This is a genomic window from Micromonospora cremea, from assembly GCF_900143515.1.
In the GTDB taxonomy this organism is placed as follows: domain Bacteria; phylum Actinomycetota; class Actinomycetes; order Mycobacteriales; family Micromonosporaceae; genus Micromonospora; species Micromonospora cremea.
In genome coordinates, this window is sequence record NZ_FSQT01000002.1 from 2,111,519 (window position 1) to 2,566,431 (window position 454,913).

General features: G+C 71.9%; 420 protein-coding genes, 9 tRNA genes, 4 pseudogenes and 2 riboswitches (2 of these 435 running past the window's edge). Of the genes and pseudogenes, 254 read left to right on the forward strand and 179 right to left on the reverse strand.

Annotated features, from left to right (window positions below):
* Window positions 1-845: the 3' portion of a D-alanine--D-alanine ligase family protein gene (locus BUS84_RS23235; protein WP_074319039.1), read on the forward strand. The gene continues 160 nt to the left of window position 1, outside the view; only the last 845 of its 1,005 coding nucleotides appear in the window; its start codon lies beyond the left edge, outside the window; it ends in the stop codon at window positions 843-845.
* A gap of 141 nt (window positions 846-986) precedes the next feature.
* Here BUS84_RS23235 and BUS84_RS23240 read toward each other — a convergent pair whose 3' ends face one another.
* The 9 genes from BUS84_RS23240 to rpmH form a co-directional block, all read right to left on the reverse strand.
* Window positions 987-1,967, reverse strand: coding sequence for a hypothetical protein (locus tag BUS84_RS23240; RefSeq protein ID WP_074315556.1), 981 nt, complete (start codon window positions 1,965-1,967; stop codon window positions 987-989).
* A 1,840-nt stretch (window positions 1,968-3,807) separates the two neighbouring features.
* Window positions 3,808-4,821: a ParB/RepB/Spo0J family partition protein gene (locus BUS84_RS23250; protein WP_074315559.1), complete on the reverse strand. Its 1,014-nt coding sequence runs from the start codon at window positions 4,819-4,821 to the stop codon at window positions 3,808-3,810.
* A gap of 27 nt (window positions 4,822-4,848) precedes the next feature.
* The gene (locus BUS84_RS38705; RefSeq protein ID WP_425293504.1) at window positions 4,849-5,820 is read right to left on the reverse strand and encodes a ParA family protein; all 972 of its coding nucleotides are present in this window, start codon (window positions 5,818-5,820) and stop codon (window positions 4,849-4,851) included.
* Between the two features lie 607 nt (window positions 5,821-6,427).
* Window positions 6,428-7,138, reverse strand: coding sequence for a 16S rRNA (guanine(527)-N(7))-methyltransferase RsmG (gene rsmG, locus BUS84_RS23260; protein WP_244298894.1), 711 nt, complete (start codon window positions 7,136-7,138; stop codon window positions 6,428-6,430).
* Between the two features lie 160 nt (window positions 7,139-7,298).
* Window positions 7,299-7,859 carry a Jag family protein gene (locus tag BUS84_RS23265; protein WP_425293505.1) on the reverse strand — a complete coding sequence of 187 codons (561 nt, stop codon included), beginning with the start codon at window positions 7,857-7,859 and terminating at the stop codon, window positions 7,299-7,301.
* A 275-nt stretch (window positions 7,860-8,134) separates the two neighbouring features.
* Complete coding sequence (gene yidC / locus BUS84_RS23270) at window positions 8,135-9,118, reverse strand: membrane protein insertase YidC (RefSeq protein WP_074315566.1); 984 nt, start codon at window positions 9,116-9,118, stop codon at window positions 8,135-8,137.
* Window positions 9,115-9,405, reverse strand: a complete 291-nt coding sequence (gene yidD / locus BUS84_RS23275; protein WP_074315568.1) for a membrane protein insertion efficiency factor YidD — start codon at window positions 9,403-9,405, stop codon at window positions 9,115-9,117. The genes yidC and yidD overlap by 4 nt, the downstream gene beginning before the upstream one ends.
* Window positions 9,402-9,818, reverse strand: coding sequence for a ribonuclease P protein component (rnpA, locus tag BUS84_RS23280; RefSeq protein ID WP_074315570.1), 417 nt, complete (start codon window positions 9,816-9,818; stop codon window positions 9,402-9,404). Before rnpA ends, yidD begins: the two co-directional genes overlap by 4 nt.
* A gap of 34 nt (window positions 9,819-9,852) precedes the next feature.
* Window positions 9,853-9,990, reverse strand: a complete 138-nt coding sequence (gene rpmH, locus BUS84_RS23285) for a 50S ribosomal protein L34 (protein ID WP_074315572.1) — start codon at window positions 9,988-9,990, stop codon at window positions 9,853-9,855.
* A 546-nt stretch (window positions 9,991-10,536) separates the two neighbouring features.
* On the opposite strand from rpmH, the gene dnaA reads away from it, so the two are divergent.
* The 5 genes from dnaA (at window position 10,537) to BUS84_RS23310 (ending at window position 17,051) form a co-directional block, all read left to right on the forward strand.
* Window positions 10,537-12,444, forward strand: coding sequence for a chromosomal replication initiator protein DnaA (dnaA, locus tag BUS84_RS23290; protein ID WP_244298895.1), 1,908 nt, complete (start codon window positions 10,537-10,539; stop codon window positions 12,442-12,444).
* Window positions 12,445-13,229: 785 nt separating this feature from the next.
* Entirely contained in the window at window positions 13,230-14,363 is a 1,134-nt protein-coding gene (dnaN, locus tag BUS84_RS23295) for a DNA polymerase III subunit beta (protein WP_074315573.1), read from the forward strand.
* Between the two features lie 40 nt (window positions 14,364-14,403).
* A complete protein-coding gene (gnd, locus tag BUS84_RS23300; RefSeq protein ID WP_074315575.1) occupies window positions 14,404-15,276 on the forward strand; it encodes a phosphogluconate dehydrogenase (NAD(+)-dependent, decarboxylating) in 873 nt (290 codons plus the stop codon).
* 16 nt (window positions 15,277-15,292) lie between these two features.
* A complete protein-coding gene (recF, locus tag BUS84_RS23305) occupies window positions 15,293-16,426 on the forward strand; it encodes a DNA replication/repair protein RecF (protein ID WP_074315576.1) in 1,134 nt (377 codons plus the stop codon).
* The gene (locus BUS84_RS23310) at window positions 16,416-17,051 is read left to right on the forward strand and encodes a DciA family protein (RefSeq protein WP_074315578.1); all 636 of its coding nucleotides are present in this window, start codon (window positions 16,416-16,418) and stop codon (window positions 17,049-17,051) included. The genes recF and BUS84_RS23310 overlap by 11 nt, the downstream gene beginning before the upstream one ends.
* A 9-nt stretch (window positions 17,052-17,060) precedes the next feature.
* Here BUS84_RS23310 and BUS84_RS23315 read toward each other — a convergent pair whose 3' ends face one another.
* The gene (locus BUS84_RS23315) at window positions 17,061-17,288 is read right to left on the reverse strand and encodes a hypothetical protein (protein WP_074319041.1); all 228 of its coding nucleotides are present in this window, start codon (window positions 17,286-17,288) and stop codon (window positions 17,061-17,063) included.
* Between the two features lie 119 nt (window positions 17,289-17,407).
* On the opposite strand from BUS84_RS23315, the gene BUS84_RS23320 reads away from it, so the two are divergent.
* The gene (locus BUS84_RS23320; protein ID WP_074315580.1) at window positions 17,408-17,911 is read left to right on the forward strand and encodes a MarR family winged helix-turn-helix transcriptional regulator; all 504 of its coding nucleotides are present in this window, start codon (window positions 17,408-17,410) and stop codon (window positions 17,909-17,911) included.
* Here the strand turns inward: BUS84_RS23320 and BUS84_RS23325 are convergent.
* The gene (locus BUS84_RS23325; protein WP_074315582.1) at window positions 17,896-18,450 is read right to left on the reverse strand and encodes a hypothetical protein; all 555 of its coding nucleotides are present in this window, start codon (window positions 18,448-18,450) and stop codon (window positions 17,896-17,898) included. The genes BUS84_RS23320 and BUS84_RS23325 overlap by 16 nt on opposite strands.
* 523 nt (window positions 18,451-18,973) lie before the next feature.
* Between BUS84_RS23325 and gyrB the strand changes: the two genes are divergently transcribed.
* The 6 genes from gyrB to BUS84_RS23355 all read left to right on the forward strand — a co-directional run bounded on the left by gyrB (window position 18,974) and on the right by BUS84_RS23355 (window position 24,991).
* Window positions 18,974-20,920 (forward strand): DNA topoisomerase (ATP-hydrolyzing) subunit B, encoded by a 1,947-nt coding sequence (gyrB, locus tag BUS84_RS23335; protein WP_074315585.1) that lies wholly within the window; start codon window positions 18,974-18,976, stop codon window positions 20,918-20,920.
* 130 nt (window positions 20,921-21,050) lie between these two features.
* Window positions 21,051-23,573 (forward strand): DNA gyrase subunit A, encoded by a 2,523-nt coding sequence (gyrA, locus tag BUS84_RS23340; RefSeq protein WP_074315587.1) that lies wholly within the window; start codon window positions 21,051-21,053, stop codon window positions 23,571-23,573.
* Window positions 23,574-23,577: 4 nt separating this feature from the next.
* Entirely contained in the window at window positions 23,578-24,480 is a 903-nt protein-coding gene (locus BUS84_RS23345) for a DUF3566 domain-containing protein (RefSeq protein ID WP_074315589.1), read from the forward strand.
* A 149-nt stretch (window positions 24,481-24,629) separates the two neighbouring features.
* A tRNA-Ile gene (locus BUS84_RS23350) sits at window positions 24,630-24,703 on the forward strand.
* A 42-nt stretch (window positions 24,704-24,745) separates the two neighbouring features.
* On the forward strand, window positions 24,746-24,874 hold the full coding sequence (locus BUS84_RS39075) for a DLW-39 family protein (protein ID WP_208869723.1): 129 nt from the start codon (window positions 24,746-24,748) through the stop codon (window positions 24,872-24,874).
* Window positions 24,875-24,915: 41 nt separating this feature from the next.
* Window positions 24,916-24,991: transfer RNA gene (locus BUS84_RS23355), tRNA-Ala, on the forward strand.
* Here BUS84_RS23355 and BUS84_RS23360 read toward each other — a convergent pair.
* Entirely contained in the window at window positions 24,962-25,207 is a 246-nt protein-coding gene (locus BUS84_RS23360) for a tyrosine-type recombinase/integrase (RefSeq protein WP_074315591.1), read from the reverse strand. The two genes, BUS84_RS23355 and BUS84_RS23360, sit on opposite strands and share 30 nt — an antisense overlap.
* Before the next feature lie 4 nt (window positions 25,208-25,211).
* Complete coding sequence (locus tag BUS84_RS23365; RefSeq protein WP_208869724.1) at window positions 25,212-26,045, reverse strand: alpha/beta fold hydrolase; 834 nt, start codon at window positions 26,043-26,045, stop codon at window positions 25,212-25,214.
* 195 nt (window positions 26,046-26,240) lie between these two features.
* On the opposite strand from BUS84_RS23365, the gene BUS84_RS23370 reads away from it, so the two are divergent.
* Window positions 26,241-26,786, forward strand: coding sequence for a GNAT family N-acetyltransferase (locus BUS84_RS23370; RefSeq protein WP_074315593.1), 546 nt, complete (start codon window positions 26,241-26,243; stop codon window positions 26,784-26,786).
* Window positions 26,787-26,851: 65 nt separating this feature from the next.
* Here the strand turns inward: BUS84_RS23370 and BUS84_RS23375 are convergent, their stop codons facing one another.
* Both BUS84_RS23375 and BUS84_RS23380 read right to left on the reverse strand, forming a co-directional pair.
* Window positions 26,852-27,496: a dihydrofolate reductase family protein gene (locus tag BUS84_RS23375; RefSeq protein WP_074315595.1), complete on the reverse strand. Its 645-nt coding sequence runs from the start codon at window positions 27,494-27,496 to the stop codon at window positions 26,852-26,854.
* 285 nt (window positions 27,497-27,781) lie between these two features.
* A complete protein-coding gene (locus BUS84_RS23380) occupies window positions 27,782-28,390 on the reverse strand; it encodes a class I SAM-dependent methyltransferase (RefSeq protein WP_143728491.1) in 609 nt (202 codons plus the stop codon).
* A 206-nt stretch (window positions 28,391-28,596) separates the two neighbouring features.
* On the opposite strand from BUS84_RS23380, the gene BUS84_RS23385 reads away from it, so the two are divergent.
* Window positions 28,597-29,205 (forward strand): hypothetical protein, encoded by a 609-nt coding sequence (locus tag BUS84_RS23385; RefSeq protein ID WP_074315597.1) that lies wholly within the window; start codon window positions 28,597-28,599, stop codon window positions 29,203-29,205.
* Between the two features lie 87 nt (window positions 29,206-29,292).
* Complete coding sequence (locus tag BUS84_RS23390; protein ID WP_074315599.1) at window positions 29,293-29,712, forward strand: CBS domain-containing protein; 420 nt, start codon at window positions 29,293-29,295, stop codon at window positions 29,710-29,712.
* 116 nt (window positions 29,713-29,828) lie between these two features.
* On the opposite strand, the gene BUS84_RS23395 is transcribed toward BUS84_RS23390, so the two are convergent.
* A complete protein-coding gene (locus BUS84_RS23395; RefSeq protein ID WP_074319044.1) occupies window positions 29,829-30,629 on the reverse strand; it encodes an MBL fold metallo-hydrolase in 801 nt (266 codons plus the stop codon).
* 62 nt (window positions 30,630-30,691) lie between these two features.
* Window positions 30,692-35,143: a cation-translocating P-type ATPase gene (locus BUS84_RS23400; protein WP_074315600.1), complete on the reverse strand. Its 4,452-nt coding sequence runs from the start codon at window positions 35,141-35,143 to the stop codon at window positions 30,692-30,694.
* 218 nt (window positions 35,144-35,361) lie between these two features.
* Here BUS84_RS23400 and BUS84_RS23405 point away from each other — a divergent pair, with 218 nt between their 5' ends.
* The 6 genes from BUS84_RS23405 (at window position 35,362) to BUS84_RS23430 (ending at window position 39,635) form a co-directional block, all read left to right on the forward strand.
* A complete protein-coding gene (locus BUS84_RS23405) occupies window positions 35,362-35,622 on the forward strand; it encodes a hypothetical protein (RefSeq protein WP_074315602.1) in 261 nt (86 codons plus the stop codon).
* Between the two features lie 114 nt (window positions 35,623-35,736).
* On the forward strand, window positions 35,737-37,116 hold the full coding sequence (locus tag BUS84_RS23410; protein WP_244298712.1) for an MFS transporter: 1,380 nt from the start codon (window positions 35,737-35,739) through the stop codon (window positions 37,114-37,116).
* Window positions 37,117-37,167: 51 nt separating this feature from the next.
* The gene (locus BUS84_RS23415; RefSeq protein WP_074315603.1) at window positions 37,168-37,821 is read left to right on the forward strand and encodes a GAP family protein; all 654 of its coding nucleotides are present in this window, start codon (window positions 37,168-37,170) and stop codon (window positions 37,819-37,821) included.
* Between the two features lie 134 nt (window positions 37,822-37,955).
* Window positions 37,956-38,738, forward strand: a complete 783-nt coding sequence (locus tag BUS84_RS23420; protein ID WP_074315605.1) for an SDR family oxidoreductase — start codon at window positions 37,956-37,958, stop codon at window positions 38,736-38,738.
* 37 nt (window positions 38,739-38,775) lie between these two features.
* Window positions 38,776-38,970 carry a hypothetical protein gene (locus BUS84_RS23425; RefSeq protein WP_074315607.1) on the forward strand — a complete coding sequence of 65 codons (195 nt, stop codon included), beginning with the start codon at window positions 38,776-38,778 and terminating at the stop codon, window positions 38,968-38,970.
* Window positions 38,971-39,086: 116 nt separating this feature from the next.
* Window positions 39,087-39,635, forward strand: coding sequence for a YbaK/EbsC family protein (locus tag BUS84_RS23430; protein WP_074315608.1), 549 nt, complete (start codon window positions 39,087-39,089; stop codon window positions 39,633-39,635).
* Between the two features lie 79 nt (window positions 39,636-39,714).
* Here the strand turns inward: BUS84_RS23430 and BUS84_RS23435 are convergent, their stop codons facing one another.
* The 4 genes from BUS84_RS23435 to BUS84_RS23450 form a co-directional block, all read right to left on the reverse strand.
* Window positions 39,715-40,356, reverse strand: a complete 642-nt coding sequence (locus BUS84_RS23435) for a DsbA family oxidoreductase (RefSeq protein WP_074315610.1) — start codon at window positions 40,354-40,356, stop codon at window positions 39,715-39,717.
* Window positions 40,357-40,376: 20 nt separating this feature from the next.
* Window positions 40,377-40,805 carry a SufE family protein gene (locus tag BUS84_RS23440; RefSeq protein ID WP_074315611.1) on the reverse strand — a complete coding sequence of 143 codons (429 nt, stop codon included), beginning with the start codon at window positions 40,803-40,805 and terminating at the stop codon, window positions 40,377-40,379.
* Between the two features lie 66 nt (window positions 40,806-40,871).
* Window positions 40,872-41,297 carry a CBS domain-containing protein gene (locus BUS84_RS23445; RefSeq protein ID WP_074315613.1) on the reverse strand — a complete coding sequence of 142 codons (426 nt, stop codon included), beginning with the start codon at window positions 41,295-41,297 and terminating at the stop codon, window positions 40,872-40,874.
* A gap of 57 nt (window positions 41,298-41,354) precedes the next feature.
* Entirely contained in the window at window positions 41,355-43,124 is a 1,770-nt protein-coding gene (locus tag BUS84_RS23450; protein ID WP_074315615.1) for a proline--tRNA ligase, read from the reverse strand.
* Between the two features lie 140 nt (window positions 43,125-43,264).
* Here BUS84_RS23450 and BUS84_RS23455 point away from each other — a divergent pair, with 140 nt between their 5' ends.
* The 6 genes from BUS84_RS23455 to BUS84_RS23480 all read left to right on the forward strand — a co-directional run bounded on the left by BUS84_RS23455 (window position 43,265) and on the right by BUS84_RS23480 (window position 47,313).
* Window positions 43,265-43,816, forward strand: coding sequence for a SigE family RNA polymerase sigma factor (locus BUS84_RS23455; protein ID WP_074315618.1), 552 nt, complete (start codon window positions 43,265-43,267; stop codon window positions 43,814-43,816).
* The gene (locus tag BUS84_RS39080) at window positions 43,813-44,229 is read left to right on the forward strand and encodes a hypothetical protein (protein WP_074315620.1); all 417 of its coding nucleotides are present in this window, start codon (window positions 43,813-43,815) and stop codon (window positions 44,227-44,229) included. Before BUS84_RS23455 ends, BUS84_RS39080 begins: the two co-directional genes overlap by 4 nt.
* A 40-nt stretch (window positions 44,230-44,269) precedes the next feature.
* On the forward strand, window positions 44,270-44,971 hold the full coding sequence (locus BUS84_RS23465) for a TolB family protein (RefSeq protein ID WP_074315622.1): 702 nt from the start codon (window positions 44,270-44,272) through the stop codon (window positions 44,969-44,971).
* Between the two features lie 150 nt (window positions 44,972-45,121).
* Window positions 45,122-45,889, forward strand: coding sequence for an SGNH/GDSL hydrolase family protein (locus BUS84_RS23470; protein ID WP_074315624.1), 768 nt, complete (start codon window positions 45,122-45,124; stop codon window positions 45,887-45,889).
* A gap of 2 nt (window positions 45,890-45,891) precedes the next feature.
* Window positions 45,892-46,338, forward strand: coding sequence for a hypothetical protein (locus BUS84_RS23475; RefSeq protein WP_074315626.1), 447 nt, complete (start codon window positions 45,892-45,894; stop codon window positions 46,336-46,338).
* A 72-nt stretch (window positions 46,339-46,410) separates the two neighbouring features.
* On the forward strand, window positions 46,411-47,313 hold the full coding sequence (locus BUS84_RS23480) for a sulfurtransferase (protein WP_074315628.1): 903 nt from the start codon (window positions 46,411-46,413) through the stop codon (window positions 47,311-47,313).
* Between the two features lie 49 nt (window positions 47,314-47,362).
* On the opposite strand, the gene BUS84_RS23485 is transcribed toward BUS84_RS23480, so the two are convergent.
* The 3 genes from BUS84_RS23485 to BUS84_RS23495 all read right to left on the reverse strand — a co-directional run bounded on the left by BUS84_RS23485 (window position 47,363) and on the right by BUS84_RS23495 (window position 49,766).
* On the reverse strand, window positions 47,363-48,562 hold the full coding sequence (locus BUS84_RS23485) for a hypothetical protein (RefSeq protein ID WP_074315629.1): 1,200 nt from the start codon (window positions 48,560-48,562) through the stop codon (window positions 47,363-47,365).
* Window positions 48,559-49,116: a SigE family RNA polymerase sigma factor gene (locus BUS84_RS23490; protein WP_074315631.1), complete on the reverse strand. Its 558-nt coding sequence runs from the start codon at window positions 49,114-49,116 to the stop codon at window positions 48,559-48,561. Before BUS84_RS23490 ends, BUS84_RS23485 begins: the two co-directional genes overlap by 4 nt.
* A 68-nt stretch (window positions 49,117-49,184) precedes the next feature.
* Window positions 49,185-49,766, reverse strand: a complete 582-nt coding sequence (locus BUS84_RS23495) for a TetR/AcrR family transcriptional regulator (protein ID WP_143728492.1) — start codon at window positions 49,764-49,766, stop codon at window positions 49,185-49,187.
* A gap of 107 nt (window positions 49,767-49,873) precedes the next feature.
* Here BUS84_RS23495 and BUS84_RS23500 point away from each other — a divergent pair, with 107 nt between their 5' ends.
* Window positions 49,874-51,031, forward strand: a complete 1,158-nt coding sequence (locus BUS84_RS23500) for an FAD-dependent oxidoreductase (protein WP_074319046.1) — start codon at window positions 49,874-49,876, stop codon at window positions 51,029-51,031.
* Here the strand turns inward: BUS84_RS23500 and BUS84_RS23505 are convergent.
* On the reverse strand, window positions 51,028-52,221 hold the full coding sequence (locus BUS84_RS23505) for an MFS transporter (protein ID WP_074315632.1): 1,194 nt from the start codon (window positions 52,219-52,221) through the stop codon (window positions 51,028-51,030). The genes BUS84_RS23500 and BUS84_RS23505 overlap by 4 nt on opposite strands.
* Before the next feature lie 119 nt (window positions 52,222-52,340).
* Here BUS84_RS23505 and BUS84_RS23510 point away from each other — a divergent pair, with 119 nt between their 5' ends.
* From BUS84_RS23510 to BUS84_RS23530, 5 genes are all read left to right on the forward strand, one after another.
* The gene (locus BUS84_RS23510) at window positions 52,341-54,128 is read left to right on the forward strand and encodes an HSP90 family protein (RefSeq protein WP_074315634.1); all 1,788 of its coding nucleotides are present in this window, start codon (window positions 52,341-52,343) and stop codon (window positions 54,126-54,128) included.
* A gap of 2 nt (window positions 54,129-54,130) precedes the next feature.
* On the forward strand, window positions 54,131-57,022 hold the full coding sequence (locus BUS84_RS23515) for a hypothetical protein (RefSeq protein ID WP_074315635.1): 2,892 nt from the start codon (window positions 54,131-54,133) through the stop codon (window positions 57,020-57,022).
* Window positions 57,023-57,095: 73 nt separating this feature from the next.
* Window positions 57,096-57,695, forward strand: coding sequence for a TetR/AcrR family transcriptional regulator (locus BUS84_RS23520; RefSeq protein ID WP_074315637.1), 600 nt, complete (start codon window positions 57,096-57,098; stop codon window positions 57,693-57,695).
* A gap of 73 nt (window positions 57,696-57,768) precedes the next feature.
* On the forward strand, window positions 57,769-59,106 hold the full coding sequence (locus tag BUS84_RS23525; protein ID WP_074315640.1) for an acetyl-CoA carboxylase biotin carboxylase subunit: 1,338 nt from the start codon (window positions 57,769-57,771) through the stop codon (window positions 59,104-59,106).
* Between the two features lie 192 nt (window positions 59,107-59,298).
* On the forward strand, window positions 59,299-60,210 hold the full coding sequence (locus tag BUS84_RS23530) for a hydroxymethylglutaryl-CoA lyase (RefSeq protein ID WP_208869913.1): 912 nt from the start codon (window positions 59,299-59,301) through the stop codon (window positions 60,208-60,210).
* Between the two features lie 65 nt (window positions 60,211-60,275).
* Here the strand turns inward: BUS84_RS23530 and BUS84_RS23535 are convergent, their stop codons facing one another.
* Window positions 60,276-60,851, reverse strand: a complete 576-nt coding sequence (locus BUS84_RS23535; RefSeq protein WP_074315644.1) for a snapalysin family zinc-dependent metalloprotease — start codon at window positions 60,849-60,851, stop codon at window positions 60,276-60,278.
* 200 nt (window positions 60,852-61,051) lie between these two features.
* On the opposite strand from BUS84_RS23535, the gene BUS84_RS23540 reads away from it, so the two are divergent.
* From BUS84_RS23540 to BUS84_RS23550, 3 genes are all read left to right on the forward strand, one after another.
* The gene (locus tag BUS84_RS23540) at window positions 61,052-62,584 is read left to right on the forward strand and encodes an acyl-CoA carboxylase subunit beta (RefSeq protein WP_074315646.1); all 1,533 of its coding nucleotides are present in this window, start codon (window positions 61,052-61,054) and stop codon (window positions 62,582-62,584) included.
* Window positions 62,585-62,661: 77 nt separating this feature from the next.
* Window positions 62,662-63,810, forward strand: a complete 1,149-nt coding sequence (locus BUS84_RS23545) for an acyl-CoA dehydrogenase family protein (RefSeq protein ID WP_074315648.1) — start codon at window positions 62,662-62,664, stop codon at window positions 63,808-63,810.
* Between the two features lie 138 nt (window positions 63,811-63,948).
* On the forward strand, window positions 63,949-66,642 hold the full coding sequence (locus BUS84_RS23550) for an ATP-binding protein (RefSeq protein WP_074315649.1): 2,694 nt from the start codon (window positions 63,949-63,951) through the stop codon (window positions 66,640-66,642).
* A 284-nt stretch (window positions 66,643-66,926) separates the two neighbouring features.
* On the opposite strand, the gene BUS84_RS23555 is transcribed toward BUS84_RS23550, so the two are convergent.
* On the reverse strand, window positions 66,927-67,436 hold the full coding sequence (locus BUS84_RS23555; protein WP_074315651.1) for a MarR family winged helix-turn-helix transcriptional regulator: 510 nt from the start codon (window positions 67,434-67,436) through the stop codon (window positions 66,927-66,929).
* Between the two features lie 98 nt (window positions 67,437-67,534).
* Here BUS84_RS23555 and BUS84_RS23560 point away from each other — a divergent pair, with 98 nt between their 5' ends.
* Together BUS84_RS23560 and BUS84_RS23565 are read left to right on the forward strand one after the other, a co-directional pair.
* A complete protein-coding gene (locus BUS84_RS23560) occupies window positions 67,535-68,116 on the forward strand; it encodes a YceI family protein (RefSeq protein WP_074315653.1) in 582 nt (193 codons plus the stop codon).
* Window positions 68,117-68,412: 296 nt separating this feature from the next.
* Window positions 68,413-69,891, forward strand: coding sequence for a glutamate-cysteine ligase family protein (locus tag BUS84_RS23565; RefSeq protein WP_074315655.1), 1,479 nt, complete (start codon window positions 68,413-68,415; stop codon window positions 69,889-69,891).
* Between the two features lie 59 nt (window positions 69,892-69,950).
* On the opposite strand, the gene BUS84_RS23570 is transcribed toward BUS84_RS23565, so the two are convergent.
* Window positions 69,951-71,348 carry a hypothetical protein gene (locus BUS84_RS23570; RefSeq protein WP_074315657.1) on the reverse strand — a complete coding sequence of 466 codons (1,398 nt, stop codon included), beginning with the start codon at window positions 71,346-71,348 and terminating at the stop codon, window positions 69,951-69,953.
* Between the two features lie 152 nt (window positions 71,349-71,500).
* Between BUS84_RS23570 and BUS84_RS23575 the strand changes: the two genes are divergently transcribed.
* Together BUS84_RS23575 and BUS84_RS23580 are read left to right on the forward strand one after the other, a co-directional pair.
* A complete protein-coding gene (locus tag BUS84_RS23575) occupies window positions 71,501-72,199 on the forward strand; it encodes a PASTA domain-containing protein (protein WP_074315659.1) in 699 nt (232 codons plus the stop codon).
* A gap of 213 nt (window positions 72,200-72,412) precedes the next feature.
* Window positions 72,413-73,273: a PASTA domain-containing protein gene (locus tag BUS84_RS23580; RefSeq protein WP_084757568.1), complete on the forward strand. Its 861-nt coding sequence runs from the start codon at window positions 72,413-72,415 to the stop codon at window positions 73,271-73,273.
* Between the two features lie 7 nt (window positions 73,274-73,280).
* On the opposite strand, the gene BUS84_RS23585 is transcribed toward BUS84_RS23580, so the two are convergent.
* Together BUS84_RS23585 and BUS84_RS23590 are read right to left on the reverse strand one after the other, a co-directional pair.
* On the reverse strand, window positions 73,281-73,730 hold the full coding sequence (locus BUS84_RS23585; protein WP_074315661.1) for a hypothetical protein: 450 nt from the start codon (window positions 73,728-73,730) through the stop codon (window positions 73,281-73,283).
* A 98-nt stretch (window positions 73,731-73,828) separates the two neighbouring features.
* Window positions 73,829-74,113, reverse strand: a complete 285-nt coding sequence (locus BUS84_RS23590) for a hypothetical protein (RefSeq protein ID WP_074315663.1) — start codon at window positions 74,111-74,113, stop codon at window positions 73,829-73,831.
* 624 nt (window positions 74,114-74,737) lie between these two features.
* On the opposite strand from BUS84_RS23590, the gene BUS84_RS23595 reads away from it, so the two are divergent.
* From BUS84_RS23595 to BUS84_RS23605, 3 genes are all read left to right on the forward strand, one after another.
* Window positions 74,738-75,619: a helix-turn-helix domain-containing protein gene (locus tag BUS84_RS23595; protein ID WP_030487606.1), complete on the forward strand. Its 882-nt coding sequence runs from the start codon at window positions 74,738-74,740 to the stop codon at window positions 75,617-75,619.
* Entirely contained in the window at window positions 75,589-75,810 is a 222-nt protein-coding gene (locus BUS84_RS23600; RefSeq protein ID WP_074315665.1) for a DUF397 domain-containing protein, read from the forward strand. The genes BUS84_RS23595 and BUS84_RS23600 overlap by 31 nt, the downstream gene beginning before the upstream one ends.
* 216 nt (window positions 75,811-76,026) lie before the next feature.
* Window positions 76,027-76,428 carry a hypothetical protein gene (locus BUS84_RS23605; protein WP_074315668.1) on the forward strand — a complete coding sequence of 134 codons (402 nt, stop codon included), beginning with the start codon at window positions 76,027-76,029 and terminating at the stop codon, window positions 76,426-76,428.
* On the opposite strand, the gene BUS84_RS23610 is transcribed toward BUS84_RS23605, so the two are convergent.
* Window positions 76,396-76,995, reverse strand: coding sequence for a hypothetical protein (locus tag BUS84_RS23610; RefSeq protein WP_074315669.1), 600 nt, complete (start codon window positions 76,993-76,995; stop codon window positions 76,396-76,398). The genes BUS84_RS23605 and BUS84_RS23610 overlap by 33 nt on opposite strands.
* A gap of 213 nt (window positions 76,996-77,208) precedes the next feature.
* Here BUS84_RS23610 and BUS84_RS23615 point away from each other — a divergent pair, with 213 nt between their 5' ends.
* Complete coding sequence (locus BUS84_RS23615) at window positions 77,209-79,080, forward strand: S8 family peptidase (protein WP_084757569.1); 1,872 nt, start codon at window positions 77,209-77,211, stop codon at window positions 79,078-79,080.
* A 66-nt stretch (window positions 79,081-79,146) separates the two neighbouring features.
* Here the strand turns inward: BUS84_RS23615 and BUS84_RS23620 are convergent, their stop codons facing one another.
* From BUS84_RS23620 to BUS84_RS23630, 3 genes are all read right to left on the reverse strand, one after another.
* Window positions 79,147-79,953, reverse strand: coding sequence for a WecB/TagA/CpsF family glycosyltransferase (locus tag BUS84_RS23620; protein ID WP_074319049.1), 807 nt, complete (start codon window positions 79,951-79,953; stop codon window positions 79,147-79,149).
* The gene (locus BUS84_RS23625; RefSeq protein WP_074315671.1) at window positions 79,950-81,065 is read right to left on the reverse strand and encodes an NAD-dependent epimerase/dehydratase family protein; all 1,116 of its coding nucleotides are present in this window, start codon (window positions 81,063-81,065) and stop codon (window positions 79,950-79,952) included. Before BUS84_RS23625 ends, BUS84_RS23620 begins: the two co-directional genes overlap by 4 nt.
* 64 nt (window positions 81,066-81,129) lie before the next feature.
* Window positions 81,130-81,215 (reverse strand) — tRNA-Leu (locus BUS84_RS23630).
* Window positions 81,216-81,422: 207 nt separating this feature from the next.
* Between BUS84_RS23630 and BUS84_RS23635 the strand changes: the two genes are divergently transcribed.
* From BUS84_RS23635 to BUS84_RS23670, 8 genes are read left to right on the forward strand one after another with little or no spacing between them, the layout of a single operon-like run.
* Window positions 81,423-82,211, forward strand: a complete 789-nt coding sequence (locus BUS84_RS23635; RefSeq protein ID WP_074315673.1) for an FHA domain-containing protein — start codon at window positions 81,423-81,425, stop codon at window positions 82,209-82,211.
* 6 nt (window positions 82,212-82,217) lie between these two features.
* Complete coding sequence (locus BUS84_RS23640; protein ID WP_074315675.1) at window positions 82,218-82,703, forward strand: FHA domain-containing protein FhaB/FipA; 486 nt, start codon at window positions 82,218-82,220, stop codon at window positions 82,701-82,703.
* On the forward strand, window positions 82,700-84,187 hold the full coding sequence (locus BUS84_RS23645; protein WP_074315677.1) for a PP2C family protein-serine/threonine phosphatase: 1,488 nt from the start codon (window positions 82,700-82,702) through the stop codon (window positions 84,185-84,187). The genes BUS84_RS23640 and BUS84_RS23645 overlap by 4 nt, the downstream gene beginning before the upstream one ends.
* 30 nt (window positions 84,188-84,217) lie before the next feature.
* A complete protein-coding gene (locus BUS84_RS23650; RefSeq protein WP_074315678.1) occupies window positions 84,218-85,708 on the forward strand; it encodes an FtsW/RodA/SpoVE family cell cycle protein in 1,491 nt (496 codons plus the stop codon).
* A complete protein-coding gene (locus BUS84_RS23655; protein ID WP_074315680.1) occupies window positions 85,705-87,210 on the forward strand; it encodes a peptidoglycan D,D-transpeptidase FtsI family protein in 1,506 nt (501 codons plus the stop codon). The genes BUS84_RS23650 and BUS84_RS23655 overlap by 4 nt, the downstream gene beginning before the upstream one ends.
* Window position 87,211: 1 nt before the next feature.
* Window positions 87,212-88,612 carry a serine/threonine-protein kinase gene (locus tag BUS84_RS23660; protein ID WP_074315683.1) on the forward strand — a complete coding sequence of 467 codons (1,401 nt, stop codon included), beginning with the start codon at window positions 87,212-87,214 and terminating at the stop codon, window positions 88,610-88,612.
* The gene (gene pknB / locus BUS84_RS23665) at window positions 88,609-90,435 is read left to right on the forward strand and encodes a Stk1 family PASTA domain-containing Ser/Thr kinase (protein WP_074315686.1); all 1,827 of its coding nucleotides are present in this window, start codon (window positions 88,609-88,611) and stop codon (window positions 90,433-90,435) included. The genes BUS84_RS23660 and pknB overlap by 4 nt, the downstream gene beginning before the upstream one ends.
* Before the next feature lie 31 nt (window positions 90,436-90,466).
* Window positions 90,467-91,171, forward strand: a complete 705-nt coding sequence (locus BUS84_RS23670; RefSeq protein WP_084757835.1) for a SanA/YdcF family protein — start codon at window positions 90,467-90,469, stop codon at window positions 91,169-91,171.
* 43 nt (window positions 91,172-91,214) lie between these two features.
* Here BUS84_RS23670 and BUS84_RS23675 read toward each other — a convergent pair whose 3' ends face one another.
* The 4 genes from BUS84_RS23675 to BUS84_RS23690 all read right to left on the reverse strand — a co-directional run bounded on the left by BUS84_RS23675 (window position 91,215) and on the right by BUS84_RS23690 (window position 94,630).
* Complete coding sequence (locus BUS84_RS23675; protein ID WP_074319051.1) at window positions 91,215-91,865, reverse strand: aminodeoxychorismate/anthranilate synthase component II; 651 nt, start codon at window positions 91,863-91,865, stop codon at window positions 91,215-91,217.
* A gap of 2 nt (window positions 91,866-91,867) precedes the next feature.
* A complete protein-coding gene (locus BUS84_RS23680) occupies window positions 91,868-92,152 on the reverse strand; it encodes a hypothetical protein (RefSeq protein ID WP_074315689.1) in 285 nt (94 codons plus the stop codon).
* Between the two features lie 4 nt (window positions 92,153-92,156).
* Window positions 92,157-93,605: a class E sortase gene (locus BUS84_RS23685; RefSeq protein ID WP_425293506.1), complete on the reverse strand. Its 1,449-nt coding sequence runs from the start codon at window positions 93,603-93,605 to the stop codon at window positions 92,157-92,159.
* Window positions 93,606-93,823: 218 nt separating this feature from the next.
* Window positions 93,824-94,630 carry a DUF881 domain-containing protein gene (locus BUS84_RS23690; RefSeq protein WP_074315694.1) on the reverse strand — a complete coding sequence of 269 codons (807 nt, stop codon included), beginning with the start codon at window positions 94,628-94,630 and terminating at the stop codon, window positions 93,824-93,826.
* Window positions 94,631-94,851: 221 nt separating this feature from the next.
* Between BUS84_RS23690 and BUS84_RS23695 the strand changes: the two genes are divergently transcribed.
* From BUS84_RS23695 to BUS84_RS23715, 5 genes are all read left to right on the forward strand, one after another.
* Entirely contained in the window at window positions 94,852-95,115 is a 264-nt protein-coding gene (locus BUS84_RS23695) for a cell division protein CrgA (RefSeq protein WP_074315696.1), read from the forward strand.
* A 291-nt stretch (window positions 95,116-95,406) separates the two neighbouring features.
* On the forward strand, window positions 95,407-97,605 hold the full coding sequence (locus BUS84_RS23700) for a (Fe-S)-binding protein (protein WP_074315698.1): 2,199 nt from the start codon (window positions 95,407-95,409) through the stop codon (window positions 97,603-97,605).
* Between the two features lie 211 nt (window positions 97,606-97,816).
* Window positions 97,817-99,130 carry a hemolysin family protein gene (locus BUS84_RS23705; RefSeq protein ID WP_074319052.1) on the forward strand — a complete coding sequence of 438 codons (1,314 nt, stop codon included), beginning with the start codon at window positions 97,817-97,819 and terminating at the stop codon, window positions 99,128-99,130.
* A complete protein-coding gene (locus tag BUS84_RS23710) occupies window positions 99,123-100,124 on the forward strand; it encodes a hemolysin family protein (protein WP_074315700.1) in 1,002 nt (333 codons plus the stop codon). Before BUS84_RS23705 ends, BUS84_RS23710 begins: the two co-directional genes overlap by 8 nt.
* A gap of 182 nt (window positions 100,125-100,306) precedes the next feature.
* Window positions 100,307-101,305 carry a C40 family peptidase gene (locus tag BUS84_RS23715; protein ID WP_084757570.1) on the forward strand — a complete coding sequence of 333 codons (999 nt, stop codon included), beginning with the start codon at window positions 100,307-100,309 and terminating at the stop codon, window positions 101,303-101,305.
* Between the two features lie 62 nt (window positions 101,306-101,367).
* On the opposite strand, the gene BUS84_RS23720 is transcribed toward BUS84_RS23715, so the two are convergent.
* Window positions 101,368-103,359: an N-acetylmuramoyl-L-alanine amidase gene (locus tag BUS84_RS23720; protein ID WP_074315701.1), complete on the reverse strand. Its 1,992-nt coding sequence runs from the start codon at window positions 103,357-103,359 to the stop codon at window positions 101,368-101,370.
* Between the two features lie 224 nt (window positions 103,360-103,583).
* Window positions 103,584-103,720, forward strand: a riboswitch (cyclic di-AMP (ydaO/yuaA leader).
* 12 nt (window positions 103,721-103,732) lie between these two features.
* Between BUS84_RS23720 and BUS84_RS23725 the strand changes: the two genes are divergently transcribed.
* Complete coding sequence (locus BUS84_RS23725; RefSeq protein WP_074315704.1) at window positions 103,733-104,773, forward strand: C40 family peptidase; 1,041 nt, start codon at window positions 103,733-103,735, stop codon at window positions 104,771-104,773.
* A gap of 78 nt (window positions 104,774-104,851) precedes the next feature.
* On the opposite strand, the gene dcd is transcribed toward BUS84_RS23725, so the two are convergent.
* Window positions 104,852-105,430 (reverse strand): dCTP deaminase, encoded by a 579-nt coding sequence (gene dcd / locus BUS84_RS23730; protein ID WP_074315707.1) that lies wholly within the window; start codon window positions 105,428-105,430, stop codon window positions 104,852-104,854.
* A gap of 99 nt (window positions 105,431-105,529) precedes the next feature.
* Here dcd and BUS84_RS23735 point away from each other — a divergent pair, with 99 nt between their 5' ends.
* Window positions 105,530-106,087: a pyridoxamine 5'-phosphate oxidase family protein gene (locus BUS84_RS23735; RefSeq protein WP_074315708.1), complete on the forward strand. Its 558-nt coding sequence runs from the start codon at window positions 105,530-105,532 to the stop codon at window positions 106,085-106,087.
* 234 nt (window positions 106,088-106,321) lie between these two features.
* A tRNA-Gly gene (locus BUS84_RS23740) sits at window positions 106,322-106,395 on the forward strand.
* Between the two features lie 54 nt (window positions 106,396-106,449).
* Here BUS84_RS23740 and BUS84_RS23745 read toward each other — a convergent pair.
* Window positions 106,450-107,202, reverse strand: coding sequence for a tyrosine-type recombinase/integrase (locus BUS84_RS23745; RefSeq protein WP_244298713.1), 753 nt, complete (start codon window positions 107,200-107,202; stop codon window positions 106,450-106,452).
* A 261-nt stretch (window positions 107,203-107,463) separates the two neighbouring features.
* On the opposite strand from BUS84_RS23745, the gene BUS84_RS23750 reads away from it, so the two are divergent.
* Window positions 107,464-108,426 carry an SdrD B-like domain-containing protein gene (locus BUS84_RS23750; protein ID WP_074315710.1) on the forward strand — a complete coding sequence of 321 codons (963 nt, stop codon included), beginning with the start codon at window positions 107,464-107,466 and terminating at the stop codon, window positions 108,424-108,426.
* Between the two features lie 1,194 nt (window positions 108,427-109,620).
* On the opposite strand, the gene BUS84_RS23755 is transcribed toward BUS84_RS23750, so the two are convergent.
* Window positions 109,621-110,001, reverse strand: a complete 381-nt coding sequence (locus tag BUS84_RS23755) for a VOC family protein (protein ID WP_074315712.1) — start codon at window positions 109,999-110,001, stop codon at window positions 109,621-109,623.
* Between the two features lie 297 nt (window positions 110,002-110,298).
* Window positions 110,299-110,763, reverse strand: coding sequence for a hypothetical protein (locus BUS84_RS23760; protein ID WP_074315713.1), 465 nt, complete (start codon window positions 110,761-110,763; stop codon window positions 110,299-110,301).
* Between the two features lie 627 nt (window positions 110,764-111,390).
* Here BUS84_RS23760 and BUS84_RS23765 point away from each other — a divergent pair.
* From BUS84_RS23765 to BUS84_RS23775, 3 genes are all read left to right on the forward strand, one after another.
* Window positions 111,391-111,861: a hypothetical protein gene (locus BUS84_RS23765; RefSeq protein WP_074315715.1), complete on the forward strand. Its 471-nt coding sequence runs from the start codon at window positions 111,391-111,393 to the stop codon at window positions 111,859-111,861.
* 191 nt (window positions 111,862-112,052) lie between these two features.
* The gene (locus tag BUS84_RS23770) at window positions 112,053-112,610 is read left to right on the forward strand and encodes a DUF3592 domain-containing protein (protein ID WP_244298714.1); all 558 of its coding nucleotides are present in this window, start codon (window positions 112,053-112,055) and stop codon (window positions 112,608-112,610) included.
* Between the two features lie 82 nt (window positions 112,611-112,692).
* Window positions 112,693-113,058, forward strand: coding sequence for a VOC family protein (locus BUS84_RS23775; RefSeq protein ID WP_084757571.1), 366 nt, complete (start codon window positions 112,693-112,695; stop codon window positions 113,056-113,058).
* A gap of 17 nt (window positions 113,059-113,075) precedes the next feature.
* On the opposite strand, the gene BUS84_RS23780 is transcribed toward BUS84_RS23775, so the two are convergent.
* The 3 genes from BUS84_RS23780 to BUS84_RS23790 form a co-directional block, all read right to left on the reverse strand.
* Window positions 113,076-113,777 carry a dihydrofolate reductase family protein gene (locus BUS84_RS23780; RefSeq protein ID WP_074315716.1) on the reverse strand — a complete coding sequence of 234 codons (702 nt, stop codon included), beginning with the start codon at window positions 113,775-113,777 and terminating at the stop codon, window positions 113,076-113,078.
* A 119-nt stretch (window positions 113,778-113,896) separates the two neighbouring features.
* Window positions 113,897-114,328: a hypothetical protein gene (locus BUS84_RS23785; protein WP_084757572.1), complete on the reverse strand. Its 432-nt coding sequence runs from the start codon at window positions 114,326-114,328 to the stop codon at window positions 113,897-113,899.
* A gap of 34 nt (window positions 114,329-114,362) precedes the next feature.
* Complete coding sequence (locus BUS84_RS23790; protein ID WP_074315717.1) at window positions 114,363-114,557, reverse strand: hypothetical protein; 195 nt, start codon at window positions 114,555-114,557, stop codon at window positions 114,363-114,365.
* Between the two features lie 87 nt (window positions 114,558-114,644).
* On the opposite strand from BUS84_RS23790, the gene BUS84_RS23795 reads away from it, so the two are divergent.
* The gene (locus BUS84_RS23795; RefSeq protein ID WP_074315719.1) at window positions 114,645-115,523 is read left to right on the forward strand and encodes an LLM class flavin-dependent oxidoreductase; all 879 of its coding nucleotides are present in this window, start codon (window positions 114,645-114,647) and stop codon (window positions 115,521-115,523) included.
* Between the two features lie 66 nt (window positions 115,524-115,589).
* Here the strand turns inward: BUS84_RS23795 and BUS84_RS23800 are convergent, their stop codons facing one another.
* Genes BUS84_RS23800 through BUS84_RS23810 form a run of 3 tightly spaced genes read right to left on the reverse strand, consistent with a single transcriptional unit; the run spans window position 115,590 to window position 117,748 of the window.
* Window positions 115,590-116,021, reverse strand: a complete 432-nt coding sequence (locus BUS84_RS23800) for an ASCH domain-containing protein (RefSeq protein ID WP_074315721.1) — start codon at window positions 116,019-116,021, stop codon at window positions 115,590-115,592.
* A gap of 56 nt (window positions 116,022-116,077) precedes the next feature.
* The gene (locus BUS84_RS23805; protein ID WP_074315723.1) at window positions 116,078-117,163 is read right to left on the reverse strand and encodes a questin oxidase family protein; all 1,086 of its coding nucleotides are present in this window, start codon (window positions 117,161-117,163) and stop codon (window positions 116,078-116,080) included.
* Between the two features lie 33 nt (window positions 117,164-117,196).
* Window positions 117,197-117,748, reverse strand: coding sequence for a phosphoribosyltransferase family protein (locus BUS84_RS23810; protein WP_084757836.1), 552 nt, complete (start codon window positions 117,746-117,748; stop codon window positions 117,197-117,199).
* A gap of 187 nt (window positions 117,749-117,935) precedes the next feature.
* On the opposite strand from BUS84_RS23810, the gene BUS84_RS23815 reads away from it, so the two are divergent.
* The 4 genes from BUS84_RS23815 to BUS84_RS23830 all read left to right on the forward strand — a co-directional run bounded on the left by BUS84_RS23815 (window position 117,936) and on the right by BUS84_RS23830 (window position 122,266).
* Window positions 117,936-118,568 (forward strand): septal ring lytic transglycosylase RlpA family protein, encoded by a 633-nt coding sequence (locus tag BUS84_RS23815; protein WP_208869725.1) that lies wholly within the window; start codon window positions 117,936-117,938, stop codon window positions 118,566-118,568.
* A gap of 101 nt (window positions 118,569-118,669) precedes the next feature.
* Window positions 118,670-119,797, forward strand: a complete 1,128-nt coding sequence (locus tag BUS84_RS23820) for a PP2C family protein-serine/threonine phosphatase (protein ID WP_074315729.1) — start codon at window positions 118,670-118,672, stop codon at window positions 119,795-119,797.
* A 139-nt stretch (window positions 119,798-119,936) separates the two neighbouring features.
* Complete coding sequence (locus BUS84_RS23825) at window positions 119,937-121,793, forward strand: acyl-CoA dehydrogenase (protein WP_074319058.1); 1,857 nt, start codon at window positions 119,937-119,939, stop codon at window positions 121,791-121,793.
* Window positions 121,794-121,996: 203 nt separating this feature from the next.
* Window positions 121,997-122,266: a DUF6458 family protein gene (locus BUS84_RS23830; RefSeq protein WP_074315731.1), complete on the forward strand. Its 270-nt coding sequence runs from the start codon at window positions 121,997-121,999 to the stop codon at window positions 122,264-122,266.
* A gap of 41 nt (window positions 122,267-122,307) precedes the next feature.
* On the opposite strand, the gene BUS84_RS23835 is transcribed toward BUS84_RS23830, so the two are convergent.
* A complete protein-coding gene (locus BUS84_RS23835) occupies window positions 122,308-122,847 on the reverse strand; it encodes a SixA phosphatase family protein (RefSeq protein ID WP_074315733.1) in 540 nt (179 codons plus the stop codon).
* Between the two features lie 112 nt (window positions 122,848-122,959).
* Here BUS84_RS23835 and BUS84_RS23840 point away from each other — a divergent pair, with 112 nt between their 5' ends.
* On the forward strand, window positions 122,960-123,247 hold the full coding sequence (locus tag BUS84_RS23840) for a DUF6458 family protein (RefSeq protein WP_074315735.1): 288 nt from the start codon (window positions 122,960-122,962) through the stop codon (window positions 123,245-123,247).
* 102 nt (window positions 123,248-123,349) lie between these two features.
* Here BUS84_RS23840 and trhA read toward each other — a convergent pair whose 3' ends face one another.
* A complete protein-coding gene (gene trhA, locus BUS84_RS23845) occupies window positions 123,350-124,027 on the reverse strand; it encodes a PAQR family membrane homeostasis protein TrhA (protein WP_074315737.1) in 678 nt (225 codons plus the stop codon).
* Window positions 124,028-124,134: 107 nt separating this feature from the next.
* On the opposite strand from trhA, the gene BUS84_RS23850 reads away from it, so the two are divergent.
* The 3 genes from BUS84_RS23850 to BUS84_RS23860 are packed head-to-tail and all read left to right on the forward strand — an operon-like array spanning window position 124,135 to window position 126,393.
* Window positions 124,135-124,800 carry a 5-oxoprolinase subunit B family protein gene (locus BUS84_RS23850; protein ID WP_074315739.1) on the forward strand — a complete coding sequence of 222 codons (666 nt, stop codon included), beginning with the start codon at window positions 124,135-124,137 and terminating at the stop codon, window positions 124,798-124,800.
* Window positions 124,797-125,660, forward strand: coding sequence for a 5-oxoprolinase subunit C family protein (locus BUS84_RS23855; protein WP_074315741.1), 864 nt, complete (start codon window positions 124,797-124,799; stop codon window positions 125,658-125,660). The genes BUS84_RS23850 and BUS84_RS23855 overlap by 4 nt, the downstream gene beginning before the upstream one ends.
* Window positions 125,644-126,393 (forward strand): LamB/YcsF family protein, encoded by a 750-nt coding sequence (locus tag BUS84_RS23860; RefSeq protein ID WP_074315743.1) that lies wholly within the window; start codon window positions 125,644-125,646, stop codon window positions 126,391-126,393. The genes BUS84_RS23855 and BUS84_RS23860 overlap by 17 nt, the downstream gene beginning before the upstream one ends.
* Window positions 126,394-126,447: 54 nt before the next feature.
* On the opposite strand, the gene BUS84_RS23865 is transcribed toward BUS84_RS23860, so the two are convergent.
* From BUS84_RS23865 to pdhA, 6 genes are all read right to left on the reverse strand, one after another.
* Window positions 126,448-128,280: an NHL domain-containing thioredoxin family protein gene (locus BUS84_RS23865; protein WP_074315745.1), complete on the reverse strand. Its 1,833-nt coding sequence runs from the start codon at window positions 128,278-128,280 to the stop codon at window positions 126,448-126,450.
* Between the two features lie 144 nt (window positions 128,281-128,424).
* A complete protein-coding gene (locus BUS84_RS40745; RefSeq protein WP_074315747.1) occupies window positions 128,425-131,211 on the reverse strand; it encodes an LppU/SCO3897 family protein in 2,787 nt (928 codons plus the stop codon).
* Window positions 131,212-131,553: 342 nt separating this feature from the next.
* Window positions 131,554-131,685 carry a hypothetical protein gene (locus tag BUS84_RS40750; RefSeq protein WP_280175172.1) on the reverse strand — a complete coding sequence of 44 codons (132 nt, stop codon included), beginning with the start codon at window positions 131,683-131,685 and terminating at the stop codon, window positions 131,554-131,556.
* 224 nt (window positions 131,686-131,909) lie between these two features.
* Window positions 131,910-133,382: a dihydrolipoamide acetyltransferase family protein gene (locus BUS84_RS23875; RefSeq protein WP_074315749.1), complete on the reverse strand. Its 1,473-nt coding sequence runs from the start codon at window positions 133,380-133,382 to the stop codon at window positions 131,910-131,912.
* Window positions 133,383-133,387: 5 nt separating this feature from the next.
* Window positions 133,388-134,377 carry an alpha-ketoacid dehydrogenase subunit beta gene (locus BUS84_RS23880; RefSeq protein ID WP_074315751.1) on the reverse strand — a complete coding sequence of 330 codons (990 nt, stop codon included), beginning with the start codon at window positions 134,375-134,377 and terminating at the stop codon, window positions 133,388-133,390.
* On the reverse strand, window positions 134,377-135,552 hold the full coding sequence (pdhA, locus tag BUS84_RS23885) for a pyruvate dehydrogenase (acetyl-transferring) E1 component subunit alpha (RefSeq protein ID WP_074315753.1): 1,176 nt from the start codon (window positions 135,550-135,552) through the stop codon (window positions 134,377-134,379). The genes BUS84_RS23880 and pdhA overlap by 1 nt, the downstream gene beginning before the upstream one ends.
* Window positions 135,553-136,076: 524 nt before the next feature.
* Here pdhA and BUS84_RS37675 point away from each other — a divergent pair.
* Window positions 136,077-136,910 carry a hypothetical protein gene (locus tag BUS84_RS37675; RefSeq protein ID WP_143728495.1) on the forward strand — a complete coding sequence of 278 codons (834 nt, stop codon included), beginning with the start codon at window positions 136,077-136,079 and terminating at the stop codon, window positions 136,908-136,910.
* A gap of 65 nt (window positions 136,911-136,975) precedes the next feature.
* A complete protein-coding gene (locus tag BUS84_RS23895; RefSeq protein ID WP_074315756.1) occupies window positions 136,976-137,599 on the forward strand; it encodes a phosphatase PAP2 family protein in 624 nt (207 codons plus the stop codon).
* 79 nt (window positions 137,600-137,678) lie between these two features.
* Here BUS84_RS23895 and BUS84_RS23900 read toward each other — a convergent pair whose 3' ends face one another.
* From BUS84_RS23900 to BUS84_RS23910, 3 genes are read right to left on the reverse strand one after another with little or no spacing between them, the layout of a single operon-like run.
* Window positions 137,679-138,902, reverse strand: a complete 1,224-nt coding sequence (locus tag BUS84_RS23900) for a hypothetical protein (RefSeq protein WP_074315758.1) — start codon at window positions 138,900-138,902, stop codon at window positions 137,679-137,681.
* Between the two features lie 57 nt (window positions 138,903-138,959).
* Window positions 138,960-140,645, reverse strand: coding sequence for a GTPase (locus tag BUS84_RS23905; protein WP_084757573.1), 1,686 nt, complete (start codon window positions 140,643-140,645; stop codon window positions 138,960-138,962).
* Entirely contained in the window at window positions 140,642-142,483 is a 1,842-nt protein-coding gene (locus tag BUS84_RS23910) for a GTPase domain-containing protein (protein ID WP_074315760.1), read from the reverse strand. The genes BUS84_RS23905 and BUS84_RS23910 overlap by 4 nt, the downstream gene beginning before the upstream one ends.
* Window positions 142,484-142,703: 220 nt before the next feature.
* On the opposite strand from BUS84_RS23910, the gene dnaK reads away from it, so the two are divergent.
* From dnaK to BUS84_RS23935, 5 genes are all read left to right on the forward strand, one after another.
* Window positions 142,704-144,572, forward strand: a complete 1,869-nt coding sequence (gene dnaK, locus BUS84_RS23915; RefSeq protein ID WP_074315762.1) for a molecular chaperone DnaK — start codon at window positions 142,704-142,706, stop codon at window positions 144,570-144,572.
* Between the two features lie 48 nt (window positions 144,573-144,620).
* Window positions 144,621-145,379 (forward strand): nucleotide exchange factor GrpE, encoded by a 759-nt coding sequence (grpE, locus tag BUS84_RS23920; RefSeq protein WP_074315764.1) that lies wholly within the window; start codon window positions 144,621-144,623, stop codon window positions 145,377-145,379.
* Window positions 145,380-145,463: 84 nt separating this feature from the next.
* Window positions 145,464-146,648 (forward strand): molecular chaperone DnaJ, encoded by a 1,185-nt coding sequence (dnaJ, locus tag BUS84_RS23925; RefSeq protein ID WP_074315765.1) that lies wholly within the window; start codon window positions 145,464-145,466, stop codon window positions 146,646-146,648.
* 30 nt (window positions 146,649-146,678) lie between these two features.
* Window positions 146,679-147,119 (forward strand): heat shock protein transcriptional repressor HspR, encoded by a 441-nt coding sequence (locus tag BUS84_RS23930; RefSeq protein WP_074319060.1) that lies wholly within the window; start codon window positions 146,679-146,681, stop codon window positions 147,117-147,119.
* A gap of 133 nt (window positions 147,120-147,252) precedes the next feature.
* Entirely contained in the window at window positions 147,253-147,447 is a 195-nt protein-coding gene (locus BUS84_RS23935) for a hypothetical protein (protein ID WP_074315767.1), read from the forward strand.
* Window positions 147,448-147,571: 124 nt separating this feature from the next.
* Here the strand turns inward: BUS84_RS23935 and BUS84_RS23940 are convergent, their stop codons facing one another.
* From BUS84_RS23940 to BUS84_RS23955, 4 genes are all read right to left on the reverse strand, one after another.
* Complete coding sequence (locus BUS84_RS23940; protein ID WP_074315768.1) at window positions 147,572-148,003, reverse strand: hypothetical protein; 432 nt, start codon at window positions 148,001-148,003, stop codon at window positions 147,572-147,574.
* Between the two features lie 214 nt (window positions 148,004-148,217).
* Window positions 148,218-149,423, reverse strand: a complete 1,206-nt coding sequence (locus BUS84_RS23945) for a cation:proton antiporter (protein WP_074315769.1) — start codon at window positions 149,421-149,423, stop codon at window positions 148,218-148,220.
* Window positions 149,424-149,428: 5 nt separating this feature from the next.
* Window positions 149,429-149,929: a cation:proton antiporter regulatory subunit gene (locus tag BUS84_RS23950; RefSeq protein ID WP_074315770.1), complete on the reverse strand. Its 501-nt coding sequence runs from the start codon at window positions 149,927-149,929 to the stop codon at window positions 149,429-149,431.
* Between the two features lie 208 nt (window positions 149,930-150,137).
* A complete protein-coding gene (locus BUS84_RS23955) occupies window positions 150,138-151,274 on the reverse strand; it encodes an epoxide hydrolase family protein (RefSeq protein ID WP_074315771.1) in 1,137 nt (378 codons plus the stop codon).
* Window positions 151,275-151,358: 84 nt separating this feature from the next.
* On the opposite strand from BUS84_RS23955, the gene BUS84_RS23960 reads away from it, so the two are divergent.
* The 9 genes from BUS84_RS23960 (at window position 151,359) to BUS84_RS24000 (ending at window position 159,641) form a co-directional block, all read left to right on the forward strand.
* A complete protein-coding gene (locus tag BUS84_RS23960; RefSeq protein ID WP_074315772.1) occupies window positions 151,359-152,012 on the forward strand; it encodes a TetR/AcrR family transcriptional regulator in 654 nt (217 codons plus the stop codon).
* An 86-nt stretch (window positions 152,013-152,098) separates the two neighbouring features.
* Window positions 152,099-154,690 (forward strand): ATP-dependent chaperone ClpB, encoded by a 2,592-nt coding sequence (gene clpB, locus BUS84_RS23965; RefSeq protein ID WP_074315773.1) that lies wholly within the window; start codon window positions 152,099-152,101, stop codon window positions 154,688-154,690.
* 115 nt (window positions 154,691-154,805) lie between these two features.
* Window positions 154,806-155,186 (forward strand): hypothetical protein, encoded by a 381-nt coding sequence (locus BUS84_RS23970; RefSeq protein WP_074315774.1) that lies wholly within the window; start codon window positions 154,806-154,808, stop codon window positions 155,184-155,186.
* Window positions 155,187-155,350: 164 nt separating this feature from the next.
* On the forward strand, window positions 155,351-155,971 hold the full coding sequence (locus BUS84_RS23975) for a DUF4178 domain-containing protein (protein ID WP_074315775.1): 621 nt from the start codon (window positions 155,351-155,353) through the stop codon (window positions 155,969-155,971).
* A 93-nt stretch (window positions 155,972-156,064) separates the two neighbouring features.
* Window positions 156,065-156,940 carry a hypothetical protein gene (locus BUS84_RS23980; RefSeq protein ID WP_074315776.1) on the forward strand — a complete coding sequence of 292 codons (876 nt, stop codon included), beginning with the start codon at window positions 156,065-156,067 and terminating at the stop codon, window positions 156,938-156,940.
* A gap of 72 nt (window positions 156,941-157,012) precedes the next feature.
* Entirely contained in the window at window positions 157,013-157,678 is a 666-nt protein-coding gene (locus tag BUS84_RS23985; RefSeq protein ID WP_074315777.1) for a hypothetical protein, read from the forward strand.
* 9 nt (window positions 157,679-157,687) lie between these two features.
* Window positions 157,688-158,497, forward strand: coding sequence for an SDR family NAD(P)-dependent oxidoreductase (locus BUS84_RS23990; protein ID WP_074315778.1), 810 nt, complete (start codon window positions 157,688-157,690; stop codon window positions 158,495-158,497).
* A 169-nt stretch (window positions 158,498-158,666) separates the two neighbouring features.
* Window positions 158,667-159,206 carry an orotate phosphoribosyltransferase gene (gene pyrE / locus BUS84_RS23995; RefSeq protein WP_074315779.1) on the forward strand — a complete coding sequence of 180 codons (540 nt, stop codon included), beginning with the start codon at window positions 158,667-158,669 and terminating at the stop codon, window positions 159,204-159,206.
* Window positions 159,207-159,263: 57 nt separating this feature from the next.
* Window positions 159,264-159,641 (forward strand): ArsR/SmtB family transcription factor, encoded by a 378-nt coding sequence (locus BUS84_RS24000; protein WP_007454255.1) that lies wholly within the window; start codon window positions 159,264-159,266, stop codon window positions 159,639-159,641.
* A 170-nt stretch (window positions 159,642-159,811) separates the two neighbouring features.
* Here BUS84_RS24000 and BUS84_RS24005 read toward each other — a convergent pair whose 3' ends face one another.
* Together BUS84_RS24005 and BUS84_RS24010 are read right to left on the reverse strand one after the other, a co-directional pair.
* Window positions 159,812-160,633 carry a DedA family protein gene (locus BUS84_RS24005; RefSeq protein ID WP_074315780.1) on the reverse strand — a complete coding sequence of 274 codons (822 nt, stop codon included), beginning with the start codon at window positions 160,631-160,633 and terminating at the stop codon, window positions 159,812-159,814.
* Between the two features lie 142 nt (window positions 160,634-160,775).
* Entirely contained in the window at window positions 160,776-162,365 is a 1,590-nt protein-coding gene (locus BUS84_RS24010) for an LPXTG cell wall anchor domain-containing protein (RefSeq protein ID WP_074315781.1), read from the reverse strand.
* 180 nt (window positions 162,366-162,545) lie between these two features.
* On the opposite strand from BUS84_RS24010, the gene BUS84_RS24015 reads away from it, so the two are divergent.
* Both BUS84_RS24015 and BUS84_RS24020 read left to right on the forward strand, forming a co-directional pair.
* Complete coding sequence (locus BUS84_RS24015; RefSeq protein WP_074315782.1) at window positions 162,546-163,031, forward strand: SigE family RNA polymerase sigma factor; 486 nt, start codon at window positions 162,546-162,548, stop codon at window positions 163,029-163,031.
* Complete coding sequence (locus BUS84_RS24020; RefSeq protein WP_074315783.1) at window positions 163,028-164,092, forward strand: LCP family protein; 1,065 nt, start codon at window positions 163,028-163,030, stop codon at window positions 164,090-164,092. The genes BUS84_RS24015 and BUS84_RS24020 overlap by 4 nt, the downstream gene beginning before the upstream one ends.
* An 18-nt stretch (window positions 164,093-164,110) precedes the next feature.
* Here the strand turns inward: BUS84_RS24020 and BUS84_RS24025 are convergent, their stop codons facing one another.
* Window positions 164,111-164,323 (reverse strand): hypothetical protein, encoded by a 213-nt coding sequence (locus BUS84_RS24025; RefSeq protein ID WP_074315785.1) that lies wholly within the window; start codon window positions 164,321-164,323, stop codon window positions 164,111-164,113.
* A 121-nt stretch (window positions 164,324-164,444) separates the two neighbouring features.
* On the opposite strand from BUS84_RS24025, the gene BUS84_RS24030 reads away from it, so the two are divergent.
* On the forward strand, window positions 164,445-164,828 hold the full coding sequence (locus BUS84_RS24030; protein ID WP_074315787.1) for a phage holin family protein: 384 nt from the start codon (window positions 164,445-164,447) through the stop codon (window positions 164,826-164,828).
* Window positions 164,829-164,989: 161 nt separating this feature from the next.
* Window positions 164,990-166,015, forward strand: coding sequence for a class II fructose-bisphosphate aldolase (gene fbaA / locus BUS84_RS24035; protein ID WP_074315789.1), 1,026 nt, complete (start codon window positions 164,990-164,992; stop codon window positions 166,013-166,015).
* A 90-nt stretch (window positions 166,016-166,105) separates the two neighbouring features.
* On the opposite strand, the gene BUS84_RS24040 is transcribed toward fbaA, so the two are convergent.
* Window positions 166,106-167,299, reverse strand: coding sequence for an LOG family protein (locus BUS84_RS24040; protein WP_208869726.1), 1,194 nt, complete (start codon window positions 167,297-167,299; stop codon window positions 166,106-166,108).
* A gap of 248 nt (window positions 167,300-167,547) precedes the next feature.
* On the opposite strand from BUS84_RS24040, the gene BUS84_RS24045 reads away from it, so the two are divergent.
* Window positions 167,548-167,976: a DUF3151 domain-containing protein gene (locus BUS84_RS24045; RefSeq protein ID WP_074315794.1), complete on the forward strand. Its 429-nt coding sequence runs from the start codon at window positions 167,548-167,550 to the stop codon at window positions 167,974-167,976.
* A 51-nt stretch (window positions 167,977-168,027) separates the two neighbouring features.
* Here BUS84_RS24045 and BUS84_RS41335 read toward each other — a convergent pair whose 3' ends face one another.
* Window positions 168,028-170,529 carry a chromosome partitioning protein gene (locus BUS84_RS41335; protein ID WP_074315796.1) on the reverse strand — a complete coding sequence of 834 codons (2,502 nt, stop codon included), beginning with the start codon at window positions 170,527-170,529 and terminating at the stop codon, window positions 168,028-168,030.
* A 71-nt stretch (window positions 170,530-170,600) separates the two neighbouring features.
* Window positions 170,601-171,680, reverse strand: a complete 1,080-nt coding sequence (locus BUS84_RS24055) for a diacylglycerol kinase family protein (protein ID WP_074315799.1) — start codon at window positions 171,678-171,680, stop codon at window positions 170,601-170,603.
* Window positions 171,681-171,804: 124 nt separating this feature from the next.
* Between BUS84_RS24055 and BUS84_RS24060 the strand changes: the two genes are divergently transcribed.
* The 5 genes from BUS84_RS24060 (at window position 171,805) to BUS84_RS24080 (ending at window position 176,961) form a co-directional block, all read left to right on the forward strand.
* Window positions 171,805-173,094: an adenylosuccinate synthase gene (locus BUS84_RS24060; RefSeq protein ID WP_074315801.1), complete on the forward strand. Its 1,290-nt coding sequence runs from the start codon at window positions 171,805-171,807 to the stop codon at window positions 173,092-173,094.
* Window positions 173,095-173,308: 214 nt separating this feature from the next.
* Window positions 173,309-174,223 (forward strand): type IV toxin-antitoxin system AbiEi family antitoxin domain-containing protein, encoded by a 915-nt coding sequence (locus BUS84_RS24065; RefSeq protein ID WP_342199569.1) that lies wholly within the window; start codon window positions 173,309-173,311, stop codon window positions 174,221-174,223.
* Between the two features lie 90 nt (window positions 174,224-174,313).
* Window positions 174,314-175,564, forward strand: a complete 1,251-nt coding sequence (gene purD, locus BUS84_RS24070; RefSeq protein ID WP_074315804.1) for a phosphoribosylamine--glycine ligase — start codon at window positions 174,314-174,316, stop codon at window positions 175,562-175,564.
* Between the two features lie 52 nt (window positions 175,565-175,616).
* Window positions 175,617-176,147, forward strand: coding sequence for a SigE family RNA polymerase sigma factor (locus tag BUS84_RS24075; protein ID WP_342198641.1), 531 nt, complete (start codon window positions 175,617-175,619; stop codon window positions 176,145-176,147).
* The gene (locus BUS84_RS24080) at window positions 176,140-176,961 is read left to right on the forward strand and encodes a hypothetical protein (RefSeq protein WP_074315805.1); all 822 of its coding nucleotides are present in this window, start codon (window positions 176,140-176,142) and stop codon (window positions 176,959-176,961) included. Before BUS84_RS24075 ends, BUS84_RS24080 begins: the two co-directional genes overlap by 8 nt.
* Window positions 176,962-176,969: 8 nt before the next feature.
* Here the strand turns inward: BUS84_RS24080 and BUS84_RS24085 are convergent, their stop codons facing one another.
* The 3 genes from BUS84_RS24085 to BUS84_RS24095 all read right to left on the reverse strand — a co-directional run bounded on the left by BUS84_RS24085 (window position 176,970) and on the right by BUS84_RS24095 (window position 180,308).
* Window positions 176,970-178,532 carry an AMP-binding protein gene (locus BUS84_RS24085; RefSeq protein ID WP_074315807.1) on the reverse strand — a complete coding sequence of 521 codons (1,563 nt, stop codon included), beginning with the start codon at window positions 178,530-178,532 and terminating at the stop codon, window positions 176,970-176,972.
* Between the two features lie 107 nt (window positions 178,533-178,639).
* Entirely contained in the window at window positions 178,640-179,854 is a 1,215-nt protein-coding gene (locus BUS84_RS24090) for an acyl-CoA dehydrogenase family protein (protein ID WP_074315808.1), read from the reverse strand.
* A gap of 1 nt (window position 179,855) precedes the next feature.
* On the reverse strand, window positions 179,856-180,308 hold the full coding sequence (locus BUS84_RS24095; protein ID WP_074315810.1) for an SCP2 sterol-binding domain-containing protein: 453 nt from the start codon (window positions 180,306-180,308) through the stop codon (window positions 179,856-179,858).
* A gap of 76 nt (window positions 180,309-180,384) precedes the next feature.
* On the opposite strand from BUS84_RS24095, the gene BUS84_RS24100 reads away from it, so the two are divergent.
* Complete coding sequence (locus BUS84_RS24100) at window positions 180,385-181,023, forward strand: TetR/AcrR family transcriptional regulator (protein ID WP_074315811.1); 639 nt, start codon at window positions 180,385-180,387, stop codon at window positions 181,021-181,023.
* Between the two features lie 20 nt (window positions 181,024-181,043).
* Here BUS84_RS24100 and BUS84_RS24105 read toward each other — a convergent pair whose 3' ends face one another.
* On the reverse strand, window positions 181,044-181,688 hold the full coding sequence (locus BUS84_RS24105; RefSeq protein ID WP_425293462.1) for a DedA family protein: 645 nt from the start codon (window positions 181,686-181,688) through the stop codon (window positions 181,044-181,046).
* Between the two features lie 170 nt (window positions 181,689-181,858).
* Here BUS84_RS24105 and BUS84_RS24110 point away from each other — a divergent pair, with 170 nt between their 5' ends.
* Window positions 181,859-183,010: a sensor histidine kinase gene (locus BUS84_RS24110; RefSeq protein WP_084757574.1), complete on the forward strand. Its 1,152-nt coding sequence runs from the start codon at window positions 181,859-181,861 to the stop codon at window positions 183,008-183,010.
* Window positions 183,007-183,654 (forward strand): response regulator, encoded by a 648-nt coding sequence (locus tag BUS84_RS24115; RefSeq protein WP_074315814.1) that lies wholly within the window; start codon window positions 183,007-183,009, stop codon window positions 183,652-183,654. Before BUS84_RS24110 ends, BUS84_RS24115 begins: the two co-directional genes overlap by 4 nt.
* A 31-nt stretch (window positions 183,655-183,685) precedes the next feature.
* Here the strand turns inward: BUS84_RS24115 and BUS84_RS24120 are convergent, their stop codons facing one another.
* The 3 genes from BUS84_RS24120 to BUS84_RS24130 form a co-directional block, all read right to left on the reverse strand.
* On the reverse strand, window positions 183,686-184,306 hold the full coding sequence (locus BUS84_RS24120) for a DedA family protein (RefSeq protein ID WP_074315817.1): 621 nt from the start codon (window positions 184,304-184,306) through the stop codon (window positions 183,686-183,688).
* 71 nt (window positions 184,307-184,377) lie between these two features.
* Complete coding sequence (locus BUS84_RS24125; protein ID WP_074315819.1) at window positions 184,378-185,256, reverse strand: MaoC/PaaZ C-terminal domain-containing protein; 879 nt, start codon at window positions 185,254-185,256, stop codon at window positions 184,378-184,380.
* Window positions 185,256-186,638, reverse strand: coding sequence for a 3-oxoacyl-ACP reductase (locus tag BUS84_RS24130; RefSeq protein WP_074315821.1), 1,383 nt, complete (start codon window positions 186,636-186,638; stop codon window positions 185,256-185,258). Before BUS84_RS24130 ends, BUS84_RS24125 begins: the two co-directional genes overlap by 1 nt.
* A gap of 55 nt (window positions 186,639-186,693) precedes the next feature.
* On the opposite strand from BUS84_RS24130, the gene BUS84_RS24135 reads away from it, so the two are divergent.
* The 3 genes from BUS84_RS24135 to purB all read left to right on the forward strand — a co-directional run bounded on the left by BUS84_RS24135 (window position 186,694) and on the right by purB (window position 190,483).
* Window positions 186,694-187,986 carry an acetyl-CoA C-acetyltransferase gene (locus tag BUS84_RS24135; RefSeq protein WP_074315823.1) on the forward strand — a complete coding sequence of 431 codons (1,293 nt, stop codon included), beginning with the start codon at window positions 186,694-186,696 and terminating at the stop codon, window positions 187,984-187,986.
* 127 nt (window positions 187,987-188,113) lie between these two features.
* Window positions 188,114-188,983 (forward strand): META domain-containing protein, encoded by an 870-nt coding sequence (locus tag BUS84_RS24140; RefSeq protein WP_074315824.1) that lies wholly within the window; start codon window positions 188,114-188,116, stop codon window positions 188,981-188,983.
* Window positions 188,984-189,058: 75 nt separating this feature from the next.
* Window positions 189,059-190,483, forward strand: a complete 1,425-nt coding sequence (gene purB, locus BUS84_RS24145) for an adenylosuccinate lyase (protein ID WP_074319064.1) — start codon at window positions 189,059-189,061, stop codon at window positions 190,481-190,483.
* 168 nt (window positions 190,484-190,651) lie between these two features.
* Here purB and BUS84_RS24150 read toward each other — a convergent pair whose 3' ends face one another.
* Complete coding sequence (locus tag BUS84_RS24150) at window positions 190,652-191,215, reverse strand: YbjQ family protein (RefSeq protein ID WP_074315825.1); 564 nt, start codon at window positions 191,213-191,215, stop codon at window positions 190,652-190,654.
* 24 nt (window positions 191,216-191,239) lie between these two features.
* Entirely contained in the window at window positions 191,240-191,923 is a 684-nt protein-coding gene (locus BUS84_RS24155; protein WP_074315827.1) for a S1 family peptidase, read from the reverse strand.
* Between the two features lie 355 nt (window positions 191,924-192,278).
* Between BUS84_RS24155 and purS the strand changes: the two genes are divergently transcribed.
* The 4 genes from purS to BUS84_RS24175 all read left to right on the forward strand — a co-directional run bounded on the left by purS (window position 192,279) and on the right by BUS84_RS24175 (window position 196,812).
* Window positions 192,279-192,542 (forward strand): phosphoribosylformylglycinamidine synthase subunit PurS, encoded by a 264-nt coding sequence (purS, locus tag BUS84_RS24160; RefSeq protein ID WP_053651986.1) that lies wholly within the window; start codon window positions 192,279-192,281, stop codon window positions 192,540-192,542.
* Window positions 192,539-193,222, forward strand: coding sequence for a phosphoribosylformylglycinamidine synthase subunit PurQ (gene purQ / locus BUS84_RS24165; RefSeq protein WP_074315830.1), 684 nt, complete (start codon window positions 192,539-192,541; stop codon window positions 193,220-193,222). The genes purS and purQ overlap by 4 nt, the downstream gene beginning before the upstream one ends.
* Before the next feature lie 127 nt (window positions 193,223-193,349).
* Window positions 193,350-196,052 (forward strand): phosphoribosylformylglycinamidine synthase subunit PurL, encoded by a 2,703-nt coding sequence (gene purL, locus BUS84_RS24170; protein ID WP_074315832.1) that lies wholly within the window; start codon window positions 193,350-193,352, stop codon window positions 196,050-196,052.
* 4 nt (window positions 196,053-196,056) lie between these two features.
* Window positions 196,057-196,812: a 2-phosphosulfolactate phosphatase gene (locus BUS84_RS24175; RefSeq protein WP_074315835.1), complete on the forward strand. Its 756-nt coding sequence runs from the start codon at window positions 196,057-196,059 to the stop codon at window positions 196,810-196,812.
* Window positions 196,813-196,947: 135 nt separating this feature from the next.
* On the opposite strand, the gene BUS84_RS24180 is transcribed toward BUS84_RS24175, so the two are convergent.
* A complete protein-coding gene (locus BUS84_RS24180; protein WP_483189036.1) occupies window positions 196,948-198,825 on the reverse strand; it encodes a carboxypeptidase-like regulatory domain-containing protein in 1,878 nt (625 codons plus the stop codon).
* A gap of 382 nt (window positions 198,826-199,207) precedes the next feature.
* Between BUS84_RS24180 and BUS84_RS24185 the strand changes: the two genes are divergently transcribed.
* The 5 genes from BUS84_RS24185 (at window position 199,208) to amcA (ending at window position 203,924) form a co-directional block, all read left to right on the forward strand.
* The gene (locus BUS84_RS24185; protein ID WP_074315836.1) at window positions 199,208-199,561 is read left to right on the forward strand and encodes a sterol carrier family protein; all 354 of its coding nucleotides are present in this window, start codon (window positions 199,208-199,210) and stop codon (window positions 199,559-199,561) included.
* A gap of 167 nt (window positions 199,562-199,728) precedes the next feature.
* Window positions 199,729-201,267, forward strand: a complete 1,539-nt coding sequence (gene purF / locus BUS84_RS24190) for an amidophosphoribosyltransferase (protein WP_074315837.1) — start codon at window positions 199,729-199,731, stop codon at window positions 201,265-201,267.
* Window positions 201,268-201,329: 62 nt separating this feature from the next.
* The gene (gene purM / locus BUS84_RS24195) at window positions 201,330-202,484 is read left to right on the forward strand and encodes a phosphoribosylformylglycinamidine cyclo-ligase (protein WP_074315839.1); all 1,155 of its coding nucleotides are present in this window, start codon (window positions 201,330-201,332) and stop codon (window positions 202,482-202,484) included.
* Between the two features lie 131 nt (window positions 202,485-202,615).
* The gene (amcB, locus tag BUS84_RS24200; protein ID WP_342199570.1) at window positions 202,616-203,719 is read left to right on the forward strand and encodes a cyclophane-forming radical SAM peptide maturase AmcB; all 1,104 of its coding nucleotides are present in this window, start codon (window positions 202,616-202,618) and stop codon (window positions 203,717-203,719) included.
* Complete coding sequence (amcA, locus tag BUS84_RS24205; RefSeq protein WP_074315842.1) at window positions 203,688-203,924, forward strand: multiple cyclophane-containing RiPP AmcA; 237 nt, start codon at window positions 203,688-203,690, stop codon at window positions 203,922-203,924. The genes amcB and amcA overlap by 32 nt, the downstream gene beginning before the upstream one ends.
* Window positions 203,925-204,067: 143 nt before the next feature.
* Here the strand turns inward: amcA and BUS84_RS24210 are convergent, their stop codons facing one another.
* Both BUS84_RS24210 and BUS84_RS24215 read right to left on the reverse strand, forming a co-directional pair.
* Window positions 204,068-204,283 (reverse strand): DUF3073 domain-containing protein, encoded by a 216-nt coding sequence (locus BUS84_RS24210; RefSeq protein ID WP_074315844.1) that lies wholly within the window; start codon window positions 204,281-204,283, stop codon window positions 204,068-204,070.
* A gap of 299 nt (window positions 204,284-204,582) precedes the next feature.
* Window positions 204,583-205,665 (reverse strand): Leu/Phe/Val dehydrogenase, encoded by a 1,083-nt coding sequence (locus BUS84_RS24215; protein ID WP_074315845.1) that lies wholly within the window; start codon window positions 205,663-205,665, stop codon window positions 204,583-204,585.
* 194 nt (window positions 205,666-205,859) lie between these two features.
* Between BUS84_RS24215 and BUS84_RS24220 the strand changes: the two genes are divergently transcribed.
* Both BUS84_RS24220 and BUS84_RS24225 read left to right on the forward strand, forming a co-directional pair.
* On the forward strand, window positions 205,860-206,699 hold the full coding sequence (locus BUS84_RS24220; RefSeq protein WP_074319066.1) for a DUF8083 family protein: 840 nt from the start codon (window positions 205,860-205,862) through the stop codon (window positions 206,697-206,699).
* 250 nt (window positions 206,700-206,949) lie between these two features.
* Window positions 206,950-207,159 (forward strand): BldC family transcriptional regulator, encoded by a 210-nt coding sequence (locus BUS84_RS24225; protein WP_007073996.1) that lies wholly within the window; start codon window positions 206,950-206,952, stop codon window positions 207,157-207,159.
* Window positions 207,160-207,260: 101 nt separating this feature from the next.
* On the opposite strand, the gene BUS84_RS24230 is transcribed toward BUS84_RS24225, so the two are convergent.
* Window positions 207,261-207,650 carry a PPOX class F420-dependent oxidoreductase gene (locus BUS84_RS24230; protein ID WP_074315847.1) on the reverse strand — a complete coding sequence of 130 codons (390 nt, stop codon included), beginning with the start codon at window positions 207,648-207,650 and terminating at the stop codon, window positions 207,261-207,263.
* A gap of 53 nt (window positions 207,651-207,703) precedes the next feature.
* Between BUS84_RS24230 and BUS84_RS24235 the strand changes: the two genes are divergently transcribed.
* Window positions 207,704-208,483: a class I SAM-dependent methyltransferase gene (locus BUS84_RS24235; RefSeq protein ID WP_074315849.1), complete on the forward strand. Its 780-nt coding sequence runs from the start codon at window positions 207,704-207,706 to the stop codon at window positions 208,481-208,483.
* A 70-nt stretch (window positions 208,484-208,553) separates the two neighbouring features.
* Here the strand turns inward: BUS84_RS24235 and BUS84_RS24240 are convergent, their stop codons facing one another.
* Window positions 208,554-208,856, reverse strand: coding sequence for a hypothetical protein (locus BUS84_RS24240; RefSeq protein WP_074315850.1), 303 nt, complete (start codon window positions 208,854-208,856; stop codon window positions 208,554-208,556).
* A 176-nt stretch (window positions 208,857-209,032) separates the two neighbouring features.
* Between BUS84_RS24240 and BUS84_RS24245 the strand changes: the two genes are divergently transcribed.
* Together BUS84_RS24245 and BUS84_RS24250 are read left to right on the forward strand one after the other, a co-directional pair.
* Window positions 209,033-209,890: a 3-hydroxyacyl-CoA dehydrogenase family protein gene (locus BUS84_RS24245; RefSeq protein WP_074315852.1), complete on the forward strand. Its 858-nt coding sequence runs from the start codon at window positions 209,033-209,035 to the stop codon at window positions 209,888-209,890.
* Window positions 209,887-210,633: an enoyl-CoA hydratase/isomerase family protein gene (locus BUS84_RS24250; RefSeq protein ID WP_425293463.1), complete on the forward strand. Its 747-nt coding sequence runs from the start codon at window positions 209,887-209,889 to the stop codon at window positions 210,631-210,633. Before BUS84_RS24245 ends, BUS84_RS24250 begins: the two co-directional genes overlap by 4 nt.
* 64 nt (window positions 210,634-210,697) lie before the next feature.
* Here BUS84_RS24250 and BUS84_RS24255 read toward each other — a convergent pair whose 3' ends face one another.
* Complete coding sequence (locus BUS84_RS24255) at window positions 210,698-212,041, reverse strand: ABC transporter substrate-binding protein (protein WP_074315856.1); 1,344 nt, start codon at window positions 212,039-212,041, stop codon at window positions 210,698-210,700.
* 155 nt (window positions 212,042-212,196) lie between these two features.
* On the opposite strand from BUS84_RS24255, the gene BUS84_RS24260 reads away from it, so the two are divergent.
* Together BUS84_RS24260 and BUS84_RS24265 are read left to right on the forward strand one after the other, a co-directional pair.
* Window positions 212,197-212,586, forward strand: coding sequence for a hypothetical protein (locus tag BUS84_RS24260; RefSeq protein ID WP_074319067.1), 390 nt, complete (start codon window positions 212,197-212,199; stop codon window positions 212,584-212,586).
* 190 nt (window positions 212,587-212,776) lie between these two features.
* Complete coding sequence (locus BUS84_RS24265) at window positions 212,777-213,484, forward strand: DUF2786 domain-containing protein (RefSeq protein ID WP_074315858.1); 708 nt, start codon at window positions 212,777-212,779, stop codon at window positions 213,482-213,484.
* Between the two features lie 24 nt (window positions 213,485-213,508).
* Here the strand turns inward: BUS84_RS24265 and BUS84_RS24270 are convergent, their stop codons facing one another.
* Complete coding sequence (locus BUS84_RS24270) at window positions 213,509-214,036, reverse strand: SRPBCC family protein (protein ID WP_074315860.1); 528 nt, start codon at window positions 214,034-214,036, stop codon at window positions 213,509-213,511.
* Between the two features lie 167 nt (window positions 214,037-214,203).
* Between BUS84_RS24270 and BUS84_RS38335 the strand changes: the two genes are divergently transcribed.
* Window positions 214,204-215,112, forward strand: coding sequence for a hypothetical protein (locus BUS84_RS38335; protein ID WP_074315862.1), 909 nt, complete (start codon window positions 214,204-214,206; stop codon window positions 215,110-215,112).
* Between the two features lie 68 nt (window positions 215,113-215,180).
* A complete protein-coding gene (locus BUS84_RS24280) occupies window positions 215,181-215,561 on the forward strand; it encodes a VOC family protein (protein WP_074319068.1) in 381 nt (126 codons plus the stop codon).
* Window positions 215,562-215,591: 30 nt separating this feature from the next.
* Here BUS84_RS24280 and BUS84_RS24285 read toward each other — a convergent pair whose 3' ends face one another.
* Together BUS84_RS24285 and BUS84_RS24290 are read right to left on the reverse strand one after the other, a co-directional pair.
* On the reverse strand, window positions 215,592-216,290 hold the full coding sequence (locus BUS84_RS24285) for a cation diffusion facilitator family transporter (protein ID WP_074315864.1): 699 nt from the start codon (window positions 216,288-216,290) through the stop codon (window positions 215,592-215,594).
* Window positions 216,287-216,646: an ArsR/SmtB family transcription factor gene (locus tag BUS84_RS24290; protein ID WP_074315865.1), complete on the reverse strand. Its 360-nt coding sequence runs from the start codon at window positions 216,644-216,646 to the stop codon at window positions 216,287-216,289. The genes BUS84_RS24285 and BUS84_RS24290 overlap by 4 nt, the downstream gene beginning before the upstream one ends.
* A gap of 159 nt (window positions 216,647-216,805) precedes the next feature.
* Here BUS84_RS24290 and BUS84_RS24295 point away from each other — a divergent pair, with 159 nt between their 5' ends.
* Window positions 216,806-217,366, forward strand: coding sequence for a histidine phosphatase family protein (locus BUS84_RS24295; protein WP_074315866.1), 561 nt, complete (start codon window positions 216,806-216,808; stop codon window positions 217,364-217,366).
* A gap of 118 nt (window positions 217,367-217,484) precedes the next feature.
* Here the strand turns inward: BUS84_RS24295 and BUS84_RS24300 are convergent.
* The 8 genes from BUS84_RS24300 to BUS84_RS24335 all read right to left on the reverse strand — a co-directional run bounded on the left by BUS84_RS24300 (window position 217,485) and on the right by BUS84_RS24335 (window position 223,064).
* A tRNA-Phe gene (locus BUS84_RS24300) sits at window positions 217,485-217,558 on the reverse strand.
* A gap of 99 nt (window positions 217,559-217,657) precedes the next feature.
* Window positions 217,658-217,731: transfer RNA gene (locus BUS84_RS24305), tRNA-Asp, on the reverse strand.
* 31 nt (window positions 217,732-217,762) lie between these two features.
* Window positions 217,763-217,835: transfer RNA gene (locus tag BUS84_RS24310), tRNA-Glu, on the reverse strand.
* Between the two features lie 154 nt (window positions 217,836-217,989).
* On the reverse strand, window positions 217,990-218,784 hold the full coding sequence (locus BUS84_RS24315; protein WP_074315868.1) for a polysaccharide deacetylase family protein: 795 nt from the start codon (window positions 218,782-218,784) through the stop codon (window positions 217,990-217,992).
* An 87-nt stretch (window positions 218,785-218,871) separates the two neighbouring features.
* Window positions 218,872-219,804 (reverse strand): MerR family transcriptional regulator, encoded by a 933-nt coding sequence (locus BUS84_RS24320; RefSeq protein WP_074319069.1) that lies wholly within the window; start codon window positions 219,802-219,804, stop codon window positions 218,872-218,874.
* Window positions 219,794-220,414: an isopentenyl-diphosphate Delta-isomerase gene (idi, locus tag BUS84_RS24325; RefSeq protein WP_074315869.1), complete on the reverse strand. Its 621-nt coding sequence runs from the start codon at window positions 220,412-220,414 to the stop codon at window positions 219,794-219,796. Before idi ends, BUS84_RS24320 begins: the two co-directional genes overlap by 11 nt.
* On the reverse strand, window positions 220,411-221,892 hold the full coding sequence (gene crtI, locus BUS84_RS24330; protein WP_074315871.1) for a phytoene desaturase family protein: 1,482 nt from the start codon (window positions 221,890-221,892) through the stop codon (window positions 220,411-220,413). Before crtI ends, idi begins: the two co-directional genes overlap by 4 nt.
* Before the next feature lie 29 nt (window positions 221,893-221,921).
* A complete protein-coding gene (locus tag BUS84_RS24335) occupies window positions 221,922-223,064 on the reverse strand; it encodes a polyprenyl synthetase family protein (RefSeq protein WP_074315873.1) in 1,143 nt (380 codons plus the stop codon).
* A 65-nt stretch (window positions 223,065-223,129) separates the two neighbouring features.
* On the opposite strand from BUS84_RS24335, the gene BUS84_RS24340 reads away from it, so the two are divergent.
* A complete protein-coding gene (locus BUS84_RS24340) occupies window positions 223,130-224,047 on the forward strand; it encodes a phytoene/squalene synthase family protein (protein WP_074315874.1) in 918 nt (305 codons plus the stop codon).
* 65 nt (window positions 224,048-224,112) lie between these two features.
* On the opposite strand, the gene BUS84_RS24345 is transcribed toward BUS84_RS24340, so the two are convergent.
* Window positions 224,113-225,210, reverse strand: a complete 1,098-nt coding sequence (locus BUS84_RS24345; protein WP_074319071.1) for a serine hydrolase domain-containing protein — start codon at window positions 225,208-225,210, stop codon at window positions 224,113-224,115.
* 92 nt (window positions 225,211-225,302) lie between these two features.
* On the opposite strand from BUS84_RS24345, the gene BUS84_RS24350 reads away from it, so the two are divergent.
* From BUS84_RS24350 to BUS84_RS24385, 8 genes are all read left to right on the forward strand, one after another.
* Complete coding sequence (locus BUS84_RS24350) at window positions 225,303-226,775, forward strand: dihydrolipoyl dehydrogenase family protein (RefSeq protein WP_074319070.1); 1,473 nt, start codon at window positions 225,303-225,305, stop codon at window positions 226,773-226,775.
* Between the two features lie 117 nt (window positions 226,776-226,892).
* Window positions 226,893-227,894, forward strand: coding sequence for a LacI family DNA-binding transcriptional regulator (locus BUS84_RS24355; RefSeq protein ID WP_074315876.1), 1,002 nt, complete (start codon window positions 226,893-226,895; stop codon window positions 227,892-227,894).
* A 417-nt stretch (window positions 227,895-228,311) separates the two neighbouring features.
* The gene (locus BUS84_RS24360; protein ID WP_074315878.1) at window positions 228,312-229,691 is read left to right on the forward strand and encodes an ABC transporter substrate-binding protein; all 1,380 of its coding nucleotides are present in this window, start codon (window positions 228,312-228,314) and stop codon (window positions 229,689-229,691) included.
* Window positions 229,692-229,779: 88 nt separating this feature from the next.
* Window positions 229,780-230,733, forward strand: coding sequence for a carbohydrate ABC transporter permease (locus tag BUS84_RS24365; protein ID WP_074315879.1), 954 nt, complete (start codon window positions 229,780-229,782; stop codon window positions 230,731-230,733).
* Window positions 230,734-230,746: 13 nt separating this feature from the next.
* Entirely contained in the window at window positions 230,747-231,634 is an 888-nt protein-coding gene (locus tag BUS84_RS24370; protein WP_074315881.1) for a carbohydrate ABC transporter permease, read from the forward strand.
* A 141-nt stretch (window positions 231,635-231,775) separates the two neighbouring features.
* Window positions 231,776-233,404 (forward strand): glycoside hydrolase family 13 protein, encoded by a 1,629-nt coding sequence (locus tag BUS84_RS24375; RefSeq protein ID WP_244298719.1) that lies wholly within the window; start codon window positions 231,776-231,778, stop codon window positions 233,402-233,404.
* A gap of 156 nt (window positions 233,405-233,560) precedes the next feature.
* The gene (locus tag BUS84_RS24380; protein ID WP_208869727.1) at window positions 233,561-233,977 is read left to right on the forward strand and encodes a carbohydrate-binding protein; all 417 of its coding nucleotides are present in this window, start codon (window positions 233,561-233,563) and stop codon (window positions 233,975-233,977) included.
* A gap of 256 nt (window positions 233,978-234,233) precedes the next feature.
* Window positions 234,234-237,929, forward strand: coding sequence for a discoidin domain-containing protein (locus BUS84_RS24385; RefSeq protein ID WP_143728497.1), 3,696 nt, complete (start codon window positions 234,234-234,236; stop codon window positions 237,927-237,929).
* A gap of 96 nt (window positions 237,930-238,025) precedes the next feature.
* Here the strand turns inward: BUS84_RS24385 and BUS84_RS24390 are convergent, their stop codons facing one another.
* Complete coding sequence (locus BUS84_RS24390; RefSeq protein ID WP_074315883.1) at window positions 238,026-238,790, reverse strand: crotonase/enoyl-CoA hydratase family protein; 765 nt, start codon at window positions 238,788-238,790, stop codon at window positions 238,026-238,028.
* 155 nt (window positions 238,791-238,945) lie between these two features.
* On the opposite strand from BUS84_RS24390, the gene BUS84_RS24395 reads away from it, so the two are divergent.
* Complete coding sequence (locus BUS84_RS24395; protein ID WP_074315885.1) at window positions 238,946-239,797, forward strand: Rieske (2Fe-2S) protein; 852 nt, start codon at window positions 238,946-238,948, stop codon at window positions 239,795-239,797.
* A 686-nt stretch (window positions 239,798-240,483) separates the two neighbouring features.
* On the opposite strand, the gene BUS84_RS24400 is transcribed toward BUS84_RS24395, so the two are convergent.
* Window positions 240,484-241,113 carry a phosphatase PAP2 family protein gene (locus BUS84_RS24400; RefSeq protein WP_074315886.1) on the reverse strand — a complete coding sequence of 210 codons (630 nt, stop codon included), beginning with the start codon at window positions 241,111-241,113 and terminating at the stop codon, window positions 240,484-240,486.
* A gap of 171 nt (window positions 241,114-241,284) precedes the next feature.
* Between BUS84_RS24400 and BUS84_RS24405 the strand changes: the two are divergent.
* Window positions 241,285-243,685 (forward strand): annotated as a pseudogene (locus BUS84_RS24405) (glycoside hydrolase family 65 protein).
* Window positions 243,686-243,718: 33 nt separating this feature from the next.
* On the opposite strand, the gene BUS84_RS24410 reads toward BUS84_RS24405, so the two are convergent.
* On the reverse strand, window positions 243,719-244,183 hold the full coding sequence (locus tag BUS84_RS24410; protein WP_074315887.1) for a hypothetical protein: 465 nt from the start codon (window positions 244,181-244,183) through the stop codon (window positions 243,719-243,721).
* A 206-nt stretch (window positions 244,184-244,389) separates the two neighbouring features.
* On the opposite strand from BUS84_RS24410, the gene BUS84_RS24415 reads away from it, so the two are divergent.
* Window positions 244,390-245,550, forward strand: coding sequence for a low temperature requirement protein A (locus BUS84_RS24415; protein WP_074315889.1), 1,161 nt, complete (start codon window positions 244,390-244,392; stop codon window positions 245,548-245,550).
* Between the two features lie 33 nt (window positions 245,551-245,583).
* Here BUS84_RS24415 and BUS84_RS24420 read toward each other — a convergent pair whose 3' ends face one another.
* The gene (locus BUS84_RS24420) at window positions 245,584-246,627 is read right to left on the reverse strand and encodes a P1 family peptidase (RefSeq protein ID WP_084757577.1); all 1,044 of its coding nucleotides are present in this window, start codon (window positions 246,625-246,627) and stop codon (window positions 245,584-245,586) included.
* 54 nt (window positions 246,628-246,681) lie between these two features.
* Between BUS84_RS24420 and BUS84_RS24425 the strand changes: the two genes are divergently transcribed.
* Window positions 246,682-246,900 (forward strand): hypothetical protein, encoded by a 219-nt coding sequence (locus BUS84_RS24425; RefSeq protein WP_074315890.1) that lies wholly within the window; start codon window positions 246,682-246,684, stop codon window positions 246,898-246,900.
* 31 nt (window positions 246,901-246,931) lie between these two features.
* Here the strand turns inward: BUS84_RS24425 and BUS84_RS24430 are convergent, their stop codons facing one another.
* Both BUS84_RS24430 and BUS84_RS24435 read right to left on the reverse strand, forming a co-directional pair.
* On the reverse strand, window positions 246,932-248,137 hold the full coding sequence (locus tag BUS84_RS24430) for a low temperature requirement protein A (protein ID WP_244298720.1): 1,206 nt from the start codon (window positions 248,135-248,137) through the stop codon (window positions 246,932-246,934).
* A 343-nt stretch (window positions 248,138-248,480) separates the two neighbouring features.
* Window positions 248,481-249,110, reverse strand: coding sequence for a TetR/AcrR family transcriptional regulator (locus BUS84_RS24435; protein ID WP_074319076.1), 630 nt, complete (start codon window positions 249,108-249,110; stop codon window positions 248,481-248,483).
* 62 nt (window positions 249,111-249,172) lie between these two features.
* Between BUS84_RS24435 and BUS84_RS24440 the strand changes: the two genes are divergently transcribed.
* Both BUS84_RS24440 and BUS84_RS24445 read left to right on the forward strand, forming a co-directional pair.
* Complete coding sequence (locus BUS84_RS24440; RefSeq protein ID WP_074315892.1) at window positions 249,173-249,580, forward strand: RidA family protein; 408 nt, start codon at window positions 249,173-249,175, stop codon at window positions 249,578-249,580.
* 130 nt (window positions 249,581-249,710) lie between these two features.
* Window positions 249,711-249,920: a hypothetical protein gene (locus tag BUS84_RS24445; RefSeq protein WP_143728498.1), complete on the forward strand. Its 210-nt coding sequence runs from the start codon at window positions 249,711-249,713 to the stop codon at window positions 249,918-249,920.
* Between the two features lie 5 nt (window positions 249,921-249,925).
* Here BUS84_RS24445 and BUS84_RS24450 read toward each other — a convergent pair whose 3' ends face one another.
* The gene (locus tag BUS84_RS24450) at window positions 249,926-252,565 is read right to left on the reverse strand and encodes a TIM-barrel domain-containing protein (RefSeq protein WP_244298721.1); all 2,640 of its coding nucleotides are present in this window, start codon (window positions 252,563-252,565) and stop codon (window positions 249,926-249,928) included.
* 391 nt (window positions 252,566-252,956) lie between these two features.
* On the opposite strand from BUS84_RS24450, the gene BUS84_RS36755 reads away from it, so the two are divergent.
* Window positions 252,957-253,130 carry a hypothetical protein gene (locus BUS84_RS36755; protein ID WP_244298722.1) on the forward strand — a complete coding sequence of 58 codons (174 nt, stop codon included), beginning with the start codon at window positions 252,957-252,959 and terminating at the stop codon, window positions 253,128-253,130.
* Window positions 253,131-253,177: 47 nt separating this feature from the next.
* Here BUS84_RS36755 and BUS84_RS24455 read toward each other — a convergent pair whose 3' ends face one another.
* Window positions 253,178-253,774, reverse strand: a complete 597-nt coding sequence (locus BUS84_RS24455; RefSeq protein WP_074315897.1) for a hypothetical protein — start codon at window positions 253,772-253,774, stop codon at window positions 253,178-253,180.
* Between the two features lie 570 nt (window positions 253,775-254,344).
* Here BUS84_RS24455 and BUS84_RS24460 point away from each other — a divergent pair.
* Together BUS84_RS24460 and BUS84_RS24465 are read left to right on the forward strand one after the other, a co-directional pair.
* Entirely contained in the window at window positions 254,345-254,683 is a 339-nt protein-coding gene (locus BUS84_RS24460) for a hypothetical protein (protein WP_143728499.1), read from the forward strand.
* The gene (locus tag BUS84_RS24465; protein WP_074315901.1) at window positions 254,684-254,938 is read left to right on the forward strand and encodes a hypothetical protein; all 255 of its coding nucleotides are present in this window, start codon (window positions 254,684-254,686) and stop codon (window positions 254,936-254,938) included.
* A 12-nt stretch (window positions 254,939-254,950) separates the two neighbouring features.
* Here BUS84_RS24465 and BUS84_RS24470 read toward each other — a convergent pair.
* Window positions 254,951-255,022, reverse strand: a tRNA-Lys gene (locus BUS84_RS24470).
* A gap of 226 nt (window positions 255,023-255,248) precedes the next feature.
* Between BUS84_RS24470 and BUS84_RS24475 the strand changes: the two genes are divergently transcribed.
* Entirely contained in the window at window positions 255,249-255,551 is a 303-nt protein-coding gene (locus tag BUS84_RS24475) for a hypothetical protein (protein WP_074315903.1), read from the forward strand.
* Between the two features lie 120 nt (window positions 255,552-255,671).
* Entirely contained in the window at window positions 255,672-256,754 is a 1,083-nt protein-coding gene (locus BUS84_RS24480) for an NAD-dependent epimerase/dehydratase family protein (RefSeq protein WP_074315905.1), read from the forward strand.
* Window positions 256,755-256,766: 12 nt separating this feature from the next.
* On the opposite strand, the gene BUS84_RS24485 is transcribed toward BUS84_RS24480, so the two are convergent.
* The 7 genes from BUS84_RS24485 to BUS84_RS24515 form a co-directional block, all read right to left on the reverse strand.
* On the reverse strand, window positions 256,767-257,969 hold the full coding sequence (locus BUS84_RS24485; RefSeq protein WP_074315907.1) for a hypothetical protein: 1,203 nt from the start codon (window positions 257,967-257,969) through the stop codon (window positions 256,767-256,769).
* 82 nt (window positions 257,970-258,051) lie between these two features.
* The gene (locus BUS84_RS24490) at window positions 258,052-259,242 is read right to left on the reverse strand and encodes a GNAT family N-acetyltransferase (protein ID WP_074315909.1); all 1,191 of its coding nucleotides are present in this window, start codon (window positions 259,240-259,242) and stop codon (window positions 258,052-258,054) included.
* Window positions 259,243-259,310: 68 nt separating this feature from the next.
* The gene (locus tag BUS84_RS24495; RefSeq protein WP_074315911.1) at window positions 259,311-260,003 is read right to left on the reverse strand and encodes a hypothetical protein; all 693 of its coding nucleotides are present in this window, start codon (window positions 260,001-260,003) and stop codon (window positions 259,311-259,313) included.
* Window positions 260,000-260,845: an ATP-binding cassette domain-containing protein gene (locus tag BUS84_RS24500; protein WP_074315913.1), complete on the reverse strand. Its 846-nt coding sequence runs from the start codon at window positions 260,843-260,845 to the stop codon at window positions 260,000-260,002. Before BUS84_RS24500 ends, BUS84_RS24495 begins: the two co-directional genes overlap by 4 nt.
* A complete protein-coding gene (locus tag BUS84_RS24505) occupies window positions 260,842-261,180 on the reverse strand; it encodes a PadR family transcriptional regulator (RefSeq protein WP_074315915.1) in 339 nt (112 codons plus the stop codon). Before BUS84_RS24505 ends, BUS84_RS24500 begins: the two co-directional genes overlap by 4 nt.
* Before the next feature lie 103 nt (window positions 261,181-261,283).
* Window positions 261,284-262,003 carry a PP2C family protein-serine/threonine phosphatase gene (locus BUS84_RS24510; RefSeq protein ID WP_074315917.1) on the reverse strand — a complete coding sequence of 240 codons (720 nt, stop codon included), beginning with the start codon at window positions 262,001-262,003 and terminating at the stop codon, window positions 261,284-261,286.
* A 103-nt stretch (window positions 262,004-262,106) separates the two neighbouring features.
* Window positions 262,107-262,667, reverse strand: a complete 561-nt coding sequence (locus BUS84_RS24515; protein ID WP_244298723.1) for a helix-turn-helix domain-containing protein — start codon at window positions 262,665-262,667, stop codon at window positions 262,107-262,109.
* Window positions 262,668-262,722: 55 nt separating this feature from the next.
* On the opposite strand from BUS84_RS24515, the gene BUS84_RS24520 reads away from it, so the two are divergent.
* The gene (locus tag BUS84_RS24520) at window positions 262,723-263,976 is read left to right on the forward strand and encodes a benzoate/H(+) symporter BenE family transporter (protein WP_084757578.1); all 1,254 of its coding nucleotides are present in this window, start codon (window positions 262,723-262,725) and stop codon (window positions 263,974-263,976) included.
* A 25-nt stretch (window positions 263,977-264,001) separates the two neighbouring features.
* Here the strand turns inward: BUS84_RS24520 and BUS84_RS24525 are convergent, their stop codons facing one another.
* The 4 genes from BUS84_RS24525 to BUS84_RS24540 form a co-directional block, all read right to left on the reverse strand.
* Complete coding sequence (locus BUS84_RS24525; protein WP_074315920.1) at window positions 264,002-264,373, reverse strand: hypothetical protein; 372 nt, start codon at window positions 264,371-264,373, stop codon at window positions 264,002-264,004.
* A 59-nt stretch (window positions 264,374-264,432) separates the two neighbouring features.
* Window positions 264,433-264,684: a hypothetical protein gene (locus BUS84_RS24530; RefSeq protein WP_074315922.1), complete on the reverse strand. Its 252-nt coding sequence runs from the start codon at window positions 264,682-264,684 to the stop codon at window positions 264,433-264,435.
* A gap of 79 nt (window positions 264,685-264,763) precedes the next feature.
* The gene (gene mscL / locus BUS84_RS24535; RefSeq protein ID WP_074315925.1) at window positions 264,764-265,225 is read right to left on the reverse strand and encodes a large conductance mechanosensitive channel protein MscL; all 462 of its coding nucleotides are present in this window, start codon (window positions 265,223-265,225) and stop codon (window positions 264,764-264,766) included.
* 39 nt (window positions 265,226-265,264) lie between these two features.
* On the reverse strand, window positions 265,265-265,957 hold the full coding sequence (locus BUS84_RS24540) for a FadR/GntR family transcriptional regulator (protein WP_074315927.1): 693 nt from the start codon (window positions 265,955-265,957) through the stop codon (window positions 265,265-265,267).
* A gap of 182 nt (window positions 265,958-266,139) precedes the next feature.
* Between BUS84_RS24540 and BUS84_RS24545 the strand changes: the two genes are divergently transcribed.
* On the forward strand, window positions 266,140-267,291 hold the full coding sequence (locus BUS84_RS24545) for an MFS transporter (protein WP_244298897.1): 1,152 nt from the start codon (window positions 266,140-266,142) through the stop codon (window positions 267,289-267,291).
* Window positions 267,292-267,304: 13 nt separating this feature from the next.
* Here the strand turns inward: BUS84_RS24545 and BUS84_RS24550 are convergent, their stop codons facing one another.
* Entirely contained in the window at window positions 267,305-267,661 is a 357-nt protein-coding gene (locus BUS84_RS24550; RefSeq protein ID WP_074315931.1) for an STAS domain-containing protein, read from the reverse strand.
* A gap of 165 nt (window positions 267,662-267,826) precedes the next feature.
* Between BUS84_RS24550 and BUS84_RS24555 the strand changes: the two genes are divergently transcribed.
* From BUS84_RS24555 to BUS84_RS24580, 6 genes are read left to right on the forward strand one after another with little or no spacing between them, the layout of a single operon-like run.
* Window positions 267,827-268,687 (forward strand): STAS domain-containing protein, encoded by an 861-nt coding sequence (locus BUS84_RS24555; RefSeq protein WP_074315934.1) that lies wholly within the window; start codon window positions 267,827-267,829, stop codon window positions 268,685-268,687.
* Complete coding sequence (locus BUS84_RS24560) at window positions 268,687-269,097, forward strand: STAS domain-containing protein (RefSeq protein WP_074315936.1); 411 nt, start codon at window positions 268,687-268,689, stop codon at window positions 269,095-269,097. The genes BUS84_RS24555 and BUS84_RS24560 overlap by 1 nt, the downstream gene beginning before the upstream one ends.
* Window positions 269,094-269,513 (forward strand): ATP-binding protein, encoded by a 420-nt coding sequence (locus BUS84_RS24565; protein WP_074315937.1) that lies wholly within the window; start codon window positions 269,094-269,096, stop codon window positions 269,511-269,513. The genes BUS84_RS24560 and BUS84_RS24565 overlap by 4 nt, the downstream gene beginning before the upstream one ends.
* Window positions 269,510-270,523: an ATP-binding SpoIIE family protein phosphatase gene (locus tag BUS84_RS24570; protein WP_084757838.1), complete on the forward strand. Its 1,014-nt coding sequence runs from the start codon at window positions 269,510-269,512 to the stop codon at window positions 270,521-270,523. Before BUS84_RS24565 ends, BUS84_RS24570 begins: the two co-directional genes overlap by 4 nt.
* Window positions 270,520-271,881: a sensor histidine kinase gene (locus BUS84_RS24575; protein WP_074315940.1), complete on the forward strand. Its 1,362-nt coding sequence runs from the start codon at window positions 270,520-270,522 to the stop codon at window positions 271,879-271,881. The genes BUS84_RS24570 and BUS84_RS24575 overlap by 4 nt, the downstream gene beginning before the upstream one ends.
* Window positions 271,882-271,883: 2 nt before the next feature.
* Window positions 271,884-273,422, forward strand: a complete 1,539-nt coding sequence (locus BUS84_RS24580; RefSeq protein ID WP_074319077.1) for a SpoIIE family protein phosphatase — start codon at window positions 271,884-271,886, stop codon at window positions 273,420-273,422.
* Window positions 273,423-273,451: 29 nt separating this feature from the next.
* On the opposite strand, the gene BUS84_RS24585 is transcribed toward BUS84_RS24580, so the two are convergent.
* A complete protein-coding gene (locus tag BUS84_RS24585; protein WP_074315942.1) occupies window positions 273,452-274,249 on the reverse strand; it encodes a helix-turn-helix domain-containing protein in 798 nt (265 codons plus the stop codon).
* 31 nt (window positions 274,250-274,280) lie between these two features.
* Here BUS84_RS24585 and BUS84_RS24590 point away from each other — a divergent pair, with 31 nt between their 5' ends.
* From BUS84_RS24590 to BUS84_RS24615, 6 genes are all read left to right on the forward strand, one after another.
* The gene (locus BUS84_RS24590) at window positions 274,281-274,862 is read left to right on the forward strand and encodes a TIGR03086 family metal-binding protein (protein WP_074315943.1); all 582 of its coding nucleotides are present in this window, start codon (window positions 274,281-274,283) and stop codon (window positions 274,860-274,862) included.
* A gap of 178 nt (window positions 274,863-275,040) precedes the next feature.
* Window positions 275,041-275,577, forward strand: a complete 537-nt coding sequence (locus BUS84_RS24595) for a PadR family transcriptional regulator (RefSeq protein ID WP_074315945.1) — start codon at window positions 275,041-275,043, stop codon at window positions 275,575-275,577.
* Complete coding sequence (locus tag BUS84_RS24600) at window positions 275,574-276,275, forward strand: ABC transporter ATP-binding protein (protein WP_074315947.1); 702 nt, start codon at window positions 275,574-275,576, stop codon at window positions 276,273-276,275. The genes BUS84_RS24595 and BUS84_RS24600 overlap by 4 nt, the downstream gene beginning before the upstream one ends.
* A complete protein-coding gene (locus tag BUS84_RS24605; RefSeq protein ID WP_074315949.1) occupies window positions 276,272-277,804 on the forward strand; it encodes an FtsX-like permease family protein in 1,533 nt (510 codons plus the stop codon). Before BUS84_RS24600 ends, BUS84_RS24605 begins: the two co-directional genes overlap by 4 nt.
* 114 nt (window positions 277,805-277,918) lie before the next feature.
* Entirely contained in the window at window positions 277,919-278,347 is a 429-nt protein-coding gene (locus BUS84_RS24610) for a superantigen-like protein SSL4 (RefSeq protein ID WP_074315950.1), read from the forward strand.
* Between the two features lie 2 nt (window positions 278,348-278,349).
* Window positions 278,350-280,473 carry a bifunctional polysaccharide deacetylase/glycosyltransferase family 2 protein gene (locus BUS84_RS24615; RefSeq protein WP_074315952.1) on the forward strand — a complete coding sequence of 708 codons (2,124 nt, stop codon included), beginning with the start codon at window positions 278,350-278,352 and terminating at the stop codon, window positions 280,471-280,473.
* 56 nt (window positions 280,474-280,529) lie between these two features.
* Here the strand turns inward: BUS84_RS24615 and BUS84_RS38340 are convergent, their stop codons facing one another.
* Complete coding sequence (locus BUS84_RS38340; RefSeq protein ID WP_159451063.1) at window positions 280,530-280,706, reverse strand: hypothetical protein; 177 nt, start codon at window positions 280,704-280,706, stop codon at window positions 280,530-280,532.
* Window positions 280,707-280,725: 19 nt separating this feature from the next.
* Window positions 280,726-282,822, reverse strand: a complete 2,097-nt coding sequence (locus tag BUS84_RS24620) for a S9 family peptidase (RefSeq protein WP_074319078.1) — start codon at window positions 282,820-282,822, stop codon at window positions 280,726-280,728.
* Between the two features lie 96 nt (window positions 282,823-282,918).
* On the opposite strand from BUS84_RS24620, the gene BUS84_RS24625 reads away from it, so the two are divergent.
* Complete coding sequence (locus BUS84_RS24625; RefSeq protein WP_074319079.1) at window positions 282,919-284,277, forward strand: FAD-binding oxidoreductase; 1,359 nt, start codon at window positions 282,919-282,921, stop codon at window positions 284,275-284,277.
* A gap of 25 nt (window positions 284,278-284,302) precedes the next feature.
* Here BUS84_RS24625 and BUS84_RS24630 read toward each other — a convergent pair whose 3' ends face one another.
* Both BUS84_RS24630 and BUS84_RS24635 read right to left on the reverse strand, forming a co-directional pair.
* Window positions 284,303-284,734 (reverse strand): hypothetical protein, encoded by a 432-nt coding sequence (locus BUS84_RS24630; protein WP_074315954.1) that lies wholly within the window; start codon window positions 284,732-284,734, stop codon window positions 284,303-284,305.
* A 51-nt stretch (window positions 284,735-284,785) separates the two neighbouring features.
* The gene (locus BUS84_RS24635; protein ID WP_074319080.1) at window positions 284,786-286,861 is read right to left on the reverse strand and encodes a SpoIIE family protein phosphatase; all 2,076 of its coding nucleotides are present in this window, start codon (window positions 286,859-286,861) and stop codon (window positions 284,786-284,788) included.
* Window positions 286,862-287,172: 311 nt separating this feature from the next.
* Between BUS84_RS24635 and BUS84_RS24640 the strand changes: the two genes are divergently transcribed.
* On the forward strand, window positions 287,173-291,540 hold the full coding sequence (locus tag BUS84_RS24640) for a HAMP domain-containing protein (RefSeq protein WP_074319081.1): 4,368 nt from the start codon (window positions 287,173-287,175) through the stop codon (window positions 291,538-291,540).
* Window positions 291,537-292,091: a response regulator gene (locus tag BUS84_RS24645; RefSeq protein WP_074315955.1), complete on the forward strand. Its 555-nt coding sequence runs from the start codon at window positions 291,537-291,539 to the stop codon at window positions 292,089-292,091. Before BUS84_RS24640 ends, BUS84_RS24645 begins: the two co-directional genes overlap by 4 nt.
* A gap of 8 nt (window positions 292,092-292,099) precedes the next feature.
* Here BUS84_RS24645 and BUS84_RS24650 read toward each other — a convergent pair whose 3' ends face one another.
* Entirely contained in the window at window positions 292,100-292,597 is a 498-nt protein-coding gene (locus BUS84_RS24650) for a GbsR/MarR family transcriptional regulator (RefSeq protein ID WP_074315957.1), read from the reverse strand.
* A 90-nt stretch (window positions 292,598-292,687) separates the two neighbouring features.
* On the opposite strand from BUS84_RS24650, the gene BUS84_RS24655 reads away from it, so the two are divergent.
* On the forward strand, window positions 292,688-293,587 hold the full coding sequence (locus BUS84_RS24655) for an ABC transporter ATP-binding protein (protein ID WP_074315959.1): 900 nt from the start codon (window positions 292,688-292,690) through the stop codon (window positions 293,585-293,587).
* Window positions 293,584-295,197 (forward strand): ABC transporter permease, encoded by a 1,614-nt coding sequence (locus tag BUS84_RS24660; RefSeq protein ID WP_074315960.1) that lies wholly within the window; start codon window positions 293,584-293,586, stop codon window positions 295,195-295,197. Before BUS84_RS24655 ends, BUS84_RS24660 begins: the two co-directional genes overlap by 4 nt.
* A 160-nt stretch (window positions 295,198-295,357) precedes the next feature.
* Here the strand turns inward: BUS84_RS24660 and BUS84_RS24665 are convergent, their stop codons facing one another.
* The gene (locus tag BUS84_RS24665; RefSeq protein WP_007454492.1) at window positions 295,358-295,693 is read right to left on the reverse strand and encodes an STAS domain-containing protein; all 336 of its coding nucleotides are present in this window, start codon (window positions 295,691-295,693) and stop codon (window positions 295,358-295,360) included.
* Window positions 295,694-295,857: 164 nt separating this feature from the next.
* Between BUS84_RS24665 and hemL the strand changes: the two genes are divergently transcribed.
* The 6 genes from hemL to ccsB are packed head-to-tail and all read left to right on the forward strand — an operon-like array spanning window position 295,858 to window position 301,913.
* On the forward strand, window positions 295,858-297,195 hold the full coding sequence (hemL, locus tag BUS84_RS24670) for a glutamate-1-semialdehyde 2,1-aminomutase (RefSeq protein ID WP_074315961.1): 1,338 nt from the start codon (window positions 295,858-295,860) through the stop codon (window positions 297,193-297,195).
* A gap of 6 nt (window positions 297,196-297,201) precedes the next feature.
* Window positions 297,202-297,849, forward strand: coding sequence for a histidine phosphatase family protein (locus BUS84_RS24675; RefSeq protein ID WP_074315963.1), 648 nt, complete (start codon window positions 297,202-297,204; stop codon window positions 297,847-297,849).
* Window positions 297,849-298,421, forward strand: a complete 573-nt coding sequence (locus BUS84_RS24680) for a TlpA family protein disulfide reductase (RefSeq protein WP_074315964.1) — start codon at window positions 297,849-297,851, stop codon at window positions 298,419-298,421. The genes BUS84_RS24675 and BUS84_RS24680 overlap by 1 nt, the downstream gene beginning before the upstream one ends.
* Window positions 298,421-299,278 carry a cytochrome c biogenesis CcdA family protein gene (locus BUS84_RS24685; protein ID WP_074315965.1) on the forward strand — a complete coding sequence of 286 codons (858 nt, stop codon included), beginning with the start codon at window positions 298,421-298,423 and terminating at the stop codon, window positions 299,276-299,278. Before BUS84_RS24680 ends, BUS84_RS24685 begins: the two co-directional genes overlap by 1 nt.
* Window positions 299,278-300,933: a cytochrome c biogenesis protein ResB gene (gene resB, locus BUS84_RS24690; RefSeq protein ID WP_074315966.1), complete on the forward strand. Its 1,656-nt coding sequence runs from the start codon at window positions 299,278-299,280 to the stop codon at window positions 300,931-300,933. Before BUS84_RS24685 ends, resB begins: the two co-directional genes overlap by 1 nt.
* Window positions 300,933-301,913 (forward strand): c-type cytochrome biogenesis protein CcsB, encoded by a 981-nt coding sequence (ccsB, locus tag BUS84_RS24695; protein ID WP_074315968.1) that lies wholly within the window; start codon window positions 300,933-300,935, stop codon window positions 301,911-301,913. Before resB ends, ccsB begins: the two co-directional genes overlap by 1 nt.
* Before the next feature lie 32 nt (window positions 301,914-301,945).
* On the opposite strand, the gene BUS84_RS24700 is transcribed toward ccsB, so the two are convergent.
* Together BUS84_RS24700 and BUS84_RS24705 are read right to left on the reverse strand one after the other, a co-directional pair.
* On the reverse strand, window positions 301,946-302,143 hold the full coding sequence (locus tag BUS84_RS24700) for a hypothetical protein (protein ID WP_074315969.1): 198 nt from the start codon (window positions 302,141-302,143) through the stop codon (window positions 301,946-301,948).
* Between the two features lie 75 nt (window positions 302,144-302,218).
* Entirely contained in the window at window positions 302,219-302,695 is a 477-nt protein-coding gene (locus BUS84_RS24705) for a MarR family winged helix-turn-helix transcriptional regulator (protein WP_074315971.1), read from the reverse strand.
* Between the two features lie 96 nt (window positions 302,696-302,791).
* Here BUS84_RS24705 and BUS84_RS24710 point away from each other — a divergent pair, with 96 nt between their 5' ends.
* Window positions 302,792-303,346 (forward strand): carboxymuconolactone decarboxylase family protein, encoded by a 555-nt coding sequence (locus BUS84_RS24710; RefSeq protein ID WP_074315973.1) that lies wholly within the window; start codon window positions 302,792-302,794, stop codon window positions 303,344-303,346.
* A gap of 33 nt (window positions 303,347-303,379) precedes the next feature.
* Here the strand turns inward: BUS84_RS24710 and BUS84_RS24715 are convergent, their stop codons facing one another.
* Window positions 303,380-304,255, reverse strand: a complete 876-nt coding sequence (locus BUS84_RS24715) for an alpha/beta fold hydrolase (protein ID WP_074315975.1) — start codon at window positions 304,253-304,255, stop codon at window positions 303,380-303,382.
* A 177-nt stretch (window positions 304,256-304,432) separates the two neighbouring features.
* On the opposite strand from BUS84_RS24715, the gene BUS84_RS24720 reads away from it, so the two are divergent.
* Window positions 304,433-305,893, forward strand: coding sequence for a menaquinone biosynthesis decarboxylase (locus tag BUS84_RS24720; protein WP_074315976.1), 1,461 nt, complete (start codon window positions 304,433-304,435; stop codon window positions 305,891-305,893).
* On the forward strand, window positions 305,893-306,804 hold the full coding sequence (gene mqnP / locus BUS84_RS24725) for a menaquinone biosynthesis prenyltransferase MqnP (RefSeq protein WP_074315977.1): 912 nt from the start codon (window positions 305,893-305,895) through the stop codon (window positions 306,802-306,804). The genes BUS84_RS24720 and mqnP overlap by 1 nt, the downstream gene beginning before the upstream one ends.
* Before the next feature lie 28 nt (window positions 306,805-306,832).
* Here the strand turns inward: mqnP and BUS84_RS24730 are convergent, their stop codons facing one another.
* A complete protein-coding gene (locus BUS84_RS24730; RefSeq protein ID WP_074315979.1) occupies window positions 306,833-307,840 on the reverse strand; it encodes a terpene synthase family protein in 1,008 nt (335 codons plus the stop codon).
* A 162-nt stretch (window positions 307,841-308,002) separates the two neighbouring features.
* On the opposite strand from BUS84_RS24730, the gene BUS84_RS24735 reads away from it, so the two are divergent.
* Window positions 308,003-308,632: a UbiX family flavin prenyltransferase gene (locus BUS84_RS24735; protein WP_074315981.1), complete on the forward strand. Its 630-nt coding sequence runs from the start codon at window positions 308,003-308,005 to the stop codon at window positions 308,630-308,632.
* 100 nt (window positions 308,633-308,732) lie between these two features.
* On the opposite strand, the gene BUS84_RS24740 is transcribed toward BUS84_RS24735, so the two are convergent.
* Window positions 308,733-308,999 carry a BldC family transcriptional regulator gene (locus BUS84_RS24740; RefSeq protein WP_007454516.1) on the reverse strand — a complete coding sequence of 89 codons (267 nt, stop codon included), beginning with the start codon at window positions 308,997-308,999 and terminating at the stop codon, window positions 308,733-308,735.
* A 269-nt stretch (window positions 309,000-309,268) separates the two neighbouring features.
* Between BUS84_RS24740 and BUS84_RS24745 the strand changes: the two genes are divergently transcribed.
* The 3 genes from BUS84_RS24745 to cds1 all read left to right on the forward strand — a co-directional run bounded on the left by BUS84_RS24745 (window position 309,269) and on the right by cds1 (window position 311,904).
* The gene (locus BUS84_RS24745; protein WP_074315983.1) at window positions 309,269-309,727 is read left to right on the forward strand and encodes an Lrp/AsnC family transcriptional regulator; all 459 of its coding nucleotides are present in this window, start codon (window positions 309,269-309,271) and stop codon (window positions 309,725-309,727) included.
* 223 nt (window positions 309,728-309,950) lie between these two features.
* Window positions 309,951-310,781 (forward strand): SDR family NAD(P)-dependent oxidoreductase, encoded by an 831-nt coding sequence (locus BUS84_RS24750; RefSeq protein WP_074315984.1) that lies wholly within the window; start codon window positions 309,951-309,953, stop codon window positions 310,779-310,781.
* A 31-nt stretch (window positions 310,782-310,812) separates the two neighbouring features.
* Window positions 310,813-311,904: an L-cysteine desulfhydrase Cds1 gene (cds1, locus tag BUS84_RS24755; protein WP_074315985.1), complete on the forward strand. Its 1,092-nt coding sequence runs from the start codon at window positions 310,813-310,815 to the stop codon at window positions 311,902-311,904.
* A gap of 25 nt (window positions 311,905-311,929) precedes the next feature.
* Here cds1 and BUS84_RS24760 read toward each other — a convergent pair whose 3' ends face one another.
* The 4 genes from BUS84_RS24760 to BUS84_RS24780 all read right to left on the reverse strand — a co-directional run bounded on the left by BUS84_RS24760 (window position 311,930) and on the right by BUS84_RS24780 (window position 318,287).
* Window positions 311,930-312,550, reverse strand: coding sequence for a putative glycolipid-binding domain-containing protein (locus BUS84_RS24760; RefSeq protein WP_074319082.1), 621 nt, complete (start codon window positions 312,548-312,550; stop codon window positions 311,930-311,932).
* A 106-nt stretch (window positions 312,551-312,656) separates the two neighbouring features.
* Window positions 312,657-314,648: a DEAD/DEAH box helicase gene (locus tag BUS84_RS24765; RefSeq protein WP_084757579.1), complete on the reverse strand. Its 1,992-nt coding sequence runs from the start codon at window positions 314,646-314,648 to the stop codon at window positions 312,657-312,659.
* Window positions 314,649-314,843: 195 nt separating this feature from the next.
* Complete coding sequence (locus tag BUS84_RS40165) at window positions 314,844-316,580, reverse strand: hypothetical protein (RefSeq protein ID WP_159451064.1); 1,737 nt, start codon at window positions 316,578-316,580, stop codon at window positions 314,844-314,846.
* Between the two features lie 114 nt (window positions 316,581-316,694).
* The gene (locus BUS84_RS24780) at window positions 316,695-318,287 is read right to left on the reverse strand and encodes a C40 family peptidase (RefSeq protein WP_074315987.1); all 1,593 of its coding nucleotides are present in this window, start codon (window positions 318,285-318,287) and stop codon (window positions 316,695-316,697) included.
* Between the two features lie 235 nt (window positions 318,288-318,522).
* Here BUS84_RS24780 and mqnE point away from each other — a divergent pair, with 235 nt between their 5' ends.
* From mqnE to BUS84_RS24795, 3 genes are all read left to right on the forward strand, one after another.
* Window positions 318,523-319,692: an aminofutalosine synthase MqnE gene (gene mqnE, locus BUS84_RS24785; protein WP_074315988.1), complete on the forward strand. Its 1,170-nt coding sequence runs from the start codon at window positions 318,523-318,525 to the stop codon at window positions 319,690-319,692.
* A 23-nt stretch (window positions 319,693-319,715) separates the two neighbouring features.
* Complete coding sequence (locus BUS84_RS24790; protein ID WP_074319085.1) at window positions 319,716-320,153, forward strand: hypothetical protein; 438 nt, start codon at window positions 319,716-319,718, stop codon at window positions 320,151-320,153.
* A gap of 71 nt (window positions 320,154-320,224) precedes the next feature.
* A complete protein-coding gene (locus BUS84_RS24795) occupies window positions 320,225-320,515 on the forward strand; it encodes a DUF4229 domain-containing protein (RefSeq protein ID WP_074319086.1) in 291 nt (96 codons plus the stop codon).
* A gap of 73 nt (window positions 320,516-320,588) precedes the next feature.
* Here BUS84_RS24795 and BUS84_RS24800 read toward each other — a convergent pair whose 3' ends face one another.
* A complete protein-coding gene (locus BUS84_RS24800) occupies window positions 320,589-321,944 on the reverse strand; it encodes a C39 family peptidase (RefSeq protein WP_074315990.1) in 1,356 nt (451 codons plus the stop codon).
* 211 nt (window positions 321,945-322,155) lie between these two features.
* Between BUS84_RS24800 and BUS84_RS24805 the strand changes: the two genes are divergently transcribed.
* The 4 genes from BUS84_RS24805 (at window position 322,156) to BUS84_RS24820 (ending at window position 327,328) form a co-directional block, all read left to right on the forward strand.
* The gene (locus BUS84_RS24805) at window positions 322,156-324,036 is read left to right on the forward strand and encodes a M14 family metallopeptidase (RefSeq protein ID WP_074315992.1); all 1,881 of its coding nucleotides are present in this window, start codon (window positions 322,156-322,158) and stop codon (window positions 324,034-324,036) included.
* A gap of 177 nt (window positions 324,037-324,213) precedes the next feature.
* Window positions 324,214-324,280: riboswitch (cobalamin riboswitch) on the forward strand.
* Between the two features lie 111 nt (window positions 324,281-324,391).
* Window positions 324,392-325,327 carry an ABC transporter substrate-binding protein gene (locus tag BUS84_RS24810; RefSeq protein WP_074315994.1) on the forward strand — a complete coding sequence of 312 codons (936 nt, stop codon included), beginning with the start codon at window positions 324,392-324,394 and terminating at the stop codon, window positions 325,325-325,327.
* Between the two features lie 88 nt (window positions 325,328-325,415).
* Entirely contained in the window at window positions 325,416-326,516 is a 1,101-nt protein-coding gene (locus BUS84_RS24815) for a FecCD family ABC transporter permease (RefSeq protein ID WP_074319087.1), read from the forward strand.
* Window positions 326,513-327,328: an ABC transporter ATP-binding protein gene (locus tag BUS84_RS24820; protein ID WP_074315996.1), complete on the forward strand. Its 816-nt coding sequence runs from the start codon at window positions 326,513-326,515 to the stop codon at window positions 327,326-327,328. Before BUS84_RS24815 ends, BUS84_RS24820 begins: the two co-directional genes overlap by 4 nt.
* A 9-nt stretch (window positions 327,329-327,337) precedes the next feature.
* Here the strand turns inward: BUS84_RS24820 and BUS84_RS24825 are convergent, their stop codons facing one another.
* From BUS84_RS24825 to BUS84_RS24845, 5 genes are all read right to left on the reverse strand, one after another.
* Window positions 327,338-328,111: a VOC family protein gene (locus BUS84_RS24825; protein WP_074315998.1), complete on the reverse strand. Its 774-nt coding sequence runs from the start codon at window positions 328,109-328,111 to the stop codon at window positions 327,338-327,340.
* Window positions 328,112-328,204: 93 nt separating this feature from the next.
* A complete protein-coding gene (locus BUS84_RS24830; RefSeq protein ID WP_074315999.1) occupies window positions 328,205-328,942 on the reverse strand; it encodes an ABC transporter permease in 738 nt (245 codons plus the stop codon).
* Between the two features lie 13 nt (window positions 328,943-328,955).
* A complete protein-coding gene (locus BUS84_RS24835) occupies window positions 328,956-329,885 on the reverse strand; it encodes an ABC transporter ATP-binding protein (RefSeq protein WP_244298724.1) in 930 nt (309 codons plus the stop codon).
* Window positions 329,882-330,193 carry a transcriptional regulator gene (locus BUS84_RS24840; RefSeq protein ID WP_074316001.1) on the reverse strand — a complete coding sequence of 104 codons (312 nt, stop codon included), beginning with the start codon at window positions 330,191-330,193 and terminating at the stop codon, window positions 329,882-329,884. Before BUS84_RS24840 ends, BUS84_RS24835 begins: the two co-directional genes overlap by 4 nt.
* Window positions 330,190-330,828: a transporter gene (locus BUS84_RS24845; RefSeq protein WP_074316002.1), complete on the reverse strand. Its 639-nt coding sequence runs from the start codon at window positions 330,826-330,828 to the stop codon at window positions 330,190-330,192. Before BUS84_RS24845 ends, BUS84_RS24840 begins: the two co-directional genes overlap by 4 nt.
* 237 nt (window positions 330,829-331,065) lie before the next feature.
* Here BUS84_RS24845 and BUS84_RS24855 point away from each other — a divergent pair, with 237 nt between their 5' ends.
* Window positions 331,066-331,671 (forward strand): hypothetical protein, encoded by a 606-nt coding sequence (locus BUS84_RS24855; RefSeq protein WP_074316007.1) that lies wholly within the window; start codon window positions 331,066-331,068, stop codon window positions 331,669-331,671.
* Here BUS84_RS24855 and BUS84_RS24860 read toward each other — a convergent pair.
* Together BUS84_RS24860 and BUS84_RS24865 are read right to left on the reverse strand one after the other, a co-directional pair.
* Window positions 331,651-333,825 (reverse strand): HelD family protein, encoded by a 2,175-nt coding sequence (locus tag BUS84_RS24860; protein ID WP_074316009.1) that lies wholly within the window; start codon window positions 333,823-333,825, stop codon window positions 331,651-331,653. The genes BUS84_RS24855 and BUS84_RS24860 overlap by 21 nt on opposite strands.
* Window positions 333,826-334,201: 376 nt before the next feature.
* Window positions 334,202-335,059 carry an HNH endonuclease signature motif containing protein gene (locus BUS84_RS24865; protein ID WP_342198761.1) on the reverse strand — a complete coding sequence of 286 codons (858 nt, stop codon included), beginning with the start codon at window positions 335,057-335,059 and terminating at the stop codon, window positions 334,202-334,204.
* Here BUS84_RS24865 and BUS84_RS40940 point away from each other — a divergent pair.
* Window positions 335,034-335,492: a hypothetical protein gene (locus BUS84_RS40940; protein ID WP_342198763.1), complete on the forward strand. Its 459-nt coding sequence runs from the start codon at window positions 335,034-335,036 to the stop codon at window positions 335,490-335,492. The two genes, BUS84_RS24865 and BUS84_RS40940, sit on opposite strands and share 26 nt — an antisense overlap.
* A gap of 242 nt (window positions 335,493-335,734) precedes the next feature.
* Window positions 335,735-336,586 carry a menaquinone biosynthetic enzyme MqnA/MqnD family protein gene (locus BUS84_RS24870; RefSeq protein ID WP_074316011.1) on the forward strand — a complete coding sequence of 284 codons (852 nt, stop codon included), beginning with the start codon at window positions 335,735-335,737 and terminating at the stop codon, window positions 336,584-336,586.
* Between the two features lie 63 nt (window positions 336,587-336,649).
* On the opposite strand, the gene BUS84_RS24875 is transcribed toward BUS84_RS24870, so the two are convergent.
* Both BUS84_RS24875 and BUS84_RS24880 read right to left on the reverse strand, forming a co-directional pair.
* The gene (locus tag BUS84_RS24875; RefSeq protein ID WP_074316013.1) at window positions 336,650-337,609 is read right to left on the reverse strand and encodes a serine hydrolase; all 960 of its coding nucleotides are present in this window, start codon (window positions 337,607-337,609) and stop codon (window positions 336,650-336,652) included.
* Window positions 337,609-338,598, reverse strand: coding sequence for a hypothetical protein (locus BUS84_RS24880; RefSeq protein ID WP_074316015.1), 990 nt, complete (start codon window positions 338,596-338,598; stop codon window positions 337,609-337,611). The genes BUS84_RS24875 and BUS84_RS24880 overlap by 1 nt, the downstream gene beginning before the upstream one ends.
* Before the next feature lie 371 nt (window positions 338,599-338,969).
* On the opposite strand from BUS84_RS24880, the gene paaA reads away from it, so the two are divergent.
* The 26 genes from paaA (at window position 338,970) to BUS84_RS25010 (ending at window position 366,262) form a co-directional block, all read left to right on the forward strand.
* Window positions 338,970-340,037, forward strand: coding sequence for a 1,2-phenylacetyl-CoA epoxidase subunit PaaA (gene paaA / locus BUS84_RS24885; protein WP_074316017.1), 1,068 nt, complete (start codon window positions 338,970-338,972; stop codon window positions 340,035-340,037).
* Window positions 340,034-340,321: a 1,2-phenylacetyl-CoA epoxidase subunit PaaB gene (gene paaB / locus BUS84_RS24890; RefSeq protein WP_074316020.1), complete on the forward strand. Its 288-nt coding sequence runs from the start codon at window positions 340,034-340,036 to the stop codon at window positions 340,319-340,321. The genes paaA and paaB overlap by 4 nt, the downstream gene beginning before the upstream one ends.
* On the forward strand, window positions 340,318-341,043 hold the full coding sequence (gene paaC / locus BUS84_RS24895) for a 1,2-phenylacetyl-CoA epoxidase subunit PaaC (protein ID WP_074316022.1): 726 nt from the start codon (window positions 340,318-340,320) through the stop codon (window positions 341,041-341,043). The genes paaB and paaC overlap by 4 nt, the downstream gene beginning before the upstream one ends.
* Before the next feature lie 53 nt (window positions 341,044-341,096).
* On the forward strand, window positions 341,097-341,573 hold the full coding sequence (gene paaD, locus BUS84_RS24900; RefSeq protein WP_074319088.1) for a 1,2-phenylacetyl-CoA epoxidase subunit PaaD: 477 nt from the start codon (window positions 341,097-341,099) through the stop codon (window positions 341,571-341,573).
* Window positions 341,570-342,679, forward strand: a complete 1,110-nt coding sequence (gene paaE, locus BUS84_RS24905) for a 1,2-phenylacetyl-CoA epoxidase subunit PaaE (RefSeq protein WP_074316024.1) — start codon at window positions 341,570-341,572, stop codon at window positions 342,677-342,679. The genes paaD and paaE overlap by 4 nt, the downstream gene beginning before the upstream one ends.
* Window positions 342,676-343,071, forward strand: a complete 396-nt coding sequence (locus BUS84_RS24910) for a hypothetical protein (protein ID WP_074316026.1) — start codon at window positions 342,676-342,678, stop codon at window positions 343,069-343,071. Before paaE ends, BUS84_RS24910 begins: the two co-directional genes overlap by 4 nt.
* Window positions 343,072-343,183: 112 nt before the next feature.
* The gene (gene mqnC / locus BUS84_RS24915; protein WP_074316028.1) at window positions 343,184-344,374 is read left to right on the forward strand and encodes a cyclic dehypoxanthinyl futalosine synthase; all 1,191 of its coding nucleotides are present in this window, start codon (window positions 343,184-343,186) and stop codon (window positions 344,372-344,374) included.
* A gap of 468 nt (window positions 344,375-344,842) precedes the next feature.
* Window positions 344,843-346,141, forward strand: a complete 1,299-nt coding sequence (locus BUS84_RS24920) for a cell wall anchor protein (protein ID WP_074316030.1) — start codon at window positions 344,843-344,845, stop codon at window positions 346,139-346,141.
* 113 nt (window positions 346,142-346,254) lie between these two features.
* Complete coding sequence (locus BUS84_RS24925; protein WP_074316033.1) at window positions 346,255-346,965, forward strand: demethylmenaquinone methyltransferase; 711 nt, start codon at window positions 346,255-346,257, stop codon at window positions 346,963-346,965.
* A gap of 85 nt (window positions 346,966-347,050) precedes the next feature.
* Window positions 347,051-347,275: a hypothetical protein gene (locus BUS84_RS24930; RefSeq protein WP_074319089.1), complete on the forward strand. Its 225-nt coding sequence runs from the start codon at window positions 347,051-347,053 to the stop codon at window positions 347,273-347,275.
* A gap of 139 nt (window positions 347,276-347,414) precedes the next feature.
* Window positions 347,415-348,692 (forward strand): geranylgeranyl reductase family protein, encoded by a 1,278-nt coding sequence (locus tag BUS84_RS24935; RefSeq protein ID WP_074319090.1) that lies wholly within the window; start codon window positions 347,415-347,417, stop codon window positions 348,690-348,692.
* A 134-nt stretch (window positions 348,693-348,826) separates the two neighbouring features.
* On the forward strand, window positions 348,827-349,192 hold the full coding sequence (locus BUS84_RS24940) for an NADH-quinone oxidoreductase subunit A (RefSeq protein ID WP_074316036.1): 366 nt from the start codon (window positions 348,827-348,829) through the stop codon (window positions 349,190-349,192).
* Window positions 349,193-349,206: 14 nt separating this feature from the next.
* Entirely contained in the window at window positions 349,207-349,884 is a 678-nt protein-coding gene (locus tag BUS84_RS24945; protein ID WP_074316038.1) for a NuoB/complex I 20 kDa subunit family protein, read from the forward strand.
* Window positions 349,881-350,618, forward strand: a complete 738-nt coding sequence (locus BUS84_RS24950) for an NADH-quinone oxidoreductase subunit C (protein ID WP_074316041.1) — start codon at window positions 349,881-349,883, stop codon at window positions 350,616-350,618. Before BUS84_RS24945 ends, BUS84_RS24950 begins: the two co-directional genes overlap by 4 nt.
* The gene (locus BUS84_RS24955) at window positions 350,615-351,940 is read left to right on the forward strand and encodes an NADH-quinone oxidoreductase subunit D (RefSeq protein ID WP_074316043.1); all 1,326 of its coding nucleotides are present in this window, start codon (window positions 350,615-350,617) and stop codon (window positions 351,938-351,940) included. The genes BUS84_RS24950 and BUS84_RS24955 overlap by 4 nt, the downstream gene beginning before the upstream one ends.
* On the forward strand, window positions 351,937-353,106 hold the full coding sequence (gene nuoE, locus BUS84_RS24960) for an NADH-quinone oxidoreductase subunit NuoE (RefSeq protein ID WP_074316045.1): 1,170 nt from the start codon (window positions 351,937-351,939) through the stop codon (window positions 353,104-353,106). The genes BUS84_RS24955 and nuoE overlap by 4 nt, the downstream gene beginning before the upstream one ends.
* Window positions 353,103-354,419 (forward strand): NADH-quinone oxidoreductase subunit NuoF, encoded by a 1,317-nt coding sequence (gene nuoF / locus BUS84_RS24965; protein WP_074316047.1) that lies wholly within the window; start codon window positions 353,103-353,105, stop codon window positions 354,417-354,419. The genes nuoE and nuoF overlap by 4 nt, the downstream gene beginning before the upstream one ends.
* A complete protein-coding gene (locus BUS84_RS24970) occupies window positions 354,419-356,926 on the forward strand; it encodes an NADH-quinone oxidoreductase subunit G (RefSeq protein WP_074316049.1) in 2,508 nt (835 codons plus the stop codon). Before nuoF ends, BUS84_RS24970 begins: the two co-directional genes overlap by 1 nt.
* Window positions 356,923-358,275 (forward strand): NADH-quinone oxidoreductase subunit NuoH, encoded by a 1,353-nt coding sequence (nuoH, locus tag BUS84_RS24975; protein ID WP_074316050.1) that lies wholly within the window; start codon window positions 356,923-356,925, stop codon window positions 358,273-358,275. Before BUS84_RS24970 ends, nuoH begins: the two co-directional genes overlap by 4 nt.
* 1 nt (window position 358,276) lies before the next feature.
* Window positions 358,277-358,918, forward strand: a complete 642-nt coding sequence (gene nuoI / locus BUS84_RS24980) for an NADH-quinone oxidoreductase subunit NuoI (protein ID WP_074316052.1) — start codon at window positions 358,277-358,279, stop codon at window positions 358,916-358,918.
* Window positions 358,915-359,685: an NADH-quinone oxidoreductase subunit J gene (locus BUS84_RS24985; RefSeq protein WP_074316054.1), complete on the forward strand. Its 771-nt coding sequence runs from the start codon at window positions 358,915-358,917 to the stop codon at window positions 359,683-359,685. Before nuoI ends, BUS84_RS24985 begins: the two co-directional genes overlap by 4 nt.
* A complete protein-coding gene (gene nuoK / locus BUS84_RS24990) occupies window positions 359,685-360,002 on the forward strand; it encodes an NADH-quinone oxidoreductase subunit NuoK (RefSeq protein ID WP_074316056.1) in 318 nt (105 codons plus the stop codon). Before BUS84_RS24985 ends, nuoK begins: the two co-directional genes overlap by 1 nt.
* 11 nt (window positions 360,003-360,013) lie before the next feature.
* Window positions 360,014-361,939, forward strand: coding sequence for an NADH-quinone oxidoreductase subunit L (nuoL, locus tag BUS84_RS24995; RefSeq protein ID WP_074316058.1), 1,926 nt, complete (start codon window positions 360,014-360,016; stop codon window positions 361,937-361,939).
* 64 nt (window positions 361,940-362,003) lie between these two features.
* Window positions 362,004-363,536 (forward strand): NADH-quinone oxidoreductase subunit M, encoded by a 1,533-nt coding sequence (locus BUS84_RS25000; protein WP_074316060.1) that lies wholly within the window; start codon window positions 362,004-362,006, stop codon window positions 363,534-363,536.
* Entirely contained in the window at window positions 363,533-365,086 is a 1,554-nt protein-coding gene (gene nuoN, locus BUS84_RS25005; protein WP_074316062.1) for an NADH-quinone oxidoreductase subunit NuoN, read from the forward strand. Before BUS84_RS25000 ends, nuoN begins: the two co-directional genes overlap by 4 nt.
* A 102-nt stretch (window positions 365,087-365,188) precedes the next feature.
* On the forward strand, window positions 365,189-366,262 hold the full coding sequence (locus BUS84_RS25010; protein ID WP_074316063.1) for a polyprenyl synthetase family protein: 1,074 nt from the start codon (window positions 365,189-365,191) through the stop codon (window positions 366,260-366,262).
* Here BUS84_RS25010 and BUS84_RS25015 read toward each other — a convergent pair.
* The gene (locus BUS84_RS25015) at window positions 366,238-367,467 is read right to left on the reverse strand and encodes an MFS transporter (RefSeq protein WP_074316064.1); all 1,230 of its coding nucleotides are present in this window, start codon (window positions 367,465-367,467) and stop codon (window positions 366,238-366,240) included. The two genes, BUS84_RS25010 and BUS84_RS25015, sit on opposite strands and share 25 nt — an antisense overlap.
* Window positions 367,468-367,621: 154 nt before the next feature.
* Between BUS84_RS25015 and BUS84_RS25020 the strand changes: the two genes are divergently transcribed.
* The gene (locus BUS84_RS25020; RefSeq protein WP_074316066.1) at window positions 367,622-368,404 is read left to right on the forward strand and encodes an IclR family transcriptional regulator; all 783 of its coding nucleotides are present in this window, start codon (window positions 367,622-367,624) and stop codon (window positions 368,402-368,404) included.
* A 78-nt stretch (window positions 368,405-368,482) separates the two neighbouring features.
* Here BUS84_RS25020 and BUS84_RS25025 read toward each other — a convergent pair whose 3' ends face one another.
* The gene (locus BUS84_RS25025) at window positions 368,483-370,609 is read right to left on the reverse strand and encodes a PhoX family protein (protein WP_074316067.1); all 2,127 of its coding nucleotides are present in this window, start codon (window positions 370,607-370,609) and stop codon (window positions 368,483-368,485) included.
* Window positions 370,610-370,870: 261 nt separating this feature from the next.
* Here BUS84_RS25025 and BUS84_RS25030 point away from each other — a divergent pair, with 261 nt between their 5' ends.
* On the forward strand, window positions 370,871-371,365 hold the full coding sequence (locus tag BUS84_RS25030) for a sigma-70 family RNA polymerase sigma factor (protein ID WP_244298900.1): 495 nt from the start codon (window positions 370,871-370,873) through the stop codon (window positions 371,363-371,365).
* Window positions 371,362-372,060, forward strand: a complete 699-nt coding sequence (locus BUS84_RS25035) for an anti-sigma factor family protein (protein WP_074316070.1) — start codon at window positions 371,362-371,364, stop codon at window positions 372,058-372,060. Before BUS84_RS25030 ends, BUS84_RS25035 begins: the two co-directional genes overlap by 4 nt.
* Window positions 372,061-372,244: 184 nt before the next feature.
* On the opposite strand, the gene BUS84_RS25040 is transcribed toward BUS84_RS25035, so the two are convergent.
* The 5 genes from BUS84_RS25040 to eccE form a co-directional block, all read right to left on the reverse strand.
* Window positions 372,245-373,471: an IS110 family RNA-guided transposase gene (locus BUS84_RS25040; RefSeq protein WP_074316072.1), complete on the reverse strand. Its 1,227-nt coding sequence runs from the start codon at window positions 373,469-373,471 to the stop codon at window positions 372,245-372,247.
* A 236-nt stretch (window positions 373,472-373,707) separates the two neighbouring features.
* On the reverse strand, window positions 373,708-374,628 hold the full coding sequence (rarD, locus tag BUS84_RS25045; RefSeq protein WP_074316074.1) for an EamA family transporter RarD: 921 nt from the start codon (window positions 374,626-374,628) through the stop codon (window positions 373,708-373,710).
* Entirely contained in the window at window positions 374,625-375,122 is a 498-nt protein-coding gene (locus BUS84_RS25050; protein ID WP_074316076.1) for a GNAT family N-acetyltransferase, read from the reverse strand. The genes rarD and BUS84_RS25050 overlap by 4 nt, the downstream gene beginning before the upstream one ends.
* A gap of 127 nt (window positions 375,123-375,249) precedes the next feature.
* Window positions 375,250-375,636, reverse strand: coding sequence for a phage holin family protein (locus BUS84_RS25055; protein WP_074316077.1), 387 nt, complete (start codon window positions 375,634-375,636; stop codon window positions 375,250-375,252).
* Between the two features lie 61 nt (window positions 375,637-375,697).
* Entirely contained in the window at window positions 375,698-377,422 is a 1,725-nt protein-coding gene (gene eccE / locus BUS84_RS25060; protein ID WP_143728501.1) for a type VII secretion protein EccE, read from the reverse strand.
* A 521-nt stretch (window positions 377,423-377,943) separates the two neighbouring features.
* On the opposite strand from eccE, the gene BUS84_RS25065 reads away from it, so the two are divergent.
* Both BUS84_RS25065 and BUS84_RS25070 read left to right on the forward strand, forming a co-directional pair.
* Window positions 377,944-378,264 carry a WXG100 family type VII secretion target gene (locus BUS84_RS25065; protein WP_074316080.1) on the forward strand — a complete coding sequence of 107 codons (321 nt, stop codon included), beginning with the start codon at window positions 377,944-377,946 and terminating at the stop codon, window positions 378,262-378,264.
* A gap of 23 nt (window positions 378,265-378,287) precedes the next feature.
* Window positions 378,288-378,581 (forward strand): WXG100 family type VII secretion target, encoded by a 294-nt coding sequence (locus tag BUS84_RS25070; protein ID WP_074316082.1) that lies wholly within the window; start codon window positions 378,288-378,290, stop codon window positions 378,579-378,581.
* Between the two features lie 112 nt (window positions 378,582-378,693).
* Here the strand turns inward: BUS84_RS25070 and BUS84_RS25075 are convergent.
* Window positions 378,694-379,685 (reverse strand): annotated as a pseudogene (locus BUS84_RS25075) (S8 family serine peptidase).
* A gap of 152 nt (window positions 379,686-379,837) precedes the next feature.
* On the opposite strand from BUS84_RS25075, the gene BUS84_RS25080 reads away from it, so the two are divergent.
* Window positions 379,838-382,765, forward strand: a complete 2,928-nt coding sequence (locus BUS84_RS25080; RefSeq protein ID WP_074319091.1) for an SseB family protein — start codon at window positions 379,838-379,840, stop codon at window positions 382,763-382,765.
* Window positions 382,762-383,127 (forward strand): hypothetical protein, encoded by a 366-nt coding sequence (locus BUS84_RS25085; protein ID WP_074316084.1) that lies wholly within the window; start codon window positions 382,762-382,764, stop codon window positions 383,125-383,127. Before BUS84_RS25080 ends, BUS84_RS25085 begins: the two co-directional genes overlap by 4 nt.
* 4 nt (window positions 383,128-383,131) lie before the next feature.
* Here BUS84_RS25085 and BUS84_RS25090 read toward each other — a convergent pair whose 3' ends face one another.
* The 6 genes from BUS84_RS25090 to acs all read right to left on the reverse strand — a co-directional run bounded on the left by BUS84_RS25090 (window position 383,132) and on the right by acs (window position 392,846).
* A complete protein-coding gene (locus tag BUS84_RS25090) occupies window positions 383,132-384,064 on the reverse strand; it encodes an alpha/beta fold hydrolase (RefSeq protein WP_074316088.1) in 933 nt (310 codons plus the stop codon).
* A 103-nt stretch (window positions 384,065-384,167) separates the two neighbouring features.
* Entirely contained in the window at window positions 384,168-384,662 is a 495-nt protein-coding gene (locus tag BUS84_RS25095) for a hypothetical protein (protein ID WP_208869728.1), read from the reverse strand.
* 107 nt (window positions 384,663-384,769) lie between these two features.
* Window positions 384,770-387,193 (reverse strand): immune inhibitor A domain-containing protein, encoded by a 2,424-nt coding sequence (locus BUS84_RS25100; RefSeq protein ID WP_074316090.1) that lies wholly within the window; start codon window positions 387,191-387,193, stop codon window positions 384,770-384,772.
* 324 nt (window positions 387,194-387,517) lie between these two features.
* Window positions 387,518-389,824 carry an immune inhibitor A domain-containing protein gene (locus BUS84_RS25105; protein WP_074316092.1) on the reverse strand — a complete coding sequence of 769 codons (2,307 nt, stop codon included), beginning with the start codon at window positions 389,822-389,824 and terminating at the stop codon, window positions 387,518-387,520.
* Window positions 389,825-390,195: 371 nt separating this feature from the next.
* Window positions 390,196-390,651 (reverse strand): hypothetical protein, encoded by a 456-nt coding sequence (locus BUS84_RS25110; RefSeq protein WP_244298725.1) that lies wholly within the window; start codon window positions 390,649-390,651, stop codon window positions 390,196-390,198.
* Between the two features lie 230 nt (window positions 390,652-390,881).
* Window positions 390,882-392,846 carry an acetate--CoA ligase gene (gene acs / locus BUS84_RS25115; protein WP_074316094.1) on the reverse strand — a complete coding sequence of 655 codons (1,965 nt, stop codon included), beginning with the start codon at window positions 392,844-392,846 and terminating at the stop codon, window positions 390,882-390,884.
* 386 nt (window positions 392,847-393,232) lie between these two features.
* Here acs and BUS84_RS25120 point away from each other — a divergent pair, with 386 nt between their 5' ends.
* Entirely contained in the window at window positions 393,233-393,979 is a 747-nt protein-coding gene (locus BUS84_RS25120; RefSeq protein WP_074316096.1) for a Fic family protein, read from the forward strand.
* 169 nt (window positions 393,980-394,148) lie between these two features.
* Here BUS84_RS25120 and BUS84_RS25125 read toward each other — a convergent pair whose 3' ends face one another.
* Window positions 394,149-394,952 carry an HAD family hydrolase gene (locus BUS84_RS25125; protein WP_074316098.1) on the reverse strand — a complete coding sequence of 268 codons (804 nt, stop codon included), beginning with the start codon at window positions 394,950-394,952 and terminating at the stop codon, window positions 394,149-394,151.
* A gap of 352 nt (window positions 394,953-395,304) precedes the next feature.
* On the reverse strand, window positions 395,305-396,006 hold the full coding sequence (locus BUS84_RS25130; RefSeq protein WP_244298726.1) for a site-specific integrase: 702 nt from the start codon (window positions 396,004-396,006) through the stop codon (window positions 395,305-395,307).
* A gap of 98 nt (window positions 396,007-396,104) precedes the next feature.
* Between BUS84_RS25130 and BUS84_RS25135 the strand changes: the two genes are divergently transcribed.
* From BUS84_RS25135 to BUS84_RS25145, 3 genes are all read left to right on the forward strand, one after another.
* On the forward strand, window positions 396,105-397,400 hold the full coding sequence (locus BUS84_RS25135) for an outer membrane protein assembly factor BamB family protein (RefSeq protein WP_074316100.1): 1,296 nt from the start codon (window positions 396,105-396,107) through the stop codon (window positions 397,398-397,400).
* A gap of 190 nt (window positions 397,401-397,590) precedes the next feature.
* A complete protein-coding gene (locus BUS84_RS25140) occupies window positions 397,591-398,535 on the forward strand; it encodes an acyltransferase domain-containing protein (RefSeq protein WP_074316102.1) in 945 nt (314 codons plus the stop codon).
* 150 nt (window positions 398,536-398,685) lie between these two features.
* Complete coding sequence (locus BUS84_RS25145) at window positions 398,686-399,333, forward strand: 2'-5' RNA ligase family protein (RefSeq protein ID WP_143728502.1); 648 nt, start codon at window positions 398,686-398,688, stop codon at window positions 399,331-399,333.
* A gap of 167 nt (window positions 399,334-399,500) precedes the next feature.
* On the opposite strand, the gene BUS84_RS25150 is transcribed toward BUS84_RS25145, so the two are convergent.
* Window positions 399,501-400,133: a TMEM175 family protein gene (locus tag BUS84_RS25150; protein WP_074316104.1), complete on the reverse strand. Its 633-nt coding sequence runs from the start codon at window positions 400,131-400,133 to the stop codon at window positions 399,501-399,503.
* A gap of 232 nt (window positions 400,134-400,365) precedes the next feature.
* Between BUS84_RS25150 and BUS84_RS25155 the strand changes: the two genes are divergently transcribed.
* From BUS84_RS25155 to BUS84_RS25175, 6 genes and pseudogenes are all read left to right on the forward strand, one after another.
* A complete protein-coding gene (locus BUS84_RS25155; RefSeq protein ID WP_074316107.1) occupies window positions 400,366-400,917 on the forward strand; it encodes an RNA polymerase sigma factor in 552 nt (183 codons plus the stop codon).
* Window positions 400,917-401,921 carry a CU044_5270 family protein gene (locus BUS84_RS25160; RefSeq protein WP_074316109.1) on the forward strand — a complete coding sequence of 335 codons (1,005 nt, stop codon included), beginning with the start codon at window positions 400,917-400,919 and terminating at the stop codon, window positions 401,919-401,921. Before BUS84_RS25155 ends, BUS84_RS25160 begins: the two co-directional genes overlap by 1 nt.
* A gap of 272 nt (window positions 401,922-402,193) precedes the next feature.
* Window positions 402,194-403,255: a septum site-determining protein Ssd gene (gene ssd, locus BUS84_RS25165; RefSeq protein WP_425293507.1), complete on the forward strand. Its 1,062-nt coding sequence runs from the start codon at window positions 402,194-402,196 to the stop codon at window positions 403,253-403,255.
* Window positions 403,252-403,866 (forward strand): annotated as a pseudogene (locus BUS84_RS25170) (ATPase, T2SS/T4P/T4SS family); the annotation flags it as partial. The gene ssd and the pseudogene BUS84_RS25170, both read left to right, overlap by 4 nt.
* Before the next feature lie 592 nt (window positions 403,867-404,458).
* Window positions 404,459-404,611 (forward strand): DUF3800 domain-containing protein, encoded by a 153-nt coding sequence (locus BUS84_RS41340; RefSeq protein WP_425293464.1) that lies wholly within the window; start codon window positions 404,459-404,461, stop codon window positions 404,609-404,611.
* A gap of 237 nt (window positions 404,612-404,848) precedes the next feature.
* A complete protein-coding gene (locus BUS84_RS25175) occupies window positions 404,849-405,484 on the forward strand; it encodes a hypothetical protein (RefSeq protein ID WP_074316111.1) in 636 nt (211 codons plus the stop codon).
* A gap of 155 nt (window positions 405,485-405,639) precedes the next feature.
* Here BUS84_RS25175 and BUS84_RS25180 read toward each other — a convergent pair whose 3' ends face one another.
* Together BUS84_RS25180 and BUS84_RS25185 are read right to left on the reverse strand one after the other, a co-directional pair.
* Window positions 405,640-406,632, reverse strand: coding sequence for a helix-turn-helix domain-containing protein (locus BUS84_RS25180; RefSeq protein WP_084757582.1), 993 nt, complete (start codon window positions 406,630-406,632; stop codon window positions 405,640-405,642).
* Window positions 406,633-406,634: 2 nt separating this feature from the next.
* Window positions 406,635-407,630, reverse strand: a complete 996-nt coding sequence (locus BUS84_RS25185) for a helix-turn-helix transcriptional regulator (protein WP_074319094.1) — start codon at window positions 407,628-407,630, stop codon at window positions 406,635-406,637.
* Between the two features lie 336 nt (window positions 407,631-407,966).
* On the opposite strand from BUS84_RS25185, the gene BUS84_RS25190 reads away from it, so the two are divergent.
* The 3 genes and pseudogenes from BUS84_RS25190 to BUS84_RS25200 all read left to right on the forward strand — a co-directional run bounded on the left by BUS84_RS25190 (window position 407,967) and on the right by BUS84_RS25200 (window position 413,637).
* Complete coding sequence (locus tag BUS84_RS25190; RefSeq protein WP_074316115.1) at window positions 407,967-412,391, forward strand: S8 family serine peptidase; 4,425 nt, start codon at window positions 407,967-407,969, stop codon at window positions 412,389-412,391.
* Between the two features lie 271 nt (window positions 412,392-412,662).
* Window positions 412,663-413,178: pseudogene (locus BUS84_RS25195) on the forward strand (adenylate/guanylate cyclase domain-containing protein); the annotation flags it as partial.
* Between the two features lie 63 nt (window positions 413,179-413,241).
* The gene (locus BUS84_RS25200) at window positions 413,242-413,637 is read left to right on the forward strand and encodes a hypothetical protein (RefSeq protein WP_074316118.1); all 396 of its coding nucleotides are present in this window, start codon (window positions 413,242-413,244) and stop codon (window positions 413,635-413,637) included.
* 112 nt (window positions 413,638-413,749) lie between these two features.
* Here BUS84_RS25200 and BUS84_RS25205 read toward each other — a convergent pair whose 3' ends face one another.
* Window positions 413,750-413,971, reverse strand: a complete 222-nt coding sequence (locus tag BUS84_RS25205) for a substrate-binding domain-containing protein (RefSeq protein WP_074316120.1) — start codon at window positions 413,969-413,971, stop codon at window positions 413,750-413,752.
* A 364-nt stretch (window positions 413,972-414,335) separates the two neighbouring features.
* Between BUS84_RS25205 and BUS84_RS25210 the strand changes: the two genes are divergently transcribed.
* Window positions 414,336-414,656: an Rv3654c family TadE-like protein gene (locus BUS84_RS25210; RefSeq protein WP_074316122.1), complete on the forward strand. Its 321-nt coding sequence runs from the start codon at window positions 414,336-414,338 to the stop codon at window positions 414,654-414,656.
* 339 nt (window positions 414,657-414,995) lie between these two features.
* Here BUS84_RS25210 and BUS84_RS25215 read toward each other — a convergent pair whose 3' ends face one another.
* Window positions 414,996-415,574: an LURP-one-related family protein gene (locus tag BUS84_RS25215; RefSeq protein ID WP_074316124.1), complete on the reverse strand. Its 579-nt coding sequence runs from the start codon at window positions 415,572-415,574 to the stop codon at window positions 414,996-414,998.
* Window positions 415,575-415,995: 421 nt separating this feature from the next.
* Complete coding sequence (locus tag BUS84_RS25225; RefSeq protein ID WP_084757842.1) at window positions 415,996-418,374, reverse strand: DEAD/DEAH box helicase; 2,379 nt, start codon at window positions 418,372-418,374, stop codon at window positions 415,996-415,998.
* A gap of 140 nt (window positions 418,375-418,514) precedes the next feature.
* Here BUS84_RS25225 and BUS84_RS25230 point away from each other — a divergent pair, with 140 nt between their 5' ends.
* From BUS84_RS25230 to BUS84_RS25270, 9 genes are all read left to right on the forward strand, one after another.
* Complete coding sequence (locus tag BUS84_RS25230; protein WP_074316127.1) at window positions 418,515-418,871, forward strand: STAS domain-containing protein; 357 nt, start codon at window positions 418,515-418,517, stop codon at window positions 418,869-418,871.
* Window positions 418,871-419,305: an ATP-binding protein gene (locus BUS84_RS25235; RefSeq protein WP_074316129.1), complete on the forward strand. Its 435-nt coding sequence runs from the start codon at window positions 418,871-418,873 to the stop codon at window positions 419,303-419,305. The genes BUS84_RS25230 and BUS84_RS25235 overlap by 1 nt, the downstream gene beginning before the upstream one ends.
* A gap of 320 nt (window positions 419,306-419,625) precedes the next feature.
* Window positions 419,626-421,974: a sodium-translocating pyrophosphatase gene (locus BUS84_RS25240; RefSeq protein ID WP_074316130.1), complete on the forward strand. Its 2,349-nt coding sequence runs from the start codon at window positions 419,626-419,628 to the stop codon at window positions 421,972-421,974.
* A gap of 114 nt (window positions 421,975-422,088) precedes the next feature.
* Window positions 422,089-422,631 carry a hypothetical protein gene (locus BUS84_RS25245; RefSeq protein WP_074316132.1) on the forward strand — a complete coding sequence of 181 codons (543 nt, stop codon included), beginning with the start codon at window positions 422,089-422,091 and terminating at the stop codon, window positions 422,629-422,631.
* A complete protein-coding gene (locus tag BUS84_RS25250; RefSeq protein WP_074316134.1) occupies window positions 422,622-423,371 on the forward strand; it encodes a hypothetical protein in 750 nt (249 codons plus the stop codon). The genes BUS84_RS25245 and BUS84_RS25250 overlap by 10 nt, the downstream gene beginning before the upstream one ends.
* 373 nt (window positions 423,372-423,744) lie before the next feature.
* The gene (gene topA, locus BUS84_RS25255; RefSeq protein WP_074316135.1) at window positions 423,745-426,579 is read left to right on the forward strand and encodes a type I DNA topoisomerase; all 2,835 of its coding nucleotides are present in this window, start codon (window positions 423,745-423,747) and stop codon (window positions 426,577-426,579) included.
* Window positions 426,580-426,884: 305 nt separating this feature from the next.
* Window positions 426,885-427,463: a TetR/AcrR family transcriptional regulator gene (locus tag BUS84_RS25260; RefSeq protein WP_159451065.1), complete on the forward strand. Its 579-nt coding sequence runs from the start codon at window positions 426,885-426,887 to the stop codon at window positions 427,461-427,463.
* On the forward strand, window positions 427,460-427,759 hold the full coding sequence (locus BUS84_RS25265) for a hypothetical protein (protein WP_074316138.1): 300 nt from the start codon (window positions 427,460-427,462) through the stop codon (window positions 427,757-427,759). The genes BUS84_RS25260 and BUS84_RS25265 overlap by 4 nt, the downstream gene beginning before the upstream one ends.
* Before the next feature lie 272 nt (window positions 427,760-428,031).
* On the forward strand, window positions 428,032-429,132 hold the full coding sequence (locus BUS84_RS25270) for a GDSL-type esterase/lipase family protein (protein ID WP_074316140.1): 1,101 nt from the start codon (window positions 428,032-428,034) through the stop codon (window positions 429,130-429,132).
* A 58-nt stretch (window positions 429,133-429,190) separates the two neighbouring features.
* On the opposite strand, the gene BUS84_RS25275 is transcribed toward BUS84_RS25270, so the two are convergent.
* Window positions 429,191-430,507 carry a D-arabinono-1,4-lactone oxidase gene (locus tag BUS84_RS25275; protein WP_074316142.1) on the reverse strand — a complete coding sequence of 439 codons (1,317 nt, stop codon included), beginning with the start codon at window positions 430,505-430,507 and terminating at the stop codon, window positions 429,191-429,193.
* A gap of 226 nt (window positions 430,508-430,733) precedes the next feature.
* Here BUS84_RS25275 and BUS84_RS25280 point away from each other — a divergent pair, with 226 nt between their 5' ends.
* Window positions 430,734-431,339 carry a TetR/AcrR family transcriptional regulator gene (locus tag BUS84_RS25280; protein WP_074316144.1) on the forward strand — a complete coding sequence of 202 codons (606 nt, stop codon included), beginning with the start codon at window positions 430,734-430,736 and terminating at the stop codon, window positions 431,337-431,339.
* A 39-nt stretch (window positions 431,340-431,378) separates the two neighbouring features.
* On the opposite strand, the gene BUS84_RS25285 is transcribed toward BUS84_RS25280, so the two are convergent.
* Window positions 431,379-432,587, reverse strand: a complete 1,209-nt coding sequence (locus tag BUS84_RS25285; protein WP_074316146.1) for an amino acid deaminase/aldolase — start codon at window positions 432,585-432,587, stop codon at window positions 431,379-431,381.
* A 309-nt stretch (window positions 432,588-432,896) separates the two neighbouring features.
* Here BUS84_RS25285 and tmk point away from each other — a divergent pair, with 309 nt between their 5' ends.
* The 6 genes from tmk (at window position 432,897) to BUS84_RS25315 (ending at window position 438,862) form a co-directional block, all read left to right on the forward strand.
* A complete protein-coding gene (gene tmk, locus BUS84_RS25290) occupies window positions 432,897-434,996 on the forward strand; it encodes a dTMP kinase (RefSeq protein ID WP_143728657.1) in 2,100 nt (699 codons plus the stop codon).
* Complete coding sequence (locus tag BUS84_RS25295) at window positions 434,996-436,261, forward strand: DNA polymerase III subunit delta' (RefSeq protein WP_074316148.1); 1,266 nt, start codon at window positions 434,996-434,998, stop codon at window positions 436,259-436,261. Before tmk ends, BUS84_RS25295 begins: the two co-directional genes overlap by 1 nt.
* A 145-nt stretch (window positions 436,262-436,406) precedes the next feature.
* Window positions 436,407-436,736 carry a YbaB/EbfC family nucleoid-associated protein gene (locus tag BUS84_RS25300; protein ID WP_053659404.1) on the forward strand — a complete coding sequence of 110 codons (330 nt, stop codon included), beginning with the start codon at window positions 436,407-436,409 and terminating at the stop codon, window positions 436,734-436,736.
* Window position 436,737: 1 nt separating this feature from the next.
* Window positions 436,738-437,043, forward strand: coding sequence for a hypothetical protein (locus tag BUS84_RS25305; RefSeq protein ID WP_074316150.1), 306 nt, complete (start codon window positions 436,738-436,740; stop codon window positions 437,041-437,043).
* Window positions 437,043-437,723, forward strand: a complete 681-nt coding sequence (locus BUS84_RS25310) for a hypothetical protein (protein WP_074316152.1) — start codon at window positions 437,043-437,045, stop codon at window positions 437,721-437,723. The genes BUS84_RS25305 and BUS84_RS25310 overlap by 1 nt, the downstream gene beginning before the upstream one ends.
* A 299-nt stretch (window positions 437,724-438,022) precedes the next feature.
* On the forward strand, window positions 438,023-438,862 hold the full coding sequence (locus tag BUS84_RS25315; protein ID WP_074316153.1) for a PSP1 domain-containing protein: 840 nt from the start codon (window positions 438,023-438,025) through the stop codon (window positions 438,860-438,862).
* A gap of 28 nt (window positions 438,863-438,890) precedes the next feature.
* Here the strand turns inward: BUS84_RS25315 and BUS84_RS25320 are convergent, their stop codons facing one another.
* Window positions 438,891-440,786 (reverse strand): metallophosphoesterase family protein, encoded by a 1,896-nt coding sequence (locus BUS84_RS25320; RefSeq protein WP_425293465.1) that lies wholly within the window; start codon window positions 440,784-440,786, stop codon window positions 438,891-438,893.
* 12 nt (window positions 440,787-440,798) lie between these two features.
* Between BUS84_RS25320 and BUS84_RS25325 the strand changes: the two genes are divergently transcribed.
* Window positions 440,799-440,872: transfer RNA gene (locus tag BUS84_RS25325), tRNA-Thr, on the forward strand.
* Between the two features lie 17 nt (window positions 440,873-440,889).
* Here the strand turns inward: BUS84_RS25325 and BUS84_RS25330 are convergent.
* Window positions 440,890-441,285 (reverse strand): tyrosine-type recombinase/integrase, encoded by a 396-nt coding sequence (locus BUS84_RS25330; RefSeq protein ID WP_074316156.1) that lies wholly within the window; start codon window positions 441,283-441,285, stop codon window positions 440,890-440,892.
* 86 nt (window positions 441,286-441,371) lie between these two features.
* Between BUS84_RS25330 and BUS84_RS25335 the strand changes: the two genes are divergently transcribed.
* A complete protein-coding gene (locus BUS84_RS25335; RefSeq protein WP_143728503.1) occupies window positions 441,372-441,773 on the forward strand; it encodes a hypothetical protein in 402 nt (133 codons plus the stop codon).
* Between the two features lie 547 nt (window positions 441,774-442,320).
* Here the strand turns inward: BUS84_RS25335 and BUS84_RS25340 are convergent.
* The 8 genes from BUS84_RS25340 to BUS84_RS25375 form a co-directional block, all read right to left on the reverse strand.
* Entirely contained in the window at window positions 442,321-443,184 is an 864-nt protein-coding gene (locus BUS84_RS25340; RefSeq protein WP_208869730.1) for an alpha/beta fold hydrolase, read from the reverse strand.
* 273 nt (window positions 443,185-443,457) lie between these two features.
* Window positions 443,458-444,630, reverse strand: a complete 1,173-nt coding sequence (locus BUS84_RS25345; RefSeq protein ID WP_280175136.1) for an ISAs1 family transposase — start codon at window positions 444,628-444,630, stop codon at window positions 443,458-443,460.
* A gap of 366 nt (window positions 444,631-444,996) precedes the next feature.
* A complete protein-coding gene (locus BUS84_RS25350) occupies window positions 444,997-446,217 on the reverse strand; it encodes a Clp protease N-terminal domain-containing protein (protein WP_074316159.1) in 1,221 nt (406 codons plus the stop codon).
* Between the two features lie 61 nt (window positions 446,218-446,278).
* The gene (locus BUS84_RS25355; protein WP_074316161.1) at window positions 446,279-447,091 is read right to left on the reverse strand and encodes a site-specific integrase; all 813 of its coding nucleotides are present in this window, start codon (window positions 447,089-447,091) and stop codon (window positions 446,279-446,281) included.
* A 351-nt stretch (window positions 447,092-447,442) separates the two neighbouring features.
* The gene (locus BUS84_RS37705) at window positions 447,443-448,051 is read right to left on the reverse strand and encodes a hypothetical protein (RefSeq protein ID WP_143728504.1); all 609 of its coding nucleotides are present in this window, start codon (window positions 448,049-448,051) and stop codon (window positions 447,443-447,445) included.
* 551 nt (window positions 448,052-448,602) lie between these two features.
* Window positions 448,603-449,436, reverse strand: a complete 834-nt coding sequence (locus BUS84_RS25365; RefSeq protein ID WP_074316166.1) for a hypothetical protein — start codon at window positions 449,434-449,436, stop codon at window positions 448,603-448,605.
* A gap of 582 nt (window positions 449,437-450,018) precedes the next feature.
* Entirely contained in the window at window positions 450,019-450,894 is an 876-nt protein-coding gene (locus BUS84_RS25370; protein ID WP_143728505.1) for a hypothetical protein, read from the reverse strand.
* Window positions 450,895-451,129: 235 nt separating this feature from the next.
* Entirely contained in the window at window positions 451,130-451,594 is a 465-nt protein-coding gene (locus tag BUS84_RS25375; RefSeq protein ID WP_084757587.1) for a protease complex subunit PrcB family protein, read from the reverse strand.
* A 368-nt stretch (window positions 451,595-451,962) separates the two neighbouring features.
* On the opposite strand from BUS84_RS25375, the gene BUS84_RS25380 reads away from it, so the two are divergent.
* Entirely contained in the window at window positions 451,963-453,465 is a 1,503-nt protein-coding gene (locus BUS84_RS25380) for a hypothetical protein (RefSeq protein WP_074316173.1), read from the forward strand.
* A gap of 478 nt (window positions 453,466-453,943) precedes the next feature.
* Here BUS84_RS25380 and BUS84_RS25385 read toward each other — a convergent pair whose 3' ends face one another.
* Complete coding sequence (locus BUS84_RS25385; RefSeq protein WP_074316175.1) at window positions 453,944-454,315, reverse strand: YciI family protein; 372 nt, start codon at window positions 454,313-454,315, stop codon at window positions 453,944-453,946.
* A 410-nt stretch (window positions 454,316-454,725) separates the two neighbouring features.
* Here BUS84_RS25385 and BUS84_RS25390 point away from each other — a divergent pair, with 410 nt between their 5' ends.
* On the forward strand, window positions 454,726-454,913 hold the beginning of the coding sequence (locus BUS84_RS25390) for a dihydrofolate reductase family protein (RefSeq protein ID WP_074319098.1). The gene runs 376 nt beyond the window's last position; 188 of the gene's 564 nt are visible here — the first part of the coding sequence; the start codon lies at window positions 454,726-454,728; the stop codon falls past the right edge of the window.

Below are 454,913 nucleotides of genomic sequence, written 5' to 3' on the forward strand. Positions count from 1 at the left end.
CCGAGCTGCGGGACGCCGACGTGGCCCTGCTGCCGTCGCTAGCCGTCGACCCGCCGGACGCCGTGGTGATCGCACTGCACGGCGCCACCGGCGAGGACGGCTCGCTGCGCGGAGTGCTGGACCTGTGCGGCATCCCGTACGTCGGCTGCGACGCCCGTGCCTCACGACTCGCCTGGGACAAGCCCTCGGCCAAAGCGGTGCTCCGCGAGGCCGGCATCCCGACCCCGGACTGGGTGGCTCTGCCCCACGACCGCTTCTCCGAGCTGGGTGCGGTGGCCGTGCTCGACCGGATCGTCGACCGGCTGGGCCTGCCCCTGATGGTCAAGCCGGCGCAGGGCGGGTCGGGGCTGGGTGCCGCCGTGGTCCGTGACGCCGCGTCGCTGCCGGCCGCGATGGTCGGTTGCTTCGCGTACGACTCCACGGCCCTCGTGGAGCGGTACGTGCCGGGCATGGACGTGGCGGTCTCCGTGGTCGACCTGGGCGACGGACCGCAGGCGCTGCCGCCGGTGGAGATCGTGCCGCGTAACGGCGTCTACGACTACGCCGCCCGTTACACCGCCGGGCGTACCACGTGGCACGCCCCGGCCCGGCTGGAGCCGGAGGTGGCCACCACGGTGGCCGACGTGGCCCTCGCCGCGCACACCGCGCTCGGCCTGCGAGACCTCTCCCGGGTCGACGTGATCGTCGACGCCGCCGGTCACGCGCATGTGCTGGAGGTCAACGTCTCGCCCGGCATGACGGAGACGTCGCTGCTCCCGCTCGCCGTGCAGGCGGCCGGCCTGGACTTCGGTCGCCTCCTCGGCTCCCTGGTCACCCGGGCCGCCGCCCGCCGCACCACCTCCTGAGTTCCCCGCCGCCACCGCGCCCAGCCACCGCGCGCCACCGCCGTGCCCGGCTCTCGCCTGGTGCCGCCAGCGGGTCGATCATGAGGTTGGCGGGTGCGCACGGCGCTGCGGCCGACGCCAACCTCATGATCCAGTCGGCAGTCAGCGTGGGGTGGGGGTGTCCTCGGATGTGCTGAGGTTGCCGGTGGGTGGGGTGCCGGTCGCAGCGGCCGTGGCGGTGCGGCCGTCGGTGCCGGCTGCGTCCGCCGGACCGGGTGCTGGTCCGCTGGTGGGTTCGGTTATCGGGTCGGTGGTGGCGGCGGTTCCGGTTGCCGGATCGGTGGCGGTGGGGCCGGTTCCCGTGTCGGTGCCGCGGTCCGTGTCCGTGTCGCGGTCCGTCTCGGTGTCGCCGTCCGTGGCGGTGTCGCGGTCCGTGTCGGTGTCGGAGCTGGCGTCGGAGGCTGGCTCCGGGATCTCCGCTGCCGCTTCGATGACCGAGACCGCCTCCGCCGCGGCCGCGGCGGCGTCCGCAGCGGCGGACTGTGCCAGCAGGCTGGACGGTGCCTGCCACTGGATGCGGGGCGGCTCGGCGAGCGGTCGGCCACCGAACTCGGCGAGCCAGGCGGCGACGAGCGCCAGGTTCTCCCGCCACTGCGCCTCGGAGATTGGCGGCAGGATCGAGTCCCACAGCGACAGGAAGGTGCCCCGCAGCTGAAGCCGCCCGTACGGCCGGGCGAGGAACCACATGTGCAGATGGGCGGAACCATCGCCCCACCTGTTGACGTGCACCCGGGCCACACCGTCCAGCGATCGGATGGCCCGCTCCAGACGGACGGTCATCACGCCCAACTCGGCGGCGAGCAGGTTCGGCAGGTCACCCAGGTCGAGGTGGGTCCGCGATTCCAGGATGAGCACCATGGGCAGGCCGGTGGGCCGGTCCATGGCGCGTACCCGCCACCGCTCTCCCACCCAGATGTAGGCGTCGTCAGGAGCGTTGCAGGCGGTGCATTCCCGGAGGCCCTCGCCCTTGCGTGGCGGTTCGACCGGGACCGGATCGTCGAGCTGCTTTACGCGGAGGTCGCCCTCGAAGGGAAACGAGGGCCACTGGGTGAAATCCGGGACTGAGGGAGGGGTGTCGTGCACGACGCTGACCCTAACCGAGTCTGGCACCGCTGTCCCTACCAGTTTGATCCCTCCCGGTCCACCCGATCAGCGCTCATCGTCGATCGATGTACGGATCACCAAACCGCGAATGGAGGGATATCCACAGGCCGCCGAGGTCCTGAACACGGGCCGTCATCCACAGGCTGGCACCCGCTTTCACGCGGTGTTTCACGTGAAACAGGGGGTGCCTGTGGACAACCGGTGTGGATAACTTTTTGGCCGGCCGTTCGTTGCCCGCGATCCGCCTGCGGGACACCGGCCGCGACTCCGCCGACGTCGAGTGTCGGGACGGTGCTGAGGCTCGACATCGCGGTGGAGCCACCCGCAGCTCGGTCGGCTTCGAGGCTGCTGCGGCGGGCCGGGCGGCGGGCCGGGCGAGCGCTCGGCGCGGGGCTCGGATGGGCCGAGTCGCACGGCCCGCGGAGGGCCTTCAGACGCTGAGCATGCGCTCGGCGGTCTGCGCGGGGCACCGGAGCAGGTCGTGCCGATGACTCCATGCTCTGCCCGCCGGCCCCTCGCCCACCGCCTCCGCTCTCCGCCCTCCGCCCTCCGCACCCATAGGCTCCGCCGTTGGCCGCGGCCTCGACCCTGCACATTCACAAGGCCGCAGTTTCAGGGATGTTGTCGTCTCGCGAGCGGTGGAGGCCACAACATCCCTGAAGTTGCTCGGATCTTCGCCGGACTCACAGGGCGTTTGGTGGAGCGGGTCTGGAGGACCGCGCGCGACAACCGCGCCAGCCTTCGGGCCAGGCCGGGATCCTGGGGCCGCGGGCGCAAGCCAAGGCGCGGGCGCAAGCCAAGGCGCGGGCGCAGGCCCGGATCGAGCGCGAGGCGCAAAGACGAGCGCGTGTGGGGCGGCTGAGCCGGCGCCCGTGGGAGGCGCAGAACCCGCATCGGCGAAGGACCCGACGCGCGCGGAGCCCTCGCGCATCACATGACCCGAGCGCGGCGCGGGCCGCGCGTGAGGCACGTCCGCCGTGAGGCGCGGCCTGGCGTGAGGCGCGGACGCAGGCGAGCCGGGCGGAGCGCGGGTTCAGGCCAGTCCGAGCGCGCGGCGCGGGCGCAGAGCGAGACGGGTGACGCGGAGCCGGCGTGGGCTGAGCAAGCACGGCGAGAGGCTCGCGGACCACAGGTCGACGAAGCGTGCGATGAGGCCCATAAGCGCGAGGCACGGGCCCGCCGCGAGCCGCGCAGACACAGGCGCGGTGGCGACCAGGGTACGCGGCATGGCGCACGGGTCCCCTGTCCAACCCTCCGGGTCAGCGCAGCCCGAAGCGATCAGCCGCACGCGGGCACGAGTCGTCCGGGTGAGCCATCCGGACGCGGCGCAGGGCTCGTGGTTCTGCCGCGGACCAAAGAGCGCCACATCCGCAGTCAAGCCGAGGAGGCACCGACGGTACGGATGACGAACGGCCGCAGGACACGCCACCCGTCCAAGACCACCACGCCGCACTCTCAAGGCCGCAGCGGGCTCCTGAGCGGGCGCAAGAGGCCTTCCCGTCCCAGCCGCCCAGGACCAATCCGACGATCACCACAGGCGCCTCCATGTTTCACGTGAAACGGCTCCGCGGCACGCCGACGGCGGCACGGCGAACAAGGCACGGCGAACAAGGCACAGCGAACAAGGCACAGCGAACAAGGGGCCACACCGAGGGCAGTACCCGCTCGCGGAACACGGCGACCCACAGCCAACGTCGCCCGCATGCATCCGAACGTCGACGGCCGAGCCAGCGCATCCGTTTCACGTGAAACCGACGCGGCCGGATGCAGAACGGCCGCGCACCCCGAGGGGAAGCGCGGCCGCAGGCGGGCGGGGCGATCAGTCCCCGGCCTCCTCCTGTTGCACTCCGATGATGCCGACGATCCGCTCCAGGTCGTCCACCGTCGCGAACTCGATGGTGATCTTGCCCTTGCTCCGGCCGATGTCCACCTTCACCCGGGTGTCGAACCGATCCGACAACCGGTCGGCGAGGTCGGTCAGGGCGGGCGCGTGCGGCTTCGGTCGCCGCTTCGCGGCCTGGCCCTTCGCCGGCCCGTCGTTCAGCGTCAGGGCCACGATCTCCTCGGTCGCCCGGACCGACAGTCCCTCGGCCACGATCCGCAGCGCCAACTGTTCCTGCGCCTCCGACTCGTCGAGGCTCAGCAGGGCACGGGCGTGGCCAGCGGACAGGATGCCCGCGGCCACTCGGCGCTGCACCTGGGCCGGCAGGTTCAGCAGCCGGATGGTGTTGGAGATCTGCGGCCGGCTCCGGCCGATCCGGCGAGCCAACTCCTCGTGGGTGGCACCGAACTCTTCGAGCAACTGCTGGTACGCGGCGGCCTCTTCCAGCGGGTTCAGGTTGGCCCGGTGGATGTTCTCCAGTAGCGCGTCCCGGAGCATGGCGTCGTCGCGGGTGTCCCGGACGATCGCCGGGATGCTCTCCCGCCCTACCGCCTGGGCGGCCCGCCACCGCCGCTCGCCCATCACCAGCTCGTACTTCTCGTCGTCGAGCTGCCGGACGACGATGGGCTGGAGGAAGCCGACCTCCTGGATGGAGGTCTTCAGCTCCTCGAGCGCCTCCTCGTCGAAGACCTGGCGGGGCTGCTTCGGGTTCGGCACGATCGCGTCGACCGGGATCTCGGCGAATCGGGCTCCCGGCACCGGGCTGAGCGTGGGCTCCGGCTCGCGGGCCGGCGGACCGGCGGGCGCCGTCGACACGGCTGCGACCGACTCATCCTCCACGTGCCCGTTCTCCGGCTCGGCCGTCAGGGTGCCGGCAGCACCCGGCACCGGCCCGGTCGGGATGAGCGCCCCCAGGCCCCGACCCAGACCGCCCCGAGGACGGTTCTTCATGCCACGCCTCCCAGCGAATCGTCCGCACTACGCATTCCGGCCCACCGGCTCCTTGACGCCCCGCTCGGCGATTTCCTGGGCGGCCTCGAAGTAACTCGTGGCGCCGCGCGAACCGGGATCGTAGGTCATCACCGACTGGCCGTAGCTGGGTGCCTCGGAGACCCGGACGTTGCGGGGGATGACCGCCTGGAGCACCTTGTCGCCGAAGTGGTTCCGGACGTCCTGCTCGACCGCGTCCGCCAGGCGGGTCCGGCGGTCGTACATCGTCAGCAGGATGGTCGAGACGTCGAGCTTGGGGTTGAGGTGTTGCCGCACCAGGTTGATGTTGTTGATCAGCTGGTTGAGCCCCTCCAGGGCGTAGTACTCGCACTGGATCGGGATCAGCACCTCCTGCGCGGCGACCAGGGCGTTGACCGTGAGCAGGCCGAGCGAGGGCGGGCAGTCGATGAAGACGTAGTCGAACTGCCCCGGGTAGGCGGCGATCGCCCGGTCGAGGCGCGACTCCCGCGCCACCACCGACACCAGCTCGATCTCCGCGCCGGCCAGGTCGATCGTCGCGGGTACGCACCACAGGTTGGGGATGCCCTCGACCGCCTGCGCCACCTCGGCCAGCGGCACGCTGTTGATCAGGCAGTCGTACACGTCGGGTATGCCGGTGTGGTGCGGGACGTTGAGGCCGGTCGAGGCGTTGCCCTGCGGGTCGAGGTCCACCACGAGCACCCGGTTGCCGTGCAGGGCGAGTGCCACCGCAAGGTTGACCGTGGTCGTGGTCTTACCCACGCCGCCCTTCTGGTTCGCGACGCACATGACCCGGGTCCGGTCCGGCCGAGGCATGGTCACCTCGCCACTGGGATTCAGGATCTGCACGGCGCGCATCGCCTCCATAGCCAACGGTGGGTCATCCTCTTCGCGCGTCGGGGTTTCACGTGAAACGTACGTGGGGTCGGCCGCCACGGCAGCCAGTGACTCGGCTGACGCGACCGGCACGTCGGCAACCACCGGCTCGGCGTCCCGTGCCACCGCCGCGGTGGGTTGATGCGGAACCGCCGGCTCGAAGCGAACCGCCGCGACCGTGTTCCGGCGACCCGAGGTCGGCCGTACGTCGGCGGCGTTGACCGGTCGGGTCACCGCGTCCGGTGCCCGACGGACAGCCGCCGATTCCGTGGTGTCGGGTCCGGCCGGCTTGCCCGCAGGCTCGTCGCGCGACACCAGCGGGTCGTCGCCCGCCGGTTGAGGCGAAGGCCCGGAAGCGCCGGGCGACCAGCTCGGGTAGTCGGTTTCACGTGAAACGGGGTCGCTGGTTGGCCCCGTCACGCGTGGATCGTCGTACCTGCCGTCGTCATGCACCTGTCATCCCTACCCGCTTCGGATGGTCGGTTCGCGCCCCGGTCAACTTGGCCGCACCCGCGCTCGCACCCCCGGAGCGTACGGCCCCTCGTGAGCGGTCGGAGGCCCGCGACGTCCGTCGCCCGCTCCACACTATCGACGCGCGATCAGCCTACGGCGGACGGGCGTGGCCGGTCCACGTCGGGTTCTCATCCCCTCGTGCCATCCGTACCGGTACAACGAGACAACCCAACGGCCGGACGCCCGATGGCGCGAAGCGTCAACGGCGGCGTGGCCGCCCGCTCCGGGAGCGCTTGCTGGCGGCCGGGCGAGGCGGACCGACCATCCGCTCACGGACGATCTCCACGACGGTGGCAGGTGGATCGATCACACCGACGCCGCAGAGCTGCACGCTCGGCTCTCCGCCGCCGAGCCGCTCCACCACCGCGGCGTGCTCGTTGATCTCCTCGGCGGCGGACGCGCCCTTGAGCGCCAGCAGCCGCCCGCCGCGCACCGCCAGCGGCAGGCTCCAGGCCGCCAGTCGGTCCAGTGGCGCGACGGCACGGGCGGTCACCACGTCCCCGCTGATGGGTTCCCGGCCACTCGATCCACTGGCCGCTTCATCGGCCCGCCCTCGGAACACCCGCACCGATCTGGTCAGGCCGAGACGCTCGACGACCTCGATCAGGAACGACGTCCGTCGGGCGAGCGGCTCGATCAGGGTCACCGTCAGGTCGGGGCGCGCGATGGCCAGGACCAGGCCGGGCAGACCGGCGCCGGAGCCGACGTCGAGCACGGTCGCGTCTGCGGGGATCCGCTCGGCGACCGCGGCGCAGTTCAGCAGGTGCCGGTCCCAGATCCGGGGGGCCTCCCGGGGGCCGATCAGACCGCGGACCACTCCGTCGGTGGCCAGCAGCTCGGCGTACGCGGCGGCCACGTCGAGCCGATCGCCGAAGAGGGTCAGGGCAGCCGGCGCCAGCTCGGGCGGCAGTTCCGCTTCGGACGGCGACGGCGCACCGCCACCCGCACCGTCTTCCCTTGCCGGATCAGTGTGGGCGCCGGGGGTTCCGGGCCGGACAGCGGACGGCCCGGGCGGCGCGCCGCCCGGGCCGGTCACGGTGTCAGCCGTGGTGTCGTCGTGGGTCACCCGGTCAGTCCGCTGGCCGTACGACGATGCGCCGGCTCGGCTCGACGCCCTCGGACTCGCTCACCACGCCGGACATGGCGTTGACCACGTCGTGGACGCACTTGCGCTCGAACGCGGACATCGGCTCCAGCTGGACCGGCTCGCCGTACTCCTTGACCTTCTCAACCGCGTTCTTGGCCACCGCGGCGAGCTCCTTGCGGCGGTTCGCCCGGTAGCCGCCGACGTCCAGCAGCAGGCGGCTCGGGGTACCGGTCTGCCGGAAGACGGCGAGCCGGGTCAGCTCCTGGAGCGCCTCCAGGGTGGCCCCGCGCTGACCGACCAGGTTCTGCAGCCGGGCACCGACCACCTCGACCATCGGCCGGCCGCCGGCGACCAGCTCGTCGATGTCGCCGTCGTAGTCGAGGATGTCGAGCAGGCCTTCGACGTAGTCCGCCGCGATCTCGCTCTGCCGGAACAGTTCGCCCTCGCCCGCGGTCTTCTTCTCCCGGCCGCCGGCGGTGGCCTCGGTGGCCTCGGTGTCGTCGTCGGCCTCCGTGTCGTCATCGGCCTCGATGTCGTCGTCCACCGCGAGCGGCGCGGTCTCCTCCTCGTCCAGGGACTGCTCGGCGCGGGGGATGCTGGTCTCGGTCACGGTCTCATCTCCGTACTAGCTCGGCCGGACCGTCGGGTCCGCTGGTTTCCCGGGGCCGGCGGGAGGTCGCCGGTGCCCACGGGCACGTCTGTACGGGCAGTGTCGCCCGTGGCCGCGTCACGCGCGGTCGGTTCCGTCCGGCGCCGGCCATACGGCGGCTGCGCGGTGCGGAACGGGCCGCCGCCGGTCGCCCGACGACGGCCCGGACGTCAGCCCTGCCGCTTGGCGGGGCGGCTCTTCTTGGGGTTCACCGGCTTGGCACCCGGCTTCGGCCCGGCCACCTTGGGCGCGGTCGCCTTGACCGGCGCCGGCGGGGCCGACTTGCCACGCCCGAACAGGCCACCCGACTTGGCGGGCTGCACCGGGTTGCGGGCGGCGGGGGTGGTGGCCTTGGTGGCGGTCACCGGCGGCGGGAACTTGCGCAGCACCCACTGCTGCTGGCCGAGGGTGAAGAGGTTGTTGGTGACCCAGTAGATGATCACGCCGATGGGGAAGATCGCGCCGGAGATCAACAGCGACGCGGGGATGCCGTAGAGCATCAGCCGCTGGATCATCCGCTGCTGCGGGTCCTCCGCCCAGCCGGTCTTGAGGATCATCTGACGGCTGGTCAGGTAGGTGGTGGCGATCATCACCAGGACCAGGATGCCGGCAATGATCTTGACCGTGGTGCCGTTGGCGCCGAGGCGGGCCAGCTCGTCGGCCGTGGAGCCGAACTTGCCGGCGATCGGAGCGGTGAAGAGCTTCGCCTGCGAGGCGCTCTCGAACTGGTCGGCCGTCCAGCCGTAGAGGGTCTTGCTCTGCTTGGCCGGGTCGAGCCGACGCAGCACGTGGAAGAGGCCGAGGAAGACGGGGATCTGGAGGAACATCGGAAGGCAGCCCATGAGCGGGTTGGCCTTTTCCTTCCGGTAGAGCTCCATCATCTCCTTCTGGAGCGTCTCCCGGTCACCCTTGTGCTTCTCCTGCAGCTCCTTGACCTTGGGCTGAAGCGCCTGCATCGCCCGCTGCGACTTGATCTGCTTGACGAAGACCGGGAACAGGATCACCCGGACCGTGACGACCAGGAAGACGATGGCCAGGATCCAGGCGAAGTTGGTGCCGATCACCGCGTTGACGGGCACCCCGATGGCGTCCCAGGCAGAGTGCCAGGTCAGCAGGATCCACGAAATCGCGTAGTAGATCCAGTCGAGACTCAATTCGGTGCTCCAGTCACATCGGCACGACGGCGACCGCCCGGCTCCGGCACCGGGTCATGTCCACCAGGGTGGAAGGGGTGGCAGCGCAGCAGTCGCCGGACCGCCAGCACAGCTCCCCGGAGCGCGCCGTGCCGGGCCACCGCCTCCTGGGCGTACGCACTGCACGACGGGTAGAACCGACAGCGGGCCGGCAGTGCCGGACTTATCCACCGACGGTACGCGATGATGGGCGCGATCAGCACCCTGGCACCGGTTGTGGGGCGGGGGGCGGTGGGCTCCGGGCTCATCGGGACCTCCGCTCCCTGGGTGACCGGGCGACGGCGATGGCGGCGTCCAGGTCGGCGGCGAGTCGGGGGTACGACGCCTCGGCCGCCGCCGGAAGCGCTCGGACGACCAGGGTGCTGCCGGCGGGAAGCACAGCCAGCCGCTCCCGGACCAGCGCCCGAAGCCGACGCCGGACCCGGTTCCGGACCACCGCGTTGCCGATGGCCTTGGACACGACGAAGCCGGCGCGGGTCGGCGTGGAGGGTTGCTCCGCACCGTTGTCCCGCGCCGGCTCCGGCGAGGTCGGTGTGCTGCGGTCGGCGGTCGTCGGCACGGTCAGGTGGACCACGACGGCGCCTCGTCCGGCGCGTCGGCCACCGCGGACCGCTGCGGCGAAGTCAGTGCTGCGCCGCAGTCGCTGTGCGGCGGCCAGCACGACTGCCCACGTCCCCCGGACCGGCCCGGTCGGCTCAGGCCGACAGGGTGGTGCGACCCTTGGCGCGGCGGCTCGAGAGGATGGCACGGCCGGCACGGGTGCGCATGCGCAGCCGGAAGCCGTGGGTCTTCGCGCGCCGGCGGTTGTTCGGCTGGTAGGTGCGCTTGGTCACGTCAGGCTCTCCGTTTTCGTACGCGCCCCGGGCGACGGGATCGCCGGGGTCGTGGGGTGGTCCAGGCCACCTCGACGGTGGCCACCGATCGGTTGCTGCCCGGCGGACCGGGACCTCGGCGATGCGGGGATGCGACCGCGGGCAGCAAGCACCCATCACCCTAGCAGAGGGCGAGAGAGCAGCCGCTCCAGCCTACGCAGGGGTGCAATGACCGTCAAACACCTCGCGGCGGCGGAGATCGGGACGCGCCCGGGGACCGAAGGGGCGGTTTTCGCTGATGCCGACAAGGACCCGGCCATGTCGCCGGTTGATGGCGCAGGGACAACGCTGTTACCGTGCCCGATTGCGGTGAGCGTCGGAAGCTCCGGTCGTCGCGCGCAGGCAAGACCGGACACGGTAGTGAATCGTTCGGCACGGTGAACCCGCTTCAGCGCCCGTTCAGGCAGGGGGCAGGTCCCACCCGCGTCCGGCGGGCGGCCACAATCGGTCGGTACACAGGCTGTGGATAACCTGTGGACGACCACTGGTCAACCGTCCGGGTGGGTGATGTTGCACCCGCGAACGCGGCGGGCCCGGGACGGCCGGCTGGCAGACAGCGGCGGCCGGGAGCAGAGGCGAGGGGGTGGCACGACGGTGGCCGGTACGACCGACCTTGCCGCGGTGTGGTTAGCGGCGACCGACGAGCTCGCCGACGAGATCATCTCCGCCCAGCAGCGCGCCTACCTCCGACTGACCCGGCTCCGGGCGATCGTCGAGGACACCGCGCTGCTCTCCGTCCCGGACGCGTTCACCCGCGACGTGATCGAGTCACGGCTGCGCCCGGCGATCACCGAGGCGCTCACCCGGCGGCTCGGCCGGCCGATCCAGGTCGCGGTCACCGTGCGGGTGGCCGAGGACACCGCCGGCCGCCCGGCTGGCACCGTCTACCGCAGCGCCCCCGAGCAGGGGTCGATCGACGCCGAGGGTTCGCCCGCCGGCCCGTCCGACGACGAGCATTCCGGCCGGTCGGCGACCGATGCGCTCATTCCTGAACAGCAGCACCCGGCGCGAGCGCACGAGCCTGCCGCGCCACCGGCTCCGTCCGGTCCGCCGCTCGCCGACGGGCACCGGTCCGGGCTGATTCCGGCCAGCCGCGACGGGCAGGAGGCGTTGTTCAGCGCCGCGTTCGTGGAGCCGCTGCGGACGCCCCGCCCGGCGCCGGACCGGCGCGGCTACGACGAGCAGACTGCCCGCCAGGACCCGCCGGGCCCGGACACCCGGCCCTACGAGCCCCGCTACCGCGAGGACGCGGCGTCACCGCGGGACCAGCACGTGATCCGTGCGCTGCCCCGGGACAGCGGGACCGACAGCGGTCCGGGTCGCAGTGCTGTGGATCATCGCACCGGGGGCCGTGACGACCGCCGGCTGCCCGGCGCCGACACCGGCGGCAACCGGCTCAACCCGAAGTACATGTTCGAGACGTTCGTCATCGGCTCGTCCAACCGGTTCGCCCATGCGGCGAGCGTGGCGGTGGCCGAGTCACCGGCGAAGGCGTACAACCCGCTGTTCATCTACGGCAGCTCCGGGCTGGGCAAGACGCACCTGCTGCACGCCATCGGGCACTACGCCACGACGCTCGGCAACGCGCGCTCGGTGCGGTACGTCTCGACCGAGGAGTTCACCAACGACTTCATCAACTCGCTCCGGGACGACAAGACCAGCGCGTTCCAGCGGCGCTACCGCGACGTCGACATCCTGCTGATCGACGACATCCAGTTCCTGGAGAACCGCGAGCGCACCCAGGAGGAGTTCTTCCACACCTTCAACACGCTGCACAACGCCAACAAGCAGATCGTGATCACGTCGGACCGGTCGCCCAAGCAGCTCGCCACGCTGGAGGACCGGCTGCGCACCCGGTTCGAGTGGGGTCTGCTCGCCGACATCCAGCCGCCGGACCTGGAGACCCGGATCGCGATCTTGCAGAAGAAGGCGGCGCAGGAGCGGCTCTACGCCCCGCCGGACGTGCTGGAGTTCATCGCCTCCCGGGTGTCGAACTCGATCCGCGAACTGGAGGGCGCGCTGATCCGGGTGACCGCGTTCGCCAGCCTGACCCGGTCGACCGTCGAGCTCTCGCTGGCCGAGGAGGTCCTGCGGGACTTCATCCCGGACGGCGCCGGTCCGGAGATCACCGCGGACCAGATCATGGTCTCCACGGCGGACTACTTCGGGGTGAGCCTGGAGGACCTGCGTGGTCAGTCCCGCTCCCGGGTGCTGGTCAACGCCCGCCAGGTGGCCATGTACCTGTGCCGGGAGTTGACCGAGTTGTCGCTTCCCCGGATCGGGCAGGCCTTCGGTGGCCGGGACCACACCACGGTCATGCACGCCGACCGCAAGATCCGCCAGCAGATGGCCGAACGGCGCTCGCTCTACAACCAGATCGCCGAGCTGACCAACCGGATCAAACAGAACACCTGAGGCGTACGCCCGCCGTCGCGACGGCACGCAGCCCGGGACACGCCCGGCCGGAGACCCGGCCGGGCGTTCTTTTTCGCCTCCGGCGGTCTCCGACTTGACCCTCGACATGGTGCAGACCACAGGATCGACGCCGTGACCGCTTCGATGCTCACTCGTTGTCCACAGCTCGCTGTCCACCGTCGGTGGATAACTACGGTCCGTTCTCCGCCAGTTACCCACAGGCTGTGGAGAAACCCTGTGTACGACGCTGTGGATGGCTGGGGACAACGGCGAGGTTGTCCACCGACGACCGTCGCCCTGTGTACGGCCTGTTGAAGGTTCTGGGGATGGACGCCAATGGTGATCTTCTTGGCGATCCACAGGCTTGGGGAGAAAGTCGGTGGATTACCGGTGGACAACCGGTGGACAACGGTGGACAACCGGCCGTCGCGGCCGGGCTGTGGACACGCAAGGCGGTTGTACCCCCGGTTCTCCACAGCCAAATCACCGGTGGATAACCTGTCTGAGCTGCGCGGACCCGGGTTCTCCACAGTTTGCACAGGTGCGATGAAGACGATGAGTTATCTCTTCTAAGAGAACAAAAACCAATCATCACCGTTGGACTTTCTGTGGATCGGGCCGAACGCTGCCGGATCAGCCGGTCAGCATCGACACGATCCATGGGGCCGGGCGCACAGCCGATGCCCCCGCGCCCTAAAGTGCGATGGGTACCCGCACGGTTGGGCGGGACGGTAGGCAGCGGTCGGCATGAGAGAGTTGTCGCTGACGTCGACGCGGAGGCATTGATGAAGTTCCGAGTGGAGCGCGACGCGCTCGCCGAGGCCGTGGCCTGGACCGCGAAGAGCCTGCCGAGCCGGCCGTCCGTACCGGTGCTGGCAGGGGTGATGCTGCGCGTCACCGACGGCAACCTGCGGGTCTCCGGGTTCGACTACGAGGTCTCCAGCCAGGTCACCGTCGAGGTGCAGGGCGACGCCGACGGCGCCGCGCTGGTCTCAGGTCGCCTGCTCGCCGAGATCACCAAGGCACTGCCAGCCAAGCCGGTAGACATCGCCGCCGTCGGCGCCCACCTCGAGCTGGTCTGCGGCAGCGCCCGGTTCACCCTGCCCACCATGCCGGTGGAGGACTATCCCGCGCTGCCCGAGATGCCGCAGAGCGCCGGCACGGTCGACGCCGCCGCGTTCGCCACCGCCGTTTCCCAGGTGGCCATCGCCGCCGGCCGCGACGAGACGCTGCCGATGATGACCGGCGTCCGCGTCGAGCTCTCCGGCAGCACCCTGTCGATGCTCGCCACCGACCGCTACCGGCTGGCGCTGCGCGAGATCCAGTGGCGGCCGGACGACCCCGAGGTGAGCATCAACGCCCTGGTGCCGGCTCGCACCCTGAACGACACCGCCAAGGCGCTCGGCCCGCTGGGTGGCGAGGTCACCCTCGCCCTCGCCCAGGGCGCGGCGGGTGAGGGCATGGTCGGCCTCGCCGGTGGCACCCGACGCACCACCAGCCGGCTGCTCGACGGAGCCAACTACCCGCCGGTGCGCTCGCTCTTCCCGGCCACCCACAACGCCGAGGCCCGGGTGCCGGTCAGCACCCTGATCGAGGTGGTCAAGCGGGTCGCGCTGGTCGCCGAGCGGACCACCCCGGTGCTGCTCAGTTTCAGCGCCGACGGTCTCGTGGTCGAGGCCGGCGGCTCGGAGGAGGCGCGGGCCAGCGAGGCGATGGAGGCCACCTTCACCGGCGACGCGCTGACCATCGGGTTCAACCCGCAGTACCTCATCGACGGCCTGGCCAACCTGGGCTCCCAGACCGCCATGCTCTCGTTCGTCGACGCCTTCAAGCCCGCGGTGATCTCACCCGCCGGCGAGGATGGCGAGGTCATTCCGGGGTACCGGTACCTCATCATGCCGATCCGCGTGTCCCGCTGATCGCGCGCACCGATACCCAGATCCACGGAGGTAGGAACACATGCAGCTCGGCCTGGTAGGACTCGGCCGTATGGGCGGCAACATGCGGGAGCGGTTGCGGGCCGCCGGCCACGAGGTGGTCGGCTTCGATCACAACGCGCAGATCAGTGACGTGACGACCCTCGCCGGGCTGGCTGAGAAGCTCGAGTCGCCGCGCGCGGTCTGGGTCATGGTGCCCGCCGCAGTCACGGACGCGACCATCGACGAGCTCGCCGCGGTGCTCGGCGAGGGTGACATCATCATCGACGGCGGCAACTCCCGGTTCAGCGACGACGCCCCGCGCGCCGAGCGGCTCAACGAGCGCGGCATCGGCTACCTGGACGTCGGCGTCTCCGGCGGCGTCTGGGGCCGGCAGAACGGCTACGCGCTGATGGTCGGCGGCGCCCAGGAGCACGTCGACCGGCTGATGCCGATCTTCGACGCGCTCAAGCCCGAGGGCGAGTTCGGCTTCGTGCACGCCGGGCCGGTCGGCGCCGGGCACTACTCCAAGATGGTGCACAACGGCATCGAGTACGGCCTGATGCACGCCTACGCCGAGGGCTACGAGCTGCTGGCCGCCTCCGAGCTGGTGACCAACGTGCCGGGGGTGTTCAAGTCCTGGCGGGAGGGGACCGTGGTCCGCTCCTGGCTGCTCGACCTGCTGGACCGCGCGCTCGACGAGGACCCGGAGCTGGCCGAGCTGAGCGGTTACACGGAGGACACCGGCGAGGGTCGGTGGACGGTCGACGAGGCGGTCCGGCTGGCCGTGCCGCTGAACGTCATCACCGCCTCGCTGTTCGCCCGGTTCGCCTCCCGGCAGGAAGACTCGCCCGCCATGAAGGCCGTCGCCGCGCTGCGTCAGCAGTTCGGCGGCCACGCCGTGCACAAGCGCTGAGCGGTATCCACACCCTGTGTATGTCCACCGGCTGGAACTGGTCGACTTCCGCTCGTACGAGCGGGTCGCCGTCGACCTCCAGCCGGGGGCGAACGTCCTGATCGGCGCCAACGGCGTCGGCAAGACCAACCTCGTCGAGGCGCTGGGCTACGTGGCGACCCTGGACTCGCACCGGGTCGCCACGGACGCGCCGCTGGTCCGGATGGGCGCCACCTCGGCGGTGATCCGCTGCGCGGTGGTGCACGACGGCCGTGAGCTCCTGGTCGAGCTGGAGATCGTGCCCGGCAAGGCCAACCGGGCCCGACTGGGCCGATCCCCGGCGCGGCGGGCCCGGGACGTGCTGGGCGCCCTGCGACTGGTGCTCTTCGCGCCCGAGGATCTGGAGCTGGTCCGGGGCGACCCGGCCGAGCGCCGTCGCTACCTGGACGACCTGCTGGTCAACCGGCAGCCCCGGTACGCCGGCGTGCGGGCCGACTACGAGCGGGTGGTCAAGCAGCGCAACGCCCTGCTGCGTACCGCGTACCTGGCCCGCAAGACCGGCGGCTCCCGGGGCGGCGACCTCGGCACCCTCGCCGTCTGGGACACCCACCTGGCCCAGCACGGCGCGGAGCTGTTGGCCGGCCGGCTGGAGCTGGTCGCCGCGCTCACCCCGCACGTGTCCAAGGCGTACGACGCGGTGGCCGCCGGGCGTGGAGCCGCGGGCATCGCCTACCGGCCCTCGATCGAGCTGGCCGAGCCGACCACCGACCGTGGCGAGTTGGCCGCCGCGCTGACCGCCGCGCTCGCCGCGTCCCGCTCCGCCGAGATCGAACGGGGCACCACCCTGGTCGGCCCGCACCGCGACGAGCTGGCGCTGACCCTCGGTCCGCTACCCGCCAAGGGGTACGCCAGCCACGGCGAGTCCTGGTCGTTCGCGCTCGCGCTGCGACTGGCCGGGTACGACCTGCTGCGCGCCGACGGCATCGAGCCGGTGCTGGTGCTCGACGACGTCTTCGCCGAGCTGGACACCGGCCGCCGGGAGCGGCTGGCGGAGCTGGTCGGCGGCGCGAGCCAACTGCTGGTCACCTGTGCGGTGGACGACGACGTGCCGGCCGCTCTGCGGGGCATCCGCTACCAGGTCGGCGAGGGGACGGTACGCCGTGTCGGATGAGTCACGCCCCGACCGTCCGGACGCTGGCCGGGATGACCGGCGGGCCAGCGATGCCGCGTCCGCGGGTACCCCGGGGTCGAAGGCGACCGGGGGCGACGGCGGCGGGCAGCCGGATGCCGCCACCGGGCCGGAGCTGGCCCGGGCGGTGCTCGACGCGGCGTTGTCGCGGCGGCAGACGGCGGCCCGCGCCCGGCGTACCCCCGGGGGCGGCGACGGCGGCGACGGCTCTGGGCGGCGGCTGCGCGGCTACTCCGGCCCGGGCCCGGACCCGCGCGACCCGCAGCCGCTCAGCGTGGTGCTGAACCGGTTGATGAAGGCGCGTGGCTGGCAGCAGCCGGCGGCCGAGGCCACGGTGTTCGGTGCCTGGGAGCGGGTGGTGGGCGCGGAGGTCGCCCAGCACAGCCGCCCGGTCAAGCTGGAGAACGGCGAGCTGACCGTGGAGGCCCGCTCGACCGCCTGGGCGACGCAGCTGCGGCTGCTCGCCGGTTCGCTGCTCAAGCAGATCGGCCGGGAGGTCGGCCACAACGTGGTGCGCAAGCTGCACATCCACGGCCCGGCCGCGCCGTCCTGGTCCAAGGGCCCGCGTCGGGTACGCGGCCGGGGGCCGCGGGACACCTACGGCTGAGCGGGCGCCTCAGCTCCGCCGGTCGGCCTCCTTGGCGGCCCGCTTCCGTTCGCGCTGTTCGCGGGTGTAGCGCTTGCGCTCGGCCAGGTCGCGCTTCCACGCCTCGCGGGCCTCGGCCGAGCCGCCCTGTACCGCGCCCTGCACGCCTTCGGCCGGGCCGGCGAGGTGCCGGAAGGCCCAGCGCAGGAGTCGGCCGCCCTCGCCCGGAGCCCTGGTGACCGCGCCGTCCTCGCTCATCTGCCGCACCTTCCCGCGTCGTGTAGGTCTCGCCCATCGAACGAGCAGCTAATTGGGACACCAATGGTTGGTGTACCAATGATTGGTACGATAGCCATCGTGCTTGGGGAGGGCAACCGATGAGCGAGAAACCGGAAGGCGTCGACCCGCTGGCGCTGGAGCAGCAGGTCTGTTTCGCCCTCTCGGTGGCCGCGCGCAGCGTGGTGGCGGTCTACCGGCCGCTCCTGGAACCGATGGGGCTGACCCATCCGCAGTACCTGGTCATGTTGGCCCTCTGGCAGCACGCACCGCTGTCCGGCCGTGACCTCAGCCGGCTGTTGCAGCTCGATCCGGGCACCCTGTCGCCCCTGCTTAAGCGGCTCGAAGCCGCCGGCTACCTGCGCCGCGAGCGCGACGCCGCCGACGAGCGCAGCCTCGCCGTCACCCTCACCGCCAGCGGTGTCGCACTACGGAGCCAGGCCGAGCTGATCCCGGCCGCGATCGTGCAGCGACTCGGCCTGCCGGTCGAGGACCTGCAACACCTGCACGCGGTGCTGACCCAGGTGATCGCCGCGGCCAACCGGCCCCGGGGCGACGACCAGAGCGCCGCCGACCCCGAGCCGGCCGGTCAGGCGTCGGCGTAGACGGCGAAGCCGCGCTCGGCGCAGCGCCGGTAGAACGCCGCCAGGACGCCCAACTCGGCGCAGGTGAAGTTCCACTGCGGCGGCTCGCCGCTCTCGTCGCGCAGCGCGTCCAGCCGGCTTTCCAGCCAGCGCAGCTGCTGCTCAGCCAGCCGTCCGTCGCCGAGCAGCGAACGCAGCACCGTGCTCACCGACTCGAACGTGACCGCCTCGCCGTGGGCGCGGTGGCCGGTGACGAACCGTTCGATCCCGCCGGCGATCCAGGCGCAGCCGTCCGGGTCGATCACCGGGTCCTCGTCCTCGGCCGCGGCGTCTGTGGCATACAACACACCTTCGAGGCCGAGCAGCAGATCCACCAGCTCGGTGTACGCGGTCGCCCGGACGGTGCCGGTCTTCGCGATCAGCTCAGCCAGCGCCGCCGTCGGAGCGGAGATTCGCGGCAGGTCGACGATCTCGCCGAAGTCGACGAACTCGGCCGGCGCGACCGGATCGTAGAAGCGGCCGGTCCGCGGCCAGTGCACCGCGACGTTGTCCAGCCCCATCTGTCACCTCTTAAAGAGCACGTGTCGGGTCGATCGGGTCGATCGTCCCGGTTCCAACCGGTAAAGATCAAGGCCGCTTCCGGGGCGCCGCAAACCTACGGCACCGGCGGTCCGGCCGCGACCCCCGACCCGCCCGGCCGCGGGTCAACCCGTTCCGGGGCGGCGCGTCCGATCGGAGCCTGGCGTGTGGGGGGAGTCGCGGGCGATGGGGTTCTGCCGGCTATGGACTTCTCAGCCGCCTCGCTGAGGGTGCCGAGTGGTGGTTCTGTCCTCCGCGCACAGTAGGATTGACAGTGAGACGAAGACCCGGTGCGGAGCGAGGGACGGGGCCGATGGCCCCGGAATCATTCTCCACGTCGGGTCGAGCCGATCGCGATCCGCGGGCAAACCGCGGCGACCGGCGCGTTCGACCCGCTGTCCGGAAATCTCCGGCACCGGTCCGCGCGTCGACGTCGCGTCCTGTCCGCCGAACCCGCGCCCGACGCGCCCTTCCGGCGCGGACGACGCGAGAAAGTGGCCGAGGGTGGCAGCGCAGGACAAGCAGGAGTACGGCGCAGAGTCGATCACCGTTCTCGAGGGGCTGGAGGCGGTTCGCAAGCGGCCCGGTATGTACATCGGGTCCACGGGCGAGCGCGGTCTGCACCACCTCGTCTGGGAGGTCGTCGACAACGCGGTCGACGAGGCGCTGGCCGGATACTGCGACACCATCGACGTCGTGCTGCGCGCCGACGGCGGGGTCCAGGTCACCGACAACGGCCGTGGCTTCCCGGTCGACCTGCACCCGAAGCTCAAGAAGCCGGGCGTCGAGGTCGCGCTGACCGTGCTGCACGCGGGCGGCAAGTTCGACGGCAAGGCGTACGCGGTCTCCGGTGGTCTGCACGGCGTCGGCGTGTCCGTCGTGAACGCGCTCTCCACCCGGATGGCCGTGGAGATCCACAAGTCCGGTTTCGTGTGGCGGCAGCAGTACAACAACTCCAAGCCCGGTCCGCTGGACAAGGGTGAGACCACCGACAGCACCGGCTCGGCGGTCTCCTTCTGGCCCGACCCCGACGTCTTCGAGACCGTCGACTTCGACTTCCAGACCATCTACCGGCGCCTCCAGGAGATGGCCTTCCTCAACCGTGCCCTCCGCATCCACCTGCTCGACGAGCGGGTGGCCGAGGAGGAGGACGGCCGGCAGCGCGAGGTGACCTTCTTCTACGAGGGCGGCATCGCCGACTTCGTCCGGCACCTCAACGCCTCGAAGAACCCGATCCACAAGACCGTGGTCGAGTTCGGCGCCGAGGAGGAGGGGATGTCGCTCGAGATCGCCATGCAGTGGAACGAGTCGTACGGCGAGTCGGTCTACACCTTCGCCAACACGATCAACACGCACGAGGGCGGCACCCACGAGGAGGGCTTCCGGTCCGCGCTGACCAGCGTGGTCAACCGGTACGGCACCGACAAGAAGCTGCTCAAGGGTGACGAGAAGCTCTCCGGCGAGGACATCCGGGAAGGCCTCGCCGCGATCATCTCGGTCAAGCTGGCCAACCCGCAGTTCGAGGGCCAGACCAAGACCAAGCTCGGCAACACCCCGGTGAAGAGCTTCGTGCAGCGGGTCTGCAACGACCGGCTGGTCGACTGGTTCGACCGCAACCCGGCCGAGGCCAAGATGATCATCCAGAAGGCCTCCCAGGCGGCTCGCGCCCGGATCGCCGCGCAGCAGGCGCGCAAGCTGGCCCGCCGCAAGTCGCTGCTGGAGTCCGGCTCGATGCCGGGCAAGCTGGCCGACTGCCAGTCCACCGACCCGCGCGAGTCCGAAGTCTTCATCGTCGAGGGCGACTCGGCGGGTGGCTCGGCCAAGCAGGGCCGGGACCCACGGACCCAGGCGATCCTGCCGATCCGCGGCAAGATCCTCAACGTGGAGAAGGCCCGGATCGACCGGGTGCTGAAGAACAACGAGGTCCAGGCGCTGATCACCGCGCTGGGCACCGGCATCCACGACGATTTCGACATGGAGAAGCTGCGCTACCACAAGGTGGTGCTGATGGCCGACGCGGACGTCGACGGCCAGCACATCCAGACGTTGCTGCTCACCCTGCTGTTCCGCTTCATGCGTCCACTCGTCGAGATGGGCCACGTCTACCTGGCCGCCCCGCCGCTCTACAAGATCAAGTGGAACAAGAAGGGCGACGACGCGCAGTACGCCTACTCCGACCGTGAGCGGGACGGGCTGATCGCGCTGCGCCAGCAGAAGAAGCCGAACGCCAAGCCGGACGACATTCAGCGGTTCAAGGGCCTCGGCGAGATGAACTATCCCGAGCTGTGGGAAACCACGATGAACCCGGCGACGCGTACTCTGCGTCAGGTCACGCTCGACGACGCGGCGACCGCCGACGAGTTGTTCAGCGTGCTGATGGGTGAGGACGTCGAGGCGCGCCGGTCGTTCATCCAGCGCAACGCCAAGGACGTGCGGTTCCTGGACATCTGATGGAGCTCGGCGGGTCGGCCGGGGCGAACCCGGCCGACCCGCCGATCCACAGAGTTATCCACAGCTTGGCCAGTATCCACAGCCGTTATCCACAGCACGAAAACGACTCTGAGTCTGATAAGGGTATACAGTGACCGATTCCCCCGAGTCCACACCGAACGAGCCAGAGGTCCCCGCCGAGGCCATCGCCGCCGTGGTCGCGCACGACCGGATCGAGCCGGTCGGGCTCGAGGTGGAGATGCAGCGCTCCTACCTCGACTACGCGATGAGCGTCATCGTCGGTCGTGCGCTCCCGGACGTCCGGGACGGGCTGAAGCCGGTCCACCGCAAGATCCTGTACGCCATGTTCGACTCGGGCTACCGGCCGGACCGCGGCTACGTGAAGTGTTCCCGGGTCGTCGGCGACGTGATGGGTCAGTTCCACCCGCACGGCGACTCGGCGATCTACGACGCGCTGGTCCGGATGGCGCAGCCCTGGTCGCTGCGGTATCCGCTGGTGGACGGCAACGGCAACTTCGGCTCTCCGGGCAACGACCCGGCCGCCGCCATGCGGTACACGGAGTGCAAGCTCGACCCGCTGGCCATGGAGATGCTGCGGGACATCGACGAGGACACCGTCGACCTGCAGGACAACTACGACGGCCGGGCCAAGGAGCCCACCATCCTGCCGTCGCGGATCCCCAACCTGTTGGTGAACGGCTCCGAGGGCATCGCGGTCGGCATGGCCACCAAGATCCCGCCGCACAACCTGCGGGAGATCGGCGCGGCGGTGCAGTGGTGCCTGGAGCACCCGGAGGAGGACGAGGAGACCACCCTCGAAGCCCTGCTCGGAATCGTCAAGGGTCCGGACTTCCCGACCCACGGCCTGATCGTCGGCACCACCGCGATCCAGGACGCGTACCGCACCGGTCGCGGCTCGATCCGGATGCGCGCCGTGGTGGAGGTCGAGGAAGACAAGCGGGGCCGGCCCTGCCTGGTCGTCAGCGAACTGCCCTACCAGGTCAACCCGGACAATCTCGCCGAGCGGATCGCCGAACTGATCAAGGAGGGCAAGCTCGCCGGGATCGCCGACATCCGCGACGAGTCCTCCGGTCGTACCGGCATGCGGATCGTGCTGGTTCTCAAGCGCGACGCGGTCGCCAAGGTCGTGCTGAACAACCTCTACAAGCACACCCAGCTCCAGGAGACCTTCGGCGCCAACATGCTGGCGCTGGTCGACGGGGTGCCGCGCACGCTCAACCTGGCGCAGTTCATCCGCTACTACGTCGAGCACCAGATCGACGTGATCCGCCGGCGGACCGCGTTCCGGCTGCGCAAGGCCGAGGAGCGGGCGCACATCCTGCGCGGTCTGTCCAAGGCGCTGGACGCGCTGGACGAGGTGATCGCCCTGATCCGGCGCTCGCCGACGGTGGACGACGCCCGGCAGGGCCTGATCCGGCTGCTGGAGATCGACGAGATCCAGGCGACCGCGATCCTGGACATGCAGCTGCGCCGCCTCGCCGCCCTAGAGCGGCAGCGGATCCTGGACGACCTGGCCAAGCTCGAGATCGAAATCGCCGACCTCAAGGACATCCTCGCCAAGCCGGAGCGGCAGCGGAGGATCGTCTCGGAGGAGCTCGGCGAGATCGTCGCCAAGTGGGGCGACGAGCGGCGGACGCAGATCATCCCGTTCGACGGCGAGGTCTCGATGGAGGACCTCATCGCCCGGGAGGACGTGGTCGTCACGATCACCCGGACGGGGTACGCCAAGCGGACCAAGGCCGATCTCTATCGCTCGCAGCGGCGGGGTGGCAAGGGCGTCAGCGGCGCCACGCTGCGGCAGGACGACATTGTCAGCCACTTCTTCGTATGCTCAACCCACGACTGGATCCTGTTCTTCACGAACAAGGGACGCGTCTACCGGGCCAAGGCGTACGAGTTGCCGGAGGCCAGTAGGGTAGCCAAGGGCCAGCACGTGGCCAACCTGCTCGCCTTCCTGCCCGACGAGCAGATCGCGCAGATCATCGAAATCCCGAACTACCAGGTAGCCCCCTATCTGGTACTGGCCACGAAGAACGGCCTGGTGAAGAAGACGCGGCTCGAGGAGTTCGACTCCAACCGTTCCGGCGGAATCATCGCGATCAACCTGCGCGATGAGGACGAGCTGGTCGGTGCTGCGCTGGTTGCGCCGGAGGACGACCTGCTGCTGGTCTCCAAGAAGGCTCAGGCGATCCGGTTCAACGCCTCCGACGAGGCGCTGCGGCCGATGGGCCGGGCCACCTCCGGCGTGATCGGCATGCGCTTCACGGACGACGACGTCCTGCTCGCCATGGAGGTCGTTCGGGAGGGTCTGGACGTTCTGGTGGCCACGAACGGGGGATACGCGAAACGGACCCCGATCGAGGAATACCCGGTGCAGGGCCGGGGAGGTAAGGGCGTGTTGACTGCGAAGATCACCGAGCGGCGCGGTGGTCTGGTCGGCGCGGTGGTGATCGACCCGGACGACGAGCTGTTCGCGATCACCAGCAACGGTGGTGTCATCCGGACTCCGGTGAAGCCTGTACGCCGTACGCGTGACCGGAACACAATGGGGGTCAAGCTGATGGACCTCCCGGACGGCGTGACTATCGTGGCCATTGCTCGCAATGCCGACGAACCCGACGAACAGGACTAGTTGAATGACGGAGACACAGGCGAAGTCGGGGAACACGGGGACCTCGGCCAACCCGGTCGACGAGGAGGCCGCCAAGGGCGGCACACCAGCGACCGGCCGCGCGGCCGTGGGCCGGGCAACGGTCCCCGCCGACGCGCCTGCCCCGAAATTCACCCGGGCTCCCGGCATGACACCCCCACCGGACCAGCCCGGCGAGGACGGTGGGTCGGGCGACAAGACCGAGCCGTCCGGTGTCGAGGCGCCGGCGTCTCCCGAGGCACCCCCGGTGGCGGCGGCCCCGACACGTCCCACGACCACCCAGCCGATCAATGTCCGGCCCGGCGAGGCGTCGTCCACCGGGGCCACCGGCACCCAGCCCCGGATCACCCCCGGTATGAGCAAGCCGCAGCCGGACGGGGGACGTACCACCGGTGCCGGCCGCCCGGCCAGCGGCGGCGGCCTACCGCCGGGGATCGGTAACGCGTCGGCGGTCGGGGCGGCCCGGGTCGGCGACGCGGTACGCGCAGCGCGTACCTCGGTCAGCTCGGCCGCGTCCCGCGGACCGCGCCGGGCCCGTCTGAACCTCAAGCGGATCGACCCCTGGTCCGTGATGAAGTTCGCGTTCGCCGTCTCGGTGGTGCTCTTCATCGTCGTGGTGGTCGCCACGTCGGTGCTCTACCTGGCGCTGGACGCGATGGGGGTGTTCCAGAGCGTCAACGACAGCCTGAGCGACCTGGTGAACGCCGGCGGCGGGCAGAGCACCAGCGGCTTCCAGATCACCGCCAAGGGCGTGATCCTCAGCTCGGCGCTGATCGGCCTGGTCAACGTGGTGCTGTTCACCGCGCTGGCCACGCTGGGAGCGTTCGTCTACAACGTCTGCGCCGACCTCGTCGGCGGGATCGAGTTGACTCTCGCCGAGCGGGACTGAGCGATCGGGACGCCGGGGCACCGTGGAATGCGGTCGCTCCGGCGTCTCGTACTCAGGTAGGTTTTGCAGGCGTCGACGGCCCGGCTCGCGGGCCCGGACCCCGATTTGGGGCCGGCTGAGCGGATGGGTTAACCTTGCTCGTCGCACGCGGGGCTATAGCTCAGTCGGTTAGAGCGCAGAGCTGATAACTCTGAGGTCGCTGGTTCGATTCCAGCTAGCCCCACCGCACGTCGTCCGACGGTAGTCGAGCGCGAGGGGTGTCCCCATGTTCAAGAAGCTGCTGATTCTGGCCGGCGTCGTCGGCGTGGCCGCCGTCGTGTTCAACAAGGTCAAGGCCTCCAACGACGAGCGCGCCCTGTGGCACGAGGCGACCACCGCGCCCGACCTGCGCTGAAGTCCGGCCGGCGGCGAGCGATCGGCGCAGCAGCCGCCCACGGGGCCCTAGCTCAACTGGCAGAGCACTGCCTTTGCAAGGCAGGGGTTAGGGGTTCGAGTCCCCTGGGCTCCACCAGCACTTTCCTCGGTTGATCTCGGTCCCGAGTACGTACCAGAGCAGCTCCAGCACCGTCCGCAGATCCTTCCCCTGGTCTAGCAGGATCGTCGCGAACGCGTGCCGCAGGTCGTGCAGATGTAGCCAGTCGAGCCCGGCCGCCGCACGGAGCTGATTGAAGCGCCGGACGAAAAGCGCCCTTCCCGGCAGGTCGACATCCGACCACCGCAGGCCCAACAGCTCAGTCGGGTTGGGACAGAAAGACACTGACAGCGGCGGCGAACTGCGCTTGAGCATCGTGATGCACAACATGACCGGCTGGCAGCTCGACAAGACGGGCCTGGCCGGCGCGACGAGCGATCATCTCGCGCGCGTGGCCGGCTGCCAGTTCACCGCTGCGCGTTCCACGGATCAGGAGGGTGGGGCAGCTGACCGAATCCCAGTCCTTCCAGTGGTCACCGTTGAGTGCTTTCTGGGACACCACCGTGTCATCGATGTCGAACGAGAAGCCCCAGCCGTTCTTCGACCGGCGGTAGGAACACTCCAGATAGGGAGCCGTGGCGCCCAGGGCCGAGGCCAGCGCATCACGGGATTGCGCTTGGCGAGGCAGGCTGGTGGTGAACGACCAGTCGCAGTCCACAACCGCGCCTGCGTCCTCGACGATCAGGGCGGTGACCCGGTCCGCGTGCCGGCCGGCGTACTGGTAGGCGTTCACGCCGCCGAGTGAGTGGCCCAGCACCGCCACAGGACCGACTTCCAGATGCCGGTGGAAGGCGGCAACGTCGGCAACATAATCGTCCCGCTCATAGCTTTCGGCACGGTCCGAGGCTCCATGCCCACGCTGATCGAGCGCGATCACCCGCCACCGCGGTGCCAACGCCTCAGCCAGCGGCGCGAATGCCGACGCTTCGTTGTAGTGCCCGTGAAGAGCCAGGAGCGGAGTGCCCGAACCACCAAAGTCAAGATACGAGAGCCTTCGAGCCCCAACGGTGAAGAACCCACGCATGGCCTGGAATTTTAGACCCCTGCAGTTGGCCATGAACAGCGCGGACAGGGAGGCTTGCACCTCGACCACGTGCTGAGTGTCCCCGGTTGGGCTGTACACCCACTTGTACAGCCGAACCGGCCGACGCGGAAGGGTGCCGACCGGCATCAACCGACGAAGCGAGCAGGTCAGCCGCGGTGACGACGCCGGCCGACCCGATCCTCTACGCGCGGCCGGCTCGCTAATGCTTTGCCGAGATCCGGCGGGGTTGCATAGGTTCGCCGGATGGTGAAGATCGAGACTGAGCGGCTTATCCTGCGGGATTGGCGCGCCTCCGACCTGTCGCCGTGGGCGGCCATGAACGCCGACCCCGAGGTCCGAGAGCATCTCGGGCCGCTACTCACTCCGGAGCAGGCCGCAGCCTCGATGCGCAGCTTCCAGGAAGATTTAGACCGGAATGGTTTCGGCTTCTGGGCTGTGGAGGTCCGCGACACAAGGCAATTTGTCGGGTTCGCTGGCTTGGACGTGGTGGACGAGGGCATGCCGTTCACCGGCGTGGAGGCTGGCTGGCGACTGTCCCGGTCGGCTTGGGGCCACGGGTACGCAACGGAGGCCGCGCTGGCGATGTTGCGATACGGCTTTGACAAGGTCGGGTTGACGGAAATCTTGGCCGTGACCACGAAGGCGAACCTGCGTTCGCAGGCGGTGATGCGCCGGATTGCAATGACCACGGACCCGGGTGAGGACTTTGACGACCCCGACGAAGACGAGAGTCCCTTGCGTCGTTGCGTGCTGTACCGCAAGCGTGCGGATGTGGTTTCGCAGACGTAGACGAGGCTCTCCTGACGCCAACCTGCGGATTCACCGCCGCCGACGCCACCTGGCGTGGCGTGGCTTCAGTGGTCGCGTCCGGCACCGCGATCGGGTGCGCTCATGTCTCCCGTTCCAGGCGTGCCATCGGCGAGCCCGTAGCGCAGGTAGACGGTGCCCCTGAGGTTGGCCACCGGCGGTTCGAGGAGCGTGACGTTCGTGGGCACCGCGCCACCGTCGAACACCTTCTTCCCGACGCCGAGCATGATCGGGTGCACCCAGAGGTCGAGACGGTCGAAGAGCTTCTCGCGTAGGAGGGTCTGCACCAGGTTCAGGCTGCCGACGACCTTCACGTGCTCGTGCCGGTCACGGATCTCGCGCACCTCGCCAGCCAGATCCGGGCCGAGTTGGGTGGACCCGGCCCACGAGAGGTCGGGCTTGCCGCGGGAGGCCACGTACTTCGGGACGCTGTTGAAGAGCGTGGCGATCTCGTTGTCCTCGCCGCCCTCCTGGTGCGGCCAGTAGGCGGCGAAGATGTCATACGTCCGCCGGCCGAGCAGGAGGGCGTCGGTGCCCTCGTACGCGGCAAACACCTGCGCCCCGGCGACCTCGTCCAGCAGGGGCGCCTGCCAGCCGCCGAACGGGAATCCCGCCGGGTCCTCGTCGGGGCCGCCGGGCGCCTGCCCGACGAGGTCGAGGGTTGCGAACAGCTCGATGTGGATGAGGCCCATGCCTTACTCCCGAAGAGTTGGTTGTCTCGGTCGCGAGGCAGACCTGTGGGCGCCGGCAGACTCATCGCTGCGACGGCACCCAGCTTCGTACGTGTCCACCGCCTCGCCCGGTGCGTCGGTCACCACCCCGCCCCGCGGTCAGCGTCCCTGCGACGCCGTCCGCAGGGCTCGGCAGGTACGCCGTTACGCCACCGTGCCGGGACGCCGCACCGGCGCTCCCGCTCACGATAGATCGAGGCGGCGTCCAAACTGGGTGCTTCCCTGCCGATGAGCGAGCACGGAAGCTCACCCTTCGGCCGCGATCGCCGCGATGGCGGCGTGCGGCCGATGAGTGCCGTCGCCGGGCCGCTGCAGGCGCTCAACTTCCGTGAAGCCGGCTCGCGCCAGTCGCTCGGAGAACTCGTCAACGGGCCAGCGATAGGCGGTCACGACCTTGTGGTCGAAGGCGGCGACCTCGTCACCTACGAAGAGAGCAAGCACCAACGTGCCGGCCGGGGCCATTACTCGCCGGAACTCAGCGAGCACGCCGTCGAGTTCTTGCGGCGGTAAATGGATCAACGAGCCCCAGGCCAGGATGCCGGCGATGGAGTGGTTGGCAACGGCGAGATCTTCCATCGACCCGAGTTGGTATTTGCCGCTCGGGTGGGCCGCCCGGGCATGGGCGATGAACTCGGGGACCAGGTCGATTCCCGTTGCGTCGGCGCCCAGCGAACGAAGGTAATCGGTGATATGGCCGGGCCCGCAGCCCAGATCGAGCACCGTGCCGGGTCGGCCCACCAGATGTCGCCCGATGAAGGCGAGATCGTCGGCGTGTACCTGCTGGCTCGTACCGAACAGCTCGATGTAGAGCTCTGCGACGGAGGCATACGCCTGCCGGACCTGTTCCATGTGCACGGCACGAATATATGAGCTCTCGGGCTCCACCAGCACCCATCGCCGCCTGCTCCAAGGGCCCGGACCGAAGCGGGATGTGACTCGCGATCGTTACCGGCCTAGAGGCCGGGGAACCAGCCGCCCGCTCGATCCTGGCGCTTCCTTGCCGCTGGCACCGGGAGACGTTGGACCGCCACGGCTGGGCGACGAGCACGATGGGCAGGGGCATGAGCGGGGAGCGTCCGGTCAAGCGAGCCGCCGAGAAGTCGCGAGAACTCGCCGAGGGCGACGACCTCCTACGGGGGACCGCGGAACAGAAGCTGGGTGGCTTCTACGCGATCGCGTCCGGTGCCTCTCTCTATGCCTGGGACGTCGCGTTCACCCTCGGCACCCACCGGACAATCTTCTACTACCGGCGGCAGGAACTGTTCGTGCTGTCCCTCGTGGTGCTGCTGAGCGCCGTCCTGTTACGCCGCCGGGTGCACACCCACCGTTGGATACTGCTCCTCTTCCTGCCCCCGATTGCGCTCCTGCTGCTGCGGCTCGCCGTGCCACACCCCCTCGGGGACGTGGGTCGGATCGCTGACCAGGTGCTGAACGTCGCTGCCCTCGCCGTGGTGCCGTTCGTGACGGCCATACTCCTCCGATTGCTCGCGCCCAGGTACTTCACTCTCCCGGGCCTTCGTCTCAAACTCACCGTGGCGGCGATCGTCGCCACCGTGGCGCTGGCCGGCTTTCTCGTCGGGAACTTCAATTACCGCTTCGTCACCTGTGCGGACTTCATCGTGGCCGGAGAAGAACCGCCCTCCAACTGCGCGCACGGCGCGGAGCAGTGAGCCGCGCCCCGCTGGTTCGCATGGTCGAGGACGGTCGGGGTAGGAGGAACGGCAACAACCCCCCCCCGGAAGTGAGGTGTCAGACCAATGCCGACCGCACGCGAGATCATGACGAACGACGTGAGCTGCGTCCGCGAGCAGGACGACCTGAAGTCGGCCGCGAAGCGGATGGCCGAGCTGGGAGTCGGCTCGCTGCCGATCTGCGGTGACGACAACCGGCTCAAGGGCATGCTGACCGACCGCGACATCGTGGTGAAGGTGCTGGCGGAGGGTCGCGACCCGGCCAACGTGACCGCCGGCGAGCTGGCCCAGGGTGAGGCGGTGACCATCGGCGCGGACGACGACGCTGCCGAGATCCTGCGGACCATGGGCCAGCACAAGGTACGCCGGCTGCCGGTGATCGACGGGCATCAGCTCGTCGGCATCGTGGCCGTGGCCGATGTGGCCCGGTCCCTGCCGGAGCGCCCCGTGGGTGACCTCATCGAGGCCATCTCCGAGCGCAGCTGACGTCGTCCATCCTCGATCGCCGTCGCCGGCCAACCGGTGGCGGCGATCGGTGTGCCGGTGAGTGCTTCGACCGGTGGGTCGGACCGAGCTCTGAGGTGTCGCGCAGCGGCCGGCGGTCAGACGGGCGGGGCGAGCGGGACGGTCTCGCCGCGGGCGATGGTGCGTACCTGTGCCACCCAGCCCCGGCGTCGGGCCTCGTCGACGAAGTGCGCCAGCGGTGAGCGGAAAAGCCCGTAGTCGTCGTAGTGGATCGGCACGGTCAGCTTCGGCCGAACCAGCTCCACCAGGTCGGCGCCCTGCTTGGCGTCCATCGTGAGCAGGACACCGGCAACCTTCGTGCCGCCGAGGTGGATGAGCATCGCGTCGATGTCCGGGTACCGCTCGGGGATGGCGGCGAGCAGCGGCCGGTTCAGCGTGTCGCCGGTGACGTACAACCGGAACTCGCGTCCTCCGGCGCGCTCCACGTCGATCATCGTGCCCATCACGTCGGGCAGCAGCCGGTCCAGAGCACCCGTGCCGTGCTTACCGGGCATCGAGGTCAGCCGCAGGGTCGTACCGTCGCGGTGCAGCTGCCGGGACGACCAGGTCGGCAGGCCCTCGGCGGCCCGGAATCCCCAGCGGCGCAGCTTGCGTTCCGCCGCCGGGGTGGTGACGATGGGCAGCTCGCGGGCCAGGTCGCGGCGGGCCACCCGATCGAAGTGGTCGCCGTGCAGGTGGGAGAGGACCACCGCGTCCAGCTCCGGGAGCTGGGCGATCCGCAGCGCCGGGTCCGTACGCCGGCGCGACCACATGCCCTTTCCCAGGTACGCCCGTTGGCCCCGGTGCAGGAAGTTCGGATCGGTCAGCAGGGTGAACCCGCCGATCCGCAGCACCGTCGTCGCGGTACCGACGAACGTCACCTGCGGCTGCTCCGTCACCGTGCCCACCTCCTCCCGTGCTGCGGTACCCCGGCGGGCGGCGGGCATGCGCGGGCGAGCTGTCAGCCCTCGGATCCGCTCGCTCCACCGTCGTGGGGTCGGGCCTGCGGCAGGTGCTCCACCAGCTTGGTGAGTGCACCATTGGCGAAGGTGGCCCCGAGCGCGGAACCGGCCCCGATGGTCCAGCCGACCGGTCCGAGCGGGGTGCAGCCGAAGAACTGGCTCACCCCCGGCGTCTGCACCACCACGACCAGCACCCCCAGCGACGCCGCCGTGGACGCCAGCACCGCCGGGCTGGTGCCGCCGGCCAGGATCGTCTGGCCGAGCTGGGTGCCGACCAGGGAGACCAGCGCGACCGTGCCGGCCCGCCGACGGCGGCCGGTGTACCGGGCCAACGTCCAGCCGGCGGTGGCGCCCAGCGTGGTGGCCGCCGCGCGCAACCCGATCTCCCTGGTCAGGGTTTCTCCGAGCGAGGCGTCCGGGCCCTCCCGGAGCAGGCCGTCGGTGCGGTCCGACGCGGGCGGGCGGATCGCGATGGCGAGCGCCGGCGCCAGGTCGGTGAGGAGGTTGACCAGCAGCAGTTGCCGTCCGGTGAGCGCGGAACGGCCGGTCGCCGCGGCGGTGAGCACGCTGAACGCGATCTCGCCGAGGTTGCCGCCGACCAGGATGCTGAGCGCGTGCCGCACCGACGACCACATCGCCCGACCCTCGACCAGGGTGGCGATGATGGTCTCCAGCCGGTCGTCGGTGACCACCAGGTCGGCGGCGGCCCGGGCCGCCGGGGTGCCCCGCTGGCCGAGAGCGATCCCGACGTCGGCCAGCCGGATCGCCGGGGCGTCGTTGGCGCCGTCGCCGGTCATCGCCACGGTCCGCCCGCACTTCTGCAACGCCTGGATGATCCGTACCTTGTGCGCCGGGGTGCAGCGGGCCACCACGTCGGTGTTGGCCAACCGCTCGGCGAGCGCCTCGTCGTCCAGTTGGTCGAGTTCGCCCGCGGTGACCACCCGCTGCTCGTCGTGCTCGCTGATGGTGGCGGCGATGGCCTCGGCGGTGGCCGGATGGTCCCCCGTGATCATGATGGTGTGTACGCCGGCCTGCCGGATCCGGCGTACCGCCGGGGCGGCGCTCTCCCGGACCCCGTCCGCGAGGGCGAGGAAACCCACGAAGGTCAGGTCCCGGACGTCCCCGTCGGCCACCTTCGGGTCGTCCGCCTCGCACTCGGCGACGGCCAGGATCCGGTGCCCCGCCCCGGCCCGGTCGGCCAGCATCCGGTGCAGCTCCTCCCGGCCGGCGTCGTCCAGCGGCTCATGGCCGCCGTCGGTGCGCCGGGCCGAGCAGCGCGGCAGCACCGTCTCCGGGGCGCCCTTGACGCTCAGCAGCAGGCGACCGTCGGTCTCGCCGATGCTCGCGTGGTAACCGCGCGACGGTTCGAACGGCAGCCCGCCGGCCGCCCGCCAGCCTGCGACGCCGGTCTGCTCCACCACCCCGGCCACCCTGGCGCCCCGCCGGACCGCACGGTCGGTCTGGAGCGCCAACTCCTCCGGGTCGTTCGCCGCGGGGGTGGCCCGCAGCGCCGTGGCCAGCGTCAACCGGAGGCGATCGTCCAGCCGGTCCACCGGCGCGTACCGGTCGCCGACGCCGTCGCCCACCCCGGCGAGCAGCAACTGACCCTCGGTGAGGGTGCCGGTCTTGTCGAAGCAGAGCACGTCCACCCGGCCCAACGCCTCGATCGTGCGCGGGTTGCGCACCAGCGCGCCGTGCTCGGCCAGCCGCCGGGCGGCGGCCAGCTGCGCCGCGCTGACCAGGAACGGCAGCCCCTCCGGCACCGACGCCACGGCGAGGTTCGCGGCGGTCGCCGCCGTCTCCGCCAGCGGTACGCCCCGGAGCAGGCCGGCGCCGGCCACCGCCACCGCCGAGCCGGCGGCCAACGGGATGGCGGCGCTGGTCAACGAACCCAGGCGGGCCTCCACCCCGCTGGTCGGTGGCGCCTGCCGGACCAGCGCCAGGCTGCGCCCGGCCTCGGTGTCGGCGCCGGTGGCGACCACCACGGCGGTGCCGTGGCCGGCGGCGACGGTCGTGCCCTCGTACAGCATCGAGTGCCGGTCGGCGACGGCGGCGGCGACCACCGGGCGGTTGCCCTTGGCGACCGGCAGCGATTCACCGGTCAGCGACGACTCGTCCGCCTCCAGGCCCACCGATTCGAGCACCCGGCAGTCGGCGGGCACCGAGTCACCCGGCTCGACGGCGATGACGTCCCCGAGGACCAGGTCCTCGGCGGCGACCACCCGCTCGGCACCGTCCCGCCGGACCCGGGCGGTCACCGCCGAACGGGACAGCAGCTCGGCCAGCGACCGTTCGGTGTTGCGCTCATGCACCGCCCCGATCAGGGCGGACCCGCCGACCACGCTGCCCACCAGCGCGGCATCGACCAGCGAGCCGAACGACGCGGACAGCACCGCGCCGGCGGCCAGCACCGGGGTGAGCGGGTTCGCGAGCTCGTCCACGAAGGCGCGCAGCAGACCACCGCTTCCGGGTGCGTCGCCGCCGCTCGGGCCCTGCCCGTCCTGTCGGCGCTGCGCCTCGGCGCTGTCCAGCCCGTCCGGTCCGGTGCCGAGCCGGTTGAACACGGTGCCGACCGGCATCAGGTGCCAGGCGGTCGCCACCGGCGCCGGAGTGTCCGACCGGTCCGGCAGCCGGCGGGCCCGCCAGACGCCGTGCGCGAAGGCCAACCCGGCCGCGCCGTTCACGGCGCCCAGTGCCCTGCCGGGCAACTGGGTCGGGGCGGCGGTGAACGCGCCCAGCGCCCCGAGACCGGTGCCGGCCATGGCCAGTCGGATGTTCTGCTGGGTCATTCGCCGGGCCACCCCGGTCGCCTCCACCAGCAGCGCCACCACCCGGAGGTCCGCCCCGACCAGCAGGTGCGCGCCCCACGGCGGCAGTTCCTCCGGCGCGGAGACCCCCAGGCCGCAGTCGGACGCGCCGAGCGCCGACCGGTCGGCGGAGACCAGCATCACCACCGCCCCGTCGCGCTGCAACGCCCGTACCGAGTCGATCAGCCGGTCCCCGCCGGGCAGCATCGCATCGGCGAAGCCGTACCGCTGCTCGTCATCGCCGGCCACGACCAGCCGTAGGCCGGCCTGCCGGGCCGCCGCCGGGAGGCCGTCGACACCCGGCGCGGGCTCCGGTTCGACCCGGAGCAGCGCGGCGAGCCGGTCGCCCTGGGCCAGGCCGAGCAGCTGACCTCCGGCCGTCCGCAGCCGGTCGCTGTCCGGAACGTCAGCAGCGTCGCCGGCGGGCAGTTGGTCCAGTGGTCCGAGCCGCCAGCCGTCCGCCGCCCGCGAGCCGGCGGGATCAGCCGGGTCGAACAACGCGAACGCCCGCTCCGCCACCTGCTCGACGTCCACTCCACGGCCCGGGGCCAGGTCGGCCAGCACGCCCCGGTCCGAGCCGAGCACCGCGGCGTCCAACACCAGCGTGTCGATCCGGTCCAGCTCGCGCAGCACGGCGCGGTCCATCGCGATCACGCCGCGCCGGGCCAGGATCCGGCCGAGCTGGGCGGCGTACCCCTCGCGTCCGCTGCCCGGGGCCTTGGGCAGCGCGGACAGGCCCAGCGCGGCGGCCCGCTTGGGGCCGGCGAAGGGCGCCGCGGCCCCGGCAGCCGCCACGCCCGCGGCCAGCATCCGGTTGACGTACCGCTCGACCGGGCCGTTCGGCTTGGGCCGGGGGCGTTCGGCCACCGGCCATCGGGCCGTGGCGCGCTCCGGGTCGCCGGTCAGCCGTGGCTCGGCCTTCTCCCACGCGGTGAGCTGCGCCCGCGCCTCGCCCCACTGGGCGATTCGTTGAGCGCCGTCCAGGACTATCCCGGTCCAGCCTCCGGCCAGGCCCTGGGCCACCGCTTCGGCGAGCGGAAAAAGGATGTCCGCGCGGGGATCGGCGCGCAGCCCACGGGCTGCGAGTGCATGCAGCTTGGGTTGCAGGTCCACCGCGGCGAGCAACCCGGCCACCTCGGCGGGCACCGGCGCGAACGGGAGGATCCGGGTGGCCGCCGAGATGGTCAGGCCCAACGCGTCCGAGGCGAGCGCACCGAGGGTGCGGGGAGTTCGGGGTCCCTCCTCCGGTGGGTGCGGCGGCGGGATCTCCGGATCCGGCTCGTGCTCACAGGTCTTCTCGACCTTGGCGATCGTGGCGATCAGGTCGCGCAGCTGGGGCTCGGGTGCCTGCATGGCCACCACGACCCGACCCGACGGCGCGTTCACCCGCGCCCAGGCCACCCCGGGCAGCCGCTCCAGCGCGCCCTCGACCTGCCGGGCCAGCCGGTCACCGCCTTGCTGGCAGACGCCGTGCACCTCGATGTGGTGCCGGCCGGGCCGGGACCAGACCCGACGCCGGGTCAGGCCGGCCGTCCGGGCCAGCCGGGTCGCGGCCGAGCCCACGGTCCGGGAGGCCTCGCCGACGAGGTTCGGCACGCCGATGGACGGCAGGAGGCGGCCGACGGCGCGGCCCGCTGCCCTCATCGAGGCGTACGGCTGGACGGACGCCGGTCCGACTCCCCGCAGATGTTGGTTCCGCCCACGCCCATCGTCGCCCTCCCGCCGCCTCGCGTCCGGCGGCCTGGCTTCCCGGCCTGCCATCCGTTATGCCCCGCGAGCAGCGGAACTTTCCGCAGTCGGCGGCGCATGGACGAGGTGGGCGGTGGAATCCGGCGAACGTCAACGGACACGGGGAGGCCGGTATGAGCACGCTGACGCGACACCTCAACGGTGCGCAGGAGACCGTCCGGACGTACAGCCGGCGGGTGGAGGTGCCGATGCTGGGTCAGGTGGCGGTGCCACCGCCGGACCGGATCGCGTACTACGCCGGGCTCGGGGTGCTCGCCGCGCTCCAGGTCATCGAATGGCCGCTGGCCCTGGTGATCACGGCCGGCCACCTCCTGTCGGACCAGCACTTCTCGGGACTCGTACGGGGCGTCGGGCAGGCGCTGGAGAACGCCTGACGAGAGCCGGGTCACCACCGGTTGACCTGAATTCGGGTTGAGGTCGCAGGCTGGGCGCATGCCGAGCACACCGCGGGGGACCCGCCCGCCCGACGACCGATCGGCGGGTGCACGGTGACCGCCACCGCGGTACCGGCCCCGCCCGGACTGTTCGCGCCCCGACTGCGGGCAATGACGGTGGGCAGCGTCGCGCTGATCTCGCTGCTCGCGTTCGAGGCGCTGGCGGTCGGTACGGCGATGCCGACCGTCGCTCGCAACCTGGACGGGCTGGCGCTGTACGGCATCGCCTTCGGCGGTCCGTTCGCCGCGGGCGTGCTGGCCATGGTGGTCTCCGGGATCTGGTGCGACGCTCGTGGGCCCCGGGGGCCGATGTGGAACGGCGTCGCCTGGTTCGTGGTCGGGCTGTTGATCGCCGGGACCGCCCCCGCGATGGGTGCGCTGGTCGTCGGCCGGGTGGTGCAGGGGTTCGGCTCCGGGCTGCTCTCGGTGGCGCTCTACGTGATCGTCGCGCACGCGTACCCGGAGGAGCTGCACCGGCGGATCTTCGCCGCGTTCGCGGCGGCGTGGGTCGTACCGTCGCTGGTCGGGCCGGCGCTGGCCGGTCTGATCGTGGAGTACCTGGGCTGGCGGTGGGTCTTCCTGGCGGTGCCGGCGGTGGCCGTGCCGGCCGTGCTGTTGATCCATCCCGGCCTGCGGTCGCTGGACCGGAGTGTGCCGACCCGGCCGCCGGCGGGCGCGGCGGCCCGGATCGGCTGGGCGTGCGGGGCGGGGGTGAGCGCCGCACTGCTGCACATCGGGGGACAGCAGCGCGGTGCCGTCGCCGTGGTCCTGATCGCGCTGGCGGTGGCTGGCCTGCTGGTCTGCGCCCCGCGCCTGCTGCCGCCCGGGTTCCTGCGGGCGGCCCGGGGCCTGCCCACCGTCGTCGGGCTGCGGGGTCTGGCCTCGGCGGCGTTCGTCGGCGCCGAGGTGGTCATCCCGTTGATGCTGTCCCGGGAGCGGGGTCTGTCGCCGACCGCCGCCGGGCTGGTTCTCACGGTCGGGGCGCTGGCCTGGTCGGTGGGCTCCTGGGTGCAGGGCCGGATCCCGCTGCCGGCCTCCCGCGCCAGCCTGCCGCGGGCCGGGTTGACCTGCATCACGGTCGGCACCGCCACGGTGGCGCTGGCCGTCCGGCCCGAGCTGCCGGTGGCCGTCGCCGTGCTGGGCTGGGCGGTGGCCGGCCTCGGCATGGGGTTGCTCTATCCGTCGTTGTCGGTGCTGACCCTGGAGCTGTCCGCCCCCGGGGAGCAGGGTCGCAACAGCTCCTCGCTGCAACTGGGCGACTCGCTGTTCGCGGCGACCATGCTGGCGCTCACCGGCGCGGTGCTGGCCGTCGGAAGCGCCCCGGGCCCGGCCAGCTACACGGCGACCCTGGTGGTGGCCGCCGGGTTGGCGCTGCTCGGCGCACTGCTGGCCGGCCGGGTGGTGGTTGGCGGGAGCGCGCGGCCGGGCGGGTGATCCGGGGATTCGGCGGCGTCCGACGCGGGTGGGCCGGGACGATGGCGGGCGATGAGCTTCCTGACCGTCCTGCCACTGGCCGTGGTGATGGTCGCCGGGACCCAGTTGGTCGTGGCGGTCTTCCTGGCCTCGTCGGATCGTCCCCGGGCCGCCTCGCTGGGCTTTCTCGCCGGCGCCGGGCTGGTGGTCACCGCCGGGGTGACAGTGGCGTGGCTGCTCGTCCGGCTGGTGGGCGGCCTGGCCGACGATGCCACCGCCGTTGCCGGCCGGATCGATCGTGGGCCCGCCATCGATCTGGTGGTGCTCGTCGTGCTGATCAGCCTGGCCGTGGTGGTCTGGCTGCGTCGGGACCGGGCCGGGCAGCCGAAGTGGCTGGGAAGCATCGGGCACGCCGACCCGGCCTGGGCGTTGCGACTGGGCGCGCTGCTCTTCGTGGTGACGCCCACCGATGACCTGACCATGGCCGCCGTCGGGGCGAGCGTGGCCCGGCACAACCTGCCGTGGTGGCACCTGCTGCCGTTCGTGCTGCTCACGGTGACGCTGCTCGCTCTGCCGCTGCTGGCGCTGCTCCTGCTCAGGCAGCGTGCGGCACGGGTGCTGGCCCGGATGCGGGAGTGGGCGCAGGGGCACGCCTGGGTGGTCAGTGAAGCGTTGATCGCATTCTTCGCGCTGTTGACCGTGCTGGACCTGATCCGCTCGGGGTGACCCGCCGCACACCCGGTCACGGGTCGTTCCGGAGTGCCGTCAACAGCAGGTGGCACACGGGCGGCGCGGGGCCGCGTCGGACGGATCGGTGGGCTGGCGGATGCCGTGGTTTCGCGGCGGGACGGGAGGACGGGATGAGGGTTCTGGTCACCGGGGCGAGCGGTCGCCTCGGCCACGAGGTGCTGGCCCGGCTGCGCGACGACGGGGTCAGCGTCCGGGCCACCAGCCGACGGCCGCGTACCGGCGGTGCGGTCGAGTGGGTGGTGATCGACCTGGCCACCGGGGAAGGGCTGACCGAGGCGGTGGCCGGGATGGACGCGGTGCTGCACCTGGCGTCCGCGCCCCAGGGACGGCGGGCCTACCAGGTGGACGTGCTGGGCACGCGCCGGCTGGTGGTCGCCGCTGGCGCCGCAGGTATCCAGCACCTGGTGTACGTCTCGATCGTCGGCGTGGACCGGGTGCCGATCCCGTACTACCGGCACAAGCTCGCCGCCGAGCAGGTGATCGCGGCTGGCCCGGTGCCGTGGTCGGTGCTGCGGGCGACCCAGTTTCCGCAGCTCCTGGACGACCTGCTGACCGCCAGCGCGCGGCTGGGGGCGGTGATCGGGGACCGGGCGGTGCTCGCCCAGCCGGTCGACCCGGGCGAGGTGGCCGCGCGGCTGGCGGCTCGCCTGGTCGCCGGCCCGCTGGGTGGCATCGAGGAGTACGGCGGGCCGCAGGTGCTCCGCTTCGACGAGGCGGTACGCGACTGGCGACAGGCCCGGGGATCGCGTCGACCCCTGCTGCCGGTGCGCATCCCCGGCCGGCTCGGTCGCGAACTGCGCGCCGGTGGCCTGGTCACCGAGGCGCTGCCCCGGGGCGTTCGCACCTGGGCCGACCACCTCGCTGACACGTACGGGGGAACCGGGCGGAGATGAGACGTACACCGGTTCACGTTCGCCTTACGGTGACGCCATGTTCGCTGTCGTCACCACCGTGATCCTCTACGTCTTCGGCTTCGTCTTCCTCTACGGCGTGATCCGGCTGGGTGTCCGGCACGCGTTGGAGGACGTGGAGCTGTACCGCGCCAAGGCCCAACGCGCCGAGGAGTTGGCCGCCTCCCGCGACCGCACCTTCCTGCGCGAGAACGCCTTCCTCGCCGGCAGCTGAGTCGCCGGTCGGCTCGGCCCGGGCGGGCGGTGCCCCGCGTGGCGACTCGGGAGTCGCGTGGCGGTTCGGGAGTCGCCGGGCGGTTCGGCGTGGCGGGTGCGAGGATCGCACCCGTGATGGGAACGCTGAAGACCGAACCGGTCCGTGCCCGCCTGGACCTGCTCGCCCCGCCGGTGGCGGAGGCGATCGCGCAGTGGCCCGCCGACGCGCCGGTGGACGTCGACGAGGTGCTGGTCGCGCCGATCGACGCCGACCTCGCCGACACGGCCACGTTCTGCGCGGCGTACGAGGTGGGGTTGGACGTGTCGGCCAACTGCGTGGTGGTGGCCGGCAAGCGCGAGGGTGTGGTCCGCTACGCGGCCTGCATCATCCTGGCCACCACTCGTGCCGACGTGAACGGCGTGGCCCGCCGGGCACTGGACGTGCGTAAGGCGAGCTTCGCTCCGATGGACGACGCGGTCGAGCTGACCGGCATGGAGTACGGCGGCATCACTCCGATCGGACTGCCGGCGCAGTGGCCGATCCTGGTGGACGCACGGGTGATCGCCACGCCGCACGTGATCATCGGATCGGGCGTACGGCACAGCAAGATCGCGCTGCCCGGGCCGGCGCTGGGCGCACTGCCCGGCGCGCAGGTGGTGGAGGGCCTGGCCCGACCGGCCTGACCAGGCACCGGCATCGATACCGTTGCACGTGAAACATCACGTCGGTCGATGCCGGGTGCCGCGGCGGGTTGCGCCCGACTCAGTGCGAGTGCGCTCCGGACTCGCGCTGCTCGACCTCGGCCAGCGCGGCGAGCAGCGTCTGGGCCTCCTGGGCACCGGTGACCGCGTACTTTCCGGCCAGCACGAAGGTCGGCACGCTGGTGACGCCCAACTCCCGGGCGGCGGCCAACTCGGCGGTGATGTCGGCGCTCCGCTCGTCGGAGTCGAGGAACCTGCGCACGTCGGCGGCGTCCAGGCCGATGCCGCCGGCCAGCGTGGCCAGGGCCTCTCGGGAGCCGACGTCGACGCCCTGGGTGAAGTGCGCCTGGTAGAGCGCCTCCACCATGTCGGCCGCCCGGCCGTGGTCGGTGGCGTACGAGACCAGCCGGTGCGCGTCGAAGGTGTTCGCGATCACCGCCCGGTCGAAGTCCAGCCGGAGCCCGTCACTCGCCGCCACCTCGGTCACGTGGGCGAACATCTGCCGGGCCCGCTCCGGGCCGCCGAACTTGGCGCCCATCGCCTCCACCAGTGGCCGGGGCTCGGCCACCGGCGACGGATCGAGCTGGAACGGCCGGTAGCGGACGGTCACCTCGCCGCCGTAGCTGGCGAGCGCCTCCTCCAGCCGGCGCTTGCCGATGTAACACCACGGGCACACGACGTCCGCGTAGATCTCGATCTCCATGATCGGTGCCAACTCGCCGGTCAGCCGATCTGTTCCCGGACCTGGCGCTTGAGCCGGCCCAGGATCGCGGTGCCGCCACGCACCCGTAGCGGGCTGATGGCCTGCGCCAGGCCCATCCGCTGGTAGAGGTCGTCCGGCACGGCCAGCACCTCCTCGGCGCTCGCGCCGGCCAGCCCTTCGGCGAGGATTCCGGCGAACGCCCGGGTGGTCGGCGCCTCCGGCGGGCAGTCGAAGAGCGTCTCGACGACCCCGTCCGGCGTCACCCGGGCGCGCAGGAAGAACGCCGTCTGGCACTCCGGCACCTGCTCCATGCCCTCGCGCTCGGCGGCCTCCAGCGGAAGCGGCGGGATGACGTCGGCGTACTCGAGCAGCATCTCCAGCACCAGGTCGCGCGGTGCGGAGGCGAACTCGTCGACGATCTCGGCCAGTCGGGCCGGCATATCAGCCATGCGTCGAGGCTACCGCTGTCAACAGGGGCCCCTTCCTCTACCTGAGGCGATAGGAAGGGCCCTTCCTTACACCGTGGGTGACTGCTCGCTGATCTCGCTGAGGGCGCTCGTCGGGTCGAGCTGCATGGCCAGGTCGCCGAGCGAGACGATGCCGACCAGCTTGCGGTCGGTGTCGCAGACCAGCACCCGCCGGATGCCCCGGTCCCGCATCAACGCAGCCGCCTCGCCCGCCGTGCAGTGCTGCTCGATCATGACCACCTCGCGGGTGATGATCGAGCCGATGGTCGTGGCGGCCGGCGAGCTGTTCTCGGCCACCGCCCGGACCACGATGTCCCGATCGGTGAGCATGCCGGCGAGGCTGGCGCCATCGGTGACCACCACGTCGCCGATGTCCGCCTCCTTCATCACCCTGGCCGCCTCGTCCAGGGTGGTCTCCGCCGGCAGGTACACCACCTGCTTGGTCATCACGTCGCTGACCCGGTAACCGGTCATGAGAGCCTCCGAAGACGTTTCCACCCGATCGAACTGCGGTACCCCGTGACGTGGTGGCTACACCACGTTCCCACGTTCCCGGCGCACCTCGTCGACCAACCGGTCCACCAGACCGTCCAGCGGCAGTTCGGTGCGCCCGTCGCCGGCCCGCTCGCGCAGCTCGACGTACCCGTCGGCCAGCCGGCGGCCGACCACGATGGCGCGCGGGATGCCGATCAGCTCGGCGTCGGTGAACTTGACCCCGGCCGAGACGTGCGTCCGGTCGTCGACCAGCACCCGCAGGCCGGCCGCCGCGAGCCGCCCGCCGAGCTCCAGCGCCGCGTCGAGCTGCGGCCCCTTGCCCGCCACGACCAGGTGTACGTCACACGGCGCGACCGCCGCCGGCCAGGCCAGCCCCCGGTCGTCGTGGTGCTGCTCGGCGATCGCCGCCACCGCGCGCGACACCCCGATGCCGTAGGAGCCCATGGTCGGCCGGACCGGCTTGCCCGCCGGGCCGAGCACGTCGACCGCGAACGCGTCGGTGAACCGGCGGCCGAGTTGGAAGATGTGCCCGATCTCGATGCCCCGCCGGATGGTCAGCTCGCCGCGGTCGCAGGAGGGGCAGGGGTCCCCGGCGCGCACCTCGGCCGCCTCGATCGTGCCGTCGGGAGTGAAGTCCCGCCCGCAGACCACGTCCGTCGCGTGCCGGCCCGGCTCGTTCGCCCCGGTCAGCCAGGCCGAGCCGGGCACCACCCGCGGGTCGACGAGGTAGCGGATGCCCAGCTTGTCGAGCAGTTGCGGCCCGATGTACCCGCGAACCAGCTCCGGGTGGTCGGCCCACTCCTCGAAGACGGCCACCTGGGCCGGGTGCAGCGCGGCGCCGACCCGCTTCAGGTCCACCTCCCGGTCACCGGGAACGCCGACCACCAGCGGCTCGGCCCGGTCCGCGCCGGGCTGACGCACGGCCAGCACGACGTTCTTCAGGGTGTCGGCGGCGGTCCAGCCGTCCCGACCACCCAAGCGGTGGGCGTTGGCCAGGGCCACCAGGCTGGCGATCGTCGGGGTGTCGGGAGTGTCGTGCACCTCGACGGCCGGCTGCGCGGTCGGGTCACCGGCGGCCGGCGCCCGGGTGGTGACCGCCTCGGTGTTCGCCGCGTAGTCGCAGGCGGTGCAGCCGACGAAGGTGTCCTCGCCGACCGGCGTCGCGGCCAGGAACTCCTCCGACGCCGAGCCGCCCATCGCCCCGGACATCGCGTGCACCACCGTGTAGTCCAGGCCCAGCCGGTCGAAGATCCGCCGGTACGCGGCCCGGTGCCGTGCGTACGCGTCCCGCAGTCCGGCCTCGTCCAGGTCGAAGGAGTACGCGTCCTTCATCAGGAACTCCCGGCCGCGCAGCAGACCCGCGCGGGGCCGCGCCTCGTCGCGGAACTTGGTCTGCACCTGGAACAGCGTCACCGGGAAGTCCCGGTACGAGGTGAACACGTCCTTGACCAGCAGCGCCGCCATCTCCTCGTGGGTGGGCGCCAACAGGTGCTCCGCGCCGCGCCGGTCGGCGAGGGTGAAGATGTCGTCGCCGTACTCCGTCCATCGGCCACTGGTCCGGTACGGCTCCGCCGGCAGCAGCGCCGGGAAGTGCACCTCCTGGTCGCCGATCGCGATCAGCTCGCCGCGTACCACCTCGGTGATCCGGTCCAGCACCAGCTTGCCCAGCGGCAGCCAGGTGTAGCCGCCCGGCGCGGCGCGGCGGATGTAGCCGGCGCGCAGCAGGAGCCGATGGCTCGGCACCTCCGCGTCCGCCGGGTCCTCGCGCAGGGTCCGCAGCAACAGGGTCGACATGCGTAGCAGCATCAGCGCAGCCTACGACCGGTACGGCGGGATGATGGATCCATTTGGTCCGGTAGCGACCGGCTGATGTTCCGCGAAGTCAGCGTGGTGGCAACCATCGCCGCCTCAGCTCGCGTCTGGGAAGGCATCAACCTCGCCGCACCATGACCCGAAGGATCGGCTCGTGTGGACCTCTGCTGACGGAGTTCGACTCGTTCGTCCGTGCCCGAACGCCGGCGCTGCTGCGCTCGGCCTACCTACTCACCGGCGACCAGCACCTGGCCGAGGACCTGGTCCAGTCGGCGCTGGCGCGAACCCACCGCTCGTGGAACCGGCTGCGCGACAGCGGCAACGCCGAGGCGTACACCCGGAGGATCATTTACCACCTCCAGGTGTCCTGGTGGCGCCGCCGACGGGTGTCCGAGTCGATGCCGGGCGAGCTGCCCGAGCCACGCGGAGGCGACTCGGCCCCCGACCACGCCCACCAGACGAGCCTGCGGGTCACCCTCCGGGCGGCGCTGCTGAAGCTCTCCGCGAAGCAGCGGGCCGTGTTGGTCCTGCGCTTCTTCGAGGACCGCACCGAGGCGGAGGCCGCCGACCTGCTCGGCGTGACCGTCGGCACTGTGAAGAGCCAGACGGCCAAAGCGCTGGCCAGGCTGCGTGCCGTCGCGCCCGAGCTCGCCGAACTGTACATCCTGGAAGGAAGCACCCGATGAACGACGAGCGCCTCCGGTCCGACCTGACCGATCTGGCCGAGGAGGTCACCGTGGTCGACCTCCGGGACCGAAGCCTGCGGACGTCTCGCCGCCTCGGCCTCCAGCGCGCTATCGCCACCTCGGCCGCCGCCGTGGTCCTGCTCGGGGCCGCCACCGGCACCGCCCTGGCGGTGCGGCCCGACGCCGGACCCGGTCCGGTGCCGGCCGACTCGCCCACGGCCACGGCCACGGCCACGGCCAGTCCCGTGCCTGTCCCGTCCACCCCGGCGCCGAGCGTGACGCCCTCCCGGCCGCCCGTGCCCCCGGCCACGTCGTCGCCGGCCACGCCCACCGCCCGGTTCGGAAAGGTCGTCTACGCCGACGCCGACCGCCGACCAGGGCACTGTCCGCCTGTGGTCGTGGGAACCAGGTGACTCGCCGACCCGACTGCTCGCCCTGCCCTGGGAGCCCGCGGTGCTGAGCGCGACGGTCTCCCCGGACGGGCGTCGGGTGGCGTGGGTGGAGCGCGACGGAACGCTCTGGGTCTCCGCGCTCGACGGCTCGGGGAAGCGGAAGGTCCGCGAACAGACCGATTCGATGTGCCAGACGGCCTGGTCACCGGACTCGCGGCAGCTGACGGCCAGCGTCGCCGGAGAAGGGGCCGGGCTGGTGGACGTCGTGTCCGGCGCCTACCGGAAGGTGGACGGCCTCCTCGGCTGCCACCCGGTCTGGGCCGCCAACGGCACCATCGCGCTGGCGGACGGCGGGGACGGCACGGTGTTCCTGACCGACCGGCGTGGTGCCGCGCGGCGCGTCATACCGGGCCTTGGCGGCAAGGGAAGCGCGTACGGCTGCTACGACCTGGCCAGCATCTCCCCCGATGGGCGGCGGATCGCCCTGTTCCGGATCGCCCGCGGGTCCGAGCCGGGCGACGCTGCTCGGTCCCTGCTGGCGAACGCCGTGCTGGACACCCGGACCGGCAAGTCGGTAGCGCTGCCGCTCAGCGGTCGCGAGCTGCGACAGGTCTTCTTCCAGGCCGACGGGTCCATGGTGGTGCGTGTTCGCAGCGGCGACCGGTACACCCTGCTCCTCGTCGACGAGGCCGGAAAGAAGGTTGCCGAGCAGCCGGAGCCGGCGAGCCTCCGGGACATGCAGATCATCAACGCCCTCGGCTGAGCGGGGCGAGGGGTGGCCCGGACACGACGTCGGGCCGCCCCGAGCGCGACTGATGACCTCCGCCACGTCGTCCCTCCGGGGGCACCGAAGGCCGCGTCTCCGGTGACAGACTGGTCGCCGCAGGCAACGGGTGGCGTGAGGGGAGCGCGGGTGCGCTGGCGCAGTTTTGTCGCGGTCGGGGACAGCTTCACCGAGGGTATGGACGACGCGTACCCGGACGGCACCTACCGCGGTTGGGCGGACCTGGTGGCGACCCGGCTGGCCGCCGACGTCGGTCCCGATTTCCGCTACGCCAACCTGGCCATTCGGGGCCGGCTCTTTCCCGGCGTGGTCGCGGAGCAGGTGCCCGCCGCGGTAGCCATGAAGCCCGACCTGATCAGTTTCGCGGCCGGTGGCAACGACGTGCTGCGCCGCACCTTCGATCCGGACACGTTGGTCGCCCGCTTCGACGACGTGGTGCGGCAGTTGCGCTCGGGCGGCGCGGACGTGCTGCTCTTCCGGTTCGCCGACGTGATGGCCCGGCTGCCCGGCCAGCGCCTCGTCGCCCCCCGGGTGGAGCTGCTCAACCAGGCGGTCGGCGAGACCGCTGAGCGGCACGGCGCCATCCTGGTCGACCTGTACGCCGACGACACCTTCCTCAACCCGATGCTCTGGAGCACCGACCGGCTGCACCTGAACCCGGCCGGGCACCGACGGGTGGCCGGGCAGGTACTCAACGCGCTCGGCGTCGGCTGCGACGAGGAGTGGCTGCTCGTTCCGGAGCGACCGCTGCCGAAGCCGTGGCTGGCCGCCCGGGGAGACGATCTGCGTTGGGCCGGCCGGCACCTCGCCCCATGGATCAAGCGCCGGCTCACCGGCCGCTCGTCCGGCGACACGGTCACCGCGAAGCGTCCCTCGCTGAGCCCGGTCACCGACTGACCATGCTGACCCTGCACACCGCGCCGCTGCTGCGGCTCACCCCGGGTGGCGAGCCGGTGCCGGATCACGCCGTGGTGGTGGGCGCCGACCGGATCGAGGCCGTCGGCCCGCTGGCCGAGCTGAACGGGGCGTACGCCGGGGTGCGGGTCCGCCGCTGGCCCGGCACGCTGGGGCCGGGGCTGCTGAGCGACGGGCCGCTGCCGGCCGCGCCGACCCCACGCGAGCGGGTGTACGCGCTGCTGCGGCGCGGGGTGACGGCGGTGCTGGCGGAGCATCTCGCCGACCCGGCGCTGCGGGCCGCCGTCGACAGGAGTGACCTGCTGGTGCTGCCGGCCGCCGTGCCGCCGACCCTGCTGCAGGGCGGGCGCGCCGATCTGGCGGTCCTCGACGCCGACGGCGCCTGCCTGGTGACCGTGGTCGCCGGTCGGATCGCCCACCGCCGCGCCTGACCACCCGCCCCGTGCGCGGCGTCGCACCCGATGGCCGGTCGCCGGGCAGGGTTGCGGCGTACCTTGGGGATCATGTCTGTGCCGAACGATCCTGATCCCCGCCTTCAGTCGTACGCGGACCCGCAGCGGCTGGTCACCACCGACTGGCTGGCCGAGCACCTGGGCGACGAGGGCCTCGTCGTGGTCGAGTCCGACGAGGACGTCCTGCTCTACGAGTCCGGCCACATCCCCGGCGCCATCAAGGTCGACTGGCACCTGGAGCTGAACGACCAGGTGACCCGGGACTATCTCGACGCGAAGAGCTTCGCCGAGATGTGCGCCGCCAAGGGCATCGGCCGAGGCGACACGGTGGTCTTCTACGGCGACAACTTCAACTGGTGGGCCGCGTACGCCCTCTGGGTCTTCTCGCTCTTCGGGCACGCCGACGTGCGGCTGCTGGACGGCGGGCGGCAGAAGTGGATCGCCGAGGGGCGCGAGGTGACCCGCGACAAACCGTCCCGCCCGCGCGCCGGCTACCCGGTGCCGCTGCGCGACGACACGCCGCTCCGGGCGTTCCGCGAGCAGGTGATGGCGCACATCGCCGCTGGTCGGCCGCTGGTTGACGTCCGGTCGCCCGGCGAGTACACCGGCGAGATGCTGCACATGCCGGACTACCCGCAGGAGGGTGCGCTGCGTGGCGGGCACATCCCGGGTGCGGTGAACAAGCCGTGGAAGTCCGCCGCCAACGAGGACGGCACGTTCAAGTCCTCGGACGAGCTGCGCGCGATCTACGCCGACCAGCTCGGGCTCAGCCCGGACGACGACGTGATCGCGTACTGCCGGATCGGTGAGCGGTCGAGCCACACCTGGTTCGTGCTGCGGCATCTGCTGGGCTATCCGCAGGTGCGTAACTACGACGGCTCCTGGACCGAGTGGGGCAACCTCGTCCGGGCTCCCGTCGTCAAGGGCGACCAGCCGGGTGGCCTCGCCGCCTGAGCGACCCAACCGTCCCCGCGCGGCCGTTGTCGTCTCGCGGGGACGGTGCTCAACCGGCCAGTGCCACCACGCCGGGCAGGTCGCGGACCACGCCGGTGATCTCGCCGGTCTCCGGGTGCCAACGCGCCACGCCGGCCGGTTGCAGGCGGAGCAGCACGGCGCCCTCGTTGTCCCAGCCGAGCACCTCGCAGCAGCCCTTCCACCGGTCCCGACCCAGGTCGAGCACGTGGGCCACCGCGCCGGTGCGGGCGTCCAGCACGGCCACTCCCTCGGCCCCGTCGATCTCGCCGCTGGTGATCCACGCCGCCCGGGCCAGCCGCTCGCCGTGCAACCAACCCCGGCCGTAGAACTCGTTGATTTGGTACGGCACCGGCAGCGCCGAGCCGGTGACCGGCTGTTCGGAGCGAACCGTGCCCTCGCGGGCGGTCCGGCTGCGCAGCATCAGCCCGCCCCGTTCGCCGCCCACCTCGACGAGCGCCGCCTCGCGGCCGGCCGCCGGATCGGGTGCGACCAGGTCCCAGGGCGACACGTCGACCTCGCTCGCCGCGCCGGTCACCCGGTCCACGGCGTACGTCCGGTCGTCGTCGCCGACGAGCACCCGGTCGCTCGCCCAGACCACCAGTTCCAGGTAGCCGTCGAGTGGGATCCGGCGCACGGTAGCCGCGGTGAGGTCGACCATGATCAGCTCGTTGGTCTGGGCGAACGCGGCCGACCGACCGTCGGGTGACAGCACTCCCGGCTTCACGGCGGACGCCTCGTTGCCGCTCTCGTCCCGGGTGGGAGCCAACGTCACCACGTCGAGACTGCGCACCACGCCGTCGTTGCCGAGCACCCGGACGGGGCCGTTCGCGTGATTCTCCTGATCCAACGGCTGGAACAGTGCCAACGCACGCTGGACCGGTCGCGTGGAGAGTGGCACGGTCGCCGGGTCACCGAGCCGGGCCAGTGGGTCGGGTGGGAAGGTCAGCTCGGCGGGGGCACGCACCACCGGCGGGGCATGGCTGGGCTCGGCGGTCGGTGCCACCGAACGGTTCGGTGCCACCGAGAGGTCCGGCGGTGACTGGGCGGGTGGTCGCAGGGCGGCCACCGTGCCGCCGCCGATCAGTGCCACGGCCAGGGCCACCGTGCCGACCGCCCGTCGGGTACGTCGGGTACGCCGTGCCCGCTCCCAACCGGCCACCGCCGGGTGGCTGGGCCGGATGTCCTCGACGCTGACGGTCAGCAGTCGGCGCAGTTCCTGCTCGTTCACGGGTTCACCTCCATGCCGGTGGCCAGGTCGCCGCGAGCCGTCGGGTCCTGGGCTGGCCGGGAGTCCCGGGCGAGGTCCGGGGCCACCTCGCGGAGCCGGCGCAGGGCGGCGTGGCACTGGCTCTTCACGGTGCCGACGGTCACTCCGAGCGCCTCGGCGGTGGCCACCTCGGTCAGGTCCTCGTAGTAGCGCAGCACCAGCACGGCCCGCTGCCGGGGCGGGAGCAGGCCGAGCGCGTCATGCAGCGTGAGCCGTAGCGTGCCGTCGCGGTCGGGGGCCACCTGCTCCGGCGGCTCGGCGCTGAGCCGTTCCCGCCGCCGGCGGCGCCACCACGACACTGTGTCCCGGTAGAGGATGGCCCGCACGTACGCGGCGGGATCACCGTCGCGGACCGTTGTCCAGCGCAGCGCCAGCTTGAGCAGCGCGTCCTGGAGCAGGTCCTCGGCCTGGTGCCGGTTGCCACAGATCAGGTAGGCCGCGCGCAGCAGGCGGTGCTGGTGGCTCTCCACGAAGGCGAGGTAGCCGTCGCGTCCGTCGCTTGCCGCCGGTCCCATCCGCCCACCTCCCGGCCGTCGCGTTCGGCCTCACCTGGCAGACGCACGGGGAGGGGGAAAAGGTTGGGTCAGCTGTCCGGCTGCCCGGTCAGGTAGCGCTGGAGGGTTGGTGCGACCCAGGAGACCACCTCCTCCGGATCGAGCTCCACCATGGGTGGCAGGCGGACGATGTAGCGGGTGAAGGCGAGGCCGAGGATCTGACTGGCCACGAGGCCGGCACGCCGAGCGGTGGTTGCCGGGTCGGTCCCGAACGCCGCCACGGCCGCGGTGAGCTGGTCGGCGAAGATGCCGCGCATTCGCTCCGCCGCGCCCGGATTGGTGCTGGCGGCGCGGAGCAGTGCCACGAGCGTCTCGTCGCCGTCCCACCGGGCGAGGAAGTGCCGTACCAGCACATCGCCGAACCGCCCGGGTGGCAGGTCGGTCAGGTCGGGCAGCCGCAGGTCGAACTCGGCTGCCGCCGCGAAGAGCCCCTCCTTGCTGCCGTAGTAGCGCATCACCATCGACGGGTCGATCCGGGCGTCGGCGGCGATGGCCCGGATCGTGGCGCGCTCGTACCCGTCCGCCGCGAACCGTTCGCGAGCGGCTCGCAGGATCGCGGCTCGGGTGGCGTCCGAGCGGCGGGGTTGGGTCGGGTGGGCGGGCGCTGTCATGTCAACGACCGTATGCCAACGCCTGTTGACACACAATGAGCGGCGACCTAGCGTTGCCAACAAGTGTTTGCCAACAACTGTTGGCAACGGTCGTCCGGGAGGTGGCCATGCTGCCCACGCATACCGACGTTCTGGTGGTTGGCGCCGGCCCCACCGGCCTCGCCACCGCGCTGACACTGGCCCGCCGCGGAGGGGAGGTGATCGTGGTGGACCAGCTCGGCAGCCCGCCGGTGACCTCCCGCGCGGCCGTCGTGCACGCGTACACCCTGGAGGTGCTGGACCGGATCGGCGCTGCGGCGCCGCTGATCGGCCAGGGGGTGCGGGCGCCGCGCTTCACGGTCCGTGACCGGGACCGGGTGCTGCTGTCGGTCCCGTTCCACCAGTTGCCGTCCCGCTTCCCCTACGCGCTAATGGTCTCCCAGTCGGTGACCGAGGCCGTGCTCACCGAACGCCTGGCCGACCTCGGCGTCCGGGTCCGGCGGCCGTGCCGGCTCTCCGATCTGAGTCGCACCGCGGACGGGGTGCTCGCGCAGGTCGACGGGGCCGGGGTGCGCGCCCGGTTCGTGGTCGGCGCGGACGGCCTGCACAGCACGGTCCGGCAGTTGGCCGGCATCGGCTTCACCGGCCCCAGCGACGAGGAGTCGTTCGTGCTGGCCGACGTCCGGGTGCGCAGCGCCCTGCCCCGCGACGAAGCGGCGCTCTTCCTCGCCCGGTCCGGGCCGCTGATCTGGGCGCCGCTCCCGGACGGGGTGGTGCGGCTGGTCGCCGCCGTGCCGGCGGCCCCGGCCGAGCCGGACCTGGCGTACCTCCAGGCGCTGCTCGACGAGCGCGGCCCGGCGCGGCGACCCGACCGGGTGACCGAGGTGCTCTGGGGATCCCGGTTCCGGGTGCACCACCGGATCGCCGACACCTTCCGGGCCGGACCGGTGCTGCTGGCCGGCGACGCCGGGCACGTGCACAGCCCCGCCGGCGGGCAGGGCATGAACCTCGGCATCTGCGACGCGGTGGCGCTCGGCACCGCTCTGGCCGACGTGCTCGGCGGCGGCCCGGAGACGCTGCTCGACGACTACACCGCCCGGCAGCGCCCGATGGCCGAGGACGTGCTGAGCTTCGCCGCCGGGCTGACCCGGCTGGCCACCCTCTCCCCGGCCCGCCGGCCGTTCCGGGACGTGCTGCTCCGGCTGCTCGGTGCCCTACCGCCGGCCCGGCGCCAGATCGCGCTGCGCCTGTCCGGGCTGTCCCACCGGGAACGAACACCGGGCTAGGCCCGCAGTGTCCGCCACGCTGCCAGGGTGACCAGTGCGAACGTCCCGGCCGCCGCATCCGCCACCGGCACGGTTCCGTACGCCGAGGCGACCAGACCGGCGAGCGCCGCTCCCACCGGTGCGGTGAGCAGCCCGACCATCCGCTGGGCGGCACCCACCCGACCGAGCAGGCCTCTCGGCACGTGCCGCTGTCCGTACGACGCCCACAGGCTGTTCCACACCACGGTGCCGGCGGCGAAGACGGCCAGCGCGATCCCGCCCGGCACCGGATGCCGGGCCAGCGCGAAGCCGGTCAGCGCGACGGCCTGCACGGCGAGCACCGCGCCCAGCGCGTGCACCGTGCCGAGCCGGGCGGCGAGCCGACCCGCGCCGAGCGCCCCGACCACGCCGCCGACGATCACACCCGCGGCGAACAGCCCGTACCCGGCCGGCGGCACCCGCAACACGTCCAGCGCGTAGAGCACCAGCACCGCCAACAGACCGCTGATCGCCAGGTTGCTCGCGGCGGCGAGCAGTGTGACCCGCCACAGTGTGCGGTGCCCACGTAGCCACCGCACCCCCTCGACGATCTCGCCCCACACCGACCCCCGACGACCTCCGGCTGCCGCGTGCGGCGCGGGTGTCGGAGTGAGGGCCAGGACGAGCAGGGCGGCCACGGCGAAGGTGACGGCGTCGAAGGTGAACGGGAGGGCGGGGGCGGCGGCGAAGAGAACGCCGGCGGCGGGCGCGCCGAGGAAGCCGCCGGCCACCGCCGTACCCGCCTGGAGCCGGCCGTTCGCCCGGGGCAGCGCGGCCGGCGGCACCAGCGCGGGCAGCAGCGCGAACGAGGCGGCGTCGAAGAGGGTGCCCAACGCGGAGAGGAGGAACGCGGCCACCAGCAGCGTCAGGATGCCGGCCCGGTCGAAGGTGACCGCCACGGCCAGCGCCGCCACCACGACGGCCCGTACCCCGTCCACCAGGGCCATCGTCCGCCGGCGGTCCCAGCGGTCCGCGTACACGCCGCCGAGCAGGCCGAAGAGCAGCGGCGGTAGCTGAGCGACCACGGTGACCGCCGCGATGACCCGGGGGTCGCGGGTCAGCGTCGCAGCCAGCAACGCCAGAGCCGGCGTACGCAGCGCGTCCCCCAACCGGGAGGAGACGGTGGCGGACCAGAGCAGCCGAAAGTCCCGGCCGAGAGCGGAGGTGGTCATGGCGGTGACCGTGCGGGTTCGACCGGGTCGAGGGTCAAGCCGCTGGGCGAAAGGGGGACGCACGTCTCGGTGATCATCGGTACGGTGGGCGCCGGCATCGGACCGGGGAGAACTCAGGCGTGGACCACACCTTCCAGGTCGACCTCCGTGGCGTGGTCGACCTGCTCAGTCATCACCTCTACGGCAGCCCGCGGGTCTACGTCCGCGAGCTGCTGCAGAACGCGGTGGACGCGATCACCGCGCGACGTGCGAACGAGCCGGACGCTCCCGCGCTGGTCCGCATCGAGCCGCCGGACATCACCGGCGACGGCACGCTGCGGGTGCACGACACCGGCATCGGCCTCACCGAGGCGCAGGTGCACGAGCTGCTGGCCACCATCGGCCGCAGTTCCAAGCGCGACGAGCTGGGCTTCTCCCGGCACGAATTCCTCGGCCAGTTCGGCATCGGCCTGCTCTCCTGCTTCCTGGTGGCCGACGAGATCCAGGTGCTCACCCGGCACGGGGACCACCCCACGGTCCGCTGGACCGGGTACGCCGACGGCCGCTACGCGGTGACGGTGGCGCCGCCGGAGGCCGCCCGCGCCGAGCCGGGCACGACGGTCACGCTGGTGCCCCGCCGGGACGCCGACCAGTGGTTCAGCACCCCGACCGTCACCGACCTGGCCCGGCTCTTCGGTGCCCTGCTGCCGGTCACCGTCCGGGTCGGCGACGTGGTCACCACCACCGGCGAGCCACCCTGGCCCACGACGGCGGGAGCGCCGGTCGACCGGGCCGCGCTGATCCGGTACGCCCGGGAGATGCTCGGCGTCGACCCGTTCGACGTGGTGCCACTGACCGTGCCGGAGGCCGGGCTGACCGGTGTCGCCTTCATCCTGCCCACCCCGGTGAACCCGGCGGCCCGGGCCGGGCATCGGGTCTACCTCAAGCGGATGCTGCTCACCGAGCACGCCGACGGGCTGCTGCCGGACTGGGCGTTCTTCGCGCACTGCGTGGTGGACGCGACCGAGCTGCGCCCGACCGCCAGCCGGGAGGCCCTCTACGAGGACACCCTGCTGACCTCCACCCGGGAGGCGCTCGGCGACCAGGTACGCGGCTGGCTGGTCCGGCTGGCGCGGCACGACCCGCACCGGCTGGCCGAGTTCCTCCAGGTGCACCACCTCGGTGTGAAGGCGTTGGCGCTGCACGACGACGAGATGCTGCGGCTGGTCGACCGGTGGTGGCCGATGGACACCAACGTCGGCACGCTCACCCTCGCCGAGTTCCGCGAGCGCTACGGGGTGCTCCGCTACGCGGCGAGCCTCGACGAGTTCCGCCAGCTCGCCGCGGTGGCCGCCGCGCAGGACCTGGCGGTGGTCAACGCCGGCTACACCTACGACACCGAGCTGATCGAGCGGCTGCCGGTGGTGGACCGCTCGGTGCTGATCGAGCGGCTGGAGCCGAGCGACCTCACCACCCGCTTCGACGGCCTCGACCCACAGGTGGAGCTGGCCCTGCGGCCGTTCCTCACCGCGGCGCAGCGGGCCGTCGAGCGCTCCGGCTGCGAGGTGGTCATCCGGGCGTACGACCCGGTCTCGCTGCCCGCGCTCTACCTGGTCAGCCGGTCGGCGGCGTTCAACGACCAGCTCGCGGCCAGCCGGGACCGGGCCGACGAGCTGTGGGGCGGCGTACTCGACGCGCTCGCCGCCACCGCTCCGCCGGACCGCCCGCAGTTGGTGCTCAACCACCGCAACCCGCTGGTCCGCCGGGTCACCATGCTGGCCGACCCGGAGCTGGTCGGGCTCGCCGTCGAGGCGCTGTACGGGCAGGCGCTGCTGCTCGGCCACCATCCGATTCGCGCGGCCGACGCCGCTCTTTTGAACGATTCCTTCCTCGGCCTGCTCGGCCGGGCCGTTCCGGGACGGGAGTGAGCATGGGCGACGAGGATCTGTGGCGGGTGCTGCGCGGCATCGCCGACATGCCGTACGGGGCGGGGCAGATCGCCGCGCTGGAGCAGTTGCTGCGCCGGGTGGACGCCGCGGACGACCGGCACCTCGCCTTCGTCACCCGGATGCAGGCCACCACCGGGTACGTCTACGGCGGTGAGCCGGCGAAGTCCTTCGTGACCTTCTCCTGGTGCCTGTCCGAGTTCGACCGCGATCCGCAGCCCTACCACCAGCGCCACCTGCACCAGCTACTGTGGCACTTCAAGTACATGGTGTCCGGCCTGCTGAAGTTCCCCGAGGTGCCACTGGACCGCACGTACGCGGTGCTGGACGACATGGAACGGCGCTACAAGGGGGGCGGGCACAGCCTGCAGACCGTCCACAAGCACCGGTTCCGGGTCGCCGACCACGTGGGCGACGCCGAGGCGGCCGCGCACTGGTACCGGCTCTGGCAGACCACCCCGCGCGACGAGCTCTCCGACTGCGCCGGCTGCGACCCGACGAGCCAGGTGGGCTACCTGGCCGACACCGGGCGGGACGCCGAGGCGGTGACGCTGGCCGAGCCGGTGCTCGCCGGTCGGCTCACCTGCACCGAGCAGCCGCAGGCGATCCTCACCGCGCTGCTCCTGCCGTACCTGCGCACCGGGCGGGGTGAGTCGGCGCGGGACGCGCACCGGGAGGCGTACCGCCGGCTGCGCGGCAACCTCGCCGACCTGTGGGACATCGGCGACCACATCGAGTTCTGCACGTTGACCGGCAACGAGGCGCGGGCGGTGGAGCTGGTCGAACGGCACCTGGACTGGTTGGACCGGCCGCCGTCGCCGGCCGCCGCGATGCACTTCGCGGCGACCGCCGCCGCCTCGCTGCGCCAGGCCGGCCTGATCGGCGCGCCGACCGTGTACCGCCGTGCCGCCGAGGGCCGGCTGGCCGGGGAGGTGCCGGCGCTGGTGCTCGCCGACGAGCTGGCGGAGACCGCGACCAAGCTGGCCGCGCGCTTCGACGCCCGCAACGGCACCGCGCACCAGTCGGAGTGGATCGCCCACCGGCTCGCCGTGCGGGCCAGCGGTGAGCACCTGCCGCTCTCCGCCAGCGTCCGCCGCCGCCCGGCCCGCCCGACCGGGGAGGAGCCGAGCATCCACCCGGACCGGGGTGCGCCACCGGCCGCCGCCGACCGGGCGCGGGCTGGCGACGGGACCACCGTGACCCTGCCCGCCGACGCCGGCCCGGACGAGCTGCTGGCCCTCGCCGAGGAGAGCTGGGGCCGGCACGACCGGGCCACCTTCCGGGCGGCGCTGGCCGCCTGCGACGAACGGTTCGGTACCGACGACCTGCCACCGCGCACGGTCGCGCACCGGCTGGCGCTGCGGGCGGCCGAGCGCGGCGACGAGGACGACATCCCGGGCGCGATCGAGATGAACCGGGCGGCGCTGAGCCGGTACCGGGAGGCGGCCGAGGAGTTGCCCGCCCAGGTGGTCGCCGGGCGGCTCGGCGTGCTGCTGACCCGCTCCGACGACGACGCCGAGGAGGGGCTGGCGCTGGTCCGAGCCGCTGCCGAGGCGTTGGAGCGGCTCGGCGACGCCCGACAGCGGGCCGCCGGGCATGACCGGGTGGCGCTGGCGCTGCTGCACCGGGAACGCTGGGCGGAGGCGCTCGACGCGCTCGACCGGGCGCCGGCCGACGCGGGCGGCGACCGGCACCTGGCGGCCCGGATCGCGCTGCATCGGGCACACCTGCTGGAGCAGTCCGACCGCGTCGAGGAGGCCCGCGCGGCCGCCGACGAGGCTCGCCGGATCGGTCGCGAGCTGGGCATCGGCGAGGTGATCACGGCGGCCTGCCTGACGTACGTCAGGACGGTGGACGATCCGGCCGACGCCGTGGCCGCCTGTGACGAGGCGTTGCGGGTGGCGCCGGCGGATGCGGAGCTGCCGGTCCGGGTCGCCAGGGCCCGGGCGCTGCTCTCCGCCGGGCGGGCCGCCGACGCGGTGGACGACTTCGTCGAGGCGGTGACGCTCTGCGTCGAGCGGGGCGCGCAGGGGGACGCCTTCCTGCGCTGGGAGCTGGCCAACGCGTACCGGATGGTGGGTCGGCTCGGTGAGGCGGCCGAGGTCGCCGAGGAGGCCGTTCTCGGTCTGGACCGGCTCGGCGCCCAGGCGGAGGCGGACCGCTGCCGGCACCTGCTGGCCGGCGTCTACGCCGGGCTCGGCGAGATCGACCCGGCGCTGGCACTGCTGGAGCGGCTGGCCGACAATCTGGACGGCCCGGACAACCTCCCGCACCGCGCGCAGGTGCTGGAGGAGGCCGGCGGCATCCTCTACGACGCCGACCGGGACGCGGTGGCCGCCGAGCGGTTCGCGGCTGCCGCCACCGCGTACCGGCTCGCCGACCTGCCCCTCGACGAGCTGCGGGCCCGCCGGCGGGAGGCGTACGCCTGGTTCTGGTCCGATGACCGGCCGGCGGCGGTACGCACCATCGAGTTGGTGGACGGGGTGGCGGCGACGCTGGCCGGGCAGCCGGAGCAGCCGCCGCCGGTGACGTACGAACTGGCGATGGCTGCCGAGGCCGGGGCGCGGGTGCTGACCGGCGAAGACCGGCCGGACGAGGCCCTGAGCCGGCTCGCCGGGGTGCCCGACCGGTTGCGATCGATCGAGGCGTTCGGCGAGGCAGCGCAGGTGGAGATCCTCGCGGGCGAACTGTTGCTGCGCCTGGACCGTCCGGCCGAGGCGGAGCCGCTGCTGCGCCGAGTGCTCGGTGGGCTCCCGGCCGACTCGCGGCCGGTACGCCAGACGGCCTGGCTGCTGGCCCGTGCGTTGGACCTGCTGGACCGGCCCACGGAGGCCGCGGCGCTGCGGGCGGAGCACGACCTCGACCCGGACGACTGACCGCGGTGCGGCCTGCGCAACCGACCGGTAACCACCGCTCCACCGCGCGCAGTTCGCGGTCTACGCTTGCCGCGTGACGGTGGAGCAGCAGGCACGGGGCGCGGCGGGTGCGGGCCGACGCCGGTCCCGCAAGGACGAGATCCTGGAGATCGCGGTCGGTCTGTTCGCCGCCCGGGGCTACCACGGGGTGTCGATGGACGACATCGGCGCGGCCGCCGGGGTGACCGGTCCGGCGCTCTATCACCACTTCGCCGGCAAGGAGGCGATGCTCGCCGCCGCGCTGATTCCGGTCAGTGAAGGGTTGTTGGCCGGCGGGCGGGAGCGCTCCGCCGGGCATCCGGACGACCCGCGCGGCGTACTGGAGTCGCTGATCGACTTCCACGTCGAGTTCGCGCTGGCCAACCCGGCGGTGATCGCGTTGCATCTGCACGAGCTGGACCGGTTGCCGGACGAGCCGCGGCGGCGGATCCGCCGCCTGCAGCGGCTCTACGTCGAGGAGTGGGTCACGGTGCTCACCGCGCTGCACCCCGGCATGCCCGACGGCGAGGCGCGGGTGCTGGCGCACGCCGCGTTCGGCCTGATGAACTCGACCCCGTTCCTCGGTGGCGAGGTGGACCGGCGGCGCCGTGCCGAGCTGCTGCGTGACGCCGCCCTGGCCGCGCTGCTCGCCTGAGCCCGACTCGTCAGAAGCGTGCCGGTCATGGTTCCCTGACAACCGTCCCAACATCCGGACGCCGGGAGGAAACATGATCGAGTCACTGCTGGTCGCCAATCGGGGCGAGATCGCCCGCCGGATCATCCGGACCGCCAGGCGGCTCGGCATCCGCGCGATCGCGGTGTACTCGGAGGCCGACGCCCACCTGCCGTTCGTCGCCGAGGCGGACGAGGCCGTTCTCATCGGCCCGCCGAACCCGGCGCAGAGCTACCGCAACGCCGAGGCGATCCTCGCCGCCGCGAAGTCGACCGGCGCGCAGGCCATCCACCCCGGGTACGGCTTCCTGTCGGAGAACGCCGAGTTCGCCCGTACCGTCGAGTCGAGCGGCCTGATCTGGGTCGGCCCCGGCGCGGACGCGATCACCGCGATGGGCGACAAGATCAACGCCCGGAACCTGATGGCGGCGGCCGGCGTTCCGGTCGCGCCCGGCACCACCGACCCGGCCGCCGACCTGGACACGGCGGTGTCGGCCGCCGCCGGGATCGGTTACCCGGTGATGGTCAAGGCCGCCGCCGGTGGCGGTGGCATGGGTATGGGCGTGGCCGTCGACGAGGCCGCGCTGCGCACCGAGTACGACAAGGTGCGCGCGTTCGCGGAGCGGATGTTCGGTGACGGCTCGGTGCTGATCGAGCGGTACTTTCCCCGGGTGCGCCACGTCGAGGTGCAGATCCTCGGCCTGGCCGATGGCCGGGTGGTGGCGCTGGGCGAGCGGGAGTGCTCGGTGCAGCGCCGCAACCAGAAGCTGGTCGAGGAGTCCCCGTCTCCGGCGGTGTCGCCGGAGCTGCGCGAGCGTTTCCTGGCGGCGGCGGTGCGGGCCGGTGAAGCGGTCGGCTACCGCAACGCGGGCACGGTGGAGTGCCTGCTCGATCCTGCCACCAACGAGTTCTTCTTCCTGGAGATGAACACGCGCCTCCAGGTGGAGCACCCGGTCACCGAGTACGTCTACGGCGTCGACCTGGTCGAGGAGCAGTTGCGGGTGGCGTCCGGGCTGGCGCCGACCTTCGATCCGGATGCGCTGGCGCCGGGTGGGCACGCCATCGAGATGCGGATCAACGCCGAGGACCCGAAGCGCTTCCTGCCCGGCCCGGGCGTGGTCAGGACCTGGGTGGAGCCGACCGGCGAAGGGGTCCGGGTGGATTCCGGCTACACCGAGGGCAACACCGTCACCCCGTTCTACGACAGCCTGATGGCCAAGCTGATCATCAGTGGCGCCACCCGCGACGAGGTGATCGAGCTGGCCCGGACGGCGGTCGCCGCCTTCCAGATCGAGGGCCCGAAGAACAACCTGCCCTTCTTCGCCGAGCTGCTGGAGAACGAGGAGTTCCTGTCCGGCGCCTACGACACCGGCATCGTCGGACGCATGCGCTGACCCGGCCGGGCCGCCGAGCCGGTGGCCCGGCGGCACTGGCAGCCGCGCCCTTTGCTCTGCTTACCTGGACGCAACAGCGGTCGTCCGGATAGCGGACAGTCGCCGTTGCGTCCGTTGAAGCAGTGCAAAGGGCGCGGTGGAGCCGACATCCCGCCCCGATCCGACGTCACAGCGAGGTGACCGATGAGCCAGTTGCCAGATTCCGTGTCGATCCGCGAGGTTGGGCCCCGCGACGGGCTGCAGAACGAGGACCCGATCCCGACCGACGCCAAGGTGCGGTTGCTCGACGCGCTCTCCGCGACCGGGGTACGCCGGATCGAGGCGGTGTCGTTCGTGCACCCGAAGGCGATCCCGCAGATGGCCGACGCCGATGAGGTGTGGCAGCGGGCGGCGCGGGCCGACGGGGTGCGCTACTCGGCCCTGGTGCCCAACACTCGCGGCGCCCAGCGGGCCCTGGCCGCCGGGTTCACCGAGATCGAGGTTGTGGTCTCGGCCAGCGACACGCACAACCGGCGCAACGTCAACCGCTCCACGGACGAGTCGCTGGACGACATCGCCGAGCTGATCGACCTGCTGCACGGTGCCTCCGCACGGGTCGAGGTGATCGTGGCGACCAGCTTCGGCTGCCCGTACGAGGGGGACGTCGACCCGGAGCGGGTGGCCGGCATCATGGATCGGGTGGTTCGCGACGGCGCGGACCGGGTCGCGTTCGGTGACACCACCGGCATGGGCACTCCGCGCCGGGTCCGCGAGCTGCTGACCGCGGTACGCGATCGCAACGCGCACGTGCCGGTGCTGCTGCACTTCCACAACACCCGGGGCACCGCGCTGGCCAACCTGCTGACCGCGCTGGAGCTGGGGGTGACCGAGTTCGACGCCAGCGTGGGTGGCCTCGGCGGCTGCCCGTACGCCCCGGGTGCCAGCGGCAACCTGGCCACCGAGGAGGCTGTGCACATGCTGCACGACATGGGCATCGACACCGGCATCGACCTGGCCGCGCTGATCGAGGCGGCCGAGCTGGCCGAGCACCTGCTCGGCAAGAAGCTCCCGTCCGGCGTCCTGCGTGCCGGCCCCCGTACCCGGCTGACGCCGATGCCGAGCTGACCCGCTCGGCAACGCGGGGAGGGGCCGGCAGCGTGCCGGCCCCTCCGACGTGTCTGCCGAGCGGGTCAGCCCACCGGGGTGAGCGCGGCCGGCCAGCTGTCGCGGAAGATGTCCGCTCCGGCGCGGTCCGTGCTGCGCTCGGTGGCGATACGGGTGCCGGCGAAGAGGTTGCTCACCCGATTCGCCTCGGTGGTGCTCGGGTACGGGTTGGTGCAGCTGGTGCCGGCGCTGCCGCCGGACATCAGGAGCGCGCAGTTCCCGTTGTAGTTGTCCGGCAGGCCGAGGATGTGGCCGATCTCGTGGGTCATGATCCGCAGCGGGCTGTACTGCGCCGCCTGCCGCGCGTCGATGTAGACCCGGCCGTTGCCGAGGCTGGTCCGCACGGCGTATGAGCCGCCGCCGGTGATCTGGTAGATCCGCAGGTTGGAGCCGCAGTTCGCGGAGAGCGTCAGGTTGACGGTGGCGTTGTTCCAGATCGAGGCGGCCTGGTTGGCGGTGCCGGCGAAGCTTCCCGCCTGGCTGGTGTTGTAGCAGATGGTCATGGCGGCGGACGCGGGCGAGGGGTTGGCGATCGTGACGCCGAGGGTGGCGAGCGCCGTCGCGACGAACGCGACCGCGAGCCGATTGAGTCGTGAGGTCATCGCTGACTCCAATCCGGGAGGAGGGGGTGTCAGGAGCCTAGGGACATAGATTCATGTATTTCAATACTTCTTTCGAAGGCGCGCCCGTGCTCACCTCCCCGCGCCACCCGACCGCCGCCCGGGCCGCCGGTGGGTCGCCGGGTGTCGCACGAATGCGATAGCCTAACGATCGTTCAGGTCAGTACGGCGAGGGAGTCAGCGTGACGCTCGACGGTGAGGCGCTGGAGCAGCTGCGCAAGCGGGCCCGGTCCGGCGGCGCGGACAAGTACCACGCGGCGAACGCGGCCAAGGGCAAACTCTTCGCCCGTGAGCGGGTCGCGCTCCTGGTCGACGAGGGTTCGTTCGTCGAGGACGGCCTCTACGCCAACGCGCTGGCCGAGGGGCTGCCCGCCGACGGCGTGGTCACCGGCACCGCCACCATCGACGGCCGACAGGTCTGCCTGATGGCCAACGACTCCACCGTCAAGGCCGGCAGCTGGGGCGCCCGCACCGTCGAAAAGATCATCCGGATCATCGAGCGGGCGTACGGCACCGGCGTGCCGATGGTCTACCTGGTCGACTCCGCCGGCGCCCGGATCACCGACCAGGTCGACCTCTTCCCCGGCCGGCGCGGCGCCGGCAAGATCTTCTGGAACCAGGTTCGCGCCTCGGGCTCCATCCCGCAGGTGTGCGCGCTGTTCGGCCCGAGCGCCGCCGGTGGGGCGTACATTCCGGCGTTCTGCGACGTGGTGGCCATGGTCGACGGCAACGCCAGCATGTACCTCGGCTCCGACCGGATGGTCGAGATGGTCACCGGCGAGAAGACCACCCTGGAGGCGATGGGCGGGGCCAAAGTGCACACCGCCGAATCCGGCGTCGGGCACTTCCTCTGCAAGACCGAGGCCGACGCCCTCGACGTGGTGCGCCGCTACCTGTCGTACCTGCCGGCGAACTGGACCCGGACGCCGCCGGCCGCCGAGGCCGTCGCCGCGCCGGAGAAGGCCGACCTGGCCGCGCTGGTGCCGGCCAGCGAGCGGCAGGCGTTCGACATGCGGCGGTACGTCAAGGGCCTGCTCGACGAGGGTTCCTTCTTCGAGATCCAGGCGCTCTGGGCCAAGGAGCTGACCATCGGCTTCGGTCGCCTCAACGGCGAGGTCGTCGGCGTGGTCGGCAATAACTCGATGTTCAAGGGCGGCGTGCTCTTCGTCGACTCGGCCGACAAGGCGACCCGGTTCGTGCAGCTCTGCGACGCGTTCAACGTGCCGCTGCTCTTCCTCAGCGACGTGCCCGGCTTCATGGTCGGCAGCGTGGTGGAGAAGCAGGGCATCATCCGGCACGGCGCAAAGATGGTCACCGCCATCTCCGAGGCGACGGTGCCGAAGATCTGCGTGGTGGTCCGCAAGGCGTACGGCGCCGGCCTCTATGCGATGGCCGGCCCCGGGTTCGAGCCGGACGCCACCATCGCGCTGCCCACCGCGAAGATCGCGGTGATGGGGGCCGAGGCCGCGGTGAACGCGGTCTACGCCAACAAGATCGCTGCCATCCCGGACGCGGACGAGCGGGCCGCCTTCGTCGCTGCCAAGCGGGCCGAGTACGAGCAGGACATCGACGTCGTCCGGCTCGCCAGCGAGCTGGTGGTGGACGCCATCGTCGAGCCGCACGACCTGCGTACCGAACTGGTCCGCCGGTTCGCCGCGGCGCGTACCAAGGATCGGCACTTCTCCCGGCGCCGGCACGGCGTCACACCGGTCTGACCTCTCGACCGGGCCAGCACAGCGAACCGTCCCGGCGTCACGAGCGCCCGGCGGCCCCGTCCACACAGGAGGATGAGATGGACTTCCGGCTCACCGACGAACAAGCGGCGCTGCGGGAGAGCGTGCGGGACTTCGCGCGCGAGGTGGTTGCCCCGGTCATCGCCGAGCACTACGAGCGGCACACCTTCCCGTACGAGGTGATCCGGCAGATGGGCAAGATGGGCCTGTTCGGCCTGCCCTTCGGCGAGGAGCACGGCGGCATGGGTGGCGACTACTTCGCGCTCTGCCTGGCCCTGGAGGAGTTGGCCCGGGTCGACTCCAGCGTGGCGATCACGCTCGAGGCGGCGGTCTCGCTCGGCGCGATGCCGATCTACCGGTTCGGCACCGATGAGCAGCGCGCGACCTGGCTGCCGAAGCTGCTCAGCGGCGAGGCGCTGGCCGGTTTCGGGCTCACCGAGCCGGGCACCGGCTCGGACGCCGCCGGCACGCAGACGCGGGCGGTGCTGGACGGTGACGAGTGGGTGATCAACGGCTCGAAGGCGTTCATCACCAACTCGGGCACCGACATCACGGCCCTGGTCACCGTCACCGCGGTGACCGGTACGAACCCGGACGGCTCGAAGGAGTTGTCGACCATCATCGTGCCCAACGGCACGCCGGGGTTCACCGTGGCGCCGGGCTACTCCAAGGTGGGCTGGACCGCCTCGGACACCCACGAGCTGACCTTCGACGACTGCCGGGTGCCGGCGGCGAACCTGCTCGGCGAGCGGGGGCGCGGCTTCGCCCAGTTCCTCCAGATCCTCGACGAGGGCCGGATCGCCATCGCCGCGCTGGCCGTCGGTCTCGCCCAGGGCTGCGTCGACGAGTCGATCAAGTATGCGAAGGAGCGCCACGCCTTTGGCCGGCCGATCGGTGCCAACCAGGCGATCCAGTTCAAGATCGCCGACATGGAGCTGAAGGCGCACACCGCCCGGCTGGCCTACTACGACGCCGCCGCGCGGATGCTGGCCGGTGAGCCGTTCAAGCGGCAGGCCGCCATCGCCAAGCTGCATGCCAGCACGATCGCGGTGGATAACGCCCGGGAGGCCACCCAGATCCACGGCGGCTACGGCTTTATGAACGAGTCCCCGGTGGCCCGGTTCTGGCGGGACTCCAAGATCCTGGAGATCGGCGAGGGCACCAGCGAGGTTCAGCGCATGATCATCGCGCGCGACCTGGGCATCTGACCGGAGCTGGAGCCGGCCCGGTCGCCCAGCCGCCTACGGCGGGGCTGTCCGACCCGGCTGTCGGATATCGGCGAGCGTGCGTCGGCAGCCCGACGTTCGACTGCCGATGGTGGGAGTCGATCCGTACTCTTCGTGCCCATGACTCCGGATCATGAACGGTCGCGGAGCCCGGCCGGTCGCAGCGGGCTGGCGGAGCTGCTCCGCGGGCACCGGCGTGCCGCCGGCCTGACCCAGATGGAGCTGGCGTCCCGGGCCGGAGTGGGCGTGCGGACGGTGCGTGACCTGGAGCGCGGCCGGTCGGTCCGACCGCAGCGCACCACCGTCGAGCTGCTCGCCGGAGCTCTGGAGCTGACCGGCGCTGCCCGGACGGCGTTTCTGGCCGCTGCCCGGGGCCAGGCCGGCGGTGAGCCGCTCCGGCCGGACGTCACCCTGTCGGCCCTCGCGGTCACCGGCCCCACCACGTCGGCAGCCGACCCGGTCGGGTCCGCCCCGCCGATCGCCCTCCCACCGGCGGTCGCGCTGATCGGTCGGGACCGCGACGTCACCGAGTTGGCCGCGATGCTGACCGCGGAGCACGGTCCTCGGCTGGTGAGCCTGGTGGGGCTGGCCGGGGTCGGCAAGACCGCGTTGGCGCTGTCCGTCGCGCACGTCGCCGCCGACGCCCACCCGGCCGGCGTGGCCGGGGTGTTGATCGGCGAGGGATCGGACGGGCCGGATGTGCTCGCCGCCTCGATGGCCGTACTCGGTGCGGCCCGGCTGCCGGAGCTCACCGCTCGGCTCGTCGGCCGTCCGGCGCTGCTGCTGATGGACGCGGTGGAGCGCGCGCCCGGACCGGTGGCCGAGACACTGCACCGGTTGACCGGCGCGCTGCCCTCGCTGCGGGTGCTGGTCACGGGGCGGCACCCGGTCGGGCTGCCCGGCGAGCGGGTCTGGCCGGTCGCGCCGCTCGACGTGCCGCCGCCGGACGCCGAGCGGTCCGGACCGGCCACGCTCGGGTCGTGGCCGGCGGTCGCGCTGTTCACCGCCCGGCTCGCGCAGATCCGTCGGGAGCCGCCCACCCCCGACGAGTTACCGGCGCTGGCCGCGCTGGTCCGCCGGCTGGGTGGGCTGCCGCTGGCCATCGAGCTGATGGCGGCCCGGGGCCGGCTCCTCGACCTGACCGAGCTGCTTGACCGGTACGGCGACCGGGTGCTCGACCTGGCGACGCCTGGCGACCCGTCGGTCCATCCTGGTTGGGACGGACCGGACGCGGCCACCCGCGGTTCGAACGGCACCGATTCCACCCCGGCCGCGGTGGCGGTCACCCTGCGGGACGCGGTGGCGACCAGCTACCGGTTGCTCGCGCCGGACGAGCGGGATGCGCTGCGGCGGCTCGCGATGTTCGGCAACCGGTGGTCGGTGGAGATGGCGGAGGAGATGCTCGCCGACGAGGCCGACCGGGACGGCACGGTGGCGATCGACCCGGTCCCGCTGCTGGACCGGCTCGTCGAACTCGGCCTGCTGAGCGTGCGCGGCACCGGGTCCTTCCGGTTCCGGCTGCTCGACGCGGTCCGCGACTTCGCCCTTGAACAGGCGGCCGGCGGTGGCGAGCTGGCGTGCGTCCGACGCCGGCACGCGGAGGTGATCGCCCGCCTGGTGGCGCGGACCGCCGCCGATCTGGCCGGCCCCCGGTTGCCCGACGCGGTGCACCGGCTGGATGAGGTGAGCAGCGACATCAGCTCCGCGCTGGCCCACGCGGCCACCGACGACCCGGTGACCGCGCTTCGCCTGGCGGCCTGCCTGACCCGCTGGTGGCGCTTCCGGGGGCGGGATGTCGCCGGCCGGCAGTGGCTGCGCCGGTTGCTGGCGGACCCGCGAACCGCCGACGCTGATCTCGTTTTGCGAGGCTGGGCGACCCTCGGGGTGGCCCGGCTCGCCGCCGAGCACGGTGCGGGTCCGGACGAACTGCCGACCGCGCGGGCCGCGCTGGACATGTTCCGGCGGGCCCGCGACGTTACCGGAGAGCTGGAGGCGCGGAACGTGCTCGGCGCGCTGCTGATGACCGTCGGCGGGCACGACGAGGCCCGCGAGCAGGCCGATGAGTTGCTCCGGCTGGCGGCCCGCAACGGTCGGACCCGGCACCTCGCGGTGGCCCAGAACAGCCTCGCCTGGCATGACATCCGGGTCGGTGACCTGGCCGCGGCGCGTCGGCGGCTGGCCGCGGTGGACCGGCTCGCCGCCGAGAGCGGGGAGCAGCGGCTGCGGGTGCTGGCCTGGGCCAACCGCGCCGAGGTCGCCCGCCTCGAGGGCCGGTACGCCGATGCCGTCGACCAGGGCTGGCGGGCCGTGGCGGCGTTGTCCGAACTGGGTGACCCGGGGCATCGGCGCCGGGTGCTCGGCACGGTCGGGTTGGCGCTTGCCCAGGATGGTCGCGGCGCGGAGGCGACCGAGGTGCTCACCGAGTTGCGGGCGGGGATCGCCGAGGTGGCGGTGGCCGTACCGGCGCGATCGTGGGCGGAGCGGGCCGGGCCGCCACGACCGCGCGCGGACGAAACGGTGCTGTCCCGGGGTGGACCGGAGGCGGGGATCTGCGCGTTGATCGAGGGGAATCTGGCGCTGCACCGGGGTGACCGGGAGTTGGCCGCGGAGTGGTTCGCCGCCGCCGCCGAGGCCGGTCAGGATCGGCGGGACGTGGTGGAGGCGCTGGTGGGGTTGGCCGCGAGCACCGCGGACCCGGCGGTCCTGGACCGTCTCGACGAGGTCTGCCGGGAGAGTGGCATCCGACTGTTGCCGCAGGAGTCGGGGCTGCTCTACGCGTTGGTCGCCGCCCGGGGTGGGCCGGGCGCGGGGTAGTCGCGGCGGGCCGGCCGCTCCGTCGTCGCGGGGTGGGCGGCATCGCGGACCGCCGGGCGGGAGTGGCGCGGACGAAAAGCCCCCTTGGTGCACCCCTCGCTGTTCGCCCGCGCCGTCACCCCCCGGTGAATCCCCGGTGCAGGAAGCCTGCCACCGCTATGGGGGCGGAAAGTCTATTGCGAGCGATAGGTCCGGTTGCCAAGGTCAGTTCTGCCGGTCTTTCTGCCGGTGACGCGACACCGCTCAGGCCGGCCCGTCCGCTGCCGTACGGGTGGGGCCGGCGGTCAGGGCCGGGCGGCTCCGTCGGCGGCGACCTCTTCGGGGTCGTCGGTGCTGCCAGCGGTGGCGCACGGGTGGACGGCGTCGCGCACCCGGCGCAAACCGTCGAGCAGCGCGGCCAGGGCCTCGGGGTCGAGTTGGCCGGTGAACCACTGCTCGATGATCCGGAGGTGCCCGGGCAGCGTCTCATCCAGCCGCTGCATGCCGGCAGCGGTGACGACGGCGAAAGAGCTGCGGCGGTCGGACGGGCAGGCCCGGCGGGTGAGCAGCCCGTCGCGTTCCATCCGGTCCACCACGCGGGTCACCCCGCTGGTGGAGAGGGAGGTCTGCGCGGCGAGATCGGTCATCCGCAGCTGGTTGCCCGGCGAGCGGGCGAGTCGGGTGAGCACCTCGAACTCGACCACCGAGAGGCCCTGCTCGTCGAGTTGGGCAGCGAACCGGGCCGACAGCCCGGCGTGCACCTCGTAGAGCAGGCCGACGGCGGTGATCCGGGGATCGTCGAACACGTTGGTCACTCGTTCATCCTACCAGTACTTGACACGGGGAATATTGCCATGGTTATAGTTGCTCAGGCAGTCGTTGGGCTACTAAACATTCTCCTGGAGGAGTCAGCATGACCAGCAGCATTGATGCGGTTACCCGCGACTGGGACGGCCTCACCATCCCGGCGGCCGGCACCTACGCGCTGGACGCGGCGCACAAGCGGGTCGGCTTCGTCGCCCGACACATGATGGTGAGCAAGGTCCGCGGTGAGTTCAACGAGGCCGCCGCCACCATCACCATCGCCGAGGACCCGCTGCAGTCGTCGGTCGTCGCGACCATTCAGGCCGCCAGCATCGACACCACCCAGGTCGACCGGGACGCGCACCTGCGCAGCCCCGAGTTCCTGGAGGTCGAGAAGTACCCGACGCTGGAGTTCCGCAGCACCGGGGTCAAGTCCCGTCGCGGCAACGAGTTCGTGCTCACCGGTGAGCTCACCATCAAGGACGTCACCCGTCCGGTCGAGCTCAAGGTGGAGTTCGAGGGCGTCGGCCGCAGCCCGTTCGGCCAGGACATCTTCGGCTTCTCCGCGCACACCGAGATCGACCGCGAGGAGTTCGGCCTGACCTGGAACGTCGCGCTGGAGACCGGCGGCGTGCTGGTCGGCAGGAAGATCAAGATCGAGATCGAGGGCGAGGCCGTCCGCCAGGCCTGATCCTTCGGATCGCCGGTACGTCCGGGCCCGCGCCGCATGTCGGCGCGGGCCCGTCGTCGTCTCCGCCAGCCGTCGCCACCTGCGTGTGAATTGTCACGGGTTGTTCGCACCTCCAGTGGGTCCGGCACGCTCCCGACGGGGTACAGATGGCGCCACGAGCACGTCCGCGCCGGCCGGTTTCGCATCATCGGCACCGGCCCCTGGCTCCGGTCAGGCGGGCGCTCTTAACGTGGATGGTTCACAATGCGCTTTCCGGGACGGCAGGATCCCGACCGCGCCGGCCGCCGGGAGGACACATGGGCAGGGACGTCTCGCAGGGCGCCTTCACCCGGGAGGACCGCGTCCGCTACCGGCAGAAGGTCCGGCGGTGCCTGGACGTCTTCGCCCTGATGCTGGACGACTTCGGCTTCGACGCCGACCGGCCGATGACCGGCCTGGAGATCGAGCTCAACCTGGTCGACTCGGCGGCCGAGCCGGCGATGCGCAACGAGGAGATCCTCGTCGACATCGCCGACCCGCTCTTCCAGACCGAGCTGGGGCAGTTCAACCTGGAACTCAACGCCGAGCCCCGGCTGATCGAGGGCACCGGCTTCGCCGACTACGAACACGACCTGCGCGGCAGCCTCTCCCGTGCCGACGAGCGTGCGGCCAAGTCCGACGCGAAGATCGTCCTGGTCGGCATCCTGCCCACCCTCACCGAGGGGCACCTCGTCGAGGACAATCTCTCCACCAATGAGCGCTACCGGGTGCTCAACGACCAGATCGTCGGCGCCCGGGGCGAGGACATCGAGCTCGACATCCGCGGCGTCGAGCAGTTGCGGACGCACACCGACTCGATCGCCCCCGAGGCCGCCTGCACCAGTCTCCAGTTCCACCTCCAGGTCGCCCCGGACAGCTTCGCCGACTACTGGAACGCGTCCCAGGCCATCGCCGGGGTGCAGGTGGCGATCGGGGCGAACTCTCCCTTCCTGTACGGCCGTCAGCTCTGGGCCGAAACCCGGATCGCGCTGTTCGAGCAGGCGACCGACACCCGCCCGGACGAACTCAAGGCCCAGGGCGTACGCCCCCGGGTGTGGTTCGGCGAGCGCTGGATCACCTCGATCTTCGACCTGTTCGAGGAGAACGTCCGATACTTCCCGCCGCTGCTGCCGATCTGCGAGGACGAGGACCCGGTGGAGGTGCTGCACTCCGGCGGTGTGCCCCAGCTCGGCGAGCTGCGGCTGCACAACGGCACGGTCTACCGGTGGAACCGCCCGGTCTACGACATCATGAACGGCCGTCCACACCTGCGGGTGGAGAACCGGGTGCTGCCGGCCGGTCCGACCGTGGTGGACATGCTGGCCAACGCGGCCTTCTACTTCGGGCTGGCCCGCGGCCTAGCCGAGGCGGACCGGCCGATCTGGAGTCAGCTCACCTTCAGCTCCGCAGAGGAGAACTTCCACGCCGCCGCCCGGCGCGGCCTGGATGCGGTGCTGCACTGGCCGCGGGTCGGCGATGTGCCGGTAACCAAGCTGGTGCTGGAGCAGCTGCTGCCCACCGCCGCGGCCGGTTTGGACGGGTTCGGCGTCGCTCCGGTGCAGCGCGACCGGTTGCTCGGCATCATCGAGCAGCGCTGCCGGACCGGCCGCAACGGCGCCGTCTGGCAGACCGAGGCGGTCTGGGCGGCGGAGCGGCACCGGGGCATGGACCGGGCCGCCGCGCTGCACCACATGGTCCAGCGCTACGCGGAACTTCAGCGCGGCAACGAGCCGGTCCACACCTGGCCGGTCGACTGACCCTGCACGCCCGGTCGCCCTCGTCCCGGCCGCCGGCGCACCGTCGGACCGCCCGCGACTCAGTCGGTGAGGGGTCGCCCGGTCCGCCGCGGTGACCGGGTCCGCCGGCCGCCGGGCGCCGCGCCCTCCGCCGGTTCGCCGTCCAGGGAACCGGTCGGGTCGGCGTCCGGGGCCGTGCGGGGCGCCGGCACCCGGGGTGCGCGGGCCGCGTCCCGCTTTCGCGGAACGGTCCCGGCCGCCGGCGGTGCGGCACCGGCTGCGTCCGTTCCGCGTCCGCTGCTGGCCTCGGTCGTGGGGCTCACCGGATCGGCGTCGTGCTCGCCGGCCCGGGTCGAGTCAGGCTCGGCGGTCCGCTTCGCGTCCGCTCCGACGGGAGCGCTGGCGTCCGGGTCGACCGGCCGGCTCCGGGTGGCCCGCTCCGCGAGGACGGCGACCAGCACCGATCCGCCGACGCCGGCGATCACCGCATACGGGGCGATCAGCTGGGTGGACAGCTGTGCGGGGCCCAGCGCCGACCAGTGCGGCACGGTGGTCAGGTAGGCGAGCGCGACGAGCAGCGGGCCGGCCGCGCCGGAGGCCGCCGCGCCGACCCGGTGCCCGGTCGACCGGGCGGCTCGCCGGGCGGCCAGCGCGCCGATCAGCAGCGCGGGAACGAGCGCCAGCAGCGCACCGGGCCAGTAGAGCTGGTCTCCGATCCAGTACCGCGGGTGGTCCGGGTCGAGCTGCCAGGTGCCGAGCTGGGCGCCGGTCAGCCCGCGCCCGACGCGTACCCCGTCGATCACCGAGACCACCGCGAGCAGCCAGAGCCAGGCGGCCGTCGCGGTCACGTTCACCGCGGCGGCGCGGGAGCGCAGCGCCCAGAGCGCGACGAGCACCCCGATCAGGATGCCGAGCCCCGCGTGTACGGCCGCCACCCGCTGCGGCGCACCGGTGTCGGCGCCCACCGCGACGCGCGCCGGTACGGCGACCAGAAGCACGGTGACCAGACCGCCGATCGCGGCGCCGAGCGCCAGGGACACCCGTCGCAGCAGGCCCCCACGCTCGCTGGGCAGGACCTCGGCCACCGCTTCCGTCGCGCCGTCCGTGGCGCTCGCCCGGTCCGCTCCCGGGCGGGTGCCCTCGATCGCAGCCGGACGCGCGGCTTCGGGGGTCACCGGCTCCGACCGCTCTGCCGGCTCGGACTCGCCCGCCGGGGCCGGCGCGAGGGGAGGCATCGGATCCGGGGCGCTCACCGTCGGCCCGGCCGCGGGCGGCACGGCCCTGGAGTGCAGGCGCTGCGCACAGACCGCACCCATCACAGTGGAGCTGGCGGCGAGCCACGTGGCCCAGGCGAGGCCATCCGCCCAGGCCGTGTCGGTGGCCCCCGCATCGGTGGGCGTCCAGGTGATGACGCCGAGCCCGTAGCCGAAGCCCAGTTGCGCGGCGCCAGCGCCGGCAGCGACCCCGATCGCCGTCACGATCGATACTCCCCAGCCCCGTCTGGCCATGCCGGGCAGCGTAACGTCCCGTCGTCGGCGCGGCGAGTGGCAACTACCCGCCGGGGTGGACCGCAGACGCAACGGGTTGGGCGACGACCGGTACGGTCGCCGGTGATGAGGCGGTGGGCGCAATGACGGACGCGAACACGGGTCGGCATGATTCCGTCGCAGGCCGGGACGGCGGCGGTGCGGGCCGGGCCAGCGTGCTGCTGGGTGGCGGGCTGGTCGCCGTGCTCCTCGCCGCGATCGGTGCGACCGGTGGCTGGCTGCTGGCCGGTGAGGACGACACACCTCCGGCGGATCCGTTGGCGGTGGCGACGGCGACCGGTTCGCCGACCGGACGGGCCACCGCACCCCGGCCGAGCACCGGCCGGACCACACCCTCCGCCCCCCGGACCTCCGCCAGCGCGACCAAGGGGTCCGGGCTGACCGTGCCACCGGTGGTCGGCACCGATTTCGTCGAGGCCCGGGACGCCCTGCGCAAGCAGCGGCTGGGCTGGCGGCTGGTCTTCGGCAGCGGCACCGGTCGTACGGTCGAGAGCACCTCGCCCGCCGTGGGCACGGAGGTGACCCGGGGCACCACGGTGCAACTGCGGGTTGCCGGTCCGCCGCCCGACGCCGAGGTGCCGGACGTGGTCGGCGACGACTGCGCGAAGGCCGCCGACGAGCTGGTCGACGAGGGGCTCTACCCGCGCTACCGCAGCGGTCGCAGTGGCAAGGTGAGCCGGCAGGAACCGGCCGAGGACGGCCAGGCCCGCTGGAACGACGAGGTCAGCATCTGGTGCGGGGCGACGCCGCCGAGCCTGCCCAGCACGAATCCCCCTTTCTGATCTCCGGCCCGCGAACCCTTCTCCGCCCGCAGACCTGGCGCGCACACGCGATCCCACCTCGGAGTCCGTCCGCCAGCGGCGGGCGCATGCCGCCCCTTCGGTGCCCGACAGGGCCGGGCGGTTCGGGCCGTTGATCCGCGCCGATGACGGTGCGGGCGGTTAGGTTGGCGGTCGAGGGTCATGGCGCCCGCCCGGTTCGGGAAAGGACGTGCGATGAGCGACGACCGCCAGGAGCCGCCCGCCGGGGAGCATGACGACCGGACGCGCCCGCTGCCCCCCACCGCCGACCGGCCGGAGCCGCCGCCGCCCGGACCCGCCGCCCCTACCCCCGCCTCACCCGACGAGACCGCGCCGATCGACCGTGCCGCGTCGGGTCCCGCTGGGTCGCCCGACCAGACCATGCCGATCGACCGTTCCGCGGCGACGCAGCCGGGCACGCCGGCCGACCGGACCGCGCGGATGCCTGCCGAGCGGGTGACCCCGGCGCCGTGGTCCGGGCGGGCGGAGGTACGGGCGCCCCGATCGGCCGAGCCCTCCGGAGAGTGGTACGCCGAGGAGCAGGGTGGTCGGCGTTGGTGGCTGCCGATCCTCTGGGGCGTGCTCGCGCTCCTGCTCGCCGGCCTGCTCGGCGCCGCGCTCTGGGTGGTGCTCGCCGCGCAGAACGACGACCGGGACGACGACCCGGGGTCCACTCCGTCGCTACCGCCGGCCAGTGCCACCAGCGCGGCTCCGACCTCGGCGGCACCGACCAGCGCGGCTCCGACCTCGGCGGCGCCGACCAGCGCGACGCCGAGCAGCCCGGCGGCCACCACCGCGCCGGCCGAGGTGCCGGTGCCGCCGCTCGCGGGTCTGCCGCAGGCCACCGCGGAAGGGCTGCTGGACCGGCTCGGCCTGAGCTACCGGGTGGTGTACCGCCCGTCCGAGCTGCCACCGGGGACGGTGGTGGGTACCGAACCGGATGCCGGCACCACGGTGCCCACCGACGAGGAGGTGCTGCTGGTCGTCTCCCAGGCCCGGCCCTCGGGCGGGACCAGCCCGGCCGGGCCGAGCCCGACGGTCACGCGCACGCCGTGACCGGTGCTCACCACATCCGGCGGCGGGTGCCGACCAGGCCGAGGCCGGCCAGCGAGATGGTGAGGCCGAAGATGCCGGACCAGAACAGCGAGCGGCGGACGTCCGTCGCGGTGTGCCGGGCCGGGCCAGCTTCGGTGATCTCCTGCCGTCCGTCGGACTGAGCGCCGCCACCAGCGCCGGCCCCGGCCGTCGGGCCGGTCGGGTCGATCGCGTCGGCGCGTTCGTCGGGGGCGTGGGTGTCGAACCAGCCGGGTTCGTCGTCCGTCGGTGGGTCGGCGTCGACCACGGTGATTTCCGGTGCCGGCACCGGAGTGGTCAGCCGGGTGGACGAGAGCGCCGGGTCGCGGACCAGGACCACGAGTGTGGTCACGGCCCCGAGCAGGGCGAGCAGTCCAAAAGCGTAGGCGATACGGGAGCGGTGGTGCCGCCGCACGGCGGGCTGATTGACCATGACCATCCCAGGCTCAGGGCCCTGGACGCGCGGGTGGAACGGTGCCGGGGTGGGCGTACCAATTCTATGGCGCTGGCACGCCCACCGGCGGCGGATCGCTTCGGTCAGCCCACCTGGACCGGCGTACGGAGGACCGGTCGCCGGCTCCGTACGGTGTGCGGGCGGGGCTCCGGTGCGATGTGCACCTGTTGCAGCCCGTCCCGCTGGACGAAGATCGACCGACGGTTGACCGCGTCGCCCGCGGTGTTCAACTCGTAGCCGTCGAGCCAAAGCCAACCGTCGTAGGTTGGCCAGTCGAGCACCCGGATCACCCGGAACTTGATGGGCCTGAGGAACTGGACACTCGCCGCGCGAGTCACGTGCAGTACGTCACCGGAGCGGGGAAGCACATGGGCTCCTGGGGAGGTCGGCCGGCAGATGTGCCGGCGGTGACTGATCGGGGGAACGTCTCGGCCCGGTGACGGGGTCACGCCTCGTGGACCGGTGGTGCGGGTGGTGGTGGTCGGGCCGTACTCCGCTGGTGGCGTGCCGCCACCCGACCATCACCCGGCTGCTTCCGGGAACCGCGCCCGCCGCCGCAGCCGGCTGGCTTGCAGCGGCGGGGTCCTCACCCCGGAGCAGCTCTCGGTGTCGCCGGCCGGGCCTGCGTCGTGCCCGGCTTTCCCGGGTCGGTGGGATCACCACACCGGGGGACCGGACGGAGACGCTGAGTGATCCGTGCCATACGGACAGAGTGCATCAGGGACGTGCCTCATGCAAGTTGCACGTCGACTTTTGCCGATACGTGAGTCCCTTCGGCAAAGCGGCGCTTGAAGCCATCCGCGTCCGGACGGCACACTGAGGGCCGGTTTCGCCCGTCGCGGCCGGCCGATGACCGGCACCACCCCCTCGCCGCGAACGCTCGCCGGTCGACGGTCGCGCCCCCGGCGGGCGGCAGCCAGTGGCGCGTCGACCGGAGGTAGCCCGAGTGGGGTCGAGCAGCCAGCGGCGGGGAGCAGTGACCGGGGAGCGCCATGAGTGAGCGGCGCAGCCCCACCATCCGGCGGCGGCGGCTCGGTGCCGAGCTACGCCGCCAGCGGGAATCCGCCGGGATCACCATCGAAGTCGTCGCCGAGCAGTTGGAGTGCTCGGCGTCGAAGGTCTCCCGGATCGAGACCGGGCACACGACGGCCACACCGCGCGACGTCCGGGACATGCTGCGGATCTATGGCGTGGTCGGTGCCGAGAGCGACGAACTCGTGCAGATCGCCAGGGAGGCCCGGCAGAAGGGCTGGTGGCACCCGTACAGCACGGTGCTGGTCGGCGCGTACGTCGGGCTGGAGGCCGCGGCGAGTTCGATCCGGGCGTACGAGCAGCAGGTGGTGCCCGGTCTGCTGGAGACCGAGGAGTACGCCGGCGCGATGATCCGTGCTGCCCGGCCGGACTTCACCGCCGATCAGGTCCACCAACGGGTGCGTGTCCGACTGGGCCGTCAGTCGTTGTTGACCCAGGACGATCCGGTCGATCTGTGGGTGGTGCTCGATGAGGCGGTGGTAAGCAGGCCGGTGGGTGGGGACGAGGTGATGCGTGGCCAGCTCAAGCGGTTGGTCGAAGTGGCCGAGTTGCCGAACGTGACGTTGCAGATCCTGCCCTTCGAGGTGGGTGCGCACGCCGGCATGGACGGCACCTTCACGATCCTCAGTTTCCCCGAGCCCGGTGATCCGGATGTCGTGTACGCGGAGAACGCCACGGGTGGGCTTTTCCTTGAGAAGAGCGACGAACTACAGAAGTACAGCTTCATCTTCGATCACATCCGCGCCGCGGCCATTCGTCCGGAGGAGTCCGTCGCACACATCGCAAAACTGGCAGAGGAGCCGTTGTGGAAATGGCGACCAAGGGGTTCCCCGTGGACCTGACGCAGGCAACGTGGTTCAAGAGCTCGAAGAGCGGGCCGAACTGTGACAACTGCGTGGAGGTGGCGTACGTGACCGGGGCGGTCGGAGTGCGGGACTCGAAGGACAAGGCCGGCCCGGCCCTGGTCTTCGCCCCGGGTGACTGGCACGCCTTCGTCGCCGGCACCAGAGGTGGTGCGTTCGGCTCGGCCTGACCGAGCGGTCACGTGCGGTCCCCGTCCGGTCTCGACCGGTCGGGGGCCTTCGCGTGGCCGGGCTGCCGGCCCTCGCTCGCCGTGCGGAGGCGCGCTCGGCGAGGTTCCGCCGGGAATCCCGTCGCCACAGCGGGTCCGTCTCGTTGAACCCGTCGGTACGGCGCTGGTCGACGACCCGCCGCACCGACCCGCAACCCAGCGAGGCAGGCGAGACGGATGACGACGATCGGGTCAGACAACCTCACCAACGGTCCGGGCAAGCCGGAGCGGTTCGGTGGCAAGTACCGCGGGGCGCGTCGGGACACCGTACTGACCGAGGTGGTCTCGACCGACCAGGAGATGAGTGGGCGGGAGGCTCCGGCGGCCGAGGCGGGCGATACGCCGCTCTCCCTGCCCTCACTGGACCCGAACCCCCTGGTCGAGCCGTCCTTCCCGCCGAGCGGCTGGCCGATGGAGCCCACCGGGTCGCTGGCTGACCACCCTTTGCTGCGCGGCCTGCTGATGGAGTTGCCGCCGAAGGGCAGCGTGCCGCCGCCGGGCTGGCTGGACCGCTGGTTCGAGGCGACCCGGGCGATCCTGGAGCTGCTATACGTGCAGGGGCCCGGGCGCTCGCGCTGACCGCTGTGCGTCCGGCCGGGCCCGCTCGGCGAGCCTGCTGTGGCGGAGCGCGTGCCGGACTCCGATGGCCAGGATCCCGAGCGCGCCGACGGTGATCGCCGGACCGGTGACGCCCGGTGCGGCGAGCAGATCCGTGCCGCCCGCCGCGGCCACTGCGGGCACCGTCAGCACGGCGGTCACCTGCAACGGCAACCCGATCAGCGGGTGCGCCGCGGCGGCCCGAAGGCCGTGCGGCGCGGGCGTCTCCGGCGCTGCGGCGAACGCTCCCGCGCCGGCCCACAGCCGGCGCACCCGGCGTACGGTGCAGACCGCCACCATGAGTGTGGGGAGCCCGGCGAGATTGAGTGCGGTGGCGGCCTGATCGGCCGGGCTGTTTCCGGCACTGAACAACCCGGTCGCGAGCACGGTCCCCGTGAGCGTCAGGCCCACGAGGGTCAGGACGAGCAGGTGTCCAGCGCGTCGGCGCAGCGCGCGGGCGCGGTCCAGCCGGGGCAGGCCGTCCGCGACCACGCCAGCGGCCAGCCACAGGACGGTGATCGGCAGCAGGGCGGCGAGGGGGCTCTCCATGCTGGTCAGCCTCTCCGATCGCGGCCGTCCGCGAATCCGGGCGCAGCCCTCGTTCGTCCCGGACGCCGCCCCGTAGGGGGCATCCTTCTCGCGTTATGAAACATTCGACATGTTTATCTTCGTCACTGCGCTGGCCTACTCTCGTAAAGATCGGCCGTCATGAATCCGACCGGGATCCGCGTCGGGCGACTGCCGGTCAGAGGGAGGTAGGAGATGGGTCTCGCCCACAGGTCCGTACTCGTCGGGGTGGCCACACTGACCCTGTTGGCCGCTGCCACACCAGCCCTGGCCGCCGAACCGACCGGAGCCATCCGGGCGGCGGGTGGGGACACGGCTGTCGCGGACAGCTACATCGTCGTCTTCAAGGACACCGCCGTCGGCCGGGGAGCGGTCGGCGACAACGCGGACCGGCTGGTCGGCCGGCACGGCGGCACGGTGGCCCGCACCTACGGCGCGGCGCTGCGCGGCTTCGAGATCCGGGTCGGCGCGAAGGCTGCCGCACGGATCGCCGCCGACCCGGCGGTGGCGTACGTCGAGCAGAACCACACCGTCTCGATCGCCGGCACCCAGACCAACCCGCCATCCTGGGGCCTGGACCGGATCGACCAGCGGAACCTGCCCCTGAACAGCTCGTACACCTACCCGAGCACGGCGTCGAACGTCCGCGCTTACATCATCGACACCGGCGTGCTGTACGGGCACAACGACTTCGGCGGGCGGGCCGTCTCCGGCTTCGACGCGGTGGACGGCGGCTCCGCCGACGACTGCAACGGTCACGGCACGCACGTGGCCGGCACGGTTGGTGGCTCGGCGTACGGGGTGGCCAAGGGCGTCCAGATCGTCGGCGTCCGAGTGCTCAACTGCCAGGGCAGCGGCACCAACGCCCAGGTGGTGGCCGGCATCGACTGGGTGACCGCGAACGCGGTCAAGCCGGCGGTGGCGAACATGAGCCTCGGTGGCGGCGCCAACAGCTCGATCGACACGGCCGTCACCAACTCGATCAACTCCGGCGTCACGTACGCGGTCGCCGCCGGCAACGGCAACGCCCTCGGCGTCCGGCAGAACGCCTGCAACTACTCCCCGGCCCGGGTCGCCTCCGCGATCACCGTGGGTGCGACGCAGAACAACGACGCCGCGGCGAGCTTCTCCAACTTCGGCACCTGCGTCGACATCCTGGCCCCCGGCGTCAACATCACCTCGGCCTGGTACACCGGCAGCAGCGCGACGAACACCATCAGCGGCACCTCGATGGCGTCGCCGCACGTCGCCGGGGCCGCGGCGCTCGCGCTCTCGGCGAACCCGTCGTGGAGCCCGCAGCAGGTCCGGGACAACCTGGTCAACAGCTCCACCCCGAACGTGGTGACCAACGTCGGCACCGGCACCCCGAACCGGCTGCTCTACGTCGTGAACGGCACCCCGCCGGCCAACGACTTCTCGGTCTCGGTGTCGCCGACCTCCGGCTCCACCGCACCCGGCGGCTCGGTGACGGCCACCGTCGGCACGGCAACCACCGCCGGCTCCGCCCAGTCGGTCAGCCTCTCTTCCAGCGGCCTGCCGGCCGGCGCGACCGCGTCGTTCAGCCCGTCGACGGTGACCTCGGGCGGCTCGTCCACCCTCACCATCGCCACCTCGGCGAGCACCCCCGCCGGCAGCTACCCGGTCACGATCACCGGCAGCGGCGCGGCGGGCACCCGCACGGCCACCTACACGTTGACCGTGACCGGTTCGGGTGGCGGCGGCTGCTCCGGCAGCAACGGCACCGACGTCGCGATCCCGGACACCGGTGTAACGGCGTCCAGCTCGATCACGATCGCCGGCTGCGGCCGCAACGCCTCGGCGTCCTCGACCATCGCGGTGAACATCGTGCACACCTACCGCGGTGACCTGGTGATCGACCTGGTCGCCCCGGACGGCTCGGCGTACCGGCTGAAGAACAGCAGCTACTTCGACAGCGCCGACAACGTGAACACGACCTACACCGCCAACGTCTCCAGTGAGGCGGCGAACGGCACCTGGCGGCTGCAGGTGCGGGACGTCTACTCCGGGGACACCGGTTACATCAACACCTGGACCCTGACCCTCTGACCTGGTTCCCACGGCCGAGGCCCCACCCGGAATCCCGGGTGGGGCCTCGTGCCGTACGGATCGGGTTCAGACCGCGAAGGTGGCCGGCCGCTCGGTGGCGGGCGCCGGTGGGCGGGCCTTCCACAGGCCGGTCTTCTGCCCGGCGAGCCGGGCCAGGTAGGCCGGGTTGAGGATCACGTAGCGGCGCCAGAGCCGCTTCGGCTCCAGACCGAGCCGCCAGAACCACTCCAGGCCCGCGCGCTGCATCCACGGCGGCGGCTGGCGCAGCAGCCCGGCGTGGTAGTCGAAGGCCGCGCCGACCGCCATCAGCGGCATGTCGAGCAACGGCCGCATGGCGTACGTGAAGACCTCCTGGCGCGGGCAGCCGAGCCCGACCAGGACCAGCCGGGCACCGCTGGACCGGATCCGGTCGGCGATCTCGGCGTCCTCGCCCGGCTGGACCGCGCGGAACTTGGACGGCTCCACCCCGGCGATCTTCAGGGCCGGGAACATCCGCTCCAGCGCCGGGATCAGCTTGGCGAGCGTCTCCTCGGTGGAGCCGTACAGGTAGACGGGCAGTCCCTCGTCGGCGAAGCGCGAGAGCACGTGCAGGGTCAACGTCGGCCCGTAGACCCGGTCGCTGAGCCCGGCATGGTGCAGCAGGTTGAGCGCCCAGCGAACCGGCTGACCGTCGGGGGTGACCACGTCGAAGGAGTTGAGTCGGGCGTTGTGCGCCGGGTCCAGCACCCCGGTCATCACACCGTGCACGGCCAGCGCGGTCAGCGCCAGCGGGCGCCGCTCGTGCGCCGCGGTCACCACGGCATCGGTCGCCGCGGCGTAGTCGGTGGCGTCGACCAGGACGCCGAGCACGTTGCGCTTGGTCTGGGCGGTCATGCCTGGGGCACCCACTTGTCCACGTTGGCCTCGTAGATCTCCCGCAGGATCATCGGGACGTCATACGTAATCTTCCACTCCGGGTACTGCTCCTCGAAACGGGCCATGCTGCTCACGTACCACTGGTGGTCGCCGGTGCGGTTCTGCTCGACGTAGTTGATCTTTGCCTCGCGGCCGGTGATCTCCTCGGCGATCCGGAACGCCTCGATGTGCGAGGTGTTGGAGTGCCGGCCCCCGCCGAGGTTGTAGACCTCCGCCGACCGCGGTGCCCGGAAGAACGCCTCGAACGCGGTCAGCACGTCACGCGAGTGGATCGCGTCGCGGACCATCTTGCCCTTGTAGCCGAACAGGTTGTACGTCCGGCCCTCCATGACGCAGCGCATCAGGTAGGCCAGGAACCCGTGCAGCTCGGCCGCCGAGTGCCCCGGGCCGGTGAGCGTGCCGCCCCGGAAGGAGGCGGTCTTCATGTCGAAGTAGCGCCCGTACTCCTGGACCATCACGTCCGCGGCGACCTTGGAGGCGCCGAAGATCGAGTGCAGCGAGTTGTCGATCGACATGTCCTCGGTGATGCCCTGGTACCAGCGGTGGTCCTCGGGCAGCTCGTACCGGGTTTCCAGCTCGATCAGCGGCAGGCTGTTGGGCCGGTCACCGTAGACCTTGTTCGTGGAGCAGTGGATGAACGGCGCGTCGATCGCGTGCCGCCGGGTGTTCTCCAGCATGTTCAGCGTGCCGCCGGCGTTCACGTCGAAGTCCGTGTACGGCTCCTTGGCCGCCCAGTCGTGACTCGGCTGCGCCGCGCTGTGAATCACCACGGCGATGTCGGAGCCGTACTTCTTGAACACCTGCTCCAGGCCGTCGCGGTCCCGGATGTCCACCGCGCAGTGGGTGTACGCGGCGCCCAGGTCACGGCTGAGCCGCTCCAGGCTCCACGAGGTGGAGCCGTCCTCGCCGAAGAAGTACCGGCGCATGTCGTTGTCGATGCCGACGACGTCCAGACCGAGGCCGGCGAAATGCCGGACCGCCTCGGAGCCGATCAGACCACCCGACCCGGTCACCAACGCGACACTCACACGCCACTCCTGGTCCATCGGAGGCAGAAACCATCGGAGCATAGCGTGACGCCGGGCACGCCCCGATATGACGGAAGGGCCCCGCATTCTGCGGAGCCCTCGTCGATGGTGGGGATGGGGGGAGTTGAACCCCCACGCCCTTTCGGGCACACGGACCTGAACCGTGCGCGTCTGCCATTCCGCCACATCCCCGTGGCACAACCCGGAACACTGTAGCCGCCCCGAGCCCGCTGTCTCCAACAGGCCCCGGAGATACTACGCTGTCCCGGGCGCTCGCCACGAGCGGTTACCGTTCGTGGCGGACGAAAGACTAGCACGGGAGACCCGGCCCATCCGAACGGGTCGGTAGCAGGCGGCCGAGCGGCGTGTGAGCTGCGCGCGCGCCGGCCGGATACCATCATGTCCTCGGGACCCGAGGAGGAGCCGGTGAGCGTGCTGCAACGCTTCGAGAAGCGTCTGGAAGGCCTGGTCGAAGGGGCCTTCGCCAAGGTCTTCAAAGGGGTGGTCCACCCCGTGGAGATCCTCAACGCCATGCAGCGGGAGGCCGAGGCGCACAAGGCGATCCTGGCCGGTGGGCGCACGTTGGTGCCCAACCGCTACGTGATCGATCTCTCGCCGTTCGACCACAGTCGGCTGGCGCCGTACGCCGCCGCGCTGGCCCAGGAGTTGGCCCAGTCGCAGGCGGAGTTCATCGGCGAGCAGGCCTGGACGGTCTACGGCGACGTGATCGTCGAGATCGAACGGGGGGAGGGCTTGGACACGGGGATGTTCCGGGTCACCGCCGAGGTCTACACCGGCGGCGAGGTCGCCCCGGTGTCGGCGCCCGGCTACGACGCCGGCCCGCCCGCCTACCCCGCGTACGACCAGGGTGGCGGCTACGGTCCGCCGCCGGGGCAGGGCGGCGGCCGCAACGTGCGGCTGGTCTCGGGTGACGGGCGCACCTATCCCCTCCAGATGGGGTCGACGGTGATCGGTCGCGGCGACCAGGCCAACCTGCGCCTGCCGGACGTCGGCATCTCCCGGCGACACGCCCGGCTGGACTTCGACGGCGGACAGGTTGTGCTGACCGATCTGGGGTCGACCAACGGCACCATGGTCAACGGCCAGCGGGTCTCCGCCGTCGCCCTCAACCCGGGTGACATGGTCCAGCTCGGCACCACGACGCTGACCTTCCGCGTGGACGGCTGACCCGCCTTGCCGGAACTGGTCATCACCGTCGCTCGGTTCGGGTTCCTGATCCTGCTGTGGATCTTCGTGTTCACGGTGGTCGGCGTGATCCGCCGGGACCTCTTTGCGGGAGCCCGGTCCGGTCGCCTGGTGGCGGCACCGCGCGCGGTGGGCGCCTCGACGGGGCAGGCAGCCAAGCCAGCGAAGGTGAAGCGGGGCAGGGCGGCGCACCAGCTGGTGGTGACCGCCGGTCAGCTGGCCGGCACGCGGATCACTCTCGGTGAAGCGCAGATCACCATTGGTAGGGCCGAGGACTCCACCCTGGTCATCACCGACGACTACGCCTCCGCGCGGCACGCCCGGCTCGTGCCGCGCGACGGGCAGTGGTTCGTCGAGGACCTCGGCTCGACTAACGGCACGTACCTAGATCGCGCTAAGGTCACCGGACCAACCCCCGTCCCCCTCGGCGTGCCGATCCGGATCGGCCGCACTTCCCTCGAATTACGGCCATGACTCTGACCCTGCGCTATGCGGCCCACAGCGACCGCGGTCTGATCCGAGACGGTAATCAAGACTCCGTCTACGCCGGGCCGCGGCTACTCGCCGTTGCCGACGGCATGGGCGGCATGGCCGCCGGTGACGTCGCCAGCAACATCGTCATCGGTGCCATGGCGCCGCTCGACGAGGACGTCCCCGGGGACGCTCTCGTCGACGCGTTGCGTTCGGCCGTGGGCACCGCCAATCAACAACTCCGCGACACGGTGGACGCCAACCCACAGTTGGAGGGGATGGGCACCACGCTGACGGCGACCCTCTTCTCCGGCAGCAAGCTGGGGATGGTCCACATCGGCGACTCGCGGGCCTACCTGCTGCGCAAGGGCGAGTTCGCGCAGATCACCAAGGACGACACCTACGTCCAGATGCTCGTCGACGAGGGTCGGATCAGCGCCGAGGAGGCGAGCAGCCACCCGCAGCGGTCGCTGCTCACCCGGGCCCTGGACGGCCGGGACATCGACCCGGAGTACTCGGTGCGCCAGGTGCTGCCCGGCGACCGGTACCTGATCTGCAGCGACGGCCTCTCGGGCGTGGTCAGCGCCGAGACCATCGGCGAGACCCTGCGGGAGTACACCGACCCGCAGCAGTGCGTCGAGCGGCTGGTGCAGCTCGCGCTCCGGGGCGGTGGGCCGGACAACATCACGGTGATCATCGCCGACGCCACTGACCAGGACATCGTCGAGGCGACCCCGATCGTTGGCGGTGCCGCCGCCCGGGACCGGGGCATGGCCACCTCCGCCGACGTCTCCACCCCGGCCGCCCGGGCCTCGGCACTCTCCGCGCCGCGCCCGGCCGCGCCCGAGGAGCCGGCGCCGGCGGACGACGAGCAGGAGCGGCCGAAGCGCCGGCCCGTGCGGGCCACCGCCATGGCGCTGGCCCTGCTGGTGATCCTCGGCGGCGGGCTTTTCGCCGGATGGACCTACACCCAGCGGCAGTACTACGTGGGTGCCACCGAGGAGGGCCAGGTCGCCGTCTTCCGTGGCATCCAGGGTCAGGTCGCCGGGATGGACCTCTCCACCGTGCACCGCACCAGCGGTACCCGGCTGGACGACCTCACCGTGGCGGCGCAGGACACCGTCAAGGTGGGCATCCGGGCCAAGAGCGAGCCGGATGCCGAGCGCCAACTCGCCGAGTTGACCAGCGACACCCCGAGCAACCCCAACCTGAAGCCGCTCTGCCCGCCCGACCCGACGGCCGTGGTGGGCGGCACGCCGACGCCCGCGCCGACGCCCACGCCCACGCCGATCGCTACGACGCCGGCACCGAACGGCAGTCCCAGCGCCAAGGCGTCGGTGACCCCCAGCGGGGTCGTCAGCGCAAGCCCGACCACCGTTGCGACCGCCGCTGTCGGCGCGACCGGCCCGACCACCACACCCGACGCCACGCCCTCCGACTCGACCACGCCAGGGCTCGACCCGGCCGGTTGCCGGTCTCCCGAGTGAGCGTCAGCTGAGATCCCGAGGACTCCACCCGTGACCGTAGCGGCCACACCGGCACCCTCGCCCGCCACCACGGGCGGGCAGTCCGGCGTACGCCTGGCCCGGTCCCGGCGCAACGCCGAGCTGTCCCTGCTGCTGCTCGCCATGGTGCTGGTGGCCGCGTACGGGGCGACCGTCGAGGCGAACCTGCTGGACACGGTCACCCCGGACTTCTGGATGCCCGCCGCCGCGCTCGGCGCGGTCTTCCTCGGCCTGCACCTGGTCATCCGGTTCCTCGCCCCGTTCGCCGACCCGGCTCTGCTGCCGGCGGTGGCCCTGCTCAACGGCATCGGGGTGGGCTTCCTGCGCCGGTTCGACCTGGGCGAGGCGCCCGTGGCCGACCGGGAGAGCCTGGCCATCTTCGCCGGTATCGGCGGCCGCCAGCTGGCGTGGACGCTCGGCGGGGTGATCCTCGCCGCCGGCCTGCTCGCCATCATGCGTGACCACCGCTCGGTCTCCCGGTACGCGTACACCCTGGGCCTGGCCGGCATCGTGCTGGTGATGCTCCCGGCGGTACTGCCGTCGAGCATCTCCGAGAGAAACGGCGCCAAGCTGTGGATCGAGGTCGGCAGCTTCTCCATCCAGCCGGGTGAGTTCGCCAAGCTGGCGCTGCTGGTCTTCTTCGCCTACTACCTGGTGCGCAAGCGCGAGGTGCTGTCGCTGGCGAGCCGACGCTTCCTCGGCATCGACTTCCCGCGCGGGCGTGACCTCGGCCCGGTGGTTGTGGTCTGGCTGATCAGCCTCCTGGTGCTCGTGTTCGAGAAGGATCTCGGCACCTCGCTGCTCTACTTCGGCATGTTCGTGGTGACCCTCTACATCGCCACCGAACGCGTCAGCTGGCTGCTGATCGGCCTGGTCCTCTTCTTTGGCGGCGCGTACCTCGCCTACCTGCTCGGCTCGACGGTCGGTGGGCCGTTCGCCAACTTCTACGTGCGGGCGGAGATCTGGCTCGACCCGTTCGCCGACCCGACCGACAAGGGCTACCAGCTCGTGCAGGGCCTCCTCGCCCTAGGCACGGGCGGGCTCTTCGGCGCCGGGCCGGGCGGCGGTCAGCCGGAGATCCTGCCCGAGGTGGAGAACGACTTCATCTTCGCCGGCATCGGTGAGGAGATCGGTCTCTTCGGGCTCTCCGCACTGCTGGTCGTCTACCTGCTCATCGTGGAGCGGGGGCTGCGCGCCGCGCTCGCGGTACGGGACTCGTTCGGCAAGCTGCTCGCCGGTGGTCTCGCGTTCACCCTCGGCCTGCAGGTCTTCGTGATCGTCGGTGGGATCAGCGGGCTCATCCCGCTGACCGGTCAGACCACTCCGTTCCTGTCCGCCGGTGGTTCGTCGCTGATGGCGAACTGGCTGCTCATCGCGGTGCTGCTGCGGGTCTCGGACGGAGCCCGCCGACCGGTGACCGGAGGCGGCGGTAAGGCGGTCCGGCCCAGCGGTGGCCCGCCCGAGCAGCTGCACGGTGCTCCCACGGAGGTGATCAAGCCGTGAACGCACCCCTGCGCCGCGTCGGCGTCGTCGTCATGGTCCTGTTCGGCCTGCTCTTCGCGAACCTCAACTGGATCCAGGCTTACAAGGCCGACGAGTACCGCACCAGCGACTACAACGGCCGGGTTCAGGTCGCCGAGTACGAGCGCAAGCGCGGAAACATCGAGGCCGGCGGCACGGCAGTGGCCACCAGCAAGGAGACCACCGGCAACCTGAAGTTTCGGCGCACCTATCCCAGCGGCGCCAAGTACGCCCACGTGCTCGGCTACAAGCCGGTCAACCTGGCCGACCAGGGCATCGAGCGGGTGGAGAACGACTTCCTGGCCGGCACCAGCGACCAGTTGATCGGCGACCGGTTGAAGGACATGTTCACCGGCGACGACACCGGTGGCGGCAACGTGCTGCTCACGCTTTCGAAGCGGGCGCAGGACGTGGCGTACGACCAGATGCGCAACAACCAGGAGGGGGTGAAGAAGGGCGCGGCGATCGCCATCGACCCGCGCACCGGCGCGGTGCAGGCGCTGGTCTCCATGCCCAGCTTCGACCCGAACCCGCTGGCCAGCCACAGCACGGCCGAGGCGGCTGCGGCGTACAACAAGCTGGAGCAGGACCCGGACGGCCCGCTGAAGAACCGCGCTCTCTCCGAGACGCTGCCGCCGGGCTCCACCTTCAAGATCGTTGTGGCTGCGGCGGCGCTGGAGAACGGCATCGGCACGGGCACGCAGATCAAGGCCGGGCCGAGCTACACCCCGCCGACGTCCGGCGAGCCGATCCGGAACGCCGCCCCGTCGATCTGCCCGCAAGCTCAGGTCAGCCTGCTCGACGCGGTGACCTACTCGTGCAACACCGGTTTCGCGCAGCTCGGCGTGCGGCTCGGCGCCGACACCATCAAGGAGAAGGCGCGGCAGTTCGGCTTCGAGCAGGACGACCTCACCGTCGGACAGCTCGGCGAGGACGGGCTGCGTACGGCGGCCAGCCGGACCGGGGACATGCAGAACCCGGACGGCAGCACCGACCCGGCCGCACTGGCCCAGTCCTCGATCGGCCAGAACAACGTCCGGATGACCCCGCTGGAGGGCGCCATGATCGCCGGCGCGGTCGCCAACGGCGGTGGCCAGATGCGGCCGTACCTGGTCCGGCAGCTGCTCGCCCCGGACCGGACCACCAGCTACTACACCGCGAAGCCGCGGGAGCTGCGCCAGCCGGTCAACGGTCAGGTCGCCGGCGACCTGCGCGACATGATGGTCAGCGTGGTCGAGAAGGGCACCGGTAAGAGTGCCCGGATCAACGGCTACACGGTCGGTGGCAAGACCGGCACCGCGCAGTCCGCCCCGGACCGGCCCGACCACGGCTGGTTCATCGGCTTCGCCCTGGACAAGAACGGCACTCCGGTCTCCGCGGTCTGCGTCGTACTGGAGCAGGCCGGCAGCGGCGGCAGCGCCGAGGCGGCCCGGATCGGCGGTCAGATCATGCGGGCCGCCATCGCCGACCCGGGGGGCCGCTGACATGCTCAGCGCCGGCGTCCAGCTCGGCAACCGCTACCGTCTCGACGAGCGGATCGCCAGCGGCGGCATGGGCGACGTCTGGCGCGGCACCGACCAGGTGCTCGGCCGGACGGTCGCGGTGAAGAGCCTGCTCCCCGCGCTGCTCGACGACCCGGACTTCGCCGAGCGGTTCCGCGGCGAGGCTCGGACCATGGCCACCATCAACCACCCCGGCGTGGTGGACGTCTACGACTTCGGCAACGACCAGCAGATCGCCTTCCTGGTCATGGAGTACGTCGAGGGCGACGCCCTGTCGTCCACGCTGAGCCGGGTCGGCCGGCTCACCCCGGCCCGGACGATGGCACTGGTCGCGCAGGCCGCGGACGCGTTGCACGCCGCCCACGAGAAGGGCATCGTGCACCGCGACGTGAAGCCGGGCAACCTGCTGGTCCGGCCGAACGGCACGCTGGTCCTGACCGACTTCGGTATCGCCCGCTCCGACCTGGTCGGCCAGCTCACCGCCGCCGGCTCGGTGCTCGGCACCGCCTCGTACATCTCGCCCGAGCAGGCCACCGGCGGGGTCGCCACCCCGGCATCCGACGTCTACGCGCTCGGCGTGGTCGCCTACCAGTGCCTGGCCGGGCGGCGACCGTTCGAGGGCGACAACCCGCTCGACATCGCCATGCGGCACGTCCGGGAGACACCCCGACCGTTGCCGGCGGACATCCCGCCGCAGGTGCGGGCGGTGGTGGAACGGGCGTTGGCCAAGGACCCGGCCGCCCGCTGGCCCAGCGCCGCCGCCCTCGCCGGGGTCGCCCGCCAGCTCAAGGCCGCACTCTCCCAGCAGGCCAGGGCCGGTGGCCACCCCGGGCCGGTCTCCGCGGCGCCGGCCTCGCCCGCCGCACCCGGCCGGGCCCAGGTGCCGTCCGCGCAGCAGCTTCGCCCGCCGGGCGCCCCGCACCGACCGCCGGTCGCCGGGCAGCGGCCGACCGCCGTCGCGCCGGCCCAGCAGCCCCGCCCCACCGCCGTCGCGCCGGCGGTCCCGCACGCGCGCCCGCCCGTCGGCCCCGCCGGCTACCCGCGCGGTGCCGCCGCGGTGCCGCCGGCACCGGTCCGGCAGGAGCATCAGCCGGCGTACGCCCGGCAGGCCGGCCCGGAGCCGCGCCGGTCCCGGCCCGGGATGGTGCTCCTCGCCATCCTGCTGGCTGTACTGGTTCTGCTTTGCTCCGGCGTGATTTCCTACAACCTGCGGAAGCAGTCGCAAGCCGGTGAACCCGCTGCGCTGGCTCCGCACACCGTGACGTCCGGCGTGCTGCGGCTCGACGGACGCGACGATGCGACCCGGACGTCGTACCGTCTTGGGGTACGGCTCCAGCCGGACGACGGCGGGACGACGACGAGCGAAGGACGACAGACGCGATGACAGCGCAGGCCCGCCTGCTCGGTGGCAGGTACCAGGTCGGCGAGCTGCTCGGCTACGGCGGCATGGCCGAGGTGCACCGCGGTCGTGATCTCCGGCTCGGTCGGGACGTCGCGATCAAGATGCTCCGCACCGACCTCGCCCGGGACGCGACGTTCCAGATGCGGTTCCGTCGGGAGGCGCAGAACGCCGCTTCGCTCAACCACCCGGCGATCGTGGCGGTCTACGACACCGGCGAGGAGACCGCGCCGACCGGTGAGACGCTGCCGTTCATCGTCATGGAGTTCGTCAACGGGCGGACCCTGAAGGAGGTGCTCGGCGCCGAGGGCCGGTTGCAGCCCCGCCGGGCGCTGGAAATCTGCGCCGACATGTGCGCGGCGCTGGAGTTCAGCCACCGGCACGGCATCATCCACCGGGACATCAAGCCGGGCAACGTCATGCTCACCCAGACCGGCCAGGTCAAGGTGATGGACTTCGGCATCGCCCGGGCGCTGGCCAGCGGCGCGACCACCATGACGCAGACCAGCGCGGTCATCGGCACGGCGCAGTACCTCTCCCCGGAGCAGGCGCGCGGCGAGGCCGTGGACGCCCGCTCCGACGTGTACGCGGCCGGGTGTGTGCTCTTCGAACTGGTCTGCGGGCACCCGCCGTTCGTCGGGGACAGCCCGGTCAGCGTCGCGTACCAGCACGTGCGGGAGACGCCGCCGACGCCGAGCGACATCAACCCGGACGTCAACCCCGCGGTCGACGCGATCGTGCTCAAGGCGCTGTCCAAGAACCCGCTCAACCGCTACCAGAGCGCCGGCGAGATGCGAGCCGACCTGCTCCGCGCCGCCGCGGGCCGTCCCGTGCTCGCCACCCCGGTGATGCGCGAGGCGGAGACCGTGGCGATGGCCCCGGCCGGTGGCGGGGGCGGCTATCCGCCCACCGCCGGTGGGCCGCAGACCCGCCAGATTCCGGCCCGGGTCGGCGACCCGCGCCAGCGCAAGGCGTCCTCCTGGCTGATCGCGACCTTCAGCGCGGTCGGTGTGCTGGCGGTGATCGCCCTGGTCGCCGCACTGCTCTGGAATCAGCAGAAGGACAACGACCTGAATCCGGTCCCCACCCTCACCGGCAAGACCCAGGACGTCGCCTTCGCCGAGATCCGCAACGCCGGATTCCAGCCGCAGGCGGGCGAGCAGGTACTGAACGCCACCTGCGAAAAGGACACCGTCGTCAGGCAGATTCCGGAGGCCGGGACGGAGCTGGCTGCGAACGGCACGGTGACCATCCAGGTGTGTGGTGGCAAGCCCGAGGTGGCAATCCCGGCCGACCTCCGCGGCTCGAAGTACGACTCGGTCAAGGCTCGGCTCGAGGGCCTGGGCTTGAGGGTCAAGCCCAAGCCGGTCGACGACGACGAGAGCGAGGGCATCGTCCTGGAGGTGTCGCCGTCCTCCGGGAGCCGGGTGGCCGAGGGCACCGAGGTGACGGTCACCTACTCCAAGGGCAACGTCCGTGGCGTGCCGGACGTTCGTGGTTCGTCGCAGAAGGCGGCCGAGGAGGAGTTGAAGCAGGCGGGTTACAAGGTCAACGTCGACCTCGGCGAGCTTGTGCCCGCAGCGGAGGCTGGCAAGGTGACCGATCAGAGCCCCAGGCCGGGCGCGCAGTTGGCCCAGGGGAAGACGGTGACGATCGTCGTCTCCCAGCCCGAGCCGGTGGACGAGACTCCGAGTCCGCCAGCGACCCCGACCCCGACCCCGACCGTCACGCCGACCCCCGGCGACGGCAACGGCGGCGGTTCCGGTTGGCCGTTCCCGCCGCCACCGACTCGGCTCAACGAGGAGTAGACCCGGTGGCTCGGTGCCGGGGACCGTCGGCGTGACCGCTGCCGGAGCCTCGGCCACCGATCGTCCGGGCCGCGAGAAGCGGTGGCGGCGGCGCCTGACCCGGGCCGCCGCCCTGGGGCTGGCAGCGCTGCTCCTCGTCAGTCTTCCCTGGCTGTGGACGACGATCTACGCGCGCGGCCACGTGTACGACGAGGCAGATGCGCCCGCCGCCGACGTCGTGATCGTCCTCGGCACCGCCGTGGCGGCGGATCGACGTCAACCGGGGGACCGGCTGGCCGGCCGCCTGGAGACCGCCGCCGAGTTGGTGAACAGAGGGCGGGCCCGGGTGGTCCTCGTGTCGGGCGACGGGGGTGGCACGTCGGGTGACGAGCCGGCGGTGATGACGTCGTACCTGACCGAGCTGGGTGTCGATCCGCGTCGCGTGGTGGCCGACCCGTTCGGCCTGGACACCTACGACAGCTGCGTCCGGGCACGCGACGTGTACGGCGTCGAGCGGGCCCTGATGGTGACCCAGTCCTACCACGTGTCCCGGGCCGTGACGCTGTGCCGACACCTCGGCCTCGACGTCGACGGAGTCAATGCCCGCTGCTCCGGTTGCGGCCCCGCCCTGCTGGTCGAGAAGTCGGTCCGGGACTACTTCGCCAGTGGCAAGGCGGCGTGGGACGCGGCCCTGGGCCGGCCGCCCGCGGTCAGCTCGCCCGTCGATACGGCGGTTCAGGACGCGTTGCGGGGCTGACCGCGGTGCCGGCGACCACGACGGCCGGCTCTGCCGACCGGAATCAGGCGGTGACGAAGGCGGCGCGGCGGCGGGCATCGACCTCGGCGGCCAGCTCCGGGGCCCGCTCCAGCGCCTCCGGGTGACCGCAGCCGGCCAGCCAGTTGGCGAGCATCAGGTGGCCGCCCTCGGTGAGCACCGACTCCGGGTGGAACTGCACGCCCTCGATCGGCAGCGTACGGTGCCGCATCGCCATCACCACTCCGGAACCGGTCCAGCCGGTGACCTCAAGCTCGTCGGGGAGCGTCTCGGGCAGTACGGCCAGCGAGTGGTAGCGGGTGGCGGTGAACGGGTCCGGCAGACCGGCGAGCACGCCGACCGACTGGTGCCGCACCTCGGAGGTCTTGCCGTGCAGCAGCTCGGGCGCGCGGGTGACGGTCGCCCCGAACGCCTCGCCGATCGCCTGGTGGCCGAGGCAGACGCCGAAGATGGGCAGCTGGCCCGCGTACTCCCGGATGACGTCCAGGCAGATGCCGGCGCGGTCGGGACTGCCCGGCCCCGGCGAGAGCAGGATGCCGGCCGCGCCCACCCTGCCCACCTCGGCGACGTCGATCTCGTCGTTGCGGCGGACCTCGCAGTCCACCCCGAGCTGGCCCAGATACTGCACCAGGTTGAAGACGAACGAGTCGTAGTTGTCGATCACCAGGACGCGCATGGTCACCTGTCCGGGGAGGGCGGCGCGGAGTTGTTCTGGTCGGTGTCGTAGGGCAGCTCGTGCTCGTCGCCGGCCGGGGTCTCCCCGGTCACCGCGTCCCCGCCGCCCGGGTCCCCGGGTACGCCCGAGTCCTGGGTGACCTGCACGTCGTCGAAGGGCAGCAGCGGCTCGGCCCACGGGAAGGCCACGTACCAGAGCAGCGCCACCGCGGCGGCGGCGAGCAGCACCGAGCCGGTCAGCTTGCCGGCCAGGCCGAACGGCAGTTTGCGCCAGATGAACGCGTACATCGGGTCAGCCTCCCAGCTCCGCCGGGCGGCCCGCCGACTTGGGTTGGGTCCGGTCCAGCTCGGCGTGGATGATCAGGCGCTGGTAGTTGTCGAACTTCGGGTTGCAGGTGGTCAGGGTGAGCATCCGCTTGGTCGGCTTCTTGTCCGGTTGACCGGGGACCGGCGCCACCACCTCGACCTGCGTCGGCTTGACGATCCGGGACTGCGACACCCGGTAGACGTACCAGTCGGTCTTGCCCTCGACCACGATCGCGTCGCCGTCGTTCAGCTCGTCCAGCCGCCAGAAGGTGGCCCGGTTGCGGTGACCGGCGACCGAGAAGTTGCCGACCTGTCCGGGCAGCGCGCTGGTCGGGTAGTGGCCCGGGGCGTACCGGATGTCGGCCTGGGTGACGCCCTCGACCACCACCCAGTTCTTGTCGAGCTTGGGGATGTAGAGGCCGGCGATCGGCTTGCCGCGCACCGGCGGTGACGGTTTGACGCTCGGGGTGGCCGACGGGGCCACCGTAGGGTCGTCGGTCGGGCCCCACGCCTGGGCGAGTTGCTGGCTGAGGTCGTTCTGGTGGGCGTCGACGATGGCCGACTTGCCCCAGACCTCGTAGCCCGCGAAGAGCAGCACCACCAGGCCAAAGGTGATCAGGACCTCGCCGGTGACCCGGATGCCGGTGCGCAGTCGGGAGGCGAACGAGGGGCGGGTGAGCTCCGAGTAGACGCTCTTGTAGCCCTCGCCGGTCTGGTGCGGCCGGAGCTGGACCACCCGCTCGCCGCGTCGGGGCCGCGGTGGCTCGGCGGGACTGTCGTCGGCGCCGGCCGGGTCGTCGGTGGTCGCCGTGCGGGGGACGGCACCCATCAGCGCCGTGGAGTCCATGGCCGGTGGCCGGGACGACGGCCCGGCGGGCACGGCCGGGATCAGCGCCGTCGCGCCCGGGTCGGCGGTGCGGTCCGGCCCGGCCGGAGCAGCCGGGGAGCCGGTGGCCCGTGCGGGCCCGGCGCCGACCTTGGGGATGAACGCGGTGGGCGCTTCCACACCTGCAGCGGTCGGGGTGCCCGGAGTCGCCGGCCGGGTCGAAGGGCCGGGGGCGGGCGGCCGGGTCGGCGTTCCGCCGGGCGGACCCGGGTGGATCGGGTTGGCACCGGGCAGACCCGGCGTGCCGCCGCCGGCCGGCGGACGGGCGGCCGGGGCACTGGGCGGCGCCGGCGGCCGGATGGAGGCGGTGCCGGGGGCGGCCGGCCGGACCGGTCCCTGCTCGGGTGCGGTCGGTCGGCCGGGGGTGGCAGCGGGGGAATGCCCGGGCCCGCCGTGCGGGCCCAACCCGCCCGGCGCGGCGCCGGGCCAGCGCGGAGGCGCTCCGGTGCCCGGTTGACCCGGGGTCCGTTGTGGGTCGGGCCGACCGGCGCCCGGCTGGGCCGGGCGGTCGGTGCGCGGGAAGTGGTCGGCGCGGCCGGCCGGCGGCATGGTCGAGCCGTCGCCCCGGGGAGGCCCGGCGGCCGGCGGCTCGGGTACGGCCGGTGGGCGCGTCGCCCGGGGGCGGGTGGGCAGCACCGGATCGGGCCAGTTGCCCTCCGGACCCGGCCGGTCAGCTCTGGCCTCGGGCCGGTCGACCTTGGGCAGGAACGCGGTCGGTTCGTCGGCCTGGTCCCGGTGTCGCCCGTCGCGCCGGTCGTCCGCGCCGCTCACCGGGGCACCGTCGCCGAGCGCAGGGCGGTCGAGTCCTCGAATGCCGGGACTGTCACCGCGGAGACGGTCTCCTTGTACCCGAGCTGGTAGTCGTCGACTGCGTCCTTGAACAACCGGACTCCCTCAGAGCTGGCGAGGGCCTGCTGGAGGGCAGCGGGATCGCCGATTGCTACGATCTTGAACGGTGGGGAGTACACCCGCCCGTGGAGCAGCAGGGTGTTACCGACGCAGCGTACCGCGCTGGTCGTCAGCACGCGGACATTCATGATTGACATGGCCTCCGCACCGCCGGCCCACAGCGCGTTGACCACCGCCTGCACGTCACCCTGGTGCACCACCAGGTCGTCGTTGCTGGCGTCCGTGGGGGCCTGGTCGCTGCGTCGCGGCGGCGCGTCGTTCAGCTCCACCGTCACCCCGGTGCCGGCCAGCGCGGTGAACCCGGCGGCCTGGAGGCTGCCCTGGGCGCGGTCCTGTTGGGCCTTGATCGGGCTGTCCGAGTGGGCCAGCGCGTCGGTCCGCTGCTCGACCTCCCCGCGTAGTGTGGCGGCTCGGCGCTCGCTCGCCGCCACCTGCTCGCGGCGGTCCTCGATGAGCTGGTTGAGCTGGGGCCGGCGGTCCTCTCGCAGCGCGGTGCCGCCGGCGGTGGTCGCGGTGGTGGTGAAGAGCAGCCCCGCCGCGGCGGCGATCAGGGGCACCCCGATCGACCAGCCTGGCCGGCGTTGACGCGGTCGCCGGGGCAGCAGCCCGGCAGCGGCCCGTCGAAGGACCTTCTGCCAGGAGGCGGCGCCGGATGTGTACTCCACCGAGCGTTCCTTCCGCGTTTCGGGGATTGGTCCGCCCCGGCCGGGCCGGTGATGCGAACAGTCCCGCCTTTTTCGGTCACTCCGCGCACCGGCCTGACCCCATTCGTGGTCCGGGCGGGCGTTCCGGACTACGCTAGCTTTCGAACATTATTGGCCATGGACCGTCGCCCCCGCGCCCGGTTGTCAGGCCGGACGAGGTCGTCACCCCTCTGGAGAGCGTCGTGCCCAAGTCTCAGGTCCGCAAGAAGAAGGTGTACACCCCGCCGACGGACGTCCGTCCGACGACGGCGGCATCGTCGCGCAAGCCTAGCCCGGTGTGGCTGCCGATCACCGCGGTGGCATTGATCGTCGCTGGCATCGGTTGGCTGGTGATCTACTACCTCTCCGAGCAGCAGTACCCGGTCATGGCGTGGGGTTACTGGAACCTCGCGGTGGGCTTCGGCGCGATGGTCGCCTCGCTGGCGCTGCTCTCCCGCTGGCGCTGAGCCGGCCCGGCGTGTCGCCACGCCGGAGGATTCACGTCACCCCACGGAGCCCCTGCCCGGCAGGACCGGGCGGGGCACCCTATGGTGTCCGCAGGGCGGCGTGGCCCGCTGCGAGATGACTCACGTTACTGCTGGGTAACCTTGCGCGTAGGCTGCACTGCATGACCGAGCGGAGCGAGGTCATCGACCGGTCCGGTCGCAGGTGCGGCAGCGGCGCGACGCTGGCTCCGTCCTGATCCGGCCCCGGTCGCCGAGCCGCTCGACAGGCAGCAGACCGGGGAGGCCAACTCGATGGGCAGCGTCCAGATCGTCACCACGATCCTCGCGGCCGCCATCACCGCCGTGGCGGTGTGGCTTGCGGTACGCGCGGTCCTCAAGATGGTGGCAGTCATCCGGCTCGGGCAGCCCGCGCCGGAGCGGTTTACCGACAAGGTCAGCCGTACGAAGACCATGCTGGTGGAGACCGCCGGCCACACCCGGATGCTCAAGTGGGGCGTGGTGGGTGCGGCGCACTGGTTCGTGATGGTCGGCTTCATCGTGCTGTCGCTGCTGGTGCTCGAGGCGTACTTCGAGGTGGTCACGCCGACCGGCGGGCTGCCGATCATCGGGCACTGGGTGGTCTTCGGGCTGGCCACCGAGATCATCGGCGTCCTGGGCCTGGTCGGCATCCTGGTGCTGATGGCGATCCGGCTGCGCAATCGGCCGAACCGGCCGGGCGGCCGGTCCCGGTTCACCGGCTCGACCATGTGGCAGGGCTACTTCGTCGAGTGGATCGTGCTGCTGGTCCTGATCTTCGGGTTCGTGATCCGGGGCTTCAAGGTCGCCACCGACCACTTCGAGTACCCGCTCTGGGCCACTCCGGTCAGCCACGCGGTCGGCGCGGTGCTGCCCGACTGGCAGGACGGGGCGAGCGTCGCCGCCCTCATCAAGATCGTCATCTCGATGACCTGGCTGATCGTCATCTCGCTGAACGTCACCATGGGCGTCGCCTGGCACCGCTTCCTGGCGTTCCCCAACATCTTCTTCAAGCGCGAGCCGGCCCGGCCGGCCGGCTCCGGCCTCGGCGCGCTGCGCCCGATGACGAGCCAGGGCAAGCCGCTCGACTTCGAGGAGGCCGACCCGGAGAAGGACCAGTTCGGCGTCGCCCAGGTCGAGCAGTTCAGCTGGAAGGGCCTGCTGGACTTCAGCACCTGCACCGAGTGCGGTCGCTGCCAGTCGCAGTGCCCGGCGTGGAACACCGGCAAGCCACTCTCGCCGAAGCTGCTCGTGCTGAGCCTGCGCGACCACGCGTACGCCAAGGCGCCCTACCTGCTCGCCGGCGGCGGCAAGGACCTGACCGGCGAGGAGAAGGCCACCGCGGCGCAGCTCGCGCACCTCGACGTGCTGGCGCTGGCCGAGGCCGACCGCCCGCTGATCGGCACCGCCGAGGAGGGCGGCGTCATCGACCCGGACGTGCTCTGGTCCTGCACCACCTGCGGTGCGTGCGTCGAGCAGTGCCCGGTGGACATCGAGCACGTGGACCACATCGTCGACATGCGCCGCTACCAGGTGCTGATCGAGTCGAACTTCCCCTCCGAGGCCGGCGTGATGCTGCGCAACCTGGAGAACAAGGGCAACCCGTGGGGCGCCCCGCAGAACACCCGCGAGGACTGGACCAAGGGCCTCGACTTCGAGGTGCCCCGGGTCGGCGAGGTGGACGACTTCGAGTACCTGTTCTGGGTCGGCTGCGCCGGAGCGTTCGAGGACCGGGCCAAGAAGACGACCCGCGCGGTGGCCACCCTGCTCAACGAGGCGGGCGTCAAGTTCGCCATCCTGGGCGAGGGCGAGACCTGCTCCGGTGACCCGGCGCGTCGGATCGGCAACGAGTTCGTCTTCCAGATGCTCGCTCAGCAGAACGTGGAGACGCTCAACGAGGCGTTCGAGGGCCGGGAGAAGGCCAAGCGCAAGATCGTCGCTACCTGCCCGCACTGCTTCAACACCCTCGGCAACGAGTACGGCCAGCTCGGCGGCGAGTTCGAGGTGGTCCACCACACCCAACTGCTGGCCCACCTCGTGTCCACCGGCAAGCTCACCCCGGTGCAGCCCGTCGACGGCGGAGTCACCTACCACGACCCCTGCTACCTGGGCCGGCACAACCGGGTCTTCGCGGCTCCCCGCGAGGTGCTCGGGGACGCCATCGAGGGCGAGATCACCGAGATGCCGCGCAACAGCGAGCGCTCCTTCTGCTGCGGCGCCGGCGGCGCCCGGATGTGGATGGAGGAGAAGATCGGCAAGCGGATCAACGTGGACCGAGTCGAGGAGGCCATGGCCACCGGGGCGAAGACGGTCGCGGTCGGCTGCCCGTTCTGCTCGACGATGCTCAACGACGGGGTGAACGGCAAGGGCGCCGGCGAGCAGGTCGAGGTGATCGACGTGGCCAGCGTGCTGCTCCGCTCGGTCAAGCCGGAGCAGGCGCAGGGCGGCATTGAGGCCGCGCCGGTCGCCGGCTGAGCCGCGTACCGCAGAAACACCGGACGGCGGTGGCACCCACGGGGTGCCACCGCCGTCGTCGTGGCATGGCCCACGGCGGCACCGGGGCCCTCCGGGCACCGCGGACCGCCTCCGCTGCCGGTGGGCGGGGCCGGCCGGTGGCCGGGCATCCGCCGTGGCAGAATCGCGCCGAGGTGAGGCGAACATCGACGGGATTCTCCTGACCACGCTGCTGCCCCTGGTCGGCTTCGCTGCGCTGACCGCCGGCAACGCGTTCTTCGTCGCGGCCGAATTCGCCCTGGTCACGGTCGATCGCGCGGAGATCGACCGCCGTGCCGCCGCCGGCGACGAGGCCGCCCTGACGGTACGCACCGCACTGCGCGAGCTGTCCTTCCAGCTCTCCGGGGCACAGCTCGGCATCACCATCACTGCGCTGCTCACCGGCTACCTGGCCGAGCCGGCCCTGGCCCGGATCTTCACCCCGCTGCTGCGCCCGGTGGCGGGGGACAGCACCGAGCGGTTCACCCCGTTCCTGGCGCTGGCCCTGGCCACCCTGATCTCCATGCTCTTCGGCGAACTGGTGCCCAAGAACGCGGCGCTGGCCCGGCCGATGCCGGCCGCGCTGGCCACCGCCGGCCCCATGCACACCTTCTCCCGGACGTTCGGCTGGGTGATCCGGGGCTTGAACGGCTCGGCGAACCGGCTCGTCCGGGCTCTCGGGGTGGAGCCGCAGGAGGAGCTTCGGAGCGCCCGCTCACCGGAGGAGCTGGGCCTCCTGGCGGCCATTTCGGCCCGGGCGGGGGCGCTGCCCACGGACACCGCGATGCTGCTGCGCCGCACCATCCGTTTCGGCGACAAGCGGGCGGCCGAGGCGATGACCCCGCGGGTGGACGTCGTCGCGCTGCGCGCCACGGCCACCGTGGCCGAGTTGCTCCAGCTGTCCCGGGAGACCGGACGGACCCGGTTTCCGGTGTACGAGGAGACCCTGGACCTGGTCACCGGCGTGGCCGGGGTGCCGGACGCGCTCGGGGTGCCGCTGGCCGCCCGGACGTCGACCATGGTCGGCTCGGTGGCCCGCGAGCCGGTGTACGTGCCGGAGAGCCTGGACCTGGACGGCGTGCTGGCCGCGCTGAAGGCCGCCGGGGCCGACCTGGCCATCGTGGTCGACGAGTACGGCGGCACGGACGGCGTGGTAACCATCGAGGACCTGGTCGAGGAGCTGGTCGGGGAGATCGCCGACGAGTTCGATCCGGCCAGTGTGGACGACGCCGGTCCGGTCGAGCTGACCGTGCCGGGCGGGGAGCGCACCGTGCTGGTCGACGGGGTGCTGCGCTCCGACGAGCTGGCCGAGCAGACCGGCTTCCGGCTGCCCGAGGGACCGTACGAGACGCTGGCCGGGTACCTGATGGCCCGGCTCGGGCACATCCCGCTGCCCGGCGAGACGGTCGAGGCGGTTGGCTGGGAGTTCACCGTGGTGGAGGTGGAGCGACACCGGGTCGAGCAGGTCCGGGTGCTGCGCCCGGCGGAGCCGGACGACGATGACTGAGCTGCTGGTGACCGTACTGCTGCTGCTCGGCAACGGGTTCTTCGTGGGCAGCGAGTTCGCGCTCATCGCGTCCCGGCGGACGGTGATCGAGCCGCTGGCCGCCGGCTCGAAGCGGGCCCGGTGGGCCCTGTCGGCGATGAATCAGATCCCCCTGATGATCGCCGGGGCGCAGCTCGGCATCACGGTCTGCTCCCTGGGCCTCGGCGCGATCGCCGAGCCCGCGCTGGCCCACCTGCTGGAGTCGCCGTTCCACGCGATCGGTCTGCCCGAGCGGGCGGTGCACCCGGTGGCGTTCGTGCTGGCGTTGGGCGTGGTGGTCTTCCTGCACACGGTGGTCGGCGAGATGGTGCCGAAGAACATCACGCTGGCCGGTCCGGAACGCTCCGCGCTCTGGCTCGGCCCGGCCATGCTGGCGTTCTGCGTGGCCACCAAGCCGCTGCTGCTGGCGATGAAGTGGGCGGCCCGGCGGATCCTCGCGTTCTGGCGGATCGAGGCGTCCGAGGCGGTGAAGACGGTGTTCACCGCGGAGGAGTTGGCCGGGCTGGTCTCCCAGGCGCGCACCGAGGGGTTGCTCGACGCCGAGCAGCACGCCCGGATCACCGGTGCCCTGGCCCTGCACACCCGGACCGCCGCGGACGCGTGGCAGCCGTGGTCGACGGTGGTGACGGTGGCCGAGGACGTCTCGCCCGCGTCGCTGGAGGTGCTGGCGACCCGGACCGGCCGGTCCCGGTTCCCGGTGGTGCAGCGATCCACCCGGCGGGTGCTCGGCTTCGTACACGTCAAGGACGTGCTCGGGTACTCCGGCCATGCCCGCCGGGCACCGGTGCCGGCAGAGGTCTACCGGCCGCTGGCGGTGGTGCCGCCGGAGCGTACGCTCGCCGATCTGCTGCTGGCCATGCGCCGCGAGCGGAGGCACATGGTGCTGGTCAGCGACGGCCGGCGCCCGCTCGGTGTGGTCACGCTCGACGACGTATTGACCGCGATAGTTGGCTGATGGACCAATACCCTTGGTGTGCAAGCGGTTGCGTGACAGTGACGGTGGTGGCTCCCGCCTTGATTCCGGTGCTGCGCTTCCCTAATGTGGGGCACCGACCGCTGTGGGTCGTCTGCCTCGGCCCTTCCCGCACGCGAGGCGCCCGGCGGTCGGTTGCAAAGGAGTCGGTGCCGGTGGCAACCATGCCCCCTCATCGTCACGCCCCGAAACTGCCCGCTCGGCCGGGCGGTCTGCGCCGGGTCGCCCACCGTCTACTCGTTCTGGTCGCCGCCGCGGCCGTCGGCGCCGGCGTGCTCTCCGCGCCCGTGCAGGCCGCGCCCACGGTCGACGAGATCGAGGCGCAGATCGACAAGCAGTGGGAGCAGTTGGAGCCCACCATCGAGCAGTACAACAAGGTGCGGTCGCAGCTGAAGGCCAACCGGAAGAAGTCGTCCGAACTGCAGAAGAAGATCGAGCCGCTGGCGCTGCAGAGCGAGCTGGCGCTCAACCGGGTCGGTGACCTCGCCTCCCGCTACTACATGTCGGGTCCCTCCCACGACATCGGCGCGCTGCTGGTCAGCGCCAAGCCGGACACGCTCACCGAGCAGCTCACCGTTCTCGACCGGCTGGCCGCGCGGGAGCGCAAGGAGGTCGAGGGCGTGCTGGCCGTACGGGCCAAGTACGACGGCCAGAAGCAGAAGCTGGACGCGCTGATCGCCACCCAGACCAAGCAGCAGAACGAGCTGGCGGCGAAGAAGAAGCAGATCGACGGCGAGATCAAGCGCCTCGAGGCGTCCCTGCCGAAGACCACGGTCAAGACCGAGGGCTGCCCGACCATCAACGGCGTGGTCAGCGCGGCGGCCCGCACCGCGATCCGGACCGCCTGCGGCAAGATCGGCAAGCCGTACGTCTGGGGCGCCACCGGCCCGAACTCGTTCGACTGCTCGGGCCTGACCCAGTACGCCTACAAGGCGGCGGGGATCAGCCTGACCCACCACACGGGTGACCAGTGGCACGAGGGCAAGGCCATCTCCCGGGCCGATGCCCGCCCCGGTGACCTGGTCTTCTTCTTCAGCGACCTGCACCATGTCGGCCTGTACCTGGGTAACGACAAGATGGTGCACGCGCCGCGCGCCGGTAAACCGGTGCAGGTGGCCAGCATCAACTACATGCCGGTCGCCGGGTTCCGCAGACCCGGCTGATCCAGCAGGCACGACGAGGGCCCCCGGTCGAACGACCGGGGGCCCTCGTGCCGTTCAGCGGTTCAGCCGGGTGCGCCCACCGGGGACGGCAGGAGCTGCACGTCGGCGGGGTCGACGTACATGATCCGGTGGCCGAACTGGATCTGCGCGTACCGGTTCTGGCTGCGGATGACCGTCCAGTCGCCCGGCGACGAGCCGTCGAACGTGGTGGCCTTGTAGTACTCGCCCGGCAGCACCGCGCCGACGGCGTACCGCTGGCCGGCCGACAGCGTGTACTGGAGCGGCGAGATCGGCTGGTAGGGCACTCCGGCCGGGTACGCCGCCTCCTCGGGGTACGCCCGCCCGTACAACGGGATGGTGGCCCGCCCGGGCTTCGGGGTGGCCACCACGCCGACGGTCCAGCTGGCGGTCGGCGCGGACGCCGGGTTGTGGAACCAGGCCCGCTGCCCGAGATACCAGATCGCCGTCCAGTCACCCTGCCGGCCGGCGAGGGCGTACGTCTGGCCGGCGGACGCCCGGGCCCCGTGGTCCGACACGGCCATCGTGTTCGGGGTGCCATCGGGGCGCAGTGCGATGTCGTTGACCAGTGGCGCGTCCGCGGACGGCGCGCTGCGCAGCACCACCGCCGATGAGCCGCGCGGTGCGCACGGCACGCCGGAGGTGACGCAGCCGGTGAACGCGGGCTGGTTGGTGGCGTAGTCCGGGTCGATCCTGACCAGCCCGCTGGCGGGGATGCCGGTGTCCAGCCGCGGCGCGTGCAGCAGGTTGAAGTAGTGCGTCCAGTCCCAGTACGGGCCCGGGTCCCAGTGCATCCCGGGCACGTTCGCCGCGACGGTGCCAGGCACGTTGTCGTGGCCGATGATGTGCTGGCGGTCCAGAGGGATACCCAGCCGCTGGGCGAGGTGCCGGACCAGTTTGGCGGAGGTCCGGTACATCGCCTCGGTGTACCAGGTGCCCTGCGCGGCGAAGCCCTCGTGTTCCAGCCCGATCGACTTGGCGTCGACGTACCAGTTGCCGGCGTGCCAGGCGACGTCCTTGGTCTTCACGTGCTGGGCGATGTGCCCGTCCACCGAGCGCAGCGAGTAGTGCCAGCTCACGTAGGTGGGGTCTTGGACGAGTTGCAGCGTGGTCGCCCAGCTCGCCTCGGTGTCGTGGATGACGATGTACTCGATCTTCTGCCGGCCGGGTCGGTCGGAGAGGTCGTGGTTGCCGTAGTCCCCGGCGCCGAACGCCTCGTACGGCGCCGGGATCCACTCGCAGGAGATGGTGCGGGGGCACTCCAGCCCGTCCGGGCGGGCGAGCCGGCGCAGTCCCAGCCGGTCCAGCCAGGAACGCTGGGGTTGGATCGCCCGGGCCGCCAGCGTGATCCGCTGGCCGTCGTCGGTCACCCGGGACTCGCCGGCGCCGATGGTGGTGAACACCTCGTCGGCGAAGGCGGCCGCGGCGTCCGCGCTGTCCGCGCCGGCGTAGCGGGCCACCGCGCCGTACCAGGCTGCCGGGTCGGTGTCGGCGCCCACCGGAGCGCCGATCTCCCGCTGGTACGCGGCCAGCAGTGCCGCGCCGCCACGGATGTTGACGCTCGCGTCGGTACGCAGTGACTCGGGATCGGCGCCGGTCAGCGCGGCGGCGGCGTCAACGGTCTGCAACGCGGCGGCGGGTGGCGCGGGCTCCTCGGCCGGTCGGGGCGCCAACGCCCGGGCGGGGCGGGAGTCGTCGCCGCGCGGGTCTTCGGTGCCGGCGTCGTGGTGGCCGCGCCCGGGTAGGGCGACCACGTGCCGGGCGTCGGTCAGGTGCATCGGGCCGTAGCCGCCGCTGGTGCTCGGTGTGCCGGCGTTGCTGTCCCAGCGCGATTCCAGATAGGAGACACCGAGCAGCACGTCGGCCGGCACGCCGTACTCGGTCGCCGCGGCGGCGTACTGCTGCTGGCGGTCGGCGGTGGGTGCGGCCGCGGCTGGGCCGGCGGGTAGTGGTACCGCGGTCGCGGCGGCGACCACGGCGGCGGCGAGCAGTGCGCGCGCCGGCCGGTGAACAGGGTTGGACGGTGCATCGACCACCCTAGATCTGACGGGCGAAGGTGAGGTCACCTTCACCCCGCCCGGAGCGCGCGTCAATACCTTTCCTGCTACCGATGTTCGTGGAAGGAAACCTCCAGCTGTGGTCGTCGCCCCCGGCAATCGGTACGGAGTGTCACGGCCCCACCGGTTGCGGATCGGTAACGGCCGTCTCTACTCTGGTCATTCGTCGGGCCGACAGCAGCTCCGCCCACCCGGGCGGTAACGGACCGACACCGCCGAGTCGCTTCCGAGCGAGCCGGGGACCCAGGTTTTCCGGGGTGAATCCGCAGCCACTGCGGTAGGGCGTCCACCTTCCCGCCCGAACCCGTCAGCTAACCCGGTAGGCGGTCAGGAAGAAGGAGTACGGAACCCGGTGGCTCACCATGCCCCGCGGCCGTCGTCCGAGCGGTCGGCGTCAGCCGGCCCGACGTCGATCGTGCCGCGCCCACGCTGGTCCCGCTTCACCACCGCCCTCGCCGCCCTGGTCGGCGTTGCCGTCGTCCTGACGGGCAGCGCCACGGCGGCCCACGCCGACCCGTCCGTCGCCGAGATCGAGCGCCAGATCGACGCCGACTGGAACAAGCTCGAACCGATCATCGAACGGCACAACGCCGCCCGGACCGACCTGGCCGCGAAGCGCAAGCAGGCCGACGCGCTGGCCGCCCGGATCGCCCCGCTGGAGCGCCAGGTCGACGCCGCGATGGACAAGGTCAGCTCCCTGGCTGTCCGCGCGTACAAGGGCGAGAACGTCTCCACCGTCAACGCCGTGCTGGGCAGCCGGTCGCCCAGCGAGGTGGTCGGGCAGCTCGAGATGCTCGACCGGTTCGCGCACGACCAGCAGCAGGACGTGCGGCAGGTGTCCGACCTGCGTGACGAGCTGGCCCGGCAGAAGGCGCCACTGGACGAGATGGTGGCCCAGCTGACCCGGACCGAGGCCCAGCTGGCGGCCAAGAAGAAGCAGATCAACGACGAGATCGACCGCCTGCAGAAGCTGCGTCTCAAGGTCTACGGCAACGGTGGCGGCGGCCCGCTGCGTCCGGCCCCGTGCCCGGCCAGCTACCCCGGCGGTGGTGCCGGCGTGGCCGTCAAGTTCGCCTGCGCGCAGATCGGCAAACCCTACGTGTGGGGCGCCGAGGGCCCGAACTCGTACGACTGCTCCGGGCTGATGCTGGCCGCCTGGGCCAAGGCCGGGGTGTCACTGCCGCACAACGCCGCCCAGCAGAGCCGGGTGACCAAGGACGTCAGCAGGGCCGACCTGCGCGCCGGCGACCTGGTCTTCTACTACAGCGACATCCACCACGTCGGCATGTACGTCGGCGGTGGCTGGGTCGTGCACGCCTCGCAGGCCGGTCAACCGATCAAGATGAAGAAGGTCGACGACGGCCCCATCCACAGCTACGGCCGCCCAGGCTGAGATGTAAGGAGGGGCCCCTTCTCGTATAGGAGGGGCCCCTCCTTGACATCCGGCGGGCGCAATGCCCGACGGGTGGCTTCAGCGGGTCGGCCAGGTGCGCCAGTGCTGCCAGGCGCGGCTCGGTGTCGGCCCGCGCTGCCCCTGGTAGCGCGAGCCGTAGACCGCCGAGCCGTACGGGTGCTCGGCCGGAGAGGAGAGCCGGAAGATGCAGAGCTGCCCGATCTTCATGCCCGGCCAGAGGGTGATCGGCAGGTTCGCCACGTTGGACAGCTCCAGCGTCACGTGCCCGGAGAAGCCCGGGTCGATGAAGCCGGCGGTGGAATGCGTGAGCAGGCCCAGCCGGCCCAGGCTCGACTTGCCCTCCAGTCGGCCGGCAAGCTCGTTGCCGAGCGAGATCACCTCCAGCGTCGAGGCGAGCACGAACTCCCCCGGGTGCAGCACGAACGGCTCGCCGTCGGGCACCTCGACGACCGACGTGAGGTCGTCCTGCTGCATCGCCGGGTCGATGTGGGTGTAGAGATGGTTGTTGAAGACCCGGAACAGCCGGTCGAGTCGTACGTCGATGCTGGACGGTTGGACCAGGGTGGGCTCGAACGGCTCCAGGCCCAGCGTGCCGGCCTTGATCTCGGAGACCAGGTCGCGGTCGGAGAGCAGCATCGGACCACCATAGCGGCGTTGTGGGCGACAGCCAGATCCGGTGCCGGTGACCAGCGCGTCGAGGTCGCTGGTCGTACATTTGTTCGATAGAATACCGGCATGGCTTCCTGGTCCGAATTCGCCGCCGACGAGCCCCGACTCGCCGACGGGATCCGCGTTCTCCTCCAGCAGTACGGGCCGGGCTTCGGCTACCTGGCCACGGTCCGCGCCGACGGCGGGCCGCGGGTCCATCCGGTCTCCCCGGTCATCACCGACGAGGGTCTCTTCTGCTTCATTCTCGACTCGCCGAAGCGCCGCGACCTCGAACGCGACGGCCGTTACGCGCTGCACTCGTTCCCGCCGGAGGAGAGCGACGACGAGGCGTACGTGGCGGGGCGCGCCTGGCCGGTGACCGATCCGGCCCAGGTGGCCCGGCTGGCGCAGAGCGCGCGGGCTGCCCCGCAGGTCGACTGGCGGCTGTTCGAGTTCACCGTCGACGTGGCGATGCTGGCTCGCCGCGAGCACCACGGCGCCGGTTTCCCCGGTGGCGCGCCGGGTGGGCCGGCCGTTCAGGTCTGGCTCGACCCGCACGCTCCGCCCGCGGCGGCCGGGCCGTCCTCCGTACCGCAGACCCGCCCGGCCCGCCGCAGCCGTGACGTCCAGCGCTCGGCCGCCTGACCGCGGCCCACGATCCGGTCCTGGGGAAAGACGCCGGTGCCGGCCCCGTCGTGACGGGGCCGGCACCGGTGGTACGCGGGAGCTACGCCGCGCGGTACGCGTTCCACGCGGTCAGCATGCGGCTGGCCTGCCCGGGGTGAGTGGTCCCTGCGGCGCGGCCGGGTGGTGAGCCCGGCGCACCGTGGGGGCACCTGGGTGCACCGGCTGGGTGACTCAGGTACAGTGGTGCCGCTTGCGGGTGTAGTTCAATGGCAGAACATCAGCTTCCCAAGCTGACAGTGCGGGTTCGATTCCCGTCACCCGCTCCAGCGTGAGGCCCCAGCTCAGGACATGTTTCCTGGCTGGGGCCTCATCCGTTGCTATCACTCGTTGCGCTTACCGTGCCCGCTACGTGCCCGATCCTGGCTCTTCTTGATCTGCGAACTGAGCGCGTCGGCGATCTGCTTGTCCTGCTCGCGGGCGGTGTGCTGGTAGATCATCGCGGTGCGGGTGGAGGCGTGGCCCATGCGCGCCATCAGGTCGGCGAGGCTTGCCCCGGTCCGCGAGGCGAGGGTGTTGCCGGTGTGCCGCAGGTCGTGAAAGTGGAAACCGGGCAGGCCGACCGCCGCCACGGACACCCGCCAATTGCTGGTGCGCTGAAAGTTGGAGCGGCGCAGTACCGCGCCGGTCGCGCCAATGAATACGAGCGCGTCCTGGTCCTCGTCGACGAAGTCATCCAGGTGCGCGCGCACATCTCGGCGGATGGCCGCAGGGATGGTGACGGTTCGCATGCCGGCATCGGTCTTGGGCGGGCCGAAAAGAAGGGTGCCGTCTTGGCGCTCGACCAGAGTCGCGCGGACCGTCAGGGTCTGACAGCGCGAGTCGAAGTCGCGACGGCGCAGGGCCGCCAGTTCTCCGTATCGGAGGCTGGCGAAGGCGGCAAGCAAGATGAGGACGCGGAGGCGTCCGGGAACGATGTCGGCGAGATGGAAGACCTGGGCGACGGTGGCAGTCGGCCGCTCCGTGGGCCGTTCGATGCCCGCGCCCTGGATGCGGCAGGGGTTGCGCCGGATCAGTTCGTCGTCAACGGCGGTATTCAGGACGGCGCGAAGAAGGCGGTACGCCTTGGCCGTCATTGTGGCGCTCACCCCGTCAGCGAGGAGGTCCGCGCGCCAAGCCCGAATCGCACCGGGCGTCAGATCAGTTCAGTAAGGAAGTAGTCGCCGAGCCCAGGCGCGTGCCCCCGGCATCCGCTTCTGCCGATGAGCGTTCACTCGATCGTCAAGCTAACCGTGATCGGATACCTTTCCGATCACGTTCTCGATCGTGGGACAGCGGAGCGACTCGCCCAGCCGCTAGCATCGCGCTGATTCCCGTCCCCCATTACGGAGACATCCATGCGCACGCTTGCCGCCGCCGCCCTCGTGGGCGTGCTCGTGGCCGTCCTCCCGGCAACGGCCGCCCTGGCCGCCGACCCCAAGCCGGATATCGCGGTGACCTCCGCCGCCGACAAGGCCAACTACGCCGAGGGCGAGACCTTCACCATCACGGTCACGGTGAAGAACAAGAGCTCCGTCGACGCCAAGCACGTGCACTACACCGGCGGCGACAGCCAGGGCGTCGACGGTGTCGCCTACGGCGAGCTGTCGACCGGCTTCGACCTCGCCGCCGGCGCCACCAAGACCGTTCAGCTCACCGGCAAGACCAACCACGTGGCGTGGCAGTACGGCCGCGGATACGTCGCCTTCGAGCTTACCGCCGACAACGGCGAGGCCAGCGACGCCGACAACACCACCGGCGTGCGGCTGCTGGTGGCGGGCGCCTTCGACGATCTCGGCGGCTACGTCTTCCAGGGTGAGTCCTATGACGCCGAGTGGACGCCCCAGACGCCCGGCGTCCCGGGTGTCAAGGTCGTCGCCACCAGTGCCGACGGCAAGACGAAGTACGCCGAGGCCATCACGGACGCCAAGGGCCTGTTCCGTCTCGCCCACCTCCCAGCCGGCGACGTCCTGCTGACCTTCACCGCCCCGGCGGGCTGGAAGATCCTGGCCGGCGAGAACGGCGAGGACGACCACACTCCGGCGCAGGTCAGCGCCGACGACAGCGACGAGCCGCGCATCTTCGTGCCGGCGAAGAAGGTCGCCGTGAGCTCGCCGAGCGTCTCGCCGTCGGCGTCGGCGTCGGCGTCGTCGAGCGCCGGCCCGGGCCTGCCGGTCACCGGCGACAACAGCGCCGGCCCGGGCCTGCCGGTCACCGGCGACAACGCCATGCTGCTCGTCGGCGCGGCTGCGGTCGCCGTCGCGGTCGGCATCGCGCTGGTGCTCGTCGCACGGCGCCGCCGCGTACACCTGCAGGCCTGATCGACCGAGATCGCTCCAGCGGCCGAACACCCGCAGGCTGTAGCGTCCCCCGCTATGTCGAGCAAGGCGAAGGGCGCCGAGGCCCCAGCACCCCGCTGGAGCCTCGGCGCCGCGACTCCGGCCGCGACAACGCCTTCAACGCGCGCTCCGTCGGGTGTTCACGTTCATGGTCCTCGTCGGCCACTCGAACATCCTCGGCTTCGGGATCTTCCTGTGGGGTCTGTGGCGTTGAATGTTGCCCTGGTCGGGGAGGCTCGCATGGTGAAGTTTTCGGCCCGGCGGCGTCCACCTTTCCATCGCGGCGAGTCAATTCCACCGACGAGATCAGGTTTACGCTCATGCCGCTGACCGCGCGTCTTGACCGGCATCGAGGACCGCTACCCCGGCGATAGGACGGCACGCCGGTAACGCACTGTGACAGCAGAACAGGAGAGATCCGGCCGGCTGTCACCCGTCAAGTGAAGCTGATGTGTAACGGATCAAGTGAAGCCCGACAGCCGGCTTGCCGGCGGCTTGCCGGCGAAGTGGTTCAAAGTTTCTGTACGTCTTCAAGGCGGCCCGCAACGGGCCGCACGCGCCGCCGCCTGGGCGCGCGCCGGCCGCTGCCGCTATCGCTCTGCGGCCGTCACGCCTGACGCCCGGCGGCTGGCGCGGACAGCGGGAAGCCCGGGGGCCGCCGCAGAACGACAGATCGTTGACGAGTGAGGGGTGGGCCGGCAGCCGGCCGGGCCGCGCGGCCACGTGCCCGCGCGGCGTAAGGGAGCGCACGCCGGCCGCGTCGGCGAGCTGGCGGCGGTCGCGGGGTTGCGGCTAGTGCGCCTCCGGCGGGGGCGCTCCGGCTCCAGGATGGCCGGGGCGCCGTCGACGGGTCGCGGTCCGTGGGTGGTTGCGGTAGCGCCATCCCACCGCCGAAGACCCGGGGCGAGCCGAGCAGACCGCCGCCGGGACCGCCAGCGTCCGTCCGTGCGTCAAGGCCGTCTTGACGTGGCGGCCCCGACGGCGGCCCGCTCCCACAAGGGCGGGTCGACGGCGACGGGATGGCGAGGTTCCGCTGGCTGGGTCAATGCCTCACCAACACGCATGCGACACGGGGCGGGTCGAGCATCCACCCGGCCCCCCAGCTATTGATGGGGTCGCCAGATCTTGTCGGCGGCTGCGGGGTGGCGGCTGCGTCGATCGTTTGGGCGAGGGCCGTCAGAGTGGGTCGAGGCGGCGCTTGAGCAGGCAGAACTCGTTGCCTTCTGGATCGGCGAGGACGTGCCAGGACGCATCCGCAGGCTGACCGATGTCGACGAGTTTGGCCCCGACGGCCAGGAGGCGCTCGAGCTCGGCGTCCTGATCGCGGTCGGTGGGGTTGACGTCGATGTGCAGCCGGGCATGCCCGTTCTTCGGCTCGTCGTTGCGGATGAGGAAGATCGTCGGCTGCGGGCCGCCGAACCCTTCGCGCGGACCTATCTCGATGTAGACCCCCTCTTCGCGATCGAGCTCTATGAAGTCCAAGACCTCGCACCAGAACCGCGCCAGCACCTCGGGGTCGTGGCACTTGAGCACGAGCTCACTGATACGGCATGCCATTGACGAAACCTACTCTCAGCATGGGAACTGCCGGGGCGGCCGCACGCGGATCTCATGGGCTCCCTGCAGTGCGAACAAGCTCGCGATCGTACCGGGCGAGGCGAGCGGGGCTGGACGAGGGTGCCCGTCGGGCTGAGCCCTGACGGTCGTCAGTCAGCAGGAAGTCAGCGAGACGCGCGACAACAGCCGTCAACCGTTGGTACGGGACAGCAAAGTCCCGGACGACAACACCAGTCGTCGGCATTGATCAGCAAGCATCAACTGTGTGGAGCCGCCTTTGCAAGGCAGGGTTCCGGCTCACCGGAGAGGCGCTACCCAGACGGGGAACGGTGGAGGTAGCTCCTCTTCGGTAGCGAGCGAGGCTGCGGTCCGCTCGACGGTCCCTAGCTCATTCCATGTGACGAGCCCTGGGGTGGAGTCAGCGGCGACCAGGGCGACGACCTCCGCCGCGTCGGTGGACGCGCGATACGGTGCCCGGAACGGGAGCCGGTCGGCGGGGGCCGATGTCAGTGAGCAGCGGAGCTGGCCAGCCTGTTCGTCGTACCAGGCGTAGAAGGTTCCCGAGCCTGCCGTCCGTTGCCTGAGCTCGCAGGAGACGAACTCCAGCGCTGCGACCACCGCCACCACGTCCGCCCCTCCGTCCAGGATCGAATAGCCCCAGGTGTTCAAGCGATGCTCGCCGTCCGGGTCGTCGGGCAACAACCTCACTTCGTCGTCGTCCAGGTACGAGCGCACAAGCGTCGCAAGGTTGCTGCCGTTCATGCACGGTCCTCCAACGAAGATCAACTAGTGCACCGTCAGTACAGATGGTCGCTACAAAGGCGATGTAACGTCGAGTGGCTTTGAGCGTGACGACCGAGGTCGGTCGCGGTGGTCGGCCGGCTTGGAGTGATCCGCTGCTCGGGCGGCGTAGAGGCAAGCCCCAACCTCACCTGAGTCCGTGCCCGATCCGTGCCCGATACAGCGGTCAACATCGGCCAGTGGAGGCCCGTCGCATCGCTGGGCCGGGTCGCCCAAGCTTCCGCGACCAGCGGGCACCGGGACTGGGGGCCACAATTCAACCCGATTCCCAAGCTGACAGTGCGGGTTCGATTCCCGTCACCCGCTCCACTACGAAGGCCCTGGCCAGGACGTGAGTCCCGGTCAGGGCCTTCGACGTTGCTGCAGCCAGCAGCGCCCGCGGGGCCATCCGCGGCCACCAGCCACGCCCCTTGGCAGAGGAAGCCGCCGCCGACCGGCGAAGTGATCTGCGACTAGCTCAAAGCCGGGCGATGGAGGCATCAGAAACCTTCGACACCGTTGCCGGTCGGCCGGCGCCGATCGGCCCGCGAAGGCCCTGGTCAGGACGCAGTCCTAGCTAAAGCCTTCGATGTTCTCAGGTCAAGGATCGTGCGGCGTGCGGTCGACCGGCCATCCTTCGCCGAACGGTCGGATGACGACGAGCGGCTTGCAGGCGACCATGATGTCGGGGTGACGACGGTGGAGGGCCGACCGGAGGACCCTGAGCCGGTAACCATCCGTGCCCGCACTCTCGCGTTGCGCCTCGGGCTGGCGATCCCCCTCGCGATCGTCAGCATTCCGTTCCTGTTGGTGTGGGCATTCAATCTGGTCTGGTGGTCACCTGCGCTCACCGGCCCGGGTCCCAACCCGTGCGATCCCGCCGTCGACGGGTGGGGAGCCTGCTGGCGTCCGGAGCAGCGGACCTTTTGGATCGTGGCCGCTGCGGTGGGCCTGCCGGGCGCGGTCTGCCTCGTGATCTCGCTGATCCGGCTTCGCCGAACCCGCCGCTGGTGGCCGTGGCCAATCGCGACAGCGGTGCTCCTCGTCTCCTGCCACCTGGCGCTGATGCAGATTCCCTGACTTCGGGGGCCGGGGTTCGAGCCCGTCGGACGCGCGTAGCTGGCCGGCTGTGCGTAGGAGTTTGCCCAGGCAGGAACGAATAGGGGCCGCAGGTCAAAGCCAGCCTTTGACTTCCACCGACAGTAGTTTTGATCTTGTAAGGCAGTGTGGCGACCTCGGCCAGGGTTGCGTGGGAGCGGCACGATGAGCCGGTGAGCCGCGTGGTCATGTTGCTGAGGCGCCCGGTCTGGGTGACCGTCGGCTGCGTGTTGCTGGTGGTGGCCGGCGGTGCGCTGCTCTGGCTGCCGATGCACACCCAGTCCGCGCTCGACGACTGGAAGACCGAACTGCGAGCCGGAGGCGTACCGGCGCGGGCGGTCGTCTACGACCGGGTGACGAAGCGCGGTGGCACCTCCACCACCATGTACCTCCGGTACGAGATGGCCGGCCGGACGTACGAGCAGGAGGTCGGCTGCTTCGAGGTGTGCCGGCCGGCCGGCGATGTGGTGCCGATCTGGGTGAACCGCGCCGATCCGAGCGACTTCGTCACCGACTTCGACGCGCTCAGTGGACACCGAGGCCGCATCCAGGGTGTCCTGGGCGCGGCCGGGTTCGTGATCCTGGTCGTGGCGGTGCCGCTGACACTCTCCCGCATCCCGTTCCGGAGATGGTTCCCCCGGCGTGCGACGCCACGGCGGTCCGACGCTCCGAGCAGGTACAGCGCCGGGTTCACCAGCCGTTCCAAGCACAAGCGGGTCGGTCGACAGTGAGCGGCACCGGGCATCCGGGATGTCACCGAGGTTGATGCCGCTGAGCCCCCTGCCGGCTACTGTCCGGTTCGGAGGTGGTCCCGTGTTCACCGAAGCGTTTCCGATCGTGACGACGCCCGACCTGCCCAGACTGATCGCGTTCTACCGGGATGTCGTCGGCTTCGAGCAGACCTACCGGTTCCCCGATGACGGCGACCCGGAGTTCGTCGCACTCCGGCTGGGAAACAGCGAGCTGGGCCTGGCCGCCGACCCGAAGGCCGGCGGGCCCTCCGTCTCGCACCGCTGGGAACTGTGCGTCTACGCCGACGACTGCGACTCGGCCGTGGACACGCTGCGGGCCGCTGGCGCGACCGTCACCGAGGAGCCGGTCGACCAGCCGTGGGGTGAGCGGTCCGCCCGGGTCGAAGACCCGGACGGCAACCGGCTGCTGGTGCTGTCACGCCTGTAGGTGCCGCCCACTGCCGCTCACTCGGTCACCGTCGGGCCGCCGCCGCTGCCCCGGTCGTCGAGCACAAGCGGGGCGCGACCGCGCACCTCGTACCGGATGTGGGTGACCTGCGGCGCGTGGATGACCCGGGTGGGCGTCAGCTCGATCGCCTCCTTCTCGCCGAGGTCGAGGTCCGCGTCGAACAGCCGGAGGCCGGTGCCGAGCACGACCGGTACGACGTGCAGATCCAACTGGTCGAGCAGGCCGGCCTTGAGCACCTGCCGCACGAGGCTGCCGCCCCCGGCCACGGCGACGTCCTTGCCACCGGCCGCGGCGCGCGCCTGCTCGACCGCGCTGGCCACGCCGTCGGTGACGTAGGTGAAGCTGGTGCCGCCGCCGCGCAGCAGGGGCTGGCGGGGGCGGTGGGTGACGACGAAGACCGGCGCGCGGAACGGCGGCTCCTCGCCCCAGGGGACCTCACCGCCGTCGGCCATCCGCCGCCCCATCACGTACGCGCCGGCCGAGCCGAACGACTCGGCGACCACGTCGGAGTTGGTGTCCTGCTCACCGCCGGCGAAGCCCTGTCGCTCGCGCCACGCCATCGCGTCGGTCACCCAGCGGGTGACCCGGAAGAATCCGGCGCTCTCGGCCGAGTCCATCCAGTCGCCTTCGCCGGCGAACTGCGGACCGGCGTAGAACCCGTCCATCGACACCGACAACTGTGCGGTCACCTTCGTCATCTCGCGCCATTCCTCTCCTCGGGCGACACCCGGCCCGGGTGCCCGCTCACCGATGGGTCGGAGCCGATCGGACACTTCCTACCGGGCAGTGATGTGACGTGGGCCACAATTCGATCGGGTCAGCGCGCGGGAAGGCTCGCAGATGGCCGGTCGGATTGGCGGTCATCCGTTGGCAGGTGCCACATCCCGGCGTGCTCCGGGCCGCGCAGCCAGCGCATGCGGGGCACCTCCTCGGGGCGGGGCTTCCAGTCGCGGTAGGGCAGCAGGGCCAGCCGCCAGGCGATCACCGCGAAGATGTAGATGCCCGGGCCGACCAGCCACAGCAGGGCATCGCGTCGGCGGTAGGAGGCGCGCGGCGCCAGCCTGGCGGTCACCACTACGGGCACCGCGATCGCGCTGAGATCGGCCAGCGGCCCGCGGCCGAACCGTGCCTCGACCAGCTCGCGAATGACCAGGGACGGCACGATCACCGCGATCACGATCGCCGCCGCGAAGAGCGTGCGCGGCCGGCGGCCCAGGGGTGCGCGGGCAGCGGCTGGTTCGACGAGCATGAGCGGAGGGTACGGGCTGCCAGCAACGGCGGAACTACGACGTACGGTCGGTGATCGCCGCCTCGATCCGCAAACCGATGCCGGTCAGGATGAGGATGGCGGCAAGGATGTGCGGTTTGAGCCCGGTGTAGCCGGACGACATGGTGAGCAGTGAGGTCATGAAACCGGCGACCAGCGACACGGTGCCGAAGGCGCGGACCGTGTCGACCCGCCGCGACCTGAGGTCCACAGCGGAACGGTAGCGAAGACCCGGCGTTCGTGGTGTCCCCGCCAACCGTGCCCGTCACGAGGGGTCGGCACGGCTAGGCTGGCGATCATGCGGATTGGCATCGTGATCCTGCCGGATCAGCGCTGGGCGGAGTCGCAGCGTCGCTGGCGGCAGGCCGACGAGTGGGGCTTCGACCACGCCTGGACGTACGACCACCTGGGTTGGCGGGACCTGGTGGACGGCCCGTGGTTCGACTCGATGACCACGCTGACCGCCGCCGCCACGGTCACCTCCCGGATCCGGCTGGGCACCCTGGTGGCGTCGCCGAACTTCCGGCACCCGGCCGCGTTCGCCCGACAGATCACCACGGTGGACGACGTCTCGGGCGGCCGGCTGCTGCTCGGTCTGGGCGCGGGCGGTATCGGCTTCGACTCGGCGGTGCTGGGCGGCGAGACGCTGCCGCCGCGTCAGCGGGTCGACCGGTTCGCCGAGTTCACCGAGCTGCTGGACCTGATCCTGCGGGAGGACGGCACCACCTGGCGCGGTGACTGGTTCGCCGCGGTGGACGCTCGCAACAATCCGGGCTGCGTGCAGCAGCCGCGGGTGCCGTTCGTGGTGGCCGCCAACGGGCCGCGGTCGATGCGGCTGGTGGCCCGGTTCGGCCAGGGTTGGGTGACCACCGGCACCGACGCCGACGACGTGGAGGGCTGGTGGGGCACTGTTTCGGCGCTGTCCGCGCGGCTGGACCGGACGCTGGACGAGGCCGGCCGTGATCCGGCCACCCTGGACCGCTATCTCTCGCTGGACGCGGCGCCGGTCTTCTCGCTCAGCAGCGCGCAGTTCTTCGCCGATCAGGTGGGCCGGGCCGCGGACCTCGGCTTCACCGACGTGGTGACGCACTGGCCGCGGGCGAGCAGCTGGTACGCCGGCGACGAGGCCGTCCTGGCGGACGTGGCGACCCGGCTGCTGCCGGAGCTGCGCGGCTGAGCCGGCAGGGCCAGCGGCGGGGACACAGCGTCAGCGGCTGAGACACTGCCGCCGGCGACAACCGGGTCAGGTGCCGAGGTCACCGCTGGTCACGCCAGCCTCGCCGCCGGAGACCAGCCGTAGGCGGAGGCACACGATCGGGGTGTCGTCGTCGACCGGGGTGCCGAGCCGTGCCCAGTAGGCCGAGTGTCCGGCCCGCCACTCCTCGATCGAGCGGTCACCCTCGCCCTCGGCGCGGGCGAAGTCCCAGGGCACGTCGGCGAAACGGACCACCTCGACGCCGGTGATCTCCACGACGCCGGCCAGCGCATCGTCGTCGTCGATCAGCGCCAGCCGTTCGCCGACCCGCTCCAGCTCCTCGCCCTCCTCCGCGTACTCGGCGAGCCGACCGGCCGTGGCGGTCTTCACGCCCGCCAGCACGAGGGTGTTCAGGGTCGCCCGCAGCTCGCCCGGGGTGCCGAGGGCGAGGGTGCGCAGTTCACCGATCCGAGGCCACATCCTGCCGAGGCTAGGCCAGCGTGGCCCGTACCGCCGCCGCAATATGCCTGCCCCGGTCAGATCAGCTGACCGGCGTAGCCGGCGGCGGTGAGCAGCCGCTCGTCGCCGGTGGCCGCGTGCGCGTCGAGCACCGCGTCGGCCAGCTTGACCACGTGCTCGTCGCCGTGGCGGGCTGCCCGGGCGAAGACCTCCGCCGGGGTCGCGGCCGGCACGGTCGGCGGCGCCATCCCGCCGGTCGGGGCGTACACCGAGGTCACGGCCGCCGTCGCGGCCCAGGCCGCGGCGAAGCTCGGCGCCCAGAGCGCCTTATCGAGTGCCGGCAGGGTACGCAGCACCGCGGTCGGCGCGGTGACCGCGTGCACCAGCATGACCGGTGCGGCGTGCCCGAAGCGCAGGTAGTCCAGGCCGGCCCGGTGCACCAGCGTGGCGAGCCCCCGCTCTGCCTCGTCCGGGGTCCGCGCGGGGCGCAGCATCGCGAGGGCCGGCTCCCATCGCGGTACGCCCGGCAGTCGGCCCAGCCGGGCAAGGATGCCTCCGGACTGGTCGTCGATCCGGGGCAGACCGGCCAGCGCGGTGGCCACGTCCACCCCATCGGCGTCGGGCTGGCCGGCTTCGGCGGCGAGGGACTGGCCCGAAACCCCCGCGACGCGGGTCGGATCGAGCAGTCGGTCTGCCCCGGGGACCTGCTGCCAGCGGGCGGCCCAGTAGCCGAGGGCCTGGCCCAACTCGGCGAGCCGCTGCGGGTTCGCGCCGGCCGGGTCGAGCGCGCGCACGGCGTGCCCGACCCGGATCACGCCGTGGGTGGCGCCGGCGGCGATGCCCGGCAGCAGCCGGGGCCACCAGGTGCCGAGCACCTCCCGCCACGGGTGTTCGCGCAGCTCCCGGTCGAAGTACGCCAACCAGTCACCGGCCCGCTTCGCATCGCCCAGCGCCGCCCGCCAGTCGTCGATCGGGCGCAGCCCACGGGGCAGCTCGTCGAGGCGACCGAGGTAGTCGTCGAGCCAGCGGTGCACCCGCTGCTGGTGCCCGTGACGGGCCAGCGCCTCGACGGCCATCGGCCCGTGGTTGGCCAGCCAGCCCTGGTATTCGGGCCCGGTGCGGTGCAGCCGCTCGTACGCCTCGTCGAGGATCCCGTCGCTCATGCGTCGATCGTCGGAGGTGAAGCGAGGTTCAGGTCAAGCCGGCAGATCCGCGCCACTGATCAGGCCGGTGATCCGGAGCCCGGTCGCGACGTCGGGCGGGCAGTCGACGGCCACGACGGAGCTGCCCAGCACCTCTGCGCCGCGCGCGGCGCAGATGTCGTAGAGGGCGTGGATCTGCGCTCCGGTGCGTACCCAGTCGTCCACCACCAGGACCCGGTCGCCGGGGCCGAGGTGCCGGTCCCGCACGGCCAGGTCGACCTGCCGGCCCCGGTAGTCCGGCGGGCTCTGCGCCCAGGTGAGCGGCCCGGCCGGCAGCCGCCCGTCGCCGGGCTTGTGCGCGGCCACGAAGCCGACTCCGAGGGCGGTGGCGGCCAGTGGCCCGAGCAGCAGCCCGGTGACCGCGGGGGCGAGCACCACGGTCGGCCGGGCGGACCGGTACGGCGCCACCAGGGCCGGCCCCAGCTCGGCCAGCACCGCCGGATCCCGCCACCAGCCGGAGATGTCGCTGACCAGGTGGGTGGTGCCCGGCCCGGGGTCGATCCACCGGAACAGGGCGGTGAGGCGTTCGGTCAGCTCAGCGGGCACCGGTCCATCCTGCGGCACGCGCCACCGGCGTACGGGTACCCGGGCCGGCCGGCCCATCCCGGCTCGGATGATCGGCTACACGTACCAGCGCATATGCGGGCATACCGCGATGATCACGTTGACGTCGGAAGTGCTTCTCTCGTTACGGTCCGACCCGGTTTGTTCAGTCGACGAAAGGACCGGGCCGGTGGCAGGTAGGCACTCCCGTACCCGCATCTTCTCCTCCCCGGCGGGCATCGCGGCCGCCGCGGCGGCCGCCGTCGCCCTCGCCGTCGGGGGCACCGTCGGCGCCGTGCAGCTGACCTCGGGATCCGCGCAGCCGGAGCAGGCCACCATCGAGTTCGCCCCGACCATCGCCGCCAGCAGCCCCGCCGCCAGCTCCCCGGCCGCCTCCCCGAGTGCCAGCCCCTCGCCGAGCGTGACGGCCAGCCCGTCGGCCAGCCGGTCGCCGCAGGCCGCCTCGCGGAACAAGACCCGCACCGCCGCGCCGAAGCCGAGCCCGACCGCGAAGAAGAAGGCGCCGGCGGCGAAGGTGCTGGAGAGCGGCTCGTGTGGCGCCTCCTTCTACTCCGACGGGCAGCTCACCGCCAACGGCGAGTCGTTCAACCCGAACGAGCTGACCGCGGCGCACAAGACCCTGCCGTTCAACACCAAGGTCCGGGTGACCAACCCGGCCAGTGGCAAGTCGGTCGTGGTACGGATCAACGACCGTGGCCCGTTCATCGACGGCCGCTGCCTGGACCTCTCCCGCGCCGCGTTCGCCACCATCGCCTCGGTCGACGTGGGCGCGCTCACCGTCAGGTACGAGGTGCTCGGCTGAGCGGAGCGGGCGATGCCGTTCCGGCCAAACACCCGCGCCAGCCGGACAGAACCTCCTCGGACGACGGGCCAGGTTCATTCACCCGCTCACGTGGATCAGGCATGCTGTCCCTCGTACCCACGAGACTCCTCCAGTCGGGCCGTCGCCCGCTGAGCCCCGGATCCCGCGCCGGCCTCGGCGCGGCCCTCGTTCTGCTCGCGATCGTCTCGGCGGTGGAGCTGGCGGACGGTCGCCCCGCGCACTACGTCGCGCTGCTGGTGGCCGCCCCGATCCTGGCCGCCGCTCTGGCGGCGTGGCAGGTGGTGCTGGCGGTGGGCGCCGCGGCGACCCTGATCGGGGCCGGCTTCGCCCTGGTCGAGCCGGAGATGTCGCTGGTCACCTCGGTCAACGTGGTCGGGGTCGCGCTCGCCACCGGGCTCGCGGTGGCGGTGGCGTCGGTGCGGCAGCGGCAGGCGGTGAAGATCGCCGAGTTGACCAAGCTCGCTTCGGTGGCTCAGCAGGCGGTGCTGCGTTCGCTCGGTCCACAGGTCGGCACGCTGTCGGTGGCCGGCCGCTACATCTCCTCCACCGCGACGGCCGAGATCGGTGGGGACCTGTACGAGGCGATCGACACGCCCTACGGGGTTCGCATGATCATCGGTGACGTGCGTGGCAAGGGCCTGGACGCGGTGCGGCTGGCCAGCATCGTCCTCGGCTCGTACCGACACGTGGCGTACGAGCGGGCCGACCTGCGCGCCGTGGTGGCCGACCTGGACCGCGCGGTGGCCCGCAACGTCGGTGACGAGGACTTCGTGACCGCGGCACTGGTGGAGGAGCGTGGCGGCACGCTCACCATCGTCAACTGCGGGCATCCGCCGCCGCTGCTGCTGCGCCGGGGTGCGGTGATCCCGCTGGAGCCGCCCGCGCCGGCGCCTCCGCTCGGGTTCATGCCGGTGGTCCGTCCCCGGGTGGAACGCCTGGAGCCCGGCGACCGGCTGCTGCTGTTCACCGACGGTCTCGGTGAGGCCCGGCGGGACGGCGAGTTCTTCCCCACCGCGGACCGGGCCTGGCGACTGCTCGGGCACGGCACGGTCGCCGACGGGCTGGCCTCGCTGGAGACGGCCCTGGTCGAGTGGGTGCACGGCCGGCTCGACGACGACATCGCCCTGGTCCTGATGGAGTACGCCGGCGCGCGGACCGGCGCGGCGGCGGCCGTGCCGAGCTGGGAGGTCGGCGCCGCCGAGAGCTGACCGGTCGGCCGGAGGCGGGTGCGGCACGAAGGTGTGTAATGCCTGTCACTTACGTGATCGGCTTGTCGGTGGCTACCCGCGAGTAATAGAGTCGGGGTTACTGATCGGTAACACCTGTCCGGAAGCGGGGCCAGTGAGCATGACCCACTACAAGAGCAACCTCCGGGACCTCGAGTTCAACCTGTTCGAGGTCTTCGGGGCTGACCGGGCGTTCGGCCAGGAGCCGTACTCGGATCTCGACACCGACACCGCTCGGAGCTTCCTCGCCGAGGTCGACCGCCTCGCCCGCGAGGATCTGGCCGCCAGCTACACGGACAGTGATCGCAATCCGCCGGTCTTCGACCCGGCCACGCACACCGCGCCGCTGCCGGAGTCGTTCAAGAAGTCCTACCAGGCGTTCATGGACTCCGAGTTCTGGCGGCTGGACCTGCCGCCCGAGCTGGGCGGCACCAACGCGCCGCGTGCACTCTGGTGGGCCCTCGCCGAGCTGGTGCTCGGGTCGAACGCCCCGGTCTGGATGTACGCCTCCGGTCCGTCCTTCGCGCACGTGCTGCACGTCGAGGGCACCGAGCGGCAGAAGAAGTGGGCCAAGCTCTTCATCGACAAGCAGTGGGGCTCCACGATGGTGCTCACCGAGCCGGACGCCGGCTCGGACGTGGGCGCCGGCCGCACCCGGGCCATCCAGCAGCCGGACGGCTCGTGGCACATCGAGGGCGTCAAGCGCTTCATCACCTCGGGCGAGCACGACCTGAGCGACAACATCGTCCACTACGTGCTGGCCCGCCCGGTGGGCGTCGAGGGTGTCGGTGGCCCGGGCACCAAGGGTCTCTCCCTCTTCGTCGTGCCGAAGTACCACTTCGACGAGGAGACCGGCGAGCTGGGCGAGCGCAACGGCGTCTACGCCACGAACGTCGAGCACAAGATGGGCCTGAAGGTCTCCAACACCTGCGAGGTGACCTTCGGCGAGCACGGTGTGCCGGCCAGGGGTTGGCTGCTGGGTGACAAGCACGACGGCATCCGCCAGATGTTCATGATCATCGAGTACGCCCGGATGATGGTCGGCACCAAGGCGATCGCCACCCTCTCCACCGGCTACCTCAACGCCCTGGAGTACGCGAAGAACCGGGTGCAGGGCGCCGACCTGATCCAGCAGGCCGACAAGACCGCGCCGCGCGTCACCATCACCCACCACCCGGACGTGCGCCGCTCGCTGCTGCTGCAGAAGTCGTACGCGGAGGGCCTGCGCGCCCTGGTTCTCTACACCGCGACCTGGCAGGACAAGGTCGCCATCGCCGAGGCGGCCGGCGACGAGAAGGCCACCAAGCTGGCCAAGCGGGTCAACGATCTGCTGCTGCCGCTGGTCAAGGGCGTCGGTTCGGAGCGGGCGTACGAGCTGCTCGGGCACGAGGCGCTGCAGACCTTCGGTGGCTCCGGGTTCCTCCAGGACTACCCGCTGGAGCAGTACGTCCGGGACGCCAAGATCGACACCCTGTACGAGGGCACCACCGCCATCCAGAGCCTGGACCTGATCTTCCGCAAGATCGTTCGGGACAACGGCAAGGCGCTGATGGCGGTCGCCGGCGAGATCCAGGAGTTCATCTCCTCCGAGGCGGGCAACGGCCAGCTCAAGGAGGAGCGGCAGGCGCTCGGCAAGGCGCTCGCCGAGATCCAGAACATGCTCGGCGTGCTGACCGGCTGGCTGGGCGAGGCGCAGGGCGGCGACACCCGCGCCCTCTACAAGGTCGGGCTCAGCAGCCGGCGATTCCTGCTGGCCATCGGCGACCTGGTGGTCGGGTGGCTGCTCCAGAAGCAGGCCGACGTGGCGCTGACGGCGCTGGCCGGTGAGCTCTCCGCCACCGACAAGGCGTTCTACACCGGCAAGGTGGCCGCTGCCCGCTTCTTCGCCCGCGAGGTGCTGCCGCGCATCGGCGCGGACCGGCGCATCATCGAGGGCGCTGACCTCGACATCATGGACCTCCCGGAGGAGGCCTTCTGAGCGTGCCGCGGCACGCCTGAAGGTTTCGAGCGCCATCCGACACCGACGGCCGGCGGGGCAACTGCCCCGCCGGCCGTCGCGCTGACCGCGCCACCCCTGCTATTCGGCGGTGCGACCCCGGTAGGCCGGCGGCGGGGCGGGTAACCGTCGCGTGGTCACGACAGGGAACGCCCAGAGCCACCGCACGGGGGAGTGCAGCGCACATGGGTGTAGGAAGCGGCATCTTTCTCATCGCGATCGGCGCCATCCTGACCTTCGCGATACGAGCCAACGTCTGGTGGATTGACCTGCGCGCGGTCGGCTGGGTGTTCATCCTGGCCGGGCTGGCCGTGCTGCTGACCACGCTCTGGTTCTGGCAGGACCGGCGTAAGCGGGCCCGAACCCTCATTGTCGAGGAGAACCGGCTCTCGCACCCGACGGCGATGATGCCGCCGCCGCCCGACCCGCCGCCGCCGACCGCACCACCCTCCTGAGCCGCGTACGCCCGGGCCACCCGTCGACATCGGCGGGTGGCTCAGCCGCGTGCGGTGTGTCGTGCGGTGATCGGCGCCCGAGCCGGGGCCAGGTCCGTCCAGTTGAGCGTGCCGCGATGCACTGCCAGTTCGGTGGTCCGCAACCCCTCCGCGTTCGCCCCCTCCGGATCGAGAAGCGCGGAGAGTAGCGATATGCCCGGATTGTGGGCGATCAGCAATGCCGTCCGTGCTGCGGCGTCGATGGTGCGGACCAACGCCAACAACTCCTCGGGATGGGCGTCGTACGCGCCGGGCTCGTAGCGGACGGTCGGGCGGGGACCGGCCGGGCCGCCCTCCGGCGGCGAACCGGTCAGCCCCATCGCCACCCCGTGCCAGGTCTGCCGGGTGCGTAGCGCCGTCGAGCAGATCACCACGTCGGGCAGCAGCGCTTGGTGGGCCAACCAGGCACCGGCCGCCGCCGCGTCGGCGTGCCCCCGCGCACAGAGCGGCCGGTGGGCGTCGTCCGTCCCCTCGCCGCCCTGCTCGGCTTTCGCGTGCCGGAGCAGCACCAGATTCCGTGTCTCGGGATGGGCGTCCGTCATGCCACCAGCTTGCCCGATTGGCGATCTCCGTGCCGGGGTAAGTCGATGTGTGCCGCACCCCTACCGACGGCCGCGGCGGGACGTACGCCAGGTTAGAGCCGAGGAGCGAGACATGGGCATTGGTGGCAGCATCTTCCTGATCGCGTTGGGCGCGATCTTCGCATTCGCCGTGGAGGCCGACCTGGGTTGGCTGGACCTGGCCGTGGTTGGCTGGGTGCTGATGCTGGCCGGCGTCGCTGGCCTGCTCGTCACCATCTACTTCTGGAACAGCCGACGCCGCACGGTGGTCGCCGCGCCGGTCCGGGAGGACCGCGTGGTGACCGACCGCGTCGTGCCGGTCCAGGACGATCGAGTCATGCGGGAGTACCGCGAGGTGCGCCGACCGGGCCGGCCGGTCTGACCGCCGCTCGCGCACTCCGGGGTCCCGCAGCGTCGCTGGGCCCCGGCTCGCGTCTGCCCGCTCGTGGCTCGCCCGCCCCCGGCTCGTGTCCTGCCGGTCGGGTCAGGCGAACAGTGCGAAGTAGATCGCGATGTGGTGGCAGAGCGCGGCCAGCAGCGTGCAGGCGTGGAAGAACTCGTGGTGGCCGAAGACGGTCGGCCACGGGTTGGGTCGGCGCAACGCGTAGAACACCGCGCCGACGCTGTAGATCGCGCCACCGACCATCAGCAGCACCAGTGCCGCGACGCCGCCACCGTGCAGGATCTCCGGCAGCATGGCCACCGACACCCAGCCGAGCGCCAGGTAGAGCGGCGCGGAAACCCAGCGTGGGGCGTGCGGCCAGACCACCTTGAGTGCCACGCCGGCCAGCGCTCCACCCCAGACCAGGGCCAGCATCACGGTGGCCGGTCGCGGCGCGAGCAGCAGCGCGCAGAACGGTGTGTACGTGCCGGCGATGAACACGAAGATCATCGAGTGGTCCATCCGGCGCATCACCTGGTAGCCGCGCTCCGACCACACGCGACGGTGGTACAGCGCGCTGGTGCCGAAGAGCACACACACGGTCAGGCTGTAGATGACGCAGCTCACCAGGGGTGCCCAGCCCGGCCGGGTGGCGGCGATCGAGCACAGCACGATGCCGCAGACCAGGGCGACGAAGAAGGCGTACGTGTGCAGCCAGCCGCGCATCCGGGGCTTACCGATGTCGACCGGCTTCAGTCGAAGCGGGGCGGAGGTGGTCACGACATCAGGTTACGGCACCGTAGGTTACTTGCAAGTAGTCGCGCCGGTGACGCCCGGCACCGTCGCCGCGCACCCCCCGCAGACACGACATCGGCGAAGATGAGCGGATGCGGATCCGACCCGTCGGGGCGCACGCCCTGCTGCTCGACTGCTCCGCGCCCGCGGACGTGGCCCAGGCCGCCCTCGTCGACGCGTGGCGGGCCGAGCTGTGGCGCCGCCGCGAGCGGGGCGAGCTGACCGCAGTCGAGATCGTGCCGGCCGCCAGCACCGTCCTGCTCGACGGCCTGCCCGACCCGGCCGCCACAGCCGACCTGCTGCGCCGTTGGGCACCGACGGTCGCCGCTTCCAGCAGCCACGCCGAAGGCGCGGCGGACCGGATGGGCGAACGGGAATCTGGCGAGGTCATCGTCCCGGTCGACTTCGACGGGCCCGACCTGCCGGCGGTCGCCCAGCACTGGGAGGTCGACGTGCCCGCCGTACTGCGCCGGTTGACCGGCACCCGGTTCCGGGTCGCCTTCTGCGGCTTCGCCCCCGGGTTCCCCTACCTGACCGGGCTGCCCGCCGAGCTGGCGCTGCCCCGGCTGGCCACCCCACGCCCCCGCGTGCCGGCCGGCTCGGTCGCCCTGGCCGGCCCGTACGCCGGCATCTACCCGAGCGCGTCCCCCGGCGGCTGGCTGCTGGTCGGCCGGACCGAGCTGGTTCTCTTCGACGTACACGCCGACCCGCCGGCACGGCTCGGCCCGGGCACCCGGGTCCGGTTGGCGGCGGCGTGACCCGTCCCGCCGAAATCGAGGTGCTCCGCGCCGGCGCGCTCACCACCGTGCAGGACCTGGGCCGGCCCGGCTGGGCACACCTTGGCGTACCCCGGTCCGGGGCCCTCGACCCGGCCGCCCTGCGGCTGGCCAACCGGCTGGTCGGCAACCCGGAACAGGCCGCCGGCCTGGAGATCACCCTGACCGGCTGCGTGCTGCGGCTGACCCGGGCCACCACCGTGGCGATCACCGGAGCCGACGTGCCGATCCGTGCCGGCGACCGCCCCGGCGACACCGGACGCCCGCTCACCGTGCCGGCCGGCACGGTGCTGCGGATCGGCCCGGCGCATCGGGGCGTACGGAGCTGGCTGGCCGTGGCCGGCGGGATCGACGTGCCGGCCGTGCTCGGAAGCCGGGCCACCGACACCCTCTCTGGGCTCGGCCCGTCCCCGCTGCGGGACAATGACCGGCTGCCGCTGGGCGAGCCGTTCGACGAGCCCGCGCCGGTGGACGTGACCGTCGGCCCCGCACCCCCGGCCGAGCTGCACCTGATCCTGCGCCCCGGCCCCCGCGACGACTGGTTCACCCCGACCGCGTTCGACCGGCTGCTCGGCACCCCGTACACCATCAGCCCGGTCAGCAACCGGGTCGGCGCGCGGCTCGCCGGCGCGCCGCTGCCCCGCGCGGTCGCCGGCGAACTGCCCACCGAGGGCCTCGTGCTCGGCGGGGTGCAGGTGCCGGCGGACGGCCAACCCCTCATCTTCCTCGCCGACCACCCCACCACCGGCGGATACCCCGTCATCGGGGTGGTCAGCGACGTGACCCCGCTCGCGCAGGCCCGGCCAGGTACTACCGTCAGATTCCATGGACCTCAACGCTGACCTGGGCGAGGGATTCGGCATCTGGCGACTCGGCGACGACGAGGCACTGCTGGGCCTGGTCACCTCCGCCAACGTCGCCTGCGGCTTCCACGGCGGCGACCCGTCCACCATGCGGCGGGTCTGCGAGGGCGCCGCGCGGCGCGGGGTGGCGGTGGGCGCGCAGGTCGGCTACCGGGACCTGGCCGGCTTCGGCCGGCGGCACATCGCGTACGACTTCGCCGAGCTACGCGACGAGGTGACCTACCAGCTCGGGGCGCTCAGCGCGTTCTGCCAGCTGTTCAATACCCGGGTCCGCTACCTCAAGCCGCACGGGGCGCTCTACCACGCGGCCGCCACCGACGAGTCCCAGGCGGCGGCGGTGGTTGCCGCGGTGACCGGTTACAGCCCCGAGCTGCCCGTGCTCTGCATGCCCGGCTCGACGCTCGCCCAGCTCGCCGTCGGCGCCGGCCTGCCGGTGGTCGCCGAGGCCTTCGCCGACCGTGGCTACCTGCCCAACGGGGTGTTGGTGCCCCGCGGCACCCCCGGCGCGCTGATCACCGACCCGGACGCGGTGGCCACCCGGGCGGTACGGATCGCCACCGAACGGACCGTGGTGGCGGTGGACGGCACGGTCATCCCCTGCCCGGCGGACTCGATCTGCGTGCACGGCGACACACACAACGCGGTTTCCGCCACGGAGCTGGTCCGCGCCAGCCTCATCGACGCCGGCGTCCCACTAGCCCCGTTCGCGTGAAAGGAAGGGCCCCTTCTTATCAGATTTTGTCGTACAAGGGGCCCTTCCTGACAGCTAGGCGTCGAGGCCGCGCAGCACCAACGGGAGCCGGGTCGCGGCGCCGTCGACCACGCGGACCGGGACGCCCCAGTCCTGGCGGGTCAGGTGGCAGGCCGCGTGCTCGACGTCCGCGTCGCAGGTCGCCGCCTGGGCGGTCACCTGGAGCACCCCATCGGTGACCTCGCCGTTGAGCACCAGCCGGCGGGACAGCTCGGTGCCCGTGCCGGCACCCTCCATCAGCAGCTCGGGCGGGGACGCGGAGACCACCAGCCGGGTCGACGGCCCGTACGTCTCGTCCAGCTTCTGCCCCGGCGCGGGGGTGAAGACGACGTCGAGGGTGACCTCACCGGCCGCGACGTCGGTGGGCTTCCGCTCGGTGCGGTGCCGGGGGCCATCCACCGTGCTGGCGCCGGCGGCCGACAGCGAACCCGGGGCCAACCGGGTCAGCCGGTGCGCGGCGGACTCCACGACCAGCACCTCGCCGGCCGGGGTGAGCACCAGGTCGCTCGGCTCGGCCAGCCCGTCGACGACCGTGGACACCTGACCGGTCGACGGGTCGAAGCGGCGCACCGCGCCGTTGTAGGTGTCCGCGATCAGCACCGAGTCGTCCGGCAGCGCGCAGACGCCCAGCGGGTGCTGGAGCAGCGCCGACTCCGCCGGCCCGTCCACGTGACCGAAGTCGAACAGGCCCTGCCCGACGGCGGTGCCCAGCACGCCGTTCTCGACGTACCGGACCGCGCTGGTCTCGCTGTCGGCGATCCAGAGCCGGGTGCCGTCGGCGGAGACGGAGAGCCCGGACGGCTGCGCCATCCACGCCTCGGCGAGCGGGCCGTCGCGCAGCGCCTCGACCGTGGTGCCGGCGTACATGCCGGCGGTCCGCTTGATCGGATCGAACCACCAGAGCTGGTGGATGCCGGCCATCGCGATGATCAGCTTGTCGTCGTACCAGGCCAGGTCCCACGGTGAGGAGAAATCCACGGCGAGCGCGTCGTGGGCGTGGTCGTCGACCGAGGCGCGCCACTGCCGGCCGCTGCCGGCCACCGTGACCACCTCGCCGGACGCCAGGCGTACGCCGCGCAGCAGGTGGTTGACCGTGTCGGCGACCACCAGGTCGTAGCCGGCCACCTCGGCGACGTGCTGCGGCAGCACGCAGAGTCCCTGCGGCTCGGAGAAGGACGCCGCGCCGGCCGGTCCGTCGGCCCGGCCCCGCTCACCCGAGCCGATCCGGCGCACCGGCGTCTCGCCGTCCGGGGCCAGCTCGACCAGGGAGTGCCGGGCCGAGTCGGAGACCAGCAGGTTGCCGTCCGCCAGCAGCACCGCCTTGCCGGGGAAACGCAGCGTGGTTTCCGGTGCCGGCGGCGGGACGTACGGGCCGTCGCCCCGGTGCAGGGTGCCCTTGGCCTCGTGAGTGGCGATCAGCTCGTCGATCAACCGGGCCAGCCCTTCGGCGTGCCCCTCGCCCGCCATGGTGGCGACCACGTAACCCTCCGGGTCGATCACCGACAGGGTCGGCCAGGCCCGGGCCGCGTACTGCTGCCACATGTCCAGCTCGGGATCGTCGAGCACGGGGTGGTGCACCCCGTACCGCTCCACGGCGGCGGCCAGCGCGTCGGCGTCCTTCTCATGCTCGAACTTCGGCGAGTGCACGCCGATCACGACGAGCACATCGCCGTACTTCTCCTCCAGCGGGCGCAGCTCGTCGAGCACGTGCAGGCAGTTGATGCAGCAGAAGGTCCAGAAATCGGCGATAACGATCTTGCCGCGCAGGTCGGCGAGCTTGAGATCGCGTCCACCGGTGTTCAGCCAGCCCCGACCGCGCAGCTCGGGGGCCCGTACTCGTGCGCTCATGTCCCCATCGTGCCTGATCACCGGCCCGCCGCCAGCCGGAGGGGGCGAGCCACCGAGATCCGGGCGAGCGTACGCACCCACTCCGGCCTGGTGGGACGACGAGGGCGGGGCCACGGTCGTCCGTGGCCCCGCCGTCGGTTCGCGCTACTTGGTGGCCGGCTTGAGGCAGAGCACCCGGTTGGTGCCGTCGCCGGGCAGCACCACGTGCGGCTGGGCCGGGTCGGCGCACTTGTCCTTCGCATCCACCTTGGAAACGATGGTGAACGCGCCCTCCTCGCCACAGTCCACCGCCGAGGCGCCCTGGCCGGACTGCTTCACGCAGGTGCCGACCGCCGGGTCGAAGGCCGGCGTGTCGTCCCCGCCGAACTTGCCCAGCAGCATCAGCAGGCCGAGCGGCACCGCCAGGATCAGCACGGCGGCGATCAGCACCGCCGCCAGCACCCGGCCGTTGCGCACCTTCGGCACCGGTGGCTCCGCCTTCGGCTGGTCGGCGTCCGGCTTGAACGCGTCGAACCGGCCCTGGTCCGACTCGGTGGCTCCCTGGCCCCACGCCGGCTGCTGGGGCGCCGGCGGGAAGGCCGGCGGGAAGCCGCCGCCCCGTGCCGGCTCGGTGGCCGGTCCGCCGCCGAAGCCCGGGCCGCCGAAGCCCGGCGTGCCGTTCACTCCGGCGGTGCCGGCGGCCGGGGATCCGGGGGCGCCGAACCGGTCGGCCGGGCGCTCGGCGCCGGCCTGCGGCCGGACCCCGTTCACCGGCCGGTTGCTGCCCGGCGTGTCGACGAACGACGGCACACCCGGCGGAAACGCCGGCGGCGGGGACGCCGCGTCACCGAACCCGTTCGGCGCCGCCGGCCGGTCCCGGTCGTCGAAGTGCGGCTCGGCCGGGGACTCGCCGCCCCATCCGGGGGCAGCCTGGCGGTCCGGGCCGTTCGACCAGTCGGGTGCGGCCTGCCGGTCGGGGCCGTTCTGCCAGTCCGGTGCGCTCTGGCGGTCCGGGCCGTTCTGCCAGTCGGGTGCGGCCTGGCGGTCCGGGCCGTTCTGCCAGTCGGGTGCGGCCTGGCGGTCCGGGCTGTTCGACCAGTCGGGTGCGGCCTGCCGGTCGGGGCCGTTCTGCCAGTCCGGTGGGCTCTGGCGCTCGGGACCCGGGTCAGCCTGGAACGCCTCCGGCGCCGCCTGCTCCGGCTCGTTCTCCGGCTCGGGGCGGGACGGACGGCCGTACACCCGGGGCTGCGGCGCGGGTGCGCCGGCCGGTCGTACGGCCTGGTCGGTTGGAGGCATCACCCGGCTGGCCAACGGCACCGAGGCGCTCGCCGACGCCCGGCCTGCCGCGCCGGCCGCCGACTCGGCCTCCGGCGACGGTACGACCGCGCGGCCCGCTCCGGCCTCCGGAGAGGTACGCGGGGAGGGCACCGCCGCGCCGGCCGCCGGAGCCTCCTCGGCCCGGCCCCAACCGGCCGGCTCCGCCTCGTACTGCGCGGCGGCGTCCGGGGTCTCCCGCTCGGCGTACGCCGGCTGCTCAGGGGCGTACTGGGCCGGCGGCACGTAGTTGGCCGGCGGGGCGGCAGCCAGGCTGGCGCCCGGCACGCGCTGCTCCTGCGGAGGCAGTGGCACCGCGTTGGCGGGCGAGATGCCCGGCGCGGGAGCGGGCTGGTAGACCGGAGACTCGTCGCCCCGGCCCGCCTCCCAGTCACCGCGGGACTGGGCGGCTTCCGCCTCGGCGCGGCCCCACACCTCGCCGGGCGCCCACGGCTGGGCTTCCGGCACGCCGGCGCTGCCCTGGGCGGCGTTGTCGGGGGCGGCGGCCCAGGCGGGCGTCCCGTCGTTGCTCGGCACGCTGGCGCTGGCGCGGGCCGGGGTGCTGGTCGCCTCCGGGGTCCATTCCGCCGGTTCCGGGCGCTCGGCCGGCTGGTCCTGCGGAGAGAGCACCCAGTCCGGCTGCTGCGGGCGGCCCTCTGCGCTACCCCAGGCGGCGGGTTGAGCGGCCTCGTCCTGCTGCACGTCGGTGCCGTCGGCCCACCCGCCGGGCTGTGCCTGCTGCTGCTGTGCGGCCCAGCCGCCGGAGCGGGCCGGGTCGTCCTGGCCGGGCCAGTTCGGCGCCTGCGCCTGCGCTGGCACCTGCGCCGCGCCGCGGACCGCGGCCGGCTCGGCCTGGCCCCAACCGGGTGCCGGCTGCTCGGTCGGCTCGGCGGCCTGACCCCAGGTCTGGGGGGACTGCTCGGCCGGCGTCCACACCGGCTGGTCGTCCTGCTGACCGGAACCGCTGCCGGGCCAGCTGGCGGCCTGCGCCGACTCGGACTGCTGCGACTCGGCGCCGCGCCAGTCGCCGGCGGGCGGGTTGGCCTGCGCTGCCGCGCCCCAACCGCCGGAGCGGGCGGGGTCGTCCTGCTGGGCGTCCGCGTTCCAGCCGCCGGAGCGGGCCGGGTCGTCCTGGGCTGGCCAGGCGGCGGTGGCGGGCGGCACCTGCGCGGCACCCCGCGCAGCCGGCTGGGCCTGCACCCAGTCGGGCTGCTCGGCGGCTGCGGGGGCCCACCCGGGTGCGCCCTGCTCGGCTGGCGTCCAGCTCTGCTGCTGGGCGGGCCACGGGGCGGGTTGCGTGTGGTCGGGTGCGCCACCGCCACCAGCGCCGGCCCAGGTGCCGGGCTGCTGCGGCGGCTCGTTCGCGCCACCGCCGGTGGCCCAGGCGGGCTGTGCCGGCTCAGTGGGCTGCGGCACGGCGGCGGCACCCCAGGCGGGGTTCGGCTGCTGCTCGGACTGGGCGGCCCAGGCCGGGGCCGCCGGGTTCGGCGGCGGGGGTGCCCAGCCCAGGTCGGGGCCGGGGGCGTTGTAGCCGTTGTCCGGCTGCGCCGGGCGGTCGCCGTACGGCGCCGGTCCGCCGGCGCCCGGTGACACCTCGTCCGGCTCCTGGCCGGGGCGGTGCGGGCCCTCGGACGTCATCGGTGCGCCTCCTCCATCACATGTCGGCCGCCGGTGCCGATCGGTCTCCTCGGCATGGCTGCCGGCGTCACCGGCGTACGGCCGTGCCGGCTCCCCGCACCGTATCCGGTGGCCACACGGGGCGTCCAAGGAGCACCGGCCGTCACTCCGCGTTGCCGGTCGGTGTCGAGCAGCTTCTATCGGCTCGGCCGGTGCCGGGCCGGCGGGCGGCGACCGAAGCCCACCGTACCGGGCGCTGCGGCACGGCGGAATCCCGGTGCCGCGAGGTGGGGAAACGCCGATGGCCCGCCCGTGGGCCGGGCGGGCCATCGATCTGGAGGAGGTGAGGAATGTCGTGGAGCGTCAGCCCATGTGACGCTGGGCGATGATGAGGAGTTCCTCGCGGACGGCCGGCGAGTTCGCCGAGCGCAGCGCGTGCTCGATGGCACGGGCGCGGCGGGTGGCGTCGCGGTGGTTGCGGATTCGCTCGATCATGCTCATTTGGTGGGTCCCCCTGGCTATTCGGTTGTTGGCCCCTGATGCATCTATTCAACCGCAGAACCCGGTCAACTTCCATCGATTATTAGGTGAGCTGAGACACCTGCCTAACAATCGAAGGTCAGAGGGCCTACGCGCCGACGGTTTCGTCGCCCAACAGACACGGCCGGTGTGCCGGGCGTTAACCCGTGGCACACCGGCCGTGGCTGGCGTTCGGACGGTCAGGTCCAGGCGAGCAGCGCCGCCTCCGGATCGGCGAGGAAGTCGCCGATGTCGCGCAGGAACTTCGAGCCCAGCTCACCGTCGATGATCCGGTGGTCGAAGCTCAACCCCAGCGTGGTGACCTGACGAGCCTTGACCTTGCCCTTGTGCACCCAGGGCATCTCCCGCACCGCGCCGAAGGCCAGGATCGCCGACTCACCCGGCGGCAGGATCGGCGTCCCGGTGTCCACCCCGAACACCCCCACGTTGGTGATGGTCAGGGTGCCGCCGGACATGTCCGCCGGCGAGGTCCGGCCGGACTTCGCCGTCTGCACCAGGTCGTTCAGCGCGTCCGCCAGCTCGCGTAGCGAGAGCCGGCCGGCGTCCTTGACGTTCGGCACGATGAGGCCGCGCTCGGTGGCCGCCGCGATGCCGAGGTTGACGTACTCCTTGACCACGATCTCGTCGCCGGCCCAGGTCGAGTTGACCATCGGGTGCCGCTTGACCGCCAGGAGCACGGCCTTCGCCACCAGCAGCAGCGGTGAGACGCGGACGTCGCGCCACTCCCGCCGGCCGCGCAGCCGGTCCAGCGCCTTCATCGCCCGGGTCACGTCGACGGTCAGGAACTCCGTCACGTGCGGGGCGGTGAACGCCGAGCGGGACATGTTCTCGGCGGTGAGCTTGCGGACCCCCTTGACCGGGATGCGCTGCTCGCGGTCCGCGCCGAAGCTGGCGGCGCTCGTCGCCGTCGACGTCGCCGCGATCGGCTCGGCGGCCGTCACGGCCCCGTTCGCCGCCTGCTGCACGTCCTCCCGGGTGATCGAGCCCAGCGGACCCGAACCGGTCAGCGCGCTCAGGTCGACCCCGAGGTCCTTGGCGAGCTTGCGTACCGGCGGCTTGGCCAGCACCAGCCGGCCGGTCGCCGCAGCGACCGGCGTCGACACGGCCACCGGCTGCGGCGCCGGCGCGACCGGCGCCGGAGCTGGCGTCGGCGCGGCCGTGGGCGTCGCTGCGGCCTGCGCCGGGACGGCACCCTTGCGCGGCCGGCGCTTCGCGGCGGTGGTACGCGGGCCGTAGCCGACCAGCACCGCGGTCCGCCCACCCGGGGCGGGGCCGCCGATCAGACCGGGCTCGACCATGCCCTCGGCCGGTGCCACCTCGACGGCGGCCAACGAGGCCGCCGAGGGGGTGGGCAGGTCACCGCCGGGCGTGGCCGTGGTCGACGGCGTGTCCAGCGGGCCGGCGCCCGGGTCGGTGTCGATCGCGATGATCGGCGTACCGACCTCGACCGTGGTGCCCTCCGGGTGGAAGATCGCCTGGACCTGGCCGGCCCACTTCGCCGGGATCTCGACGGCCGCCTTCGCCGTCTCCACCTCGACGATCGGCTGGTTCAGCTCGATGGTGTCGCCGACCTTGACCAGCCAGGACAGGATCTCGCCCTCGGTCAACCCCTCGCCCAGGTCGGGCAGGTTGAACTCCTTGATCCGGGACATGCCGCTCACCAGCCGAAGGTGCGGTCGACGGCGTCGAGCACCCGGTCGAGGTCGGGCAGGTACTCCTCCTCCACCCGGGCGGCCGGGTAGGGGGTGTCGAAGCCGGTCACGCGCAGCACCGGCGACTCCAGGGAGTAGAAGCACTCCTCGGTGATCCGCGCGGCGAGCTCGGCGCCGAGGCCGATGTTGGACGGCGCCTCGTGCACCACCACCGCGCGGCCGGTGCGCTTCACCGACTCGTAGGCCGCGGCCATGTCCAGCGGGGAGAGCGAGCGCAGGTCGATGACCTCCAGCTCCCGGCCGTCCTCGGCGGCGGCGGTCGCCGCCTCCAGGCACGTCCGGACCATCGGCCCGTACGCCAGCACGGTCACGTCGGTGCCGGGCCGGACCACTCGGGCCGAGTGCAGCGGGTACGCGTCGGACAGCGGCGCGTCCAGGTCGACCTGCCCCTTCTCCCAGTAGCGCCGCTTGGGCTCCAGGAAGACGATCGGGTCGTCCGAGGCGATGGCCTGCTGAATCATCACGTACGCGTCCTGCGGGTTGGCGCAGGACACCACCTTCAGGCCGGCGGTGTGCGCGAAGTACGCCTCCGGCGACTCCGAGTGGTGCTCGACAGCGCCGATGCCGCCACCGAACGGGATCCGGATCACCATCGGGATGCTGAGCTTGCCGCGTGAGCGGTAGTGCATCTTCGCCACCTGCGACACGATCTGGTCGTACGCGGGGTAGACGAAGCCGTCGAACTGGATCTCGCAGACCGGCCGGAAGCCGCGGATGGCCAGGCCGACCGCGGTGCCGATGATGCCGGACTCGGCCAGCGGGGTGTCGATCACCCGCTGGTCGCCGAAGTCCTTCTGGAGCCCGTCGGTGATCCGGAACACGCCGCCGAGCTTGCCGACGTCCTCGCCCATGATGATGACCTTGGGGTCGTTCTCGAGGGCGCGGCGCAGACCGGTGTTGAGGGCCTTGCCGAGGGTGAGCGTCTCCGTGGCCATCAGTGGGCGCTCCCCTCGAACGACTCCATGTAGCGGCTGAACTGCGCGCGCTGCTCGTCGAGCAGCGGAGACCCGTTCGGGTAGACGTGGTCGAACATCGTCACCGGCTCGGGGTTGGGCATGGCGAGCACCCGCTCGCGCAGGTGCACCGACTCACGGCGGGCCTGCTCGTCGACCTCGGCGAAGAAGTCCGCGTCGGCGATCTGCTGCTTCTCCAGGAAGGCCTTGACCCGGGCGATCGGGTCCTTGGCCTGCCACGCCTCGACCTCGCTGGCGATCCGGTAGCGGGTCGGGTCGTCGGAGGTGGTGTGCGCGCCCATCCGGTAGGTGTACGCCTCGATCAGGCTCGGGCCCTGCCCGTGCCGCGCGTTGTCCAGCGCGGTGCGGGTGACCGCGTACGTGGCCAGCACGTCGTTGCCGTCCACCCGGATACCGGGGAAGCCGAAGCCGGCGGCCCGCTGGTAGAGCGGGATCCGGGTCTGCCGCTCCAGCGGCTCGGAGATCGCGTACTGGTTGTTCTGGCAGAAGAAGACCATCGGCGCGTTGAACACGCCGGCCCAGACGAACGCCTCGTTGACATCGCCCTGGCTGGTGGCACCGTCGCCGAAGTAGGCGATCACCGCTTCGCCGTCGTCGGTGCCGGTCTTGCCGTCCATGGTGATGCCCATGGCGTAGCCGGTCGCGTGCAGGGTCTGCGCCCCGATCACGATCGTGTACATGTTGAACTTGAACTCGTTCGGGTCCCAGCCGCCCTGGTCGACGCCACGGAACAGGCCGAGCGGCATGATCGGGTCGATGCCGCGGCAGTAGAGGACGCCGTGCTCCCGGTAGGTCGGGAAGGCCATGTCCTGGGTGCGCAGCGCCCGCCCGGAGCCGACCTGCGCCGCCTCCTGGCCGAGCAGGCTGGCCCAGATGCCCAGCTCGCCCTGACGCTGGAGCGCGGTCGCCTCGGCGTCCAGCTTGCGGACCAGCACGAGGTCGCGGTAGAGCCCGCGGTACTCCTCGTCGGTGAAGTCGACGCGATACTCGGTGCCGTCCGGCCCGGTGGCGCTCTCGATCCGCTCGCCTTCGGGGGTGAGCAGCTGCACCAGCTCGGGGTCGCCGGCTGCGCTCTTCCTGGAGCGGGGTGCCGCCCGCCTGCCGCGGGTGGTGCCCCCGGGGTCGCCCTTTGCCATCCGTCTCTCCCTGTCGTGTCTGCGTCGGCACCGGGGGGTCACCCGGCCGCGCAACTCGTGCGCCTGTCCGGCTGCTGCCGGACCGGTTCCTGGCGGCCGCGCCTAGCCCCGGTGGGGGTTGCCGCGCGGCGTGAGCCGGATTCTGGCCGAACCCGGTTCGGGAGCGCCGGCGCTCAGCCGCGCCTGCCGCCAGGGTGCGCGGAGGTCACGGCTGCGTTGCCGTCGTGCTCCATATTCGCAGAGCAGGTGAGCGCGCCCACAGTACGCCCGCCCCGCATTCCGACCGCCCCCTGTTTGAGGGCCTTTGTCGTCATCGTGCCTCACCACGCCCACCGGGCCTACCGGCGATGGTTCGTCACCGTTCGGGCCATCTCCGCGTGTCGACACGCAGTGGAGGTTGGCTGACGGACGGTGACTGGGCGAGGCTGTTTACCGCAGGATCGCGTCGATCGGGTGATTTGCCGGTGTTTCCAGCCGGTGACGTCCATCCGCGTCCTCCGACGGCTGACGACAAGGGGTGTGCGGTGTACGAGCCAGGTGACGGTCCCGGCACACCCGCGCTCGGCCGGCACCGGTCGGCCGGCGGCTACCGCCGGGTGGTCGGCGCGCACCGCGCTCCTGGCGCCGGCGGCCCGTCGCGGGGTTACCTGCTCACCGTCGCTCTGCTGGCCGGCACCGCGTCGATGCCCATCCTCGCGGCCATCAGCGCGGGCTCGGCCACCCCGGGCAGCACCGCGCTGCCGGACAGCAGCACCCCGTTCATCCCGACCCCGTCGGTCGGGCCGGTGGTGATCCCGGTGCCGGCGACCAGTCAGCCGGCGGTCCCGCCACCCGCCACGCCCAGCGTCGGTCCGGCCGCGACCGCCGGCTGGCTGCCCGCGGCTTCCCGACGTGACCAGGACCGGACGGACCCTGGCCGCGCCGGGGTAGATCCGGTGCCGGTCCGGGTGGTGCCCCCGCAGCCCCCGCCGAGGCCCACTCGGAGCACGCCCCCGGCCTCGCCTCCGCCCAGCCCGTCGCCGGTGCCCTCGCCGACCCGCCCGCCGGACCCGGACCCGAGCCCGACGCCGAGCCCGACGCCGAGCCCGACGCCGAGCCCGACGCCGAGCCCGACGGAGACTCCGCCGACGACGCCTACCGTGACCGACCCCCCGACCGCGAGCGCCGTGCCAACCAGCACCCTGTCCGAGCCGGCCACCACACCCACGCCACCCGCCGGCCCCGGTTCACCGCCCACTCGGCCCCGCCCGACCGTCGCGACATCACCGACCTTCCCGGCCGGCCGGCCGACCCTCACGGCCAGTCGATCGCCGCTGGCCCGACCGACGTACCCCACGGTGTCCCCGGCGGTACGGTGACGATCAGGCGCGACTGACCCGGTGCCGGCGGCGGTCGGCGCTAGGGGCGTACCGGAGGGGGTGGCGTGGGCGGCGGTGCGCAACTCCGCCCGGTCACCGCCCGACCGGGCCCGGGGTTGCGGGTCGCCCGGCTGGTCACCGAGCTGACCGCGCCCGCCGTGCTGGTGTCGCTGCTGATGGTCGCCGTGAGCTGGCACAGCTCCCGCAGTGCCGGGCACGGCCTGGTGTGGGGCCTGCTCGCCACGCTCTTCGTCACCGGCATCCCGTTCGCCTACATCGTCGGCGGAGTACGCCGTGGTCGGCTCACGGACCACCACATCGGCCGTCGGGAGCAGCGCCGGGTGCCGTTGCTGGTCGGCCTCGGCTCGGTCGCCGCCGGGCTGGCCCTGCTCGCCGTGCTCGGCGCACCCCGTCCGTTGCTGGCACTGGCGGTGGCCGGGCTGGTCGGGCTGGTGGTCGCCGTGTCGGTGAGCCACTGGTGGAAGATGTCGATCCACTCGGCGGTGGCTGCCGGCACGCTGATCATTCTGGTGCTGACCTTCGGGACCCACCTGCTCGTCGCCGCGCCCCTGCTGGGCGTGGTCGGCTGGTCCCGGGTGCGGCTACGGGACCACACCGTTCCGCAGGTGCTGGCCGGGGGCGTGCTCGGCGCGCTGATCGCCGGCGTGGTCTTCGGTCTGCTGCGCTGACCGGGCCGCTGTGCCGGCCGGGCCCGCTGCGCTGACCGGGCCCGGGCGGGCGGCGAGGTGCCGCCCGCCCGGGATGCCGTCAGGCGCCGTCGTCGGCGAGACGGTGCCGGTTCGCCTCGATCCAGGCGTCCAGTGCGGCCGGGTCGTCCGGGTCGACCCCATCGGCCATCAGCTGCGCCACCGCTGCGGTGGCGGGACTGCGCCGCTCACCGGTCGAGTAGAGGCGGGCGAACTCCGGCACCATCTCCTCGATCGCCTCGTCGGTGCGCGTCGCGGCCGTCTCGGGCAGCCCACGCTGGCGCGACGCGTACCGGGCCCAGGCGCGCAGCACGCGGGGCAGCATCGCCGCGTCGTCCATGTCCAGCACGGCCCGGCGGTGCACCCAGTCGAGCAGGAAGAGCCCGGCCACGGCGGGGCTCCACCGCATCGGGTCGGCGTCCGGGAAGGTCGCCGAATGGTCCAGAACCAGGCTCAGGCAGAAGTGCAGCGAGGCCAGCTCCGGGCCGTCGACGGCGTCCAGCCCGAAACGGGCGGCCTCCGGCGCGGCCAGGAACCGCCGGACCAGCTCGGTGCGCTCGGCGGCGGAGAGTGGCTCGACCTCCGCGGGGCTGGTCGGGTCGGCGGCGGTGGGCAGCAACGCCAGCCGGGCGCCGACCAGCGCCCGGTCGGTGGCGAGCGAACCCTCGCCGGGCAGTTCGCCCAGGTCGTCCGTGACGGCGAGGTGGCGGGCCACCTCGCCGCGCAGCTGGGCAGGGTCCTCGGTACGGAACCAGGTCAGCTCGTCGTCCGCGCACATCTGCCGGACCTGGTCCAGGATCCGTTCCGCCGGCCCACCGACGAAGATGTCCTTGGTGATTCCGATGTTGTGGTCGACCAGGGCCACCAGCGCGTGCTCGGGGCCGCCGGCCGCGTCGTCGTAGGCGAAGGTGGCGAGGTAGGAGGTCTGGTCGCCGTACACGTCGCCGTACGCCCAGCTGCCGGTGAGGTGCACCCGGCCGAGCTGGCCGGTCCAGGCCGGCGCCTGGCTGCCCGGGCGCACCCGTTCGGTGCCCTCGGCGTTGGGGATGAGTGCGGCGAAGACCTGCCGGATGGTGGTCGCCGCCGCGATCCGGCGGCGGGCGGTGGCGGCGAGGAACCCGGTGACGAACTCCCGTACGGCGGCGTCGCGGTCGGTCTCCGCGATCGCGTAGACGCTGCCCAGGAGGGCGCTGCCGAGCATTTCGGCGTCCAGCGCCGACTCCAGCTTGGTCACGTCGCGTGCGGCGTGCAGCACCGCGTCGTAAGGGGTCTGAGGCGTGGCCATGCTCCGACCCTACGCCGCTCGGGGGGTGCGCAGAGGAGTAGCGAGCCGTGCGGGGCGTCAGCGGCGGGCGGCGTCCCGCAGCGCGTCTCGCGCCTGCGCGTACGAGGCGAGCACGATCCGCACCGGGGCGAGCACGTACTCCTCGCCCACGCGGGCGACCTCGGCCGTCAGCCGCTGCTCGGCGCGGCGCCGGGCACGCCGGGCCGCCCAGCGGACCACCGGACGGGTCAGCGCCGCCACCAGGAGCCCGGCCAGCAGCCCGCCGAGCAGCAGCAGGGTGGGCAGTGGCACCTGCCCGACCATCGGGTTGTCCAGTGCGGGCAGGCCGAGCGCCCGCAGCGCGTAGCCGAGGATCAACCAGCCCAACCCGACCACGGCGGCCAGGGTGACCAACCACTGGACACCGCCGACCAACCGCCACCAGAGGGGTCGACGGCCCAGGCCGAGGTCGGTGCCGGCGATCGTGCGGTCCAGCGCGTCCGGCAGGTCGCCGAGGCGGGACCGGGCGGCGGAGGTGACCGCCGCCGGCCAGGCGGCAGGCAGGTCGGCGGCGGCCCGGTCGGCCACCGCGCGGATCGCCAGGCCGAGCGCCGAGCGCTGGGCGGCCGTCGGGTCCGGTACCGAGGTCGCGGCGACCAGGCTCTCCGCGGGGTCGGCGCGATCGCCGGCCGGGCCGGGCAGGTGCAGGCGGCGCAGCGGGTCGGGTCGCAGCCGCCGCCAGCCCCGGACCACCGGCCAGCCGGTGGCCGCGCCGGCCCGGTGCCGGTACGCCTGCTCCACCGCCTCGGTCACCGCCGGCACGCCGGCCGCGCCGGCCAGTGCCCGGTTCAACCCGCCGACGGCGGTGTCGTCCGGTCCGCCCGCCGGTCGGGCGGAGCCGACCAGTTCGTCCAGCGCGGCGACCACCGTGTCGACATCGCCGGCGAGCCGGCGCAGTGCCGCCTGTCGCTCGGCGACCGTCTGTTCCAGCGCGGTGCGCAGCCCGACCATCCCGGCCGGGTCGATGGCGGTGGTGGCCAGCAGCGGTACGCCGGTCAGCCCGTCCGCGTCGAGCAGCCGGCGCAGGTCGTCCAGGACCCGGGGCAGCTCGGCCGGGGGTAGCCGGTCGGCCTGGTTGAGCACGACCAGGGTGACGTCCCGGTGGCGGTGGAACTCGCGCAGGTAGCTGTCGTGGATGACCCGGTCGGCGTACTTCTGCGGGTCGACCACCCAGACCACCTGGTCGACCAGGCCGAGCAGCCGGTCCACCTCCAGTCGGTGGGACCGCTGCACCGAGTCGAAGTCGGGCAGGTCGAGCAGGATCAGCCCGTGCAGCGCCGTCTCGTCGTCCGCGTCCAGCGCGCTCTCCCGGACGAAGCGGTGCCGGGGCAGCACGCCGATCCAGTCGAGCAGCCGGTTGGCGCCCTCCAGCGCCCCCCACACGCAGGCGTGCGTGACGCCGGTCGTCGGGCGGCGGACCCCGACCGGCGAGAGCTCCAGCCGGGCCAGCGCGTTGAACAGGCTGGACTTGCCGCTGCCGGTGGCGCCGGCCAGGGCGACCACGGTGTGGTCGCGGGACAGGGCGAGCCGGGTGCCGGCCCGCTCGACCAGGGTGTGCGCGGGCACCAGTTCGGAGTCCGGCAGCAGGCCGTCCACCGCGGTCAGGAACCGGCGTACCGCGTCCAGGCGGGCGATCAACGCGTCGGGGTCGATCCGCTGGTCGCCCCGGAACGCCTCGCGTACCCGGCCGGCGATGTTGGTCACCGGGAGTCCTCCTCGTCGACGGCCGGCAGTGTGTCGCCGCCGGTCGCCAGGCCGCTGCGGTGCCGGGCCAGCTCGACCCGGCCGGCGGCCCGGCGCAACCCGTCGCCGGCGTCCGCGGCGGGGCGGGCGTCGGCGGTGCGGGCCAGGAAGCGGTCGGCCTCCGCGTCGAGCAGCGTCCGCACCCGCTCCAGCAGGTCGGCACGGGCCTTGGCGGCGAGGGTACGGACCGCCTGGTCGCCGAAGATCGCCTGGAGTACGGCCTGGGCTGCGACGGTGGTGCCGGCCCCGGTGGCCACCTCCAGCCCGGTCGGGATGAACGCGGTGGAGGCGAACACGGCGATCATCACGGCGAGCCCGGTGGCGTTCACGGCGTACGCGGCCGTGCGGGCCACGAACCGCTTGTCGCCGCCCTCGACACGGACCAGCTCCAGCACCCCGCGCTGCCAGTCCCGGACCATCCGTTCGGCGCGCTCGGGCAGGTCGTCGCTGGGGTGGGCGAACCCGGGGTCGAGCAGCCCGGCACCCGCCGGGTGCGCCTTCCACGCCGTGTACGCGGCCTCGGCGGCCTCGGAAGCGACCCCGCGCAGCAGCGTGACCAGCTGCGACTCGATGGCGTTGCGCAGCTCGGCGGCGGGAGCCGGACGACCGGTGACGGCGGCCACCACCCGATCCCGCAGGCGCCCGATCCGCGCCTCCAGGGTGCGGAACAGCTCCCCGGTGCCGACGAACTCCTGCCACCGGGCGAGCACCTCGCCGCGGAGCAGGCGGCCGTCCCGCAGGCCCTCCTCGACGGTCCGCTCGGCGCCCCGGTAGGCAGCCCGGACCCGCTCGTCCAGACTGTCGGCGGCGGCGACCTGCTCGTCGGCGGCGTCGGCCAGCTCCTCGACGGCCGGGTGCAGTGCGGCCAGCGCCCCGTCCAGGGTCTGCCGGACCACGGCCGCCCGGGCGTCGGCGTCGGCGGCCAGCCGCGCGAACCAGTCGGCCAGGGGCGCGGTGACACCCTCGGGCAGCAGCCCCTGACCGTCGACCCAGGTCTCCGGGAGCACGAACAGCGGCGCCCGGCCGAGATCCTGTGCGGTGAGCATCTCGGCCAGGTGCGCGGAGATCTCGTCGGTGGCCTCCGCGGGCACCCGGTCGAGCACCATGGCGATCACCGCACCCCGGGCCCGGGCGCTGCGCAGCAGCTCCCAGGGCACCGCGTCGGCGTACCGGGCGGCGGTGGTGACGAAGAGCCAGAGGTCGGCTGCGGCGAGCAGTTGGCCGGCGAGTGCCCGGTTGGCGTCGACCACCGAGTCGATGTCCGGTGCGTCGAGGAAGGCCAGCCCGGCGGGCAGGGCCGGTGCGGTGACCAGGTGCAGGGCGCGCGGGTCCTCGCTCGGCTCGGTGGTGCGGGTGAGCCCGGGCAGCAGATCACCCTGCCGGAACCAGGCCGCGTCGGCCGGGTTGCAGACCAGCACCGGTGAGCGGGTGGTCGGCCGGAGCACGCCGGCGGCGCTGACCCGGGCCTTGACCAGGCTGTTGACCAGGGTCGACTTGCCCGCGCCGGTGGAACCGCCGACCACCACGAGCAGTGGCGCGTCGAGCCGGGCGAGCCGGGGCAGCAGGTAGTCGTCGAGCTGGTCGGTGAGGGCGGTGGCGGTGTGCCGGGCCGGGCCGGCGGAGGGCAGAGCGAGCGGGAACCGGGTCGCGCCGATCGCGGCCCGGAGACCCGTCAGCGCGCCGGGGAGGCTGTCGTCCCCGGTGGTGGCGGGCGGCTCCTCCGCGGCGTCCGGCGGGCCGGTGCGGGCTGCGACGGCGGGCGCGCCGGAACGGGTGGCGGAATCGCCGTGCGTCGTCACCGCTAAAGCGTGCCCGACCGATGCAAGGGAAGACAACCGGACGGTAATAACGGCTGGGTTGCGTCGGGTCGGCTCAACCCAACTTGACGATTCGCCGGGGCGTGGCACTATTGAGTCAAGTTCACTCAACTTGTGGTGGGCCCGCTGCGGGCGGTGCCCGCCAGGCAGTCCGCGGGCGGTGCCCGTCACCTGCACAACCTTACGAAGCGAGGAAGCGAAGATGGCACGTGCGGTCGGTATCGACCTCGGCACGACGAACTCCTGCGTCAGCGTTCTCGAGGGCGGTGAGCCCACCGTCATCGCCAACGCTGAGGGCTCGCGGACGACCCCGTCGATCGTCGCGTTCGCCCGCAACGGCGAGGTGCTCGTCGGTGAGGTCGCCAAGCGCCAGGCGGTGACGAACCCGGACCGGACGATTCGCTCGGTCAAGCGCGAGGTCGGCACGAACTGGTCCGTCGACATCGACGGCAAGAAGTACACCCCGCAGGAGATCTCGGCCCGGACGCTGATGAAGCTCAAGCGGGACGCCGAGGCGTACCTGGGCGAGCAGATCACCGACGCGGTGATCACCGTCCCGGCCTACTTCAACGACAGCCAGCGCCAGGCCACCAAGGAGGCCGGTGAGATCGCCGGCTTCAACGTGCTGCGGATCGTCAACGAGCCGACCGCGGCAGCCCTGGCGTACGGGCTGGACAAGGGCTCCAAGGAGCAGACCGTCCTGGTCTTCGACCTCGGCGGCGGCACCTTCGACGTGTCGCTGCTGGAGCTGGCCGAGGGCGTCATCGAGGTCAAGTCGACCAGCGGTGACAACCACCTCGGCGGCGACGACTGGGACCAGCGGATCATCGACCACCTGGTCAAGACGTTCCGCGGCGAGCACGGCATCGACCTGAGCCAGGACAAGATGGCCCTCCAGCGGCTCCGTGAGGCCGCCGAGAAGGCCAAGATCGAGCTGTCCGCCGCCACTACCACCAACATCAACCTGCCGTACATCACCGCCGGCTCCGCCGGCCCGCTGCACCTGGACGTGACGCTCAGCCGCGCCGAGTTCCAGCGGATGACGCAGGACCTGTTGGACCGCTGCAAGGGCCCGTTCGAGCAGGCCGTGAAGGACGCCGGGATCAAGATCTCCGACGTCGAGCACGTGATCCTGGTCGGCGGCTCGACCCGGATGCCGGCCGTGACCGACCTGGTCAAGCAGCTCACCGGCCGTGACCCCAACAAGGGCGTCAACCCGGACGAGGTCGTCGCCGTCGGCGCCGCGCTCCAGGCCGGCGTGCTCAAGGGCGAGGTCAAGGACGTCCTGCTGCTCGACGTGACGCCGCTGAGCCTGGGCATCGAGACCAAGGGTGGCATCTTCACTAAGCTGATCGAGCGCAACACCACCATCCCGACCAAGCGCTCCGAGGTCTTCACCACGGCGGACGACAACCAGCCGTCGGTGCTGATCCAGGTGTTCCAGGGCGAGCGGGAGATCGCGGCCTACAACAAGAAGCTCGGCACCTTCGAGCTGACCGGCCTCCCGCCGGCGCCGCGCGGCGTGCCGCAGATCGAGGTCGCGTTCGACATCGACGCCAACGGCATCGTCAACGTGCACGCCAAGGACCTGGGCACCGGCAAGGAACAGAAGATGACGATCACCGGTGGCTCCTCGCTGCCGAAGGACGACATCGAGCGGATGCGCCGGGACGCCGAGGAGCACGCGGAGGAGGACAAGCGCCGCCGCGACGACGCCGAGACCCGCAACGTGGCCGAGGCGCTCCAGTGGCAGACCGAGAAGTTCCTCGCCGAGAGCGGCGACAAGCTGCCCAGCGAGAACCGGGAGCAGCTCAACGAGGCGCTCGGCGAGCTGCGCGGCGCCCTCGGCGGTCAGGACATCGAGAAGATCAAGTCGGCGCACGAGCGGCTGGCGCAGGTCTCTCAGCAGGCCGGTTCGCTGCTCTACTCGCAGCAGGCCGAGCAGGGCCAGCAGCCGGGTGGCGAGGCCGGCCCGGGTGCGACCGGGGCGACCGGCCCGCAGGCCGGTGCCGCCGGCGGCGCCGACGACGTGGTCGACGCGGAGATCGTGGACGAGGACGGCAAGAAGTGACCGTCGGCCTCCGACACGTATCCACTGCGAAGGGGATGAGGTAGCCGCATGACGCAGAAGCCACGAGCCGCCGACCCGGGCGACACCGGGTCGGCGCCGGGTGGCTCCGCGCCCACCGAGCCGGCCACCGGCGACGGGGAGCGGGTCGTCATCCGCAACAACCGCAAGATCAGCGACGCGACGGAGCCGGAGGGCGCCGCCGCCGACGCGGGCAGCGACGTACCGGCCGAGGGCCTGGTCGAGGACGCCGAGATCGTGGTCGACGAGATCGAGATCGAGGCGACCTCGATGGACGGCCCCACACCGGCCGGTCCACCGGTGGTGGACGCCCCGGCGCAGCCGGTGGGCGGCGGCGGCACTGGCACGCCGCTCGGCGCCGAGATGGAGGCGCTCCGGGCCGAGCTGGACGAGCGCACGCGGGACCTGCAGCGGGTGTCGGCGGAGTACGCCAACTACCGCAAGCGGGTGGACCGGGACCGCAGCCTGGTGCAGGAGCAGGCGACCGGCTCGGTGCTGGCCGCGCTGCTGCCGATCCTGGACGACCTGGACCGGGCCCGGGAACATGGCGACCTGGTCGGGCCGTTCGGCACGGTGGCGGAACAGCTCACCACCGCGCTGGGCAAGTTCGGCCTGACCGCCTTCGGCGAGCAGGGCGACCCGTTCGACCCGACCCGGCACGAGGCGGTCGCGCACCAGACCTCGGCCGAGGTCAGCGAGCCGACCTGCGTGCAGGTCATGCGGCGCGGCTACCAGCTCGGTGAGCGGCTGCTACGCCCCGCGCTGGTAGCGGTCGCGGATCCGGAATAGTGCGAAACGGTGACCGGCCTGTCCCGCCCGCCGCGATGCGGTGGCGGGACGGCCGGGCCTCGACGGTCGGAAGGGGGTGGACCGGTGAGTTCGAAGGACTGGCTCGAGAAGGACTTCTACGCCGTGCTCGGCGTGGACAAGGCTGCCTCCGCGGATGACATCAAGAAGGCGTACCGCAAGTTGGCCCGGGAGTCGCACCCGGACCACAACCCGGGCGACCCGAAGGCTGAGGAGCGCTTCAAGGCGGTCTCCGAGGCGTACAACGTGCTGTCGGACACCGGCCGCCGCCGCGAGTACGACGAGATGCGTTCGCTGTTCGGCTCGGGCGCGTTCCGGCGCAACGCCCGGGGCGCGGGCCAGCCGGGCGGCATGCCGTTCGACGTCTCCGACATGTTCGGCGGCGGGGGCGCAGGCGGCGACCGTCGCTTCGGCGGGGCCGGCTTCCAGGACCTGTTCAGCTCGATCTTCTCCGGCGGCTCGGCCGGCGGGCAGGCCGCCCCGCGCGGGCCGGCCCGGGGCCGGGACGTGGAGACCGAGGTGGCGCTGGACTTCGGCGACGCGGTGCGGGGCGTGACCATGCCGCTGACGTTGCGCGCCCCGGGCGTCTGCGACACCTGCCACGGCAACGGGGCCAAGCCCGGCACCCAGCCGCGCACCTGTCCGGCCTGCCACGGCGCCGGAGTGACCACCCGCAACCAGGGGTCGTTCAGCTTCTCCGAGCCGTGCCGCACCTGCCAGGGCGTCGGCACGGTGGTCGAGGAGAAGTGCCCCGAGTGCCATGGCAGTGGCGGGGTCACCAAGACCCGCACGATGAACGTGCGCTTCCCGGCCGGCGTGGCCGACGGCCAGCGGATCCGGCTGGCCGGGCGAGGTGAGCCGGGTGAGCGCGGTGGCCCGGCCGGTGACCTGTTCGTGCACGTCAAGGTCCGGCCGGACGAGCTGTTCGGGCGTACCGGTGACGACCTGACGTTGACCGTGCCGGTCACCTTCGCGGAGGCCGTGCTCGGCACGGACCTGCGGGTGCCGACGCTGGACGGCGCGGTGACCCTGCGGGTCCCGCCTGGTACGCCGAGCGGCCGGGTGCTGCGGGCCCGGGGCAAGGGCGTGGTCCGCCGCGACGGGCAGGCCGGCGACCTGCTGGTCACGCTGGACGTGGTGGTGCCGGCCCGGTTGTCGGACGAGGCGCGGGCGGCGCTGGAGGCGTTCGCCGAGCAGAGCCCGCCAGCGTCCAGGGAACATCTCGACGCTCGGGTGCGTCGGGTCAGTTAGTCCGGTGGGATGGACGCGGAGGTGAGCGGGATGTCGGGCGAGTTCCTCGGTTCGGGTGACCCTGCCTACGAGGCCAAGGTGCTGATGATCTCGGTCGCGGCCCGGATGGCGGGGATGCACCCACAGACCCTGCGCCAGTACGACCGGCTGGGGCTGGTGCAGCCCGGCAGGGCCGCCGGCGGTGGGCGTCGCTACAGCGTCCGCGACGTGGTGCTGCTGCGCGAGGTGCAGCGGCTCAGTCAGGACGACGGGATCAACCTGGCCGGGGTCAAGCGGATCATCGGGCTGGAGCGGCTGCTGGAGCAGGCGCAGCAGCGGGTCGCCCGGCTGGAGGCGGAGCTGGACGCCGCGTACCGCCGGGTGGCCGAACTGGAGTCGCTGGCCCGCTTCCCGGGCCGTGATCTGGTGCCGACCAACCGCACCTCCACCGCCCTGGTGGTCTGGCGGCCCCGCCGCCTGCCCGACCGCTGACCCGCTCTTCCGGTCCCGTTCTTTCGGCCCGGCCCGCACCGGATTTCTCGGCGCGGGCCGGGCCGTTCCAGTTAGCCTGTCGATACGGGTTCTATCGGCTTAATTCGGACCTACCGGCATAGCAGGGGGAGCGATGGCGGAGCCGGCGAAGGAGATGGCCCAGCAGACGGAGGACCGGTTGGAGGACCTGGCCGAGACCGTCCGCGAGAAGTTCGACAAGGTGACCGAGGGAACCTTCCGGGAGCGGATCACCGAGGGGCGGTTCGCCGACCAGGTCGACCACGGCGTCGACCAGGCCCGGGCCGAGACCCAGCGGAAGCGGGACTGACCGGTAACCGACGTGCGGGCCGGGACCCACGGGGGGTCCCGGCCCGTTCGCCGTGCTGAGTGAATCGTTGGCGACATCAGCTCCAAAGGGGCTGCGGTGCGGCGACCCTTCGATCCACGCGGCGTCAGCCGAGGCGGCGGTTCTCGCGGACCAGGCCGCCTTCGCACCAGTCCCGGTAGACGAAGAGATCCGGCCGGGCCAGCAGCACGCGGCCGTTGTGCGCCCAGATCTTCATCAGCTCGTCGCCGTCGCGCTCGGCCTGCTCGACCAGCTTGCGGAAGCGGCGCTTGGGGTGGGCGCGGAAGTTCGTCCGGATGCCGTCGGCCGCGTAGATGTAGAGGCAGTGCAACGCGAAGCGGCGGGCCGGGCACGTCGGATCCATCGCCAACTCGAAGAGCGTCAGTACGAGCCGGTCACCGGAGACCAGTAGGTCCCAGTCCGGTGGCATGGAAGCCAACGGCACCGAATCGGGCTGGTAAGCCCAAGCTCGCAACTCCGCCGGAGTCGGATCGACGGGGTTGGCGAAGCCGTGGAACGTCGACTCCTGCACGCTCACCGGCCAACCTTCCGCTTTCGCCCGCGTTGGCACTGGCCACCCGCGGACCCTGGCTGCTGCGGCGAAACGGTAACCCGCCGTCGGGTGCTGCGGTAGTCCCCGTGGGGAGCAATTCAGCAACCGTTGGCCTGGCCGGGTCCACCGGATGGGCGGGCGGGCCCCGCCCACCGCCGCTGCCGCGCCGATCAGGGAGTCACGCAGCGGCGGCGACGCGTCAGTCGTGGACCGGAACGGGCTGCCGCCGCTCGGCCGCCGCGCGGTTGCGCAGCCACCGCTTGAACCACGGGAAGTCGGGCAGCCGGGCCAGCATCGGCCCGGTCACCACGGTGATCAGGACGTACGCCGTGGCCAGCGCGGCCAACCGCGGCTCGACGCTGCCGGCGGCCACCGCGAGCCCGGCGATGACGATGGAGAACTCACCGCGGGGTACGAGTGCCAGGCCGGCCCGCCATCGACCGGGTTCGGCGATGCCGACACGGCGAGCCGCGAGGTAACCGGTGAGCGTCTTCGTCGCCATGGTGACCACGGCCAGCGCGAGCGCGGGCAGCAGCACCGGGGGAATGTCCCGTGGGTCGGTGACCAGCCCGAAGAAGACGAAGAACACCGCGGCGAACAGGTCCCGCAGCGGGGAGAGCAACTCGGTGGCGTGGTGCGCCACCGGCCCGGAGAGCGCGATGCCGACCAGGAACGCCCCGACCGCCGCCGACACCTGGAGCTTCGCCGCCAGACCGGCGATCAGCAGGGTCAGACCGAGTACGCCGAGCAGCAGCGCCTCCGGGTCCTTCGCCGACAGGGCGGACGAGATCAGATGGCCGTACCGGATGGCGAGCACCAGCACGAGCAGCACCGTTCCCACCGCCACGGCGAGCGCGATGCCGCCGCCGAGCAGGCCGGTGCCGGCCAGCACCGCGGTGACCAGCGGCAGGTAGAGCGCCATCGCCAGGTCCTCGATCACCAGGACCGAGAGGATCACCGGAGTCTCCCGGTTACCGAGCCGGCCCAGGTCGGCGAGGACCTTGGCGATCACGCCGGAGGACGAGACCCAGGTGATACCGCCGAGCACCAGGGCGGCCACCCAGTCCCAGCCGAGCAGCAGGGCGAACGCCGCACCGGGCAGTGCGTTGAGCACGCCGTCGATCAGCCCAGCCGGGGCCGCCGAGCGGAGGTTGCCGACCAGCTCGTTGGCCGAGTACTCCAGGCCGAGCATCACCAGCAGCAGGATGACGCCGATCTCGGCGCCGACCGCGAAGAACTCCTCGCTTGCGGCGAGCGGCAGCAGCCCACCGTGCCCGAAGGCGAGCCCGGCGAGCAGGTAGAGGGGGATGGGTGAGAGACCTACCCGGCGGCTGAGCCGGCCGAGGACACCGAGCAACAGCAGCAGCGCGCCGACTTCGACGAGCAGTGTGGTGGAATCGTGCATCCGCCTCAGCCGTCCGGGTCACTGTCGGCGAGGATGGCGGACACACCGTCGAGACCCTTGCGGGTCCCGACGACGACCACCACGTCGCCGGCCGCGAAGCGGAAGGAAGGAAGCGGCGAGACGATCACCTCGCCGTCGCGCAGTACCGCCACGATGGAGGCGCTGGTGCGGGTACGCGCCTTGGTGTCACCGAGCCTCCGGTTGACATACCTCGACCCGGCCGTGATGGCGATCTGCTCGGTGAGCAGACCGGCGGCCTGCTCCCGCAGCCCGGAGAGCTGCCCGAGCATCAGCGACGCGCCGAGGATGTCGGCCAGCGCTTCCGCCTCATCGTCCGTCAGCGGGATGTCCGCCTGGCACGAGTCAGGATCGTCGGGGTCGTAGAGGACGAGATCCCGGCGGCCATTGCGGTGGGAGACAACGCCCAGGCGGCGTCCGGACTCCGTCACCAGATCGTGGCGTACGCCGATCCCGGGTAAGGCAATCTGCTCGACTCGTACTCGCACCAGCCAAGGCTACCGCTTGGTGCACCACGCCCAGATCTTGGTCGAATCCGGCCCCTACGGCGGCCGTTTCCTTCCAGATGATCGACTCGGTTTCGGCGATGTCGCGGTGTCCCGGCAGCCTGGACGCCCCCACTTCCGGGAAATGGACGCCCAGGATGCGTCGGTGCCCACCCCGGCGGAGCAGAGCGGGCACCGGCGCACGCCGTGGTCAGCGAAGGCTGGCGAAGAACTCGCGGATGTCGGCGGCCAGCACGTCGGTGGCCTGGTGAGCGGCGTAGTGGCCGCCGACGTCGCCCCGCCCGTCGACGTCTGTCCCGTACGCCGTCCACCGGACGATGTTCGCGTGGTCCCGCTCGGCGAAGCGGCGGATCGACTGGAAGTCGCCGGGGAACATGGCCAGCGCGGTCGGCACGGTGGTCGGCTCGGTCGGCGTGTCGCCGGCGTGCGCGTCCTCCCAGTAGAACCGGATCGCCGAGGCGGCCGTGCCGGTGAACCAGTAGAGCGCCACGTTGGCCAGGATGAAGTCGGCGTCCAGGCTCACGTCGACGAGCTGGGCGTTCCAGGCCAGCAGCCCGACCGGCGAGTCGGCCAGCCCGAACGCCAGGGTCTGCGGCTGCTGGCTGTGCACCTGGTTGAAGGAGAACTTGTTCTCGTAGAACCACTGGAGGTGCTTGAGCGCCGCCTGGTCCGCCTCGGAGAGCCCGGCGAACTCGGCCGGGTCCCCCGAGGGGAACGAGAAGAGTTGGGTGACGTGCACGCCGAGCACGTGCGCCGCGTCGATCCGGCCCAGCTCCGGCGCGACCATCGAGCCGGCGTCGTTGCCGACCGCGCCGTAGCGGTCGTACCCCAATCGGCTCATGAGCTCCGCCCAGGCGCGGGCGGTGCGGTGTCGGTTCCAGCCGGCGCTGCGGGTCGGGCCGCTGAACCCGAAGCCCGGCAGCGACGGGATGACCAGGTGGAAGGCTGGCGCGTCCGGTGCGGTCGGCTCGGTGAGCGGGGCGATCACGTCCAGGTACTCCAGCACCGAGCCGGGCCAGCCGTGGGTGAGCACCAGTGGGGTGGCGTCCGGTCGGGACGACCGCACGTGCAGGAAGTGGATCTGCTCGCCGTCGATCTCGGTGCGGAACTGCGGGTACGCGTTCAGTCGGGCCTCGACGGCCCGCCAGTCGAACCCGTCCCGCCACCGGTCGACGAGGGCGCGGACCCGGTCGTTGCTCATCCCGTAGTCGTCGCCGGCGCCGGGCAGTTCGGCGGGCCAGATCGTGAGGCTCAGTCGGGCGGCCAGGTCGTCGAGGGCGGTCTGCGGGATCTCGACGCGGAACGGGCGGATCGCGGTGCCGGTCATCTCAGGACTCCTTCGGAACGGAATGCTTCGTTCTGCTATGACATAGCAGACCGGAACGATCCGTTCCACTGTTATCCTGGCGGTATGCCGACTTCCCCCGGAAAGACCGAAGCGCCGCTGGCCGGCCGCCGTGCCCAGGCCGCCCGCAACGACGAGGTGATCCTCGAAGCAGCCCGCGCGGTCTTCCTCGACGACCCGAAGGCGCCGATCGCCGCCGTCGCCGAACGTGCCGGCGTCGGCATCAGCGCCCTCTACCGGCGGTACGCGGGCAAGGAAGACCTGCTGCGCCAGCTCTGCCATGACGGGCTGCGCCGGTACGTCGCCGAAGCCGAGACCGCCCTCGCGGAGCCGGACGACTGGGTCGCGTTCGCCGGATTCGTGGCCCGGGTGGTCGACGCCGACGTGCACTCGCTCACCGTCCACCTGGCCGGCACCTTCACGCCGAACGAGGAGATGGGCCGGGACGCGGTGCGCGCCAACGAACTGGCCACCGCCCTGTTCGAGCGGGCCCGTGCCAGTGGGCGGCTGCGCCCCGACGTGGTCGTGCAGGATCTGGGCCTGTTGCTGGAGGCGTGCGCCGCGGTGCGCGTACCCGATCCGGAGCGGACCCGGCAGTTGCGCCGTCGTCAGCTCGCGGTGCTGCTGGCCGGACTGTCGGCGGCGCCGGGCACCGACCCGCTTCCCGGCCCGCCCCCGGCGGCCGGGGAATTCGACTGGCGGTGGCAGCGCCGGGAGTGATGGGCGTCACAACGTTAAGGTTGAGCGGAATACGCTCAACTCTGGTTGTGTCCAACCCAGTGGACAACGCCGATCCGGGGGAGCCCATGAACACCGAACGCCTCACCACCAAGAGCCGCGAAACCATCACCGGTGCCGTCGCGCTGGCTAACCAGCGCGGCCACGCCACCGTGGAGCCCTGGCACCTGCTGCTGTCCCTGCTGGACACCGACGGCTCGACCGCCGCCGGCCTGCTGCGCGCCGTCGGGGCCGACCCCGCCGAGCTGCGCCGGGCCGCCCAGCGGGCGGTCGACGCCCTGCCGGCGGCGCGGGGCTCCAGCATCGCCGAGCCCACGCTGGCCCGGGAATTCGTCAACGCCATCGGCGCCGCCGAGCAGATCGCCCGGCCGCTGGGCGACGAGTACACGTCCACCGAGCACCTGCTCGCCGGCCTGGCCCGGGTGGGCGGCGCGGTGTCCGGCGCGCTGACGTCGGTCGGCGCCACCGAGGAGACCCTGGTCGCCGCCTTCCCGAGCGTCCGGGGTGGGGACCGGCGGGTCACCACCGCCGACCCGGAGCAGACCTACCAGGCCCTGGCCAAGTACGGCGTCGACCTGACCGCCAGCGCCCGCGACGGCAAGATCGATCCGGTGATCGGCCGGGACTCGGAGATCCGCCGGGTGATCCAGGTGCTCTCCCGGCGTACCAAGAACAACCCGGTGCTGATCGGCGAGCCCGGCGTCGGCAAGACCGCCATCGTCGAGGGCCTCGCCCAGCGGATCGTCGCCGGTGATGTGCCCGAGTCGCTGCGCGACAAGAAGCTGGTCTCGCTGGACCTCGGCGCGATGGTCGCCGGCGCCCAGTACCGCGGCCAGTTCGAGGAGCGGCTGAAGTCCGTGCTGGAGGAGATCAAGAACTCCAACGGGCAGGTCATCACGTTCCTCGACGAGCTGCACACCGTCGTCGGCGCCGGCAAGGGCGAGGGCTCGATGGACGCCGGCAACATGCTCAAGCCGATGCTCGCCCGCGGTGAGCTGCGGATGGTCGGCGCGACCACGCTGGACGAGTACCGCGAGCACATCGAGAAGGACCCGGCGCTGGAGCGCCGCTTCCAGCCGGTGCTGGTCGGCGAGCCGACCATTGAGGACACCATCGGCATCCTGCGCGGGCTCAAGGAGCGCTACGAGGTGCACCACGGCGTCCGGATCACCGACGCCGCGCTGGTCGCCGCCGCGTCGCTGTCGGACCGCTACATCACCGACCGGTTCCTGCCGGACAAGGCGATCGACCTGGTCGACGAGTCCGCGTCCCGGCTCCGGATGGAGATCGACTCCCGGCCGGTCGAGGTGGACGAGATCGAGCGGGCGGTCCGTCGGCTGGAGATCGAGGAGATGGCGCTGGCCAAGGAGCCGGACGCCGCCTCCGCCGAGCGGTTGGCCCGGCTGCGCAAGGAGCTGGCGGACAAGCGTGAGCAGCTCACCGTGCTCTCCGAGCGCTGGCAGACGGAGAAGAGCCACATCACCAAGCTCTCCACCGCCAAGGAGGAGCTGGAGCGTCTGGGCGGCGAGGCCGAGCGGGCCGAGCGCGACGGGGAGTTGGAGCGCGCCGCCGAGCTGCGCTACGGCCGGATTCCCGCGCTCAAGGTCGAGCTGAAGCAGGCCGAGGAGGAGCTGGCCCAGCTCCAGGCCGACGGCGCGATGCTCAAGGAGGAGGTCGGCGCGGACGACATCGCCGCGGTGGTCGCCTCCTGGACCGGCATCCCGGCCGGTCGGCTGCTCGAGGGCGAGACGGCCAAGCTGCTCCGGATGGAGGAGTCGCTGGGCGGCCGGGTGGTCGGCCAGGCCGAGGCGGTCGGCGCGGTCGCCGACGCGGTGCGCCGGGCGCGGGCCGGGGTTGCCGATCCGGACCGCCCGACCGGCAGCTTCCTCTTCCTCGGCCCGACCGGTGTCGGCAAGACCGAGCTGGCCAAGGCCCTCGCCGAGTTCCTCTTCGACGACGAGCGGGCGATGGTCCGCATCGACATGAGCGAGTACGGCGAGAAGCACTCGGTGGCCCGCCTGGTCGGTGCCCCTCCCGGCTACATCGGCTACGAGGAGGGCGGCCAGCTCACCGAGGCGGTGCGCCGCCGGCCGTACTCGGTGATCCTGCTGGACGAGGTGGAGAAGGCCCACCCGGACGTCTTCGACGTGCTGCTCCAGGTGCTCGACGACGGTCGGCTCACCGATGGTCAGGGCCGCACGGTGGACTTCCGTAACGCGATCCTGATCCTCACCTCCAACCTCGGGTCGTCGGTGATCAGCGACCTGACGCTGGCCGAGGAGCAGCGCCGCGAGGGGGTCCTCGCCGTGGTCCGGTCGCACTTCAAGCCGGAGTTCCTCAACCGGCTGGACGACATCGTGGTCTTCGCCTCGCTGCGCGGGGACGACCTGCGCTCCATCGTGGACATCCAGCTGGACCGGATGCGGCGCCGGCTGGCCGACCGCCGGCTCGGCCTGGAGATCACCGACGCGGCCCGCGGCTGGCTCGCCGAGCACGGGTACGACCCGATCTACGGTGCCCGCCCGTTGCGCCGTCTGGTCCAGACCGCGATCGGTGACCAGCTGGCCAGGGCCCTGCTGTCGGGCACGATCCGCGACGGCGACACCGTCAAGGTCGACCTGACCACCCCGACGAACACCCTGACGGTAACCCCGGCCTGACCCACCGGCCCCACCCGCGTTGATCATGAAGTTATTGCCTCCCGGCTCGGCGAGTCGTGGCAATAACTTCATGATCAACAGGGTCGGGGTGGGGTCGGCGGGGAAAGGATGGTGCATGTTCGGCATCGGGAAGAAGTGGGAACGGGAACTGGGCGCCGCCGTCGACGAGTTGGTGGGGGCCGACACGCTCGCCTTCGGTGGCGTCGGCTTCGCCGGCGCGCTGCTGCCGGTGACCGAGGCGTACCAACGCATCGAGGCCGCCCTCGACGACCACCCCGAGGAGGTACGCCGGCAGCTCGACCGGGTGCTGGCCGAAGGCTCACCCGCAGGCCGGGCGTACGCGGCCACGCTGCTGGAGCGGATCGACCCGACGGCGGCCAGGACGGTCTGGACGTCACTGCGGGACGACCCGACCGAGTTCACCACCTTCGTCGGCTGCGTGATGGGGCGCACCACCCTCGGCGACTACGCCACCCGACGACTCGCCGCAGCATGATCCATCCGCCGATCGGGGGACCACTCGATCCGTCCACAGTGCCGGCGACCACGGCGGGCGACACCCCGGCCGCCGTCAGTAGCTGAGCTTTCCGTCACGACGCGAGTCGCTCCGGTGTCGGCGGTTGTTACCGTCTGCGCCGACGTACCTGGGGAGGTGGTCGGGTGGACGGGTCGGTGACGTACCTGGTGGCGGCGGTGGCCGTACTCGCGGTGGTCGTGTTCGTGATCGTCGTGTGGGCCCGGCGGCGGGCGGCGACCCGGCCCGGCGGCGCGCGGCCCGCCGGACGGCCGGCGCGCGGCCGCGCGGCGGAGCCGCTGCGCGGTGGTCCGCACCGTCTGGCCCCGGGCGACCGCGTGCGGATCCGCGAGCGGGAGTACGCGGTGAGCGGCACGATCCGCCTGGTCGAGGGGGACTGGAGTTGGGTGCAGCACCTGCTCGACGACGCCTCCGGCACTCGCCACCGGTTGTCGGTGGAGGACGGCCCCGACCTGGAGTTGGTGCTCTGGACCGCTGAACCCGGCGCGACCGTCACCCCGGGCGCCCCCACCATCGACCTCGGCGGGCGGCGCTACACCTGGGCCGAGACCGGGCAGTCGCGCTACACCGCCATCGGGGAGACCGGGCTGCCGGCGGCCGGGACGATGCGCTACCACGACTACCAGTCCGGCGGCGGCGCGCGGCTCTCCTTCGAGGCGTACGGCGAAGAGGGCTGGCGGGTCGCCCGCGGCGACCTGCTCGACCCCACCGAGCTGACGATCCGACCCACCGCCGAAGAGCGCTGAGCCGGACCCCACGGGCGCGCCGGGATCGCCACGGCATGCCAGAGTGGTCAGTTGTCGGTACGGTGTGGGCCCGATCTCAAGGGAAGGAGAATCGTGGTCGATTCCCAGAGCACGCCGGCCCGTCAGCGGCCATCAATCGTGACGATTTCCAGCTACCTGCTCTTCCTGTTCCTGGCGTGCCAGGTGATCAGTCTGATCCTCACACTCGCCACCATCGGCAAGACCCGTGACGTGCTCCGCGAGGCGTACGAGGGCAGTTCCGTCGACGGCGCCGAGCAGGTTGCGGACTTCTTCTTCGCCTTCGGCCTCGGCAGCAGCATCCTGCTGCTCCTGCTCGCGGTCACCCTGGCCGTGCTGGCCCTGCTCAACAACCAGGGCCGCAACGGCGCCCGGATCGCCACCTGGATCATCGGCGGCATCATGGTCTGCTGCGTGGGCGGCACCCTGCTCAGCGGGGCCGCCGGCAGCTTCACCACCGGCGGGAACACCGGCGGTGACATGCCGAGCGGCGAGGAGATCCAGCGTCGGCTGGACGAGGCGCTGCCCTCCTGGATCACCCCGGTCAGCCTCGTGCTCGGCGTGATCAGCCTGCTCGCGCTGCTCGCGGCGCTGATCCTGCTGGCGCTTCCGAAGGCCAACGAGTTCTTCCGCAAGCCCGCCGCGGCTTGGGAGCCGCCGACCCCGGGCGCCAGCTACCCGGGTTACCCGCAGGCGCCGGGTCAGCCGGGTTACCCGCAGGCGCCGGGTCAGCCGGGTTACCCGCAGGCGCCGGGTCAGCCGGGTTACCCGCAGGCCCCCGGCCAGCCGGGCTACCCGTCGAGCGGCGAGCCGGGCTACCCGTCGACGCCGGGCCAGACGCCCGGGTCGGAGCCGGGTTACCCGCCGCCGGCCGGCCCGTCCGGCACGAACCGGCCGGACGACACGCCGCCGGCCGACCGTCCCGGGCCGACCCCGCCGTCGACGAGTTGACCGCTCGATAACCACGACGCCGTCGATCCCTCCGAGTAGGTTGCAACCCGACGCCTACCGGAGGGATTCGTCGTGTCGTACCCGGAATCGGCACCGGCCCGCCGGCCCGCCGTGGTCCTGCTGGCCACGGCCGTGCTGCTGGTGATGGCGGTCGCCGCACTCGCGTACACCGTCGTCGACCTGGCGGTGCTCGGCCGCACGGTCGACGCCTTCCGCTCCGCCGCCCGCGACACCTCAGCGACTCCGCAGCAGATCGACGACGTGGTGACCCTGCTGCGCGCGTCCGCGGCGGTGTCGGCGGTGGTGGCCGCGCTCTCCGCGGTGGTGCTCGCCGGCCTGGCCCTCGGGCTGCTGGCGGGTCGTGCCGGTGTCCGGGTGGCCACCTGGGTGGTCTGCGGGCTCGGCCTGCTCGCCGGCTGCTGCAGCGTGGCGGTGCTCATCGGCGAACGGGCCGCGCCGCTGCGGCTGGGCGCCGGTGAGCGGGCCACCGCCGAGTTGCTGGGCCTGATTGCTGACGCGTACCCGTCGTGGTGGATCCCGCTCAACGCGGGGCTTTCCGTTGGACAGGGCCTCGGTTACCTTGTGGTAGCTACGCTGCTGGCCCTGCCGGCGGCCAACGCCTGGTTCGGTCGGCACCGCCTGACAGCGCCGACCGTGCCGTCCGCTCCACCCGGGTTCCCACCCGCCCCGCACCAGCCCCCGCCGGCGCAGACCGCGCCCCCGTACCCGCCCAGGTGAGGACCGCCCGTGACGCTCGACCCCGCGACCGCCGAGCGACGGGCCCTGATCACCGGCGCCACCGCCGGCATCGGCGCTGCGTTCACCCGCCGGCTGGCCGCTGACGGCTGGCACCTGGTGCTGGTCGCCCGGGACGCGGGCCGGTTGACCGAGCTGGCCGCCGAGCTGGGTTCCCGACACGGCCGCGAGGTGGAGACGATATCGGCGGACCTGTCCACCGACGACGGCTGCGCCGTGGTGGAGCAGCGGCTCACCGGCGGCAGCCCCGTGCACCTGCTGGTCAACAACGCCGGGATCAGCCTGAACAAACCGTTCCTGCGTTCCTCCGCGGAAGATGAGGCCCGCCTGCTGCGGCTCAACGTGCACGCGGTCATGCGGCTGACCCTGGCGGCGCTGCGTCCGATGACCGAACGGCGCGACGGGGCAGTGATAAATGTCTCTTCAGTTGCCGGATTCGGCGCGGTGATGCCGGGATCGACCTACTCGGCCAGCAAGGCGTGGGTCACCAATTTCAGCGAGTCCGTGGGCCAGTCGGCACGCCCGTTCGGCGTCCGGGTGATGGCCCTGTGCCCCGGCTACACCCGTACGGAGTTCCATCAGCGGGCCGGCATCAACATGTCGAAGACGCCGGAGTGGATGTGGCTACGGGCCGAGGATGTGGTCGACGAAGCCTTGCGTGACCTGGGCAAAGGCAAGTTGGTCAGCATTCCGGCGTGGAAGTACAAAGTGGCCGTCGCCGGTCTGCGGCACGCGCCGCGCAGGCTGCTCCAGGCGGTCGCAAGGGACACCCGCGGCAGGATCGGTCGCGACGAGCGCTGAGCCTCCACGGGCCGCGCGGTGTCTCGGCACCAGCGCGGGGACGTTGGCTCGCCGCAACCGGGCCGATTGCTGAGCGTAGTCGAACATCGCCAACCATCTGTCCCCCACCGGGCTGATCAGGGTGGACCCCGCACACGGCGTTCAGACTTGCGCAGTAACCTCTATCGCCATGGGGGACCACGACGACCTGCGTAAATTCATTACCGACCTGGCTGTGGTCCACGGACGGGTCGTGCTCTCCTCGGGGCGGGAGGCAGACTGGTACGTCGATCTGCGTCGCGTCACGCTCCATCACCAGGCCGCTCCATTGGTCGGCCGGGTGCTGCTCGACCTCACCGCCGATTGGAAGTACGACGCCGTCGGCGGGCTCACCCTGGGCGCGGACCCTGTCGCGCTCTCGATGCTGCACGCCGCTGCTCCGACCGGTCGGGCCCTGGACGCCTTTGTGGTGCGAAAGACGGGTAAGGCCCACGGTCTACAACGGCGGATCGAGGGACCGGAGGTGGTCGGCCGCCGAGTGTTGGCGGTGGAGGATACGTCCACGACAGGCGGAAGTGTGTTGACCGCGGTCGAGGCGCTTCGTGAGGCCGGAGCCGAAGTCGTTGGCGTGGCGGTTATTGTTGATCGAGGTGCCGGCGACGCGGTGCGAGCCGCCGGATTGCCGTACCGGGCGGCCTATACGTTGGCTGACCTCGGCCTTGTGGCGTAAAAGTTTGCCGATTCGGATCTGCTGATATGCAGGCGGATCGATGCTGCTGGTGGAAGGATGGAATACGTGGGAACTGCGTTGGCCGAAATGACTATGCCTCAGATCTCGCCGCTTGCCGGTGAGCCGATCGAACGTGCCGATGCCGAGCGTCTCGCGGGGGTCCTCAAGGCCCTTGCCGATCCCGCTCGGTTGCGGCTGCTCAGCCTGATCCAGTCGGCCCCTGAGGGCGAGGCGTGCGTCTGTGACCTGACGGCGCCGCTCGGCCTCTCTCAGCCGACGGTCAGTCACCACCTGCGTATCCTCACCGAGGCCGGCTTGCTGGAGCGGGAGAAGCGCGGTGTCTGGGCGTACTACCGGCTGGTCCCGAGTGCGATCGCGACGATCGCCGACCTGCTGACCCCGCCGCGCAAGCGGGCCACCAAGAAGGCCCGCTGAAGCAGGCGCTGCACACCGTCCCGCGCCGGGATGGTGTTCGGTGGCGAGCCAGGGGTGGCGCCACCGCTCGGTGACGCCTGCTCGTCCCCGGCTGCACCGCCGGAGGTCGGGTCCGACATGCCGACGGCCGACCCCCTCACCAGGGGGCCGGCCGTCGTCGTACCCGGGGTTCAGCGCTCCTGGCCGTGCTCCGGACGCTGGCGGCCGTGCGGGTGCTCGTCGTGGTCGAACGTCTCGCGGACTGCTTCGACCGCGCCGACGGCACTGGCCGCCGCGATCACCGCGACCGCCTCGCCGCGCTTGCGGGCCCGCCGGTCGCGGAGGAACTCGAAGAAGATCGGCAGCACCGAGATCACGATGATCAGGGCCACCACCGGCAGGATGTAGTGGTCGATCTTGTCCCCGATGGCCTGGTAGATCTGCTCCGCCAGCAGGTAGCCGATCAGTAGGATGCCGTCCACCCAGAGCACCGCGCCGACGATGTTCCAGAGCAGGAACTGCCGGGCCGGCATGCCGAGCGCGCCGGCGACCGGGTTGAGGAAGGTCCGGACGATCGGGATGAAGCGGGCCAGCACCACGGCCTTCGCCGGGCCGAACTTCTGGAAGTAGTACTCCGCCTTTTCCACGTACTCCTTCTTGAAGAGCCGGGAGTTGGGCCGCTCGAACATCCGCCGGCCGTACCGCGCGCCGAGCCAGTGCCCCAGTTGGGCGCCGACGATCGCGCAGATCGGGCCGCCGATCAGCAGGCCGGCCAGGGAGAGCCGCGTGCCGTCGCCGAAGATGGCGTCCGCCACGGGCGAGGCGGCCACCCCGGCCAGGAACAGCAGCGAGTCGCCGGGGAAGAAGAAGCCCACCAGCAGACCGGTCTCGGCGAAGAGGATCACCCAGACGCCGATCAGCCCGAAGGTCTGCAACAGCTCCTTGGGATCGAGCGGGTTCAGGGCGACGCTCTCCGCGAGCGTGCGGGTCTTCTCAGCTGTGTCCACGGCCACAAAGGGTACCGAAGGCCGGGTCTCGTGCCGCGCCGGACCGTACCCACACCACCCGCTGGCGCATCCCCCGAGGCGAGGGGTGCCGCAACGACGGTGCCCCGCCGGCCGGGGGGTCGGCGGGGCACCGGTGGTGCGGGGTGGATCAGGCGACGAAGCGGGTCCGGCGGCGCTTGGCCACCAGGTAGCCGCCGACGCCCGCGGCGAGCAGCAGCGCGCCGATGCCGGCGATCAGGCCGGTGGACTGGCCGGTGATCGGCAGCGCACCGCCGTCGTCACCACCCTGGCCGCCGCCGTTGTCGCCATCGCCATCGCCGCCACCCGGGTTGCCGCCACCCGGGTTGCCGCCGCCCGGGTTGCCACCGCCCGTGGTGGTCGGGTTGATCACGATCTTGGCGGTGTCGTTCTTGCTGTTCGGGTCGCCGGCCAACCGCGCGCTGACGGCTCCCGAGGCGTCCGGGACGACCGTGTCGATCCGCAGGCCGAACTCGTACGGGTTCTCGAAGCCCTTCGGGCTCTCGGTGATCTGGCAGCCGTACTCCTTGGCGCCCGGCTCACCCCAGTTGCCGTCCCACTGGTCCCACTCCGCGTCCGTGGTGTACGGCTGGCATTCGCCGGAAACCTCCACCGCGGTGGTGCCCTCCGGGACCGTGACCCGGAACGCCGGACGGCCCTGGTACTCCAGCAGGGCCGGGCCGAGGTTCGTGACCGACGGCCGGACCTGGACGAGATCGCCCTTCTTGCCGCTGGCCGTGGCGCCCTTGACGCTGAGGTCAGCCTGGTTGTCGCCCGTCACCTTCACCGAGATGTCGGTGTAGTTGTTGTACATGTCCGGGTCGGTCTGCCGCTCCAGCGACTTGGCGTCGGACTGCTCCACCAGGCGCAGCTTGTCGCCGGTGCCCGGCTTGCCGTCCTGCGGCCAGTCGATGCTGTTCAGCTCCCAGTCGGCCTTGGTCCACCAGACGCTCGTCGCCAGCAGCTCCGCACCCGTCCGAACGTCCTCGTGGAGCTGGAAGGGCAGCTCGGCGGAGAGCCGGTAGCTCTTGCCCGGCTCCAGGTCCTCGTCGAAGGTGCAGAGCACCCCCATGTACTCGGCCGGCTTGCAGTTCGAGTAGTTACCCGCGTAGTCGACCAGGTAGTCGCCGTTCATCAGCAGCACCGCGCCCTGGCTGGTCGTCTCGCTGCCGTTGCGGACGGTCGCCGGCATGTCCAGCTTGCTGCCCGGAGCGCCGCTGACGCTGGCCTCCGGAACGGTCTGGAGATCGACGGCCTCGGCGACGGTGACGGTGGAGGTCGTGCTGGCCGTCTTGCCACCCGAGGTCATCGCGAACTTGAGCTGACCCTTCTGACCCGGCGTGGCCTCGTGCTTGCCGCTCACGTAGATGCCGAGCCACGGACCATCGTCCTCAGCGAACTCGGTCTCGCAGTGCACGACCTGGCCCGAGGTCTCGCACGCCCAGCCCCAGCCCTCGCCGGGCTCCTCCAGGACGGCGAAGTCGGCGATGCCGGAGAAGTCGAGGTCGAACGTGGTGTGGCCGAACTGGTGCGGCTGCTCCGAGTTGGTCGGCGCGGCATAGACGTACGCGAAGCCGTAGTGGTCCGGGGCGACCAGGATGTCCTGGGCGACGATCTCGAAGGGGTCTTCGGCGGCGACGGCCGGGCTGGCGGAGGCGGCGACGAACGCGCCTGCTACGCCCAGTCCGGCGAGCCAGCGCCGGGTGGAGTGGGTGAGCATGAGGGGGGTTCCTCCATTGGGGGATTCAGGTGGAGCCTGCGGATCCTAAGGAATCGCTAAGGTTGACCGCCGTCCCGACCGCAGCCCGGATACCAAGACCAGCCGAAAGGTTGATCGGCGTCACCGCAACGTTCGATCGCTCCGCCTCCGTCATCTGAGGCAGGAGCCCCGGGAGGTGCAGTGACGTACGAGGAGTTCGCGGACACGCGACTGGCCCCGCTGCTGCGGTACGCGGTGATGCTCACCGGCGATCCGCACCAGGCGCAGGATCTGGTGCAGGAGACGATGGTCCGGGTCCAGCTCAACTGGCGGCGGGTAGCCCAGGCGGACTCACCGGAGCGCTATGTCCGGCGGATGCTCACCAACCAGTACGTCGACTGGCGGCGCGGCTCCTGGATGCGCCGGGTGCTGCTGCGCGGGGAACCCGACGAGGCGGTGCCGGCACCCGTCGACCACGCCCAGTCCGCCGTGGACCGGGACCAGATCTGGTCCTGGCTGTCCCGGCTGCCACGTCGGCAGCGGGCCACCCTGGTGCTGCGCTACTACGAGGACCTGCCCGACGCCGAGATCGCCGACATCCTCGGCTGCGCCGTCGGGACCGTACGTTCGTCCATCTCCCGCGCCCTGGCCACGCTCCGGGCCGAGTACGTGGAGGCCTGCTCATGATCGAGGACGACCTGCGCGCCGCGTTCGCCCGGCACGAGCCGTTGACGCCGCCGACCGGCCCACTGCGGGCCGCGATCGACCGGCTGGCGACCAGGCGCCGGCGACGTCGCCAACGCTGGCGGGCCGGTGGTGCCGCGCTGGCCCTGCTCGGCGTACTGGGGATCGGGGTGCCCCTGTTCACCCCGGATCGTTCCGGCCCGCCGCAGGCCGCCGAGTTGCTCGGCGAGTCGGGCCGGCCAGCGCCGACGGGCGCGGTGACCATCCTGCTGCTCGGCATCGACAGCCAGACGTCCCGCCCACCGTTGGCCGATTCGGTGCTGCTGGTGCACATCCCGGCCGACCGCAGCCGTCCCTACCTGGTCTCGCTGCCGCGTGATCTGAAGGTGCGGATCCCCGGCCGCGGAACCGACAAGTTGAACACCGCGTTCCCGTTCGGGGCCGGACTCGAGCGGCCGGACCTGACCAAGGGCTACGAGCTGACCCGGCGGACGGTGGCCGAGCTGACCGGGGCCGGGGTGGAGAGCGGCTTCGTGCTGACGTTCTCCGCGCTGCGCACGCTGACCGACGCGGTGGACGGGGTGCCGGTCTGCCTCCCCCAGGGGGTCCGATCGGTCCACACCGGGCGGCTCTTCCCGGCCGGCTGTCAGCGTCTCGACGGCGCTGCCTCGGTCGACCTGCTCCGCCAGCGACGCGGGCTGGCCCAGGGCAGTCAGGACCGGGACCACAACGCCCGGCTCTTCGCCGCCGGTCTGGTCCGCCAGGTCAGAGAACAGGGCGTGCTCACCGACCCGGTACGACTCTCCAAGCTGCTGGGCGCCATTGGCCCGGACCTCGCGGCGGCGTCCGACGGAGTCACCATGCTGGACCTGATGCGGCTCGTCCCCACACTGCGATCGGTCGACCCGGTCGGGCTCAGCCTGCCGATCAGCGAGCCGACCGGCCGGGACCAGTACCTGCACGCCGACCCGGCGCTCGCCCCGGAGTTCCTGACCGCGCTACGCGAGGATCGGCTCGGCGAATGGGCGGCCCGCCACCCGGAGCGGGTCGACCCCGCCGGCTGACGCTCCTGGGGCGCGGCGTCAGCGGTAGTCGTCGTCGTCCCCGGTGACCACCCGGGCCTGCTCCATCGCGTCCCAGTCGTCGACCTCGAGGCCGCGTTGCGGCTCCCCGTCGACGTCGGTGGGGTCGACCACCGCGGCCTGCTCGACCGCGTCGGCCGGATCCGCCTCGGGGTCACGTTCGTCCGCGGCGAGGTGGTCGCCGGGGGTGAAGTCCTCATCGGGCTGACCCATCGTTCCTCCCGGGGGCTCGGTGCACGGTTGCCACCCACCGTACGGGCTGTGCCGGTGCCGCGCGGAAGTCGAGTCGGCCGAATCACCCGTGGGCGGCGCGACCCGATGCCAGGATGGGGCCGTGGGCTTCCTCATCCGGCTGGCGATCACCGCGGTCGCGTTGTGGGTGACCACGCTGATCGTGCCCGGGGTCGACGTGCACGGCCGCACGGGTGCCAACACCGTGCTCACGCTGATCGTCGTCGCGCTGATCTTCGGCGTGATCAACGCGGTGCTCAAACCGGTGATCAAGGTGGTCGGCTGCGTGTTCTACCTGCTGACCCTGGGCCTGTTCGCGCTGGTGGTCAACGCGCTGCTGTTCCTGCTCACCGACCGGATCGCCCGCGGGCTCGACCTACCGTTCCAGGTGGACGGTTTCTGGGCGGCGTTCTGGGGAGCCATCGTGATGACCATCGTCACCTGGCTGATCAGCGTCATCGTGCCGGACCGCCTGGACAACCGGTGACCGGATCCCCGCCACGGCCCGACGGGTGGGCGAGGGCCGGGTCGGTTGTTTCGGCGCACCTCACTTGCGGGATACTGCCGGACGGAGGACAGCGCGGTCCGGCGCACCCGTGAACAACAGCGGCCAGCACGGCCGAGAGTGGTAAGTAAGGAGCGTTCGACATGCCCATCGCTTCCCCCGAGGCTTACGCGGAGATGCTGGACCGCGCCAAGGCTGGCCGGTACGCGTACCCCGCGATCAACGTGACCTCCTCCCAGACGCTGAACGCGGCGCTCAAGGGCTTCACCGACGCGGAGAGCGACGGCATCATCCAGGTCTCCACCGGTGGCGCCGAGTACCTCTCCGGCCCGTCGATCAAGGACATGGTCACCGGCGCGGTGGCGTTCGCCGCGTACGCGCACGAGGTGGCCAAGAAGTACCCGGTCAACATCGCGCTGCACACCGACCACTGCCCGAAGGACAAGCTGGACGGCTTCGTCCGGCCCCTGATGGGCATCTCGCAGGAGCGGGTGAAGCGCGGCGAGCAGCCGCTGTACCAGTCGCACATGTGGGACGGCTCGGCCGTGCCGGTGGCGGAGAACCTGCAGATCGCCTCCCAGTTGCTCGACGAGGCCGCCAAGGGCAAGATCGTCCTTGAGATCGAGGTCGGCGTCGTCGGTGGCGAGGAGGACGGCGTCGAGAACGCCATCAACGACAAGCTCTACACCACCGTCGAGGATGGCCTGGCCATGGTCGAGGCGCTCGGCCTCGGCGAGAAGGGCCGCTACATGGCGGCGCTGACCTTCGGCAACGTGCACGGCGTCTACAAGCCCGGCAACGTCAAGCTCCGCCCGGAGATCCTCAAGCAGATCCAGGACGCGGTCGGCGCGAAGTACGGCAAGGACAAGCCGCTCAGCCTGGTCTTCCACGGCGGCTCGGGTTCCCTGCTCAGCGAGATCCGCGAGGCGCTGGACTACGGCGTGGTGAAGATGAACATCGACACCGACACCCAGTACGCCTTCACCCGGCCCGTCGCCGACCACATGCTCCGCAACTACGACGGCGTGCTGAAGATCGACGGCGAGGTCGGCAACAAGAAGCAGTACGACCCGCGTACCTGGGGCAAGGCCGCCGAGGCCGGCCTGGCCGCCCGGGTCGTCGAGGCGTGCGAGCACCTGCGCTCCACCGGCACCACGATGTCCAAGTAACGACGCACACCGACGGCCGGCTCTCCTCGGGGGAGCCGGCCGTCGCCGTTTCCGCGCGACGGCCCAGCCGGTGTTGAGAAGGGGCCCTTCCTACGTTGTCAGCAGGTGGACGGCCTCGCGGACGTCGTCGGTGAGGTGGATCGTCGCCGACAGGTCGCCGAACGGGGAGGCGGCCAGCAGCGGGCGCAACAGCGCCTCCACCGGCAGCTCCCGCGTCCAGTACGCGCGGTCGAGGAAGACGTAGGCGCCGCTGACACCGTCGGTGCCGTAGTACGTCTTGGTCGCCGCCTGGAACACCTCCTGCACCGTGCCCGCCCGTCCCGGGGCGAACACGATGCCACCCCGGGCGAGCCGCAGGATGGTGTCCTCCCGGATCGCGTTCGAGAAGTACTTGGCGATCCGCCCGGCGAACAGGTTCGCCGGCTCGTGCCCGTACAGCCAGGTCGGGATGGCCAGCCCACCGGCCCGCGCCCACCCCGCGTCGGCGCCGCGCTGCCGGGGTACGCCCGCGTACCGCTGCCGGACCGTCAGCGCCACGGCGGTGTACCGCTGGTGGTCGGTGAAGTCGGGCGCGGTGGCCAGCAGGTCGATCGCCGCGGTCAGCTCCGCCGCCGGATGGTCCGCCAGGTAGGCGCCGAGGTTCGCCGCCTCCATCACCCCGGGACCGCCGCCGGTCACCACCAGCCGGTCGGCCCGGGCCAGCTCCCAACCCAGCACTGCCGCCATCCGGTACGCCGGGCTGCCGCGCCGCACCGCGTGCCCGCCCATGATGCCCACCACCGACTGCGGCCCGTGCTCGGTCAGCCAGGCCCGGGTGGCGTCGGCCAGGGCGTTGTCCACGCCGTGGTCGTGCAGCCGCTGACCGAGAGCCTCCTTGACGTCCGGCAGCGCGCCGCCGTGCGCCCGGTAGTGCTCGTACACCCGGGTGTCGTACATCCCGGCGAACCCGCCCTCGACGAACCCGGCGGCCAGTTCCTCCGCGCTGTACAGGTGCGCCGGTTGGGTCGGGTACGGCAGCCCGGAAAACGGCGGCACCACGTTCGCGCCACGCCGGACCAGGTCGGCGCCGACCTCCCGGGAGGCGAACCGGCACCCGACGAAAAGGGTGCCGGTGACCTCGACGCCGGTCAGGTCGGGGACCGGGGCGAGGTCGAGGCGGAGCCCCTGCACGGTCAGCCCGGTCAGGCGGCCGGTGGCCAGCTGCTGGTCGAACTCGTCGCGGGTCTGGACCTCGTTGGCGTGCAGGTGCGGCTCGATGACGTCCGCGGGAGGTGGGGTCGGCACCGGGTCATCCTGCCCGCCCGCCGGGACCGGCCAAACCCCGGGCGGGGTGTGAACCGACAGGAGCCCGGTGGTCGTGGCCACCGGGCTCCTGCGTAACCGGGTCCTGGGGAGGCTCCGGACCATTAGTTGTAATGGAAAACACCTGGCGGCGGCATAGGCCGCAGGCGTGACCAACTCCTCAGCCGTTCAGCCGACCAGGTCGGCCGACCCGCTCGCGTGTCGCGCTGTCCAGCGGGTTGAATGGGGCGATGCAGAACCTTTTGCCAGAGCCACCGGCCACCCTCCTGCCCGCGAACCACGAGGCCGACGCAGCCCTGGCCGCCGCCGAACAGGCGGGCAGCGACCAGGCGTACGCCGAGGTGGCGGCCCGCTTCCCGACCTACAGCGCGGCCTGGGCGGAGCTCGCGGCCCGGTCGTTCGCGCAGGGCCAGGTGGTGACGGCGTACGCCTACGCGCGCACCGGCTACCACCGGGGTCTGGACCAACTGCGCCGTAGCGGCTGGAAGGGGCACGGCCCGGTGCCGTGGTCGCACGAGCCGAACCGCGGCTTCCTCCGCTGCCTGTACGTGCTCTCCCGGGCCGCCGACGAGATCGGCGAGGCCGACGAGGCGGCCCGCTGCGCCCAGTTCCTCCGCGACTGTGACCCGGCGGCGGCGGACGCGCTGGCCAGCAACTGACACCCGGCCCGACGGCCGGCCCGGCACCTGCGCCGGCCGGCCGTCGGCAGCCTAGAGACCCTCGGCGACCGCAGCGGCGATCTTGAGCCAGGCGTCCCGGGTGGCCGAGGAGAGCCCTCCGTACCGGATCGGCTCGCCGCTGTCGATGAGCCGCTCGTACGGTGCCAGCAGCACCGCCCTGGTCCGCGCCGCGAAGTGCTCCTGGATGGCCGGCAGGTCGATCTCCTTGCGGGACGGCGGCATCGACACCACCGTCACCGCCTGCCGGACCAGCCGTTGCCGGCCGCTCTGCTCGAGGTGGTCGAGCATCCGGGCGGCGGTCTCCGCCGAGTCGTTACGGGCGGACATGGTGACGACCAGTTGGTCGGTCGCGTCCATCGAGGCCTGCCAGTTCTGCGCCCGGACGTTGTTCCCCGTGTCCACGAAGATCAGCTTGTAGAACCGGCTGACCACCTCGCGGATCTCGGCGAACGCGGCTGCGGTGAGCATCTCGCCGCCGGTGGCCGACTCGTCCGAGGCGAGCACGTCGAACATCCCCTCGCCCTGCGAGCGGACGTACTGCGACAGGTCGCCGACCCGCCCGTGCGCACCCTGGAACTGCCCGAGGTCGCGCAACATGTCCCGCACCGTGCGCGAGTGGAAGTCCTGTTGGGCGCGCATCCCGAGAGTGCCCTGGGTCTCGTTGTTGTCCCAGGCCAGCACGTAGCCGCCGCGCTTCTGGCCGAACGTCATCGCGAGCAGCAGGATGGCCACCGTCTTTCCGGCGCCGCCCTTGGGGTTGACCACGGTCACCTGCCGCAGCCCGCCGAAGTTGCGGCGCACCATCTCGATGTCCCGCTTGAGTTCCTGCTCGTGCCGCCCGGGAGCGAGCCGGAGCAGCCCCATCTTGTTGACCACCGCGCGGACGCCCATCGTGGCCACCGGATCGGCGGGCCGTACCTGCCGGCGCCGGGCGAAGTCCTCCGCGGTCGGCGCCGCAGTGGTCTCCGGCTCCCAGGTGGCGTCCGGATAGCCGGTGGCCGGCACCCGGGTCACCCCCGCGGCCTCCTGATACGGCTGCGGCTGCGGCTGCGGTGGCGGGGCCCCGGGGGTGGCGCTCTGCTGCCAGGGCGGGGGATACCAGCCCGGCGACGGCGGGAACGGCCCCGGAGGCGGGGCCGCCGGGCCACCCGGCTGCGGCGCGGGGCCGCCGTGCGGCGGGTCGGCGAACTGCGTCGGATCGGGCGGGGGCGGGATCGGTGCCGGGCCGGCCTGACCGGGGATCGCCGGCGAGTACGACTGACCGGAGTACGTCTGACCGGGGTAGGCCTGGCCGGGGCCGGCGTGCGGGGCGGCCGGGCCGCCCGGGTGCGGTGGCTGGGGGACGGGCGGGGCGGGGACCGGCGGCGTTCCGGCGGCCGCCTCGTCGTGGGCGGTCCCGGTCGCGCCGGCCGGCCGCTGCGGCGGATACGCCCAGGGCGACTCGGCCGCCGGCCGTGCCGTTCCGGCCGCGGGTCCGTCCTCCCCGGCGCCAACCCCGCCAGCCCGGGTCCCCGCCGGCTCGGGCGTGGTGGGGTCCGCGGTAGCGGTTTCGTCTGCTGCCGGGTCGGCCGGGGCCGAGCGGTCGGCGGGCGCGGCGGCTGCCGCCGGGCGATCCAGGGTGAATGGCAGGTCCAGGTCGACGCCGCCCGGCGCGATCGGCGGGGCCGGGACGGCGACCGGGACTGGACCATCGGCCTGCCCCGGTGTCGCGCCCGACGCCGGGCTCTCCGCGCCGGTCGTGGGGCCCGCTCCCGACGCGGGGGCCTCCGCCCCGGGCGGAGTGCCCGCCTCCGATACGGGACCGGTTGCCTGGGGCCTAGGGCCGGCTGTCTCCGTCGTGGGGCCGGTTGCCTGGGACGTGGGCCCAGCTGCCTGGGGCGTGGGGCCGGCTGCCGCTCCGGTTGCCGCCGGCGTGTGGCTGGTTGGCTGGGGCGTGGGGACGGTTGCCTCCGGCAGGGCGTTGGGTGCCCACGGAGTGGGGTCGGCCGCCGCCGACGTGGTGCCTGCCGCCCCCGGCGGGACGTTCGTCGCCGCCGGCGCGGTGCTCGGTGTCGCGGCGCCGGACCCGGCATCGGTGGTCGACGGCGTGTGGGTGTCGCCGACTGCCGGGCCGGGGACGTCGGGGGCCGATGGGTCGGCCGGCGGTGGCCAACTCGGCTGGCCCGGGGCCCAGCCCGACGCGGTGCCGGAGGGGCCGGTGACGCCCCAGCCGCCGGGTGCCGGCACGGCACCCGTGAGCGACGGGTAGTCGGACGGTGACGGCGGGGTCAACGCCGCGGCCCCGGGCTGCCCGGGAACCGGCGGACGGCCCGTCGGCGGACGGCCCGTCGGCGGCGCGGCCACGGGCGGCAGCACCGTCGACGACGGCGTGGCCGATGGCGGGGCACCCCGCTGCTCGGAGATCGACGCCCATGGCGGTGCCGCAGCATCCGCGCCCCGGTCGGCCGGATCCGGTGGCCAGAGTGGTTCGATGTCCCGCTCCGGCACCGGCTGCTGGCCGGGCACCTGCGCCCGGTCGGCGTTCTCGTCCATTACGGTTCCTCCCCAGTCCTCCTGCGAGGATAGGCCCACCGGCCGACGAGGGCCGGCCGGCGCAGCCGGGGTCAGATCGACCAGACCGCCCAGGCGCCCGGTTCGATCCACCAGGAGCGCTTGCGGTTCAGCTCGCCCTCGACACCATCGTCGAGGTAGGGCACCTTCCCCTCCCTGGGCAGCACCGACACCGCCCGCCCGCGAGCCCGCCGCACCTCCAGGCGTACCCGCTTCCGGCCCAGCGCCGAGCGGACGACCACCGGCACGGCCACCGCGACCTCGACCTGGCCGTCGGCCGGATCCGGCGCGGCCAGCAGCGTCACGTCGTCGAGCGTCGCGTACCCGCCGGCGTTACCGATCGCACAGACCAGCAGCGGTTCGTCACCCTCGGTGAGAATGGTGTCGTCCACCTCGACCCGGGCACGCCAGTGCAGCGGCCGGCCGGCGTCGTCGGCGGCGCCGAGCAGGGCACCGTCCAGGGTCACCGAGCCGCCGTCGTTGCGCAGCAGGTCCAGCCGACGCGGCGTGCCGTCCAGCACCGCGGTGGCCACCGCAGCCGGGTCGCGGGGCAGCCCGAGCTGCGCGGCCAGGTCCTGGTGAGCGCCGCCGCGCGCCGGGTCGAGCGGGAGCACCGCCACCGGCGGCAGGTCGGGCAGGGTTCGGTCAGCGGGCAGATCCGCCGGGCGGCGGCTCGGCGCTGGCGCGTACCGCCGGACCAGCCGGCGCAGCACGGCGCGCAACTGCCCGTCGCTGGCCGTGGCGACGACCAGCCGGGTCTTGCCGTCCGGGTCAGGCCAGGTGAGACCGTCCGCGCGCGGCGGACCGTCGAGCCGGGATAACACCTCGTCGATCTCGGCGTCCGAGCGCGCGGTGACCGTCTGCACTCGGGCACCCCGGGCGTTCAGCGCGTCGACGCAGGCCAGCACCGGAACCCGGGGCCGCTCCGTGGCGCACCGTTCCGCATCGCCCCGCGCCGCACCGTCGGCACCGGTCGTGCCACCACCGGCCGCGCTGGTCGTTTCACCGCCGTCGGCACCGGTTGCCGGGTCGGTGTCGGCCCCGGTCGCACCGCCGCAGCAGGCACCGCCGCTGCCGCAGCCCCCGGGAGCGTCCCGCTCCGAACCGAGGGTGAGCAGCACCACGTCGTACACGGAAGGAGCCTCCTGCCTCTCGCCGCGACCCCTGCCGGCCGCGCCGTCACTACTTGTTAACCTGACACCCCGGGCTCGCCAACCGGTCGCCACCTGGCACCCGAGCCTTCTGGAGGCTGAAAAGATGCCAGCGATCGTGCTCATCGGCGCTCAGTGGGGCGACGAGGGCAAGGGCAAGGTTACCGACCTGCTGGGTGAGCGGGTCGACTACGTCGTGCGCTACTCCGGTGGCAACAACGCGGGCCACACGGTGATCACCCCGGACGGCCAGAAGTACGCACTGCACCTGATGCCCTCCGGTGCGCTCTCGCCGAGCGCGATGATCATCATCGGCAACGGCGTGGTGGTCGACCCGAAGGTGCTGCTCACCGAGATCGACGGGCTGGCCGAGCGGGGCGTGGACGTGTCCCGGTTGCGGATCTCCGGCGACGCGCACCTGATCATGCCGCACCACCGGGCGCTGGACCGGGTGATCGAGCGCTACCTCGGCTCGTCCCGGATCGGCACCACCGGCCGGGGCATCGGCCCGGCGTACGGCGACAAGGTCGCCCGGATCGGCATCCGGCTCCAGGACCTGCTCGACCCGGGCATCCTGCGCAAGAAGCTGGAACTCGCGCTGCGCGAGAAGAACCAGATCCTGTTCAAGGTCTACAACCGCAAGGCGATCGACCTCGACGCGACCGTCGAGGAGTACCTGGGGTACGCGGAGCGCCTCAAGCCGTACATCGCGGAGACCCGGGCGATGCTCTGGGACGCCCTGGACCGGCGCGAGACGGTACTGCTGGAGGGCGCCCAGGCCACCATGCTCGACATGGACCACGGCACGTACCCCTTCGTGACGTCGTCCAACCCGACGGCCGGCGGCGCCTGCGTGGGCGCCGGCATCCCGCCGACCGCGATCACCAAGGTGATCGCGGTGAGCAAGGCGTACACCACCCGGGTCGGCGCGGGCCCGTTCCCGACCGAACTGTTCGACGCCAACGGCGAACACCTTCGCAAGATCGGCGCGGAGTACGGCACCACCACCGGGCGGGAACGCCGGTGCGGGTGGTTCGACGCTGTCGTCGCCCGGTACGCCTGCCGCCTCAACGGCGTCACCGACCTGGTCATCACCAAGCTGGACGTGCTCACCGGGCTGCCCAAGGTGCCGATCTGCGTCGGCTACGAGATCAACGGCGTCCGGGTCGACGACATGCCGATGAGCCAGACGGACTTCCACCACGCCAAGCCCGTCTACGAGGAGCTCGACGGCTGGTGGGAAGACATCACGAAGGCCCGCACCCCTGACGAGCTGCCGGAGAACGCCCGCCGCTACATCGCCCGCGTCGAGGAGCTCTGCAACACCAAGGTGAGCGTCGTAGGCGTAGGCCCCGGCCGCGACGAAAACGTCCTCCTCCACCCCCTCCTCCCCTAACCACCTCCCCCCCGGACCCCCCGGCCCGCCCCCCGGGCGGCTCTCCGCGTTGATCATGAAGTTATTGGCCGCTGCGTCGGCGTGTCGCGGCAATAACTTCATGATCAACGTGAGCTAGTCGCGCGGTTTTCCACAGGGTGGGTTTGGTTGTCCACAGGGGGGTGTCTGGGGTTCCGAGGTCGGTCAGGGTGGCCGGGTGGACGCCTTGGATGTTGTGCGGCGGGTCGCGGCCGAGCGGGACGGGATTGTGACGCTCGGCCAGGCGCGAGCCGCCGGCTTGACTACGCATGAGGTGCAGCGGTTCTGCCGGGCCGGCCGCTGGCGCGTTGTGGCGCGGGGTAGCTATCTCGTGGACGCCGAACTGTACGACGCTGTGCCTCGACGGGCGCGGATCAGGGCGGCGGTCGCCTCCTTCGGTCCGGCGGCCGCCGCGGTTCTCGCCACGGCCGCCGAGCTGCACGGACTGGCCGGCATGCGGGTCACCGACCTGATTCATCTGTCGATGCCGGGTCCCGTCGCCAGGCCGGCCCGGCTCGCCTACCCGGAGGTGGTGGTCCATCAGTTGGCCATCCCGCCCGAGCACCTCGTCCAAGTGGACGGGATCAGCGCTACTGCGCCGCTGCGGACCCTTGCCGACCTCACCCTGCGGGCTGATCGTTTCTCTGCGGTGAGCGTGCTGGATTCGGCGTTGAATCGTCGCCTCGTGGCCGCCGATGACCTGCTCTCCATCCCGCGTCTCATTCGCGGTCGGCGCGGCGCGGTCGCGGCTCGTGGCTACTTCGGTGAGGCGGATGGGCGGGCGCAGTCGCCGCTCGAGACGCGCGCCCGGCTCCGCTGCGTCGACGGCCGGGTACCGTCCGACACGTTGCAACTTGAGGTCCGCGACGACGACGGCTATCTGCTGGGGATCGGCGACCTCGGTTGGCGTGCTCCACGAGTGATCGCGGAAGCGGACGGCCGGGACGCACACGACACGCCGCAGGCCGCCTTCGCCGACCGCCGCCGCCAGAACCGCCTGGTCAACGCCGGCTGGTCCATCCTCCGCTTCACCTGGTCGGACACCCTCCAACCCGACTACATCCCCTGGACGGTCCGCCAAGCCCTCGCCGCCGCTGCCCGATCCCGTTGATCATGAGGTTGACGGGTCGGTCGATCACCGAAAGACCCGCAACCTCATGATCAACGAGATTGGGGGTGGGGGACAGTAGGATCCTGGGTCGTGCGGGTTCTTCTGGTGGGTGGTGGGGGGCGGGAGCATGCGCTCGCGCTCGGGTTGGCCGGCGATCCGGCCGTTACGCAACTGATCGCGGCGCCCGGTAATCCGGGTATCGCCGACGTGGCCGAGTTGCGGGCGGTGACTCCGACCGATCCGGCCGCGGTGGCCGCGCTGGCCGTGGAGACCGGGGCCGACCTGGTGGTGATCGGGCCGGAGGCGCCGCTGGTCGCCGGGGTCGCAGACGCGGTACGCGCGAAGGGGATCGCCGTGTTCGGCCCCTCGGCCGAGGCGGCCCGCCTGGAGGGTTCCAAGGCGTTCGCCAAGGATGTGATGACCGCTGCCGGCGTGCCCACCGCCCGGGCGTACGCCTGCGCGGACGAGGAGAGCACCGCCCGGGCGCTCGACGAGTTCGGCGCGCCGTACGTGGTCAAGGACGACGGCCTCGCCGCCGGTAAGGGCGTGGTGGTCACTGATGATCGGTCCGCCGCGCTGGCGCACGCCCGCGAGTGTGGCCGGGTCGTGGTCGAGGAGTTCCTCGACGGGCCGGAGGTCAGCATCTTCGTGGTGACCGATGGTGAGGCGGCGCTGCCGCTGCTGCCCGCGCAGGACTTCAAGCGGATCGGTGACGGCGACACCGGCCCGAACACCGGCGGCATGGGCGCGTACGCGCCGCTGCCCTGGGCCCCGCCCGGCCTGGTCGACGAGGTCATGCGCGACGTGGTCCACCCCACCCTGGCCGAGTTGCGCCGCCGCGGCACCCCGTTCGGTGGCCTGCTCTACGTCGGGCTCGCGATGACCGCCGCCGGCCCCCGGGTGATCGAGTTCAACGCCCGCTTCGGTGATCCGGAGACCCAGGTGGTGCTCGCGCTGCTGGAGACGCCGCTGGGCGGGCTGCTGCAGGCGGCGGCCACCGGCACGCTGGCCGGGCATCCGCCGCTGCGCTGGCGGCCCGGTGCCGCGGTCACCGTGGTGCTCGCCGCGGAGGGCTATCCGGCCGCGCCGCGCACCGGTGACGTGATCACCGGCGCGGACCGGCCGGGCATCATCCACGCCGGCACCGCCCGCCGGGCCAGCGACGGGGCCCTGCTCTCCGCTGGTGGCCGGGTGCTCTGCGGTACGGCCACCGGCGTCGATCTGACCGCCGCGCGGGCTGCCGCGTACGCGCTGGTGGACGGGGTGGAGTTGGCCGGCTCGCAGCACCGCACCGACATCGCCGCCGCCGCGGTCGACGGCCGGATCACGATTCCTGGCTGAACCCGGGCAACCTCCCCCCGCCTCGCCGCCGTTTGACCGGTGAGATGAGGGGGTGGCGGGTTTGCCGGTCGACGTCGAGGGCTACCGCGACTATGTCGGTGTGCGGCTGGAGCCGCTGCGCCGCACGGCGTACCTGCTCTGCGGTGACTGGCACACGGCCGACGACCTGGTGTCGACGGCGCTGGTCAAGCTGCTCCGGCACTGGCCGCGGGTGTCCGTCATGGACAACCCGGACGCGTACGTCCGGCGGACCCTGCTGCGGGTGTGGCTGGACGAGCGGCGCAGGCCGTGGCGGCGGGAGGCCGCCTGGGCCGAGGTGCCGGACCATCCGGTGGTGGCCGGCGGCACCGACGGCGCGGCGGACCAGCTGACCGTCCTCGCCCTGCTGGCGGAGCTGCCACCGCGCCGTCGGGCGGTGCTCGTGTTGCTCTACTTCTGCGACCTGTCGGTGGAGGAGACCGCGCGCGAGATCGGCTGCACCCCGGGCACCGTCAAGAGCCAGTCGGCGCGGGCGATCGAGACGCTGCGGGGTCGCCTCGTGGACCTGCCGCCGCCCACCGAGGAGGTACGGACCAATGGATGAGATCGCCCGGCACCTGCGTGCGGTGACGGCTGTGGCGCCACCGACCCGGATCGACCTGGACCGTTTGATCGCCGCTGACCGGCAACGCCGCCAGCACCGGACGTGGACGTTGGCTGGCGCCGGGGTGGCGGCCGTCGCGGTGACTCCGGCGCTGATCGCCGGACCGGAGCCGGGCGACGGAGGGATGGCGCTGCCGACGATGAGCTCCGGGACGGGCTCGACCGGCGGCCTGTGCCGGACGGTGCTGCCCACCGCCAGCGGGCCACTGCCGCCGTTGCCGACGTACGACACGGTGCGCGCCCGCCCGACGGAGCCTCCGCAGGAGGGGGAGGCCCGACTGACCGGGGCGCTGCGCGCGGCGGTGGACGTCGTCGTGCCCTCCGATGTGACGGTCGTCGGCGCGGTGCCGCAGTGCGACCGGCCGCAGTTCGCGTACCAGCCGCGGAACCGGGAGTACCGGGCGGTCGCGCTGCTCAGCCGGGATGATCTGCGCGGCCATCTCATGGTGACCGTGCGTCCCACGCCGGCCGAGGTGCAGGCGGACTGCGCGGAGTTGCCCTACCGGGGGGAGTGCGAGGTTCGGGGGCTCGGTGACGACGGGGTGGCGATGGTCAGCAGCAGTACCGACCCGGGCGGGGGCGTGCACCGCTGGGCGCAGCTCCAACGGGTCGACAAAACGCTGGTCACGGTCACGGCGGACAACATCGTGGTCGCCGCCGACGGCACGCCGGAGCTGACCGCCCCGGAGCCGTTGCTGACTGCGCACGAGCTGGTCGAGCTGGCGCGGGCCCCGGGCCTGACCCTCTACCCCTGAGTGGTGGGTCAGCCGTAGTAGCGGCGCAGCTCGCGGCTGACCACCTTGCCGGTGGCGTTACGGGGCAGGTACTTCACGAAGATCACGTCACGGGGTACGGAGAAGCGGGCCAGGTAGTGCCGCACGTACTCGCGGACTGCCTCCGGATCGAGCGTCTCGCCGGGGTGCAGGGCGAGGAACGCGGCCAGCCGCTGGCCGTACTCCGGGTCGGGCACCCCGATCACGGCGGCCTCACGGACCTGCGGGAGCCGGGCGAGCAGGTCCTCCACCTCGGAAGGGAAGACGTTCTCCCCGCCGGAGACGATCATGTCGTCGGCGCGTCCGTCGACGAAGAGCAGGCCATCGGTGTTGACCCGGCCGAGGTCGCCCGTGTCGAGCAGGCCGTCGTGGATTTCCCGGGTCGCGCCTGAGGTGTAGCCCTCGAAGAGCATCTCGTTGCCGACGAAGATGCGGCCGACCCGGCCGCCGGGTACCGGCTCGCCGCTGTCGTCGAGGATCTCCAACCGGGTGCCATGCGGCGGCCGGCCGGCGGTGGTGGGTGCCTCCCGCAGGTCGGCCGGCCCGGCGATGGAGGCCCAGGAGACCTCGGTCGAGCCGTACAGGTTGTAGAGCACATCGCCGTAGGCGTCCATGAACGCCGGGGCGAGGCCACCGGGCAGCGCCGAGCCGCTGACCGCGACGACCTTCAGCGCGGGCCGCGGGTCCGGCGGCGGCACCTCCAGCAGTCGCTGCAGCATCACCGGTACGGCGAAGAGCGCGTCACAGCCGTGCGCGGAGAGCGCCGCCAGCGTGGCGGTCGGGTCGAAGCGGCGGTGCAGCACGATGGTGGCCCGCAGCGCGAAGGACACCTGGAGCGCCGCGAAGCCCCAGGTGTGGAAGATCGGTGCGGCGATCATCACGGTGTCCCGGGTGTGCAGCGGGATCCGGTCGATGATGGACACCAGTGGCCCGAAGCCGTTCGGTGTGGGTCGGCGGGCGCCCTTGGGGGAGCCGGTGGTGCCGGAGGTCAGCACGATGATCCGGCCGTCGCGCTCCGGTGGGCGCAGCTCGCCCGGCAGCGCCCCGGCGATCAGCTCCGCGTGGGCGCGCTCGTCGACCCGGTGCAGCTCGGGCGGGAGCCCGAGGACCAGTTCGGCGAACTCGTCGTCGTGCACCAGCACCCGCAGTCGTTGCTCCTCGGCGACGGTGGCCAGTTGCGCGGCGGACAGGCCGGTGTTGACCAGGACCGCGTCGACGCCGAGCAGGGTGGCTGCCACGATCGTCTCGATCAGGCCGTGGTGGTTGCGGCAGAGCACCCCGATCCGGTCGCCGGCCTGGACGCCGAGCGCGGCGCGCAGCGCGCGGGCCAGCCGCTCGGCCCGGTCGAGCAGCTCCTCATAGGTCAGCTCGGTGCCGTGCTCGTCGAGCACCGCCGGCCGGCCGGGGTCCCGGGCGGCGGCCTGGCGCAGCTCACCGGCGAGGCTCCAGCCCCAGGTGCGCAGGGCGTTGAGCTGCGAGGCGACGCGAATGGGCCGGCCCGGGGTGAGCAGGCCGCGCCGGGTCAGCGTGGCGACGACGAACGGCAGGTCCATGCCCTTGGGCCTCCTTCGGGGTGCACGGATGGTCCCCCGCAGGGGCCCATCCTCGGGCTCTGCTGTCGATCATGCACCGGATCCGCCGAGCTGCCCAACCGCTGTGATCAGCGGATCTGCATTCCGGAGATCGCCCGGGAGATCACCAACCGCTGGATCTCGGAGGTGCCCTCGAAGATGGTGTAGATCTTCGCGTCCCGGTACCAGCGCTCCACCGGGTGGTCGCGCAGGAAGCCGGCTCCGCCGAGCAACTGCACCGCCTTCTCGGTGACCGACACCGCGACCTCGCCGGCCTTGAGCTTGGACATCGACCCCTCGCCGGCGGTGAACGGGCGGTTGTTGCGGCCCATCCAGGAGGCCCGCCAGACCAGCAGCCGCGCCGCGTCGATCTCCATCCGCATGTCGGCCAGCGCGAACGCGACCGCCTGGTTCTCGATGATCGGTCGTCCGAACTGGACGCGCTCCTTGGCGTAGTCCAGGGCGTACTCGTAGGCGGCCCGGGCCACGCCGAGCGCCTGCGCGCCGACGGTGGGTCGGGACAGCTCGAAGGTGCGCATCGCGGCCTGCCCGGTGACCCGCTGCCCGGAGCGGGCCCGGTCCAGGCGTTCCAGCAGGGCGTCCCGGCCGCCGAGCAGGCAGCGCCCGGGCACGCGTACCCCGTCGAGGAAGACGTCGGCGGTGTGTGACGCGCGCAGGCCCAGCTTGCGAAGCTTGCGGGTGGCGGCCAGGCCGGGGGTGCCCGGCGGTACGACGAACGCCGCCTGGCCCCGGGAGCCGAGCGTGGGGTCGACCGAGGCGGTGACCACGTGCACCCCGGCGATCCCGCCGTTGGTGGCGTACGCCTTCTGCCCGGTCAGCACCCACTCGTCGGTGGCCTCGTCGTAGACCGCCCGGGTACGCATCGCGCCGACGTCGGAGCCGGCCTCCGGCTCGCTGGTGCAGAACGCGGCGACGGCCGGCGAGTCGACGTCGCCGAAGCACTGCGGCACCCACTCGACCATCTGGTCGGGGGTGCCCGCGCCGTAGATGGCGGCGACGGCGAGGGAGGTGCCGAAGATGCTCAGCCCGATGCCGGCGTCACCCCAGAAGAGTTCCTCGCTGGCGATGGGCAAGGAGAGCCCGGTCGGGTCGGCCCAGCAGGTGGCGAGGAACTCGAAGCCGTAGAGGCCGACCTTGGCGGCCTCCTGGATCACCGGCCACGGGGTGTCCTCACGGGCGTCCCACTCGGCGGCGGCCGGGCGCACGACCTCGGCGGCGAAGCCGTGCACCCAGTCGCGCAGGTCCCGCTGTTCCTCGGTCAGGTCGAGCGAGAACTCGGCCATCTCAGGCCTTGGGGATGTCGAACAGGTTGGCGATGTTGGCGGCCAGGCCGAGGTCGCCCTTCGCCTTCAACTTGCCGGTCATGAACATCATCACCGGGTTGGCGCCACCGGAGACGATCTTCAGGAACTCCACCGGGCCCATGGTCAGGCTCAGCTTCGGGTCGTGCTGCGGGGTCTCGTTGACGTCGCACTTGCCGTCGGCGATGACGACCTCGTAGGTGTCGCTGCCGCCGTCCGGGCGACCGGTGATGATCCAGTGGATGACCGCGTTGGTGGAGCCGGCGCGGTCCGCGCGGAACAGCGACGGCATCCGGCCGAACACCTCGCCCAGGACCTTGCCGCGCAGATCGCCGGACATCACCTGGGCGATCTTGTCGTCCGGGGTGGACTTGACCAGCTGGGCGAACTCCTTGGGGCCGACGTTGGCGAAGGTCGCCGGGTCGAAGTCAGTCATGGGGGAAAACACCTCTCGGGCCGTCCGAATTGGTTACTCCGGCGTAACCCTACGCACGAGTAGGTATGCTCGCAAGGTGTCCACCGCTCCCGCCTTCAAGCGCCTGCCACGGGCCGTCCGTGAGCAGCAGATGCTCGACGCGGCCGTCAAGGTCTTCTCCCGACGTGGCTTCCACGCCGCCAGCATGGACGAGATCGCGGAGGACGCGGGCATCTCCAAGCCGATGGTCTACGCGTACCTCGGCACGAAGGAGGAACTGTTCGTCGCCTGCCTGCACCGGGAGGGCACCCGGATGATGCAGGCCATCGCCGGCGCAGCCGCCCCCGACCTGCCGGCCGACGAGCGGCTCTGGCGAGGGTTGCGGGCGTTCTTCGGCTTCGTCGGCGCGTACCGCGACGGCTGGGCCGTGCTCTACCGGCAGGCCCGGGGCGAGCAGCCGTTCGCCGGCGAGCTGGCCACCATGCGGGCCCGGCTGATCGAGGTGGTCGCCGGGATGCTGGATCACGCGTTGCGCGCGGAGGGCCGCGAGGTGGCCGGCACCGACCTGGAGGTCGTCGCGTACGCCCTGGTGGGCGCGACCGAGTCGCTGGCCGACTGGCTCGCGGACCACCCGGAGGCCGATCCGGAGAAGACCGCCACCCGGATGATGAACGTGGCCTGGCTCGGCGCCGGCCAACTTTTGCACGGCGTCACCTGGCGCCCGGCTTCCGACTGACGCTCCGGCCGACCTCGCCGTCATCGCGCCGGTGTCCGGCTCACCGGCCCGGTCGTCGGCACCGGCAGCGCCGAGCGGCGGCGCCTGCCGAGCCAGCGGACCACCTCGACGACCATGGTCACCGTCAGGGCGAGGCCGAGGCCGAGCAGCAGGCCGCGCAGCGGGTCCTGTTCGAAGGCCAGGCCGCCGAGGTAGCCGACCAGCGCCGAGTAGAGCCCCCACGAGCCGGCGGCCAGCGCGTCGAAGGCGAGGAAGCGTCGACGGGGATAGTGGACGGCTCCCATGGTGAGGGTGACCGCTGTTCGGCCACCCGGCACGTAGCGGGCCACGGTGAGGATCAGGCCGCCCCGGTTGGCGATCCCCCGGCGGGCGCGTTCGACGGCGGCCCGGCGCCGGCCGTCGGGCGGGAGCCGGTCGAGCAGCCGGGTGCCACCGCTCCGCCCGATGGCGTACGAGACATGGTCGCCGACGAGAGCCCCGGCGGCGGCAACCAGGATCACCGCAGGCAGGTACGGCGCCCCGGAGGCCGCGAACACCCCGGCGGTGATCACCGCCGTCTCGCTCGGCACCACCGGGAAGAAGCCGTCGAGCACCGCGATCGCGAAGATCGCCAGGTACACCCACGGCGAGGACATCGTCTGGTGCAGCAGGTCGAGCAGGTCCATGATCCCAATGCTGGTGCCGCCATCGGCCGCCGCCATCGGCCAGTGGTCAGCCGGGCGACACGACTTAGGTAGCGTCCGGCCCGGACGGCGGGTAGGGGTCTTCCCCCACCGCACCCGGGTCTGTCGGGCGCGGGCGGCACGATCCCCCGGTGGAGCCCTACGCTCGCTGCGTGGTTTCCCGCGCCGTCGTGCTGCGGCGGGTCGTCGAGCGGTACGCCCCGCTGCTGCTCGCCGTCGTGGTCGCCGCCGCCGTCTGGGCCAGTGCGACCGGCGCGATCGGTGTCCGCTCGCCGTTGCCGGGGGTCGTCCCGCTGCTCGTGGCCGTGGCCTCGGGTTGGGCCGCCGGCCAGGTTCGGGCCCGCCGCTGGCCGCTGTTCCTGGCCGCCGCTGTCGCCTGGTTGGTGCTGGCCGCCGCGGCACCCGGGGTGGTCGCCTCGTACCAGGCGGGCCTGCGGCTCCGTGGCCGCCGGCTCACCGGTTACCTCGTCGGGGTCGCCCTGGTGCTGACCGGCGGCGTGCTGGTCGGGCTGGCGGTGGGCGGTGTGCGTCGACTCACCACCGCCACCTTCGGCAACGTGCTGCTGCTGACCGCCTGTCTGGTCGGGCTCCCGTTGGTCGTCGGCCTCTGGGTGCGGGCCCGTCGGGACACGCTCGCCGCCCTGCGGGACCGGGCCGAGCGGCTGGAACGCGAGCAGGAGGCCCGTGCCGACCGGGTCCGTGCCGAGGAACGGACCCGGATCGCCCGGGAGATGCACGACGTGGTGGCGCACCGGGTGTCGCTGATGGTGGTGCACGCCGGGGCGCTGGAGGTGACCACCACCGACCCGGAGACCGTCGAGGCCGCCGTGCTGATCCGCGAGACGGGACGGCAGGCGCTCACCGACCTGCGCGAGGTGCTGGGCGTGCTGCGGCAGGCCGGCCCGGCCGGAGCGCCGGAGCGGGCGCTCGACGCCCTGGACGGGCTGATCGGGGAGTCCCGCGCCGCCGGGCTGCGGGTGTCCCGGTGGAACGAGGGCGTGGCGGCGACGCTGCCGGCGACCGTGGGACGCACCGCGTACCGGGTGGTGCGGGAGGCGCTGACCAACGTGCGCAAGCACGCCGCCGACGCCGAGACGACCGTCTGCCTGCGCTACCTGCCCGGCGGGTTGGAGGTGGTGGTCCGCAACGGCCCGTCCACGGGCGGGCTGACCCTGCCCGGCGCCGGGCACGGGCTGCTCGGCCTGCGCGAGAGGGTGGAGTTGCTCGGCGGCCGGCTGGAGGCGGCACCCGTGGACGGCGGATTCCTGGTCCGCGCCCTGCTCCCGGTGGCGGGTGCGGTGTGATCCGGGTGGTGGTGGTCGACGACGAGCAACTGGTCCGCGCCGGGCTGCGGCTCATCCTGGAGGCGGCGCCGGACATCGTGGTGGTGGGCGAGGCGGCGGACGGCGCCGGCGCGTTGGAGCAGGCTCACCGGTTGCACCCCGACGTGCTGCTGCTCGACGTGCGGATGCCGGGCGTCGACGGGCTCACCGCCGCACCCGAGGTGGTCGCCGTCGGCCCGAAGGTGATCATGCTGACGACCTTCGACCTCGACGAGTACGTGCACCGGGCGTTGCGGGCCGGAGCGATGGGTTTCCTGCTCAAGGACACCCCGCCCCGGGAGTTGGCCGCGGCCGTCCGCACGGTGGCCGCCGGGAACGCGATGCTCGCCCCGACGGTGACCCGGCGACTGATCAGCTCGTTCGCCGAACGTGGTCCGGCCCGCCAGGACGCGGCCCGCGAGCGGCTCGCCCGGCTCACCGCGCGCGAGCTGGAGATCGTCCGGGAGGTGGCGCGCGGGCACGGCAACGCGGAGATCGCCCGGCGGCTGACGATGAGCGAGGCCACCGTGAAGGCGCACGTCAGCCGGGCGCTGGCGAAGCTTCAGGCGGGCAACCGGGTGCAACTGGCGATCCTGGTGCACGACGCCGACCTGCTTGACGGGTGACCGCGCGTCCGGGCTGACGGTGCCGGGTCGGTCAATGGTGGGCGGCGGCGCGGCGGCGCGCTCGGCTGCGCAGACGCCGGACGCCCTCGATGCCGAACGTGACGATCACCGCGAGCCCCACGCCGACGAGGATGCCCCGCACCGGATCTCGTTCGAAGGCCAGCCCGCCGAAGTAGCCGAGCAGACCGCAGTACAGCGCCCAGGTGACCGTCGCGATGCCGTCGTAGAGCAGGAACGACCGGCGTGGGTAGCGCACCGCGCCCATGGTGAGGGTGACCGCGGTCCGGCCACCCGGAAGGTATCGGGAGGTGGTCAGGATCAGCCCTCCGCGCCGGTCCACCGCCCGCCGCGCCCACTCGGAGCTGGCCCGCCGGCGGCTGCCGATGGGCAGGTGAGCCAGCCGGGAGGCGCCACCGCCCCGCCCGATGGCGTACGAGACGTGGTCGCCGACCAGCGCGCCGAGCGCGGCGGCGGCGACCACCGCGACCACGTTGGGGTGCCCGCCGTCGGCGGCGAGCACCGCCGCCGTGATCACCGCCGCCTCGCCCGGTACCGCGGGGAAGAACGCGTCGACCGCGGTGAGCCCGAAGATCACCAGGTACACCCACGGCGAGGTGACCGTCCCCCGGAGCAGGTCGAGCAGGCCGTCCATGCCCCCAATGCTCGGCGGCCGGCCAACGTCCGGCGGCGCTTCGCCGACATTCCGCCGCCCGGCCCGCCCGGTCAGCGCACGGTGCCGGCGAGATGAGGTCGGCCGGTGCGGGGGTCGTGCAGAGCGAAGTCCCAGCCGTCGTCGGCCCGGGCGGCGGAGAAGCCGATCGTGCCGGGCAGCGCCACCGGCAGCTTGAACGCCACCTCGACGGTGCCGGCGTCCGGCAGCCGGTTGTCCAGCGCGGCCAGGCAGCGCGCCTTGGTCCACATGCCGTGCGCGATCGGCCGGGGAAAGCCGAAGAGCCGGGCACCCAGCCGGGAGGTGTGGATCGGGTTGTGGTCGCCGGAGACCCGGGCGTAGTCGGTGCCGACTCGAGTGCCGACCCGCCAGTGGGCGGTGCTGGCCGGCGTCGCAGGCCGGTCACTCCGGTCGCGCCGGGCACCGCCGCCGTCGCCGCGCTCCCGGCTGAGGTACGTCGCGACGCCGCGCCAGACCTCCGTCCCGGCGGCCGAGGCGACCAGCACCACGTCGAGCTGCCGGCCCCGCTCGTGCGGCCGCAGGTGCTCGGCGTACGCGGTGAGGTCGAGCAGCTCATCCGCGAGCACCGGGCGGTGCGCGGTGATGCGGTTCGCCACGTGCACCAGGCCGGTCACCGGGAACGGGAACTCCGGCGCGGTCATCAGCCGCAGCGTCAGCGGGAAGCCCAGCACGTGCGGGTACGTGACCGGCAGCCGATCGGACAGCGGGAACCCGCAGACCCGGTCGTAGTCGGCGAGGTGTGCCCGGTCGACCTGAACGCCGGCGACGGTCAGCGCGACCGCCGGCAGTGTCCGGTCGCGCCGGCCACCGGGCAGCGCACCCCGCAGCGCCCGCCGGTACAGCGGGCCGGTGGCCGGCAGCCGGGTCAGCTCGACGGTGGCCCGGACCGGCTGGTCGTCCGCGTCATCCATCACGCCCCCAGCAGGCTCTGGCCGCAGACCCGGACCACGTTGCCGCTGACCGCGCCGCTGGCCGGCCAGGCGAGCCAGCCGATCGTCTCGGCCACGTCGACCGGCAGCCCGCCCTGGGCCAGGCTGTTCATCCGCCGGCCCGCCTCGCGGACCATCAGCGGGATGCGCGCGGTCAGTCGGGTCTCGATGAAGCCGGGGGCCACCGCGTTGACGCTGATCCCCCGCTCGCGCAGGGCCGGGGCGAGCGAGTCGACCAGCCCGATCACGCCGGCCTTGCTGGTGGCGTAGTTGGTCTGTCCCCGGTTGCCGGCGATCCCGGCGATCGAGGAGACGGCCACGATCCGCCCGCCGGCCGGGATCAGCTCCCGTTCCAGCAGCACGTCGTTGATCCGCTCCTGACTGGAGAGGTTGACGTCGATCACCTGGTCCCACCGGTCGGCGTCCATCCGGCCGAGCGTCTTGTCCTGGGTGATGCCGGCGTTGTGCACCACCACGTCGATCCGGCCGTGCCGGCTGGCCAGGTGGTCGGCGAGCCGGGTCGGCGCGTCCGGAGCGGTCAGGTCGAGCTGGACGGCGGTGCCGCCGATGTCGTTCGCCACCGCGGCCAACGCGTCCCCGGCGGCCGGGATGTCCAGCGCCACCACCTGGGCGCCGTCGCGGGCGAGCACCCGGGCCAGCGCCGCACCGATGCCCCGGGCGGCGCCGGTGACCAGCACGACCTGCCCGTCCAGCGGGCGGCTCCAGTCGGCCGGGGCGCTCGCGTCGCCGCTACCGACCCGGATCACCTGCCCCGAGACGTACGCGGACCGGCCGGAGAGAAGGAACCGGAGAGTCGATTCGAGGCTCGTGAGTGTGCCGGCCGGGTCGGCCGTTGCGGCGCCGCCGCCGCGGCTCACCTGGACGAGTTGTGCGGTGACGCCCCGACCGAACTCCTTGCCGATGCTGCGGACCAGCCCCTCCAGGGCCCGCTGGGCGGTCGCCTCACGCGGCGTCGGGCACTCCTGCGGCGGGGTGCCCAGCACGATCACCCGACCGCTGGGCAGCACGGCCCGGGCCTGCGGGTGGAAGAAGTCGTAGAGCTGGCGCAGGTCGGTCGAGTCGGTGATCCCGGTGGCGTCGAAGAGCAGAGCCCCGTACCGCTGTGGGGTGTCGGTGGGGGTTGCGGCGGTCGGGTCGGCCAGCTCGACCCCGGCGGCGGTCAGGATCTCGGCGACCGGCTCGGCGAGCCGGCCGCCGGTGGCCGCGCCGAGCAGCGCCGGCCCGGGCAGCAGCGGGTCGCCGGGGTGGTGTCGGCGCAGTCGCGGCGGGTCGGGCAGCCCCAGGCGCTTGACCAGCGCGCGGCCGGCGGCCGATTGGACGAAGCTCGCGTACCTGTCGGTCATGCGCGTAGCCTACTGGCGAGTAGGGTTCGAGCAACACATGCCGAGGAGGCGGATCGTGCAGAGCATTCGGCGGGTCGCGGTCATCGGGGGCAACCGGATCCCCTTCGCCCGTTCCAACTCCCGGTACGCGGACGCGTCCAACGCGGACCTGCTCGGCGCGGCGCTGGACGGCCTGACCGCCCGGTACGGGCTGGCCGGGCAGCGGGTCGGCGAGGTGGTGGCCGGGGCGGTGCTCAAGCACTCCCGTGACTTCAACCTGACCCGGGAGGTCGTGCTCGGCTCCCGGCTCGACCCGCACACCCCGGCGTACGACATCCAGCAGGCCTGCGGCACCGGCCTGGAGGCGGCGATCCTGGTCGCCAACAAGATCGCCCTCGGGCAGTTGGACGTGGGCATCGCCGGTGGCGTCGACACCACCTCCGACGCGCCGCTGGCGGTCAACGAGGACATGCGCCGGACGCTGCTCAAGCTCAACTCCGCCCGCACCCTGGGCGAGCGGGTCAAGATTGCCGCGAAGCTGCGCCCGCTCCAGCCGTTCAAGCCGGAGATCCCGCGCAACGCCGAGCCGCGTACCGGGCTGTCCATGGGGGACCACGCCGCCCGCACCGCGCTGCGCTGGCAGATCGACCGGCGCTCCCAGGACGAGTTGGCGCTGCGCTCGCACCAGCGGCTGGCCGCCGCGTACGACCTGGGCTTCTTCGACGACCTGATGACGCCGTACCTGGGTCTCACCCGCGACCAGAACCTGCGCCCCGACACGAGTCTGGAGAAGCTGGGCTCACTCAAGCCGGTCTTCGGCACCCGTGGCCCGGACGCCGAGCTGGCCACCATGACCGCCGGCAACTCCTCACCGCTCACCGACGGCGCGTCCACCGTGCTGCTGGCCAGCGAGGAGTGGGCGAGCGCGCACAATCTTCCGGTACTGGCCTGGTTCAGCTGGTCGGAGACGGCAGCGGTGGACTTCGTGCACGGCGACGAGGGGCTGTTGATGGCTCCCGCGTACGCGGTTCCCCGGATGCTGGCCCGGGCCGGGCTGACGCTCCAGGACTTCGACTACTACGAGATCCACGAGGCGTTCGCCTCCCAGGTGCTGGCCACCCTCGCCGCCTGGGAGGCACCGGAGTTCTGCAAGGACCGGCTCGGCTTGGACGCCCCGCTCGGCGCCATCGACCGGGACCGGGTGAACGTCAACGGTTCCTCCCTGGCCGCCGGGCACCCGTTCGCGGCGACTGGTGGCCGGATCGTGGCGACCCTGGCCAAGCTGCTGGCCGAGAAGGGCAGCGGACGCGGGCTGATCTCGATCTGTGCCGCCGGGGGTCAGGGCGTGACGGCGATCCTGGAGCGCTGACGGCCGCACCCCGCCGTGATCCCACCCGTCCCGGACGGCAGCTGCCGGGGCGGGGAACCGAGGACCGCGCTCGCTCGTCCAACGACCGTACGTCCGGCAGCGGAGAGCGACGGACCGGGGAGAGCCGATGGGCCGGAGCAGATTCGTGGTGGCGGTGATCGTGTTGGGCGCCCTGCTCGCGGGTTGCGGGGACGGTGGCGGTTCGCAAGCCCCGACTCCCGACCGGTCGCGGGATTCCGGTGCGGTCGATTCGTCGCGGGTCGAGCCGGTCGGGCTGATCGGCAACTGGACGGTGACGGCACCCGACCCGGATTCCAGCGGAATTCTGCGGCTCGCCCCCGTCGATCAGGGCGGCCTCTCCTGGTTCGGCACCTGCGGTACGGCGATGGGGACGTGGCGGGCCGACACGAACGGTCTCTTCCTGGCCGGCGTCCCGAAGAACCCGGCGTCCGGAGAGCGGCGCTGCCGGCTCGCCCCCGACTGGCTGCGTCAGGCCACGTCGTTCCGGTTCGAGGGCGAGATCCCGGTGCTGCTTGACGACCAGGGCCGGGAGGTTGCCCGGCTGCTACCGGGCGCGAAGCCCACGCCCGGGCCGCACGTGGTGCCGTCGCTGGCGGAGCCACCCATGGTCACCCCCGAGGTGCGGCAGGCCTTCACGCCGGCCGTCGGGCTGCCCCCGCACCTGAAGCCGGCGAGCCGCGACGACCTGCGCGGTCGATGGGTGCCCGTCGGGCCCGCCCGCGGCTCCGCCCACGTGGAGCTGCGGAACGACGGCGAGTGGCGGGGCTCCGACGGGTGCAACGGCCAGCACGGACGATGGGTGGCGGGGCCGGACGGCGCCCTGCTCGCGACCGCCGGCCCGAGCACCTTGATCGGCTGTCGCAGCGTCCCGGTGGCGACCTGGCTATCCGAGGCGTCGCGTGCGGGGTTGGACGGCGAGGTGCTCGTGCTGCTGACAGCCAAGGGGACGGAGACCGGGCGGCTGGCGCGGGGGTGATCGACGACCGGCCCAGGGTGTGTCCGCAGGTGGCCCCGTCCGGGGGCGGGCACCGGGTACGGGAGAATGGGCTCCGTGACGACGATCCCGAACGTGCTCGCCAACCGGTACGCCTCGCCCGAACTGGTCGCCCTCTGGTCACCGGAGGAGAAGGTCCGGATGGAGCGACGGCTCTGGCTCGCCGTGCTCCGCGCTCAGCGCGACCTCGGCGTGCCGGTGCCGGACGGGGTGGTCGAGGCGTACGAGCGGGTGCTCGACCAGGTCGACCTCGCCTCCATCGCGGAGCGGGAGCGGGTCACCCGGCATGACGTGAAGGCACGGATCGAGGAGTTCAGCGCGCTCGCCGGGTTCGAGCACGTGCACAAGGGGATGACCTCCCGGGACCTCACCGAGAACGTCGAGCAGCTCCAGGTGCGCGCCTCACTGGAGCTGATCCGGGATCGTGTGGTGGCCACCCTGGCCCGGCTCGCCTGGCTCGCCCACGAGCACTCCGAGCTGGTGATGACCGGCCGTTCGCACAACGTGGCGGCGCAGGCCACCACATTGGGTAAGCGCTTCGCCTCGGCGGCGGAGGAGCTGCTCATCGCGTACGAGCGGCTGGAGGAGCTGATCGCCCGCTACCCGCTGCGCGGGATCAAGGGGCCGGTCGGCACGGCGGCAGACCAGCTCGACCTCTTCGACGGCGACGCCGACAAGGTGGCCGAGCTGGAGCGGCGGGTCGCCGAGCACCTGGGCTTCTCCCGGGTGCTGGACAGCGTCGGGCAGGTCTACCCACGATCGCTGGACTTCGACGTGCTGGCCGCGCTGGCGCAGACCGCCGCCGCGCCGTCGTCGCTGGCCACCACGATCCGGCTGATGGTCGGCCAGGAGCTGGTCACCGAGGGCTTCAAGCCGGGCCAGGTCGGCTCCAGCGCGATGCCGCACAAGATGAACACCCGCTCGTCCGAGCGGGTGAACGGCTTCGCGGTGATCATCCGGGGCTACCTGTCGATGGTCGGCGAGCTGGCCGGTGACCAGTGGAACGAGGGGGACGTGTCCTGCTCGGTGGTCCGCCGGGTGGCCCTGCCGGACGCCTTCTTCGCCGCCGACGGGCTGTTCCAGACCTTCCTCACCGTGCTCGACGAGTTCGGCGCGTACCCCGCGGTGATCAACCGGGAGCTGGAGCGGTTCCTGCCCTTCCTGGCCACCACGAAGATCCTGGTGGCGGCCGTCCGGCGTGGCGTCGGTCGGGAGGTCGCGCACGAGGTGATCAAGGAGCACGCGGTCGCGGTGGCGCTGGCCATGCGCGAGAAGGGCTCGCCGGAGAACGACCTGTTCGACCGGCTCGCGGCGGACGGCCGGCTGGGGCTGTCCCGCGCCGACATCGACACCCTCGTCGCCGACCGCACCGCCTTCGTCGGCGCCGCCCCGGCCCAGGTCGCAGCGGTCACCCGCCGCATCACCGCCGTCGTGACCGCCCACCCGGACGCCGCCACCTACTCCCCACCCCCCATCCTCTGACCCCGACCCACCCCGCCCCCGCCCTGCCCCCGACCCACCCCGCCCGTCCCGTCCCGCCCGTTGATCATGAGGTTATTGCCGCGACACGCCGAGGCGGATGGCAACAACTTCATGATCGACGGGGTGGGCTGCGGGTCCGGCTGGGCCGGGGTCGGGTGGGTGGGTGGGTTAGTCGCCTGTGGGGGTTTCGGCGGCGGTGCGGAGGTTGGGGGCGCTCGCCGGTTCCGCGATGCCGCCGGGCGACCCCGTGAAGCCCGCGTCGTGCGCGGTCTCCGCGGCGATCGCCGGCTGGTCGGCCGGCATGACGTCGGGCATCTTGGGTACGACGATCACCGCCGTCCCGTACGCGCAGATCTCCATCCACATCTCGCCACAGTCCCGGCTGTCGAACCGCATGCCGATCACCGCGTTGGCGCCGAGCCGCAGGGCCTCCTCGCCGAGCCGGGCCACCGAGTCGGTGCGCCACCGGGTCAGGTTGTCCGGGGCCAGCGGGTCGTACGCGCCACCGCGCAGATTCTTGACCCCCTCGCGGTACGGGTTGCGCGTCCTGGCCATCGATGACACCACCTCACCGAGTATCTGGCGGATCTCGTAGCCGGGCAGTTGCTCCGTCGTCACGACCAGCACGCTTCCGATGCTGTCAGGAGCGGCGTGACCCGATCGTGTGCATTGTTCACCTGATCGGATGCTGCAAAACGACGCGGCGCGGACGGCCGGCGCAGCGCCTGCCATCCGCGCCGCGTGGGGCGCTAACCGTCAGACACCGGCCACCGAGGTGATCCAGGCCCGGTTGTACGCGACGCTGCCGTAGTTCTGGATGCTGGAGCCGTCGGCCGTCGAGGCCACCCCGACCTGCTGGCCGTTGTAGAACTGCGGGCCGCCCGAGTCGCCCCGCCAGGCGTTGCCGTTGATCCGGGTGCTGCGGATCGCCTGGCCGCCGTACGCGTCGGTGGCGCTGTTGCTGGTCACCCGCACGGTGGCGGTCTTGAGCTGGCTGGACGCCGAGCAGCCGCTGTAGCAGGTCATGCCCCAGCCGTAGATCGAGTTGGTCGAGCCGATCGGCGGGTTGCTGCTGGCCAGGCTCACCGTCGAGGTGCTGACGGTGCTGGAGAGCCGCATCAGGGCCAGGTCGCTGCGGGTGTAGGTGGCGCTGACGGTACGGGTGACCCCGCCCGAGGAGCGGTAGACGCTGCCGACGCGGACCGACATGGTGCCGCTGATGCAGTGCCGGGCGGTGAGCACCCACTGCGGGGCGATCACGCTGCCGGAGCAGGTGAACGAGCCGTTGCTGAGCACCGCCGCGGCCCAGGGGGCGGACGAGACGGTGTTGCCGCCGATGATGGGTTGCGGGCCGGCCGGGGCGGCGGCCGCGCCGGACGCGGCGCCGAGGACGCCGACCAGCGCGGCGCCGAGCAGGGCGAGCAGGGGACGGATGCGCATCGGGTGGACTCCTTGGACGGGGCGGACCGGGGGTCGCCGGGTGCGGGAGGGCGACAGCGGGGGTTCCCGCCGCCGCTGACATCGAACTGTGTCGATGTACAGTAGGACCCACGGCGGCTGTTTTCAAGAATTCGATCGAGGTTAACCAATGTAACGATTCGGCGACCCTCAGCGCCGTATATGCCCTGGTGAGGCCGCGTGTCCCGCGTGGCGACCCGTCCCGGTCGCCGGTTGTGTCGAGCACTGCCTGAACCGCACCCGGCCGGTGCGTCCGCGACGGTATCTGCCAGGTACGCTGGCTGCGCTCGCCCGTTGTGGGTCGGCACCCAACTGCGTACACAGTCAGGAGTGCCCAGTGCCTCGCGTCGTCGTCGACGTCATGCTCAAGCCCGAGATCCTCGATCCGCAGGGCCAGGCCGTCGCAAACGCGCTGCCCCGGCTCGGCGTCAGCGACGTCGCCTCGGTTCGGATCGGCAGGCGGATCGAGATCGATTTCACCGGTGAACCGGACCTGGACCGGGCCCGGGAGATTGCCGACAAACTGCTCGCCAACCCGGTCATCGAGGACTTCACCGTCCGCCTGGTCGAGGCCGACGAGACCGCGGACGCCCGCTCGTGACCGCCCGGGTCGGTGTGGTCACCTTCCCCGGCTCGCTCGACGACGGGGACGCGGCCCGAGCCGTCCGGATCGCCGGGGCCGAGCCGGTCCGGCTCTGGCACGGTGACCCGCAGCTGCACGGGGTGGACGCGGTCGTGCTGCCCGGCGGCTTCTCCTACGGCGACTACCTGCGCTGCGGCGCCATCGCCCGGTTCGCCCCCGTGATGGAGACGATCGTGGACGCCGCCCAGGGCGGTCTGCCGGTGCTCGGCATCTGCAACGGCTTCCAGATTCTCTGCGAGGCGCACCTGCTGCCCGGCGCGCTCACCCGCAACCAGCACCTGCACTTCCGCAACCGGGACCAGATCCTGCGCATCGAGTCGGCCGGCACCGCGTGGACCAACGCGTTCCAGCCCGGCCAGGAGGTGCTCATCCCGGTGAAGAACGGCGAGGGCTGCTACGTCGCCGACACCGCGACGCTGGATCAGCTCGAAGCCGAGGGCCGGGTGGTCGCCCGCTACATCGGCGGCAACCCGAACGGGTCCCAGCGCGACATCGCCGCGATCACCAACCCCGCCGGCAACGTGGTCGGCATCATGCCGCACCCCGAGCACGCGGTGGAGGCGCTCACCGGCCCCTCGCTGGACGGCCTCGGCTTCTTCACCTCGGTCCTCAAGCACCTGGTGGGGACGCCGGCGTGAGCGCGAGGAGTGAGCCGGGTCTGCGAGCCCCGCAGTCGCGAACGATGAGTGGGTCGGTGACCGGCGGCACGATCATCGGTCAGCTCAACCGCCGGTCGGGCGGGCACGAGCGCAGCGAGGAGAGGTCATGACCACCCATCCGGACCCGGTACGGGACACACCGGAGGCGTACTCCGCCCCGGCGCAGCCGACCGAGCCGCGCCCGGCGCAGCCCGCCGCCCCGGCGACCGCTCCCGCCCAGCCGGCCGCCGTCGACTGGACCGAGAGCGTGGACACCGTGCCGCGCGCCGGAGGCACTCCGGGAGAGCTCCAGCCGTACAGCGAGCTGGGGCTCCGCGACGACGAGTACGACCGCATCCGGCAGATCCTCGGCCGTCGGCCCACTCAGTCCGAGCTGGCGATGTACTCGATCATGTGGAGCGAGCACTGCTCCTACAAGTCGAGCAAGGTGCACCTGCGCCAGTTCGGTGAGAAGGCCCCGCACAGCGACCGGCTGCTTGCCGGCATCGGCGAGAACGCCGGCGTGGTGCAGGTCTCCGACGAGCTGGCGGTGACCTTCAAGGTCGAGTCGCACAACCACCCGAGCTTCGTCGAGCCGTACCAGGGTGCGGCGACCGGCGTCGGCGGCATCGTCCGGGACATCCTTGCCATGGGCGCCCGCCCGGTCGCGGTGATGGACCCGCTGCGCTTCGGTGCCGCGGACCACCCGGACACCGCCCGGGTCCTCACCGGCGTGGTCGCCGGCGTGGGTGGCTACGGCAACTGCCTCGGCCTGCCCAACATCGGCGGTGAGCTGGTCTTCGACCCCTCCTACCAGGGCAACCCGCTGCTCAACGCGCTCTGCCTGGGCGTGCTGCCGGTCAACCGGTTGCAGAACAAGGCCGCCGCCGGCCCCGGCAACGTGGTCGTGCTGATGGGCGCCAAGACCGGCCGGGACGGCATCGGCGGCGTGTCGGTGCTGGCCAGCGCCACCTTCGACGAGGGCAGCGAGCAGCGCCGCCCCGCCGTGCAGGTCGGCGACCCGTTCACCGAGAAGCTGCTGATCGAGGCGTGCCTGGAGCTGTACGACGGCCAGCTGGTGGTCGGCATCCAGGACCTCGGCGGCGCCGGGCTGACCTGCGCGCTCACCGAGACCGCCGCCGCGGCCGGCACCGGCATGCGGGTCTGGCTGGAGCGGGTGCCGCTGCGTGAGCCGTCGATGGACCCGCACGAGATCCTGGCCAGCGAGTCCCAGGAGCGCATGCTGCTGGTCGTCGAGCCGGACAAGCTCGACGCGGTGCTCAAGACCGCCGAGAAGTGGGGCGTGCTCGCCACCGCGATCGGCGAGGTCACCGCGCCGGAGGCGGACGGCAGCCCGGGCCGGTTGCTGATCACCTGGCAGGACCACCTGGTGGTCGACGTGCCGCCGGGTTCGCTGGTCGACGACGGCCCGGTCTACGCCCGGCCGATGCGTGAGCCGGCCGATCTGATCCTGCTCCAGGCCGACCGGGCCGAGACGCTTCCTCGCCCGGCCGACCCGGAGGCGCTGCGGGAGACCGTGCTGCGCATGATCGCGTCGCCCAACCTGGCCGACAAGACCTGGGTCACCGAGCAGTACGACCGCTACGTGCTGGGCAACACCGTGCTCGCCCAGCCGGAGGACGGCGGCGTGATCCGGATCGACGAGCGGACCGGGCTCGGCGTGGCGTTGTCCGTGGACGGCAACGGCCGGTACGCCCGGCTCGACCCGTACAACGGCACCAAGCTGGCGCTGGCCGAGGCGTACCGGAACGTGGCGGTGACCGGCGCGAAGCCGATCGCCGTGACGAACTGCCTCAACTTCGGCTCCCCGGAGGACCCGGGCGTGATGTGGCAGTTCGCCGAGGCCGTACGCGGCCTGGCGGACGGCTGCCTGGAGCTGGGCATCCCGGTCACCGGCGGCAACGTCAGCTTCTACAACCAGACCGGCGCGGCGGCCATCCACCCGACCCCCGTGGTCGGCGTGCTGGGTGTGCTGGACAACGTCGCCGACCGGGTCCCGATGGGCTTCGTCCCGCGCGCCGGTGGCGACCACGACCAGCTCTACCTGCTCGGTGAGACCAACGTCGAGCTGTCCGGCTCGGAGTGGGCCTGGGTGACGCACGAGCACCTCGGCGGCATCCCGCCGCAGGTCGACCTTGCCCGGGAGAAGGCGCTGGCCGACCTGCTGGCCGAGGCCGCCCGGGTCGGTCACCTCACCTCGGCGCACGACCTCTCCGACGGTGGCCTCGCCCAGAGCCTGGTCGAGTCCTGCCTGCGCCGCGGCGTCGGCGCCCGGATCGCGGTGCCGGAGCACTTCGCCGGCGGCTCGATGCCGTTCGTCTACCTGTTCAGCGAGTCGGCCGCACGGGCGCTGGTGTCGGTGCCGCGCGGTCACGACAAGGCGTTCGCGGCGCTCTGCGCCGAGCGGGGGGTGCCGTTCGAGCTGATCGGCGTCACCGATCCGGCCGGCGGCGCGCTTGAGGTGCACGGCCAGTTCCGGATCGGCCTGGACGAGCTGCGTGCCGCGCACACCGAGACGTTGCCGCGCCTCTTCGGCGGCGCTGCCGCCGCCGAGGTGCCCGCACCGGCCGCTGGCGTGGCGGGGGCGGTCGAGGCCGTGCCGCTGCCGGTCGCGCAGGCCGAGCCGGTTGATGTTGCGGCGGTGGTCTCCGAGCCGATCGCGTCGGCCGGCCCGGTCCCGCAGGCCGGTTCCGTCGAGCCGGTCGCCGAGGCCCCGGCGAGCCCGGTCGAGCACACCGAGCCGGCCGGGCCCGGTGGGTCGTCCGAGGCTGACTCCGGTGTCACCGAGCCGTCGCCTGACGAGCGCTGAGGCATTGGCGGCCGCCGTCTACGGCCAACCCGGCTCGGGTGCCCGGTTCGACTGGGGGTTGACCGGGGCGGCCGAGCTGGGTCGGGTCTGCGCGGTGCTGGTGGTGGTGGACGTGCTCTCGTTCACCACCTCGGTGGAGGTGGCGGTCGGCCGCGGCATGCGGGTGCACCCGTTCCCGTGGGGTGAGCAGGCCGCCGAGTACGCGCTGCGGGTCGGCGCGGTGGCCGCGGTGGGCCGTCGGCGGGTGACGGCGGAGCATCCGTGGTCACTCTCGCCCGCCGCGCTGAGCACCGCGCCGGTGGTGGCGGACCTGGTGCTGCCCTCGCCGAACGGCTCGGCCATCAGCGCCGCCGCCAGCGCCACCGGGCTACCGGTGGTCGCGGCGTGCCTGCGCAACGCCCGCGCCGTCGGGCACTGGCTGCGCCGCCAGGGGTACGGCACGACGGACGCCCCGATCGGCGTGATCGCCTCCGGGGAGCGGTGGCCGGACGGCTCGCTGCGCCCGTCGGTGGAGGACCAACTCGGCGCGGCCAGCGTGCTCGACGCGCTCTCCGGTGTGCCGGGTGGGCTCTCGGTGGAGGCGGCCATGGCGCTCGCCGCGCTGGCCAGCACCCCCGACGTGCCCGCCGCGGTGCGCGGTAGCGTCTCCGGCCGGGAACTCACCGAGGGTGGCTTCGCCGGGGACGTCGACGTCGCCGTCCGGGTCGACGTGTCGGACGTCGTTCCGCTGCTCCGGCACGGCGTGTTCTCCGCCGCCTGATCAACCCGGCTTCCGTGAAAGTCGGTGTGTCCAGGTCCGGAGGACACGCCGACTTCACCGACCACGAGTGGACCTCGCGGTACGAGAAGGGCCGCCCGGATCTCTCCGGGCGGCCCTTTCAACGTGCGTGCCGGGTCAGTCGTCCAGCCAGTCGAGGCGTCGACCGCCCCGCTCGGTCGGCGGCGGGCTGTCCGCCGGCCGTGCCCGGCCGGCCTGCTGGCCGTAGCCGCCCTGGTCGTAGCCCCGGTCGTCGTAGCCGCCACCGCGCTGCGGCGGGGGCTCCTGGCCGTAGCCGCCCTGGTCGTACCCGCCGGCCTGCTGTCCGTAGCCGCCGCCCTGGTCGTAGCCCCGGTCGTCGTAGCCGCCACCGCGCTGCGGCGGGGGCTCCTGGCCGTAGCCGCCCTGGTTGTACCCGCCGGCCTGCTGTCCGTAGCCGCCGCCCTGGTCGTAGCCGCCGGCCTGCTGGCCGTAGCCACCGGTCGGCTCCGCCGCGCGACCGCCGTACGGGGCGGTGTCGGACTGACCGTAGCCCTGGCCCTGCTCCGGCTGGTAGACGCCGGTTGCGTACGGGTCGGCCGGAGCCGGGTACTGCGTGCTGTCGCCCGTGTACCGGCCGGTCGGCTCGTCGAAGCGCTCGCCGTAGGCCGGGCCGCCAGCGGGAGCCGGCGGGTAGCCGGCCGCACCGGCCGGGGCCGTGTAGTCGCGGCTGCCGTAGCCGCCGCCGGAGGAGGGCGCGCTGCCGTAGCCGCCGCCGGAGGAGGGCGCGCTGCCGTAGCCGCCACCGGAGGCCGGTGCGCCGCCGTAGCCGCCACCGGAGGCCGGTGCGCCGCCGTAGCCCGCACCGGAACCGGGCGCGGCACCGTAGCCGTCACCGGCCGCGCCGGCGCCGTAGCCACCGTCGGGGGTGGCCGCCGTGCCGTAGCCGCCGCCCGAGGCGGGGGCGTTGCCGTAGCCGCCGGCACCGTACCCGCCGGATGCCGGCTCGTCGCCGTAGCCGGCGCCGCCCCAGCTCTGCTGGCCCGCCGCGCCGTACGGCTGCGCTGGCGCGCCGTACGGGTCCGGTGGGACGTCGTCGACCACCGGGCGGTGCATCATCGTCGGCGCCTCGCTCAGCGCCGCACCGCCGACCATCGTCGGGTCGGGTGCGCCGACGGGTCGGTTGACCACCCGGGTCTGGTCGTCGGCCCCGCGGAATCCGCCCCGGGCCGCCGGCACCGCGCCGGCCGCCCCGGCACCCGCCAGGTCGTCGTCCTCGTCGCCGTTCTCCTTGCGCCTCATCCAGAGCAGCACGATCGTGCCGACACCCGCGGCGACGAGCAGACCGCCGAGCAGGATGATCAGGTACGAGCTGAGGCTGCTGCCGTCTTCCTCGTTGGAGGCGTTCGCCGGGGCGGCCACGCTGGCTTCCTCGGTGGGCTCCTCCTCGGTGCCCTCCTCGACCGGTTCCTCGCTGGGGGTGGCCTCGGCGCTGGCGGACGGCGTGGGGCTCGGCGTCACCTCGACCTTGAGGGCCAGGCTGACCCGCTGGCCGGTGACAGACTGCCCGGCGCTCGCGTTGATGGTCTTCCGGCCGAGGACGTTGTCGAAGCTGGCGCCCAGCTCGAGCCGCCCGGGCGCGATCGGGTTGGCGGTGGTGCCGGTGAAGCGGAAGTTACCGCTGCCGTCGCTGGTGGTGTCGTGGCGCTTACCCCCGCTGTCCAGGAGCATCACGACTGCGTTGGGCACCGCGTCGCCGTTGGCCTGCACGACCACCTTGCCGGAGACCGACTTCACGGTCTGCGCCTGCTGCTGTTCGGGGCCGCGAACAGTGACATCCCGCTCGGCGCTGCCGGAGTCATCGCCGGCACTTGCGCTGATCTGGACCTTGCCGGACTTCGTGTCGCCTGCGGCGACGTTCCCGGCTACAAGCTCGACGCTGTAGGCCTTGGAGCTGCCGCGATCGATCTCCTCGGTGAAGTCACAGCGGCCGTTGCAGCTGAGTTCGCCGAAAGAGGTGCTGACTTTGACAGTCACCGAGTCGGAGTTTTCCGACCCAAGCTTGATGTTGTTGTTGGTCACTCGGAATGACAGCGTGGCGCGCTGACCGCTGGTCAGAGAGCCCGAAGACAAGTTAGTGATCTGTACGCCGGGTTCGGCGGCCAAGGCTGGTGTGGCGGGGACGGCGAGCAGAGCGCTGGCAACCAGCGCTACGACCACACCGGCCCGCTGCTTCCAGGCACGTCGGTGTGTTGACACGTCCACCGCCTTCCGGACTGACTTCCCTTGACCGGCGGGGCGCCGGGCCGGGGATCATCACGGTACGAATACGCCGTCGGCAACTATGCCTTGTCTGACTGGATCGGCGCGACCCAGGGCCAGCGTCGGGTGCACTGCCCGCGGGTCGTATCGTCCCGTCGTGTCCTCTCCGTACAGTAAGTCCACCGCCGTTGCGGCGGCGTTGTCGGCGCTCGACGAGGGGCGTACGCCCGAAAGGCCGGTACTCCGGGAGGCGGTCCGGTCGTTGTTGGCGGGCCTCGCGGAGCGCGCCCCCGGCCGATCGGTGGAGGTGCGCGTCCCACCATACGGGGCGATCCAGTGCGTTCCCGGCCCTCGACACACCAGAGGAAACCCGCCAAACGTGGTCGAGATGGCCCCGGACACCTGGCTGGCGCTGGCCACGGGGCGAATTGGTTGGGCCGAGGCGGTCACCGAGGGTCGCATCCAGGTGAGCGGGGTCCGAGCGGACCTCTCGGCATACCTGCCCCTCTAGCTGCCCCGATGTCCGGCTCTCCGTGACGTTGCGCAGGGAAACCGTGACTTTCTGTATTGACGACGATTCGCGTACACTGTCAGGCGACGACAGTGGTCCCGGCAGAGGAGTGTGGATCCGCCCGTGATCCCCGCCAGGCCGGTCCAGACCAGCATGAGGGAGCGGTAGTGCCCCGAGGCGACGGCCGGCTGAGCCACGACCTTGACCCCCAACGACCCGGCCCCCAGGACGCCTGCGGCGTCTTCGGTGTCTGGGCCCCCGGTGAAGAGGTCGCCAATCTGACCTACTTCGGTCTATACGCACTGCAACACCGCGGCCAGGAGGCGGCGGGCATCGCGGTGAGCGACGGTTCCGGCGTGGTGGTCTACAAAGACCTCGGCCTGGTGGCCCAGGTCTTCGACGAGCCCACCCTGGCCAGCCTGCGCGGCCACCTGGCGATCGGGCACGCCCGCTACTCCACGACCGGCGCCTCGAACTGGGAAAATGCCCAGCCGACGATCCGGTCGACGAGTTCCGGCACGACCATCGCCCTGGCCCACAACGGCAACCTGGTCAACACCACGGAGCTTGAGAAGGAGGTCGCCGAGCGCGGCCTCGTCGCGGACGGCTCGACGAACGACACGTCGCTGGTGACCATGCTGCTGGCCAGCCGTCCGGACCTGTCGGTCGAGGCGGCCGCGCTGGAGGTGCTGCCGCAGCTGCGCGGCGCGTTCAGCTTCGTCTTCATGGACGAGTCGACGCTCTACGCGGCCCGCGACCCGCACGGCGTACGCCCGCTGGTGCTCGGCCGGTTGGAGCGCGGCTGGGTGGTTGCCAGCGAGACCGCGGCGTTGGACATCGTCGGCGCCAGCGTGGTGCGCGAGGTCGAGCCGGGCGAGCTGATCGCGATCGACGAGGACGGGCTGCGCTCGACCCGGTTCGCGTCGCCGGAGCCGAAGGGCTGCCTCTTCGAGTACGTCTACATCGCCCGCCCGGACGCCACGATCGCCGGGCGCAACGTGCACGCGGCGCGGGTGCAGATCGGCCGGCAGTTGGCCAAGGAGCACCCGGTCGAGGCCGACCTGGTGATCCCGGTGCCCGAGTCGGGCACCCCGGCCGCGATCGGCTACGCCGAGGCGTCCGGCATCACCTACGGCGCCGGCCTGATGAAGAACCCGTACGTGGGGCGCACCTTCATCCAGCCGTCGCAGACCCTGCGCCAGCTCGGCATCCGACTCAAGCTCAACCCGCTGCGGGAGAACGTCCGGGGCAAGCGGCTGGTGGTGGTGGACGATTCGATCGTCCGCGGCAACACCCAGCGGGCCATCGTGCGGATGCTGCGGGAGGCGGGGGCGCTGGAGGTGCACGTCCGCATCTCCTCCCCTCCGGTCAGCTGGCCGTGCTTCTACGGCATCGACTTCGCCACGCGGGCGGAGCTGCTGGCCAACGGGTTGGACAACGATGGCATCCGGCGATCCATCGGTGCCGACACGCTGGGTTACGTCTCGCTTTCTGGCCTGATCGCCGCGACCGAGCAGCCGAAGACCCGGCTGTGTCGGGCGTGCTTCGATGGGGAGTACCCGATCGAGCTGCCGGCTGGCAACCTGATCGGCAAGCACGTGCTCGAAGGGGTGGGCCGACGGGTCGCCAACTCGGCACCGGAGGCCCCGCACACCAACGGCCCGCTCGTCGCCACTCCGGGTGGCGTGACCGCCAACCGCCCGTAGCACCAAACTGGCGCGGCCCGGCCACCGCCGGCGCGGCACCGAGAACCACAAAGGGGAGAACCGTGACGCACGTGTCCGAGCGCAGCGGCGCAGGAAGCAGCCCGACCGGTGCCGGCGGCGACCGCCAGCTCTGGACGGCCGGCGCCGGCCGTCAGGCGCGCAAACGCTCGGTCTCGTACGCCGACGCCGGGGTCTCCATCGACGCGGGCGACCGCGCGGTGGAGCTGCTCAAGTCGAAGGTGCGCCAGACCCGTCGCCCCGAGGTGCTGGGCGACCTCGGCGGCTTCGCGGGCCTGTTCCGGCTGGACACCACGAAGTACAAGAACCCGATCCTGGCCTCCTCCACGGACGGGGTGGGCACCAAACTGGTGATCGCCCAGCAGATGGACATCCACGACACGGTCGGCATCGACCTGGTCGCGATGGTCGTCGACGACCTGGTGGCCTGCGGTGCCGAGCCGCTCTTCCTGCTCGACTACATCGCAACCGGCGAGGTCGTACCGGACAAGGTCGCCGAAATCGGCGCCGGTATCGCCGACGGCTGCCGGTACGCCGGCTGCGCGCTGCTGGGCGGGGAGACCGCCGAGCACCCCGGCGTGCTCCGCCCGGACGAGTACGACATCTCGGCGACCGGCGTCGGCGTGGTCGAGGAGGACGACATCCTCCGCCCGGACCGGGTCGAGGTGGGTGACGTGGTGATCGCCATGCGCTCCTCCGGCCTGCACTCCAACGGCTACTCGCTGGTCCGTCACGTGCTGCTCGGCGCGGCCCGGATGCGGCTGGACATCGTGATCGACGACTTCGGTCGGCAGCGGACCCTGGGTGAGGAGCTGCTCACCCCGACCAAGATCTACGCCAAGGACTGCCTCAAGCTGATCGCCGAGGCCGAGGTGCGGGCACTGGCCCACGTCACCGGTGGTGGCATCCCCGGCAACCTGGTCCGGGTGCTGCCGGAGCACGTCGACGCGGTGGTCAACCGGTCCACCTGGAAGCCGCAGCCGGTCTTCGACCTGATCCAGTCGAAGGGCCGGATCGACGACCCGGAGATGGAGTCGACCTTCAACATGGGTGTCGGCATGTTCGCCATCGTCTCGGCGGAGGACGCGGACCGGGCGCTAGCCACGCTGACCGGCCGTGGGGTCGAGGCGTGGCAGGCCGGCGAGATCATCGAGGGCACCGGCAACGTGCAGATGGTTGGCCAGCACACCCGCGGATGATCACGCTCTGGTGATCGTACGGGCACCTGATCAGGGCTTCACCCGAGTGGCCGATGCCGCCTAGCCTGAAGGGCACCCTCAGGCTAGGTGGAGGAGGGGCGATGGCTGCTCGGGGACAGTCGTTCAGCGGGATGCGTGGTCTGGCCACGGTCCCGTCGTACGTCGTCATGCAGCCCACCACCCTCTGCAACCTCGACTGCGCGTACTGCTACCTGCCGTTCCGCGCCGCCGACCGGCGGATGCCGGTGCCGGTGGCCGAGGCGGTGGCGGCGGCGGTCAACCCGTGGGCGGCGGCCGGCCGGTTCTCGGTGGTCTGGCACGGCGGGGAGCCGCTGGCGGCCGGCCGGGAGTGGCTCGCCGACCTGATCGCCCCGTTCGGGCCCGAGGTCGAGCACCACGTGCAGACCAACGCCACGCTGATCGACGACGACTGGTGCGCCTTCTTCGCCGAGCATGACGTGCGGGTGAGCGTGAGCGTGGACGGGCCCCGGGAGCGCAACGGCGACCGGGTCAACCGGGGCGGCCAGCCTGCGTACGACCGGATCATGCGCGGGGTGGACGCGTTGCGCCGACACGGCCTGCCGTTCTCCGCGCTGGCCGTGGTGTCCCGGCCGGAGCCGGGGCTCGCCGCGGAGCTGTACGACTACTTCCTCGGCCTGGGCTGCGACGTGCTGGGCATCAACATCGAGGAGACCGAGGGGGTCAACACCCGGGACAACCGCCACGACCGGGCGGCGGTGACCACGTTCTGGGCCGAACTGGTGGCGGTCTGGCGCCGGGAGCCCCGGATCCACCTGCGCGAGATCGAGTGGTCGCTGCGCTACGCGGCGGCGGTGCTCGACGACTCGGCGGACGAGGTGCTGCCCCGGCGGCTGGACCCGATCCCGACCATCGGGCACGACGGCTCGGTGACCGTGCTCTCCCCGGAACTCGCCGGCTTCACCGACCCTCATTACGGCGATTTCAGCAGCGGTAACGTGCTGACCACCCCGCTGGCCGAGATCCTCACCGGTGCCGGGGCGACCCCGTGGGTGGGCGAGTTCCTGGCCGGGGTGGAGGCGTGTCGGGCGTCCTGCCCCTACTTCGGCTTCTGCGGCGGTGGTCATGCCGCCAACCGCTACTTCGAGTTGGGGCGGTTTGACGGTACGGAGACCGAGCACTGCCGCAACAGCAAGATCCGCCTATTGGAGGGAGTGTTGGAGCATGCCCGAAACCACCAGTCACCGGCGACCTGAACGCGGAGCGGATGACGCTCCGGACGGAGTCGCCGAGCGGGTGCGGGAGGTGGCCCCAGGGCTCGTCGCGCTCCTTCAGGAGGCCGAGGACGCGCGGCGACTGCGGGCGGAGGTGCCGGGCGGGGGCGGCACCAGCGCCGTCTGCGCCTGGAACCACTTCGAGAACATCCCGACCTTCTACAACTGGAACAACCGACCGCGCTGACGGTGACCGCGATCAGGGGCCTGTCGGCCGGCCGGAGTGATCTCCAGCCAGGGCAGGCCCCTGATCGTCGGCACCAGTGTCGCTCCCGACGGGCACATGCGTGAGCACGCGGGGGTCACCGCGTGCTCAGCTACGTCGAGAGGTCAGCGGGTCGGACGGATCCAGGGATCCGGGTCGTCGTCCGCGTGATCCTCATCATCGTCGTCGACGAACTCTTTAGAGTCGTCGTCGAAGTGGTGCTCAGACTTACCAGCACCCGCCAGTTCACGCTGCAAGGCGGTGAGGTCGGTGTTCGGGGAGTGGTACTTCAACTCCCGGGCCACCTTCGTCTGCTTGGCCTTAGCACGGCCGCGCCCCATGGCTCGACCCCCTCGCACAGAATGCGGGGCAGCCCGAAGGCGGGCCCCGATGACGTCAGGCATCTCTCGTGGCTCTTACGGTACATGGGGATGCCATCGTTCGGCACCTCGGGTTACCGTCAGCCGGCTCTGCGAGTCGCGGCGATCCGGCCGTCACCCAGTGTACCTGGTAAGGAGCGGGACGGAGAGCACCCGTGACACCAGACAAAACACCTTAAACTTGACCCGGCCCCAGCCTACCGATCGCGGGCCGGCGGGGGGCCCGGAGGCGGATCCGATCGGTCCGCCTCCGGGAACACTCAGCGCAGGTGGATCGTGCGCAGGCGGCCGACCTCGGCCATCCGCCGCTCCGCCAGCCGGTCCGCGGCCACCGCCGGCGGCACACCCTCGGCATCGGCCAGGTGCAGGATCTGCCGGGTGGTGTCGTAGATCCGGGTCGCCCGGAGCTTCGCCCGGTCGAAGTTGAAGCCCTCGATCTCGTCCGCCACCTGGATCACGCCGCCGGCGTTGACCACGTAGTCCGGGGTGTACAGGATGCCCCGGTCGGCCAGCAGCTTCTCGATGCCCGGGTGGGCGAGCTGGTTGTTCGCCGCCCCGGCGACCACCTTGGCCCGCAGCGCCGGCACGGTGTCGTCGTTCAGCGCGCCACCCAGCGCGCACGGGGCGTACACGTCGATGTCGGCGGCGACCAGCGCGGCGGCGTCGTCCAGCAGGGTGACCTGCGGGTGGGTGGTGCGTGCCCACGCCAGCGCCTTCGGGTTGACGTCGGTGGCCACCACCTCGGCGCCGTCCTCCAGCAGGTGCCCGGTCAGGTACTTGCCGACCTTGCCCAGGCCGGCCACACCGACCCGGCGGCCGCGCAGGCTCGGGGTGCCCCACACGTGCTCGGCGGCGGCACGCATGCCCTGGAAGACGCCCCAGGCGGTCAGGATCGAGGAGTCGCCCGCGCCGCCGTGCTCCACGCTGCGGCCGGTCACGTAGCGGGTCTCCCGGGCCACTACGTCCATGTCCGCCACGTACGTCCCCACGTCGCAGGCGGTGTAGTAGCGACCGGCCAGCGACTCCACGAAGCGGCCGTACGCGCGCAGCAGCGCCTCGCTCTTGATCTGCTCGGGGTCGCCCCAGATGACCGCCTTGCCACCGCCCAGGTCAAGCCCGGCGAGAGCGTTCTTGTACGCCATCCCGCGGGACAGGTCGAGCACGTCGGCGAGCGCCGCGTCCTCGTTGGCGTACGGGTAGAAGCGGGTGCCGCCCAGCGCCGGCCCCAGCGCGGTGGAGTAGATCCCGATGATCGCCTTCAGGCCGCTCTGCTTGTCCTGGCAGAACACGATCTGTTCGTGACCGGTCGATACCGGGTCGTCGGTGCTCGCGAATACGCCCATGGCTTGCTCCTGGAGTGGTGTGCGCCCTTGTGGGACGCGGACCTGGTGGACCCCGGCGGGGATGCTGCCGGTGTGGGTCGAGCCTAGTATCGGCCGCCGTGGCGTCGCCCGACGCGCCGCCGCCGTCTCACGTTGCGGCGCGCGTGGTCCGGCCGCTGACCGCGTCCGGGTGCGGTTCGTGGGAGGATCGCGCCGTGCCGTCGCTCTTCGCTTCTTACCTGCGCGTGTACGAACCGCTGACCGCCTTCGACCGGGACCGCCAGAGCTACTGGCGCCGCTACGTCTCCGAGGGGCGGGCGGTGGCCCCGGTGGAGGGCCCCGGCCGGCAGCGGACGGCGGTGATCGAGGCGCTGGGCGCCGGCTGGACGCGGTTGCCGGACCCGCCGGACGAGGCGTACGTCCTGGAGACGGACGACAGCCTGCTGGTCTGCCCATGGAACCTGCGGATCCGGGTCGCTGAGGCGGCGCTCAGCGCCCGGGACGGGGTGCCCGCGGTGCTCGCCGACGCCTTCGTGCCGCCGGTGCTGGCCGGACAGGCCAGGGCGGTCGTCGACGACTGGCGCAGCGGCGCCCGGGTGCTCGAGCACGGCGTGCCCCGGGTGCACGAGCAGATCGCCACCTGGGGTGTGCCGCTGCGCTGGTTCGTGCTCTTCGACCCGACGGAGCGGGACCTGGTCACCCAGCCGGGCCGGCGGGCGCTGCGCTACCGCACCGAGATCTCCAAGGCCCGCCGCCGCTCGTCCCGGGCACTCTCGGTGCTGCGCAAGTCGGTGGGCGAGGCGCCGATCACGGAGGCGGTGGAGGAGGCGGCCCGCTGGCTGGAGGAGTTCCACCCGCGCTCGGTGGTGGAGTTGGACTACGGCGGCCTGGTCGACCTGCTCTCCGATGAGACGCTGGCCGCGGACGACTCGCCTGAGCTGGTCGCTGGCGGTCTCGCCGGGCTGTCCCGTGGTGAGGCCGACGAGGCGTCCGCCGCGTACGACAAGCTGGTGGCACGGTGGCGCGCGGTGCAGCTGCTGGAGCGGTGCAACTGAGGCAAATCGCCCGCAGAGCGCCGCCAAGGCGAGGTGTGCTCGTAGTTGACGCATCACGAACCGTGATCATGAGTCCGAATAAGGTACTTTCTGCCGTGTAAAAGTCGTAAAAATCGGGCATGGTTCATCCGTCCGTCTAGGGACCTTCATCCGTTCGGCCCATGTCGGACATCGGGGACTAGCCGGACCATGGGAGACGCGTCGGCCGGCGGGACCCCGGCCGATGTCTATACATGTGGAGGAGTGACCGATGGCATCGCGAACGCACGAACCAGAGCCGCTACTCACGCCGGCCGAGGTGGCGTCGATGTTCCGTGTCGACCCGAAGACGGTGACCCGGTGGGCCAAGGCTGGCAAGCTCAGCGCCATCCGCACACTGGGTGGTCACCGTCGATACCGCGAGTCGGAGGTCAGGGCGCTGTTGCAGGGCCAGATCCCGCAGCAGCGTCAGGGCGACTGAGCAGCAGTTTTCCGGTCAGGGGCGGTGGATCACGGTCCGCCGCCCCTTTCCATGTCCGGCGGGCGTCATCCGCGCCAGCCGGGCCTCAGGCCCCGCCGGCCTCAGCCCTGCCCCTCGGCAAGCGTCAACCGGATGCCGACCGTGCCACCCTCACCCCGGCGCAGCCGGCTGCCCAGCAGGCTCAGTCGACCGAGCAGCCGGTACTTGTGCTTGAGCAGGTCGCGTACCCGGCCGGTGTCGCCGTTGCCGTAGATCGTCGCGTGGGCTGGCACCTCCGCCCCGTGCGGCCGGCCCCGCACGTCGCACGGCGCCACGGTCACATCGCCGTTGCGGCGGATCCGCTTCACCTTGCCCGAGTCGGCCCGCGTCCAGACCGCCAGCGCCTCGCCGTCGCGTACCGACCAGACGGGGGTCGGCACCGCCCGACCGTCCTTGCGGAAGGTCGTGAGCAGGATGTACTTCTCGGCCGACAGTCGGTCCAGCGTGGTCACGCCGCCAGGATACGGCCGCTGCGGCCCGCTGAGTGGCCGGATAGCGTGACGTCATGACGGGGGAACCTCAAATCGGTGACGTGATCGGCGAACTGCTGCGGGACACCCTCGCCGTGGCCACCGGGGTGGGCCCCCGGCCGCTGGTCGGCGGGCGGCTGCCCCGGCCGGTCATCGAGATCATCGAGCGGGACGACGGGTTGATCAATGGCGCGCCGGCCGCGCACTACCTGGACGGGCCAGCGGACTGGCAGCCGTACGACCACCGGGCGGTGGACCGGGTCCGGGGCGAGACGCTGGACATCGGCACCGGTGCCGGCCGGATCGCGCTGCTGCTCCAGGAGCGCGGCGTACCGGTCACCGGGCTGGACACCTCGGCGGGGGCGCTGGCGGTGAGCCGGCGCCGCGGCGTCCGGCGACTGGTGCACGGCACCGTCGACACGCACGTGGCCGACGGCCGGCGGTACGACACGTTCCTGCTCCTCGGCAACAACCTGGGGCTGTTCGAGGGGCGGGAGCGGGCACCGGAGTTCCTGGCCGCGCTCGCCGCGCTGGCCCGGCCAGGGGCGCAGATCATCGCGCACGGCACCGACCCGTACGGCACCCGCGACCCGCTGCACACCGGCTACCACGAGCGCAACCGCCGCCGGGGCCGGCTCGGCGGCCAGCTCCGGCTCCGGCTGCGCTACCGGGAGCTGGGCACCGACTGGTTCGACTACCTGGTCTGCTCGGCGGACGAGTTCGGCGCGCTGGTGCAGGGCAGCGGCTGGCGGCTGACCGATGTGGACGACCGTGACGCCCCCTACTACCTGGCCACCCTGCGCCTCGCCGACTGACCGTCCGCCCGGGTGTTGGGACGGGTCCCTTGTCATCGCCAGGCGATGACAAGGGACCCTTCCCTACGGCTCAGACCTGGACGGTCGGGGGAAGCTGCTCGGGCGGGAGGCCGCCGTCGCCATCGACCACCTCGTCGGGGGTGCCGTCCTCGTCGATGTCGACCATGGTGATGTCCACCTTGCCGTCACCGTTGGTGTCGAACTGGAACAGGTCCGCCTTGCCGTCGCCGTCGGTGTCGACCACCCACACGTCGGTCCGGCCGTCGTTGTTGGTGTCGGCGCGCAGCAGGTCGACCCGCTCGTCTCCCCGGGTCTCCACGGTCTCCCCGTCGGTGCTGCCCGGGTCGGTGACGCTCTCCGGTGCCTGGCTCATGTCGACTGGTCCTTCCCTCGGTTGACGGGCGGTCAGTACCCGATCCCGCGCTCCCCCACGCATGGGCCGGCTCCCTGCGCTGAATAGGGTCGCACCATGAGCGAGCGGACCAGGCGGATCACCCGGGCCGGCGTGGCGGGGACCCCGCGCGCCGCCGGGCGGGACAGGGAGGCGTGATGAGCGATCGTTTCGTGGTCGTCGGTGCGGGCACGATGGGGCTCGGCATCGCGTACGTGGCGGCCGGGGCCGGGCACGCCGTCGAGCTGGTCGAGGTGGACCCCGCCCGGGGCGCGACCGCGCTGAACCGGCTCGCCGAGCTGTGGGAGCGGGCGGTGCAGCGCGGGAAACTGAGCGCCGACGACGCCGCGGCGAACCGCCAGCCTGTCACGCTGCGCCCGACTCTCGCCGAGGTCGCCCCCGCACCGGAGGTGATCGTGGAGGCGGTGCCGGAGCGGCTCGACCTGAAGCGGGCGGTGCTGCGTGACGCTGCCGCGCTGCGCCCGGCACTGCTGGGCAGCAACACCTCCAGCATCGCCATCGGTGACCTGGCCGCGGGGCTGGACCAGCCCGAGCGCTTCCTCGGCCTGCACTTCTTCAACCCGGTCTGGGCGATGGCGCTGCTGGAGATCGTGGTCGGCCCGGCCACCGCCGAGGAGACCACCGCCGCAGCCGTCGCGCTCGCCGCCCGGCTGGGCAAGGACCCCGTCGTGGTACGCGACCTGCCTGGCTTCGCCACCTCACGGCTCGGGGTCACCCTCGGCCTCGAGGCGATCCGGATGGTCGCCGACGGGGTGGCCAGCCCGGCCGACATCGACAAGGCGATGGTGCTGGGCTACCGGCACCCGATCGGGCCGCTGGAGCTGACCGACCTCGTCGGCCTGGACGTGCGGCTGGACATCGCCCGCACCCTCCAGGCCGCGTACGGGGATCGCTTCGCACCGCCGCCGTTGCTGGTGGAGATGGTGGCCGCCGGGCGGCTGGGCAAGAAGTCCGGGCACGGCTTCTACCGGTGGGACGGCGGTGCCAAGCAGTGAGCGGGGGGCTGCGGATCGAGGAGCGGCCGGACCGGCTGGTGGTCACCCTGGACCGGCCGGAGAAGCGCAACGCCATCGACGCCGACCTGATCGCCGAACTGCACCAGGTCTGTGCCGAGTTGGAGGCGCGCCCACGGCTGCTGCTGCTCACCGGGGGCGCGGCGGGCATCTTCGCCGGTGGCGCCGACATCGGTCAGCTCCGGGAGCGGGGCCGTACCGACGCCCTGGCCGCGATCAACTCGGCCGCCTTCGCCCGGGTCAGGGCGCTGCCGATGCCGAGCGTGGCCGCCGTGGACGGTCCGGCGCTGGGCGGTGGCGCGGAACTGGCGTACGCCTGCGATCTGCGGGTGTGCACGGCGCGGGCGGTCTTCGGCCAACCGGAGGTCCGGTTGGGCATCCTGGCCGGCGCCGGCGCGACCCACCGGCTGCCCGCGCTCATCGGCGAGGCCCGGGCCAAGGAGCTGCTCTTCACCGGCCGGCGGGTGGTTGCCACGGAGGCGCTGCGGATCGGTCTGGTGAACCGGGTGGTGGACGAGCCCGGTGACCTGCTGGCGGTGGCGCACGGGCTGCTGGACGAGATGGCCCACGGCTCGTCGCTGGCGCTGCGGCTGACCAAGCTGGCGGTGGACGCGCCGGCCGCCGCGCACCCGCAGCTCGACCTGGTCAGCCAGGCGGTGCTCTTCGAGGACGAGGAGAAACACCGCCGAATGACCGAGTTCCTGGAGCGCCGTCGGCCCCGGTGACGCTCGGACGGAAACGGCCGCACCGGCGATGCCGGTGCGGCCGTCCCAGGTCCGCGGTCAGTGCTCAGTGCCGGATCTGCACCCCGCTGTCGGCGAGCGCCCGGATCACCTGGGCGGATTCGCCGAAGCCGATGACCAGCACGGCGTCCGCGCCGAAGTCCTTGATCTCCTTCGCACCACCGGTGAAGTCGACCGGAGGAGCCTCGGCATCGGCCGGCGGCTCGTAGGTGAGCAGCTTGATGCGGTCTTCGGCGATGCCGGCCTTCTGCAGCTCGTCGCGGGCGGTGGCCTGGAGGCCCTCGCCGTAGGAGTCCTTACGGGCGACGATGACGATCTTCTGCGACCCGTCGCGGAGGATCACGTCGGCCAGCGCCCGGCCCTGGAGGCTGTCCGGCGGGGCGGTCCGGAAGTAGAGACCCTTGTCCTCCACGTCGGTCAGGCCGGCGTCGGTGTTGCACGGCGAGAAGAGGATCTTTCCGGCCTTCACCACATCCGGCAGCACCTCCCGGGAGATACCGGATGCGCCGGCGCCGATGATCACGCTGACGTCGTCCGCCACGTGCTTGGCCACGGTCGCCTTGGCCACCGCCGGGCTGGTGCCGTCGTCGCCGTCCTTCCAGACCACCGGCTTGCCCAGCGCGCCGCCGGCGGCGTTGACCTCCCTGATCGCCAGCGCCGCGCCGGCCGCCATCGGCGCGTAGGAGATCGCCAGGTCACCGGTCTTCGGCAGCAGGCCGCCCAGAACCAGCGGCTCCTGGTCGGGGTTCTCTCCCGAGGGCTGCTTCTTCGGCTTCGGCGGCGTCTTGGTGCTCGCCGCCGACTCGGTGCCCGCACCGACGAACTCGGTCTTGCCGTCGTTGATCTGCTGCCCGTCGAAGGTCAGCGTGGCGTAGCTTGCGGTGGCCGGCTCACCCTTGTCGGTGAAGCCCGCCCGGGTCAGCGACACGCTGCGGTACTCGATGTCCTGGCCTGCGCGGGCCAGCGTCAGGCAGGTCGCCGGGTCCTCGCAGCGCTGACCGTCGTTGGTCACGCCGACGATCTGCTTCGCGATGGCTGCCGGGTCGTTGCTCCCGGCCAGTTGGGCGGCGAGCACCCCGATCACCACAGCGTCGTAGGTCTCCGCGGCGTAGAGGTAGTCCGTCAGCGCCGGATCGACGGACCGTAGCCGGCTCTTGAAGTCCTCAGGCAGTGGGGTGAGCGGCGTGGTTCCCTTCATCCCATCGACGAGATTGGCACGTTCCTTCAACTCCGCAGGGTAGGAGTTGAGCATGTTGCCGTCCGTGCCATAGAGGCGCACCTGTTGGGCGCTTTTCTCCTCGGCCTTGTCATTCCCGCAGGCGCTTGTGGCAAGCAGGATCGTCGCGCAGGCGGCCAGTGAGGCCACCCGCGAGCGGCGTGATACGAGCATGGTCGTCCTTCCTCCGGCGAAGGTCCGCTGCGCACATTAGCGTGCCGGGGCCGGCGGCGGGACCGTGGAGGTGGCGTAATGCGCAGGTCGCCCGCGTTGAACACGGAGAGTGATGGTCGGCGTGGGCCTTGACCGCCCGTCCTACTGTGCGCTGGGTGACGGACCTACCACAGCAGACGTTCGATGACGCGGCCGCCGTGCTCCGTTCGGCGCTCGCCGGAGATGGCGACGCGGTGGTGGGGACGTTCGACGCGGTCGTCGACCGCGCCGGCCTGAGCGGCGCCTACGGGGTCGCCTGGTGCCTGGCCGCGACGATGCTCGGTGACGCGCCGCCTGGTAGCGGCTGCGCCCTGGACTTCCCGGGGATCGACCAGGCGGATTACGACACCCGCTGGGTGGCCCGCTTCGTCAGCGCGTACGCCAACCGGGACGTACCGACCGGGGAGGCGCTGTTCGGCGCGGCGGAGGCTGACGGGCTGCTCCCGGACTGCCTGCTCACCCTCGCCGGGTCGACGATCGCCACCCTGCGCAGCAGGGCCGGCTGACGGGCCCCCCGTCCCTGACACGCCGGGGTCGGACGTCGCACCTGGAGTTGGCCGGTAGGCAGGTCCAGTAGTTGCAGGCGCTCGTCTTGTCGACGAAATATCACACGCGCCGTCCGCGTCGGACGATGGTACTGATCGATCGATGCCGGCGCGGCCCCGTGGCCGACGGTGGATGTGATAGCTCTGGGGGATGTCCGAGGCGATGCTCAGCAAGGTGCGCAAACTGCTGGCCCAGGCCGAAGACCCGGCCTGCACGACCGCGGAGTCTGCCGCTTTCACCGCCAAGGCGACCGAGTTGATCGCCCGCTACGGCGTGGATCGAGCACTGCTCGCCGCCCGGGATCCGGCGACCGACCCGGTCGGCGACCGCGTGGTGGACATCGTCGCTCCGTACGCCCGGGACAAGGTCGGCCTGCTCGCCGCGGTCGCCGAACCGCTGCGCTGCCGCTGCGTACGCCGCCGGCAGGGCAGCGGGTTCGCGCTGCACCTGTTCGGCTTCGCCAGCGACCTGGAGCGGGTCGACCTGCTCTTCACCTCGCTGCTCGTGCAGGCGGCGCACGGCCTGGCAGGCACGGCGGTGCCGGCCGGGGAGCATCCCGCCGCCTTCCGCCGGTCCTGGCTCGCCGGGTTCGCGCAGGTGATCGGGGGGCGGCTCTGGGCGGCCGAGACGGCGGCGGCCAGCGGCTCGGGCACGCCGTCGGTGGCGCTCGTGCTGGCCGACCGCTCCGATCGGGTGCAGCGGCGACTCGCCGAGCAGTACCCGCGGCTGCGCACCGCGCCGCCGCGCCGGCTGGCCGGCACCGGCTTCGGGCCCGGGGCGGAGGCCGGGCGCCGCGCGGATCTGGGCGGCCGGGACCTCGGTGGCGGCGCGGCCACGGAACGACAACTCGGCCGCTGATCGACCGCAGTGTGGGGCCGTCGGTCAGGCGGGGGTGGTGGGGTGGCGGCGCGACACCGTTGCGAGGTAGCGGGTGAGCAGCTCGTGCCAGCCGGCGGTGAGGGCCTTGCGGTACCCCTCGGCCGCTTCGCCGTGCCGGTCGAAGTGCCGGTGCTCCAGCTCGACCCGGGTGCGCTCGGGGCCGTCGGGGAGGAACAGCACCTCCACCTCGCTGGCCCGGGCCGGGTCCGGCACCGGCACCCGGTCCGGGCCGATCTGCCAGACGAAGACGAGTCGGCGCGGCGGGTCCCAGGTGAGCACCCGGCCCCAGTCGGCGCGAAAGCCGTACGGGCCGATCTCGTAGAGCATGCCGCCGGCTCGCGGCTCCATGCCCAGCTCGGCCAGGACACCCGGGCCGGACCAGGTGTATTCGGTGACCCACCACTCGGTCAGGTCGTCGGTGAAGACCGCGAACGCGTTCTCGGCGGAGCCTGGGACGAGGAGGGTGCACCGTAAGGAGAACCGTTCCAGGTCCTGCCGGATGTCGGCCGGATCAGCCATCTCCTGTCCCATAGGCCCGGACCATACCGGCTAATGCCCGGGTGTGCAGCTTCGCGAGGTGCCTGGTTCCAGACAGTGGGTCGCCGGGCCGTCACGGACCGGATGCACCGCGGGAAAGCGGGTAACCGCGCCGGACGGCCCGGACGAGCCGGGCGGGGAGTGCGGCGGAGCGGGAGAGCATGAGCGAGAGCGCGCAGCAGCGAAAGCCGGACCGGGACGTCGAGCGGCCGGGCCGGGCCGACGGCGGTGGCGATCCGGACGTCCTGCTCGACATTCCGAAAGTCTCGGTCGACTCGATCCGGCTGGCCGTGGACGGGCTGGACGCCGACCTGTCCCTGCGGGCCCGGCTGGCCAACCTGCTCCAGCTCGACGCCGGCGTACGGGTGCACCTGCAGGGCGTAGAGCTGGACATCAACGGGGTGCACGCCGAGGCGCAGCTGCGGGTGCGGCTGGAGCAACTGATGACCATTCTCAGCCGGGCGCTGGACACGATCGACAACAACCCGCAGATCATCGAGGCCATCTCCCGCACGGCCGGCGCCACCATCGACGACGTCAACCGCAGCGCCCAGCAGTTGTCCGCGGGGGCCGCCGAGGTCACCGGGTCGGCGCAGCGCTCCGGTGACGTACTCGACCAACGGGGCCGGCAGGTCGCCGACCGACCCCGGCCGGGGCTCAGCCGCCCGGGGGCTGGTGAGCCGGTCCGGGCGGTGCCGACAGGTCCGGCGGAACGCCGCCCGGAGGGCCGCCCACCGCAGGGGCCGGGGCCTGAGCGGCAGGGGCCGGAGGGGCAGGGGCCGGAGGGACGGGGGCCGGAGCGGCAGGGGCCCGAGAGGAAGGGGCCGGAGGGGCAGGCCCGTGACCAGGCGGCGGGAGCGGCGGCCCCCGGTCCCGGACCGTCGGGGGGTGGCGACGGGCCTCCAGGCGGTGGCGGTGGTGCGCCGGGTGGGGCGCACGCCACGGCGCAGAGCGCGGCGCAGCTCGCCGAGCAGGCGGGGGAGACCCTGCGGCAGGCCGGGCGCAGCGTGTGGGAGGCGATTCAGGGCGGCATGGCTCAGCACCGTCAGCAGGGGCGCCGGGACGACTGACGGCGCCCAGCCAGGAGATCCGCCTTCACCGGGGTGACGGGGAGCGCTGATAACATCGCGCTGTGTCGATGTTTCGTACTCCGCAGATTGTCCTCTTCAGTGCAGACGTTCCGCGCGCAGTCAGGTTCTACTCGCGCCTTGGGTTCACCGAGACGTTCCGAGTCCCAACCGAGGGCGAGCCGATTCACGTCGATCTCGTGCTCGACGGCTACAAGATCGGGATCGCCTCGGTCGCTTCCACCCGCGACGATCACGGCCTCGACCCGGTGCCCGAGGGTCAGCGGGCCGCCGTGATTCTGTGGACCGATGACACGGCTTCCGCGTACGCGGAGATCACCGGAAGCGGAGCTCCCGCCCTGGCGTCACCCCATGAATGGCTCGGTCGCCTGCTGATCGCATGGACCGCCGACCCTGATGGCAACCCGATCCAGATCGTCCAGCCGCTCTGACCCGCAGGCCGAGCGGGAGCCGGGCGGCCATCACGCCTTCCCGTCGCTGCAGCAGCCATCGGCGCAGCCCGGAGACCGGTCGACGGCGAGGCCGGCGGCAGGGAGGGGTGCGCAGTCGTCGCAGTGTTCACCCCGCCAGGCTTCGACGCCTTCCTTGACCGCGACCCCGGCGATGGCGAGTGCGGCGATCGGGTCGGCCCACGACCAGCCCCAGGCGGCGTTGAGGACCAGGCCGACGAGTAGCACCGCTGACAGGTAGGTGCAGAGCATGGTCTGTGTCGAGTCGGCCATGACGGTTGCCGAGCCGAGCTCCCGCCCGGTGCGTCGCTTGGCGCGTACGAGCAGCGGCATCACGAGCAGTGACGCGACGGCGAGGCCGATACCGACCGGGCTGGCGTCGGCGTCGCCGCCGGACAGCAGTGCGCGGGCGGCATCGAAGGTCACCCAGGCGGCGAGGGCGAAGAACGACGCGCCGATGAGCCGGAGGGCCCGCCGTTCGCGATCCTCCGGCACCCGGGAGCGGAACTGCCAGATCAGCACGGCCGCGCTGGACACCTCGACGAACGAGTCGAGGCCGAAGCCGATCAGTGCCGCGGAGGACGCCGCCGCGCCGGCGGCGATCGCGACCAGGCCCTCCAGGAGGTTGTAGCCGGCGGTGGCGTACGCCAGCCACAGGCTGCGCCGGGCGAGCACCGCCCGGCGTTCGGGGGTCAGCAGCGACGCGCTCATGCGCCCGGCGCCAGCGGGACGTCGGTCGCAGTGCCGTAGGTCGGGCAGAGGGCGACCGCTTCACCCGTGGCGGCCAGAACCTGCTCCGCCGAGCGCAGCAGGTCGAGCAGTTCCGGCCGGGTCAGGGCGTAGAAGGACTGACGCCCCGCGACCCGGTAGTCGATCAGGCCGCAGTCGCGCAGACATGCCAGGTGCTTCGACACCGTCGACTGCGCCAGCCCCAACTCGCCGGTCAGGTCCACCACGCGAACCTCGCCGGACGCGATCCGGCGCAGGATGGCCAGCCGGGTCGAGTCGCCGAGGGACCGGAACAGCGCGGCAGCCGGAGCAAGTCCCGGAGCAATACTAATCGCCACGTGGCGATGATAGTCGGGTCTGGCGATGGTTCGGCACCCGATTTCGCAGACCTTCCGATCTCGGGGCAGGCCCAGCATGGGCGGCCTGTGTCCGTTCCGTCAAAAGGTCGTGGGAATGTGCCGCGGCTGCCCGTCTCATTCCGTCAGTAGCATCGCGCCATGCCGACTGAGATTGTCTTCGAGACGCACTCCTGGAGCGAAGACAACGACCGGGGCCTTGCCACCGGGTGGCTACCGGGCCAACTGTCCTCCAGGGGACGAGCGTTGGCAGCCGAGGTCGGCCAGCGCAGACGTAGCGACGGCATCGAGGCGGTATTCGTCTCGGACCTGCGCCGGGCTGTGCAGACGGCCGACATAGCCTTCTCGGGAACCGCGATCCCCGTGCTGCACGATTGGCGCCTGCGGGAGTGTGACTACGGGGAGCGTAACGGCATGCCGGCCGCCGAGCTGCACGAGCGGCGCGGCCGCTACCTGGACCGTCCCTACCCGGGCGGTGAGAGCTGGCGACAGGCCGTGCACCGGGTCGGGCGCTTTCTCGATGACCTGTCGCTGCGGTGGACGGGCCGGCGAGTCCTGGTGATCGGGCACGTCGCCACTCGATGGGGACTCGACCATTGGATAAACGGAGTCCCGCTGGAGGACCTGGTTGACGCCGACTTCGCCTGGCGTGCGGGCTGGGAGTACCGGATGGCGCGATCAACGCGGGATGAGTGGCGGTGATCACGGGCTACCAGCGATCGACCACGGGCAACGAGATCCACCCGGCAGGGCAGCAAAAGCAAGATCCCCACCTGCGTTTCCGCTGGCGGGGACCTCTGTAGCCCGGCGAAAGGCTATGTGGCCAGGGGCGGGGTCGAACCGCCGACCTTCCGATTTTCAGTCGGACGCTCGTACCAACTGAGCTACCTGGCCGTATCGCTCGGCTCATGGTACCCGCCAACCGGATGAACCGCCGGCAAGGTCACACGCTCCGATACGCAGAACGCCGCGCTGGGCGCGGCGTCGGCGCTGCGGTCCTGACGGGACTTGAACCCGCGACCTCCGCCTTGACAGGGCGGCGAGCACTCCAACTGCTCCACAGGACCTAGCTTGTGTTGCTCCGGCTTGCGCCGGTCGTGCCCCCAACGGGATTCGAACCCGTGCTACCGCCTTGAAAGGGCGGCGTCCTGGGCCGCTAGACGATGAGGGCGGCCCCGCCATCATTGCACATTCGCAACTTCAAGCGGACTTGCTCCCATCCGGCCCCGCCGGAGGCTTGGAAAGCATACGTGATGCGTGGTCGGTCGACAAAACCGGTATGGCCGGAGCCGAAGGTCGACGCATAACCGCAGGTCAAGGCCGGTCTAGCGGAGCCGGGTGATGCCGAAGCGGCGCTTCAGGTCGGCGATCACGTGCGGACAGGCGGCGAGCGTCGCGGCCCGGTTACCGCCGCCGTCGTGCAGCAGCACGACGGCGCCGGGACGGGCGGCGGAGTGGACCCGCTTGGCGATCGTGGCAGCGGTCGGCTTGTCCCAGTCCTGCGGGTCGACGTTCCAGTGCAGCGGTCGCATCCCGAGATCCTTCGCCACCTCCAGCACCTCCGGCGTCCACCGGCCGCCCGGCTGGCGGTAGAAGGGCACCGGCGCGCCCGGGGCGGCCGTCTGGATGGCCTTGTTGGTCCGGGCCAGGTCGGCCCGGATCTCGGCAACCGGCCGCCGGGCCAGGTCGAGGTCGTGCCGCCAGCTGTGGTTGCAGAGCTGGTGTCCCTCCCGGACGATGCGCCGGACCAGCTCCGGGTGGCGCTGCACCTCATGGCCGACCAGGCAGAAGGTGGCGGTCACCCGGGCCGCCCGCAGTTGGTCGAGCACCTTGGGCGTCCAGGCCGGGCTGGGCCCGTCATCGAAGGTCAGGGCTACCGGGCGTACGCCGGTGCTGCGCCGCAGGCCGGCCGGGAGCTTGGCCGGCAGCGGCCGCAGGGTGGGCTTCGGCGGCTTGGCGCGGGTGGGACGCGGCGAAGGGGTGGGTTTCGGGGTGGGCGGCATCGTCGACTCCACCGGCTGCGGCGCGCCGAGGGGTGCGAGGGTGCCGTCCGGTTGGGCACAGCCGGCCAGGGTCAGCACCACGGCGAGGGCGGACGCCAGGACGGCGCGGGCTTGCATCTGTTCGCTCCCGGGGGGTCGGGGCAGGCGGACGCCACGACGCTAGTGGACGCCGCCGCGGGCCGACAGCCCCGGTCAGCCCCCTTTCTACTGGTCCAGCGAGTCGCGGACCGCGACGGCGAGCGAGACCGCCTCGGCCAGGTCGGCTGGCCGCACCACCCCGGCGGGCAGGGTGTCGGCCCGCCAGCCGGGGCCGGCGGCGAGCACCAGCAGCGGGCGGCGGGGGGCGGCGAGCAGCGCGCTGAGCTGACTCGGGTCCGCGGTGGCCCGGGTGTGCGACCAGAGCACCACGGCGGCCGGCCCGGTCCGGGTCACCGCCTCGACGAGGGCGGGGACCGGCACCCGGGCGCCGAGCATCCGGTAGGTGAGCCCGGCCTCGGAGAGCGCGGCGCCCAGTGCCTCCAGCGGCAGGCTGTGCTGCTCCTCATCGGCGCAGGCGAGCAGGATCCGGGCCGGTCCGCTGGACGCGGCGGCTCGGCTGCTCGCCGCGAACGCCTCCGACACGCAGCGGGAGACGAGGTGTTCCACCTCGATCAGGCCGCCGGTGGCGGCGTGCCGGTCACCGATGCCGGCGAGCACCGGGCGCAGCAGGTGATCCCAGGTCGCGACGACTCCACCGACGGCGAGGGCCTGCGCGATCGTCTCGCTGATCGCCGCCGAGTCCAGCCGCATGGCCGCCCGGGCCAGCCCTCTGGCGGCCGGGCCGGCGCGGCCCACCGGAATGGTTCCGCCGCCGTCCCGACCCGGCGGGCGGATCCGGCTCCGGGCGACGGCGTCGGCGGGCATGGGATCGGGCGCCTGGCGGGCCCAACGGGCCGCCTCGGCGGGGCTCACCCCCTCGGCGGTGAGCCGTCGCATGATTTCGAGACGGGCCAGGTCGGCCGGCGTGTACCGGCGGTGGTGGCCCGGGATGTGCTCACTGGGCCCGAGCCCGTAGCGCTGGTGCCAGGTGCGCAGCGTGGTGACCGCGACCCCCAGCCGGCGCGCGACGGCGCCCGCGCTCAGCGCCTCATCGACCACCTGACCGCTCCGCCGCGTCATCCGCCGACGATCCGGACGGGGTCCCGGCCGGGCCGGGCACGCCGGACGTCGACCCCGAGGGGCGCAGCAGCCGGTTCACCACCCCGCCCAGCCAGGGTGCGTACGACCGGGGATCCCGGTCGAGTTCGGCCTCCAGGGCGGCGGGGTCGGCCCAGCGCAGCTCGGCCACCTCGTCCGGATCGGGTAGCAGCGGGGCGGCGGGGCGGAACTCGCCCCGCAGGACGTGGTCGTACTCGAACTCGACCCGCCCGGTGGCCGGGTCCTCGGCGTAGTAGACGTAGACGCCCACCTCGGTCAGCTCGACCGGGCCGGTGCCCAGCTCTTCGCGCAGCCGCCGGTTGGCAGCCTCGGCAAGCGGTTCGCCCGGTTGGGGGTGGCCGCAGCAGGAGTTGGCCCAGCGCAGCGGGAACCGGGTCTTGACCGCTGCCCGCCGCTGGAGCAGCACCTGCCCGTCCGGGTCCACCAGCAGCACCGAGAAGGCCCGGTGCAGATGTCCCGGCGGCTGGTGGGCGGCGGCGACGGTGGTCTGGCCACGAGCGCGGCCGGCGTCGTCGACCAGCTCGACGAGGTGCTCCTCGCGGCTGCTCACCGGCCCTCCCCGGTGATCCGGCCGGCGGCCAGCTTGCCGGAGATCAGCACCATCGGCACGCCGACCCCGGGCTGGGTGCCGGAGCCGACGAAGACCACGTTCGACAGGTCGCGGTGCAGGTTCGACGGGCGGAACGGACCGGTCTGGAAGAGGCTGTGCGCGGCGGCGAACGGGGTTCCGGCGGCCATCCCCTGCTCCGCCCACTCGGCGGGCGTGATCGCCCGCAGGACCTCCACCCCGGCGCCGAAGCCGACGTAGCCGCGCTCCTCCAGGGTGCCGATCAGCTGGTCGCTGTAGCGCCGGGTCAGGTCGCCACGCCACTCGAACGGGGCCCGGGCCAGGTTGGGCACCGGCGCGAGCACGTAGTAGGTGTGCCGGTCCGGTGGGGCCACCGACGGGTCGGTCCGGCTCGGGTTGGTGACCAGCAGCGACGGGTCGGTCATCAGCTCGCCCCGGCGGATGACCTCATCGAAGGTGCCCTTCCACGCCCGCCCGAAGTGGATGTTGTGGTGGGCGATCTTCGCATATCCCTGTCGGGAACCGACGTGCAGGACGACGCAGGACGGCGAGTAGGTGAGCCGGCGCTGGCGGGCGGCGGGGAGCAGGTCCCGGTAGGCGACCGGCAGATCGGGGTTGAGCACCACCACGTCCGCCGGTACCAGCTCGCCGTCGACGGTGAGCACGCCGGTGGCCCGGCCGTTGGCGGTCTCCACCCGGGTCACCGTGGTGTCGTACCGGATCTGCACGCCGTGTTTCTCGGCGGCGCCGGCCATCGCCTGGGAGACGGCGTGGATGCCGCCGCGCGGGAAGTAGACCCCGGCCACCGAGTCGAGGTACGCGATGACCGCGTAGATGGCGAGCGCGTCGTGCGGGGCGAGCCCGGCGTACATCGCCTGGAAGGAGAAGATCCGCTGGGTGCGCGGGTCCCGGAAGAACTGGTTGATCTTCGTCTGGAGTCGGCGGAAGGCTCCGCCGGCGAGCAGCTTGAGCAGGTTGCCGGTGATCAGGTCGGTCGGCGCGTCCAGGTTGCGCTCGATGAAGTCGGCCCGCTCCAGCCGCCACAGCTCCCGCGCGTAGTCGACGAAGCGCAGGTAGCCGTCGGCCTCGCGGGGTCCGCAGACCCGGGAGATCTCGGCCGCCATCCGCGTGGTGTCGGTCAGCACGTCGAGGGTCGAGCCGTCCGGGTAGTACGCCCGGTAGGCCGGGTCGAGGGGGGTCAGGTCGACCCAGTCACGCAGCTCCTCCCCGACCGCGCCGAGCGCCTCGGCGATCAGCTCGGGCATGGTGAGCACGGTCGGGCCGGTGTCGAACTCGTAGCCGTCCACGGCGAGCCGCCCGGCCCGCCCGCCGGGCACCGGCTCGCGTTCCAGCACGGTCACCTGCCGGCCGCTGCCGGCCAGGTGCAGCGCGCAGGCCAGCCCACCCAGCCCGGCGCCGACGACCACCACCCGGTCCGTCCGTCCCGTCACCGTCCGCACGTGACCACCTCCTTGGAGAAGTCGTTCATTCAGGCCCGCCGGTTGGTGGCGGCGGTGGCCAGCCCGGTCAGCGCGGTTCGCGCCGTCCGGTCCACGGGTGCGGCGTCGAGCGCGGCCAGCGCGGCGCCCACCCGCTCGGCGATCATCCGCTCCACCCGGGCCACCGCCCCGGTGTCGGCGATCAGCTCGGCCAGCCGGTCGACCCGCCTCTCGCCGGCCCGGTCCAACGCCTTGAGCTGGGCCGGGGTGGCCAGCTGCCGGGCCAGCATGAGCAGTGTGGTCGGCTTGCCGGTGCGCAGGTCGTCACCGGCCGGCTTGCCGGTGGCGGCCGGGTCGCCGTACGCGCCGAGCAGGTCGTCGCGGAGCTGGAACGCCTCGCCGACGGCCAGGCCGTAGCGGGTGTACGCGGCGGCCAGCGGGTCGTCGGCGGACACCCCGGCCAGGCAGGCGCCGTAGAGCAGCGGTCGCTGGACGGTGTAGCTCGCCGTCTTGTAGCGGGCCACCCGCAGCGCCCGGTCGATCGACCAGTTGGCCGTGTCGTTCTCGCCGAGCACGTCCAGATACTGCCCGGCGATCGTCTCCACCCGCATCTGGTCGTAGCACCGGCGGACCTCGAGCAGCCGGGCCGGCGACACGGTGGCGTGCGCCAGCAGTCGGTCGGCCCAGACCATGCAGAGGTCGCCGACGAGCACCGCGACCGCTTCGCCGAACCGGCCGGGGTCGCCCCGGTGGCCGGCGGCGACGTGCTGCGCGGCGAAGGCGACATGGGTGGTGGGCCGACCGCGTCGGGTGGCGGAGGAGTCCATCACGTCGTCGTGCACGAGCGCGAAGGTGTGCAGCAGCTCGAGGGCGGCCAACGCGGGCAGCACCGGTGGCAGGGGCTCGGTGCCGCCGACCGCCCCGCGCCAGCCCCAGTACGCGAAGGTGGGCCGGATCCGCTTGCCGCCGGCCAGCACGGCCCCTCGCGCGGAGGCCGCGAAGCCGCCCATCGCCGCGTCGATCTCGGCGAGCGAGTCGACCTCGGCGGTGAGGAAGGTGGTCAGGGTGTCGTCCACCGCCGTGATCAGGTCCTGGGTGTACGCGGCCAGCACGGCGCGGATCGGATCGTCCTTATCGCCCGGCCGTGCCGGCGCCACACGGATGGCGCTACCGGCAACTGCGTCGTTGGCCATGCGGCTGAGCGTACCCTAGGGTTACGAGTTGCGTCGATTGGTGCGTCGATAAACGAGGAGGGCCGGTGGACTCGAATCTCACCGCCGCCTATGACCAGTGCCGTGAGCTGCACAGGCGCCACGGTCGCACCTACTATCTCGCCACCAGGCTGCTCCCCGCCTGGAAACGGCGGCACGTGCACGCCCTCTACGGATTCACCCGCTACGCCGACGAGATCGTGGACCGCACCGAGGACCTGCCGCCGGCCGAGCGGGCCGCCCGGCTGGATGACTGGGCCAGCCGCTTCGTGGCCGGCCTGCACGGCGCGCCGGTCGACGACCCGCTCCTGCCGGCCGTGCTGCACACGATCGCCGTCTTCGATCTCGACCGCGACGACTTCGCGTCGTTTCTGACGAGCATGGCGATGGACCTGACGGTCACCGCGTATCCGACCTACGACCACCTGCTGGACTACATGGAGGGATCGGCGGCGGTCATCGGCACCATGATGCTGCCGATCCTGGGCAGCTCCGACCCGGCCGCGGCCCGGGAGCCGGCTCGGCAGCTCGGCTTCGCCTTCCAGCTCACGAACTTCATCCGGGACGTCGCCGAGGATCTCGACCGGGGCCGCACCTACCTGCCGGACGAGGACCTGGCGAAGTTCGGCGTTACCCACGACGAGTTGGCACAGGCCCGCGCCCGGGGGCGCGGCACATCCCGGATCCGCGAGCTGATCGAGTACGAGGTGACCCGGGCCCAGGCGCACTACGCCGCCGCCGCGCCCGGCATCACCATGCTCGCGCCGGCCTCACAGGCCTGCATGCGCACCGCGTACGCGCTCTACGGCGGCATCCTCGACGAAGTGGCCGCGCAGGGATACGACGTCTTCGCCCGGCGGGCCCTGGTGCCGCAGCGGCGCCGGATGGCGGTGGCCGCCCGCGCCCTGCTCACCTCGGCCGGTACCCCGGTCACCATCCCCGGCCCGACGGTCCACCCCGGCTGACCGGCGGAAGGAAGGGCACCTTATTAACGCCTGGTGTTGTACATGGGGCCCTTACCAACAGTCGGTCAGAGGCAGGAGTGCAACGCCTCGGCCAACTCGTCCACCCGGTCGTGCTCGGCCAGTCGGGCGGTGGCGTACGCGAAGGTGTACCCGCGCTCCGGGTCGGCCCACGCGCTGCTGCCGCCGAGACCGCCCATGCCCCAGATGCCGTCCGGCTCCCGCTGCATGCCCAGCGTCCACTGGACCGGGCGGTCCAGCACCAGATCCGGACCGTCGTACTGGACCCGGGTCACTTCCGCCACCAGTTCCTGAGTGAACAGCCGGACGCCGTCCAGGACACCGCCGGCGAGCAGGCCGGAGTAGAGCCGGGCCAGGGCGGACGCGGAGGCGTGCAGGTTGACCGCCGGCATCTCGGCGCCTCGCCAGAGCGGAGTGTTGAGCACGGCCAGGTCCTGACCTCCGGCCGGGTTGCCCATCGCCCGGGCCCGGAGAGAGCCCGGCTCGCCGAGCGCCCGGGTCGGCCAGTCCGGGTCGCCGTAGCGCAGGTCGGCGCAGCGCCGCTGGTCCGCCTCGGACAGCCCGAAGCCGAGGTCGAGCCGCCAGGGGCCGGCGATCTCCTCGGCCAGGAACCGGCCCACCGACCGGCCGTCCACCCGGCGGACCAGCTCGCCCACCAGATGCCCGTACGTCCAGGCGTGCTCCCCGGCCATCGAGCCCGGCGCCCACTCGGGGTCGGCGGCGGCCAGGTCGCCGGCGAGCAGCGCCCAGTCGGCGATCGCGGTGGCCGGCCGGGGCACCGGGAAGGCCGGCAGCCCGGCGGTGTGCGACACCACCTGACGCACGGTGGCCGGGGTGCGGAACTCCGGCCAGTACCGGGCGACCGGCGCGTCGAGGTCGACCCGCTCCCGGTCGACCAGCATCAACAGGCAGAGGGCGGCCACCGGCTTGCCGACCGAGTAGACGTTGACCAGCGTGTCCGGCCGCCACGGGTCGAGGTCCGCCGAGCTGGTCGCTGCGCCGGCTTCGGCGGTGGTGCGGGAGCCGCCGACGAGGTCGATCACCGGATGGCCGTCGTACCAGACGGTCAGGCTGGCGCCATTTTCCCGACCGGTGGCGAACAGGTCGTGGAAGCAGTCCCGGACCGGAGCGAAGCGTGCGTGCATCCGGCCACCGTAGGCGCTGCGGCCCGGCACGCGCTCCGACTTCCCGGACCCCGATGGTCGGGTCGGGGCCGCTGGGGGATGCTGTTCCAGTGGTGGAACCGGAGCTGGTGGATGTTGTCGTGGTCGGGCTCGGAGTCGGCGGCGAGGAGGTGGCCGGGCGGCTCGCCGAGGCCGGCCTGAGTGTCGTCGGCGTCGAACGGGACCTGGTCGGCGGGGAGTGCCCGTACTGGGGCTGCATCCCGAGCAAGATGATGATCAGAGCGGCCAACGCACTCGCCGAGGCGCGCCGGGTCGACGGGCTGGCGGGGACGGCGCAGGTCCAGCCGGACTGGGCGCCGGTGGCGAAGCGGATCCGCGAGGAGGCCACCGACACCTGGGACGACACGGTCGCTGTGCGGCGGCTGACGGATCGGGGCGCCCGGTTCGTCCGGGGCAGTGGCCGGCTCGACGGCCCGGGCCGGGTCCGGGTCGGCGACCAGGTGTTCCAGGCCCGGCACGGAATCGTGCTGGGCACCGGCACCCGACCGTCGGTGCCACCGATCGAAGGTCTGGCCGACACTCCCTACTGGACCAACCACCAGGCGATCGAGGTCGAGCAGCTGCCGGAGTCGCTGCTGGTGCTCGGCGGCGGCGCGATCGGGTTGGAGCTGTCCCAAGTCTTTGCACGGTTCGGGGTGCGGGTCACGGTGGTGGAGGCGCTGGACCGGGTGTTGGCCATCGAGGAGCCGGAGGCGTCCGAGGTGGCCGCCACGGCGCTGCGCGCCGACGGCGTGGAGATCCACACCGGGGTACGCGCCGAGCGGATCGAGCACGACGGCAGCCGGTTCACCCTGCACGGCGGCGGTGGGGCGGATTTCACCGCCGACCGGCTGCTGGTGGTGACCGGCCGCCGGGCACACCTGGACGAGCTGGGGCTGGACACGGTGGGTGTGGACGCCGCCCAGCGTTACCTTCCGGTGGACGACCGGCTGCACGTCTCCGACGGCATCTGGGCGGTCGGTGACGTGACCGGCGAGGGCGCGTTCACGCACATCTCCATGTACCAGGCGGGCATCGTCATCGCCGACGTGCTCGCCAACGCCCGGCAGGCGAACGCGGGGCCGGACGCCAGTGGGACCGCGAGCGTGGTCGGCGGCGCGATGGGCGCGGCCAGCTCGTTGGGTGCCAGCGGGTCGAGCGGTTCGGCCGGCAGCGTCCCGCGCGCCGACTACCGCGCGCTGCCACGGGTGACCTTCACCGACCCCGAGGTCGGCGCGGTCGGCCTGACCGAGCAGCAGGCACGGCAGCGCGGCATCAACGTGCAGGTCGGGTTCACCAAGCTGGGCAGTTCGACCCGGGGCTGGATCCACCGGGTCGGCGACGAGGGTTTCATCAAGCTGATCGCGGACGCCGACCAGGGCGTGCTGATCGGCGCGACCTCGGTCGGCCCGGCCGGTGGCGAGGTGCTCTCCGCGCTGGTGGTGGCGGTGCACGCGGCCGTGCCGCTGAGCCAGCTCCGGCACATGATCTACGCCTATCCGACCTTTCACCGGGCCATCGAGGACGCGCTGCGCAACCTGTCCTGACCCTGCCGGACCGGCGGCCAGGGATGCCGGCCGGCGAGCAGAGCGCGGCAGAAAGGACGCAAACGCCCAGCAGTTGGCTGTTCATTTCTTTCATTGGGATGACGTACGATTGCGACCGTGACCAAGCGGTTGACTGAAGTTGCCAAGAAGGCGGGCGTCAGCGAGGCCACCGTCAGCCGGGTGCTCAACGGTCGGGACGGGGTCTCCGAGGCGACCCGGACGGCCGTCCTGACCGCGCTGGACGTGCTCGGATACGAGCGGCCGACGAAGCTGCGCGGCGAGCGGGCCCGGCTGGTCGGGCTGGTGCTGCCCGAGTTGCAGAATCCGATCTTCCCGGCACTCGCCGAGGTGGTCACCGGATCCCTCGCCCAACGTGGCTACACCCCGGCGCTCTGCGCTCGCACCATCGGTGGCGTCTCCGAGATGGACTACGTGGAGATGCTCCTCGATCATCAGGTCTCCGGGGTGATCTTCGCCGGTGGGTCGTACGCGCTCGCCGACGCCCGGCACGACCACTACCGCCGGTTGACCGACCGGGGTCTGCCGGTGGTGCTGGTCAACGCGGGTGTGGACGAGTTGGGGTTCCCCCGGGTCTCCACCGACGACGCGGTGGCGGTGGAGCAGGCGTACGGGCACCTGCGCTCGCTGGGGCACGAGCGGATCGGGATGGTGCTCGGCCCGGAGGGGCACGTGCCGTCCCGGCGCAAGCTGGATGCGATGATCCGGGCCGCGGGCTGGACCGGCGACACGGAGTTCGTCGAGCGCTCCAGCTTCTCCATGGAAGGGGCGCGGGTCGCCGCGACCAAGCTGGTCGAGCGTGGCGTGACCGGCATCATCTGCGCCAGCGACGTGTTGGCCCTGGGCACCATCCGGGCGGCCCGGCGGCTGGGTCGAGTGGTCCCGACGGATGTGTCGGTGGTGGGCTTCGACGACTCCGCGTTCATGACCTGCACCGACCCGCCGTTGACCACTGTGCGGCAGCCGATCGAGACGATGGGGCAGGCCGCGGTGGACCTGCTGGTCACCCAGATCGAGGGTGCCGGCGTGCTGCATGACGAGTTGCTGTTCGAGCCCGAGTTGGTGGTACGCGGTTCCACCGCTCCCGCCCCGGGTCGCTGACCACCCGCCCGACACTGACTGACCTCCCGGCCACGGACCCTCTTCCTGGCCGCTGAACGACGCTTCGGCCGTCGACCGCTGCACGCGGTCGGCGGCCTTTTGTCGTCGCCGGCGGCCACCGATGCTGCCGGTCAAGTGGCCTACGTCGATGGAAAGTACTGGCGCGGGCACGCGAGCGGGGGCGGCCGGCAAAAGTATCTAAAGCGCCATATCCGAGGCGTAGATCAAAAGTCTGTCGAAAACTGTCGTTAGAAAGTCGTGTCCTTTCACAACAGGATCGATACCTTGCCGGAATGAGTCGGCCTCGTTACAGTGACTCCACTCACACGTGGCTCCGGCGCAGTTACCGGCGGTCAGGTCGCATCACCGCAGCTCATCGAACGTCATGGAGACACCCGTTCCCGAAGGGATGGACAGATGTCCGTACCGCAATACCGAAAGGCTGCGGCGTTAGCGCTCGTGGCCGGCCTGGGGTTCAGCCTCACGGCATGCTCCACGAAGAGCGACGACAAGGACACGAACGCCGGCGGCAAGGTCACCATCACGGTCGACTGCCAGCCGGTCGGCGCTCAGAAAGAGCTGTTGAAGAACTGGAACGACGATGTCGCCGAGTTCCAGCGGCAGAACCCGGACATCGTCATCAAGAGCGTGAGCGTCGGCGAGCAGTGCAACAACCCGCCGGACTTCACCGCCCGCCTCGCCGGCGGCACCGTGACCGACGTGTTCTACGGGTACATGACCGATCTCCAGCAGGTGCTCGACTCCGGCCAGGCGATGGACATCTCCCAGCACGTCAACAAGGACGCGATCCCCACCTGGGACAGCGTCGACCCGGCGCTCAAGGAGGTCTTCACCGACGGCGGCAAGCTCTACGCCGTCCCGGTGAAGAACTACTCGATGGGCCTGGTCTACAACAAGGTCCTGTTCCAGCAGGCGGGGCTCGACGTGAACAACCCGCCCAAGACCTGGGGCGAGGTCCGGGCCGCCGCCAAGAAGATCTCCGCGCTCGGCAACGGCATCGCCGGCTACTCGGAGTACAGCGCCGGCAACACCGGCGGTTGGCACTTCACCTCCCTGCTCTACTCGCAGGGCGGCCAGGTGCTGACCGCGGACGGTAAGAAGGCCGACTTCAACAACGCGATGGGCAAGCAGGTCCTGCAGAACCTCAAGGACATGCGGTACGGCGACAACAGCATGGGCGCCCGGCAGTTGCTGCAGTGGGGCGATCTGCTGACCAACGCGGGTGCGGGCAAGGTCGGCATGTTCATCGGCGCGCCGGACGCCACCCAGGCGATCGTCAGCCAGTTCCAGGGCAAGTTTCAGGACTGGGCGATGAGCCCGCTGCCGGGCCAGGACGGCCTGGCGAAGGGCACGCTCGGTGGTGGCGAGGGCTATTTCTTCAAGAAGGACCTCACTCCCGAGCAGGTCAAGGCCGGTCTGAAGTGGATCGCGTACCAGAAGCTGACGCCGGGCAAGGGTCAGTTCGACTACGTCCGGGCCAAGCCGCAGAACTACCCGGTGGGTCTGCCCCAGCCGCTGCTCTTCGCGAACGGCAGCGAGGCGCAGAAGCAGGAACTCGAACTGCGTAAGGCGAACGCGAACGTCGACACCGCGAACTTCGTGATCTTCGAGGCGACCCCGGTCCCGATCAAGGGTGAGCCGCGCAACGCGCAGGCGGTCTACGCGGTGCTCGACGCCGCGATGTCCGGGGTGCTGACGAACCCGAACTCGAACATCGACGCGCTGCTCAAGACGGCCGAGGAAAAGGTCAACCAGCTCCTGGCCGCCGAGAGCTGATCCGGTCAGGGTGGGGGCCGGTACGCCGAGCCGGCCCCCACCCCATCCGCGCCGCACCGTCCGGTCACAGACTCACCCAGGAGTTGCCTTGGCGATCACCACCGTCCCGGGTACCACCAGAAAGCCGGGACGTCCCACGCCGCCCTACACGCGGCCGCAACGTACGAGCCTCGGCCGCAAGGTACGGGACAACCTCACCGGTCACGCGTTCCTGATCGGGGCGGTGCTCTGCTTCGTCGTCTTCTCCTGGTACCCGATGATCCGCGGCATCGTGATGAGCTTCCAGCGGACGCGGCGCGGCGAGACCACCTGGGTGGGCTGGGACAACTACTCCCGCATCATCGCCGACCCCAGCTTCTGGCCCGCCTGGCAGAACACGCTGTACTTCACCGTGCTCGCGCTCGTCCTCGGTTACGCGGTGCCGTTCTTCGTGGCGATCCTGCTCAACGAGTTCCGCCACGCCAAGGGGTACCTACGGATCCTGGTCTACCTGCCGGTGATGCTGCCGCCAGCCTCGGCGCTCTTCCTGTTCAAGTTCTACGCGTACGACCCCAGCGAAGCGGGTCTCTTCAACGCGATCCTCAAGGCGCTGCACCTGCCCACCTCGCAGTGGATGCAGTCCCCCGAGATGACGATGCCGGCGATGGTGGTCGCGTCGACCTGGATGAACATGGGCGGCGCCGTGCTGATCTATCTGGCGTCGCTGCAGAACATCCCGGGCGAACTCTACGAAGCGGCCGAGCTCGACGGCGCCGGGATCTGGCGGCGGATCCGCCACGTGACCATCCCGCAGACCCGGCTGATCCTCGCGCTCCTGGCGATGCTCCAGATCGTCGCCACGATGCAGCTCTTCATCGAGCCACTGATCCTCGCCAACGGCGCGGGCGCGGAGGATTCCGCGACCTCCGTGGCGTACCTCATCTACCAGCACGGGTTCTTCCAGAACGACCTCAACGGCGCCGCGGCGCTCGGCGTGATCATGCTCGTGGTGCTGGCCGGCTTCTCCGCCGCCTACCTGCGGCTGAGCGCGAAACAGGACTAGGACGGGACGAGAAATGGCACAGGACTCCGGTACTCGGACCCTCATCTCTCACGCGCAGCTCCGTCGCGGGCGCGGCCGGGTCATCTACTGGGCGCTGCTCACCGTCGTCGTCGTGGGTTTCACGCTCGTCTTCCTCGGGCCGCTCTACTGGATGGTCACCGGCGCGCTCAAGTCGGGCCAGGAGATCGCGCAGACCCCGCCGTCGCTGTTCCCGAAGGATCCCCAGCCGCAGAACTACGTCGACGCGTGGAACAACCTGGACCTCGCCAAGCTGCTGTTCAACACGTTCTACTACGCGATCGGCGCGGTGCTGTTCCAACTCGTCTTCGACAGCGCGGCGGCGTACTCCCTGTCCAAGCTGCGGCCGATGTTCGGCAACGTGATCCTCGCCCTGATGCTGGGAACCCTGATGATCCCGGCGATGGTCCTCATCGTCCCGCAGTACGTGACCGTGCTCGACCTGCCGATTCTGCACATCAACCTGCTCGACTCGCCGTTCGCGATCTGGCTGCCGATGGTCGCGAACGCGTTCAACATCTTCCTGTTGAAACGGTTCTTCGATTCGATTCCCGAGGAACTGATGGCGGCGGCCCTCATGGACGGGGCGTCGTCGCTGCGGACGCTCTGGTCGATCATCCTGCCGCTGTCGCGTCCCATCCTCGGCGTCGTCTCGATCTTCGCCGTGACGGCGGTCTGGAAGGACTTCCTCTGGCCGAAGCTGGTCATGCCGTCGCCCGAGACCCGGACGGTCAGCGTCGGCATCTACACCTTCGCGGGTGGTACGCCCATGAACGTGGTGATCGCCGCGTCGGTCATCGCCGCGATCCCGACCGTCATCATCTTCCTGATCTTCCAACGGAACATCATGTCCGGTCTGACCACGGGCAGCGTCAAGGGATAGCCCACCACCGTATCCTCCCGCGCGGCGAACAACGAAGGTTCGCCCGACACATATCTAGGTCCGGCGAACCCGCCGACGTACTGACGCAGAAAGCAGGTGCTCGTGTCCACAGCTGACAAAAGTCCGTGGTGGCGTGGAGCGGTGATCTACCAGGTGTATCCCCGGAGCTTCGCCGACGGCAACGGCGACGGCATCGGCGACATCGCTGGCATCCGGTCCCGGCTGAATCACCTGTCCGCGCTCGGCGTCGACGCGATCTGGTTCAGTCCCTGGTACCCCTCCCCGATGGCCGACGCCGGCTACGACGTGTCCGACTACCGCGACATCGACCCGGTCTTCGGCACCCTCGCCGAGGCGGAGGCGCTGATCTCGGAGGCACACGCGCTCGGCATCCGGACCATCGTCGACGTGGTGCCCAACCACTGCTCCGACGCGCACCCGTGGTTCCAGGCCGCGCTCGCCGGCGGGCCCGGTGCGCCCGAACGGGACCTGTTCTGGTTCCGTCCCGGCCGGGGCCCGAACGGCGACCAGCGGCCCACCGACTGGATCGGCGAGTTCGGCGGCGAGACCTGGACCCGGACCACCAACCCGGACGGCACCCCCGGCGACTGGTACCTGCACCTGTTCGCCCCGCAGCAGCCGGACTTCAACTGGGACCACCCCCGCGTGCGGGCGGAATTCGAGGACATCCTGCGGTTCTGGTTCGACCGGGGCGTGGACGGCATCCGGATCGACTCGGCCGGGCTGCTGGTCAAGGACGGGACGCTGCCCGAGGTCCGCCCGGACCAGCCGCACCCGTTCCACGACCTCGACGGGGTGCACGACATCTACCGGGGCTGGCGGCGGGTCGCCGACGAGTACCCCGGCGAGCGGGCCCTCATCGGTGAGGTGTGGCTGCCGGACCGGCAGCGGTTCGCCAACTACCTGCGCCCGGACGAGCTGCACGCCGCGTTCAACTTCGACTTCCTCGGCTGCGCGTGGGACGCCTCGGCGCTGCGCGAGAGCATCGACGGGACGCTGAGCGCGCACGCGCCGGTCGGCGCGCCGGCCACCTGGGTGCTCTCCAACCACGACGTCACCCGGCACGTCACCCGCTACGGGCGGGCGGACACCAGGTTCAGCTTCGCCGCCAAGCGCGAGGGGACCCCCACCGACCTGGAGCTGGGCACCCGCCGGGCCCGGGCCGCCGCGCTGCTCTCGCTGTCGCTGCCCGGTGCCGCCTACGTCTACCAGGGCGAGGAGCTGGGCCTCTACGAGGTCGAGGACATTCCGTACGCGCTGCGCCAGGACCCGATGTGGGAACGTTCCGGCCGGATCGACCCCGGTCGGGACGGCTGCCGCGTGCCGCTGCCCTGGGCCGGTGACGAGCCGCCGTTCGAGTTCAGCCCCGACGGCGCGGCAACGCCCTGGCTGCCCCAGCCGGCCGACTGGAAGGACCGGACCGCCCGGGCGCAGACCGGCGACGCCGCCTCGATGCTGGAGCTGTACCGGGCGGCGATCCAGATCCGGCGAGCCGACCCGGCGCTCGGCGACGGCGAGATGAGCTGGCTGCCCGCCCCGGACGGCGTGCTCGCCTTCAGCCGTGGCGGTGGCTTCCGCTGCCTGGTCAACCTCACCGACACGCCGGTGCCACTGCCCGCCGACGGGGACCTGCTGCTGGCCAGCGGGCCACTCGACGACGGTCTGCTCCCGTCGGACACCGCCGTCTGGCTGCGTACCGCCGAATTGGCGGACGAGCCGCGCGCGGCGGACGCACCCCGTCTGACCTGATCGCCGTGGTGTCGGCGGCCCGTCCCGGCCGCCGGCACCACACCACCCATCCCGGCCCCGCGCCGGCCGCCAGAAGAAGGAGGAACAAGGGGTAGACGCCACGCCGCACGGACACGGGGGGATCTGGCCTGCCTGACGAAAGGGAGAGCGCTGCTCATGGCCAACCACACCACCGGCACCCCGCACCACCTCCGACACCCGACCCGGGCAGGGTTGGCCGCCATCGCCGCCACCCTGCTCCCCGCGACATCGGTGACCGCCCTCGCGGTCACCGGCACCGCGCCCCCGGCCTCGGCAGCCGGGCTGTCCCCCTTCGACATCCCCGGCCGGGGCGCCACCGTCCCGTTCGTGGAGCAGGAAGCCGAGAAGGCCGCCCACAACGGCACGAAGATCGGCCCGGACCTGCGTTTCGGCACGCTGCCATCCGAGGCGTCCGGCCGGGAGGCGGTCACCCTCGACTCCGTCGGCGAGTACGTCGAGTTCACCCTCACCGCCCCGGCCAACGCGGTCACCTTCCGGCACAGCCTGCCGGACAGCCCGGCCGGCACCAGCCGGGACCCCACCTGCGGCTGACCGCCACCGGCAACAGCGGCTGGCCCGCCGGTCAGCTCAGCGAGTTCGAGGTCTACTCCAGCTAGGCCGGCGCCCCCGCCCAGCCGGGGCGGAGACCACCCGGCCGGACAGCCCGGCGCAGCGCAGCCCCGGGCCGGCCCGATTCCCGTCCCCCACCGCACCGTCCCCCACCTGTCGCGGCACGACGGGCGTACCCCTGCACCCGTCGCCGGGCACCACACCCCGCACCCACCCCCGAAAGAGGTGTAGCAACCCCATGTCCAGAAACGGCACCAGACGAGGCACCCCGCCAACCGGCGCACCCAACTCCGTCCCCCGAAGCACCCGCACCGGCCACCGACGGCTGCTCGCCGGCGTGCTCGCCGGGATGCTCCTCGCCACCGCCCCGGTCGTCACCCCCGCGGCCAGCGCGGCACCGGTGGCCGACCCGTCCGCGGCCGCCGCGCGCGTGGCCATGCTCGCCGGACTCTCCGCCACCATGACCGCCAGCAGCTACAACCAGAACTACGTGGCGGGCAACGCCAACGACGGCAACGCGGACACCTACTGGGAGAGCAGCAACAACGCGTTCCCGCAGTGGATCCAGGCTGACCTCGGCGCCACGGTCAGCGTGGACCGGGTCGTGCTCAAGCTGCCACCCTCGTCGGCCTGGCAGACCCGCACCCAGACGCTGTCGGTGCTCGGCTCCACCAACGGCTCCTCGTTCACCACCCTGAAGGCATCCGGCGGCTACACCTTCAACCCGGGCACCGGAAACACCGCGACCGTCAGCTTCACCCCGGCCAGCACCCGCTACGTGCGGGTGCAGGTCACCGGCAACACCGGCTGGCCGGCCGCACAGTTCTCCGAGGTCGAGGTCTACGGCGCCGTCGGCAGCCCCGACACGCAGGCCCCCAGCGTCCCCGGCAACCTGGCGTACACCCAGCCCGTCAGCGGGCAGATCCGGCTCACCTGGTCCGCGTCCACGGACAACGTCGGGGTGACCGGGTACGACGTCTACGCCAACGGCGCACTGCGTGCCAGCGTCAACGGCTCGACCCTGACGTACACGGACAGCCAACCGACCAGCGCCACCGTCTCCTACTACGTCCGGGCCAAGGACGCGGCCGGCAACCAGTCGGCGAACAGCAACACCGTCACCCGGACCGGCACCGGCAACCCGCCGACCGGCACCAACCTGGCGGTCGGCAAGCCGATCACCGCCTCCGGGTACGTGCACACGTTCGTGGCCACCAACGCCAACGACAACAACGTGGCCACCTACTGGGAGGGCAACGGCAACCCGAGCACGCTGACCGTGCAGCTCGGCGCGAACGCCAGCCTCAGCCAGATCGTGCTGAAGCTGAACCCGGACTCCGCCTGGGGTGCGCGTACCCAGAACGTCACCGTGCTCGGCCGCGACCAGGGTTCGTCGACCTTCACCACCCTCGTCGGTGCGGCGAACTACAGCTTCAACCCGGCCAGCGGCAACACGGTGACCATCCCGGTCTCCGGTGCTGCGGCCGACGTACGGCTGTCGATCGCCTCGAACACCGGTGCCCCGGCCGGCCAGGTGGCCGAGTTCCAGGTCATCGGCACCCCGGCACCGAACCCGGACCTGACCGTGACCGGCATGTCGGTCAGCCCGTCCGCGCCGGTGGAGACGAGCACCATCACGCTCTCCGCGACCGTGCGTAACGCCGGCTCGGCGGCCTCCGGTGCCACCAACGTCAACTTCTACCTGGGCGCCACCCGGGTCGGCACCGCGTCGATCGGCGGCCTCGCGGCCGGCACCTCGACCACGGTCACCACCAACATCGGCACGCGTGACGCGGGCAGCTACCCGCTCAGCGCGAAGGTCGATGAGAACAACACCGTCGTCGAGCAGGACGACACCAACAACAGCTACACCAACCCCAGCCCGCTGGTGGTCAGCCCGGTCGCCACCTCCGACCTGGTCGCCTCCGCGGTCGCCTGGTCGCCCGGCAACCCGGCGGCCGGCAACACGGTCACCTTCTCGGTGTCGGTACGCAACGCCGGCAGTGTGGCGTCCGCGTCCGGCGCGCACGGCATCACGCTCACCGTGCTCAACGACGCCGGCACCGCCGTCCGCACCCTGACCGGCTCGTACTCCGGGGTGATCAACGCGGGGGCCACCGTCGGCCCGGTCAACCTGGGCACCTGGACCGCCGCGAACGGCAAGTACACCGTCCGGGTGGTGCTCGCCGCCGACGCCAACGAACTGCCGGTCAAGCAGGCCAACAACACCAGCGACCGCCCGCTCTTCGTCGGTCGTGGCGCCAACATGCCGTACGACATGTACGAGGCCGAGGACGGCGTGGTCGGTGGCGGCGCCGCCGTCGTCGGCCCGAACCGGAACGTCGGCGACCTGGCCGGTGAGGCGTCCGGACGGCGGGCGGTGACGCTCAACTCGACCGGCAGCTACGTCGAGTTCACCACCCGGGCCAGCACCAACACGCTGGTCACCCGCTTCTCCATCCCGGACGCGCCGGGCGGCGGCGGGATCAACTCGACGCTGAACGTCTACGTCAACGGCACGTTCCACAAGGCCATCGACCTGACGTCCCGGTACGCCTGGCTCTACGGCAACGAGGCCAGCCCGGGCAACTCGCCGGGCGCGGGCGGACCGCGGCACATCTACGACGAGGCCAACGTCATGCTCAACTCCACCGTGCCGGCCGGCAGCAGGATCCGCCTCCAGAAGGACCCGGCCAACACCACCACGTACGCCATCGACTTCATCAACACCGAGCAGGTGTCGGCGATCGCCAACCCGGACCCGGCGCGCTACACCACGCCGACCGGCTTCACCCACCAGGACGTGCAGAACGCCCTGGACCGGGTGCGGATGGACACCACCGGCAACCTCATCGGGGTCTACCTGCCCGCCGGCAACTACTCCACCTCGTCGAAGTTCCAGGTGTACGGCAAGGCGGTGAAGGTGACCGGCGCCGGGCCCTGGTACACCCGGTTCAACGCCCCGTCCGGCCAGGACAACACCGACATCGGCTTCCGGGCCGAGAACTCGGCGGCCGGATCGTCCTTCGCGAACTTCGCCTACTTCGGCAACTACACCTCGCGGATCGACGGACCGGGCAAGGTGTTCGACTTCGCCAACGTGTCGAACATCGTGATCGACAACATCTGGAACGAGCACATGGTGTGCCTGTACTGGGGCGCGAACACCGACTACATGACGATCAAGAACTCCCGGATCCGGAACATGTTCGCCGACGGCATCAACATGACCAACGGCAGCACCAACAACCTGGTCACCAACAACGACGCCCGGGCCACCGGTGACGACAGCTTCGCACTGTTCTCGGCGATCGACGCGGGCGGCGCGGACATGAAGGACAACGTCTACGAGAACCTGACCTCGACCCTGACCTGGCGCGCCGCCGGTGTGGCGGTCTACGGCGGGTACGGCAACACGTTCCGCAACATCTACATCGCGGACACGCTGGTGTATTCCGGCATCACCATCAGCTCGCTCGACTTCGGCTACCCGATGAACGGCTTCGGTGCGAACCCGCCGACGCGATTCGAGAACATCTCGATCGTGCGGGCCGGTGGGCACTTCTGGGGCGCACAGACCTTCCCGGCGATCTGGATCTTCTCCGCCTCGAAGGTGTTCCAGGGCATCCGGGTCAGCGACGTGGACATCGTCGACCCGACCTACAGCGGCATCATGTTCCAGACGAACTACGTCGGCGGGCAGCCGCAGTTCCCGGTCACCGACACGATCTTCACGAACGTCTCGATCAGCGGGGCGCGCAAGAGCGGTGACGCGTTCGACGCGAAGTCCGGCTTCGGGATCTGGGTGAACGAGATGCCGGAGGCGGGGCAGGGCCCGGCCGTCGGCTCGGCCACCTTCAACAACCTGCGGCTGAGCAACAACGCGGTGGACATCCGGAACATCACCTCGACGTTCACCATCAACCGCAACTGACCCACCCCGGTCGTCCGCACGGCGACCGTTCCTCCGGGCGGTGTGGCCACTCGACAACGGGTGGCCGCACCGCCCGGCCCGTCGTGCTCCCGTCGGTCAATCGGCGGGCGCGCCGTGCCGACCGGCGCCGGCGGCGAACCGGGCCGCGCCGGCCGCCGCGTCGGTGGCCAGCGAGTTCATCCCGTACGCCAGCTCGGTCGCCACGGCCTCCGGCTCGGGCCGGCCGGCTCCGGCCAGCAGCGCCGCCCGGTCGTTGCGCAGACAGGTCTGCGGATGCCGGGCGATCTCCGCCGCCAGCTTCTCGGCCGCGGCCCGCGCCTGGCCGGGCGGCACCAGCCGGTTGACCAACCCCATCGCGTACGCCTCGTCGGCCGGCACCGGACGGCCGGTGAGGATCAGGTCCATCGCCCTGCTCTCGCCGATCAGCCGCGGCAGCCGAACCGTGCCGCCGTCGATCAGCGGCACTCCCCACCGGCGGCAGAACACCCCGAGCGTCGCGTCGGACTCCGCGACCCGCAGGTCGCACCAGAGCGCCAACTCCAGCCCACCGGCCACCGCGTACCCGGAAATCGCCGCGATCACCGGTTTGCTGAGCGCCATCCGGGTCGGACCCATCGGGCCGTCCCCCTCCGGCTCGACCCGGTTGCCGCTCGGCGTGCCGATGGCCTTGAGGTCGGCACCGGCACAGAACGTGCCACCGGCTCCCCAGAGCACAGCCACCGCCGCGTCCGGGTCGGCGTCGAAGGCCCGAAAGGCGTCGGCCAGCGCCCGCGCGGTCGGCCCGTCGACGGCGTTCCGGGCCGCCGGCCGGTCCAGCACCACTGTCGTCACCGGCCCGGCGCGCTCCACCCGTACACCCATCGGCCCAGCATGCCCGCCGCCCGCCGGTCCCGCAGACCCCGCACCCGACCACGCGGTCGGTCGCGGCCCGGGCTGAAAGCGCTGTCGACACGCCGTGCTGCAGGTCTGTCACCGCCGACCGGTTTGCGACCGCGTTCGCCGGGAAGTCGGTACGGGTGCGAGCACTATTGACGAGAGTTGAGCAGGATTCGAGGCTGGACCGGGTGGGTGACCGGCTACAGCGGGCGGTCCTCGGCACGCTGCGTCCGCGGCGGCTGCGGGACCTACTACACGGAGTGACGCTGGGGCATCCCCTGCATCCGGCGATGGTGCAGGTGCCGGTGGGCTCCTGGATCAGCGCCGCGGTGCTGGACCTGATGCCCGGGCAGCGCCGGGCCGCCACCGTGCTGGTCGGCCTGGGCACCGTCAGCGCGGTGCCGGCAGCGGTCGCCGGGCTGAACGACTGGGCGGCACTCTCCCGGGACCAGCGCCGGGTCGGCCTGGTGCACGCAGCCGCGAACAGCGTGGGCCTGACGCTCTACGCCGGTTCCCTGGCCGCGCGGCTGTCCGGCCGGCACGGCGTCGGCCGCACCCTCGGCTGGCTCGGGCTGTCCGCCGCGAGCCTCGGGGCGTACATCGGCGGCCACCTGGCGTACAAGCAGGGAGCGCAGGTCAACCAGAGCATCTCCGAGCTGCACCGGATGAGCGACGGCTGGCACTCGCTGGTCGAGATGGCCGCGCTGCCGCAGCGCACCCTGGTGACCCGGGAGGTGGACGACGTCTCGGTGATCCTCTACCGGCACGGTGACGAGGTCACCGTGATGCTGGAGCGCTGCCCGCACCAGAGCGGGCCACTCGGCGAGGGCGAGGTGCAGGAGATCGGCGGCCATGCCTGCGTGGTCTGCCCGTGGCACGGCAGCGCCTTCCGGCTGAACGGCGGCGAGGTCGTGCAGGGGCCGTCCGGCAACGACCAGCAGATCCTGCCCACGCGGATCCAGGACGGCGTGCTGCAGACCCGCCTGCCCTGACAGGCACGCGCGAACGGGCATCCGCCGGATGCCCGATACCCCGAGCGCAACCTGCGCCGGGCTGCCGCGCGCCGCTCCGTCCTGCGCCGCGCTGCGCCGGGCCGCCGCGTTCCGTCCTGCGCTGGGCTGCCGAGCGCTGCTTGACTCTGTGCCGCGTGCCGCCGGGACGGTGTTGCTTTCGGCGGGTATACCTCAGAGTCATATCTATGCCTGTGAGGTAAGGCAAAGGCTCTCAGGCCCCAGCGCCTCCGCCTGGGGCATCCGCATCTCGCGCACCGCCAGCCGTGCCGCCGGCCGGGCGAGTCCGCTGCCGCTGCCGCTGCCGTCGCCGTGAAGAGCGGGAGCGCGGGCCGGCCCGTCAACCGGCGGCGACCCTCGTGGGACGGGCGAGCGCCGGGTCAGCTGCGCCGGTGCCGACCGACCTGCGGGCCGTCCGGCACGGAGTCCAGACCACCGCCCGCCCGCCGACCCTCAGCCGCCTGCGCCCGCGCCTGCGGCCCAAGGTCGTGCTCGATCCTGGTTCTAGTGGCCCCAAGCGCGGCGGAGGCCACTACATCCTGAATCCAGCGCGATCTTGGGCGGGTAAGGGTTGTCGCGCGATACGGCGCACGCCCGGGGCGAGGTTCGCGCCGCGTTGCGCCCGCCCCTGGCCGGGCTGGGGGCGGGGCGGGGGGCGACGCGCCAGGTCAGGGGCGGGGCCGGCCCGCCAGGTCGGGCAGCGGGCGACGGGCGCGGTCGGCCCGGCGGCGTAGCGCTTCGGTGGCCGGGCGGGCCAGCAGCGGGGTGGCCAGCGTGGCGGCCAGGGCACCGAACAGCAGGCCGGCGACCACGTCGTGCGGATAGTGCACGCCCACGAAGACCCGGGAGAACGCGGCCAGCGCGGCAAGCGGCAGCGCGACAAGTCCGAGCCGGCGGGAGAGCAGCAGCGTGGTGACCGCCAGCGCGCCGGCCAGGGTGGCGTGATTGCTGGGAAACGACCAGTCACCCGGTGATGGACAACTGCCCGCGATGATGGCCCGGCCCACCGTCCGGCACGGCCGATCCTGGTCCACCACGGTCTTGAACCATTCGCTGCCCACGTACGCCAGGAGAGTCGGCACCGGCGCGACCAGGGCGAGTGCCCGGTCATGCGGGCCGCCGGACAGGCGGCTCAGCGCGGCCGCCAGCAGCAGCGCGCCGAGCAGCAGGATCACCCCCTCGGTGGCGTGCCCGACGAACCACTGCACCGGGGGCGGGCTGTCGGCGGCGACGCCGATCACGTCGCGATACCACTCGGCACTGATCTCCGGAACGTCCATGTTGCCGGTGTCAACCATGCATCACCTCACCAGATGTTCATACCCGGTCCATCTGGGAGACAAGGTAGGAACGCGGCAGGCGGCGGCGCAGGGATCGAAGGTACGGACGGCCTACCGACCTTCGTCCAGCAATCGCACAGCCGGCTCTGCTTCGCTGGTCAGGGACATCGGCACCCACAGGAGGTATCCGTGCACACCGGTTCGGCCACCGATCAACCGTCGCCCGCCACCGAGGGCGTGGACGAGGAGACCTGGCAGATCCGGCGCACGGCGGCCGACCTGGACCGGCTCGGCGAGACCGAATCGATCTTCGCGTTGGGCAACGGGTGGGTCGGTTGGCGTGGCGTCCTGGACGAGGGCGCGCCGTGCGTGATGCCGGGCAGCTACGTCAACGGTTTCCACGAGCGGCGCGAGCTGAGCTATCCCGAGGAGGGGTACGCGTTTCCGCAGGCCAGCGACACCGTCGTCAGCGCGCCGAACGCGGCGCTGATCCGGCTCTGGGTCGACGACGAGCCGCTGGACATCCGCACCGGGACGTTGGACGTTCACGAACGGGTGCTCGACCTGCGCGCCGGCGTACTGCGCCGGGAGACCGAGTGGATCTCGCCGGCCGGGCGGCGGGTGCGCATCCGCAGCACCCGACTGGTGTCCCTGCCACGCCGCCCGGTCGCCGCCGTCCGGTACGAGGTGGAGACGCTGGACGGGCCCGTCGAACTGCGGGTCTGTTCGGACCTGCTGGCCAACGAGCGGGTGCCGGAGCGCTCGGACGATCCCCGGGCGGCCTCGGCGATCACCGATCCGCTGACCGCCGAGGCGTACCGTGCGACCGGCCTCGACGGGGTGCTGGTGCACCGCACGGAGCACAGCGGCCAGCGCGTCGCGGTGGCGGTCAGCCACCTCGTGGACGCACCGGGCACGGTGACCACCACCGGTGACTGCACTCCCCGACCGGGTACGCCTCACCGTGGCCGGCCCGCTGCACCCGGGTGAGCGGCTGGAGCTGACGAAGTTCGCCGCGTACGAGTGCGCGTCGGTCGACGGGACGCCCGCCGGCGAGTTGGCCGACCTGGTCGTCGCCGAGGCGGACGCCGCCCGCGCGGACGGCTTCGACGCACTGCTCGCCGACCAGCGCGCGGCCCTGGACGCGGCCTGGCAGGCCGCCGACGTGCTGCTCGACGGCGACCCGGAACTCCAGCAGGCGACCCGGTTCGCGATGTTCCACCTGATCCAGGCCGGCCGCCCCGACTCCCACCGGACCATCCCCGCCAAGGGGCTGACCGGCAACGGCTACGACGGGCACGTGCTCTGGGACACCGAGAGCTATGTGCTTCCGGTGCTCACCTACCTGGCTCCGGCGGTGGCCCGCTCGGCGTTGAGCTGGCGGCACGCCCACCTGGCGGAGGCCCGGGAGCGCGCCCGCGAGCTGCGGCTGACCGGCGCCACCTTCCCGTGGCGCACCATCGGCGGCCGGGAGTGCTCCGGCTACTGGCTGGCCGGCACCGCCGCGCTGCACGTCAACGCCGACATCGCCGACGCGGTGCTGCGCTACCTGGCCGCCACCGACGACGAGCGGTTCCTCGCCGAGGCGGGGCTGGAGCTGCTGGTGGAGACCGCCCGACTCTGGCACGGTTTCGGCCACTGGTCGGACACCGGCGCGTTCCACCTGCACGGGGTGACCGGCCCGGACGAGTACGCCGCGCTGGTCAACGACAACGTCTTCACCAACCTGATGGCCCGGCGCAACCTGCGGGGCGCGGCGGACGCTGCCGAGCGCCACCCGGACCTGGCCGGCCGGCTCGGGGTGGATCCGACGGAGATCGCCGACTGGCGGGCCGCCGCCGACGCAATCTTCATCCCGTACGACCGCAAGCGCGGGGTGCACCAGCAGGCCGCCGGGTTCACCGAGCAGCCGGAGTGGGACTTCGCGAACACCGGCGAGGACGACTACCCGCTGCTGCTGCACTATCCGTACCTGGAGCTGTATCGCCGGCAGGTGGTCAAGCAGGCCGACCTGGTGCTGGCCATGCAGCTCTGTCCCGGCGAGTTCACCGCCGACGAGAAGGCCCGCAACCTGGCCTACTACGAGGCCCGCACGGTCCGCGACTCGTCGCTGTCGGCGGCACCGCAGGCGGTCCTGGCCGCCGAGGTCGGGCACCTCGACCTGGCGTACGACCTGTTCGCGGAGTCGGTGCTGCAGGACCTGGCCGACCTGGGCGACAAGACCGCCGACGGGCTGCACCTGGCCTCGCTGGCCGGGTCGTGGCTGGCGCTGGTCCAGGGCTTCGGCGGGCTGCGCGACGACCGGGGGGTGCTCTCCTTCGACCCCCGGCTGCCCCGGCGGATCGACCGGCTGGCATTCAGCCTGCGCTGGCGCGGACATCGGCTGCGGGTCACGCTGACTCCCGCCGAGGCCCGCTACGAGCTGCCCGACGCCGGCCCGGACGCCGCGGTCGACCTGTGGCACCACGGCGAAGAGCTCCGGGTGACCGGCGCCGCACCGGTCATCCGACCGATGCCGCCGGTGCCCGACCCCGGGCCCGAGCCGCACTCCCCGCCCGGTCGCCGCCCCACCCGCCGCTCGGCCGGCTGACCCGCCGCGGTCCGCTGCTCGTCCAGGCGACGGTCAGGTCGGCCCGAGGCCGCCGGCCATCCGTTCGCGGACGGCCTCCAGCGCCTCGAAGGCGTACGCCCAGTTGTGGCACTTGAAACTGCGCAGGCCTTCGATCGCGGTGTGGCAGTCGGCGCAGCGCACACCGGGGATCGCGTCCGGGATCTCGGTGTTGACGTACTTGCGTTCGCCGAGGATGACGGTGGCGATCATGGCCTTGTCGTGCAGGCCGGAGAGCGCCGACGAGACGATGTCGTACCAGGTGACCCGCCGGCCGCACTTCGGGCAGTCCGGCTCGTCGCCGCTGACCCAGAGCGGGGCGCCGATGGTGCGCGTCGGCATGCCGAGCAGCTTCTCCAGCCGTCGGACGTCCGATTCCGGCGTGGTCCACCGGTGCCGGCCCGGCAGCGACGCGGGCGAGTCGTACACGGCGCGGAACAGGTCGTGGTCGACCTGCACGGTCTCCCGCTGACTGGTCATCGGTGTCCCCCTCGACGCTCGGTGCCCCCACAGTCGTCCCTGATGGGGGCGGGCTACAACCGGATCAACGACACGGCGGGGTGACCAGCCCCCTGCCGCGAGGTCAGGGTGCCGCCCGCACCCCGGCGGACCTGCCGGCTTTCGCCGTCGGCGGGCGGTCCCGGATGGTACGACGGACGCAGGGCGTGCCACCGGGAGGAGCGCTGATGGTGAGCAGGCCCGAACGGGTGCTGCGAGGCAGGGACGTGCCGCTCAGCGCGTCCTTCCTGGAGCTCTTCTTCGACCTGGCGTTCGTCCTCGCCCTCAGCCAACTGGCCCGGCATCTGCTCGCCGACCTCACCCTGGTGGGTGTGCTGCGCACCGCGCTGCTGCTGACCGGGGTCTGGTGGATCTGGGTGACGACCACCTGGTTGACCGACTGGTACGACCCGGAGACCCCGGCGATTCGAGGCCTGCTGGTCGGCGCCACGCTGGGCAGTCTGCTGGTCGGGGTGGCGATCCCGCAGGCGCTGGACGGGCGGGGTCTGCTCTTCGCCGGCGCGTACGTCGCGGTCCACCTCGTCCGGGGCGCGGTCACCGCCCTCACGCTGCGCGGTCACCCGCGGCAGAGTCGGGCGCTGCGGGTCCTGTGCTGGTACAGCGTCTCCGCCGTACCGTGGCTGGCCGGCGCGTTCCTGCCGGAGTGGCGGGTGCCGCTCTGGCTGCTCGCCCTCGCGATCGACCTCACCGGCCCTCGACTGGGCTGGCCCACGCCGCGGCTGGGTCGGGCCCGGCAGCAGGAGTTGCACCTCGCCGGTGAGCACTTCGCCGAGCGGTACCAGCAAATCATGATCATCGCGCTGGGCGAACTCGTCCTGGTCTCCGGCCTCACCTACGCCGGCACCCACCTCAACCTCCCGGAGACCGCCGCCTTCCTGCTGGTCTTCGTCACCGCCGTGCTGATCGGTCTGCTCTACGTGACGCCCGCCGGCCAGCGCCTGGGCCCGGCCATCGAGACCGCCGACCCGTCCCGGCTCGGCGTCGTCACCAGCTACCTGCACCTGGTGATGATCGCCGGAATAGTGGCGACCGCGGTCGGCGCCGAACTGAGCATCGCCCACCCCACCGAGATTAGCGACACGACGGCCGTCGTGGTCATCCTGGGCGGGCCCACCCTCTTCCTCGTCGGGCGGATCCTGTTCTCACTGGCGATCCACCGGCGACTCTCCTGGCCGCGGGTCTTCGGCCTGTTCGTCCTGGCCGGCGCGGCGATCGCCCTGCGACTGCCGCTGGTCGCGGTCAGCGCGGTCGCCACCGGGGTGCTGATCGTGGTGGCCGTCCTGGACGACGCGGGCATCTTCACCGCCCGTCGTGTCCGAGGCCCCTGACGCTACGTCGCTCACTGTCTCGCTGGCGCGGGGTCAGGCTGGCGCCGCCAGCCGGCCGGCCGCGGACAACCGCCGGATCACCGCCCCGTGTGGCACGGCGTGACTGGTACGACCGGCCACCCCGGTGGTGGTGGCGGCGGTGAAGAGCGAGTTGAGCAGCGCTTCCTCGACCGAGTCCAGGACGGCGGCGAAGACCGGGTTGATCTCCCCGTCCGGGATGGGTCGCTGGTCCGGCTGCGCAGTGCTGAACGCGATCGCGTAGTCACCGCTGCCGTTGCTGTAGGACGCCCCGACCCGGCCCATCGCGAAGACCGCCCGCCGGGCGAGCCGTCCGAGCTGCCGGGCGTCCAGGGGTACGTCGGTGGCGACCACGATCATGCAGGAGTTGCCGGACGGTTCGGCCCGCTCGGCGTCCGGGATCAGCTCACCGACCGGCAGCGGGACGCCGAGGGCGGTGAGCACTCCGCCGAAGTTGGACTGGACGAGCGCACCGACCGTCCCCGGTCGGTCTGCGACCCGTACCGTCCTGGACGACGTGCCGATGCCGCCCTTGAAGCCCAGCGCCGTGGTGCCGGTGCCGGCCCCGACGCAGCCCTCCGCCGGCGGCCCGCCGGACGCCCCCGTGACGGCGGCGAGCACGTGTTCCTCGATGATCGGCCGGCGGCGGATGTCCGACAGGTGACCGTCGTTGGTCTCGCCGACCAGGGGGTTGAACGACAGACCCTCGGGGCGACGGTCCATCAGGTGACTCAGCAGCGCGTCCGCGGCCCGGAAGACGGACAGCGTGGCGGTCAGGACGATCGGTGACTCCAGTACGCCGAGTTCGTCGACCTGTGTCGAGCCGACGAGCTTCCCGTGGCCGTTGCCGGAGTACACGGCGGCCGGCAGGGTCCATCGTCCGGGGCCGAGTTGACTCGGTACGACGGCGGTGACACCGGTGTGCAGGTCGGCGCCGTCGTCGATGGTGGTGTGCCCGACCAGGATTCCGTCGACGTCGGTGATCGCGTTGTGCGGCCCAATGGGCAGCGTCCCCACGACGATCCCGAGGTCGCGGGCGCGGCGGCGCAGCTGGTCCATGAAGCTCCTGTCGTCGTTGTTGCATTGCGGCGATGCGGGGATCCTTGCGGCCGGGTGTGGTGGTATCCACACTCCGGTGTGCTGCTCCTCGGCGACTGTTTCTATCCGCCGCCGTACCACCTGCGGCAGCCGGGTGACACGTACGACGCGGCGCTGATCCGTTCCCTGCTCGACGAGAGCACCTTCGGGCGCCTCGACTGGTACGTCGACAGCCACAGTCATCCGCGTACCCCACAGCAGACGCCGGCGTTGCTCAGCACCCTTCCCCACTGACCGCAGGTGGCGACCAACCGGGCGTTTCGGGTCATCCGGGTGGCGACGGCGGCTCTGGTGGGTGGCCTGTGGCGCGGGCGGCGTCGGAGATGGCGACCCCGGCCAGGACCGCGGTGACGGCGAGGGCGGCCACGAGCGGTGGTACGAGGAGCATCACCGGTGCCAGGGCGGCCAGCGCGAGCAGCCCGATCGGTCGATCCCGGGATACCCGGCTGAAGACCGCGTACTCGAAGCGGGCACGCCCGGCCAGGAACAGCGCGGGCCCGCCGAGGATGACCGCGATCCAGGCCGTTTGAGCGTGCCCGGACGGATGGGCGATGACGAGTTCGGCGCCGACCGCGGTGACGACGACGCCGGCCACCATGACAAGGTGGGCGTAGAAGGCCGACAGGCCAAGGCGGGCCGGATCGGGGGAGCCCGCGATGGCTGCGGCCGACAACTCGCCCGCGCGAAAGATGTAGATACGCCAGAGCAGCACCGTGGTGGCGATCGACACCACGAACGCCGCGGTCCGGTCGGTCGCGAAGCCGCTGACGCCGAGAGTCGAAGCGGAGACCAGGATCAACTCGCCCAGCGCGATGATGAAGAACTGCCGGTGGCGCTCGGCCAGGTGCTCGGCCGCGCTCGGCAACTCGGAGGGTGGCGAGCGGCCCAGGCCCGGTGTGAGGTAGCGCAGTTTCCCCGCCAGATAGTCGATGGCCACCGCCAGCGTCCACAGTGCCTCCCGGGCGGTGCCGTGCGCCAGCGCCCCCGCGATCCACGGCACGGCGGATACGCAGAACCAGATGACCACCCGTACGGCGCCGCGCTGCAACTCGTGACCCCGCAGGGCGATGAGGAGGCCGAGGCTGCGACCGACCTGGACGGCGACGTACGCGCCCGCGAAGACCAGGCCCTGCCCGCCGAACACCTCCGGCAGCGCGACAGCCATCACCAGACTGCCGACCAGGGTCGCGATGACCAGCAGCTGTATCGTCGGCCGCTGCGGGTCGAACCTGTCCGGGACCGTCGCCGTGCTGCACCAGACCCACCACACCGCCAGCAGCAACACCAGCATGTGGAAGGCGCCGCGCCAGGTGAGGTCCCGGCTGAGCACCTGCGAGAGCTGGGTGAGCACGTAGACGAACGCCAGGTCGAAGAACAGCTCCAGGAACGTCGCCCGTTGCGGATCCTCGGGCTTCCGCAGCAGCTTGCCTGCCCTGCTCGTCGTCATCGGCTCGCCCGTCCTGTGGCTCATGCCCGTAATGAGGCATTCGTACCACGTGGCGGGACCGATGAATCCGGATCTCGCTGGTGCAGGCCGGTCAGGTCCTGACGGCTCGGGGAGGTAGCGCAGCCCTATTGGATCTTCGCTGGTAACCTCCGCGATGCGGTGGCTGAGGAAATTCCCCTTTTGCGTTCCCCTTGCTGACACTTGAGGAAACACCGCTGAGGCCCCCGGTTCCCCCGGGGGCCTCACCTATGGGCCGGTACCAGGAGGCCGAGGGTCGGCGGTTCCTGGAGTAGGCCCGCGTCGACGATGACCCGCGCTACGCCGCGGCGTTGACTTCGAGCCGCTGCTGCTTCGCTGCCCAAGGGGTTCATGCCCGTACCGATGAGGTGTCGATCTCACTCCAGCCGAGCATGACGGATCGCCGGCAGCGTTCGGGTTCGTCGCCGTTGCTGACGTAGAGCGCGGTGAGCATCGGGGCGGCGTGCGCGAACGCCTCGATGGGCAGCGGCCCGGTGATGATCAGGGAGGTCAAGCCATGTCCGATGGCCCAGCTCTGCGTGGCCAGCCCGAGCACGTCGACCTCTGAACGGAACCGCCCGTCGCCCTTGGCGCGATCGATGGCGTGCACGAGATGAAACAGGGTCTCGTCGGCCTGCGCCGGATCCTCGAGCTTGAACCCGTCGTCGAACATGACCCGGTAGAGATCGGGACTGGCCACGGCGGTGGAGACGTAGGCGGCACCCATCGCCGTCAGATCACGGACCGGATCGTCGGTCCGGGCGACCCTTTGGAGGCGGTCCGCCAGATGCCGGAATCCCTCCTGGCGCAGTGCTCCCCACAGCCCGTCCATGCCGCCGAAGTACGTGTAGACGGTCATGGTCGACATCCCGGTTCCGGCGACCAGGGAGCGCAGCGTGACCGGTTCGCGTACCCGGAGCATGTGGGCGGCCCGGGCGATCAGCATGGTGCGGATTTCCGGATCCTTCGGCCTCGGCATGCCAGCCACGATACATAGCACTGATATGGTACGCGGGACCGACTCGACAACGACGAGCGCACATGGCCGTCAAGTTGTTCAACCCGGACGGGCTCCCGAAGCCCGACCTGTACCGACAGCTCTCGATCGCCGAGGGGTCGAAAATCGTGTTCCTGGCCGGCCAGGTGGCCCGCGACGCCGACGGCAACCCGGTGGGCGCCGGCGACTTCGCCGCCCAGGTCGAGCAGGCCTACTTCAACGTTGGCCGGGCGATGACCGAGATCGGTGGCTCGTTCGACGACGTGGCCAAGCTGACGATCTACGTTGTCGACTGGAGCCCGGAGAAGTTTCCGCTGCTCGGCGAGGGCGTCGCCCGGGCCGCCGCGAAGCTGGGCGTTGACCCGGTCAAGCCGATCACGCTGCTGGGTGTGTCGGCGCTCGGGGAGCCGGACATCATGGTCGAGGTCGAGGCAACCGCCGTCCTGGACTGACGTCGGCCCGCCGGGGCCCGCTGTCCGATGCTCGAATAGCGAAGGACAACGTTGGTTCGGCTGCTGTGCCGAACTCTCGCCCCGCATGGGTTTCGACGATCGTCAGGCCCTCGTCGCGATGAATCCAGCTGTGATCTGTGTACTCCCACGCCGGGTCGAGGTCGCGGCCGTATCGGAGCACGCCGCCATTCCGCCGCAGCCGACCGGCGTCCGGTTCACGGTGCCGTCGGAGGCCGAGCCCGCCGGGCCGGGTGGGTTCCCCCACCCGGCCCGGCGTCCGGACCCGTCCTGGAAGCCGGCCCCGGGAGGCTGGCAGTGGTGGGTGCCGGTCTGGGACTGACCGTCTCAGTGCTTCTTGAACACCGGCATGGTGTCCAGCGTGGTGGTGACGTTCTGCGTGGTGCCGCCCCGATACGTCTTCCCGGTGAAGATGTCGGTCCAGCTGTTGCCCGGCGGGAACCACACCGACGTCGTGGCGGTGTCGCCGGGCGTCGTCACCGGCGCCACCAGGTAGTCCGGGCCGTAGAGGTACTCGGAACCGGCGGTGGCGTACGCGGCCTGCTCATTCGGGTATGCCAGGTACATCGAGCGGACGATGGGCGTACCCGTGCGAGTGGCTTCCTGGGCAGCGGCGTAGGTGTACGGCAGCAGCTTCTCGCGCAGGTTCAGGAACTTCTTGGCCGACGCTTCCGCCACCGGGCCGTACTGCCAGGGCAGCCGGTCGCTGTGGTTGGAGTGCAGCCGGTCGACCGGTTGGAACGTACCGAACTGGACCCACCGGGCGTAGAGGTCGTCGGGCAATTTCGTGCTGCCCGGTTCGCTGCCCGGCTCCTGCAGGCCGTTCGTGTGCCCGCCGATGTCGTGGCTGACCGCGGCCAGCCCGGTCGCGGCCGACTCGCCCGGCGTGTAGCCGACCTCCATCTGCAGGGTCTGCCAGTCGGAGGTGGTGTCGCCGGTGAAATGCAGCGTGGTGCGCTTGTCGGCCCATGGTCCGGTCGCCACCGGGGTCGGGCTGCCGTAGCCGCCGGCCTGCAACGATCCGTACGCCCGGGAGAACGCGAAACCGGTCTTGTCGGCGTACTGCTGGTTGATCCATGCGTCCGGAGTCACGCCGGCGAGCGAGGACTTCGAGTTGTCGCAGCACCAGTCCATCCACCAGAGGTCCGGGCCCTTGCTGCCCTTCGGCACCATCTCGTCGTGGAGCTGCATGTACGCCTTGAGCTGGTCCGGGTCGCCGAAGTCGAACGCGTAGCAGTCGGCGCCGCCGTTGCAGCCGGCGCGCTGCAGCTTGCCCTTCGCGGTGGCCTGCGCCTGCGCGAACTTCGGGTCGGAGCCGAGGATGCTCGGGTGGATGTTGATGCCGGTGTGCAGGCCCTGCTGCTTGGCCCAGTCGAAGAACGCCTTCGGGTCGGGGATCCGGGTGGGGTCGATGCTCCAGCCGTTCCACTTGTCCGGCGCCTTGACGTCGGTGTCGAGGACAAGCACATCCATCGGCACACCCTCGGCCTTGGCCCGGGCCACGAGGTTCTGGAAGTCGGTCGCGGTGCGGTCGTAGTACTCGGAGTACCACACCCCGTACGCCCACTTCGGCAGCAGCTTCGTGGGCCCGGTCAGGGTCGACAGGTCCTTCAAAGCACGGGTGAAGTCCTGCCCGTACGCGAAGACGTAGCCGTCCTGCTCGGGGGCGGGCCGGGGCTTGGTGTTGCTCAGGGCCGAGGCCGAGTCGTCGAGCAGGTACCAGCCGTCCTGGTAGAGCAGGCCCGGAGAGGTGAGCGCGGAGCCGTCCACGCCGTCCAGACCCCGGCGGTAGCCGCCGAGCGGCGCGTGCGGGGCGAGCAGCGGGGAGTCCGCGCTCGTGACGGCGACCGTGTCCACGTTGACGTTGCAGCTGGCATCCGTGGGGCAGCCCAGCGTCACGGTGTTGGTGCCGCGGTTGAGGTGGACCGGGACGGAAACCGTGTTCCAGTAGTCCCACCCGCTGGTCGGCGGAAGGGTCGCCGTGACCGGCGCCGCCGTTCCCGCCGTGACCGACATGGTGCGCGCCTGGCTCGGCTGGGAGCCGGCCTGGCCGTTGGCGTAGCGGATCTGCACCCGGTAGTCACCCGTGGACGGAACATCCGTCACGGTGAGCGCGTCGGCGGACGTGGTGCTCTCCAGGCCGGCCAGGAATCCCGTACCGGAACCGCCGTTGTGGTCGTTCGCGGGCCTCGCGCCGCCGGTCAGCGCGCCGGTCTCCGCCTCGCCCAGCGTGCCGAACCGCAGGGGCTGCGGCTGGGGCGTGGCCGGCGCCGGGAACGGATCGCCCGGGTTGACCCCCGCGAGGCTGTCGATGTTCACATTGCCGGAGTCGTTGGGGCCCCGCACGACGCTGATCTCGTGCCGGCCCGCGGTGAGGTCGACCGGCACGCTGGCCAGGCCCCAGGTGTCCCAGTTCGCGGTGGGCGGCAGCGTCAGCGTGCGGCCGGCGTCGCCGTCGACCTGAACCGTCAGGGTGCGGGCCACGGTCTGGCCGTCGCCGCCGGCGCTGTTGGCGTAGCGGACGGTGAGCTGCTTCGTGCTGTTCTCTGGAGCATCGAGCGCGAACGTGACCGAGTCGCCGGACGAGGCAAAACCGGCCGCGAACCCGCGTCCGGTATATCCCCGGTGGTCGGTGGCCACGCCGGGACCGCTCAGCTGCAGCGACTCGGCCTCACAGAGCGCGCCCAACGTGCAGTCCGGAGCACTGTGGCCGGCCCAGGGCCGGCCCTGCACGACCTGCTTGCCGGTCTTGAGCTGCACGGTGAGGTTGTCGGCGGTGAACGCTCCCGAGCCGACCTGGTAACGCAACGTCATCGCGCCGGTGTCGATGGTGAGCCATCCGTGATCGACGTGCTTCGTGAAACGCGTATGGGAGAAATCATCGCGCCCGACGGCGTTGAACGTGGCGGCGTCGGTGAACTTGCCGTCCTTCTGGTACTCGGTGCGGATCAGGGTCGGGGACAGCACTTCGAAACGTGCGTTGCCCGACCGAACGGCGTCGTCTTTCGCCTGGTTACGGCCGGCCTGGGCCGGCGCGGACGGAGCGAGTATCAGCCCCGTGATGAGAATGCCGGCTGCGGCGGCTGCTGTCGCGCCGCGGCGGCTTGAATCCCGATAGAGCAAGATGCGCTCCTCGTCTCATATGGAGGAAATGAGTCGATGACAACGCTGTCACTAGACCGAAACACATGTCAACGGATCTTGGAGAGTGTCCCTTCTCTCTTCCGTCAGCGGTCGTACTCGTCCGACAGGCGCATCGCCGGCCCGCCGACCTGCAAGCCGAGCGGCGCCGCGCGGCCCCTTCGGCCTCCTTCCACGCCTCCGACAGGCTGTCGCGCTACTCCGGTCGGAAGGGCTCGTGATCGTGGAACCACCGCGCGGCACGTTCGTCCGCGCCTACGAACCAACCGAAATGGTGACCCTCGCCGAACGGCGCGAACTGGAGATCGGGGGCATCCCGGTCATCGTGATCTTCCGGGCCGGCGGCTTACGCGCGGTGTACGCGGCCGTCCGCATCCGCGTCGGCCACTGACCCCGGCCGCATCCGGCATCGGCCGTGAGTGGTCGCGTTGTCTGTTCTCATCTCGCCAGGTTGCCGTCACCGTCGGTGTCGAGTACCGCTGCTTCGTCACGCCTCCACAACCGGTACCCCACGATCACATTGCCGACCCCGAGCAGTGCCAGGACGCCAACCGTCAGCCAGAACCCGACGGCCGGTACGGCGGACAGGGCCTCGTCGAAGGGCGGCGGATCAAAGCGACGCAGTACGCCCCGCACGCCGAGCGCAAGCGCCACCGCCGCGACGAACGCCGCTACCGCCGACACCAGGAGGCGGGATCCGACACTGGCCAGGATCCTGGCCAGCACGCCGGCCGCGACACCCAGCGCGGCGACCATGAAGAGCGGTTGCCCCGGCAGGTAGATGGGCTCTTCGGGACCGATCTGCGGCGCCTCGTTCGGCACCTCCTGCATGACGTACTGACCAAGATTGCCATCCCAGAGCAGCGTCTCCAGGTGAACCTGAGCCCCGCCACCGACGGTCAAGCCCCAACCAGTCCAGGTCACCGCCACACGCCATTCCTCGGCCTCACCCTTCAGCTCCGCGAACGGCAGGGCGAACAGGAGAGCGACAGCAGCGAACGCCAGCGGACTCAAATTCGTGCGGATCCAGCCCATTGCCGCCTCCTCGACTGATCGACAACGGCAGGATGGGGCACGCGCATCACCCCCCGATCGCGCTCAGATCTCGGTTGCCTTCGCACCCGTTCTCGCTCTCGGTTGGGCCAGCTCTGTACCCGATGATCTTTAGGTAACGATCCTGGCCCCTTGCGCCCGAACCGGGTGCGGACAAACCAGCGAGCCTCCGGCCCCTCCCGCCAGTTCACAAGTACAGGTAGGGCAGTGGAAGCGAGGAGCTTCCAGGCGTCGCCGGCAGGATTCGGACCTGCGACACACGGTTAGGAAGGAGTGAGCGCCACACCGACGAACATTGGGGCCACCTGCGCTAACGGTCGCCGAGCAAGTCGCCCCGTCCGCCCGCCGAGATCGGATCCCGTCGGACGTGCGGCCTACCATGTACGCCGTGACGAGGATGCTCCCAAGCGCACTCGCTGCTAAGCCGGGAGGTGGGGCAGGCCTCGCCCTCTCGCGTACCAGCATCCACTCCCAATCTCGGAGGTGATCGATATGTCATCCAGGCGTTAGTCCCGCGCACGGTGCGCGGGCTGCCGAGGGGCAGGTCGTCACATGGCCCGTACCGACATTCACCGACCCGAGAGAGTGCAGCGGCGGGACCCGCTGTTGCGTGACTGGTTCACCGACACCCACGAGCATGGCTCCGGCCGCTGCGACCTTGCCGAGTTCCTCGCTTCGCCCGACCGGATCCGCACCCGCTGCTGCCGGCAGCTGTCGGCCCACGCGCCGAACCTGTGCGGCTGCCAGCTCTGCACCTTCCAGTCGCACCGCAAGCTGGCCCGGCGGCAAGAGCGCGTCGTCTGGCGCGCGATCCGTCGGCGGATCCTCGCTGAGCACCGCGGCGGCGAGCGCGACCTCGACGTCCCGCCGATCCGAGGAAGGGCCTGGTAGGTGAAGCAGAAGCTATTCAGCGGCGACGAGCACGACGTCGTCGGGCGCATCCGGCGCACCTACAAGTACCTGCAGTTCACCAACTTCACGGAAGGAGCAAGGGCCGGGGCGGGTCCCTTCGCGGATCACGCTGCGCAACCTGGGCAAATGCCCGCGTCGTTGGTCTTCGTTGGTCATGGCTGTCCGGCGCCCGACGGCCTGGATCCAGCAGAGACGGTGCAGTCGTCGTTGCTGGCTCCCGCATGTCGCCGCTGACCTGCGGAGGAGTGGGCCGCCAGGGACTCGAACCCTGAACCTATGGATTAAAAGTCCACAGCTCTGCCATTGAGCTAGCGGCCCGCGCGCTCAGGTTACCGGACCGTGCCCGCCGACAACTCTCGGCTTCCGGGCCGACCGTCGATGCCTGGCTTCACCGCCGCCCACCACCTGATCAACACCAGGTCGGCGACCTGGCGGTGTCTGGCGCGCTGGTTACCCCCATGTCGGCGATGGCGAGTGGATCAAGCGACATGTGCCTGCCGCCGCCGCGGTGCATGGGTGTGGGCGGGCGGGGAACCAGAATGGCATGAAGTTGAGCAGCACCCCGGCGGTGGCGGCGTCCGGGGAGGAGATCGGGCCGGACGGCGTACGCGAGCCGGGCGGGGAAGTGCACGCCTGGCTGCCCGGTCAGAACCAGACGGTGTGCGGCCTGGCGCTCAGTCGGACCCGGCTGCGTCGCTTTCCGCACGTGCGCTTCGACTACTCGGGCACCGACGTGCTCACCGAGGCCGACCCGGTCGGTTGGATCTGCCCGCGTTGCCTGGCGGCCACGGCCGGGCGGCGGGGCAAGGAGAAGCACGGCTGGGTTCGCGACTCGCCCCGCCCTTGATCGGCTCGACATCCCCGAAGTCGGGGTGTCCGGCCCACAGGGATGGCCCGACTTTCAGGAGATCAAGGGCGACGGCCGGAGCGGCGGTTGACGGGCGGCTGGGCGGGTACGGGGTCGAACATGCGGATCGTGGTGGTGGGGGCGAGCGGCAACGTCGGTACCGCGCTGCTGCGGCGGCTGCGTCGGGAACGGAGCGTGGAGCTGGTCGGGGTGGCCCGGCGGCTGCCCGGCCCGGACGCTGGCGAGCCGTACGACCAGGTGGATTGGCACTCCTGCGACATCGGCGCTCCGGGGGCGGTCGGGAAGCTCGCCGAGGTGTTCGCCGGCGCGGACGCGGTGGTGCATCTGGCCTGGCAGATTCAGCCCAGCCACGACCAGCGGGTGCTGCGCCGCACCAACGTCGACGGCAGCCGGGCGGTGTTCGACGCGCTGGTCCGGGCGGGGGTGCCGGCGCTGGTGTACGCCTCCTCGGTCGGCACGTACGCGCCCGGCCCGAAGGACCACCCGGTGAGCGAGCGCTGGCCGGCCACCGGGGTGCCCGGCTCGTCGTACAGCGAGAACAAGGCCGAGGTCGAGGCGCTGCTGGACGGGATCGAGCGGGACCACCCGACGCTCCGGGTGGTTCGGTTGCGACCCGGGCTGACCTTCCAGCGGGACGCCGGCGTGGAGATCACCCGCTACTTCCTCGGCCCGCTGGCGCCGGTGCGGCTGCTGCGCTTTGGCCGGATCCCGCTGGTGCCCACCAACCGTCGGCTGCGGATGCAGGCGGTGCACGCCGACGACGTGGCCGACGCGTACGCCCGGGCGGTGCTGGGTGACGCGCGCGGCGCCTTCAACGTCGCCGCGGACCCGGTGCTCACCCCGGAGCTGGTGGCCCGGAATTTCCACGGCTGGACGGTGCCCGTCGCCGCGCCGGTGCTGCGGGTGGCGGCGGCGCTGACCTGGCGGGCGCGGATGCAACCGGTCGACGCGGGCTGGGTCGAGCTGGCTCTGAACGCGCCGCTGATGTCCAGCGAGCGGGCGGAGACCGCGCTGGGCTGGCAGCCCAAGATCACCTCGCTCACGGCGCTCAAGGAACTCTTCGTCGGGATGGCCGGCGATGGCCACACCACCAGCCCGCCGCTGTCCGGCGCGTCGAACCTGCCCGGCCGGCCGGGCGGCCTGCTCCGCGCCCGCGCCGCCGGCCAGGGCAACCCCTACTGAGGTACGCCCTGGTCAGCTCAGTTTCGAGCCGCTCACGGTGGGGTTGCGGGCGCCGAGGAAGAAGATGCCGGGGAAGCCCCGGGTCTCGAACTTGTCGCTCGGATTGCGGCGCAGGGTGGACTTCTCGATCGTCATGGTGCCGGTGCGGTTGTTGCTGACGAAGAAGATCGCGCCGCCGCCCTCGTTGGCCTTGTTGTTCTCGATGATGGTGCCGGCGATCCGCACGGTGAACTCGTTGCCGTCGCAGTAGATCGCGCCGCCGCTGCCGCCGCCGGGCGTGCCGGACTTGGCCGGGTTGGCGCCGTTGCCGATCGCCTCGTTGTGGCTGAGCACGCTGTTCAGCACCACCCAGGAGACGCCGATGCTGCTCAGCGCGCCCCCGTTGGAGCAGGAGCCGCCCTGGCCGGCGGAGCCGCCGAAGGTGCTGCCCACCACGTACACCGGCTTGTTCTCGTACTGGCTGAGCACCCGGATGGCCGCGCCGCCCAGGTCGGGGCCGGTCCGGTCGCAGCGGTTGCGGACGAACCGCGAGTTGACCACCTTGAACCGCCCGCCGCGCACGAAGATCGCCCCACCGCCGCCGCCCTCGACCTCGTCCCCGGTCGAGTTGCCGTCGGCGAAGGTCAGGTTCTGCACGGTCAGCTGCGGGTGGTCCTGGTTCTGGCAGTGCGAGGTGGTCCAGCCCTGGGCCTCGTCGCAGGTGTTCATGTAGAGGATGCGGCGTTGCCCCTGGCCGCTGAGTGTCACCCTGCCGCCGCCGTCCAGCACGACCTTCGGCCCGTTGGCGTTGCGGACCTTCGCGGTGGCGGCCATCTTGATCGTCACCGGGGCCGGCCCGCAGTTGAAGGTGATGATGCCGCCGGCGGCGACGGCCTTCACCACCGCCGCGGACGTGCAGCTCGCCGGGGTGCCGGTGCCGATGGTCCGGGTCGGCTTCGAGGTGTCCACCGCCCGTGCCTCGGCCGGCACGGTGGCGCTGCCCTTGGGGTTGCCGGCCGCGAGCGCCTTGCCGGCCGGCTTCGGGCTCGCACTGGCCCCCGGGCCGCCGAGGCCGTCCCGGGCCGCCGGGGCGGCACCCTGCTCGCCGGTGGCCAGCGCCTCCGGCTCGGCCGGCGGGCTGGGCTGCGAGGCAACCGGAGCCGGGTCGTCGGGCGCGCAGGCGGGCAGGGTCGCGGTGGCGACACCGAGGACGAGCAGGGCGACAAGCGACGTCATGCGCACCCCGTGATGCTAGGAGCCGCGACGGCGCCGGAGCGAATTCGCCATGCGGGTTTAACCCGCCGCTAAGGCTGGGCGATCAGAAGTCGGCGAAGAGGTACGGCACCCGGCGCGGGAAGATGCCCCGCAGCTCCTCGGCCGCGTCCGCCGGCACCTCGCCCAGACCTCGCAGCGGCAGCTCGGCCGGATCCAGCACCCCGTACGCCAGGGCGGAGAGCCCGGCGGCCGTGAGCGTGGCGGTCGGCGCGCTCCCGGCGGTGTCGGCGACCAGCTCCAGCGCACCGGTCGTGCCGTCCAGCAGGTGGGTGCCGGCCAACCACCGGTCACCGGTCAGCTCGATCCGTACCCGACCCGGCCCGACGGGCAGCCCGCTCAACGCGTCGAGCGACAGCACCCGGGCCATCGGGGCGGACGAACTCGGCACGACCGTTCGCGCCTCGACGTGTACGTCCAGGTCGGTCAACCACAGCTCCGGCAGCTCGTCCGGCGGCACCTGGACGGTGATCCGCTCGACCTGGTCGACGTGCCGGGAGAAGAACTGCAACAGCAGCGCCCGCGCGAGCGGGTCGGTGACCAGCAGTTCGTTGCCGTGCAGCGTGCCGCCGTGCTCGTCGATCCGGTAGGTCACCGCGCCGGTGACCTCGCCGGCCACCCGGGCGGTGACCAGCCAGTACTCGTCCCGGTCGCGCAGCCCGACCGCCCGGTAGTCCGGGAAGATCGAGAATCCGTGCCGCGCCTGGAGGCAGCGCTCGGTGAACGCGCTCCACGCTGGATAGCCGGTGGCGATGCGCTCCCAGCCCACCTCGCCGGGCAGGTCCACGCGGAGCAGCGACCCTAGGTTGGCCGGGGTGAAGGTGGCCCTGCGCGGCTTGGGCAACCCGACGTAGCCGAACCGGGCGTAGAAGCTGGGCCGGAACGGGTAGAGCGCGCTGAGGGCATGCCCCTCGTCGCGCATCTCGTCGAGGAGTTGGTGCAGCAGCGTCCGGACGTGCCCCTGGCGGCGGGCCAGCGGATGGGTGGCTACCCCGGCGACGCCGGCCATCGGCAGCACCACCCCGCGGAGGTTCTGCCGCATCGGGATGGCCGAGACGGCGGCCAGCGTCTCGCCGTTCTCCTCGGCGATCAGCGTCCGGTTGCCCTCGTGGTAGTGCAGGTAGTCGCGGAACGCCTCGATTCGGGCGGCACCGAGTGGCGACGACTCGAAGGCGTACGCGGCCAGTGGGAAGCTGGTGGTGAGACGGTCGTCGGCGGTCACCCGGCGGATGGTCATCCGCTCATCTCAACCTGCCGTACAGGTCGGAGCAACCGGATTGGCGGGATCCGCGGCGCTGGCACCGGTCAGCCGACGGGCAGGTGCCGTAGGTGCCGGCGGCGGCGCAGTCGGACGCTGGCTACGGCGGCCACGCCGAGGGCCAGCAGGGCGGTGACGGCGAGCCCGTGCAGCACTCCCCGGGCGAGGTAACCCTGGTCGGTGTGGTCCACCGCCCAGGTGGCGATTTCCCGGCTCGACCAGAACGGCGTCAACTTCGCCCCCGGACCGGCCGGGTCGATCAGCATCTGCACCGTCACCACGGTGAGCAGCAGCAGCGTCCCCTCCAGCTCGCGGGGCAGCAGCGCACCAATCAGCATCCCGAACGGCGCCGCCACCCCGACGGAGCAGAGCAGCGCCGCGGCCAGGCCGCCGTACCGCAGGTCCGCGCCGTCGACCATGGGGAGCAGGAAGAACGGTACGGAGATGGCCAGCCCCGTCGTCCACAGGCCGAGCATCCGACCGAGGTAGAGGTGGTGCGGGCGGTAGCCGGCCAGCCGCAGCCTCGGCTCCAGCTCGCGGGCCGCGGTGGTGGCGAAGAGCGCCGCGGTGCTCACCGCCCAGCCCACGCCGAGCAGCAGCGAGCGGACCGACTGCCCGAGGTAGGCGTCCCGCCGGATCAGGTAGAAGGTCAACGGCATCAACAACAACAGCAGGAGTACGCCCCGACGCCGCAGCAGCTCCCGCAGGGTCATCTCGGCGACGGTGACGAGCCGGTTCACGGGTGGCCTCCCTGGACGCCGGGCGCGCGCCACCCGGTCTGTTGTGCCGGGGTCAGGTCGAGCACGGTGTCCACCCGGTCGAGCTGGTTGAGCAGGTGGGTCACCACGACGATCGCCGTGCCGGCGTCCCGCAGGCGGCTGAGCTGGTCCCAGAAGTTGACATAGGTGCCCTGGTCGAAGCCCTGGTACGGCTCGTCGAGCAGCAGCACGTCCGGCTCGCTGAGCGTGGACATGGTGAGGTTGAGCTTCTGCCGGGTGCCGCCGGAGAGGTGCCGGGCCTGCACGTCCCCGCCGGCCTCCCACCCGAGCTGTCGGGCCGCCGCCCGACCGGCGCGGCGGGCTGGCCCCCGGGCCACGCCCTGTCCGGCCCCGACCAGCACGAAGTGCTCGTCGGCGAGCAGAAAGTCGGCGGTGCCGCCGGACTGCGGGCAGTAGCCGAGCCGCCCGGAGGCGGTCACGTCACCGGCGTCGGGTGAGATCAGTCCGGCGCAGATCCGCAGGAAGGTGCTCTTGCCGCAGCCGTTCGCGCCGATGACGGCGGCGATCTGTCCGGCCCGGACGGTCAGTGTCGCGTCGTGCAGCACCGTCCGCCGCCCGTACCGCTTGGTGATGCCCCGGGCGTGCAGCCGGACCGGCCCGGGGCGCGGTCCGGGCGCGGTGCCGATGCTCTCCAGGACCGCGGCCGCGTACTGCTGGGGTGGACCGAAGACGACCCGGGGGTCGCCGCCCCCCTCGCGCAGGTGTGTGGCGGCCTCGGCGACCACGTGCCGGGCGGCGTCCGCCGCGACCCGGCGCTGGTGCAGCTCGGCCGCGAGCGTGCGTAGCCAATCGTCGGCGTTCACCGGGCGACCCCCTTCGTGACGATGTCGTTCACCGGCCCGACGAAGGTGAGCCAGGCGCTGCCGCCCTCGCGGAGCGCCGCGTGCCCGTCGCCGGTGAGCCGGTAGTACTTGCGGGCCGGCCCGGCGGTGCCCTCCCGCCACTGCGCGGTCACCAGGCCGGTCTTCTGCAGGCGGAGCAGCACGGGATAGAGCGTGCCGCCCTGGATCGGCCCGATGCCCGCCGCGTCGAGCGCCTGGGCGAGCTGGTAGCCGTAGGATTCGCGCTCGGCGAGTAGTGCCAGGACGCAGATGTCGAGCACCCCCCGGAGCCACTGCCCGCGCCGGTCGGAATCCACCCGTCGGACACTAGCGGCGCCATCTAGATGGCACAACTACCTACCGGGCCGGCGGACCTCGTCACGGCCGGTCCGGCGGACCGTCGAGCAGGTCGGGCGATGTCTAGCGGGCGACGACGTCGGAGACCACGACGGTGACGTTGTCCGGCGCGCCGGCGTGGTGGGCGAGCTTCACCAACTGCTCGCCGCACTGCTGGCGGTCGGTGTACATGCCCAGCGCCGCGCCGATGGCCTCGTCCTCGACGTAGTCGGAGAGCCCGTCGCTGCAGAGCAGCAGCCGGTCGCCGGGGCCCACGGTGAGCACGCCGATCGCTGGTGGCGTGTCGGCGCCCTGCACCGCCCGGGTCACCAGGGACCGCTGCGGGTGGTGCCGGGCCTGCTCGGGGGAGAGCGAGCCCTGGTCGACCAGCGACTGGACGAAGGTGTCGTCCCGGGTGAGCTGGGTCAGCTCCCCGTCGCGCAGCAGGTAGCAGCGGGAGTCGCCGACCTGGGCCAGCACCAGGGTCTCGCCGGCCAGCAGCGCCGCGGTGAGCGTGGTGCCCATTCCTTCGCGGGTCGGGTCGACGGTGATGGCGGCGTGGATGCGCTGGTTGGCGGTGCTGACCACGGCGCGCAGGGCGTCGGCGGCTCCGTCGGGGTCGGTGGGCGGGGCCAGCTCGTCCAGGATCCGGATCACGATCTCGCTCGCCACCTCGCCCGCGGGCAGCCCGCCCATGCCGTCGGCGACTGCGATCAGTCGGTCACCGGCGAGGGCGGAGTCCTCGTTGTTGGTCCGGATCAGGCCGATGTCGTTGAGGATGACCGAGCGGAGGATCAGCGTCATGGGGTCAAGCTTGCCAAGAACACCCCGCTTTCGTCTCTACGCACTACGCGAAGGGCCGAGAAATGATGCGGATGTCCACGCTCGGGCCCACCGGGGACGCGGTTCAGCGGCGTGGATAGCGCAGCAGCAGGCTGGCGGCGACCTCCTCGTCGCCCACCGCCGTGTAGCTGTGCGGCACGTCGGAGACCCAGCGGATGTGACCGCCGGCCGGGGCGGTCAGCGGCGCGTCGGCCGGGCCGGCGCGCAGCACTCCGGAGAAGACGGTGACGTGCTCGGTGACCCCCGGCTGGTGGGCGGGGGAGAGCTGCCCCGGCCCGGGCGCGACCCGCATCCGGTACAGCTCGTAGGTAGCGTCGGCGTCGGTGAACACCTCCAGCAGGGTGGCGCTGACCGCGGCGCCGTGCACGGTGGGCGCGGCGGCCGGCTCGGCCAGCACAGCGGTCAGCGGCACGCCGAGCTGCGCGGTGACCGCCCAGAGCGTCTCCAGGGTCGGGTTGCGGGTGCCGTGCTCCAGGCCGGAGAGGGTGGCCTTTCCGACGCCAGCGAGTCGGGCGAGTGTGGACAGCGAGATCCCCCGCTCCTCGCGCAGGGCGCGGACCCGGCGGCCGACGACGGCGGGATCCACGTCGAGGCCGGGACGGTGGGCTGGTGGTCGGTGCGGCACCCGGCTATCGTGCTACACGCTGTCGTTCCGTAAACGGAACAGTCGGAGGGCGGGAATGGTCGGTCGGGCGCAACCGGTGCTGGCCGGGGTGGTGACCGCCCTGGTCGGCTTCGCCAGCTCGTTCACCGTCGTGCTGGCCGGGCTCCGGGCGGCCGGCGCGTCGGACGCGCAGGCGGCCTCCGGCCTGCTCGCCCTCTGCGTGTCGTCCGGACTGGCCGCCGCCTGGCTCGGCTGGCGGCACCGGATGCCGATGAGCGTCGCCTGGTCCACGCCGGGAGCGGCACTGCTGGTGGCGACCGGACCGCCGCCGGGCGGATGGCCGGTCGCGGTGGGCGCCTTCCTCGTCTCCGGCCTGCTGATCGTGGCGGCCGGGCTGTTCCCGCCCCTCGGTCGGGCGGTGGCCGCCATCCCCAAGCCGGTGGCCGGCGCGATGCTCGCCGGGGTGCTGCTGCCGCTGTGCACCGCGCCGGTCCGCGCGCTGGTCGAACTGCCCACGGTGGCCGGCCCGGTGGTGATCGGCTGGCTGCTGCTGCACCGGTACGCCCGCCGCTGGGCGGTACCCGGCGCGCTGCTGGTGGCGGTGGTCGCGATCGCGCTGACCGCGCCACCGGCCGGCCTGGCCGGCGCCGCGCTGACCCCGTCGGTCGCCCTGACCACGCCGGCCTGGAACGCATCCGCGCTGGTCGGGCTCGCCCTCCCGCTGTTCCTGGTCACCATGGCCGCACAGAACGTGCCCGGCATGGCGGTGCTGGTCGGCTACGGCTACCGCCCACCGTTCGGCGCCGCGTTGCGGGCCACCGGTCTGGCCAGCCTGCTGGCCGCCCCGGCCGGCGGGCACGCGGTGAACCTCGCGGCGATCACCGCCGCGCTGGCCGCCGGCCCCGACGCGCACCCGGACCCGGAGCGCCGGTGGGTCGCGTCGGTCACCGCCGGCGTCGGTCTGGCCGTGCTCGGGCTGGGCGCCGGCGTCGCCACCGCGCTGGTCGCGGTCGCCCCGCCGATCCTCATCGAGGCGGTCGCCGGGCTGGCGCTGCTGGGCGCGCTGGCCACCGCGCTCGCCTCGGCGGTGACCGACCCGGCGACCCGGGAGGCCGCCGTGGTCACCTTCGTGGTGACCGCCTCCGGGGTGACGCTGATCGGGGTGGGCGGCGCGTTCTGGGGTCTGGTCGCCGGCTGCCTGATGCTGCTGCTCTTCCATCGCCGCCCACCCGCCGCACCGGCCACGCCGCCGACCGATGCACCGGAAAGATCAACACCAGATCGGCGGAATGGCGCTGTCCCAGCCGACCGGACACCGCAACATCACTGATCTCGTGTGGATCTCCGTGCTTGCGTCACTCCTCGGCGGGCAGGTCGGCCACGCCGACCGCGAGGCGTACCCGGCCGTCCGCGACGGTGGCGATCCGGTCGGCCGGGACGTACACCGCGCCTGCGTCGACCAACTCGGTGGAGACCTTCAGGTAGCCGCTGTGCAACAGCCGCGCCGCCAGATCGGCCGGCACATCGGGCTCCTCGACCGCGGTGGCCTCGATCAGCTCGTCCAGGCTGCTGCCCGGGTCGGCGGCCGGTGTCTGGACGGTCACCGCGTTCGGGTCGCCCCGCTGGACGAGGTCCACCGTCCCGACCTCGGTGCCGGCGGGGTCGATCACCGGCATCCCGGTGGTGATCCGCGAGATGGTCGCCTGCTGCTCGTCCTGCTGGTCCATCCCTCCGCGGTTCCCGGGGCGGTACGCCGCTAAACGCTGCCGCCCAGCCGCTGAGCCGCTCAGCCATTTGGGAGGGTCCAGCCGCCCGGCGGGCGCGGAGACAGCTCGCGCCAGGTGTCCGGGCCCTCGAGCAGCGCCCGGACCGTCTCCTCGGCCTCGTCCGCACTGCCGTACTCGTAGAACCGGGAGATGCCCTCGGCGCCGCCGGCCCGCTGCTCGACGTGCCACCGGTCGGCGTCCACCCGGAGGAAGACGTCCCGTCGGGCCAGCCGCCCCCATTTCCCGTTCCACCAGTGCTTCCGCTGCTCCATGGGCGGACTCTATCGAACACACGTACGAGAAGGTGCGGCCCCTGCGGGAATCCCACAGGGGCCGATGTGCATCCGTCGGTCAGCGCGGCGCCGGCGGCTCCGTCCGGCGGCCCAGCACGTCGTCCAGCGCCCCGCGCTGCTGGCCAGGGGTGGTGTGGCCGGCGGAGAGTAGCGCGTCCCGGATCTCGGTGAGCAGCTTGATCTCCTCGCTCGGCGCGGCCGGCGGCGGCTCCTCGCCCCGCTGCCGCCGCTCGGCCAGCTTGTTCATCGGGAACACCACGAAGAAGTAGAGCACCGCCGCGGTGAGCAGGAAGGTGATCAGGGCGTTGATGAACCCCGCCCAGTCCATGAAGTTGCCCTTGCTGATCTCCCACTGGCCGGCGAACTGGTCCTCCCCGCCACCGACCAGCTTGATGATCGGCTTGAGGAACGAGTTCGTGAGCGCGGTGACCACGCCGGTGAACGCGGCGCCGATGACGACACCGACCGCCAGGTCGATGACGTTGCCGCGCATGATGAAGTCTTTGAAGCCCTTGAGCATCCGTACTCCCGAGGTGTCCGGTTTTCCGTCCGGCACAACCTATGCCCCTACGGCGGGCTCCAGAAAAGCGCCGGCTTCGATCGCTGCCCGGCCCGGGTCGCCGGCCCGGATCGCCTCGACCAGCCGGGCGTGGTCGACGTAGCGCTCGGGCGTGAGCGCGTCCCCCATCGCCTGGGCGACCGTGCTGCGCAGGGCGGCGCCGACCGAGGCGTACAGCTCGGCCAGCATGGCGTTGTGCGCGGCGGCGACCACCGCGGTGTGCAGCGCCGCGTCCGCCTCGACGAACGCGTCCACCCGGCCGCCGCGCCAGGCCGCCTCGCGTTCGGCGAGCGCGCCGTCGAGCGCCGCCAGGTCCTCCGGGGTACGCCGCAGCGCGGCGAGCCGGGCGGCCTCCACCTCGAAGGCGCGCCGCACCTCGATCACCTCGGTCATCCGGTCGTCGCCGAGCCGACGGGCCACCACCGGCGCCAGCTCGTCGGTGGACACCACGTACGTGCCGGAGCCCTGCCGGCACTCCAGCACGCCGGCGTGCACCAGGGCGCGGACCGCCTCGCGGACGGTGTTGCGCCCGACGCCCAGCGCGGCGACCAGCTGTGGCTCGGTGGGGATGCGCCCGCCGACCGGCCACTCGCCGCCCAGGATCCGGGCCCGGAGCTGCTCGATGGTCTGCCGGACCCGATGGCCGCGGGGCGGCACCGGCGGCGCGGAGGAGGAATCGACCGACGGTGGCACTGGTTACATCACCGGTCCCGAATTCATCCCATGATTGTAGGTTAGAGGTCATGACCCCGCCACCGACCGCCGCTCCGGCGCCTCCCGCCCCCGCCCCCGCCGCCGGCCCTGCCCCGGCGCGCGACCCCGGTGCGGGCCGCCGGACCCACCCGGCGACCGGCGGCGCGCTCGTGCTGGTCGGAATGCTGCTGGTCGCGCTCAACCTGCGCGCCGTGGTGACCAGCCTCGGCGCCCTGCTCGACGAGGTCCGCGACGGGCTGGGGCTCTCCGGAACCACCGCCGGTCTGGTCACCACCCTGCCGACCATCGCGTTCGCCGGCCTCGGCGCGCTCACCCCGTGGCTGGTCCGCCGGGTGGCGCCGGCCCGGATCCTGGTGGTCGCCATGATCGCCCTCGCCGCCGGTCAGGTGCTCCGGGTCGCCACCGACTCGACCTGGGTCTTCCTGCTCACCAGCGCACTGGCGCTGGCCGGCATCGCGGTCGCGAACATCCTGCTGCCGATGCTGGTCAAGCAGCACTTCCCGCACCGCACCGGCCTCGTCACCGGGGCGTACACGATGGCACTGACCGCGGGCACGACGGTGGCCGCGGCGACCGCGGTGCCGATCGCGCACGCCTTCGGATCCTGGCGGGCCGGGCTCGGTATCTGGGCCGCGATGGCCGCGGTGGCCGTACTCCCGTGGGTGCCGCTGGCACTGCGGACCCGGGCGGCCGCGCGGCGGGCGACCCCGACGGTGGCCGTCGCCCCACCGGCGCGGGTCCGGCCGGCGCGGACCCGCCTGGGCTGGGCGATGGCCGTCTACTTCGGCGCCCAGTCGCTGAGCGGGTACGCGATCATGGGCTGGCTGGCCCAGCTGTTCCGGGACGCCGGCTACCAGCCCGAGTCGGCGGGGCTGCTGCTCGCCGGGGTGACCGCGCTCGGCGTGCCGATCGCGCTGCTGATGCCCACCCTGGCCGGCCGCCTGGCGACGCTGCGCCCGCTGGTGCTCGGGCTGACCACCGCGTCGGCGCTGGCCTACCTCGGGCTGGCGCTGGCCCCGCACGGCGCCGCCCTGCTCTGGGTGATCCTGCTGGCGATCGGCCAGGGCGCGTTCCCGATGATCCTGACCACCATCGGCCTGCGCGCGCGGACCGCCGAGGGGACCGTCGCGCTCTCCGCGTTCGCGCAGAGCACCGGGTACGTGATCGCCGCACTCGGCCCGCTGCTGGTCGGCATTCTCTACGAGGTCACCGGTGGCTGGACCGCGCCGATCGGGTTCCTGCTGGTCGCGCTCGCCGTGCAGACGGCGGCGGGCATGGCGATCGCCCGTCCCCGCTACGTCGAGGACGAGTGACGATCGGCAGTGATCAGGAGGAGGCCGGCGTCGGATCGCCGGCGACGGCCTGATCCACGGTCGGGTAGGTGTGCAGCACCTCGACCAGGCCGCTCACCTCGAGGATGCGCAGCACACCCCGCTGCGGGGCGGCCAGCCGCACCACGCCGCCAGCCTCGTCGCAGCTGTTCTTGGCGCGGACGAAGACCGACAGGCCGGTCGAGTCGCAGAACGAGACGTCCGCCAGATCGAAGACGAGCCGGTTGCGGCCCTTGTCGAGCAGGTCGGTGATCTGGTCCTGCAACTGCGGCGCGGTGGCCATGTCCAGCTCGCCCGCGACCGACACGACGATCACGTCGCCGCGCTGTTCCGTGTGCACCGTCAAGGACATTCGCCAGACCTCCTGTTATCGGGGGAACGGTATCCCACGACCGGGGTCACACGCAGAACGGGAGCCGAGATCCGGTGGCCATCATCATTCCGTTGCTACGGGGCAAGTAGTGCAGCAGCCCCCGGTGATAGAGTCCGCCCGGTCCAGGTCGAGGGGGGTTTCGCAATGGCGTTGAGCGCCGAGGAAAGTGGTCGGCTCGCCGCGCTGCTCGGCGGGCACGCCGAGCGGGTCACGCAGCGGTGGACCGAGATCGTCGCCGGTTCGTTGCGCGGCCGGTTGAGTCAGGCCGAGCTGCGCCGGCAGGTCCAGGATCTGCACGGCGCCATCGTCGCCGCCGGCGAGCACGGCGCGATCGACCTGTCCGCGGAGAACGCCGCCGAACTGCGCGCCGCGCTCTCCGAGCTGTCCCGCGGCCGGGCCCGGCAGGGCTTCTCCGCCACCGAGACCGCGATCAGCATCTTCGCGCTCAAGGACGTGCTGGCCGGGCTCGTGGAGGAGGCCGGCGGCGCCACCGCGCTGCGCGACTACGTCGCCTTCTCCGGTCTGGTCGACGAGCTGGGCCTGTTCACCTTCGAGAGCTTCGTCCGCACCCGGGAGAGCCTGATCGCCGATCAGGCCGAACAACTGCTCGAGCTCTCCACGCCGGTGGTCAAGCTCTGGGAGGGCGTGGTCGCCGTCCCGCTGGTCGGCACCCTGGACTCGGCCCGGGCCCAGGTGGTCATGGAGCGGCTGCTGCAGACGCTGGTCGACACCAGCTCCCCGTACGCGATCATCGACATCACCGGCGTCCCGGCGGTCGACACCCAGGTCGCCCAGCACATCCTGAAGACCGTGGTGGCCGCCCGCCTGATGGGCGCCGACTGCATCATCTCCGGCATCCGCCCCCAGATCGCGCAGACCATCGTCGCGCTCGGCATCGAGTTCGGTGACATCGCCACCAAGGCGAGCCTCGCCGACGCGCTGCGCCACGTGCTGCGGCTCAGCGGAGTGGAGACCGCCCGCCGCCAGCCACGCCGGGACGCCTGATGGAGCGGGTGCCGATCCTCAAGATCGGCGACATCCTGCTCGTCTCCATCCAGCTCGACATGTCCGACCAGACCGCGGTCCAGCTCCAGGAGGACCTCGCCGAGCGGATCGTCGCCACCGGCTGCCACGGCGTCATCATCGACATCACCGCGCTGGACATCGTCGACTCCTTCGTCGGGCGGATGCTCTCCACCATCGCGTCGATCTCCAAGGTGCTCGACGCGGAGACGGTGGTCGTCGGGATGCGCCCCGCCGTCGCCATCACCCTGGTCGAACTCGGGCTGTCGCTGAACGGCATCCGTACCGCGCTGAACGTCGAGCGCGGCATGGAGCTGATCGCGGCGGCCCGCGCCGACGAGCTCGACTACCAGCTCGACGACGATCCGGACGCCGAGACGGCCACGCCGTGACCGCGGGCATCGACCTGAGCCACCCGCAGGCGCAGGCGATCCGGAGCGACGAGGACGTGGTGCGCGTCCGGCAGTTGGTCCGCGCCGTGGCGGTGGCCGTCAAGCTCTCACTGGTCGACCAGACCAAAGTGGTCACCGCGGCGAGCGAGCTGGCCCGCAACACCCTGGTCTACGGCGGCGGCGGCACGGTGGAGGTGACGACCGTGGACAACGGACGGCGCCGCGGGGTCCAGATCATCTTCGTCGACTCCGGGCCCGGCATCGCCGACCTCGACCTGGCCTTCACCGACGGCTACACCACCGGCGGCGGGCTCGGTCTCGGACTCAGCGGCGCCCGGCGACTCGTCGACGAGTTCCAGATCGAGACATCGGCGGAGACCGGCACCCGCATCACGGTCACCAAGTGGTCCCGGTGAACGGGGACCCGGTCACCGACAGCGGAATCTGGTTCCGGGTGGAGGCCGGCAGCACGGCCAGCGCCGTCCGGCGCGCCGCGGAGCACCTCGGCGAGCAGGTGCAGCTGGGCCAGCCGCGCATCGCAGACCTGGCCATCGTCGCCGCAGAGCTGACCAGCAACCTGGTCAAGCACGCCGACGAAGGTGTCCTGCTGCTCCGGCCGGTACGCCGCGCCGGGCAGGCCGGCGTGGAGCTGCTGGCCATCGACTCCGGGCCCGGCATGGCCGACCTGAGCGTCTCGTCCCAGGACGGGCACTCCACCACCGGCACGCTCGGCATCGGTCTGGGCGCCATCGTCCGGCAGGCGAGCTGGTTCGACGGGTACTCGCTGCCCGGCCGGGGCACCGTCCTCGCCGTGCAGGTCTGGCCGGCCGAGCCGGCTCAACCCTCCTGGGCCGGCGCTCTCACCCGGCCGCTGACCGGCGAGACGGTCAGCGGCGACGGGTACGCCGTCCGGATCGCCGACGGCAGGCACCAGGTGCTGGTCAGCGACGGACTGGGACACGGTCCGCTGGCCGCCGCCGCCACGGAGGCGGCGGTGACCGCGTTCCGCGACGCGCCGGCCGGCCCGCCGCAGGCCGTGGTCAGCCACCTGCACCGGGCCATGTCGTACACCCGCGGCGCGGCGCTGGCGGTCGCCGAGCTGGCGCCGGAGGCCGGGGTGCTGCACTACGCCGGGCTGGGCAACATCGCCGCCGTGGTGATCGAGGGCGACGGCCAGCGACGAGGCCTGGTCTCGCTGCCCGGCATCGCCGGGCACCAGCGACCGACGGTCCGGGGGTACGACTACTCGTTCGGCCCCGGAGCCCGGCTGGTGATGCACAGCGACGGAGTGGTCGACCGCTGGCGGTTGACCGACTATCCGGGCTTGATCGAGCGGTCCCCGCTGGTGATGGCGGCGACCCTGCTGCGCGACGCCGGGGTGCGGCGCGACGACGCCTGCGTGCTGGTCGCGAGGTCCTGGGCATGATCGGGGAGCCGACCACGCTGCCGCTGCTGCGAATGGCGCTGCGGGTCGAGCAGGACATCTTCGTGATCCGCCAGCGGGGCCGCGAGGTGGCCTCGGTGGTCGGCCTGGAACACCAGGACCAGATCCGGATCGCCACCGCGCTCAGCGAGGTGGCCCGGGACCTGCTCCGCGCGGTCGGGGGAGCGGACGTGTCCTTCCACGTGGACGCGGGCGCCGACGGTCGGTTCCACCTCCGCGCGGACCTCGCTCCGGTCGCCCCGCTGCCGGACGGCCGGTACGAGCCGCAGTCCGGCGCGGTGTCCCGGCTGGTCGACACCCTGAGCGTGTCGACCGTCGAGGGGGTTACGGTCGTGAGGATGTCCCGACGAGTCCCGGCCAACGCGCCGACGCCAACCCCGGAGCGGCTCGCCGAGTTCCGTGCTGAACTCGGCCGTAGCGCGCCGACCAGCGCCCTGGACGAGCTGACCGTGCAGAACGGGCAGCTCATCGCGGCGCTGGACGAGGTGCGCAGCCAGCGCGACGAGCTCGCTGTGCTGAACGAGGAGCTGGCCGAGACCAACCGTGGCGTGCTGGCGCTCTACAACCAGCTCACCGAGGAGCTGGAGGAGACCAACCGGGGCGTCGTCGCCCTCTACGCCGAGCTGGACGAGAAGTCGGCCCAGCTGCGCGCGGCGAGCGAGTCGAAGAGCCGGTTCCTGGCCAACGTGAGCCATGAGTTGCGCGCCCCGGTCACCGCGATCATGGGGTTGGGGCGGTTGCTCTCCGACTCCGCCTCCGACCCGCTCACCGCCGAGCAGGCTCGCCAGGTCGGTCTGATCCGCTCCTCGGCGGCGGATCTGCTCGGGCTGGTCAACGAGCTGCTGGACCTGGCCAAGGCGGAGTCCGGCCGGATCGAGCCGGACTGGGCCGAGGTGGACCTGCGACCGGTCTTCGGCCAGCTGCGCGGGACGCTGCGCGCGCTGGCCACCCGGCCCGAGGTGGAGCTGGTGGTGGAGGAGCCGCCCGCGCCGGCCGTGCTGCGCACCGACGAGGTGCTGCTCGGCCAGGTGCTGCGCAACCTGCTGCACAACGGGTTGAAGTTCACCCAGCGGGGCGAGGTGCGGCTGCGGGCCCGGCAACGCGACGACCGGTGGAACTTCTCGGTCAGCGACACCGGTCCGGGCATCGCGCCCGAGCTGCACGAGCGGATCTTCGAGGAGTTCTACCAGGTGCCGGGTGCGACCCGGGTCGGCGGCACCGGCCTCGGCCTGCCGTACGCCCGGCGCCTGGTGACACTGCTCGGCGGGACACTGGAGTTGACCAGCGAGCCGGGCCGGGGCAGCGCATTCACGGTCTCCCTGCCCGTGGGCGGAGCGTGACGGTGGACGGCGGGCCGGCGACCGTCCTGGTGGTCGATGACAGTCGTACAAAGCGTTACCTGCTGGTCAGTTGGCTCACCCGGGCCGGGTTCACCGTGCTAGAGGCGGAGAGCGGCGCCGAGGCACTGGCGCGGGTCGAGGTGGACCGGATCGACCTCGTGGTGCTCGACGTCCGGCTGCCCGACCTGAGCGGCTACGAGGTCTGCGAACGGATCAAGGACGCGCACCCGGCGATGCCGGTGATCCACGTGTCGGCGCACGCCGTGGACGTCGCCGACCGCGCCCAGGGACTGACCCGGGGTGCCGACGCCTATCTGACCGAGCCGATCGAGCCGGAGGAGCTGATCGCCACCACCCGGGCGGTGCTGCGCTACTACCAGGCCCGGCAGCGCGCCGAACTGCTCGCCGAGCGGCTGCTCGGGCTGGCCGACACGACGGTGGCGGTGCACGCCGCGCCGACCTTCACGCGGCTGCTGGAGGCCGCCGCGGCGGGCGCCGCGCAGATCTTCAAGAGCCCGGCGGCGGTGATCGCCGAGACGTTCGACGGCGACTGCCTCGCCGGGATCTGCGCCGGGCCCGGCGCCGAGGCCAACGTGGTGCCGTGGGTCGTCGACGACACCGGGGTGCCCACGGGCTCCACGGTCCGGGTGGAGGCACCGGCGAGTTGGGGGCTGCTCGACTGGCCGGCGGACGACTCGGTGACCGTGGCCGCCGCCCGGCTGCGCGAGGACCGGGCCCCGCTGTACGTGGTGGTTCCGACCGCCACCCAGACCGCGCGGACCCCGGTGCTGGTGCAGCTCGCCCAAGCCGTGGCGGCGGCCGTGGAGGCACAGCGCTCGTTCGACGAGGAGCACCGGATCGCGGTGACCCTCCAGCGCAGCCTGCTCCCACGCCGGCTGCCCGATGTGGCCGGGCTGGACCTCGCGGTGCGCTACGAGCCGGCGAGCGCCCAGACCGAGGTGGGCGGTGACTTCTACGAGCTGGTGATGCTCGACGGGCACCTGCTGCTGGCGATCGGCGACGTGGCCGGCCACTCGCTGCACGCGGCGACGGTCATGGCCGAGCTGCGGCACGCGGTGCGGGCGTACGCGGTCGAGGGGCACCAGCCCGGCGAGATCCTGCACCGGGTCAACGAGCTGATGCGCACCCTGCTGCCGAACGAGGTGGCCACGCTCTGCGTGCTGCTGCTGCACCCGCCGAGCGGGCGGGTCCGGCTGGCCAGCGCCGGTCACCTGCCGCCGGTGCTCAGCCTGGACGGCAAGGTCGATTTCGTGCAGCACTCGGCGCCGCTGCTCGGCGTCCGCGCGCCCCGTCCGGCCGACCTGGAGTTCGTGCTGCCGGCCGGGGCCACGCTGGTGTTCTACACCGACGGGCTGATCGAGCGTCGGGACGCCGCCATCGACGAGGGGCTGGCCGCCCTCGCCGCGCTGTCCAGGACGGTGGACGCCGACCTGGAGCGGTTCTGCACCCGGCTGTTGGTGGAGCTGGCCCCATCGGAGATCCAGGACGACGTGGCCGTGATCGTGCTGCGCCGCCACTGAAATCGGCGTCGGTCCGGGCCGCCGGGCAGTCAGTGGACCGATCGGGCGTACGCGGCGGGTGACACGCCAGCGACGGCCGTGAAGTCACGGACCAGGTGGGCCTGGTCGCTGTAGCCGAGGTCGGCGGCGAGGCCCGCCCAGTTCAGCGGACCGCCGGCGGCCTGCTCGACGGCCTCCTGGAGGCGGTAACGGCGGATCACCCACTTCGGGCCGACCCCCACGTACTCCGTGAACAGCCGTTGCAGCCGGCGGACCGGGAGGTCGTGGCGTGCGGCGAAGTGGTCGACCCGCAGCACCGTCCGGTCCGTCCGGATCGCCTCGGCCAGCCGGACGGCCTCCTCGGCCGTCGGGTCCGGCTCGGGCGCCCAGGCGGTGAGCAGGGCGTCCAGTGCGCGGCGCCGCTCGTCGTCGGTGCCCGCGCACAGCGGACCGTCGGGCCCGGCCAGCCGGCCGGCGGGCAGCGGCAGCCGGCGGCCGGTCAGCTCGGCGACCGGCCGACGCCAGAACGGGTGGAAGCCGCCGGGCCGGAACTGGACCCCGCAGACCCGGCCGGTGCCGGTGAGCGTGATTCGGAACAGGTTGCGGCCCACCCCGGCCACCTCGCCGGCCTCCGGCCCGTCGCCGTCGCGCCGGAACACCACGTTCACCGCCGGGTGCGGCACGATCCGCTGCTCGAACGGTGCGCTCAACGCCCAGTCGATCAGCCAGTAGTGCTCGACCCACGGCCGGAGCGACTCCGCCGGCAGGTGCCGGCGGAAGCGCATCTCGCGCAGCAACCGGCCCGGGTCCAGGATGCCCCGGCTGTCGCCACGCGGTCGCTGTCGCATTTTTTCAAGACCACCCTCATACGCTGGCCCTATGGCCACTCAGACTAGCGATCTGCTGGCGGCTGCCGCGCCGCGAACCGTCGATGTGGTGCGCGGCATCGCCGACGACCAGCTCGACCTGCCCACCCCGTGCCGCGACTACCTGGTCCGGGACCTGCTCAACCATCTGTACGAGGTGGTGGTGAACTTCCAGGAACTGGCCGCGAAGCGGCCGGTGGAATGGGCCGAGAAGCCCGACCACCTGACCGACGGCTGGCGGGACCGGTTCGAGACGGAGACCGGCCGGCTGATCGAGGCCTGGTCGGACCCGTCCACCCTGGAGGGTGTCTCGCCCGGCATGGGCATGCCCCAGACCGTCATCGGCGGCATGGCACTGCTGGACCTGACCGTGCACGGCTGGGACCTCGCCGTCGCCACCGGCCAGGCGTACGAGCCGGCCCCCGAGGCGGTGGCCGAGCTGCACGGCCTGGTCGAGCAGTTGGGCCCCACCGCCCGCAAGATGGGCGTCTTCGCCGAACCAGCACCGGCACCCACCTCGACCAGCGCCGACCTGCCCAAGCTCGACCACCTCCTGGCCCAGACCGGCCGCACCCCCACCTGGCCCACCCCCTAACCGCCCCCGCCCCCCTGCCCCCGCCCCCTGTCCTCCGGTGATCATGAAGTTGTTGCTGGTTCGCGCGGCGTGTCGTGGCAACAACTTCATGATCACCGGGGTGGGCGGGTGGGGTGAGGGGAGGGGAGGGGAGGGGAGGGTTGTTGACACGGGTATTCGCTGAGTGAATAGTTGAGGCGTGTCCACGTCGCATGTTCTGCTCGGGTTGCTCGCCGGTGGCAGCCGGCACGGCTACGAGCTCAAGCGTGCGCACGACGAGCGGCTGCCCCGGGCCCGGCCGCTGGCCTTCGGGCAGGTCTACGCCACCCTCGGCCGACTGCAACGCGACGGCCTGGTGACCGCCGCCGGCCAGGATCGGGCGGCCGGTCCCGACCGCACGGCGTACGCGCTGACCGGCGAGGGCCGGGCCACGCTGGACCGGTGGCTGTCCACGGTGGAGCCGCCGATGCCGTACGTGGCCAGCACGCTCTTCGCCAAGGTCGTGGTGGCGCTGCTGGTCGCCGACGCTGACCGGGCCCGGTCCTACCTGATCGCCCAGCGCGCCGCGCACACCGTGCGGCTGCGTGAGCTGACCGCGGTCAAGGCCGACCCGGCCGCCACCCTCAGCGACGTGGTGGCGGCCGACTTCGCGATCGCCCACCTCGACGCCGACCTGCGGTGGCTGCACACCACGCTGGACCGGGTCGCCGACTGGCACCGGGAGGTGCACCCGTGACGCAACTCCAGGCTCGCGGCGTGGTTCGGGCGTACGGCCCGACGCCCGCGCTGCGCGGCGTGACGCTCGACGTGACCGAGGGCGAGATCGTCGCCGTCACCGGCCCGAGCGGCTGTGGCAAGTCGACCCTGCTGCACTGTCTGGCCGGGATCCTCCGCCCGGACGCCGGCGAGGTCACCTGGCGCGGCCACCGGATCGACACGTGGTCGGAGGGGGCCCGGTCGCGGCTGCGGCGCACCGAGTTCGGTGTGCTGTTCCAGTTCGGCCAGCTGGTGGCCGAACTGACCGCGGCGGAGAACGTCGCTCTGCCCCTGCTCCTCGCCGGCACGGGGCGGCGAGAGGCACGGACGGCGGCGCTCACCTGGCTGGAGCGGTTCGGGGTGGCCGAGCTGGCCGACATTCGACCCGGCGAGATGTCCGGCGGGCAGCAGCAGCGCTGCGCCACCGCGCGGGCCCTCGTCACCGAGCCCCGGGTGCTCTTCGCCGACGAGCCGACCGGCGCGCTGGACACGCTCACCGGCGAGCAGGTGCTCACCCAACTGGTCCGGCTCGCCCGCGAGCAGCGCACCGCCGTCGTGCTGGTCACCCATGAGCCGCGGATCGCCGCGTACGCCGATCGGGAGATCGTGTTGCGCGACGGCCTGGTGGACCACACCGGCCTGGGGCTCGACGCGCCGCTGGCCGGCGGCTCCCGGTGAGGCCGGCGACGCTGGTCCGGCTCGCGCTGGCCGGCACCCGCACCGACACCGCCCGGGTGGTGCTCACCGCGCTCAGCGCCCTGCTGGCGACCCTGGCCGGGCTGGCGGCGCTCACCGTGCTGGCCATCCCGACGCCGGCGGCGACCGATGACAACGCCAATCGCTGGTCGGAGCAGTATCGCAACGCGCTGTTCGTCGAGCCGGGGCTGCGCGGCGGCACGGCGTTCGCGCTGCTGCTGCTGACCGTCCCGGTGCTGGCGCTGGCCGGCCAGTGCGCCCGGCTCGGCGCGCCGACCCGGGACCGGCGGCTCGCCGCGCTCCGGCTGGCCGGCGCCACCCCCGGCCAGGTCACCCGGCTCGCGGTGCTGGAGACCGGCCTGGCGAGCCTGCTCGGCACCGTCGTCGGGCTGGGCGTCTACCTGGCCGGTCGGGAGCTGCTGCACCGGCCGGACGAGCAGGGTCGACTCGCCCTGCCCACCGACGTGCTGCCGTCGCCCGGTGCGCTGGCCGCCGTCGTGCTCGGCCTGCCGGTTGTCGCGGCGCTGGCCACCGTCCTGATGCTGCGCAGGGTCACCACCAGCCCGCTCGGGGTGACCCGCAAGGCCGCGAGGGAGCGCGGTCCACGCCCCTGGGCGGGGCTGTTGATCGGGTTGGGGCTGGCCTCCTTCGCCGCGGTCCGGCCGGTGATGTACCGCTTCGATGACAATGGTGAGGTGCTGCGCTGGCTGGTGCCGCTGCTGTTCCTGACGGGTGGCCTCGCGGCGATGATCGGGGTGGTGATTGGCACCGGCTGGATCTCGTACACCTGCGGGCGGCTGCTGCGCCAGCACGCCCGCCGTCCGCCGGCGCTGCTCGCCGCCGGCCGGCTGATGTCCGACCCGTGGGCGGGCAGCCGTACGTTCGCCGCGCTGCTGGCCGCTCTGATCTTCGGTGCCGGCGCGGCCGCGCTGCGTGCCTACTTCGTGGCGCAGGACGCACTCGACCGGGAGCAGAACCTGCGCGACGGCGGCGACGCGGGCGCGGATTCGTTCTACCTGTCGACCATGGACCTGGTCGACTCGGCGGTCGCGCTGGCCGTGCTGATCGCCGCCGGAGGGCTGATCGTCGCGCTGGTGGAGGGGATCGTGTCCCGCCGCCGGGCCTACGCCGCCCTGGTCGCCACCGGCGTACCGCGGTCCACCCTGAGTCGCTCCGTCGCCTGGCAGGCGCTGGCCCCCGCCGTGCCGGCGATCGTGCTCGCCCTCGGCGTCGGCACGCTGCTTGGCCGCGGGCTCTTCCCGAAGGCGACGACGGGCACGTCGTCGTCCGAGATCTGCGACGCCACGGCGGCACTCTGTGACGATCCGGCGACCCGGCAGCAGTACGTCCGGTTCGTGGAGACCGCCGGGGCCGAGCGGGTTCCGGACGTACCGCTGGAGCAGTTGGCCTGGCTGGGCGGTGGCGCGTTGGCCGCGGTGCTGATGACGGTCGGCGTCGGCCTGCTCTTCCTGCGGGTCAGCACGGCGGCGGACGAGCTGCGTACGGCCTGAGCGGATGTAACGCTTTCGGTAGCGGTGCCGCTGTCTGCACCGGAGACCCGGACCATCGGGTTTCCGGCGCCGGACCGGACGGTTCGCGACGCGGTAACGGTGGGAGTTCGGCAGATGCACACTCAACCGGGCGGCGCTCCGCCGGTGTTCGTCGATGGGACCGGCCGGCGTCGCCGGCTGACCGTCATCGCCGGAACCGCGATGGCTCTCGGCCTGCTCACCAGCCTCGGGCTCATCGCCGCCGGGCTCTTCCTGGACACCTCGGTGCCGCTGCCCGGCTGGTCCGACGACCCTCGTGCGCCGCGACCGGTGGAGGTCGGCGTGGACGCGATCAACCAGCCGCAGGTGGCCGACCCGCCGGCGACCTCTCCGGTGACCGGCACATCGGCCCCTCTGCCGAGGCCCACCCCGACCGCCGGTGCCTGGCGCTCCGGCCCGCCGGCCACGGCCAGCGTGGCCCCAACCGTCACCGACCAGCCGGGCAAGGGCGACCAGCATCGCAACACCGTGAAGCCGAGCAGGCCGCCCGGTAAGCCCCAGTGACGATGGCGCGACACGTGGCCCGGCGCGATCCGCGGGCACACTGGCTCCTGCTTGTACTCGGACTGCTTCTGCTGCTCGCGGCACTCACCGTCAACGGCGTGGTGACCGGGCTCGCCGGTGGCTCCGGTGCCCCCGCCGCCGACGGTTCCGCCACCGGGGGCGTACCGGCCCAGGTCGGCTCGGGCGGCCCGGTGTTGCGGCTGGATCGGGCGGAGCCGGTCAATCGGGCCCTGCCGGACCGGACAATCGCGCTGACCTTCGACGACGGGCCGGACCCGCGCTGGACCCCGCAGGTGCTCGACGTGCTGCGCCGGCACGGCGCACACGCGACCTTCTTCGTGGTCGGGGCCCGCGTCAACGAGCATCCCGAGCTGGTTCGGCGGATCCTCGCCGAGGGCCACGAAATCGGGTCGCACACCTTCACCCACTCCGACCTCGCCGCCGTGCCGGCGTGGCGGCGTGACCTGGAACTGTCGCTGACCCGCAAGGCGATCGCCGCGGCGACCGGTCAGGAGGTCACCCTGCTCCGGCCACCGTTCTCCTCGGTGCCGACGGCGCTGACCGGACCCGAGTACGCTGCGCTGCGCGCTGCCGCTGGTACCGGGCACGTCGCGGTGCTCGCCGACCGGGACACCAGGGACTGGCAGCGACCCGGTGTCGGCGAGATCGTCCAGGCGGCCACTCCGAAGCGGGGGCAGGGCGCCGTGGTGCTGATGCACGACGGGGGCGGCGACCGGGCGCAGACGGTGGCCGCGCTGGACCGACTGCTGCCCGCGCTGACCGGTCAGGGCTACCGCTTCACCACCGTGTCCACCGGCATCGACGCCTCGCCGTCGATGGTTCCGGCAGGCGCTGGCACCCGGTTGAGTGGCACCGCCCTGCGCTGGACCCAGACCGGCGCCCGCTGGTCGGCTGATGCGATGAACCTGCTGCTCGCCGTCGCCCTGGTGCTCGGCGTGGCGCGTCTGGTGGTGCAGGTGTTCTGCGCCCAACGCCACGTGCGCCGGGTCCGCCGGCAGCGGCCGGGCCGGCCAGAGGTACGCGCCCCGGTGTCGGTGATCGTTCCCGCGTACAACGAGGCGGCGAACATTGCCGCCACGGTCCGTTCCCTGGTCGCCAGCGCGTACCCGGCGCTGGAGGTGATCGTGGTGGACGACGGATCGGACGACGGCACCGCCGACATCGTCGAGCGGATGCGGCTGCGCGGGGTACGCGTGATCCGGCAGGCCAACGCCGGCAAGCCGGCGGCGCTCAACACCGGCATCCGGGCCGCCCGGGCGAACCTGCTGGTGCTGGTGGACGGGGACACCGTGTTCCAGCCGGACACCGTGCACCGGCTGGTGCAGGGTTTCGCCGACCCGTCGGTCGGCGCGATCAGCGGCAACACCAAGGTCGCCAACCGGCGCCGGCTGCTCGGCCGGTGGCAGCACCTCGAGTACGTGATCGGCTTCAACCTCGACCGGCGGATGTACGACGTGCTGGAGTGCATGCCGACAATCCCTGGCGCGATCGGCGCGTTCCGCCGGGAGGTGCTGTTGCGGGTGGGCGGGGTGCCGGCGGACACGCTGGCCGAGGACACCGACCTGACCATGCAGGTGCTCAGGGCCGGGTGGCGGGTGATCTACGAGGAGTCGGCCATCGCCTGGACCGAGGCCCCCTCGTCGTTGCGCCAGCTGTGGCGACAGCGCTACCGCTGGTGCTACGGCACGATGCAGGCGATGTGGAAGCACCGGCACGCGTTGCGTGAGTCGGGTGCCGGCGGCAAGCTCGGCCGGCGCGGGCTGCCGTACCTCACGGTCTTCCAGATCGTGCTGCCGCTGACCGCGCCGGCGGTCGACGTGTTCGCCGTCTACGGCCTGCTCTTCCTGCCCTGGTCGGCCCTCGCCCTGGCCTGGGCCGGGCTGCTGTTGCTCCAGGCGGCCACCGCCGGCTACGCGCTGCACCTGGACCGGGAGCGGTACGGGCCACTGTGGGCGCTGCCGTTCCAGCAGTTGGTCTACCGGCAGCTGATGTACCTGGTGGTGGTGCAGTCGGTGGTCACCGCGCTTATCGGCAACAGGCTGCGCTGGCAGCGGATGGTGCGTACCGGCGAGGCTGCCGCGCTGGTCGGCGCCGGCCACCGCTGACCGGCCGGCACCGCCGGCCCCCAAACCTGACCGGCCGTGGAGCGCGCGGCGGCCGGTCAGGTCGGGGTATGGAAGAGGCCGGCGGACCAGGAGATCAGCAGGCCAACGGCGGCGGAGCAGCAGCACACGAGCAGGGCGGCGGCCACCACCGCGAGGATCATCCAGGCGGACGCGCGCCGAGCCGCACCCGGCGGCGCGCCGGTTCCCGCCCCGTCCCCGTCCTCGCCGGTCATGGCCGCCTCCCGATCACCGTCAGGCGCGGCCGAGGCGGTCCAGGATCCAGGCGTTGATGAACGCCTCCTCGCGCCAGGCGTCGTAGCGGCCGCTCGGGCCGCCGTGCCCCGCGCCCATCTCGGTCTTGAGCAGGTAGTCGCCGCCCGGGGCGACCGCCCGCAACCGGGCGATCCACTTCGCCGGCTCCGAGTAGAGCACCCGGGTGTCGTTGAGGCTGGTCACCGCGAGGATCGCCGGGTAGTCCACCGGCGCCACGTTCTCGTACGGCGTGTAGGACTTCATGTACGCGTACACCTCGGGGTCCTCCAGCGGGTTGCCCCACTCCTCCCACTCGGTGACGGTCAGCGGCAGCGACGGGTCGAGGATCGAGGTGAGGGCGTCCACGAACGGCACCTGCGCGACGATCCCGGCGAACGCGTCCGGGGCGAGGTTGGCCACCGCGCCCATCAGCAGGCCTCCGGCCGAGGCGCCCCGGGCGACCAGCCGGTCGCTGGCCGTCCAGCCGGACTTGACCAGGTGCCGGGCGCAGGCGACGAAGTCGGTGAAGGTGTTCTTCTTGGCCAGCAGCTTGCCCTGGTCGTACCAGCGCCGGCCCAGCTCGCCACCACCCCGGGTGTGCGCCACCGCGAAGACCACACCGCGGTCCAGCAGTGACAGTCGGGCCACCGAGAACCACGGGTCCATGCTGGCCTCGTACGAGCCGTACCCGTACAGCTCGCAGGGGGCCGAGCCGTCCCGGGGCGTGCCAACCCGGCAGACCAGCGAGATCGGCACCCGAGTGCCGTCGTCGGCCAGCGCCCAGTCGCGGTGCTGCTCGTACTCGGCCGGGTCGTACGGCCGGCCGTCCGGCCCGGGCAGCACCGGCTTCTGCCTGCGCAGCACCATCTGCCGGGTGACCAGGTCGTAGTCGTACACCGAGTCCGGGGTGACCAGCGAGGAGTAGCGCAGCCGGACCTGCCCGGTGCGGTACTCCGGGTTGGCGTCCAGCCCGACGCTGTACAGCGGTTCGGGGAAGTCAATGTCGTACTCGTCGCCGCCGCCGACCGGCAACACCCGCAGCCCGGTGAGCCCGTCGGTACGAAGCGACACCACCAGGTGGTTCGCGAAGGCGTCCACCGCCTCCAGCCGGGTGCCGGGGCTGTGCTCGATCAGCGGCACCCAGTCGCCCGGTGCGTCCGCCGAGGTGAACGCTAACGCGAAGTCCTCCGCGCCGTCGTTGTGCAGGATCAGGAAGCGGTGGCCGTGGTGCTCCACCGTGTACTCGATGCCCTGTCGCCGTGGTGCGATCACGGCCGGCGTGCCGGTCGGGTTGGCGGCCGGGATCACCAGCACCTCGCTGGTGATCTTGCTATGGATGTCGATCAGGATGAACTTCTCCGACCGGGTCAGCTCCACGCCCACCCAGAACCGCTCGTCGTCCTCCTGCTGGACCACCACGTCGTCGGCGGCGGCCGAGCCGACGGTGTGCCGCCAGACCCGGTTCGGTCGCCACGCGTCGTCGACCGTCACGTAGAACAGCACCGAGGCGTCGGTCGACCAGGCCGTGCCGTAGAAGGTGCCCGGGATCTCGTCCGGGAGCAGCTCGCCGGTGGTCAGGTCCTTCACCCGCAGGGTGAACCGCTCGTCGCCCGAGAAGTCGGTGGAGTAGGCCAGCCAGCGCCCGTCCGGGCTGACGTCGAAGGCGCCCAGCGAGAAGAAGTCGTGCCCCTCGGCCAGCAGGTTGCCGTCGAGCAGCACCTCCTCGCCGTCCAGCGGCGCACCGTCCGCACTGACCGGTGGGTCGGTCTCGGAGTCGCGGACCGCGCGCCGGCAGTGCACCCCGTACTGCTGCCCCTCCACCGTCCGGGTGTAGTACCAGTGCCCGCCCTTGCGGGTCGGCACGGTCAGGTCGGTCTCCCGGGTGCGCTGCCGGATCTCCTCGTACAGGTCCGCGCGCAGCGCGGCCAGGTGCGCGGTGCGCTCCTCGGTGTACGCGTTCTCGGCGGTCAGGTACGCGATCGTCTCCGGGTCGTCCTTGGCGGCGAGCCAGGCGTACTCGTCGACGACGGTGTCGCCGTGGTGGGTGCGTTCGGCGGGCACCCGTTTCGCCGTGGGCGGCGCAGTCTCGGTGGTCACGGCGGTCACGTTACCGGCCGGCCCGCTCCGCGCGCCGGACCAGCGGCATCCCGATAGTCGCCACCACGGCATTCGAACACATGTACGATGGCCGACATGGCTGCAGCAGCGAGTTCCCTCGGCCGGTCCGGAGCCCTCGAGATCACCCGACGGTTGACGGCGATCTGCGGTCCGCCATTCGCCCGGCTCGCCGGTCCGGCCGACGAGGTGGCCGGGCGGCCGGCGCGTTGGGTGGCGGTGCCGGGCGGCCCGCACGCGGCGGCCGAGGTGCTGCGGCTGGCCGCCACGCACGACCTGGCGGTGGTGCCTCGGGGCGCCGGCACGAAGATCGACTGGGGTGCCACGCCGGTGCAGGTCGACATCATGCTCGACACCGGCCGGCTGGCCGGCATCGGTCACGAGCCGGTCGGCGCGCCGGTCGCCGAGGTCGGCGCCGGCACCCCGCTGCGGGCGGTGCAGGCCACTCTGGAGCGCACCGGGCAGCGGCTGGCGATGGACGCCCCGTCGCCCGGGGCGACGCTCGGCGGGGTGCTCGCCGCCGGTGAGGCCGGCCCGTTGCGGCACCGCCACGGCAGCCCGTGCGACCAACTCCTCGGCGTCCGCTACCTGGGTGCCGACGGCGAGCTGGTCAGCGCCGGCGGTGGCGCGCCCGGGCTCGACCTGGCCCGGCTGCTCTGCGGCTCGCAGGGCGCGCTCGGCGTGCTCGTCTCGGCGACCCTGCGGGTGCAGCCGGTGCCGGCCAGCCGGCTCTGGGTGTCCCGACCCGTGTGGACTCCCCTAGAGGTGCACGACCTGGTGCGGACGATCCTCGCCGCCCGGCTGGAGCCGGCGGCCATCGAGCTGGACCTGCCGGCCGGGGCGCCCCGGCCCCGTGCGCCGTACCCGCCCGGCCACCCGGCCGCCACCGCCCGGGAGCGCCACCCGTCGATGTCCGGGCGATCGGGTGCCCCGTCCCGGGCGGGCAGCCTGGTGGTGCTGCTCGAGGGCGGCCGGGCCGATGTCACCGAGCGCGCCGAGCGCCTGGTCGGCCTGCTGCACGGGGAGGCGACCGTCGCGCACTCCGCGCCGCCCTGGTGGCGCCGCTACCCGTTCGCACCCGGCGACACGGCGCTGCGCCTGGAGGTGCCGATCAGCGACCTGCACGCCGCCGTCTACGCGCTGCGCGACGCGGCCGGCGCCCCGGTGCCGGTACGAGGCTCCGCCGGGCTGGGCGTGGTGCACGCGGCGCTGCCCGGCGCGCTGGCCCCCGACCGGGTGGCGTCCATCCTGGCCGCCGTCCGGGGCGTGCTGCTGGCCCGGCAGGGTCGCTGCGTGGTGGTGTCCGCCCCCGCCCCGGTGCGGCAGGCCGTCGACCTCTGGGGCGAGCTGGCCGGCCTGGCCCGGCTGCGGGCCGCCAAGGAGCATCTCGACCCGCAGCACCGGCTCGCTCCCGGCCGCCTTCCCGGCGGCCTCTGATGGGCGCGGCACGCTGTCGCCGTCGTCAGTCCAGCCACCACCGGTGCATGTCGAGCAACGGTGGGGTGAACCGGGCCACCAGCACCAGCACCGTGCCCGCCGCGCCGACCAGCAGGAGTGTCCGCGTCGTCCGGGGCAGGGCGTCCCGCTGCCGGGCGACCACCGCCACCGTGACGAGCGCCAGCGGTGGCCCGAGCAGCGCGCCCACCAGGTAGAGCACCGACACCACCGCGTACAGCCAGTAGAGCGGGTTCGCCGCGTGCATCCCGAACGGAATCAGGTCCTTGGGGTCGTACGCGCCGGTCAGCATCTCGGCCGGGCCGACACCGGCGGCCGCCATCCGGCCCAGGTACAACAGCAGCACGGCGAGAAACGCGCCGACGGTCGCCAACTGTCCGACGATCAGCGCCCGGACCGTCGGCCGGGAGTACGGCACGACCTGCGCGGCGCTCGACATGGCCGTCAATCTACCCAGCACGCCGCCGCCGGGTGGACCGGCGGCGGGCGGTCAGACCGCGTCGTTGCGGAGCACCAGGATGGCGATGTCGTCCCGGGGTGGCTCGACCGAGAAGTTGATCGCGGCGGCGCGCAGCCGGGCGGCCACCACGTCGGCCGAGTATCCGGCCAGTGGCGCGGCGGCGTCGCGCAGCCGGTCGGTGCCGAACAGCTCCCGGCCGCGTCGTCGTTCGGTGACCCCGTCGGTGTAGAAGATCAGGGCGTCGCCCGGGGCGAGCGTGATCTCCGCCGTCGGCGAGGTGATCGTGTCGAGGAGGCCCAGCGCGGTGCCCCCGGCGCCGACGAAACGGGCACCGCCACCCGCGGCCAGCAGCACCGGCCGGTCGTGCCCGGCCAGGTGCAGCGAGACGTTGAGCCGATCACCGTCGCCCGGCCCGACCGCCGCCAGGGCCAAGGTGCAGTACCGGCCGCCGCCCCGCTCGACCAGCGTCTCGTTGAGCCGGGCCAGCGCCTCCGGCAACGGTTTGCCGTCGCCGACCAGCACCCGGATCACGTCCCGGACCAGCCCGGTGACCGCGGCCGCCTGGACGCCCTTGCCCGAGACGTCCCCGATCACCACCAGCCAGCGGCCGTCGAGCAGCGGCACCACGTCGTAGAAGTCGCCGCCCACCTCGGCGTCGTAGCCGGTCGGGACGTACTCGGCGGCGAAGCCGATCCCGTCCACCACGGGCAGCACCGGCGGCAGCAGGGACTGCTGGAGCGTCTGCGCCACCCGGCGACGCTCGGCGTGGATCCGCGCGTTCTCGATGGCCAGAGCGGAGCGCCGGGCCACGTCCTCCAGGACCGACACCTCGTCCGGGTCGTGCCGGTGCCGCTGGTGCCGCCCCACCGCGAGGGTGCCGAGCCGCTGTCCACGTGCGATCAACGGGACCGCGAAACCCTCCATCGGCCCGCCGAGCGGGATCTGCGCCGCGCTGCGCGACGCCTCGCGCAGCCGGGCCTGGATCGAGTCCGGACCTGTCTCCTCCAGCACCTTGTGCAGCTGCGGCAGCACCGACTCGTCCGCGTGACTGGCCGCCGCCAGCCGCAGCCGGCCCCACTCGTCGGTGGTGTGCACCGCACACCACTGGCCGAGCCGGGGCACCACCAGCTGCGGAATCAGCGCCATGGTCAGCTCGACGTCCAGCGACTGGGCCAACAACTCGCTCGCCTCGGCCAGGAACGTCAGCCACGTCTGCCGGCGGACGTCGGCCCGCCGCAGCCGGTCGTTCTCCAGATGCAGTGACAGCCGCTCCGCGGTGAGCACCGCCAGCGGCTGGGCGTACGCCGACGGTGCGGCGTCCAGCTCCAACTCGCCCGCGTACGGCCGGTGCACCGACAGCGGCACCCGAAGCAGCTCTGTGTCGGCGCGCGGCTGCCGGCCGAAGCGGGCCAGCACCTGGCGGCCCTGCCCGTCGCCCCGGTCCAGGCGGATCACGCCCCCGCCCGCGCCCACCATTTCGGCCACCCGGCTGAGCAGGTTGGCGGCGAAGTCGGGCAGCGGATCATCCGCGTACACGTCGGGAACCGTCTGCATGAGTTCGCTCATCGCGCTGGCGCTCGGCGCGGAGCTGTCGGCGGCGGCCCCCTGGCCGGCACTGGCCGGTATCGACTCGCCACCGGCGGTGCCCCCGGCGGGTGGGTCGACGCCGGGACGATCCAGCCGGAACCAGACGCCCTTGCCGGTGGGCAGGTACGTGGTGCCCCAGCGGCTGGCGAAGTGGTCGACCAGCAGCAGCCCCCGGCCCCGCTCGGAGACTTCGTTGATCTCGGTGGCGTCGTTGCGGGTGCCGACGGTCAGCTCGTCGCCCGACCCGGGGGCGAAGTCGGAGACGGTCACGGACAGCCCGACCTCGTCCGCCATGACCTCGATGTCCAGTTCGGTGCGGGCGTGCTCGACGGCGTTGGTGGTCAACTCCGTGGTGAGCAGCAGCGCCTCGTTGGCCAGCTCGTCCAGGTGCGCCTCGGCCAGCACCGAGCGGACCACCGCGCGGGCGGCGGCCGGCGTACGCCGGTCAGCGGGCAGGCGGACACGCCGGACCGCCCCGTTCCGGGCCCCGGCCGTCGCGGGCCCCGCCTCGGCTGACACCCCCGTATCCTCCACCGTCCCCCTGCCGGGTGCCAACCCGATCGACCATCGCGCGAGCCGCGCCCCAAGGAAGGGCCCCTTGTCAACGAGACGCTCCTCGACCGGTCGGGTCGATCGGGTCGGTGCGGCGGGTTTCAGCACCCGGGCGAGGTCTGCGACCGGCCGTTCCGGGATCGGCCGCATCGAGCGGATCTGAGGGTCGCCCGGGCCGATCGGCGGGTCGCGAACCCTGGCACTGGGGCGCGCGCGGGCACAATATGGGGTGCCGGCGTGTCCGCACGGACCGGCGTCCCCGAGTTGAGCGAGGAATGATGACCACGGCGAAGCAGTCGGTGGCGGATCCGTCCGCATCCGACCACGAGGCGCTCCTCGGTGAGTTGACCGAGGCGCTGCGGCGGGTCCGTCGCGGCGACCTGAAGGTCCGGCTACCCCGCCGCGCCGGCAAGGGTGGCGAGGTGGCGGACGCTTTCAACGAGGTGGTCTCGCTCCAGGAGCGGCAGTACCTGGACCTGCGGCGGATCAGCCGGATCGTCGGTCGGGACGGCCGGCTCACCGAGCGGCTCGACGACGAGGGGTTGGACGGCTCCTGGGCGGAGGGCCAGCGGGCGATCAACTCGCTGATCGACGACCTGGGCCGACCGACCACCGAGATCGCCCGGGTCATCGTGGCGGTCGCGGACGGCGACCTGTCCCAGCACATGGCGCTGGAGATCGACGGCCGGCCGCTGCGTGGTGAGTACCTGCGCATCGGGCGCACCGTGAACACCATGGTCGACCAGCTCTCGTCGTTCGCCGACGAGGTGACCCGGGTGGCCCGCGAGGTGGGCACCGAGGGCAAGCTGGGCGGCCAGGCTGACGTCCGGGGCGTCGCCGGCACCTGGAAGGACCTGACCGACTCGGTCAACACCATGGCGTCGAACCTCACCTACCAGGTGCGGTCGATCTCGCAGGTGTCCACGGCCGTGGCCAAGGGCGACCTTTCCCAGAAGATCACCGTGTCGGCCAAGGGTGAGGTCGCCGAGCTGGCGCACACCATCAACTACCTCACCGACACCCTGCGGCTCTTCGCCGAGCAGGTGACCCGGGTGGCGCGCGAGGTGGGCACCGAGGGCAAGCTGGGCGGCCAGGCCGAGGTGCCGAACGTGGCCGGCACCTGGAAGGACCTCACCGACAGCGTCAACTCGATGGCGTCGAACCTGACCGCCCAGGTGCGCAACATCGCCCAGGTCTCCACGGCGGTGGCGCGGGGCGACCTGTCGCAGAAGATCACGGTGGCGGCGCAGGGCGAGATCCTGGAGCTGAAGGACACCGTCAACACGATGGTGGACCAGCTGTCGTCGTTCGCCGACGAGGTGACGCGGGTGGCCCGCGAGGTGGGCATCGAGGGCAAGCTGGGCGGCCAGGCCCAGGTACGCGGGGTCTCCGGCACCTGGCGGGACCTCACCGAGAACGTCAACCAGCTGGCCGGCAACCTGACCAGCCAGGTCCGCAACATCTCCCAGGTCTCCACGGCGGTCGCCAAGGGTGACCTGTCGCAGAAGATCACGGTGGACGCCCAGGGCGAGATCCTGGAGCTGAAGAACACCGTCAACACGATGGTGGACCAGCTGTCGTCGTTCGCCGACGAGGTGACGCGGGTGGCCCGCGAGGTGGGCACCGAGGGCAACCTGGGCGGTCAGGCGCAGGTGAAGGGCGTCTCCGGCACCTGGCGGGACCTGACCGACAACGTCAACTCGATGGCGTCGAACCTGACCAGCCAGGTCCGCAACATCGCGTCGGTGACCACGGCGGTCGCCAAGGGTGACCTGTCGCAGAAGATCACGGTGGACGCTCGGGGCGAGATCCTGGAGTTGAAGTCGACGGTGAACACGATGGTGGACCAGCTGTCGTCGTTCGCCGACGAGGTGACCCGGGTGGCCCGCGAGGTGGGCACCGAGGGCAAGCTCGGCGGTCAGGCGCAGGTACGCGGTGTCGCCGGTACCTGGCGCGACCTGACCGACAACGTCAACTCGATGGCCTCCAACCTGACGGCCCAGGTGCGCAACATCGCCCAGGTCTCCACCGCCGTGGCGAAGGGTGACCTGTCGCAGAAGATCACGGTGGACGCCCGGGGCGAGATCCTGGAGTTGAAGTCGACGGTGAACACGATGGTGGACCAGCTGTCGTCGTTCGCCGACGAGGTGACCCGGGTGGCCCGCGAGGTGGGCACCGAGGGCAAGCTCGGCGGTCAGGCGCAGGTGAAGGGCGTCTCCGGCACCTGGCGGGACCTGACCGACAACGTCAACTCGATGGCGTCGAACCTGACCAGCCAGGTCCGCAACATCGCCTCGGTGACCACGGCCGTGGCCAAGGGCGACCTGAGCCAGAAGATCACGGTGGACGCGCAGGGCGAGATCCTGGAGTTGAAGTCGACGGTGAACACGATGGTGGACCAGCTGTCGTCGTTCGCCGACGAGGTGACCCGGGTGGCCCGCGAGGTCGGCATCGAGGGCAAGCTCGGCGGTCAGGCGCAGGTGAAGGGCGTCTCCGGCACCTGGCGGGACCTCACCGAGAACGTCAACCAGCTCGCCTCGACGCTGACCACCCAGCTGCGGGCCATCGCCCAGGTGTCCACGTCGGTGACGCGCGGCGACCTGACCCAGCGGATCGCGGTCAAGGCGCAGGGCGAGGTCGCCGAGCTGAAGGACAACATCAACCAGATGATCGTCACCCTTCGGGAGACGACCAAGAAGAACGCCGAGCAGGGCTGGCTGGACTCGAACCTGGCCCGGATCGGCGGCCTGTTGCAGGGCCAGCGGGACCTCGGCGAGGTCTGCCGCATGATCATGACCGAGGTGACCCCGCTGGTCGACGCCCAGCTCGGTGCCTTCTTCCTGGCCGACGACACCGACGGCAGCATGCGGCTGCGGTTGACCTCCTCCTACGGGTACGTGGCACGGGGGCACGACGTCACCTTCGGGCCGGGCGAGGGGCTGGTCGGGCAGACCGCGCTCTCCCGTCGGACGATCCGGGTCAGCGCCTCCCCGAACAGCCGGCTCACCCTGCGCTCCGGGCTGGCCGAGACACCCCCGTCCGACCTGGTGGTGCTCCCCGTGCTGTTCGAGGGGGAGCTGCTCGGGGTGATCGAGTTCGCCAGTGTGGCGGCCTTCTCCGAGCTGCACCTGTCGTTCCTGGAGCGGCTGGTGCTGACCATCGGCGTCGCGGTCAACACCATCCAGGCCAACCGGCGTACGGAGGAGCTGCTGGCCCAGTCGCAGCGGCTGGCGCACGAGCTTCAGGAGCAGTCCGCGGAGTTGCAGCGCACCAACGCCGAGCTGGAGGAGAAGGCGACCCTGCTCTCCGAGCAGAAGGGCAACATCGAGACGAAGAACCGGGAGATCGAGCTGGCCCGGCTCGGCCTGGAGGAGAAGGCGCAGCAGCTCACCCGGGCCTCGGCGTACAAGTCGGAGTTCCTGGCCAACATGAGCCACGAGCTGCGGACGCCGCTGAACTCGTTGCTGCTGCTGGCCCGGCTGCTGGCGGAGAACTCGGAGCAGAACCTCAACCCGAAGCAGATCGAGTTCGCCCGGACGATCCACAGCGCCGGTTCGGACCTGCTCAGGCTGATCGACGACATCCTGGACCTGTCCAAGATCGAGGCGGGTCGGATGGACGTCGAGCCGACCGAGATCCGGTTCGCGGAGATCCGCGGCTACGTGGAGCAGGCGTTCGCGCCGCAGGCCGAGGAGAAGGGCCTGGACTTCCAGGTGCGGGTGAGCAAGGATCTGCCGCCCGCGCTGGTCACCGACGCGCAGCGGTTGCAGCAGATCCTGCGCAACCTGCTCTCCAACGCGGTGAAGTTCACCGACAACGGCGCGGTGACGCTGCGGATCGCCCCGGCGGCGGAGAACGCGGTGTTCGACGTGCCGGCGTTGACCAACGCCCAGCAGGTGATCGCCTTCACCGTGATCGACACCGGGATAGGCATCTCCGACGACAAGCTGTCGATCATCTTCGAGGCGTTCCAGCAGGCGGACGGCACCACCAGCCGCCGTTACGGTGGCACCGGCCTGGGCCTGTCGATCAGCCGTGATCTGGCTCGGCTGATCGGCGGCACGATCACCGTGTCGTCGGCGCCGGGGCAGGGGTCGACCTTCACCCTGTTCGTGCCGCACGTGCTGGCCCCGGATGCGGTGGTCGCACCTCAGCCGCCGTCCCCGCAGCGTGCCGGCCTGCCGTCGTCGCTGCTGATGCCGCCGCTGGAGCTGCTGCCGCAGCGGCCGGAGGCGCCGGCCACCCGCCAGCTGGACGGCGCCACCGTGTTGATCGTGGACGACGACGTGCGCAACGTCTTCGCCCTGACCAGCGCGTTGGAGCTGCACGGGATGACCGTGTTGTACTCGGACAACGGGGCGGACGGGGTCCGCCTGCTGGCCGAGCATCCGGAGGTGGACATCGTGCTGATGGACGCCATGATGCCGGACCAGGACGGGTACGAGACCACCCGGCAGATCCGACGCAACCACCGGTTCGCCGACCTGCCGGTCGTCTTCCTGACCGCGAAGGCGATGCCGGGCGACCGCGAGTCGGCGCTCGCTGCCGGGGGCAGCGACTACATCACCAAGCCGGTCGACCTGGACGACCTGATCGAGCTGATGTCGTCCTGGATCAGCGGCAGCCGGACCGAGGAGACTTCGTGACCCAGATGGCCAAGGCGCTGCTCGTGGACGACCGGCGGGAGAATTTGATGGCCCTGGAGGCGATCCTGCAGGGACTGCCGGTCCAGTCGGTGGCGGTGGAGAGCGGCGAGGCGGCGCTCAAGCAGCTGCTGGTGGACGACTTCGCGGTGATCCTGCTGGACGCGCAGATGCCGGACATGGACGGCTTCGAGACGGCCAGCCACATCAAGCGCCGGGAGCGGACCCGGCACGTGCCGATCATCTTCCTCACCGCCGCTGACCGGGACGCCCAGCTCGCCCTGCGCGGGTACCAGGTGGGCGCGGTGGATTACCTGACCAAGCCGTTCGACCCGTGGGTGCTGCGGGCCAAGGTGTCGGTCTTCGTCGAGCTGTGGGTGAAGACCCGGCAGTTGGCCGCCCAGTCGGACCTGGTGCGGGAGCGCGACACGCAGTGGCGGCGGCTCACCGACGCGGTCGACGAGGCGACCACCCTGCTCCGCTCGGACGAGCCGGATGGCCTGGACCGGGCGGTGCGGCTGCTCGAGCAGGCCCGCTGGGGCAACACCTCCTGACGGGGTGTTCAGACCTCGCCGGGCCGGACGTGGCCGGTGGCGGCCCGGCGGGCACGCCAGCGCTCGCCCAGCGAGTCGATCTCCTCTTGCACGAAGATGAAGAAGTCGCGCATCTCGGCCACTCGTTCGCCGGCCGGTGTCTGGGGGCCGTTGAGGGCGACCACTCCGCCCTGGGCCACGTCGATGAACGTCTTGTAGAGCCCGGTCTTGGTGACGGTCGCCTCGTACCAGGGGTTGTCCGGCATTCGGTAGCGATCCCGGCGGGACCGGGGGACCGGCTCGCGGATCAGCATGCCGAACTGGGTGAGGTAGCGGACCGCGCCGCTGACCGCCGCCGCGCTGACTCCGAGTCGCTCGCCGATCTCGGCGGCGGTCAACGGGTCGTCCGCGCTCATCACGGTGAACAGCACCCGGGCCGCCATCCGCGGGAAACCGACCTCAGCGAACGTCAACGCCATCCGCTCGACGAATAGGTGCACCGGGTCGTGGTCGTCGCTGCCTGCCATGGCGGTCCTCCTGCCTGCTCGCGTGGCCCCGATGGTGCCCCAGATCTCACAGTCTTCACAACTTTGTGAAACGAGTGTAGCTTCCAATGCATGGATACTCCCATTGAGGTGTCCGGCCTGGTCAAGACCTTCGGCCGGACCCGGGCGCTCGACGGTCTCGACCTGACCGTCCGCGCCGGCGAGGTGCACGGCTTCCTCGGCCCGAACGGCGCCGGCAAGTCGACCACCATCCGAGCGCTGCTCGGCCTGCTGCGGACGGACGCGGGGGCCGTCCGGCTGCTCGGTGGTGACCCGTGGCGCGACGCGGTGGCCCTGCACCGCCGGCTGGCGTACGTGCCGGGCGACGTGACGCTCTGGCCCAACCTTTCCGGCGGCGAGGTCATCGACCTGCTCGGCCGGATGCGCGGTGGTCTCGACCCGGCCCGCCGGGCCGAACTGCTCGACTCCTTCGAGCTGGACCCGCGCAAGAAGGGCCGGGCGTACTCCAAGGGCAACCGGCAGAAGGTCGGCCTGGTGGCCGCCCTCGCCTCGGACGCCGAACTGCTCATCCTGGACGAGCCGACCTCCGGCCTGGACCCGCTGATGGAGGAGGTCTTCCAGCACTGGGTCCGCCGGGCGAAGGCCGACGGCCGCACCGTGCTGCTCTCCAGCCACATCCTGGCCGAGGTGGAGGCGCTCTGCGACCGCGTGACGATCATCCGCAACGGTCGGGACGTCGAGACGGGCACCCTGACCGACCTGCGCTACCTGCGACGGACCTCGATCGAGGCCGAGCTGACCGGCCCGGTGGACGGGCTGGGGCGGCTGGCCGGCGTACACGACCTGCGGGTGGACGGGACCCGGGTGCGCTTCGACGTGGAGAACGCCGCGCTGGACGCCGCCCTGCGCCGGCTCACCGAGATCGGCGTACGCAGCCTGGTCAGCCAGCCGCCGACGCTCGAGGAGCTGTTCCTGCGGCACTACCAGGCCGAGCCGAAGGCTGTCCGGTGAGCGCCTTCACGGGCACGAGGCACCTGGTGCGACTGATCCTGCGCCGGGACCGGGTCGTGCTGCCGATCTGGATCCTGCTGCTGGCCGTGCTGCCGGCCAGCTACGCCGGCACGTACGCCGGGCTGTACCCGACCGCCGCCGAGCGGGCCGCGTACCTGGCCGGTACGGCGAGCACCCCGTCGATCGTCGCCCTGCTCGGCCCGGTGTACGGCGACAGCGTCGGCGCGCTCACCGTCCAGCGGGCCGGCCTGCTGGCGTTGATCGCCGCGCTGGTCAGCGTCCTCACCGTGGTCCGTCACACCCGGACGGAGGAGGAGGCCGGCCGACGCGAGCTGCTCGGCGCCACCGTGCTGGGCCGGTACGCCGGGCTGACCGCCGCGCTGCTGGTGGCGTACGCCGCGAACCTGCTTCTCGGCCTGCTCACCGCCGCCGGCCTGGTCGCCGCGGGCCTGCCCGGTGCCGGCTCGCTGCTCTTCGGGGCCGGGGTGGCGCTCACCGGCATCGTCTTCGCCACGGTCGGCGGGCTGGCCGCGCAGCTCACCGAGAGCGCGGCCGGGGCACGCGGGATCGGCCTGGGTGCGCTCGGGCTGGCCTTCGTGCTGCGGCTGGCCGGCGACGCGGGAGGTTCCGGCGGCACCGGTGGCAGGGCGGAGTGGCTGAGCTGGCTCTCCCCGCTGGGCTGGGCGGCCCGGGGTCGGGCCTTCGCCGAGGAGCGCTGGTGGGTGCTGCTGCTGCCGCTGCTGTTCAGTGCGGTGATCGCGCTCGTCGCGTACCCCGTCTCGGTGCGCCGGGACCTCGGTGCCGGGGTGTTCCCGCCCCGGCTCGGCCCGGCGACGGCCGGGCCGCGGCTGGCAGGCCCGTTCGGCCTGGCCTGGCGGCTGCATCGGGGCCAGCTGCTCAGCTGGACCGTCGGGTTCGCGCTGCTCGGCCTGGTGCTCGGCGGCGCGGCGGACGCCGCCGGCGACGCGGTGCAGGGCAACCAGCAGGTCGCCGAGATCCTGGCCCGGCTGGGTGGCAGCTCCGCGCTCGCGGAGGCGTACCTCGGTGGGACGTTGAGCCTGACCGCGCTGGCCGCTGCCGGGTACGGCATCCAGGCCGCGCTGCGGGCGCGGGCGGAGGAGACCGCCGGGCGGGCCGAACCGCTGCTCGCCACGGCGGTGAGCCGGACCCGCTGGCTGGCGGCGCACCTGCTCTTCGCCCTGCTCGGCCCGGCGGTGGTGCTCGCCGTGGCCGGGCTCGCCACCGGGCTGGCCTACGGCCTCAGCGTCGGCGACGTCGGGGGCGAGCTGCCCCGGCTGCTCGGTGCCGGCCTGGCCCAGGTGCCGGCGGCCTGGGTGCTGGCGGGGCTGGCGGCGTTGCTGGTCGGCTGGTTGCCCCGGTTCTCCGCGGGCGCGTGGGTGGTGCTCGCCGGCTGCCTGCTGCTCGGCCAGCTCGGTGCGGTGCTGGAGCTGGATCAGTGGGCGCTGGACCTCTCCCCGTTCACCCACACCCCGCAGGTCCTCGGCCCCGACTGGACCGCCACCCCGCTGATCGCCCTGACCGCCGTGACCGGCGCCCTGATCACCCTGGCCCTACGCACCTTCCACACCCGAGACCTCCCCACCCCCTGACCGCCCCGCCCCGCCCCTCCCCGCCCGCCCCCTCCCCCCGGCCCCACGCCCCGTCGATCTAGGGCGGATCGCTGTCCGTGGAGATCAACTCACGACGATTTCCCCTAGATCGACGAGACCCAGGGGGCGGGCGGGCGGGCGGCGGGGGCCGGGGGGGGGGTCAGCCGGTGGGTTGGTCGTTGCGGATCATCAGGGCGCTGCGGAGGCCGGTGATGTCCAGGACGCGGATCAGGAAGTCGCCCACGTGGGTCAGCATCAGCAGGCTCTGCGCGTGGCTGGCCTTGCGGCTGAGCACGACCAGGGTGCCCAGGCCCTGCGAGTCGCAGAAGGTGACGCCACCCAGGTCGAGCACGATCCGCGGGGGCGGGTCGGCCAGCACCTCGTTGACCACGGTGGAGAGCTGGGCGGCCGTGAGCATGTCGATCTCACCAGCCAGGCGCAGCACTGCTTCGTCGCCCGTCCGGTGTAGCGTGATGGACAGTTCGGCACGATCCACCCGGTCAGCCTAGCGCGATCCGGACGACCCGGCCTGTCGAGGCCGACAGCCGCCGCCCGGCGCCGCGTCGTGCCGCCGGTGGGTGCCGGAGGCGGGTGAGCCCGGTAACCCCGGCGCGGGGTGGCTGCCGATTGACCGTCCGGCGCTGACACAATGGCGGCATCGTGACCGACACCTTCTCCGCCGGATCCGGCCGCTACCCGGCCGAAGCTCCGGCTTCCGAGGCCCTGTTCCACCGCGCCCGCGCCATCGTGCCGGGCGGGGTGAACTCCCCCGTGCGTGCCTTCCAGGCGGTCGGCGGCACCCCCCGCTTCATGGTTCGTGGCGAGGGCCCGTGGCTGCACGACGCCGACGGCCGCCGCTACGTGGACCTGGTCTGCTCCTGGGGTCCGCTGATCCTCGGGCACGCCCACCCGGAGGTGGTGGACGCCGTGCAGGCCGCCGCCGCCCGGGGCACCAGCTTCGGCACCCCCACCCCTGGTGAGGTGGAGCTGGCCGCCGAGATCGTCGACCGGACGCCGGTGGAGCAGGTGCGCCTGGTCAACTCCGGCACCGAGGCGACCATGTCGGCGATCCGGCTGGCCCGTGGCTTCACCGGGCGTTCCAAGATCATCAAGTTTGCCGGCTGCTACCACGGGCACGTCGACGCGCTGCTCGCCTCGGCCGGTTCCGGGGTGGCCACCCTCGGCCTGCCCGACTCGCCCGGCGTCACCGGCGCGGCGGCCAGCGAGACGATCGTGCTGCCGTACAACGACATCAGGGCGGTCGAGGAGGCCTTCGCCGCCGAGGGTCCGCACATCGCCGCGGTGATCACCGAGGCCGCCGCCGGCAACATGGGCGTGGTCGCCCCCCGTGACGGCTTCAACCAGCAGCTCGCCCGGATCGCGCACGCGCACGGCGCGCTGCTCGTGGTGGACGAGGTGATGACCGGGTTCCGGGTCTCCCGCGCCGGCTGGCACGGCCTCGACCCGTCCGACGCCGACCTGTGGACGTACGGCAAGGTCATGGGTGGCGGGCTGCCCGCCGCCGCGTTCGGCGGGCGCGCCGAGATCATGGCGCGGCTCGCCCCGGCCGGCCCGGTCTACCAGGCCGGCACGCTCTCCGGTAACCCGCTGGCCTGCGCCGCCGGCCTGGCGACCCTGCGGCTGGCCGACGACGAGCTGTACCGCCGCCTCGACGAGACCGCCGCCGTCGTGGGCAAGCTCGCCGCCGACGCGCTGGCCGCCGCCGGGGTCCCGCACCGCCTGTCGTACGCGGGCAGCATGTTCTCCATCTTCTTCACCGACGCCGACGTGGTCGACTACGACAGCGCTCGCACCCAGCAGGTGCCGGCGTTCAAGGCGTTCTTCCACGCGATGCTCGCCGCCGGCGTCTACCTGCCGCCGAGCGCGTTCGAGTCGTGGTTCGTGTCGGCGGCGATCGACGACGCCGCTCTGGAGCAGATCGCCGCCGCGCTGCCGACGGCGGCGAACGCGGCGGCAGCGGCGGGTCTCGGGGGGTAGCGAGCGGTGAGCAAGACGGTGGTCCACGTGCTCCGGCACGGCGAGGTGTACAACCCCGACCAGATCCTCTACGGTCGGCTGCCCGGTTTCCGTCTCTCCGAGCTGGGTGTGCAGATGGCCAAGGCCGCCGCGCAGGGGCTGGCCGAGCGGGAGGTCGTGCACGTGGTGGCCAGCCCGCTGGAGCGCGCCCAGCAGACCGCCGAGCCGATCGCGGCCCAGTTCGGGTTGCCGGTCGGGGTGGACGAGCGGCTGATCGAGAGCGCCAACTGGTTCGAGGGCAAGAAGGTGTCGCCGGGCGACGGGTCGTTCCGCGACCCGCGCAACTGGTGGGTGCTGCGCGACCCGATGACCCCGTCCTGGGGCGAGGCGTACCGGGCCATCGCGGAGCGGATGTTCGCCGCCGTGCACGCCGCCCGGGTCGCCGCCGAGGGGCGCGAGGCGGTGCTGGTCTCGCACCAGCTCCCGATCTGGACGCTGCGCCGGTACGTCGAGCGCAAGCGGCTCTGGCACGACCCGCGCAAGCGGCAGTGTGGGCTGGCCAGCCTCACGTCGTTCCACTTCGACGGCGCGAAGGTGGTCGGCATCGGTTACAGCGAGCCGGCGGCGCACCTGATCGCTCTCTCCGCGACCGCCCGGACGGCCAAGGGGGCCTGATGAACGCCCGGAGGTGGACCGCCGGCCTGCTCGCCACCGTCGCCGCGGTGGCGTTGGTCGGCTGCACGTCGCAGGGCCAAGAGAAGACCTGCACGACCACCTCCGACGGGATCATCGAGTGCGCTCCGGACCAGCGCTCGACACCCCCGAAGCTCGCCGGTGAGCTGCTCACCGGCGGTAGCTACGACGTCAGCCAGGCCCGCGGCCAGGTGATCGTGGTCAACTTCTGGGGCTCCTGGTGCGCCCCGTGCCGCGCCGAGGCGGACGACCTGGAAGCCACCTACCAGGCCACCAAGGGCTCCGGGGTGACCTTCCTCGGCATCAACGTGCAGGACCAGCGGGACAAGGCCAAGGCGTTCGAGGAGGGCCGGGTCACCTATCCGAGCCTGTTCGACCCGCCGAGCAAGCTGGCGCTGGCCCTGGACATCCCGCCGAACACCGTCCCGGCGACCGTCGTGCTCGACCGGGAGGGTCGGATCGCCTCGGTGATCCGCGCCGCGGTCAAGCAGGAGGGCCTGCAACCGATCGTCGAGCGGATCGCCGCCGAGCAGCCGTCCAGCGGTTCCCGCTGATGGGCGAGACCTTCCGGGAGCTGGCCCTGAGCGGCCCGCTGCTGCTGGCCATCGGCGCGGCGGCGCTCGCCGGCCTGGTCAGCTTCCTCTCCCCGTGCGTGCTTCCGCTGGTCCCCGGCTACCTCTCGTACGTCACCGGCCTGGCCGGCGCCGACCTGGACGGCCGTGCAAGGAAGGGCACCTTGTTAACGCACGGGTCCCCGGTTGACACCGCCGCCGGACATGACGGCGACGGTGGGGGTGTCGCGGTACGGGAGCGGGTCGCGCGGGCCGGCGCGGTCAAGGGCCGGGTGCTCGTCGGAACGCTGCTCTTCATCGCCGGCTTCACCGTCGTCTTCGTCGCCACCGCGATCCTGTTCGCCAGCATCGGCCGGGTCTTCTTCGACTACGAGCGGCAGTTGGAAATCGTGATCGGCGCGCTGATCATCGTGCTCGGGCTGGGCTACCTCGGGCTGATCCCAGCCCTGCAACGGGAGTTCCGGATCTCCCGGCTGCCCTCCGCCGGGCTGCTCGGCGCCCCGGTCTTCGGCGCGGTCTTCGCGCTCAGCTGGGTGCCCTGCACCGGCCCGACGCTCGGCGCGGTGATGGGCATGGCCACCGCGAGCGGGCAGAGCGACCGCGCCGTGGTGCTCGCTGTGGCGTACTGCCTCGGGCTGGGGATACCGTTCGTCGTCTTCGGGCTGGGCTTCCAGCGCCTGCTCGGGGTCTTCCGCGCCGTCCGGCGCAACAGCCGCTGGGTCACCCGGGTCGGCGGCGCCCTGCTCATCCTGATCGGCCTTGCGCTGGTCACCGGCGGGTGGCAGAGCTTCGTGATCTGGTTGCAGACCACCGTCGGGGTGGGCGAGGTGAGCATCTGATGACGGTCCTGGACGACCGGCCGGAGACCACGGCTCCGGCGCCCCGGCGCCGACCCAACCGGCTGCTGGCCCTGCTGCGCAACTCGTGGCGGCAGCTGACCAGCATGCGTACCGCACTGATCCTGCTCTTCCTGCTCGCGATCGCCGCCATTCCCGGCTCGGTGCTGCCGCAGCGTGGGATCAGCCCGGAGAAGGTCAACGAGTACTTCACCGACCACCCGGACCTGGCCCCTCGGCTGGACCGGATCGGCGCGTTCGAGGTCTTCGGTTCGGTCTGGTTCTCCGCGATCTACCTGCTGCTGTTCACCTCGCTGATCGGCTGCATCACGCCCCGCCTGCGCGATCACGTCCGGGCACTGCGGTCCCGGCCGCCGGCCGCGCCGAAGCGGCTCCAGCGGTTGCCGCAGCACGCGGTGCTGCCCGCCCCGGCGGGTGGCGCAGCGGCGATCGCCGAGGTGCTGCGCCGCCGACGCTGGCGGGTGGAGGTCCGCGGCGACGAGGTGTCCGCCGAGAAGGGCTACCTCAAGGAGACCGGCAACCTGCTGTTCCACACCTCGCTGATCGCCGTGCTGATCGGTGTCGCGCTCGGCTCGTGGTACGGCTGGAGCGGCAACCGGCTGCTGGTGGCGGGCGCGGACAACGCCTTCTGCAACACCCGGCAGCAGTACGCCGAGGCGAAGCTCGGCCCCCGGGTGGACAGCGCGGACCTGCCCGGTTTCTGCCTGCGGCTGGACGACTTCCAGGCCCGGTTCCTGCCGTCCGGCCAGCCGGAGTTCTTCAACGCCAGGGTGACCGTCGACGGCCCCGACGAGCCCACCCGCAGTGGGGACTTCTCGGTGAACTCGCCGCTGCGGCTGGGCGGCGCGAGCATCTACCTGCTCGGCCACGGGTACGCCCCGGTGATCCGCTACACCGACCGGTTCGGCAACAGCCAGATCAGCGACGAGCCGTTCCTGACCACCGGCGACATGGGCCTGACCAGCGAGGGCCTGGCGGCTTTCCCGGACGCGAACGTCGACCCGGCCACCGGAAAGCGGGCGCCGGACGAGCAGATCGCGTTCACCGGCATCTACCTGCCCACGGCACCGCAGCAGGCGCCGTTCGTCCGCTCGGAGTACCCGGCCGAGCGCAACCCGGCGCTGAACCTGGTGGCCTACCGGGGCAACCTCGGCCTGGACGCGGGCATCCCCGGCTCGGTCTACCAGCTCGACCAGCGGCAGGTGCGGGCCGGCAAGGTCAAGGAGGTCGGCACCAAGCTGCTCCGCAAGGGTGAGAGCTGGACGCTCGACGACGGCACCAAGGTCGAGTTCCTGGGCACCGAGCGGTACGTGACCCTTTCCGTCCGGCACGACCCCGGCTCGACGATGCTGCTGATCAGCTGCGGTTTCCTGCTGGTCGGGCTGATGGGGTCGCTGTTCGGGCGGCGCCGCCGGGTGTTCTTCCGGGTGATGCCGGCCGACCCCGCGGAAGGATCTCCGACGGGCGGTAGTAGCTTGATGGAGGTCGGCGGGTTGCCGCGCACCGACTATCCAGGGTTCGCCGACGAGTTCGCCCAACTCGTCGCCGCGGTCAGCGGTGACGGACGGGCGACCGAGCGGGCCGGCACGGCCGCTGACTCCAGTGACCGGACCGGCGTGCGAGAAGGGACCGAGTGATGTCCGCACTCTCCGACAATCTGGTGACCTTCGCGATCCTGGCGTACCTGGTCGCGATGATCAGCCATGCCGTGGAGTACGCGCTGGGCAACACTCGCGCCCGGGTCGCTGCCGCGGCTCCCGCCCGCGAGCTGGTGGGTGCCGGGGTCGGCGGAGGCGGCGGTGTACCCGCGTCGCCGGCGGCGGTCCCGCCGTCGGGCGTGGCCGACCGCTCGGCGCGGCGTGCCCGGATCGCCGGCCTGATCGCGGTGGGGGCCACCGGGCTCGCGGCCGCGCTGCACCTGGCGGCGCTGGTCACGCGTGGCATCGCGGCCGACCGGATGCCGTGGGGCAACATGTACGAGTTCGTGCTCACGGTGACGTTCATCGGGGTCGCGGCCTGGCTGGTGGTGCTCTGGAAGCGGCCCTCGCTGCGCAAGCTCGGGCTGTTTCTCACCCTGGTGATGGTGCTGCTGGTGGCCACCGCCGAGCTGGTGCTGTACGTGCCGATCGTGCCGCTGGTGCCGGCACTGAACTCGTACTGGTTCGTCATCCACGTCTCGACCATCGTCTTCTCGTCCGGCATCTTCCTGCTCGGCGTGGTGCCGGCGGTCGGCTACCTGATGCGCGCCGGGTACGAGCAGGGCAAGCGGAGCTTCCCGTACACCCTGGCCAAGCGACTGCCGGGGGCGGTCAGCCTGGAGCGGCTGACCTTCGCGCTGCACGCCTTCGCGTTCCCGATCTTCACCTTCGCGGTGATCGCCGGGGCGATCTGGGCCGAGGCGGCCTGGGGGCGGCCGTGGGGCTGGGACCCGAAGGAGACCTGGGCGTTCATCTCCTGGGTGGTGTACGCGGGCTACCTGCACGCCCGGGCCACGCCCAGCGTCAAGCGCAACGTGGCCACCTGGCTCGCGGTGCTCGGCTTCCTCACCATGCTGATGAACCTGTTCGGCGTGAACATCTTCTTCACCGGCCTGCACTCGTACGGCGGCCTCGACTGACCGACGGGCGGGTCCTACCCGTCGGCCTGGTTTTACCGTGGTCGCCAGGCGCGTAGCGTCCGGTCGACCTGGACGGTGACCTGGTACGCAACCTCCGGCAGGTCGGCCAGTTCGATCCGCTCGGCGCGCAGCGCCAGCTGGGCGTGCAACTCCCGCGCGATGGCGTCGCGCAATTCGACCAGCAGGGGTGACAACCCGTCCGGGTCACCGACGACGTAGGCGTCCGACATGGCTCCACCCTGCTCCCGTGCGCGGTCGGTCCGCCAGGTCCGGTGAGATACCTCGCCGTTGCTCGGGTCGGGGAGTCAGCCGCCGAACCAGCCCGGCACGTCGAGCCGGAACCAGTTGGCGGCGGCCATCGTCCGCAGGTCGTCCTCCAGGGCGTCCACCCGCTCGGGGCCGAGGCTTTCGGCCCACCGCTCGCGCAGCCGGTCGAAGATCTCCGCCGAGCGGCGCAGCCCGTCGACACCGAGTGGGGTCATGGTGATCACCCGGCGGCGGGCGTCCCGCGGATCGTCGACCCGGTCGAGGTAGCCGACGGCAACCAGCCGGTCGACTGTCTTGCCGGCGGCCTGCTTGGAGATGCCCAGCCGCTGGCCCAGCTCGGTGGCGGTGATGCCGTCCACCCCGACGGCCTGGAGCACGAAGCCGTGCAGGGGTCGTAGCTCCGGGTGACCCTGCCGCGCCAGCTCGGCGTGCAGGTCGTCGATGAGCGTCCGGAAGCCGGCCAGCAGCAACAGCGGCAACTGGAAGCCGGGCCGCGCGGAATCAGCGCTTGCCATGTTCGACAACCACGTTTACTATCTCGTCAACCACGTTGACTATCTTACTGGACGGCGCCGTGGCGTCGCCGATCGATGCTCCGAAAGCAGGTACCCGTGTCCGTCTTCACCGCGCACACCGCCGAGACCGTCCCCGCCGCCGCCCGCCCGAGCGTCGAGGCGGTACGCCGCCGCATCGGCTGGCTGCCCGCCCCAGTGGCGCTGATGGCCGAGTCGCCGCAGCTGCTCGCCGGCTTCCTCACCGCCAACGCGGGCTTCGAACAGACCGCCCTCGAACCTCTGGAGCGGGAGGTCGTCGTCCTCGCCGTCGCCACCACGAACGAGTGCCACGTCTGCGTCGCCCTGCACACCGGCACGCTCACCCGGCTCGGCGCGGCCACCGAGCTGATCACCGCGCTGCGTGCCGGCACGCCGCTGCCCGAGCCGAGGTTGGAGGCGCTGCGCCGGTTCACGCTGGCCGTGCTCGACCACCGGGGCGCGGTGCCCGACGACCAGTTGGGCGAGTTCCTGGCCGCCGGCTACCAGCCCCGGCACGCGCTGGACGTGGTGCTCGGCGTCGGCACGTACACCATCTCCACCTTCGCCAACCGGCTCACCCGCGCGCCGCTCGACCCGCCACTTGCCGTCCACACCTGGACGCCCGCAGCCTGATCGGGGACGCGTGCGGGCGGGACGAGCCGCTGTTCAGGCCGCCCCGAGGAAGTCACGTAGCAGGGCGAGCATCTCGTCCGGGCGCTCCTCGTACAGCCAGTGCCCGCACTCCTCGATCACCTCGCCGCGGACCGTGTCGGCGTACCGGCGAACCTGCTCGGCGACCTGCCCACCGAGGCTGGCCGCTGCGCCGACGGCCAGCACCGGCATCTTCAGCTTCGTGGCCCGGTACGCCGCGTTGTCGGCGATGTCCTGATCGAATGCCCGGAAGTAGGCGAAGCTGGCCCGCAGATGCGCCGGGTCGCGCAGGTGGCTGGCGAACTTTTCGATGTCAGGCGCGGCGATGCTGCCCTTGCGCACCATCAGGGCGTCGGTGAACCGGTCCACCCAGAGCGACTCCCGCCCGTTGACCAACTCCTCCGGAAGCCCGTTGCCGATTGAGAAGTAGCCGAAGTTCCACACCCCTGGCCCGGCCGGGGTCAGCGCGGGGAACGTGTAGATGTTCTCGTCGGGGATCGGGGCCTCGCTGAGCACCAGCCGACTCACCCGCTGCGGATGGGCGGCGGCGTACGCGTATGCCACCATGGTCCCCAGGTCATGCCCGACCAGTCGGAGGTCACTGGCCAGGCCGAGGTGGTCCAGTAGTCCGTGCAGGTCGGCGGCGACCGACTTCTTGTCGTACCCACCGGCCGGGGCGTCGCTGTCCCCGAAGCCGCGCAGGTCGGGCGCGACCACGTCGAAGGAGCGCCCCAGTTCGGGCAGCAGGTGTCGCCACATGTGCCAGCACTGCGGATATCCATGCAGCAGTACCAGTGGCGGACCGCTGCCACCACGGACGTAGTTCATGGTGATCTGGTCGACCCGCGTCCGTTGCTCGGTGAACCCCGCGGGAACCCGCTCGCCACCCATCGCCGCCTCCGTCCGCCGGCTGCCCGGCTACCCGCTCAACCGCCCGCCATGCCGGGGGATGTGGACCCTGCTCTACCCGAGGCGATCACCGGCGGCCCGCCGCTGGCCCCCGGGCCATCGCGGGCGTCACACCACCCGCCTTGGGAGGCACGGCACCCGGTGCGGGAGACTGGCGGCATGGCGGCTCGTGGCTTCCCGTACACCGATCTCAAGGACTTCCTCGCGGCGCTGGAGCGCGCGGGGGAGCTGCGTCGGGTCAGCGTCCCGGTCGATCCGACCCTGGAGATCAGCGAGGTGGTCACCCGCACCGTGCGGGCCGGCGGGCCGGCACTGCTCTTCGAGCGCCCCACCCGGGGCGAGATGCCGGTGGCGATCAACCTGTTCGGCACCGAGAAGCGGATGGCGATGGCGCTCGGCGTCGACTCGCTGGACGAGATCGGGGCCCGGATCGGCGCGCTGGTCAAGCCGGAGCTGCCGGTCGGCTGGTCCGGCATCCGCGAAGGCCTCGGCAAGGTCATGCAGCTCAAGTCGGTGCCGCCACGCAAGGTGAAGACCGCGCCCTGCCAGGAGGTGGTCTACCGGGGCGAGGACGTCGACCTCAACCGGCTGCCCGGGCTCCAGGTCTGGCCCGGCGACGGCGGGATCTTCCACAACTACGGGCTCACCCACACCAAGCACCCGGAGACCGGCAAGCGCAACCTCGGGCTGTACCGGCTCCAGCAGCACGGCCGCAACACCCTGGGCATGCACTGGCAGATCCACAAGGACTCGACCGCCCACCACGCGGTCGCCGAGCGGCTCGGGCAGCGCCTGCCGGTCGCGGTCGCGATCGGCTGCGACCCGGTCGTCTCGTACGCGGCCAGCGCGCCGCTGCCCGGTGACATCGACGAATACCTGTTCGCGGGCTTCCTGCGCGGCGAGCGGGTGGAGATGGTCGACTGCCTCACCGGGCCGTTGCAGGTGCCGGCGCACGCGCAGATCGTGCTGGAGGGCTACCTGGAGCCCGGCGAGCGGCTGCCCGAGGGGCCGTTCGGCGACCACACCGGCTTCTACACGCCGGTCGAGCCGTTCCCGGTGCTGCACATCGAGGCGATGACCATGCAGCGCAAGCCGGTCTACCACTCGATCGTCACCTCCAAGCCGCCGCAGGAGGACCACGGCCTCGGCAAGGCCACCGAGCGGATCTTCCAGCCGCTGCTCAAGCTGCTGATCCCGGACATCGTGGACTACGACCTGCCGGCCGCCGGTGTCTTCCACAACTGCGCGATCGTGTCGATCCGCAAGCGCTACCCGAAGCACGCGCAGAAGGTGATGAACGCGATCTGGGGCGCGCACCTGATGTCGCTGACCAAGCTCATCGTGATCGTCGACGAGGACTGCGACGTGCACGACTACAACGAGGTCGCCTTCCGTGCCTTCGGCAACGTCGACTACGCGCGCGACCTGCTGCTCACCGAGGGCCCGGTCGACCACCTCGACCACGCGTCGTACCAGCAGTTCTGGGGCGGCAAGGTGGGCGTCGACGCCACCCGCAAGCTCCCCACCGAGGGGTACACCCGCGGTTGGCCGGAGGAGATGAGCATGTCGCCGGAGGTCACCTCCCTGGTCGACAAGCGCTGGAAGGAGTACGGCATCTGATGGCGGTCCTCGACGCGCCGGCCGAACGGCCGGGCCGGATCAAGTCGTTCCTCAAGCTCGTCACCATCGAACACTCGGTCTTCGCGCTGCCGTTCGCGTACCTGTCGGCGCTGACCGCGATGCAGGTCAACGGCGGCCGGGTGCGCTGGATGGACCTGTTGCTGATCACCGTGGCGATGGTCGGGGCGCGGACGTTCGCGATGGCCGCCAACCGGATCCTCGACCGGCGGATCGACGCGCGGAACCCGCGTACCTCCGCCCGGGAGCTGGTCACCGGGGCGGTCAGCGTACGAACGGCCTGGACCGGCGCGGCCGTCGCGCTGGTGGTCTTCCTCGCCGCCGCAGCCCTGCTCAACCCGCTCTGCCTGGTGCTGGCGCCGCTCGCCGTGGTGCCGTTGGTGGTCTACCCGTACGGCAAGCGGTTCACCAACTGGCCGCACGCCATCCTCGCGGTCGCCCAGGCGGTCGGCCCGGTCGGCGCCTGGTTGGCGGTCACCGGCACCCTGGACGGCTCCGGGCCGGCCTGGCTGCTCGGCGCGGCGGTCGGGCTGTGGATCGGCGGGTTCGACCTGATCTACGCCTGCCAGGACGACGAGGTGGACCGGGAGATCGGCGTGCACAGCGTGCCCGCCCGGTACGGCCGGCGCTTCGCGCTGCACGCCTCCACCGTGGCGCACGTGGTGACCTTCGGGCTCTTCGTCTGGTTCGGAGCGGTGGTCGGGTTCGGCTGGCTCTGGTGGGTCGGTCTGGCGCTCACCGCGGTCGCGTTCGGCTACCAGCACCTGGTGGTCACCCCGACCGACCTGAGCAGGGTGAACCGGGCGTTCTTCACCGCCAACGGCTTCGTCGGCATCGCGCTGTTCGCCTTCGCCCTGCTCGACCTGGTGATCCGGCTCGGCCTGCGGCCCTGAGGCCGCCCGCCCCGGCGCGCGCCGGTTGTTAAGAAGGGGCCCTTCCTCTAGCGGAGGCGTTAAGAAGGGCCCCTTCCTTGCCGGTGGGGTAGCGGCCGCTCTCCAGCGTCCACTCGATGGTGCCGCGCACCGCGTTGGCAACCCCGTCGAGGTGGTCGGTGACCGCCTCGTCCAGCGCCGGACCGAACGACGGCACCGTGGCCCGCAGCGCGACGAAGCGCCGCATCGACTCCTGCCAGCGCTCGGCCACCCGGCCCACCGCCTCCGCCGGCGACAGACCCCACTCGTCCTGCATGGCCAGCACCAGGTTGTGCCCGCCCGCGGTGGCCCGGTCGCGGTCGAGCGACGCGAGGTCGTTGTACCAGGAGAGCAGGTCGTTGCCGGTGTGGGCGACCCGGCGCAGCAGCGGGTGGTGGTAGACCGGGTCGGGCAGCGACCGGCCGGTGACGAACTCCACCAGCGGGTACGACACGTCCGCCGCTGAGGTGGCGCGACGCAGCTCGACGTACTCGGTGACGCCGGGTCGGCGGCCGGCCTCCTTGTTGACCGCCTCCCGCCAGGTCCCGTCGAGGTGCCGGGCCACCGCGTCGGCGAAGCGCAGCCGCCACCGGGCCGGCATCCGGCGGCGCGGCTCGCGCCAGGCCAGCACCAGCAGCCGCCGTAGCGGACCGGTCAACCCGGCGTGTCGTGCCCGGGGACCGTCGTGCAGCAGCGCCAACGTGCCGTCACGCAGAGCGCGGATCTGCTCCGGAGCGAGCCGGCCCGGCCCGTCGCAGGCGTCGTCGACCAGGAAGAACCAGGTGAACAGTGCGGTCAGGCTCCGCAGGTCGGCCTCGGTGGCGTCCGGGTAGAGCCGGCCGGCGTACCGGGCGAAGGCTCCCCGGCTCAGCCGGTGCAGCGCGGCGTCGTCCAGCGGCAGGCCCAGCTCGGGCAGCAGGCGGAGCAGCCACTCGTGCACCCGGTCGGCGTGCGGCGAGAGCCGGGCCGGGATCGGACATTCGGCGCGCAGCGTCCAGAGGGCCTCGCCGGTCGTCACCGATGCCTCCTGTGCGATCTGCTGTCGGTGCGAATGGCAACCGGCAGCATGCCAGGTCGACGGGATACGTAGGTACCCGCCGGACATCTCGGGCGAGCCACCGGGAAGCCGATCCCGGGGGTGCCCACCGGCGGACGATCCCCACCAGGCAGGCTGGGGGGCATGCGGGAACCATGGGTGGTCGGGGTCTCCGGAGCCTCCGGTACGCCGTACGCGGCGGCCGTGGTCGGCGGGCTGCTCGACGCGGGCGAACCGGTGGACCTGATCGTCTCCCGGGCGGCGCGGCTCACCGTGCTCGACGAGACCGGCCGGCCGTTCCGGGACGCGCACTGGGCCGAGGACCTCGCCGCCTGGCTCGGCCGGGACCTGACCGGCGCGGACGTGCGGCACTGGCCGGCGGGAGACCTGGCGGCCGGCCCGAGCAGCGGTTCCTACCGGGTACGCGGAATGGCCGTGATCCCGGCCAGCACGGCGGCGTGCGCGGGCATCGCGATCGGGCTCTCCAAGGACCTGTTGCAGCGTGCCGCCGAGGTCAACCTCAAGGAGCGTCGGCCGGTCGTGGTGGTGCCTCGGGAGACGCCGGTGACCCGCAGTCACCTGGAGCATCTGATTGCGCTGCACGACGCTGGTGCGGTGGTGCTGCCGGCCAGCCCCGGCTTCTACGGCGCGGGCGCGGCGGCCAGCGCGCAGCAGTTGGTCGACTTCGTGGCCGGCAAGGTGCTCGACGCGCTCGGCGTCCCGCACACGCTGTTCCGACGCTGGTCCGGCCGGCTCGGCGCGGCCCGGAGCTGAGCCCTCGGTTCAACCCGCCCGGTCACGCCCACGACGGGTGACCGAAGCGGGACGCGGACCGGACTCGTGCCCGGTCCGCGTAGCGTTTGTCCGCACCAGTTCAGTACATGCCGGCGTTGGCCGGACCCGGCCCGGTGGAGGCGGCCGGGCCCACGTTGCGTGGTTTTCCGACCTCGTCCACCTCGTCCAGCATGCCCTCCCCCTCAAGCAGGGCCCGCACCTCGGATTCCCGAAACCGGCGATGCCCGCCTGGAGTCCGGATGCTTCCTATCCGGCCGGCCGCCGCCCATCTCGTCACAGTCTTCGGGTCCACCCGAAACAGCGCGGCGACCTCACCTGGTGTCAGCAGGCGATCTCCAGTGTCCACAGCCCCCTCCTCGCGTCGACGAAGCCCCTGGCTGAACACACTGCCCCCGGCTGGTGCGAGCCCAGAGCCGTCATGAGGGACGTATGGCAATTACAGCACCAGGGACCTGGCCTGTCCGCCAAACGCGAGAAATGCACTGAGTGGTGAGTTAGTAAATGGTACTGGTGCAACCCCGACCTTCACTGTCAGTTCTCGAACAGTTACTCACTGCTGAGTGCAACGGATGCCGAAGGCATCGCGTTACGCCCAACCGGATAAGGTCACTCTCCGTGGACGCCATCGACCTCAGCCTCGTCGACCTGCTGCGTGGAAACGCCCGCCTCTCGTACGCCGAGCTCGCCCGGCAGGTCGGTCTCTCCGCTCCGGCCGTGCACGAGCGGGTCGGCAAGCTGGAGAGCAGCGGCGTGGTCCGCGGCTATCGCGCGGACGTGGAGCCGGAGGCGATCGGGCTGGGTGTCACGGCGCTGATCGGCATCGTCGAGGACTCCGGCGCGGACAGCGACGACATGCTCGAGTCGCTCCGGGTGCTGCCCGAGATCGAGTCCTGCTACTTCATGGCGGGTGTGGAGTCCTTCCTGCTCAAGGCGCGGGTCGGCACGATCGCCGAGCTGGAGCAGTTGATCGTGCGGCTGAACCGGACACCCGGGGTCGCCTCTACCCGTACCGCCATCGCGCTCTCCACGAAGTGGGAGAACCGCCCCCAGCCGGTCGGCCCGCCGGCCGCCTGACAGCGCGGCGGTGGGGCTCGGCCTCGTACCCGAAGGTCAGGGCGTTCGGCCACCACCCCTCCCATGCGTCCTTTGCTCTGCTTACACCCACGCACCAGTGCGGGCCGCTCCGTGTTGCGTCCGCTGAAGCAGAGCAAAGGACACCGCCCTGCCCCGTACCCGCCCCTGGGGTGGGTCGGTTGGCCCTGGTGCCGTACCGGCGGCCGGCGGTAGCGTTTCGCCGATGACCTCGCCGGAACGTGGAGCGGCAGTGGTGACCGGGGCAGCCGGCGGGCTGGGCCGGGCCGTCGCCGCCGCGCTGCACGCCGACGGTTGGTCGGTGCTGCTCACCGACGTCGACCCGGCTGCGGTGGCCGTCGCCGCCGCGCCGCTCGGCGGCTGGTCCGCCGCCCTGGACGTCCGCGACGAGGACGCCTGCGCCGAGATCGCCGCGACGGCAGCGAGCCGGGGTGGCCTCGGTCTCTGGGTCAACAACGCCGGCATCCTGGTCACCGGCCCCTCGTGGGAGCACGACGGACCGACCCGCCGCCGGGTGCTCGACGTGAACGCGCTCGGCGCGATGAACGGCACCCTCGCCGCACTCGCGGTGATGCGCGGGCAGGGGCACGGCCACGTGCTGAACGTCGTCTCGCTGGCCGGGCTGGTCGCCGCACCCGGCGAGACGGTGTACGCGGCCAGCAAACACGCGCTGCTGGCGTTCAGCCTCGGCACCCTGTCCGACCTGCGGATGGCCGGATATCGGCGGGTACACGTCTCCTGCCTCTGCCCGGACGGCATCTGGACCCCGATGCTGCACGACCGGCTGGACGACCCCGGGGCGCTGGCGTCGTTCACCGGGTCCATGCTGACCCCGCAGCGGGTGGCCGCCCGGGCGGCACGACTGGCCCGCCGGCCACGCCCGGTGGTCAGCCTGCCCCGCTGGCGGGGCGCCCAGGTCCGGCTGCTGGACGCCCTGCCTCGGCTGGCCATCGGGCTGACCCCGCTGGTCCGGGCCGTCGGCCGGGCCGGGCAGCGCCGCCAACTCCGCCGGGTCACGTCGGCGGACCCGCGCTGACCTCCTCAGAACCGCTTGCTACCTTGCCGGCGTGACTCATCTCGACCGGTGCGACGAGGCCAGCCGGACCTGGGTGACCGAGGCGATCGCCGCCGTCGAGGCGGACGCGAACCGCTCGGCCGACACCCACCTGCTGCCGTTCCCGCTGCCCCGGGAGTGGGGGATCGACCTCTACCTCAAGGACGAGTCGGTGCACCCGACCGGCTCACTGAAGCACCGGCTGGCCCGCTCGCTCTTCCTCTACGGGCTCTGCAACGGCTGGATCGGGCCGCGCACCACGATCGTCGAGGCGTCCTCCGGCTCCACGGCGGTCTCCGAGGCGTACTTCGCCCGGATGCTCGGGTTGCCGTTCATCGCGGTGATGCCCGCCTCCACCTCGCCGGAGAAGATTGCGCAGATCGAGTTCCAGGGCGGCCGGTGCCACCTGGTGGACGACCCGGCGAGCGTGGTGGTCGAGGCCCGCTGGCTGGCAGAGGACTCCGGCGGCCACTTCATGGACCAGTTCACCTACGCCGAGCGGGCCACCGACTGGCGGGGCAACAACAACATCGCCGAGTCGATCTACGCGCAGCTGAAACTGGAGCGGCACCCGATCCCGGCCTGGGTCGTGGTGGGCGCCGGCACCGGGGGAACCAGCGCGACCATCGGCCGATACGTCCGGTACCGCCGCCTGGCCACCAAGCTCTGTGTGGTGGACCCGGAGAACTCCGCGTTCTACCCGGCCTGGCTGGCCGCCGACTGGTCCGTGCGCACCGGAAAGGGATCCCGGATCGAGGGGATCGGCCGCCCCACCGTGGAGGCGTCCTTCCTGCCCGCGGTGGTGGACCGGATGGTCCAGGTGCCGGACGCGGCGTCGCTGGCCGCCATGCGGGCCGGCTCGGCGGTGCTTGGCCGCCGGGTGGGTGGCTCCACCGGCACCAACCTGTGGGGGGCCTTCGGCCTGATCGCCGGAATGCTCGCCGAGGGTCGGACCGGCTCCGTGGTCACCCTGATCTGCGACGCCGGCGACCGGTACGCGGACACCTACTACTCCGACGACTGGGTGGCCGCGCAGGGCCACGACCTGACACCGCACGCGGCCACCATCGACCGCTTCCTGACCAGCGGCGCCTGGCCCGCCTGAACCCGGCCGAGCCGGGTCGGCGCACTCAGCGTGGGTCGATCCGTTCGGCCAGCCCGGGGTAGCGCACCACGTAGCCGTCGGCGTCCAGATCGATGTCGGCGGTGAAGGTGCCGCTGGCGAACCGCACCCGGCCGGGCCCGAGCCCGGTGTAGATCTGCTCGGCCGGCACCACCTCCAGACCCGGCAGCAGGACCCACGCCGCGGTGATCCGGTGCGGCAGGTCGGCCGGCTGGGCGGCGAGCCCGAGCCGGTGGACCGGGAGGGTGTTGAACAGCGGCGACCCGCTCAGGTCCACGTCGAGCGCGTCGGCCAGCCGGTCCGGGTCGTCGGTGCCCGGCAGGCCGGACCGGGGATGACCGGCCGCGACGAGTGCCGCGTCCAGGTTGCCCTGCTCGGCGGTGGTCACCCGCCACCGGCCCGCGGCCCGCTCCAACGTGACCCTGCGCAGCCAGCCCGGCCCCTCCGCCTCGACCTCGACCCGGCTGGTGCTCCAGTCCGGGGCGGTCGTCAGCTGGTAGCGGGCGGTCCACGGGATCGGGTCCACGGCGAGCAGGGTGCCTCGGGCCGCCAACCCGTGGCCGTCGTCGAACAGGACGTGCTCACTGCCGGCGGTGTCCGTCCGGGACCAGAAGATCGACTTCGGCATGGTCGGCATGAGCCGGACGTTACGCGACCGAGCCGACATCGGCAGGGCATGCGCGAACGCCGCCGCGAAGCGTGGGCTCCGCGGCGGCGTTCGGTGGATCAGACGATCAGTGGGTACGGGCCGGCGGTCGCCCGCCGAAGCCACGCCGGTCGTCGCGCTGCCGGTCGTCGCGCTGCCGGTCACCCTGACCGCGGCCCTCGGCGCGGAAACCACCCCGAGCGTCCCGGTCCGTGAAGCGCCGCTCCCCGGCCGGTCGGTCCCCGAACCGGCGCTCGTCGGCGGGCCGGTCGCCCTGCTGCCGGTCGCCCTGCGGGCGGTCGCCGTAGCGCCGCTCGCCGGTCGGGCGGTCGCCACGGCCGTCCCGGTCGCCGAACTGCGGCCGGTCGCCGAAACGGCGCTCGCCCTGCGGCCGGTCGCCGTAACCCCGGGTGTCCCGATCGGCGTACCGGCGCTCGCCGGTCGGCCGGTCACCGTACTGCCGGTCGCCCTGCGGCCGGTCACCGTACTGCCGGTCACCCTGCGGGCGGTCGCCGTAGCGCCGCTCGCCGGTCGGCCGGTCGCTGTACTGCCGGTCGCCGTAGCGCCGCTCGCCCTGCGGACGATCGCCGTACTGCCGGTCACCCTGCGGGCGGTCGCCGTAGCGCCGCTCGCCGGTCGGCCGGTCGCCGTAGCGGCGCTCGCCCTGCGGACGATCGCCGTAGCGGCGCTCACCCTGGGGGCGGTCGCCGTAGCGGCGCTCGCCCTGCGGCCGGTCGCCGAACCGACGCGCGCCGCCGGACCGGTCACCGTAGCCCCGGGGCTCCGCCTCCACGCGGACCGGAACGCCACTGGGCTCGCGGGCACCGATCAGCTCGGCCAGCGCCGGGTCCCCGAGGCGGACCCGGCTCTCGGCCGGCGCGACGCCGGCCTTCTCCATCATCGCCAGGGTGGTACGGCGCTGCTTGGGCAGCACCAGCGTGGCGACCGCGCCCGACTCGCCGGCACGGGCGGTGCGCCCGGCGCGGTGCAGGTAGTCCTTGGGGTCCTTTGGCGGGTCGACGTGCAGCACCAGGGTGACCCCGTCGACGTGGATGCCCCGGGCCGCCACGTCGGTGGCGACCAGGACGTTCATCCGGCCCTCGCGGAACTCGGCCAGCGTCTTGGTGCGCATCCGCTGGGTCTTGCCGCCGTGCAGGCCACCGGCCCGTACGCCGACGGCGGCGAGCTGCTCGACCAGCCGGTCGACGCCGAGCTGGGTCCGGGCGAAGACCATGGTCCGGCCGTCCCGGGCGGCGATCGAGGCCGTCACCGGGAACTTCTCGTGCGGTGGGATCAACAGCATGTGGTGATCCATGGTGGACACCGAGGCGGTGGACGGCGCGGTGGAATGGGTCACCGGATCGGTCATGAAGCGCCGGACCAGCGTGTCGACGTCACCGTCCAGGGTGGCCGAGAAGAGCAGCCGCTGACCGTTCGCGGGCGTCTTCGCCAGCAGTTCGGTCACCTCGGGCAGGAAGCCCATGTCGGCCATCTGGTCGGCCTCGTCGAGCACCGTCACCTCGACGTCGTCGAGCTGGCAGATGCCCCGCTCGATCAGGTCGCCGAGCCGGCCCGGGGTCGCGACGATGATCTCCACGCCGCGCCGCAGCGCGTCGATCTGACGGTCGTACGGCACCCCGCCGACGGCGGTCTTCAGGAACACGTTGATCGCCTTGCCCAGCGGCAGCAGGGCGTCGTTGACCTGCATGGCCAACTCCCGGGTCGGGACCAGGACCAGGGCGCGCGGACGCATCGGCCGGGCCGGCTGGCCGGCGGCGACCCGGGCCAGCAGCGGCAGGCCGAACGCGAGCGTCTTGCCCGAGCCGGTCTGCCCACGGCCGAGCACGTCCCGGCCGGCGAGCGCGTCCGGCACGGTGGCCCGCTGAATCTCGAACGGAGTGGTGATGCCCTGCCGCGCCAGCGCGCGGACCAGCGGCTCGGGCAGGCCGAGCGCGGCGAAGTCGACGGGCTCGGCTACCTCGGCCGGGGCGGCGTCGGGCGTCTCCAGGGTGGCGTCGGCCACCGCCGGGGCGGAATCGAAAACGGACGGAACGATGCTGTGGTCAGCAGAGGTGGTCAACAAATGCCTTTCGAGCGGGGCGCATCTTCGCGATGGCCTGCCGCGGCTGTGCCGCCGGATCGCCCGCAAGATCGCCCATGGGCGCGCATCACGCGCGCCGGGTCAGTGATCTCTACTAGTGTACGGCGGTCCGGCGGAGCCGCCAGCCGGTTGCCCAACCGTAGTGGGCGGACTCACCATCGCCCGATCGCCGACTCAGCCGCTGAGCACGTTGCCCACCAGACCGTCCAGGGCGTTGTTGGCGAGTAGGACGACCAGCACGCTGATCGCCACCAGCAGCCCCAGCGCGGCGGCCAGGACGATCACCACCCGGGCGGTGCTGGAAGACCGCTCGGCCGGGGTGTCCGTCCAGCCCTGGGCCAGGATGTGCCCGGTCAGCGAGCCGGAATTCTCCACGGCGCTGGCCGGCAACGCGATCGTGGTGTAGCCGGGCCCCTCCCCGCTGCCGTAGACGGTGCCGGCCAGATCGGGGCCGCCGTCGTACCGCCCGCTGCGAGCGGCGGCCGAGCCGCGCCCGGCCGGTCCGGCCGCCGGGTTGGCGGGCGGCGAGGTCTCCCGGGAGCCGCGGGTGTCGTTTCCGCCCGACGGGGCAGCGCCCGCGGTGGACCGCGGCCAGCTGGGCAGCGCCGGTGCGGGCACCACCGGCGGGGCCGAGACGGGCGCCGCAGTCCACCCGCCGCCGCTCTGGGTGGGCTGCGCGGCAACCGGTGGGGACGACCAACCGGCCGACGACGTGGAGGCCCGCACGCCCGGGCCGGACGACGAGCCGTGGAGCGGCGCGGAGCCGCGCTCGGCGGAATCGGCGGGCGACGCGGCCGCCCACCCGGTGGGGCTGGCCGGCGGCGCGGAGACCGACGCCGTGGCTCGCACGGCCGGCGGCGCGCTGGACGTCGCGGGCGGCGGCGGGAATGGCGGTGCCGGCATCGGGCCGGGCGGCGGCGGTGGCCCGGGCACCGGCGGACCGGGGGGCGGTGCCGGCGGGCCCGGAACGGGCGGAGACGGCGGGCCCGGGACGGGCGGCACCGGAGCGGGTGGCGGTGTGGGCGGGCCCGGGACGGGTGGCAGCGGGCCGGGTGGCGGCGTGGGCCGGGGCCCCGGTGGCGGGGTCGGCACCGGACCGGGCGGGTACGGCCCAGGGCTCGGCGCTGGCTCGGGCTCCGGCGGCGGGGTCGGGCCAGGTGGTGCGGGGGCCGGCTCCGGAGTCGGAGGCGTGGGCGGCTGGGCGGGCTCCGGAGGCTGCGCCGGCTCGGGCGGCTCGGGGTTCACCGGAGCGGAGCGGTAGACACCGGGAGCGCTCGCCCGGGAGTCCGGGGTGCCCAACGCGCCGGCCGTGACGCGACTGTTGGTGGGCACCGTTGCGCTGGCCCGGGCCGGGGCGCTCGAGCCGTCCCGCTGCCCGGGCAGTGCCCCGCCGGCCGGGCTGGCCGACCCGGTCGCCCGGTAGGTGGTCGCGCTCCCCGGAGCGCTGGCCGGGAGCTCATCTGGCAACGCGGCGGCGGTGACGACACTGGCCCGGGCCCGTACCGGTGCCGCGGCCGGGTCAGCGTCATCGGGCGCCGGCTGCCCCGCGGTCGCGGCGGCGCTGGCGCCAGCGGGAGCCTCGGCGCTGTCCGGAGCTTCGGTGTCGCCGGGAGTGCCGATGCCGGCCGGACCATCGATGCCGGCGGGACGCTCGGTGTCGGCGGGAGCTTCGGTGTCGGCGGGACCATCGATGCCGGCGGGACCGTCGGTGTCGCCCGGAGCCTCGGTGCCGGCGGGACCGGCGGTGGCGCTGGTGGAGGCGGCACTGACGTCACCGTCCGCGGAGGCCTCGACGGCGGCCCGGACGGCGTCGGCGCCGGGTGCCGGATCGGTGGTTCCCGGTCTCGGCTGGTCGGCTTGGTCGACCGCGACGGGGCCGGTCTTCTCCGCCGGATCACTCTGCTCGGCCATCTCCGCCCTCCGTGCCGCGCTCGCACCCGGACCCGTGACATCGGACCGGATGTGCCTGGATGTCACGGTGCCACAGATCGCCCCGAGCGGACAGCCGGAGCGGATTGTGGCGGCTCAGCTTCCGGTGCTCGGGCTGCCCGTCGTGGTCGCGGACGGGCTGTCGCTGGCAACCGCGCTCCGGCTCGCCGACGGCGTGCTGGCCGGGTCCGAGGTGGCCGGCGCGCTGGTCGGCGAGGTGGGCGTGGTCGTCGGCGTCTTGCTCGTGCTGGGCGACGTGCTCGGCGAGGTGCTGCCGGTCGGTGTCGGTGTCGGGGTCGGGGTGCCGGTGGGCGTCGGGGTGGCCGATCCGGTCGGGGTGGGTTTGGTGGTCGGCGTGGGCTTGGTGGTGGGGGTCGGCTTGATGGTGGGGGTGGGCTTGGTGGTGGGCGTCGGCTTCGTGGTGGGCGTCGGCTTCGGGCTGGTCGGCACGCTGGGCGTCGGGACCGGCACGGTCGGGGCCGGCACCGCGCCGATGACCCGGGTGGCGGCGTACAGCCGGGACCAGCGCACGACCGAGACCTTGACGACGTCGCCGGTGGTGGGCGCCTGCACCATCTTGCCGTTGCCGATGTACATGGCGACGTGGTGGATCGTGGTCCAGCTGCTGCCGGACGCGAAGAAGAGCAGGTCGCCGGGGAGCAGCGCGCTCTGCGGCACGGTCCGGGACCGGGTGGCGGCGTACTGGTCCCGGGAGACCCGGGGCAGCGAGAAGTAGTCGGCGCCGGGCGACCGGTACGCCGCCCACATCAGACCGGAGCAGTCGAACGTGTCGGGCCCCTCCTCCGACCACTCGTACGGGTCGCCGAGCTGTGCGAGGGCGTACCGGACCGCGGCCAGCGCCCGCGGGTGCGCCGCCATCCCGCTGACGTTCTGGCCGACGAGGTAGCCGGCACCGAGCTGCTGCTCGGCGGCCTCCTGCTGGCGCTCGATCTGGATCAGCTGCGCGGCGTTGTCGCGGCGCAGCTTGAGGAGGCTGGCCTCGGCCGCGCGCAGCGCCTTCTCGCCGGCGGCGAATTCCGCCTCGGCGGCGTCGAGCTGGGTCTTGGCCGTGGTGTGCGCCTGGTAGGCGAGCTGCTCGCCGCTGCGGGCCCGGGACAGCTCCCCGGCCACCCCGGTGGTGCCGCGCTCGACCTTCTCGCCGCGCGCGATCCGCTGGAGCCGGCTCAGCCCCTGGATGTCGTCGGCCAGGTCGCCGGGCGGTAGCGCGGCGGCTGCCTTGAACGCGTCCGAGGCGGCGACGTCGGCCGCCTGCTGAGCCCGGAGGAGATCGTCCTGCGCGGTCGCCAGCGCCTTGCCGGCCGCCTCGAGCTGGGCTTGCGCGTCCGCGCGTTTCTGCCGGGTCAGCAGCAGTGCCTCGCCGAGCGTGCCGACCTGGGTCTCGCCGGCGGCGATCTGGGCGGCCAGCGGGCCGGTGCCGACGTTCACCACCGGCGGGGCCGGGACTCCGGCGACGGGCGCGCCACCGGGCAGTTGGAGCGCGCCGACCACCGCCGGGCGCGAGCCGGTGTCCGGCACCGTGGTGGGCAGCGCGGGCTCGGCGTACGCGGGGGTGGCCAGCACGGCGGCGGCGATCGCGCCGAGCAGGGCGGCCCAGAGCTTCGGACGCAGCACCGGCGAGATCACCGGGCTCCGTCGTCGCTGCCGTCGCCCGCGCCCGCTGTCGACCATTCCGCTCCCCGTCCCGCAGTCCGTCGCCGCGCTCGTGGGCGCGGCCGTCGGGACGGTACCAGTGTGTGTTCCGCCCCACCCTGTCTTACCTCACCCGGGCAGTGATGTCGATGCATCGCCGGGTTACGGGAGGCTGTGAGTCCGGTGAGGTGGGTCGCTGCCGCCGACCGTGCCGCCGGGCCTGTCGGCGTCCCGACGTACGCTCGACCGGGACCGCAGGTGGAAGGGACGTGCCATGGACGCCGGACTCAAGCGTGAGCTCGAAGCGAAGGTGTACGCCGGTGAGCGGCTGACCCGGGAGGACGGGGTCGCCCTCTACGACAGCGACGACCTCGCCTGGTTGGGGCGGTTGGCCCATCACAAGCGCACCGAGCTCAACGGCGAACGGGTGATGTTCAACGTCAACCGGCACCTCAACCTGACCAACGTCTGCTCGGCGTCCTGTGCGTACTGCTCGTTCCAGCGCAAGCCGGGCGAGAAGGACGCGTACACGATGCGCATCGACGAGGCGGTCCGCAAGGCCAAGGAGATGGAGGACGAGCAGCTCACCGAGCTGCACATCGTCAACGGCCTGCACCCGACGCTGCCCTGGCGTTACTACCCGAAGGTGCTGCGCGAGCTGAAGGCGGCGCTGCCGAACGTCAAGCTCAAGTGCTTCACGGCGACCGAGGTGCAGTGGTTCGAGAAGATCAGCGGCCTAAGCGCCGACGAGATCCTCGACGAGCTGATGGACGCCGGCCTGGAGTCGCTGACCGGCGGCGGCGCGGAGATCTTCGACTGGGAGGTCCGGCAGCACATCGTCGACCACGCCTGCCACTGGGAGGACTGGTCGCGCATCCACGCCCTGGCGCACCGCAAGGGCATGAAGACCCCGGCGACGATGCTGTACGGCCACATCGAGGAGCCCCGGCACCGGGTCGACCACGTGCTGCGGCTGCGCGAGTTGCAGGACGAGACCGGTGGCTTCGCGGTCTTCATCCCGCTGCGCTACCAGCACGACTTTGTGGACTCGGCGGACGGCAAGATCCGCAACCGGATCCAGGCGCGCACCACGATGGCCTCCCCGGCCGAGTCGCTGAAGACCTTCGCCGTCTCCCGGCTGCTCTTCGACAACGTGCCGCACGTGAAGAACTTCTGGGTGATGCACGGGCTCTCGGTGGCCCAGCTCTCGCTGAACTTCGGCGTGGACGACCTGGACGGCTCAGTGGTCGAATACAAGATCACGCACGACGCCGACTCGTACGGCACCCCGAACACGATGCACCGCGACGACCTGCTGCACCTGATCTGGGACGCCGGCTTCCAGCCGGTCGAGCGGGACACCCGCTACAACGTGGTCCGGGAGTACGACAAGGCCCCGTCGCTCGCCGAGCGCCGCGCCGAGCCGCAGCAGGTGTGGGCCTGAGCCACCACGTACCCTCGCAGTCGATGACCGAGCAGCGAGGACCCGAGCAGCAGGGCGGCTTTCCCCGACGGGACGCCGAGGGGCGCGTCCGTACCCTGGGCGATCTGCTCGGGGTGTGCCTGGCCGGCCTGGTCATCGGCGCGCTGGCGCTCGTGTTGTTCGACTGGGCGTTCGCCTCGATCGGCGCGGGCGACTTCGGGCACACCAACGGTTGGCTGGCGGTGATCCTGCCGGCGTGGCTGTTCTGGGACGATTTCCGGGCCTGGGAGTTCGGCGCGGCCCGGGTGGTGGCGGCGCTGGTCGCCGCCGCCGTCGGGGTGTTCGCCGGGCTGCTGATCGCCGGTCTGGGCGCCGGGTTGCCGCCGCTGCTCTCCGGAACGTTGGCGGCGGCGGCGTTCACAGTGGCGTACGCGACGGTCTGGTTCCCGGGTGTCCGCTGGCTGGCCCGCCGGACCGGCTGACCCCGACCGCCCGCCGGGCGGGTCGACCTTCCGCCGGCATCGGCGGGCGAGGAGAGAACGGAGTGGTGCAGGTGAGCGCGGCGGTCAAGTACACGCTGGGTCGGATCGGGTTGTTCGTGGCCGTGCTGGGTGGCCTCTGGCTGATCGACATGAACGTGTTCCTGAAGCTGATGCTGGCGCTGGTCTTCTCCGCCGCACTCTCCTTCTTCCTGCTGCGCGGCTGGCGGGACGAGATGGCCGAGGAGATGGCTGGCGCGGCGGCGCGCCGGCGCGACGAGAAGGAGCGCCTCCGATCCGCCCTCGCCGGCGACGACGAGCCCTCCACCGACCCCGAGCCGCCCACCGACCGACCCTCGCGTTGATCAAGAGGGTTGCGTCATCAGGACGGCTCCGGATGACGCAACCCTCTTGGTCAGTTGTGCTCGGCGGGACGGGTCACCAGTTGGTGGAGCCGGAGACCTTCGGCCACGGCTTGTTGCTGGGCTTGATCAGGTACGCGACGCCGCCCGAGCCGCCGGAGACGCCGCCGGTGGCGTTGATCCGCTTGGTCCGCAGCCAGATCTGCTCGAACTGGGCACGCTTGTAGACGTTGCGCACCACATCGTTGCTGGACGAGGCGGGGTCGTTGACGATCACGTCGCCGTCCGCGGTGAAGCCGACCACCACGAACAGGTGGCCGGAGGTGCCGTAGTTCGCCCCGTCCAGCTCGCTGGCCAGGAAGGACTGACTGGTCACCACCGGGATGCCGGCGGCGATGAAGCGCTCCAGCTCGTCCAGCGAGTGCAGCCGGGTCACCCGCCCCTCCAGACCGGGGAAGCTGGCCGCGTACGCGGTGTTGAACGGCCAGTTGCCCGCGCCGTCGTACGCGTAGTCGTAGGTCATCCGCGCGGCGTGGTTGACCGTCGGGTCGGGGTAGGTCGGGTCCACCCAGGAGGTGTCGGCCGCGGACGGCCCGCGTCCCCAGTACTCGACCACCATCTCGGTCGAGGTGGGTGAGCACCACGCCTCACCACCGCCGTCGTACTCGGGGTAGTGCCCGGAGTGCACGTTCTGCGAGTAGCGCGGCACCGGCAGCTCGCGGCCCCAGGCGATGTGCCCGGCGCTCGGCGTGACGGTGAAGCGGTCCGGCACGGTCGAGCTCATCGCGCCGAGCATCCGGACCACCGGCGCGGCGGTCTGCTCGGGCGCCCGGTAGAGGGTCAGTCGCAGCTGGTACGACCGCAGCAGCACCCCGGCGTTGGCGTCGTCGATGCTGAAGGTGTCGGTCCAGATCGTCGACCAGGGGTCGCCCTGCCGGTTGACGGTGGTCCGCTTGATGTCGCTGTCGCCGGACGCCCAGCGGCCCATGACGTACCACGGGGTCTGGTCACCACTGGTGTAGCTGCCCTGCATCTCCACCTGGATCCAGGTGCCGGCGGGGGTCTCCGCGTTCCAGGAGGCGATCAGCTCGGTGGCGTCGAACCCGACCCGGGTCACCGGCGAGGTCCAGGTGCCGTACTCCCAGGTGCGGGTGGTGCCAGTGTGCGGGTCGGCGTACTCGGTGGTGCCGGCCGGGAGGGCCAGGGTGAGGCCCGATCGGGCGCCGGGCACCACGCGGGTGCCGGCCCGGCTGCCCCGGTGCCAGTCGGCGGGCCCGGACCAGTCCTGGAAGGTGATCTGCTCGTCGTGGACGGTGGCGGGCGTTCGGCCGCCGACGAGCGGCGAAGCCACGGCCGCGGGCGCGGCGGTGGCGAGCAGTGCGAGCGCGGTGACGCCGGCGAGGGCGGCCGCGCGCAGGCGGGATCTGGCCATGGGTGCTCCGCGGTGTCGAGAGGGGCATCGTCGCTGGTCAGTTTTCCGTCTGGAAGGAAGTTTCGCCAGATGTTCACGCATGGAAAATGATTGCCGCTGCGATGGTCCACCTGGGATGGAGAATGAAGCGATGAATATTGATATGACCATGTGACAGATGGTGAAGTGTCCTCCACCGAGCGGGATCTCCCGCCCTTCGAGGAGGTAGTCCATGGCCCTCCGCACGCCCACCCCTCTCCGCCGCGTCCTGGTGCTCGCCGTCGTCACCGGGCTGGGAATCGTCACCGTCGCCACCGGCCCGGTCTCCGCCCGACCGGCACCGGACCGGACCGCCGAGCCGGCCGCCGCCGGCTACCGGGTGCTCGGCCCCCGGACCGTCGCCGACCGCACCGCGGTGGCCCGCACCGGGGCCGCCATCGACTACTCCGAGCACGGCGTGCTGCACGTCTCGGCCACCGCCACCGAGGTCGCCGCCATCAGCCGGCTCGGCTTCCGACTGGAACCGCTCGCCCCGCCGCCGAACGCCGAGCGCGGCGCCGGCGAGATGGGTACGCAGGCCTTCCCGCCCGCCGACTCCAACTACCACGACTACGCGGAACTGACCGCCGTGGTGAACCGGGCCGTCGCCGACCATCCGGCGATCGCCCGCAAGATCAGCATTGGTACGTCGTACGAGGGCCGCGACCTGATGGCGGTGAAGATCTCCGACAACGTGGGCACCGACGAGGGCGAGCCGGAACTCCTGTTCAACGCCCAGCAGCACGCCCGCGAGCACCTGACCGTCGAGATGGCGATCTACCTGCTCAACCTCTTCACCGACAGCTACGGCTCCGACTCCCGGATCACCAACATCGTCAACAGCCGGGAGATCTGGATCGTGCCGACGGTCAACCCGGACGGTAGCGAGTACGACATCGCCACCGGGTCGTACCGGTCCTGGCGCAAGAACCGGCAGCCCAACAGCGGCTCGTCCGCGATCGGCACCGACCTGAACCGCAACTGGGGCTACAACTGGGGCTGCTGCGGCGGCTCGTCCGGCTCCACCTCGTCCGAGACCTACCGCGGACCGTCGGCGTTCTCCGCGCCCGAGACGCAGGCGTTGCGCAACTTCGTCAACAGCCGCGTGGTCGGCGGTACGCAGCAGATCAAGGCCAACATCGACTTCCACACCTACTCGCAGCTGGTGCTCTGGCCGTACGGCTACACGACCGCGAACACCGGGCCCGGGATGAGCGCCGACCAGTACAACACCTTCGCCACCATCGGCCAGCAGATGGCGGCCACGAACAACTACACCCCGGAGCAGTCCAGCGACCTCTACATCACCGACGGTGACAGCATCGACTGGATGTGGGCCACCCACGGCATCTGGGCGTACACCTTCGAGATGTACCCGGGCTCGTCCGGCGGCGGCGGCGGTTTCTACCCGCCCGACGAGGTCATCCCCGCGCAGACCTCGCGCAACCGGGAGGCGGTGCTGATGCTCAGCGAGTACGCCGACTGCCCGTACCGGGCGATCGGCAAGCAGGCGCAGTACTGCGGCGGTGGCGGCGGCACCACGGTCTGGTCGGACACCTTCGAGACCGCGACCGGCTGGACCATCAACCCGTCCGGCACCGACACCGCGACCCTCGGGGTCTGGGAACGGGGTGCCGCCCAGGCGACCACCTCCTCCGGGGCCAAGCAGCTCACCCCGTACGCCGGCAGCAACGACCTGGTCACCGGGCGGCTCGCCGGCTCGGCGGCGGGTGACCAGGACGTCGACGGCGGGGTGACCAGCGCCCGGTCCCCTGCGGTGACGCTGCCGTCCTCCGGCACGCTGACCCTCTCGCTGGCCTGGTACCTGGCGCACGGCTCGAACGCGTCCTCGGCGGACTACCTGCGGGTGAGCGTGGTGCACAACGGCGGCACCACAGCCCTGCTCACCCAGGCCGGTGCGGCGACCAACCGCAACGGGGGCTGGGCGGTGGCGAACCTCAACCTCACCCCGTACGCCGGCCAGTCGGTGCGCATCCTCGTCGAGGCGGCGGACGCCTCCACCGCGAGCCTGGTGGAAGCAGCTGTGGACAACGTCACCATCACCGCCTCCTGATCGGGTGGGGCTCCGTTCCGCCCCTGCAGGGCCCCACCACCCGCGGCCGACCCCCCTTTTCGACGCCGATCTAGGGCATATCGTCGTGATGTGAGATCAACCCACGACGATGTGCCCTAGATCGACGGGGGTGGTCCCGGCGGTGCGCTACCGTCTTAGCGACCACTCCGCAGCGAAGCCGGTGCGAAACCCGGCGCTGTCCCGCAACTGTGATGCCCCGTCCTGACGGCGGGGACGAGCCAGGTCGCCTGCGGATCGGTCGCGACACGCGCTCTCGAGGAAGGGCGCCTCGTGGGCGGGCGTACGAAAGTCCCTGTCGGCGAAGCACCACACTCCTCGACCGACAGGAGGCCCCATGTCCAGACGTACCCCCCGGATCTTCGCCGCGACCCTCGCGGTCGCCGCACTCGCCCTCGGCGCGTGCGCGGAGAAGACCGCCGACGAGCCGGCCGCCGGCGGCAGCTCCGCGACGGTCACCTACCCGGTGACGGTCGGCCCGGTCACGCTCGACAAGCGTCCCGAGAAGATCGTCTCGCTCTCGCCCACCGCCACCGAGATGCTCTTCGCCATCGGTGCGGGCCCGCAGGTGAGCGCGGTCGACGACCAGTCCAACTACCCGGCCGATGCGCCCAAGAGCGACCTGTCCGGCTTCCAGCCCAACGCCGAGGCGATCGCCGCGAAGAGCCCCGACCTGGTGGTGCTCGCCAACGACACCAACAAGATCGTCGACCAGCTCGGCAAGCTGAAGATTCCGGTCTACCTCACCCCCGCGGCGATCACGCTGGACGACTCGTACCGGCAGATCGCCGACCTGGGCACGTTGACCGGGCACGCCGACCAGGCGACCGACGTCACCGGCCGGATGAAGGACGACATCGCCAAGCTGGTCAAGGACCTGCCGCAGCGCGCCGAGAAGCTCACCTACTACCACGAGCTGGGTCCGGAGCTGTACAGCGTGACCAGCAGGACCTTCATGGGCTCGCTCTACAGCCAGGTCGGTCTGACCAACATCGCGGACCCGGCCGACGCGGACGGCAAGAACGGCGGTTACCCGCAGCTGTCCCAGGAGTTCATCGTCAAGGCCAACCCGGACTTCGTCTTCCTGGCCGACTCCAAGTGCTGCCAGCAGAACGCCGACTCGGTCGAGGCACGCAGCGGCTGGGCCGGGCTGACCGCGGTGAAGAACAACCAGGTGGTCGCGCTGGATGACGACATCGCCTCGCGCTGGGGCCCGCGGGTCGTGGACCTGCTCCGGGTCATCATCGACGCGGTCGCCAAGGTGCCCGCGTGACCGTCGTCCGTCGGTGAGCGCGAGGAGTGAGCCGGGGTTGCGAGCCTCGCAGTCGCGAACGGAAGAAGGCACGGTGACCGGGGCGCCACTGGAGGCCACCCCGGCGCCACCCACCCGGCCGGCCGCGACGCCACCCGCGTCGCGGCCCGCCGGGCTGCGCAAGCGCTGGCTGGTCGCCGGCGTGTTCGCGGTGCTCCTCGCGCTGGTCGCCGGGGTGTCGCTCGGCCCGATCAGCCTGCCGCCGGGCAGCGTCGCCGCCGAGCTGCTCAACCTGATACCCGGGGTGCACCTGGAGAGCGGGCTGACCGAGCGGGAGATCGCCATCGTCACCGAGCTGCGGCTTCCCCGGGTGGTCCTGGGCCTGCTCGTCGGCGGCCTGCTCGCCCTGGCCGGCGGTTGCTACCAGGGGGTGTTCCGCAACCCGCTCGCCGACCCGTACCTGCTCGGCGTGGCCGCCGGCGCCGGGCTCGCGGTCACCGCGGTGATCGCCCTCGGCGGCGTCGGCCGGCAGGGCGCGATCACCGGGCTGCCGCTGACCATCCCGCTGGCCGCGTTCGCGGGCTCGCTGCTCGCCGTGACGATGACCTATCTACTCGGTGGCGCCGGTGGGCGGAGCCGGTCACCGGCGATGCTGATCCTGGCCGGGGTGGCGGTCTCCGCGTTCCTCTCCGCCGGGCAGACGTACCTGCTGCAACGGCACTCCGACAGCATCCAGCCGGTCTACTCGTGGCTGCTCGGCCGGCTGGCCACCGCCGGCTGGCACGACGTGCTGCTGGTGCTGCCGTACGCCGTGCTGACCACCGTGGTGGTCCTGCTGCACCGCCGCGAGCTGGACGTCCTCGCGGTCGGCGACGACGAGGCGAAGAGCCTCGGTCTGCACCCGCAGCGCTCCCGCTACCTGCTGATCGCGGCCGCCTCGCTGGGCACCGCCGCGGCGGTCTCCGCGACCGGCCTGATCGGCTTCGTCGGCATCATCGTGCCGCACACCGTCCGGCTGCTCGCCGGGGCGAGCTACCGGGTGATCCTGCCGCTGTCGTTGCTGTTCGGCGCCGCGTTCCTGGCGTTGACGGACGTGGTGGCCCGCACCGCCGCCGCGCCGGCCGAGATTCCGATCGGGGTGGTCACCGCCCTGCTCGGCGGCCCGTTCTTCGTGCTCGTGCTGCGTACCGCACGGCGGGTGCTGACGTGAGCCCCGAACCCGCCGCCGGCCCGGACCGCGCGGTTGGTGCGCCGGCGGTCGAGGTGCGGGGGTTGCACGTCAGCCTGGACCGCACGCCGATCCTCACCGGCGTCGACCTCACCGTCGCCGCCGGCGAGTGGGTCACCGTGATCGGTCCGAACGGCGCCGGCAAGTCGACCCTGCTGCGCGCCGTCGGCGGGCTGCTGCCCGCGCCGGGGGCGATCTCTCTGTTCGGTACGCCGAGCGCCGCGCTGCGCCGCCGCGACCGGGCCCGGGTGGTGGCCACGGTGGCCCAGTCCCCGGTGGTGCCGCCGGGCATGTCGGTGCTGGACTACGTGCTGCTCGGCCGCACCCCCTACATCCCGCCACTGGGCCGGGAGTCCGCCGCGGACGTGACCGCCGTGCACGACGTGCTCGACCGGTTGGACCTCACCGGCTTCCACCGCCGGGAGCTGGCCACCCTCTCGGGAGGTGAACGGCAGCGGGTCTTCCTCGCCCGGGCGCTGGCCCAGGGCGCGACGCTGCTGCTGCTCGACGAGCCGACCAGCGCACTCGACATCGGCCACCAGCAGGAGGTGCTGGAGCTGGTCGACCAGTTGCGCCGCGAGCACGGCCTGACCGTGCTCGCCACCATGCACGACCTCTCCCTGGCCGGCGAGTACGCCGACCGGATGGTGCTGCTCGCCGACGGCCGGGTGGTGGCCGTCGGGACCCCGCACGAGGTGCTGACCGAGCATCTGCTCGCCACCCACTACCGGGCCAGCGTCCGGGTCGTCCCCGGCGCCCACGGGCCTCTCGTCGTCCCCGTCCGACCCCGCTGAGCCGGGCGGTCAGTCGCCGTCTGGGCCGAGGTCGATGACGGAGAAGAGGGCCCCCTGGGGGTCGCGCAGGGCGGCGAACCGGCCCGCCGGGTTGTCCCGGGGCGGCACCAGGATGGTCCCGCCGAGCTCGGCGGCGCGGGCAGCGGCGGCGTCCGCGTCGGCCACCGCGAAGTACACCGTCCAGTACGCCGGCAGGTCGGCCGGGAAGTCGTCCGCGAACGGTGGCATCATCCCGGCGACGATGTGCGTCCCGAGCCGCCACCCGGTGTACGTCATCCCGCCGACCGGCTGGTCGTCCGGCTGCCAGCCGAACACCAGCTCGTAGAAGACCTTCGCGCCCTCCGGGTCCGGGGTGACCAGCTCGGTCCAGCTCATCGCGCCCGGCACGTTGAACACCTCGGCGCCGGGCATCGCCAGCGGTTGCCAGACGCTGAACGTGGCGCCCGCCGGGTCGGCGAAGACCGCCATCCGACCTCGGTCGAAGACCTCGAACGGCGGCACCACGACCTGCCCGCCGGCCCGTTCGACCCGGCCGGCGACCAGTTCCGCGTCGTCGGTGGCGAGGTACGTCGACCAGATCGGGACCTGATCGGGTATCGCCGGCGGCCCGGCTCCGGCCACCGGGCGGCCGTCGAGCTGGAAGATGGTGTAGCCGCCCGCTTCGGGCTCCGGTGTCACCTGGCCGGTCCACCCGAACAGCTCGGGATAGAAGCGCCGCGCGTCGGTCAGGTCCGGGGTGGCCAGGTCGGCCCAGCAGGGCGTACCCGGCGGGACGGTGCTCACGTCAAGACCCCTCTCGGCCCGGCGGCCACGACGGCCCCCTGCCGGAATCCTGGCACCGTCGCGCCGCGGCCCGGGGCGGAAACGGACGAATCGTCAGCTGAACCGGCGACCCTCGTCCCGCCGGTACGCCCAGCCGGCGAGCGTGGCGAGCAGCACCACCCAGACGCCGAGCATGACCACCGACAGCGGCTGGATCCGGTAGTCGCTGACCGCCGCCCAGATCAGTTCGGCCGCACCCCGGGTGGGCAGGAACGGCGCGATCGTCTCGATGAACCCGGGTGCCTCGCCCGGTGCGGAGAGCAGGCCGCCGCCGAACGCGAGCGGTAGGAAGACCACCTGCGCGACGACGATCGCCGCCTTGCTCGGCAGCGAGTAGCCGATGGCGAGCCCCATCAGGGTGAACGGGACCGAGATGACGGCCACGGTGCCGGCGGCCAGGAGGAAGGCCGCCGGGCTGATCCGGGCCGCGGTCAGCGTCGCGCCGATCACCACGACCGGGATCAGCGAGAGGTACGTCAGCGCCAGGCCGGCCAGCACCCGGCCGGCGAACCGGGGTGCCGGCCCGGCCGGCAGGGTCCGGGTGTACGGATTCCACGGCTGGTCGCGGTCCTCGGCGACACCGACGCCGTACTGGAAGATGTTGGCGCTCATCACCGAGAAGGTGACCATCGACGCGGTGGCCAAGGTGGCGCCGACCGGGTCGTCGCCGGCGAACGGCACCACGAAGAAGATCATCGCGGCGGCCGGGAAGAAGGCGCTGCCGAAGATGGCCACCGGAATCCGGATGATCTCCAAAAGCTGGTAGCGGGCGTGGACCAGGGCGAGCTGCACGGTGATCGCCTCCTCAGGCGGTGGTCGGTCGGCCGCCGGCAGCGGCGGCGGTGACGGGCTGGTCCCCGGTGGTGGGCTCGCTCCCGTTGGTGATGGCGAGGAACGCCTCCTCCAGCGAGGTGGGCCGGACCTCCAGGTCGGCGAAGGCGGTCCCGGCGGTGACCAGCGCCCGGACCAACTGGTCGGCGTCGGTGGTGAGCAGGTGCAGCCGGCCGTCGATCCGTTCGGTGCGGACCACGCCGGGCAGCTCGGGCAGGTCGTTGGCGACCAGGCTGACCCGGCGTACGCCGACGATGCCGCGCACCGCGTCCACCGTGTCGTCGGCGAGCACCCGACCCTGCCCGATCACCACCACACGGCGGGCCAGCGCCTCCACCTCCTCCAGGTAGTGGCTGCTCAACAGGACGGTCCCGCCGTCGTCGTGGAACGCCCGGATCGCTTCCCACAGGGTGTGCCGGGCGGCCACGTCCAGGCCGGTGGTCGGCTCGTCGAGCAGCACCAGCCGGGGACGGCCGACGAACGCCAGCGCCACCGCCAGCCGACGGCGCTGCCCGCCGGAGAGGCCGCCGGTCTGTCGTCGGGCGAGGTCACCCAGGCCGAAGCGGTCGAGCAGTTCTCCCCGGGGCACCGGGTCCGGGTAGTGCGCGGAGACGAAATCGACGACCTCACCGACGCGCAGCGTCCCGGGTAGGCCGGTCTCCTGCGGGGTGACCCCGATCTGTCTCCGGGACGCCGGGTCGCGGGGGTCGCCGCCGAACAGCTCGACCCGCCCCGAGCTGGCTCGGCGCAGACCGACCAGCAGGTTCATCAGGGTGCTCTTGCCGGCGCCGTTCGGGCCGAGCAGGCCGACCAGCTCACCGGCCCGGACGTCCAGGTCGACACGGTCGAGGGCGAGGACGTCGCCGTACCGGCGGCTGGCCTGGTCGGCTCGCGCGAGAATCATGACTGCTCCTTCGACGAGGTGGGGTCGAGCAGAGTGCGGATGGCTTCGGTGTACTCCTCGAACGCCAGCCGACCCCGCCGGCTGAGCCGGACCAGGGTGGCCGGAGTGCGTCCACGATGGGTTTTGCTGATCTCGACGTAGCCGGCGTCCTCGAGCTTGCGCAGGTGCACGGAGAGGTTGCCGGCGGTCATCGCGAGCAGTTCCTGTAACCGGGGGAAGGTGATCCGGTCGCCGTCGCCGAGTGCGGAGAGGCTGGCGACCACGCGCAGCCGGGCCTGTGCGTGGATCACCGGATCCAGCTCGGTCACTGGCGGCGCCGCTGTCGCAGCCGCCCGAGCACCCCGGCGGTCAGAATCCCGCCACCGCCGGCCAGTGCGATCACCAGCGCGTGCCAGCCCGGCCCGGCGAACGCCCCGATCACGTTGATCACGCTGATCCAGACGCCCAGCCGGAACAGGTTCCGGTCCAGCCAGATGGCTCCGCCCGCCATGTGCAGCGCGCCGGTCAGCCCGACGGCGGTCGCCGACCAGAGCAGCGCCGCCAGGTCGTGCGGCAGGTGGTTGGTGACCCGGCCGAGCGCCGCGTACACGCTCACCGAACCCAGGGCCCAGGAGCAGCCGTACCAGAGCCCACGCCGGGACGAGTTCCCGCTCACCTGGCCGTACGCCCGTGCGCCGGCCACCGCCTGGATCACCGCGGCGACCGCCAGCAGGACGAAGAGGACGGTCAGGGGCAGCCAGTCGGGTAGCCGGACCAGCACCCGATCGTCGGGGGAGAAGCGCAGGAAGAACAGCCCGAAGCCGACCAGCCAGGCGACACCCCACGGCCAGTAGAGAATCCGGGCGTCCGGTTCGAGCCGGCGCGCGGTCGCCACCCGCTGCTCGCGGATCAGCTGGAGCGCTGCCGCGGGATCGGCGGGCGGCAGGTCGTCGTCGAGGTCCACGCAAACTACTTTACGCCACAAAGCCAATGGCGCGCGACCCCGGCGTCATCGCCTGGGAGACCGCCGGCGGCGCGGAATGCCTATGGTGGAAAACCGTGCGGCTGACCAGTCGCACGGACACAGGGGAGGGTTCCGTGTCGTGCCCGAGCGGTGAGCTGGAGGTCCAGCCGGAGGCGGTGACGGCGTTTGCCAAGGCGTCCACCGGCCGGTCGGCCCGCCCGGACCGATACTGAGCCGATGGCGGACATCAGCTACCAGGAACGGCTGACCCAGCTCGTCGAGCCGGGGGAACGGGTGCTCGCCGTCGCGAAGACGGAGATCGCTCAGGGCGTCCTGCCGCCCGACCCGCCGGCCGCGGAGCCGCCGGAGCCCTCCGGCGGGGGCGGCGGTGTCTCCGGCGTGCTGCTCAACGTGCTCTCGCCGCTGCTCTCCTTCCCGGCGGGGGACCGGATCGTCGACCGCGTCACCCACGGCGTGGCCGGCCGGGGATCCCCCGGCTCACTCGCCTCGACGCTGCAACACTCCCGGCGACCGGTGCCTCCGGCGACCACCCTGGACGACACGGTTCTCGCCGTCACCGACCGACGGCTGCTGGTCTGCGCGTCCGGGCCGGTGAAGCTCTGGTCGAGCCGGGCCGACGACGAGCGGGCGGTGGCCGGCACTCGCGTCGTCTGGTCGGCGCCCCGGGCCGCGGTTGCCGACGCCCGGGTGGGTTGGCACCGGCTCAACCCGAAGCGACTTCGGGTGGAGTTCACCGACGGCTCGTGGTTGGCCTTCACGGTGCCGATCGCCGAGCCCGGCAAGCCGCTGCGTGAGATCGCCTCAGCCCTCTCCGACCGCTGACCAGTTCAGCAGCGGCGCGGGCAGCGGCTCGTGGTGCAACACCGCGAGCCGGGACACCGCGCGGGTGAGCACCACGTACAGCCGGTGCAGGCCGCGTGCCTCGGCTGCGACGATCGCGGCCGGCTCGACCACCACCACGTGGTCGTACTCCAGGCCCTTGACCAGCGTCGCGGGCACCACGGTGACCCGCTCCGCGTCGGCCACGTCGTCGGCGGTCGCGGTCGGGACACCGGCGGCGGCCAGCGCCGCGCGTAGCCCGTCGACGGCCTCGTCGGCGGCGATCACACCGACCGAGCCGTCGTGCGCGAGCGCCGCGCGCACCTCGGCCACCGTCGCGGCGGTCAGGTCGGTCACGGCACGCACGTCCAGGCCGCCGCCGTGACGCAGCGACTCGGCCGGGGGTACGTCCACCGCGAGCGCCGGCAGTAGCCGGTTGGCGAACGCGACCACCGCGGCGGGCACCCGGAAGCCGATCGTCAGCGGGACGACCACCGCGTCCGGCTTGCCCAGGTGGGCCAGCGACTCACGCCAGTCGGTCGCCGCCCACGGCGCGGTGCCCTGCGCGAGGTCACCGAGGAGCGTGACCGAGCCGTGCTCGCTGCGCCGGGCAATGGCCCGGCACTGCATCGGCGAGAGGTCCTGCGCCTCGTCCACCACCACGTGCCCGAACCCGGAGGGCCGTTCCAGCAGCCCGGTCGCCTCATCGATCAGCACCGCGTCGGCGGCGGTCCAGCGGGTCGCCTTCGCCGTACGGGCCGGCTTCGTCCAGGTCAGCAGCGCCTGCTCGGTGTCGCTGAGCAACCCCTCCGCCGCGGCGGTGAGCCGCGCCGGGTCCGCCAGCAGGCCGTGTACCAGCCCCTCGGGGGTGAGCGCCGGCCAGACCGCGTCCAGGAAATCGGTCACCGGTCGGCACCGACCCATCCGGCGCAGCCAGGCGTCGCCGGGCGACTCCGCCCGCCGCGCCTCGGCCTGCCGTTGCAGCAGGCTCACCACCCGCGCCCGGACCCGCTCCCGGCCGGTGCCGTACGGCAGCCCCTCCCGGCGGGTCTCCTCGACGATCCGGTGCAGCGGCTCCAGCCCGATCCGCCACCGGAACGAGCCGTCCGACACGGTGATCGAGTCGGTCGGCGTGCCGATCTGCGCTTGCACCGCGCGGTGCAGCACGCTGGCCATCCGTACGTCGTGCTTGAGTGCGGCGACCGCCGGTGGCTCGACCGCCCGGACCGGCACCCGCGAGATCAACTCCTCCACCGTGGCCTGCTCGACCTCGACCTCGCCGAGCGCCGGGAGCACCGCCGCGATGTACGACAGGAACGCCCGGTTCGGTCCGACGATCAGCACACCCGCCCGTCGCAACCGCTCCCGGTGCAGGTAGAGCAGGTACGCGGCCCGGTGCAGGCCAACCGCCGTCTTTCCGGTGCCAGGCGCGCCCTGCACGCAGATCGAGTCTGCCAGGTCGGCCCGGACCAGTTCGTCCTGCTCCGGCTGGATGGTCGCGACGATGTCCCGCATCGGCCCGACGCGCGGCCGCTCGATCTCGGCGGTGAGGATCCGGCTGGTCGTGCCCAGCTCCTCGCCCCGGTCCAGTCGCTCGTCCTCGAAGCTGGTCAGCACCCCGTTGCTGAACCCGAACCGGCGCCGGACCGCCACCCCCTGCGGATCCCGTGCGCTGGCCCGGTAGAACGACCGGGAGACCGGCGCCCGCCAGTCCAGCACCAACGGCTCGCCCAGCTCGTCGGTGACATGTCGCCGCCCCACGTGGTACCGCCGCCCGTCATGATCGCCGCCGCCGCTGGCTTCCCCACCGGTTGTGTCCGCGCCGGTCGTTCCAGTGGCGATCGTTGTGCCCAACTCCGTGCTCGTGTCCGGCGCTGAGGCGCCGTCGCCGGCCTCGCTGTCCGTGGTGCCGGCGAAGTCGAGCCGGCCGAAGAAGAGCGGCGTGGTCGGGTCGTCGGCCAGTTCGGCCACCCGGCGGGACAGCGTGCGGCCGAGCGTCTCCGCGGCGTAGGCGTCGCCGGCCACCTGGTCCCCGGTGGCGAAGAGGGCCTCGGCCCGCTCCCGCATCCGCCGTAGCGCCGCCCGCGAGGTGGCCAGGTGTGTGCGCTCGGCGGCGAGATCCGTGTCGAGGTGGGTGTCGAGGTCGAGTGCGGGCATGCTGACGTCCCATCGTTCACATCTGCTGCGCGCTCGCGTGTCCGGGGGCGGATGGCCGGCCGCCCGGCGCGGGGACGTCCGTTCCGGTGCAGATCACCTCGGCCGTCAAGCGGCCTGCAACCCTACGCTCCCACGCCCGGCCCTTCCACCGAATTACCGACGCGACCACCCGATAGAGACGGCGTGGCGCCGCGGCGCCCCGGCTGAGTTCGCGGCGGCGCGGCGCGGCGCTGTGGGCGTGGCGCTGAGGCTGCGGCGTGGTGTCGGGCCGTTGTGGCGCCGTGGAGCGGCCGTGACGGCGTTGCGGCCGGCGCGGGTGCCGCGGCGACGCCTGTTCCGTCCCGACCTGGCAGGGCGGAGGCATTGCTCCCCGGCGTCAGCAGCGCCGGTGGTAGAGGTTGCGGCGCGGGGTGCGGAGCGGGTCGAGCCAGCGGGGCGGGAGGAATTCGGGCTGGCCGTGCGCCGCGATGCGGACGGTCCAGTCGCCCTGATGGAGGAGCCGGTGGTGGTGGCCGCAGAGCAGCACGGCGTTGCCCAGCTCCGTCGCGCCGCCGTCGGCCCAGTGCTGCACGTGGTGGCCGTCGCACCATCGGGATGGCCGGTCGCAGCAGGGGAAGGCGCAGCCGCCATCGCGTAGCACCAGCGCGCGGCGCAGCGGCCCGGTGAAGAGCCGGCGCTGACGCCCGACGTCCAGGACCTGACTGTTGCCGCCCAGCACGGCCGGCAGCACGCCGGCGTCGCAGGCGAGGCGACGGACAGCGCCCGGCGTGAGGCGCGCCCCGGTCTCCAGTGCGCCGGCGCGCACGCCGTGGACCAGTGCGTCCAGCGACACGGTGACCACCAGTTGCGGCCGATCTCCGCCGCTGTCCGGCAGGTGACCGGTGCGCAGCGCCAGCCGGCAGATCTCGCCGAGAGCGTCCGCCCGACGCTGACCGGGGCTGCGGTCGTCGTGTGCGCCTGCCGGGGCGCACAGCGGGTCGATCGCCTCGCGCAGCAGGCTCGCAGTCTCGGTGTCGAGGCTCCCGCTGAGGCGTACCTGCCCGTCCTGTTGCTCGGAGAGGGTGACGTGCCGGCGGGCCTCGGCCCGCTCGGCGGCCCTTTCGAGCGCTGCCAGCTCGGCCTGGTCGGCCAGGTCCGGCTGGACGTGGGTGAGGACACGGTCCCCGAGACGGCTCAGGATGGCCGGGTCGAACCGGTCGGCCCACGCGATGAGCTGGGTGGCCTTGTCGGCCACCTCCGGCCCCGCCTCGACCGGAAGGGCGGCGATCCTCCGCCATCACCCGGCCCTGCTCGACGGTGATGGCGCCGGCGAGCATGGCGTCGCGCACCGCAGACGGCGCGGCGTCGACGGTGGCGGCGAGCTGGACCAGCTGGCGGGCGGATCGACCGGAGAGCCGAAGCCGCTCCCGCAGCCAGACGGCGGTGGACGAGGCGCCCTGGGCGACGGCGACGCCGCGGGCGTCCAGCTCGCGGACCAGCCCGAGCTGGATCGTGGCCAGCCGCTGCGCCACCGCGTGCGTCGCGTCGAGCGACGCGAGCAGATCGGCGTCGGAGAGCGCCCACGGGGCGGCCTCGGCGCAGTCGTCGACGGCCCCTCCCGCCTGCGCCAACGCCCTCAACATGAAGCGACGACAGAACAGGTGTACGGCACTTTTCTCTCGCCTTGACCCTGGCCCAACGCCGCTGCCCCGCCGTGCCGCGCTCCAGAAGCCGTGACGGTCGCCGACGACGCGGGCGAGGTTCGCGGCCTGCTCGTGGTGCTGGCCTTCGTGCCGGTCGTCGCGCGGGTGGTACGCCGGACGACCCGGGCGGGACCACAGCACCAGCGGTCGATCGGCCCGGATGCGGGGTTGGCCACTCCGGGCGGACCCGCCGAGCCGAAGCCGGGAGCCGGGGATACGGTCGGGTCATGGCTGAGCGCATCGCACGCCCGCGGGTCGGGCACATCCAGTTCCTGAACTGCCTGCCGATCTACTGGGGTCTGATGCGCTCCGGTGCCCTGCTCGACGTCGACCTGCACAAGGATTCGCCGGACCAGTTGAACACCGCGCTCGTGGCCGGTGACCTGGACATCGGCCCGATCTCGCTGCTGGAGTACCTGCGGCACGCCGACGAGTTGCTGCTCCTGCCGGACCTCGCGGTGGGCAGTGACGGGCCGGTGCTCTCGGTCAACGTCGTCTCCACCCGCCCCCTCACCGAGCTGGACGGCGCACGGGTGGCGCTCGGCTCGACCTCGCGGACCGGGGTGCTGCTGGCCCAGCTGCTGCTCGCCGAGCGGTACAACGTGCGGCCCGACTACTTCCGCTGCCCGCCGGACCTGACCCAGATGCTGCTGGAGGCCGACGCCGGGGTGCTGATCGGGGACGTGGCGCTGCGGGCGCTCTACGAGGCGCCGCAGCGAGGCCTCACGGTCACCGACCTCGGGCAGGCATGGCGGGAGTGGACGGGACTGCCGATGGTCTTCGCCGTCTGGGCTGTTCGCCGTGACTTCGCCGCCGCCCACCCGGGTCTGGTCAAGGAGGTGCACGAGGCGTTCCTGCGCTCGCGTGACCTCTGCCTGGACGAGCTCGACCAGGTCGCCGAGGCGGCGGCGCGGTGGGAGACGTTCGACGCCGCGACGCTGGCCACGTACTTCCGGACCCTGGACTTCTCGCTCGGTGACCGGCAGGTCGCCGGGCTGCGCGAGTGGGCCCGCCGGGCCGCTGCGATCGGCGCGGCGCCGGCGCTGCCGGACGACGGCCCGGAGTTCTTCGCCGGCTGAGCCGGTCGAGCGGGCTGAGCCGCCGAGCGGGTCGGCCCGCCCGGCTCGGCGGTGGAGCGTTGGTCAGACGCCGGGGCGGAGCAGCGCCTCGGTGATCTTCTGGCAGTTCTTCATGCCGTAGTCGTAGCCCATGTCGATCGGATACTTGACCATCACGCCCATCGTCCAGGTGTCGCCGATGGCCAGGCAGTTGATGTGCATCTCCTGCTCCCTGGTCCGGTCGATCCACCCGTTCTTGATGGCGATCTGCTTCTGTTCCGTGGCGGGGAACGCCTTGCGGATGCCGAAGTCACCGGCGCCGCGCACCAGCCGCATCTCGTTGAGCAGCCACTTGGTCCACTTCGGCCCGGCGGCGGTGCCGTCGGCGATGCAGTTGCCCAGCCGGGCGGTGTCCCGAGGGGAGAGCGCCGTCCGGCTCCAGCCGCCGTCGGGGGCGACGCTGCTGTCGTTCAGCTTGCACATGGAGAGCAGCCGCCGGATCGAGGCGGCGCGGCCGACCGAGTTGTAGAACTGCTCGGCGCGGGTGTTGTCGCTGTCCCGGATGATCCGCGTCGCGTCGGCGAGCTTCGCGTCGCTCGGTGTGTCGCCGGCGTCGGCCTCGCGGCGCAGGTAGTCGGCGACGATCCAGGACTTGATCATCGAAGCGGTGGTGCTGGTCTCGTCCATGTTCTTCGAGCCGATGATCTTCCCGGTCCGGCGGTCGAGCACGCTCCAGGAGTACCAGCCCTCGATGTCGAGCTTGAGGTCCTTGGCCTGGAACGGCAGCGGCTCCAGCGATGGACTCGGGCTGGGCGCCGGGGCCGGCTGGCGGGCGCTGCGGTCGGTGGGCGTGCCGGTGGACCGGTCGTCCGTCGTGCTGCCGGCGTCGCCCCAACGGGCGGCGGCGTTGGACTCGAAGGGCGACCCGGGCAGCAGCCGCAGCGACACCAGGACCAGCCCGATCAGGATGACCGCGATCGCGACCAGCCGCAGCGGGGACGCCTCGCCGCCGCCGCGCCGGTCGGCCCGACGGTTACCGGCCATCAGAGCTTCCCGACCGGCTGCTGCGGCACCTTCAGCGCGGCGCCGGGCTGCGGGGTGACGAGCTGGGTGGCCACGCTCGCGCAGACCTGCGCGCCGTAGTCCAGGCCGCTCTTGATCGGGTAGCGCAGCATCACCGCGAGGCTCCACTTGCCGTTGACGGCGAGGCAGTTGACGTGCCAGTTGCCGTCGTAGTAGAGCTCGGTCCAGCCGTTCTTGATGCTGACCGGGCCCTGAGCGGTGATCGACTTCGGCAGCCCGTTGATGATCCCCCAGCGGCCGCCGCCAGACTTGGTCTTCTGGTCCTTGGCCGCGGTGGTGCCCTGCACCTTGCTCATCTCGCTGAGCACCCACTTGGTCCACTTCGGCCCGGCGGCCTTGCCGTCGGCGATGCAGTCGCCGAGCCGGACCGCGTCCCGCGGGGACATCCGGGTGAAGCTCCAGAAGCCCTCGTACTTCGGCACATTGCCGCGCTTGGTGTCGGTCAGACCGCAGATGCTGATCGCACGCTTGATCACCGGCCCCGGCTGGCCACCCGCCGGGACGGCGTACGAGCCGCCGGCGGCCTTGTAGACCGCGTTGGCTGCGTCGTCGTTGCTGTCCCGGATGGCGGCGCTGGCGGCCTTCTTCAGCGCCGCGGTCGGCTCCTTGTCCTTGAGCTGCCGCAGATAGTCGGAGACGATCCACGCCTTGATCATCGACTCGGTGGAGCTGGTCGCGGTCATGTTCGACGACCCGGAGATCTTGCCGGTCTGCCGGTCCAGCAATGCCCACGAGAAGAACTCACCCTTGAAGGTCACCGACACCGGGCCGGCGGCGAGCGTGGGTGGTGGCGGCGGGGTGGGTGCGGGCGCGGCGACGCTCCCGGCGCCGCCTCCGCCGCCTCCGCTGCCGTCGTCGCCGGCGAGCCGGGCGTACGCGGCAGGGACCAGCAGGACGCCACCGAGCAGGACCGCCACGACGGCGAACACCATGATCACGCGAGATCGCATGAGGCGGGTGAGCTCCAGATGTCAGGGCCGGGGGACCGGCTTGTTGTCCGGGGCGACCGGTGCGATCGCCGAGGCCGGGGGAGGGGGCCTCTGTGGAGACGGCGATTCTGGGCAGCCGATCGTGTGACCGGCAGAAGTCTACGTCCGGACCGGCCGATCGCCAGAGCCCGACACCTAGCAAAGGGCGATAAAGGTGGGATGTCGCGTCGGTATGGGGCTTCTAGGGGGATTCATCTTTGTCCAGTGAGCCAAGTCATAGCCCGCGCCATCGCCCTGCGTGAGCCGGAAGCGCCCATCGGTGACCGAACGTGACTCGGGTTTCCTGTTACACCCCCTGGTGCATCGGGGCGCAAGCTGTAACACTTGTCCTCATGTATGGCAATGACTTCTCCGCCCCGGACGACGCAACCGGCGGCGGCCTGCTCGGCGAGGTCGAGGCGGCCGAGGCAGAGCTACGCGCGGCCGCCGCGCGTCAGCGGCGCGCCGGGCCCGCGCCGGACGAGGACCTGGCGGCGTACTTCACCGCGGTGGTCGACGCGGAGCAGAAGATCGAGCCGCGGGACTGGATGCCGGACGCGTACCGCAAGACGTTGATCCGGCAGATCGCCCAGCACGCCCACTCCGAGATCATCGGCATGCAGCCGGAGGGCAACTGGATCAGCCGGGCGCCCTCGCTCAAGCGCAAGGCGATCCTGCTGGCCAAGGTGCAGGACGAGGCGGGCCACGGCCTCTACCTCTACGCCGCCGCCGAGACCCTCGGCATCAGCCGGGACGAGCTGGTCCGGCTCCTGCTCGAGGGGCGGCAGAAGTACAGCTCGATCTTCAACTACCCCACGCTGACCTGGGCTGACATGGGCGCGATCGGCTGGCTCGTGGATGGCGCGGCGATCGTCAACCAGGTGCCACTGTGCCGCTGCTCCTACGGCCCGTACGCGCGGGCGATGATCCGGGTCTGCAAGGAGGAGTCGTTCCACCAGCGCCAGGGGTACGAGATCCTGCACACCCTGGCGCACGGCACCCCGGCGCAGCAGGCGATGGCCCAGGACGCGGTGGACCGCTGGTGGTACCCGTCGCTGGCCATGTTCGGTCCGCCGGACGGCAACTCCACGCACTCCGCGCAGTCGATGGCCTGGAAGATCAAGCGCTTCTCCAACGACGATCTGCGCCAGCGCTTCGTGGACATGTGCGTTCAGCAGGCGGAGATTCTGGGGCTGCGCATCCCCGATGAGGACCTGCGCTGGAACGAGGAGCGGCAGGCGTACGACTACACGCAGCCGGACTACGACGAGCTGATGCGGGTGATCTCCGGCGACGGGCCGTGCAACCGGGAGCGGATGGCGCGCCGACGGGCCGCGCACGCCGAAGGCGCCTGGGTACGCGAGGCCGCCGCGGCGTACGCCGCCAAGCGGGCTGGACAGAAGGAGAAGGTGGCGGCGTGAGTACCGAGAACACCCCGTTGTGGGAGGTCTTCGTCCGGGCCCGGCGCGGGTTGTCGCACACCCACGTCGGCAGCCTGCACGCCCCCGACGCCGAGCTGGCCCTGCGCAACGCCCGGGACCTCTACACCCGACGGCAGGAGGGCGTGTCGATCTGGGTGGTGCCGGCCAGTGCCATCACCGCGTCCAGCCCGGACGAGAAGGACTCCTTCTTCGACCCGGCCGCCGACAAGGTCTACCGCCACCCCACCTTCTACGAGGTGCCGGACGGGGTGGCCCACCTGTGAACGGCCCTCTCGACTTCACCCTCGCCGTCGGCGACGACGCGTTGATCGCCGCGCAACGGCTGGCCGAGTGGACCACCCGCGCACCGGAGATGGAAGAGGACATCGCGCTGGCCAACATCGCCCTCGACCAGCTCGGCGCAGCCCGCCTGCTGCTGTCGTACGCGGGCGAGCTGGAGGGCGCCGGCCGGGACGAGGACGCGCTCGCGTACCTGCGTGACGACCGCCAGTTCCGCAACGTGCTCCTGGTCGAGCTGCCGAACGGCGACTTCGCGGTGACCATGGCGAAGCTGTTCTTCCTGGCGGCGTACCAACTGCCGCTGTACACGGCGCTGGCCGGATGCGCGGACGAGCGGCTGGCCGCGATCGGCGCCAAGGCGCGCAAGGAGTCGGCGTACCACCTGGACCACGGCGCGTTGTGGGTGAAGCGGCTCGGCGACGGCACCGAGGAGTCGCACCGCCGGATGCAGGCGGCCGTCGACGAGGTCTGGCCGTACACCCACGAGCTGTTCACCGCCGACCCGGCGGCGCCGGTCGACCCGGCTACCCTGCGGTCGGCGTTCGACGAGACCGTCGGCCCGGTGCTGGCCGAGGCGACGCTCACCCGTCCCGAGAGCCGCTGGGCGCCAACCGGCGGGCGGGCGGGCGTGCACACCGAGCACCTGTCGTACCTGCTGGCCGAGATGCAGGTGCTGCACCGCGCCCACCCCGGGGCGAAGTGGTGAGCGCGAGGAGTGCAGCGCAGCGGAGCCCCGCGGTCGCGACCGACGGCGGCACGCTGAGCGATGCGAGAGCCGCCGTGGCGAGCGTGGTGGACCCGGAGATCCGGGTGATCACCATCGACGAGCTGGGCATCCTGCGCGCGGTCGAGAAGGATCCGGCCAGCGGGCGGGTCACCGTCACCATCACCCCGACGTACACCGGCTGCCCCGCGATGGACGTGATCCGGGCCGACATCCGCCGCGCGCTGGCGGTCGCCGGTCACCCGGACGCCGAGGTCCGCACGGTCTACAGCCCACCGTGGAGCACCGACTGGATCTCCGACAGCGGGCGGGACAAGCTCGCCGCCGCCGGGATCGCCCCGCCGGCCCCGGTGCCCGCCGCCGGCGGGGTGCCGCTGACCCTCGCGGTCCGCTGCCCGCACTGCGGCTCGCCGGAGACCGAACAGGTCAGCCGTTTCGGCTCCACCGCGTGCAAGGCGCTGTGGCGCTGCCGCTCCTGCTCCGAACCCTTCGACCACCTGAAGGCGCTGTGACAGTGACCATCACCCGGCCGGTCCGTCGCCGGCCGGTCTTCCACCCGCTGCCGGTCGCCGCCGTCGACCGGCTCACCGACGACGCCGTGGCGGTCACCTTCGCCGTACCCGACGAGTTGCGGGAGACGTTCGCGTTCCGCGCGGGTCAGCACCTGACGGTGCGACGGGTGGCCGAGGACGGCACGGACGTGCGCCGCTCGTACTCCATCTGCTCCACACCGGACGACCTGGCCCGGCACGGCCGGCTGCGGATCGGGGTGCGGGAGATTCCCGGCGGCGCGTTCTCGGCGTTCGCCTGTGGCGCGCTGCGCGGTGGCGACACGGTCGAGGTGCTGCCGCCGCTGGGCACCTTCACCACGGCCTTCGCGCCGGACCGGGCGCGGCACTACGGCGCGGTCGTCGCCGGCTCCGGCATCACCCCGGTGCTCGCGCTGGTCGCGACCGCCCTGGCCGTCGAGCCGGCCAGCACCTTCACCCTGGTGTACGGCAACCGCACGGCGAACACCGTGATGTTCGCCGAGGAGTTGGCGGACCTGAAGGACCGGTATCCCACCCGGCTGCACCTGGTGCACGTGCTGTCCCGGGAGCAGGGCGAGTCACCGCTGCTCTCCGGGCGGATCGACGCCGAGCGGCTGGGCCGGTTGCTGGGCACGATCGTGCCGGGCGACGCCATCGAGGAGTGGTTCCTCTGCGGCCCGTACGGCATGGTGGTCGACGTCCGGGCCGTGCTGACCGAGCGGGGGCTGCCCGAGTCGGCGGTGCACACCGAGCTGTTCCACGTCGACGCGCCACCGGAGCCGGTGCGCCGCCCCACGGACCAGACGGGCGCCGGGGCCGAGGTCACCATCGTGTTGGACGGCCGGTCGTCCAGCTTCACCATGGGCCGCGAGGAGCGGGTGCTGGACGCCGCGCTGAAGGTGCGCGGCGAGCTGCCGTATGCCTGCAAGGGCGGTGTCTGCTCGACCTGCAAGGCGAAGGTCGTCGATGGCGCGGTCACCATGGCCCGCAACTACGCACTGGAGCCAGACGAGCTCGCCGCCGGCTACGTCCTGACCTGCCAGTCGAGCCCGACCACGGACAGGCTCACGGTCGACTACGACGCATGACCGACGACCGGCAGTTCGTCGAGCGGTTTGCCGAGGTCACCCGGGGGCGACGTCCGACCGGCCTCGTGGAGCAGTGGGAGCAGTTCGTCGGGTTCTGCGAGGAGGGCTACCACGACGTCCTCGACGAGTACTGGTTCGACCTGAGCGTCCGGCGGACGATCGAAACCGCACTGACCGACGACCGGTTGCAGGGCTTCCCGCAGATGGGTTGGTTCCGGGAGCAGGTCGGGGCGGTGGACGAGCGGTTCCGGGCGGTGCTCTCCGAGGAGCGCTTCCCGGCGCGGGTCGAGCTGCCGTGGTGGGAGGCGTACCTGCCGGCCTGGGCCGGGCCGGTGCTCGCGGCGGAGCTGTGGGACAGCTACCACGTACGCGTCGAGGTGCGACCCAACTAGGACATGACCGGCGCGGCTTTCGTGATCTTGGAAATGCGTGCGAGGTCGGGCGGGGATCACATCAGCATCCCCGGCCCGGCGAGATGAGTTGAGGCCGACGTAGGCTCGGGGGGTGACGGTGAGCCGGGAGATCGACGACATCCTGCAGCGCGGCGCGGACGGCGGGCGGATCACGCCCGAGGAGGCCCTGCTGCTCTACACCGAGGCGCCCTTCCACCGGCTGGGCGAGGCGGCGGACGCGGTGCGCCGGCGGCGCTACCCGGACAACATCGTCACGTACCTGATCGATCGCAACATCAACTACACCAACGTCTGCGTGACGGCGTGCAAGTTCTGCGCGTTCTACCGCGCGCCGAAGCACGCTGAGGGTTGGACGCACCCGACCGAGGAGATACTGCGCCGCTGCGGCGAGGCGGTCGAGCTGGGCGCGACCCAGGTGATGCTCCAGGGCGGGCACCACCCGGACTACGGCGTCGAGTACTACGAGGAGCTCTTCGCCTCGGTCAAGCAGGCGTACCCGCAGCTGGTCATCCACTCCATCGGGCCGAGCGAGATCCTGCACATGGCCAAGGTTTCCGGGGTGAGCCTGGACGAGGCCGTCGCCCGGATCAAGGCCGCCGGCCTCGACTCGATCGCCGGCGCCGGCGCGGAGATGCTGCCCGAGCGGCCCCGCAAGGCCATCGCCCCACTCAAGGAGTCGGGTGAGCGCTGGCTGGAGGTCATGGAGCTGGCCCATCGGCAGGGCATCGAGTCGACCGCCACCATGATGATGGGCACCGGCGAGACGCACGCGGAGCGGATCGAGCACCTGCGCATGATCCGCGACGTGCAGGACCGCACCCGCGGCTTCCGGTCCTTCATCCCGTGGACGTACCAGCCGGAGAACAACCACCTCAAGGGCCGCACCCAGGCGACCACCCTGGAATACCTGCGGTTGGTCGCGGTGGCCCGGCTCTTCTTCGAGACCGTGCCGCACCTCCAGGCGTCCTGGCTGACCACCGGCAAGGACGTCGGGCAGCTCGCGCTGCACATGGGCGTGGACGATCTCGGCTCGATCATGCTGGAGGAGAACGTCATCTCCTCGGCCGGCGCGCGGCACCGTTCCAACCTGCACGAGCTGATCGGCATGATCCGCTCGGCGGACCGGATCCCCGCGCAGCGGGACACCCTCTACAACCGGCTCGCCGTGCACCACACGCCGGCCGACGACCCGACCGACGACCGGGTGGTCTCGCACTTCTCCTCGATCGCGCTGCCCGGCGGCGGTGCCGGCCGGTCCCTGCCGCTTGTCGAGGCCAACTGATCCTGGTCGAAGCCCGGCCGTTCGGCTGATCGTGGCTCATGCTCCCGCCCGGCCGCCTCGGCGGTCCGGGTGGTCCCGGTCACTGCGGCGCCCAACCTGCCGGTCAGGGGTGGTGGAGTTGATCGTGCGCGGCTAGCGTGCCGCCTCATATCCTTCGCCACCGTCCATGGGTCCACACCGATGACCGCCCGTCGCCGTCGATGGGCGCGGATCGGCGGAATCGGCACGACCGTGCTGGTGGCGGATGGTCTGATGGTGCTGGTCGCGCGGCAGTCCTCCATCGGCCCGTGCGGGCCGTTCACATAACGCACGGCGGTACGGGCGGGATGGGTGACCATTCCGCCCGTACCGTCTGCCCGCTCCGGGCCGGACGGATGAAAGCGGCCCCGCGTGCTGGCGCGGGAGATCGACGTTCGATAACGTCCGCTCGTTCCGCAACCATTCTTCTTCCCTACCCCCGGGGGACTGATGACAGCGTTCCACCGCTCGACCCTGGCCCGCGCCAGTGTCGTGGCGCTGCTCGCGGCCGGTGGCCTGGCCACCGTGGCCGCCCCGGCGCAGGCCGCCGACCAGGCCGACCTGGCCCTGGTGCCGATGAGCTACGAACTGGCCAAGGGCGTCAAGGAAGCCAAGGCCAAGCCGTTCAAGTTCCAGGTCGACAACACCCGGAGCACGGTCGACGCCAAGGACGTCCGGGTCACCGTGGAGACCAAGGGCCTCAAGGATCGCAAGGTCGGTGTGCTCGCCTGGGACGGCTGCGAGGTCGCTGGCACCACCTTCAGCTGCCTCCTCGGCGACCTGGCCGCCGGCACCACCGAGGACTTCGGCATCCCGCTGTTCTCGGCGGGTGGTCGCGGCCCGGCCGGCACGCTGGTGGTCACCATCAGCTCGGCCACCGCCGATCCCGTTACCGGGGACAACACGGTTGAGCACGAGATCATCGTCGCCAAGCCCGGCTATGACCTGACCACCTGGGTGCAGGACGTCTACGCCGACGTGGTGGTGGACGCCGACGAGACGGGCGAGTCCGGCCGCGAGCCGGTCAGGCTTGGCAAGACGGCGCCGCTGGACTGGGCGGTCTACAACGACGGCAGCCGCAAGGCCACCGGCGTGGCGTACGGCTTCACGCTGCCGGCGGGCGTCACCTTCGCCGAGCTGCCAGAGGGCTGCGTGGAGCAGACGCTGAACGGCCTGGCAAACGCGTACTGCGAGGACTCCGGTGTGGTGCTGAAGCCGGGTCAGTTCTACACCGTCGGCGTGCGGGTGAAGATCGGCGCGGACGTGACCGAGGCGGTGCTCCGGCCCGGGTTCCTCTTCGCCGCCGGCCTGGACGCCGCTCAGGGCAGCCCTGAGGCGCAGCCGCAGGTGGCGACCAGCGCGCAGCGCCGGGCGTTCACCGAGACCGACCACGGGGACAACACCGCGCAGTTCGACGTGTTCGTCGACCTGACCGCGCAGCCCACCCCGACCCCCACGCCCACGACCACGCCGACGCCGACGCCGACGCCGACGGAAACGGCGAGCCCGACGCCGAGCGGCACGACGACGCCGAGCGGCACGACGACGCCGGGCGCGACCACGCCCCCGGGCGCGGGTGGTGGCGGCGGTGGCGACGGTGGTGGCGGGCTGCCGGTGACCGGTGTGCAGGTCGGCCTGATCGGCGGCATCGGCGGCATGATCCTGGTCGCGGGCGGGACGCTGCTGGTGCTTTCCCGTCGGCGCAAGGTCATCCTGGTCGCTCCAACCGATGAGAAGTCGACCGACTGACACAGGCACGACGCGAGGGCGGGGTGGGTGACCATCCCGCCCTCTCGCGTGCCGGGGTCCGTGCCGCGTCACCCAGCGACCGTCGGCTTGCGGGCGGCTGGCAGAGTGGAGGGGTGAGCCGTACCCCGCAGGGCCAGCGCGCCAGCCTGGACAAGCAGCCGCACGAGGTCGCCGCGATGTTCGACGGCGTGGCCGAGCGATACGACCTGACCAACACGGTGCTCTCCTTTGGCCAGGACCGCTCCTGGCGTCGGTCCACCCGGGCGGCGCTCGGGCTACGGCCGGGCGAGCGGGTGCTGGACGTCGGCGCGGGCACCGGTGTCTCGACCCGGGAGCTGGCCCAGTCCGGGGCGTACGCGGTGGGTGCGGACCTGTCCCTGGGCATGCTGCACGCCGGCAAGCGGGCCCGGCCCGAGGTGCCGTTGCTGGCGGGAGACGCGCTGCGGCTGCCGTTCGCCGACGCCAGCTTCGACGCGGTGACCATCTCCTTCGCGCTGCGCAACGTCAACGACACCGACGCGGCCCTGCGTGAGCTGGCCCGGGTGACCCGACCCGGTGGGCGGCTGGTGGTCTGCGAGTTCAGCACCCCGGTCAACCCCGCCTTCCGGACGGTCTACCTGTCGTACCTGATGCGGTCGCTGCCGGCGGTGGCCCGCGCGGTGGCCAGCAACCCCGAGGCGTACGTCTACCTGGCCGAGTCGATCCGGGCCTGGCCGGACCAGGCCGCGCTGGCCGGGCGGGTCGCCGCGGCCGGCTGGGGACGGGTGGCGTGGCGCAACCTGACCGGTGGCGTGGTCGCCCTGCACCGGGGGATCCGCGAGTAGCGCCGGCCCTCGCCGCCGACATCGACAATATTCAGGTTTCGTGAATATCAGTCTTTAGTCCACTTTGCGCCGTATGCTCGTCGGCATGACCCGAGCAGAGTCGGCGGACCCGGTGGCCGCCACCGACGACGACGCGGCCGAACTCATCGCGCAGCTACGCGCGCTGGCGGGCGCCGATCCGGCGGACGTCCGTCAGGTCGTGGCCGAGGTGTTGGCCGCGCTGGACCGGGCGGCCGGCGGCGCGCTACGTGAGCACCTGCCGGAGACCATCCGGGTCGATGCGGGCCTGGACGCGCCCAGTAAGGCCTGACACCTGCCTGCTGTGGACGGTCGTCGACTGTCACATCTGCGAGTTAGGTACCCCTGATCCTGGGTAGGTATGACGCCGGTCATACACTCGTCCCGTCTGGCTTGTGAAGCATTTCACGAGCGTGCGGGAGGAGGCGCGGATGACCGCGGTGGAACACGATGCCGACGTCATCGTCGTGGGCGCCGGTCCCGGTGGATCGGCGACGGCTTACCACCTGGCGCGGCACGGCGTGCGGGTGCTGCTGCTGGAGAAGACCGAGTTCCCCCGGGAAAAGGTCTGCGGCGATGGGCTGACCCCGCGCGCGGTGCGCCAGCTCGTGCGGATGGGCGTGGACACCTCGCCCGAGGCCGGTTGGCTGCACAACCGGGGCCTGCGGGTGATCGGCGGCGGGGTGCGCCTGGAACTGGACTGGCCGGAGCTCGCCAGCTTCCCCAACTACGGGCTGGTGCGCACCAGACTCGACTTCGACGACCTGCTCGCCCAACGGGCGGTGGCCGCCGGCGCCAAGCTGCGGACCAACGTCAACGTGCTCGGCCCGGTGCTCGACGGCGACGGCCGGGTGACCGGCGTCGAGGCAGAGGTGGGCCCGGGCAAGGAGCCCGCCACCTTCCACGCTCCGCTGGTCGTGGCGGCAGACGGGGTCTCCGGCCGGTTCCCGCTCGCTCTCGGGCTGGCCAAGCGGGAGGACCGGCCGATCGGCGTGGCCGTCCGCCGCTACTACCACTCCCCGGTCAAGCACGACGACGACTACCTCGAGTCCTGGCTGGAGCTGCGCAGCAAGGACAGCGGCGACAAACTGCTGCCCGGGTACGGCTGGATCTTCGGGCTCGGTGACGGGCGGGTCAACGTCGGCCTCGGCGTGCTCAACTCGTCCTCCGCGTTCGGCAAGACCAACTACCGCCGGCTGCTCACCGACTGGCTGGCGAACACGCCCGTCGACTGGGGAATGACCGACGAGGCCAACGCCGACGGCCCGATCCTCGGCGCCGCGCTGCCGATGGGCTTCAACCGGGTGCCGCACTACACCCGTGGCGTGATGCTGGTCGGCGACTCCGGCGGCATGGTCAACCCGTTCAACGGGGAGGGCATCGCCTACGCCATGGAGTCCGGCGAACTGGCCGCGGAGGTCGCGGTGCAGGCCCTCGCGCGACCGGCCGGCCCGGAGCGGGAGCGGGCGCTGATGGCGTACCCGAACGAGCTGAAGGCCCGGCTCGGTGGCTACTACCGGCTGGGCGGCATCTTCGTGAAGCTGATCGGCCGTCCGGAAATCATGCGGATCGCCACCAAGCACGGCATGCCGCACCCGACGCTGATGCGCTTCGTACTCAAGCTGTTGGCCAACCTGACCGACCCGCGTGGCGGGGACGCGATGGACCGGGTCATCAATGCGATGACGAAGGCAGCGCCAGCGGTATAGATGGACCGTGTCTGGGCTGGTCACAGCCCTGGTCCGGACAGAGATCGACCCCCGCCGGCAGCCACCGCGAGGGACGTGAATAGTGTGATTTTCGTCAAGCACCGAGGGCAGGAAAGGACGAGCAGGAGAAAACGATGACGCTCTCGCCTTACGCACCGATCATCGGGCTGTTTGCCCTCGCCGCGGCGTTCTCGCTGTTCTCGGTTGGCGCCGCCCGCTTCGCTGGTCCCCGTCGTTACAACAAGGCCAAACTCGAGGCTTACGAGTGCGGCATCGAGCCCAGCCCCCAGCCGGTCGGCGGCGGGCGGTTCCCGATCAAGTTCTACCTGACGGCGATGCTCTTCATCGTCTTCGACATCGAGATCATCTTCCTCTACCCATGGGCGGTCTCGTTCGACGCTCTGCCGATCTTCGGCTTCGTGGAGATGGTCCTGTTCATCGTCGCGGTCTTCGTCGCGTACGCCTATGTGTGGCGGCGCGGCGGCCTGGACTGGGACTGAGGAAGGAACGTCAGATGGGCATCGAGGAGAAGCTTCCCGCCGGCGTCCTGCTCACCTCGGTGGAGAAGCTGGTCAACTGGTCCCGGAAGTCGTCCGTGTGGGGCGCCACCTTCGGCCTGGCCTGCTGCGCCATCGAGATGATGGCCGCCGGTGGCCCGCACTACGACATGGGCCGCTGGGGCATGGAGGTCTTCCGGGCCTCGCCCCGACAGGCCGACCTGATGATCGTGGCTGGCCGGGTGAGTCAGAAGATGGCGCCGGTGCTGCGCCAGATCTACGACCAGATGGCCGAGCCCCGCTGGGTGCTCTCCATGGGCGTCTGCGCCAGCAGCGGCGGCATGTTCAACAACTACGCGATCGTGCAGGGCGTCGACCACGTCGTACCGGTCGACATGTACCTGCCCGGCTGCCCGCCGCGGCCGGAGATGCTCATCGACGCGATCCTCAAGCTCCGCGAGAAGATCATGTATGAGCCGCTGGGCCCGAACGGTCGCAAGATGCTGGCGGCCCGCCAGGAGCGTGGCGACGTCCCGGTCGTGCCCTACGGCTCCATGCCGTCCTCGTACCGCAACGACAAGGCCCGGCGTGCCGAGTGGACCCGGGCGGTCCGCGAGGGGCGCGAGGAGCAGCTGCGGATCGAGAACTGGATGAACGCGCAGAACCACCTCCACGCTCACAGGGGCCCGAAGTGACCGCACCGAACGACAGGAACAACGACGGCGGGGTGCCGGTGCCGGTCACGCCGGCCGGCGCCAGCAGCACCGCCCCGGCCGAGTACCCGCCGGCCAGCCCGGCCGGCCGCGGGATGTTCGGCAACCACGGCACCGGCGACGTGTCCGGCTACGGCGGCCTGGTCCGCCAGCGCCAGCCGATCGAGGAGGCCGCCCGGCCGTACGGCGGGTACTTCGACGAGGTCCGCGACGCGCTGGAGGAGGCGTACCCGGCCTTCGGCGACGCGATCGAGAAGGTCGTGGTCGACCGGGGTGAGCTGACCCTGCACGTACGCCCGGAGCGGATCGCCGAGGTCTGCCAGGTGATGCGGGACGACCTGGCGCTGCGCTTCGAACTGTGCTCCTCGGTCTCCGGCGTGGACTACCTCGGCGCCGACGAGCGCCGCCTGCACGTGGTCTACCTGCTCACCTCGATGACCTACCGGCGTCGGGTCCGGCTGGAGGCCGCCGTCTCCGTGGAGAGCCCGCACCTGCCCAGCGTGACGGCGATCTACCCGACCGCCGACTGGCAGGAGCGGGAGGCGTACGACATGTTCGGCATCGTCTTCGACGGCCACCCCAACCTGACCCGGATCCTCATGCCGGACGACTGGGAGGGCCACCCGCAGCGCAAGGACTACCCGCTCGGTGGCGTGGCGGTCGAGTACAAGGGCGCTGAGATCCCGCCGCCGGACCGGAGGAGGTCATACCAGTGACCACGTCGAACTATGCGACCGAACGCGAGACCACCGAGGGCAGGGTCTTCACCGTCACCGGTGGGGACTGGGACACGGTCGTCTCGAGCACCGACCCGATCAACGACGAGCGGATCGTCGTCAACATGGGTCCGCAGCACCCGTCCACGCACGGCGTGCTGCGGCTGATCCTGGAGCTGGAGGGCGAGACGGTCCGCGAGGCCCGCTCGGTCGTCGGCTACCTGCACACCGGCATCGAGAAGAACCTCGAATACCGCAACTGGGTCCAGGGCTCGACGTTCGTGACCCGGATGGACTACCTCGCGCCGCTGTTCAACGAGACGGCGTACGCGCTGGCGGTCGAGAAGCTGCTCGGCATCACCGACGACATCACCGAGCGCGCCACCACCATCCGGGTGCTGATGATGGAGCTGAACCGGATCTCGTCGCACCTGGTCTGGCTGGCGACCACCGGCATGGAGCTGGGCGCGATCTCGATCATGCTCTACGGCTTCCGTGAGCGGGAGTACATCCTCGACATCTTCGAGACCATCACCGGCCTGCGGATGAACCACGCGTACGTCCGGCCGGGCGGCGTGGCGCAGGACGTTCCGGACGAGGCGATCGTCAAGATCCGCGAGTTCCTGAAGATGATGCCGAAGAAGCTCAAGGAGTACGAGGATCTCCTCTCCGGCCAGCCGATCTGGACGGAGCGGACGAAGAACGTCGCGGTGCTGGACGTGACCGGCTGCGTGGCGCTCGGCATCACCGGGCCGGTGCTGCGCTCCGCCGGGTTGGCCTGGGACCTGCGCAAGACCATGCCGTACTGCGGTTACGAGACGTACGAGTTCGACGTGCCGACCCATCCCGACGGTGACGTGTGGGGCCGCTACCTGGTCCGGCTCGCCGAGATCCGGGAGTCGTTGAAGCTGGTCGAGCAGGCGCTGGACCGGCTCCGGCCGGGCCCGGTGATGGTTGCCGACCGCAAGATCGCCTGGCCGGCGCAGCTGGCCATCGGCGTCGACGGCATGGGCAACTCGCTGGAGCACGTCGCGAAGATCATGGGTCAGTCGATGGAGTCGCTGATCCACCACTTCAAGCTGGTCACCGAGGGCTTCCGGGTCCCGCCGGGCCAGGTGTACGTCGGCATCGAGTCGCCCCGCGGCGAGCTGGGCGTGCACGCGGTCTCCGACGGTGGCACCCGGCCGTACCGGGTGCACTACCGGGAACCGAGCTTCGTCAACCTCCAGGCACTCCCGGCGATGGCCGAGGGCGGCCTGATCGCCGACGTGATCGCCGGCGGCGCCTCGCTGGACCCCGTGATGGGTGGTTGTGACCGATGACGACGACGTTCACTGACGAGACCCGCGAGCGGGCGCGCGAGATCATCGCCCGCTACCCGGCGGACCGGTCCCGCTCGGCGTTGCTGCCGCTGCTGCACCTGGTCCAGTCGGAGGAGGGGTACGTCTCCCCGGCCGGTGTCGCGTTCTGCGCCGAGGTGCTCGGGCTGAACAAGGCCCAGGTCGGCGCGGTGGCCACCTTCTACACGATGTACAAGCGCAAGCCGACCGGCGACTTCCTGGTCAGCGTCTGCACCAACACCATGTGCAACGTGCTCGGCGGCCAGGAGGTCTACGACACCCTCGCCGAGCACCTCGGTGTCGGGCACGACGAGACCACCGCCGACGGGAAGATCACCCTGGAGCACGCCGAGTGCCTGGCGGCCTGCGACTACGGCCCGGTGATGACCGTCAACTACGACTTCTTCGACGGCGTGGACTCGTCCACCGCGGTCGGTGTCGTCGACGAGCTGCGTGCCGGCGGCCGGCCGATGCCGACCCGGGGCGCCCGGCTGTGCACGCTCAAGGAGATGGCGGTGCAGCTCGCCGGCTTCGCCGACGAGCGCGACGGTGCGGTCGCCGACGGTGGGCCGGGCGAGCCCACGCTGCGCGGGCTGCGGCTGGCGCAGCAGCACGGCGTCTCGGTGCCGGGCTTCGACCCGAACACCCCGATCCGCAGCAAGGCGGAGGCGGACAAGGCGGCCGCGCAGGCGAAGGCCGCCGAGGCGGCCGCGAAGCCGGTTGAGGTGCCCGCCCCGCAGGTCAGTCCGGTGAAGGGTGGCGACGGCGCGTCCGCTCCGACGGGTACGCCCGGCAACGCCGGGTCCGGCGAGCCAGCTCCCGCCGCTGCGGCGACCGGCAGCACCGCGCCGGACGTGAAGGCGCCGGACGGCAAGTCGCCGCAGGTGCGTACCGCCGAGACCCGCCAGCCGGACGCGGCGACCGCCGTGCCCGACGCACCTGGCATCAAGGTCCCGGCGGAGACGTCGCCGGCCCCGCGCGACGCGCAGGAGGCGGAGGCGGCCGGCGTGGCGGCCAACGCGCCGGCCGGTGACGGCAAGCCCGCCGGTGACTCCACCGGCGCGCAGGAGCGCAACCTCAACGAAGCGTCGGCGAGCGCCGATGGCGCGACCTCCACCGTCGCGAGTGAAACGGGGGCCCAGAAGTGACCACTCCCCGCCCGGAGACGCTGGCCAAGCTGACGCCGGTGCTGACCAAGCGCTGGCTGTCGCCGGACGCCTGGCGGATCGGCACGTACGAGCAGCTGGACGGCTACGCCGCGCTGCGCAAGGCGCTCAGGGCCCACCCGGACGACCTGATCCAGCTCATCAAGGACTCCGGGCTGCGTGGCCGGGGCGGCGCCGGCTTCCCCACCGGTCTCAAGTGGGGCTTCATCCCGCAGGGCGACGGCAAGCCGCACTACCTGGTGGTCAACGCCGACGAGGGCGAGCCGGGCACCTGCAAGGACCTGCCGCTGATGACCCACGACCCGCACTCCCTGGTGGAGGGCGTGATCATCGCGTCGTACGCGATCCGGGCCAACCGCGCCTACATCTACATCCGGGGCGAGGCGGTGCACGCCGCGCGCCGGCTGCGCAACGCGGTCCAGGAGGCGTACGACAAGGGCTACCTCGGCCGGAACATCCTGCGCAGCGGCTACGACCTGGAGCTGGTGGTGCACTCGGGCGCCGGGGCGTACATCTGCGGCGAGGAGACGGCGCTGCTGGACTCGCTGGAGGGGTTCCGGGGCCAGCCCCGGCTGCGTCCGCCGTTCCCGGCCACCCACGGCCTTTACGCCAGCCCGACGGTGGTGAACAACGTCGGCACCATCGCCAGCGTGCCGCCTATCGTGCTCGGCGGGGCCGACTGGTGGAAGACCATGGGCACCGAGAAGTCCTCCGGGCCGATGATCTACTCGCTCTCGGGCCGGATCGTCAACCCCGGCCAGTACGAGTGCTCGATGGGCGTCACGCTGCGCGAGCTGCTGGAGCTGGCGGGCGGGATGCAGCCCGGGCACAACCTGAAGTTCTGGACCCCGGGCGGTTCGTCCACCCCGCTGCTCGCCGCCGAGCACCTGGACGTGCCGCTGGACTTCGAGGGGGTGGCGGCGGCCGGGTCGATCCTCGGCACCACGGCCACCCAGATCTTCTCCGACCAGGACTGCCCGGTCTACGCGACGTACCGGTGGCTGGAGTTCTACCACCACGAGTCGTGCGGCAAGTGCACCCCGTGCCGTGAGGGCAACTACTGGATGGTCCGGGTCTACCGGCGGATCCTCGCCGGCCAGGGCACCCATGAGGACCTGGACACCCTGCTGGACACCTGCGACAACATCCTCGGCCGCTCGTTCTGCGGTCTGGGCGACGGTGCGACCAGCTCGGTGACCTCGTCGCTGAAGTACTTCAAGCAGGACTACCTCGACTACATCGAGGGACGTACCGCACCCAAGCTGTCGGAGAAGACCCTGGTAGGGGCGCACTGATGACCGACGTAGCCAAGCAGACCGACACCGTCACGCTCACTATCGACGGCGTCGAGGTCACCGCCCCCAAGGGGACGCTGCTGATCCGGGTCGCCGAGCAGATGGGCACCGAGATCCCCCGGTTCTGCGACCACCCGCTGCTGGCCCCGGCCGGCGCGTGCCGGCAGTGCCTGGTCGAGGTGGAGGGGCAGCGTAAGCCGGTCGCCTCCTGCACCCAGACCGTCGCCGACGGCATGGTGGTCCGTACCCAGCTCACCTCCCCGGTGGCCAAGAAGGCGCAGGAGGGGGTGATGGAGCTGCTGCTGCTCAACCACCCGCTGGACTGCCCGATGTGTGACAAGGGCGGCGAGTGCCCCCTGCAGAACCAGGCGATGTCCACCGGCCGCACCGACTCGCGCTTCCACGAGCACAAGCGGGAGTACGAGAAGCCGATGGCGATCAGCAGCCAGGTGCTGCTGGACCGCGAGCGCTGCGTGCTCTGCCAGCGCTGCACCCGGTTCTCCGAGGAGATCGCCGGCGACAAGTTCATCGACCTGATGGGCCGCTCGTCCGCCGAGGAGATCAACATCTACCGGGACGACGCGTACGGCGAGGAGGGCGACGCGGGTGACGTGCCGTTCAACTCCTACTTCTCCGGCAACACCGTGCAGATCTGCCCGGTGGGCGCGCTGACCGGTGCCCAGTACCGCTTCCGGGCCCGGCCGTTCGACCTGGTCTCCAGCCCGAGCGTCTGCGAGCACTGCTCGGCGGGCTGCGGGCAGCGCACCGACTGGCGGCGCGGCAAGGTGCTGCGCCGGCTGGCCGGCGACGAGCCGGCGGTGAACGAGGAGTGGAACTGCGACAAGGGCCGGTGGGGCTTCCAGTACACCCGCGCCACCGACCGGCTGACCAACCCGCTGGTCCGCGACGAGCGCACCGGCGAGCTGCGTGAGGCCTCCTGGAGTGAGGCGCTCACCGTGGCCGCCGAGGGGCTGCGCGCGGCCCGCGACGGCGGGCAGGGCACGGCGGTGCTCACCGGCGGTCGGCTGACCGTCGAGGACGCCTACGCGTACGCGAAGTTCGCCCGGGTCGCGCTGAACACCAACGACATCGACTTCCGGGCCCGGCCGGTCTCCCGCGAGGAGGCCGACTTCCTGGCCAGCTCGGTCGCCGGGGTCACCGACGTCACCTACACCGACGTGGAGAACGCCCCGGCGGTGGTGCTGGTCGGCCTGGAGCCGGAGGAGGAGTGCCCGATCCTCTTCCTGCGACTGCGCAAGGCGTACCTGAAGAAGACCCTGACGGTGTACGCGCTGGCGCCGTTCGCCACCCGCGGCCTGGAGAAGCTCGGTGCCAAGCTGGCCCGGGTGGTGCCGGGCGAGGAGGCCAGCGTGCTCGCCGAGCACGCCACGGTCACCGAGGCGTTGAGCGCGCCGGGCGCGATCCTGATCGTCGGCGAGCGGCTGGCCAGCGTGCCGGGCGGGCTCTCCGCCGCGGCGGACGTGGCCCGGCGTACCGGCGCGAAGCTGGCCTGGGTGCCGCGGCGCGCGGGTGACCGCGGCGCGGTCGACGCGGGCTGCCTGCCCAACCTGCTCCCCGGTGGCCGGCTGGTCACCGAGCCGGCCGCCCGGGCCGAGCTGGGCGAGGCGTGGGACATCCCGGCCGGGGTGATCCCGAGCCAGGCCGGTCGGGACACCGATCAGATCCTGGCGGCCGCGGCCAAGGGGCAGCTCGGCGCGCTGGTGGTCGGCGGGGTCGACCCGGCCGACCTGGCCGACCCGCGGCTCGCCGAGACCGCCCTGGACGCGGTGCCGTTCCTGGTCAGCCTGGAACTGCGCGGCAGCGCGGTGACCCGGCGGGCCGACGTGGTGCTCCCGATCGCCCCGGTGGTCGAGAAGGCCGGCAGCTTCCTGGACTGGGAGGGTCGGCTGCGTCCGTTCGAGGCGGTGCTGCAGACCGCGGCGATGACCGACGGCCGCGTGCTCGACGCGCTGGCCGCGCTGCTCGACGTGCGGCTCGGCACCGCGGACGTGCCGAGCGTGCGCCGCGAGCTGGCGACTCTGCCGGCGACCCGCACCCAGCGGCCGTCCCCGCCGTCGGTGGCGCCCGGCACGGTGCCGCGCCCGGCCGCCGGGCAGGCCGTGCTGGCCACCTGGCACCAGCTTGTCGACCTGGGCACTCTGACCGACGGTGACGAGCACCTCGCCGGCACCGCCCGTCCGCCGGTGGTCCGGCTGGGCAAGGGCACCGCCGAGGCGCTCGGTGTGGCCGACGGCGACGCGGTCACGGTCGGTACCGACCGTGGCGCGCTGACCCTGCCGGCCGAGCTCACCGAGATGCCGGACGGCGTGGTCTGGTTGCCGACCAACTCACCCGGTTCGACCGTGCGACGCAGCCTCGGGGCGACGTCCGGCGCGGTCGTCCGGATCTCCGTCCCCGCACCGAACGCGGCCGTCCCGGCCGGGCGGGTCGCGGCCGACGAGACCGGTCTCCCGGGTCCGCTCCTCAACGCTGGGGGTAACCAGTGAGCCCGTCAATCCTGGCCCAGGACCCGACGCTGGCCGACTTCGGTCGGGACCCGTGGTGGCTGGTCCTCGGCAAGATCGTCTTCGCGTTCGCCTTCGGCCTGCTGGCCACCCTGCTCGGCGTCTGGTTCGAGCGGCGCGTGGTGGGCTACATGCAGGTGCGGCCCGGCCCCAACCAGGTCGGCCCGTTCGGTCTGCTGCAGACCCTCGCCGACGGCCTGAAGATGGCCTTCAAGGAGGACATCCTGCCGAAGGCGGCCGACAAGGTCGTCTACTTCTTCGCCCCGACCATCTCGGTGATCTGCGCGGTCACCGCGCTGTCGGTGGTGCCCTTCGGTCCGATGGTGAGCATCGCCGGCCACCACACGCCGTTGCAGGTCACCGACGTGCCGGTGGCGGTGCTGCTGCTGCTGGCCTGCTCCTCGATGGGCGTCTACGGCATCGTGCTGGGCGGCTGGGCCTCCGGCTCGACGTACCCGCTCCTCGGCGGCCTGCGGTCGAGCGCCCAGATGATCTCCTACGAGGTCGCCATGGGGCTCTCCATCGTGGCGGTGTTCATGACCGCCGGCACGATGAGCACCAGCGGGATCGTCGCCGCTCAGGGCGACGGCACCCAGCTGACCATCCTCGGCCAGCAGATCCCCGCACCGGGCTGGTACGCGATCCTGCTGCTGCCCAGCTTCATCATCTTCTTCATCGCCACCGTCGGTGAGACCAACCGGGCGCCGTTCGACCTGCCCGAGGCCGAGTCCGAGCTGGTTGCCGGCTTCATGACCGAGTACAGCTCGCTGAAGTTCGCGCTCTTCATGCTCAGCGAGTACGTCGCGATGGTGACCATGTCGGCGGTCACCACCACGCTGTTCCTCGGCGGTTGGCGTGCGCCGTGGCCGATCACCATCTGGGAGGGCGCCAACTCCGGTTGGTGGCCGATGCTCTGGTTCTTCGGCAAGGTGATCGCGCTGGTCTTCGTCTTCGTGTGGCTGCGTGGCACGCTGCCTCGGCTGCGCTACGACCAGTTCATGCGCTTCGGCTGGAAGGTGCTGCTGCCGATCAACCTGGTCTGGATCCTGGTCCTGTCGGGCCTGCGCTCCATCGAGGACTGGGACACCCGCGGCAAGATGATCGCGGTCGGCATTCCGGCCGGCATCCTGCTGATCGCCACGCTGTTCTGGCCCAGCCGCCGGCCGCAGCCGAAGCCGACGACGCAGGAACAGGTGGACAGCCGCCCGTACGGGAGCTTCCCGCTGCCACCGATGGATCTTCAGGTACCACCGAGCCCGCGTATCACGCGCGTGGTCGCCGAGCGGGAGCCGGCCAACATCGCCACCGGCTCGGACTCCAGGGAGGTGTGACGTGGGCACGGTCACCGGAACGTTCAAGGGCTTCGGGGTCACCTTCTCGCACATGTTCAGGAAGGTCGTCACCACCGACTACCCGTTCAAGCCGCCGGTGTCGGCGCCGCGCTACCACGGGCGGCACATCCTCAACCGGCACCCGGACGGGCTGGAGAAGTGCATCGGCTGTGAGCTGTGCGCCTGGGCCTGCCCGGCGGACGCGATCTTCGTCGAGGGCGGCGACAACACCGACGACCAGCGCTTCTCGCCGGGCGAGCGGTACGCCAGCGTCTACCAGATCAACTACGCCCGGTGCATCTTCTGCGGGTTGTGCATCGAGGCATGCCCGACCCGGTCGCTCACCATGAGCAACGAGTACGAGCTGGCCCGGGACAACCGGCAGGATCTGATCTTCACCAAGGAGCAGCTGCTCGCACCGCTGCTCGAAGGCATGGAGCAGCCGCCGCACCCGATGCGTCTGGGCGACAGCGAGAAGGACTACTACGTGGGCGCGTTGGACAACCCGGGCACCTCCGCCGGTGCGGAGAAGTCCCCGATGGGCCCCGGCCGCTACCAGGTCGAGGAGCACCCCGGCGTGACGTTCCCGGGCGCCGAGCAGGCGGCCCAGCGAGCCGGCGCGGGTAAGGGAGACGGAGCATGACCACGGAGATTGTGCTCGCCGCGGCGGGTTCGGTGCCCGGCGGCGAGGCGGTCACCTTCTGGATCCTCGCCCCGCTGGCGCTGATCGGCGCGATCGGCATGGTGGCCGCGCGCAACGCCGTGCATTCGGCGCTCTGGCTGGTGCTGACCATGCTCTGCCTGGGCGTGTTCTACGTGCTCCAGGCCGGTCCGTTCATCGGCATGGTGCAGATCATCGTCTACACCGGCGCGATCATGATGCTCTTCCTGTTCGTGCTGATGCTGGTCGGCCGGGACGCCTCGGACTCACTGATCGAGACGCTGCGCGGCCAGCGGGTCGCCGCGATCGTGCTCGGGCTGGGCTTCGCCGGCCTGATCGGCAGCGGCCTCTACCAGGCGCTGGAAAAGACCACCGCGGTCGGCCTGGAACAGGCCAACGCGGAGGGGAACGTGCAGGGCATCGCCCGGCTGCTGTTCACCAAGTACGTCTTCGCGTTCGAGCTGACCTCGGCGCTGCTGATCACCGCGGCGGTCGGCGCCATGGTGCTGGCGCACGTCGAGCGGCGTAAGCAGGACAAGATGGACCAGCCGAGGACCATGCGGGCTCGCTTCGCGCCGGGCAACTATCCCGGCCCCAAGCCGGGCCCCGGCGTCTTCGCGACCTCTTCCTCGGTGGCCACCCCGGCCCGGCTGCCCGACGGCCGCCTGACCGACCGCAGCACCCCGGCGATCCTTCCGCAGCGCGAGCTGACCGCCGAGGAGACTTCGCTGAAGGGGACGGACAAGTAATGAACGGGTTCTTCTCGGTCGAGCCGAACTACTACCTGGTTCTCGCCGTGGTGCTGTTCACCATCGGCGCCGCCGGGGTGCTCGTTCGGCGCAACGCGATCGTGCTGTTCATGTGCGTGGAACTGATGCTCAACGCGGCCAACCTGACGCTGGTCACCTTCAGCCGGATCAACGGTGACCTCAACGGTCAGATCATGGCGTTCTTCGTGATGGTGGTGGCGGCGGCTGAGGTCGTGGTCGGTCTCGCGATCATCATGTCGATCTTCCGGACTCGACGCTCCGCGAGCGTCGACGACGCCAACCTGCTCAAGTACTAAGGGGCAAGCAAGTGGAAGAGACTGTGCAGTACGCCGGTGCCACGGGCTTGCTCGGCAGCGTCTGGCTGCTGGTGGCGATCCCGCTGGTCAGCGCGGCCATCCTGCTGCTGCTCGGCCGGCGGGCCGACCGCTGGGGGCACTGGTTGGGCGTCGCCGCCATCGGTGCCGCGTTCGTGCTCGGCCTGACCTTCTTCTTCCAGCTGCGCGGCCTGGAGAACAAGTCGGTCGAGCTGAGCCTCTGGGACTTCATCGCGGTCGGTGACCTGCGGGTCGACTTCGGCCTGCTGTTCGATCCGCTGGCCGCGGTCTTCGTGCTCCTGATCACCGGCGTGGGCTTCCTGATCCACCTGTACGCCGTGGAGTACATGGCGCACGACGCGGGCCGCCGCCGGTTCTTCGCGTACTTCAACCTGTTCGTCGCGGCCATGCTGCTGCTGGTGCTCGGCAACAACTACGTGATGCTGTACTTCGGTTGGGAGGGCGTCGGTCTGGCGTCGTACCTGCTGATCTCCTTCTGGTACGAGCGGCCGAGCGCCGCCACCGCCGGTAAGAAGGCGTTCCTGATGAACCGGGTCGGCGACGCCGGCCTGGCCATCGGCATCTTCATCATGTTCGCCACCCTGGGCACCACCCAGTACGACGAGGTGTTCAACGGCGTCGGTGCGCTGGCCGGCCCGACCGTGCTGGTGCTCGGCCTGCTGCTGCTGCTCGGCGCGACCGGCAAGTCCGGCCAGTTCCCGCTGCAGGCGTGGCTGCCGGACGCGATGGAGGGCCCCACTCCGGTGTCGGCGCTCATCCACGCCGCCACCATGGTCACCGCGGGCGTCTACCTGATCGCCCGGTCCAACCCGATCTTCTCCGCCAACTCGACGCTCCAGCTCGTGGTGGTCAGCGTCGGCGCGCTCACCCTGCTGATCGGCTGCATCATCGGCGCGGCCAAGGACGACATCAAGCGGGTGCTCGCCTGGTCGACGGTGAGCCAGATCGGCTACATGTTCCTCGGCGTGGGCCTGGGTGGCGGGGCGTACGCGCTGGCCATCGTGCACCTGCTGGCGCACGGCTTCTTCAAGGCCAACATGTTCCTGGGCGCCGGCTCGGTCATGCACGGGATGAAGGACCAGGTGGACATCCGCCGCTTCGGCGGGCTGTCGAAGTACATGAAGATCACCTGGTTGACCTTCATGATGGGCTGGCTGGCCATCATCGGCATGTTCCCGTTCTCCGGCTTCTTCTCCAAGGAGCCGATCATCGTGGCCGCCTTCGAGCGGGCGGACTGGACCGCCTGGCTCTTCGGCGGGGCGGCGCTGCTCGGCGCCGGGCTGACCGCGTTCTACATGACCCGGCTCTTCGTGCTCACCTTCCACGGCCCGAAGCGGTGGACCGAGGACATCGAGCACCCGCACGAGTCGCCCGCACTGATGACCATCCCGCTGGTCCTGCTGGCGGTCGGCTCGGTCGGCGCCGGCTTCCTGCTCGCGACGTCGGTGCCGGACTGGCTGACGGCGACGGCCGGGCTGGGCGCCCACGAGGAGGCGCACGAGGCGGTCCTCTCGCACGCCGTGATCACCGTGCTCTCGCTGCTGGTCACCGTGCTCGGTGCCGGGCTGGCCTGGTTCCTGTTCCGGGCCGGTACGGCCACCGCGCCGCAGCCGGCAGGCGTGCTGGTCACCGCCGCCCGGCGGAACCTCTACACCGACGCGGTGAACGAGGCGGTCTTCGAGAAGCCCGGCATCTTCCTCACCCGGGCGCTGGTCTTCCTCGACAACCGGGGCGTCGACGGGTTGGTCAACGGGCTCGCCGCCGCGGTCGGCGGCGGTTCGGGCCGGCTCCGGCGGCTGCAGACCGGCTTCGTCCGCTCGTACGCCACCTCGATCCTGGCCGGTGCGCTGCTGGTGATGGCGGCGTTCCTGGCGGTGCAGGCCGGGTGGTTGGCGTGATCGACCTCTTTCCGGCCGCCCCCGCCGGCGGACCACGCAGTGACGACGGAGGTAAGGCCGCATAATGTCCAACTTCCCGTTCCTCTCGGTGCTCACCGTGGCGCCGCTGGTCGGCGCCCTGGTGGTGGCGTTCCTGCCGCGCCACCGGCCGGAGCTGGCCAAGCAGGTGGCGTTCGCCTGGTCGCTGCTGGTGCTGGTGCTCTCGGTGGTGATGTGGGTCAGCTTCAATGCCGGCGGTGACCGCTTCCAGTTCCGCGAGTCGTACTCGTGGATCCCGAACTGGGGTGTCAGCTTCACCTTCGCCGCCGACGGCATCGCGCTGGTGATGCTGATGCTGATCGCGGTGCTGGTTCCGCTGGTGATCCTGGCGTCCTGGCACGACGCGGAGTCGTCGAAGCGGTCGGTGCCCGTCTACTTCGCACTGCTGCTGGTCCTCGAGTGCACGATGATCGGCGTCTTCGCCGCCGCCGACGTCTTCCTGTTCTACGTGTTCTTCGAGGTCATGCTGGTGCCGATGTACTTCCTGATCGGCAGCTACGGCGGCCACCAGCGGCAGTACGCGGCGGTGAAGTTCTTCCTCTACTCGCTCGTCGGCGGCCTGTTCATGCTGGCCGCGGTGATCGGGCTGTGGGTGGTCGGCGGGAAGACCTTCGACTGGCAGGCGCTGTCGCAGGTCGACATCAGCACCGGCACCGAGCGCTGGCTGTTCCTCGGCTTCTTCCTCGCGTTCGCCATCAAGGCACCGTTCTTCCCGTTCCACACCTGGCTGCCGGACGCCGGTGGCGCCGCACCGGCGGGCGCCGCGGCGCTGCTGGTCGGCGTGCTGGACAAGGTCGGCACGTTCGGCATCCTGCGCTACTGCCTGCCGCTGTTCCCCGAGGCGTCGAAGTGGTTCGCGCCGTGGGCGTTGGCGTTGGGCGTGATCGGCATCGTCTACGCCGCGCTGCTGGCGGTCGGCCAGAACGACCTCAAGCGGCTGGTGTCGTACACCTCGATCGCGCACTTCGGCTTCATCGGGGTGGGCATCTTCGCCTTCACCACCCAGGCCGGCACCGGCGCGGTGCTCTACATGCTCAACCACGGCCTGGCCACCGGCCTGCTCTTCCTGGTGGTGGGCATGCTGATCACCCGGCGCGGCTCGGCCCTGATCAGTGACTTCGGTGGTGCCGGCAAGCTGGTCCCGGTGCTCGCCGGGGTGCTCTTCTTCGCCGGTCTCGCCTCGCTCGCGCTGCCCGGCACCGCGCCGTTCATCTCCGAGTTCCTGGTGCTGATCGGCACCTTCACGGTGAACAAGCCGGTCGCGGTCATCGCCACACTCGGCATCATCCTGGCCGCCGCGTACGTGCTGTGGATGGTGCAGCGCACCACCCAGGGAACGCTCAACCCGGCACTGACCGAGGTCGACGGCATGCGTCGGGACCTCAACCTGCGCGAGAAGGTCGTGGTCGCCCCGCTGATCGCGCTGATCGTGCTGCTCGGCTTCTACCCCAAGCCGGTCACTGACGTGATCAACCCCGCCGTCCAGGCGACCATGGACGACATCGGCAGGACCGACCCCGCCCCGTCGGTGGGCACCGTCCAGGAGGCGGCAAAGTGACCGAGTTGAAACTGCCGTCGCTCAACTACGCGGCGCTCGCCCCGATCATGATCATGCTGGGCGTCGCCCTGCTCGGCGTGCTGGTCGAGGCCTTCGTCCCCCGGCGCCTGCGGCACGTCGTGCAGCTGACGCTGGCCCTGCTGGCCGTCCTCGCCGCGCTGACCATGGTGGTCCTCAACGCCGACGACCGGATCATCACCGCCGGCCAGGCCCTCGCGGTGGACGGACCGACGCTCTTCCTCCAGGGCGCGATCCTGGTGCTGGCCGCGATGGCGCTGCTGCTGATCGGTGACCGCTCGGTGGAGCGCGGCGGGGCGTTCGTCGCCCAGGCCGCGGTGACCGCCGAGTCGGCCGACGACCGGCGGCAGGCCGAGGGGCGCAACGGCCTCACCGAGGTCTACCCGCTCACCACGTTCGCGATCGGCGGCATGCTGATCTTCGTGGCGGCGAACGACCTGCTGACGATGTTCATCGCGCTGGAAGTCTTCTCGCTGCCGCTGTACCTGCTCTGCGCGCTGGCTCGTCGCCGGCGGCTGCTGAGCCAGGAGGCGGCGATGAAGTACTTCCTGCTCGGCGCGTACGCCTCGGCGTTCTTCCTGTTCGGCGTGGCCCTGATCTACGGCTTCACCGCCGGCATTCCGGGCCGCGTGGCCGGGGTCGACTTCGCCACCATCAACGCGGCGGTGACCGAGTCGCCGGCCAGCCCGGTGCTGCTCTTCGCCGGCATGGCGCTGCTCGCCATCGGCCTGCTCTTCAAGGCCGCGGCGGCCCCGTTCCACGTGTGGACGCCGGACGTCTACCAGGGCGCGCCGACCCCGGTCACCGGCTTCATGGCCGCCTGCACCAAGGTCGCCGCGTTCGGCGCGCTGCTGCGCGTCTTCCACGTCGCGTTCGCCGGCGCCGCCTGGGACTTCACTCCGGTGCTCGGCGCGGTGGCGGTGCTGACCATGCTGGTCGGCGCGGTGCTCGCGGTGACCCAGACCGACATCAAGCGGCTGCTCGCGTACTCCTCGATCGCCAACGCCGGCTACCTGCTGGTCGGCGTGCTGGCGCCGGGCCGGGAAGGGCTCGCCGGCACCATGTTCTACCTGGTCGCGTACGGCTTCTCGGTGCTCGCCGCGTTTGCCGTGGTGACCCTCGTCCGGGACGACGACGGGGAGGCCACCCACCTGTCCCGCTGGGCCGGGCTGGGCCGGCGCTCGCCGTTCTTCGCCGGGCTGTTCACGTTCATCCTGCTGGCCTTCGCCGGCATCCCGCTGACCAGCGGCTTCATGAGCAAGTTCGCGGTCTTCGGTGCGGCGCTGGACGGCGGCCAGGCCTGGCTGGTGATCGCCGGTGTGCTGACCAGCATGGTGCTGGCCTTCCCGTACCTGCGGGTCGTGGTGATGATGTGGCTCTCCGAGCCGGGCGAGTCCACGCCGACCGTCACCGTGCCCGGCGGCCTCACCTCCGCCGCGCTGATGATCGGCGTGCTGGCCACCCTGGTGCTGGGCATCGCCCCGGCGCCGCTGCTCGACCTGGCCACCGGAGCCGCCGACTTCGTGCGATGACCAGAGCCTCGGCAACCCGGGGGCCGGCACGCGTTCGCGTGCCGGCCCCCGGTGCGTATCCCCCGCCCGGAGCAGGTAGAACGGGTGTGGCATGGTTGATGCGTGGTGATTCCGGCTGGCGAGCGTTCAGGTGCCACCGGCTCCGGCGGTCGGCGGGGTCGGGCGAGCACGAGTCAGTTCGGCGCGCTCGGCCTCCATCTCGCCGATCCCCGCGTCGAGGCGTCCGTGCTGGGCCTGCTGGACGGGGTCGAGGTCGAGCTGCGGGCCAGTGTGGCCAGTGCCGACCCGTTCGTCACCGAGGCCGCCCGGCACCTCGTCGAGGCCGGCGGCAAGCGGTTCCGGCCGCTGCTGGTGGCGCTGGGCGCCCAGTTCGGTGACCCCACAAGCCCGCAGGTGGTCCCGGCGGCGGTGGTGATGGAGCTCACCCACCTGGCCACTCTGTACCACGACGACGTGATGGACGAGGCGGCCGTGCGGCGGGGCGCGCCGAGCGCGAACTCCCGCTGGACCAACTCGGTGGCCATCCTGGTCGGTGACTACCTCTTCGCCCGGGCCGCGGACATCGCGGCCGACCTGGGCCCGGACGCGGTCCGGTTGCAGGCGCGGACCTTCGCCCGACTGGTGCACGGCCAGATCGCGGAGACCGTCGGGCCGCGCGCCGGCGACGACCCGGTCGCGCATTACCTGCACGTGATCGCCGAGAAGACGGGCTCCCTGATCGCCACGTCGGCCCGGTTCGGCGGCCTGTTCGGCGGCGCCTGCACCGAGCACGTCGAGGCGCTGGCCGGGTACGGCGAGACGATCGGCGTCGCCTTCCAGCTCTCCGACGACCTGCTGGACATCGCCTCCGAGTCGGTGCAGTCGGGCAAGACGCCCGGCACGGACCTGCGCGAGGGTGTCCCCACACTGCCGGTGCTCTACGCCCGCGCGGCGGGCGACTTCGACGCGTCCTCGATGCGGCTGCGGGAGATCCTGGCGACCGGCCCGCTGACCGACGACGCGCTGCACGCCGAGGCGCTGGGGCTGCTCCGGGAGAGTCCGGCGCTCAAGCGTGCCCGGGAGACCGTGCGCAGCTACGCCGAGGACGCTCGCGCGCGCCTCGCCCCGCTGCCGGCCGGCCCGTCCCGCCGCGCCCTCGAGTCGCTCTGCGACTACATCGCCGACCGCACCAGCTGATCTCCGGCTCGACCCGCCCCGGCGGCGATGCGGGTCAGCAGGCGGCTGCCGACGAGCATCAGAGCGGCGGCGAGCAGCATGGACACCGCCGCCGTGGTCCACATCGTTGGGTAGCCGAGGTGGGCGGCGAGCGGGCCGAGGCTCAGTGGGCCGAGACAGCCGCCCGCGTACACCCCGGTCTGGGTGATCGAGGTGGCGGCGGCTGGGGCCTGCGGGTGGAGCCGGACCACCGCGAAGTTCACCAGGCCGGGCCAGGCCCAGCCCAGGCCGAAACCGAGCACCACGCCGGCCACCAGCGGCACCGCGCCGGTCAGCGCGAGCAGGCCCAGCCCGCCGGCGCCGACCACCAGCATCGCGGCGATGAGCGCGATGTGGCCGCTGGCGCGGCGGTCGGCCAGCCAGCCGGCACCGACCCGGGCGGCCACGCAGACCGCGCTGCCCAGGGTCAGCGTCAGACCGGCGAGGCCCGGTGAGAGCCCCCGGGCGGCCGCCGAGTCCACCAGGAAGGTGCCCAGCGCGTTGGCTGCGGCCGCGGCCAGCGTCGCCGCCACACCGATCACGACCAGGGCGACCGTGGCCCGGCCAGCACGCGTGGCGCCGGCCCGTCGGGCCCGGCCGGGCAGCTGCCGAGGTACGGCGGGCAGCGTCGTCAGCGCCGCACCGGCGGCGGCCACGAACGCCCAGCGCCAGCCGGCGGTGAGCGCGATGGTGGGCACCGCCGCCCCGGCTAGCAGGGTGGAGACCGGGATGGCCGCCTGCTTGACGCCGAACGACAGCCCCTGCCGACGGGTCGGAACATGCTGCGCCAGCGCGGCGTTGCTGGCCAACTGCCCGAGGGCGTTCGCGGCGGCGCTGAGCGCCAGCAGCCCGACCAGCACGGGGTACGACCGGGCGAGCACCGCCACGGCGAGCATCGACCCGGCGGCCAGCACGATGCCGCAGCGGGCCACCACGGTCGGCCCGTACCGCTCGACCAGGCGGCCGGAGGGCACCGAGGCCAGCGCGCTGACCCCGAAGTAGACGGCCACGGCCAGGCCCAGGCCGGCCGGGGAGAACCCGAGGTCCGCGCCCATCTGCACGGCGAGGCCACCGAGCAGGAAGACGGGCAGCACGCAGGCCACGGTGGTGAGGACAGCACCGGCGCTGGCCCGGATCGGGCGGGTCCGGGCGGTGTCCGGGGCGGAGGTGAGGGTGGTGTCGTTCATCGTCCGGCAAACCTACGCGAGTGGCGCTCGGACCACTCCCGGTGACCGTCGGTGCACGACCCGTGGATGGTGATCTGGCATCCTCGACCCGAACAGGCATTTCGCACCCGGCCTGTTTTTCATATGGTGTAAGTCCCCGGCGGCGGAGGTGGTTGTGCGCGACCCCTTGGCAGAACCTTCGGACCTGATTCGCAGCGTGTCCCGAGCACTGCGGGTGCTGGAGTCGGTCGGTCGCGCCCCGAAGGGCCTGACGGTCAAGCAGATCGCCCGGCGGTGCGAGCTGACCGTGGCCACCACGTACCACCTGGTCCGCACCCTGGCCTACGAGGGCTACGTGATCCGTCGAGAGGACGGCACGTACATCGTGGGGTTGGAGGTGGCCGACCGCTACCGGGAGCTGGTGACCGCCTTCCGGGGGCCGCCGGCGGTCGGTGAGACGCTGCGGCGGGCCGCCGCGGACACCGGCTACAGCCACTACCTGGGACGCTTCGTCGGTGGCCAGGTCGCCATCACGGCGGTCGCCGAGGGGCCCCGGTCGCCCTACCTGGAAGACCTGGTCCCCGGCTTCGACGAGGGGGCGCACGCCACCGCCCTCGGCAAGTCCCTACTCGCCACCCTCACCGCCGAACAACGCTTCCGCTACCTCCGGGAGTACGGCATGCGGCCGTTCACCACCGCGACGTTGACCAGCACCGAGACGTTCGAGGCCGACATCGCCGCCGGCGACCGGCGCGGGATGCAGTTGGAGCTGGGTCAGTTCCGCCAGGGGGTGGCCTGTGCGTCGGTGCTGGTCACGCCGGACAAGGACATGGAACGCCGGGTCGTGCTCGCCTGCGCGCTGCCGGCCAGCGAGATGATGACCTCCGCCCGGGTGGTCCGGGCCAAGCTGCTCACGGTGGCCCGCGCCGTCGCCGACGGCATCGCCACCGACCACTGACACGGATGCCGAGAGGCCCTCTCCCAGGCTGGGAGAGGGCCTCTCGTGGCGGTCCAGCGCCGGACCGCCGGAGCAACGTCAGCTGCCCACCGGGCCGCCGTCCAGGCGCCAGGTGACCACCACACCCGGCTTGGCGTAGTCGCCGTCGGGCCAGTTGGAGGCCGGGTTCTCCACCGAGGCCCCGGTGATCTCACCCGGGTGCTGCACGGCGACGAAGACCGAGCGGTTGTCGCCGGTGATGAACGGGCCGCAGGTCTCCGCGCCGATCGGCACGGTGAGGAACTGCTTGAGGTGGCCGCGCTCCGGGCCCTCCACCGCGGTGGCGAAGAGGCCGTCGTTGCTGCCCAGCGCGTTGCCGTCCGTGGAGATCCACAAGTTGCCGGTGGCGTCGAAGGCGACGTTGTCCGGGCAGGAGATCGGGGAGACCCTGGTCCTGTCGTACCCGGCGAAGAACGTCGACGGGTCGGTCGGGTCACCGCAGACGATCGGCAGCGACCAGGCGAACGTCTCGGCGGTGTTGTCGCCGCCGTCCTCGACCAGCTCCAGGATCTGCCCGTGCTTGTTGGCGTTTCGCGGGTTCGCCTCGTCGGCCTTCGGGTTGCTGCCGACGCCCCGGTTGGTGTTGTTCGTCAGCGCCACGTACACCTTGCCGGTGAGCAGGCTCGGCTCGACGTCCTCGGGGCGGTCCATCTTGGTCGCGCCGACCTTGTCGCCGGCGAGCCGGGTGAAGGTGAGCACGTCCGCGGCGGTCATCCCGGCGACGAACGAACGGTTGCCGCTGACCAGCTTGATCCAGCGGCCCCGGCCGTCGAACGCGCCGTCGGCGGGAAGCTCGCCCGAGCCGTCGATCTCGGCTGCGCTGGTCTGGTCCAGCTTCGCCACGTACAGGGTGCCGGACTCCAACAGCGTCAGGTTGTGCTTGCGGGCGGCCCAGGAGTTGCCCTTCATGAACTTGTTGTCCGAGACGAACTTGTACAGGTAGTCGAACCGCTCGTCGTCGCCCATGTACGCGACCACGCGGCCGTCCTTCGCCACGATCACGTTCGCGCCCTCGTGCTTGAACCGGCCCATCGCGGTGTGCTTGCGCGGGCGGCTCTCCGGGTCGAACGGGTCGATCTCGACGATCCAGCCGAACCGGTGCGCCTCGTTGGGGTGCCTGGCCAGGTCGAAGCGCTCGTCGGCGCGCTCCCATTTGCGGCTGCCGCTCGGGTAGCGGGACGCCGTGCTGATGCCGTACCGGTCCAGCTTCGGCTTCAGCTCCGCCGGTGCCCCGTCGGCGCCGACGAAGTACTGGTTGAAGTTCTCCTCGCCGGAGAGCACCGTGCCCCACGGGGTCACGCCGCCCGCGCAGTTGTTCAGCGTGCCGACGACCGTACGGCCCCTGGGGTCGGCGGCGGTCTTCAGCCAGGCCGAGCCGGCAGCCGGGCCGGTCAGGTCGAACTTGGTGCCGAGCGCGGTGACCCGGCGGTTGTACGGCCGGCGGCCGTTGTCGACCGGCTTCCACTGCCCGGTGCCGGCGACCCGCTCGATCTCCACCACGGACATGCCGTGCGCGGCCATCGCGGTGCGCAGCTGCTCCACCGACAGCCCGTCCAGGCCCGGGAAGCCCGGGAACATCAGGTCCTCGTTGGTGTACTCGTGGTTGACCACGAGCAGCGCCCGGTTGCCCCGCTTGTCCAGCGGTAGCACGCCCACGAAGTCGTTGTTGTAGCCGAACTGCTTCGACTGCGCGGCGGCGGTCTGCTCGTGCACGTTGAACTCGGGCGCGCCCGGCACAACCGGGTCGCCCCACTTGATGACCACGGCGTGGTCGTACCCGTTCGGCACGACCAGGGTGTCCAACTTGTTCGGCGGGATCGGCTTGAAGGTCAGCGCCCCGCTGCCGACACCGGTGCTGGCGCGTCCGAAACCGAACGCCTCCGGGACGTCCGGGATGGCCGGGGCGGCCATGGCCGGCGACGCACCGGCCAGCGCACCGGCCGCCGCACCACCGAAGCCGAGGACCAGCGCCCCGACCGCGCCGACCCGGACCACGCCGCGCCGTGAGACCTCCGCGTTCACCACGTCACCGAAGTACGCGTTGTCGGAGGTGTTCGGGACCGGGTGGTCACAGGCGTTTCCGCAGCGGTAGAGACAGGTCATGGCGTCACGGCTGCCGTGGCGGGTCGCGCCCAACAGCGGGAGCAGCCGGGGACGGTCGCTCATGGAGGAGCCTCCTGGGAGGGTCGGTGGCACGCGGGATCAGTCGTTGGCCGGGCGTACCTGCCGGACGCTAGGAGGACGCGGTGAGCGGTCGTCGGCCGCGATGTGAACCAGGCGTGAACACCTCTGTGGGCGCCGGCCGCGCGCAACCGGTCTGACCTCGGGCTGAACCGATCGGCATGACCGCACGTATTCACGAGCGAACGCACCGCCGGACGCGCGCCGGGAAGCGAGGAGACCGCCATCAGCGACCACGACGCCCAACTGCTGCGCGCGCTGCACGAGGAGCACGCGGAGGCGCTGTACGCACACGCCCTCCGGCTGGTCAACGGGGACCGGCAGCGGGCTGAGGACCTGGTGCAGGAGACGCTGCTGCGGGCCTGGCGGCACCCGGAGTCGCTCGATCCGCGACGCGGGTCGGTGCGGGCCTGGCTCTTCACCACCGCCCGCAACCTCGCCATCGACGCCTGGCGGCGGCGGTCCACCCGGGTCGGTGAGGTTTTCACCGACGAGATGCCCGAACCGCCGGAGGTGGTCGACGAGGCCGAACGCGCCGTGGAGGCGTGGACCGTCGCCGAGGCGCTCAACCGGCTCAGCCCGACCCACCGCGAGGTGCTAGTCGAGTGCTTCTACCAGGGGCGGTCGGTGGCCGAGGCGGCATCCCGGCTGGGCGTGCCACCGGGCACCGTGAAGTCCCGCACCCACTACGCGCTGCGGTCACTACGGTTGGTCCTGGCTGAGATGGGAGTGACGGGATGACCCGGTGCGAGTTCGCGCACGACGACGGCGCGTACGTGCTGGGAGCCCTGGCCCCCGCCGAGCGGGCGGCCTACGAGCGGCACCTCGCCGGCTGCGCCTCCTGCCGGGACGCGGTCGCCGAGATCGCCGTCCTGCCCGGGCTGCTCGGTCGCCTCGACCCCGCGGGTCTGGAGCAGTTCCTGCCGCCGCCGACCGCGCCCCGGGTGCCCGCGCTGCTCGAGGAGGCCAAGGCCCGCCGCCGTCGCGAGCGGTGGGCGACCCGCCGACGGTACGCGCTGACCGGGCTGGTCGCCGCCGCGCTGGCGCTGGTGGTCGGCGTGGGCGCCGCCACGGTGCTGCGCGGCACCCCGGGCGTCCCGGGGACCCCCGAGCCGCAGGTGTCGATGGTCGCCATGCGACCGGTGGCCAGCGCCGGGCCGGTGCACGCCGAGATCGGGCTGACCGGCACCGACTGGGGCACCGAGGTGACCATGCGCTGCGGGTACGACCCGCGGACCGGCTACGGCAAGGCGTACACCTTCCGGTTGGTGGCACGGGGCCCCGACGGCGCCACTGAGCAGATCGGCTCCTGGCTGGCCGCGCCGGGCGACGCCCTCCAGTTCACCGGCGCGACCCGGTTCACCGACGCCGAGCTGGTCAGCGTCGAACTTCAACGCGCCGACGGCACCCCGGTCCTGTCCTACGCCGTCCCCTAACCCGCCCCGTCCCTCCTGCCTTCCGCGGTCCCGCCCCCCTCTCCGCCGCGATCTTGCACTTGCTGCCGAGACGTAAGGGGCATACCGGGCATTCTGGCGACCGGAACTGCAAGATCGCGGGGCCGGGCCGGGCCGGGCGGGGGCGGGGCGTGCGGGGCGGTCAGACATCCCAGGCGCTTGGATGTCAAGCAGCGACGGGTTGGGCCCGGTGCGACCAGGCGGTTGTCTGGTCGTAGAGGGTGGCGGTTTTGAGGCAGCCGTGGAGGATGCCGACGAGGCGGTTACCGATCTGCCGTAGCGCGGCGTTGTGGCCGATGTCGCGGGCGCGCAGCTCGTCGTAGTAGGCGCGGACCGCGGGGTCGTGCAGGATCGCGGCGCCGGCTTGTGTGTGCAGGGCGTCGACGAGCCGGTCGTTGTGCACGATGCGGGCGTGGACGGTCTTGGACTTGCCGGACTGACGGGTGATGGGTGCGGTGCCGGCGTAGTTCTTGCGGGCTTTGGCGTCGGCGTAGCGCCCTGGTGCGTCGCCGAACTCTGCGAGCACCCGGGCGCCGAGGATCACGCCGATGCCGGGTTGGCTGCGGTAGACCTCAGCGTCCGGGTGCTGGCCAAAATGCGCCTCGACCTGGCCTTGCATGGCCCGGATCTGAGCGTTGAGGGTCTGTAGGATCGCGACGGTGGCGCCGATGGTGCCCGCGTAGGCGGCGGTGACGACCTCGGGTTGGCGCAGGTGCGCGGTGCGCAGTGCCCGCTGGATCGTGGCGGCCTTGTCTGCGATCGGGCGGCGGCGGGCCCGCTTGAGAACCGTGCTGATCTGGGTGAGGGTGAGCGTGGCCGCCTGGTCCGGGGTGGGTGCCTTGGCCAGCAGTTCGAGGGTGTCGACCCCGGTCAGTGTCAGCGGCTGGTAGGCATCCAGCGCGGCGGGGAAGTACTCCCGCAGCGCCGCGCGTAGCCGCAGCATGTGACGGGTGCGTTCCCAGATCAGCGTCTGGTGCGCCCGGGACACCACCTTGACCGCCTCGGCGAGGTCGGAATCGGCGGCCACTGGACGCAGCTGATGACGGCGGGTCCGGACCATGTCAGCCAAGGCGTGCGCATCGCCTTTGTCGCTCTTGGCCCCCGACAGCGACACCAACTCCCGATGCCGCGCGGCCTGCTTCGGGTTCACCCCGAACACCTGGTAGCCGGCCGCGACCAGCGCCCGCACCCACGGCCCACGATCAGTCTCGATGCACACCACCACCTGAGCAGGCTCGGCGTCATCAGCCAGGAACCCGGCGACCAGCTCATGCAAGCGGGCCATCCCGTCCACACCCTCGGGCAGCCGCGCCGTGCGCATCACCCGCCCGTGCTGGTCCTGCACCTCCACATCGTGATGATCTTCCGCCCAGTCGTCACCGACGAACAGCACACCCGCCTCCGTTCCACCGCAACTCCGTCAGCAGCCCGCGGGAGAACTCAGCGCCCTAATGGACCAGTGCTCACGCCGACCCCGGCGGGCACGACATCCCATCAGCCGTCCATCTCCCGACCACGGACAAGGGCACGGTCTGACCCTAGGACTCACCGGTCCAGGGGGTGGGAGTGCTCACTCGTCCGCGGCTACCGGACATCGAGTCTGCCTCCCGGCTGACCCGACGCCTCCCATTAGGGGGTGGGGATGGGGGTGCGGGGGGTGGTCGCGCGGGTACGGGTCCGGTGGGACTGGCGGACGGCGTCGGCGGTGAAGACGACGAGGGCGAGCCAGACCAGCGCGAAGCCGGCGAGGCGGGCCGGTGGCATCGGCTCGTGGAAGATCAGCACACCGCAGCCGAGCTGGAGGATCGGTGCCAGGTACTGGATCATGCCGAGGCTGCTCAGCGGCAACCGGTTGGCGGCCCCGGCGAAGAGCAGCAGCGGGATCGCGGTGGCCGCGCCGGCCAGCACCAGCAGCGCGGTGTGCCCGGCCGAGACGTGCCCGAAGGTCGACTCGGCGCGCCGGGTCAGCCAGGCCAGGTAGCCCAGCGCGGGCAGCGCCAGCACCGCCGACTCGACGAAGAGCCCCTCCGCGGCGGGCAGCCCGAGCCGCTTCTTGACCAGGCCGTAGCCGGCGAAGCTGAACGCCAGGGTCAGGGCCAGCCAGGGCAGCCGGCCGTAGTCCACGGTGAGCACCGCGACCGCCGACGCGCCGATGCCCAGCGCCACCCACTGCGCCGGGCGCAGCCGCTCCCGCAGCACCGTCACCCCGAGCAGCACCACCACCAGTGGGTTGATGAAGTAGCCGAGCGCGGTCTCCACCACCCGGTCCGAGTTGACTCCGTAGATGTAGGTGCCCCAGTTGATCGCGATCAGCGCGGCGGCGGCGACGATCCCGGCCATCGCCCAGGGCCGGCGCAGCAACGCCCGCAGGAAGCCGACGTTGCGTAACGCGGCCAGCAGCAGGGCCACGAAGACCACCGACCAGACGATCCGGTGGGCGAGGATCTCGAGCGGGCCGGCCGGTCGGAGCAGCTTGAGATAGAGCGGAAAGAAGCCCCAGAGCAGGTACGCGCCGAGGCCGTAGAGGTATCCCAGGCGGAGTGGCGTCACCGCTCCACCGTAAGGGGTGAATCTCCGCCTTGCTCCTTTCCGGTGACCGGGGTCACCGGGGGCCGACGATCGAGCTGCATCCACCGCTCCGGAACGTCCAGCGGCGTGAAGCCCACCCGTGCGTACACCTCGTGCGCGTCGTTGGTGCACAGCAGGATCCGGCGTACGCCCAGCTCGCCCAGGTGGTCGCGGACGGAGGCGGCCAGCCAGCCGCCCAACCCGTGACCCCGGGCGGGGCGGTCCACGTACACGTCACAGAGCCAGGCGAAGGTGGCGCCGTCGGTGACCACCCGGGCCACCGCCACCTGGCGGCCGTCCCCGGGCCGGTAGACGCCGAACGGCAGCGAGCCGGCGAACGCCCGGACGACCGTCTCCCGGTCCCGGCCCAGTGCCCAGTACGCGTCGGTGGACAGCCACCGGTGCACCCGGTCCAGATCGAGCCGGGCGGGATCGGTGCTGAGCAGGTGGCCGTCGGAGCGGGTCAGCGAGAACACCCCGCGACGCTAGCCGCCGGGGTCGGCCCCCGCGCCGGCCAATTCCCGAACTCTGGTCACCGGAACGCCCGGGCTCCGGCCACGGCCGGGGCCCGGGCGTTCCGGGTCGATCCTGGTCGGCTGTCGGTCAGTCCCGGTCGAGGATGGCGCCGAGAACCCAGGTCACGATGCTGACGAACAGCGCGCCCAGCACGGCGGCCGGCCAGAAGCCGTCCACCTCGAACGGTAGCCCCGCCTGGTCGGCGATCCAGCTCGTGAGCAGGAACAGCAGCCCGTTCACCACCAGCGCGATGAGCCCGAGGGTCAGCAGGTAGAAGCCACAACCGACGGTCTTGATGATCGGCTGGAGCACCGCGTTGACCACACCGAAGATCGCCGCCACCAGGATCAGCGTGGTGACGGTCTCGGTGGCGGAGGACGACTCCAGAGTGATGCCCGGAATGAGGAGTGTGGCCAGCCAGAAGGCCAGCGCCGTGGTGGCCAGCCGAATCAGCAGCCCTTTCAGAAAACCCATGGCGGGGATCGTGCCACGGACCGGGCACCGGCGTAACCCGCCGATGGACGATCGGAACGGTTCAGCCTCGCGCGGGTCGTCCGATGAGCTGCGCCTCGATCGGGGTGGGGGAGAGCAGCGCCCAGCGCAGCGCGCGCCGGTTCACCACGGCCACCATGTCGTCCCGGATCCGCGTCAACCACTCGGCCGAGCCGCCCAGCCCGAGCGCGGTGCCGGCCAGCGCGGCCTCGGTGGCGTCCAGCGGTTGCAGTACCGCCAGGTCGGCCCGGGTCAGCGCGTCCACGTCCGCCGGGGTGAGCTCGTCCCGGACCACCAGGGTGGCCCGCCAGGGCGGGCCCGGCTCGGTGTCGGCCGGCACCGGCCCGGCGTCGACGACCAGCAGCAACGGCCGAAGCGCCGTGCCCACCCCGTCGGCGACCGGCCGACCCGGCGGAATCAGCGGGATCGTCCCGCCCGGCGCGCCCACGCCCCGGACGAACGGTTCCCAGGCGCGGGGGCGTCCGGTCTGGACAACCACCAGTGCGCCCAGCGCCATCGCGCGCAGTGCCACCAACTGGGCGGCACGCACCCCGCCGACCAGCAGTACCCGGGTGCTCTCCGGCCGGAACAGCCGAACGGTGACCGCCCCACCGTGCCGGTTCGTGCCGACCATCATCCCCGCCTCGCCCAGGGGCAGCTCCCAGTCGTCCAGCGCCGGCCGCGACTGTCCTGCGGGGGTCGCGAGCGCCAGCGGCAGCGTGCCGGCCAGCCCGGCCAGGTGCGCGCCGTCGAGCCGGCTCAGCTCCCCACCCAGGCCGGTCACCAACCGGTCCAGCGCCTCGGCGGCCGCGGTCAGCTCCGTTGCCGTTCCGGCTGCCAGGCGTACGGTCAGCTCGGTCGGCACCCGGGTCGCGCCGCTGACCGGCGGCGGGCCCGCGCAGAGCGACACCGTCGTCGCGGTCGCCGGCAGCGCGAGCAGCCGTGGCACCAGCCGGCGCGCTCCCGCACCGTCGGCGTCCGGCCACCGGATCAGCCGGAAGGTGGCCTGGACCAGAGCGCCGGACCGGAGCACCGGCCAGGACTCCCGCACCGGATGGCCGTCGTGGTGGGCCAGTTCGCTCAGGACGCGCAGCGCCGCCGGCACGCCGAGCGGCCGGGCGGTCAGCGGCCCGATCCGGCGGACGATCCGGCGTAGCGTGCCGGCGAGCACCCGACGTAGGTCCTCCTCCGACCAGCCGTCCACCCGCAGCACCCGGACCGCGAGCACCGCCCGCTCCCGCCCGGCGAGCCGCCCGTCTGTGAGCTGCCGGTACGACGTGCCGACCGTGCCGCCCGCCGCCGGCACCGGCGCCGGTGTCCCGGCGAGCAGTAGTTGGATCCGCAGCGGCGGCACGTCCGGCCCGACCGGCGGCAGCAGCGCGGACGGCCCGGGGACGGTCCGGGCCGCGTCGCCGAGCAGGTCGCCGGGATCGCCGAGCTCCAGCAGCGCCACCATGCCGTCGGTGTCCTCCAGCACCGCGGCCGGCCCTCCGGAGAGTTCCGTCGAGCGGACCATGGTGCCGGGGGCGACCAGGTCGAGCAGCTCGGCCGGGCCGGCCGGCCCGGCCAGCGCGCGGCGTCGGGTCAGGTGCCCGGCGGCGGTGCCCAGCCATTCGAAGAGCCACCGCCCCCGGACCCGGACCCAGGCGGTCGCCATCAGCAGCACCGCCGCCAGCAGGGCCGCGAGGGTGACCGGCGTGCCCCGGCCCAGGGCGGCGAGCACGAGCGCCACCGCGACCTGCCCGGTGACCAGTTGGCCGGCGCGCACCCCGGTGCCCCCGCGTCTGCCGGGCGAGGCCCAGCGGGCGACCGGTGTCGGGCGGTCGGGGGTGCCCCGCTCGGAGAACCCGGGAGCGGTGTCGGCGGGCCGGCCGCGCCCGGTCGCCCGCGGCGCAACGCCTGGCCCGGTCGCTGGCGCGACTACGCCTGGCCCCGTCGTCGGCGCGACTACGCCGGGCCCGGTCGCCGGCTGCGGCCCTCCGGTGGTTGTCGCCGGCACCGCGCCTCCTCGAGCAGTGTGGACCGTGCCGGGCGGTCGGCCGCTCCCGCGGCCCGTCACGCGCCGCGACGTGGCTGCGACACATCGTAAGCGACCGATGTCGGTCGTGGTTGTCCACAGGGGAGACGCGGGGGGGTAGCAGAACCGCTACCGGGCCGCTACCGTCAGCCACGAAGTTCTTCGCTGACCCGCGTTCACCGTGCTCAACGACCCGGGCCACGCGAGCTGCGCGCCCCCAGGGTGGGCGCGTCGACGGCCAGTCACGACCGAGGAAACGAGGTGACGTCCGGGTGTCCCAGACCCAGGCAGAAGCCGCGGTGATGCAGCAGAGCGCCGCGAAGTTCGAGCAGGTGGACCAGTCGTTGCAGTCCATGCTGACCGGCCTGTTGGCCGAGCTGGAGGTGTTGCAGCACGCCTGGCGCGGCGCCGGCGGGCGGTCGTTCGAGCAGGTCAAGCAGCAGTGGTCACAGGACCAGGCAGCTCTGCACCGGGCGCTGCGGGAGACCGCCGGGGCGATCCGCACCGCCGGCCGGCAGTACGACGTCTCGGACGACGAGTCGGCCAGCCGGGTGGCCGGCACCAACCGCGGCGGCATCCAGCTGCCGCTCTGACCCCCACTCGGGAGGGAGATCCGATGGACCACGGTGTGCTGGTCGTCAACTTCGCTGCGCTTCAGCAGGCCGGCGCGGACATCCAGAAGGCGCTGAACACGCTCGACTCGCAGCTCGGCCAGCTCGAACGGGACGCCGCGCCCCTGGTGGCGAGCTGGACGGGCGAGGCCCGGCAGGCGTATGAGCAGCGCCAGGCGCGGTGGCGGTCCGCCTCGCAGGACCTCCAGGCGATGCTGCGCGACATCAAGCTGGCGGTGAACGACTCCGCCGCCGACTATCTGGACACCGAGAAGAAGAACACCGGGCTGTTCCAGTGATGTAGGGCGTTCAGAAGTGTCGGTCGCCCGAGGTGGGCCGGGAGCGCTGACCGTGTCCGGGTCGGCGCCCCGGTCGCGCCTGATCGGGGAGCGCGGCAGTCGGGTGCCGGTGTCAGGCCGGGTCGGCCGGCCGCCAGCGTCGGCGGGCAGCTCGGCGCAGCACCAGGGCGAGCAGCCCCACCGTGACCGCCGTCGTGCCGATCACCGCGCCGACCAGCAGGGCCTGGTCCCGGGCCGTCGCCCGACGGGCCTGGCGCGCGACCAGCGCCGGATCGGCCCGGTCGTCGGCGAGCGCGGCGACAGCCCGAGGGCCGGCCGGTTGCCCGCCACCGGTCTCGGTGACCGCCCGGTACGGGTTCAGCACGCCAGCGCCGTACCCACCGCCCGCGCCGGGCGCCGGATCGGTGGTGGCGACGATCCGCGCCGCCACCTGGGCGGCGGTCAGCTCGGGCCGGTACTGGCGCAGCAGCGCCGCGGTGGCGGCCACGAACGGCGCCGCGTAGCTGGTGCCATCGACCCGGTGGTGGCCCTGACCGGGCGCGGCGGTCAGCACCTCGCTGCCCGGTGCGACACGTCCGCGTCGTGGTCCACGGCCCAGCGGATGGCCCGGGCGAACTCGCGGGCGCTGACCGTACGCCCCGACTCCCGCCCCTGCACCACCTGCTGCTCACTCACCCGCACCGGCAGAATCCGGGCACCCGGTGCCAGGCCGTGGAAGGCGACGCCGGGTCGGGGTGCTGCCGCGATGATGCTCGCCACGCCGGTGCCGTTACCGGCGCAGTCCCTGCGGCCGTCCCCGCCGGCGTCGAGGAGGTCGGTGCCGGCCAGCACCCGCCCGGCCAGTTGAGGGTGCACCCGGTCGACCCCGGAGTCGACCACCGCCACGGTCACCCCGGTGCCGTTGGCCAGCGGCGCGAGCCGCGCGGGGTCGTACCGCTGCTGCGGCCAGGGCAGGGCCGCGACCGGCCGCACGGGGGCGAGTGCGGTCGCGCAGGCCGGAGCCGTCCGGAGCGCGGCATTGCCCGCGCCGGCCGGCACCACCGCGCCGGTCAGCAGGGTCGCCGCCAGCCCTGCCAGGACCGGGCGCGCAATCGACCGGGACATCGACGGCCTCCGTATGGTGTCGGCTCCGGGACGGGATGTTATCGCCTCACCGGCGCCCCGGCAGACCGCCGACGGCCAGCCATTGTGATCTTGATACCACCTTGTAGGTTGTACGCGATACCTGTGGCCTGTTCTCGGAAGGAGAGGTGGCCGTGACCGAATGGGAGCCGGCCACGGAGGCCGAGGTGGCGATGCGGGACGCGCTGCGCGCCAACGACCAGGAGCTGTACTTCCGGCTCCTGTCCCGCACCGATCTGCTGTTGCCGGTCTCCGCGCCAGCACTGCCCGGTCAGGCACCCCCCGGCTGGGGCACCTGGACCACCGGCGGCCGGACCCACGTCCTTGCCTTCACCTCCGCTGCCGCGCTGCGGACCTGCCTCGGCGAGCATGCCGGCAGCAATCGGCGCATCCCGTTCACCGACCTCGCGGTCGGCTGGCCCAACCACGAGTGGTGGCTCGCGGTCAATCCGGGGTTGCCCGTCGAGGGTTACCTGCCGGCCTGGTTCGTCGCCCAGCTGTCCCGGGGTGACGTCCGGCTGCCCGGCCGCGCCATGGGTGCCCGCGCCCGGCTGGAGCGCGCGGAAACCCTCGCCCGGTCCAGGACCGGTGTGGCCGGCCGCGACGTCTCGACCTCCACCGGGTCCACGTCGTCCGGGTCCGACCCGGTGGCGACCCCGCCCGGGCGTCCCGCACCGACGCGGGGCGCGGTGCCCCGGGTGGGCGCTCCGATGGCGCCCGGCACGTCGTCCCGGACGCCCGGCCCCGGTGAAGTGTCGCGGCGATCCGGCGGAGAGGACATGCCCGCCGCCGGTCAGCGGTACCCGACCGGCCCGCCCCGACCCGGCGGTCCGGGCGCCGAGTCCGTACCCAGCACGAGCCGGCCCGCCGCGTCCCGATTCGCGCCTTTGAAGCCCGCCGACCACCCCGGTGCCGTCCCGGCCGACCAGCCGGCTCCCGGCCCGGGCTGGCCGCCTGCGAGTCGGCCGGGCGCCGACGCCGACGGCCCGGCCGCCGGCAACGGCAGCGCCCAGGGTGGCCGGCGCTCCTTCTTCGAACCCGCGTCCGACCGGGACCGGGCGGCCGGCCCGACCTCGGGTGGGGGCCGACCCGGCGACCGCGCGGCGCCGCCGTCCCGGTTCGGGCGGGGCAGCCAGCCCTTTCCGCGCCGCCGTCCGGCCGACGAACCGGCCGGCGATGGCGCGACGGTGGCCTTTCCGATGCCGGATCCGGACGCCACCCGGCCGCTGCGGTCGCCGGCCGGTGACCTGGGGGCGTCCAGAGGAGTACGAGCACCGGCGCCGGATGACGAGACCACCCAGCCCCTGCCGCCCCGTCGGCCGGCCCCGCCTGCGGAGCAGCCCACCCGCGCCTTCCGGTCGCCCGGTCGGGCCACTGGCGAGCCACCGCTGACCCGGGCCGGGCAGCCCGATCCCTCCGCGGACGAGACCCAGGCGATCCCGCGCGGCCGGCCCGGCGATCCGGGCCGGTTCGAGCCGGCGGAGGAGCTGCCCGCGTCCATCGCGGAACCGGTCTCCGGCCCGCCCGCGCCGCGCCGTGGCTTCACGCCCATCGTCATCGAGGGCACCATCATCGAGTCCCGCGACCTCACCGACCCGGCTGGGGCGAGCAGCGAGGCCGGGCAGCCGGGCTCGCAGCCGGCCACCCCGCCGTCGTTCGTCCCTCCCACTTCCGGTACGCAGTCCGCCGCCCCGCCGTCGTTCGGTCCACCGTCTTCCAGCCCGCCCTCGTTCGGCCCGGGGCCCTACGGTCCGCCGCCCTCCGGTGCGCGTCCGTTCGCCCCGGCGGAGGCCGGTCCGGGCGGCTTTGGTCCGGCGGACGCCGCGCCGGGTGGTGTGCGCGCCGACGACCTGGTCGGTGTCCGCCCCGCGGGGGGAGATCGCGCGGACCTCGGCGGTCCACCGGTCGACATCAACGGCACGGATCAGGCCGGCAGTGACGTCACGGATGAGCAGGTCAGCCCCGGCCTCGGCAGCCAACCGCCTCGGGCGGACAGCGGCGCGGAGCCGGCGCGGTCGGACTCCGACGACATGGTGCACCGCGCGGCCGGCGACGGGCAGCACGGTCCCGCCGAGGGTTCGGTGCCGGTCGAGTTCCTGCCCGCCAACACGGTCGAGGAGGACCTGCTCGGCGCAGCCAGCGCCGGCAGCACGGACACGTTCCTGTCCACCCTGCTGCTGGCCCGGGTGCTGCTGCCCGCGGCACCGGACTCGGTGCGCGGCAGCCGCCCGGGCGACCCGGGTTTCGTCTGGCGTACCGAGCAGTTGGATGGCGAGACGTACGTGGTGGTCTACACCTCGCCGGAGCGTCTCGCCGACCACGCCGAGGGCGATGTCGACATCGTCCGGGTGAAGTTCGCCCAACTGATCCGGCGTTGGCCGGACGAGGACTGGTCGTTCGCCGTCAACCCGGGCACGCCGGTCGGTGCGAAGCTGCCCGGCGAGCAGATCGTCGCGCTGGCCAACTGGGCGGCGGAGGTGGGGCTCGGCGACGACCTGGAGGTGGACCCGGAGGAGCCGCCGGTCGTGGCGGAGCCAGCGGCCCGCCCCCGGTACGCCCCGGCGGCGGTCGACCCGGCCCGACCGACCGTGATGCAGAAGGCGATCGCGCCCAGCCAGCTCGCGTACTACCTGGACCGGGGGTACGACCGGGTGTCCGGCTTCGTGCACCGGGCCGGTGAGCTGGCACACCTGACCACGCCGGCTCAGTTGTACGACGCGCTGGGCCTCAGCTACCCGGGTTCGCCGTTCGCCCGCGACGCCGAGGAGATCTACGTGCTGCGCTGGCCGGCGCACCGGCCGAGCCTCTACCGGATTCCCTACGGGGGTCAGAACGAGCCGGCGATGCGCGCGATGGAGGGCTGGGTCATCGAGCGCCCGCCGTTCCGGGGCAACGGCTTCGCACCGGGCGAGAGCAGCGACGTGGTGGCGGAGTTCAAGGTGGACAGCGCGCGGCTGCCGTACGGCGCGCAACTATGGCGGATCGGCGCGGACGGCACCGAGCGGGTGGTTGCGGTGCTCGACACCGACGCGCTGCTGTGGCGACGGGTCGGTGAGGCGTGATGCGGGACGGCTACGTGGCCCGTTGGCAGGGTCGGGAATACCAGGCCAGCCCGGATGGCGACGACATCCGGCTCTACCAGCCGGAGCCGGGTGAGGGCTTCGAGGAGGTTCGCGCCGGCCGGTACGTGCGGGTGCTGCCGGCGAGCGAGATCGAGGACCTGGCGTACGTGCGGACCACCTGCACCTGGCAGGGGCAGCCGTTCATCGTGCTCGGCGAGCACGACGCCTGGCTGCGTGTGGAGTACACCGGTGGCCGCTGGCCGGTGGCCGAGGCGATGCGGCTGGAGGTGTTCGACTTCGGCGTCTACCAGGGCTGGGCGCCGGCCGCCGAGGTCAGCGACCTGCGGGAGCAGCGGGTCTGACCGGTCAGGACTTGGCCCAGCGCAGGATCTCGCCGAGCACCAGCTCCGGCGCCTCCAGGTGTGGGAAGTGCCCGACCCCGTCGAGCAGCCGCCACTCGTACGGCGCGACGACGTACCGGCCGGAACCCAGGGCGGTACGCGGCAGGGCGGCGACATCCAACGCGCCGTGCAGCTGGAGCGTCGGAGTGACCAGCGGCTTCTGCATCAGGCGGACGAACCGGTAGCCGTGCAGCCGCAGCAGCGAGCGGAACGCCCAGCGGTATCCCTCCAGCGCGCAGAACGCGGCCTGCGGGATGCGCATCGCCTCCCGGCACCGCTCGGCGTACGCCTCGAAGTCCGGCCCGGCCACCCAGCGTGGCCCGCCCCAGCGGTGCAGGATCTCCGTCACGGCCGCCGCGCCGTCCCGGGTCAGCACGTGCTCGTAGCGGGGGAGCTGGAACTTCAGCGCCGGGGTGGAGGCGGCGAACTGGCCGCGTGGGTCGGCGAAGATGGCGGCGCGCAGCCGCAGCGGGTGGGGTGCGCCGAGCACCACCAGCCGGCGGACCAGCGACGGGTGGAATGAGGCCACCGTCCAGGCGACCATGCCGCCGACACCGCTGCCGACCAGGGTCGCCGACCGTTCGCCGAGCGCGCGGATCAGCCCGGCCATGTCGGCGGCGAGGGTGTAGCCGTCGTACCCCCGGGGTGGCTTGTCGCTGGCGCCGTAGCCGCGCAGGTCCACCGCGACCGCGCGGAAGCCGGCGTCGGCGACCGCCGGCAGCATCTGGTGCCACGCCCACCAGTGCTCGGGAAAGCCGTGCAGGAACAGCACCATCGGCCCGGTGCCGGCCTCGACCACGTGGAACCGGGTGCCGTTGGCGCCGACGAAGCGGTGCGTCCACGGCCCCTCGGTGAGGACACAGGACTCGTCGACGGCTCCGCCGCGCTGGTCGGTCATGGCAGACAGCCTAGGACCCCGGTCGTCCCCACCGGCCCTGGTGGTCACGTTGAACAGGGAGAAGCCCGGGTTGTCCCCTACCACAAGAGGGTTCGGGGCCGGGTCAACGAGTGATGATGCTGGCGCGTACGCCCGGGCCGCAGTCGACTCCGGACGGCCGGGCGCTGATCCGGAGGGTGACGAAGCTTCCCTCCGTGAGGTCGCCGGCGCCGGGGCCGTGCAGGGCGTACTCGACGCCGTCTTCCGAGACGAGCCCGTAGCAGGGACCGGAACCGCCTCGGGTGATGTGTCCGGCGATCAGGCCGGTGGCCCGTTTGTCGGTCGGCTCCGTCGGTCTGGGTGGCTTCGGCGGAGTGCCGAGGGTCGGCGGGACGGTGCGCGACATGGGCGGTGTAGCGGTGCGCCCGGACGGGGAAACCGGCGACGCGGAAGCCGCGGGGGTGGGCGGGCCGGGTGTCGGGCTACCGCTGGTCGGGGTGCCGGCGGCCGAAGCGGCCGTGGGGTTGGGGTTTTCCGCGTCGGCACAGGCGGTGAGGGGCAGCAGGACGAGCGCGGCGAGGCCGGCCGCCGTCAGGATGACGCGTGCGGGAAGAGGCACGATGGTGGGACGTTGCGGCAGGTCACGGGGTTCCCTTGTCGGCGCTGAAAGGGCGACGCCCGGGCAGGTGACCTGCCCGGGCGTCGCTGGTTGGTGCGGGATCAGTGTCAGCTGATCCGGATCTTCATCGAGGTGCCGTCCTGCTCCTGAACCTTGATCTTGACACCGGTTGCGGGAAGCTTGACGCCGTGGTTCGGCAGCTCCTCGTAGAAGTACTTCTTGGTGTCGTCGAACAGCGGCTCGGCAGCCTGACCGCGGATGTACTGCGGCTGGCTGTTCAGGTGCAACGTGAACGAGTCGGCCTTGTTGAGGCTGAACGGCGCGTCGTACACCTGAACCCGGGCCCGCCACGGCTGACCGGTGAGGTTGTAGATCGGGCGCGGGTGCGCGTCGATGTACATGTTCCGGCCCTCGCCCGGGTGGGCGACCGTGTTGTTGTCGGTCCAGCGGGTGTTCCAGTACGAGATGAGCAGACCCTCCTGGTACGCGTAGTGGTCCACCCAGTCCGGGCGGGTGTTCGCGTAGCCGAAGAAGTACGGGCCGGTCTTCAGGTACTTGTCGTACGAGACGTACGAGCGGTTGCCCGCGATGTAGTAGTTGTCGAACAGGCGGGTGTAGGTGGCACCCACCGCCTGCCAGCCATCGAGGGCCCAGCCCGCGTCCGCGTTCTCGGCGCCGTCGCTGAGCACCGTCTGGCCGTCGGCCAGCACGGTGATCGCGTCGCCGAAGAAGCCGCCCTCCGAGACGCCGCCGTCGGTGACGTAGTGGAAGCGGAACTGCGCCATCTTGCCGGCGAGCGAGTCCATCGGGACCTGGATGTCCGCCCAGGCGCCGTTACTGCTGCCGGCGAGGGCCGGGCGGTTGGCGCCGTCGGTGCCGATCGGCTGGCCGTTGACGGTGGCGTTCAAGTCCGTCCAGGTCTTCCCGCCGTCAACTGACGCCTCGAAGTAGAGGTAGTCGAAGCCCGCCTCGATGCTGTACTTGCCCTTGAGCGACATCGACGCGCTCGACTTCCCGGTGAAGTCGAACGTCCTCGTCATGGCGTTGTCGAGATTGTCCTCATTGCCGGAGAAATACTGCTTCGAGCCTTGGAACGGTTGACCGTAGTTGAAGGTGTACTCCCGTTGGGGCAGCACCACCACCGCGGCCTGTGCCTTGGCCGAGTTGTACTCCTGTGGACCGAGGTCGAGGGTGCGCTTCTGCCCCGCCACGACCACCTCGTGGTCGAGCCAGCCAAGCTGGAGCTTGTTCCACGCACCCAGGTCGCCACCACGGTCGCCGATGCCGGCGTCGTTCTTGGCACCGAGCCGGCTCTGGGCCATCAGGGTCCAGTGCTCGTTGTTGTTGTCCGCCGGTCCGTAGTCGTCCGGCAGGCCCAGGTCGTGGCCGTACTCGTGGTAGAAGACGCTCCGGCCGCCGTTTTCCGGCTGGATCGTGTAGTCGCGGATCCAGACGCCGGTGTTGCCGATCTGGGTGCCACCGATCGGGAAGTTCGGCGGGCCGACCGGCGAGCTGTTGAAGGCCGACCAGCGGTGGCTCCAGATGGCGTCCTCACCCTGGTGCGGGTCACCGTCGGCCTGGTCGCCACCGGAGTGGACGATCTGGAAGTGGTCGATGTAGCCGTCCGACTCGTTGAAGTCGCCGTCGCCGTCGTAGTCGAACCGGTCCCACTGGTCGTACGACTTCATGTCGGCGGCGATCTGCGCGTCGGTGCGGCCCTTGGCCTTCTGGTCGGCGACCCACTGGTTGGCGGCGTCGCGGATCAGCGCCCAGGTGTTCGAGCAGACGTTGTCGGGGCAGACCGCCAGGTCGTCGCGCGGGTCCGGTTCCTCGCCGGGCTCCGGGTCCGGGATCGGATCGTCGGAGCGCCCGTAGCGGGCCTCGTTGTACGGCACCTTGACCCAGTCGGTGACCATGCCGTCGACGGTGTAACGGCCGGAGGACTGGGCCTCGTAGTACTGCTTGAGCGACTCGTCGCCCGGGTTGGTGCCGAAGTACACCTGGCGGAAGTGCGCCGGGCTGAAGTCCGGCTGCCAGATGGTGGAGTTGTCCACGGCCCGGTTGGGCTGCGGAATCTGGTTGTGCAGCGGCCCGTTGAAGGTCGTCGGCCCGGCGATGTCCGGGTTCATGTCCTTGTCCGGGTAGGACGGGTGCCGCTGGTCCCCGAACTCGGCCAGGATCACGAAGATCTTGTCGGTCCGCTCACGCTTGAGCTCGACGTACTGGTCCTTGGACTTCTTCGCGCCGGCGAAGGTGCGGGCGCTGGTGCCCGTGCCGTTCGTCTCGCCGACCTTGACGACCGTGCTGCCGTTGCGCTCGATCGGCTTGCTACGCCCGCTCAACACGTCGCTGAGACCCTGCTGACGCAGCTCGCGACGCTTGTCCTCGAGCTTGTCGGGGAGTTCGTCCTTCAATGACTGCGGTTCGGCGGCGGACGGAGCTGCTGCCGGCAGTTTGGGCTGAGGCGCCGCCGAGGCGGACGGGCCGAAGACCAGGCCTGTCGCCGTCAGTGAGAGCCCGAGCAGACCCACTGCGACTTTGCGCACGTGGTACCTCCGGTGTGAGGGAACCCGGCCCTACGGGGGTACGGGCCGGTTATAGATCGATCCCACTAGCGGGACCAATGGTGAACATAGACACTGCCGGGACGGGTGGGAAGACGCGAGCGTCGATTTATTGCAAGATTTTGTTGGGAATGCTTTTCACCGTCACACCCCCGGGCTTCATCTGCGGCGCTGACCAGGATGGATCGGTCGGCAGTGTTGCGCAGTGAGGCATTTCGATCAATGCGATCGGGCATACGACAGTGGGGCCGGCGGCGTATCCGCCACCGGCCCCACTCACCTACCTGAAGATCAGTTGCTGATCCGCACGATCATCTCGTCGGTCGGCTTCGTGCCCTGCTTGACGATCTCGATGCGGGTGCCGCTGCCGGCCACCTTCACCGAGTTCTGCTCGTTGCCCGCCGTCCAGTAGCGGCTCACCGCGCTGTCGTCGAAGACCGGGTTGGCCTTCAACTTCGGCAGGCTGACCGGCACTCCGTTGAGGTGGAAGGTCTGGGCGGGCTTGTCGTACCGGCTGAACGTCGCGTCGAAGCCGCTACGGCGGTTGGTGATGGTGCCCTGGCCCTTGACCGTGATCGCGCCCGGGCGGACGTCGACCGGCAGGTCCAGGCCGTACCCCGGGTGCTCCGAGGTGTTGTTGTCGCCGTAGGCGTAGTTCACGTACCAGACCAGCATGCCGGGCTGGTTCGCGTACCGCTCCACCCAGTTCGGCCGGGTGTTGGTGAAGCCGTAGTTGTACCCACCGGTCCGCAGGGCGTCGTCGTACCCGAAGTAGGTCCGGTTCTCCGCGATGTAGAAGCGGGGGTACGAGTCGGTCACCGAGCCACCCATCCGGGTGAAGCCCCGGGCGGTCCACTCGGCGGCCAGCGTCTCGGCGTCGTCGGTCCACGCCGCGGTGCCGTTCTTGACCAGCGCAATGTTGTCCAGGAACACGCCGGCCAGGTGCTTGCCGCCGTCGCTCTGGTAGCGGTAGCGCAACTGGATGGCCTTTCCGGCGTACGCCGCGAGGTCGTAGTTCAGGTCCACCCACTTGCCGCCGGACGACCCGTCGAGACCGGTCTCCCCGACGTCGTTGAGCGGGCTGCTCAGCGACGCCCAGGTGGCGCCGTTGTCGGTCGACACCTCGGCGTAGAAGAAGTCGTAGTCTTCCTCGGTGTCGTACCAGGCCTTGGCGTTGATCGAGGCCGAGCTGGCGCCGGTCAGGTCGAGTTGGCGGGTCAGGCTGTTGTTCAGGTTGTCCGCGCTGCCGCCCCACCACTCGTTCGACCCACCGAACGGCGTGTTGTAGGTGCTGGTCTGCTCCTGCGGCGGCAGGTTGACGACGACCGCCTGGGCCTTCGGCCCGTCGCTGTCACCGGCCGGCCCGAGCGTCACCTGGGAGGTGCCCTTGCCGTACTCCACCGTGGAGTAATTCAGCCAGCCGAGGAACAGCTTCGACCACGGGTCCATGTAGCCCGGGGTCGTCCCGATGTCGTCCTTGCCGTGGCTCAGCCACGAACCGGAGGACATCAGGCTCCAGAACCCCACGCCGTTGTCGCCGCCGGCCGTGTCGTACAAGTCCGGCAGGCCGAGGTCGTGGCCGTACTCGTGGGCGAACACGCCCAGGCCGCCGTTCTCCGGCTCCGTGGTGTAGTCGCGGATCCAGAGGCCGGTGTCGCCGATCTGCACGCCACCAGCCAGGTTGCCGGCCGGCCCGGCCTTGCCCATGAGGTCGGTGAAGGCACCCCAGCGGTGCGACCAGATGGCGTCCTCGCCCTCGGCGCCACCGCCGGCCTCCTCGCCCTCACCGGCGTGCACCGCCTGGAAGTGGTCGATGTAGCCGTCGGGCTCGTTGAAGTCGCCGTCGCCGTCGAAGTCGTACCTGTCCCAGATGTCGAACTGGGAGAGGTACTCCTTGATCTGGGCCGGGGTCTTGCCGGCCTTGACCTGGGCGTCGTACCAGGACGTGGCGCTGTCCTTGACGAAGTTCCACGAGCCGTCGCTCTCGGGGATGGCGTTGGAGCCGTACCGCGCCTCGTTGAACGGCACGGTGACCCAGTCGCTGACGTCGCCGCCGACGGTGTAGCGGCCGCCGGACTGCTTCAGGTAGAAGTCCCGCATCGACTCGCCGCTACTACCGTAGAACATGTCCAGGTAGTGCTGGCGGTCGTAGTTCGACGACCACGAGGTGCTGTTGTCGTCGGTGGCGCCGCCGTCCCAGTTCCGGTCCGGCTCCTGGATCTGGCCGACCACCGGGCCGGCTGCCCCGCCGGTGCGCGGGTCGGTCTTGTCGCCGAAGTTCACCAGCATGGTGAAGATCGGGTCGACCTTCGGCGGCTGCTGGTACTCGACGAACCGGTCCTTGATCTTGATGACCTTCGAGCCGTTGCGGGTTTCCAGCTTGGCCTTGCCGGAGAGCAGGTCGGCGATGGCCTGCTTGCGGATCTCCCGCTGCTGATCCGCCTTCGGGTCGGGGAGGTTGTCCCGGCCGTGCTCCGCCTTGTCGGATGAGGGGGTCGGGTTCGCCGCCGGGGCGCCGGAAGCCGGCGTCGCCACGACTCCCGCCGCCAGCAGCGCGGCCGTGGCAGTGGCCAGACCGGCTGTGACTCGTCTCCTCAAAGGTCTCCTCCTTTGTGGACCTGTGTTACATGACAGCGATCGTCGAAGCAATCACTGTCATGATGTGCGCCACACACCTTTACAGAGAGTCCGGCCGGTTGTCACGAGTCGATCAAGTGGGCTGAAGGTGGTTTTGGAGGGTTCTGGGGCGACAAATCGTGACGGAATAGTCGTGGCCTGAGGCAACTATTTACATCACGGTTCTGTCACGATCGTCAATTCTGCACGGGATTATGAGGTTCCCGATGTGTAGCGCCCGAACCGACGGAAACGTCACGCCGTGCGGTGGGCCCGAACGCGGAACGGCCCGCCCGGAGCGTGGTGCTCCGGGCTGGCCGCCCGTTGGTCCGTCCGACGACGGCCTGTTGCGGTCAGTTCCTCGCCGGGGTCACGTACACCGTGGCGGACGAGTTGTCCCGTGCCGCCTTCTTGATGGTGAGCGAGACGCCGTAGTTGACGCGCTGGTCGCCGGGGTCACCGGTGCCCAGCACGATCGCGCCGCCGCCCAGGGTTACGCCGTAGAACTCCGGCGCCGGGCTGCCGTCCGGGTGGGTCACCCGGGTGGTGTACGGCGCGTTGTCCCGCGACGGGAGCACCACCGAGGCGTCGTTGTCCCGCGCGTACGCAGCCCCGTCGCGCATCTCGATGCCCGGGTACCAGGTCTTGGCATCGGTGAAGGACTTCACCGGCGCCTGCGCCTTGAACTTCGTGCAGTACGCGCTGTACGGCTCGTCCGCCGCCTCCAGGCACTCGTTGGAGGGGTACGTCTTCTGCAGCGTGAACGCCGCGTTCGCCGACTGCGGACGGCTGGGCAGGTTGTCCGTCACCGACGGGTCCTTCACGAAGTGATCTACGTCGAACTACTCGAACCTGGTGAACCTAAATCACAACCGGTCGAAAGGACAGAGGCGACCTGCCGCGTGTGTCCGTTCAGCTTCTCCACGCTCCTCCGACCGACCGATGTGACACTGGTCAGGCAGTGCGCGCCGTACCCGAAAGAAATGACGGAGGGTGGCGGTCCGCACGGACCGCCACCCTCCGACGTGTACGCCTGCCGTCAGTCCTCGTCGGACTTCGCGCCGCTCATCCCGGAGGAGATCAGCTCCATCACGGACGAGTCCTGCAACGTGGTCACGTCGCCGAGCGACCGGTTCTCCGCCACGTCGCGCAGCAACCGGCGCATGATCTTGCCGGAGCGGGTCTTCGGCAGCTCTGGCACCAGCATGATCTGCCGCGGCTTGGCGATCGGGCCGAGCGTCTTCGACACGTGGTTGCGCAGGTCGGCGATCAGCTGCTCACCGGCCTCACCGGCGATGTCGGTGCTGCCCCGCGGAATGGCGAAGGCGACGATCGCCTGGCCGGTCGTCGGGTCGGTCGCGCCCACCACGGCCGCCTCGGCCACCGACGGGTGCGACACCAGCGCGGACTCCACCTCGGTGGTGGAGATGTTGTGCCCGGACACCAGCATCACGTCGTCCACCCGACCCAGCAGCCAGATGTGCCCGTCGTCGTCCTTCTTCGCCCCGTCACCGGCGAAGTACATGCCCTCGAACCGGCTCCAGTAGGTCTCCAGGAACCGGTTGTCGTCACCCCAGATGGTGCGCAGCATCGACGGCCACGGCTCGCGCAGCACCAGGTACCCGCCACCACCGTTCGGCACCGACTGGCCCTGGTCGTCCACCACGTCGGCCGCGATCCCCGGCAGCGGCGTCATCGCCGAGCCCGGCTTGGCCGCGGTCACCCCGGGCAGCGGCGAGATCATGATGGCGCCCGTCTCGGTCTGCCACCAGGTGTCCACGACGGGCAGCTCACCCCGGCCGATGTGCTGCCGGTACCACATCCACGCCTCCGGGTTGATCGGCTCGCCGACGCTGCCCAGCAGCCGCAGCGAGGACAGATCGAAGCCGGCCGGGATGTCGTCGCCCCACTTCATCATCGTCCGGATCAGGGTGGGGGCGGTGTAGAGGATGCTCACGCCGTACCTGTCGACGATCTCCCAGAACCGGCCCTTGTTCGGGGTGTCCGGGGTGCCCTCGTACATCACCTGGGTGGCGCCGTTGGAGAGCGGCCCGTACACGATGTAGGAGTGGCCGGTCACCCAGCCGATGTCGGCGGTGCACCAGTAGACGTCCGTCTCCGGCTTCAGGTCGAAGACCGCGTGCGTGGTGTACGACGTCTGCGTGAGGTAGCCGCCGGTGGTGTGCAGGATGCCCTTCGGCCTGGCCGTGGTGCCGCTGGTGTAGAGGATGAACAGCGGGTGCTCGGCGTCGAACGGCTGCGCCGTGTGCTCGGCCGAAGCGGTCTCCACCGTCTCGTGCCACCAGCGGTCCTTCGACGACCAGGCCACGTCCTCGCCGGTGCGGCGGACCACCAGCACATGCTCGATTGAGGGGCAGTTCGCCACCGCCTCGTCCACGGTCGGCTTCAGCGCCGACGGCTTGCCCCGCCGGTAACCACCGTCCGCGGTGATCACCACCTTGGCGCTGGCGTCCTGGATGCGGTTGCTCAGCGAGTCGGCGGAGAAGCCGCCGAAGACGACGCTGTGCGCGGCGCCGATCCGGGCGCAGGCCAGCATCGCGACCGCCGCCTCCGGGATCATCGGCAGGTAGATCGCCACCCGGTCGCCGGCGGTGACCCCCAGCTCGGTCAGCGCGTTCGCCGCCCGGCAGGTCATCTCGTGCAGGTCGGCGTAGGTGATGGTGCGGGTATCGCCCGGCTCGCCCTCCCAGTGGATGGCGACCTTGTCGCCCCGGCCCGCCTCGACGTGCCGGTCCAGGCAGTTGTACGCCACGTTGAGCTGCCCACCGACGAACCACTTGGCGAACGGCGGGTTCGACCAGTCGAGCACCTCGTCCCACTTCTTCGACCAGGCCAGCCGGTCCGCCTGCTTCGCCCAGAAGGCGAGCGGGTCGGCGGCGGCCTCGGCGTACGCGTCGGCGGTGACGTTGGCGTGCGCGGCGAGCTCGGCCGGCGGGGGGAACTGGCGCGTCTCGTTCAGCAGATTGGCCAATGCCTCGCTCATGCCGTGACTCCTCGTCCTCGGGTGACCTGCGTCTCGCTGGGCACGAGGGTAGTCGTGGGGCTTCCAGCAGGCGACCGCTGCCCGCTCCGTCGCGCCGAGCGGCCCCCGCCGAGCGCCCGACGGCCTCGGCTGCCGTGTCCCCGCGTAGCGCGGCCGTGCTCGCCGTCGCGCGGCTGTGTCCGCTGTGGCGCGCCTGTGTCCGCGTGCCGGCCTTGATCGACACGAGGTTGGCGATGTCGCGGTATCCCGGCGGCTGGGACGCCGCGATATCGGCGACCTCGTGTCGACCTTGCCTGCCCGAGGCGGGCGTCGAGCGGGCGGTGGCCCGGGTCGCGTTGCGGCCGGGTGCGGCCCGGAAGGCCGGGCCGGGTCGCTAGCGTGGCGGGGTGACCACCGACCCGCTCGCCCCGCTGCTCGCGCTCGCCGACATCGCTCCAGCCGTCGAGCGGGCCCGCGAACGGTTCGACCAGGCGCTCGGGCACCGCGCGCTGCGCCGGCACGGTGGGCAGGTCGCGGCCGAGGTCAGCCTCCGGTCCGCCGTGGCCAGCGCCGCCCTGGAGGGGGCCACGCACGAGCGCGAGGCGGTCCGCGCCGGCACCGTCACCGACCCGGTGCTCCAGGGGGCGCTGCGGGTCGCCGGGGCGCTGCCCGGGCTGAGCGAGCTCTGGCCGAAGGCCCCCCGGCAGGCCCTCGCGAAGCTGCACGTGCTCGCTGCCCGGGACATGGTGCCGGAGGACGAGCTGGGTCGACCAGTGACCGACCCCGTGGTCGCCGCCCGGTTGGACGGGCTGGCCGGGCTCGTCGCCGGCGGCACGAAGGTCTCCCCGTTGGTGCTCGCCGCCGTGGTCCACGGGGAGTTGCTGAACCTGCGCCCGTTCGCCGGGCCGTCCGGTGTGGTGGCCCGGGGCGCCGCCCGCCTGGTGCTGCTCGCCAGCGGCCTCGACCCGCGCGGCCTGCTCGCCGTCGACGTCGGTCACCACGAGCGGGAACCCGAGTACGTCGGCTCGGCCGGCGCCTTCGCCACCGGCACTCCGGACGGGCTGCGCTCCTGGCTGCGCCACTACATGGCGGCCGTGGAGGTCGGCGCCGACCAGCTCACCGTCATCGGCGACGAGATCCTCGCCGCCGCCTGAGCCCGCCCGCAGCCCCGCTGTTCCGCTCCGCCCTGCCTCGCCCCGCCCTGCCTCCCGCCCTCGCTCCTGTCGATCATGGGGTTGTGGTGCCTCACAAAGAACGCGAAGAGCACCAACACGCCCACCACAATCCCCTGATCGACCCGTGGGGTGGGGTGGGGTGCGGAGGTCAGGCGGTGGCGGCGGCGCGGGTGCGACGATGCCGGCCGTACCAGGCGATGCCGATGGCCACGCCCACGCCGACCCCCAGGGCCGCCGCAGCCACCGGGACGGCAGGCCGCTCCCGCAACCGACGGCCCAGCGGGATCGGGTGGCGGAACTCCAGCACCGGCCAGGCGTTCTCCGAGGCCAGCTTGCGCAGCTGCCGGTCCGGGTTGACCACACTCGGGTGGCCGACGCACTCCAGCAGCGGTCGGTCACTGTACGAGTCGGAGTAGGCGTACGAGTCGGCCAGGTCGTAGCCGCGTGCGGTGGCCAGCTCGCTGACCGCCTCGACCTTGCTCGGGCCGGCCGCGTAGAACTCGACCTCGCCGCTGTACCGGCCGTCCCGCACCGTCATCCGGGTGGCGATCACGTCGGTCACCCCGAGTAGTTCACCGATCGGCCGGACCATCTCCTCGCCGGAGGCGGAGACCAGCACCACGTCCCGGCCGGCAGCCTGGTGCTCCATGATCAGCGCGGCGGCCTCGGCGTACACGTAGGGGTTGATCAGCTCATGGAGCGTCTCCGCGACGATCTGGCGGACCTGTTCTACCGGCCAGCCCTTGCAGAGCGCGGCCAGGTAGTCCCGTGTTCGGGCCATGGTGTGCTCGTCGGTGCCGCCCAGCCGGAACATCAGCTGCGCGTACGCCGACTTGACCACGTCACGCCGGGTGATCAGCCCATCCCGGTAGAACGGCCGACCGAACGCCAGGGCGCTCGACTTGGCGATGACGGTCTTGTCCAGATCGAAGAAAGCGGCACTTCGGCCCACGGCGCGAAAGTCTAGCCGGATGGTCTATGGTCGGCGGGTGCCCGGGGTCAGGCCACCCCTCGGACCTGCGGGCCGGCGCCACCACCTCCGCTCAGCGTGATCACGCTCACACTCCGCGAGGAGATTTTCGCAGTGAGTGGAGTAGACACGCACTCGACGTGACCGGCCCGCTCAGGCAGACTTGTCCGCACGACGAGCTTTCATATCTCGGAAAACAGACAGACCCTCGGCGGTTGCACCCCCCGTGACCGTCGAGTGGTTCGGCTCGACCCCCCCGGAGCCGAACCTTCGACGACCCCCGTCTCCCCCCGACGGGGGTCGTCCCTTTCCGGGGTGAGCGCTGCGGCCCAGGTCACAGGTCGTCCACGTCCGCGTCGAAGGCCCCGTCCGAGGGCATTTCCTCGGTCGGAGGCAGCAGAGAGGCAGCAGAGCTGTCAAACGCCTCCAGAACACGGGCGGCGTAGTCGTCTGGGGTGTGCGTGTACCGGTTGAGCGTCGTGGACGCCTGTTCGTGGCCCATGACCCGCTGCACCAGGTTGATCGGGACGCCGTCGGTGACCAGCCAGGTGGCGTAGGCGTGCCGCAGGTCGTGGAACCGCATCCCGCCGGCAGCCTTGGCTGCCACGCAGGCAACGGCCTCCCGCTCGGTGGTGAACTCCGCCGACCACTCCACGCCCTCCCGGTCCGGCCAGGTCGCGCGGTACCGGTGCGGGCCGGTGTTGGCGACCTGGCCGAGCAGCCCGGCGCGGACCAGCGAGGGCAGCCAGACCCGACGCCGGAAGTTCGACCGCCGCAGTGGCCGCCCCACCCGGTCGCGGAAGACCAGCGTGCGCGGGTCCGGATCATCGGCGGCGGTGTGCAGCTCGCGGAATGCGGCCAGGAGGAAGCCGGGCAGCGGCACGGTCCGCACCCCGGCGCGACTCTTCGGGTACGGGCGTAGCACGATTCCGCCGTGAGTCTCCTCGGCCACCTGGACCACGCGCAGCGATGCCCGGTCGAGGTCGACTGAGGACCACGTCAGCCCGGCGCACTCACCCCAGCGCAGAGCCGACACGAAATCGTCTGTCTCTCCGGAAGGCTGATCGTGACGAGCCAGGACCTGGCCGCAACCTGGCTGCACGCCGACTGTCCGATGGCTCAAGATAGAGGGCAATGCAGGTAATCGACTTGGGCGAGGACTGGTCGATCCGGCCCGATCGGCCCGACCACGCGCGGCGGCGATCTGCTCCGCGCCTGGTGGGGCTTTTGGCGGCCGCGGTCCTGTTGACTCTGCTGGCCGGCGGCTCGGCGGTCCCGCAACCGAGCCTGGTGCCCATTCGGTTGCTGGCCGTGGGCGGAAGCGTCAACTTCCAGCTCACTGACGACCGCGTCTTCACGGTGCGCAGCCAGGACGGTTCGCCAGTGGTGATCACCGCATACCGGGTCACCAACGGTGCGCGACTGTGGCAGACCACCCTGAACGCAGGCAACGAGGTGCTACAACCGGTTCCCGGCGCCGGGGTTCTCCTGGTCTGGGGTGGCACCTCGCTGACCGTGCTGGATGTTGGTACCGGTCAGATCCGCTGGCAACGGGCCGGTGTGACCGGAGTGGAGTTCCTCCCCGACAACCAACGGATGCTGCTCTTCTCCGAGGACGCCGGCCTTCAACTGCTCACCATCGGGTCCGGCCAGCCCGACTGGTCCAGGCAGGTTTCGGCGGGCACGAACGTCACGGTCGCGCTGGACAGCGCCGGTCAGCACACCCTGGGCTGGGTCGTGAACTGGGAACCGGACGGCACGATCCGGATCCTCGACGAGGCCAGCGGGCAGACGCTGCGTACCGGAAAGCTGCCGGCATCCATCGGCGACCCGGCGCGCAGCCCGGAGGCCGTGCTCGGCATCGACCGGCTGGTCCTGACCTTCATCACGGCCGGCGACGGAACTGTCATCACCGCCTACGACTCGGCCACTCTGGCCCGGACCTGGCAGGCGACGATTCCCGAGCCGAGCTTTCGGTTCGGGCGCTGCGGCCCGATGATTTGCGTCGGCGGCACCAACCTCACCGCCATCGACCCGGCCACCGGGTCGATCCGCTGGCGGGCCGACACCTGGGCCGGCGCCATCTGGCTCCCCGACACCATCCCGGGCGGCGTGCTGATCGTCACCGGCTACCGCGGCAGCGAACGGCTGACACTGATCGAGGCCCGCAGCGGGAAGGCGCATCCAATACCCGGGCGGTGGATTCCGATTTCCGACGGCCCGGCCGGCAACCTGTTCGCCGGATACCAAGTGGGCCGGATCGGCGCCTGGCTGGGGGTTCTGCACCAGCGGACCAACACGGTCCGGTCAGTGGCCTGGCTGCCCGACGTGGTCCGCGACCAGTGCCAGGCGAGCACACCAGAGCAGACCTACCTGGTCTGCACCACAATCCACGGCGCGATCCAGATCTGGCGGTACACCCCCCAATAACCTGACTGTCCCGGGCACGCCGTAAGCACGACGATTTGCTGCCTGCGGATTGTTTCGGGAATGAATAGCAGTGCTATGGCCTTTGCGGCGCCGAGGGTGAGCCGATGCGGATCGCCACGCTCGGGGTAGCCGCTGCCGCCTCTTGATGTGCTCGGAAGAGGCGGCCCCGCCGGTCGGTAGGGTCGTCCGCGTGGATCTGGACGACACCGCCTCCCGGCTCGGGGTCCCCGTCGAGGACATCGACCACGTGCACCGGCTCGCCGGCGACCGGCCGTCGGCTCCGCTGCCCGCCAAGGCCGACGCGCCCGCGATCCTCGACCAGCTCGCAGTGCGGCCGGACGACGCCGCCGAGATCATGGCGGGCTGGCCCGACACCGGCTCCCCACTGTGGACCCCGGAGCTGCGCTGGCTGCTCGACCGCTCGATCGCCCTGGTCCGCGCCGATCTCGGGGGCCACGGCTGGCTGTCGCCCGGTCCGGCGCTACCGCGCGAACGGGGCCCCGCCTGGCGGCATCTCTACGTGTATGCGTACCTGGCCCTGGTCGACGTCGTCACGGGATACCACCGCGACCACGGCGTCGCCGATGCCGTGTCGTGGGTGACCCTCGCGGACCTGGGCCGCAACCTCGCGATCGACCGGCGGATGCACCGGGAGGGCTGGCCGGTCATGCAGAGCTGGCTGACGCTGCACGCGCGCGGCGGCATCTACGAGCTGGGCCGACTGCAGCACCAGCGCGGTGGCAGCGCCATCGACCTGCACATCCCCGACTCGGGGCCCTTGACCCCGGAGGCGGTCGCGGCATCGCTCGACGAGGCCCGCACGTTCTTCCCGCGCCACTTTCCCGACGAGCGCTACACGGCGTTCTCCTGCGGCTCCTGGCTGCTCGACCCGCAGCTGCTGGAGTACCTGCCCGCGGACTCCAACATCGTCCAGTTTCAGCGGAGGTTCGAGCTGGAGCCCTACGAGGAGCCGGAAGGGCTGGACGCCGACGTCGAGGTGCTGCGGTTCGGGTTCCGCACCCTGACCACGCCGCTCGACCAGCTGCCGCGCCGCACCGTGCTCCAGCGCGCGATCGTCGACCACCTGAAAGCCGGCCGCCACTGGCAGTGGCGCCGCGGCCGCTTCCCGATCTAGCCACACCCCTGGCGCCTGTTTCACCAGGGACGGCCGGCCTGCACCAGCCCAACGACGCAACTGAACCTTCAACTGCGAACAATGACCACGCGGTAAATCAGCAACCCGAAGACGCCGAGGGGCCTCTCGGACATCCAGGTGGGGGAGAAGATGCCCGCTCCGATCGAGTACGTCGACAACATGCAGGACCACTGGTGGTGGCGGCCAGGCTGGCAGGCGGGACGCCACTACTACGCCTGCCACTTCGCCATCGGAGAGCATGCCGAGCTGGCGGAACTGGCGTGGCGCTACCAGGAGGCACTACGAACGTTTCCCGCCCTCGACCTCATCCCCTCCACCTGGCTTCACCTGACCATGCAGGGGATCGGCTTCCTGGACGACCTGGACGACGAGCAGGTCGCACGGTTGAGCCATGGGATCCGAGAGAGGCTCGCGGAGCTACCCGCGCCTGTCGTCACGTTCCACCGGCCTGTCGTCCGTAAGGAGGCTGTCTACCTCCCCGCCGATCCACCGGCCCCCATCGCGGCCGTGCGGGACGCGGTGCGGGACGTGCTCGCTCATGTTCTCGGCGAGGACAACGCGGAGTTGGCGCCCGGGCGCGTGCAGAGCTTCCGACCGCATGTGAGCGTCGCATACTCCAACGCCGCCCAACCCGCGGAACCCATCGCAGCGGCGCTGGAGCAGGTTGAGGCTGAGCCCGTCGTGGTGCACCTTGATCACGTAGGTCTCCTCGAGTTCCACCGCGACCACCGGATGTACGAGTGGACCCGGTCGGAGCCGGTGCGTATCGGGCGCTGAGCAGCGACGGGTGTTCGAACGCCTGCACGATTACCCGGTGGCGCGGGACCTGGTGGGCCGTTGGTGGAACCGCGCATAGGGAGGACAAGCCCGGTTGGCTTCAGCACGGGTGGGAACGATCGAGGTAGCGGCCCCTGTCCTCCCCAACGACGCTCCCTCTCCCAGGGTCACCCCCGACCGCCGCCACCGCGCCGCCGCTTCGGCCGGGCGATCTCGCCCGCGATTGGCAGCCAGTAGAAGGGGATCAACGCGGTGATCACGGCCACGCCGAGGACGGGGACCAGGGCACCCAGCACCACTCCGGCGGCGATCCAGAAGGGTGCGATCCGGAAACGCCTGCTGATGGCTCTCCCAGCGGCGGCATCGACGGTGGTGCCCAGCAGCCGGTGATCACGTCGCGCGTACGCCCAGATCGCGTTGAAAAGAGAAGCTGCCACTCCGAGTGCGATGCCGTAGAAGACGACGGCGGTGCGCTGCCCATGTCCGTCGCGGAACGCGGCGGCCAGCACGGAAGCGGCGAATGGCAGGAACGCGATGGTCATCAGCAGCAGGGTGTTGAGCAACAGCACTACCCGGTCGACGCCGCGGAGGTGGTCGAACATGACGTGGTGGTTGGCCCACACCTGACCGATGAGAAGGAAGGTGAGAGCGTAAGCCAGGTAGGACGGCCACAACGCAGCGAGACCGTGGGTCAGGTGCCGGGTGTCCTCCGGCGGGTGGATCTCCAGGACGAGCAGGGTGATGGAGATCGCGAAGACCGCGTCGCTGAAGGCGACGAGCCGCACGGGTTTGCGTTCCACGCCGAAGGCCGTTGGCCTTCCTGGTTCGCGAACAGGTTCTGCCACCGCCCAAGCCTGAGACACCGGACACGGCTACTCGTGCAGCCGTGCGGCGTGTCACCCAACACCGTGAGCCAGGGGAGCAGTCGGCTGGAGAGCCTCAGCCAGCAACGCAGACCGCATGCTGCGGTAATCCTCGGGCCACTCGCGACACAAGCCAGGGTGAGAGTCGCCGAGGCAGTGGGGAGTTCGGGTGGGTCCACCGGAGAGACGCGACGAGGCCTGGTTCACCAGCCTCTATGCCGCCGAGTACGCGCACATCGTGAGGTACGGCCTGCGCCGACTCGGCGACGGGGACGCGTCGGCGGAGCTCGCCCAGGAGGTCTTCGTCGTCGCCTGGCGGCGTCGCGGTGAGGTGCCGGAACGCAGCCTGCCCTGGCTTTACGGGGTGGCCCGGCGCCTGCTGGCGAATCAGTGGAGGTCCCGGCGCGCCGCTCCGGACGTCCTGCCGATCACCGACGCCGACCTGAATCGGACGGTGCACCCTTCCGGCGCCGACGTGACCGTGGGGGTCACCGACGTCCGGGTGGCCCTGGCCACGCTCGGCGACCTCGATCAGGAGATCCTCCGGCTCATCGGCTGGGAGGAGCTGACGGTCTCCGAGGCGGCCCAGGTGCTCGGCTGTACCCGCGCGACCGCGGCCGTGCGCCTGCACCGTGCCCGCTGTCGCCTCACCGAAGCCATGTCAGACCAGCCCGCCCCGCCCCGGCGCGCGGTGTTGGCGACCACTCGAGAGGATCTGTGATGTTCGGAGCAGAGCGAACGCGTACCCTCCTCGGCCCGGTCGACCCGGCCCGGAACATCGCCGTCGCGCCACCGCTGGTCTCGGCGCGCGATCTGATCGACCGCGCCGGTGCCACCGAGTCGGCCGTCGGCCATCGACGCGTACGACCGACCCGCCGGCTGGTCCTGGCGGCCGGGACGCTGGCGGTCGCGGCCGGCGCCGTGGCGGTGCTCCAGCCGTTCGAGGAGGCGGACACCTCCGACGTGCCGGGTGCCGCAGCGGGATCGGTGCTCGTGCCGGTCGCGTACCAGTTCGACTCGGACCCGCCGGCGGCCGGCCCGCAGCTGCGCGCACTGGCCGGCGCACTCGTCGACACGGAGTACGACAACCGCAGCGGGCGCTACATGTACCACCACACGAAGCTGTGGGGCGACCCGGTGATGACCTCCGCCGACGGCCGACACCATGTCGCCTTCGCCAACGAGACGAAGGTCTGGCAGGCCGCCGACGGGACCGGTAACCAGGTCACCGTCCAACTGGAACCGCAGTACCCCGACCAGGAATCCCGGGACTACTGGCGGCGCAATCTCGGGAAGGGTCCCGCCGTCGCCGGCACGCCCGCACCCGCCACCGTCCCGCTGCCACCCAGGGCCCTCACGCCTCCGTCGGCTGACCGGTCGCAGCTGCGTGAACTGCTGAAGGCCGCGTACGGCGCGGGTGCGGTGAGCAAGGAGGTCAGCACGATCTACGGGCGGTACGTCGTACCGCGTCAGACCCGCGCGGAGATCCTGCGGGTCCTCGCCGACGTTCCCGGCTTCCGGTGGCGCGGGCAGGTGACGGACCGTGCCGGCCGGACGGGCGTCGCGGTCACCTTCGACGATCGCCCGCACGACGCGCAGTCTCTGCTGATCTTCGACGCGAGGACGGGTGAACTGCTCGCCCACGAGCGGCTGACGCTCGCGCCTGTCCGGATCAGCTCGTACAAAGTGATCATCGCTACCGACTGGACCGACCGCCTCGGCTGACCGAGGACAGCGGGGCCGCTCCCTCGGGAGCGGCCCCGCTGCGCATTCCACCGAAGGCGGAAGCATCGGCCGGACTGGCCGCGCACGTAGCAGATCAACTGTCTCGCCGGGGGTTGTCCACAGCCCGCGACGTTATCCACAGGCAGCGCGGCCGGGGCGGTTTGCGGGGCGGATCCCGAGCAGGGTCGGCGGCACACCCGAGCCCGACCGCTGGAGGCCGCGATGCCACCCCGTACCTCCGTTCCGCCGATCCGCCGATCCGCCGGCTACCGCTGGTCGTCACGGGGGACGGCGACCTGCTCGACGACCTGCTCCGGCTCGCCGCCGCCGGCGGCACCGAGGTGGAGCTCGCCGCCGACCCGGCCGCCGCCCGCACCCGTTGGCTACCCGCACCGCTGGTGCTGCTCGGCGCCGACCAGGCGCAGCCGTGCCTGCGGGCCCGGCTGCCGCAGCGTCCCCGGCTGGTGCTGGTCGGCCGGACCGGCCAGCTCGACCCCGGCTGGCAGATCGCCGAGCTGATCGGCGCCGAGCACGTCGCCACGCTGCCCGCCGCGGAGCCGTGGCTGGTGGACCGGTTCGCCGTGCAGGGCTCGGACCGGCCGGACGGCTCCGGAGCCCGGATCGTCGCGTTGCTCGGTGGCCGGGGTGGCGCCGGGGCGAGCGTGCTCGCCGGCGGGCTCGCCGTCACCGCCGCCCGGTCGCGGCTGCGCACCCTGCTCGTCGACGCCGATCCGCTCGGCGGTGGCCTCGACCTCGTGCTCGGCTGGGAGCAGCTGGACGGGCTGCGCTGGCCGTCGCTCACCAGTGCGGACGGGCGGGTCGACGCCCCGGCGCCGGTCCGGGCCCTGCCCAGCCGGGGCGACCTGGTGGTGCTCTCCTGGGATCGCGGCGACCTGCTGGCCCTGCCCGCGGCGGCGATGGCCGCCACCGTCGACGCCGCCCGGCGCGGTCGGGACTTCGTGGTCGTCGACCTCCCTCGGCAACTGGACGACGCCGCCGTGATCGCGTTGCAGGCGGCCGATCAGGCGTTCGTCGTCGTCCCGGCCGAACTGCGTGCCACGGCGGCCGCCGCGCGAGTGGTGGCTGCCGCCGCCCCGCACTGCGCCGCGCTCTCGGTGGTGGTGCGCGGCCCCGCGCCGGGCCATCTGCGAGCGACCGAGGTGGCGCGGGCACTCGGTCTTCCCCTCGCCGGCACACTGCGCCCCGAGCCGGGGCTCTGCCGCGGCCTGGAACGCGGCGAGGCGCCGGCCGCCGCAGGCAAGGGCCCGCTGGCCACGCTCTGCCAACGGATCGTCACCGACCTCACCGGCGTGCCCGCGACGGGTGCGGCATGACCGGCCGGCCGGAGGACCACACCCTCGCCGCCCGGGTGCGGCAACGGATCGCCGCCGCCACCACCCCGGTCACCCCGGCGACGATCGTCTCCGCAGTGCGGGCCGAGCCCACCACCGCGGTGCTCGGTGACACCGCAGTGCTGCGGATCGCCGACCGGGTCCACGACGACCTCGTCGGCGCCGGGCCGCTGGCACCACTGCTGGCCGACCCGGAGGTCACCGACGTGCTGGTCAACGGCACCCGGGTCTGGGTCGACCGCGGGGCGGGGTTGCACCAGGTCGCAGTGCCGGTGGGCTCGGTGGAGGATGTCCGCCGGTTGGCGCAGCGACTGATCGCCAGCGCCGGGCGGCGGCTCGACGACGGCTCCCCGTACGCGGACGCGCGGCTCCCGTTCGGCACCCGGCTGCACGCCGTTCTTCCCCCGGTGGCGACCGAGGGCCCCTACCTGTCCCTGCGGACCTTCCGGCACCGCCCGTTCACCCTCGACGAGTTGGTGCGCCAGGGGACCGTGCCGCGACCGGTGGCACCACTGCTCGCCGCCGTCGTCGCGGCCCGGCTGGCGTACCTGGTCACCGGCGGCACCGGGTCGGGCAAGACGACGCTGCTCAACTGGTCGACTACGTCCTGGCACACGAGCTGGCGCATTTGCGCGAGCCACACACGGGCCCGCCTTCTGGCATCTCCTCGTACGGGTGTTGCCGGACTATGACGAGCGCAAGCGGGAACTTGCACGACGAGGCGCCGGGCTCTGGTTCGGAGGCACGGTATGACCGCACCCGCAGTCTCGCTCTGATCGGACGAACGGGTGGTCGCCTTTCTGTACCGGCCGGTCCGGGAGCTGGTCAGCGACGAGCCGCACGAGTGCCACAACGGCCACGGCTACGCCGGACGCTCGGTGACCACCCCCATGCGCGACTGGTGGCCGTGCCGCTGCGGCGGGCACCTGGTCATCCGCTGCCGGATGTGCCCAGAGTGGAGGTGGAGCCGTCGGTCGGGACGGACTGCGACGTGGGTGACAACGCGCCGGCAGCGGCTGGTCAGCCTGGCGGACCAGCGCCCCCAGAGAGCACCCGGCCGGTGAAGTCGCCGCACTCCGTCCCCAACAGGGATGCTGTGATCCAGCGGTCGGCGACTCGCTGAGCGGCCTTAGTCCGGCTACTCGTACCAGCCCTCCCACCGGGGCCGACCTGACCCGCTACCGGGTGTCGGGCACCGGCCCGGAGGCTGACCCCGATCTCGACACGCCGCACTTCGCGCCATCGCACGCGAGTCCTCTTCTGCAGGCCGTCGACCTAGTGACGTTCGCGTCCAGCGACTTAAGCTTCCGAGCACGGACCCGGGCGTCGCAGGTGTGAATGAGCAGCTGTGGACGCTCCTCGAGCGGCGGCACTACCACTCGTGGCGTTCAGATCCGATGGCTACGCAGTCCTTGACCCCGGAATGCACGAAGGGCCCGCTCACGCGGGCCCTAAGGCGGGCGCGGGAGCCCCGTAGGACGTCCTGCGGCTTCCAAGCTAGCAGCAGTTGTGCGTCACCACACAACGAACCGCAGGTGGCGAGGATCGTCCGGTCCGGGCGGAATCCTCGGCCGGGTGCCGCGCCCCCACGTCTTCCATGCCGGCGATCAGCTCTCGGCCCTCACGCCGTGCCGTACGAGCGTTGGGCGGATCTCGCCAAACGCATGCACGACATCGAGCGCGCCGGCGACGACACCACTAAACCTTGTCGGCCGGGCCCAGTCCGGGCGGGTCCGAGAGCGCCCGACGTGCAGCGCCGCCGCCGCCCCGTCCTCGACCGAGGATGCGGAGGCCGCCGAGGCCCGGGCCGACGCCCTGGCCGCCTACAACAGCTATCGGGAGGCGCAGCTGGCCGCGATGGCGACCAGTGACGTCTCGGGCGGGGATTTGCGGCGGTACACGGCGGACCCGCTGCTGACGCAGATCCGGCTGATTCTGCAGCAGCACCAGCAGCAGGGACTGATCAACGCGGGCACGCCGTCCTGGTCGCCGCAGGCGACGCAGGTGAATGTCAGCTCTCGGCCCTTCACGGTGCAGATCGAGGACTGCTTCGACCACGGCAACTGGCGTGTGGTCCGCAAGAGCACCGGTGAGGCGGTTTCCGCGCCCGGCCAGAGCACCCGCTACCCGGTCGTGGCCAAGGCGGTCCTTTACGACGACGGCCGCTGGCTGATCCAGACCGCGCAAGCTCAGCGGGAACGGCGCTGCTGAACTCTCGCTGAGCTCGCCCGCTGGTGGAGAGCTGGGTTCTGGGCCACACTTCGCCCCGGCGAGGTCGGAGCAAGGCGGCGGATGAGGATAGCGTGTCCGCCACCCGAGTCGGCAAAGCCGAACTCTGCGGCTGCTGAGCCGGGCGACAGCGGCTCCTACGGTTCGTGCTCTTCCCGCTCTTCCCGGCGGGCGGCCTGCACACCGGCCTGAAACCGGGTACGGGCGCCGAGTGAGGCCATCAGCGCCGCGATGTGTCGCTGCGCGGTGCGGTAGCCGACGCCGAGCTGGCGCGCGATCGCCTCGTCGGTGAGCCCGGAGAGCAGGAGCGCGATGAGCCGTCGGTGCTCGACCGGAGGGCGGTGGTTCGGTGGCGCGGCCGGAGAGGGTTGCAGTGGCAGGGCGGACCGCCACAGCCCTTCGAAGAGGTGCCCCAGGGCGTCGAGGAGCGCGCAGGGCCGGAGCAGCACGGCGCTCCCACCCTCGTCGTCGGGCCGGCGGATGAGCAGGCCGTACCGGCCGTCGGCGAGGTAGAGCTTGAGTGGCAGGGTCGGCAGTACCCGGGCCTGCTGGCCGGCGGCAACGAGCTGTTCGAGCCCGTGCAGGGCGCCCGGCTGTTCGAGGGACGAGCGCTCGTAGATGGTGCGGGAGCGCACGCCTCGCCGGAGCAGCTCGACCCCACCGCTCGTCGTGCCGGCCCCGTCGAGGTACGGGGGCTTGTCCAGGCAGAGGATCTCCGTCTCGGCCGTACGCCGGAGGCGGTGGAGCCGTTCCAGCACCGCCTCGCGCCCGCTGACCACCTCCAGCACGGCGGTCGAGTCGGTGAGGCTGGGGTCCGTGCGGTGGACCGCGGCCAGGCGGTGGAGGTGCTCGCGGGCGGCCTGCAACCGCCGCTCGTACGCCCGGATCGGTGCGTCGAGGGCGACCTCGGGGTCGACGGCCGTGTAGGTGGTCGGGTCGTCGTCGCCCGCCACGACGAGCCCGGCGGCGGCGAGCGCGCCGAGCGCGTCACGCAGCGGCTCGGAACGGATCCAGGACCGGTCGAGGTCGACCGCCGTGGCACCCGGCTGCGCGACGACCAGTTCGTACGCCGCGGACTCGACCGCGGTCAGGCCGGCCGCGTCGAGGTCGCCCTCCGGATGCGTCGGCACTGTCAGACCACGCCTCCGGACGTGGTGATCCAGCCGCGGCGGATGGCCTGGTAGCCGGCCTGGAACCGGCTGGCCGCCCCCAACCGCCGCAGCATCGCGCTGATCCGGCGACGCACCGTGCGTTCGGTGCAGCCCTGCTGGGCGGCGATCGCCGCGTCGGTCAGCCCGGCCGCGAGCAGGGGTAGCAGTTCGCCCTCGACCGGCGACGGTGCGTCGCCGACCTCCACGAGCTGCGGGTGGCCGTCGCGTACCTGCAACGGGACGCCCTGCTCCCAGGTGATCTCGAACAGCGCGCCGAGCATCTCGATCAGGGTCGGGTCGCGGACGAGCATGGCGGACTCGACGTTCTCGGGGTGGACCGGGAGCAGCGCCAGCGGGTGGTCACTGAGCACCAGCTTGATCGGCACGGTGGAGACGCGGATCTCCTCGCCGACGGAGAGCCCCTGTGCGAAGTCGGCGAGCCGGCCGGGATCGTCGAGCCCCCGCCGGTCGTAGATCACCCGATAGTGGATGCCCTGGCGCAGCAGCTCCAACTCCACCGGCTCGTTCAGGGGCGGGACGTCCACGTAGGGCGGAGCGTCGAAGACCCGTACCTCATGACGGGCGCTGAGCTGGACGTCGATGAACGCTTGCTTGATCGCCTGCTTTCCGTGCAGGATCTCGACGAGGCCTCCCGCGTCGTGCGGGTGCTGACCGGCGTGGAAGACCGCCGCCAGCCGGGCGCGCCGGGCCCGGGCGCGGGACAGGGCGCGTTTACCGGCGAGGGTCAGTACATCGGAGACCTCGTCCGGTGCCACCGCCTGGAATCGCGCCGGGGCCCCGGGCAGTCGCAGCGCCAGCCCCAACTCCTCGAGCCGGGCGAGCAGCGGACGGGCCTGCCCTCGCCACGGCTGGTCGGCGGCCGACCGGTCGAGCGTCTCAAGGGGAACCGCCGGGCGTTCGAGCAACCACTCGTAGAGCGCCTGCTCGGCCGCCGTGACCCCCAAGATCCGCAGCACCCGTTCATCGTGCGGCAACCTCGGGTTGATGTCCATCCGGTTCCCGCCGGTGGCGTGAACCGGACGTCACAACTGCCTTCTGCCGAATCGGCAGTGGTGGCATCGTCGGCAGGCGCGCTCGCCAGGAAACCTGTGCCGGTGCCGGATGCGCTCGCGACCATGGCCGATCGGCTCAGCCGGCGGGCGCGGTCGTGAGTCGACTCACCGGAGGAGAGTGCGGAGCGTGTCATCCAAAGCAGTACCCCTGAATATGACAGGGCGGCAGGTGTTGCCGCCCGAACCGGTGCCCTCGTGCGCCAGCCGGGTCATCGCCGGACTCCGGCCGGGAGGTGCCTGATGAGCGCCGGCCGGGCTGCCCGGCGGGCCCGGTGGTCGCAGGTTCTCAGCTTGGTCGCGGCGCTGGGCCTGGTGGCCGGCGTGGTGTCCGTGACCGGCGGGCCCGGCGAGCCCGCTGCCGCAGCGCCGGAGAAGATCCAGCCGGAGTTGCGGGCGAGCATGAAGACCCTTCCGGCGCAGCCGTTCTGGGTACGCCTGGACGACCGCGCCGACCTGTCCGCGGCGTCGGCCATCAAGGACTGGGACGAGCGTGGCGCGGCGGTCGTCGAGGCGCTGCGGAAGACGGCTGAGAAGAGTCAGGCGGACGTCGTCCGCCGGCTGAAGGCGGAGGGCGTGGAGTACCACACCTTCTACGCCTCCAACACCGTGTACGTCGCCCGCGGCACCCTCGACCTGGCCGAGACCCTCGCCAAGGAGACCGAGGTCAGCGCCATTCAGGTGCACCGCATGTACGAGCTGCCGGAGCCGCTGAAGGCGCAGCAGGTCGCCGACGTCGACGAGGTGGAGTGGGGCGTCCACGCGATCGGCGCCGACCGGGTGTGGGCGGACGGCACGCGCGGCGAGGGCATCGTCGTGGGCAGCATCGACAGCGGCGTGCAGTACGACCACCCGGCCCTGGCGAAGTCGTACCGGGGCAACATGGGCGAGGCCGGCTTCTCGCACGACTACAACTGGTACGACCCGTCCCAGGTGTGCGGCTCGCCGTCGCTCGCACCGTGTGACAACAACCAGCACGGCACGCACACGATGGGCACGATGGTCGGCGACGGCGGTCCCGGCAACCACATCGGTGTCGCGCCCGGCGCCCGCTGGATCGCCGCGAAGGGCTGCGAGGAGCGGGGCTGCTCGGACTTCGCGCTGCTCGCCTCCGCGGAGTGGATGCTCGCGCCGACGAACCTGGCCGGCCAGGACCCGCGGCCGGACCTGCGCCCGCACATCGTGAACAACTCGTGGGGCAGCGACAACGGCTCCGCCAGCGACCCGTGGTTCGCCGACGTCGTCGAGGACTGGCGGGCCGCCGGCATCTTCCCGATGTTCTCCAACGGCAACGCGGGCGAGGGCGGCTGCGACACCTCGGGCACCCCGGGGGACTACGCGTCCACCTACAGCGCCGGCGCCTTCGACGTGAACGGCAAGATCGGGTACTTCTCCAGCCGGGGTCCGGGCGCGGGCGGCATCACCAAGCCGAACATCGCCGCCCCCGGGGTGGACGTCCGCTCCAGCGTTCCGGGCGGCGGCTACGGCGTACTGAGTGGCACGTCCATGGCCAGCCCACACGTGGCCGGCGCGATCGCCCTGCTGTGGTCGGCCGCGCCCGGACTCATCGGGGACATCGCCGGCACCACGGCCGTGCTCGACCAGGTCGCCGTCGACGTCAACGACACCAGTTGCGGCGGTACGCCGACCAACAACAACGTCTGGGGCCAGGGCAAGCTGGACGCCTACGCCGCGATCGCGGAGGCCCCGCGCGGCGAGACCGGCCGGTTGACCGGCAAGGTCACCGACGCGAAGACCGGCGAGCCGCTCAGCGGTGCCGAGGTCAAGATCAGCGGCCCGATCCACCGTACGGTCACCACCGGCGCGGACGGCAGCTACGCCGCCACGCTGTCGGCCGGCGAGTACGACGTGACGGCCTCCACCTACGGGTACGGCGACGGCAGCGCGTCCGCGACGGTCACCGCCAACGCCACCGCCACCCGGGACGTCGCGCTCCAGCGGACCGCCGAGGCCAAGGTCAGCGGTACGGTCACCGACGACTCCGGACACGGCTGGCCCCTGTACGCGCGGATCAGCGCGCCCGGTCTGCCGGTCGGGCCGTGGTTCACGGACCCGGAGACCGGTCGGTACGAGCTGAGCCTGCCCGCCGACTCGACGTACCACCTGACCGTGAACCCGGTCTATCCCGGTTACCAGACCAGCGCGGTGGACGTCCCGGTCGGCGAGGGGGACGTGGTCCGCGACGTCCGAACGCAGATCGTCGAGGCGTCTTGCCTGGCCCCTGGCTACGCGTACCCCTTGCGGACGGACTTCGAAGGGTGGACGGACCCGGGCAAGCGGGCGGGCTGGACGGTCGAGGACAACCTCGGCGGCGGGCACGCCTGGCAGTTCGACACGCCTGGTGGTCTGGACAACGTCACCGGGGGCACCGGTGGCTTCGCCAGCGCCAACTCCTGGCACAACGACCTCGCCGAGGAGGACACCAACCTCGTCTCGCCGGTGATCGACCTGTCGGACCAGAGCGCGCCGCAACTCGCGTTCAAGACGCTCTACCTGGGTGAGGGCGGAACCGCGCGGGCGGGCATCGACCTGAGCCTGGATGGCGGCTCGACCTGGACCACCGTCTGGCAGAAGAGCACCGAGAACGCCAGCGGGCCGGTGAACGTCCCGCTGCCGCAGGCCGCCGGTCAGGCGCGGACCCGGCTGCGTTTCCACTACGCCGGCAGCGGTATCGCGCTGTGGCAGGTGGACGACGTCAGCGTCGGCGCCTGCGTTCCGACCCCCGGCGGCCTGGTCACCGGCGTGGTGCGCGACGACAGCACCGGTGACCCCGTCGACGGCGCGAAGGTGATCGACAAGGCGAGTGGGAGCGAGCTCGCGGTCAGCGCCGCGACGCCGCTCGACCCGAACCTGACGGACGGCTTCTACTGGCTGTTCACCTCGCAGGCGAAGCCGACGTTCACGGTCAGCTACCCCCGGTACGCCACCGGGGAGGCGCGCACCGCCGTGTCGCCGGACGGCGTCACCAGGAAGGACTGGCGGCTGGGCGCCGGGCAGCTGAAGGTCAGCGGAAAGAGCCTCGACCTCACCACGCGGCTCGGGAAGTCGGCCACCCGCACCCTCACCTTCACCAACGACGGCGCCCGTCCGTTGCACGTCAAGCTGGGCGAGCAGGTCGTCACTCCGACCGGCCCGGCGGCTCAACGGGTCGCCGAGGAGACCGGTGCGCCGCTGCGGCGCGTGAAGGCGGATCCGCCGAGGACGGGGCCGCTGCCGAAGGCGCCGGCGGGCCAACCGGTCCAGCCGGTGGAGCCGACCGTCCAGGGGGAGGTAACCCCGGACGTCGGGCCGTGGACCAGGATCGCCAACTACCCGACCCGGATCCTGTACAACACCGCGGGCTACCACGCGGGCAAGCTCTACTCCGTGGGTGGCACCACCACCGGCTTCCTGGAGGGAATGACCCGCAAGGGGTACGTCTACGACCCGGTGACGCTCGAATGGAGTTCGATCGCCGACACCCCGGAGGCGGTCGCGAGCGCCGCAGGCATCTTCCTCGACGACAAGATGTACGTGGTCGGCGGCACGAGCACGCAGGGCACGCTGCTCAAGACCGTGTACGTCTACGATCCCGTCCACGACTCCTGGGGACGGGCGGCGGACCTGCCGCAGGGCCTCAGCGCCCCCGCGATCGCGGCGCTCGACGGGCGTCTCTACGTCGTCGGCGGCTGTGTCGGGTCGTGTCCGGCGCAGGCCGCGACGGTCTACCGGTACGACCCGAGTGGGAACTCGTGGACCCGCCTCGCCGACTACCCCGCCGGGGTGGATGCCCCCGGCTGCGCCGGGGTCGCCGAACGGGTCGTCTGCGCCGGTGGGTACGACGGTGACTTCGCGGTCGCGTCCACCTTCCTGTTCGACCCGGCCACCGGTGCCTGGACCCGGGGCGCGGACGCGCCGTACGGCGTCTTCGCCATGGGAGCCAGTGGCGCCTACGACAAGCTGCAGCTCTTCAGCGGCATGCAGAACGGCTCCATGCTGACCAACGAAGCGGTCGAGTTCGACCCGGTCTCGGACAGCTGGGGCCGGCTGCCCAACGTGAACTACCCGAGCACCGACGCCGCCACGGCGTGTGGTGCGTACCGGGTCGGTGGTTCGGTGACCCTGTGGGCTCCGTCGGTCAGCGCCGAGATGCTGCCGGGTTACGACTACTGCGGCGGTACGGCGGACGTGCCGTGGCTGTCGGTGGACAAGCCGGAGTTCGACGTGGCGCCGGGCCGGTCGGTCGAGGTGACCGTCCGGGTCGACGGCGACGCGGTCACCCAGCCGGGTGATCTGGCCGCGCGGCTGGTCGTGCTCAGCGACACCCCGTACCCGGGGAGCAACGTGGCGGTGACCGGTCACTTCGAGGCGCCGCCGAACTGGACGACGCTGAGCGGGACGGTGACCGACGCCGCCACCGGTGGCGCGGTCGCGGGCGCGACCGTGACCGTCTGCGGCGACTACCAGGCCGACGGGCACGGTCAACAGGGCTGCGGGCCGGTCAGCTACACCGTGGTGACCGACGCCCACGGCCGCTACCAGCTGCGGCTGGGGAAGAACCAGAAGGTCCAGGTCACCGCGGCCGCGCCCGGATTCCAGCCGGCGTCGACGGTGACCACGATCCGGGGGGCGAAGAACACCGTGAACATCGCCCTGCGTACCGGCTGAGGCCGGCACCACTCCTAGGGCCAGTCCCGCCGGAACCGGTCAGCCGGTCCCCGGCGGGGCTGGCCCGCCCCGTGAGCGGGCACGATCGTGGGCCGAGGCCTGCCGGCCCGAGCCCCGGGAGCGCCGGACAACCACCGAGCGGAGGGCCGACCTTGCCCTGGGCGTGGCCGAGTGGCACCTTGAGTCCGAGCCCGGCCGGGCCGTTCTCACGATGCGTGACCGCTCGGCTTCGGGCAGCATGAACCCGACGTCACGGGCGGAGGTTCGACGCATGGCGGAACGGATCCAGCTCCCGACCGGGTGGGTGACCTTCGTGTTCACCGACATCGAGGGCTCGACCCGGCTCGCCCAACTGCTCGGCCCGGACTACCGACCGGTGCTGCGCGAGCACCGCCGGTTGCTGCTCCGGACACTGGCCGGCACCGGCGGCGCGGAGCTGTTGACCGAGGGCGACTCGTTCTTCCTCGCGTTCGCGGACGCGACCGCCGCGTTGACCGCCTGCCTCACCGCCCAGCGGGCCCTGACCAGCCACGACTGGCCCACCCCCGAGGCCGCGCCGAGGGTGCGGATGGGCCTGCACACCGGCTACGCCGAACCACGCGACGGCGAGTACGCCAGCCCCGAGGTGCACCGTGCGGCCCGGATCGCCGCCGCCGCGCACGGCGGCCAGGTGCTCTGCTCGGCGTCCACCGCCCGCCGGGCCGACCCGCTGCCCGCCGGCGCCTCCCTGCTCGACCTCGGCCTGCACCGGCTGCGCGGATTCGACGACCGGGAGCGCCTCTTCCAGCAGCCGCCTGACTAGGCTCGGGTGCACCGGAACGACGGTGCTCAGTCCCGGCATACTGGCCCGGTGATCGACAACGGATCGCCGGGCCGACCGGACCTCTCCTCCGCGCTGCGGTTCCTCAGCGAGCTGATCGCCTGGGTGGCCACGCCGTGGGCGCTCGCCCCGCACTCGGTGCCGCTGGCGGTCGCCTCGGTGGTCGTCCTCGTGGGGCTGCCGACCGTTTTCGCCACCCCCGGCGACAAGAACCACGTCCTGGTCCCCGTGCCCGGGGCGGTCACCATCGCGCTGGTGGGGTTGCAACTGGTCGCTGCGGCGGTCTCGGCCTGGTTCGCGTGGCCGTGGCCGGCCGCCCTGGTCGTGACCGCCGTGGCGCTGTCCACCGTGGTCACCGAGCTGCCGCGCTGGCGTCGGCTCGCCCCGCTCGGCCCCGAGGGCCGGCCCTCGCACCGACCTGCCTAACCCGCCCGCGGCCGGCGACTACCTCGCCGGCCGGGCCGAGCGGGAGCTGTGCCAGCGGGCCCACCGACGGGCGGCGACCCGACCGCGCGTCGGCGGACCGGGCCGGGCGGCGTCAGGCCACCCGGCGGATGCTGCCCGCCGGCGGGGCCGGCACGGCGTCCGGGTGCAGGATCCCCGCGATCGCCTCGACCCCGTCGACCAGCCGGGGTCCGGCCCGCACGATCAGCCCGTCCGCGTCGACGGCCCAGACCTCCGCGTCCGGGAAGTGCGGGACCACCGCCGCGGCCTGCTCGGCCGCTCCGTCGAGGTGGAAGCCGCACGGGGTGACCAGCACGACCTCCGGCGCCCGTACGCGCGTTGGGCGGCCGCCTCCCGCGGATCACCGTGGTCGCCACCGCCGTCGCGGCCGTGGAACCCGGAGCCACGGGAGTGAGCCGATGAATCGATGCCCAGGCATGCCGGAGCACCAGACCAGGACCGACCGGGCGCACCTCCGCCATGAGCGACCGCACACCGAGCGACCGGAGACTGAGCGACCGCACACCGAGCGGCCGGAGACTGACTGGCCGAACGGGAGGAGGCCGGACGCCGCGCGACCGCACACCGAGCGACGGCGCACCGAGCGGCCGGATACTGAATGGCCGCACGGGGAGAGGCCGGACGCCGAGCGGACGGACCCCGAGCGAGGTGGGGCAACTGTGCTCCTGCTGGCGGTGGGTCTGGTCTTCGTGCTGGTGGGTACGTTCGGCGCCGCCGTCGCCGAGGCCGGAATGGCGGCGCAGCGGGCGGCGGTGGCGGCCGACCTGGGCGCGCTGGCCGGGGCGGCCAGGGCGCTCCACGGCGATGCGGCGGCGTGCGCGTCCGCCGCGGAGATCGCCGGGCGCAACGGTGGCCGGCTGGTCGACTGTCGTATCGACGGGCTGGATGTGCTGGTGACCGTCGAGGTGGCGATCACGCCACTACCCGGCCTGACCCGGGTCGCGGCGTCGACGGCCCGCGCCGGTCCGGTGCGCGGCTGAATGGCGGTCGACCCCGCACCCGTCGACCACGACAGGACCACGACCTCGACCAGGACCCGGCTGCCTTCGGCCCGCAGCTCAGGCCCCGCACCGGATCGCGCACCGGCAGGTGCGGTCGCACAAACCCGACAGACCTGGCCGAGGGCGCGCGGCTGCTCGCCGCCGCCACACTGTGCAGCTGAATCGGTGACGACATCAGACGCGATGCGTCTGCGACATCAACTCCACAGGGACCGCAGAACAGCCGCCGGCCGACAGCCTGCTGGCCGGGACATGGGCGGTTGGCCCGTGTCCCGGCCAGCGGGCGAAGAAGTCGGTGGCTCGGTGAGCCGGGGTGCGTCAGCGGGCCTGGAGCGCGTCGAGAGCGACGGCCATCGCGATGACCAGGCGCCGGTCGATCTGCGGGTTCTGCACCTCGACGATGTACTTGTCGCGCAGGCCCCACTTCTTCACGACCGAGAAGACGGGCTGGCCGCCGGCGGTGAAGTCGAAGTGGTACGGCAGCCAGGACAGCGAGTCGACGAACCGGCGCAGCAGCGCCACCGGCATGCTGCGCTCCTGGCCCGTCACCTGCGGCAGTCCGGCCTGCTCGACGTGCCAGGTGGAACGGAGCAGCGACTGGGCGAAGTCCTTGCGGAACAGGCCGATCGGGTTGCCGGCCGGGTCGGTCACGTCGTACGTGGCACCCAGGTCGATGCGCTGGCGGGCCTTGAAGCCGAGCAGAGGCTGCTGCTTGGAGTCGTCGGTGTAGATCGTCACCTGCTCCTTGAAGGCGAGCCGCTTCTGCTGTGCGAAGGCCAGCAGTTCGCCCTCGGTGCCGTCCGGCGAGGCCGCCCGGACCTCGTACTGGTTGACCATCATCCGCAGCCGCTGGCGGATGTGGAAATGCTGCAGGGTCTGCAAGTTGTCGAGCTGCATCTGATCTCCTCTGGGGGATTGTGCGCCGGAGTCTCGCACAGCATGACGACCGCCGCCGGCCCGCGTCCGGGCGCTCCCACCCGTGGCCGTGTCCACCGCGCCCGGCCGTTCCCACGGAGGTCAGCGGCCGTCGACGGTGACGCGCAGCGCCCATCCGTTGAGGACCTGGTGGATGCTTTGCAGCCGCTCGTTGATCTGCTCCAGCCGCTCCGCCTAGGCCAGGGCGGCCAGCGCGGATCCGAGCGCGATCTGCTGGGCGAGGGTGAGTTTGTCCTGGTCGATGGTGTAGAGCAGGTCGACGGTCTCGGCGATGGTGTCGGCCACGGCTCCTCCTTGGGCACGGGACGGGCTGAAAAGGCAGGCATCGACGGAAGCGCTCCCATCGTTGTGCCCCGTTCCGCGCGGAATCATGCAAGGTGGCTCAGGCGGGCAGGTTCGCCAGCACCACGTCGAGCACCCGGATCGCGTCCGGCTTGGAGAGCGGGTTGTTGCCGTTGCCGCACTTCGGGGACTGCACGCAGGACGGGCAACCCGTCTCGCAGCCGCACTCCGCGATCGCGCCCCGGGTGGCCCGCAGCCACGCCGACGCCGTCCCGTACGCCCGCTCGGCGAAGCCCGCGCCGCCCGGGTGCCCGTCGTAGACGAAGACGGTCGGCGCCTCGGTGTCCGGGTGCACGGCGGTGGAGAGCCCACCGATGTCCCACCGGTCGCAGGTGGCCATCAGCGGCAGCAGGCCGATCGCGGCGTGTTCGGCGGCGTGCAGCGCACCCGGCACGTCCGGGCCCTGCACACCGGCCGCGGTCAGCGACTGCGGCGACAGCGTGAACCAGACGGCCACCGTGCGCAGCTCCCGGGTGGGCAGGTCGAGCGGCCGCGTGTCGATCACTTCGCCGGTGGCGATCCGGCGTCGCTGGTACGACACCACCTGACTGGTCACGTCCACCTCGCCGAGGAACATGCCGACCGGCCCCGCGTCCACGTAGGAGCGCACGGACACCACGGACAGGTCGGTGACGTCCCTGGCGTGGGTGGACCAGTCCGGCTCCTCCGCGTGCACCAGCGCGCAGCCGTCGGCGAGGTCGAGCTCGTCCACCACGTACGAGACGCCCTGATGCAGGTAGACCGCGCCGGGGTGGAGAAGGAAGTGCGAGGAGCCGCCGTCGACCGTGCCCAGCAGCCGGCCGGTGGCCGACTCCACCACGCAGACCGGGGCGCCGCCCTCACCGCGCAGATCCACCTCGGGGCGCTCCCGGTGCCGCCAGTACCAGCCGGTGGGCCGCTGCCGCAGCGCCCCGGCCGCCACCAGCTCGTCGATCGCCTCCTTCGCCCCGTCACCGAAGAGCGCCAGGTCGGCCGGGGTGAGCGGGGCCTCGACCGCGGCGCAGGCGAGCTGCGGGGCCAGCACGTACGGGTTGGCCGGGTCGAGGACCGTCGCCTCGACCGGCGCCCCGAAGATCGCCTCCGGGTGGTGGATCAGATAGGTGTCCAGCGGATCGTCCCGGGCCACCAGCACCGCCAGCGCCTCTTGCCCGGAGCGCCCGGCGCGGCCCGCCTGCTGCCAGAGTGAGGCGCGGGTGCCCGGGTATCCGCAGATCAGCACCGCGTCCAGGCCGATCAGGTCCACGCCCAGCTCGAGCGCGTTGGTGGAGGCCAGGCCGAGCAGGTCGCCGTGCAGCAGGGCCCGCTCCAGCTCCCGCCGCTCCTCGCGCAGGTAGCCGCCCCGGTAGGCGGCCACCCGCTTGCCGAGCCCCGGCACCGCCTCGTCCAACGCCCGGCGCGCGCTGGCCGCCACCACCTCGGCGCCCTTGCGCGACCGGACGAACGCGAGCGTGCGTACCCCCTCGGCGACCGTGTCGGCGAGCAGGTCCGCGGTCTCCCGCAGCGCCGACCGGCGGACCTGGATGAGATCCGGCACGTCGTCGTGCCCGCCCGCCGCCTGGGCGGGCGCCAGGGAGGAGGCCGCCGACGAGTCCGGTGGCAGCAGCGGTGGCTCCCAGAGTGCGAAGGTCACCCCGCCGCGCGGCGAGGCGTCCTCGGTGACCGCCGTCACCGGCAGGCCGGTCAGCCGCCCGGCCGCGGTCGCCGGGTCGCCGGAGGTCGCCGAGGCGAGCACGAACACCGGGGTGGCCCCGAACCGGGCGCACTGGCGGCGCAGCCGGCGCAGCACGTGCGCCACGTGCGAGCCGAAAACGCCCCGGTACGTGTGGCACTCGTCGATCACCACGTACGCCAGCCGGCGAAGGAAGCCCGACCACTGGGCGTGCCCGGGCAGGATGCCGTGGTGCAGCATGTCGGGGTTGGTCAGCACGAACCGGGAGTGCCGGCGGATCCACTCCCGCTCGGCGCGCGGAGTGTCCCCGTCGTAGCAGGCCGGGCGTACCCCCTCCAGCTCCAACCCGGCCACGGCCCGCAACTGGTCGGCGGCGAGCGCCTTGGTCGGTGCCAGGTACAGCACGGTGGCCCGGGGGTCGGCGAGCAGCGTGGCCAGCGACGGGAGCTGGTACGCCAGGGACTTGCCGGACGCGGTGCCGGTGGCGACCACCACGTGGCCGCCGTCGTACGCCAGGGTGGCCGCCTCGGCCTGGTGTCGCCAGGGCGCGACCACGCCGCGGCGGGCGAACGCCTCGCGTAGCTCCGCGGGCGTCCACGACGGCCACGGTGCGGGCACCCCGGCGCGGGCCGGCACCCGTTCGACGTGGGTGACCGGATCACCGGCGCTCCGGGCGCGCAGCCGGCGCAGCAGGTCGACCGGCGATGGTTCGGGGCCGGGATCTGCGGATACGGTGGCTGCGGACGACACGCCCTGCACTCTCGCACTGGTGTTCGGAGATGAAAAGTCGGGGCGGGGGGTAAGGGGGAGCTTCCGTTGGCGACCGCAGGGTGGCCAAGCGGTAATGGTTAGATGCCCAGGAGAGTTTACGGCTCTGGCGAGGAGGACCGATGGAGCTGTCGCTGGCGACCCGCACCGTGGGCGAGCACACGGTGCTCGAGGTCGGCGGTGAGGTGGACGTCTACACCGCGCCCCGGCTCCGCGAACGGCTCCTCGAACTGATCGACGGCGGCGCCCGGCACGTGGTGGTCGACCTCGGGCGGGTGGACTTCCTCGACTCCACCGGGCTGGGCGTGCTGGTCGGCGCGCTCAAGCGGCTCCGCACGGCCGGCGGCTCGTTCGCCCTGGTCTGCGACAAGGAGCCGTTGCTCAAGATCTTCCGGATCACCGCGCTGGACCAGGTCTTCCCGCTGCACCCCACGGTCGACGCGGCGGTCGGCGCGGAACCGACCGGTGCCAGCGCGTGATGGCGACAGTCAAGCTCTCCTTCTCCCCGGCGCCGGTGCACGTGCGTACCGCCCGGCTGGTCGGCGTCGCCGTCGCCCGGCGTGCGGGGGTCCGCGAGGATCTGCTGGACGAGGTGCGCCTGGCCATCGGCGAGGCGTGCACCCGGGCGGTGGCCCTGCACCGCCAGTACGGCCTGGCCGACCCGGTGCTGGTGGAGATGTCCGACGCCGGGTCGTACGCGGTGCGGGTGGTGGACCGGGCGCCGATCGAGGCCGGCATCGGGCTGGCCGCGCTGCCACCGGACGAGCTGGCCAACGAGTCGCTCACCGATGAGGCGCTGACCACCGGAGTCGGTTTCGCCCTGCTCGCCGGCTTCGTCGAGGACCTTCAGGTGCGTCCGGTCGAGGAGGGCGTCGGCACCGAGGTGCGGATGGTGTGGCCGCTCGGCCGCTGACCCGTTCTTTTCTGTTTCACAGGCCGCATCCCGCTGGGGTGCGGCCTGCTTGTCATGGACCGGGCCCTATATCAGATTTCGTTTCATAACACAGCGACGAAGATCATCGAGACACGGTGCCACCTCGGTGTGACCTCCGACACTGTGGAGGGCTACAGTACCCGGGTTGTCAGCAAGTGATCCATCCCGCAGCCAGCGGGTATGGGTATTCATCGCTGGTCCGCTGGGGTGGGTTGGCGCACGCTTGCGAGTCCGCATTCAGGCGCCGGTCGGTGCGTCTCCACTCACCGGCGCGAGTGTTCGGTAACAGGAGGACACAGATGTCCGAGACCTTGGCCGCCGACGGCGGCGGGCTTTCCCTTACCGGAAGCAATGTCACGTACGTCGTCATCGCGGCGGTAATCGCGCTGGTGGCGCTCGTATTCGCCGCCGCCCTGACAAAGGCGGTGCTGGCAGCCGGTAAGGGCACCACCAACATGCAGGAGATCTCGGGGGCGGTCCAGGAGGGCGCCTCGGCCTACCTGCTCCGCCAGTTCCGCACCCTGGCGATCTTCGTTGTGATCGCCGTGGTGCTGCTCTTCCTGCTGCCGGTGCACGACACCGACGGCAGCGAGACCGCCGTGAAGTTCGGCCGCTCGCTCTTCTTCGTGGTGGGCGCCCTGTTCAGCGCGTCCATCGGTGGTGCCGGCATGTGGCTGGCCACCCGCGCCAACCTGCGCGTTGCCGCCGCAGCCCGGGAGCGACAGGGTGGCCGCGAGGCGGCCATGAAGATCGCCTTCCGCACCGGCGGCGTGGTGGGCTTCCTCACCGTGGGCCTCGGCCTGTTCGGCGCCGCGCTGGTCGTCCTGGTCTACCGGGGCGACGCACCGACCGTGCTGGAGGGCTTCGGGTTCGGCGCCGCGCTGCTCGCGATGTTCATGCGGGTCGGCGGCGGCATCTTCACCAAGGCCGCCGACGTCGGCGCCGACCTGGTCGGCAAGGTCGAGCAGGGCATTCCGGAGGACGACCCGCGCAACGCGGCCACCATCGCCGACAACGTGGGCGACAACGTCGGTGACTGTGCCGGCATGGCCGCCGACCTGTTCGAGTCGTACGCGGTCACGCTGGTCGCCGCGCTGATCCTGGGTCGCGCCGCGTTCGGCGAGGACGGCCTGGTCTTCCCGCTGATCATCTCCACCATCGGCGTGCTGGTCGCGATCTTCGGCGTCTTCATCACCCGGCTGCGCGCGTCCGACCGCAACGCCCTGACCGCGATCAACCGGGCCTTCTACATCTCGGCGGTCCTCTCCGCGGTGCTGGTGGCGATCGCCGCCTACGCCTACCTGCCGGCGACCTTCGCCGAGTTGGAGGGTGGTCTCACCGACGTCGACCGCAACCCGCGGCTCGTGGCCATCGGCGCGGTGGTGATCGGCATCGTGCTGGCCGCCGCGATCCAGGCACTGACCGGCTACTTCACCGAGACCAACCGACGCCCGGTGCAGGACATCGGCAAGAGCTCGCAGACCGGTGCGGCCACCGTCATCCTGGCCGGCATCAGCATCGGCCTGGAGTCCGCCGTCTACTCGGCGCTGCTGATCGGCGCCGGTGTCTTCGGCGCGTTCCTGCTCGGCGGCAGCTCCATCACCCTGTCGCTGTTCGCGGTGGCGCTGGCCGGCACCGGCCTGCTCACCACGGTCGGCGTGATCGTCGCGATGGACACCTTCGGGCCGATCTCCGACAACGCCCAGGGCATCGCCGAGATGTCCGGTGACATCGACGAGCACGGCGCCCGGACGCTCACCGAGCTGGACGCGGTCGGCAACACCACCAAGGCGATCACCAAGGGCATCGCGATCGCCACCGCGGTGCTCGCCGCGACCGCGCTGTTCGGCTCGTACACCGACTCGCTGCGTACCGCGTACGCGGACGCTGGTGTGGGCGACGTCGGGACGGAGATCCTCAACTCGCTGAACGTGGCCAACCCGCGCAACCTGGTCGGCCTGATCATCGGTGCGGCGGTGGTGTTCCTCTTCTCCGGGCTGGCCATCAACGCGGTGTCCCGCTCGGCGGGCGCCGTCGTGATGGAGGTCCGCCGGCAGTTCCGTGAGCTGCCCGGCATCATGGACCGCACGCAGCGCCCGGAGTACGGCAAGGTCGTGGACATCTGCACCCGGGACGCGCAGCGCGAGCTGATGACCCCGGGCCTGCTCGCCATCCTGGCGCCGATCGCGGTCGGCTTCGGCCTCGGGCCCGGCGCTCTGGCGGCGTACCTGGCCGGTGCGATCGGGGCCGGCACGCTCATGGCGGTCTTCCTGGCCAATTCCGGTGGCGCCTGGGACAACGCCAAGAAGCTGGTGGAGGACGGCGCGTACGGGGGCAAGGGCTCCGAGGCGCACTCGGCGACGGTCATCGGCGACACCGTCGGTGACCCGTTCAAGGACACCGCCGGCCCGGCCATCAACCCGCTGCTCAAGGTGATGAACCTGGTCTCGCTGCTAATCGCGCCGGCCGTGGTGGCGTTCAGCATCGGCGACGACCGGAACACCCCCGTGCGGGTCGCCATTGCGGTGGTGGCCACGCTGATCATCGTGGCGTCGGTGGTGTTCAGCAAGCGCAAGGGCATCGCGATGGACGACTCCGACACCGGTGCGGGCAGCACGGACCACCGGCCGGAGACGGTCAACGCCTGACCATCCTCGGCACCGGGTCCCCGGTCGGCGTGCCACGCCGACCGGGGACCGTCGATTCCTCCTCGGGCCGTCTGACCGGTGCCACGCCTGGCCGGAGGTCGTACGCTGCAACGCATGCGTACGTGCCAGGCGTCTGCCGCCGGAAAGCTCACGGTGGTCCTGGCCACGTTCGTCGTCGTGCTCTCCGGCTGCGGTGGCGGCCCCAGCCCGCGGGCCTGGGCGGCCACGGTGTGCGGCGCGCTCACCCCGTGGCGTTCCGAGATCAGCAAGTTGACCAGCAGCACGGATGAGCAGATGACCGCGCAGACCACGCCGGCGCAGGCCAAGGAGAACCTGGTGCGGCTCTTCGGTGGGGCGGAGCAGGCCAGCGAGACCGCGCGCCGCAAGGTGGAGAAGGCCGGCGTCCCGGAGACGGACAACGGCGAGGCCATCTCCGCCGGTTTCCGCAGCTCGCTGGGGAAGATGCGGGACGCCTACGGCCGGGCCCGGGACACCATCGACGGGTTGGGCACCGGCGAGCCGAGCGTCTTCTACGACGGCGTGCGGGCCGCGGTGGACACGCTCAACAAGGAGTACGACGCCAGCGCGCTGGACACCAGCCGGCTCAACTCCGAGGAGCTGAAACAAGCCTTCGACGAGGTGCCGGAGTGTCGCTGAGCGGGCTCGGCGACACCGGAGCGGCGCAGCCGCCCCCGGCGCTGTTCCCCGTACCCGAGGCCGACGCGCCAACATCCGAGCCTCAGCGACTGCGGAGCGGGCCGAACCGGCCCGGGTCGAGCGGGCCGCCCTCCGGGCCGGCGCAGACCGACGGCGCGGGGCGCCAACTGGTCTTCTTCGGCGCGGAGGCGGCCGAGCCGACGGTCGCCGACCTGGCCGGGCTGCTCGCCGGGCCGGGCGAGGTGGTGCGGATGGGCGGCACCGCCCGCCTCTCGGTGCAGGTGGATGCCGCCTGGCGGGTGCACGTGCTGGTCGCGGAGCTGGCGCTGCGGGGGTTGGCGGCGAGCTGGGAGCCGACCGGGGACGCGCGACACGCCGTGCGTACCTCGTACACCCGGGTCCTGAAGCCGCTCGCGGTCGCCTGGCTGCACGGCCCGGCGAAACGCCCACCGGCCACCTTTCATCTGACCGGCCGGCGGCTGCGGCTGTGGCTCGCCGCCGCCGGGACGCCGGAGCCGCCCGGCGGCTTCCTGCTGCGGCTCGGCGAGGGCGACCAGGAGTGCTGGGAACGGGTCGGCACGGCGCTCGCCGCCGCCGGGCTCGCCGGCACGCTGCTCGGCCCGGACGAGGGCGGCCCGGGGTACCGGATCACGGGGCGGCGCCGGCTGGGCCGGCTCGCCGAGCTGGTCGGCGGGCCGCCGCGCGCCGCACCGGCCGACGCCTGGCCGACCCGACCCTGACCAGGGGACGAACCGGGGCGTTCCGCTCAAGGCGGAGGTCGAGTCCGGGTGCCCACCGGCTGTCCGGTCACGGACAGCCGGCGGGTCGATCCGGGCGGAAAACGGGCGGGTCGGACCTCGGCCGAGGGTCCGCCATCGTCACAGTGACCCGCTTCGAGCCCTACCCACGGTGTACGGTGGCGCCGTCCGGCAGTGCCGAGCGCGGCGGGGCGGGAGTGGACCGCCGCGCCGGAGCGGATTGCCGCCCGCGAAACCCGAAACGCGGACGGCGCGTTACGTTGGACATCCGGACCGCCGGTGCGACGGCGGGGCCGAGGGCGGTCGCTGACCGGGCGCCGGCAGGCCACGAGCAGGAGTGAGGTCGGGGAGAGACGTGCCGAGTAACGCTGGAACCACCCGTCTGGTCATCGTCGAGTCTCCGGCGAAGGCCAAGACGATCTCGGGCTACCTGGGCCCGGGGTACGTCGTGGAGGCCAGCTTCGGTCACGTCCGCGACCTGCCACGCAACGCCGCCGACGTGCCGGCCAAGTACAAGGGCGAGGCGTGGGCCCGGCTCGGGGTCGACGTGGACAACGGCTTCCACGCGCTCTACGTCGTCTCCGCCGACCGCAAGCAGCAGATCAGCAAGCTGGTGAAGCTGGCCAAGGAGGTCGACGAGATCTTCCTGGCGACGGATGAGGACCGCGAGGGCGAGGCGATCGCCTGGCACCTGGTGGAGACGCTCAAGCCCAAGGTGCCGGTCAAACGGATGGTCTTCCACGAGATCACCAAGCCGGCGATCCAGGCGGCGGTGGCGAACCCCCGCGAGATCGACCGCGACCTGGTCGACGCGCAGGAGGCCCGGCGGATCCTCGACCGGCTCTACGGCTACGAGGTCTCCCCGGTGCTGTGGAAGAAGGTCATGCCGAAGCTCTCGGCCGGCCGGGTGCAGTCCGTGGCGACCCGGATCGTGGTCGAGCGGGAGCGGCAGCGGATGGCCTTCCGCACCGCCGAGTACTGGGACATCCTGGCCACTCTCGCCGTGGCGAACGCCGGCGAGGGGCCGCGCGCGTTCAATGCCACCCTCATCGCGCTGAACGGCGACCGGATCGCCACCGGCAAGGACTTCGAGCCGACAACCGGCCGGGTGAAGCCCGGGGCTGGCGTCGTGCACCTGGACGAGGGCGGTGCCCGTGGGCTGGCGGCCCGGCTCGAGGGACGGCCGTTCACCGTCACCCGGGTCGAGGAGAAGCCCTACCGCCGCCGCCCGTACGCGCCGTTCATCACCTCGACGCTCCAGCAGGAGGCGGCCCGCAAGCTGCGCCTGTCGTCGCAGCAGACGATGCGCACCGCGCAGCGCCTGTACGAGAACGGCTACATCACCTATATGCGTACCGACTCGGTGAACCTGTCGGAGACCGCCATCTCGGCGGCCCGCCGGCAGATCGTCGAGCTGTACGGCGAGCGCAGCGTGCCACCGGAGCCGCGCCGCTACACCGGCAAGGTGAAGAACGCGCAGGAGGCGCACGAGGCGATCCGCCCGGCAGGGGACAACTTCCGCACCCCGGGCGAGGTGGCCAAGGAGCTGTCCGCCGAGGAGTTCAAGCTCTACGAGCTGATCTGGCGCCGCACCATCGCCTCGCAGATGACCGACGCGGTCGGCTCCAGCGTGTCGGTGCGCATCCGCGCGGTCTCCACCTCGCAGGAGGAAGCCGACTTCGGCGCCACCGGCAAGACCATCACCGACCCGGGCTTCCTGCGGGCGTACGTCGAGTCCAGCGACGACGAGAACGCCGAGGCCGAGGACGCCGAGCGCCGGCTGCCCACCCTGGTCAAGGACCAGCCGCTGACCGCCGACGAGCTGGCCGCGCAGGGCCACCACACCCAGCCGCCGTCGCGCTACACCGAGGCGTCGCTGGTCAAGGCACTGGAAGAGCTGGGCATCGGCCGCCCGTCCACCTACGCGTCGATCATGCAGACGATCCAGGACCGGGGGTACGTCACCAAGCGCGGCCAGGCGATGATCCCGACCTTCCTGGCCTTCGCGGTGATCGGCCTCATGGAGCGGCACTACCCCCGCCTGATCGACTACGACTTCACGGCCACCATGGAGAACGAGCTGGACGAGATCGCCGGCGGTGACCACGCCGCGGTCGACTTCCTCACCGCGTTCTACTTCGGCAGCGCCAACGGCGCCGGCGACCAGGGCATCGCCCGCTCCGGCGGGCTCAAGAAGCTGGTCACCGAGAACCTCAGCGACATCGACGCGCGGAGCGTCAACTCCATCCCGCTCTTCACCGACGACGACGGCCGGGAGATCGTGGTCCGGGTGGGCCGGTACGGGCCGTACCTCCAGCGGGAGCTGCCCGGCGGCGAGCCGGCGACGCCGCCGGCCGAGGGCGAGGAGGGTGGCGCCCAGGGCGACCGGGCCCCGATCCCCGAGGGGCTGGCCCCGGACGAGCTGACCCCGGAGAAGGTGCACGAGCTGTTCCTCGGTGGCAGCGGCGAGCGCAAGCTCGGCGACGACCCGGGCACCGGCGAGCCGATCGTGCTCAAGTCCGGCCGGTTCGGCCCGTACGTGTCCAGCGGCGAGCGGAAGTCCTCGCTGCTGCGCTCGCAGACGCCGGACTCGCTGACCCTCGAAGACGCGCTCAAGCTGCTCAGCCTGCCCCGGCTGGTCGGCGTCGCGCCCGACGGGGTCGAGGTGTTCGCCAACAACGGCCGCTACGGCCCGTACGTCAAGCGGGGCGAGGAGTTCCGGTCGCTGGAGTCTGAGGAGCAGATGTTCACGGTCGGCCTGGACGAGGCGCTGGCCCTGCTGGCCGCCCCGAAGGCCCGCGGACGGCGGGCCGCGGCGCCGCCGCTGCGGGAGATGGGCGTCGACCCGCTGACCGAGAAGCCGCTGGTGATCAAGGATGGCCGGTTCGGCCCGTACGTCACCGATGGGGAGTTCAACGCGTCGCTGCGGCGTGGGCAGACCCCGGAGGCGCTGAGCATCGAGGAAGCCTCGGAGATGCTGGCCGAGAAGCGGGCCAAGGGTCCGGCGCCGCGCAAGAAGGCGGCGGCGAAGAAGGCTCCGGCGAAGAAGGCCACGGCCACCAAGAAGACGGCCGCCGCCAGCAAGTCCACCGCCGCGAAGAAGGCCACCACCGCCAAGGCCACCACCGCGGCCAAGAAGACCCCGGCCAAGAAGGCGGCCCCGCGCAAGGCCGCCACCAGCACGGAGTAGCCCGGCTCTACGAGATCCGGAAAGGAAAACGGCCCCCTCCGGGGGCCGTTTTTCTTTGTACCCACAGCCCTTCGTCTCGCCGAGCCGCCCGAGCCGCCCGGCTCGTTCCGGGGCACAGCGGGGCATATTGGGTGATTTGCGTCACAGGCCGGACGGAAAGTTACTTGGTTCATCCGGTACGGCCATACCGTATGACCATGCCGGCAGCTGAGTCCTACCCATCCGCGCTGACCTCCGTTCGGGGGCCCATGGCGATTCGAAAGAGGCGCGCGGGCGGGGGGAAGCGGGCTCTCGTTCTCGAAGCCGTGGCAGATGTGCTCGCTGCTCGTGGATTCGAGAACACGCGGTTCACGGACGTGTCGGCGGCCGGCGGCGTCGCGATCAGCACCCTGCAGACCTACTTCGGTTCGCGCGAGGACATGATCATCGAGGCCATGGAGGTTTTCACCAACCGGGAATTGGATGCCCTGCAAGCGGTGTCCACCGCCGAAGCCGATCCGTGGCGACGACTGGTCGCGCTGGTGGACCGGAGCCTGCACAACTCGGAGAGCACCAGGCAGATCCTCGTCGAATTCTGGCGATCCGCCATGCGCGACGACGACCTCCGCAACTACAGCACGGACGTGCAGGCGCGGTACCGGGCGCCCTTTCTGACCGCCGTACGGGAAGGCGCTGAGCGGGGTGAGTTCACGCTGGCCCACGACGCCGAGGCCGTGACGGATTTCCTGCTCGCGGCCCTGGCCGGGCTGATCATCTCTCGCGTCCAGCATCACCCCACGCCGTCGCCCGCGGAGTTCCGCGAGGTCCTGCTGACCCAGCTCAGGCTGATGCTCGGCGTCAGCGACCGACCTTCTTCCAACACTCGAACGGATCGAGGAGCATGACCGCCGTCGAAATCACCCGTTTCCGTACGCCCGCGGCACGCGCCGATGCTCTGCTGGCCGCGCGGCCGGCGATGCTGCGCGACTTCGAGACCGATCGCACCGGCTTCCTCGGCGCGCGACTGATCCAGCTGTCCGCCGGCGAATGGCTGGACATCGTCTTCTGGCGCTCGTCCGACGACTTCGCCGAGTCCCGGCGCCGGGGCGGCGACCGGCCCGGCATCCAGGCGTTCTTCTCGCTGATCGACGAGGTGATCAGCGTCGAGGAGGGCACCACCACCGAACCGGTGGGCGCCTGATGCGCGCGGTCCGGTTCCTCAGCAACGACGAACTTCCCGGAGCCGGCGAACGAGGCCGCCGCGATCGAACTGACCGCCGCGCTGGTCGCCGGCGATCTACCCGATCGCCGCCCGGTTGCCGTTGGCGGAGATCGCTCAGGCACATGACCTGGCCGAGCACACCTCAGCCAGGGGCCGGGTTGTCCTGGACATCTGAGGCACCCGGCCCAGCTCCACTCGCAACCGACTCCGAGACACTCCCACCTGACCGCCGACGGACCAATGGACCGACCATGATCTGGACAGCCGGATTCCGTACCGCAGTGATCAGTCCCTACGAGCAGCTCCAGTTCAGCGAACCCCGTGGTTTCGTCGACCAGACCGTTCGTCAAGTGCTGCACATGGCCGGCGGCGGGGAAGCTCTCCGCGTGCGCCTGACGAACCGCTACGGCCGCACTCCGTTGACCATCGCGGCCGCGACGGTCGCTGTCGGTCACCGGCGGGCTGCCCTCACCTTCGACGGCGTCGAGAAGTGTGTCATCCCGGCGGGCGAAGAGGCCGTCTCCGACCCGGTCGATCTTCCGGTTGCCGGCGGTACAGACCTGGTGGTGAGCATCTACTTTTCCGAGCAGACCGGGCTGGCCACCCATTCGCACAAACCGGCGGAAGTCGCTCGAATAGCTGACGGGAACCATGTCACGTCTTCGGCACTCCCGTGGACCGAGCAGGTCGAAGCGCGGTTCTACATCTCGGGTGTCGACGTGCTCGCCCCGCAGGACACCGCGATCGCGGTGGCCTTCGGCGACTCCTGGTTCGAAGGAGTCGGCACGACGACCAGCGCGAACCATCGCTCCGTCGACTTTCTCAACCGGCGCCTCAGCCGAGGGTGGGTCGTCAACCAGGGCATCGCCGGAAACCGCCTCCTGCGCGACGGGGTCGGCGAACACGCGTTGGCGCGTTTCGACCGCGATGTTCGTTCGATACCTGCCCTGACCCACGTTCTGGTCCACTTCGGCATCAACGACCTCGGTCTTCCCGGCATGCTGGGCGAGCCTTCCGCCACCGCCGACGCCCTCATCGAAGGCTTCGGCGCTCTGGCAGACCGTGCCCACCGCGCCGGCCTGAAGATCCTCGCCGCCACCATCGGTCCCTTCGCGGGCGCCGGCCCTGGAATCAGCACGACGGAAGGCCTCACCATCCGCCGCGAGGTGAACGACTGGATCCGCACCACCGACGCCTTCGATGCTGTTTTCGACGTGGCCCGGGCTGTCGCGAACCCGCATGCCCCCGACCACATCCACCCCGCACTTGACAGTGGCGACGGCATGCACCTGAACGACAAGGGCGCCGAGGTCATGGCCGACGCCGTCAACCTGGACGACCTCGCGCTCTAGGGCCGGTGTCAGTGCAGAGCGTCGGCGTCGAGGGCGCGGCTGCCAGGCACACCCGCCGTCAGGCGCCGAGGATGTGGGTCAGGTGGGGGTTGGTGAAGACGCGGTCGGGGTCCAGGCGGTCGCGGAGGGACTGGAAGTCGCCGAAGCGCGGGTAGGCGGCGGCCAACGAGGCGGCGTCGCGGTAGTGCAGCTTGCCCCAGTGCGGGCGGCCGCCGAGCCCGGCGGCCACCTCCTCGAAGGCCCGGAAGTACGGCTCGTACGGCATGCCGACGTACTGGTGCACGGCGATGTACGCGGAGTCCCGGCCGTAGCCGTGCGACAGCCAGATGTCGTCGGCGGCGGTGAACCGCACCTCCACCGGGAAGAGCACCTTGAACGGCAGCCCGTCCACGATCCGCCGGAGCGCCGCCAGCGCCTCGGGCAGCGCCTCGCGGGGCAGGCCGTACTCCATCTCCACGAAGCGGACCCGGCGCGGGGTGCAGAACACCCGGTCGGAGCGGCCGGTGTATCGGCGTTCGGTGAGCGCGCGGGCGGAGACCGCGCTGATCCTCGGGGCCAGCGCCGGCACGGCCCGGCCGAGCCGGCAGGCGCTGGCGAAGACGGTGTTGGCCAGGAAGTCGTCGTCCAGCCAGCCGCGCCACCGGGGCAGCGGCCGGTCGTTGGCGGGTACGCGGTCGTTGGTCTTGACCTGGACCCGTGCGGTGTAGGGGAACCAGTAGAACTCGACGTGGTCGTGGTTGCCGATCAGTGGCGGCAGTTCGTCGAGCACGTCGGCCAGCGCGGCCGGGCGTTCGTGTGCGTGCAGCACGAAGGCGTCCACGCAGCGCAGGGTCACCTCGACCAGCACGCCGAGCGCGCCGAGCGACACCCGGGCGGCGGCGAAGACGTCCGGGTGCTCGTCGGCGGAGCAGCGCAGCACCTCCCCGATCCCGGTGACCAGGGTGATCGCCTCGACGAAGGTGGACAGGCAGCCAAAGCCGACGCCGGTGCCGTGGGTGCCCGTGGAGATCGCCCCGGCGACCGTCTGGGCGTCGATGTCACCGAGGTTGGGCAGGGCGAGGCGGTGTCGGGCGAGCAGGCCGTTGAGGGCGTGCAGGGTCATCCCTGCCGGTACGGTGACGAGCCTGCGCTCGACGTCGACGCTGACGAGGGTGTCGAGCTCGGACAGATCCATCCGCCGGTCGTCGGCGAGCGCGATCGCGGTGAACGAGTGGCCGCTGCCGGCCACCCGGATCCGGCCGCCGGTGGCGGCGGCGGCCCGGACGGCCTCGGCGACGTCGGTCGGCGAGCCGGGGCGGAGGATTGCGGTGGCGCTGCCACGCTGGTTACCGGCCCAGTTGGACCAGCGGGCGGTGAGCGGTGCGGTGCCGACCATGCGCGCTCCTCGAAAATGAATATGAACTGACTTCATATCAGGAACGTTCTAGCTGGTAAATACCGCAATTGCGATCCGCTCGTTGTACCGGTAGTCACGGACTCGTGACGTGGAGATATGTTCATCCGTCGAAGGGGGGTGGCGCCGAGTGTCCACACCAGCCGCCACGACCGGGCCGCTGCGCCGCGTACCGGTGCAGGGTCGAAGTGTCGCGCGGGTACAGCGCATGTTGGACGCCTGCGCCGAACTCGTCGACGAGGTGGGGTACGAAGGGCTGACCACGACCCTGCTCGCCGAGCGCGCCGAGGTGGCGATCGGGTCGGTCTACCAGTTCTTCCCGGACAAGCGGGCGATCGTGCAGGCACTGACCCTGCGCACGATGGAGTCCTACCTCCAGCGGCTCGACGAGCGGTTCGCCTCTGACGAGATGACCCACTGGTGGGACGGCGTCGACGCGGGGATCGATGAGTACATCACGATGCACCGCACCGTTCCCGGCTTCCGTACCCTGCACTTCGGCGACGTGGTCGACCTGCACCTGCTCGATGAGCAGCGGGACAACAACGGCGTGATCGCCGACCAGTTGGCGCGGGTGCTCACCGAGCGCTTCGGGCTGACCGACGTCCCGAAGCTCCGCTTCGTCCTGGAGATCGCGGTGGAGGCGGCCGACGCGCTGATCAAGCTCGCGTTCCGGCGGCGGTCCGACGGCGACGAGCGGGTGCTGCTCGAGGCGAAGGCGCTGATCCGGGAGTACCTGCACCGCCAGGTCGACGGCCCGGAGAGTGCGCGGCCGACCGCAGAGCAGCAGGCAGCGGCCGCCCAGCCCGCCTGACCCGGCCCGCCGGGAAACGGGCCGGGCGGCGGGGTGGCGTCAGAGGAACGCCCGCCCCTCACCCCGGTACGTGGGCACGGTCGCCACGATCGCCTCCCCGTCGACCAGGTGCACCTCGTTGACACGTTCACACAGCTCACCGGCCTTGGCGTGCCGGAACCACACCCGGTCGCCGATGCGCAGGGTGGCCGCCGCCGCGCCGGCCAGCGGAGTCTGCACCTCGCCGGCCCCCTCGGTGCCGACCAGCTTCAGGCCGGCCGGCAGCCACGGTCGGGGCAGTCGGCTGTCGGCGGCCGGACCGGAGGCGATCCAGCCGCCGCCGAGCACGGTCGCCAGCTCCGGCGTCGGTCGGCGGACCACCGCGCAGGCGAAGAACGCCGCCGGGGTGGGACGCCAGGCGCGGTAGGCGTCGAACAGCGTCGGCCCGTACAGGCCCGATCCCGCGGTGACCTCGGTGACCGCGGGATCGGCGCTGGTCGCGGCCACGCTGCCGGTGCCGCCACCGTTGACGAACTCCAGGTCGGCGTGCTCACGGACCGCGGCCACCGCCGCGCTCCGGCGGGCCAGCAACTCGCGGTACGACCCGCGCTGGGCCAGCCGGATCGCGCCGGCCAGCAGCGCCTGCCCTGGCGGCGCGTCGCCCAGGCCGGCGATCTGCGCCTCGTACGACATGAGGCCGACCAGCCGGAAGCCGGCCCGGCCGGCGACGGTGGCGGCGAGCGCGCCGGCCGCTCGGGCGCTGTGCACCGGTGAGCGGCGGACGCCGACGTGCACCCGCCCGCGCAGCGGTCGCCAGGAGGCGTCCAGGTCCAGGCAGAGCCGCAGCTCGGCGCGCTGCCCGGGGGCTCGTACGGCGTCGATGAGGTCGAGCTGCCCGGTGCCGTCGATCATCAGGGTGATCGCGGCGGCCAGCGCCGGGTCGGCGGCCAGTTCGGCGAGCGCCGAGCGGTCCGCACTGGGGTACGCGACCAGCACGTCGTCGCTCACCCCGGCGCGGACCAGCCAGATCGCCTCGGGCAGGGTGAACGCCATCACGCCCCGCCAGCCGGGCCGGGCGAGCGCCCGGCTGATCAGCGCCCGGCTGCGGACCGACTTGCTGGCCAGTCGGACCGGTTTGCCGGCGGCGCGGTCGGCCAGGGCGGTCGAGTTGGCGTCGAAGGCGGTGAGATCCACCACCGCGTACGGCGGGTCGAGGTGGGCGGTCGCCCGATCCAGGCGCTCGCGAAGTTTGTCGCTTTCGATGGCCACGTGTGCACGCTAACTGTCCGACGGTGAATGCGAAACACCCTCGCGTACAGCCCGGGCTGCGGTCGGTGCCTCCGGCGGCCTAGGCTCAGCGAGCAGGAGAATGTCGCGAGTGGGGCGGCTCCCCACCGGGTCTAGAGTGTTCCACCGGGGGTGCCCAGCGATGGGCCGGCACGTGGAGGTACGGCCATCGAAAGCCAGAACAGCGGCGAGTCGCCCGGCGTGTCGCGCCCGGGTGACCAGTCGGGCAACGCCGCCAACCAGTCCAGCACCGGTCAGGTGGACCCGTCCGGCTATGCCGCCATCCGCTCGGTGCTGCGGATCCGGCCCTTCCGGCGGCTCTGGATCGTGCTCGGCGCGGCCTCCTTCGGTGACTGGCTCGGCCTGTTGGCCACCTCGGTCTTCGCCGCCTCCCAGGTGCAGGGCAGCACCGCCCAGGGCGCGGTCTTCGGTGGCGTCATCGCGATCCGCCTGCTTCCCGCGCTGGTGCTCGGGCCGATCGCCGGCGTGCTCGCCGACCGGTTCGACCGCCGCTGGACGATGGTCATCTGCGACCTGCTCCGGTTCGTGCTCTTCGCCTCGATCCCGACGGTGGCGCTGGCCGGCGCCAGCGGCGGGATGGTGGTCCTGTGGGCGACCATCGCCACCTTCCTGATCGAGTCGGTCACCCTGATCTGGATCCCGGCCAAGGAGGCCGCGGTCCCCAACCTGATCCCGCGCGCCCGGCTGGAGGCCGCCAACCAGCTCACGCTGATCACCACGTACGGCCTGACCCCGGTGCTCGCCGCGCTGGTCAGCGCCGGCCTGGACCGCAGCGTCCGGGGCGTGACCGGCGACAACTTCCCGGACTGGGCCGAGCCGGCCCAGCTGGCGCTCTGGTTCAACTCCCTGTCCCGGCTGGCCACCGCACTGGTCGTCGCGTTCGGCATCAAGGAGATCAGCCGGGGGCAGACCACCGAGGGCGACCGTCACGAGCAGAGCATGCTGCGCCAGTTCAAGGAGGGCTGGCAGTTCATCGGCCAGACCCCGCTGGTGCGCGGACTGGTCCTCGGCATCCTGGGTGCGTTCGCCGGTGGCGGCATCGTCATCGGCACCGCGAAGTTCTTCGCCAGCTCGCTCGGTGCCGGTGACGCCGCTTTCTCGCTGCTCTTCGGTGCCATCTTCGTCGGCCTGGCACTCGGCATCGGGCTCGGGCCGATGATCGTCAAGGAGATGTCCCGGCGCCGCTGGTTCGGCATGAGCATCGTGCTGGCCAGCGCCGCCGTGATGACCCTCGCCTTCGCCATCCACCTGTCCATGGCGATCGTCGGCGCGGTGCTGGTCGGCGCCGGTGCCGGGATGGCCTTCCTGGCCGGCACCACGCTGCTCGGCGGTGAGATCAGGGACGAGGTGCGCGGTCGGGTCTTCGCCGTGGTGCAGATCGGCACCCGGCTGGTGCTGATCCTGGCCATCGCGCTGAGCAGCCTGCTCGCCGGTGTCGGTGGCTCGCGCAAGCTGGAGATCGCCGACCTGGGCCTGTCCATCTCGTCGACCCGGCTGCTGCTGCTCGCCGCCGGGGTCGCCGGCATCTTCGCCGGGATCAGCGCGTTCGGCCAGATGGACGACAAGAAGGGCGTCCCGGTCCTCGCCGACCTCTGGGGCTCCATCCGGGGTCGCCCGCTGATGCCGGCCGAGCCGTTCGTCTCCGCCGGGCTCTTCGTGGTCTTCGAGGGCGGTGAGGGCGCCGGCAAGTCCACCCAGCTCGCCGCGCTCGCCGAGCGGCTACGCGGCCAGGGGCGCGACGTCGTGGTCACCCGCGAGCCGGGGGCCACCACCGTCGGTCAACGAATCCGGTCGCTGGTGCTGGACACCTCCGGCGACGAGGCGCCGTCGCCGCGCGCCGAGGCGCTGCTCTACGCCGCCGACCGGGCGCACCACGTGGCCGCCGTGGTGCGGCCCGCGCTGGTCCGTGGCGGTGTGGTGATCAGTGACCGGTACGTCGACTCGTCCCTGGCGTACCAGGGCGCCGGGCGGACACTCCCGGTCGACGAGGTCTCCTGGCTCTCCTCCTGGGCCACCGGCGGGCTCAAGCCCGACCTAGTGGTGCTGCTGGACGTCGAACCGCAGACCGGCCTGTCCCGGGTGGCATCGCGCAGCGAGGGCGTCGACCGGCTGGAGGCCGAGTCGATCGCGTTCCACGAACGTGTCCGGTACGCCTTCCTCGACCTGGCCGCCGCCGACCCGAAGCGTTACCTGGTGCTCGACGGGTCCCGGCCGGCCGAGGAGATCACCCGCCAGGTGTTCCGACGCGTCGAGGAGATGCTCGGGAATCCGGGCGGCATCGTGCACCCCAGGCCGGCGCAGGGCCCGGACACCTCGGTGCAGCCGGAGTTATCCGACGCGGAGCTGGTGACGATGGAGCATCGAACCTGATGCCGGACGTCTTCGCCGACCTGGTCGGTCAGGACGAGGCGGTGACCGAGCTGCGCCGCGCCGCCGCCGCGGCGGCATCCGTGCTGCGCGTGGGCGCCGCCGACCGTGCGCCCGCGCTCATCGCCGCCGGCCCGGCCGGCACGGACGACGGGGCCGGTGCGTCGGCCGGGGTCGACCCGAGCGCCGGGATGACCCACGCCTGGATCTTCACCGGGCCACCCGGCTCCGGCCGATCGGTCGCCGCGCGGGCCTTCGCCGCCGCCCTGCAGTGCGTCCACGGCACCGGCTGCGGCGAGTGCCCCGGCTGCCACACCACGATGGGCGGCACCCACGCCGACGTCCGGATGGTGGTGCCGGAGGGGCTCTCCATCGGCGTCGGCGAGATGCGGGCGCTGGTGCTCCGCGCGGCCAGCACCCCGTCCGGCGGGCGCTGGCAGGTGGTGGTCATCGAGGACGCCGACCGGCTCACCGAGGCGGCTGGCAACGCGCTGCTCAAGGCGATCGAGGAGCCCCCGCCGCGTACCGTGTTCCTGCTCTGCGCCCCATCCACCCACCCGGACGACATCTCGGTGACCATCCGGTCGCGCTGCCGGGTCGTACCCCTGCGGCAGCCGCCGGCCGCGGCGGTGGCCGAGGTGCTGGTCCGTCGGGACGGCGTCGCGCCCGACGTGGCGCAGTGGGCGGCGGCGGCCGCGCAGGGGCACGTGGGTCGGGCCCGCCGGCTGGCCCGCGACCCGGAGGCCCGCAAGCGGCGCGAGGCGGTGCTCGCCGTGCCGCGCCGGCTGACCGGCGTCGGCGCGGCGTTCGACGCGGCGTCCGCGCTGATCGAGGCCGCCGAGGCGGAGGCCGAGGCGTCGGTCACCGAGGCCGACACGGCCGAGCGGGCGGCGCTGGAGACCGCGCTCGGCGCCGGCGGCACCGGCCGGGGCGCGGCCGGCGCGATGCGGGGCGCCGCCGGGCAGCTCAAGGAGCTGGAGAAGCGGCAGAAGTCGCGGGCCACCAGGGCGCAGAGGGACGCGCTGGACCGCGCGCTGGTCGATCTGGCCGGCTTCTACCGGGACGCGCTCACCATGGCGCTGCGCGCCCCGGTAGCCCCGGTGCACACCGACACCGCCGCGCTGGCCGGCGCCGGGGCGCAGAAGTGGGACGCCGAGGGGTCGCTGCGCCGGCTGGAGGCCGTGCTCGCCTGCCGGGCGGCGATCGAGGCAAATGTCAAGCCACGGATCGCCGTCGAGGCGATGATGCTCGCCCTCTGGAAGGGCTGACCCGCAGTTCTCCTGCCACGGTCCCGTGCGGCGGACCGGTCATCCACAGGCATCGACACGCACGATTGCTGTGCGGTACGGTCCGGTGTGCTGTTGTGACGGTGACGGCACGCTCAGTGATGGGTCATCCGGGAGGAGTCGGCCGATGCCGCGGGGGGAGATCGACGAGGCCTGGATCGAGGAGGCGGTGCGACGCTACCGCCGGATCGAGTCGCTCCAGGCCGAGTTCGACCAGGCGGTGTCGACCGTCGAGGTCACCGTCCGGTCGCCGGACGGGCTGGTCGAAGTGGTGGTCACCGCCGGTGGACGGATCACCGACGTCCGGTTCCTCGGGCCGCTGCACAGCCGCAGCCCGCGGGACGTGGCCGGCTCCGTGCAGGCCGCGGTCACCGCCGCGGCCGACGCCGCCGAGTGGGCCCGGGAGAAGCTGCACAACGAGACGTTCGCCGCCTACCGACCGCTCGCGGGGGCCTGAGATGGACACACTGCGCGCGCTCTCCGCCCGGCTGGACGATGCGAGCGCCACGCTCACCGCCGTGTCCCGCACGGTCACCGCCAGCGATCCGGCCCAGGCCGCCTTCGGCACAGACGCCCCGGGCCGGCCCGGCGAGATCGGCCGCGCCCTGCACCGGCAGTGGACCGCGGCCACCGACGACCGGGCCCGCGAGGCACGCGCCGCCGCCAATCGGCTGGCCGCCGCCGCCTCGGCCGTGCGCGAGGCCGCCGACCGCTACGGCGAGGTCGACCGGGCCGCCCGCCGCCGCATCACCGGGGAGCCCTGATGGACCCGCTCGACCGGCTCGCCGAGCCCGGCCTGGACCTGCTGCGCCGGGTGGACACGCTGCTCGCCGCCGGTGTCCCCGAGGGGCACCAGGTCTGGCCGCTGCTGCGCCGGATGCAGGTGCTCTCGGGCGACGCGGTCCGCGGCTTCCTCGACCTCCATCCGGCACCGCTCGCCAGTGCCGGGCACGCCGTGCGCCGGCTGGTCCGGGGGTACGACGACGTCTCCGCCGCGCTCACCGACCCGGTGCTCTGGTCCGGCCCGGCCGCCTCGGCGTACGGGCAGGAGCGGGCGGCGCTGCTGCGCCACCTCGACGAGGGGCCGGAGAGCCTGGTCGGGCGCCTGGAGTCCACCGCCGGATACGCCGACGCCCTCGCCGACTGGGTGGATGGCACCCGCCTCGCCCTGGCCCGCACCCTGGCCGACATTCTCCGCTCGGCCGAGGCGGTCGCCGTGGTCGCCGCCACGGCCACGGGCACGCCGCTCCGGCCCGGCCCGGTGGGGCCCGGCGTGGCCGACGCGGCCGAGATCGCCGCCCGGGTGCTGGCGGTGCTCTGCGTCGCGTACGACGGTGCGGAGACGCTGCTGCGCCAGTGGGCGCCGAGTCTGGCCGAGTCCGCCTGGCGGCCGCCGATGGACGGTCGATCCCGGTACGACCAGGCCACCCGGGTCGGCTGGTAGCCGCCCGCCGCGCCACCGGACAGGCCACGGCGTCGCCCGCGGGCGCCCGGCCTGAGCCGGCACCGGCGGCGACGCCGTGGTCTTCCCCCTGCACCCCCCGCAGGTCTGCCTCCACTCAACGCCGCCCGGACGCGTTTGTCCCCTACCGCGGCCCGGAATCAACCGTCCGGGCGAGGAGCAAACGGCACGACGGGTGGCCCGGCAATCGGTCAAGTCGACGGTCATGGATGGCAGCGGGGGGTAGTCGTCCGGCGACGGCCGGCGCGCCCTCCGGCGGTGATCCGTCGTAGGGTGGGTGCATGGGCATGCTCTGCGCGGTCAGCTTCAACCGGTACGGGCGCCTCTACTACCTCGACCCCGGTGGGTTGCGACCGCAGGTCGGCGACAAGGTGCTGGTGCCGACCGACGACGGGCCCGAGGTGGCCGAGTGCGTCTGGGCCGCGCAGTGGGTGACCGAGGAGACCGATGGTTTCCCCCGGCTGGTGGGGCTGGCCGGTGACGACGATCTGCGCCGGGACGAGGCGCTGCGTCGGCGCAAGGCCGAGGCCAAGGTGGCCGCGAAGCGGCTGATCCGCGCGCACGGCCTGCCGATGAAGGTGGTGGCCGTCGATCACGTGCTCGGCTCCGCCGAAGCCGGCGGCGAGCGCAGCACCGTCTACTTCACCGCGCCGCACCGCGTGGACTTCCGCTCCCTGGTCCGTGACCTCGGTGCCACCCTGCACTGTCGCGTCGAGCTGCGGCAGGTCTCCGCACGGGACTCGGCACGGGTGCAGGGCGGCATCGGCTCGTGCGGCCGCGACCTGTGCTGCGCCACGTTCCTCACCGACTTCGAGCCGGTGACCATCCGGATGGCCAAGGACCAGGACCTGCCGCTGAACCCGCTGCGCATCTCCGGGGCGTGCGGCCGGCTGATGTGTTGCCTGAAGTACGAACACCCGCTCTACCAGCGTTTCCAGGAGACCGCTCCGGCCCTCGGCAGCCGGGTCTCGACGCCCGAGGGCGACGGCCGCGTGGTCGGCCACAGCGTCCCCCGTGACGCGGTGACGGTCCGGCTCGACGCCGACGGCTCCCGCTGCTCCTGCTCCCGCGCCTCCGTCTGCGCCCCCCGCCAGGCCCACGACCAGCACTACACGTCCTGACCCCGCCGGCCCCGGCTCCACCTCCGGCTCAACGCAGGACTATCGGGGGTTCGGCCAGGCGGGGGGTCAGGGGGACCTTCGGGGTCAGCCAGCTGGCGGTGGGGGACTGGTCGGGGTTGACCTGCCAGGCGCGGGAGACCCGGTCGACGGCCACCGGGTAGATGGTGAGCGTGCCGTCGGGGTCGATGCGCAGCCGCAGGAACGCCTTGGAGTCCTCGATGCCCTGACCGGCGAAGAGTTCGTTGACGTTCACCCCGAACGATCCCGCCACCAGCAGGTACGCCGCCACCAGTTGGCTGGCCACCAGGCCGCTCACCGGGCCGTAGAGCACCGCCGCGGCGACCACCGGCAGCGGCCATGGCCAGTCGTAGAACGGAAGCGCCAACCAGGCCCAGGTGCCGGCGGCGGCCAGCCCGACGTGTGCCAGGCCATGGCTGACGCCGAGAATCCAGTGCCGCGCGTGCCGCTTGCCGCTCGCGCTGGGTGGCTTGGCGAACAGGGCCGCGGCCAGCACGGTCACCAGCAGCATCATCACCAGGGGGACGCTGAACAGCCGCTGCTCGGTGGTGTCCGCCCAGTTCGCGGCCGCGCCCGCCATGGCCAGCATCAGGAGCGTGTGCAGGGTGCCGAGCAGAGTTGTGAAACCGGGGTTGCGGAACGGCAGCCGGGGGAAGATGCCCCAGCCGTAGCGGCGGGAGCGGGCCGCGTCCGGATAGCGGGCCACCAGGTCGTACGGCTGGGCGCGGCTGGCCCGCCGGGCCAGGGTGTCCCGCGGCGGCACCTCGATGCGCTCCGGCAGCTTGTGCGTCGGGTAGAGGTACGCCCCGCCGCCGCCACAGGTGATCAGCTGCCGGTCCGGCCCCGCGTAACGGGCGTAGTGGTGCAGGTCGCCCGAGAGCAGCAGCCGGACCTGCGCCCCGGTCGGGTCGATGATCGTCCGAATGAAGTAGTCGACCGAGTCGTACGCCGTCGGGTGGTCGGCGGCCTTGACCCAGGTCGGCGCCGGCATTGCGATGATCACCTTCGACTCGGGGCCGAGCTGCCGAGCCACCTCGTCGAAGTACGCCAACTGCGGGTCGTCCAGGTACGAGCCGGACTGGTCGTCCACGCCGAGCAGCCACCAGCCGGCCGGCAGCTCGACCGCGAAGTACGAGCGTGACTGCCCGGTGCCCCAACCGCCGAAGTGCCGGTCCCGGGAGCGGACGAACAACCGCAGGAAGGCGGTCAGGCCGTCGTACCAGTCGTGGTTGCCGGGCACCGCGAAGAGAGTGGGCCGCTCCGGCGGGGTCCCCGGCAGTGCGGCCTGGTAGGGGCCCTTGCACCGATCCTCGTACGAGGCGTACGCCGCCGACGGGTACACCTGGTCGCCGCCCATGACCAGGGTCTGCGCCCGGGGCAGCCGGTGCCCGTCCACGGTCAGCTCCGGCTGTGCCAGCAGGTACGCCACCGAGTAGGTGGCGTTGAAGCCGTCACCCAGGTCGGCCACGTAGTCGAGCCACAGCCCGCCGTCCGGCCCGGCCTGGCGGAAGGCGTCGTCGCCGAACGCGTTCTGCAACTCGCGCTTGTCCAGATACGCCCCGAAGAGCATGGCCAGCAGCGTCCGGATGCCGGTGCTGATCAGCAGGAAGGGCGCCAGCCACGGCACCGGCTTGCGCGGGGTGAAGCCCAGCTCCAGCGGGTCCGTGGTGCGGGGCCGATGGGCGACCCGCTCCCCGGCCGGCGCGCCGTCGGGACGGTCGTCCGCCGGGTCCTGCTGGTCGGGGCCGTCGAGGGGGGCGTGATCGTCGCTCACCCGCCGCAGCGTAGTACCGACCCCGATGATCCGCTGTCCGGTAAGCGTCCAGATGGCGGCCCATGTCCGGTTGGTGGCAGCGGGCGGGGAGGGGGTATCCCGTTCGGGCGGCGGCGGTGGGGTGCCGTACACTTGACGATCGTTGCCGCCTTAGCTCAGTCGGCTAGAGCGACGCACTCGTAATGCGTAGGTCGACGGTTCGATTCCGTCAGGCGGCTCGGTACAGAAGCCCAGGTCAACGACCTGGGCTTCGCCGTTTCCCGAGGTCGATCACACCGCCGCCGACGGTGCCGGTCCTTGAATAGTCCTTACCCCACGCAGTGACCGCGTCGTCCAAGCGGTTGGCGACCGCGTCCAGGTCGTCACCGAACTGGCCGGCATACACGTCCAGGGGCATCGACGCCGAGGCGTGCCCGAGCATTCGCTGCACCGCCTTGACGTTGGCGCCCGCCGCCACGGCGAGGCTCGCCGCCGTATGCCGCAGGTCGTGAGGAGTGAGCCCGGCCAACCCGACCGACGCCGCCGCCGGCTCGAACACCCGCGCCCGGAAGTTGGTGTTGCGCAGCGGCCCGCCATTCGGGGCGGTGAACACCAGCGCGTCCCGAACCTTCCCGGCGACGTGCGCGGCCACCTCGTCGACGAGGAACCGCGGGCAGCCACACCATGCGCTCGTGTGCGGCGCTGCGTGCGACCTTGGCTCGCCTGATGGAGACACACATGGACGTGGCCTGGACCGCGACCGATCCTGCAAGTGGCGACCTGGCCTCCACGGAGACCCGGTCTGACGTCGATGGCTTCATGTCCCGGCTCCAGCACCTTCTCGGCGCCGGAGAGGGATACACGGAGGTACGCCATGTCGAGGGGGACTACCCCGTGTTGACGTTCTCGTTCAGAGGGGACTACGCAGTCATGCACCTGTTTGGGTCGCCGAACGACTGCCGCCGTCTTCGTGGGGATGGCGGGCTGCCCGCGACGAGAACCGTCGAAGTGCCAGTGCTCGGCGACGACTGCGCAATCTCGGGTGAGTTCGTCTCCAGCCTGGCCAAGGCAACGGCGGCGACCGCAGCTTTCATCGACGGTGCTCCGGTCGAACGACTCGGAGAGTGGGTTCGGCTCTAAGCCTGCGCAGTCCCGTCTTGGTCGCCAGCACCGCTTGATCAGGACCGCCCTCGTGCCGTGGAGCGCGGCCCGGTCGCGGACCGTGAGTGCCTCCAGGGCTCGCCTGAGGATCATGTCAAGCGTCTGGTGGGACGCGAGTGTCAAGCATCTCCCGTGACCGGACACAGCGAGCCGATTTCCACTGGCGAATTGGCCTCTTTAAGGATCAAGGCGGCCCGCAAGCGGGCCGCGCCGGCCCGGCCCTGGCCTGCTGGCGACCTCCGGCCGGCATCGGCCGGGCCGGCCGGCCACGCTCGGGACGACCAGGACTTTGAAGACCTCGGGCTCTGCCCCGAACCCCGGCCCTCCTCAGAGATCAGCCGCGGATCACCTCGCCGGGCACCACAAGGGCTACCAGCCTCCCCGGACGGGGCCAAGGTCGTTCGTCCGGTAGGGCGCTCCACCTTGTCCCGTCCGGGGAGGCTGGACGGTCTACGACTGCCCGACGATGAGGTTCGCAGTGTCAGCGCCTACCGCCACGTGCCCTGCAACGCGAGGTGCTTGAGCGTTAGTTGACTAGCCGGCCGACCAGCGCGGCGAGCTGGTCGGGGTGCTCGTCGGTGACCAAGTGGCCGGCGGCGGGAATGATGACAGGGTCGACATGGAGCCTCTGTTGTGCCCCTGATCGCAGTCGGTTCGGGGGCAAGAACACGTCCTGGTCCCCGCTTGCGATTATGACGGGCATCGTGCGAGCTACCGCCGGTACGAGGTCATCGGAACTCACCGCACGGGCGTGTCGGGCGACCAACGTCATCCACTCCACCAGTTCGGCGCGGGGCGCTCGGCCGTGGGCAGACAGGATGCGCAGCAACCGAAGGCTCGAAGCAGCCCGTGGCCGCACCAGCCATCTCAGGAACGCCAACAAGACACAGGGAGTGACCCTGAGCCGGCACAGCCCTCCCGGAGCCACGGCGACCTTGCCCCGAATCCGTGGATGATCTGCCGTGAGCGCAACAGCGCCGCCGAACGAATGCCCGAACACCACGACCGGCCCGGCGGTGGTTTCCTCGATGACATCTCCCAGCCATGAGCTGTACCAGGTGAGCCGGCCACCGGCGGCATCCGCTTCACCGGAACTCAGTCCAGGCTGGCCCGGAATGTCGGCAGCGACCACCCGGTACCGCTGAGCCAAGGCTGTGAGCAGCGGCAGGTAGGCGGCCGTACTGAAGCGGTCACCAGCGACGAAGACGACCGTGACCGGGCCTGTGCCAGCGGTGACGACGTGCGTGTCTTCGCTCTGGGCACGAATCACGTGTCGATCGTGCTGGATCGGCCAGGCACTCAGCTGCTCCTCGCACCACTGGCGGATGCTGTCCCTGTCCGCAGGAGTCCGGTAGATCGACGTCACGGCTGCATCCTGCACCAGGATCATCGGAAGCACCACGCCACCTCGTGCATCGCGAGGATCATCGGCACCCGCCGTACAGCCATCCGTACAGCCAAGCCCGCCCGCCGACACCGACGCTGCCCGACAGCGGCGGACGGGCTGACCAGGTGTGCAGTCGCCCGACCAACCATCCGGATCTTCTTCTAAACCCAAGGCCGTCCGGCCGCCGGCGCCCACGCCGACGCTTGACAACCGCGATCGAGACTCGTCCGGTAGGGCGCTCCACCTTGTCCCCGCCCCAGGGCCCCGGCAAAGTCCTCAGGTGATGCCGAGTAGGGCCAGTGGTCGGTTGCTGTCGCGGGCGTGGTGGCGGTTGGCGGCGGCGATGTTGGTGACGCCGGTCAGGCGTAGTGCGCCGATGGCGGCGTTGCGCAGGGCTGCCATGACTTGGGGTCCGGTGCCGGTGCGGATCTGGGATCGGTCTTCGTCGTAGGTGACGTCGCGGACCCAGTGGACCTTGTTCTCGATGGACCAGTGACCGCGGAGCCAGGTGGCGAGCTGGGCGGGTTTGGCCTGGTGAACGAGCAGGTCGGTGATCGCGTAGACGGTTTCGGTGGTGAAGCGTTTCGGCTGGTCGAGGCGCCGGCGGCGGCGTCGGATCTGCAGTGCTTGGGCGGCGTTGGGGAAGTCGATCCCGGTGGAGATGGAGAGGATCTTCAGGGTGCGGATCTCTCGGCGGCCGTGACCACGGTCGCTGTCACGGGCGGCGTCGGGAACGGCCCGCCAGGGCAAGCGGGCCAGTTGGGCGTGCAGGCTGGGCTGGTTGCCTTTGACGGTGAGGATCCAGTGGGCACCGCGTTCGGCGAGGTAGGCGACGTGGTCGCGTTGGCAGTGCAGCGCGTCGGCGGTCACCACTGTGTCGCGCAGGTCGCTGAGCTGGTCGAGCAGCGGCTGGAACCGGGTGATCTCGTTCGTCTTGCCGTCGACATCGGTGCTGGCCAGCACCACACCCGTGGCCTGGTCGGCGGCGGCGAGGACGTGCCGGGCGACCGTGTCGCTGGTGCGGGAGCCACGTAACGTCTTGCCATCCACGGCGATCGCCCGGCGTGTTCCCGCCGTCGGCGCGGGGACCTGCGCGCCGAGCCAGGCACCGATCACCGCGGCCAGCCGATCGGGGTCCAGGGCCTGCAACAGCCTGCGGATCATGGCCTCTGACGGCCGCCGGCCCGCGTCGATCCCGAGCACCGCCGCGGTATCAGCGGGTAGATCAGCGACCCACTCACCGATCGCCGCATACGAGCGGTAACCAGCGACGACCGCACAGACCGCCGCCGCGACCACGGTTACCAGAGCATGCCGGACTCCACGCCGGGCACGTGGATCGGGCAGGGAACCCAACGCCGTGAGCAGGCCGGCAGCCGAGGCCACGGCAGATGTCCCGGGCGGTGCGGCAGACAACGATGAGATCAGCGATGATGGCAGCGCGGGCATGGCTCACTTCAAATAGATCAACAGGCCTCGAGAACCTCGATGATCTTCTGGAACGGCCATGCCCGCCCTGCTGCCCACACCAAGGGCGCGTCTACGCCAACCACCTCAACCCAGACACCCCTCACGACTTTGCCGGGGCCCTGGTCCCCGCCCGGGGAGGCTGGACGGTCTGGCGGCTGCCCGCCGACAAGATCCGCTCTCACCGACCAAGAACCGCACACCTTGAAGCAGTTGGGCGTCGCCATGCGGAAGGTAGGGCCGGAGAGCAACTCGCGTCATGCGCTGTGTATCAGAGTTGGTCAACCTTCTGTAGTTCCTTGGCGGTGTCGTTTACGAAACGGCGGCTGCTTATTGGCCGGCCGGTGGCTACCAAGCGGCGGGTGCGGCACGAAGGTCTTGCTCGACCCGCGCTCGTAGCGCCTTCGGGTCGACGCTGAGCTCGCGCAGAATGGCGCCGCAGTCGCCGGCATCGTCCTCGATCAGCGCAAGCAGAAGGTGACTGGTACCTGTGTCGGGGTGCCGGTAGGCAAGCGAGATCTCCATGGCCCGTGCCATCGCGGTGACAACGTGGGTGCCCGTGAACGGGTCGCCTGGGCGCTGACTGCTCAGTTGCTTGGTGAGCACCTCGGCCGGCGGCTCCTCGGGCCCGGCGCGCCATGCGGCCAGCACGCGGAGGCGGTCGGCATCGACACCGTGGGTGCGCAGGACGGCCGAACCTCGGTTGCGGCTGGAGTGATGGGCGGGCGCCCGGACTCGGGCCGCTTCGAGCGTGGCGTCATGTGTGAGCATCGCGAGCAGGATGTGTAGTGGGCCGATCACGTCTTGGCCGAGACGGATTGCCTGGCGTCTCGCCTCGAGGTCGACTCCGATCAGGGTCGGGCCGAGGCGGCTGAGTCGAGATGCGCGCGCGAAAAACCGTCCCGCGAGTCGATCGAACAGCGGCCCAGAACCTGGCCAGATCGCCAACCTCTCGTCGTCGAGGTCCGGATAGGGCTGGTCGGTCCTACGCATCGTCGGTTCGATGCGCAACCGGTCAATGGCCGACAGCCGCGCGTACTCATAGGGGAAGACGTAGTGGGTCCCGTCGCAGCCGCGCAGCTGCAGCATGCCAAGCACGAGATGGGACAGGTTGGCGAACGGTATACAGTTGTCGCGCGCGGCGTGCAGTGCGCCGGCCAGGGTGGTACGAACGCCACTCGTCCAAGGTGGGCGAGGGCGCGTGCCCTGCACGTCAGACTTTCTGAGCCGCCGGTCCGGCTGGCGGTGGATTCTCCACTCGACCTCGCGCAGAATCGCTTGCACCTCCTGGTCGAATTCGCTGACCGACTCGGACACCAGTTCGCTGACTGTTCGCCCGGCTGGAATGCGGTGCGGATCGGCAACCATCCGCTTGAGGTTCGCACCGCTTGAGCCCGCAAGCAGCCACGGCGGGACCGACTTGGGGTACAGCGCGACCCGGCACAGCATGTCGAGCGTGCCGACACTGCTCGCCCCGCGCCGCACCGCCGCTGAGTATGCCTGCAGCAACACCCTCATCGGCATCGCGCCGAGCGCGACGAACGCTCGCTGGGCCTCGTGCGGCGGCATTGGTCCTCCAGGTCCGGGACGGAATGGCGCCTCGATATCTAACTGACGCAATGGTGCCTCTTCAACGGGATGTAGAAGACAGGCTCAGCCCGTAGAAGAGAACGGCTGCGATCGAGGCTTCCATGATCGTGAACCGTAGGCGCCCGCTGTCGGTGGCGCTACAGCCATTCGTACCGGCAAGACCACACACCCTCACGTCGGCGAGCGGTCCGCATCTGGTCCGCAAGAGGTCGGCGGACCGCGGGGGAGTGGTGTGAGATGTCGAGTGGTGTTTCCACAGCGCCCCCTCCAGCCATGCCGCCGCTTCCCGTGCGATCTCCGGTGCCACGTGGGCGTAGATGTTGAGGGTCACGCTCATCTGCGAGCGGCCGAGGATCTCCATGACCACGCGGGCGGGCACGCCCTGGGCGAGAAGGACGCTCGCCGCCGTGTGCCGTAGGTCGTGCAGCCGAACCTGCCGCAGACCGGCCTGCCGGATGATGTCCCGGAATGGGCGGTAGTCGTTGCGCGGGTGGATCGGGGTGCCGACGCTGGAGACCAGACCCGGGTCGGCCCAGTTGTCGGCGTCGAGACGTACGGCCGCCTGGCGCTCATGATGGCGGCGTAGGGCCGCCAACACTGTGGGCGGCAGCGGCAATGTCCGACGGGACCGCGCAGTCTTCGTCTCGACGAAGACCAAGCCGCCCGTGTCGGGATCGCGTTGCAACTGCCCTCGCACCCGGAGCGTGCCGGCGACTAGGTCGAGGTCATCCCACCGCAAGCCAAGAACCTCGCCCTGCCGAAGCCCCAGCGCGATCCCGATGAGCCAACGGGCCTCCAGGGGCAGGCCTTCGACGGCCTTGAGGAATCTCGAGGAATCTCCGGGCCTCGCCAAGGGCGTAGGGGCGGACTTCTACGTGAGGCAACGAAGGGGGGCTCGACCAGCGAAGCCGGGTTGACGTGGATCAACTGCCATCGGACCGCGACATTGAGCGCCCGTCGGAGATTGGCGTGCAGCCGCCGGACGCTACCGACCGACAGGACCGTGAGCCGATCCCTGTAGAAGGAGGTCAGATGCGCAGGCGTCAGCTTGTCGAGTCGATGACGTCCCAGCATCGGCTCAATTTGGTGCACAACCCCACCCTTGACAACGACCATTGAGACTCGTCGGGTAGGGCGCTCCACCTTGGCCCCTTCCGGGGGAGACTGGATGGTCTACGACTGCCCGACGAGGAGATGCGCAGTGTCAGCGCCTACCGCTCGGAACGTAGTCGTTTGCAGAGTAGACCGACAGGCGGAAGCCCATCGGCACCCGCTGGTGACGAGGCAGGCCGAGCACCTCGTAGTCGACCGCGAGATCGTCGAAAAACAGCGATGATCCCGAGGCAAACTCCACGTCCGGGATCGTGATCGTGACGAAGACCGGCAGTTCGGCGCCCGCCGCCACCCGGACCGACCGGAACGGTTCCGCCGCAGCCGGGTCGAACACGGCGGCGGTGGCTTCGTCGGCATGGTTTACCGCTAGGCGGGCGATCTTGAAAACTTGCTGATCCGATGGGCGTCCATTGACGCCGGTGATTGTCGCCGGCCACGGGCCGGGATTGCGGATGGACGCGCCGAACGTAACCTGTCCTCCGGGACTGAAGGCGAACCGCAGCTCCGTTCGCTGCCCTTCCGTGCGGGACTCCGCGTCAGCCCCGTGCCACCGCGAGCTGCCGTGATCGAGGCGATGGCCGATGGTGGCCGACAGATACCCGGCGCACAGTGCGACAGCTAGCATCGCGGCAACGAGGAACCGCCAACGGCGCGCCACAGGAGACCTCCACGTGGGACGAGCATCGGCGTCAGCGCCCATGACAGCGCACGTTACAAGGCGCATCAGCCCGCCGCTGCCCGCCCCGGCCGACCTTTGGCGGCGTTCTGCGGGGGCTACGCGATCGCTGGCCACGACGCGACCTGACAGGCAGACGGCGTGACGACGGGGTCGCGCTGGCCGGTCCGCATCGAGTCCGCAAGAGGGTGACGGACGGTGGGGGACCGCTGTGAGATAGCGAGAGGCTTTCCGCTGCTAGACACGCACGTGCCCGGGTTGCCTTGAAGTTCAGGACCGCAAACAGCAAGTGATGGAGCTCGACACCTAGACCCGCACAGGTGCGGCATGAACACGGTGCCAACTCGTCTATGTCCGACCACAGCCTTAACGCAGGAGTTCTGATCGGGACGGTGCCGAACGCCGACCGACGGCAACCCGCGCCTGCTCCCGTACACGAGCCGCCACGAGTCGGCAGCAGCCGACAACTTCGGTTCGGATCCCTCCGGCGGGGTCACGCCGTCGCAGTGACGGCAGCAGGGGGAGTGTCCGTGGCCAAGCGTCGGGTCGTCTCTGGCCCGTATGCGGCCGAAGCCTCAAGCTTCTGCGCCGGTCAGCCGGACTGCGGGCGCCCGGGCCAGTCGCCACCGCGTCGCGCCGTAGCCGAGCAGGAAGACGATCGCGGCTGCTTCCAGGCTCGGAATCATGGTCGCGGCGAGGGCCGGTCGGTTCGGAGCAGTCAGGGCGCCGAAGAACGGGTCAGCGGTCATGTACAGCGACCCGCAGATCGGGACGACGACGGCCACCGTAACCGCCCACCAGCGGTTGAGTAGCGCGGCCAGGCCGATCCCAACGATCGCGAACAGCGGGACACCGGCCGCCGCGCGAAGCACCACCGGCCACACCGCCTCCTCGGCCAAGATCTGCACCGGCAGGAAGATGTCCTTCGAGGCCAGCTCGCGCCGAACCCAGTGGTCGGCGACCACTCTGGGCGCCAGCGGCAGCACTACGGCGAGGTCGGCCACGTCGAGGAGCACACCGAACAGCGCTGCCACGCCCGCCTTCGCCATCAGGTACCGGCCGGGACGGGGCGGCGGGGCAAGCCGGGCCGGCGACGATTCCAGGGCCGGCAGCGAGGGCCGGGCCGGGCGGCCGGTCAGCCATGGATCACGTAGCACCAGGAACGCCCCGGCCGCCAGCGCGGCCAGTTGAGCCCAGCCGAGGCCCGAGGTGTGGATCGCCTTGACGTCGAAGTGATACGCGTCAAGCTGTTCTTCTAAAGTCTGCGGGTCGTAGTAGACGTAGAACATGTAGGCGTCGGCGTTGAACGAAAGACTGCTCAGGCCGGCGAGCGCGACCAGGGGCGGCAGGAGCCACAGCGCCCGACTGCGGGCCAACCTGAGCAACTCCTGACGCAACAGACCGCTCATCCGCGTCAATCTACCCGTTGGCCGATTTGGCTCGTGGACGGCGCAGGGCGGGGCCAGTTCCTGCTTACGCTGCCTTTGGCGGCCAGGTGGCGAACGGATCCGCTGTCTCACCGGTCGCGTTGCCGTCCGGGTGATCGCCCATGGGAGCTTTGCTACCGGCAGAGGCGAGGAGCAGCCAGGCTTAGCAAGCAGTCGAACGTTGTCCGTTCGACACAGCCACCCAGCCGTGCAACCCGGCCTGTGGGGCGGCAGCAGGCATCGTTACGTCGAGTCGACGGCTGCGGCCAGTGCGCGTATCGCCGGGGTCTCGTTGACTGTCCGCCATACCAATGCCCATCGGCATGGCGGGGCATCGCGGATGGGAACGTAGACGATTCCCGGCCATGGGTAGAAGCTGCCCCCACGGCCCGCTCGGCGCCGCACGACAACAGCACCGGCACACCGTTCTCGGCATGACAGGACGTCTGGGCGGCAGCTTGGCCGCCCGACACAACCTCCTGTCATTCCCGAAGCGTGCGGCGAACAGCTCGAGGATCAGCGGACCGCGCGTGTGCTCGGGCGAACTGGACGACATCGCCGTCGTCAGGCGCCGCCCAGCGATCCTGGGTTGGGTCTGTGAGCGGATTCGGACGAAGAAGTACCTGTCCCGGCGGTGCGGCGCTGGCGGCGCCGCCGTTCGGCCATGCCGCCGAGGAGATTCAGCCCAAGGGCGTATGCCGCGGCGCTGATCAGTAGGGCGGCGCTGGCGCTGCGTCCCCAGTCCCCCATGAGCACGGGCGGCTGAGTCCAGACATCAATCGACAGGGCGGCCAGTGCAATTGCCGCACCCGCCGCGATCGGTGGAGCCGTCCACAGCAGCCAGTACGGGGCGTTGAACTCGTCGTCCTGCAGCAGGCCGTTCAGAGTGGCCGCGCACCAAACCGCTACCAGCAGCGCGAGGAGCAGCCAACGCCCGCGGCGAGCCAAGCCGCCGAGCAGCACGCCAAGGCCCACTCCGGCGGCGACGTATAGCGGGTAGGCAGCCAGCTCGCGCACAAGGACTCGGACCAGGACGGGGTCGTCGAGTGGCGCCGTGGTGAAGTAGCTACCCTCGCCGCTCTGGGCCAGCGGATACGCGACCACGAAGGTCACACCCGCCAAAACCACGGCGAGCGGGACCGCCACCATCAGCGCGGTAACGTGCGCGTGGCGGCGGGCGAGTGCGGCACCAGTCAGCAGCGCGAGGAGTTGTCCGCATAAGACACCGGACGTGTACCGGAAGATCCGCTTAGTGGAAATCCACTCGTGCTGCTGGGCGTCGCCCTGTGGGTCATAGTTGACCCAGAACTCGTAGAACCCGTCGTTGAACGGCATGGCCGCGAACACCAGCAGCACCATCACGGGTACGGACCACACCGCCGGATGCGCCACCACGCGCTGCAACACCGACGATCTGGGCTGGCCACCCTCTGCGCGCATCTGCCAAGGATGCCCGCCCGCCCCGGTCACCGTTGGACAACACACACGCAATCGATCAAGCACCTCGCCGGCGGTATTGAACGTTCAGCCACCAATCCCAGCGCGCCGCCACGCGGGCCGGCCTCCGGCGTGCCGAGCATCTCGACAGTCACGGTGAGGACGGCCTCGACTCGATTTCACCTCGCGCTGGTGATCACGATGCACGAAGTGGCCGGTCCGCGCCGGCCCCCGCGTCTCATTTGCAGCGGTGGGTGTCGGCGTCAAGATCGACCTCGACGGAGGCGTCACTGGCCGGGGTGGCCACGGCATGGAACGGGTTAGTCAGCACGTCGGCTGCGCTGCACGACCCGCCGGGCCGTGACTCCTCGACGCGTACCGTCAACCGACCATCCCGCTTCGAGATCTCGTCAATCCGGACGGAGTAGCCGCCGCTGGGTCTGGTGCCGAGCACGTAGAAGATCACCATCTCGGTCGTCCAGTCGACGGCCGGCGGTGCTGACGGCTGCCCCCGCATGGCCATCAACCCCTGCCAGCGCTGCTCCCACTCGGGCTGCGTCCGCACCACGAACAGCCCTGCCACGTGGGCGTCGGAGACGTCGTCATCTGCCAGCGCGCGGAACCCGACGGGCTCGCCGTCGGACCCCGTGCACCCCGCCATCGAGATGGCCATCACCATGGCCATGCCCAGCAGTCGTCGCATGACCCCCCCCGCTTGGATCGTCAGGCATGATTGTCTGGCATGCTTCGGCGTCTGCGCATCAACCGCTCAGCCGACTCCGGGCGGCTCGGACCTCTCAGCTGGTGACCCGCTGCGCCACCGCTGCGACTGACATGCCGGCGACAACGCGCGGCACCGGGCCGGTGCTTCTCGCCTCAGGCCGGTCCGCCACGGCTGCGTCACCAGTCCTGCGGTGACAGACGCATGTGCGCACGGGTCGACCGCCCGGCCTGGTTGGACAGCTCCGGTAAGGACTTCCCGTCGATCCCGTGGGTAACGGGTCCGATGCGACGTCACTAGGATCTGGGAGTGGACGATTTGCATGGCCAGATCATCGACCTCCGGCGTCCGTGACGGGCTGGGCGCGGCTGTTCGTCAGCCACTGCCAATACCAGGTGTTCACCGTGCCGGGTGCGTCCGACGTGGGGATCTACATCCTCGGTGACGACCTGGTGCACGTCGGCGGGCCGATTCAGCTCACCGGCTTCTGCGGCATACACACCGGCTGGATCGAGGCACGCGTCCATGTGTTGCCCGGGCCTCTGGCGGAGGTCGGCGCCGACTGGGACGCGATCAGCGAGGCGACCCTCTGGAGCCCCCGCGGCAGGCTGTCGGTCGTCGGTCTGATGGGCGGCACCTCGGAGGCCCTCACGGACGTCGACGTCCCGCGCGGGCTGATCCGGGTGCGGGTGCACGCGCGCGACCGCCTGCACGAGACCGTACGCACCGACGACGACCCGCCGGAGCGGCACGAGCTGCACATCTGGGCGGTGTCCGAGGAGACGCCATGGCGCACTGTGCTGACCGACCCGGGAGGCCGCGACTGGGAGCAGAAGCCGGCGAAGGCTGCCGAGCGGGCGATGCTGTCTCTGGTGCCGCGCCCGTCCGGCCGTCAGGCCATCCTTCGGCCGCTGCCACCCGACCCGTACGAGGATGACGCCGACCTGCCCCGGGTAACGGTCGTCCGTCACCGGCCCGCGCCGGTCGCGGTCTCGGCGGGAGTGCTGCCCGCCGGTGACCTGGAGGTCCGGCTGGAGCGGGTCGGCGGCGAGCTACTTCGGTGGTCATGGGCCACCGCCGACGAGCCGATCTTCCCTCATCCGCTGGCCACGCTGCCGGACGATGAGCCGAGTACCGTACGGCTGACATACGGCCCCGACGGCTTCACGCTGCGGCACGAGGGAGTGCTGGGCCGGCACGCCTTCGCCCTCGGCCTGATCTGGGACCATCTGCTCGATACCGCCGGGTCGCATCCGTGGATGGAGACGTTGCGCGGGCAGGCCGCCGAGGCGACCGCGCTGGCCGAGAAGGCCCGCCGCCTGCGGGCCGAGCGCGACGCCGACCGGTGGGGAGGTGCTCCGCCGTCGGATCGTGTCCGCGGGCTCCTTGGCCAGGCGCGGTCCCTGGCCCGGATCGACCGCCCGTTGCTCGACCGCATCGACGCGCTGCCCGCGGCCCGCCAGCGCGAGGCAGCCTGCTGGGCGGCCCGCCGCGCGATGCGTGTGGCCGGGCTCGAACGGATCGGGTGGATCGCCGACGCGCTCGCCGCCGCCGAGGCCAACCGCCCACTGCCCCGGCCCTTCACCGAGCAGAGCGGCATCCCCGCGTTCGACCGGCTCTTGTCCGATCCGGAGGTGCCGCACACCATCATCACGCTCTGCCTGGCTTCGAAAGCGCTCGGCACACGTCACGTCACCGGGGTGCTCCAGCAGGCCGCCGCGTTCCCCGCCCTGATCGCCCTGGCGAATGACGATCCGCTGGCCGCCGCGATCGACGCCGTCTACAACGCGGCAATCGCCCACGGCGACGACCGCGACCGCTTCCTCACCGACCCCTACACCGCCCTGCGCTGAACCGCCGATCCGGCATGCGAAGCCAAAGACGGCACCCGAACCATCGCTACCGCGTGCGGAGCCGAGTCGACGAACGCCCCGACCGAACGCATGACGGAGCCGTGCCTGCGCGCTCTCATGCCCATCGGCGACGCCCGGGACTGCGCAGGCCAAATGGGAGCCACACGATCAGCGTGGGCAGCCGATGTGAGAGCGATGGCCCGGACGCCTAGGGCCGAAACCTGGCCGGGCGGCGGTCATGCAACAAGTAGCCGATGAGCGCGCACACTCGCGGCGATGCGCCTGGCTGCGCTTTACTGGGCGATCAGTGGTTGCGGGATCCGGCCATGTCCGGGGATCGGGCTCGCACGCCCGATCCCCGGGGTCACCGCACCGCGCTACAAGTTCAAGTCGATCCGCAGACCCGCGTCGTCAACCGCTGCCACGCAAGTCTTGCCCTAACGTGGCAGGTCTTTCTCGATCGGTCGTCGTCGGGATGTCATCGCCTGTCAGCCTGGCGGAGCATCGCGTCTGTTTCGGGGTCGGGCATGAGCTGCCGGACCTCTTGCGCACAGCGGCAAGCGACGGCGGTCTTGGCTGCCCACGTCAGCGCCTCTTCGCGTGAGGCCACGTCGACGACCATGAACCCGCCGATGACCTCCTTGGTCTCCGGGTAAGGGCCGTCGGTGACCGTCCCGTCCGTGGCCACGACGCTCGCCCTCTGCCTTTGCAGTCCGGCGCCGAACACCCACACGCCGGCGTTTACGGCCTCCTGGACCACCGCGTGCGAGGCCTTGCCCACGTCGGGAAAGTCCTCGTCCGGGATGTGGTCCATCGCGCCGTCATTGAACGAGATCAAGTACCGGGTCATCCCGTGACTCCCTTGTCCCGGCGGCCTCCTCCGGCCACCTGTCACCTGTTCTACGAACGACTCGCCCCGTAATCGACGCTATGCCAAAAGATCTTTCCACGGGACTTCCGCCGCTTGGCGCCTGCGAGCGTCATGTCGCCCCCGTCTGCCGCGATCCGCGCTCAACTGTCGCGCACCAGCCGAGGAGGACATGGCGTCGCGGTCACTGTCGAGTCCCACCTGATGCTTGACGAATCCGTCCCAGGTGTTGCTTGACGGTTGGTCTGGAGATAAGTGCGGAGATCGTATCGCCGTCCTGACGCTACGGTCCTGGCGTGGTGGTGAACCGGCCCTCGGTGTGGCCTGACCGATGATTCTTCCGCGCCGTGCTGGTCTGTACGCCGAGTACCGACTCACGGGAGGCTGACACCATGCGAAAACTGACCTTCGGCATGAACCTGAGCCTGGACGGCTACATCGCCGCGCCCGGCGACGACCTCGGCTGGAGTGTGCCGAGCGACGAGCTGTTCCAGTGGTGGTCCGACCGGGTGAGGGCGACAGGCACGGCGCTGTACGGGCGCAAACTGTGGGAGACGATGAGCTCCCACTGGCCGACCGC

What these genes read in the sequence shown, in the direction of transcription:
- BUS84_RS23760 (WP_074315713.1), bottom strand. Translation starts at nt 110,763, where the DNA reads ATGAACGGCAGCAACCTTGCGACGCTTGTGCGCTCGTACCTGGACGAC.
- BUS84_RS41335 (WP_074315796.1), bottom strand. Translation starts at nt 170,529, where the DNA reads ATGGACGAGAACGCCGACCGGGCGCAGGTGCCCGGCCAGCAGCCGGTG.
- BUS84_RS24720 (WP_074315976.1), top strand. Translation starts at nt 304,433, where the DNA reads ATGGCGGCTCGTGGCTTCCCGTACACCGATCTCAAGGACTTCCTCGCG.
- BUS84_RS24520 (WP_084757578.1), top strand. Translation starts at nt 262,723, where the DNA reads ATGGTCGGTCGGGCGCAACCGGTGCTGGCCGGGGTGGTGACCGCCCTG.
- BUS84_RS23400 (WP_074315600.1), bottom strand. Translation starts at nt 35,143, where the DNA reads ATGAGGGCAGCGGGCCGCGCCGTCGGCCGCCTCCTGCCGTCCATCGGC.
- BUS84_RS23420 (WP_074315605.1), top strand. Translation starts at nt 37,956, where the DNA reads ATGAGGGTTCTGGTCACCGGGGCGAGCGGTCGCCTCGGCCACGAGGTG.
- BUS84_RS23565 (WP_074315655.1), top strand. Translation starts at nt 68,413, where the DNA reads ATGGGCAGGGACGTCTCGCAGGGCGCCTTCACCCGGGAGGACCGCGTC.
- BUS84_RS23440 (WP_074315611.1), bottom strand. Translation starts at nt 40,805, where the DNA reads ATGGCTGATATGCCGGCCCGACTGGCCGAGATCGTCGACGAGTTCGCC.
- BUS84_RS23370 (WP_074315593.1), top strand. Translation starts at nt 26,241, where the DNA reads ATGGTGAAGATCGAGACTGAGCGGCTTATCCTGCGGGATTGGCGCGCC.
- dnaA (WP_244298895.1), top strand. Translation starts at nt 10,537, where the DNA reads ATGTTGCACCCGCGAACGCGGCGGGCCCGGGACGGCCGGCTGGCAGAC.
- BUS84_RS25230 (WP_074316127.1), top strand. Translation starts at nt 418,515, where the DNA reads ATGGAGCTGTCGCTGGCGACCCGCACCGTGGGCGAGCACACGGTGCTC.
- BUS84_RS23830 (WP_074315731.1), top strand. Translation starts at nt 121,997, where the DNA reads ATGGGTGTAGGAAGCGGCATCTTTCTCATCGCGATCGGCGCCATCCTG.
- BUS84_RS23505 (WP_074315632.1), bottom strand. Translation starts at nt 52,221, where the DNA reads ATGACCACCTCCGCTCTCGGCCGGGACTTTCGGCTGCTCTGGTCCGCC.
- BUS84_RS23625 (WP_074315671.1), bottom strand. Translation starts at nt 81,065, where the DNA reads ATGCTCCGATGGTTTCTGCCTCCGATGGACCAGGAGTGGCGTGTGAGT.
- mqnE (WP_074315988.1), top strand. Translation starts at nt 318,523, where the DNA reads ATGGACGCCGGACTCAAGCGTGAGCTCGAAGCGAAGGTGTACGCCGGT.
- BUS84_RS25070 (WP_074316082.1), top strand. Translation starts at nt 378,288, where the DNA reads ATGGACCACGGTGTGCTGGTCGTCAACTTCGCTGCGCTTCAGCAGGCC.
- BUS84_RS23660 (WP_074315683.1), top strand. Translation starts at nt 87,212, where the DNA reads ATGCTCAGCGCCGGCGTCCAGCTCGGCAACCGCTACCGTCTCGACGAG.
- BUS84_RS25025 (WP_074316067.1), bottom strand. Translation starts at nt 370,609, where the DNA reads ATGAGCGACCGTCCCCGGCTGCTCCCGCTGTTGGGCGCGACCCGCCAC.
- BUS84_RS24315 (WP_074315868.1), bottom strand. Translation starts at nt 218,784, where the DNA reads ATGCAAGCCCGCGCCGTCCTGGCGTCCGCCCTCGCCGTGGTGCTGACC.
- BUS84_RS40165 (WP_159451064.1), bottom strand. Translation starts at nt 316,580, where the DNA reads ATGGCCGAGCAGAGTGATCCGGCGGAGAAGACCGGCCCCGTCGCGGTC.
- BUS84_RS25015 (WP_074316064.1), bottom strand. Translation starts at nt 367,467, where the DNA reads ATGAACGACACCACCCTCACCTCCGCCCCGGACACCGCCCGGACCCGC.
- BUS84_RS24685 (WP_074315965.1), top strand. Translation starts at nt 298,421, where the DNA reads ATGGGCGAGACCTTCCGGGAGCTGGCCCTGAGCGGCCCGCTGCTGCTG.
- BUS84_RS25245 (WP_074316132.1), top strand. Translation starts at nt 422,089, where the DNA reads ATGCGTACGTGCCAGGCGTCTGCCGCCGGAAAGCTCACGGTGGTCCTG.
- BUS84_RS24575 (WP_074315940.1), top strand. Translation starts at nt 270,520, where the DNA reads ATGATCGGGGAGCCGACCACGCTGCCGCTGCTGCGAATGGCGCTGCGG.
- BUS84_RS24295 (WP_074315866.1), top strand. Translation starts at nt 216,806, where the DNA reads ATGCCGACTGAGATTGTCTTCGAGACGCACTCCTGGAGCGAAGACAAC.
- BUS84_RS24130 (WP_074315821.1), bottom strand. Translation starts at nt 186,638, where the DNA reads ATGACCGACAGGTACGCGAGCTTCGTCCAATCGGCCGCCGGCCGCGCG.
- BUS84_RS23820 (WP_074315729.1), top strand. Translation starts at nt 118,670, where the DNA reads ATGCTGTCCCTCGTACCCACGAGACTCCTCCAGTCGGGCCGTCGCCCG.
- clpB (WP_074315773.1), top strand. Translation starts at nt 152,099, where the DNA reads ATGAACACCGAACGCCTCACCACCAAGAGCCGCGAAACCATCACCGGT.
- BUS84_RS23960 (WP_074315772.1), top strand. Translation starts at nt 151,359, where the DNA reads ATGCCGACTTCCCCCGGAAAGACCGAAGCGCCGCTGGCCGGCCGCCGT.
- BUS84_RS24970 (WP_074316049.1), top strand. Translation starts at nt 354,419, where the DNA reads ATGACCGACGTAGCCAAGCAGACCGACACCGTCACGCTCACTATCGAC.
- BUS84_RS23875 (WP_074315749.1), bottom strand. Translation starts at nt 133,382, where the DNA reads ATGTCCCGGATCAAGGAGTTCAACCTGCCCGACCTGGGCGAGGGGTTG.
- BUS84_RS23685 (WP_425293506.1), bottom strand. Translation starts at nt 93,605, where the DNA reads ATGCCGCCGGCCGGCCGCGCCGACCACTTCCCGCGCACCGACCGCCCG.
- BUS84_RS23390 (WP_074315599.1), top strand. Translation starts at nt 29,293, where the DNA reads ATGCCGACCGCACGCGAGATCATGACGAACGACGTGAGCTGCGTCCGC.
- BUS84_RS24630 (WP_074315954.1), bottom strand. Translation starts at nt 284,734, where the DNA reads ATGTCGAGCGCCGCGCAGGTCGTGCCGTACTCCCGGCCGACGGTCCGG.
- BUS84_RS24935 (WP_074319090.1), top strand. Translation starts at nt 347,415, where the DNA reads ATGACCGCGGTGGAACACGATGCCGACGTCATCGTCGTGGGCGCCGGT.
- BUS84_RS23835 (WP_074315733.1), bottom strand. Translation starts at nt 122,847, where the DNA reads ATGACGGACGCCCATCCCGAGACACGGAATCTGGTGCTGCTCCGGCAC.
- BUS84_RS23475 (WP_074315626.1), top strand. Translation starts at nt 45,892, where the DNA reads ATGCTGACCCTGCACACCGCGCCGCTGCTGCGGCTCACCCCGGGTGGC.
- BUS84_RS23680 (WP_074315689.1), bottom strand. Translation starts at nt 92,152, where the DNA reads ATGTACGCGTTCATCTGGCGCAAACTGCCGTTCGGCCTGGCCGGCAAG.
- BUS84_RS24155 (WP_074315827.1), bottom strand. Translation starts at nt 191,923, where the DNA reads ATGCGCATCCGTCCCCTGCTCGCCCTGCTCGGCGCCGCGCTGGTCGGC.
- BUS84_RS24585 (WP_074315942.1), bottom strand. Translation starts at nt 274,249, where the DNA reads ATGCGACAGCGACCGCGTGGCGACAGCCGGGGCATCCTGGACCCGGGC.
- BUS84_RS23445 (WP_074315613.1), bottom strand. Translation starts at nt 41,297, where the DNA reads ATGACCGGTTACCGGGTCAGCGACGTGATGACCAAGCAGGTGGTGTAC.
- BUS84_RS23435 (WP_074315610.1), bottom strand. Translation starts at nt 40,356, where the DNA reads ATGGAGATCGAGATCTACGCGGACGTCGTGTGCCCGTGGTGTTACATC.
- BUS84_RS24550 (WP_074315931.1), bottom strand. Translation starts at nt 267,661, where the DNA reads ATGTCCTTGACGGTGCACACGGAACAGCGCGGCGACGTGATCGTCGTG.
- dnaK (WP_074315762.1), top strand. Translation starts at nt 142,704, where the DNA reads ATGGCACGTGCGGTCGGTATCGACCTCGGCACGACGAACTCCTGCGTC.
- BUS84_RS24265 (WP_074315858.1), top strand. Translation starts at nt 212,777, where the DNA reads ATGTCCGAGGCGATGCTCAGCAAGGTGCGCAAACTGCTGGCCCAGGCC.
- BUS84_RS23550 (WP_074315649.1), top strand. Translation starts at nt 63,949, where the DNA reads ATGACTCCGGATCATGAACGGTCGCGGAGCCCGGCCGGTCGCAGCGGG.
- BUS84_RS23600 (WP_074315665.1), top strand. Translation starts at nt 75,589, where the DNA reads ATGGCGACCAAGGGGTTCCCCGTGGACCTGACGCAGGCAACGTGGTTC.
- BUS84_RS23645 (WP_074315677.1), top strand. Translation starts at nt 82,700, where the DNA reads ATGACTCTGACCCTGCGCTATGCGGCCCACAGCGACCGCGGTCTGATC.
- BUS84_RS24140 (WP_074315824.1), top strand. Translation starts at nt 188,114, where the DNA reads ATGGGCCGGAGCAGATTCGTGGTGGCGGTGATCGTGTTGGGCGCCCTG.
- BUS84_RS25000 (WP_074316060.1), top strand. Translation starts at nt 362,004, where the DNA reads ATGTCCAACTTCCCGTTCCTCTCGGTGCTCACCGTGGCGCCGCTGGTC.
- paaA (WP_074316017.1), top strand. Translation starts at nt 338,970, where the DNA reads ATGTATGGCAATGACTTCTCCGCCCCGGACGACGCAACCGGCGGCGGC.
- BUS84_RS24345 (WP_074319071.1), bottom strand. Translation starts at nt 225,210, where the DNA reads ATGCACGCACGCTTCGCTCCGGTCCGGGACTGCTTCCACGACCTGTTC.
- BUS84_RS23385 (WP_074315597.1), top strand. Translation starts at nt 28,597, where the DNA reads ATGAGCGGGGAGCGTCCGGTCAAGCGAGCCGCCGAGAAGTCGCGAGAA.
- BUS84_RS23315 (WP_074319041.1), bottom strand. Translation starts at nt 17,288, where the DNA reads ATGAGCGAGGACGGCGCGGTCACCAGGGCTCCGGGCGAGGGCGGCCGA.
- BUS84_RS24385 (WP_143728497.1), top strand. Translation starts at nt 234,234, where the DNA reads ATGTCCAGAAACGGCACCAGACGAGGCACCCCGCCAACCGGCGCACCC.
- BUS84_RS23325 (WP_074315582.1), bottom strand. Translation starts at nt 18,450, where the DNA reads ATGGGGCTGGACAACGTCGCGGTGCACTGGCCGCGGACCGGCCGCTTC.
- grpE (WP_074315764.1), top strand. Translation starts at nt 144,621, where the DNA reads ATGACGCAGAAGCCACGAGCCGCCGACCCGGGCGACACCGGGTCGGCG.
- BUS84_RS23595 (WP_030487606.1), top strand. Translation starts at nt 74,738, where the DNA reads ATGAGTGAGCGGCGCAGCCCCACCATCCGGCGGCGGCGGCTCGGTGCC.
- BUS84_RS23840 (WP_074315735.1), top strand. Translation starts at nt 122,960, where the DNA reads ATGGGCATTGGTGGCAGCATCTTCCTGATCGCGTTGGGCGCGATCTTC.
- BUS84_RS23415 (WP_074315603.1), top strand. Translation starts at nt 37,168, where the DNA reads ATGAGCTTCCTGACCGTCCTGCCACTGGCCGTGGTGATGGTCGCCGGG.
- BUS84_RS24485 (WP_074315907.1), bottom strand. Translation starts at nt 257,969, where the DNA reads ATGACGTCGCTTGTCGCCCTGCTCGTCCTCGGTGTCGCCACCGCGACC.
- BUS84_RS25350 (WP_074316159.1), bottom strand. Translation starts at nt 446,217, where the DNA reads ATGCCGCCGCACGAGGCCCAGCGAGCGTTCGTCGCGCTCGGCGCGATG.
- BUS84_RS25135 (WP_074316100.1), top strand. Translation starts at nt 396,105, where the DNA reads ATGCAGGTAATCGACTTGGGCGAGGACTGGTCGATCCGGCCCGATCGG.
- nuoK (WP_074316056.1), top strand. Translation starts at nt 359,685, where the DNA reads ATGAACGGGTTCTTCTCGGTCGAGCCGAACTACTACCTGGTTCTCGCC.
- BUS84_RS24255 (WP_074315856.1), bottom strand. Translation starts at nt 212,041, where the DNA reads ATGCTCGTATCACGCCGCTCGCGGGTGGCCTCACTGGCCGCCTGCGCG.
- pyrE (WP_074315779.1), top strand. Translation starts at nt 158,667, where the DNA reads ATGGGGGACCACGACGACCTGCGTAAATTCATTACCGACCTGGCTGTG.
- BUS84_RS23545 (WP_074315648.1), top strand. Translation starts at nt 62,662, where the DNA reads ATGGACTTCCGGCTCACCGACGAACAAGCGGCGCTGCGGGAGAGCGTG.
- BUS84_RS24800 (WP_074315990.1), bottom strand. Translation starts at nt 321,944, where the DNA reads ATGGCCAGATCCCGCCTGCGCGCGGCCGCCCTCGCCGGCGTCACCGCG.
- BUS84_RS25370 (WP_143728505.1), bottom strand. Translation starts at nt 450,894, where the DNA reads ATGCGCGCAGAGGGTGGCCAGCCCAGATCGTCGGTGTTGCAGCGCGTG.
- BUS84_RS24555 (WP_074315934.1), top strand. Translation starts at nt 267,827, where the DNA reads ATGGCGTTGAGCGCCGAGGAAAGTGGTCGGCTCGCCGCGCTGCTCGGC.
- BUS84_RS25190 (WP_074316115.1), top strand. Translation starts at nt 407,967, where the DNA reads ATGAGCGCCGGCCGGGCTGCCCGGCGGGCCCGGTGGTCGCAGGTTCTC.
- mscL (WP_074315925.1), bottom strand. Translation starts at nt 265,225, where the DNA reads ATGCTCAAGGGCTTCAAAGACTTCATCATGCGCGGCAACGTCATCGAC.
- BUS84_RS24240 (WP_074315850.1), bottom strand. Translation starts at nt 208,856, where the DNA reads ATGAGCCAGGCACCGGAGAGCGTCACCGACCCGGGCAGCACCGACGGG.
- BUS84_RS24475 (WP_074315903.1), top strand. Translation starts at nt 255,249, where the DNA reads ATGAAGTTGAGCAGCACCCCGGCGGTGGCGGCGTCCGGGGAGGAGATC.
- BUS84_RS25310 (WP_074316152.1), top strand. Translation starts at nt 437,043, where the DNA reads ATGGACCCGCTCGACCGGCTCGCCGAGCCCGGCCTGGACCTGCTGCGC.
- BUS84_RS23900 (WP_074315758.1), bottom strand. Translation starts at nt 138,902, where the DNA reads ATGGCCACGCCTCAGACCCCTTACGACGCGGTGCTGCACGCCGCACGC.
- nuoE (WP_074316045.1), top strand. Translation starts at nt 351,937, where the DNA reads ATGACGACGACGTTCACTGACGAGACCCGCGAGCGGGCGCGCGAGATC.
- BUS84_RS23710 (WP_074315700.1), top strand. Translation starts at nt 99,123, where the DNA reads ATGACTGAGCTGCTGGTGACCGTACTGCTGCTGCTCGGCAACGGGTTC.
- BUS84_RS23480 (WP_074315628.1), top strand. Translation starts at nt 46,411, where the DNA reads ATGTCTGTGCCGAACGATCCTGATCCCCGCCTTCAGTCGTACGCGGAC.
- yidD (WP_074315568.1), bottom strand. Translation starts at nt 9,405, where the DNA reads ATGAGCCCGGAGCCCACCGCCCCCCGCCCCACAACCGGTGCCAGGGTG.
- BUS84_RS23620 (WP_074319049.1), bottom strand. Translation starts at nt 79,953, where the DNA reads ATGACCGCCCAGACCAAGCGCAACGTGCTCGGCGTCCTGGTCGACGCC.
- BUS84_RS24400 (WP_074315886.1), bottom strand. Translation starts at nt 241,113, where the DNA reads ATGGTTGACACCGGCAACATGGACGTTCCGGAGATCAGTGCCGAGTGG.
- BUS84_RS23755 (WP_074315712.1), bottom strand. Translation starts at nt 110,001, where the DNA reads ATGGCATGCCGTATCAGTGAGCTCGTGCTCAAGTGCCACGACCCCGAG.
- BUS84_RS24480 (WP_074315905.1), top strand. Translation starts at nt 255,672, where the DNA reads ATGCGGATCGTGGTGGTGGGGGCGAGCGGCAACGTCGGTACCGCGCTG.
- BUS84_RS24045 (WP_074315794.1), top strand. Translation starts at nt 167,548, where the DNA reads ATGCAGAACCTTTTGCCAGAGCCACCGGCCACCCTCCTGCCCGCGAAC.
- BUS84_RS24435 (WP_074319076.1), bottom strand. Translation starts at nt 249,110, where the DNA reads ATGCCGAGGCCGAAGGATCCGGAAATCCGCACCATGCTGATCGCCCGG.
- BUS84_RS24860 (WP_074316009.1), bottom strand. Translation starts at nt 333,825, where the DNA reads ATGCCCGCACTCGACCTCGACACCCACCTCGACACGGATCTCGCCGCC.
- BUS84_RS24210 (WP_074315844.1), bottom strand. Translation starts at nt 204,283, where the DNA reads ATGGGGCGCGGCCGTGCTAAGGCCAAGCAGACGAAGGTGGCCCGGGAG.
- BUS84_RS23745 (WP_244298713.1), bottom strand. Translation starts at nt 107,202, where the DNA reads ATGACGGCCAAGGCGTACCGCCTTCTTCGCGCCGTCCTGAATACCGCC.
- BUS84_RS23735 (WP_074315708.1), top strand. Translation starts at nt 105,530, where the DNA reads ATGGCTTCCTGGTCCGAATTCGCCGCCGACGAGCCCCGACTCGCCGAC.
- BUS84_RS24750 (WP_074315984.1), top strand. Translation starts at nt 309,951, where the DNA reads ATGACCTCGCCGGAACGTGGAGCGGCAGTGGTGACCGGGGCAGCCGGC.
- amcB (WP_342199570.1), top strand. Translation starts at nt 202,616, where the DNA reads ATGCGTGGTCTGGCCACGGTCCCGTCGTACGTCGTCATGCAGCCCACC.
- BUS84_RS24000 (WP_007454255.1), top strand. Translation starts at nt 159,264, where the DNA reads ATGGAATACGTGGGAACTGCGTTGGCCGAAATGACTATGCCTCAGATC.
- BUS84_RS23850 (WP_074315739.1), top strand. Translation starts at nt 124,135, where the DNA reads ATGCGGATCCGACCCGTCGGGGCGCACGCCCTGCTGCTCGACTGCTCC.
- BUS84_RS23715 (WP_084757570.1), top strand. Translation starts at nt 100,307, where the DNA reads ATGCCCCCTCATCGTCACGCCCCGAAACTGCCCGCTCGGCCGGGCGGT.
- BUS84_RS25265 (WP_074316138.1), top strand. Translation starts at nt 427,460, where the DNA reads ATGACCGCCGTCGAAATCACCCGTTTCCGTACGCCCGCGGCACGCGCC.
- BUS84_RS24940 (WP_074316036.1), top strand. Translation starts at nt 348,827, where the DNA reads ATGACGCTCTCGCCTTACGCACCGATCATCGGGCTGTTTGCCCTCGCC.
- BUS84_RS23515 (WP_074315635.1), top strand. Translation starts at nt 54,131, where the DNA reads ATGGGCGACGAGGATCTGTGGCGGGTGCTGCGCGGCATCGCCGACATG.
- resB (WP_074315966.1), top strand. Translation starts at nt 299,278, where the DNA reads ATGACGGTCCTGGACGACCGGCCGGAGACCACGGCTCCGGCGCCCCGG.
- BUS84_RS24440 (WP_074315892.1), top strand. Translation starts at nt 249,173, where the DNA reads ATGGCCGTCAAGTTGTTCAACCCGGACGGGCTCCCGAAGCCCGACCTG.
- BUS84_RS24790 (WP_074319085.1), top strand. Translation starts at nt 319,716, where the DNA reads ATGACCGAGCAGCGAGGACCCGAGCAGCAGGGCGGCTTTCCCCGACGG.
- BUS84_RS24855 (WP_074316007.1), top strand. Translation starts at nt 331,066, where the DNA reads ATGGCGGACATCAGCTACCAGGAACGGCTGACCCAGCTCGTCGAGCCG.
- BUS84_RS24085 (WP_074315807.1), bottom strand. Translation starts at nt 178,532, where the DNA reads ATGGACCTGCCGTTCGTCGTCGCCACGCTGACCCGGCGCGGCCTGCTC.
- BUS84_RS24390 (WP_074315883.1), bottom strand. Translation starts at nt 238,790, where the DNA reads ATGGGTGTACGGGTGGAGCGCGCCGGGCCGGTGACGACAGTGGTGCTG.
- BUS84_RS24245 (WP_074315852.1), top strand. Translation starts at nt 209,033, where the DNA reads ATGAGCGATCGTTTCGTGGTCGTCGGTGCGGGCACGATGGGGCTCGGC.
- BUS84_RS24655 (WP_074315959.1), top strand. Translation starts at nt 292,688, where the DNA reads ATGGATACTCCCATTGAGGTGTCCGGCCTGGTCAAGACCTTCGGCCGG.
- BUS84_RS24640 (WP_074319081.1), top strand. Translation starts at nt 287,173, where the DNA reads ATGACCACGGCGAAGCAGTCGGTGGCGGATCCGTCCGCATCCGACCAC.
- BUS84_RS25240 (WP_074316130.1), top strand. Translation starts at nt 419,626, where the DNA reads ATGTCCGAGACCTTGGCCGCCGACGGCGGCGGGCTTTCCCTTACCGGA.
- BUS84_RS23635 (WP_074315673.1), top strand. Translation starts at nt 81,423, where the DNA reads ATGTCCTCGGGACCCGAGGAGGAGCCGGTGAGCGTGCTGCAACGCTTC.
- BUS84_RS23750 (WP_074315710.1), top strand. Translation starts at nt 107,464, where the DNA reads ATGCGCACGCTTGCCGCCGCCGCCCTCGTGGGCGTGCTCGTGGCCGTC.
- BUS84_RS24025 (WP_074315785.1), bottom strand. Translation starts at nt 164,323, where the DNA reads ATGGGTCAGCCCGATGAGGACTTCACCCCCGGCGACCACCTCGCCGCG.
- BUS84_RS23490 (WP_074315631.1), bottom strand. Translation starts at nt 49,116, where the DNA reads ATGGGACCGGCGGCAAGCGACGGACGCGACGGCTACCTCGCCTTCGTG.
- BUS84_RS23560 (WP_074315653.1), top strand. Translation starts at nt 67,535, where the DNA reads ATGACCAGCAGCATTGATGCGGTTACCCGCGACTGGGACGGCCTCACC.
- BUS84_RS25035 (WP_074316070.1), top strand. Translation starts at nt 371,362, where the DNA reads ATGACCCGGTGCGAGTTCGCGCACGACGACGGCGCGTACGTGCTGGGA.
- BUS84_RS25340 (WP_208869730.1), bottom strand. Translation starts at nt 443,184, where the DNA reads ATGATCCTGGTGCAGGATGCAGCCGTGACGTCGATCTACCGGACTCCT.
- BUS84_RS24080 (WP_074315805.1), top strand. Translation starts at nt 176,140, where the DNA reads ATGGATGAGATCGCCCGGCACCTGCGTGCGGTGACGGCTGTGGCGCCA.
- BUS84_RS25145 (WP_143728502.1), top strand. Translation starts at nt 398,686, where the DNA reads ATGCCCGCTCCGATCGAGTACGTCGACAACATGCAGGACCACTGGTGG.
- BUS84_RS23825 (WP_074319058.1), top strand. Translation starts at nt 119,937, where the DNA reads ATGACCCACTACAAGAGCAACCTCCGGGACCTCGAGTTCAACCTGTTC.
- BUS84_RS23250 (WP_074315559.1), bottom strand. Translation starts at nt 4,821, where the DNA reads ATGAAGAACCGTCCTCGGGGCGGTCTGGGTCGGGGCCTGGGGGCGCTC.
- BUS84_RS25055 (WP_074316077.1), bottom strand. Translation starts at nt 375,636, where the DNA reads ATGGGTTTTCTGAAAGGGCTGCTGATTCGGCTGGCCACCACGGCGCTG.
- BUS84_RS24615 (WP_074315952.1), top strand. Translation starts at nt 278,350, where the DNA reads ATGGCGCGACACGTGGCCCGGCGCGATCCGCGGGCACACTGGCTCCTG.
- BUS84_RS23495 (WP_143728492.1), bottom strand. Translation starts at nt 49,766, where the DNA reads ATGACAGCGCCCGCCCACCCGACCCAACCCCGCCGCTCGGACGCCACC.
- BUS84_RS23585 (WP_074315661.1), bottom strand. Translation starts at nt 73,730, where the DNA reads ATGGTCATGGTCAATCAGCCCGCCGTGCGGCGGCACCACCGCTCCCGT.
- BUS84_RS23675 (WP_074319051.1), bottom strand. Translation starts at nt 91,865, where the DNA reads ATGCGCGTCCTGGTGATCGACAACTACGACTCGTTCGTCTTCAACCTG.
- pdhA (WP_074315753.1), bottom strand. Translation starts at nt 135,552, where the DNA reads ATGGCAAAGGGCGACCCCGGGGGCACCACCCGCGGCAGGCGGGCGGCA.
- BUS84_RS24715 (WP_074315975.1), bottom strand. Translation starts at nt 304,255, where the DNA reads ATGGGTGGCGAGCGGGTTCCCGCGGGGTTCACCGAGCAACGGACGCGG.
- amcA (WP_074315842.1), top strand. Translation starts at nt 203,688, where the DNA reads ATGCCCGAAACCACCAGTCACCGGCGACCTGAACGCGGAGCGGATGAC.
- BUS84_RS23860 (WP_074315743.1), top strand. Translation starts at nt 125,644, where the DNA reads ATGGACCTCAACGCTGACCTGGGCGAGGGATTCGGCATCTGGCGACTC.
- BUS84_RS25295 (WP_074316148.1), top strand. Translation starts at nt 434,996, where the DNA reads ATGCCGGACGTCTTCGCCGACCTGGTCGGTCAGGACGAGGCGGTGACC.
- BUS84_RS23795 (WP_074315719.1), top strand. Translation starts at nt 114,645, where the DNA reads ATGCGGATTGGCATCGTGATCCTGCCGGATCAGCGCTGGGCGGAGTCG.
- BUS84_RS25235 (WP_074316129.1), top strand. Translation starts at nt 418,871, where the DNA reads ATGGCGACAGTCAAGCTCTCCTTCTCCCCGGCGCCGGTGCACGTGCGT.
- BUS84_RS24225 (WP_007073996.1), top strand. Translation starts at nt 206,950, where the DNA reads ATGGCATCGCGAACGCACGAACCAGAGCCGCTACTCACGCCGGCCGAG.
- BUS84_RS23805 (WP_074315723.1), bottom strand. Translation starts at nt 117,163, where the DNA reads ATGAGCGACGGGATCCTCGACGAGGCGTACGAGCGGCTGCACCGCACC.
- BUS84_RS24125 (WP_074315819.1), bottom strand. Translation starts at nt 185,256, where the DNA reads ATGGATGACGCGGACGACCAGCCGGTCCGGGCCACCGTCGAGCTGACC.
- BUS84_RS25385 (WP_074316175.1), bottom strand. Translation starts at nt 454,315, where the DNA reads ATGACCCGGTACTTGATCTCGTTCAATGACGGCGCGATGGACCACATC.
- BUS84_RS23580 (WP_084757568.1), top strand. Translation starts at nt 72,413, where the DNA reads ATGAGCGACGACCGCCAGGAGCCGCCCGCCGGGGAGCATGACGACCGG.
- BUS84_RS23405 (WP_074315602.1), top strand. Translation starts at nt 35,362, where the DNA reads ATGAGCACGCTGACGCGACACCTCAACGGTGCGCAGGAGACCGTCCGG.
- BUS84_RS24280 (WP_074319068.1), top strand. Translation starts at nt 215,181, where the DNA reads ATGTTTCGTACTCCGCAGATTGTCCTCTTCAGTGCAGACGTTCCGCGC.
- BUS84_RS24105 (WP_425293462.1), bottom strand. Translation starts at nt 181,688, where the DNA reads ATGGACCTGCTCGACCTGCTGCACCAGACGATGTCCTCGCCGTGGGTG.
- BUS84_RS40750 (WP_280175172.1), bottom strand. Translation starts at nt 131,685, where the DNA reads ATGATCGAGCGAATCCGCAACCACCGCGACGCCACCCGCCGCGCCCGT.
- BUS84_RS38335 (WP_074315862.1), top strand. Translation starts at nt 214,204, where the DNA reads ATGAGCGAGAGCGCGCAGCAGCGAAAGCCGGACCGGGACGTCGAGCGG.
- BUS84_RS24545 (WP_244298897.1), top strand. Translation starts at nt 266,140, where the DNA reads ATGCTGCTGGTCGCGCTCAACCTGCGCGCCGTGGTGACCAGCCTCGGC.
- BUS84_RS24010 (WP_074315781.1), bottom strand. Translation starts at nt 162,365, where the DNA reads ATGCTCACCCACTCCACCCGGCGCTGGCTCGCCGGACTGGGCGTAGCA.
- BUS84_RS24455 (WP_074315897.1), bottom strand. Translation starts at nt 253,774, where the DNA reads ATGGGCTGGATCCGCACGAATTTGAGTCCGCTGGCGTTCGCTGCTGTC.
- BUS84_RS23785 (WP_084757572.1), bottom strand. Translation starts at nt 114,328, where the DNA reads ATGCTCGTCGAACCAGCCGCTGCCCGCGCACCCCTGGGCCGCCGGCCG.
- BUS84_RS25280 (WP_074316144.1), top strand. Translation starts at nt 430,734, where the DNA reads ATGTTGGACGCCTGCGCCGAACTCGTCGACGAGGTGGGGTACGAAGGG.
- BUS84_RS40940 (WP_342198763.1), top strand. Translation starts at nt 335,034, where the DNA reads ATGAGCTGGGTGGCCTTGTCGGCCACCTCCGGCCCCGCCTCGACCGGA.
- BUS84_RS25315 (WP_074316153.1), top strand. Translation starts at nt 438,023, where the DNA reads ATGGGCATGCTCTGCGCGGTCAGCTTCAACCGGTACGGGCGCCTCTAC.
- BUS84_RS23935 (WP_074315767.1), top strand. Translation starts at nt 147,253, where the DNA reads ATGGCGGAGCCGGCGAAGGAGATGGCCCAGCAGACGGAGGACCGGTTG.
- BUS84_RS24760 (WP_074319082.1), bottom strand. Translation starts at nt 312,550, where the DNA reads ATGCCGAAGTCGATCTTCTGGTCCCGGACGGACACCGCCGGCAGTGAG.
- BUS84_RS24590 (WP_074315943.1), top strand. Translation starts at nt 274,281, where the DNA reads ATGGCCACTCAGACTAGCGATCTGCTGGCGGCTGCCGCGCCGCGAACC.
- BUS84_RS24530 (WP_074315922.1), bottom strand. Translation starts at nt 264,684, where the DNA reads ATGGAGCAGCGGAAGCACTGGTGGAACGGGAAATGGGGGCGGCTGGCC.
- BUS84_RS24525 (WP_074315920.1), bottom strand. Translation starts at nt 264,373, where the DNA reads ATGGACCAGCAGGACGAGCAGCAGGCGACCATCTCGCGGATCACCACC.
- BUS84_RS40745 (WP_074315747.1), bottom strand. Translation starts at nt 131,211, where the DNA reads ATGACGTCCGAGGGCCCGCACCGCCCCGGCCAGGAGCCGGACGAGGTG.
- BUS84_RS23615 (WP_084757569.1), top strand. Translation starts at nt 77,209, where the DNA reads ATGGGTCTCGCCCACAGGTCCGTACTCGTCGGGGTGGCCACACTGACC.
- BUS84_RS25375 (WP_084757587.1), bottom strand. Translation starts at nt 451,594, where the DNA reads ATGCGACGACTGCTGGGCATGGCCATGGTGATGGCCATCTCGATGGCG.
- BUS84_RS23880 (WP_074315751.1), bottom strand. Translation starts at nt 134,377, where the DNA reads ATGGCCACGGAGACGCTCACCCTCGGCAAGGCCCTCAACACCGGTCTG.
- BUS84_RS24650 (WP_074315957.1), bottom strand. Translation starts at nt 292,597, where the DNA reads ATGGCAGGCAGCGACGACCACGACCCGGTGCACCTATTCGTCGAGCGG.
- BUS84_RS24700 (WP_074315969.1), bottom strand. Translation starts at nt 302,143, where the DNA reads ATGTCGGACGCCTACGTCGTCGGTGACCCGGACGGGTTGTCACCCCTG.
- BUS84_RS24235 (WP_074315849.1), top strand. Translation starts at nt 207,704, where the DNA reads ATGACGGGGGAACCTCAAATCGGTGACGTGATCGGCGAACTGCTGCGG.
- BUS84_RS24930 (WP_074319089.1), top strand. Translation starts at nt 347,051, where the DNA reads ATGACCCGAGCAGAGTCGGCGGACCCGGTGGCCGCCACCGACGACGAC.
- gnd (WP_074315575.1), top strand. Translation starts at nt 14,404, where the DNA reads ATGCAGCTCGGCCTGGTAGGACTCGGCCGTATGGGCGGCAACATGCGG.
- BUS84_RS24880 (WP_074316015.1), bottom strand. Translation starts at nt 338,598, where the DNA reads ATGCGATCTCGCGTGATCATGGTGTTCGCCGTCGTGGCGGTCCTGCTC.
- pknB (WP_074315686.1), top strand. Translation starts at nt 88,609, where the DNA reads ATGACAGCGCAGGCCCGCCTGCTCGGTGGCAGGTACCAGGTCGGCGAG.
- BUS84_RS23930 (WP_074319060.1), top strand. Translation starts at nt 146,679, where the DNA reads ATGTCGGGCGAGTTCCTCGGTTCGGGTGACCCTGCCTACGAGGCCAAG.
- BUS84_RS24060 (WP_074315801.1), top strand. Translation starts at nt 171,805, where the DNA reads ATGCCAGCGATCGTGCTCATCGGCGCTCAGTGGGGCGACGAGGGCAAG.
- BUS84_RS25335 (WP_143728503.1), top strand. Translation starts at nt 441,372, where the DNA reads ATGGACGTGGCCTGGACCGCGACCGATCCTGCAAGTGGCGACCTGGCC.
- BUS84_RS23450 (WP_074315615.1), bottom strand. Translation starts at nt 43,124, where the DNA reads ATGCTGCTACGCATGTCGACCCTGTTGCTGCGGACCCTGCGCGAGGAC.
- BUS84_RS24735 (WP_074315981.1), top strand. Translation starts at nt 308,003, where the DNA reads ATGCGGGAACCATGGGTGGTCGGGGTCTCCGGAGCCTCCGGTACGCCG.
- BUS84_RS23455 (WP_074315618.1), top strand. Translation starts at nt 43,265, where the DNA reads ATGACCCGAAGGATCGGCTCGTGTGGACCTCTGCTGACGGAGTTCGAC.
- BUS84_RS38340 (WP_159451063.1), bottom strand. Translation starts at nt 280,706, where the DNA reads ATGACCGGCGAGGACGGGGACGGGGCGGGAACCGGCGCGCCGCCGGGT.
- BUS84_RS23605 (WP_074315668.1), top strand. Translation starts at nt 76,027, where the DNA reads ATGACGACGATCGGGTCAGACAACCTCACCAACGGTCCGGGCAAGCCG.
- BUS84_RS24020 (WP_074315783.1), top strand. Translation starts at nt 163,028, where the DNA reads ATGATCGAGGACGACCTGCGCGCCGCGTTCGCCCGGCACGAGCCGTTG.
- acs (WP_074316094.1), bottom strand. Translation starts at nt 392,846, where the DNA reads ATGAGCGAGGCATTGGCCAATCTGCTGAACGAGACGCGCCAGTTCCCC.
- dcd (WP_074315707.1), bottom strand. Translation starts at nt 105,430, where the DNA reads ATGCTGCTCTCCGACCGCGACCTGGTCTCCGAGATCAAGGCCGGCACG.
- BUS84_RS39075 (WP_208869723.1), top strand. Translation starts at nt 24,746, where the DNA reads ATGTTCAAGAAGCTGCTGATTCTGGCCGGCGTCGTCGGCGTGGCCGCC.
- BUS84_RS24270 (WP_074315860.1), bottom strand. Translation starts at nt 214,036, where the DNA reads ATGGGACAGGAGATGGCTGATCCGGCCGACATCCGGCAGGACCTGGAA.
- BUS84_RS24610 (WP_074315950.1), top strand. Translation starts at nt 277,919, where the DNA reads ATGCACACTCAACCGGGCGGCGCTCCGCCGGTGTTCGTCGATGGGACC.
- BUS84_RS25345 (WP_280175136.1), bottom strand. Translation starts at nt 444,630, where the DNA reads ATGCCCGCGCTGCCATCATCGCTGATCTCATCGTTGTCTGCCGCACCG.
- BUS84_RS24360 (WP_074315878.1), top strand. Translation starts at nt 228,312, where the DNA reads ATGTCCGTACCGCAATACCGAAAGGCTGCGGCGTTAGCGCTCGTGGCC.
- BUS84_RS23500 (WP_074319046.1), top strand. Translation starts at nt 49,874, where the DNA reads ATGCTGCCCACGCATACCGACGTTCTGGTGGTTGGCGCCGGCCCCACC.
- purL (WP_074315832.1), top strand. Translation starts at nt 193,350, where the DNA reads ATGACCACCCATCCGGACCCGGTACGGGACACACCGGAGGCGTACTCC.
- BUS84_RS24875 (WP_074316013.1), bottom strand. Translation starts at nt 337,609, where the DNA reads ATGGCCGGTAACCGTCGGGCCGACCGGCGCGGCGGCGGCGAGGCGTCC.
- BUS84_RS25365 (WP_074316166.1), bottom strand. Translation starts at nt 449,436, where the DNA reads ATGAGCGGTCTGTTGCGTCAGGAGTTGCTCAGGTTGGCCCGCAGTCGG.
- BUS84_RS23780 (WP_074315716.1), bottom strand. Translation starts at nt 113,777, where the DNA reads ATGACGAAGGTGACCGCACAGTTGTCGGTGTCGATGGACGGGTTCTAC.
- BUS84_RS23425 (WP_074315607.1), top strand. Translation starts at nt 38,776, where the DNA reads ATGTTCGCTGTCGTCACCACCGTGATCCTCTACGTCTTCGGCTTCGTC.
- ccsB (WP_074315968.1), top strand. Translation starts at nt 300,933, where the DNA reads ATGTCCGCACTCTCCGACAATCTGGTGACCTTCGCGATCCTGGCGTAC.
- BUS84_RS24780 (WP_074315987.1), bottom strand. Translation starts at nt 318,287, where the DNA reads ATGGTCGACAGCGGGCGCGGGCGACGGCAGCGACGACGGAGCCCGGTG.
- BUS84_RS24335 (WP_074315873.1), bottom strand. Translation starts at nt 223,064, where the DNA reads ATGGCCAACGACGCAGTTGCCGGTAGCGCCATCCGTGTGGCGCCGGCA.
- BUS84_RS23525 (WP_074315640.1), top strand. Translation starts at nt 57,769, where the DNA reads ATGATCGAGTCACTGCTGGTCGCCAATCGGGGCGAGATCGCCCGCCGG.
- BUS84_RS39080 (WP_074315620.1), top strand. Translation starts at nt 43,813, where the DNA reads ATGAACGACGAGCGCCTCCGGTCCGACCTGACCGATCTGGCCGAGGAG.
- BUS84_RS24835 (WP_244298724.1), bottom strand. Translation starts at nt 329,885, where the DNA reads ATGATTCTCGCGCGAGCCGACCAGGCCAGCCGCCGGTACGGCGACGTC.
- BUS84_RS23610 (WP_074315669.1), bottom strand. Translation starts at nt 76,995, where the DNA reads ATGGAGAGCCCCCTCGCCGCCCTGCTGCCGATCACCGTCCTGTGGCTG.
- dnaN (WP_074315573.1), top strand. Translation starts at nt 13,230, where the DNA reads ATGAAGTTCCGAGTGGAGCGCGACGCGCTCGCCGAGGCCGTGGCCTGG.
- BUS84_RS24285 (WP_074315864.1), bottom strand. Translation starts at nt 216,290, where the DNA reads ATGAGCGCGTCGCTGCTGACCCCCGAACGCCGGGCGGTGCTCGCCCGG.
- BUS84_RS37705 (WP_143728504.1), bottom strand. Translation starts at nt 448,051, where the DNA reads ATGGGCGCTGACGCCGATGCTCGTCCCACGTGGAGGTCTCCTGTGGCG.
- BUS84_RS23970 (WP_074315774.1), top strand. Translation starts at nt 154,806, where the DNA reads ATGTTCGGCATCGGGAAGAAGTGGGAACGGGAACTGGGCGCCGCCGTC.
- BUS84_RS24430 (WP_244298720.1), bottom strand. Translation starts at nt 248,137, where the DNA reads ATGAGCCACAGGACGGGCGAGCCGATGACGACGAGCAGGGCAGGCAAG.
- BUS84_RS25090 (WP_074316088.1), bottom strand. Translation starts at nt 384,064, where the DNA reads ATGACCGACCAGCGCGGCGGAGCCGTCGACGAGTCCTGTGTCCTCACC.
- BUS84_RS23320 (WP_074315580.1), top strand. Translation starts at nt 17,408, where the DNA reads ATGAGCGAGAAACCGGAAGGCGTCGACCCGCTGGCGCTGGAGCAGCAG.
- BUS84_RS25215 (WP_074316124.1), bottom strand. Translation starts at nt 415,574, where the DNA reads ATGCAGCTCGACAACTTGCAGACCCTGCAGCATTTCCACATCCGCCAG.
- mqnP (WP_074315977.1), top strand. Translation starts at nt 305,893, where the DNA reads ATGGCGGTCCTCGACGCGCCGGCCGAACGGCCGGGCCGGATCAAGTCG.
- BUS84_RS23575 (WP_074315659.1), top strand. Translation starts at nt 71,501, where the DNA reads ATGACGGACGCGAACACGGGTCGGCATGATTCCGTCGCAGGCCGGGAC.
- BUS84_RS24490 (WP_074315909.1), bottom strand. Translation starts at nt 259,242, where the DNA reads ATGACCATCCGCCGGGTGACCGCCGACGACCGTCTCACCACCAGCTTC.
- BUS84_RS23345 (WP_074315589.1), top strand. Translation starts at nt 23,578, where the DNA reads ATGACGGAGACACAGGCGAAGTCGGGGAACACGGGGACCTCGGCCAAC.
- BUS84_RS25300 (WP_053659404.1), top strand. Translation starts at nt 436,407, where the DNA reads ATGCCGCGGGGGGAGATCGACGAGGCCTGGATCGAGGAGGCGGTGCGA.
- BUS84_RS23945 (WP_074315769.1), bottom strand. Translation starts at nt 149,423, where the DNA reads ATGCACGATTCCACCACACTGCTCGTCGAAGTCGGCGCGCTGCTGCTG.
- BUS84_RS24150 (WP_074315825.1), bottom strand. Translation starts at nt 191,215, where the DNA reads ATGGCAGGCGCTGCGCCGGCCGTCCGCGCCGCGTCGTTTTGCAGCATC.
- BUS84_RS25275 (WP_074316142.1), bottom strand. Translation starts at nt 430,507, where the DNA reads ATGGTCGGCACCGCACCGCTCACCGCCCGCTGGTCCAACTGGGCCGGT.
- BUS84_RS24560 (WP_074315936.1), top strand. Translation starts at nt 268,687, where the DNA reads ATGGAGCGGGTGCCGATCCTCAAGATCGGCGACATCCTGCTCGTCTCC.
- BUS84_RS24120 (WP_074315817.1), bottom strand. Translation starts at nt 184,306, where the DNA reads ATGGACGGCCTGCTCGACCTGCTCCGGGGGACGGTCACCTCGCCGTGG.
- BUS84_RS24680 (WP_074315964.1), top strand. Translation starts at nt 297,849, where the DNA reads ATGAACGCCCGGAGGTGGACCGCCGGCCTGCTCGCCACCGTCGCCGCG.
- BUS84_RS24420 (WP_084757577.1), bottom strand. Translation starts at nt 246,627, where the DNA reads ATGGACCAGCTGCGCCGCCGCGCCCGCGACCTCGGGATCGTCGTGGGG.
- BUS84_RS23375 (WP_074315595.1), bottom strand. Translation starts at nt 27,496, where the DNA reads ATGGGCCTCATCCACATCGAGCTGTTCGCAACCCTCGACCTCGTCGGG.
- BUS84_RS25305 (WP_074316150.1), top strand. Translation starts at nt 436,738, where the DNA reads ATGGACACACTGCGCGCGCTCTCCGCCCGGCTGGACGATGCGAGCGCC.
- BUS84_RS24705 (WP_074315971.1), bottom strand. Translation starts at nt 302,695, where the DNA reads ATGGCAAGCGCTGATTCCGCGCGGCCCGGCTTCCAGTTGCCGCTGTTG.
- BUS84_RS24870 (WP_074316011.1), top strand. Translation starts at nt 335,735, where the DNA reads ATGGCTGAGCGCATCGCACGCCCGCGGGTCGGGCACATCCAGTTCCTG.
- BUS84_RS23535 (WP_074315644.1), bottom strand. Translation starts at nt 60,851, where the DNA reads ATGACCTCACGACTCAATCGGCTCGCGGTCGCGTTCGTCGCGACGGCG.
- BUS84_RS24090 (WP_074315808.1), bottom strand. Translation starts at nt 179,854, where the DNA reads ATGGCCGAGTTCTCGCTCGACCTGACCGAGGAACAGCGGGACCTGCGC.
- BUS84_RS24805 (WP_074315992.1), top strand. Translation starts at nt 322,156, where the DNA reads ATGGCCCTCCGCACGCCCACCCCTCTCCGCCGCGTCCTGGTGCTCGCC.
- BUS84_RS24920 (WP_074316030.1), top strand. Translation starts at nt 344,843, where the DNA reads ATGACAGCGTTCCACCGCTCGACCCTGGCCCGCGCCAGTGTCGTGGCG.
- BUS84_RS24380 (WP_208869727.1), top strand. Translation starts at nt 233,561, where the DNA reads ATGGCCAACCACACCACCGGCACCCCGCACCACCTCCGACACCCGACC.
- BUS84_RS25270 (WP_074316140.1), top strand. Translation starts at nt 428,032, where the DNA reads ATGATCTGGACAGCCGGATTCCGTACCGCAGTGATCAGTCCCTACGAG.
- BUS84_RS24810 (WP_074315994.1), top strand. Translation starts at nt 324,392, where the DNA reads ATGTCCAGACGTACCCCCCGGATCTTCGCCGCGACCCTCGCGGTCGCC.
- BUS84_RS24910 (WP_074316026.1), top strand. Translation starts at nt 342,676, where the DNA reads ATGACCGACGACCGGCAGTTCGTCGAGCGGTTTGCCGAGGTCACCCGG.
- BUS84_RS24460 (WP_143728499.1), top strand. Translation starts at nt 254,345, where the DNA reads ATGGCCCGTACCGACATTCACCGACCCGAGAGAGTGCAGCGGCGGGAC.
- BUS84_RS23800 (WP_074315721.1), bottom strand. Translation starts at nt 116,021, where the DNA reads ATGTGGCCTCGGATCGGTGAACTGCGCACCCTCGCCCTCGGCACCCCG.
- BUS84_RS24985 (WP_074316054.1), top strand. Translation starts at nt 358,915, where the DNA reads ATGACCACGGAGATTGTGCTCGCCGCGGCGGGTTCGGTGCCCGGCGGC.
- BUS84_RS24410 (WP_074315887.1), bottom strand. Translation starts at nt 244,183, where the DNA reads ATGACCAGTCAGCGGGAGACCGTGCAGGTCGACCACGACCTGTTCCGC.
- fbaA (WP_074315789.1), top strand. Translation starts at nt 164,990, where the DNA reads ATGCCCATCGCTTCCCCCGAGGCTTACGCGGAGATGCTGGACCGCGCC.
- BUS84_RS24415 (WP_074315889.1), top strand. Translation starts at nt 244,390, where the DNA reads ATGGTGAGCAGGCCCGAACGGGTGCTGCGAGGCAGGGACGTGCCGCTC.
- BUS84_RS24370 (WP_074315881.1), top strand. Translation starts at nt 230,747, where the DNA reads ATGGCACAGGACTCCGGTACTCGGACCCTCATCTCTCACGCGCAGCTC.
- BUS84_RS24215 (WP_074315845.1), bottom strand. Translation starts at nt 205,665, where the DNA reads ATGGGCGTATTCGCGAGCACCGACGACCCGGTATCGACCGGTCACGAA.
- BUS84_RS23430 (WP_074315608.1), top strand. Translation starts at nt 39,087, where the DNA reads ATGGGAACGCTGAAGACCGAACCGGTCCGTGCCCGCCTGGACCTGCTC.
- BUS84_RS24625 (WP_074319079.1), top strand. Translation starts at nt 282,919, where the DNA reads ATGGCTGCAGCAGCGAGTTCCCTCGGCCGGTCCGGAGCCCTCGAGATC.
- BUS84_RS24510 (WP_074315917.1), bottom strand. Translation starts at nt 262,003, where the DNA reads ATGACGCTGATCCTCCGCTCGGTCATCCTCAACGACATCGGCCTGATC.
- BUS84_RS23865 (WP_074315745.1), bottom strand. Translation starts at nt 128,280, where the DNA reads ATGAGCGCACGAGTACGGGCCCCCGAGCTGCGCGGTCGGGGCTGGCTG.
- BUS84_RS24095 (WP_074315810.1), bottom strand. Translation starts at nt 180,308, where the DNA reads ATGACTGACTTCGACCCGGCGACCTTCGCCAACGTCGGCCCCAAGGAG.
- BUS84_RS25160 (WP_074316109.1), top strand. Translation starts at nt 400,917, where the DNA reads ATGTTCGGAGCAGAGCGAACGCGTACCCTCCTCGGCCCGGTCGACCCG.
- BUS84_RS24945 (WP_074316038.1), top strand. Translation starts at nt 349,207, where the DNA reads ATGGGCATCGAGGAGAAGCTTCCCGCCGGCGTCCTGCTCACCTCGGTG.
- BUS84_RS23700 (WP_074315698.1), top strand. Translation starts at nt 95,407, where the DNA reads ATGGGCAGCGTCCAGATCGTCACCACGATCCTCGCGGCCGCCATCACC.
- BUS84_RS23955 (WP_074315771.1), bottom strand. Translation starts at nt 151,274, where the DNA reads ATGACCGGCACCGCGATCCGCCCGTTCCGCGTCGAGATCCCGCAGACC.